Raw genomic sequence first — 461373 nt, 5'->3', positions numbered from 1 at the left:
GAATCCGGACTCTCGTGAGCGGTGCCCGCACCCGACGACGATGAACGCGCCGTCGGCTCCGGAGCGACGCATCGCCCTGGTGGCGTTCAGTTCCGGTGAGCACGCGGCCGTCGAGCTCGACGAGGACGACCGCGAGTTCGCGCGCGTGACCCTCGCCCGGGCGGAGCTGTCAGGCTGGGTGGCGTCGGCGGAGGCGACGGACTCGCCGCGCTGGATCATCCGCAGCGCGAGGGAGACCTACGCGGTGCTGCTGGCTGATGGCGTGCGTCTCACCCGTGCGCACGATCTGCTGCTGTGCCACGCGATCCTGCGTGACACGGCAGCCGTGGACTCGCCGTTGCCCGGATCCTCGGCGTGGTTGCGCCGTGAGCCGACCGATGCGCCGCCGGCCCTGTTCGACGTCTTCGACGACGACCGGGGTGAGGATCCTGTCGCGACGATGCTCGATCAGTATCGGGCGCAGCGAGACGTGATGGGCTCATCCGCCGACGGACGTCTGACGCTGCTCTGCGCGGCGGAGTCGGCCGGTGGACTCATCGCCGAGGAGATGCGTGCCGCGGGCCTGCCGTGGAACGAGCAGGTGCATGACCGGATCCTCACCGATGTGCTCGGCAGGCGTCCGGCCGCGGGCGGACTGCCCAGCCACATGGTGGAACGCGGGGAAGAGGTGCGCGCCCTCCTCGGAGACCCGAATCTGCACCTGGACAGTCAGCCGAAGCTGCTGCGCGCCCTGCACAGGGTGGGCGTGCCTGTCGAGTCGACCAGCCGGTGGGAGCTCGCGCAGCATGAGCACCCGGTGGTCGCACCACTCCTGGCCTACAAGAAGCTCTCGCGTCTGCTCAGCGCCAACGGCTGGGCCTGGCTGGCCGAGTGGGTGCATGACGGGCGTTTCCGGCCGATCTACATCCCCGGTGGGGTCGTCACGGGACGGTGGGCGTCGGCGGGCGGGGGAGCGCTCCAACTGCCACGGAGCCTCCGCCCTGCTGTGCACGCGGACCCGGGGTGGTCCCTCGTCGTCGCCGACGTCGCACAGCTGGAACCGCGGATGCTGGCCGCCATGTCGTCGGACGAGGCCATGGCCCGTGCGGCCCAGGGCAAGGACCTGTACGCCGGAGTCGTCGAGTCCGGCGCCGTCGGCACGCGCGAAGAGGCGAAGTACGCGGTGCTCGGCGCGATGTACGGCGCGACCACTGGTGACAGCGGACGGCTGGTCCCGCGGTTGCGCAAGGTGTACCCGCGTGCCATGGCGCTGGTCGATGCGGCGGCCCGCACGGGCGAGGACGGCGGGATCGTGTCCACGTGGCTCGGGCGTTCGTCTCCGCGTCCGGCCGATGAGTGGATGCGACTGCAGGCCGAGGCGACGGCGGCGGACGCCGACCCGGCCGTGGTCGCACTCGCGCGGCGCCGCGCCCGCGACTGGGGCCGGTTCACCCGCAACTTCGTGGTGCAGGGCACGGCCGCGGAGTGGTCACTCATCTGGCTCGCGGAGATCCGACATCGACTGGCGCAGATCCCCGAATCGTCGACACCCGCGCGCGCATCGGGTCCCTTCGGGCGGGTGCCGCATCTGGCGTTCTTCCTCCACGACGAAGTGATCCTGCACGTGCCGGAACAGCATGCCGAGCAGGCGGCTTCGGCCGTGCGCGAGGCCGCCGCGGTCGCGACCCGCCGACTGTTCGGCGGCTTCCCGATCGACGTCCCGCTGGATCTGCGCATCGCGATGTCGGCCGACAAGTAGCCGGAGATAGACTGAGAGCGCGAATGGGTCGACTGGACGGTCGCGTGGCGGGCAACCGCACCGAGGAACGTCCGGGCTCCTCAGGGCAGGACGGTGGGTAACGCCCACCCGGAGCAATCCGCGAGAAAGTGCCACAGAGAGCAGACCGCCCCGCAAGGGGTAAGGGTGAAAGGGTGGTGTAAGAGACCACCGGGGGCCATGGTGACATGGCCCGCCAGGTAAACCTCGTCCGGAGCAAGGTCAGACAGAGGATGTTGACGCGGCTCGCCGAGTCCTCGGGTAGACCGCTAGAGTGCCACGGCAACGTGTCGCCGAGAGAGATGGCCGTCGAAGGGGCGAAGAACCCCGGAACAGAACCCGGCGTACAGGTCGGCCCATTCGCCTCACACCTGAGAAGGCCCCGATGACTGCACCGTCACCGGGGCCTTCGCGCGTCAGGGTCAGTCGCCGGCGAGCGACGCCGCGCCGATGATGCCGGAGTTGTTGCGGTGGATCGCCGGAACGATCGGGGTCTTCAGCTCGAGCAGGGGGAGGAAGTCGCCCGCGTTCTTGGAGACGCCGCCGCCGACCACGAAGAGGTCGGGGCTGAAGAGGAACTCGATGTGCGAGTAGAAGGCCTGCAGGCGCTCGGCCCATGCGGCCCAGCTGAGGCCCTCGCGCTCGCGTGCCGAGGTCGCCGCCCACTGCTCGACGGACTCGTAGGTGCCGAAGTTCAGGTGCCCGAGCTCCGTGTTCGGAAGCAACACGCCGTCGTAGAGGAAGGCGGACCCGATCCCGGTGCCCAGCGTGGTGAGCAGCGTGAGGCCGCGCACGTCCCTGGCTGCTCCGTGGCGCGACTCGGCGACGCCCGCGGCATCCGCATCGTTCACGAAGACGATGTTGCGCCCGAGGCCGTCACGGAAGAAGCGCTCCGCGTCGAAGTCGACCCACTCCTTCGAGACGTTCGCAGCCGACAGGGTCTTGCCGCGCTTGACGATGGCCGGGAAGGCCACGCCGAGCGGGAGCGTCGAATCGTGTACATCGAGAGTCTTGAGCACCGTCTGCACGGCCTCGAGGACATCCTGAGGGGATGCTCCGGTGGGGGTGGGTACGCGCACACGATCCGATTCCATCGTGCCGTGCGTGAGGTCGACGATTCCAGCCTTGATTCCCGTGCCGCCGATGTCGACGCCGATCGCTTTTGCCATGGGCGATAGCTTAGCGACCACGGCGTACGCCAGTAGGATCGGAGTCACCACGTGAAGGAGGGACGGAACATGTCTGACGGTGATGACAAGTACTGGTACAACTCGGAGACCGGGCAGGTCGAGTTCGGCATGATCTCGCCCTCCGTCGATCGGGTCGGTCCTTTCGACACGGAGGCGGAGGCCAGCCGCGCCCCCGAGGTGCTCCAGGAACGTGCGCGTGCCTGGGCCGATGAAGAGGCAGCCGAGCAGGGCTGGGACAGCAAAGGCCAGGGCGCAGAGTAGTCATGGACAAGCAGAGGGATTTCGTCCTCCGGACGATCGAGGAACGCGGCGTCAAGTTCGTCCGCCTGTGGTTCACCGATGTGATCGGCACGCTCAAGTCGGTCGCCATCGCGCCGGCTGAGGTCGAGGGCGCCTTCGCCGAGGGGATCGGCTTCGACGGATCCGCCATCGAGGGTCTCACCCGCAGCTACGAGTCGGATCTGCTGGCGCAGCCCGACCCGACGACATTCCAGACGCTGCCGTGGCGCGGCGAGGTCGATCCGACCGCCCGCATGTTCTGCGACCTCACGACCCCTGACGGGCAGCCCGCCGTCGCAGACCCTCGCCACGTCCTCAAGCGCACGCTCGCGAAGGCCGCCGACGCCGGGTTCACGTTCTACACGCACCCCGAGATCGAGTTCTACCTGCTCAAGTCGTCGTCGTACGGGCCTGAGGGACCGATCCCCGTGGATTCGGCCGGGTATTTCGACAACGTCCCCGGCGGGACGGCGCACGACTTCCGTCGTCGTTCGGTGCGGATGCTCGAAGACCTGGGCATCTCCGTGGAGTTCAGCCACCACGAGGGCGGCCCCGGTCAGAACGAGATCGATCTGCGTTACGCCGACGCCCTGACGACCGCAGACAACGTCATGACCTTCCGCACGGTCATCAAGGAGGTGGCGATCGAGCAGGGCGTCTACGCGACGTTCATGCCGAAGCCGCTCAGCGGGCACCCGGGCAGCGGAATGCACACCCACATGTCACTGTTCGAGGGCGACCAGAACGCCTTCTACGAGGAGGGCGCCAAGTACCAGCTCTCCAAGACCGGTCGACACTTCATCGCCGGACTCCTCAAGCACGCGAACGAGATCTCGGCGGTCACCAACCAGTTCGTCAACTCCTACAAGCGTCTCTGGGGTGGCGACGAGGCACCGAGCTTCGTCACATGGGGGCACAACAACCGTTCCGCGCTCGTGCGCGTACCCATGTACAAGCCGAACAAGGGCCAGTCCTCGCGCGTCGAGTACCGTGCGCTCGATTCCGCCGCGAATCCCTACCTCGCGTACGCACTCATGCTCGCTGCGGGACTCAAGGGCATCGAGGAGGGCTACGAGCTCCCGCCCGAGGCGGAGGACAACGTGTGGTCCCTCAGCGACGCCGAGCGGCGTGCTCTCGGATACTCCTCGCTTCCGGCCAGCCTCGACCATGCGCTCGAGTTCATGGAGGACTCGGAACTCGTCGCCGAGACGCTCGGGGAGCAGGTGTTCAACTACGTGCTGCTCAACAAGCGAAAGGAGTGGGAGGCCTACCGCGGGCAGGTCACGCCGCTGGAGTTGAAGAACAACCTCGAGCTGCTCTGAGCTGCGCACATGGCTCGCCCCGATGATTCGGTCTCGCTCTCTGCGCTGGCCAGGCTCGGTTTCTCGGAGCTGAGCGAGGCTGCCGCGGATCTTGCCGAGCTCGCTGAGATCCTCGGCATTCCGCGCTCCGAGATCCTCGACGGCGCGGCCCGTGCACCCGACGCGGATGCGGCGGTGCGTGGAATGCTGCGTGTCGCGCGTCGCGAGGCGGCGCCCGTCAAAGCGCTGATCGTCCAGGATCGGGAGCGTCATCGAATCTGGCGATTGCTCGGAGCCTCGGAGGGGCTGGCCGACTTCTTCCTCCGGCATCCCGAGCAGTTGTTCGAGCTGGATGGCCCGATCGACGGGCTGCCGTCATCGGTGGAGCTGCGCGAGAGATTGCTCGACTCCGTCGGAGCGGTCGACGGGTTCGCGGCGACCGGTGGGGATGAGGCTGTCGTCGCGCTGCGCGTGGCGTATCGGGTCGCGTTGGCGAGGATCGCGGCCTACGACCTGGATCATGCCCTCCCGACGACGGTGGTCGGTGTGGTGGCTGCGGCTCTCGCCGATGCGGCCGGTGCGGCGCTCGAGGCTTCTCTGGCGGTCGCTCGTGCGAAGCTCGCGGATTCGACCCCGAGAGCGCAGATCGCCGCGACGAGGTTGTCGATCATCGGGATGGGCAAGTCAGGTGCCCGCGAGCTCAACTACGTGAGCGATGTCGACGTGATCTTCGTCGGAGGGACCGCCGATGAAGAGGTCGTGAGCGAGGCACGCGCGATCGACATCGCCACGCGCCTCGCGCGGGAGACGATGCGTGGCCTCAGCGGGATCGAGATCGAGCCGCCCCTGTGGGAGGTCGATGCGGCCCTGCGTCCCGAGGGCAAGCAGGGTGCTCTGGTGCGCTCGCTGAACTCCCATCTCGCGTACTACGACCGGTGGGCCAAGAGCTGGGAGTTCCAGGCCCTGCTGAAGGCACGGCCGCTCGCGGGAGACCCCGAGCTGGGTGACGAGTACATCGAGGCTGTGCAACCGAAGATCTGGTCGAGCGCCGCGAGGAAGGACTTCGTCGACAGCGTCCAGCGCATGCGTGAGCGCGTGATGGAGCACATCGATCCGGAAGACGTGCCGTACCAGATCAAGCTCGGCTCCGGAGGCATCCGCGATATCGAGTTCACCGTGCAGCTGCTGCAACTGGTGCACGGCCTCACCGACCCCTCCCTCCGCACCCGAGGGACGCTGGAGAGCCTTGACGCGCTCGTGGCCGGCGGATACATCGGCCGGGTCGAGGCGGCGGCGTTCGCGCAGGACTACTGCATCCTGCGCCTCATGGAGCACCGGCTCCAGCTGCGCGAGCTGAGCCGAACGCACCTGATGCCCCGGACACCGGCCGGGCTCCGGGTGCTCGCGCGCAGCACGGGCCTCGCCGAGACGGGCGACGGAATCTGGGCGCGTTGGGAGACGGTGCGCCGCGAGGTCCGTGAGATCCACACGCGCCTGTTCTACCGACCACTGCTGAGCGCCGTGGCCGCGTTGCCGGAGGAGGAGCGCACGCTCTCGGCGTCTCAGGCGCACGATCGCCTCGCCGCCATCGGATTCCGCGATCCCACGGGGGCGCTGCGGCACATCGGCGCGTTGACGAACGGGCTCAGCCGCAAGGCCACGATCCAGCGCCACCTGATGCCGATCATGGTGCGCTGGTTCGCCGACGGCAGCGATCCCGACTACGGACTGATCGCCTTCCGTCGCATCAGCGAGCGCCTCGGCGACACACCCTGGTTCCTGCGCATGCTGCGTGACTCCTCGGGTGCTGCGGAGAGCCTCACCCGGGTACTCTCGTCATCGCGGTACATCGGTGAGCTGATGGAGTGGATCCCGGAATCCGTCGCGTGGCTGGACAGCCCCGAACTGCTCCGTCCGCGTGGGGCCGCGGCGCTGGACGAGGAGGCCCGTGCGATCCAGACGCGACACGAGACCGTCGGCGACGCGTTGCGTGCCGTCCGGGCGAACCGACGCCGCGAACTCCTGCGCACGGCGATGGGTGCCGTGCTCGACGCGGTGACGATCGAAGAGATCGCGACGGCGCTGACGGAGATCACCGAGACCACGATCCAGGCAGCGCTGCGCGCCGTCTTCCGCGAAGTCGTTCCCCCTGAGGACGAGGCGCTGGACTTCGCCGTGATCGGCATGGGCCGGTTCGGCGGAGCGGAGCTCGGGTTCGGATCCGACGCCGACATCCTCTATGTGTACGACGCGAACGGCCTCGACCCGCAGCGTGCGCAGATCCTCGCCACGCAGATCGTGACGCGGCTCCGCGAGCATCTGACGGACCATCGTCTGCCGCTGGATCTCGACGCCGACCTCCGACCCGAGGGGCGGAGCGGACCAGTGGTGCGCTCGATCGAGGCGTACACCGCGTATTACCGTCGGTGGTCGCTGTCGTGGGAGGCCCAGGCTCTCCTGCGTGCCCGCGGGGTGGCCGGCAGCGCCAAGCTGATCGACAAGTTCATGACGTTGGCGGACTCCATCCGATACCCCGACACCGTCGACGAACAGGGGCTGCGCGAGATCAAACGCATCAAGGCCCGCGTCGAGGGGGAGCGGTTACCGCAGGGCGCGGATCCTCGCCGACATCTCAAGCTGGGGCCGGGAACGCTCAGCGATGTCGAGTGGCTCGTCCAACTGCTGCAGCTGCAGCATGCGCATGACGTGCCCGGTATGCGCACGACCTCGACGATCGCCGCGCTGGACGCGGCGGTCGCGGCCGATCTGGTCGATGAGGCGTCCGCCGAGCGTCTGCGCGAGGCATGGCGCCTGGCCAGCAGACTGCGATCGGCCATGACGCTTCTGACCGGTCAGACCACCGACGTGCTCCCGGCGGATCGACGCCAACTCGACGCGATCGGACGACTGCTCGCGTACCCCGACCGCTCGGCGACCGAGCTCGAAGAGGATTACCTGGGGGTCACGCGGCGTGCGCGCAAGGCCTTCGAACAGCTGTTCTACGGGTGAGCCCGAGCGTCGAGTTGCAGTATCCGTTGCCGTCACCCATGCTGACGCTATGAGCCTTGCACGCATCGGAATCGTCTGGAACCCGTCGAAGGTCGAGCAGGAGGTGCTGCAGGACGCGGTACGGGCGGTCTTCGGTGACGAGAGCGACATCCGCTGGTGGGAGACCTCCCCGAAGGACCCCGGTCGCGGGATGGCCCGCGAGGCACGGGAAGACGGGCGTGACGTCGTCATCGCGGTGGGAGGCGACGGCACTGTCCGCGCGGTGGCCGAATCGTTGGCGGGATCCGAGACCCAGCTGGGCATCGTGCCGCAGGGCACGGGCAACCTCCTCGCGCGCAACCTCGACGTACCGCTCAACAATGTCGAGGCGGCGCTGGAACGCGTCCGTGACGGTGAGCCGCGCCGAATCGACCTGGGTTGGGTGTCGTACGACGGCACCGAGCATGCCTTCGCGGTCATGGTGGGGTTCGGCGTCGATGCGCAGATGCTGGTCGAGACCGATGACGACCTCAAGTCCAAGGCCGGGTGGCTCGCGTATGTCGAGGCCATGGGGCGCGCACTGGCCGGCACCGAGATGACCGACATCACGGTGACGGTCGACGGCGAGAACCCCGTCGCGGTGCGTGGGCACACCATGCTGATCGGCAATTGCGGCATGGTGCAGGGCGGGATCCGACTGCTGCCGGACGCCGTGCTCGATGACGGCAAGCTCGACGTGCTCATGATCAGCGCGGACGGGCCGTTGCAGTGGCTCGACACATTCCGCTCGTTTGTCTGGGACAACGGCATCCGTCGGTTCTTCGCCGGAGGCGACGAGGCCGTGAGCACGGAGTCCGCGCAGCACATCGCTGTCGAGACGATCTCGGTGGAGCTCGAGACGCCGCTGGTGTTCGAGATCGACGGCGAAGAGATGGGCGAGGTCACGTCGTTCGACGTGCGTGTCGAGGCCGGAGCACTCCTCGTCCGCTGAGAGGCGGCCTGCGGCGCCGACCTCAGATCAGGGGGCGGCGACCGTCGGGGGAGCGATCTTGCGGTCTTGAGCGGGGAACAACACCTTCTGCACGATGATGATGATGCTCGCCGCGACCGGGATGGCGACCAGGGCTCCGAGGATTCCTCCGAGTGCGCCGCCGGCGACCGCGGCGATGACGACCAGGGCTCCGGGGACGGCGACGGCCTTGCTCATGATGCGAGGCGAGATGACATATGCCTCGATCTGCATGTAGACGAGGTAGTAGATGAAGGCGATCAATGCGGTCATCGGGCTCACGAACAGGCAGATCAGGGAGTTGATCACCGACGCCGTCAGAGTTCCGACGAGCGGGATCATCGAGCCGATGAAGGCGATCAGCGCCAGCAGTGCGGGAACAGGGGCGCCGATGATGCTGAGCATGATGAGGCTGAGGATGCCGTTGATCAGGGCGAGGCTGGCCTGGCCCATCACGTAGCGGCCGACAGCCCCTGAGACGTCTTCGAGCAGTTCGCTGAAGGTGTCGCGCTGGTAGGCGGGCACGAAGCGGGCTGCGGTGTGCTTGATGCCGCGTAGCGAGGCCATGAAGTAGAGCGTGAGGATCAGCACGATCGTGACGCCGGTGAAGCCACCGGCGATTCCCGCTCCGACGGCGAAGACGCCGCCGCCGATGTTGGCGAGGTTGCCCGGATCCTGGAGGAAGGAGAGGATGCCGTTGCCCGCATCCTCCAAGGTCGACCCGAACTGGCTGTTCAGATCTTGGAACCAGCCCGCGGCCATGATGTCCTTCACCATTCCCGGTCCGTCATCGATCAGGTTGGTGATCTGCTCGACGAGGATCGGCACGATCGCCAGGATGATGCCTGCGAACGCCAACACCACGACGGCGACCACGATCGCCACTGCTGCGGGCCGAGGGAGCTTGCGCTCGATGAACGAGACGATCGGGTCGAGGCCCAGCGCCAGGAAGATCGCCACGCCGATGTAGACGAGCACGGTGGCGAGCTGATCGACGATGCCGCCGATCATCAAGGCGACGAGCACGCCGAGAGCACCCAGGAGACCGAGCATGAAAGGGTTGGCGCGTGCGAGGGCGGCCACGGCTGCCGGCGGGTGCGACGACGACGGAGCCTGCTCCACCGTCTCGACGGTCGCGTTGTTCGACTTCCGGCGCATGATGTTCTCCCACTCGAGTGTCCGACCCTTCAGTTGATCACCCCCATGCGCCGGGGTCAAGGAGCCCACGCCGAGGGAGCGGCGGCGTGTTCATCGCCTGTTCAGTCATATTCACCCGAATACAGATCCCCGGGTGCGGAGATGCCCTAGGCTCAGGAAAGCCCCGTACCCGGGGGCCTGGCCGCGGTGTGGGATCGCGGCGATCCGCATGGGGAGGATCTCATGAGGCGCTGCTCAGCGCGCGCATCACACGGTGACGGTTCCGTCGACGACGGAGCGGCATGCCGGTGACGAGAGCACGCACGCTCGCGATGTTCGGCAGCGTGCGCATCAGGGAGTTCGTCCGAGGGCGCGATGACACGCGCTCGCGGCTCGATCGTGTCGCCGGACTCGTCGGTCTGCACAGCGTGCGCTCCGGCGGGATCGAGATCGACACAGCATCCGGGCGGCTGAGACTGGGCGCCAACTCGGCATTCCTGCTCGGGCATGACGTCCCGCTGCCCGCGGCTCCGGTGGAGGGTCTCCGGCTGCTGTCGATCCTGATCCCCGCCGAGACTCTCACTGGCGCGATCGCTCCGGAACCCGGCGAGGTGCGCACGGTCTCCGAGTCCAGTGCGCTCCTCGATCCGGCTCTGGCTTTCGCCGAACGCGCTGCGGTCCTCGATCCCGACCCGGTCAGCGGCTTCGGCAGCTACTACTTCGAGCGCCTGTTGCAGGAGATGGTGATCGGGGTCGCGGTCGAAGGCACCCGAGCTCCACGCATGAATCCGAAGTCCGACGCGTATACGCGTGCTCTCGCCATGATCATCGCGCAGCGAGAGGACCCATCGCTCTCGCCGAAGCTGATCGCCGAGCATCTCGCAGTGTCGTTGCGGCAACTGCAGCGCGCGTTCCGATCTCATGGCACGACGCCGGAGCGTCAGATCCGACGCGCACGGGTGGATCACGCCGCTGCACTCCTGGAGGACCGCACGTACGACCCCCTGACCATCGCGGAGATCGGTCGCTATGCGGGATTCTCCGACGGATCGAGTCTTGCTCGGGCGATGTCCCAGGAGGGGCGTGAATCGCCGGCGAACGTTCGGCGTGCGGCGCTGCTGTCCGCCTCGCTCGCAGCCTCTTCCATACCCAGCGCGACATACCCGGATCGTCTGGCGACATAGAAGGCGTTCCTCGTCGTCGCGACGCGGGCGATCGCCACGATGGCAACCGGAAGAGTCCTTCCCGGAACCCTGCCGGACGGTGCGCACGCGAATCCCGTTCGCCTCCACCATGTGTCGTGGTCATCCACGCGTCATGGGGTGTGCCTGTTGCGCTGTCGGGCGGTGGTCCTGATACCCCAGAGGAGAAGCACGTCATGAATGTCAACGAGCCCGAGCTCGCATCCGCCGCAGGGATGAACCGCCGCACGGTCATCAAGGCCGCTGCCTGGTCCGCTCCGGTCATCGCCGTCGCCATCGCCACCCCGCTCGCCGCTGCAAGCGTGCTGGCGCCGCGTCCCGCACCCGCGGGGCTCACGGAATGGCAGGGTGGCACGTCGATCGCCACGTCGGCAGCCGTGCCCGCATACGTGGCGGTCAACCGCACCGCCAACGTGGGATTCTTCGCCTTCACGCCTGACGGCGAGGACCTGGAGCCGGATGGCACCTTCACCTCGGGTACCGCGACTGTCACGGTGCAGTGGGGTGCTGGTGGCACGGTCACGACGCCGACGAGCTACCGCCTCGAGGAGACCAACCTCAACGGGTGGACCCGTGTCGGTTCGGTGCCGGCCCCGGGGACGACGGGCGCGGTCGAGTACCGGTACCCCGGCATCCTGAACGGCGCATCGAACGTGGTCTCGCTGCCCGTGCTGCGGCTGTACCCGACTGCCGGCGGATCGCTCACGCCCACGTACGTCAGCACGGTTCTCTCCGCTGACAACATGAGCGAGAAGACCTCGGGCGCACGCGTTCCGTAAATCCGCGACGCTCATGCGCCGAGAAGCCCGCTCCCGTTCGCCGGGGGCGGGCTTCTCCGTGCATCAGACAGCGCGCCAGCGAGAGCGGCAAGAGTCGGATCCATTGGCGAGCCGATCGGCCGCCTGAACTTCGGCGACAGAGCCCCCAGGGCATGCGCTGCCAGACTGGCCAGATGAATCACAGAGCTGACCGACGAACGAGCGGCAAAGAGGGGGCACTGTGAGCAGGAGCGTCGGGAGGCACCTGGACCGTGCGCATCGTTTCTTCGAGAGAGCTACAACAGCCGTCGGGCGCGCCCGCATTATCGCCGTATCCGCCTATCGGGGTAACCCTCTCAAAAAGCGGCAACGGTCGATCCGAGTCGCGATCGATCAGCTTGCTGCGGCAGAGTACCGCGCCACGAAAGGGCTCGACAGCCTTCGTCAGGCGCGCGTTGCGCTCGAGCGCCTCGCCGAGGAGATCAATGACGAAAGAGCCCGTCACGGCAGACCGTGACGGGCTCTTTCTGGAATTCGGCGGACTCCCTGCGGACGAGCCCCCGGGAGTTCAGCGGAATGTAACTACACGCCGAAGTACAGCTCGTACTCGAACGGGTGCGGGCGCTGGGCCATTGGCAGGATCTCGTTCTCGTGCTTGTAGGAGATCCAGGTCTCGATGAGCTCCTTGGTGAACACGCCGCCCTCGAGGAGGAACTGGTGGTCGGCCGCGAGAGCGTCGAGCGAGTCGAGCAGCGAGTTCGGGACCTGCGGGATGTCCTTGGCCTCCTCAGGCGGGAGCTCGTAGAGGTCCTTGTCGACCGGCTCGTGCGGCTCGATGCGGTTCTTGATACCGTCGAGGCCCGCCATCAGCTGTGCGGCGAAGGCGAGGTACGGGTTGCCCGAAGCGTCTGGCGCGCGGAACTCGATGCGCTTGGCCTTCGGGTTCGAGCCCGTGATCGGGATGCGGATCGCGGCGGAGCGGTTTCCGGCCGAGTAGACCAGGTTGACCGGAGCCTCGAAGCCCTTGACCAGACGGTGGTAGCTGTTCAGCGTCGGGTTCGTGAAGGCGAGCACGGCCGGCGCGTGGGCCAGGAGGCCACCGATGTACCAGCGCGCGATGTCGCTGAGCTGGCCGTAGCCGGCCTCGTCGTAGAACAGCGGCTTGCCGTCGTTCCACAGCGACTGGTGCGTGTGCATGCCCGAGCCGTTGTCGCCGTAGAGCGGCTTGGGCATGAAGGTCGCGACCTTGCCCCACTGCTCGCAGGTGTTCTTCACGATGTACTTGAACTTCAGGATGTCGTCCGCCGAGTGCACCATGGTGTCGAAGCGGTAGTTGATCTCCTGCTGACCGGCGGTGCCGACCTCGTGGTGCGAGCGCTCGAGGATGAACCCGGCGTCGATCAGCTTGAGGGTGATGTCGTCGCGGAGGTCGGCCGTCTTGTCGACGGGGCTCACGGGGAAGTAACCGCCCTTGTACGGGGTCTTGTTGGCGAGGTTTCCGCCCTCTTCCTCGCGGCCGGTGTTCCAGGCCGCCTCTTCGGAGTCGACCTTGTAGAAGCTCTCACCGGCGGTCACCGAGTAGCGGACGTCGTCGAAGATGTAGAACTCTGCCTCGGGGGCGAAGAAAGCGGTGTCAGCAATGCCCGTCGACGAGAGGTACTTCTCGGCCTTCTTGGCGACCTGGCGCGGGTCCTTCGAGTAGATCTCGCCGGTGCGAGGGTTGTAGATGTCGAAGATCATGACGAGCGTGCTCGCCTCGCGGAACGGGTCGACATACGCCGTCGTGACGTCCGGGATGAGCTGCATGTCGGACTCGTGGATGCTCGCGAAACCGCGGATCGAGGAGCCGTCGAACAGCTGGCCCTCGGTGAAGAAGGCCTCGTCGACCGTGGACGCAGGAATGTTGAAGTGCTGCTGCACACCGGGAAGATCGGTGAAACGGATGTCAAGGAACTTGACGTCGTTCTCCTTGATGTAGCTCAGCACCTCGGACGAATCTTTGAACATGTACGACTCCTGTGTTGCGGATCGATGGCTTACGGCCATTCTGCACAGTACGGCTGGGTGATTTCTTCAGGGTGTCCGCTTTGTTTCGGGCTTGTTACAGCGCCGTTGACGCGTGGGTAGGCTGGAGAAGTGACAGATGCGGTGAACACGTACCCCGGTGAACGACTCGGACTCCCGGTCTCAGGGTCTCGGAGCATGGGCCGTCCGGGCCGACGCATCGGGGCGTTGGTGATCGACTACACCGCTGCGACGATCATCGCGACAGGTTTCCTCGGATTCGACCAGTTCGCCCTCCCGAGCGAGGCCGGTCTCACCCAGTTCGCGCCGATGCTGGTGTTCGCGCTCCTGCAGATCATCTTCATCCCGGTCGTCGGCGGCAGTCCCGGGCACCGCATCCTCGGCATGCGCCTGGTTCGCCTCGACGGCTCGTGGATCGGCATCTGGCGTCCGATCGTGCGCACCCTGCTGCTCATCGTCGTGATCCCGGCGGTCATCTGGGACGCCGATCAGCGCGGCCTGCACGACAAGATCGTCGGAACCGCCCTCATCCGAGCCTGAGTAGGTCAGTCCCTGCCGCGGTTACGGCGGCGAGCTTCCCGCGGGGCCCTGCCTCCGAGGAACGAGCGCGCCGGGTCGACGGTGTACCCGCGGCGCAACGCTTCTCGGCCGATGAGCATGCGGAAGCCCATCTCGTCGCGATTGCTGAGAGTGACCTCCGCGAGCACCTCACGATCCACCAGGCGGATCAGAAGCATCACGACCAGACGCTCCTGCGCGTGACCGGATGAGCTGCGAACCGCGCGTCGATCGTGCACGGGAGTCTCGACGACGATCGCGTCCTCCTGGCTGTCCTGCCAGGGCTTGAGACGGAAGCGTACCCACGCTTCGCCTTCGCGTTCGAACTCCTCCACATCGAATGCGTGCAGAGAAGACGTGCGGGCGCCTGTGTCGATCTTCGCCTTGATCCAGTCCACGCCGAGATCGGGTAGCGCAACCCATTCTCGCCACCCCGTAAGAGTGTTTGAATGGGATGTCTTAGTCACCCGACCATCCTGGCAGGAATTCTCCGTGAAGATCGCAGTGCTCTCCCGTGCGCCTCAGGCGTACTCCACCCAACGACTGCGGGCGGCGGCGCTGCAGCGCGGCCACAACGTCAAGGTGCTGAACACGTTGCGGTTCGCCATCGACCTCACAGCCGATGAGCCGGACCTCCATTACCGTGGGCGGCAGCTCAGCGACTATGACGCCATCCTCCCGCGGATCGGCAACTCGATCACGTACTTCGGCACCGCTGTCGTGCGCCAGTTCGAGCAGATGGACGTCTACACGCCGAACACGGCGAACGGAATCTCCAGTGCGCGCGACAAGCTCCGCGCGAACCAGATCCTCTCCCGGCACAACATCGCGATGCCGCCGACGGCGTTCGTCCGCAACCGCGCCGACGTGCGCCCGGCGATCGAGCGCGTGGGTGGTGCGCCGGTCGTCATCAAGCTCCTCGAGGGTACCCAGGGCATCGGTGTGATCCTGGCGCCGCAGGTGAAGGTGGCCGAGGCCATCATCGAGACCCTCCACTCGACCAAGCAGAACGTGCTGATCCAGAAGTTCATCTCCGAGAGCCGTGGGCGCGACATCCGCGCCCTGGTCGTCGGAGACCGCGTGGTGGCCGCGATGCGCCGTTCCGCTGCCGGCGACGAGTTCCGCTCCAACGTGCACCGCGGCGGCTCGGTCGAAGCCGTCGAGCTCGACCCGATCTACGAGCGCGCGGCCGTCCGATCCGCGCAGATCATGGGACTCCGCGTCGCCGGTGTCGACATGCTCGAGGGCGACGACGGTCCACTGGTCATGGAGGTGAACTCCTCTCCGGGGCTCCAGGGCATCGAGACCGCCACGAAGCTCGACGTCGCCGGCGCGATCATCGACTACATCGCGGGTCAGGTCGCATTCCCCGAGATCGACGTCCGTCAGCGCCTCACCGTGTCGACCGGATACGGCGTCGCCGAGCTCATGGTGCACGGTGCTGTGGACCTCGTCGGCAAGACACTGGGGGAGGCGGGCCTCTGGGAGCGCGACATCACCGTCCTCACGCTGCACCGTGGGGTGAGTGTCATCCCGAACCCCCGCAAGCACGTCGTCCTCGAGGCCGACGACCGGCTCTTCTGCTTCGGCAAGCTGGATGAGATGCGATCGATGGTCCCGGAGCGTCGGCGTCGCAGGGCGAAGGTGCGCAGGCTGCCCAAGCAGCCGATGTCGGAGTGACAGACGAAAGCGCGGCCGCACCTCGGGAGAGGCCGGCCGCGCTTTCGTCGTAGAGCGGCTCGATCAGCGAGGACGCTGCGCCCGAACCTTCGTCGGGTCGATCCCCTTGGGGATGGGCAGCGACGACAGCGACTGCGAGACGGATTCGATGCGGCGGATGACGGCACCCATCGTCGCCTTGTCCACCGCCTTCGGCAGCTTCTTGATGGTCTTGGCGAGGTCGGAGATCGTGACCTCGTCGTCGCCGTGACCGACGTACAGCACCGTCACCGGCACACCGTTGGCCACGCGCTGCACCTTGCTGCGCTCCTCGTTGACAAGGCGAGTCAGGCGACCGCGGGCGCCTTCGCCGACGATGACGACGCCGCCGCGGCCGACCGTGCGGTACACGGCCTCCTGGGTCTTGGGGTTGATGCCGACCGGCGTCTCCGAGGCCTGCCAGCGTCGTCCGAGGCTGGTGCTGAGCACATGCCCCGTCGCCCCGGGCATCCCGTCGATCTTGGTGTACATCGCCGAGGTCGACAGGCGGGTCATGAGGAACATCGCGCCGAGGACACCGAACATGAGTCCGCTCACGCCCCAGAGGACGAGCGTCCAGATCTGGAACGGAGGGATCAAGTAGCCGGCGATCAGGCCGAGCAGGATGCCGCCGATGAGAATGCCGACCTGCGCCCAGGGCAGCCACGAGTAGGCCTCACGGGTGAACCGGAAGAGGGACTTGATCTGGGAGAAGAACCCAGGACGCTTTTCGGGTTCGGGAGCACGCTTTGCCATGCGCACCAGCCTACCGAGTCCGGAGCGTCGTGTTGACTGCGTTCGCGTGAAGCGGAGAGCTCGGGATCGCACTGCGGTGACGACTTCTCCTGCACCGGTGCGAGAAAGCACTGCTTCCGTCCACATCGCCTCGAATCGCCCCTGCGGCCGAGCCTCCTGGGGTCAGATGGGAGACATGACAGCGACGGCCGAAACACGCAGCACGACGATCGCGCCGGGGGCGCATCGGGTGATTCGGATCGTCGACTCATCAGACGGGCCGTTCGGCGGAACTCTCGTCGTGCACGGAGCCGGTGTGGCGGTGCAGGTCGATGCCGCGCACTGGGCCGGCTGGGAGGGGTGGCGTTTCGGAGGCTCGGAGCATGTGGCGGCTCCACTCGACTTCGTGCGCCGGGCAGAGGGGCACGATCTGCTTCTGCCCTGGTGTACGGAACGGGTGTCGACCTTCCTCTCGCGTCGCGAATCGGTGGGGTCACGGCTGTCATCCGGGGAATGCTGCACACTCCTGGTGAGCCTGCTCCGGGCGCTGGAGGAGCTCGGAAGCACAGTGGAGGGCGCGGTCACGGGCGTGTGGTGGTTGACGGATGCGGGGAAGCCGATCTTCGTGATCGGATCGGGAGAGGAAGCGCGCGGGGGAGTCGCGCAGCTCGTCACCCAGCTGGAGGAGGGCTGCGAGGACAAGGCGCTGGGGCGCCTTCTCCTCGCAGTCACGGCGGGACTGGATCGGAGTCTGGGGCAGCGACGTGTGCCTGCCTTGTTGCTCGAGAAGTGGGAGGCGGAGCTTCTCGAGCTGGCGTCGCCCCGTGCGTTGCAGCGCGAGGTCGGCGTGGTCGAGGGGGCAGAACCACTTCCGCGTGTGGTCGTGCGGCGGGAGTCCACCCCCGTACCGGGGCGACGTTCCCTGCGCACGGAGAACGCCACGAGTCCCTCCACCGTGTCCCTCGTGGCAGATCAGGCGCTCGCGATCGTCACCGCGGTGCGCAGGCGTATCGTCGCCGTCGCGGGGGTAATCGGATCACGATCGGTGAAACCATCAGCGGCTCGATTGCCGGGGGCGCGGTCGGTGCGGAGAGGGACCGGACGCGTCTCGCCACCTCATCGTCGTCGCGCGATCATGGTGGGCGCAGGAGTCGCCGGGGTCGTGGTCGCGGCCGGTCTGTTGTGGCCGAGCGGAGCGACGAGTGAGGTGTCGAATTCTCAGACCCCGGTGCCGACAGGAACCACGCCTGTGGGGCGCGCGGAGGGCGTTGAAGCGACGACGGACGTTGATGATGACCGTGAGCAGCAGGAGAATGCCGATGGGGGTGTCGACTCGCCCGACGAAGCGGCGGCACGGTTGCTCGGCGTCATCGCGAGGTGCGCGGAGGCGGGTGATTCGGTGTGCGCCGATGCGGTCACCGCCGGGCAGTCCGAGGTGGTCGAATCTCTTGCCGGCTATTCACCGGAGGAAGTCGCTCTGGCGCTCGTGGACCAGTACGGCGATCTGGCGGTCATCCGGATGACCGCGGGTGCCGGGGCCTCGTCACCGGATGCGGAGACAGGCGAGGGCGCGGAGGGCGCGTCGGAGGCGTCTAGTGGCGACAGGATGATCGTGCTGGTGATGAGCCACGAAGAATGGCTGGTCCGCGACGTCTATGACGTCGCGGACCAGCCAGGATGATTCGCGTCAGGCGCCGAGCTGCGAAGCGAACTGTGCCGCCTCGAGACGTGCCTTGACCGCGCCGAGGAAGCGCGCGGCGTCTGCACCATCGATGATGCGGTGGTCGTACGACAGGGCGAGGTAGACGTACGAACGGATTGCGATCGCGTCGGAGCCGCCGACCTTGACCAGGCCGGGGCGCTTGACGACGGTACCCGTGCCGAGGATCGCGGACTGGGGGAGGAACACGACGGGCGTGTCGAACAGCGCTCCACGCGAACCGGTGTTGGTCAGCGTGAAGGTTCCCCCGGCGAGCTCATCCGGCTTCAGCTTGTTGTCGCGCGTACGAGCGGCGAGGTCGGCGATCTCGTGCGCGATCGCGGCGATGTTCTTCGATGCGGCGTCGCGGAGCACCGGAGTGAGCAGGCCTCGCTCGGTGTCGACCGCGATCGACACGTTCTCGCTGGCCGGGTAGACGATCTGGTCGTCCTTGACGGTGGCGTTGACGATCGGGAACGCCTGAAGCGCCTCGGCGGTCGCCAGCGCGAAGAACGGGAGGAACGACAGCTTGTCGCCCGTCTTCTCCAAGAACGACGCCTTCACGCTGTCGCGGTAGTCCGCGAGCGCCGTGACATCGACCTCGACGACCGTCGTGAGCTGAGCGGTCTGCTGCATCGAGGCGACCGCGCGCTCGGCGAGCACCTTGCGCAGGCGCGACATCGGCTGGGTCGTACCGCGCAGCGGAGAGACCTCGAGGGGAGCCGGTGCGGCAGCTGCGGGTGCTGTCGCGGCCGGGGCGGCGGCGGTCTCCGCTGCCTTGAGCACGTCTTCCTTGCGGATGCGTCCGCCGACACCCGTGCCCGTCACGGACGCGAGGTCGACACCCTGCTGCGAAGCGAGACGACGCACCAGCGGCGTGACGTACACGTTGTCGTTGTCCGTCGGCAGCGCCAACGGTGCGGCGGCGGGTGCCGGAGCAGCAGCCGGTGCGGGTGCAGCAGCCGGTGCGGGTGCCGCGGCCGGCGCCGGAGCTGCGGCGGGAGCCGGGGCAGCGGTCGGTGCCGGAGTTGCGGCGGGAGCCGGGGCAGCAGCGGGACCCGAGGCTGCAGGAGCCGGAGCAGCAGCTGCTGCTCCCGAGCCGACGCGGGCCAGCACGGCGCCGACGGCGACCGTCTCGTCTTCCGCAGCGACGATCTCCTGCAGAACACCGGCGATGGGCGACGGGATCTCGGTGTCGACCTTGTCGGTCGAGATCTCCAGCAGTGCCTCATCGACGGCGACCGTGTCGCCGACCTGCTTGAGCCAGCGGGTGACCGTGCCTTCGGTGACGCTCTCGCCCAGCTCGGGCAGAACGATGTCGGTCGCGTCCCCGGCGGGAGCGGCCTCGGTGGCAGGCGCCTCTGCGGCGGGAGCCTCGGCGGCAGGAGCGGGCTCAGCAGCGGGCGCGGCCTCTGCAACCGGTGCCGCTTCGGCGGCGGGCTCGGCGGCAGCCGGGGCGTCAGCCTCCGGTGCCGGAGCGCTGCCATCGCCGATGCGAGCCAGCAGTGCGCCGACCTCGACCGTCTCGTCTTCCGCCACGAGGATCTCTTCGATCACGCCGGTGACGGGGGAGGGGATCTCGGTGTCGACCTTGTCGGTCGAGATCTCCAGCAGACCCTCGTCTGCCTGCACGGTGTCTCCCACCTGCTTGAGCCAGCGGGTGACCGTACCCTCTGTGACGCTCTCACCGAGAGGGGGGAGGATCACGGATGTGCTCATGACGAAGTCTCCTTCAAGAAGTGTTGTTGACGCTTGTCTAGCTTAGTGACTCGGGCACCGGTTGGTGCTCAGAGGGCGTGCAGTGGCTTCCCCGCGAGGGCGAGGAAGGCTTCGCCCAGCGCCTCGCTCTGTGTGGGGTGCGCATGGATGAGAGGCGCGATGTCCTCGGGATGAGCTTCCCAGGCGACGGCGAGCTGTCCCTCCGTGATCAGCTCTCCGACGCGGTCGCCGAGGAGATGGACACCGATGACGGGGCCGTCCTTGAGGCGCACGACCTTCACGAGCCCGCCGGTCCCGATGATCTCGCTCTTGCCGTTGCCCGCGAGGTTGTACTCGTATGCGACGACCGCGTCCGCGCCGTGATCGGCGATCGCCGCTGCCTCGGTGACACCGACAGAGGCGACCTCCGGGCTGGAGTAGGTGACCTTGGGGATCTGCAGGTCAGGGATGTTCGTGGGGCTGAGGCCCGCGATCCGCTCCGCCACGGCGATGCCCTGCTGGAATCCCCGGTGCGCGAGCTGCAGACCCGGCACGATGTCGCCGACGGCCCACAGGCCCGGCACGCCGGTGCGCAGGTCCTGGTCGACGGTCACGAAACCACGGTCGAGGGTGACTCCTGCTTCCTCGAAGCCGAGGTCGGCGGTGACGGGGCCGCGGCCGACGGCGACGAGCAGGTAGTCGGCGCTGAACTCCTTGCCGTCCTCGAGCGTGACGGTCACGGAGGACTCGTCCTGAACCGCGCTCTGATAACGCACGCCGAGGGAGTACTGGATACCTCGTCGGCGGAAGGCACGCTCCAGGCCTTTGCTGAGCGCGATGTCCTCATTGGGAACAAGGTGAGGCAGTGCTTCGATGATCGTGACCTCGGAGCCGAACGAGCGCCAGACGCTGGCGAATTCGACGCCGATCACGCCGCCGCCGAGGATCAGCACACGGTCCGGGATCACATCGAGCGCGAGAGCATGCTCGCTCGTGATGATGCGTCCGCCGATCTCGAGCCCGGGCAGCGTGCGGCTGTACGAACCCGTGGCGAGGACGACGTCGGTTCCCGCGTAGATGTCATCGCCGACGCTCACAGTGCGGTCCGCGTTCAAGCGGCCCGTCCCGGCCACGGTCGTGATGCCGCGAGCCTTGACCAGGCCCTCGAGGCCCTTGAACTTCTTCGCGACGATGCCTTCGCGGTAGGCGCGTACACCCGCAGGGTCGATGCCCTCCAGCGTGGCCGTGATCCCGACGGACGCTGCATCTCGCACGTGCTCGGCGACTTCCGCCGCATGCAGGAGTGCCTTCGTCGGGATGCATCCGCGATGGAGGCAGGTTCCGCCGACCTTGTCCTTCTCGACGAGTGCGACGGTCTTGCCGAGCTCACTGGCCCGGAGTGCGGCCGCGTAGCCGCCACTACCGCCGCCGAGAACGACGATGTCGAAGGTGTGCGTGGTCATGGTCATGCCTCCGTATGGGATGCGTCTGCGAAGGCGACGATCGATCGCACCATCGCGCCGGTCGGGCCCTTCTCAGTGAAACCGTAGGGGGAGCTCCCGTGCTCGCCGGAGCCGGCGATGTCGAGATGCACCCAGGGGATGCGCGGGGCATCGTCCGCGTCGGACACCCGGCCGACGAAACGTCGCAGGAACAGACCGGCGAAGGATGCTCCGCCGGCACGGTCGCCCATGTTCGCATTGATCAGATCGGCGATCGGCGAGTCGAGGGTGTCTTCCATGTATTCGGGCAGCGGCATGTGCCAGGCCGGCTCGTCGACGGATTCCGCCGCGGCGAGAAACGCGGAAACTGTGGCGTCGTCGCCCATGACGCCGGTGTGGCGGTGCCCGAGGGCGAGGATGATCGCACCGGTCAGAGTCGCGACGTCGATGATCACGTCGGGGTGCTCGCGACTGGCCGCCACGAGTCCGTCGCCCATGACCAGACGGCCTTCGGCATCCGTGTTGAGCACCTCCACCGTGGTGCCGTCGAGCATGCGCAGGACGTCGCCGGGTCGCGTCGCGCGACCGGAGGGCATGTTGTCGGCGATGCAGAGCCAGGCCGTCACCCGAACCGGTAACCCGAGCGTCGCGATCGCACGGAGAGCCGCGAGGCTGGTCGCTGCGCCGGCCATGTCGAACTTCATCCCCACCATCGATGCTGCCGGCTTCAAGGAGAGTCCGCCGGTGTCGAAGGTGATGCCCTTGCCGACCAGGGCGATATGGCGCGTGGCGTCGGCGGGAGCGTAGTCGAGTCGCACGAGACGTGGCGGGCGATCCGACCCCTGTCCGACGCCGATGATTCCCCCGAAGCCCTGCTCTTCCAGCGCGACCTCGTCGAGGATCTCCACCGTGACGTCGAGGTCTGCGACGCTGTCTGCCGCGCTCTGCGCGAGCTGTGCCGGACTCTGCCATTCGGCAGGCACGTGCACGAGATCCTTGACGAGGGCGACGGCGTCACCGATCGCCTGTGCACGGGTCAGAGCGTCGTCGTCGACACTCGTGTGGAGGACGACCCGGGACGCACGGGCCTTGCCCTTGTCGCTCCGGTAGCCCTCGAAGCGGTGCCCGCCGAGGACGGCACCTTCTGCGGCGGCGGTCGCGAAGTCCTCCAGACCCGGGGCGAGAGCCACCGCGATGGTCTCGTATCCCGTGAACACCCGCAGGGCGGCGCCCACGGCGTTGCGCACCGATGACGACGACGCGTTCGCGCCCGTTCCGACGACCGCGAACGGTACCGAAGAGATGTCAGGTGCGTGGACGCGCACGAATGCCGAAGCCGCTCCGGTGAATCCGATCCCCGTGAGGATGTCGGCGAGACCGGGATGGCCGTCCAGCGCGGACGAGTACTTGGAGAGGTCCGGGACGACGAGCACTGCAGCATCGGCAGCGCTTCCGGGGAACTGGTCGTCTGTGTGCGAGAGCACGGGAAGCGTCATGTCTCCATCCTACGGATCACCGTTGACGGGGCGCGCGACCGGGCAGTCCGCGTGTTCGCTCTCAGCATGATGAGCCCAACCCTTGCGGGGAGGCGGCCTCGTAGCATGGACTCATGCCCTTCTCCGGAGAGATCCATGAACGTGTTGCGAACGCACCGGTGGTGCCGCGCGGTCTGCCTCTGGTGGCGCTCCTGACCGGCTTCACCGATGCGGGCAGTGCCGTATCCGGTCTGATCGACCACCTGCGGGAGACCACGTCTCCGCAGCCGGTGGTCGTGTTCGACAACGACATGCTGCTCGACTACCGCGCCCGGCGTCCGGTGATCTCCTTCGATCAGGATCACCTGACCGAGTTCCGGCCGCAGCGACTGGAGCTCTCGCTGGCGACCGACGCTCTCGGCCAGCCCTTCCTCCTGCTCGCCGGCTACGAGCCGGACTTCGCCTGGAACGCGTTCGCGCAGGTGGTTCTCGATCTGGCCGCCGAGTACGAGGTCACGGGTCTCAACTGGGTCCACTCGATCGCGATGCCCGTTCCCCACACGCGTCCGATCGGGACCACTGTCAGTGGCAACCGTCGTGAGTTGAATGTGGCGCATTCGGTGTGGCGTCCTCGCACGCAGGTGCCGGCCACGGCCGGACACCTTCTCGAGTTCCGGTTCGCCGAGCGTGGAGATCGTGCGGTCGGATTCGTCCTTCTCGTTCCTCACTATCTCGCGGAGACCGAGAACCCCGACGCGGTCATCACGGCGGCCGAGCGACTGATGGCATCGACAGGGCTCGTCCTCGTACTCGACGCCGTCCAGGAGCGTCGCGACGACTATCTCGGGCGTATCGATGAGCAGGTCCTCGGCAACGAGGAGCTGCAGCAGATGGTGCACAACCTCGAACGTCGCTACGACGCCTACATGGCGGGTCGTGATCCCGACGACGGAACCTACGACGACGGCGGATTCAGCGAACGGGACATCCCGAGCGCCGACGAGCTCGCCGCCGAGCTCGAGCGCTACCTCGCGTCCCGTCCATCGGGGGATGAGGACAAACCCGGTCGGGGGTGAGCAGTATTTCGGCGAACTTCGCGGGAATGCGTCTGCATCGCCACACGTGTGCGATACTAGGACCCTGACCCGTTGTCAATCGATCCCTTCTGGGGATCGGACTTGACAAGGGTCTTACTAGTGTCCGAAATGTCCCGGGGCGGTCCGCAGCCCCGTGAAAGGCGAAACGTGACTCCTGCCACGACAAACAAATCCCGGACGACGAAGAAGGCCGCTGACGAGACCGCGACCGAGGTTCCGGTCGAGACGAAGGAAGCAGCTGAGAAGCCCGCGCCTCTGAGCGCAGCGAAGCGCGCAGCCGCGAAGCGTGCTCCGGCGAAGAAGAAGAAGGCCGACGACATCGTCGAAGACGACGAGGTTCCCGCCGCCGGTGCTGCCGACGTCGATGAAGAAGACGACGACAGCAAGCCGAAGTTCACCGAGCCGCTGCCCACGGGCGCGATCGTCATCAGTTCCAGCGACGAGGATGACGTTCCCGTCTACTCGACGCAGATCACCGGCGCGACGGCTGACCCGGTCAAGGACTACCTGAAGCAGATCGGCAAGGTCGCTCTGCTCAACGCGGCCGAAGAGGTCGAGCTCGCGATGCGCATCGAGGCCGGACTCTTCGCCGAGGAGAAGCTCTCGACCATGACGGCCGCCGAGAAGGCCGGCCAGCTGGGTCTCGACCTGCAGTGGGTCGCCCGTGACGGTCAGCGCGCGAAGAGCCACCTGCTCGGCGCGAACCTCCGACTCGTCGTCTCGCTCGCGAAGCGCTACACCGGTCGTGGAATGCAGTTCCTCGACCTCATCCAGGAGGGAAACCTGGGTCTCATCCGTGCGGTCGAGAAGTTCGACTACACCAAGGGATTCAAGTTCTCCACCTACGCGACGTGGTGGATCCGTCAGGCGATCACCCGCGCCATGGCCGATCAGGCCCGTACCATCCGCATCCCGGTGCACATGGTCGAGGTCATCAACAAGCTCGCCCGCGTCCAGCGGCAGATGCTGCAGGACCTCGGTCGCGAACCCACCCCGGAAGAGCTCAGCCGTGAACTCGACATGACGCCTGAGAAGGTCGTCGAGGTGCAGAAGTACGGTCGCGAACCGATCTCTCTGCACACCCCGCTCGGTGAAGACGGAGACAGTGAGTTCGGTGACCTCATCGAGGACACCGAGGCCGTGGTCCCTGCCGACGCCGTCGGCTTCACGATGCTCCAGCGTCAGCTCGAGCAGCTCCTCGACTCGCTCTCCGAGCGCGAGGCCGGTGTGATCCGCATGCGCTTCGGCCTGGGCGACGGTCAGCCGAAGACGCTCGACCAGATCGGTGACACGTTCGGTGTGACGCGTGAGCGCATCCGCCAGATCGAGTCCAAGACGATGGCGAAGCTTCGCCACCCGAGCCGCTCGCAGTCGCTGCGGGACTACCTCGAGTGATGCAGGCGAACGAGGGCAAGGCGCTCGAGACGAGCGTCGACGGCAAGAACTACGCGCGTATCCCGCTGCGCACCCGCGTCGTGATGCCGAACGATGACATCGACGCGATCATCACGGAGTACGCCAAGGACTCCGTGCAGCCGGGCGACCTGCTGTTCGTCACCGAGAAGATCGTCGCGATCACGCAGGGGCGGTCGTACCGCCTCGATGAGATCAAGCCGCGCAAGCTCGCTCTGTTCCTCTCCAAGTACGTCACCCGCACGCCGTACGGCATCGGGCTCGGCATGCCGGAGACCATGGAGATGGCGCTGCGGGAGTGCGGCACGCCGCGCATCCTGTTCGCGTCCGCTGTCGCGGCGGTGACCAAGGCTTTCGGTCGGCGGGGAGACTTCTACCGCATCGCCGGCGACAAGGCTCGCGCGATCGACGGGCCGACGAAGCACACGATCCCGCCGTACAACGAGGCGGTCGTGCTCGGTCCGAAGGACCCCGACGGGGTCGCCGCACGTGTGAAGAAGCTGATCGGCGGCCAGGCTGAGGTGGCGGTCGTAGACATCAACGACCTCGGCGGCAACATCCTCGGATCGACGCTCGACAAGGACGGCGAGCGCCGCCTCATCCGCATCCTCGGCGACAACCCGCTCGGCCAGGGACTCGAGTCCACTCCGCTCGGCATCGTTCGGGCGGTCTGACCCGCGCTGTAGACACGAAGAAGGCCCCGGATGCTCGGCATCCGGGGCCTTCTTCGTATGACTCAGAAGCCGATGACCTCGCGGTAGCGGGGCTTGTGACCGGTGCGGATGCCGGTGACACTGGGCTTGTTCTCGTAGACGCCGGCACCCCAGTTGCCCTCGACGAGCACGGGGCCGTCGGGGGAGACCACGACATCCCAACCGACGTACTGCACCTGCGGCACCACGCGCGCCACCTGGTCGATGAACGCTCGCACCTCGTCCATGTACGGCAGCTGGAACTCGGCGATCGGGAATCCGGTATCCGGGTGGTTCTCGTGCACGTGGCCGTGTGAGTCGTAACCGGAGCCGACTGCCCGCCCGTTCTCGTCGAGCATCGTATAGAAGCCGCCGAACGTCATCTGGTCGCTCACCGCGCCGCGGCCGAACTTCTGCGCCATGGCGAGGATGTGTGCCTTCTCGCCATCGAAGAACGCGGTGATGCGGGTCGTGTTCACCGTGCCGGGGCAGACCGCTGCCAGGGCGTCATGCTGCCGGATGACCTCTTCGATCAGCAGCTCCCCGCGTGCGAGGAGACCGCGGTGGAAGTCGTCCCAGTCCTCCACATCCGCAGCGTGATACCGGTGCACACCGGTTCCCGCCTGACCGACCGGCTCCTTCGTGACGATGGTGCCGAGACGCTGTGTGAACTCACGCACGGCATCGGCGTTCGTCGCGTCGACGACGAGCCATTCTCGGTGCAGATGCTCGGAGAACTGCTTGTCGAACTCGACCTTGTCCTGGAAGATCCAGCGGAAGTCGGGGTGGTCGTACCGCTGGGAGAGCTGATTCGACACGGGATGGGTCATGTAGGTCTCGCGCTCGGCGCGGGTCAGCATCGCGAAGTCATAGTCGATGTAGTCCTGGAAGCCGACGTTGTGCCGCGCCGCCGACCACAGCATGTCGACCACGATCGACGGCACCGCCTTGTGGTGCTGCGCCGAGGCTTCTCTGGCGCGCTCGACGACCGAGCCGACATCGATGCGCCGCGCGCGTCCGATCAGGTAGCGGACGCGGGGCGCGAGGGAAAGACGTGACATTGGGCTCCGAAGGTTGGGGGTTCTCCCCAGTCTACGGGGGGCGTCGAGGAGAACCTGAGCGGACGAAGCTAGGCTGGAGAACGTGTTTGACGCGACTTCCAGTGCCCGAACGCGTGCGGTGATCTCGCGCTCCGCCTTGGCGTCAGCCGCGGCGGCGGCGGTCCAGCGCGGCGGTAGCGTGGCCGATCTCCGACGCGATGCCTGGGGGCATGGCGTGCTCGCCGTCGCCCACGCGGTCACGGTTGCGGGCGCTCGACACGTGCTGGTGGACTCGCCCGGTGAGGTCGACGCGCTCGCCCTGGAAGGCATCTCCGCGACCGTCGAGGGCAAGGCTGATATCGATCCGGCAGCGCTGTACGGATTGTCTGGCGGGGGTGTTCCGCCGGTCATGCGTCTGGTGGGCCATGTGCTCTCTACGAAGCCTCTCCGCGCCGGTGACGCCGTCTCCTACGGCTATACGCACCGCGCGTCGGCTGATACCTCTGTCGCCCTGGTGACCGGAGGGTACGCGCAGGGGATCGTGCGTGCGCTGGGCAATCAGGCGTGCGTCGAGGTGGCCACGACAGCCCGCCCCATCGTCGGTCGTGTCGCGATGGACGTCTGCGTGATCGATCTCGAAGGCACTCCGGTCTCCCTGGGCGAGGAGATCACCTTCTTCGGGGGCAGAGGTGCGGCAGCAGGCAACCTGGCGCGGTGGGCGTCGATCACCGGTCTGTCGGAAGCCGAGCTCGTCACGGTCGCCGGCTCTCACGCATCTCGCGGGTGGGAGGCGTGATGCGGCCCGAGCTTCGCCTGAGCACACAGACGCTCCGGACCAACATCCTCGCGGTTCGTGACAGGATCGCACCGTCCGCGCTCATGCTCGTGGTGAAGGACGACGCTTACGGCCATGGCCTGGCGTGGGCGGTCGAGACCGCGGAAAGCCTCGGCGTCGAGTGGTTCGGGAGTTACGACGTCAGTACCGCTCTCGACGTCCGCCGGATCGCCGGAGGGGCGGTTCGCATCTTCGCCTGGGCCACGTCGACGGATGCGGAGATCGACAACGCCCTCGTGCATGACGTCGACCTGGGCGCCGGGACCGCGGATTATCTGCGTCGGATCATCGAACGCGCCGGAACGCTGGGCATCGTCGCGCGCGTGCACCTGAAGATCGATACCGGGCTGCACCGCAACGGTGTGCTGCCCGAAGACTGGGATGCCGTCGTCGCCGAGGCCCGCCGCGCTGAACGCGCGGGAGCACTGGAGCTCGTCGGGGTCTGGAGCCACATCGCCGAGGCGAGCGATGCAGAAGATGATCTGTCGCAGCGCGTGTTCCTCGACGCGGTCGAGGCGACAGGCCGGAGCGGTGATGTGCCTGTCCTGCTGCATCTGACTGCTTCTGCCGCCTCGTGGTGGCGGCCGGAGCTGCGAGGCACGCTCTCCCGGATCGGTGCGTTCTGCTACGGCGTCCGATCGGCCGACGGTCCTGACCTCGACGGAATCCGTCCGGCCGCGACCCTGGTCGCGTCGGTGGTCGACATCCAGGGCGACGATGCGGTCATCGGGATCGGCAGCTTCGACGGACTCCCCTCGACACTCGCAGGGGCAGACGTGGGAAGCCCGGTGGGTGCTCGCGTCGTCCGCCGCATCGACCCGACGACGACTGTCGTCGAGGGCTGGGCCGGGATGGCGATCGGCGATGAGGTTCGCGTCTTCGGGGCGGGGCATCGGGGCGAGTCCTCGGCCACCACTCTCGCAGAGCGCATCGACACGGTGGGCGAAGAGGTCCTCACGCGGCTCAGCGCGCGTGTGCGACGGGTCGTCGTCGACTGAATCGAGGCGACGACCCGTCGTCGGAGGGGATCCGCGCGGCGGATCAGCCCTCAGACGGCGTCGATCAGACGCGCGGTCTCGTCGTGCCAGCTGGTCGCGATGGTGCGGAGCTTCTCTTCATACTTGCGGCCGTGGTGCGCGCAGAACAGAAGCTCTGAGCCATTGACCTCGGCGGCGATGTACGCCTGAGCACCGCAGGAGTCGCAACGGTCGGCTGCGGTCAAACGGAACTCGACGGTAGAGGTCTCACGTTCGGTTGTTGCATTCATCTCGGCGCCTCCTCGGTGTCGGGTTCGCTGTGGAGCGTGCTCAATACAACCACGCAGATGCTGGGGGCATGCCCGGATCACGGCGTGTTTCGCTCAGCGCGTACGCGCTGGTCGCCGATAGGGGTTGCGCGGGGAGTGTCGGCACGGCATCACGGGCGCCCACGAATAGACTCGGAGATTGTGACCGCCGAGTATTCCGCCCATCATCTCCAGGTGCTCGAAGGACTCGAAGCCGTCCGCAAACGACCGGGTATGTACATCGGGTCCAACGGATCGCCCGGGCTCATGCACTGCCTCTGGGAGATCATCGACAACGCCGTGGACGAGGCCGTCGACGGCAACGGGGCGAAGATCGACATCATCCTGCACGCCGATGGCAGCGTCGAGGTTCATGACAGGGGTCGAGGCATCCCCGTCGATGTGGAGCCTCGCACGGGACTCACCGGCGTCGAGGTCGTGTTCACCAAGCTGCACGCCGGCGGCAAGTTCGGCGGAGGCTCCTACGCGGCATCCGGCGGACTTCATGGTGTCGGAGCATCCGTGGTCAACGCGCTGTCGGAACGACTCGATGTCGAGGTCGACCGCGGAGGCAAGACCTACGCGATGTCGTTCCATCGTGGAGAGCCTGGCATCTTCGCAGACGACGGGGAGAAGCGTCCCGACGTCACGTTCTCACCGTTCGAGGACAAGAGCGAGCTGCGCGTCGTGGGCAAGACATCGCGAGGCGTCACCGGCACGCGCGTGCGCTACTGGGCAGACCGGCAGATCTTCACGAAGGATGCCGCCTTCCAGCTCGCCGACCTCGAGACCCGTGCGCGGCAGACGGCGTTCCTGGTTCCCGGGCTCGAGATCGTCATCCGCGATGCTCGTTCCGATGAGGTGAACGAGACGTCGTACCACTACGAGGGCGGCATCTCCGAGTTCGTCGACTATCTCGCCACCGATGCACCGGTGACCGACAGCTGGCGCATTCAGGGCGAGGGACGCTTCAAGGAGACCGTCCCGGTGCTGCAGGCCGATGGGCACATGGTTGCGACCGAGGTCGAGCGCGTGTGCGCCGTCGACATCGCCCTGCGCTGGGGCACCGGCTACGACACCACCGTCCGGTCGTTCGTGAACATCATCTCGACGCCGAAGGGCGGTACGCACCAGCAGGGCTTCGAGCAGGAGCTCCTGAAGGTGCTGCGCGCGCAGGTCGAGCAGAACGCCCGTCGGCTGAAGGTGGGCAACGACAAGCTGGAGAAGGACGATGTCCTCGCCGGCCTTACGGCGGTGCTCACGGTGAACGTGCCGGAACCGCAGTTCGAGGGGCAGACGAAGGAGATCCTCGGAACTCCCGCGGTCCGACAGATCGTCGCTCAGGTGATCCGCAAGGATCTGGGTGAGCGTTTCAGCTCCACGAAGCGCGACGACAAGAGCCAGGCCACGCAGCTGCTCGACAAGATCGTCGCCGAGATGAAGGCCCGCGTCTCGGCGCGGGCACACAAGGAGACCCAGCGTCGCAAGAATGCGCTCGAGTCATCCACTCTGCCGACGAAGCTCGTCGACTGTCGTACGAACGAGGTCGACCGCAGCGAACTGTTCATCGTCGAGGGCGACTCCGCGCTCGGCACGGCGAAGAACGCCCGCAACAGCGAGTTCCAGGCCCTACTGCCCATCCGAGGCAAGATCCTCAACGTGCAGAAGGCGTCGATCGGCGACATGCTCTCGAACGCCGAGTGCGCGTCGATCATCCAGGTCATCGGCGCCGGCTCCGGACGCTCGTTCGACATCGACGCCGCGCGCTACGGCAAGGTGATCCTGATGAGCGACGCCGACGTCGACGGCGCGCACATCCGCACGTTGCTGCTCACGCTCTTCTTCCGTTACATGCGCCCGCTGATCGAAGACGGACGCGTGTTCGCTGCGGTCCCGCCGCTGCACCGTGTGATCGTCATGAATCCCGGTTCCAAACCGAACGAGACGATCTACACGTACAGCGAGCAGGAGATGCACGCGCTCCTGGCGAAGTTGCGCAAGTCCGGCAAGCGCTGGCACGAACCGATCCAGCGCTACAAGGGGCTGGGTGAGATGGATGCCGAGCAGCTGGCATCCACGACGATGGACCGCTCGGGGCGTCTGCTCCGTCGCGTGCGCATGGAGGATGCCGAGGCTGCGGGTCACGTCTTCGAGCTTCTGATGGGCAACGAGGTCGCGCCTCGTCGCGAGTTCATCATCGACTCCTCGGACCGCTTGTCGCGCGAGTCGATCGACGCCTGAGCGCCTGCCTCCCGGCGACGGCGTACGTCGCGCGGGAGGATCAGACGATCGTGCGGCCGATGCTGCCGATCACTCCGTCGATCGGCTGTCCCGACGCATCGCGGCGCGCTCCGGAATCGGGCAGCCTGCGTACGGCACCCGTCGGATCGACGGCCTGGGCAGGGTCCGGGCCGACCCACGCGACCGTGAGACGGTCCTCACCCTTGAGGAAGGCGTGGGCACGTACTCCACCGGTCGCGCGTCCCTTGGCCGGGTACTCAACGAATGCGGTGACCTTCGCACGTCCGGGCTCGGTGCCGGGGAGCGCGCCGTCGGCTCCCGACACCGTCGCGACGACGGCATCGGATCCGGCCTCGACCGCTCCGAAGAACAGCACGCTTGCTCCGGCACCCAACTTGATGCCCGCCATGCCGCCGGCAGGTGCGCCTTGCGGTCGCACCTGCGCGGCCGAGAAGTGCAGCAGCTGCGCGTCGGTGGTCACGAACACGAGCTCTGCGTCATCAGGAGCCTCGGCGGCGCCGACGACCGAATCTCCGGCCTTGAGCCCGATGACCTCGATCTCGGGCCTCACGGGCAGTGCTGACGGCACGATGCGCTTGATCGTTCCCTGGGCGGTACCGAGAGCGATCGGCGTCTCGCTGTCGAAGCGCACGAAGCCGAGGATCCTTTCGCCGCGGGCGGTGACGTTGAGGTAGTCGCGCAACGGCGTGCCCGCGGCGAGCTGCACCGACGTCGATGGCACCGAAGGCAGATCGACGGGGGAGAAGCGCACCACGCGGCCTGCGCTCGTCAGCGCGCCGATCTCGGCCCGCACGGTCGTGTCGAGCGTCGTCAGGATCGCGTCATGCTTGCTCCGCCGCGCGGGCACCGTGAGCTCTTGGCCTTCGCCGCGGTCCACGCGCACGGCGCGACCCGTCGTCGAGAGCACGAGAACGGTCGGTGCGTCGGCGATCTGCAGATCGACGGCACCCTTGGTCGTGCGGGGCTTCGGAGGTGCGGCGTTCATCAGCAGAGTGCGCCGCGGCGTGCCGTACGCCTCGGCGGCGGCATCCAGCTCGGTGGCCACGGCGGCGCGCAGCAGAGCAGGGCTTCCGAGGAGTTCGCGGAGGGCAGCGATGTCGGCGAGCAGCGCGTCGCGTTCCGCCTCGAGCTCGATCCGCGAGAACTTCGTCAGTCGCCGCAGGCGCAGTTCGAGAATGTACTCGGCCTGCAGCTCGCTGAGATCGAAGACCGAGCGCAGACGCGCTCGGGCCTGCTCCGAGTCGTCGGAGGAGCGGATGACCTGAATGACCTCGTCGATGTCGAGGATCGCGATCAGGAGGCCCTCCACCAGGTGCAGGCGTTCCTCACGTCGCGCGAGACGATAGCGACTGCGCCGCGTGATGACCTCGAGCCGGTGCGCCACGTAGACGCTCAGCATCTCCTTGAGGCCCAGCGTGCGCGGCTGACCGTCGACGAGTGCCACGTTGTTGATGCTGAAGGAGTCCTCCAGCGGCGTCAGACGGTACAGCTGGTCGAGGACGGCATTCGGATCGAATCCGGTCTTGATCCCGATGGCGACGCGCAGACCGTGGTTGCGGTCCGTCAGATCGGTGACGTCGCTGATGCCCTGCAGCTTCTTGGACTGCACAGCGTCACGGATCTTCTCGATCAGGCGCTCGGGCCCGACCATGTAGGGAAGCTCCGAGACGATGATTCCTGTGCGCCGTGGCCCGAGAGGCTCCACAGACACCTTGCCACGGACCTTGAGCGCTCCGCGGCCCGTCATGTAGGCGTCCTTGACCCCGTCGAGGCCCATCAGCACGCCGCCGGCGGGGAAGTCCGGGCCCGGCACGAACTCCATCAGGTCTTCGGTGGTCGCGTCGGGGTTCTCCAGCAGATGCGTGGCGGCGGCGACGACCTCGATCAGGTTGTGCGGCGCCATGTTGGTGGCCATGCCCACGGCGATGCCACTCGCGCCGTTGACGAGGAGGTTGGGGAAGGCTGCGGGCAGCACGGAGGGCTGCTGGAACTGTCCGTCGTAGTTCGGGATGAAGTCGACGACGTCCTCGTCGAGGTTCTCGGTGAGAGCGAGCGCGGCGGCGGCGAGCCGGGCCTCGGTGTATCGCGCGGCAGCTGGTCCGTCATCGAGCGAGCCGAAGTTGCCGTGTCCGTCGACGAGGGGAACGCGCAGCGCCCAGGGCTGTGCGAGGCGGACGAGGGCATCGTAGATCGCCGTGTCGCCGTGCGGGTGCAGCTTGCCCATGACCTCGCCGACGACGCGGGCACTCTTGACGTGGCCTTTGTCGGGACGCAGGCCCATCTCGGCCATCTGGTAGAGGATGCGTCGCTGCACCGGCTTCAACCCGTCGCGGGCGTCAGGGAGCGCGCGCGAGTAGATCACCGAGTAGGCGTATTCGAGGAACGAACCCTGCATCTCTGCGGAGAGGTCGATGTCCTGGATGCGCTCCTCGACGGGCTCGGGCGGCGGAGTTTTCGGCATGGGCTTCCTGAGGGCATACGGGAGCCTGTGTCAGACTGGCTCGGATGTCCCTCATGCTACCGTCCGAGGCGCCGTCAGCCCGGAGCATCGTCGGGGTGGCGGGCGACCTCTTCGCCTCTCTGCGTGGCGATTCCGTCGTGTTCCCCGTCGCGAGGTCCGTGGTGCTCGTGGTCGTCGACGGGCTCGGCGCCATCAGCCTGCGCGCACACGCCGGGCACGCCAGAGCGTTGACGGGCGGCATGACGAAGAAGGACACCGCGCAATCGGTGTTCCCCTCCACGACCGCAGCGGCGCTGACCAGCATCGTCACCGGAGCATGGCCGGGTGTGCACGGTCTCGTGGGGTACCGTGTTCTCGATCGCAGTCGCGATCTGCTGGTGAACCAGCTCACCGGGTGGGAGTCGGAGGGGCTGGATCCCCTGACTTGGCAGCCTGTGCCGACGATCTTCGAGCAGGCCGCCGCAGCCGGACGAGCGTCCTTCGCCGTGGGGATCGCCGCGTACGCCGACAGCGGGTTCTCGCGCGCCACCCTGCGCGGCGCGGAGTTCATCGCCGCCCGCACCCCGGCGGACCGCGTCGAGGCTGCATACGGGCTTGCGGAGCAGCATCCGGGATCGCTCGTTTACTGCTACCTGCCCGAGGTCGACAAGGCCGGTCACAAGCACGGCGTCGACTCTGCGGAGTGGGTCACCGCGCTCGAAGACATCGACGCAGCGCTCTCGGTCCGCGTGCCGGCGGGAGTCGGGGTGCTCGTCACCTCCGATCACGGGATGGTGGATGTGCCCGCGCGCCGTCAGGTCGTGCTCGAGGAGCCGCATCTGGAGGGCGTCCGTCATGTCGGGGGAGAGCCGCGCATGCTCCACGTGCACATGGAACCGGATGCCGACCAATCGGGCGTGCTCCATCGGTGGCGCTCCGATCTTGAGGGTGTCGCCGACGTGATCACGCGGGAGGATGCCGTGCGCCAGGGGCTTTTCGGCCCGGAGGTCACCGATGCTGCCCGGTCTCGCATCGGCGATCTGCTCGTCGTCGCCCGAGGGGTCTGGGCGGTGTACGACGGCACCGCCTCGGATCAGCGTGGACGCGGCATGATCGGCCAGCACGGCGGCCTCACGCCCGAGGAGCGGACGGTTCCGCTGATCAGGCTCGGAGCGTTCGCCCGCTGAAACCCGCGTGAGGTGTCACTCGCGGGTGTCGCTCGCGGCGTCACTCATCGGTGCGCGCGCCGAAGACGATCTCGTCCCACGAGGGCATCGCATTCCGGCGACGGCGACGGTTGGTGCTGTCCGCGGTGTCGGTCGTTCCTCCCGCGGGCGGCGGATCGGTGTGCTCGGGCTCATCCGATGACGGCTCGAACGCGTCGAACAGGGCGATCGGATGGGGCTCGGACGGTGCCGCGTCGAGATCGTCGATGAGCGGCGCCGTCTCGCGCTGTCCGCGCCGACGGCGGAGAGCCTCGAGGAGATCCGCGGTCTCAGGGCTCGTCGTCGCTGACTCGGGGGCGCGATTGATCGCGGCATCCTGAGCGGCGGCGTTGGAGCGCTCGGGCAGTGACGGGTCTTCGATGTCTGCGTCGTGCATCGGGAGCAGACGCGGTCCGAAGGCGCCGGAGTCGAAACGGCTCTCGTCCTTGTACGGCGATCCGGCGCGTTCGGAATCGACAGCGCGAAGCCGGGGGATGAGCCCCTCGGGGAGCGAACCCTGCCGCGACAGCTGTGTCGCGTCGGCGTTGAGCGGGGCGAGCGCGCTGCGGCGGGGGTCGAAGCTCCATCGCGCGTCGTGTTCGACCTCGCTCGCCGTGAACTCGAGCTTGACGATCCAGCCGGATTCGTCCTTCCAGCTCGCCCAACGCTCCTCGGAAGCCTCGACCTCAGCGAGCTTGGCGCGAACCGCAGCGCCGAAGGTCGGCTGCGCGTCCGGCTCGACCTCGCTGCCGATCAGGACAGGTACGGCGAGGGCCTGGCCGATGATGTGTTCACGTTCCGCCAGCACCGGGCTCTCGAACCGGGCCACGTCATCGAGGCTGATGCCGAGCAGTTCCGACACCTCGATCGCGGTGAGTCCGGCGCGGATCTGCGCCTGGATGTCGCGGGGGCTTGCAGCGAGACGGGGTGTCGCGGGCTCAGCCTGCCGGGTTGCGCGGCGGATCTCTCGGCGCAGGACATCGTCGATGGGCAGCGCGAACCGCTCGCCCGACTCGGTCGCGAGTACGAGGACTCCTGCTTCTGTGCCGACGATGGTGACGTTTTCCATGCGAATGCCCCTCTGATGGGTGTCTGTTCATGCTGTCACGCGACTGCCTTCGGAGCCGGGAATACTCTGGGCGTGCCGCGAGTTTGCTCTGTCGCATGGTCCGGCATTTGCTAAAAGCTCCGCGGTCATGCAAACTATGGCCGCCGATTACCCCGACGGCGCACCACCCACTCGCACCATGAAAGTGGAGATCTACCGCATGGCAACCGATTACGACGCTCCCCGAAAGACTGAAGACGACTCCGAGTCGATCGAAGCCCTCAAGGAGCGTGTGCCGGACAAGTCCTCCGGCTCGAGCGGAGATGAAGACTCCGACAACCCGTCGAACTTCGACCTCCCGGGTGCCGACCTGTCCGACCTCGAGCTCGACGTCGTCGTGCTGCCCGCGCAGCAGGACGAATTCACGTGCATGAGCTGCTTCCTCGTGAAGCACCGCTCGCAGCTCGATCACGAAGACGCGTCCGGCCCCATCTGCAAGGAGTGCGCTGCCTGAGCACGCGCAAGAGAAGCACAACGCGCCCCGGACCTCTCGGTCGGGGGCGCGTCGTCATTTCCGGCCGAGTGGCTCCGGCTTCACCGTTTGGCCGTGCGGATGGCGGCGGCCAGGCGGTCCGGCGTGCGTGACGAGATCGTCCAGGTGTCCACGGGATCGTCGGGGTCGATGTTCGGCACGACGACGATGCCGTCGATCCCCCCGCGGATGAGATGCCACCCACGTGCCGGGAGGCCGGGGCCGCGAGCCTGCCGGGCGTCGTCCTGCGTCAGATCGAGCGCTTCCCCGAGGTGGCGGACGTCGATGCGAGCGCGGCCTGCGCGCAGCTCCGATCCTTCGACGGAGACCACCGGTGTGATCGCGATGAAGAGCACCACGAGGATCGCGGACACCGCAGCGCCGGCGATCAGCGCGACCGTGGATCCGACGGGTACGAAGATGAGTGACACCATCGGGCCGGCGAGGGCGACCGTGACCAGGAGCCAGAGGCTCGGCGCGAGTCGTTCCCGGTAGTGCGGGCGTGCGTCTGTCGTGGGGTTCTGCATTAGCCTCATGGGGTGACCGATTCCGTTGATGTCCCCATTATCGCCTCTGTGGTGCCCGGCTATGCCCACCCGGGCGATGCGGGCGCCGACCTGGTGGCGGCGGAGGCTGCGCATCTCGAGCCCGGTGAGCGATCCCTGGTCGCGACCGGCGTGCGCATCGCGCTGCCCGACGGCTACGCGGCGTTCGTGGTTCCTCGCAGCGGCCTCGCAGCGAAGCACGGCATCTCGATCGTGAACTCTCCGGGCACCGTCGACGCCGGGTATCGGGGCGAGATCAAGGTGAGTCTGATCAACACCGACATCCACAGCGCGTACGATGTGGCCGTCGGCGATCGCATCGCGCAGCTGATCGTCATGCCCGTGACACGTGCCACGTTCATCCCGGTCGACGAGCTGCCGGACAGCGTACGCGGCGAGGGTGGATTCGGTTCCACCGGATACCAGGCAGGGAAGAGCAATGACTGACATCACCCCCAACCCCGAGAAGTCCGCACCCGTGAATCGTGCGACCGACGGGCCCTTCGACGACTCCGAGGCGAACCCGGTGCGTCCCTACATCGATCTCGGCGGGATCAAGATCCTCCCGCGGGAGGGATTGAATCTGCGCCTGGAGGTCGAGGAGCAGTCCAAGCGGATCGTGGCCGTCGGGCTCGACTACGCCGACTCCTCGCTCCAGGTCCAGCCGTTCGCCGCTCCGCGGTCGGGTGGCCTCTGGGATGAGACCCGCGTTCAGCTGCGCGAGCAGGTGCGTTCGCAGGGTGGTCGCGTGGAAGAGCGCGAGGGAAGCCTGGGCAAGGAGCTGCTCGCCGAGGTCCCGGCGACCGCGAGCGAGGGCTCCGGTCTGCGCCTTGCGCGATTCATCGGCATCGACGGCCCGCGGTGGTTCCTGCGCGGAGTGATCGGCGGTGCCGCGGCATCCGACCCCGATGCGGCGGAGAAGATCGAAGACCTGTTCCGCTCGATCGTCGTCGTGCGTGGTGGCTCTCCGATGCCCCCGCGTGACCTCATCCCGCTGAAGATGCCGGCCACGCCGGGCTCCGCGTGAGCACCCCGGCACCCGAAGCCGGACGAGACAAGAGCGCCTCCGAGATCTTCGGCGAGGCGCTCGGCGGTGCGGCACGGCGCGCAGGGCTCGACCCCGCCGAGCAGGGCGCGACGCACAAGGTCGTCTGGTCGGCGATCGGCGGGTGGCGCGGGATCCTCGAGTCGGTTCTGCCGAGCCTCGCCTTCGTGATCCTCTTCACGCTCAAGCCGGAGCCGCTGATCCTCGCGCTGGGCGTGTCGGTCGGACTCGCAGCGGTGTTCACGATCATCCGCCTCGTGCAGAAGTCTCCTCCGTCCGCGGCGATCGGCGGTCTGGTCGCCGCCGCCGCGGCCGCCGCTCTCGCGCTCTTCACCGGACGCGCGCAGGACAACTTCGTGCCGGGGCTGATCACGAATGCGGCGTACGGCACGGCGATGCTCGTGTCGGCACTGATCGGCTGGTCGTTGATCGGTCTTGCGGTCGGCTTCCTGATGGGCGATGGCACGGCCTGGCGCCGGGATCGTCGGAAGCGTCGTGCCTTCCTCTGGCTCGGCGTCGCGTGGGCTGTCCTGTTCTACGCCCGCCTCGCTGTCCAGCTGCCGTTGTACCTCGCGGGCACCGATCAGGCGACAGCTCTGCTCGGCACGCTCAAGCTGATCATGGGTCTTCCCCTGTTCGCACCGTTGATCGCCGTCACCTGGCTCGTCGTCCGTGCGCTGTATCCACGGGCGAAGGCGGATGGCGACGCCGCTCAGGCGTGATAGATTTATCTTGATATCAAGATAAATCGCAGGCTTCTGCCGCGGGCTGGAAAGGCGCAGACTGGTTAGGTCCGCCTTGCTAGCCGCAGGACCTCCGAGGCGAGCAAGATGGAACCGCCTGTCGCTTCCATCAGATCAGAAGGAGACGGAATCGTGTCCACGGTGAACAGCTTCGGTGCCAAGAGCACCCTGACGGTCGGCAGCACCGACTACGAGATCTTCCGCATCGACACGGTGCCCGGTTACGAGCAAGCTCCCCTTCAGCCTCAAGGTGCTGCTGGAGAACCTGCTTCGCACCGAGGACGGCGCGAACGTGACGAAGGCGCAGATCGAGGCGCTCGGCTCGTGGGATCCGCGGCGCGAGCCCGAACACCGAGATCCAGTTCACGCCGGCGCGCGTCGTCATGCAGGACTTCACCGGCGTGCCCTGCATCGTCGACCTCGCCACCATGCGCGAGGCCGTCACCGCCTCGGCGGCGACGCCGAACAGGATCAACCCGCTCTCGCCCGCCGAGATGGTCATCGACCACTCCGTCATCGCCGACCTGTTCGGCTCGGAGAACGCGCTCGAGCGCAACGTCGAGATCGAGTACGAGCGCAACGGCGAGCGCTACCAGTTCCTCCGCTGGGGCCAGACGGCCTTCAGCGACTTCAAGGTCGTCCCGCCGGGAACCGGCATCGTGCACCAGGTGAACATCGAGCACCTCGCCAAGGTCATCTACGACCGCGACGTCGACGGCGTGCTGCGCGCCTACCCCGACACCTGCGTCGGCACCGACTCGCACACGACCATGGTCAACGGACTCGGCGTCCTCGGCTGGGGCGTCGGCGGCATCGAGGCCGAGGCCGCGATGCTCGGTCAGCCCGTGTCGATGCTCATCCCGCGCGTCGTCGGCTTCAAGCTGCACGGTGAGATCCCCGCCGGCGTCACCGCGACCGACGTGGTGCTCACGATCACCGACCATGCTGCGCAAGCACGGTGTGGTCGGCAAGTTCGTCGAGTTCTACGGCGAGGGCGTCGCGTCGGTGCCGCTCGCCAACCGCGCGACCATCGGCAACATGAGCCCCGAGTTCGGTTCGACGGCCGCGATCTTCCCGATCGACGACGTCACGCTCGACTACCTGCGCCTCACCGGCCGCAGCGAAGAGTCCGTCGCGCTCGTCGAGGCGTACGCCAAGACGCAGAAGCTCTGGCACGACGCCTCACAGGAGCCGATCTTCAGCGAGTACCTCGAGCTCGACCTCGGCACCGTCGTGCCGTCGATCGCCGGCCCGAAGCGCCCGCAGGACCGCATCCTCCTCTCGGAGGCGAAGGCGCAGTTCGAGCAGGACATCCTCGGGCTACGCCACCGCCGTCGACCTCCGACTCGGTCGTCGACCTCGAGTCGAAGCACTCGTTCCCGGCATCCGACCCCGGTTCGGTTCCCGGGCGAGGAGGAGCCGACGACGACGCGACCGGTGCACATCAACAGCGGGGCGCCCGCCAACGCCTCCAAGCCCGTTCCAGGTGACCACGCCGTCGGGGGAGAAGTACATCCTCGACAACGGCGCGGTCACGCTCGCGGCCATCACGTCGTGCACCAACACGTCGAACCCCTCGGTCATGATCGCGGCCGGTCTCGCTCGCACGCAAGGCCTCGAGAAGGGCCTCAAGCAGAAGCCCTGGGTCAAGACCACGCTCGGCCCGGGCTCGAAGGTCGTCACCGACTACTACGAGAAGTCCGGCCTCGACAAGGACCTCGAGGCCTCGGCTTCTACACGGTCGGCTACGGCTGCACGATCTGCATCGGCAACTCGGGCCCGCTGATCGAAGAGGTCTCCGAGGCGATCAACGCGCACGACCTCGCCGTCACCGCCGTCCTCTCGGGCAACCGCAACTTCGAGGGACGCATCAGCCCCGACGTGAAGATGAACTACCTCGCCAGCCCGCCGCTGGTGATCGCCTACGCTCTCGCCGGGTCGATGCACTTCGACTTCGAGAACGACGCTCTGGGCAAGGGACCGACGGCAACGACGTGTTCCTCAAGGACATCTGGCCGACGCCCGACGAGGTGCAGACGATCGTCGACTCCTCGATCTCGCGCGAGCAGTTCATCAAGCAGTACGCGACCGTCTTCGACGGTGACGAGCGCTGGCGTAGCCTGCCCACGCCGGACGACGCGATCTTCCAGTGGGACGAGGACTCGACCTACGTGCGCAAGGCACCGTACTTCGACGGCATGACGATGGAGCTCACCCCGGTGAGCGACATCCAGGGCGCGCGCGTGATGGCGACGCTCGGCGACTCGGTCACCACCGACCACATCTCGCCCGGCCGGAAACATCAAGCCGGGCACCCCCGCGGCGCAGTACCTCACCGAGCACGGCGTGGACCGCAAGGACTTCAACTCCTTCGGATCGCGTCGCGGCAACCACGAGGTCATGATCCGCGGCACGTTCGCCAACATCCGCCTGAAGAACCTCATGGTCTCGCGGTCAACGACGGCCAGGTCGTCGAGGGTGGCTTCACGCGCGACTTCACGCAGGAGGGCGGCCCGCAGTCGTACATCTACGACGCGAGCATGAACTACCAGGACGCAGGGCACCCCGCTCGTCATCTTCGGCGGCAAGGAGTACGGCTCCGGTTCGTCGCGCGACTGGGCGGCCAAGGGCACGAGCCTCCTGGGCGTCAAGGCCGTCATCACCGAGAGCTTCGAGCGCATCCACCGCTCGAACCTGATCGGCATGGGCGTCGTGCCGCTGCAGTTCCCCGCGGGCAGAGCTGGGAGTCGCTGGGGCTCGACGGCACCGAGATCGTCTCGATCTCGGGCCTGGAAGAGCTCAACAACGGAGTCACCCCGAAGACGGTCCGCGTGACCGCCACGCCGAGCGAGTTCTCGGCCGAGGGCAAGCAGGTCGTGGAGTTCGACGCCGTCGTGCGCATCGACACTCCCGGTGAGGCGGACTACTACCGCAACGGCGGCATCCTGCAGTACGTGCTGCGTTCGCTGGTCTGACACGCATCTCGAGAAGGGGCCCGGGGCGTAGTCCCGGGCCCCTTCCGCGTTGTCAAGGGTCGGGTCCTCCCCGAGGATTCACGGGGGACCGCGATAGGATCGTGACGGCGCCCGCACCACCGGCAGGCGCCATCACGGAGCCTGTGAGGAGGCGCAGATGCCCATTCTTCCGAGCATCTCAGGACCCCGAGATCTGGACGCGCTGTCGTCGGATCAGTTGGTCGAACTCGCCGCAGAGATCCGCGAGTTCCTCGTCGAGAACGTGTCGCGCACCGGCGGGCACCTCGGGCCGAACCTCGGTGTCGTCGAGCTCACGATCGCGCTGCACAAGGTGTTCTCCTCGCCGGACGACCCTTTCATCTTCGACACGGGGCATCAGTCCTACGTGCACAAGATCCTCACCGGTCGGCAGGACTTCTCGGCCCTTCGCGTGCGCGGCGGTCTCGCCGGCTACCCGCAGCGCAGCGAGAGCGCGCACGATGTGGTGGAGTCGTCGCATGCCTCGAGCTCGCTCAGCTGGGCTGACGGCGTATCGCGCGCTCTCACGGCGACCGGTCGCGCCGATCGTCACGTCGTGGCCGTGGTCGGCGACGGCGCGCTCACGGGTGGCATGACGTGGGAGGCGCTCAACAACATCTCCGACGACAACGACCGCAACCTCGTCATCGTCGTCAACGACAACGGACGCTCCTACGCCCCGACGATCGGCGGCATGTCGCGGTACCTCAATCGTGTGCGCACGGCCGCCGCGTACAAGGATCTGCACCGCAAATCGGACCGCCTGTTCCGTGCCTTCGGCCCGATGGGGCGCGCGGTGTTCCGCGGGGTTCGCGGCGGCACGCACGGATTCCTCTCGCGCTTCACGAACAACGAGGCCCTGTACTCCAACCTCGACATCAAGTATCTGGGACCGGTCGACGGGCACGATCTGCCCGCCCTGCTCGAGACTCTGCGACTGGCGAAGTCGTATGGTGCGCCGGTGATCGTGCACGCCATCACCGAGAAGGGCCGCGGCTACCAGCCTGCCCGTGATGACGACGCGGATCAGTTCCACGCGGTCGGCAAGATCGATCCCGCGACAGGCGAGACGCTGTCGTCGGGCGGACGCGGGTGGACGGACGTGTTCTCCGATGCCCTCGTCGAGGTGGGAGGGCGTCGCACCGATGTGATCGCGATGACGGCCGCGATGCTGCGTCCGACCGGGCTTGCACCGTTCGCCGAGCGCTTCCCGGACCGGGTCTACGATGTCGGAATCGCCGAGCAGCACGCCGTCGCCTCGGCGGCCGGACTCGCCTTCGGCGGGCTGCACCCCGTCGTCGCGCTGTATGCGACGTTCATGGGGCGGGCATTCGATCAGGTGCTGATGGATGTCGCATTGCATCGTGCCGGTGTCACGTTCGTGCTCGATCGTGCCGGCGTGACCGGACCGGACGGCCCGAGCCATCACGGCATGTGGGATCTCGCGATGCTGCAGATCGTGCCGCACATCAGGATCGCTGCACCCCGTGATGCCGCTCGCCTCACCGAGGCGCTCGAAGAGGCCGTGCTGGTGGATGATGCACCGACCGTGATCCGCTTCCCGAAGGGGGAAGTCGCCGCGGAGATTCCGGCCGTCGAACGACTCGCCGACGGGGTGGACGTGCTCGCGCACGGCGAGTCGGAGGATGTGCTCCTGGTGGCGATCGGTCCGTTCGCCGCGCTCGCGATGGATGTGGCTGAGCGGCTGCGCGCCCAGGGGATCGGTGCGACCGTGATCGATCCGCGGTGGGCGATTCCGGTGCAGCCCTCGGTCGTGACGCTCGCCGCCCGGCATCGTCTGGTGATCACGCTCGAAGACGGCATCCGCGTCGGCGGCATCGGCACCCGTGTTCGCCAGGTGTTGCGCGAAGCGGGGATCGACACGGCCGTCGACGAACTCGGTCTGCCCGATGAGTTCATCGACCACGCATCTCGCGAACAGATCCTCGAAGATGCGGGCCTCACCGCGTCGAAGATCGCGCAGGACGTCGTCGCTCAGGTGCTCGGCACGCGCATCCCCTTCGCGCGGAACGCGGGGGAGACCGGGGCTATCGACCTCCCGCTTCGCGAGCGTCGCTGAGTCGCACCGGGTCGTCGGGGCGCTCCGGTCATTGTTCGCGACGCGATTGGCGGACACTCCAGGCCCAACCACCGACGACGGACAGGGCGCACGCTGCGATGACCGCGCCGGCGAAGTGCCAGGAGATCTGAGGGTGCGCGCGAGCGACGTTCGCGATCAGGATCACCGCTGTTCCCGCTCCGGCCCCCAGGCCGGCGTAGGCGAGTACGTGGAGGGTGACGCGGTGCGTGTTCGCCAGCAGACGGCCGAGAACCCAGGCAAGTGGGCTACCCGCCAGCATCACGAGGATTGATACGACCGCGCCCAAGGGGATGCCGTAGACGAGGAACACCACCACTGACGTGTAGGCGTCACCCCACGGCGGACCGGACTGCATCAGCCCCATGGCGATGAGATAGACCACCAAGAAGGCCATGAAGATGAGCCATGCGGTCCACGCGCCGCGCCAGAAATCACGACGGGTGAAGCGCATGCCCACAGCGTAGCCCGTCGTCGTGGGTGTTCCCGGAGGAATGGGTCAGTTCAGGGCATGGAGCGCGGCCACGGCCTGCGCCCCACGATCGGCATCCCGGAGGGCCGTCGAGAGCAGGTACCCGTCCGTGAGGGCATCGCCGGTCACCATCACCCGCACGAGTTCCACACCGCATGCGCGGCGCACCTCATCGCTGCTCGCGGCGATCACGCGGGTGTTGATCTCGTCGTTGTGGGGGAGTTCCGCCCCGTCGATCCCGCGGATCACATCGCGCAATGCGGCTCCGACGATGTTCGAGGCGCGTTCCTTCACGTTCACGACATCGAGCTCGAACACGCGCAGATCACGTCCGTTGGGTATCGGCCGCCATTCGAACGAGGCGTGCACGCGGTGCTGGTGCCCGGCAGCGCCGGTCATCTCCCTGGCCGGGAGGTCGGTGGCACGGCAGCGCACGTCGATGAGCTTGTACCAGTAGAACAGCGGGAAGGCCCCGTGCGATCCGGGATCCAGGACGACGACCTCGCCGACGGCGCCACCACGGTTCGTCGGGCGGCGGGCAGGCCGGTTGCGGATGATCGGTTTGCCGTTGCGCGTGCGGATGGCCGCCCAGCCCTCGTCGACCGTGACGATGAAGATCTTGAGCAGGGCCGGCACCACGAGCAGGATCGTGAGAACGGCAGTACCCGTCTTCAGCAGCCCCGAGACTCCTTTACCGCCCAACATCGTGAGGAGCATGTCCATGATCACCACTGTGCACGCTGGATGTGCCGGACGCGGACGACGGAGTCGCTGACGCCGCGGAGTTCACTCGCTGTTCTGTGCATGTTCCCCTGAGTGCACCGCGGTGGAAACGAAACGGGCCGCTCGGGGACACCCGCGCGTCATCCGTAGTCGCTGAGCGCCTCCGTCACGATCGCCTCCACATCGGCCTGTGTGCGCTCTCGGTCCTTCTCCACGAGTCCGACGCGCGTGCGACGGTCGAGCACGTCGTCCGCACTCATCGCGCCCTCGGCGTGCACAGCGTACCCGATCTCGGCTCGAGTGAGTCCGGTCGCGTGATCGAACGGCCGATCCGGAGGCGGCGTCCGATCGACAAGACGGAAGGAGTGCGTGCGGCTGGCAGGTGCGGAGAGACCGTGGGTGCGCGTGGCCAGATCGATCGCGTCCTCCGCCATGCGGCGGTAGGTGGTGAGCTTGCCCCCGAGGACGGTGATGACCCCCGAACCGGACACTTTCACGAGGTGACGCCGCGAGATGTCCGCTGTGGTCTCGGCCCCCGTGTCGACGAGAGGGCGGAGGCCGGCGAATGCGCCGCGCACCTGATCCCTGCGGATCGGCGTCGCGATCGCGCGATTGAGATCGGCGAGCAGGAAGGCGATCTCCGACTCCGTCGGGGCGGCGACACGGGGCACCGGTCCCGGAGCATCCTCATCGGTCAAGCCCACGATCACGCGTCCGTGCTGCTGTGGCAGCGCGAACACGTACCGGCTGATCGAGCCCTGCTGAGGAATGGTGAGGGCGGCTGACGGGCAGCCGAGATCGGCGGCATCGAGCACGATGTGCGTTCCGCGGCTCGGACGCATCGCGATCTCGTCGTCGAGTGTTCCCGCCCACACGCCCGTCGCGTTGATGACGACGCGTGCGCGCAGTGTCAGGCGCTGGCCGGAGACGCTGTCTTCCACCACGACGCGGTCGTGATGAAGGGTGTGTGCTCGAACCCTGGTGAGTATCCGGGCGCCGAGCGACGCCGCGGTTCGTGCGACGGTGACGACCAGACGGGCGTCGTCGACCAGCTGCCCGTCGAAGGAGAGCATGCCACCGCGCAGGCCGCTCGTTTCGAGGGCGGGAAAGAGCTCGCGCGCGTGGCCGGGCGACACCAGCCGGGGTGCGGGCAGCACGCGACGCGGGGTTCGCGCCCGCATCCGCAGGAGATCGCCGAGCGACATGCCGACGACTCCGGCGGCGCGCTGCTGCAGCGATACGTCGCGCGAGAAAGGGAGCAGTTGACCGAGCGGGTGGATGAGATGAGGTGCGATCCTCGTCATCAGGAGGTGGCGTTCGTGCGCACTCTCCTTCGCGGTGGCCACGTCGCCGGTGGCGAGATAGCGCAGTCCTCCGTGCACGAGCTTGGAACTGAATCTGCTCGTCCCGAACGCGAGGTCCTCCGCCTCGATGAGCGTGGTCCTCAAACCGCGGGTGGCGGCATCCAGTGCTGCCCCCACTCCGGTGATGCCGCCCCCGACGATGAGCACGTCGGCGACCTCGTGCGCTGCGTGTTCCAGGTCGATGGCCCGACGCGCCACGTTGAGGTCGGGGGAGTGCGGCATCATGGCCGGAGCATGCCGTCCAGCGCGGCCCGGAGCTCTCGCTCCCAGGCATCTTCCGAGATGAGATCCGACACGGTCCCGTGCGACAGGACGGCGGACTGCGCGATGAGCAGCACCATGACAGCGACCTCGTCGGCCGCAGCGGTACGCACGGTGCCCCCGGCCTGGGCCCTGCCGATGGCCGCACCGAGCCACGCGAGGATCAGGCGCTGGCTCGATCCGACCCGGTGCAGCGTATACCGGGTGAATGCCTCCGGTTCATCGTCGAGCAGCCGGGCGAACACATGATCGGTGCGGAACAGGGTGATGAAGCGCAGGATGTCGTCGACGAGGCCGGCGCGTGTGTCGGCGGGATCGGGGAAACCGGTCAGGATGGTCGACACCCGCCGCAGCAACGCCGATCTGATGACGTCGTCGGAGTCGGCCCAGCTGCGGTAGATCGTCGGTCGGCTCGCTCGGGCGCGGCGGGCGAGCTCTGCGATGGTCAAGCCGTGCACACCGACCCGTCGGATGAGGTCATCGGCGGCGTCGAGGATCCTCGACTGGGTGCCGTCCCATGATCGCGCCGTGGGGATTGGTTGACGTTCTTCCATGATCTGTCACACTGTAACGCATGGAACAGGACGACGGCAGGGTCGACGACGAGCCGATGCGATGGAACGGCTGGGGCGACCCCGAGAAGGCGAAAGAACTGCCCCGCGCCGTGCGCGCTCTGCTCCCGCTCCTGCTCGGACGCCTCCACAAGCCGTCCGTACGTGTCGAGCTCGCTGACGTGAGGATCGAGACATCAAGGCTCACCCCTGCCGATCTGTCGACCTTCCGGGGAATCGTCGGTGACGGTCATGTGGATTCGACCGTGGAGGCGCGTGTCCGTCACTCGGGTGGCCGTTCGACGCGAGATCTTCTGCGGCTCCGACGAGCCGATCAACCCGCACCGGACGCCGTGCTGCGACCGGCGACGCATGAGGAGGTGCGGGCGGTCCTCGTCGCTGCCACCGAGCACGATATCGCCGTGATCCCCTTCGGCGGAGGGACGAGCGTCGTGGGGGCACTGGATCCGGAGAGAGGGCGCCACCGTGCGGTCGTGAGCATGGATCTCAGGCGCCTTTCGGGCCTCCTCGCTCTGGACGTGCTCAGCGGCGAGGCTACCCTCGCCGCAGGGACCACGGGCCCCATGGCGGAGCAGCTGCTCTCGGCGCAGGGGCTCGAACTCGGACACTTCCCGCAGAGCTTCCGCTACGCCACCATCGGGGGATTCGCGGCGGCGCGATCCTCGGGCCAGAACTCGGCGGGCCACGGGCGATTCGATGCGATGGTGACGGGCATCCGGGTCGCCACGCCGACCGGTGACCTCGATCTCGGGCGATCTCCCGGCTCTGCGGCCGGTCCCGACCTGATCCGCGTCTTCCTCGGTTCGGAAGGGATCTTCGGCGTCATCACCGAGGTGAAGGTGCGCGTGCATCCGGTGCCCGCGCATCGCGTGTTCGAGGCATGGTCCGTGCCGGACTTCGCGGTCGGCGCGGACGCATTGCGGCGGATCGCGCAGCGCGGGGGCGGGCCGACCGTGATCCGTCTGTCGGATGAGGCGGAGACAGCCGTGAGCCTTGCCCAGGTGGGCAGGATCGGCAAGGCGATGGCGAAGGGGGCGAGCATCGTCACCGTGTACGAGGGGGACGATGTCGAGCACCGACGCGCGCGGGCCGCCGAAGTGCTGCGCGCCGCCGGCGGTTCGCCATCGGGCGAGTCGGGGGCCGAGGAATGGTTGCGCGGACGATTCGACGGCCCGTACCTGCGCGACTCCCTCCTCGACGCGGGAGTGTTCTGCGAGACCCTGGAGACGGCGACGACCTGGACCAGGCTCCCCGCTGTTCGTGCGGCGGTGACGGTGGCTCTGCGAGAGGGCTTCACCGAAGCAGGGGCGCGATCGTACGTGATGTGCCACATCTCACACGTCTATCCGACCGGGGCATCCCTGTACTTCACCGTGCTCGCGGGCGTGCGCGGTGATCAATCGACCGTCTGGGACGTGGTGAAGGCACGGGTGAACGATGCGATCATCGCTGCCGGAGGGACGATCAGCCACCATCACGCTGTCGGACGCGATCACGCGCCTTGGCTGGCGCAGGAGATCGGCGACACGGGTGTGCGCATCCTCACGGCGATCAAGCGCGAGCTCGATCCACAGGGGATACTGAACCCCGGCGCCGTCATCGTGGATGATGCGCGGGCGGAGAGGGCGGACTGACGTGGGAGAGCACATCGCCGTGCTGTCGAACCCCTTCGCGGGCAAGGGTCGTGGTGCGCACGCTGCGACGATCGCGATCGAGTACCTGCGACACCAGGGCGCAGAGGTGCGCACATATTCGGGGACGTCTGCGCAGCACGCGGTGACGCTTGCCGGTGAGGCGCTCGACGACGATCCCGGCGTGCTGGTCGTCGTCGGTGGCGACGGTACCCTCTCGAGCATCCTGCCCGCCGTCACGTCGCACTCGGTGCCGATCGTGCTGGTCGCGGCAGGGACCGGGAACGATCTCGCCCGGGCGCTCCAGCTGCCGCGTGACGATCCCGCCGCCGCAGCTGCGCTGGCGCTTCACGGTGTACCGGCCGTCATCGACGTGGGCGAGATCACCGATCGGGACGGGACGACACTGTTCCTCACCGTCGCAGCGCTCGGTTTCGACGCCAAGGTGAGCGATCGCACCAACCGACTGACGTGGCCGCGCGGAGTGCTGCGCTACCACCTCGCGCTGCTCGTCGAGCTCGTCCGGCTGCAACCCATGCGATTCCGGTGGGGCGTGGACGGCGAACCTCTGCACGATGCGCCCGGCACTCTGATCGCCGTCGGCAACACGGCGAGCTATGGGGGAGGGATGCCGGTCTGCGCGGGAGCGGAGGCGGATGACGGGATGCTCGACCTCGTGCACGTGCGCCCGATCGGACGGCTGAGGCTCATCCGACTTTTCCCGCTCCTGCTGAAGGGGCGTCACCTGTCCCGCCCTGAGGTGAGCCATCGGCGTGCGCGTACGGTGCGGGTCTCCGCTCCCGGCCTCGTGGTCTACGCCGACGGTGAGCGCGCCGGTGTCGACGACTGCACGATCGGTCTGCGCGCAGGGACACTCGCGATCATGGTTCCGGCCGCGGGCGGTGAGGCATGAGCGAGTTCGACCACGACGTCGTGATCGTCGGTTCAGGCTTCGGCGGCTCGGTGGCAGCGCTGCGTCTGAGCGAGAAGGGGTATCGGGTGCGCGTCTTCGAAGCCGGGCGACGCTTCGAGGACGATGACTTCGCGAAGACCAGCTGGAATCTCAGACGCTACCTCTGGGCTCCAGCGCTCGGCTGCTACGGCGTGCAGCGGATCCACCGACTTCCCCACGTCATGATCCTCGCCGGCGCAGGTGTCGGTGGCGGGTCGCTGAACTACGCGAACACGCTCTACCGACCGGGCGCATCGTTCTTCACCGATGCGCAGTGGCGCGACGTGGCCGACTGGGAGACGGAGCTCGCGCCGCACTACGCCACGGCACAACGCATGCTGGGCGTGGTCGAGCACTATCCGCACACCGGCCCGGTCGAGCGCATCATGGCCGGCGCGGCGGCGGACCTCGGCGTCGGCGACACCTTCCGACACGCACCGGTTGGCGTATGGTTCGGCGCACCGGGGGAACGGGTGCCGGACCCTTATTTCGGCGGGGAGGGTCCTGACCGAACCGGTTGCACGCTGTGCGGGAACTGCATGGTGGGATGCCGGGTCGGCGCGAAGAACACGTTGATGAAGAACTATCTGGCCCTCGCCGAGCGGCGCGGTGTGGTGATCGAGGCCCTGCGCACGGTCACGGAGGTGCGCGCGTTGCCCGACGGGGGGTTCGCCCTCACCACGCGTCGCAGCGGCTCATGGCTGCGGCGCCGCGAACAGATCGTGAGCGCGCGCGAGGTCGTGCTGGCCGCGGGCACATGGGGCACTCAACAATTGCTCCACCGGATGAAGCATGAGGGGCTCCTTCCGGAAGTCTCGGATGCGATCGGTCGACTGACGCGCACGAACTCCGAGGCGCTCGACGGCGCTGTGGCCACGCGTGTGCCGCAGAACTTGGGACTTGCCCGAGGGGTCGCCATCACCACGTCCTTCCACGTCGACGAGCGCACGCACGTGGAGAACGTCCGCTACGGGCCCGGCTCCAACCTCATGGGCGCTCTCGCCACGGTGATGGTGCCGGGGGAGCGCGGACTCTTCCGGCGCTTGGGAAGCGTGGTGGGGCAGACACTGCGCGCGCCGGTGCGTCAGTTCCGCCTCGGATCGTTGAGACGCTGGAGCGAGCGGGGAATCATCGCGCTCGTGATGCAGACGGTCGACAACTCCTTGACGCTGTCACTGCGGCGGAAGTTCGGACGGCTCACTCTCACGAGTGCTCAGGGGCACGGGGCGCCGAACCCCAGCCATCTGCCCCAGGCGCATCGTGCCGCAGCAGCGATCGCGGCGCGTATGCAGGCGGACGGCGGGGCACCCGCCGCGGCCCGGGGTTCCTGGCCCGAGGTGTTCGGCATTCCGCTCACCGCCCATTTCCTGGGCGGAGCGGTGATCTCCGCCTCGCCCCGCGAGGGAGTCGTCGACCGCTATCACCGCGTATGGGGGCATCCGGGCCTTCACGTCGTCGACGGAGCCGCGGTGCCGGCCAACCCCGGGGTCAATCCCTCGCTGACGATCACCGCGCTGTCGGAAAGGGCATTGTCGTTCTGGCCCATGAAGGGGGCTGCGGACTCTCGTCCGGACCAGGGGGATCTTCTCGCCCCGTGAACGCCGAAGGGGCCGCGCCGAAGCGCGACCCCTCCGGTTCGTCCGCTGCGGTCAGCGGTTCTCGATGCCGCGGATCTGCGGCGTGTGGAACGATCCGCCGAAGGCGCGCTCCGATGCTCCCTCTCGATCGAGGTAGGGCGAGGCGCCGCCGTCGATGAACGGCCAGCCGGCTCCGAGGATGAGGCAGAGGTCGATGTCCTCGACCTCGGGAACCACGCCTTCGTCGAGCATGAGCTTGATCTCCTGAGCCAGGCCGTCCTGCACCCGACCGAGGATCGTGCTCGCCGACGCGGGTGCGGACCCGAGTGCAGGCTTGATGAGCTTCTCCGCCTGCTTCGTCCATCCCGTCACCCGGCCGCCCTTGTCCTTCTCGACGACGGAGTCCAGCCCCGCGAGTGCGTGGAAGTTCTCGTTGGCGTAGAAGCGATCGGGGAAGGCATGGACCATGGTGTCCTGCACGTGCGCGGCGACCTTCCAGCCGACCAGATCGATCAACTGGAACGGTCCCATCGGCAACCCGAGCGGCCCGAACGCCTTCTCGACATCGGCGATCGGAGTGCCTTCGTACACGGCACGAGCGGCTTCGCCCATGACCTTCGCCAGCAGACGGTTCACCACGAAGCCGGGAGCGTCGGCGGTGAGCACCGCGTTCTTGCCCAGGTTCCGTGCCACGACGAACGCCGTGGAGAGCGCGGCATCCGACGTCGTCGGTGTGCGGACGATCTCGATCAGCGGCATGACGGCGACCGGGTTGAAGAAGTGGAATCCGACCAGCCGCTCCGGATTCGCGAGCTTCGAGCCGATCTCCTCGACCGAGAGCGACGACGTGTTCGTCGCCAGGATCGCGTCGTCGGCGATGATCTTCTCGATCTCCCCGAACACCTGCTGCTTGACGCCGACCTCTTCGAACACGGCCTCGATGACGAAGTCGCAGTCCGCGTAGAGGCTCTTGTCGGTGGTTCCGGTGACGAGAGCACGCAGCTTGTTCGCGGAGTCGGCGTCGAGCCGACCCTTTGCTTCGAGCTTGCCGATCTCCTCGTGGATGTACGCGACGCCCTTGTCGACGCGGGCCTGGTCGAGGTCCGTGATCAGCACCGGCACCTGCAGCTTGCGCACGAACAGCAGTGCGAACTGGCTGGCCATGAGACCAGCACCGATGATGCCGACCTTGGTGACCTTCTTCGCGAGCGCCTTGTCCGGCGCGCCGACGGGGCGCTTGGCACGCTTCTGCACCAGGTCGAATGCGTACATCGACGCGGCGAACTGGTCGCCGGTGACGAGTTCGGCGAGTGCCTCGTCTTCGCGAGCGAAGCCCTCCGCCTTCGTACCGCTCTTCGCCTTGTCGAGCAGATCGAGTGCGGCGTAGGGAGACTTCGGAACCGTGCCGATCTTCGACTCGAGCATGCCTCGGGCCATCTTGATCGCGATCGGCCACTTGGTGAGCCGCTCGATCTTGCCCGGCTCGTCCTTGCGCTCGACCTTCTTCCCACCGAGTACCGCATCGGCCCAGGCCAGCGAGTTCTCGAGGTAGTTCGCCGCGGGGAAGATCGCATCGAAGATCCCGAGGTCGAACGCCTGCTGCGGCTTGAGCATGCGGTTCTGCTTGAGGGGGTTCGAGATCACGACCTCGAGTGCGTTCTCGATGCCGATCAGGTTCGGCAGCAGGTACGCGCCGCCCCAGCCCGGGATGATCCCGAGGAAGACCTCGGGGAGGGCCACAGCTGCAGCGGAGGCATCGACCGTGCGGTACGACGAGTTCAACGCGATCTCGAGCCCGCCGCCGAGCGCGAGTCCGTTCACGAATGCGAAGGAGGGAACTCCGAGCTCGGAGAATGTGCCGAGCACCTTGTGCCCCAGCTGCGCGATCAGTCGAGCGTTGTCGCGTGAGCCGACCTTGCTGATGTCGGACAGGTCGGCGCCGGCGGCGAGGATGTACTGCTTGCCCGTGATGCCGACGGCCTGGATCTCGCCGGACGCGGCGCGTGCCTTCAACCCGTCGAGAGTCTCACCGAGCTGCGTGAGCGTCGCCGGACCGAGCGTGTTCGGGCGGGTGTGGTCACGGCCGTTGTCGAGCGTGATGAGGGCCAGCACCTTGCCCGAGGCGAGACGGATGTCGCGCACGGGGGCGTGCGTGATGACCTCGCCCTCGGTGAGCGCCTGGATGGGGGAGAAGTCGATGGCGTCGTAGTTCGTCACAGGGGCGCTCACTTCTTCTTCCTGCCGTTGTAGTGCGGGTTCTCCCAGATGACAGAACCTCCCTGACCGAGACCGACGCACATGGCCGTGAGGCCGTAGCGCACGTCAGGGCGCTCGGCGAACTGCGCGGCGAGCTGGATCATCAGACGCACGCCGGATGCGGCGAGCGGGTGGCCGAGGGCGATCGCTCCGCCCCACTGATTGACGCGGGGATCGTCGTCCGCGATTCCGAAGTGGTCGAGGAGTGAGATCACCTGGATCGCGAACGCCTCATTCAGCTCGAACAGCCCGATGTCGCTGATGCTCAGTCCGGCCTTCTTGAGCGCCTTCTCCGTCGAGGGGATCGGGCCGATCCCCATGATCTCCGGCTGCACGCCGGCGAACGCGAACGACACCATACGCATCTTCGGGGCGAGACCGAACTCCTTCACGGCGCCGCCGCCGGCGAGCAGCGACATCGTCGCGCCGTCGGTGAGGGGCGAGGACGTTCCGGCGGTGACCCGACCGTGGGGACGGAACGGCGTCTTCAGTGCTGCGAGGTCTTCCATCGTCGTCTGTGGACGGCGGCCCTCGTCTTCCGAGGCGAGCCCCCACGCGCCGTCGGCACCCTTGACCGCGACCGACACCAGATCGGGCTGGATCTTGCCGGCGTCATACGCGGCCTGCACCTTGTGCTGGCTGAGCATGCCGAAGCGGTCCGAGCGTTCCTTGGTGAGGTGAGGGAAGCGATCGAAGATGCGCTCTGCGGTCACGCCCATGTTGAGTGCGCCGGGGTCGACCATCTTCTCCGCGACGAAACGCGGGTTGGGGTCGGCGTTGCCACCGATCGGGTGGTGTCCCATGTGCTCGACACCGCCGGCGAGCGCGAAGTCGTACATCCCGACGCCGATGGAGGCGCCCATCGTGGTGACGCTGGTCATCGCGCCGGCGCACATGCGCTCGACGGCGAGGCCGGGGACGGTCTGGGGCAGGCCGGCGAGGATCGCCACGGAGCGTCCGAGCGTGAGGCCCTGATCCCCGGTCTGCGACGTCGCGGCGATCGCGACGTCGTCGATGCGGTCGGCCGGCACGGCCGCGTTCCGCTCCAACAGGCCGATGGTCGCCTTGACGGCGAGGTCATCAGCGCGGGTGTTCCAGTACATGCCCTTTTCGCCGGCGCGCCCGAAGGGGGTGCGCACTCCATCGACGAAGAAGACGTCCGAGATCTCGGCCACTCTGCCTCCAAGTTTGTGCGGTGGCCTCAGTCTATGGAGGCCCCGAAAACGGGAGGAATCGGTTGGATCGAACCTACGAAACGGGCGCGGAGGCCTCGTCGGGCGATTGCGCGGCTTCTACAAAGGCGTCCGCGATCTTCTGTGCGGTCTGTTCAATCTGCCAGGGACGCGCTCCGAGCGCGACGAGGGCATCGCCGATCTCCGCGGCGCTCTGGCCGGGAAGGTCCCAGGCGATGCGTCGCAGGAACTCCGGAGTGAGCAGGTTCTCGGTCGGCATGGACAAGCCCTCGGCGATCGCCTCGACGACGGGGCGAGCGGCCTTCAGACGAGCGTCGGCCTCAGGATTGCGATCCGCCCACGCACGCGGCGGCGGGAGTGCGTCGCTCGGCACGCGTTCGCGCGGGAGTTCTTCGGTGGCACGTCCATCGACGAACGCCTGCCACCAGCGATCGAGCTGAGTGCGGCTCGCGCGCCCCTGGAACTCCTTGATCGCCGCGAGGGCCTGCTTGCTCTGGGGATTCGCCATGAGCGCTGCGACCAGTGAACGATCGGGCACGAGTCGACCGGGGGAGACGTCCTGCTCCTGCGCGTATGACTCCCTGGACTGCCAGAGCGCGCGGGCGACCGCCAGATTGCGCGCGCCGCGCACCTGGTGCAGGCCGCTCAGACGTCGCCAGGGATCCTCGCGCGGCGGCTTGGGCGCACGGGACAGCGTCGCCGCGAACTCCTCTTCGGCGAAGGACGTCTTGTCCTGCTCGATCAGTTCGGCTGCGAGCGCATCGCGAACATCGACCAGATGCAGCACGTCCAGCGCGGCGTAGTCCAACCACGAGTCGGGGAGCGGACGCGTCGACCAGTCTGCTGCCGAGTGCTCTTTCTTCAGTGTGATGCCGAGCGTGTGCTCGACGACGGCTGCGAGCCCGACCCGCTCGTGACCGAGCAGGCGCGAGGCGAGCTCGGTGTCGAAGATCGACGGCGGTTCGAGCTCCAGCTCCCGAAGCGACGGGAGATCCTGACTGGCGGCATGGAAGACCCACTCGATGTCGCCGATGGCCTCCTGCAGCGCGGAGAAGTCGCCGATCGCCGGCGGGTCGAACAGGAAGACACCGGCGTCGCGGCGGAACACCTGCACGAGATAGGCGCGTTGCGAGTAGCGGAAGCCCGAGGCGCGTTCCACGTCGACTGCGACCGGACCGGTGCCGTCGGCAAGTACGGCGCACGCTGCGCGGAATTCGTCGACATCCGAGATCACGGAGTATTCAGTCACGTACAGCCTTTCGCGCGCCGATCACGGCGATGCCCTCGGAGCCCGGCGGAAGTCCCGCCAGCATTCCGACCAGCTCGGCCCATGCTTCGACATGTGGTCGGAACGGGCCTTGCGGAGTCCAGGACGCACGCAATTCTATCTGTGCGCCGTCGCCTTCCTCGGCGAGCCCGCCGAATCCCTTCGACAGCGTCTTCGTCGAGGTGCCGGATGCGGCGCGGTAGGCCGCGTCACGGGAGTCGAGTGCATCGACCAGCCACGACCAGGTGACGTCGGCGAGCAGCGGGTCGGTTCCGATCTCCGTCTCCAGCGGCGCCTGCGCGAAGATGATGATCCTCCACGCCCCACCCCAGGCGTCGGGCTCGTCCGGATCGTGGAGCAGCACGAAGCGCCCGGTGCCGTAGACCGAATCTCCGTCGTCGCCCGGGCGCACGTCGGCGGCGAGGGCGAGGGAGAACGGGGCCAGGCCCTGGGGCGTGCCGATCTCACGAACGACGATGTCGTCGCGGAACGCGGTCTCGCGCAGTTCAGCGGTGGCGCTGTCGAAGAGGGACCCGGCGTCGGGGGGTTCGGTCACGGCAACAGGCTAGAGTCAGGAGGCGATGAAGAGTCTCAGGCACGCCGTTGCACTCCTTGTCCCCGCTCTGCTCGCGCTCGGGGGCGTCTTCGCGTTCATCGTGCTCCGTGTCGCCCGCAGGGTCGTCACACCGGCGCGCCGTGCGACGGACACCGTGATCCTGGCCGTCGACACCGGGGCGCAGACGATCGAGCTGCACCGCACCCTCGACACCGAGTTGCCGGGTCGCTACGGCCTGTTCGCGTCGGGAACCTACGGCTATGTCAAGCTCGGAGCCGTGCTCAGTGCCGACGCCACGAGCGTGCGCCGGAAGCTGCTCACGCAGGTGCAGCCGGGAGCCCAGGTCGACCGGGACGCGCGCTTCAGCGGGTGGTACTACGCGTCGCCGGCGGAACTGCACCTCGGATGCCAGAACGTGCTGATCGGCTCGTCCGCCGGGCCGTGCCCTGCGTGGTTCTTCCCGGGAGAATCGAAGACCTGGGTGATCCAGGTGCACGGGCGCGGTGCGATGCGCGCCGAGTGCCTTCGCGCCGTCCCTGTCCTGCACGCCGCAGGGATGCCGACACTGATCGTCTCCTATCGGAACGACGGGGAGGCGCCGCGCAGTCGAGGTGGTGCGTACTCCCTGGGCGCGTCCGAGTGGCGCGACGTGGATGCCGGCATCGCTTACGCCCTCCGCCACGGCGCTGATCGAGTGATCCTGATGGGATGGTCGATGGGTGGCGCCGTCGCTCTGCAGGCTGCGGTCAACTCCGGCAATCGGGATCGGATCTCCGGACTGATCCTCGAATCCCCGGTCGTCGATTGGCGAACCGTCCTCCGCTTCCAGGCCAGAGCGGCCGGCATGCACGCGCCGCTACCCGACCTCGCGATGGGTGCCCTGTCGATCCCGATCACGGCCCGACTGAGCGGAGCGGAAGACGCGATCCCGTTCGACCGTCTCGATATGGTGTCGCGGGCCGCCGAGCTCCGCACACCGATCCTGATCCTGCACAGCGAGGACGACGGTTTCGTCCCCGTCGACGCCTCTCACGCGCTGCTCGAGGCTCGACCGGATCTCGTGACGATGCCCCGCTTCACCGTCGCGCGCCACACGAAGCTCTGGAACTACGATGAGGTCGCGTGGAACGGCGCCATCGCGGACTGGCTGCGAGAGCAGGGCTTCACCGCTTCTGCGTGACCTGCTTCTTCGCCCTCATGAGCATCCCCGTCATCCCGCCGATCCGGAGCGGCGAGACCGCCTTGGTCAGCCCGATGGACTGCGGATAGTCGTCGGGGATCGCGAGAACCTCGTCGGGCGTGAGCCCTGTGATGCCCTGCACCAGGATGCTCGCGAACCCTCGGGTCGTCGGCGCCTCGGGCGGAGCGGTGGCGTGCATCGTCACGACACCGTCGATGACCTCGACGTAGATGTACACCGGCGATTGGCACTCGGCCACGCGTTCGCACATCTCCGGGTGGTCGGCCACCTCGTCGGAGACCGGAGGTAATTCGTCGGCGAACTCCAGAAGGAGCAGCAGACGATCGGCCTCCGGTGTCTCGAGGAAACCGTCGCGGATCTCGGCGAGGATGTCAGGGACTTCGGTTGCGCTCATCCCTGTCATTCTCACACGATCAGAGTGATCCGGGCTCGCTGCCGGTGACGATCGGCACGCGGACCGCGCTGCCCCATTCGGTCCAGGAGCCGTCGTAGTTGCGCACGTTCTCGAACCCCAGCAGGTGCTTGAGCACGAACCACGTGTGGCTTGAACGCTCGCCGATGCGGCAGTAGGCGACGACGTCATCGCCATCGGCGAGACCGGCACCGTCACGGTAGATGGCGTCGAGCTCGGCGCGCGAGCGGAATCCGCCATCCTCGGCGACAGCCTTCGCCCACGGAACGCTCTGAGCCGTCGGGATGTGGCCGGCCCGCAGAGTACCCTCCTCGGGGTACGCGGGGGCCGTGGTGCGCTCACCGCTGTACTCCTCCGGAGAGCGCACGTCGATCAGGGGGTTGCCGATGTGGCTGAGCACATCTTCCTTGTACGCGCGGATGACGGAGTCGTCGCGCTCGACGATCGGGTACTCGGTTGCGGGACGCACCGTGGCGTCACGCGTCAGCTCGCGTCCCTCGGAGATCCAGCGATCGCGTCCGCCGTCGAGCAGTCGCACGTCCTCGTGGCCGAACAGCGAGAACACCCACAGCGCGTACGCCGCCCACCAGTTGTTCTTGTCGCCGTAGATCACGACGGTGTCGTCGCGGGAGATGCCCTTGCGGCTGAGGAGCTCGGCGAAGCCCTCGCCATCGACGTAGTCGCGCACGACCGGGTCGTTCAACTCGGTGTGCCAGTCCACCTTCACCGCACCCGGGATGTGGCCGGTCTCATAGAGCAGCACGTCTTCGTCGGACTCGACGACGACGAGTCCCGGAGTATCGAGGCGGGAGGCGAGCCACTCGGTGGTCACGAGACGACCGGGCTCGGAATACTCGGCGAACTTGGGCGAAGTGGAATCGAACTCGATGGTCATGGGGATCTCCGTACCGGTGAGCGGGCGATGGTGCAGGGGCGGACGGCGTAGTGTTGAGCCGTCCCTTCGACGATAGATCCCCGCCGAGCACCCTGCACCCGATTCGTAAGACTTCGACACAGGCCAGCACTGATTCAGGACCGCGATGACCGACACGACGAGCAGCACGGGAATCGTGCACCTCACCGAGCGCCAGCCCACCGTCAGCGGTCCCGAGATGCTGGCGAGCCTGGTGCCGCCTCCGCAGTTCGATGGAGCGACGTTCGAGAGCTACCGTGCCGATGCCGCCTACCCGTCACAGGAGGAGGCGAAGGAGACGCTGATGCGCTTCGCCGGGCGCGCAGCGCCGGTCAAGCGCGGTGGTCTGTTCAGCAGGGCGAAGAAGGAGCCAGCGCAGAAACCGGGCGTCTACCTCGATGGAGGGTTCGGCGTCGGCAAGACCCACCTGCTCGCCTCGATCTATCACGCGATGCCCGCTCGACGGAAGTACTTCGGGTCGTTCATCGAGTACACGGCGCTCGTCGGCGCGCTCGGGTACAAGAACACCGTCGACCTCCTCAAGGGTGCCGACCTGCTCTGCATCGACGAATTCGAGCTCGATGACCCGGGCGACACGATGGTGATGACGCGTCTGCTGGGCGAACTCGTCCCGACCGGCACACGTCTGGCCGCCACATCGAACACCCCGCCGAACGCGCTGGGCGAGGGTCGGTTCGCGGCGCAGGACTTCCTCCGGGAGATCCACGCCATGTCGGACAGCTTCCAGACGCTGCGCATCGACGGCGTCGACTTCCGTCAGCGGGCGCTCGACGGGCACGCCGTCGTCCTCGATGACGACGCCTACGCGCGGGCCGTCGCTATGCGTGCCGACACGGGTTCGGCATCCGATGACGCCTTCGACGACCTCGTCCGCCACCTCGCGCAGGTGCATCCGTCCCGCTACATCCGCCTGCTCACCGGCGTCGATCTGGTGGGTTTGCGCGGGGTGCGCCAACTCGTCGACCAGTCCGAGGCGCTCCGCCTCGTCGCCTTCGTCGACCGCGTGTACGACGCGCAGATCCCGATCGTGGCGACTGGGGGCGGCCTCGACGCCGTGTTCTCCGACGAGATGCTGGCCGGCGGTTACCGCAAGAAGTATCTGCGCGCCATCTCCCGACTCAACGCGCTCACGCATTCTGCGTAACCGCGAAGCCCGCCGTAACGCGATGTTCACACGCAAGGCCATGCTGTAACAGCCCAGAAACAAACTTCACGCATTGACGAAACCGCGCGTGGTCACACTGAAGCTCTCAATTACTTCGGATGTGAGGTTTTCCTATGGATGCTCCCGGCAACATCTCGTGGGCGATCACCGCGACAGCGTTGGTCCTACTCATGACGCCCGGCGTCGCCTTCTTCTACGGCGGTCTCGTCAAGGCGAAGAGCGTCGTCAGCATGATGATGATGAGCTTCGGCTCGATCGGCCTTGTCGCCGTGCTGTGGATTCTCTTCGGCTTCTCGATGAGCGCCGTCGACAGCCCGACCGCCTTCGCAGGCAACCCCTTCGCAGACTTCGGCCTCGCGAGCCTCGCCGCCGGTGAAGGCTCGAACGTGGCACTGCTCGGCGTCGCCTACGGCGCGACGTTCGCCATCATCACCGTCGCGCTGATCTCCGGCGCGATCGCGGACCGGGCGAAGTTCGGCAGCTGGCTGATCTTCGCCGGTGTGTTCGCGACTGTCGGCTACTTCCCGGTCGCCGCCTGGGTCTGGGGCGGCGGTTGGATCATGAACCTCGGCACCACGCTGTTCGGTGAGGACAGCGGCATCGGCGTCATCGACTACGCCGGCGGTACCGCGGTGCACATCAACGCCGGTGCCGCAGCGCTGGCGCTGGCTCTCGTGCTCGGCAAGCGCATCGGCTTCCAGAAGGGCATCCTCAAGCCGCACAACGTGCCGCTGACGCTGCTCGGCGCCGCACTGCTGTGGTTCGGTTGGTTCGGCTTCAACGCGGGCGCAGAATGGCTCGCCGAGGACATGGGCGGCGTCGGCCTCATCGGCATCAACACCCTGGGCGCCACGGCAGCCGCGATCCTCGGGTGGATCCTGGTCGAGAAGATCAAGGACGGGAAGCCGACCTCAGTCGGTGCCGCATCGGGTGCTGTCGCCGGTCTCGTCGCGATCACCCCGGCGTGCGCCAACCTGACACCCGGTTGGGCACTGCTCCTGGGCGCTCTCGCCGGTGTCGTCTGCGCACTCGCCATCGAGCTGAAGTTCCGCCTCGGCTTCGACGACTCGCTCGACGTGGTCGGCATCCACCTCGTCGGTGGTCTCATCGGAACCCTGTACCTCGGATTCTTCGCCAGCGGCACCGGCCTGTTCGTGGGCGGCGACGCCCGTCAGCTTGCCGTCCAGGTGATCGCCGCGCTCGGCGTGCTGATCTACTCCTTCGTCGTCGCGTTCATCATCGGCTTCGCGATCGAGAAGACCATCGGCTTCCGGATCACGAACGAAGACGAGATCGCCGGTGTCGACCAGGTCGTCCACGGCGAAGAGGGATACGCACTCGCAGACGCGTGAGGCGGTTAGGGTGACCGTGTGAGTTCATCGAACGGCATCCTCTCCACGATCGCGGAGATCCTTCTCAAAGCGCTGGGATCGAATCGGGCGTCTCGGACCACAGGTCCGGGGCGCCCGAACGCGCGTCTGCGCCCCGAGGTCTCCGCCGCGCACGAGGCGCCCGATCACGGAATCCCGGGGGGCAGTGCCACAGTGCGGGTCGATCCGGATCGCATCGATTCCCTACGCATCGACTATGCGCCCGATCGGGACGGAGCACCGGATGCCGGGGAGATCATCTGGACGTGGGTGCCGTACGAGGAGAACGACGGTCGCGGCAAGGATCGGCCGGTGCTGGTGATCGGCCGTCAGTCGGAGGATCGTGTCTACGCGGTGCGGATGACGAGCAAGCCCCACGACGGTGACCGGGACTACCTGTCCATCGGCACCGGTGAGTGGGATTCGCAGGGGCGCGAGTCCTGGGTCGACATCGAGCAGCTCTACAGCGTGCACGAGCGCGGGCTCCGTCGTGAGGCCGCCGCGCTCGAACGCCGTCGATATGACACAGTCGCGAACGCACTTCGGTCTCGCTACGGCTGGACGACCGCGGGCTGACGAACGAGCACGACGCCTTCTTGTGAGGTTCCGCCAATCCGATTCTCTTCGGGTGCCGAACTATCCATGAGCCGTGACCGCGGCACAGCACAAGGAGGAATCATGCGTTTCATCCCCACCAAAGTCCACGGAGTGCTCGACTACGTCGTGGGCATCGCTCTGATCGCCGCACCCTGGCTCTTCGGATTCGCCGGCATGGGCGGCCCCGCCGTCATCATCCCGATCGTCCTCGGAATCGGCCTGATCGTCTACAGCCTGTTCACGAAGTACGAATGGGGCCCCTTCGGATTCATCCCGATGCCCGTCCACCTCGTCTTCGACATCGTCGCGAGCCTGTTCCTGGCGCTGTCGCCCTGGATCTTCGGCTTCTCGGGCGAGGCGATCAATGTCTGGCTGCCGCACGTGGTCGTCGGTGCCGCCGTGATCGTGGTCGTGCTGTTCTCGCAGCCGCAGCCGGGACCGTCGAGGAATCGTGCCGCCACGGCCTGATCCTCGCACCAGCTCGATGCGCCTCTTCCCCGACGGGGAGGGGCGCATCCTGTGTTATCGGGGTGCTCCGCGGATCGCTTCACTCAACCACCGCGCATAGAGGTTCCACGGCTCGCCTCGTCGCCGCAGGGTCGCGATGTGCTCCTCCACCTCTGATGTGAGGGTGAACCACTCTCCGCCCTCGCGAGCGCTGCCGAACTCGCGGTGGCGCTGCTGTTCGAGCGTGCGGTCGCCCGGTTCGAAGGCGAGCAGTTCGTCGTGCCGGATCTGGGTGAGACGCTGGCGGGGCCTGCGGCTCGTGCCGATCTTCACGCGTCGGTCGAATCGCAGATAGTAGACGACGTCGACGCGGGGGAGCGGAAGATCCGGGTCGGGGACGTCGCCGTACCTCCATCCGCACGTGCCGCAGACCCACGCGGCGTCGATGCGAGTACCCGTACGGCTGCCGCACAGGGCGCAGGGGCCAGGGAGCGTCGACATGCGGATGACGCTACGCGGGGCTACAGACAGCTAGGAGCGCTTGCGGAGCTGACGCATCTCTGACTTCGGGAATCCGAGAAGGCGCAGTTCCTCCCATCTCGTGGAGATGGTCCTCAAGCGCGCACCATTGATCTTCTCGGCATCGGTCGGGTCTTTCTGCCAGAATGCCATGGCTCCGGAGACGATCCCGACCAATGCTGAGACCGTTGTCGACACGACAGCCGACAGCGCCACGTTCGAGCCGTCACGGATGATGTCCTGAAAGCCGATCTTGCCGCCGTCCAGCAGCCAGAAGTACCCGAGCAGTCCGGCGACGACCAGCCCGACGAGAGCGACCGCAGAGAAGGCTGCGGCAAGCTTCGCCCGCTTCTTGCGACCTGCGGAGACCACGAGACGAGAGAGCTTCTCGGCGTCTGCGAGTTCTTCGGCCGGCTGCTGAAGGATCTCGACGGTCGGGTGGGTGCCGACAATCTCCATGATCGTGGAGTTGACGATATCCCGCCCGGCTGACACATCTCTCATGGCATCCAACTTTCCTGTCTGGCGGATGGAGATCTCAAAGTAGTGGGTGCTACCGACATTCCCTTTCGTCTGCCAGACGCGGCGTGATGAAGATCGGCGTCCAAGCGCGCGGCGGTGAGAGCGAGGCGGCGCGGCGATGAATAGCGAAGAGGCCTCCTGCCTGGCGACAGAAGGCCTCTCATGTGGTGGGCGATACCGGACTCGAACCGATGACCTCTTCCGTGTGAAGGAAGCGCGCTACCAACTGCGCCAATCGCCCATGACCCAGGGGGTCGACAACCGATACTACCGGACGTGATGACCCCCGGTTGACCAGTCTGGGAGACACGCGCGAGATTCGCGCTTGGTTTGGAGACGGGGGAATCATCGGCTAATGTTTCATGAGTGCCCGGGACAACCGGGAACGAAATGCGGATGTAGCGCAGTTGGTAGCGCACAACCTTGCCAAGGTTGGGGTCGCGAGTTCGAGTCTCGTCATCCGCTCGAGTGCAGAGGGTCTTCTTCGGAAGACCTTCCGCACGTGGGGTCAATCCACACGGTGGCGTGGCCGAGCGGCTAGGCACCGGCCTGCAAAGCCGTTTACACGGGTTCGAATCCCGTCGCCACCTCGTCGCACACAACTGAACAGCCTTTTTAGGCGCGATTGGCGCAGCGGTAGCGCGCTTCCCTGACACGGAAGAGGTCACTGGTTCGATCCCAGTATCGCGCACAGACAAACCCCCGGTTATCCGGGGGTTTTTTTTCGTGTCCGGGGTGAACGCCGACGGGTCCCGGCCGCAACCGGAACCCGTCAGCGTGAGGCCCGATCCGGCCTCGGACCATCAAGGTCGGACGGGCGGGAGCATCCGGTGCGACAGCGCCCGTACTGAACTCAGCTTCTTGCGGCCGCGCAGGAAGCGGCTGATCGACGTCAGGCGGCGGCGCAACCCCCACCAGGTCACGAGCGAGAGCGACTCGAGCACGATGGCACCGCTCATCTTCGACTCCCCGTGGACACGCTCGACGAAAGTGATCGGCACTTCGACCACCCGCAGCTCCCGCTCGAGCGCACGCCACAACAGGTCGACCTGGAAGCAGTATCCCTGCGATGCGACATGAAGAAGATCGATGCGACGCAGGGCCGCGGCGCTGAAGACCCGATATCCGCCCGTGGAGTCACGCACATCGATGCCCAGCGCGAGTCGTGCGTAGAGATTGCCGCCACGACTGAGCACTTGGCGGTGGCGCGACCAGTTGACGACTTCTCCGCCCGGTACCCACCGGGAGCCGAGCACGAGGTCGTGATCGATGAGCTGCTCCACCAGCTTGGGCAGCTCTTCCGGGCGATGCGACCCGTCGGCGTCCATCTCGACCAGAGCCCAGTAGTCCCGCTCAAGTCCCCACGCGAAGCCTGCGAGGTATGCCCCTCCCAGGCCGTTCTTCTCCGTGCGATGCAGTACGTTGACCTGTGGGTGGCGGACGGCGAGTTCATCCGCGAGCCTGCCCGTTCCGTCCGGCGAGGAGTCGTCGACGATCAGGATGTCGGCGTCGGCGGAGTTCAGGACGCGCTCGACGATCGATTCGATGTTCTCGATCTCGTTGAAGGTGGGGATGATGACGAGTGTCTCGTTCATGGCGGTCCTTTCGTGTCAGCCGCGGAGATCCGCGAAGACGATGAGGTTGTCGAGATAGTGGCCGGTCGAGGAATCGAAGACGCCGCCACAGGTGATGAGGCGCAGCTCCGGTGTCGGGACGTTGCTGTAGACGGAGGCCGTCGGGAAATCGGCTTTGGCTGATTGCGCCGTGCCGCTGACGACGAAGGTGAGGACGGAACCGTCCGCCATCGTGACGAGGATGTCGTCGCCGGCGACGAGTGCGTCGATCTCGGCGAACACCGCGGGCGCTGACGGCGAATCCACATGACCGGCGATGATCGACGGTCCGACGTCGCCCGGAGCGACTCCCTCCGCGTACCACCCGGCGCGATCGAAGTCCACGGGGGCAGCAAGTCTGCCGTCGGGATCGAGAGTGAGATGCTCCAGCGTTGTGTCCACGTCGATGGCGGGGATCTGCACGCGGAGGGGCTCCGACTGCGCGACATCGGGGGCGGGGGCCGCCGGATCCTGTAATGCGCCCGCCGAGAAGCCGCTGGGGCCGTGTGCCGGGGTTGCAGTCGCCTCCACTGCACCGGCGGTGCCGCACCCGCTGAGTGCCAGTGCTCCGATGAACGCGACGGCTGCGGCGAGCCCGCGGAAGCGGCCGGCTCCCGGCATCAGCTCTTCCCCGTCCCGCAGCCTCCGAGGGCGTCGTCGGTGAGCATCGCGGTGCCGAGCATGACCCAGGCCGCACCGTAGTACGTCGGATACTCGGTCCCGAGCTTCGCGGCCTTCTCCAGATCCGTCATCGCTGCGACGTCGTCACCGGACGCATGAGCGGATGCTGCCCGCGCGGTGAACCCGAGTGCGGACTGCTCCGAGGCCAGCGCACCCCCACCCAGGTCGAGCCGCGCCGCGATCTCGTCCTGACGGTCAAGGGTCGGAAGCGGGAGGGAGGCGAGCGCGACATCGGCCGGTGTGCACGATTCGGCGTACCGCAGCAGGAGGCGCGGTGCATCGAAGGCGTACTGCACGGGGTCGCCTTCGCCGAGCGGCCCCGGCATCGGCTCGATCACGCCGTCGGAGTGGACCTGCGCCCAGTCCGGGGGGAGGGCGGTCGCATCGAGGATCTCTGCGGTCACGTCGGCGCTTCCGGCCTGCAGCTCCGCCCAACGCGGGTCTCCCGTCGCGTCTCCGAGCACGTCGTAGGCGACCGGAGACGCGTAGCTGGGGTTGTAGGCGTAGGGGTCGTCGTTCCCCGCCCACAGCCCGGGCAGGAGAATGCGTCCGCGGTCGGTCATGACGGTCAGGCGATCGGCGATCACCCCGGCCAACTCGATCCCTTCGTCGCGGAGGTCGCCGCGTTCGAAGCGGTCTCCCGCGATCACCAGAGCTCGAGCGGCGTCGAGGTCGGCGTCCGACGCCGGTTCATCGTCCACGACGGATCCGTCATCCCAGCGCCACGCCATCAGGCCGTCGGATCGCAGGAGTTCTTTCTGCGTCCAGTCCCAGATCTCATCGAAGCTCTCCTCGTCATCGGCGATCACGGCCGCGAAGAGTCCGTACGCTTGACCCTCGCTGACGGTGTCGCCGCCTTCGTCATGCCGCACGACGCGCCCGTCCTCCACCCAGTCATCGAGGAACGCGGACGCCAGCTCGGCCGAGTCCAACGCCGGAGCCGGGGTGTCGGAAGACGGCAGGGGTGTTGACCCGGCCGTCGGGCGCGCGGCTGGAGGAGCATGGTCAGAGGAGCTCAGACCGACACTGAGCGCCGCGACGCCTGCCGTCAGCACCACGGCCCCTGCGGCGATGCCGACCAGCGTGGAGCGACGCATCAGAGCACCTCGCCGCGGAGCTTCGCCGGGGCGGGTGAGTCATCGCCACCGTGTGCGAGGAAGCCGCCTCCCGTGTCGACACCGCCGTCGGGGACATCGCCGACCGATGCGCTGTCGAGGATCGGAAGGATGGTGAGACCACCGTTCGACGTGTCGACCACGAAGAGCGTCGTCACGCTGCCGGGAGCGACAGACACGTCCGCGGTGTCGGAGACGTTCTTTCCCGTGAGGTCGAGGGTCCAGTCGCCGGCGGGGATCTCCGCGTATCCCGTCGCCGATCCGGCCCTCGCCTTGTCGGCGATCGCGTCTCCGGAGTCCGTGGTGACATCGACCTCGGGCGTGACGGTCGACGCCTGGATGAGCCGGATACGTGCGGAGCCGGCGGCGGGCTCGGTCAGATCGTCATCGAAGGAGCGCACCTGAAGATCTGCGGTGGGCCCATACGCTGCGACGGTCGTTGCGGTACCGGCCCCGATGGAGACGGTTTCGGAGATCACGGGGACAGTGGATCCTGTCGCTCCGGCGGGCACCATGCTGACGGTATAGGTCCCGACGGGAAGCTCCTCGTACGAGGAGACGTCGCCGTAGCTGACCCCGGCGAGTTCGAACAACGTCGATCCGCCGCTCACTGCTGAGACGCGGACGTCGACCGACTTGGTGTCGGGGGAGAGATGGCCCAGGCGGAGCCACCCGGATTGTTCCGCGGTGGCCGTGGCCGTGGCCGTGTGAGCGGGAGCGGCGGCGGTGGCCGATGCCGGGGCTGCGACGATGACGAGCAGTGCGGACACACCGACTGTGAGAACTGCGTGCAGGTGCGTGGATCGTGAATGGTTCATGATGTGCTCCTTCGATAGGGTCGTGCGGGCTGACGAGGGCTGGTGGTGTCTCATGGCAGCGTCGAGCGCAGCGAGATCGGGTAGCTGAGGACGAGTTCGTCACCGACGACCTCGACATCTGCCGGTTCGTAGAGCCCCGTGAGCGAGTCGACGAGGGCGCGTGCCGGGTCGCTGAGGTCGCCGTCGACGATCGTGGGAGCCCCCGAGAGTGCCGAGAGCGCGACCTGACGGAAGCTCAGCTCGTCCTCTCCGGGAACCACAGGGAATCCGCCGATGCTCACCGATCCGGATCCCGCGAGCGTGGCGAGCACGGCGATGATGCGCTCATCGACCTGTCCCGCGCGTAGGCGGTCCCGGTCGGCGTCGCCCATTCCGATCTCCGGGTTCGTGGCGAGGGCCGTACCCAGTGCGGCGCGCCTCTCGACGGCGTCGCCTCGATCTGTCTCGGCTTGCGCAGCGCCTTCGACAGTGACGCGGCGCACCTCGACGGCCTGCGGTCCCGAACCGAACGAGGCGACGACGACGGAGTTGTCGATCGCCTGCTGCACCTGAGGGAAGGCGCCGGGGAACGTGCGCATCGAATCCGTGGTGACCACGTAGTCCGCGTCGCGCCAACCGTTGGGGGACTGAACCTGAACGGCAGGGTCGGTGTCGAGCTTGTAGTACCAGACCACATTGTCTCGATCCCAACCGGCTTCGACCAGATCGACCCACATGGCATCGTCCACGATGATGCGCTGATCGGTCGATGCATTCTCGACGAGCCATTGCTGCGCGCCACGGAGCGGTTCGTCGAGATCGGCGAGTACGAATCCACGCAGCTGGGTCGTCCACAGCGGTACCGCGATGACGGCGCCGATCGCGGCGATCGCCACCGTACCCACGGCGAGTCCGCGGCGGGCGGGTACCCGTCGTCGCAGCCGGCCGACCGCTGCGGCGGTCACGCCGGCGATCAGAAGGGCACCGAACGGGATGAGCATGATCACGTACGGCACGGGCAGGTACCCGCCCGGGCGGAACATGAAGGCGGTCATCGCGAGGAGCAACACCGCGTAGGGGCGAAGGCGCACGCTGAACAGGGCCGACACAGCCGCCAACAGGCTCAGGACGATGAATACGGGGTCGAGCTGCCACCACATCCCCACCGTGCGGTTGATCAGTGAATCCGGATCGAGAACCGACCCGCTGCCATCCCGCGAGCCGAGCTGGAAGGTCACTCCGTCGATCAGGCTCACGCGCCCGTCTCCGCTGAAGAGCTCGCCCTTCACTGCGGCGAGCAGCAGATAGCTGCCCCCTATCACCGTCAGGATGCTGGCTGCGACTGCGAGCGTGTAGCGGCGGGTCTCGCGGCGTGCCGAGCGGACCATCACCCAGACCAGTACGGGGAGTGCGAGGAGGAACGTCTCCTTGGTCAGCACGGCGACGCCGAACGCCACCGCAGACCCCGCGAACGCGGCGAGCTGGCCGCGTCGATTGGTCGCGAGGAAGAAGGCGAGAAGAAGCCAGGGCACCGCGATGTTGTCCAGGTAGACGGTGCGGTGGAACTGCAGGGCCAGCGGCGACAGGGCGAACATCAGCCCGGCGGCTGCCGCGCCGGCACGGGGGAGGCCGATCCGTCGAGCGAGCGCCCAGAGCAGGATCACGGCGACCAGCGACGCCACGAGCACTGCTTCGCGACCGGCGATCACGGCGATGTCCCAGCGCTCGAATGCGCCCGTGACCTGCGTGTATGCGGCGATCTGCATCCATCCGAGTGGTGGATGGTCGTACCAGTACGTGTAGTGGGCGAGTTCGCCGAGGTGCGTGATCGCCCACGCCTGCGCCGTGTAGGTCCCTTCGTCGTCGATGCGCTGCGGCGAGCCGCCCACGTTCAGGAAGTTGACCACGGCGCTGACCAACAGGAGAGGCACGAGCCAGGCGAGGTCTCCCGCATGGCGACGGGTCCAGTCTGCGATCGCGTCGCGGACGCCGCGCGAGTCGATCGCGTGATCCGATGCGGTCGACGCGACGTCGCCGACACGCTCCGGCCGCACGGGCTTCTCGAGTGTGGTGCTCATGCGGCCAGCTCCTGTGAGATCGGTGTCGGCGCCGACGGGGCGGTGGGTGCGTCGGCCTCGCGGTGCGCGCCGGTGTGCTCGGTCTTCTCCCACCCTCGCTCTCCGCGCAGTTCTCGGAAGACGGCGCGGATCGCAGCCAGAGCGAGGAGCGCTTGGAACGGGATGGTGCCCAGAAGGAGGCGCACGTAATCCACCGCGCGCACCTTCTGGCCGTACAACCGGCCGAACTCCCCGAGACCGGCGATCTCGACGGCTACCGTCACGAGCGTGGGAGCGAGAGGGATGAAAGTGAGAAGAGCCACGGCCGTCGGCACCTTGACGACGAGGATGAGGAACACCGACAGCGGGATGAGGAGCCCCGTCGCAGCCTGCAGGAACGGCATCGCGAGCATGTAGCGGGCGAACAGCCGTTGGCCGCGTGAGGGGAGTGCACGCCACTCTGCCTTGCGCAGCACCTGAAGGAAGCCCTGGTTCCAGCGTGTGCGCTGCTTGTAGAACGACGTCAGCGTGCCCGGCGTCTCCTCGCGGGTGACGAATTCAGGACTGTACGCCACGACGACCTTCTCGCCCTGGCTCGACAGCCGCACGCCCAGCTCACAGTCCTCGGCGAGGCACTCGGCATCCCAGCCGTCGTTGCGCACGAGTGCGTCGCGCTTCACGAACACCGTGTTGCCCCCGAGCGGGATGAACTTGGCGCCGGCATGGAAATGCAGACGGGACCGGAACCAGAAGTAGTACTCGAGAACGTTCCGCAAAGACCACCAACTGCTGCGGAAGTTCATGAGCTGCACGCCCCCCTGCACCACCGTGGCACCGGTCTCCGTGAAGCGTGAGTCGATGTGCCGCAGAAGCTCCGGGTGGACTTCGTCCTCGGCGTCGAACACGCCGATGATCGAGCCCGCAGCGAATGGCAGCGCGCGATTCAGTGCCTTCGGCTTGTTCTTCGGGACGCTGTCGTCGACCACTACCTCGATCCGGTCCGGGTGGCGTGCGGCGGCGGCGCGAACCACAGCGGTGGTGCCGGGGTCGTCATCACCGACGATGGCGATGATCTGGACGTCAGGATGTGTCTGAGCGGCGAGTGCGTCGAGCGTCTGACCCATGACCTCCTCCTCGTGCCGTCCGGGGACGAGCAGAGTGAAAGTGTGCTGCGGCGCGCGCGGATCCTTCGAGAAGGCCGTGCTGTCGAAGGTGGTCTTGGATCGCCAGGCGTAGAGCATCCACCACAGGGTGGTCACGGCGATCGCCGTCAGCGCGAGCGCAACGACGATCAACGCGGAGTATCCGGCGAGCGCGGCCCAGTCGACTCCCATGGATCCGGGATCGACATCCGTGAGACCGGGGTCGAGGACTTCGCGGTTGGGGACGCCGACCGGAGTCGTGCCCTGGTCGGGTGCCGGTGTGAGCAGTGGGCCCGGTGCGGGGTCGTTCTCGAGAGGTCGACCGATGATGGGGGAGTACCGAGTCATGGTGTTGCCTCCTGCGGTGTTCGGAAGACGAGGAATCTGTAGGCGAAGTAGCGGAAGAGCGTGCCGAGGATGAGGCCGATGACGTTGCCCGCGATGTTGTCTGCGAGAGCGGAGGTGAAGCCGAGGACGTAGTGCGAGACGAACAGGGACCCGGCGGCGAGCAGGAGGCCGCCGCCGTTCGCGAGGAGGAACAGCAGGAGCTCCTTCGCGACGGCAGGGCGCCGAGTGGTCCGGAAGGTCAGATAGCGGTGGCCGAGCCACGCGACTCCCGTGGCTATGGCGACGGAAAGCACCTTCGCCCAGATGACCTGGTCAGGCATGATCGTCGCTCGGAGCAGGTTGTAACCGCCCACGTCGACGATGAAAGCCAGGAGGCCCACACCGCCGAAGGAGGCGAGCTGGGGCGCGGCGGACCGCACCGCCCGAGCGATGCGGGAAAGCGAGATGAATGGCGCGGAGGGGGAGAGCGTCATGCAGGGGGTTCGGATGCGGGAGCGGCTCCGGATTGGTTATTTCCCGTATTCGGCGATATTGCCCCGACCGTTGACCCGACGCATTGAGGGTGCTAGATTCGCGCGCCCGCGGGGATGGCGCGCCCCGTGGCGCACATGCCGTGCCCGCGGGGTGATCAGCCCCGCAGAGCGCGAGCGATGCGGATGATCGATTCCTCGATCAGGGGGCGAGGCATGGCGAAGACGAAGCGGGCGAAGCCCACGGCTGCTTCACCACACGCCGCCCCGTCGGTCATGGCGACGCCGGCGTGCTCGCGGAACCAGGCGCCGAGGTCGCCCGTCAGTCCGGTGCCGCGGAAGTCCAGCAGTGCGATGTAGGTGCCCTCGGGCATGGTGACGCGCACATCGGGCAGGTGTTCGGCCACGAGCGCCGTCAACAGCCGCCGGTTGCCGTCGAGGTAGTCCACGACGTCGTCGAGCCATCCGCCGCCGTCTGCGTACGCGGCGATGTTGGCGACGGCGCCGAGGGTCGATGTGCCGTGTCCTGTCCATGCGCCCTCTTCGGCCCACACCTCGGCGTCCCGCTCGTTCGACAGGATCACCTGCGCGCACTTGAGCCCTGCGAGATTCCAGGCCTTCGACGCCGATGTCGCGGTCAGGGTGTGAGAGGCGGCGACGTCCGAGATCGACGCATAGGGGATGTGCCTGGCCGGCGCGTAGATCAGGGGAGCGTGGATCTCATCGGAGAAGACCCGTCCGTCGGCCGCTGAGACCGTCTCGGCGACCTGCTCGAGCTCATCGCGCGTCGCGACGGTGCCCAGCGGGTTGTGCGGGTTGCAGAGCACGAGCAGCTCGCCACCGTCGGCGAAGGCGGCGGCCACCGCATCGTGATCCAGGAGCCAGCGCCCGTCGATCTCGATGCTCGGCACCTCGATCACCCGTCGGCCGCGCATCGGAGGGACCATCAGGAACGGCATGTACGCCGGTGTCGGCACGATGACGGCGGCCCCCGGCTGCGTGTACCGCTCGATCGCATACTCGAACGCCGCGATCACATCGGGTACGTGCGTGACGCGCTCCGGTGGAACGGCCCAGCCGTAATGTTCGGCGTACCAGTCTGCCGTCGCGGCGGCGAGCGCGTCGGACAGATGAGCGGGGAGATAGCCCGTGAGTCCCTGGTCCAGCGCGTCGGTGACCGCCTGTGTCACGGCAGGTGCGACGCCGAAGTCCATCTCCGCCACGAATGCCCCGATGGTGTCGGGGAACGCGGTCCACTTCATGCTTCCTGCAGCTCGCAGGTCGGCTGCCGTGAGTGCGTCGTATCCGCCGGTGGGCATGAAGAGTCCTTTCGAAGAGCAGAAGAGTCCGTTCTCGATCGTATGAGCATCCTCGGAGGGAGGGCGCGTCTCAGCGGTCGTCGTCGGCCCGGGTGGATCGCTTGACCACGTCATAGGCTGCGAGGGCCGCCTTGCGCGTCTCGCCGAGATCGACGATGGGCGTCTTCGGCGCATCGCCCGCCCACTGTGAGATGTACAGGTTCTGCGGATCGAACTTCTTCGCCTGGAGCTCCGGATTGAACACTCGGAAGTACGGTGCGGCGTCAGCCCCGGATCCGGCCACCCACTGCCAGTTGAAGGGGTTGTTCGCCCCGTCGGCGTCGACGAGCGTGTCCCAGAACCACTCCTCGCCGCGCCTCCAGTCGATCAGCAGATTCTTGATCAGGAAGGACGCGGTGACCATGCGGACGCGGTTGTGCATGACGCCCGTGCGCCAGAGCTCCCGCATTCCGGCATCCACCAACGGCACCCCCGTCGATCCCTGCTGCCAGGCGGCGAGGTGGGAGGGGTGCAAACGCGGCCAGGGGAACGCGTCGAACTGGCGGCGCAGGTTCTTCGTCGCGAGATCGGGGAAATGGTAGGCGGTGTGCCAGGCGAACTCCCGCCACCCGACCTCGGAGAGGAACCCGCCGGCTCCGTCGACCTCGACCGACTCGTGCCAGACCGTGAAGGGACTCAGCTCGCCCCAGCGCAGGCGCGGCGACAGGAGGGAGGTCGCGCCCGCCGACGGTTCGTCGCGGGCGCGGTCGTAGTGCGCGAGGTCATCGGTGAGGAACTCGTGCAGCCGACGCCGGGCGGCGGGTTCTCCCGGTTCCCAGGTCTCGCGCAGTCCTTCGGCCCAATCGGGGCGGGTGGGAAGCAGATTCCAGCCGTCGAGGGAGTCGGATGACGGCGTGCGCCCCGCGCCGTCGATCTCCCGGGGCTCGGGCAGAGGGCCGCGCGGTGCCGGGAGCTCGAGACACGCCCGCCAGAAGGGAGTGAACACCGAGTAGTGGGTGCCGCTGCCGGTCGTGACCGTCCACGGCTCATGCAGAAGCGACGCCGCGAAGGACGCGACCTCGACACCGTCGGTGCGGAGCGATGACTTCAACGCAGCGTCGACGGCGCGCTCTGCTCCTCCGTAGCGGCGATTCCAGAACACCGCACCCGCGCCGGAATCGTCGACGATCTCGCGGATCACCCGCTCGGCTGCTCCTCGACGCAGCACCAGAGAGGCACCCCGTTCGCCCAGACGCTCGCTCAGCGACTGGAGCGAGTGATGCAGCCACCAGCGCGCTGCACCGCCCAGGGGCCGAACCCCGGGCGACTCCTCGTCGAGCACGAACAGCGCGACGATCGGCTCGCCGCGATCGATGGCGGCACGCAGCGCCGGATTGTCGGCGAGCCGGAGATCATCGCGGAACCACACGATCGAGGGAGAAGGCATGTGCCCATTCTCGTCGAGAGGTACGACGCCGGGTCAACCCGTCAGCGACGCCTCGGGCGGCGGCGTCGCTCGGGGCGTGGGGTCGTGGACCACAGCGCCCAGATCACGAGCAGAGGCTGGAGGAAGAGCCGCCCGAAGCGACGGGCGTCGGTGTCGAGACCTGGCGTCGAGCGCTTCGTCTGCCATTGGTGGATGTTGCCGGGAAGGACGGCGACGAAGAAGGCCGCCGTCGCCCATCCGATGCGCCGCTGTTCCTTCGGGAGCGCGACCAACCCGGCGGCGAGCGCGACCTCGGCGGCACCGGAGGCGAGCACGATCTCGTTCTTGTCGAGACGGGTGACGCGCGTCGCCCAGTCGGGCACGACCACGCGGAATCCGCGGGTGCTCGTGAAGTGCGAGATGCCGATCGCGCCGAGGGCGATGGCGAGGATCCACCGGGCGACTGATCTGATCATCCGCTCACGCTACCGCGTGCGCGCGGTGATCTACCGGTCTGCCGCGCGGCGTTCCTGCTGCCAAGTGCGGATTCCTTCGGCGATCTCGGGCGCGTGGGTGTGGTGGAGGTAGTGCTCGCCGTCGATCTGGATGACCGTGCCGTCCGTGACGGTTGCGGCCTGCCGTTCGTGCAACGGCACCCAGTCGGCGTTGTTGACGTTGTCGGCTTCGACGAAGAGCAGCAGGGGAAGATCCGCAGGGAATCGCGCGTCGCGGGCGTCCGCGAAGTTCGTCCGGATGTGCGCCATCTCGTCGAGAGTGGTGGGGGTGAGGGAGTTCCGATTGCTGATCAGTCCGATCTGCTCGCGCGCATCGTCGGAATATGCCGGTTCGTCGTAGCCGCCCCCGCTGAGCGCCTTCACCACACGCATGAGTCCGAGGTTCTTCGCCGCGGCCAGCAGACCGATGGGGAACACGGTGTCCATGTTCGGCTGCCCCGGAACGCTGGTGTCGATCCCGATGAAGGCGGAGACCTCATCGCGGTAGCGGTGCGCGAACTCGATGCCGTAGATCCCTGTGATCGAATGTCCTGCCAAGATATAGCGGTCGATGTCGAGCTGCCGCAGCGCGGCGTGCACCTCGCTCACGACGTTCGCGGTGGTGCGGGGGCGGTCCGTGCCGTCACTCAGGCCGTAGCCGAAGGGCTCGACCACGACGACCCGGTGGTCTCGAGCGAGATCGTCGACGAGCGGGGCGAAGTCGAGCACGGGCGATGCCGTACCGAACCCCGGGAGGAGCACGATCGTGTCGGCACCCTCCCCGGTCACGAGCACGTTCATCTTCCGACCGTCGACGTCGACCTTCTGCCCGTACGGGGTGATGCGATCCTCCTCGACACCGCTCGCCACGACGTTGACGATCGTGGTCGTCGCCAGGGCGACCGCCACGACGGTGCCGATACCGGCCAGGGTGATCAGTGCTCTCTTCGCGAACTTCTTCACGGGGACCTCTCCAGCAGCGCGCCATGCGCTCCTGGTGTCCAGCGTGCCGAGAACGGTGGGCCGTCGCGTCGCACCAGCGCAGACACCTCTGTACCGCGTTCGCGGTACGGAGACTCATCCCGTCGGGGGATCCAACGAGGCTGTCGCCGCGAAATACTGGAGGAATGACGGCACAACGCGATCCGGCGTTCCCCCGCGATCCTCGGATCGCACGCCACGTGCGAGACGCGGTCGTGGTCGTGGTGATCGTGGCGTTCGCGGTGCTCCCGATCCCGGACGACGCCTTCCGGGCGCGAGGGCTGCTCGTGATTCCGGCGCTGCTCCCTGCCGCCGTCATGCCGGTTCGCCGCCGATGGCCGCTGGCGGCTCTCGCGGTGAGCCTGCTCTGCGCGATCACGATCGCCACCGCCGGAGTGATCGCGCCGAGCGCTCTGCTCGCCGCCGCTTTCTGCGCCTTCACGGTCGTCGATCGGCGCGGTCGTCTCATCGGACTGGCCGCGGTGGTTGGTGCGGCCGCCGTGGCCTCCGTGTCGAACGGCATCGCGCTGAGCGGGGATCTGTTCGATTCGACGGCGTTGCAGTTCGTGATGCTCATCGTTCTCGGGGGTGCCCTGGGCGATGCGACCCGCTCGCGCCGGGAGGTGCTCGCCGCCGTCACCGAGCGCGCTGAGCGTGCAGAACAGAGCCGGGATGCGGAGGCGCGACGGCAAGTGGTGGAGGAGCGGGTTCGCATCGCACGTGATCTGCACGACGTGGTCGCGCATCAGATCACCGTGATCAGCCTCAATGCCGGAGTGGCGACGACGGCATTGGAGACCCGACCGGAGAGAGCCCGTGAAGCACTCACCACGATCCGCAGCGCCTCGCGCACGGTGCTGGGCGACATCGGTCGATTGATGACCCTTCTGCGGGCCGACGACGATGCAGACCTCGCGCTGCGGCCCCAGAGCGGCCTGGCCGACATCGGTCCGCTCGTCTCGGGCTTCAGGGCTGCGGGCTTGTCCGTCGATCTGGAGTGTGAACCCCTCCCCGGCGCGCTGTCGCCTGTCAGCGACCACGTCGCCTACCTCGTCGTGCAGGAGGGACTCACGAACGCGCACAAGCACGCCGGCGCCCCCACAGTGCAGGTGCGAGTGCGGGAGGAGAGCGGTGACGTCGTCATCACGCTCGTCAACCCCGCCTCGACCGGCGAGAGCGGCGAATCGCCGAGCGGACACGGGCTCCGCGGCCTGGAGGAGCGTGCGGCGGCGGTGCGCGGCGAGGTCTCCGCTGAGCACCGCGGTCGAGAGTTCCGACTCGTGGCGCGCCTTCCGATGAGTGAGAGCGGCGGACGATGAGGATCTCGGTGCTCGTGGTCGATGACCAGCCGCTCGTGCGTCAGGCGGTGCGCGACATCGTCACGGACGGTGGTCTCGAGGTGATCGGGGAGGCGGCGACCGGACGAGCCGCGGTGGTCGCCGTTCGCGAAGAAGCGCCTGACGTGGTGCTCATGGACATCCGGATGCCGGAGATGGACGGGATAGCCGCAACGGAACTGATCTGTGCCGACCCCGATCGAGCGACACGGGTACTCATCCTCACGACCTTCGAGGACGACGACTATGTCGTGGCAGCACTGCGAGCGGGGGCGAGTGGGTTCATCGGCAAGGGAGCCGAACCGGACGAGATCGTCGATGCGGTCCGGACGATCCACCGGGGGGAGTCCCTGCTGTCATCGGCCGCGACGAAGGCTCTCATCGAGCGGTCCCTCCGGGCATCGTCGCCGGCGCCGTCCGCTGCGCAGCAGGACGCGCTGAGCCGCTTGACCTCACGCGAGACGGAGGTGCTCGTACTCGTGGCCGGCGGCCTGACCAATCAGGAGATCGCCACGCGGCTGATCATCTCTCCTCACACGGCGAAGACCCACGTGAACAGGATCATGTCGAAAGTGGATGCTCGCGATCGCGCGCAGCTCGTCATCCTGGCCTACGAATCAGGTCTCGTGGTGGCAGGGGCAGGCGGGTGATCAGTGCCGACCGGCGTCGCCGCGACGGTCGGGACGCCCTGGGCATGCGAGTAGCCTAGATCCAGACCCAGATGGAGTGATCAGTGCCTGAAAACGCCCAGCCGACAGACGGCTTCGCCCTGTTCTCTGACCGATCCGTCGTCGCCATGCGCGTCAACGGCATCCTCAAGGACCTCGCGACCACAGTGACCGACGCCGACGAGGTCGAGGCGGTCACGATCGACAGCCCCGACGGATTGAGCATCCTGCGCCACTCGACGGCGCACGTACTGGCTCAGGCGGTGCAGCGGATCAACCCGCAGGCGAACCTCGGCATCGGCCCGCCCATCACCGACGGCTTCTACTACGACTTCGGTGTCGAAGAGCCGTTCACGCCGGAGGATCTCAAGGCGATCACCAAGGAGATGCAGCGCATCGTCCGTGAGGGCCAGCGCTTCGTGCGTCGTGTCGTCAGCGATGATGAGGCACGCGCGGAGCTCGCCGACGAGCCGTTCAAGCTCGAGTTGATCGGCCTCAAGGGCGGCAGCGACGCGGCTGAAGGCGCCTCCGTCGAGGTCGGCGAGGGCGAGCTGACGATCTACGACAACACCACCCGTGACGGCGAGGTCGTCTGGAAGGACCTCTGCCGCGGACCGCACCTGCCCAGCACGCGGATGATCGGCAACGGCTGGGATCTCACCCGCATCGCCGCCGCCTACTGGCGCGGCAGTGAGAAGAACCCGCAGCTGCAGCGCATCTACGGCACGGCGTGGCCCACGAAGGACGAGCTGCGCGAGTACAAGGAGCGCCTCGCGGAGGCCGAACGCCGCGACCACCGCAAGCTCGGCAGCGAGATGGACCTGTTCTCGTTCCCCGACGAGATCGGTTCGGGACTCGCGGTGTTCCACCCCAAGGGCGGCATCATCCGCTACGAGATCGAGGAGAACCTGCGCCGGCATCTGCTGCGCAACGGCTACGACCTCGTCAACAGCCCGCACATCACGAAGAAGGATCTCTTCATGACGTCGGGTCACCTGCAGACATATGCCGACGGCATGTTCCCCCCGATGCACCTCGACGAGGCCGTCGACGAAGAGGGCAACATCACCCGCCAGGGCCAGGACTACTACCTGAAGCCCATGAACTGCCCGTTCCACAACCTGATCTTCCGCTCGCGCGGACGCTCGTACCGCGAGCTGCCCCTTCGTCTGGCGGAGTTCGGCACCGTGTACCGGTATGAGAAGAGCGGCACGCTCTCGGGCCTCACCCGCGTGCGTGGTCTGACGCAGGACGACGCGCACATCTACGTCGCACAGGATCAGGTCAAGGAGGAGCTCACCACCAACCTGAACCTCGTGCTCGACCTGCTGCGCGACTACGGGCTCAACGACTTCTACCTCGAACTCTCGACCAACGAAGTCGGCAACCCGAAGTTCCTCGGCGAGCCGGAACAGTGGTCGACGGCCATCGAGACGTTGCGTGAGGTCGCCGTCGAATCCGGGCTCGAACTCGTCGCAGACCCGGGAGGGGCGGCGTTCTACGGCCCCAAGATCTCCGTGCAGGCGCGCGACGCCATCGGTCGCACCTGGCAGATGTCGACGATCCAGCTCGACTTCAACCAGCCGGAGCGTTTCGAGCTCGAGTACACCGGCTCCGACGGGCAGAAGCACCGCCCCGTCATGATCCACCGCGCACTGCTGGGCTCCGTCGAGCGCTTCTTCGCGATCCTGCTCGAGCACTACGCCGGGGACTTCCCGCTCTGGCTGGCGCCGAGCCAGGTCGTGGGCGTGCCGGTCGCCGAGCAGTACGGCGACTACCTCGACGATGTCATCGGGCAGCTCCGCGCGGCCGGTGTGCGCGCCGACGTCGACCATGCCGATGACCGCATGCAGAAGAAGATCCGCAACCACACCACGGCGAAGGTTCCGCTCATCCTGATCGTGGGGGAGCAGGACCGCGCTGCCGGTACGGTCTCGTTCCGCTTCCGCGACGGTACGCAGGAGAACGGCGTGCCGGTGACGGATGCTGTGCGTCGGATCCGCGCCGCGATCGAGTCGCACGCACTCGTGCTGAAGGCAGGGGACCTGGCGTGACCGGAGCGGAGTCGGAGGACGGCGGTGTCTTCGCCGGCGTGCCCGACGAGTTCCAGCGACTGTGGACCCCGCATCGGATGGCGTACATCCAGGCGGGGCCGGAGCCGCTGCGCGAGGAGTGCCCGTTCTGCGAGGCTCCGAAGTTCCCGGATGCCGAGCGACTCGTCGTCGCGCGCGGGAAGACGGCGTATGTGCTGTTGAACCTGTTCCCGTACAACTCGGGTCACCTGCTGGTGTGCCCCTACCGGCACATCGCCACGTACGATCAGGCGACGCCGGAAGAGGTCGCCGAGATCGGCGCTCTGACCCAGATCGGGATGCGTGTGCTGCGCGAGGTGTCGCGCTGCGACGGCTTCAACCTCGGCATGAATCAGGGTGCGGTGGCCGGCGCCGGAGTCGACGGCCACCTGCACCAGCACGTGGTGCCGCGGTGGACGTCGGACGCAAACTTCTTCCCGATCATCGCCAAGACCAAGGCGCTCCCGCAGCTCCTCGGTGAGGTGCGGGAGGCCGTGGCCGGCGCCTGGCCGGAGTGACGCTCAGCGGACCTGACGCGCGGTGAACTGCATCTGCGGGTTCGCGTAGAACTCCTGCGCCTCGACCAGCAGCAGCTCGCGTTCCCCGGATTCGAGCGTCGCCTTGAGCAGGTCGTAGACGCTCGATGCCGTGCGCTCAAGCGCCGTCTTCGCGCTGCCCGTCTCGATGTAGTGCGCGGTGAAGAGGGCCGCGGTCACGTCGCCGGAGCCGTTCGCCTTCATCGGCAGGTGCGGGGTCTGCACGATCCACGCGCCCTGATCGTCCGCGGCCAGCATCTCGATCGTTCCCTCTTCGCGGTCGGGACGCTCGACACTCGTGACGAGCACCGTGCGCGGGCCCATCGCGTGCGCGAGGTCGACCGAGGCCAGCGTCGATTCGAGCGTGTCGGGCTCCGTGTCGGTGAGGAACCCGAGCTCGAACTGGTTCGGGGTGATGATGTCGGCCACGGGCACGACCTTCTCGCGCAGCAGCACGGGGATGGCCGGTGCGACGAAGCAGCCGGACTTGGCGTTGCCCATGACCGGGTCGCAGGCGTAGACGGCCGTCGGGTTGGCGGCCTTCACGCGCGCGACGGCATCGATGATCACGTCTCCGATGCCCTCGCCACCCTGGTAGCCGCTGAGGATCGCGTCGATCTGGCCGAAGACGCCGCGGTCCTCGATGCCGGTGATGACCTCACGCACGTCGTCCGGTGCGATCAGCGGGCCGCGCCACGCGCCATAGCCGGTGTGATTGGAGAAGTTCACGGTGTAGACCGGAAGCACCTCCACGCCGATGCGCTGCAGCGGGAAGACCGCTGCCGAGTTCCCGACGTGGCCGTACGCGACGGCGGACTGGATGGAGAGGATCTTCATCTCCCGATCCTTTCATTCAGGGCGCACTGCTGTGCGCGGCGGGGGATCATCGCACTGCCGCGACGAGGTCGGTGACGAGCGTGGCCGCATCGTCGTCGGAGAGATCATGCACCGTGAGTCGCAGGTGATGCGAGGGCTCCGCGCGATCACCGAGGGCGAAGTCATCGCCGGTGCGTGCGAGCCACCCGCGCCGCATGAGCCGTTCGGTGACCAGACGCGCGGGCTGGGGCAGTTCGATCCAGAGGCTGAGGCCCTCGGTCGCGGGGACGTCGATGCCGTGCTCGCGCAGCCGCGCGGTGAACGCGGCATTCCGCTCGGCGTAGTGCGTGCCGGCGGCGGTCACCTGGGCGGAGACGCCGGGATCCGTCAACTGCGCGAGCGTCAGCCGCTGCAGAAGGTGACTCACCCAGGTCGTGCCGGGGCTCAGCCGCATGGCGAGGCGGTCGGCGGTCTCCGGGTCGGTCGCTGCGATCGCGAGGCACATGTCGGGGCCGAGGAACTTCGACACGGAACGAATCAGGGCGTATCGACGGTGCTCCGGTCCGATCAGCGTCTCGTAGGGGCGCTGCGAGAGCATCGAGAAATGGTCGTCCTCGATCAGGAGCACGTAGGGATGGTCTGCGAGCACGGCGCGGAGTTCTGCGGCACGCCGCGCGGTGAGACTCGCCCCCGTGGGGTTCTGTGCACGTGGGGTGCAGATGATCGCACGAACGCCGGCGGCCAGGGCGGCTCGGAGACCCTCGACCGTCATCCCCTCGTGATCCACGGGAACGGGCACGGCTCGGTAGCCGCCGAGGCGCACGGTGTGGATGCTGGCGAGGAAGCACGGGTCTTCCAGGGCGACGGCATCGTCCCGGGTGAGCGCCTGAGCGAGAAGTCGTTCGACCGCGTCGACGGCGCCGCTCGTGATGGTGATGCGGAAGTCGGGGGTGCCGAGGTCGGGCGCGATCCACTCGCGCGCCCAGGCGTCGAGACCGCGGTCGATCACGGGTTCGCCGTAGAGGATGGGCCGTCCGGCGACGGTCGCGAGAGCGGGGGAGGGATCGGGGATCAACGCGGGGTCGGGGTTGCCCGTTCCGACATCGCGCAGCACGGTGTCCGAGGCGTAGCCCTCCTGTGCCACGGCATCCATCCCGGCGATGACGGTACCGGCACGACCACGGGACACGACCAGTCCTGCCTGGGCGAGCTGGCGGTAAGCGGCGACGGCGGTGTTGCGATTCACGCCCAGCGTCGCGGCCAGTTCCCGCACGGGAGGGAGAACACTGCCGGGACCGAGCACCCCGCGTTCGCGCAGTGCGCGCACGCTGTCGGCGATGTCTGCGGCTGTGGTTCCTCGGATGTCGTCGCTCATGTGTCCTCTCTTCCGATTCTAAGTCGTCCCGGACGGTGCTATCTTTTGACATAGATCAAACCTGAGATTGAACGGCGCAATGACCGCGCCCTTCAGGTCACCCGAGAGGAACGCCATGACCGTCACCGAACAGACCACCACAGGGTCCTCGCGCGTCAAGCGCGGCCTGGCCGAGATGCTCAAGGGCGGCGTCATCATGGACGTCGTCACCGCCGAGCAGGCCAAGATCGCCGAGGACGCCGGTGCCGTCGCCGTCATGGCGCTCGAGCGGGTACCCGCCGACATCCGCGCCCAGGGCGGCGTCTCGCGCATGAGCGACCCCGACATGATCGACAGCATCATCGCGTCGGTCTCGATCCCGGTGATGGCGAAGGCGCGCATCGGCCACTTCGTCGAGGCGCAGGTCCTGCAGGAGCTCGGCGTCGACTACATCGACGAGTCCGAGGTGCTCTCGCCCGCCGACTACGTGAACCACATCGACAAGTTCGGCTTCACCGTGCCGTTCGTCTGCGGCGCGACGAACCTCGGCGAGGCGCTGCGTCGCATCAACGAGGGCGCCGCGATGATCCGCTCGAAGGGCGAGGCCGGCACGGGCGACGTCTCCGAGGCCACCAAGCACATCCGCAAGATCCGCAGCGAGATCACGCGCTGCCTCGCTGCCGAAGGACGAGCTGTACGTCGCGGCCAAGGAACTGCAGGCTCCCTACGAGCTCGTCGCGGAGATCGCCGAGACCGGCAAGCTCCCCGTCGTGCTGTTCGTCGCCGGCGGCGTCGCCACCCCCGCGGATGCGGCGATGATGATGCAGCTCGGAGCCGACGGCGTGTTCGTCGGCTCGGGCATCTTCAAGTCGGGCAACCCGGCCGAGCGCGCCGCCGCGATCGTCAAGGCCACCACGTTCCACGACGACGCGAAGTCGTCGCCGAGGTGTCGCGCGGGCTGGGCGAGGCGATGGTCGGCATCAACGTGTCCGACCTCCCGGCCCCGCACCGCCTGTCCGAGCGTGGCTGGTAAGCCGCGGGTCGGAGTCCTCGCGCTGCAGGGCGACGTGCGTGAGCACGCCGTCCTGCTGGCGGAGCTCGGCGCCGACGTCGTGTCGGTCCGCCGACCCGAGGAACTCGCGAGCGTCGACGGTCTCGTGATCCCCGGCGGCGAATCCAGCGTGATCGACAAGCTGTCTCGTCTGTTCGGGATGCAGGAGCCGATCCGTGCGGCGATCGCCGCAGGAATGCCGATGCTGCGGCACATGCGCAGGGCTCATCCTGCTCGCCGACCGGCTCGTCGATGCGATCGACGGGCAGGAGTCGTTCGGCGGTCTGGACGTGACGGTGCGGCGCAACGCCTTCGGACGACAGGTCGAGTCGTTCGAGGCCGACCTCATCGTGCCGGCGTTCGGCGGCGGAGATGTGCACGCCGCGTTCATCCGTGGTCCGGTCGTGGAGAGCGTCGGGCCGGCGGCTTCCAGTCTTGGCCGCTCTGGATGACGGTCGGGTCGTCGCCGTCGAGCAGGGGGCACTGCTCGGACTGAGCTTCCACCCCGAGATCACAGGCGAGACGCGGTTCCATCGCCGATTCCTCGACCGGATCCCTGCGCGCATCTGACCCGTCGGCCGGAGCGTCAGGCCGGGCGCCGGTGGGAGAGCAGCCAGTCGTAGAGCTCGGGGTCGTCGTACGTCTCGGTCCAGGAGTCGTGGCCGACGCCCGGATACCGCGTGAACCGCACGTCGGCGTCGAGTGATCGGAGTTCGTCCACGATCTGCTCCGTGGCAGCGACCGGCACGACATCGTCGGCGTCGCCGTGGAACGCCCAGACGGGCAGGTGGCGGATCGGCGCGGCGCTCTGCAACCAGAGTCCGCCGCAGATCGGAGCGATCGCGGCGAACCGATCGGGATAGCGCACCGCCAGGCTCCACGTCCCGAATCCGCCCATGCTGAGTCCGGTCACCGACACGCGGTGCGGATCGACGCGGTGCTCCGCGACGACCTCGTCCAGCAGCACGGACAGCGTCGAGAGCTCCGTGACCCACTGACTCGACTCGGCGCACTGAGGCGTGACGAGGATGAAGGGGAACTCGTGACCGGCATCCGCCAGCATCGGCGGGCCGTGCAGTGCGGCGAGGTCGAGGTCGGAACCTCGCTCGCCCGCGCCGTGCAGGAACAGCACCAGTGGCCATCGCCTGCCCGGATCGGCGTCGTAGTCGTCGGGCAGATGGATCAGGTGCCGCAGGGTGTCGGCGGGGGCGGGTCCGTCATCGCGCACATCGGACGAGCGGTCGGCAGGGATGACATGTCGCGATCGGCGCATGCATCTATCCTGCGCTACTTGCGCCGTTCGTTAGAATGGACGATGCCCTGGGTTCGAGCTCCTGGGCGAATACGACGAGCGGAGACTTATGTCCGGGCATTCCAAGTGGGCCACCACGAAGCACAAGAAGGCCATCATCGACTCCAGGCGTGCCAAGTCCTGGGCCAAGCTCATCAAGAACATCGAGGTCGCCGCGAAGCTCGGCGGCGCTGATCTGGCCGGCAACCCGACGCTGTTCGACGCCGTTCAGAAGGCGAAGAAGACCTCCGTCCCGAAGGACAACATCGACCGCGCCGTCAAGCGCGGAGCCGGGATCGGCGGCGAGGCCGTCGAGTACACCTCGATCATGTACGAAGGCTACGGACCCAACGGCGTCGCCCTCATGATCGAGTGTCTGACCGACAACAAGAACCGCGCGGCCGCCGAGGTGCGCACCGCCCTCAGCCGCAACGGCGGCACGCTCGCCGACCCCGGCAGCGTCGCCTACAACTTCAGCCGCAAGGGCGTCATCGTCGTCGGCTCCGAGGGAACGAGCGAGGACGACGTCATGATGGCGGCGCTCGAGGCGGGCGCCGAGGAGATCGAGCCCCACGCCGAGGGCTTCGAGGTCATCACCGAGGCCACCGACCTGGTGGCCGTGCGCAGCGCGCTGCAGGAAGCGGGCATCGACTACGAATCGGCCGACGTCGAGTTCGTGCCGAACCTCAAGGTCGAGATCGACGCCGACACCGCTCGCAAGATCTTCCGCCTCATCGATGCTCTCGAAGACAGCGAAGACGTGCAGAACGTGTTCACGAACTTCGACCTGACCGCCGAGGTGCAGTCCGAGCTCGAGAACGACGACGCCTAGGCGCGCCGGACGCCCGCTGTCGGCGGCCCGGCCTAGCCTGGGGCGGTGACCTCCTCTCTGCGCGTTCTGGGCATCGACCCCGGTCTCACCCGGTGCGGGGTCGGCGTCGTCGACGTCGATCGCACGCGTCGGGGCACCCTGGTGCACGTCGGAGTGATCCGGTCGGCGCCCGAGGCCGAGATCGGTGATCGGCTGGCGATCGTCGCAGCCGGCATCCGTGAGGTCATCGCCGAGCATCCGCCCGGACGCCGTCGCCGTGGAGCGCGTGTTCGCCCAGCAGAACACGCATACGGTCATGGGCACGGCGCAGGCCAGCGGCGTGGCTCTCCTGATCGCCGCGGAGTCGGGCCTTCCGGCGGCGACGCACACGCCGAGCGAGGTCAAGGCGGCGGTGACCGGCTACGGATCCGCCGACAAGACGCAGGTGCAGGCGATGATCGCCCGCATCCTTCGCCTCGATGCGCCACCCCAGCCCGCGGATGCGGCCGACGCGCTCGCGATCGCTCTGTGCCATGCCTGGCGTGGGGGGAGCGCCGGTGCTCCCGGTGCCTCCGTGCTGACTCCGGCGCAACGTGCGTGGGCGGACGCCGAGCGTGTCGCTCGAACATACGTACGATCCACGCCGTAGGCTGAGGGGATGATCTCCTCCCTGCACGGCGTCGTCCTGCACACGACGTCCGATCAGGTCATCATCGAGGTCGGCGGCGTCGGCTTCTCGGTCGCGGTTCCCGCCGATGTCGCTCACATCGCGACGGTGGGCGAACGTCTCCTCCTCCATACGAGCCTGATCGTTCGCGAAGACGCGTTGTCGCTCTTCGGGTTCGCCGATCGCAGCGAGTTGGAGATCTTCGGACTGCTGATCAGCGTCACGGGCGTGGGACCGAAGTCCGCTCTGGGCGTTCTCTCGCACCTCACGGTGGACCAGATCGCCGAGGCCGTCACGGCGGAAGACGATGCCCCGTTCCGCCGCGTATCGGGAATCGGCCCCAAGACGGCGAAGCTGATCGTCGTGCAGTTGGCCGGCAAGGTGCATCGGGTGGCGCCGGCGTCCGCCGCACCCGCGACGGGTGCGAATGACGTGGTCTCGCAGGTCGCAGCTGCGCTGGTCGGCCTGGGCTGGTCCGAGAAGATCGCGACGGAGGCGGCGGCTCAGACCGCGAGTGAGGCGACGGATGCCGAGCGTGACTCCGTCGCTGCGCTGCTGCGGCGCACGCTCGCCCTGCTGGGGCCGGCGCAGGGGAGCCAGGCGCGTGTCTGACGCTCTCGATGCCACCGAGCCCGTGGATGACACCGAGCTCGCGATCGAGGGTGCTCTGCGCCCGTCGAGCCTCGGGGAGTTCGTGGGACAGCAGAAGGTGCGCGGTCAGCTGCAGCTCCTGCTCGACGCGGCCCGCATCCAGAGCCGACCCGCCGATCACATCCTGCTCGCGGGCCCCCCGGGGCTCGGCAAGACCACCCTGGCGATGATCGTCGCGCACGAGAGCGAGCGTCCGCTGCGCCTCTCGAGCGGACCCGCCATCCAGCACGCGGGCGACCTCGCCGCGCTGCTGTCCAGCCTCGTGCCGGGCGAAGTGCTCTTCATCGACGAGATCCACCGGATGGCTCGGTCCGCCGAGGAGATGCTCTACCTCGCGATGGAGGACTATCGGATCGACATCATGGTGGGCAAGGGTGCCGGCGCCACGAGCATCCCGCTGGAGCTCGCCCCGTTCACCCTGGTCGGCGCGACCACGCGTTCGGGGCTGCTGCCCAACCCCTTGCGCGACCGCTTCGGGTTCACGGGGCACCTCGAGTTCTACGAGGAGGCGGAACTCGAACAGGTCATCGCGCGATCCGCTTCCGTGCTCGGTGTCGAGCTGCCTCACGACTCTCTCTCCGAGATCGCTCGTCGCTCGCGGGGAACTCCCCGAATCGCCAACCGCCTGCTTCGCCGCGTGCGTGACTACGCGCTCGTGCACGGAGGAGGTGCCGCGACGATCACGGATGTGCGGGCCGCACTCGAACTCTACGACGTCGATCCGATCGGGCTCGACCGCCTCGATCGCGCGGTGCTGGAGGCTCTGGTGAGACGCTTCCGCGGAGGCCCTGTCGGGCTCAGCACGCTCGCTGTCGCCGTGGGAGAAGAGGGCGAGACCGTGGAGAGCGTCGTCGAGCCGTACCTCGTGCGGATCGGTTTCCTCGGGCGCACTCCCCGGGGCCGCGTGGCCATGCCGGAGGCGTATGCGCACCTCGGTGTGCCGCATCCCGACGGGACGCTTCGCCTGGATGACCTATAATCGCTGAAGACTTCCCGGATACCTCTGCGCGCCCAAACTCTGGAGTGCGCACCTGAGAAAGGCGCTGCACCCATGCCCATGGAATTCCTCCTCTTCGGTCTTCTCGCCGTCCTCCTCGTCTTCATGATCTTCAACACGCGCAAGCGCACGAAGCAGATGAAGAAGGACCAGGAGGAGAAGGCGACCAAGACCGTTCCCGGTGTGAAGGTGCTGCTGCAGGGTGGCATCTACGGCACGATCGTCGCGTACGACCCGGAAGACCTCGACACCCCGGCGCTCGTCGAGATCGCCCCCGGAACGATCATCGAGGTCCACAGCCAGGCGATCCTGCGCATCGTCGAGCCGAAGGACGTCATCGTCGATGAGGTCGTCGCCGACGACGTCGTCGCAGATGAGATCGAGGCCGCTCCCGCGGTCGAGACGACCGAGGAGACGCGCGCCCGTCTCGAGCGCGACGCAGACGACAAGTAGTCCACCGCCCCCGCGCGGTACCTCGGAACTCCGGCATCCCAGAAAGCTGAACACACGTGGCTTCATCTTCTCCCGTCCGTCATGCCTGGCGGGTCCTCCTCGGCCTGCTCCTCGTGACCGGCGTGCTGTTCGGCATCAACTCGCTCGGCGTCTACGTCTTCACCGACGACGAGGGTGCACCGGCGAGCTCCTGGGCGCCTGAGCTCGCGCTCGATCTCCAGGGCGGCACCCAGATCGTGCTCAGCGCCGAGACCGAGGACGGAGCCGATCCCACCCAGGAGCAGCTCGACCAGGCTGCGGCGATCATCCGTCAGCGCGTCGACGCTTCCGGTGTGGCCGAGGCCGACATCACCACCGAGGGCGGACGCAACATCGTCGTCCAGATCCCGGGACCGGCGGATGCGCAGACCCGTGAGCGGATCCAGTCGAGTGCGCAGCTCGAGTTCCGCGCGGTGCTGGCCACGACCGCCGCGTCCACCGAGTTCGTGGGGGAGGACGGCAACGCCACGCCGTACCCGAGCCCGGACCCGACGTTGGAATCGACGCCGTCGCCCGAGCCCACCGATGGCAGCGACCTCTCGTGGATCACGCCGAAGCTGCAGGCCGAATTCCTCGCGTACGACTGCACCAACTCCGAGAACGACGCCTCGAAGGGGCCACAGAACCAGCCGCTGATCGCGTGCGACGACACCGGTCAGGCGAAGTACCTGCTCGGGCCGACCGAGCTCACCGGCACGGCGATCGACGACGCGACGAGCGGCCGCGACCCCAAGTCGGGCGCGTGGCTGGTGCAGCTCACGATGAACCCCGACGGCGCAGACGCGTTCGGCAAGGTCAGCACCCGTCTGAACCAGAACCGCATCGACGGCCTCTCGCCGCGCGACCAGTTCGCGTTCGTGCTCGACGGCGTCGTGATCTCCGCACCCACGATGAACGGCGTCATCCTCGACGGTCGCCCCAGCATCTCGGGCAGCTTCACGCAGGAGACGGCGACCACTCTCGCCGATCAGCTGAAGTACGGCGCGCTGCCGCTCAGCTTCACCGTCCAGAGCTCCGACACGATCTCGGCCACCCTCGGCACGCAGCAGCTGCAGATCGGTCTGATCGCCGGCCTCATCGGTCTCGCGCTCGTGGCCATCTACTCGCTGATCGTCTACCGCGCACTCGGCACGGTGATCATCGCGTCGATCACGGTCATGGCGGTGCTGACCTACGTCATCATCTGCATCCTGGCGTGGCGCCTCGGCTTCCGCCTCTCGCTCGCCGGTGTCGCCGGACTGATCGTCTCGATCGGATTCACCGCCGACTCCTTCATCGTGTACTTCGAGCGAATACGAGATGAGCTGCGTGACGGCAAGTCGATCACCGCTGCCGTCGAGGACGGCTGGGGCCGCGCGAAGCGCACGATCTACATCTCCAAGTCGATCAACATCCTCGCCGCCGTGGTGCTCTACATCCTCGCCGATGCGACCGTGAAGGGCTTCGCGTTCACGCTCGGTCTCACGACCCTGATCGACGTCTTCATCTTCGTGATCTTCACGCACCCGGTGATGCAGCTGCTCGCACGCACGCGCTTCTTCGGCGGGGGACACAAGCTCTCCGGACTCGACCCCGAGTCTCTGGGGGCGGTCTACCGCAGTCGATCGAAGTACCGCGAGGTCGCGACGGCCTCCGTCGGACGAGAAGCGAGGAATGCCCGATCCCGTGGCGAAGCGGAGCGCCGTCAGACCATTGCGGAGCGCAAGCGAGCAGAATCTCTCGCGGGCGAAAAACAGACCAACGCCGGAAGTGAGGGAGACGCCTGATGCCTTCCATGAATGAGTTCGGCAACAACCTCTACTCGGGGAAGACCTCGTTCCCGTTCGTCGGCAAGCGACGTCTGTGGTTCATCATCGCGATCATCCTCGTCATCGGCTCGGCGCTCGTTCCGCTGATCCGTCCGATCCAGTTCTCGATCGAGTTCACGGGCGGTTCGCAGTTCACGGTGCAGGCACCGGACAGCCGCGACCAGGACACGGCGTCCGAAGCCGTGCGCTCGGTCGTTCCCGGTTCGGCCACCAAGGTCGTCATCGTCAACGACACCGACGTGCGGGTGCAGACCGACCAGATGAGCGAGAAGCAGACCCAGCAGGTCGCCGCAGCCCTCGCCGATGCCTACAAGGTCGAGCCCGAGAGCGTGACCTCGTCGTTCATCGGCCCGGCCTGGGGCGAGAACGTCACGCGTCAGTCGCTGTGGGGGCTCGCGATCTTCCTCGCCCTCACCTTCCTGATCCTCGCGATCTACTTCCGCACCTGGAAGATGTCGGCGGCCGCGATCATCGGTCTGCTCGACGTGCTCGTGATCACGGTCGGCGTGTACGCTCTGGCCGGCTTCGAGATCTCGCCGGCGGCGGTGATCGGATTCCTCACGATCCTGGCGTATTCGCTCTACGACACGACCGTCGTCTTCGACAAGGTCAGAGAGAACACCCTGGAGGACGGCGAGAAATCGTCACGCCTCTTCGGGGAGTCGGTCAACCTCGCGGTGAACCAGACCTTGGTGCGATCGATCAACACCTCGGTCGTGGCCGCGCTGCCGGTGGGTGCCGTGCTCTTCATCGGTGCGTTCTGGCTGGGCGCCGAGTCGCTCACCGACATCTCGCTGTCGATCTTCGTCGGCATCCTCGTCGCGACGTACTCGACGCTGTTCGTCGCTGCGCCTCTGTACTCGCTCTTCCGCGAGAACGAGCCGCACCTGAAGGAGCGCGACGCCCGTGTGCGCGCTGCCCGCGAGAAGGCGTCCGTCGAGGCCTGATCGTCCCCGCCTGCGGGGCCGATGCCCCGCAGGCACGCGTAGAATGTTGTAGTTCGGAGGTGAGTGGATGGCGGATACGCAGTCGTCTTCGCAGGGGTCCAGCCTGCGACGTCTGGTTCCCCGCATCTTCTCGCGCGCGTCGAGGGTCAACGACCTCGACAATCTGATCCGAACGGTCCGCGCCAACCACCCCAAGGGTGACTTCTCCGTCATCGAGCGCGCGTACGCGGTCGCCAAGGAGAAGCACACCGGGCAGCAGCGCCAGAGCGGCGAGCCGTACATCACGCACCCGCTCGCGGTGGCCCAGATCCTGGCCGAGCTCGGTCTCGGACCGCGGGCGATCGCCGCGGCGCTCCTGCACGACACCGTCGAGGACACCGGGTACGCCCTCACCGATCTGACGGCGGAGTTCGGCGACGAGGTCGCGATGCTCGTCGACGGGGTCACGAAGCTCGACAAGGTCAAGTACGGCGAGAGCGCCCAGGCCGAGACCGTCCGCAAGATGATCGTGGCGATGTCGAAGGACATCCGCGTGCTGCTGATCAAGCTGGCCGACCGTCTGCACAACGCCCGCACGTGGGGGTTCGTGCCTCCGGAGAAGGCGGCGAAGAAGGCCAAGGAGACGCTGGAGATCTACGCGCCGCTGGCCAACCGCCTCGGTATCCAGGCCATCAAATCCGAGCTCGAGGATCTGTCCTTCGCCGTCCTGCACCCCAAGATCTACAACGAGATCCACAGCCTGATCGCGCAGCGCACTCCACAGCGTGAGAAGTACCTGAACCAGGTGGTCGAGGAGATCGACGAGGATCTGCGCGATCTGCGCATCCGCGGCAAGGTGGTCGGCCGACCCAAGCAGCTGTACTCCGTGTATCAGAAGATGGTCATCCGCGGGCGCGAGTTCGACGACATCTACGACCTCATCGGCATCCGGGTGATGGTCGCATCGGTCCGCGACTGCTATGCCGTTCTCGGGGCCATCCACGCACGTTGGACGCCGCTTCCCGGGCGGTTCAAGGACTACATCGCCACGCCGAAGTTCAACCTGTACCAGTCGCTCCACACGACCGTCATCGGTCCGGCCGGGCGCACGGTCGAGATCCAGATCCGCACGCACGAGATGCACCAGCAGGCCGAATACGGTGTCGCGGCGCACTGGATGTACAAGGAGCGGATGAACGGCGGCGGCAAGACCGAGGTGCGCGCCGCCGACAACGACATGGCGTGGCTCGCCCACATCTCCGACTGGCAGGCGGAGACCGCGGATCCCGGTGAGTTCCTCGACTCGCTCCGATTCGAGATCGGTGCGAAGGAGGTCTACGTCTTCACGCCCAAGGGCCGCGTCGTCGGACTCCCCGCGAGCGCGACGCCGGTCGACTTCGCCTACGCCGTGCACACCGAGATCGGGCATCGCACGATGGGTGCCAAGGTCAACGGGCGGCTGGTGCCGCTGGAGTCGGAGCTCAAGAGCGGCGACGTCGTCGAGGTCTTCACCTCGAAGAACCCGGATGCCGGTCCCAGCCAGGACTGGCTCGGATTCGTCGCGAGCACGCGCGCACGCAACAAGATCCGCGGATGGTTCACGAAGGAGCGCCGCGAAGAGGCGATCGAGCAGGGCAAGGAGGCGATCGCTCGTGCGATGCGTCGCCAGAATCTGCCCCTCCAGCGCTTGATGAGCCAGGACTCCTTCGCCGAAGTCGCTCACCAACTCCACTACGAAGACGTCTCCGCGCTGTACGCCGCGGTAGGCGAAGGGCATGTCTCCACGCAGTCCGTGCTGGAGAAGGTCACGGCTCTGGTCGCCGCGAACGATCCGACGACGGGTGCGATCGATCTGCCCGGCAGCGTGCCCACTCGCGAACCGCGCGCCGGCGATTCCGGAGTGCTCGTGCGCGGCGCATCGGACATCCTGGTCAAGGTGGCCAAGTGCTGCACCCCTGTGCCGGGCGATGAGATCGTCGGGTTCGTCACGCGGGGGAGCGGCGTCTCGGTGCACCGTGCGGACTGCGTGAACGTGAAGGCGCTCGGCGGCGAGAAGGAACGGTTCGTCGAGGTGTCGTGGGCGCCGACGACCAAGAGCGTCTTCCGCGTGCAGATCCAGGTCGAGGCACTCGACCGTTCGGGCCTGCTCTCCGACGTGACGCGGGTGCTCAGCGAGCATCACGTCAACATCCTCTCGGCGACGGTCAACACCAACGATGAGCGACTGGCCCTCAGCCGGTTCGTCTTCGAGATGGGCGATGCGGTGCACCTCGATCGGGTGCTCAATGCCGTGCGCCGTATCGATGCGGTCTACGACGTGTACCGCGTCACCTCCTCCTGAGGGCGATCCGATCCAGAGTCTCGCGCGCGAGACGACTCCCGGGAACGCGGCTCCACGAATTCAGGATGTCCGCGCTCGCGCTCACCGTCTCGGGCAGTACGTCGGCCAATCGATCGATCCACTCGCCCAGTCGCGGGTCTCGATGCAGCCCCAGAGCCAGATCGAGCATCGTCCGCACCGGGGCACACACCGCGATTCCGCCGAGGTGCTGCACATCGCGCGGATCGAGAACGGCGTCGTGGAAGACCAGACGGCCGTTGATCGCCGGGCGTACACGTCGTGTGATGGCACGCCGGATGTGATGCACGCCCGGAGGCTCGCTGCCCGCGCCATGGATCCACGCTGCCGTCGGGCCCGCCGCGGCGGTTCCGGGCTGCACGAGGAGCCGGAGCGAACTGGCGCGCACATCGGCGTCCTCGATGACGTCAGCGGGGATGAAGGCATCACCGACCGCGACGACGTGCCCGTCGATCCGGGCCGCGCTCAGCTCGGTCAGACTCAACTGCCGACCGGGCAGATACAGAAGCGCGGGGTGCATCACGCCAGTGTGGCGTAGTGCACCCCGCGCTCGAGGTCGTGCGGGAGAGCTGTGGAGAACGGATCAGCCGCCGAGGGCGTTCAGCCAGGCGCGGCGTGCCTCGAGAGCATCCGCCGCAGCCTTGACGGCCTTCTTGTCGCCCGACTTCTCGGCCGCAGCCAACTCCGACTCGAGCTTCTCGATGGCCTCGAGGAGCTGCGTGCTCATGTCGTTCGCGCGCGCCTTCGTCTCGGGATTGTTCTTCTTCCAGTCGACTTCTTCGCGCGCCTTCAGAGCCTGCTCCACGACGCGGAGGCGGTCATCGAGCGCCCGCTCCTTCTCGCGGGGGAACACGCGACCGAGCTCGTCCCACTGGCGCTGGATGCCGGTGAGCAGCGCACGAGCACGCTTGATGTTGGACTCGTCGGCGACAGCCTTGGCCTCTTCGAGAAGCGCCTGGCGGGCCTCGATCTTCGGAGCCGAATCGGCCTCCTCCGCGGCGGACTGCTCCGCGCGTGCAGCGTAGAGCGCATCGCCGGCTGCCTTGAAGCGGGCCCAGAGAGCGTCATCCGCCTTGCGCCCGGCGCGGCCGGCCGCCTTCCACTCGTCGAGCAGCGTGCGGTAGGCGGGGATGCCGTCGATGCCGCGCGGGGCGAGAGCCTCCGCGCGCTCGACGAGACGGGTCTTCGCGTCGCGAGCTGCCTTGTGGGTGTCGTCGAGTTCCGAGTAGAACGCACGACGCTGCTTGTCGACGATCGCGCGCGCGTCGCGGAAACGCTTCCACAGCTGCTGCGAGATCCCCTTCGACAGGCGAGGTCCGCTCTGCTGCTGGGCCTGCCAGGCGTCGAACAGCTCACCGAGTTCTGCGGTGACCTGCTTCCACTGCACCTTGCTGAGATCACGGGCCGCGATGGCCTCCGCACGCTCGACGAGCACGGTGCGCTCGGCGATCGCCTGATCGACCAGCTCCTTGGCCTGCTGCGCTTCCTGTGCCGTGGCCTCGGAGAGTGACGAGGTGAGGGTGTTCAGACGGTCGCGCAGCCCGGCGAGGTCGCCGACTGCGGCGGCATCCGTGGCCTCGACCAGCACGTGGCCGGCCTGCTTGGCGAGATCGCTGGCGGTCGCTCCACCGGCCTGGTGGCGCTGCTCGAGCGCGTGCACCTTGAAGGCGATGTCATCGAACTTGCGCACGAAGTAGGCGAGCGCCTCCTCGGGCGTGCCGTCCGGGTACTGGCCGACGACGCGCCAGTCGTCGCCTTCCTTGACCTCGACGGTGCCGTCATCGGCGACCCGGCCCCATTTCGCCGCGTCGGCATTCACGGGGGCGGAGGGCACAGCGGGTGCGACGGCCGCGGGGTTCGGCACCTTGCGCGGCATGGGAACAGCCGGGGGTGCGGGAACAGGCGGAGTCGGCTTCGAGGGATCGGTGGCAGACACAGTGATTCTCCTTGCGCGGTAGGGCCGCGGGAGGCGGAAGGGACGAGGTTCAGCCTAGTACGACCGCACCCTCGGAGTGGGGACGAGGACTTCACAACGGCGTTACCGATCTGTGAGGAGAAAGTTCGACGCAGGAAACATGCAGCGTCCTGTTCGAGAAACACGCCGCTCCTATCGTCGCCAACACGTCACTTCCCCCGTCGACAGGAGTCTCATGCACGCTGACATCCCCCAGGAGATCCTGATCGTCGGAGCAGGAATGGTGGCGCATCGCCTGGTGGAGAGCCTGCTGAGCCGTGCGGGCTCAGACCTCCGGGTCACGGTGATCGGCGACGAGGACCGTCATCCGTACGATCGCGTGGGGCTGACCGGGTTCTTCTCGGGGGCCACGCCCGAAGACCTCACGTTGGACCGCTCGGTCTTCGACGATGACCGGGTGCAGCTGGTGCCGAACGACCGCGTGCTCCGCATCGATCGTGCCGCGCGCACCGTGACGACCCGCTCCCGGCGCACGTTCGACTACGACACCCTGGTGCTCGCCACCGGCTCGTACGCGGCGCGCGTGGCGGTCGACGGTGCCGATCTGCCGGGGTGCTTCGTCTACCGCACTCTCGACGATGTCGAAGCGCTCCGAGGCTTCGTGCAGGAGCGGTCGGAGATGCTCGGGCGACAGCTGCGCGGAGCGGTGATCGGTGGTGGTCTGCTCGGGCTCGAAGCAGCCGGCGCCCTGCAGGATCTGAACGTCGACACGACGGTCGTGCAGTACTCCGATCGGCTGATGTCCGCTCAGCTCGATGCTGCCGGCGGCGGCATGCTGAGGCGGCTTCTCGAAGCGCGTGGGATCACGGTGCGCACCGATTCGCGCACCACCCGTCTCGATCCGGACGAGTCGGGTGCCGTCACGGCGCTCGAGTTCCAGGACGGGTCCTTCGAGCGGGCGGACGTGGTCGTCTTCACGGTGGGTGTCCGCCCCCGGGACGAGCTGGCGCGCAATGCAAGCCTCGAGGTGCACCCCCGCGGCGGCGTGATCATCGACGAGCGCTGTGTCACGTCCGACTCCGACATCCTGGCGATCGGAGAGGTGGCCAACTACGAGGACCGCTGCGTCGGACTGGTCGCTCCCGGCTACGCCATGGCGGAGGTGGTGGCCACCCGCATTCTCGGCGGCGACGCCAGCTTCCCGGGCTATGACGAATCGGCCAAGCTCAAGCTGTCCGGGGTCGACGTCGCGAGCTTCGGCGATGCGATGGCCCGCACCCCGCACGCGCTGGATGTGGTCTACGCCGATCCGGTCGCCGGCGTCTACAAGAAGCTGGTGCTCTCTGACGACGCCCAGGTGCTCCTGGGCGTCATCCTGGTCGGCGATGCCTCCGCCTACGGCGCTTTGCGCCCGCTCGTCGGCACCCGACTCGGTGCGGATCCTGCGGCATACCTGCTTCCCGCGGGCGGCAACGAGGCGCCGGGAGGCGATCTTCCGGATGAGGCGGTCGTGTGCTCCTGCTCGAACGTCACGGCCGGTCGTATCCGCAGCGCCGTGCACGATGACGGATGCCGCGATGCCGGCGCCGTGAAGGCCTGCACGAAGGCGGGCGCGACCTGCGGGTCCTGCGTGCTGATGGTCAAGAAGATCGTCTCCACCGAGCTCACCGCGCTCGGCGAGACGGTGTCGCAGGCGCTGTGCGAACACTTCGAGATGTCGCGCCGTCAGCTCTTCGATGCGATCCGCGTCGCGGAGCTCTCGACCTTCAGCTCGATCATCGAGAGGTTCGGCATCGGCCGTGGATGCGACGTCTGCAAACCGGCGATCGCGAGCATCCTCTCCGTGCTGGTCGGTGATCACGTTCTCGACGGCGAGAACGCGGCACTGCAGGACACGAACGATCACGTGATGGCCAACATGCAGAAGGACGGCACGTACTCGGTCGTGCCCCGCATGCCCGGTGGCGAGGTGACTCCCGACGGCCTGCTCGCGATCGGTCAGGTGGCCAAGGACTTCGCGCTCTACACGAAGATCACGGGCGGACAGCGGATCGACATGTTCGGCGCCCGCCTCGAACAGCTGCCGCAGATCTGGGCGCGGCTGGTCGACGCGGGTTTCGAGTCGGGGCATGCGTACGGCAAGTCGTTGCGCACGGTGAAGTCGTGCGTGGGCTCCACATGGTGCCGGTTCGGTGTGCTGGACGCCGTCGGCATGGCCGTCACGCTGGAGCTGCGGTATCGGGGACTCCGGGCACCGCACAAGCTCAAGCTGGGCGTCTCGGGATGCGCCAGGGAGTGCGCGGAGGCGCGGTCGAAAGATGTCGGGGTCATCGCCACCGAGAACGGATGGAACATGTACGTCGGCGGGAACGGCGGCTTCACTCCGCGGCACGCCGAGCTCTTCGCCTCCGGGCTGGATGACGCCGGGCTGATCCGCGCGATCGACCGCTTCTTCATGTACTACATCCGCACGGCCGACCGACTGCAGCGCACGGCGCCGTGGTGTGCCGAGATCGAGGGCGGCCTGGACGGGCTCCGCGCGGTGATCTTCGACGACACTCTGGGGATCTGCGACGACCTCGATGAGGCCATGCGCACGCACGTCGAGCGATACGAGGACGAGTGGGCGGCGACGCTGCGCGATCCCGAGAAGCTCCGCAGATTCGAGTCGTTCGTCAATGCCGTGGACACGCCCGATCCTTCGCTCGCCTTCGTGGCGGAGCGCGGGCAGATCAGGCCGGCGACGCCGCAGGAGCGCGGCAGCGGCTCCGTGCTCATCGCCGGGACAGCTCTGGAGGTGCGTCGATGATCGGCTCGACGGCCACGGCGAGCGCAACGCGTGTGCGGGTGTGCGCGGTCGCCGATCTCGAGGTGGAGCGCGGCCGGGCCGCCCTGTTCGGTGACGTGCAGATCGCGCTGTTCCTGCTCGCGGACGGACAGGTGCACGCCGTGTCGAACCTCGATCCGTACAGCGGCGCCCATGTCATCTCCCGTGGCATCGTCGGAACCCGCGGTGAGGCGCCCACGGTGGCCTCGCCGCTGCACAAGCAGGTGTTCGACCTCCGCACCGGGCGCTGCCTCGATACGCAGGGCAAGCGCGACGAAGCGTTGCGCGTGTGGCCGACGACGGTGCTCGACGGCTCGGTGTTCCTCGACCTGGCCGCGGGGGAGCAGCCGTGATCAGCGCTCGGGGCCTCCTCGGCCACTGGTGGAGTGCTCCGGCGGGTCAGCGTCCGGAGACGGGCGCGGGAATCGGTCGCGTCGACCTGATCGGTGGCGGTCCCGGGCCTGCAGACCTCATGACCATGCGGGCGCACCGGCTGCTCGCACAGGCGGACGTGGTCGTCGTCGACCGGCTGGGACCCGCGGAGGAGCTCCGAGCCGGTCTCGCGCCGCACGTGCTCGTCATCGACGTCGGCAAGAGTCCGGGGCATCACCCCGTACCGCAGACTGAGATCAACGCGCTGCTGGTGTCACATGCCAGGGCGGGCAAACGGGTCGTCCGTCTGAAGGGTGGGGATCCGTTCGTCTTCGGTCGCGGCGGAGAAGAGGTGATCGCCTGCGAGGCCGCCGGCGTACCCGTGACGGTGACGCCCGGGGTGAGCAGCGCGATCGCCGTGCCCCAGGCCGCCGGCATCCCGGTGACGCATCGCGGCATGGCGACGGCGCTGCACGTCGTCAACGGGCACAGCCCGCTCTCGGCCAGCGCCCTGGCATCTCTCGTGGATCCCGAGGTCACCACGATCGTGTTGATGGGCGTCACGATGCTCCCGCGCATCGTCGCGGCCGGGCTCGCGTTCGGAGCACGCGCGGACCTGCCCGCGGCCGTCATCGAGAACGGGCACTCTGCTCAGCAGCGGACCATCCGCAGCACGCTCGGTCGCCTCGCCGTCGACGCGGCAGCGGCGCGCGTGACGAATCCGGCGGTGATCGTGATCGGCGAGGTGGCGCGTGACGGGCTGTTGCTCCCGGCCCCCGAGCAGTTCGCCGCGAGCCTCGCGTGACCGGTCCGGGAGTCCTCGACGCGGCACTCGCCGGCTGCGCGATCGTCGTCGCCGCCGATCGGAGATCCGTCGATCTCGCGACCGCGCTGGAGCGGCGCGGGGCGTCGGTGCATCGTGCACCCGCTCTCAGCATCGTCGCGAATGCGGACGACACCGAGCTGCTCGCGCGCACCGCACGATTGATCTCCGCTCCGCCCGACATCGTGGTCGTGACCACCGGGGTCGGCTTCCGCGGGTGGATGGATGCCGCGCACGAGCATGGGCTCGACCAGGATCTCGACCGGGCGTTGCGCGATGCGCATTTCGTCGCCCGGGGGCCCAAGGCGCACGGTGCCATCCAGCAGGCCGGGTTCACGGCGGACTGGGTGGCGCAGTCCGAGACCTCGGCCGAGGTCGGCGAATATCTCCTGGCGTCCGGAGTCGCGGGCAAGCGCATCGTGGTGCAGCATCACGGAGCCGGCTCCGACGGGCTGGACGACTTGCTCGCCGCTGCCGGCGCTGACGTGCTGAGCGTCACCGTGTACCGCTGGGGGCCGCCCCCGGATCCCGAGGTCGTGCGGCGTTCGACGCTCCAGGCCGGAGCGGGTGAGGTCGACGCCGTGCTGTTCACCTCGGCCCCCGGCGCGGCATCGTGGCTGGCCGTCGCGGCATCGGCGGGAGCGCTCGACGGGATCCGCCGCCGAGCGTCCACGGGTCGCCTCCTTCTCGCGGCCGTCGGGCCCATCACCGCGGCTCCGCTCCGTGAGGAGCAGCTGCAGACGGTCATCGCCGACCGTGGCCGGCTCGGCTCTCTGGCGCGCTGCGTGATCGCTCACTTCGGCGGGGGACGGGCACCGTGGGTGCGCACAGACCTCGGCAGGCTCGAGGTGCGAAGCGGCGGCGCACTGATCGACGGACGTTTCGTGCCGCTCTCTCGCACCTCCGCCGGCCTTCTGGAAGCGCTGTTCGCCGCTGAGGGACGCGTGCTCTCGCGCACCGACATCGCCCGGGTCCTGCCGGGTGCCGAGCGTAACGGCCATGCGGTGGAGGTCGCGGTCGCCCGTTTGCGCGAATCACTCTCCGGTGCCGAGCTCGTGCAGACCGTGGTGAAGCGGGGCTACCGGCTCGCGGTCGCGGAGGACTGATCGGCGCAGCCACACAGAGGGAGGGCCCGGCGGTGATCCGCCGGGCCCTCCCTCTGTGTGATCATCCGACGTTCACCGGCTCCGCTGCCCGATCCGCCGCGACGGCGACCGGCGTCGCGGGTGAGATCGTGGACGCGGAGCGGCTGGCTCCCGCAGCCGCGGTGCCCTTGGTGCGCCGTGCGCGCACCTTGCGGGTGGCCGTCCTGCCGTAGGTGATGTACAGCGGCAGCGCCACGAACAACAGACCGCCGACGAGGTTGCCGATGACCGTGGGGATCTCGTTCCAGACCAGGTAGTCCATGATCGTGAAGTCGGCACCCAGCAGCAGCCCCGACGGGAACAGGAACATGTTCACGATCGAGTGCTCGAAGCCCATGTAGAAGAAGAGCATGATCGGCAGCCACATCGCGACGATCTTGCCCACGACGTTGTCGGAGATCATCGCGAGCACAACGCCGGTGGACACCATCCAGTTGCAGAGCACGCCGCGGATGAACAGGGTGAGCATCCCGCCGGCGCCATGCTCCGCGTAGCCGACGGTGCGGCCATGGCCGATCTCTCCGATCGCGTGCCCGACCGCGCTGGGCTCGGTGGTGAATCCGTAGGTGAAGTAGATCGCCATCAGCACGGCGACCAGGAAGGCACCGCCGAAGTTGCCCAGGAACACCAGGCACCAGTTGCGCAGCACCCCGCGCACGGTGGCGCCGGGTCGCTTGTCGAGCACGGCGAGCGGAGCGAGGGTGAACACGCCGGTCAGCAGGTCGTACCCGAGCAGGTAGAGGATGACGAACCCGACGGGGAAGAGCAGCGCCCCGAGAAGCGGCTGACCGGTGTTGGTCGACACGGTGACGGCGAATGCGGCGGCGATCGTCAGCAGTGCAGCGCCCATGATGGAGCGGATCAGGGTGTCGCGCGTCGACATCTGGATCTTGTAGGCACCGGCATCGACCATGCGGGTCACGAGCTCGGCGGGCTTGACGTAGGACACAGGCGACCTCCACTGGGAACGGAACGAGCGAGCTGCTCGCTGCGTCCAGAGTGGCCGGGTCCTATTTCCGCTGTTCGCGCGGTGCGTTACGGGTGTGGTGCGAAGCTCTCACATCGCGTCAGGGCGCGTGTGAGTCTGCGGCGATCACTCGGCCGGAGTCTCCGTCGCCGTGGAGTCAGGCGTGGGGGTCGCCGTGGGATCCGGAGTGGTGGAGGGCGATACCGAGGGCGTGGGAGTGGGTTCCGGCGCGGTGACCTGCGCATGCACGACCTGGCTCGCGATCGCCGCTGCGATGAGGAGTCCCCCGACGATGCCGGCGATCGTGTTGTCGCGGACGCGGCGACGGATCTGCCCCTGGTGCCACTCGCTGCGCGCCGTGTGAAGTCGGGCACGCTCCGCCTGGGTGCGTCCCTGCGTGCTCTTCGAACCGCGTGCCGCCATGCCCTGCTCCCTTCATCGACGCCGCCGCGCGACGTCGCCTGAGAGCCTACCGTCGTGAACGTCGTGCCCCCGCATTAGCCTGGGAGCATGACGTCTTCCGCCGCGCTGCTCTCCGGGCAGACGCCTCTCGCCGTGCGCATGCGCCCGGTGTCGCTCGCCGAGGTCGCCGGACAGCGTCATCTCCTGCGCGCGGGTTCGCCGATCGTGGCCTTGGCCGATCCCGACTCCGCCTCGCCCGGCGCCGTGTCGATCATCCTGTGGGGTCCTCCCGGCACGGGCAAGACGACACTGGCTCAGGCGATCGCCCGCTCGTCGGGTCGTCGTTTCGTCGAGCTGTCCGCGATCACGGCCGGCGTCAAAGACGTGCGCGAGGTGATGCAGGAGGCCATCACGCAGCGTGATCTGTACGGGCAGACGACCATCCTCTTCCTCGACGAGATCCATCGCTTCACGAAAGCCCAGCAGGATGCGCTGCTCCCCGGCGTCGAGAACGGCTGGGTGATCCTCATCGCGGCCACGACCGAGAACCCGTCGTTCTCGGTCATCTCGCCGCTGCTGTCGCGTTCGCTGCTGCTCACGCTGCAGCCGTTGACGGACGACGACATCGGGCTGCTCGTGGATCGAGCGGTCAGCGATGCCCGCGGGCTCAACGGCGCCGTCGTCCTGAGCGACGAGGCGCAGAGCGGCGCTCATCCGTCTGGCCTCGGGCGACGCGCGTCGAGCGCTGACCGGCCTCGACGCCGGGGCTGCCGTGGCGCTGTCGCATGCGTCGGATGTCGTGGGCGAGTCGAACCCGGCTGACGATGAAGAGGACGACGACGATTCCCGTGGCGAAGACTCCGGCGTCGACCTGACGGATCGCTCCGGTGCCATCCCCGAGGTCTCGGCCGACGACATCGCTCAGGCCGTCGACCGGGCGCTCCTGCGGTACGACCGCCAGGGCGACGAGCACTACGACGTGATCAGCGCCTTCATCAAATCGATCCGAGGGTCCGACCCCGACGCGGCGCTGCACTACCTCGCGCGGATGATCGAGGCGGGGGAGGACCCGCGATTCATCGCCCGACGTCTGGTGATCTCGGCCTCGGAAGACGTCGGGCTGGCGGATCCGCAGGCGCTCGTGATCGCGGTCGCGGCGGCCGACGCGGTCGCCTTCATCGGCATGCCGGAGGGGCGCATCCCTCTGGCAGAGGCCACCGTCTACCTCGCGACGACGGCGAAGTCGAACGCCGCGTACGTGGGGATCGATGCCGCGATCGCCGACATCCGCAAGGGCGGCTTCGGGCGCGTGCCCGTGCACCTCCGTGACGCGCACTACCCGGGGGCGAAGCGGCTCGGTCACGGCCGGGGTTACGTGTATCCCCATGACGCCGAGTACGGAATCGTGCCGCAACAGTACCTTCCGGACGAACTCGACGGCCGTCGGTACTACGAGCCGAAGACCCTGGGCGCCGAGCGCGATGTCGCCGCACGCCTGGAGCGCATCCGGCGGATCCTCGGTGACCGGTGACCGGTGACCGGTGACCGGTGACCGGAGACCGGTGACCGACCCGCACGGGCCGGATGCGGAATCTGTTAGACTTGATCGGCTCGAAACTCAGTTTTCGGGCATCTCCTCGTTCACACCACACCTTGTCGGCGCCCCGGCGTGCGCTCCAAGGCAGAACGCGGGCGATACGTCCGTGAGTCGTGAAAGACGCGACCACGTCATCGGAAGGACAACTTCGTGACCACGAAGTCCCAGGACCGCCGCAAGGTGCGTCTGAGCCGTGCCCTCGGCATCCCGCTCACCCCGAAGGCCGCCCGCTACCTCGAGAAGCGTCCCTACGCTCCGGGTGAGCACGGCCGCACGAAGCGCAAGGCTGACAGCGACTACGCCGTCCGTCTGCGTGAGAAGCAGCGTCTGCGCGAGCAGTACGGCATCCGCGAGAAGCAGATGCGCAACACCTTCAACGAGGCACGTCGCAACGATGGCCTGACCGGTGAGAACCTGGTCGAGCTGCTCGAGATGCGTCTCGACGCGCTCGTCGTGCGTTCGGGCTTCGCCCGCACCACCGCGCAGGCTCGCCAGCTCGTCGTGCACCGTCACATCCTCGTCGACGGCCAGCTCGTCGACCGCCCGTCGTTCCGCGTGAAGCCGGGTCAGCTCATCCACGTCAAGCCCAAGAGCGAGGGCACCGAGCCCTTCCAGGTGGCAGCAGCCGGCGGTCACGCCGAGGTTCTGCCCCCCGTTCCGGGTTACCTCGAGGTCGAGCTCGACAAGCTCCAGGCTCGCCTGGTTCGTCGTCCGAAGCGCGCCGAGGTCCCCGTGACCTGCGAAGTGCAGCTCGTCGTCGAGTACTACGCGGCTCGCTGAGTCACGCAGTCCAGCACAAGAGGCGTCGGGGGTTCCCGACGCCTCTTGTCGTTTCCGCCTACGATGGAACAACCGCGCCTTCGCGGGTGGAAGGGCAAGGACGTCATGAAGAACATGCAGTGGTTCCTGATCGGTGTGATCGGCGGCTTCGTCGCCGCGCACTTCATGAACAAGGACCCGCGTGGCCACGACATCCTCGCCGAGGTCGACGCGAGGATCAACGGGTTCACCGCGATCATCGGCGACGCCTACCGCGAGCAGGAGGCACGGCTCACTGAGCCGGACAAGAACTGACCCCCGCAGCGCTCCGGCGCGGCATCTTCACCCAAGGACACCCGGTACCCCCATGAAAACTGCGGAGATCGCGCAGCGTTATCTCGACTTCTTCGAGAAGAACGACCACGTCATCGTTCCCTCCTCCTCGCTCGTCAGCGAAGACCCCTCCCTGCTGTTCACGGTCGCCGGCATGGTGCCGATGATCCCCTACCTCACCGGAGTCGTCCCGGCCCCGCACCCCCGGATCGCCGACCTGCAGAAGTGCATCCGCACGAACGACATCGAAGAGGTCGGTCGCACGGCACGCCACGGCACGTTCTTCCAGATGCTCGGCAACTGGTCGTTCGGTGACTACTTCAAAGAGGGCGCGATCCGCTACGCCTGGGAGCTGCTGACCGGGTCGGAGTCCGACGGCGGACTGGGCTTCGATGAGAAGGACCTGTGGGTCACGGTCTACGAGACCGACGACGAAGCCGAGTCGATCTGGCGCGACATCATCGGCCTCAAGCCTGAGCGCATCCAGCGTCTCGGCCGCGCCGACAACTACTGGAACACGGGCCAGCCCGGCCCCGGCGGTCCCGACTCCGAGATCTTCTTCGATCGCGGTCCCTCCTACGGCAAGGACGGCGGCCCTGCGGTCGACGACTCCCGGTTCCTGGAGATCTGGAACCTCGTGTTCATGCAGGACTTCATCGAGAACATCCGCGGCAAGACCGAGTTCGACATCGTGGGCGAGCTCCCGATGAAGAACATCGACACCGGCATGGGGCTGGAGCGCGTCGCGTTCCTCAAGCAGGGTGTCGAGAACATGTACGAATCCGATCAGGTACGCCCGGTGCTCGATCGCGCCGTGGAACTCTCCGGCCGCCGCTACGGTGCCGACCACCAGGACGACGTCCGTTTCCGCGTCGTCGCGGACCACGTGCGCTCGTCACTCATGCTGCTGTCCGACGGCGTGCGCCCGTCGAACGAGGGTCGCGGCTACATCCTGCGTCGTCTCATGCGTCGCACCGTGCGCTCCATGCGCCTGCTGGGTGTCGACGAGCCGGCATTCCCCGAGCTCTTCGCCTCGTCACGCGACGCCATGAAATCGGCCTACCCCGAGCTCGAGAAGGACTGGGCCGTGCTCTCGGCATCGGCCTTCGCCGAGGAGGAGACCTTCCGGCGCACGCTCGCCCAGGGCTCGACGATCCTCGATCTGGCGCTCGACGACACCAAGAAGGGCGGCGGCTCGACGCTCAGCGGCCCCGAGGCGTTCCTGCTGCACGACACCTACGGTTTCCCGATCGACCTCACCCTCGAGGTCGCCGAGGAGGCCGGGCTCGAGGTCGACCGCGCCGCATTCGACTCGCTCATGCAGGAGCAGCGCTCCCGGGCGAAGGCCGATGCGCGCAATCGCAAGCGTCAGCTCGCCGACGTCTCGGTGTATCGCGACCTGCGCGCCCTGGGTGAGACGGGCTTCGACGGCTACACCGCGCTCGAGATCGAGTCGCGCATCCTCGGCATCCTCGTCGACGGTCAGCCGGTGCGCACCGCATCGGAGGGTCAGATCGCCGAGGTCGTCCTCGCCGAGACCACGCTCTACGCGGAGTCCGGAGGACAGGTCGCCGACAAGGGCACGATCGTGGGCCCCGGCTTCGAGCTCGAGGTGCTCGACGTGCAGCGTCCCGTCCCCGGGCTGATCAGCCACACCGTCGAGGTCGCTCGCGGAAGTGTCGCCGTCGATGACGTCGCCACGACCGTGGTGGACGCGGCGAATCGTCGATCGGCCCGCCAGGCGCACTCCGCGACCCACCTCGTGCACGCCGCCCTGCGCGACACGCTCGGCCCGACCGCCACGCAGGCCGGATCGTTGAACCGCGCCGGCTACATGCGTTTCGACTTCGCCTGGTCGCAGGCGCTGTCGGGCGAGACGCGCTCGGAGATCGAGGACATCACCAACCGCGCCGTGCAGGATGCGCTCGAGGTGACCACACGCGTCATGTCGCTCGACGAGGCCAAGGCCGCCGGCGCGATGGCGCTGTTCGGCGAGAAGTACGGCGAGGTCGTGCGCATGGTCGACATCGGCGGACCGTGGTCGCGTGAGCTCTGTGCGGGCACCCACGTGAGCTCGAGCGCCGAGATCGGTCTCGTCAGCGTCGTGGGGGAGTCCTCCGTCGGCGCGTCGAATCGTCGCATCGAGGCTCTCGTGGGCGCGGACGCCTTCCGCGACCTCGCGGCAGAGCGGGCGATCGTCTCGCAGCTGTCGAGTTCTCTCAAGACGCCGCGCGAACAGCTTCCCGAGCGCATCGCCGACCTCGCCGCGAGCCTCAAGGCCGCGGAAAAGCGCATCGCACAGTTCGAGGCCAAGGAGCGCGCGGGCAGGGTTCCGGCGATCGCCGACGCGGCGACGCGTGTGGGCGCATTCCGCCTGGCCTCGCAGTCGTTGGGTGAGGTGGCGTCGGCAGACGACGTGCGCGACCTGGTGATCGGTGTGCGGGATCGTCTCGGTTCCGACCCCGCGGTCGTCGCCCTCGGCGCCGTCGTCAACGGTCGGCCCGTCGTGGTCGTCGCGACGAACGATGCGGCTCGCACCGCGGGCGCGAAGGCGGGAGCTCTCGCGAAGCGCGCCGCCGGTGTGCTCGGCGGTGGCGGCGGCGGACGCGACGACGTCGCCCAGGGCGGTGGGACGGATGCTGCGGCACTGCCCGCAGCGCTGGACGCCATCGCACAGGAGCTGCACGCAGCGTGAGTGGATTCCGCCGCGGGGTGCGGCTCGGCATCGACGTCGGGCGGGCACGGGTCGGGGTCGCTCGGTGCGACCCCGACGGCATGCTCGCCGTGCCGGTCGAGACGGTGCCGCGGTCGGAGACCTCGATCGCGCGTCTCACCGAGCTCGCCGCCGAATATGAGCCCATCGAGTTCGTGGTGGGACTCCCCGTGAATCTGCAGGGGAGTGACACCGCGTCCACGGTCGATGCGCGTGAGTTCGCGAGTGCTCTCCAGGCGGCCACGGGCACCCCGGTGCGGCTCGTCGACGAGCGTCTCAGCACGGTCACCGCCCATGCGGCGTTGCGCTCTTCTGGGAGAACTCAGAAGAACTCTCGTAGCATTGTGGATCAGATCGCCGCCGTGGTCCTTCTGCAGCAGGCGATCGATATGGAGAAGAGCACCGGAAACCCGGCCGGTGCCACGATCCCGTCCGACGAGGAGTCCGCCTGAACATGTCCGAACGCGAGAGTGCTTCCCCCCAGCACGATCCGGACGCCCGCCTGGGCGACCTGTTCGAGAACCTTCCCGACCCGACGCAGCAGATTCCCACAGTGGATGACAGTGCTCCGGCGCCGGGCTCCCGCCGCGCGGCCCGCGAAGCAGCGTCCGGTCGCACGCCGGCCGGTCCGGCGACCCCACCCGACGGCATCGCCGCGCCGTCAGCGGGGATCGAGTCGGAGCCGTCGATCGTTCCCGTCCGTGAGTCCGCAGATGCGGCGGGACCGACCGATCTGTCGGCGATTCCCGTACGCGCCTCCGCTGATGCCGCAGGCGATACACCGACGCGCGTGAATCCGACAGTGGATGCCGCAGCCGGAGATCGCGTGATCGGTGGCGGGCTCGACGATCTGTTCGCCCCGCACGACGACGAGCGCTCCGACTCCGGCACACCGAAGAAGAAGCGCCGCACCGGATGCCTGGTCGCGCTGATCATCGTGCTCGTGATCGTCGGCGGGGTGGCTGCCGGTGGCGTCTGGGTGATGAACACCTACGGCGACAAGATCAATGAGGTCATGGGGTGGGGAGAGCCGAAGGATTGGGATGAGGGTCTCGCCACGGGGGAGGCGTTCGTCACGATCAAGGAGGGCGACACCGGCGCACCGGTGTCGACGGCGCTGTTCGAAGCCGGCGTCACGAAGACCGACGGCGTCTTCTACGACTACCTGGTCAAGGAAGCACCGGGCGTGACGTTTTACCCCGGCGTATACAAGCTGCAGAAGAAGATGACCGCTGCCGCAGCGGCCGAGGCACTGCAGAACCCCGACAACAAGATGGAGAACACCGTCTCCATGTCCGAGGGGGGGACGATCGTCTCATCGCTGCCGGCGATGGCGGAGTCGCTCGGACTCCCGCTCGCCGACTTCGAGGCCGCGGTCAAAGACCCGTCGGCCTACGGCGTCGATGCGCAGAACCTCGAAGGGTGGCTGTTCCCGGCGGTCTACACCTTCGATCCCGAGGTCACGGCCGTTCAGGTCATCCAGCGCATGGTCGATCGCACGCGCGAGGCGCTGACAGAGGCCGGTGTGCCGGATGCCGATGCCGAGCGCGTCTTGACGATCGCGTCGATCATCCAGCGCGAGGGCCGTACGGACGACTTCGCCAAGGTGTCGCGGGTCATCCAGAACCGCCTCGACATCGACATGAAGCTGCAGATGGATTCGACCGCGCAGTACGGGTACGGCTCGCTCCATGAGGGCGTCGTCTCGAGCTCGGCGGAGGCGCTCGAGGATCCGAACCCCTGGAACACCTACGTGCACACGGGGCTGCCGGTCACACCGATCGCCAGCCCCAGCTTCGCGGCCATCGATGCCGCGATGCATCCGGCGGACGGCCCCTGGCTCTACTTCGTGACGATCAACCTCGCCACCGGGGAGACGCAGTTCTCCGAGACCTACGAGGAGCATCAGGCGGGAATCGTGAAGTGGCAGTCCTGGTGCCGCGACAACCCGGATGCCGGGTGCTGACGCTGTGACATCGTCACGGCTCGCCGTCTGGGGCGACCCGATCGCGCATTCGAAGTCTCCGGCGCTGCATGCTGCCGCGTACGCGGTGCTCGGTCTGCCGTGGGAGTACGGACGCATGCAGGTGTCTGCGGACGCGTTCCCCGACGCTCTCTGCGCGCTCGACGACTCCTGGCGTGGGCTCTCGCTCACGATGCCGCTGAAAGAGGTGGCGTTCCGCGCCGCGGCCACGCACGATCGGCACGCGGCGCTCACCGGAGCGGTGAACACACTGCTCCTCGGTGCGGAGTCGGCAGGCTTCAACACCGATGTCGGCGGCATCGTCGACGCGTTGGCCGAGGGCGGCGTGTCCGAGGTGCGCCGCGTGCGGATCCTCGGGGGCGGTGCCACAGCGGCGTCGGCTCTCGTCGCCGCGGCGGAGATCGGCGCGCAGACGGCAGATGTCCGCGCCCGACGTCCGCAGCGGGCGTCCGGGCTCGTCGCGCTCGGCGAGGAGATCGGTGTGCACGTCACGATCGCTCCGTTCGATGTGGCGCCCGAGCCCGTCGATCTGACACTGGCGACCCTCCCGAGCGGCACGGTGCTCGAGGCTGCCGTCGTCGAACTGCTGGCCGCGGCCGGCGGAGTGCTCTTCGATGCGGCATATGCCCCCTGGCCTTCGGCGCTCGGCACCGTGTGGGGCGATGCGCCGGTGATCTCCGGGCTGGGGATGCTGCTGCACCAGGCCGTGCGGCAGATCCGCATCTTCCACGACGGTGATCCCGCGGTTCCGCTCCCCGACGAAGCCGCCGTCATCGCCGCCATGCGAGGCGCGCTCTTCGCCTGAACCCGTGGCTGAACAGGGCCTGAAGCCGTACCCGGGCGAGCGTGCGGTGACATGCGGCGCAGTGAGGGTCGCAACACATGGGAGACTGGAGCAATGCTCCGCGTGCTCACTGCCGGCGAATCGCACGGCCCAGAACTCATCGCCGTGATGGAAGGACTGCCCTCGGGCGTCCCGATCTCCTCCGAGGCCATTCAGGCCGACCTCGCGCGCCGGAAGCTCGGCTACGGCCGGGGCTCGCGCATGAAGTTCGAGCAGGACGAGCTCAGCATCTCGGGCGGCGTGCGCCATGGCAAGACGCTGGGCAGTCCCATCGCTCTGCGCATCGGCAACACCGAGTGGCCGAAGTGGGTCGAGGTCATGAACCCCGAGCCCGTCGAGCTCACCGACAAGTCGCGGGGCCGTAGCGCTGCGCTGACTCGCCCGCGTCCTGGCCACGCCGATCTCGTGGGCATGCAGAAGTACGACTTCGATGAGGCGCGCCCGATCCTGGAGCGCGCGAGCGCTCGCGAGACGGCGGCCCGTGTCGCGCTCGGAGCCATCGCCCGTTCTTTCCTCGGCGAGCTCGGCATCCGGTTGGTCAGCCACACGCTGTCGATCGGTCCGGTGCAGGTGCCCGAGGGGGCAGCGCTCCCGACGCCCGACGACGTGGACGCCCTCGACGCCGATCCGCTGCGCTGCTTCGATGCGGCGACGTCCGCCCTGATGGTCGCCGAAGTCGACGAGGCCAAGAAGGACGGCGACACGCTCGGCGGCATCGTCGAGGTGCTCGCCTACGGTCTGCCGCCGGGCCTCGGCTCGCACGTGCACTGGGACCGGCGCCTCGACGCGCGTCTCGCGCAGGCACTCATGAGCATCCAGGCGATCAAGGGCGTCGAGGTCGGTGACGGCTTCGAGACCACGCGCCGCCGCGGCTCGGCAGCGCACGATGAACTCTTCGCGACGACCGACGGGATCACCCGGGGGTCCGACCGCGCGGGTGGCACCGAGGGTGGCATGTCGACCGGCACCGTGCTCCGTGTGCGCGCCGGTATGAAGCCGATCGCGACGGTTCCGCACTCGCTTCGCACCATCGACATCGCCACCGGCGAGGACGCCACGGCGCACCACCAGCGCTCCGACGTCTGTGCGGTGCCTGCGGCCGGTGTCGTCGCCGAGGCGATGGTCGCGGTCGAGCTCGCGAACGCGGTGCTGGAGAAGTTCGGAGGCGACAGCATCCGCGAGACCCGACGCAACCTCGACGGGTACCTCGCGGGCATCCCGGAGGAGCTGCGCACGACCCCGGCGTCCGAAGCGGCGCTCATCGCGCATGACGAGCGAGGCTGACCCGCTGACGCTGGTCCTCGTCGGTCCGATGGCCGCGGGCAAGACCAGCGTGGGTCGACGTGTCGCACGGCGCCTGCGGGTGCCGTTCATCGACACCGACAAGCGCATCGTCGCTGAGCACGGCCCGATCCCGTCGATCTTCGACACCTACGGCGAACAGCACTTTCGCGCGCTGGAGCGCGCCGCGGTCGCTGCCGCTCTCAGCGAGGGCGGGGTGATCTCCCTCGGCGGAGGTGCCGTCACCGACGAGGGAACGCGGGAACTGCTCCGGGTGCACCCCGTCGTCTTCCTCACCGTGACGGTCGAGGCCGTCGCCGACAGGATCCGCGGGGGGAATCGTCCGCTGCTCGCCGCCGACGACCCCGTGGAACGCTGGAAGACGATCTACGCCGAGCGCCTCGGCTGGTACGAAGAGGTCGCATCGACGACGTTCGACACCTCACGACGACCCATGCAACGGATCGCCGATGAGATCGTGGCATGGAGGAGAGAGCAGAGATGAGCACGACGACCATCAGCGTCACCGGGAACGACGCGTACGACATCAGCATCGGGCGGGGCATCCTCGACCGTGTGTCGGCGGCGCTCTCGCCGACTGTGCGCAAGATCCTGGTGGTGCACCCGCCGACGCTCGCCGCCCGAGCCGGAGAGCTGCGCGACCGTCTGCTCGCCGACACCGCGAACGGACCCCGTGAGGTGTTGCTCGCCGAGATCCCCGATGCCGAGCAGGGCAAGCGCATCGAGGTCGCTGCATTCTGCTGGCAGGTGCTGGGTCAGGCCGACTTCACGCGCACCGACGCCGTCATCGGATACGGGGGAGGCGCGGTCACCGACCTCGCCGGGTTCGTGGCGGCGACCTGGTTGCGCGGCATCGAGGTCGTGCAGGTGCCGACCACGGTCTTGGGCCTCGTCGACGCGTCCGTCGGTGGCAAGACCGGGGTGAACACGGCCGAGGGGAAGAACCTCGTCGGTGCGTTCTGGGCGCCGCGGGCCGTGATCGGCGATCTCGAGGAACTCGCCAGCCTGAGCCCGAACGAGGCGACCGCCGGTTTCGCCGAGGTGGTCAAGGCCGGTTTCATCTGGGCGCCGGAGATCCTCGACATCATCGAGGCCGACCCCGCCCGCGCGATCGACACCACCACCGACGAGTTCCGCCGCGCGGTCGAACTCGCGATCGACATGAAGGCGCAGGTCGTCTCGGACGACTTCCGTGAGGCCGGTCAGCGCGAGATCCTCAACTACGGGCACACGCTCGGGCATGCGATCGAGCACTCCGAGCGGTACAAGTGGCGCCACGGCGCGGCGATCTCGGTGGGCATGCTGTTCGCGGCGGAGCTCTCACGTCTCGCCGGTCGGCTCCCCGATGAGGCCGCGCTCCGGCACCGTTCGGTCCTCGAGTCGCTCGGGCTGCCCACCTCGTACCGCGCCGGGGCATGGCCGGCACTGCTCGCCACCATGCAGCGCGACAAGAAGAGCCGCGGTGGCATGCTGCGCTTCATCCTGCTCGACGACATCGCCAAGCCCACCGTGCTGCAGGCGCCGGATGAGTCGCTGCTGTTCGCGGCCTATCAGGAGGTCGGCGCATGACGCGTCGCCTCCTGCTCGTGAACGGCCCCAACCTCAACCTGCTCGGCACGCGGGAGCCGCACATCTACGGCACGGCGACCCTGGCCGACGTCGAGCGGATCACCGCCCACGCGGCGGCCGCCGGGGGCTTCGAGGTGCGCGCCGTGCAGAGCAACCACGAGGGCGTGCTGATCGACGCGATCCACGCGGCGCGCGAGGACTGCGAGGGCATCGTGATCAACCCCGGAGGGTTGACTCACACGTCCGTCGTGCTGCGTGATGCGCTCACCGGAGTCTCCCTCCCGTTCGCCGAGGTGCACATCTCAGACGTCTATGCCCGTGAGGAGTTCCGTCACCACTCCTACCTCCACGACGTCGCCGCCGTGCGCGTGATCGGGGAGGGTGTCGACGGCTACACGACCGCGGTGCGACAGCTCCTCGCCCTCATCCCGTAGACTCGACTGTCGGCCGCGATCGGCCCCACGGACACACGAACGGAACCAGTAGCGCATGGCATCTACCGCAGACATCAAGAACGGCGTCGTCCTCAGCATCGACGGTCAGCTCTGGAGCGTCATCGAGTTCCAGCACGTCAAGCCGGGTAAGGGCGGCGCATTCGTGCGCACCAAGCTCAAGAACGTCGTCTCGGGCAAGGTCGTCGACCGTACCTACAACGCCGGCGCGAAGATCGAGATCGAGAACGTCGACCGCCGCGACTTCACCTATCTGTACACCGATGGTGACGGCTACGTGTTCATGGACGCCACGGACTTCGACCAGATCACGGTCGGTGCCGCCACGGTGGGCGACGCGAAGAACTTCCTGCTCGAGAACCAGCAGGTCACGATCGCGCTCAACAACGGCAACCCGCTGTACATCGACCTTCCGGCGTCGGTCATCCTCGAGGTGACCTACACCGAGCCCGGGCTGCAGGGCGACCGCTCCTCGGCCGGCACCAAGCCCGCAACCCTCGAGACCGGCTACGAGATGCAGGTCCCGCTGTTCCTCGAGACCGGCACGAAGGTCAAGGTCGACACCCGTACGGGTGAGTACCTCGGCCGCGAGAAGTAAGGCGTGAGCGCTCGTACGAAGGCGCGCAAGCGCGCGCTCGACATCCTGTTCTCCGCCGACGTCCGCGGCGACTCCCTCTCGGTGACCCTTGCCGCAGAGGCGAAGCGCGCGGCCAGCGAACCCGCGCGCGAGGCGTCGTGGCTCTACGCGCGCGAGATCGTCGACGGGATCGTGGATCACCGCGACGAGATCGACGAGCAGATCACCACGCACAGCCGTGATTGGAAGCTCGAGCGCATGCCGGCGGTGGATCGCGCGCTGCTGCGGATCGGCGTCTGGGAGGTCCTCTACAACGATGAGGTGCCCACGGCCGTCGCGATCGACGAGGCCGTCGAACTGGCCAAGGAATTCTCGACCGACGACTCCGGCGCTTTCGTGCACGGAGTCCTGGCCCGCGTGTCCCGTTCCGCCTGACCCCACCGTGTCGTCCGTCGCAGGGATGTCGGTGGTCGCCGGAAGGATGGCGAGATGACCGCGCCGCACCTCGATCTCCGCGAACTGCTGCAGATCACGGACGCCGGTGGGTATGCGCGTGGACTCGCGTACTTCCGCGAGGGCAACGTTCTCGATGTCGTGTGGCACGAGGAGCTGCTCGAGCTCGAAGGACACGTGAAGGGCAGCCGCGGGGCACAGTACGTGACCGAGGTGGTGTTCATCTCCTCGAACGGCCGTCGCCGCGTGCGCACCACGTCGTGCACCTGCCCGGTCCGAACGGGGTGCAAGCACGTCGTGGCGACGCTGCTCGCCTCGAACGTGAACCAGTACTCCCAGCAGGCGGCGGCACGCGAGGCGCCTTCCGCTGAGAGCGTGCCGACCCCGACGCCGGTCGCCGCCCCGTCCTGGCGCGGACTCGTCGACCCGATGAGCACACGCACGCGGCTGCCACTCGCACTCGGCGTCGAGCTCCGGTACCGCGACGCGCGGGGCGACAATCACTGGGGCCCGCGACCCGTGCGCGCGGCGACCGCGCGCGATCTCGCCGCCGGTGTCGGAGAGCTCCTGCTGGCGATCCGCCCGCTCATGCGCAGCAGCCAGACGGGGGCGTGGATTCACGGTCACGCAGGGTGGGACGCGGTACGGCGTGACGCCGCACAGTTCGGGCGTGCGCAGAGCCGGTGGTTCGGCGATCTGTTGAGCATCTCGCGCGACTCGCTGCTGTCGGGCAACGCGGGGGATTGGCTGGTCGTCGATCAGATCGAGTCGACGCTTCTCTGGCCGCACCTGCGTGCCGGAGTGGAGCAGGGCATTCCGATCGTGTCGAATCAGAAGAACATCTCCGTCCGCTTCGCCGGGTCCGCGGCGATCGGCGTCCGGATCGGACGTGACGACGAGGGGGTGTTGTCACTCGCCGCCGAGGTGGTCATCGACGAGCAGGAGGTGACCGCCGACGCGGTGCACCCCATCGGTCGCACGGGCGTCTACGCCGCGATCCTGCGGGGGAACCGCATCGAGCTCGTGCTGGCCGAGGTACCGCTGAGCGATCAGACCCGCATGCTTGTCTCGAGTCACGGCCCGATTCCGGTGCCGCCGGCGGACGAGCAGGATTTCATCGCGAACGCCTACCCCGTGCTCGCGCGCCGAACGCAGGTCACCGCCGGCGCACGCGTGTCCCTCCCGCAGATCCCCGAGCCCGCCCCCGAGCTCACCGTGACGTTCGAGCGCGGTGACGTGGTGAGCTACTCCTTCCGCTGGTCCTACGGCGAGTTCGGCACCGTCCCGTACGTGTGGAGGGCCGCATCCATCCGCGACCGAGACGCCGAAGCATTGCGCGGAGAAGCGATCGAGACCACGTGGCAGGAGCTTCGCGGAGTCGCCTTCCGCCCGAACGGCTCGTTCCACGACATCGACGCCGCCGACTTCGTCGCCCGGATCGTTCCCGCGCTCGAGCGCGAGGGCGTCACGGTCGTCACATCCGGCGTCCGAAAGCCGTATCGCGAGCTCACGGGCACACCCGAGGTGACGGTGTCGACCGTCGAGACGACCGACTCCGATTGGTTCGACCTCGGCATCCTGGTCACGATCGAAGGCCGCCGGATTCCCTTCGGCCCTCTCTTCACCGCGCTCAGCAAGGGCAAGAAGAAACTCCTGTTGGCCGATGGCGGCTATTTCGCGCTCAACCATCCCGCCCTCGAACGCCTCCGAGACCTGATCGAGGAAGCCGGCGAGCTGGCGGAGTGGGAGACCGGTCCGCGGATCAGCCGCTACCAGACCGATCTCTGGGAGGAGTTCGAGGACCTCGCCGATGAGGCGCAGCCGGCGGTCAGCTGGCGCGCGACTGCCGAGGGGCTCCGACAGGCGACGGGTGTCCCCGAGACACCGCTGCCTGCGGGGCTGCGCGCCGACCTCCGCCCCTACCAGCGATCCGGCTTCGACTGGCTCGCCTTCCTCTGGCGCCATCGCCTCGGAGGGATCCTGGCCGACGACATGGGGCTCGGTAAGACTCTGCAGCTGCTCACCTTCATCCAGTACGCGCGCGAGCAGGGCGAGACGAGGCCCTTCCTCGTGCTGGCACCGACCTCGGTGCTCGGCACCTGGCGGTCCGAGGCCGCGCGCTTCACTCCGGAGCTGCGCGTCGCGATCGTCGATGCGACGAGCGGCAGACGCCCGGTCGGACTGACCGATGTCGCGGCATCCGCCGATGTCGTCGTCAGCTCCTACACGGTGGCCCGCCTCGACGAAGACGAGTTCGGCCGCATCGAGTGGTCGGGCCTCGTGCTCGACGAGGCGCAGTTCGTCAAGAACGCCAAGACGAAGCTGCACCGCGCGATCGCGACCTTCTCGGCCGACGTCACCTATGCCGTGACCGGCACGCCGATGGAGAACAGCCTGTCCGAGCTGTGGTCGCTCCTGGCGCTGACCGCCCCGGGGCTCTTCCCCTCGGCGCGCAAGTTCCGCGATCGCTACATCCAGCCCATCGAGAAGGGCAAGGTGCCGGAGAACGAAGAGGGCGGCGAGTATCGCGCGAAGCGGCTCGCGCAGCTGCGCCGCCGCATCCGTCCGATCATGCTGCGGCGCACCAAGGAGCTCGTGGCGCCGGAGCTTCCGCCGAAGCAGGAGCAGCTGCTGGAGGTCGAGCTCGGCGCCGAGCACCGCGCCCTCTACGACGTCGTGCTGCAGCGGGAGCGACAGAAGGTGCTCGGGCTTCTCGAAGACCTCGATCGCAACCGGTTCATCGTCTTCCGATCGCTGACGCTGCTGCGCATGCTGAGCCTGGCGCCGGGGCTGATCGACGAGGAAGACGCGCACATCGGGTCGCGCAAGCTCGACATCCTGCTCGAGCGGGTGCTCGAGCTGCAGGCCGAAGGGCACCGCGCCCTCGTGTTCAGCCAGTTCACCTCGTTCCTCGATCTCGCCGCGGCCCGCCTGCAGGAGGCGGGTATCCCGTACGCGCACCTCGACGGTTCCACGAGACGCCGTCAGGACGTCGTCGACGGCTTCAAGAACGGCGAGCAGCCCGTGTTCCTGATCAGCCTGAAGGCCGGTGGGTTCGGTCTCACCCTGACCGAGGCCGACTACGTGTTCGTCCTCGACCCGTGGTGGAACCCGGCCGCTGAAGCGCAGGCGATCGACCGCACGCACCGCATCGGACAGAAGTCGCAGGTGTTCGTCTACCGCATGATCGCGAGCGACACCATCGAGGAGAAGGTGCTCGAGCTGCAGCAACGGAAGGCACGCCTGTTCAGTGCCGTGATGGACGACGAAGCGCTCTTCGCGCAGTCGCTCACTGCGGAGGACATCAGGGGTCTGTTCGAGGACTGACCGTCTTTCTCACGGCCCGTCAGACCGGGCGTCCAGGGAGCCGAAGGTAGAATCGAGCGCGTCCACACGCGGCATCCGAACGGGTGTGCTGCGGGATGCACAGGAGGAGCGCAATGCGGATCACGGGACTCGGCCACGCCGGGATGTTCATCGAGACAGTCGGCGGGAACATCATCTGCGACCCCGTGCTCGGCCCGTCCTTCTTCGGATCCTGGTTCCCGTTCCCCGACAACCGCGGTCTCGAGTGGGAGCGTTTCGGGCGCGAGGCCGACTTCCTCTACATCTCGCATCGGCACCGCGATCACTTCGACCCGAAGCTCCTCGAGCGCTACATCTCGAAGGGCATCGAGGTGTTGCTCCCCGAGTACCCGATCGACGATCTCGAGCGCGACATCCGTGCGCTCGGATTCGAGAACATCACGTATGCTCCCGCCGGCGAGATCATCCAGCGTGGCGAGCTCAAGATCATGATCACGCCGCTGCGCGCGCCCAGCGACGGCCCGATCGGCGACTCCTCGCTCAGCGTCGACGACGGTACCGGTTCTGTGCTGAACCAGAACGACTCGCATCCGCTCGACCTCGACTCTCTGCTCCACTTCGGGAAGCCGGATGCCTACTTCACGCAGGTCTCCGGGGCGATCTGGTGGCCCATGGTCTACGACCTGCCGCTGGATGCGAAGCAGAACTTCGCGAAGCTCAAGCGCGACGCGCAGAACAAGCGGGCGATGTACTACATCGACAAGGTCGACGCCCCGCATGTCTTCCCGATGGCTGGACCGCCCATGTTCCTGCGCGACGACCTGTTCGACTTCAACGGGCTCGGCAGGAACGGCGAATCGATCTTCACGGATCAGAAGCAGTTCCTGGCGCACATGAACGAGCTGTCGCCGCAGTACGACGGTCACCTGTTCGTCCCCGGCACACTCGTCACGGTCGACGGCGGTGCGGTGACGACGACACAGACGCTGTACAGCGAGGCCGAGCTCGCGCACATCTTCGATGAGAAGTGGGACTACCTCGAGGAGCAGCGGGCCAGCCGTCAGCAGGAGATCCTCGACGAGGAGGCGTCGCGCGCCGCGATCATCCCGCCGGACGAGATGCTCGCCGCGATCAAGGCCTGGTGGGAGCCTCTGCTCAAGAAGTCGCGCACCATCCGCCTCGGCGTCGGCGGCGCAGTGCGGTTCCGCATCGGCGACCTCGACATGGTCGTCGACTTCCCGCGCGCCAAAGTGCGCGAATACGCGGGGGAGGAGTGCATCTACTGGTACACGATCCCCGCGGATCTCGTCTCGACCAACCTCCGCGACCACGAGATCGACTGGTCGAACTCGATCTTCCTGTCGATGCAGTTCCAGGTGGGCCGCAGCGGCAAGTTCAACGAGTTCCTCACGACCTTCCTCAAGTGCCTCTCAGTCGACCGGATCGAATACGTCGAGAACTGGTACCAGGAGCAGACCGACCAGAACGAGGACGCGGAGATCGGCGACTGGGTCGTCCAGCGCCGCTGCCCGCACCTGCGCGCAGACCTGACCAAGACCGGCAAGGTCGACGAGGACGGCGTGCTGACCTGCAGCATGCACGACTGGAAGTGGGATCTGAAGACCGGCCGGTGCCTGTCGACGAGCGGGCATCCCATCCGGTCCACTCCGCGGGAGCACCTCCAGGACGATCTCCGTCCGGTCCGCGCCGCCGGCGTCTCCTGACGAGGGACTCCGATAGACTCGACCCACAAGCAACCTTTAACACCGTCCTGTGAGGCGGAGAAGGGAGCGGCGGATGAGCACGCGCACCGTGCTGCACGAAGCCGATATCTCGCGGGCATTGACCCGTATCGCACATGAGATCCTCGAATCCAATCGGGGAGCGGAGAATCTGGTCCTTCTGGGGATCCCCACCCGTGGAGTCACACTCGCTCATCGCCTCGGCGCCTTGATCAGCGGCATCGCCCAGCATCCGGTTCCCGTGGGAGCCCTCGACGTCACACTGTTCCGTGACGATCTGGCGAAGCACCCCACCCGGTCACCGCATCCGACGGCGATCCCCGATGGCGGCATCGACGGGAAGACCGTCGTCCTGGTCGACGACGTGCTGTTCTCCGGACGCAGCATCCGTGCCGCTCTCGACGCGATCCAGTCGATCGGACGCCCCGCCGCGGTGCGACTCGCGATCCTCGTCGACCGGGGGCACCGCGAACTGCCGATCCGCCCCGACTACATCGGCAAGAACATCCCGTCCGCCCGCACCGAGCGGGTCAACGTGCGCCTCGTCGAGAACGACGGCGCCGAGGAGGTGACGATCGGAGAATGAGACACCTCCTCGACACCCGCACGCTCGACCGGGCCACCGCTCTGCGCATCCTCGATGTCGCCGAGGACATGGCCGACACGCAGTCCCGCGAGGTCAAGAAGCTTCCGACCCTGCGCGGCAAGACGGTCGTGAACCTCTTCTTCGAGGACTCCACCCGTACGCGCATCTCCTTCGAGGCCGCGGCCAAGCGCCTCTCCGCCGATGTGATCAACTTCGCAGCGAAGGGCTCGAGCGTCTCGAAGGGCGAGAGCCTGAAGGACACCGCGCAGACGCTCGAGGCCATCGGAGCGGATGCCGTCGTCGTGCGCCACCCCGGGTCCGGCGCCCCGCAGACGTTGGCCACGAGCGGATGGATCTCCGCCGGCGTCGTGAACGCAGGAGACGGCACGCACGAACACCCCACCCAGGCACTGCTCGACGCCTTCACGATCCGCAAACGCCGCTACGGCGCCGACAGCCGAGGCCGCGATCTCACCGGACTCCGCGCGGTGATCGTCGGCGATGTGCTCCACTCCCGGGTCGCGCGCTCCAACGTCTGGCTGCTGACCACGCTGGGCGCCGATGTCACCCTGGTCGCACCGCCGACGCTGGTCCCGCAGAACGTCTCGCTCTGGCCGGTACGCGTGGTCTACGACCTCGACGTGGCCCTCGCGGACGGTCCCGACGCCGTCATGATGCTCCGCATCCAGCTGGAGCGCATGGGCGATGCGTATTTCCCGACTGAGCGGGAGTATTCCCGACGGTGGGGTCTCGACGCACTGCGAGTGGCGGGTCTGCCGGACGGTAGCATTGTGATGCACCCCGGGCCGATGAACCGCGGGCTGGAGATCTCCTCCGCAGCAGCCGATTCCGCCCGCTCGACGGTGCTGGAACAGGTCGCGAACGGGGTCTCCGTGCGGATGGCGGTGCTGTACCTGCTTCTGGCAGGCGAACGAGACGACGAACGAGGGGGGAACCTGTGAGCGACACCCTCGTCATCACCGGTGCACAGCTGCTGGGTACGACCGGTGCGGACATCGTCGTGGAAGACGGTGTGATCACCGAGATCGGGTCGGGCCTCAGCCGCACCGGTGCTCGGGTGATCGACGCCGACGGCCTCGTCGCTCTTCCCGGACTCGTCGACCTGCACACGCACCTGCGTGAACCGGGATATGAGGCCTCTGAGACGATCCTCACCGGGACACGGGCTGCGGCCGCCGGCGGGTTCACCGCGGTGTTCGCCATGCCCAACACCTCCCCGGTGGCCGACACCGCCGGAGTGGTCGAGCAGGAGCTCGCCCTCGGCGAGGCCGCGGGATACGCGACCGTGCAGCCGATCGGTGCCGTCACCGTCGGGCAGAAGGGCGAGCGACTCGCTGAGCTCGGCGCGATGGCCACCTCACGCGCGAAGGTCCGCGTGTTCAGTGACGACGGCTTCTGCGTCTTCGACCCCCTGATCATGCGCCGCGCGCTCGAGTACGTGAAGTCGTTCGGGGGAGTGATCGCGCAGCACGCGCAGGATCCTCGGCTCACCGAGGGCGCACAGATGAACGAGGGACGCGTCTCGGCCGAGCTCGGCCTCACCGGCTGGCCGGCCGTCGCCGAGGAGTCGATCATCGCGCGCGACGTGCTGCTCGCCGAGCACGTCGGATCCCGCCTGCACGTGTGCCACCTGTCGACGGCGGGTTCGGTCGACATCATCCGGTGGGCGAAGAAGCGCGGGATCGCGGTCACCGCCGAGGTCACCCCGCATCACCTGCTTCTGACCGACGAGCTCGTGCGCGGCTACGACGCGCGCTTCAAGGTGAACCCGCCGCTGCGCCGCGAGGAGGATGTGCTGGCCGTGCGCGAAGGCCTGGCCGACGGCACGATCGACATCGTCGCCACGGATCACGCGCCGCACCCGAGTGAGAACAAGGCCTGCGAGTGGCAGGCTGCCGCGAACGGGATGGTCGGACTCGAGAGCGCCCTGCGGGTCGTGCACCAGTCGATGGTGCAGACCGGCCTGATCGGGTGGGAGGACGTCGCCCGGGTCATGAGCGCTGCTCCGGCGCGCATCGGACAGCTCGCAGGACACGGAACCCCGCTCGCTGTCGGTCAGCCGGCGCAGATCACGCTCTACGACGCTTCCGTCGACGGAGTCTTCACCGAGGCGGATCTGCACGGTCGCAGCGTGAACTCGCCGTATCTCGGGCGGGCCCTTCCCGGCCGGGTCGAGTTCACCGTGCACAACGGAACGCTCACGGTCGACGGCGGCGCACTGGTCGAGGAGCTGAACGCATGAGCACCAGGGACCTCGCGATCGCCATCACGATCGTGGTCGCCCTCCTCGTCCTGCTGACGATGTTCCTCGCCTGGCGACGACGACTCCGACGCGACTCCGGTCTCTCGGCGCCTCTCGGCGTACCGGAGCATGCAGAGGTCGCCCGTCGCGACGAGGTGCTCTACGTCTCCACCACCCGCCACGACCAGCCGCTCGAGCGCGTGACGGTGTCGCCGCTCGAGTACCGCGCCCGCGGAGAGCTCGCCGTGACCGACCGCGGGGTGGCGCTCTGCCTCGACGGAGCGCCCACGGTGTTCCTCGCCTCGTCGCGGATCGTGGCCGTGGACCGCGCCACCGTCACGATCGACCGGGTGGTCGAACCCGGAGGCCTCATCCGCATCGCCTGGAACGCCGACGACACGACGGTCGTCGATTCGTACCTGCGCCTCGCCACCGGCGATCCCCATTCCCTCATCTCTGAACTGCAGCGGCTCGTCCCCGCCGCCCCCGACACAGGAGCCACACGATGACCGCTCTTCCCGAACCCGCCGTGCTCGTCCTCGAGGACGGCACCCGCCACACCGGCCGTGCCTACGGCGCGCTGGGCCGCACCCTGGGCGAGGTCGTCTTCGCCACCGGAATGTCCGGATATCAGGAGACGATCACCGACCCCTCCTACGCCGGTCAGATCGTGCTGCAGACCGCGCCGCACATCGGCAACACCGGGATGAATGCCGAGGACGCCGAGTCGCGCCGCATCTGGGTGGCCGGTTACATCGTGCGCGACCCCTCGCGCGTCGTGTCCAACTGGCGCGCCGAGGCCTCACTCGACGAGGTGCTCGTGAACGACGGCATCGTCGGCATCAGTGGGATCGACACCCGCTCCATCACGCGCCACATCCGCTCGGCCGGTTCGATGCGCGGGGGGATCTTCTCGGGTGCCGACGCGGCGATCGACGCCGACGAGCAGGTGCGCATCGTCCGTGAGGCTCCGCACATGGCGGGTCTGAACCTGTCCGCCGAGGTGTCGGTCGACGTCGCCACCATCACGACCGCCATCGGCGAGCGCGTCGGCAACCTCGCCGTGCTCGACCTCGGGGTGAAGCAGGCCACGATCGACAACCTCGCTGCGCGCGGGTTCGACGTGCACGTGCTGCCGCAGAACGTCACCATCGACGAGATCCGCTCCATCGACCCGGTCGCGGTGTTCTACTCCAACGGCCCCGGGGACCCCGCGGCATCCGACGGTCACGTCGAGCTGCTGCGCGCCGTGCTCGACGACGGTCTGCCGTTCTTCGGCATCTGCTTCGGCAACCAGCTGCTCGGCCGCGCGCTCGGCCTGGGCACCTACAAGCTGCCGTTCGGCCACCGCGGCATCAACCAGCCGGTGCTGGACAAGACCACGGGTCGCGTGGAGATCACGGCGCACAACCACGGCTTCGCGGTCGATGCGCCCCTCGACGGAGCGTTCGACAGTCCGAACGGCTATGGGAAGGTCGAGGTCAGCCACGTCGGCTTGAACGACAACGTGGTCGAGGGCCTGCGCGCGCTCGACATCCCTGCATTCTCGGTCCAGTACCACCCGGAGGCCGCCGCCGGCCCGCACGACGCCAACTACCTCTTCGACCGGTTCCGCGACCTGGTCATCGCCACTCAGAAGGACGCCAAGTAATGCCAAAGCGTGACGACATCCGCTCCGTCCTCGTCATCGGCTCCGGCCCGATCGTGATCGGCCAGGCCTGCGAGTTCGACTACTCCGGCACCCAGGCGTGCCGCGTCCTCCGGGAGGAGGGCGTGCGCGTGATCCTGGTCAACTCCAACCCGGCCACGATCATGACCGACCCCGACTTCGCCGATGCGACCTACGTCGAGCCGATCACCTGGCAGGTCATCGAGACGATCATCGCGAAGGAGCGCCCCGACGCGATCCTCCCGACGCTCGGCGGTCAGACCGCCCTGAACGCCGCGATCGATCTGCACAACCACGGGATCCTCGAGAAGTACGACGTCGAGTTGATCGGCGCGAGCTTCGAGGCGATCAACAAGGGTGAGGATCGTCAGATCTTCAAGCAGCTCGTGCTCGACGCCGGTGCGGATGTCGCCGACTCGCGCATCGCGCACACGATGGACGAGGTGCTCGCTGCCGCAGGTGAGCTCGGCTACCCGCTGGTCGTGCGCCCCAGCTTCACGATGGGCGGCCTGGGTTCGGGCTTCGCCTACGACGAGGCGGACCTGCGCCGCATCGCCGGCGCCGGTCTGCACGACTCTCCGACCAACGAGGTGCTCCTCGAGGAGTCCATCCTCGGATGGAAGGAGTACGAACTCGAGCTCATGCGCGACACCTCCGACAACACGGTCGTCGTGTGCTCGATCGAGAACGTCGACCCGGTCGGTGTGCACACGGGGGACTCGATCACCGTCGCACCCGCGCTGACGCTCACCGACCGCGAATACCAGAAGATGCGCGACATCGGCATCGACATCATCCGCGCCGTCGGTGTGGACACCGGCGGCTGCAACATCCAGTTCGCGGTCGACCCGTCGAACGGTCGCATCATCGTGATCGAGATGAACCCGCGTGTGTCGCGGTCGAGCGCTCTCGCCTCGAAGGCCACCGGCTTCCCGATCGCGAAGCTCGCGGCCAAGCTCGCCCTCGGCTACCGTCTCGACGAGATCCCCAACGACATCACGGGCGTGACCCCCGCGAGCTTCGAGCCCACGCTCGACTACGTCGTGGTGAAGGTGCCGCGGTTCGCGTTCGAGAAGTTCCCGGCGGCCGACGCGACGCTCACGACCACCATGAAGTCGGTCGGTGAAGCGATGGCGATCGGCCGCAACTACGCCACGGCACTGCAGAAGGCGCTGCGCTCGCTCGAGAAGCGCGGCTCCAGCTTCCACTGGGGTACCGAGGAACGCTCTCTCGAAGAGCTGCTCGAGATCTCCCAGACCCCGACCGACGGACGCATCGTCACGCTGCAGCAGGCGTTGCGTAAGGGTGCGACGGTCGAGCAGGCCTTCGACGCCACGGCGATCGACCCGTGGTTCATCGACCAGATCGTGCTGATCAACGAGGTCGCCGAGATCGTGCGCACCGCGTCCGAGCTCGACGCGGCGACGCTCCGCCACGCGAAGGAGCACGGCTTCTCCGACGCGCAGCTCGCCGAGCTCCGGGGCATCAGCGAGACCGAGGTGCGCGGCATCCGTCGCGGCCTGGGCATCCGCCCGGTGTACAAGACGGTCGACACCTGCGCCGGCGAGTTCCCCGCCCTCACGCCGTACCACTACTCGAGCTACGACTTCGAGACCGAGGTCACGCCGTCCGAGCGTACGAAGGTCGTCATCATCGGCTCGGGCCCGAACCGCATCGGTCAGGGCGTCGAGTTCGACTACTCCTGCGTGCATGCGTCGTTCGCGCTGTCGGATGCGGGTTACGAGACCATCATGGTCAACTGCAACCCCGAGACGGTCTCCACCGACTACGACACCTCCGACCGGCTCTACTTCGAGCCGCTCACGCTCGAAGACGTCCTCGAGGTGCTCGACGCAGAGGCGGCCAGCGGCACCATCCTCGGTGTCGTGTGCCAACTCGGCGGGCAGACGCCTCTCGGACTCGCCAAGGGCATCCAGGATGCCGGTTACACGGTGCTGGGCACCAGCCCCGAGGCGATCGACCTCGCCGAGGAGCGCGAGCTGTTCAGCGGCATCCTCGACGCCGCCGGTCTCGTGGCGCCGCGCCACGGCACGGCCATCGATGTGGACGGCGCCGTCGCCATCGCCGAGGACATCGGCTACCCGGTGCTCGTGCGTCCGAGCTTCGTGCTCGGCGGACGCGGCATGGAGATCGTCTACGACTCGCCCAGCCTGCGCGACTACTTCGTGCGCACGGCCGGAGAAGTCATCATCGAGCCGGGCAAGCCGCTGCTGGTCGACCGGTTCCTGGACGACGCGATCGAGCTCGACGTCGACGCGCTCTACGACGGCACCGACCTCTACATCGGCGGCGTCATGGAGCACCTGGAGGAGGCCGGTATCCACTCCGGAGACTCCAGCTGCACGCTGCCCCCGATCTCGTTGGGCCGTTCCGACATCGACCGCGTGCGCGTCGCGACCCTGGCCATCGCCGAGGGTGTGGGCGTGCGCGGACTGCTGAACGTGCAGTTCGCGATCAGTGCCGGTGTGCTCTATGTGATCGAGGCCAACCCGCGCGCAAGCCGCACGGTGCCGTTCGTGTCGAAGGCGCTGGGGATCCCCCTGGCGAAGGCCGCGAGCCGCATCATGACGGGTTCCACGGTCGCCGAGCTGAAGGCCGAGGGTCTGCTGCCCGAGAACGACGGATCGCGCGTGCCCCTGGGCTCCCCGGTCGCGGTGAAGGAAGCCGTGCTGCCGTTCAAGCGGTTCCGCACCAAGGACGGCAAGATCGTCGACTCCGTGCTCGGACCGGAGATGCGCTCGACCGGTGAGGTCATGGGCATCGACAAGGACTTCCCGACCGCGTTCGCGAAGAGCCAGGCGGCGGCCTACGGCGGCATGCCGACGTCGGGCACCGTGTTCATCTCGGTCGCCGACTCCGACAAGCGTGCGGTGATCCTGCCTGCGCACCGGCTGCAGCAGCTCGGCTTCACGATCGTCGCGACCGAGGGCACCGCCGAGATCCTCTCGCGCAACGGCATCGCCGTGACCGTCGTGGACAAGTACAGCGAGACCCAGGAGAGTGGCGCGCAGAACGTCGTCGACCTCATCAACGACGGCTCGATCGACATCGTCGTGAACACCCCCTCCGGCGGATCGGCGCGTGCCGACGGGTACGAGATCCGTGCCGCTGCCGTCGCCGCCGACAAGGCTCTCTTCACCACGATGGCGGTGCTCGGTGCGGCCGTCAGCGGTATGGATGCGGCTCATGAGGGCTTCAGCGTCAAGAGCCTGCAGGAGTACGCCCTCGATCGACAGGCGGCGGTGTGAGCCAGAGCTTCGGAGAGCGGGTTCGGGCGGCGCTTCGTTCGTCCGGACCGCTCTGCGTCGGGATCGACCCCCACGCGGCGCTCCTCGACGCCTGGGGTCTGCCCCAGACCGCCGCGGGCGTCCGCGACTTCGGGCTGCGCACGGTGGACGCCGCCGCGGGGCGGGTGGCGATCGTCAAGCCGCAGGTGTCGTTCTTCGAGCGCTTCGGGTCGGCGGGCATCGCCGCTCTGGAGGATGTGTTCGCCGCGGGACGTGCCGCCGGACTGATCGTGATCGCCGACGCCAAGCGCGGCGACATCGGCACGACGATGGACGCCTATGCGGAGGCCTGGCTCACTCCGGGGTCTCCACTCGAAGCCGACGCGCTCACCGTGAGTCCGTACCTCGGCGTCGGTGCGCTCGACGGCACCTTCGAGCTCGCTGCCGCTCACGGCAAGGGCGTCTTCGTCCTCGCCGCGACCAGCAATCCCGAGGCTCGGGAGCTGCAGCGTTCTGCGACGCCCGCAGGCCCCGTGGTCGCGGCCGATGTGATCGCCGAGACCTCACGCCGCAACGCCTCCGCGAATCGTGCGGGGGAGTGGGGCAGCATCGGCGTCGTCATCGGCGCCACCGTGGACTGGGCCGAGGCCGGCCTCGTCCCGTTCACGCCGCCCGCGCCGATCCTCGCACCGGGCTTCGGCGCGCAGGGCGCAGGGCCCGCCGACCTGGGTGCACGATTCGGAGCCATGTCCGAGTGCGTGATCGCCAGTGAGAGCCGCAGCATTCTCGGGGCAGGCGCCGACGGGATCACCGAAGCGATCGTTACGCGCGTCGCGCACTACCAGGAGGCCGGACGTGGCTGAGGCACGAGTCATTCCCGAGGTGGACAGAGCCGCAGCCGCGCGAAAGGCGGTCGAGCGCCGGCGCGCCCGTGCGTCGCTCAAGCGCGACCTCACGACGCGGGTGATCGCACCACAGACGGTGTTGCACCGCGCCGTCGAGGACCCGGAGTCGGTCGAGGGATCCATGCGGATCACCGACTTCCTGCTCGCGCTTCCTGCGATCGGTGCCGGAAAGCGCGACCGCGTGCTGGAGGAGCTGCACATCTCCCCGGTCAAGCGCCTCGGAGGCCTCGGGGCGCGCCAGCGCATCGTGCTGGAGCACTGGCTCGACGGACGTTTCCCCCCGCTCGTGCCACGCGGCGCCCGAAGCCGTCTGCTCGTGCTCGCCGGCCCCACCGCGGTCGGCAAGGGAACCGTCGCCGCGCACGTGCGCGAGCACAATCCCGAGATCCATCTCTCGGTCTCCGCCACCACGCGCGCGCCGCGCCCGGGCGAGATCGACGGCGTGCACTACTACTTCGTCGACGATGCGGAGTTCGACCGCCTCATCGAGCAGGACGAGCTGCTCGAATACGCGGTCGTGCACAACCGTTCGCGTTACGGAACGCCCCGGCCCCCGATCGACGCCGCGCTGGCGGCCGGGAAGACCGTGCTGCTGGAGATCGATCTGCAGGGAGCGCGTCAGGTGCGAGCGGCGGAACCCGCCGCCACGCTGATCTTCCTGCTGCCGCCGAGTTGGGACGAACTGGTCGATCGGCTGGTCGGACGCGGCACGGAGGATGCCGAAGAACGGGCGCGTCGCCTGCGCACCGCGAAGGTCGAACTGGCCGCCCAGAACGAGTTCGATCACCTGATCGTGAACGAGGACGTCGCCGCTGCGGCCGCCGAGGTCGTAGAATTGTCTTCAAGCTCTGCGCGCTGAGTCCTCTCGCGCGCCCATTGCACCGTCTTCGCGACGATCCCGTCGCCTGATCAGGAGGTCTCACCATGGCCGGACACCACAACAAGGGCATCATCGATCCCCCCATCGACAACCTGCTGCAGCGTGTCGACTCCAAGTACGAGCTCGTGATCTACGCGTCCAAGCGCGCACGCCAGATCAACGACTACTACTCCGACCTGCACGAGGGCAACCTCTTCGACAACGTGGGCCCGCTCGTCGACTCGTCCGTCGAGGACAAGCCGCTCACCATCGCTCTGCACGAGATCAACGAAGACAAGCTCCGCCTGCGTCACGCGGAGTGATATTCCGGGCCGCGCCTCGCATTATGTCCGAGGCGCGGTTCAGAATGGGAACGTCTGTCCTTCCCCCTTCCCACCCCGTTCTGGAGCCCCGATGAGCGCCCTGCGTCTGTTCACGTCCGAGTCCGTCACCGAAGGGCATCCGGACAAGATCTGCGACCAGATCTCGGACAGCATCCTCGACGGCCTCATCGCGAAGGATCCGGAGTCGCGCGTCGCCGTCGAGACGCTCGTCACGACCGGCCTCGTGCACGTCGCCGGCGAGATCCGCACCGAGGCCTACGTCGACATCCCCACGATCGTCCGCCAGGTCGTGAACGGTATCGGCTACACCTCCAGCGACACCGGGTTCGACGGTGACTCGTGTGGAGTCAGCGTGTCGGTCGGCGAGCAGTCCGGAGACATCGCCCACGGCGTCGACAACGCGCAGGAGCACCGCGACGGCTCGTCGGTGGATCCTCTCGACGGTCTCGGCGCGGGCGATCAGGGCATCATGTTCGGCTTCGCCACGAACGAGACCCCGCAGCTCATGCCCATGGCGGCCTGGACGGCGCATCGCATCGCCGAGCGCCTCACCGAGACACGGCGCAGCGGTCTGTTGCCGTTCCTCCGTCCCGACGGCAAGACGCAGGTCACGCTCGGATACGACGGACTCGTCCCGAAGACGGTCGACGCGGTCGTGGTCTCCACGCAGCACAACCCCGACATCTCGCAGGACGACCTCAAGGCCCAGGTGCGCGAGCACGTCATCGCGCCGATCCTGGAGTCCACGGGGCTCGACCTCGACGATGTGACCTACTACATCAACCCCGCCGGCCCCTTCGTCACCGGTGGGCCGAAGGGCGATGCCGGTCTCACGGGTCGCAAGATCATCATCGACACCTACGGCGGAGCCGCCCGCCACGGCGGTGGTGCCTTCAGCGGCAAGGATCCGTCGAAGGTCGACCGCTCGGGTGCCTATGCGACCCGCTGGGTCGCGAAGAACGCCGTGGCCGCCGGTCTCGCGGATCGTCTCGAGGTGCAGGTGGCCTACGCCATCGGCGTCGCCCGCCCGGTCGGTCTGTACGTGGAGACCTTCGGCACCGGCAAGGTGTCCGACGAGATCATCATCCGTGCGATCAACGACGTCTTCGACCTGCGTCCGCAGGCGATCATCGAGCAGCTCGACCTGTTGCGCCCGATCTACGCGCAGACGGCGGCCTACGGCCACTTCGGTCGTGAACTGCCCGAGTTCACCTGGGAGCGCATCGACCGCGTGGAAGAGCTGCGCCGCGCTGCCGGGCTCTGATGAGGCGTCGGTACCCATGACGGCGGTGAGCCGGCGCATCGCGCGCGTGCTCCTCGATTCGCCTCTGCCTCAGTTGGATCGGCTGTTCGACTACGCCCTGCCGCCGGAACTCGGCGACGTGGTTCCGGGCGTACGGGTTCGTGTCCCTCTGCGAACGGCAGGGCGAGTGATCGACGGGTACATCGTCGAGGTCGACACCGAGGACGACGCCGATCGTCCGCTCTCGGAGGTCGACAGCGTCGTCTCCGCGGTCCCCGTCCTGCCGGAGCGGCTGCACCAGCTCGCCCGGCGTGTGGCCGACCGGGCGGCGGGTTCCGCATCCGACATCCTGCGTCTCGTCATCCCGAAGCGCCAGGTGCGTGTCGAGAAGGCCTGGACCGCCGACTCACCCGTCGTCCACCCCGGCGAGGATGCGATCGGCACCGCCGATGAGGTGCTTTCGGCATACGACGGGCTCGCCGCCATCGTCGACGAGGGCGGACGCGCGGCCGTCGAGGCCATCCCGCTCTCGCACGACGACGCTCAGGCGTGGGCCGCGCTCCTCACGGCGGTCGCAGTGCGCACGCTCGGGGCCGGGAAGTCGTCGATCCTGGTGGTTCCCGATCATCGCGATCTGGATCGTCTGCTCACCGCGCTCGATCGTGTGGCGCCCGCCGACAGCGTGGTGCGCTTCGACTCACGACTGACGAACCCTCTGCGCTACCGCTCGTTCCTGCGCTCGCTCGAAGAGGCTCCCTGCATCGTGGTGGGCAATCGGTCGGCGGTCTACGCCCCGGTGCGCGCCGGGCTCGTCGCGCTGTGGGACGACGGAGATCCGCTCCTGGGCGAACCCTTGGCGCCTTATGTCAACGCGCGAGACGCCGCGCTGCTGCGTCAGGAGCAGGAGGAGAGCGCCCTGCTCTTCGTCGGGCACACACGAACGACCGATGTCGAGCGCCTCGTCATGCGCGGGTGGCTGCAGGACATCCGCGCCACGCGGCGTGTGTTGCCACGCGTCGTGCTGAGCACGCCGCAGGAGATGGAACAGCCGACCGCCCAGAGGCTGCCGTCGTCCGCGTTCCTCGCGGCGCGATCGGCCGCGGCGGAAGGGCCCGTGCTGGTGCAGGTGTCGCGCCCCGGCTTCTCGCCGTCGCTCGTGTGTGCCGAATGTCGCGCGCCGGCCCGCTGCCCGGAGTGCGGGGGACCTCTCGGCGCACGCCATCGTGGCGCGGTGCCGGTGTGCGGGTGGTGCGGCCGCGGTGCACGGGCGTGGACGTGTCCCCACTGCACGTCGGCCAAGCTCCGACTCGCCTCATCGGGCAGCGAACGCACGGCCGACGAGCTCGGTCGCGCCTTTCCCGGCGTTCGTGTGATCGTCGCCGACAGTGCGCATCCGGTGGAACGTGTCGATGCGAAGCCGGCGCTGGTCGTCGCGACCCGAGGTGCCGAGCCGCTCGCGGACGGCGGCTACCGCGCCGTGGTGCTCCTGGACGGCCCTCGCATGCTCCAGGCTCCCGACCTGCGTGTGGGGGAGTCGTGTCTGCGGTGGTGGTCGAACGCCGCGTCGCTCGCCGCCCCGGGCGCGCCGGTGCACCTGGTCGGCGTCGACGGCGGCACAGCCCGCGCCCTGGCCACCTGGAACCAGGCCGGCTACGCACGCGCCGAGCTCGACGGCAGAGCGCCGCTGCACATGCCGCCGGCCACGCGCGTCGCGCTCGTGGAGGGCACGGCCGCGGCCGTCTCCCGTGCTCTGATCAGCCTCGGCGAGCTGGCGCTTCCGCCGGATGCCGTGCTCGGCCCGGTGCCGATCGACTCCGACGACGTGCCGCCGCGCGTCCGCGCGCTCGTCCGTTTCGAGTACGGTGCGGGCACCCGGGTCGTGACGCTCCTGCGGGCGGCCGTCGTCGCCGAGGCGGTCGCCAGTCGTCGTGGGCGTGGACGCAACCCTCGGAACACTCTCGCCGTCCGTCTCGATATCCTCGATCCAGAGCTCTGACCCTTCCGGAGAACCTTCATGCGCCTCGTCTTCGCCGGCACGCCGTCCGCGGCCGTCCCCACACTGCGCCGCTTGGCGGCCGTTCACGACATCGCGGCGGTGATCACCCGCCCCGATGCGCCCCTCGGCCGCAAGAAGGTGCTGACGCCGTCACCGGTGTCGCAGGCGGCGACCGAACTCGGCATTCCCGTGATCACCGCCGCGCGTCTGGATGAGGATGCGACGCAGCGCATCGCCGCCCTGCGCCCCGAACTCGGCGTGATCGTCGCGTACGGCGGTCTGGTGCGCGAGCCGCTGCTGTCGACCCCGGATGCCGGGTGGATCAATCTGCATTTCTCCCTGCTGCCCGAGTGGCGCGGTGCCGCACCGGTGCAACGAGCGCTGATCGCCGGCGACGAAGAACTCGGTGCGAGTGTCTTCCAACTGGTCGCCGAACTCGACGCGGGCGATGTGTTCGCCTCTCGCGTTGTTCCGGTTCCCGCGGGTGCGACCGCCGACGTCGCACTCAAGGCTTTGGCGATCGATGGAGCCGAGCTCACCGCGGAGGTCGTGGCCGGTATCGCCGCGGGCATCGCACAGGCGACGCCGCAGCGGGGTGAGCCGACCTTCGCGCCGAAGCTGTCCCTCCCCGACGGACTCCTGGACTGGACGCAGTCCTCTGACGAGATCTTCGCGCGTTTCCGCGGCGTCACCCCGGAGCCGGGCGCGCACACGACGATCGACGGGCAACGCCTCAAGGTTCTCGAAGCCGCGCCGGCGCCCGACGCCGAGCGCCTGGAGCCGGGCGTGCTGGTGGGGACCAGAGCGGCAGTGTTGTTCGGCACCGCGACCACACCCCTCGCCGTGACCCGCGTGCAGCCGGCCGGCAAGGGAGCGATGAACGCCGCCGACTGGTGGCGCGGACAGCGTGACGCCGAGGGGATGCGTGCCGGATCATGAGTGATGGACAGCAGAGCCGTTCGAACCGTAAGCCGCGCCGACCGCACTCCGGGGCACGGTCGGATTCTTCGCAGAATCGCGGGACGCGAGGCCCGGTGCGCAGCGTGCAGCCGCCGCGCCGCGTCGCCTTCGATGTGCTGCGTGCGGTGTCGGAATCCGACGCCTACGCGAACCTCGTCCTGCCGACTGCGATCGCCGAGGCCGGGCTGACCCCGCAGGATGCGGCACTGGCCACCGAGCTCACGTACGGCACGCTGCGGCGCCGCGGCACGTACGACGCGATCATCGCCGCCGCCGCGGATCGCGCGACCGAGAGCATCGACCCGGCAGTTCTCGACGCGCTGCGGCTGGGCGTGCACCAACTGCTCGCGACACGCGTCGCCTCGCACGCCGCGGTGAACGAGTCCGTGAACCTCGTCGCGACCAGTGTCGGTCGGGGTGCGTCGAGTTTCGCGAATGCTGTGCTCCGACGCGTCACCCGGCAGTCGCCGGAGGAGTGGGAGGAGCAGATCGAGCGCGATGCCCGGTCGGACGACGAGCGCCTGGCGCTGCGTTCGGCGCATCCGGTGTGGATCATCCGAGCACTTCGCCGTGCTCTCGCCGCCGAGGGGCGCGTCGACGAGTTGGAAGAGCTGCTCGAAGCGGACAACGCCTCGCCCGAGGTCACGTTGGTCGCCCTTCCCGGGCTGGCCGAGCCGGGTGAACCGCGACGACCCTATGCCGTCACCGCCTATGGCTCTCCCGGTGGCGACCCGCACCGGATCGTCGCCGGGTCCGGCGGCACGGTCCGTGTGCAGGATGAGGGGTCGCAGCTCGTCGCCCTCGCCCTCGCCGACGCCGCCCCGATCCGTGAGGGTGAGCGTTGGCTCGACCTCTGCGCGGGACCCGGCGGCAAGACGGCGCTCCTCGCCGCGGTCGCGCATGAGCAGGGAGTGATCGTCGAGGCGAACGAGGTCATCCCGACGCGCGCGCGGCTCGTACGCAACGCGCTCCGCGGTGTTCCGGGTGAGGTCGTGGTGCACGAGGCGGACGGCCGCGACTTCGCCGCCCAACGCCCCGGCGCCTTCGATCGCATCCTGGTCGACGCGCCGTGCACCGGACTGGGCGCGCTCCGCCGCCGTCCCGAAGCGCGTTGGCGCAAGACCCCGGCCAACGTTGCCGAGCTCGTGCCGCTCCAGGTTCAGCTGCTGTCGGCGGCGGTCGACGCGCTGGCGCCGGGCGGGATCGTCGCCTACGTCACGTGCTCACCGCATCTCGCCGAGACCACGGGCGTGGTTCAGGATGTGATCCGCTCCCGCGATGACCTGCAGGTGATCGACGCCCGCGCCGTCGTCGCCGGCGTCGCCCGCGCCCCGATCGATCTGGCCGACGACGGTCGCGCCGAGTCGAGGACCGTACAGCTCTGGCCACACCGTCACGGCACCGACGCCATGTTCCTCGCGCTCCTGCAGCGCGCCCCGAAGGGAGACTGACCGATGGATCTGCCCCGCGCACCCCGCATCAATCCGAGCATCCTCGCGGCCGACTTCGTCAACATGCAGGCGGACCTCGCCCGCATCGCGACAGCCGACTTCGCCCACGTCGATGTGATGGACAACCACTTCGTGCCCAACCTCACCTTCGGCCCGCAGATGGTGCAGCGCATCCAGGCGACGAGCCCGATCCCGCTGGACGTGCACTTGATGATCACGGACCCGGACCGCTGGGCACCGGAGTATGCGGAGATCGGCGCCGCCAGCGTCACGTTCCACCTCGAGGCCGCCGCTGACCCTGTGTCGCTCGCACGCCGCCTGCGCGACATCGGATCCCGTGCCGGCGTGGCGATCAAGCCGGGCACACCGGTCGAAGGCCTGTACAGCGTGCTCGACGAGTTCGATCAGATCCTGGTGATGACGGTCGAGCCCGGTTTCGGTGGACAGGGTTTCATGCCGGAGACGATGCCGAAGCTGCGCGCCCTTGCCGACGAGGCGAGGCGTCGCGGCTCGCAGGTCTGGCTGCAGGTCGACGGCGGAATCTCCGACAGCACGATCGAGCAGGCGGCTGCGGCAGGGGCGGACACGTTCGTGGCCGGATCCGCCGTCTACGGCGCTGACGACATCGAGGCGGCCGTCACTCGGCTCAGGGACCGCGCGCGAGCCGCTAGCCTGGAAGCGTGAAGACTTTCGACGAGCTGTTCGCTGAACTCAGCGTCAAGGCCGAGATCCGTCCCGAGGGATCAGGCACTGTCGCAGAGCTCGACGGCGGCGTGCACACGATCGGCAAGAAGATCGTCGAAGAGGCCGCCGAGGTCTGGATGGCATCCGAGTACGAGTCCGACGAGGCCGCGGCCGAGGAGATCTCCCAGCTGCTGTACCACCTGCAGGTGATGATGATCGCGAAGGGTCTCAGCCTGCAGGACGTCTACCGACATCTGTGACGCGCTCCGCTCCGATTCCCTCGAACTGAAAGCCGTTCATGCTGCGCATCGCTGTTCCCAACAAGGGCTCGCTCTCCGAGACCGCCGCCGACATGCTCGCGGAGGCCGGATACGCCGGTCGTCGTGACCCCAAGACCCTCCACGTGATCGACGCCGACAACGACGTCGAGTTCTTCTTCCTGCGTCCCAAGGACATCGCGACCTATGTGGGATCCGGCGCCATCGACGTCGGCATCACCGGACGCGATCTCCTGCTGGACGCACGCATGCCCGGTGCTCGAGAGATCGAGGCTCTGGGCTTCGCCGGCTCCACCTTCCGTTTCGCGGCGCCAGCGGGCCAGTACACCGATGTGTCCCAGCTCGACGGGCTCCGCATCGCCACCTCGTATCCCGGACTCGTCGATGCCTTCCTCGACGAGCGGGGTATCGCGGTCGACCTGGTTCCTCTGGATGGAGCCGTGGAGTCCGCGGTCCGTCTCGGAGTGGCGGATGCCGTCGCCGACGTCGTCGAGACCGGAACGACGTTGCGTCAGGCCGGGCTCGAGGTCTTCGGTCCGGTGATCCTCGAATCCGAGGCCGTGCTGATCGCCGGCCCTGCAGACGCCGAGGGGGGAGAGACGCTGCTGCGTCGCCTGCGCGGCGTGATGGTGGCTCGCCGCTTCGTGATGATCGACTACGACCTCCCCGTCTCGCTACTCGATGACGCGGTGAAGATCGCGGGCGGCGTGGAGTCTCCCACCGTGTCGCCGCTGCGCGACCCCGAGTGGGTCGCCGTGCGCGTCATGGTCGCCCGCGCGCGCGTCAACCCGGTGATGGATGCGCTCTACGCACTCGGTGCTCGGGCGATCCTGGTCACGGCCATTCACAACGCGAGGCTCTGATGACGCTGGCCAGCCGAGTCATCCCGTGTCTCGATGTGGCCGCGGGCCGCGTCGTCAAGGGCGTCAACTTCGAGAACCTCCGCGACATGGGCGATCCCGTCGAACTCGCTCAGCACTATGCCGCGCAGGGCGCGGACGAGATCACCTTTCTCGATGTGACCGCGACCGTCGATGCGCGCGCCACGACCTACGACGTGGTGCAGCGCACGGCAGAGCAGGTGTTCGTGCCGCTCACGGTCGGCGGGGGAGTCCGCACCGTCGATGACGTCGCGCGCCTGCTCTCCGTCGGCGCCGACAAGGTCGGCGTGAACTCCGCCGCGATCGCGCGACCGGAGCTCCTCGGCGAGATCGCCGATCGGTTCGGCGCCCAGGTGCTGGTGCTGTCGCTCGACGTCAAGCGGGCGGACACGACGCCGTCGGGATTCGTCGTCACGACGCATGGCGGGCGGACCCAGACGACGCTCGACGCGCTGGAATGGGCCAGGGAGGCCACCGAGCGGGGCGCCGGCGAGCTGCTGGTGAACTCGATCGACGCCGACGGCACACGCGACGGCTTCGATCTGGAGCTCGTCAGACTCATGCGTGAGGTGGCATCGGTGCCGGTGATCGCATCGGGCGGCGCGGGTGATGTGTCGCATTTCGCCCCGGCCATCAAGGCGGGGGCGGATGCCGTGCTCGCCGCGAGCGTCTTCCACACCGGCGCGCTCACCGTCGGTGACGTCAAGCAGGCGCTGAGCGCCGAAGGAGTGATCGTCCGATGAGCGACATCGAGGCCCGTATCGCACAGGTCGTCTGGAACGCCGACACTCTCGCGCCCGTGATCGTCCAGCAGTGGGACACGCACGAGGTCCTGATGCTGGCGTGGGTCGATCAGGAAGCGCTCCGCCGCACGCTCACCTCCGGCCGCGCGACGTACTGGTCCCGTTCCCGCCAGGAGTACTGGCGCAAGGGCGACACGTCGGGGAACATCCAGGTGGTGCGTGAGGCGCGGCTCGATTGCGATGGCGATGCGATCCTGCTCCTCGTCGACCAGACGGGCCCGGCGTGCCACACCGGTACGCGCACCTGCTTCGACACGACCGATCTCGAAGCGGTCTCCGGGAGCGCGACGGCATGACTCTCGCCCGACGCGGCCGTTCCCTCGCGGTCTCCGGATTCCTGCTCGCCGGTGCGATCGGGATCATCTCGTCGACCCAGACCTGGATCACGGTGGAACGGGCGGATGCGGGGGAGGCCATCCTGGTTCCGGGCGCCTCAGCGCTGGTGCTGCTCGCGCCACTCAGCCTCGCCGTGCTCGCTCTCGGCGCCGCACTCTCGATCGCGGGCCGGGTCGTGCGCCTCGCCTTCGCGGTGCTGGGCGCCGCGAGTGCCGTGTTCCTCGGCTGGTCCACGCTCCACCTGCTGATCGCGGTTCCGGAATCGGCCATCGCGCCGACCGTCACGGAGGTGACCGGTCTCGCAGGCACGGCGGCGATCTCCGATGTCGTACGTTCTGCGGTCCCGACCGCCTGGCCGGTCTTCGCCCTGATCGGCTGGGTGATCCTGCTCGCGGCCTCCGTCCTGGTGCTCGTCACCTGGCGCCGTTGGAAGGCGGGTGGCCGTCGATACCGCACTGCTCCCGAGGCGGCAGCGCCCCAGGACGGCCCCGTGGATGCCGTGGACTCGTGGGACGACCTGTCCCGCGGAACCGATCCCACGCGCTGACACCGATAGACTGAACCCTGATCCCGTCGTCGTCCCCGGAGGAGAACATGACCAACCCGATCGCTGACCCCGGCCACGGACACTCTCCGGCCGCTTGGACGGCCGTGATCATCATGCTCGCCGGCTTCACCATCGGCACGCTGGCATTCTGCCTCGCCGAGTTCAGCCCGATCTGGGTCGCACTCATCTGGGTCGGCGCGGCGATCATCCCGATCGGCGCTGTCGCCGGTTGGGTGCTCGCACGGGCCGGATACGGCGTGAAGGGTCCCAAGTACTCCCCGAAGGCCCACTAGTGGTCCTCGCCGACCTCACGGCCGGCGCAGTCGCCGATGCCGAACGTCGCGCTCTCGCGCGCCCGCTCGCGCAGGTCGAACGGGAGGCCATCGAGCGACCGACTGCGAAGGACGCACTGTCGTTCCTCGCTCCGGCTGATCGGGTCAAGATCATCGCCGAGGTGAAGCGCGCGAGTCCGTCACGCGGTGCTCTTGCCGAGATCCCTGATCCTGCTCTGCAGGCCTCGCTCTACGAGACCGGTGGCGCGTCCGCGATCAGCGTGCTGACCGAGGAGCGTCGCTTCGGCGGCAGCCTCGCCGACCTCGAGGCCGTGACGGCCCGCGTGTCGGTGCCCGTGCTGCGCAAGGACTTCATCGCGACCCGATATCAGGTGCTCGAGGCCCGTGCGGCCGGTGCCGACCTCGTGCTGCTGATCGTGGCGGGTCTGGACCGCGCCGTGCTCCATGAGCTGTTCGCCTTCGTCACCGAGTGGGGCATGACGCCGCTCGTCGAGACGCACTCCGCGGAGGAGCTCGAGGTCGCGATCGACCTCGGGGCGCCGCTCATCGGCGTCAACGCGCGCGACCTCACGACCCTCGAATTGGATCGTGACCTGTTCGGTCGGCTGGCCGACCGCATCCCCGACAGCTCCGTCAAGATCGCCGAGTCGGCTGTGCTCACCCCTGATGACGTGTCCCATTACCGCTCCGCCGGCGCCGATGTCGTCCTGATCGGCGAAGCGCTCGTCACCGGCGACCCGGTCGCCACGTTGACGACGTTCCTCGCAGCCGGTTCCCACGCACTGCCCGGCAGGAAGAAGACCCCGTGAGCCTTCGCGACCAGCATGGACCCTACTTCGGAGATTTCGGAGGTAGGTTCATGCCGGAATCGCTGATCGCGGCGATCGACGAACTCACCGTCGCATACACCGATGCGATCGCCGACCCTGCGTTCCGTGCGGAGCTCGCCGGGCTTCTCAGCTCGTATGCGGGTCGCCCCTCGGCGATCACCGAGGTTCAGCGCTTCGCGGAGCACGCCGGCGGGGCTCGGATCTTCCTCAAGCGGGAAGATCTCAACCACACCGGGTCGCACAAGATCAACAACGTGCTCGGTCAGGCGCTCCTGACCAAGCGGTTGGGCAAGACCCGCGTGATCGCCGAGACCGGCGCCGGCCAGCACGGCGTGGCGACGGCGACGGCAGCGGCGCTCTTCGGCCTCGACTGCACCATCTACATGGGCGAGGTCGACACGGAGCGCCAGGCGCTCAACGTCGCACGCATGCGCCTGCTCGGCGCCGAGGTGGTCGCGGTGACCTCCGGTTCTCGCACGCTGAAGGACGCGATCAACGACGCCTACCGCGATTGGGTCGCGAGCGTCGAGAGCACCAACTACATCTTCGGCACGGCGGCCGGCCCGCATCCGTTCCCCGCCATGGTGCGTGACTTCCAGAAGATCATCGGCGAAGAGGCCCGCGAGCAGCTGCTCGCCGAGGTCGGGCGGCTGCCCGACGCCGTGGTCGCCTGCGTCGGCGGAGGGTCGAACGCGATCGGCATGTTCGACGCGTTCCTCGATGATGAGGACGTCAAGCTCTTCGGCGTCGAAGCCGCCGGCGACGGCGTGGACACTCCCAAGCACGCCGCCTCGATCGAACGCGGACGCCCCGGCGTGCTGCACGGCTCACGCACCTACGTCCTGCAGGACGAGGACGGGCAGACCATCGAGTCGCACTCGATCTCCGCCGGCCTCGACTACCCGGGCGTCGGTCCCGAGCACTCCTGGCTCGCCGACATCGGTCGCGCGAAGTACATCCCGGCGACGGATGACGAGGCGATGCAGGCACTTCGTCTGCTGAGCAGGACCGAGGGCATCATCCCCGCCATCGAGTCCGCCCACGCACTCGCCGGCGCACTGCGCATCGGCCGCGAACTCGGACCCGACGCGATCATCGCCGTCTGCCTCTCGGGTCGTGGTGACAAGGACATGGACACGGCGGCGAAGTACTTCGATCTGTACGACGCCACGACGACGGATGGCGGCAACGCATGAGCCGGGTGGAAGAGGCGATCCGCAAGGCGGAGAGCGAGGGGCGCAGCGCGTTCATCGGATATCTTCCCGTCGGTTTCCCCGACCTGCAGACGAGCATCGACGCGGCGATCGCCCTGGCCGAGAACGGGGTCGACATCATCGAGCTCGGTCCTCCGTACAGCGATCCGGTAATGGATGGCGCCATCATCCAGCAGGCGACCACGCTCGCGCTGGCGGCGGGATACAAGACCGCCGACCTGTTCACCGCGCTGCGGGCCATCACCGCGGCCGTCGATGCTCCCGTGCTCGTCATGACGTACTGGAACCCGGTGCTCCAGTACGGCGTCGATCGGTATGCCGATGAGCTCCTCGCCGCGGGGGCGGCTGGGCTCATCACTCCGGACATCACCCCGGAGGAGGCCGGAGACTGGATCGCCGCGAGTGAGCGCACCGGTCTCGACCGCGTCTTCCTGGCCGCGCCGACCTCGACGGACGCACGTCTCGATCTCGTCGTGAAGTCGTCGACCGGGTTCGTCTACACCGTGTCGACCATGGGGATCACGGGGGAGCGCGCGGAACTCGATCGCGCGGCCCGCACCCTGGTCGGTCGACTGCGCGACCACGGCGCCACCCGCGCCTGCGTCGGAATCGGCATCTCGACCGCCGAGCAGATCGCCGGCGTCTCCGAGTACGCCGACGGCGCGATCGTCGGCACGGCGCTCGTGCGCGCCCTGCGCGACGGTGGCATCCCCGCCCTCGTCGACGTCACCCGAAACCTGGCCTCCGGCACGTCGTCGGCGCGCCCCTCACACGAGAACTAGAATCGCACTCATGTCCCTCGCGCTCCACACGTTCAACGGCGTGCTCGCCAGCATCCCGAGCCCCCCGGAATCCAACTTCGTCGTCTGGCCCGGGATCACGATCCACTACTACGCCCTCTGCATCATCGCCGGCATCATCGCCGCGACGATTCTGACGAACCACCGCTTGACCAAGCGTGGGGCGGAGCCGTGGGTCGTCATCGACATCTCGATCCTGGCCGTGCCGCTCGCGATCATCGGTGCGCGCATCTTCCACGTGCTCACGCACCCGGGCGACTACTTCGGCGAGGGCATCAACACCTGGAACCCCTTCCAGCCCGGATCCGTCTGGGCCATCTGGGAGGGCGGCATCGCCATCTTCGGCGCGCTCATCGGCGGCGCCGTCGGTGCGTACCTCGGGTGCCGTTGGACCGGCATCCGCTTCTGGACCTTCGCCGATGCCCTCGCACCCGGGCTGCTGCTCGCGCAGGCGATGGGTCGCTTCGGCAACTGGTTCAACCACGAGCTCTTCGGGCTTCCCACCGACCTTCCCTGGGGTCTGGAGATCGAGTCGACCAACCCTGCCTTCCCTCCGGGACTCCCTGAGGGCACCCTCTTCCACCCGACATTCCTGTACGAGGTCCTCTGGAACGGTCTGGGCGTGATCGTCCTGCTGTGGCTCGGGCGCAAGCTGTTCTTCCAGTGGGGTCGACTCTTCGCGATCTACCTGATCTGGTACAGCGCAGGACGCGTCGTGTGGGAGTCGATCCGCATCGACCCGAGCGAGATCATCCTCGGGCTGCGCAGCAACGTGCTCGCCGCGATCATCGGCATCCTGGTCGGTCTCGCCATCCTCATCGTGCAGACCCGACGTCACCCGGGGCTCGAACCCTCGCCGTACCAGTTCGGCCGCGCGCGGAAGGATGTCGATGCTGTTGTAGAATCGCAAGACAATCCCTCCGATTTCGTGGACGTGAGCGAGCCTCCGACCGACGAAGTCACCGCTGGAGCCAGCGCCACAAGCACCGCTCCCTCGGACGCGGAAGGCTCGCGATAGCCTCTGGTCCGCGAGGACCCCACTGCATTCGCCCGGCCAATGACGTCCCCGGGTCATCTGAAGATCTGAGGACGGTACCGCATGGCATCGAGCGACCTCCGCTCACCTGTCGGGATGAATTATCCGGCGAAACAGGGCATGTACAACCCCGCGTTCGAGAAGGACGCCTGTGGCCTCGCCATGGTCACCACCCTTCGCGGCACGGCAGGGCACGACATCATCTCGCTGGCGCTCGAGGCGTTGCGCAACCTGGAGCACCGCGGTGCGATCGGTTCCGACGCGGGCACGGGTGACGGGGCAGGCATCCTGACCCAGATGCCCGACGAGTTCCTGCGCGCCGTCGCAGGATTCGAGTTGCCTCCGGTGGGGGAGTACGCCGTCGGTCTGTCGTTCCTGCCGCGTGATTCGAGCGAGCGCCGCCAGCAGAAGGCGGGGATCGAGAAGATCGCTCGCTCCGAGGGCCTCCGGGTGCTCGGCTGGCGTGAGGTGCCGACGGTCAACGAGAACCTCGGCAAGCTCGCCGACGAGGCTCGCCCCGCCTTCGAACAGCTCTTCGTGAGCGCCGGCGGCGCCACGCACTCCGACGCGCCGCTCACGGGCATCGCCCTGGACCGGGTCGCCTACCGACTGCGCAAGCGCGCGGGGCACGAGCTCGGCGCGTACTTCGTCTCGCTCTCCAGCCGCACGCTCGGGTACAAGGGCATGGTCACGACCCTGCAGCTGGAGCCGTTCTATCCCGACCTGCAGGATGAGCGGTTCGCATCGGAGCTCGCCGTCGTGCACTCGCGGTACTCCACCAACACCTTCCCCTCGTGGCCGCTGGCGCAGCCGCTGCGCATGCTGGCGCACAACGGCGAGATCAACACCGTCGGCGGCAACCGCAACTGGATGCGCGCGCGGCAGTCGCAGCTCGAGTCCGAACTGCTGGGCGATGTGTCGCCGCTGCTCCCGATCTGCACGGACGGCGCGAGCGACTCCGCATCCTTCGATGAGGTGCTGGAACTGCTGACCCTCACCGGCCGCAGCCTCCCGCACGCGATCATGATGATGGTGCCCGAGGCGTACGAGAAGCAGTCGGACGTCACACCGGAGCTTCGGTCGTTCTACGAGTACCACTCCAACCAGATGGAGCCGTGGGACGGTCCTGCGGCCCTCATCTTCACCGACGGCACGCTCGTCGGCGCGACCCTGGACCGCAACGGGCTTCGTCCCGGACGTTGGACCGAGACGATCGACGGCCTCATCGTCATCGGCTCGGAGACCGGCGTTCTGAAGTTCGAGCCGGAGCGAATCAAGCGTCGCGGGCGTCTGCAGCCCGGCAAGATGTTCCTCGTCGACACGGCTCAGGGCCGGATCATCAGCGACCAGGAGCTGAAGCAGGACCTCTCCACGATGCACCCCTGGCAGGAATGGCTCGACGCCGGGGCGGTGCGCCTGGCCGACCTTCCCGAGCGCGAGCACATCGTGCACCCGCCGGCATCGATCACACGTCGCCAGCGCACCTTCGGATACACCGAGGAAGAAGTGCGCATCCTCCTGACCCCGATGGGGCAGAACGGCATGGAGCCCCTCGGGGCCATGGGTTCCGACACGCCGATCGCTGTGCTCAGCAAGCGCCCGCGTCTGCTGTTCGACTACTTCACGCAGCAGTTCGCGCAGGTCACCAACCCGCCGCTCGACTCGATCCGCGAAGAGGTCGTCACGAGCCTCAAGCTCGGGCTCGGCCCGGAGAGCAACCTGCTCTCGTGGGGGCCGGAGCACACGCGCACGGTGTCGCTCGACTTCCCGGTGATCGACAACGACGAACTCGCGAAGATCCGCCACATCGACAAGGCGCTGCCGGATCGTTCGAGTGTGACGATCCGCGGTCTGTACCACTTCGACGCCGGCCCCGAGACTCTGCAGGACCGTCTCACGGAGATGTGCGCCGAGGTCGATGAGGCCATCGAGAGCGGGGCCGAGTTCATCATCCTGTCGGACCGCGACTCGAACAAGGATCTGACGCCGATCCCGTCGCTGCTCATGGTCTCGGCGATCCACCATCACCTGATCCGCCGCGAGAACCGTATGAAGGTCGGTCTGATCGTGGAGGCCGGTGATGTCCGCGAGGTGCACCACGTCGCCACGCTGATCGGGTACGGCGCCTCGGCGATCAACCCGTATCTGGCCATGGAGACGGTGGAGCACCTGGTGCGCACCGGTTACATCACGGGCATCTCGCCCGAGAAGGCCGTGCGCAACCTGATCTACGCGCTCGGCAAGGGCGTGCTGAAGATCATGTCGAAGATGGGCATCTCGACGGTGTCTTCCTACGCCGGTGCGCAGGTGTTCGAGGCCGTGGGACTCAGCGAGGAGTTCATCGACGCCTACTTCACGCGTACCGAGTCCAAGCTCGGCGGTATCGGCATCGAGGAGATCTTCGCCGAGAACCAGGCGCGTCATGACTACGCCTATCCGGAAGACGCTGCAGCGCGGGCGCACGAGCGCCTGTGGACGGGCGGCGAGTACCAGTGGCGTCGTGACGGCTCACCGCACCTCTTCAGCCCGGAGACGGTGTTCAAGCTGCAGCACGCGACCCGCACGCGTCGCTACGACATCTTCCGCGAGTACACGAAGCTGGTCGACGACCAGGCCGCCGAGCTGAAGACGCTGCGCGGGCTCTTCACCCTGCGCACGGGCACGCGTCGTCCGGTGCCTCTCGACGAGGTCGAGTCGGTCGCCGACATCGTCAAGCGCTTCTCGACCGGGGCGATGAGCTACGGCTCCATCTCCCGCGAGGCGCACGAGACGCTCGCGATCGCGATGAACAGCATCGGCGGCAAGTCGAACACCGGAGAGGGCGGGGAAGACCCGGATCGCCTCGTCGATCCCGCGCGCCGCAGCTCGATCAAGCAGGTCGCCTCGGGACGCTTCGGTGTCACGAGCCTGTATCTCACCGAGGCCGACGACATCCAGATCAAGCTCGCCCAGGGCGCCAAGCCCGGTGAGGGAGGTCAGCTGCCGCCGACCAAGGTGTACCCGTGGGTGGCGCGGACGCGTCACGCGACGGCCGGCGTGGGGCTCATCTCGCCACCACCGCACCACGACATCTACTCGATCGAAGACCTCAAGCAGCTCATCTTCGACCTGAAGCGGGCGAACCCCGAGGCACGCATCCACACCAAGCTGGTCAGCCAGTCCGGTATCGGTGCCGTCTCGGCGGGAGTCGCCAAGGCGCTCAGCGACGTGATCCTGGTGTCCGGCCACGACGGCGGCACCGGCGCGAGCCCGCTGAACTCGCTCAAGCATGCGGGGACACCATGGGAGCTCGGACTCGCTGAGACGCAGCAGACGCTTATGCTCAACGGCATGCGCGACCGCGTGGTCGTGCAGGTCGACGGTCAGCTGAAGACCGGTCGTGACGTGATCATCGGCGCGCTGCTCGGCGCCGAGGAGTTCGGCTTCGCGACGGCGCCCCTGGTGGTCAGCGGATGCATCATGATGCGTGTGTGCCACCTCGACACCTGCCCCGTGGGCGTGGCGACGCAGAACCCGGCGCTGCGTGAGCGGTTCACCGGCAAGCCCGAGTTCGTCGTGAACTTCATGGAGTTCATCGCCGAAGAGGTGCGTGAACTGCTCGCCGAGCTCGGGTACCGCTCGATCGACGAGATCGTCGGTCGCGCCGACCTGATCGAGGTCAACGCGGCTGTCGACCACTGGAAGGCCGAGGGGCTCGACCTCTCGCCGATCCTCGACGGCCCGGCATTCCCCGCGGGGGAACCCCGCCGCAGCGGTCGCACGCAGGACCATGAGCTCGAGAAGCACTTCGACGTGCAGCTCATCGACATCGCGAAGGGATCGCTGCTCAACGGCGAGCCCGTCGTCGTCGAGCTGCCCATCGCCAACACCGAGCGCGCCGTCGGCACGATGCTGGGCCATCAGGTCACCTCGCGTCACGGAGCCGACGGACTTCCGCGGGAGACCATCGATGTGACGCTGCACGGCACCGCCGGGCAGTCGCTCGGTGCCTTCCTGCCGCGCGGCATCGTGCTGCGCCTCGAGGGAGACGCGAACGACTACGTGGGCAAGGGCCTCTCCGGTGGCGACATCACCATCCGACCCCCGCGCGGATCCGCGATCACCCCGCAGGAGAACGTGATCGCCGGCAACGTCATCGGTTACGGTGCGACCTCCGGCACGATGTTCATCTCCGGCGTGGTGGGCGAGCGGTTCCTGGTGCGCAACTCCGGCGCGACCGCGGTCGTGGAAGGCGTGGGAGACCACGCCCTCGAGTACATGACCGGCGGGCTCGCCGTGATCCTCGGGTCGACCGGCCGCAACTTCGGTGCCGGAATGTCCGGGGGAGTGGCGTACGTACACGCCCTCGATACCGGCAAGGTCAACTCGCAGTCGCTCGGCAGCGGTGAGCTGCTGCTGGAGCAGCTCGATCGCGCCGACCTCGAAGTGCTGCGCAGCCTGCTGATCGAGCACATCGAACGCACGGCATCCCCGCTGGCCTCCGACCTGCTCGCCCGGTTCGAGGAGACGGCATCCGAATTCGTGAAGGTGCTTCCCCGTGACTTCGCCGCTGTGCGGAGCATGCGCGAGGAAGCCGTCGCCGAGGGCATCGATCCCGATGGCGACATCGTCTGGAACCGCATCCTGGAGGTGACCGGTGGCTGATCCCAAAGGTTTTCTGAAGGTCACCGAGCGGGAGCTCCCCGCACGGCGCCCTGTTCCCGTCCGCATCATGGACTGGAAAGAGGTCTACGAGGCCGGTGACCAGGCGGTACTCAAGCGCCAGGCCGGTCGCTGCATGGACTGCGGAGTGCCGTTCTGCCACTCGGGCTGCCCGCTGGGCAACCTGATCCCCGAGTGGAACGACCTCACCTGGCGCGGCGAGGGCCGTGCCGCGATCGACCGTCTGCACGCGACCAACAACTTCCCGGAGTTCACAGGACGCCTGTGCCCGGCACCGTGCGAGAGCTCCTGCGTGCTCGGCATCAACCAGCCCGCGGTCACGATCAAGCAGATCGAGGTCTCGATCATCGATCGAGGCCTTCGCCAAGGGCTGGGTCGAGGCACGAGCCCCCGGAGCGCCTGACCGGCAAGACGGTCGCCGTCGTCGGCTCGGGACCCGCCGGTCTCGCCGCGGCGCAGCAGCTCACGCGCGCCGGCCACACCGTCGCCGTCTTCGAGCGCGACGACCGCATCGGCGGTCTCCTGCGCTACGGCATCCCCGACTTCAAGATGGAGAAGGGACAGCTCGAGTCACGCCTCCGCCAGATGCAGGAGGAGGGCACCCGCTTCCGTGCCGGTGTGGAGATCGGCAAGGACATCTCCTGGCCCGACCTGCGCGCCCGCTACGACGCCGTCGATCATCGCCACGGGTTCGACGGTTCCGCGTGACCTGTCCATCCCCGGCCGCGACCTCGACGGCGTGCACTTCGCCATGGAGTACCTGGTCGAGTCGAACCACGCTGTCGCCGGCGACAAGGTTCCCGAGCAGATCAGCGCCGAGGGCAAGCACGTGATCGTGATCGGCGGCGGTGACACCGGTGCGGACTGCATCGGCACCGCGCACCGTCAGGGAGCCCTGAGCGTCACGAACCTCGCGATCGGCACGCAGCCGGGCACCGAGCGTCCAGACCACCAGCCGTGGCCGATGATGCCGACCGTCTTCGAGGTCGCCTCGGCGCACGAAGAGGGCGGCGAGCGGGTGTTCCTGGCGTCGACCGTCGAGTTCCTCTCCAACGAGGTCGGAGAGGTCCGCGCACTGCGGGTCGCCGAGACCGAGTACATCGACGGACGTCGTGTGCCCAAGAGCGGCACGGAGCGGGAGATCCCCGCGGATCTCGTGCTCATCGCGATGGGCTTCACCGGTCCGGAGCAGGACGGCTACACCGAGGAGACGCGTCCGCAGACGACCGCTCGCGGCGCATTCGTGCGTGATTCCTCGTACGAGTCGACGGTTCCCGGTGTGTTCGTGGCCGGCGATGCCGGTCGTGGACAGTCGCTCATAGTCTGGGCGATCGCTGAAGGACGTGCTGCGGCGGCGAACGTCGATCGCTTCCTCATGGGTGCGACCGTTCTTCCTGAGCCGGTGCGTCCGAGTGATGTCGCGATCGGCCTCCAGCCCGCGTAGGCTGAGCCGCGGCGCTCGTCGCCTGTAGTACCTTCCCCCACCACAACCCTGGAGCATCTGTTGAGACGCGCGAAAATCGTCGCCACCCTGGGCCCTGCCACTTCCACCTATGAGACCGTGCGTGCACTGATCGATGCAGGTGTCGACGTCGCACGCCTGAACCTCAGCCACGGCGACTACTCCGTGCACGAGAACAACTACGCCAACGTGCGTCGCGCCGCAGACGACGCCGGCCGCGCCGTCGCGATCCTCGTCGACCTGCAGGGTCCGAAGATCCGCCTCGGCAAGTTCGAGAACGGCCCGTACGAGCTCGCCGAAGGCGACATCTTCAAGATCACGACCGAAGACATCATCGGCAACAAGGAGATCTGCGGCACGACGTTCAAGGGGCTGCCCCAGGACGTCAAGCCCGGAGACTTCCTGCTGATCGACGACGGCAAGGTCCGCGTCGAGGTCGTCGAGACCGACGGCGTCACCGTGACCACCAAGGTCATCGTGGCCGGTGCGGTCTCCAACAACAAGGGCATCAACCTGCCCGGTGTCGCCGTCAACGTTCCCGCGCTGAGCGAGAAGGACGAGGACGACCTCCGCTGGGGTCTGCGCATCGGTGCGGACCTCATCGCCCTGTCGTTCGTGCGCAACGCCGAGGACATCACCCGCGTGCACGAGATCATGGCGGAGGAGGGCGTCAAGCGTCCCCGTCATCGCCAAGGTCGAGAAGCCCCAGGCCGTCGAAGCCCTCGAGGGCATCGTCGACGCCTTCGACGCGATCATGGTGGCCCGTGGCGACCTGGGCGTCGAGCTGCCGCTGGAGGCCGTGCCGATCGTGCAGAAGCGCGCTGTCGAGCTGGCCCGCCGCAACGCGAAGCCCGTCATCGTCGCGACCCAGATGCTCGAGTCGATGATCAACAGCCCGGTCCCCACGCGCGCCGAGACCTCCGACGTCGCCAACGCGGTGCTCGACGGTGCCGACGCCGTGATGCTCTCGGGCGAGACGAGCGTCGGCGACTACCCGGTCGTGGTCGTCGAGACCATGGCACGCATCATCGAGTCCACCGAGGAGCACGGCCTGGAGCGCATCGCGCCGCTCACGACCAAGCCCCGCACGCAGGGTGGCGCCATCACGCTCGCCGCCCTCGAGGTGGCCGAGTTCGTCGACGCCAAGTTCCTCTGCGTGTTCACGCAGTCCGGTGACTCGGCACGCCGTCTGTCGCGGTTGCGTTCGCGCATCCCGATGATCGCGTTCACCCCGGACCCCGACATCCGTCGCCGTATGGCGCTGACCTGGGGTGTCAGCTCCAAGCTGGTCGAGATGGTGCAGCACACCGACCTCATGTACCTGCAGGTCGACGACTACCTGCTCGGCAGCGGTCTGGCCAAGCAAGGCGACAAGGTCGTGGTGATCTCCGGATCCCCTCCCGGAATCGTCGGCTCGACCAACGACATCCGCGTCCACAAGGTCGGAGACGCCGTCAACGGCGCCGCGCCGATCTACAAGGAGGCGACCGTCTGATCTGACGGTTGTGCGAAGGGGTGGGGCTTCGGCTCCGCCCCTTCGTCGCACTCACGGGGAAGGAACACGTCATCCGGATGCTGAGAAGGATCGCGTGGTGGGTCGCGGACTACGCCTACGCCGCGTTCTGGCAGGTGCGCGCGTCGTTCGGACGGCGCGACGCCGGCTCGCTCAGCAGGGGCGGTGCCGCACCGATCGTCATTCTTCCCGGCGTCTACGAGACCTGGCGTTTCCTGCAGCCGCTGATCACCGCGATCCATACTCGGGGGCATCCGGTGCACGTGCTCGATGCGCTCTCCCGCAACCGGCTACCGGTCGCCGATGCGGCGAAGCTCGTGACCGAGTTCATCGAGCGCGCCGATCTGACCGACGTCATCCTGGTGGCGCACAGCAAAGGCGGCCTTGCCGGCAAGATCGTCATGACCGGCCCGGGTGCGGGGCGTGTGCGTGCGATGCTGGCGATCGCCACGCCGTTCGGCGGCTCACGTTACGCACGACGGATGCCGGGGCGCACGCTGCGTGCCTTCTCGCCGGACGACCCGTCGATCCTGAGCCTGGCGGAGCTGCGGGACGTGAACGCCCGGATCGTGTCGATCTTCGCCGCGTTCGATCCGCACATCCCCGAGGGCAGCGAGCTCATCGGTGCGAAGAACGTGCGGCTGGAGACCGGCGGGCACTTCCGTGTGCTCGCGCACCCGAGGGTGTTGGGAGAGCTCGCAGCTCTCGTCGAGACGGGTCCTTAGGACCCTTGTGTGCCGGCGGTGGGACTCGAACCCACACGCCCTTTCGGACAAAGCATTTTGAGTGCTCCGCGTCTGCCATTCCGCCACGCCGGCTCGTGTGTCGCGTATACGACTGTAGCGCAGCCGCGACCCCCTCGACGGCGCACGGAGCGGTGCGTGGCCGATGCCGAGAGCCACTCGACTAGGATGGATCTGTGACCGAGGAAGAATTGGCAGAACAGCCCACGGCATCCGCCCCGCGACGTGTCGTCGTCGCCGAAGACGAATCGCTGATCCGTCTCGACATCGTCGAGATCCTCCGCGACAACGGCTTCGATGTCGTCGGAGAGGCCGGAGACGGTGAGACCGCGGTCGCGCTGGCCACCGAGCTGCGCCCCGACCTCGTCATCATGGATGTGAAGATGCCCCAGCTCGACGGCATCAGCGCCGCCGAGAAGCTGCACAAGGGGAACATCGCTCCCGTGGTGCTGCTGACCGCGTTCAGCCAGAAGGAACTCGTCGAGCGGGCGAGCGAGGCCGGCGCGCTGGCCTACGTCGTGAAGCCGTTCACCCCGAACGACCTCCTCCCCGCGATCGAGATCGCGCTGGCCCGCCACGAGCAGATCATCACGCTCGAGGCCGAGGTCGCCGACATGGTCGAGCGTTTCGAGACCCGCAAGCTCGTCGACCGGGCCAAGGGCCTGCTCAACGAGAAGATGGGCCTGAGCGAGCCCGAGGCGTTCCGCTGGATCCAGAAGGCATCCATGGATCGCCGTCTGACGATGCAGGACGTCGCCAAGGCGATCATCGAGCAGCTCGCTCCCAAGAAGTAGTGGTCGCGCTCGACGCGGATCACGATCTGCGTCCGGTGGCCATCGGGGACGGTGCGGCCCTCGCTCGCGCCTATGCGCGCAATCGCGAGCATCTCGCTCCCTGGGAGCCGATGCGGGACGATGTCTTCTTCACCACCTCGTGGCAGGAGAGCGATGTCGCCCGGTGCATCGCGGATGCATCGGCCGGACGCGGCTCCCGGTTCGTCATCGCTTCTTCGGACGGTGAGATCCGCGGACGAGTGAACCTCAACAGCATCGTGCGCGGCGCCTTTCGCAGCGCCGATCTGGGGTACTGGATCGATGACGCGTCCCAGGGAAGAGGACTAACGTCGCGCGCAGTCGCGGTCGTGCTCGCACACGCGCGTGAGGACCTCGAACTTCACCGCGTGCAGGCCGCGACGCTGACGCACAACGTCGCCTCGCAACGCGTTCTTCGAGGAAACCGGTTCGAGCGCATCGGGCTCGCCCCGCGTTACCTCAGGATCGCGGGGGAGTGGCAGGACCACGTCCTCTTCCAGCGTCTGCTGGACGACGCCGTCACTGCGCCGGAGGCGCGTCCTTGATCATGTTGGTGATGCGGATGGTCGAGCAGCGGCGTCCCTGATCGTCGGTCACGACGATCTCGTGCACGGTGATGCTGCGACCGAGATGCACCGGGGTGCAGACGCCGGTCACGATGCCCGATGTGGCCGAACGCGTGTGGGTCGCGTTGATGTCGACGCCGACCGCGAGACGGCCGGGACCGGCGTGCAGGTTCGCGGCCATCGAACCGAGCGACTCGCCCAGGACCACATAGGCACCGCCGTGCATGAGACCGACCGGCTGTGTGTTGCCCTCCACGGGAAGAGTTGCGACACACCGATCGAGACTGAACTCGAGGAATTCCATCCCCATCTTCTGGGCGAGAGCGCCCATTCCGCGGGCGGTCGCCCAGTCGAGACCTTCGGTCGTCGCGACGTCGCTCATGATCCTCCTCAGCGGGTGTCTGCCGTCCTCGTTAGGCTGACAGGGTGACGGACTCCGCAAAGCCTACCCTCATGGTCATCGACGGCCATTCGCTCGCCTACCGTGCCTTCTTCGCCCTTCCGGTCGAGAACTTCACGACCAAGGACAACCAGCACACGAACGCCATCTACGGCTTCCTGTCGATGCTGGTGAACCTCATCAAGGCCGAGCAGCCGACCCACCTGGTGATCGCGTTCGACACCTCTCGGCATTCGTTCCGCACTGACGAGTACCCCGAGTACAAGGCGACCAGGTCGGAGACGCCGCAGGAGTTCCGCGGCCAGATCCCGCTGCTGCAGGACTGCCTCGCCGCCATGTCGATCCCGGTGCTCACGAAGGAGGGCATCGAGGCCGACGACATCCTCGCGACCCTCGCCTCGCAGGCCTCCGGCCAGGGCTACGAGGTGCTCGTGGTGTCGGGCGACCGAGACACGATCCAACTCGTCAACGACGACGTCACCCTGCTCTACCCGTCGGTGCAGGGCGTCTCCCAGCTCAAGCGATACGACCCGGTGACGGTGCAGGAACGCTACGGCGTGCGCCCCGAACAGTACCCCGACATCGCCGCTCTCGTCGGGGAGACCAGTGACAATCTCCCCGGTGTTCCGAAGGTGGGTGAGAAGACCGCCGTGAAGTGGCTCACCCAGTTCGGGTCTCTCGACGAGCTTCTGGAACGCGCCGAGGAGATCAAGGGTGTCGTCGGAGGTAACCTGCGCGACCACATCGACGACGTCCGGCGCAACCGCAAGCTCAACCGCCTGCTGACCGACGTCGAGCTCCCGGTGGCTCCCGACGACCTCGCTGTGGCGCCGATCGACGCCCAGGCCGTGCGCGACATCTTCGCGCGGCTCGAGTTCCGCACCCTGCTGCCGCGCGTGTTCGAGGCCGTCGGTGCCGGCGAGGTCGCGGAGGACCCCGCGTCCGTCGTCGTGCTGCCGGAGCCCGTGCAGGTCTCCACCGTCGATTTCGTCACGTGGGCGGACGCCCAGGACGAGATCTCCGTGAGGGTCGTGACGCAGGCAGGAGCGCCGGTGCGGATCGGAGCTGCCTCCGGCGCGGAATTGCGTGAGGTCGATTGGAGCGCCGACGCGGCAGACACACTGCGGTCGTGGATCGAGTCAGACAGGCCGAAGGTACTGCACGAGGCGAAGCCGCAGATCAAGGCGCTCCTGCGTCAGGGAATCCGCCTCGCGGGTCTCTCGTACGACACGAGCCTCGCCGGGTGGCTGCTGCGACCGAGCTTCCCGGACAAGACGCTGGGCGACCTCGTCGAGCGTTATCTGGGCGAGAAGCTGCCCGAGGCTGATCCTTCGCAGCTCGTCCCCGAGACCGAGGGCGCGACCCCGGCCCAGGAGGCGTGGTTCGCGCTCCGTGTGGCGGAAGCGCTGCGGGAGGACATCCCCGAGTCGGTTGCGAAGGTGCTCGTCGACATCGAGCTGCCGACGCTGCTCACGCTCGCCGACATGGAGGTCGCCGGCGTGGCGGTCTCGCACGAGGTGCTGTCGACGTTCTCCGCCGAGCTCGCGACCCGCTCCGAGGGTCTCGCTCAGGAGGCGTTCACGACGGTGGGGCGTGAGTTCAACCTCGGGTCTCCCAAGCAGCTGCAGGAGGTGCTGTTCGAAGACCTCCAGCTCCCGAAGACCCGCAAGACGAAGACCGGCTACTCGACCGACGCGGCCGTGCTCGCCGACCTGCAGGAGACGAATCCGCACCCCTTCCTCAGACCTGCTGCTGCAGCACCGCGAGGCGACCAAGCTCCGTCAGATCATCGAGTCGCTCGACACGGCGATCGCCGATGACGACCGGGTCCACACGACGTACGTGCAGACGGGCAGTCAGACGGGCCGCCTGTCCAGCACCGATCCGAACCTGCAGAACATCCCCGTGCGCACGGAGGAGTCGCGACGCATCCGCAGCGCGTTCCAGGTGGGAGAGGGCTACGAGTCGCTGTTGACCGCCGACTACTCGCAGATCGAGATGCGCATCATGGCGCACCTCTCGGGCGATGAGGGGCTGATCGAGGCCTTCAACAGCGGAGAAGACCTGCACCGGTTCGTCGGCGCCCGCGTGTTCGGGGTCGACCCGAGCGAGGTGACGGCCGCCATGCGCACGAAGGTCAAGGCGATGTCGTACGGCCTCGTCTACGGTCTCTCGGCGTTCGGACTGTCCAAGCAGCTGCGGATCGAGCAGTCCGAGGCGAAGCAGCTGATGGTGGAGTACTTCGCACGGTTCGGCGCCGTGCGCGACTACCTGCGTGCGTCCGTCATGAAGGCGAGGGAAGTCGGCTACACCGAGACCATCTTCGGTCGTCGGCGTCCCTTCCCCGATCTCGCGAGCCCGAACCGCGTGCTGCGTGAGAACGCCGAGCGCGCAGCGCTCAACGCTCCCATCCAGGGCACCGCGGCCGACATCATGAAGATCGCGCTCATGCACATCCACGCCGATCTCGCGTGCGCAGGACCTCGCTTCGCGCGCGTGCTGCTGCAGATCCACGACGAGCTCGTGGTCGAGGTGGCCCCGGGGGAGTGGGATGCCGCTGAGCAGATCGTGCGGCACGCGCATGGGCGATGCGGCAGAGCTCACGGTGCCGCTCGACGTGCAGAGTCGGTCGGCGGTCGCGACTGGAACGAAGCCGCGCACTGAAGTCCCGTTGCGACGGAGTGGCGGGGATTAGGCTGGAGCGCATGACTTCAGCCCCCCGCACTCCGTCCGCCATCGACAAGGTCGCCGATGAGTGGGTCGACACCATCGCGGTACTCGCCCCGACGCTCGGCACCTACATCGGGCGCAGCGAGGTCAACGATCGCTTCGGCGACCTGAGCCCTGCGGGGCATGACGAGATCGCCGCCGCGACCCGCACCACGCTCGCACGCTCTGGATGCGCTCGATCCGGTCGATTCCATCGATGAGGTCACGAAGACCGACCTGGGCGCGGAGCTGCGCCTCGACCTCGAGTTCCATGATGCGCGGTGGCACCTGCGCGATCTGAACGTGATCGCGTCGGCCGCGCAGGACGTGCGTTCGGCGTTCGACCTCATGCCCACGGGAAGTGCCGATGATTGGGCGGTCGTCGCGACGCGTCTCGCCGCGGTGCCCGGCGCGCTGCGCGGATACATCGAGACGCTCCGCACGGGAATCGCCGAAGGGGTCACTCCGGCCCGTCGGCAGGTCGCCGAGGTCGCCACGCAGATCGACCGATACACCGCCGACGACGGCTTCTTCGCGGCGTTCGTCGCGGATGCGGCGCCCGATCAAGGACAACTTCCTGCGTCGCTCGCCCGCACTCTCGCCGACAACTCGGCCGCCGCGCGCGTGGCCTATGACGAGCTGCGCCGTTTCCTCGCCGAGGAGCTCGCTCCGGCAGCGAACGAGGTCGATGCCGTCGGTCGCGAACTCTACGCGCTCCACTCCCGCCGCTTCCTCGGCGCCACCATCGATCTCGACGAGACGTACGAGTGGGGCAGGGAGGAACTCGCCCGTATGGTGGCCGAGCAGACGGCCGTCGCGAACGAGATCCTTCCCGGTGCATCGGTGGAGGAAGCCGTCGCACACCTCGAAGCAGACCCCGCTCGCAAGCTCGTCGGCACCGACGCACTTCAGCGCTGGATGCAGGAGACGAGCGACCGGGCCGTCGCCGAACTGGGAGCCTCGCACTTCGATATCCCGGAAGCGATCCGCACCCTGGAGTGCATGATCGCCCCCACGCAAGAGGGCGGTATCTACTACACGGGTCCGACCGATGACTTCTCGCGGCCGGGGCGCATGTGGTGGTCCGTACCGGAGGGCGTCACGGAATTCGACACCTGGCGCGAGCTCACCACCGTCTACCACGAGGGTGTCCCCGGCCATCACCTGCAGATCGCCCAGGCCGTGCACAACCGCGCCGAGCTGAACTCCTGGCGACGCCTCCTCGCCGGCACGTCCGGGCATGCCGAGGGATGGGCACTCTATGCCGAGCGCCTGATGGAGCAGCTCGGCTATCTCGATGACCCTGCGGATCGTCTCGGAATGCTCGACGGCCAGCGCATGCGTGCAGCCCGCGTCGTGCTCGACATCGGTGTGCATCTGGGCAAGCCCCGTCTCGACGGCTCCGGCGTCTGGGATGCGGAGTACGCACTCGACTTCATGCGCAAGAACGTCAACATGTCGGATCAGTTCGTGCAGTTCGAGGTCAACCGTTACCTCGGCTGGCCGGGCCAGGCCCCGTCGTACAAGGTCGGACAGCGCATCTGGGAGCAGGTCCGCGATGCCGTGCGCAGCGCAGAGGGCGAATCGTTCTCGTTCAAGGCCTTCCACAAGCGCGCTCTCGACATGGGCGGCGTCGGCCTCGACACCCTGCGTACCGCGCTGCTGCCGCGCTGAGGGAATGCCCGTGACCACCCCGGTGTTCATTCACGTGAATAGGAAGGGATGACATGGGCATCGAATTCGGACTGGACACTTTCGGCGACATCACGCGCGATGCAGAGGGGGAACTCCTCAGCGGGGCGCAGACGATCCGAAACGTCGTCGAGCAGGGAGTGCTCGCCGATTCGGTGGGCGTGGACTTCTTCGGCATCGGAGAGCACCACCGCACGGAGTTCGCCGTGTCGTCGCCGGAGATGGTGCTCGCAGCCATCGCCGCGCGCACGACGCAGATCCATCTGGGCACCGCGGTGACCGTGCTGTCGTCCGACGATCCGGTCCGCGTGTTCGAGCGGTTCTCCACACTCGACGCGATCTCCGGAGGGCGAGCCGAGGTCGTCCTCGGGCGGGGTTCCTTCATCGAGTCCTTCCCTCTCTTCGGGTACGACCTCAGGGACTACGACGCGCTCTTCGAGCAGAAGCTCGAGCTTTTCGTCGAGCTTCTCAAGGAGGAGCCCGTCACCTGGTCGGGAACGATGCGCGCGTCGCTGGAGAATGCGAACGTGTTCCCGAAGACTGAGAACGGCCTGCGCACCTGGGTCGGCGTCGGCGGAAGTCCGGAGTCGGTCGTGCGCGTCGCACGCCACGGTCTGGGGCTGATGCTCGCCATCATCGGAGGATCCGCCGCACGGTTCCGTCCCTTCGTCGACCTGTATCACCGCTCCGTGTCGTCGTTCGGCACGACCTCGCATCCCGTATCCGTGCATTCGCCGGGGCACATCGCCGATACCGATGAGGAAGCGTGGGACGCCGCCTATTCGGGGTTCGAGGCGATGAACAACACCATCGGTCGGGAGCGCGGGTGGCCGGCGTACAGCCGTGCGCGCTTCCAGAACGACATCGGCCCGGAAGGCGCGATCTACGCGGGATCTCCCGATCGTGTCGCCGCCAAGATCGCTGACACGATCACCACGCTCGGTCTCGGACGATTCGACCTCAAGTACGCGACGGGCACGCTGTCGCATGAAGCGATGATGCGCAGCATCGAGCTCTACGGCACCGAGGTGATCCCGCGGGTTCGTGCCCTGCTCGACGCCAAGTCCTGAGCGACATGTCGCACGGCCATGCCCCTCATCGCGCCTACGATGAGGAGCATGGCCACCAACGCCCTGCCGAGCCGCGCGTCGCTCGCTGCCCGCCTGGACGATCTGCCATTCACCCGCCGTCACCTTCGCCTGGTCGGAGGATCCGGGGTCGGCTGGGCACTCGACGCGATGGATGTCGGGCTCATCTCGTTCATCCTGGCCGCCCTCACTCAGCAGTGGGGGCTCACGAAGGGTGAGGCGGGCTGGATCGCCTCGGTGGGGTTCATCGGGATGGCCCTGGGGGCGACGCTCGGCGGCCTCCTCGCCGATCGATACGGACGCCGTCAGGTGTTCGCACTGACGCTCCTCGTCTACGGCATCGCGACGGGCGCGAGCTCTCTGGTCACCGGGCTGGCAGCGCTGCTCGTGCTGCGCTTCCTTGTGGGCCTCGGGCTCGGCGCCGAGTTGCCGGTCGCCTCGACCTATGTCAGTGAATTCGCTCCTGCTCGCATCCGCGGACGTCTGATCGTCTTCCTGGAGGCGTTCTGGGCGATCGGATGGACGGCTGCCGCACTGATCGGGTTCTTCGTGATCCCCACGTCCGACGACGGCTGGCGGTGGGCGTTCGCGATCGGCGCGATCCCCGCGCTCTACGCATTGATCGTTCGGTGGGGGTTGCCCGAGTCACCGCGGTGGCTCGCATCGCGTGGACGGATCGCCGAGGCGGAGCGCATCGTCATCGCCTTCGAGACCGATGCCGGAGTCGAACGCGAGCCCGCGATCCACAAGGAGCCGCCGTCGCGCGCCATGGCCGCCACGACGGGCGCGCGCTTTGCGGCACTGTGGAATGCGGAGTTCCGCGTGCGCACGATCTGCCTCTGGCTCGTGTGGCTCTGCGTGAACTTCGCCTACTACGGAGCCTTCATCTGGATCCCGAGCATTCTCGTCGACGCGGGGTTCGACCTCGTCCGCTCCTTCGGCTTCACCCTGATCATCACGCTCGCGCAGTTGCCCGGCTACGCGGTGGCGGCATGGCTGATCGAGGTGTGGGGGAGAAGGGGAACGCTCTCGGTGTTCCTGACCGGTGCGACCGTGTCGGCCGTGCTGTTCGGCACCGCGGTGACGGAGCCGGCGATCATCGGCGCGGGCATGGCGCTGTCGTTCTTCACCCTCGGCGCCTGGGGCGCTCTGTACGCGGTGACGCCGGAGCTCTATCCCACGTCGCTGCGCGGAACGGGCGCCGGTTGGGCAGCCGGAGTCGGGCGGGTCGCCTCGATCGTCGCGCCCCTCACGGTGCCCGTGCTTCTTCTGGCCGGCGGTGCCCCCGTGCTGTTCGCGGTCTTCGGCGCGTGCTTCCTGGTCGCCGCGGCGGCGGCCTGGGGTCTCACGGACCGCAAGGGACTCGCGCTCGACGATCGATGACGCCCCGGTGTCGGCGTGCGGGAATAGGCTGTCCTGGTGACTGACGTGCGCTTCGTGGCCATCGGTGATTCCTTCACGGAAGGCGTCGGCGATCTGCTCCCTGACGGACGTGAACGCGGCTGGGCGGACCTCGCGGCACAGGGCTGGGCGGATGCCGCAGGGCACCCCATCCAGTACGCCAATCTCGCGATCCGCGGGAAGCTCGCCTGGCCGATCATCGAGCAGCAGCTCGAGCCCGCTCTGGCACTGCGGCCGACCCATCTCTCCTTCAACGGTGGCGGCAACGACATGCTCCGTCCGCGGGCGGATCTCGAGCACATCGCCGATGCCTTCAGCCGCGTGCTGCGTCGCTGCGATCAGGAGGGTGTCACCCTGATCCTGCTCTCGGGAGCGAACCCGAGCGGCCAACTGCCCATGGGGTCGCTCGTGCAGCGGCGAGGAGATCTCCTGTCCGAAGCGGTTCTGCGCCGCGTGCAGGACCGGCCCGATGTGGTGCGCGCACTCAACTGGCCCGATACCGAGCTCTCCCGCTCGGAGTACTGGTCGCAGGACCGCCTCCACATGAACTCGGCCGGCCATCATCGCGTCGCCGCGCGCGTGGTCCACGCGCTCGGGTACGAACCCCCCGAGACCTGGTGGTCGCCGAGCGGGGAGTACGAACTCGGTCCTTCGGGGTTGGCGTATTACCGCGAGTTCGTCGGGCCGTGGGTCAAACGACGAGTGACACGCACCTCCTCCGGAGATGGTCGCGCGGCCAAGTACCCGACATGGGTGGAACGGACACCTGCGTGAGACGCCCGTCCGGTTCGCGTCGTCGTGAGACGGCGATGGGGCGTTGAATTGATGACGGACATCGAACTCCGGCGCATACCCGGGGGCGAGGTCGTCCTGCACGACGCACGCCAGAAGACGCACCGCACCGTCACGCTGCTGCCCTACGAGATCGGCGTCTACCCGCTGACCGAGGAGCAGCTGACCGAGGTGCTCGGCATCCCCTCACGCCACCCGCGACGCCCCGCTGCCGATCTGAGTTGGTTGCGCGCCGTGCATCTGTGCAATGCGGCATCGGAATGGGAGGGGCTCGACCAGGTCTATCTCTTCGACGGTGAAGAGGTGTCGTGGGATGTCACGGCCGATGGCTTCCGGCTTCCCACCGAGGGGGAGTGGGAGTTCGCGTGCCGCGCGGGTTCGGTCGGCCCGCACTACGCTCCACTCGCCGATGCCGCGTGGACGAGCGCTGACGGCGTGAGTGCGCCGCAGAACGTGGGCGGCAAGCTCCCCAACCTGAACGGGCTGTTCGACACTCTCGGGAACGTGTGGGAATGGTGCTGGGATCTCCTCGACCCCGTCCGCTACGACGACTATCGCGTCTTCCGCGGTGGGGGATTCGCCGATGACGCGTGGAGCGTGCGCGCGTCGGTGCGCCGCGGCGGGGCACCGCGCATGCATCACGAAGATGTCGGTGTGCGGCTCGCGCGAGGAGCCTTCGAGACGCCGGACGACGCCCAAGGATGGTCGGCGCAGGCCGATCGCGAGCGCGCCATGAACGACGGCCCCACCCCCTCCGGGTGGACACCCCGGCGTGCCTGATCGGCTCGCGCGCACGACCCGTCTGTTTTGCCCTCGATGCGCATCGCCTGACAGGCTGGAGTGATGACCACTGCCTTCTCGCTCATCGTCTCTCAGGGCCGCGTGGCCGACCGCACCGACGGGGCGCTGGTGGGCGCGCGGAGAACAGCCGATGCGCTGTCGGCACTGCTGGGGCTGACCCCGACGATCGTGGGAACGCCCGCATCTGCCGTGGTCGACGACTGGACCGAGGCGCTTCCGCAGGCGGAGGGTACGTTGCACGGGCTGCGCGACGCGGTGCGTGGGGCGTTCGACGCCGGGTCGACTCCGCTGCTCGCCACCAACACCTGTGCGGCGAGCCTGGGCACCCTTCCGACGGTCGCTGAACGTCACCCGGACGCCGTCGTGCTCTGGATCGACGCGCACGGCGATTTCAACACCCCCGCCACGACGGATTCGGGCTACCTGGGTGGAATGGTGCTCGCCGCCGCCTGCGGACTGTGGGACAGCGGTCACGGCGCGGGGCTCGATCCTCGCCAGGTGATCGTCATCGGAGGTCGCGACATCGACGACGCGGAAGGCGAGCTGCTCGCATCCGCCGGAGTCACCGTGATTCCACCGGCAGAGTCGACGCCCGCCCGGATCCTCGACCTGATCGACGGGCGGCCGGTGTGGATCCACGTGGACTGGGACGTTCTGGAGCCCGGCTACATCCCCGCGGCCTACCGCGTCGGTGCGGGTATGCTCCCGCATCAGATCGCGGCGATCTTCGCAGCGCTGCCGGCTGATTCGGTGCGCGGAGTGGAACTGGCGGAGTTCGAGGCCGGTGACCCGGACGTGCCGGAGCACCTGAGCGTCGAACTCATCGTGGAGACGTTCCAGCACCTCCTGCGCTGAGCAGCCCCTCCGGCGTCGGTCAGCGCCGTCGCTCGGGGTCGAGTCCGATGCGGATACGAGTGCGCTTGCGCTCGATCAGGATGAAGACGACGCCGATGATCCACAAGGGAACGGGCATCAGGAACGCCAGGCGGAACGCGTCAAGAGAATAGGTGTCGGGCGTGCCCGCGCCCTGCAGGTCGAGGGCGAGACCGATGAGGAAGATCGCGATGAGCGCGGCGATGAAGCCTCCCGCGTTCGTGACCCCGGTGGCGGTGCTCAGGCGGTGCGAGGGGTTGTGGGTGCGCGCGTGATCGAAGGCGATCATCGACGCCGGACCACCGGTCGCGAGAGCCGCGGCGAGAACGTAGAGCAACCAGAGCGGCGCAGGCCCCGGAAGCGCGATCACGATCAGCCAGGCGAGCATCTGCACGCCCACGGCCGGCAGCACCAGGGCGAGCGAGCGGTGGTTGGGAAGACGCCGCGACAGATCGCCGATCACGGGGCCGAACGCCATACCGGCGATGACGTAGACCGAGATGATCCCGGCCGCGTGTGCCGTGTCGAGCCCTTGGGCCGCCGTGAGGAACGGCATTCCCCAGAGCAGCACGAACGCGGTGCCGGCGAACGGCGTCGTGAAGTGTGACCAGAACGCGAGGCGAGTGCCCGGGTGTGCCCACGCCGCGCGGATGCCGACGCCGGTGTCGATGGCTGAGGTGACCACCCTGATCATCCCGGTATCGGTGTTCACCGACACGTCGGCCCCGCGCTCGGGCGGGTGATTGCGGATCACCAGCGCGACGAGGATCGTGAAGAGCACGCCGAGCCCCGCGATGCTTCCGAAGGTGATGTCCCACCTTGTCGCGTGCAGGAGAGCGGCGACGGGGACCAGCGCGATGAGCTGACCCGTCTGCCCGAGGATGCCGGTGAACTGCACCATCAGCGGGCCTCGTTGCGCGGGGAACCAGGTGGCGACCAGTCGCAACACCGCCGGGAAGATCGCTGCGTCACCGGCTCCCAGAAGAACACGCGCCACGATGGCGATGCCGATGCTGGGGGAGAGCGCCATCGTGAGTTGCCCCGCGGCCATGAGGAACATGCCGATGGTCATGATCGGACGCGAGCCGAAGCGGTCGAGCAGGATGCCGATCGGGATCTGCATTCCGCCATACACGGCGAGCTGCACCACCGCGAAGAGCGCCAGCGTCGATGCGTCGGCCTGGAACCGATCCGCGGCCTCGACACCGACGGCGCCGAGCGATGTGCGATTGGTGATGGCCAGGATGTACGCGGCGACGCCGACGGACCAGATCGCCCATGCGCGCCACCCCGGAGTCGACACGGGGGAGATCGGAACGCGCTGCACCCCTCAACGCTACTCCTCGCCGCGTGGGCCACTCCGCGCCTGGGCGGCGTGTGACGTGCAGCAAGAAGGCCCCGCCGGGCGAGCCGGCGGGGCCTTCTTCGTGCGGTGACGCTGCTCAGCCGCCGCAGAGCTCGCTGATGGCGGCGGTCGACTCCTGCACGTCGGTCGCGACGGCACTCAGCTCGGCTGCCGCAGCCGTGTCCTGGTCGATCAGGACCTTCGAGAGCAGGTCGCGCATGGCACCGAAGTCCTCGTGAATCGCTCCGACGGCTTCCTTGACCTCAGAGTTGGAGATGGAGTCTGCGGCTGCGCCGATCGCATCGACGGTCTCGCTGAAGGTGTCGACCGTGCCCTGCGGGTCTGCGGCCGCCGCGGAGACGTCCAGCGAAGAGAGCGACTGGGTGGCCGCCTGCACCTGCGTGGCGGCCTGCGTGCACGCGTCTGCGACGCTCTGGTCGGACTCCTGCTCCACGGCGGGCGCGGAGCTCTCGGTCTTCGGACCCGACTCGTCGGTGCTCGGCGTGCCGGAGCACCCGGCGAGTCCGAGGACGGCGACGGCTGCGATCGTCCAGGCGATGATGTGACGGTTCATGGATTTCCCCCCTTGAGAAAGTGCGGTCGGTCGACGGCACCGGCGAAGCAAACGGGGGATAGTCAACCACATGATGATGACGCGGTGCATCCTCGCCGATGCCGCCGCGCGGATCGAGCGCTACTCCGCTCGCACGGCTTCGGTGGGCGCAGGGCGGAGGATCTGCGGGCGCCTGATCACGAGTGACAACAGCGCGGCGATCGCGCAGAGCGCAGCCCCACCCCACCACGCGTACGTATAGGTGCCGAACACGTCTCGGATGACGCCCGCTCCCAGTGCAGCCGCGGCCGCCCCGATCTGGTGCGCCGCGAAGACCCAGCCGAACACGATCGTGCCGCGATCGCCGAAGATCTCGCGACACAACGCCGCAGTGGGCGGAACCGTGGCGACCCAGTCCAGGCCGTAGATCACGACGAACAGCACCATGCTCGGATGCACGACATCGGAGAGGAGCCAGGGGAGGAGAACCAGGCCGACGCCCCGGAACGCGTAGTACGTGACGAGGAGGATGCGCGGATCGAACTTGTCGGTGAGCCAGCCCGATGCGATCGTGCCGGCGATGTCGAAGATGCCCACCACAGCGAGCAGGCCCGCCGCGGTCGTGGTGGCCATCCCGTGGTCGTGTGCCGACGGGATGAAATGGATGCCGATGAGCCCGTTGGTCGTCGCGCCGCAGATCGCGAACGCGAAGACCAGCGCCCAGAACGACGGCTTCTTCGAGGCGAAGGCGAGTCCCTCGAGCGCGCGTGTGGCGGCGTTCCCCGTGGCCCGCGCGGGCGGAACGTAGGTGGCGGGATCGGCGCCGAGGGGGAACACTCCGCGATCCTCGGGGTGATCACGCAGCACGAGCCACACCACGGGCACTGCTGCGAGGGCGACTCCTGCCACCAGCAGGGAGGCCGTGCGCCAGCCGGCGCTCTCGGCGAGGGCTGCCACCGGAGGAAGGAAGATCAATTGACCGGTCGCAGAGCCCGCGGTGAGGATCCCCATCACCAGCCCTCGACGACGGACGAACCATCGGTTGGCGATCGTCGCGGCGAACACCAGCGCCATCGATCCGGTACCGAGTCCGATGAGAAGTCCCCAGAACAGGAGCAGTTGCCAGGACGCGGTCATCAGCACACTGCCGCCGGCGCCGAGGGCGACCAGGGTGAGCGCGGTGGCGACGACCTGGCGCACGCCGAAGCGATCCATGAGTGCGGCGGCGAACGGTGCGGTCAGCCCGTAGAGCAGCAGATTGACGCTGACCGCGAGGGACATGACCGTCGTCGACCAGCCGAACTCCTCGTTGAGCGGCACCATGAGGGCGCCCGGCGCGGCTCGGAAGCCGGCTGCGGCGAGCAGGGCGAGGAAGGCGACGGCGGCGACCCACCATGCGGGGTGGATGCGGCGCCGGGTGGGGGTGCCGTCGCGCCAGTCGGCATTCGTCGGCTCGGAGGGAGGGGTCATCGTAGAGGCCTCAGCATCAGGGGTATGTAGCTTTCGTGAAGAAAGCTACACTAGTCGGAACGTCTGCCGCCACCGGAGGGGGAGTGTCATGCCACTGAGGTCGGACTGGTCCGAGGAGTTCTGCCCGATCCGTCGTTCGCTCGACGTGCTCGGCGACCCGTGGGTGCTGCTCATCGTCAGAGATGTGCTGCACGGGCGCGGACGCTTCGATGCACTGCGCGAGAACCTGCAGATCTCCGAGCCTGTGCTCAGTCGTCGACTGTCGGCGATGGTCGACGCGGGTCTGTTGACGCGCGTGGACTACCTCGACGGCACACGCACCCGGCAGGGCTATGCGGCGACGGAAGCGGCAGCCGAGCTGCTGCCGATCCTGCAGCAGCTCGCCCTCTGGGGGGAGCGGCACACGGCGATGCCCGAGGGCGGCGCTCACATGGCGATGATCCACGAGAGCTGCGGACACGAGACACACGACGGGGGAGTCTGCAGCGCTTGCGGGGAGCGGCTCAGCCCCGAGCAGATGACCTGGGTGAAGCCGTGGAAGAACGCCATCGACCGGCTGCAGCCCGCGGGAACGCTTCGCTGAGGCGACGTCGATCGTGCTGATGATTGTCGGCTGCCGGCGCTAGGGTTCTCGCATGCCGAAGCTCAGAGTGCACAACCTTGCCATCTCGCTGGACGGATACGCGACGGGGGAGGGGCAGTCGCTCGAAACGCCGTTCGGACACGCGGAGGATCGACTGATGCGGTGGTTCTTCCCGACCCGTACCTTCGTGAGCATGAGCGGTCACGACGACGAGGCCGTCGGCGCAGGCAGCCGGGGTGTCGACGACGCGTTCGCCGCGGCGACCAATCACGAGATCGGTGCCGAGATCATGGGGCGTCGCAAGTTCGGTCCGCAGCAGGGCCCCTGGGAAGACGAGTCCTGGAGAGGATGGTGGGGGGAGGAGCCGCCGTTCCATTCGCCCGTCGTGGTACTCACGCATCATCAGCGTCCCGATCTCGCAGTCGGCGAGACGACCTTCCTGTTCCGTGAGCTGGCGCCGGCGGATGCCCTTGCGCTGGCGTTCGAAGCGGCGGCGGGCAAAGACGTGCGTCTCGGCGGCGGTCCGACCGTCGTGAAGGAGTTCCTGCAGGCCGACCTCGTCGACCATCTGCACCTCGTCGTCGTGCCTATCGTCCTCGGCCGCGGCGTACGCCTGTGGGACGGACTGGAAGCTCTCGAGGAGCGCTTCGTCGTCGATGTCACCGCGTCGCCGTCGGGCGTCGTGCACTACGTCTTCACTCGCCGATGAGCGTGGCCACCGCCGAGCGAGGTGAAGGCATCCTCACGCGGACCGTTGTGCAGTTCTTCGTCGGTGGCCTTGCGGTGTTCACCGCAGCCTTCTTTCTTCTTGCGAGCATCCCCAGATCCGAGTACGACGGCATCGCGACGCTCACCGGATGGGCCGTGGTCGCTGTCGTCATCGCGGTGCCCTCGATGATCGGGGCGATGATCATCGGCATGCCACTCCGGCTGGCGCCCGCGTGGCGCTCTCTGTGGCTGGCCCATGGAGAGATCACTGTCGTGGGAGTGATCCTCGGCATGGGCGCGTGTGTGGCCGGCGCAGTCACCGGGCAGGCCGGCTTTGGAGCACTGATTGCGGGCTGGGTGCTGCTGACGTTCTCCATCGCGCACTTCGTGTGGCCGTCCCGATGGCGCCGGCGGCCGGCGGGCCCACTCGAACAGTCTCACCTCCAGACGTAGGGGACTGCGGGAGAGCCCGGTGCTCTCGTGTCTTTCGTTCAATCTGACATAATGTGCATTATCGGATACTCCGGTATCACTGAACCCTACGTGCGAGACTGACCGCATGCAGCGTGCATTGACGATCGATGGATTGGCGAACGCCCGTGATCTCGGCGGGCTGGAACGTAATGGCGGTTCGATGACGCCGAGCAATGTGTTCGTTCGCGCTGAGCGCCTCGATCGCGTGACGGCATCAGGATGGGACCGACTCATTGCGCAGGGAGTCCGTACCGTCGTCGACCTGCGCCGCCCTCAGGAACGTTCGGGGCTCGTTCCCGACGGTGTTCGACGTGTGAACGTCGATCTCGACGGCGACGATCGTGAGTTCTGGGAGCCTTTGGAATCCGACGGACGATGGGGCACGCCACTCTACTATCGTTCTCACCTCGATCGACTTCCTCATCGCCTGGCAGCGGTCATGACGGCGTTCGCCTCCGCCGATGACGGGGCGGTACTCTTTCATTGCAGCGCGGGATGGGATCGAACGGGATTGGTGTCCGCCGCTCTCCTGCGCGCACTGGATGTGACGGAAGACGCTGCGGCGGCTGACTACCTTGCGTCTTTCTCCAACGCAGACACCATGGCGGCGCTGCATGAACGCTCGTTCGAAGCCGAGGAACGTCGAGAGATTCTCGCTCGCTTCGGTCACACCGCAGACACAGCGTTTCGAGATGCGTATCGGAACATCGATCTGGATGCGTGGTTCGACCGCGCGGAGCTCGACCGCACCACACGCAACGCGATCAGGACGTGGCGTGGTGCGATCGAGCGGATGCGCGACTGAGACGAAGCGCGGAACTCAGCGACTCACGCTCCGACGTAGGCGGCGAGGTGCTCCCCCGTGACCGTCGTTTTTTGGGATACCAAATCAGCGGGCGTTCCCTCGAAGACCACACGACCACCGTCATGCCCCGCACCGGGACCGATATCGAGGATCCAGTCGGCGTGGGCCATCACGGCCTGATGGTGCTCGATGACGATCACGGTCTTCCCCGACTCGACGAGGCGATCCAGGAGCCCGAGGATCTTGTCGACGTCAGCGAGGTGGAGACCGGTAGTCGGCTCATCCAGCACATAGACGTCGCCCTTCTCCCCCATCTGGATCGCGAGCTTGATGCGCTGACGCTCCCCGCCGGAGAGCGTCGACAGCGGCTGTCCGAGCGACAGATAGCCGAGCCCGACGTCATCCAGACGCCCCAAGATGGCCGTGGCCGCAGGCAACTTGGCCTCGCCCTCTGCGAAGAACACGCGCGCCTCGGAGACGGGCAGATCGAGCACCTCCGTGATGTCCTTGCCGGCGAGCTTGTACTCCAGCACGCTCGCTTGGAAGCGCTTGCCACCGCAGTCCTCGCACGGCGTCTCGATCGAGTCCATGAAACCGAGCTCGGTGATGATGACGCCCGCACCCTTGCAGGTCGGGCAGGCGCCCTCGGAGTTCGCGCTGAAGAGGGCCGGCTTGACGCCGTTCACCTTCGCGAACGCCTTGCGGATCGGCTCGAGAAGACCGGTGTACGTGGCCGGATTGCTGCGACGAGAGCCCTTGATCGCCCCCTGATCGATCGCCACCACGCCGTCGAGACGAGACACCGACCCATGGATCAATGAGCTCTTACCGGATCCTGCGACGCCGGTGATGACGGTGAGGACACCGGTGGGGATGTCGACATCGACGTTCTGCAGATTGTTCGCCGTCGCGCCGCGCACTTCGATCGTCCCGTTGCCTGCGCGTACGGTCTCCTTCAAGGTCGCACGATCCTCGAGGTGATCACCTGTTCGCGTGCCGCTCGCCTTCAGACCGTCGACGGTGCCTTCGAAGCAGATCTCGCCGCCCGCACTGCCCGCCCCGGGGCCGAGGTCGACGACATGGTCCGCGATGACGATCGTCTCCGGCTTGTGCTCGACCACCAGAACGGTGTTGCCCTTGTCGCGCAGCTTGATGAGAAGGCCATTCATGCGCTGGATGTCGTGCGGATGCAGCCCGATCGTCGGCTCGTCGAACACATAGGTGATGTCGGTGAGCGACGAACCGAGATGACGCAGCATCTTGATGCGCTGTGCCTCTCCCCCGGACAACGTCCCGGAGGGACGTTCGAGGCTGAGGTATCCGAGCCCGAGCGTCACGAAGGCGTCGAGATTCGCACTCAGCGCCTCGAGCAGCGGATCGGCCCCCGGCAGGGAGAGCCCACGCACCCAGGAAGCGAGATCGGTGACCTGCATCCGACAGGCATCGGCGATGCTCACGCCCTCGATCTTCGACGAGCGTGCGCCTTCGGTCAGCCGTGTGCCGTCGCAGTCGGGGCACACGGCGAACGTCGCCACCCGTTCGACGAACGCACGGATGTGCGGCTGCAGCGCATCGAGATCCTTCGACAGCATCGCCTTCGTGATCTTCGGGATGAGGCCCTCGTAGGTCATGTTGATACCGGAGATCTTGACCTTCGTCACCTCGCCGTAGAGGAAGAGATGCCGCTGCTTCTCGCTGAACTGCTCGATCGGCTTGTCGGCCGGGTAGAAGCCGGACTGGGAGAACCCCTTCACCATCCAGCCGTCGGCGGTGTAGCCGGGCACCATGATCGCGCCCTCATCGAGGGACTTCGACTCATCGACGATCTGGGAGAGATCGAGATCGGAGACCGCTCCCCTGCCCTCGCAGCGCGGGCACATGCCACCGAGATAGATCGCATCCTTGACGATCTTCTTCTCACCGCCGGGCCCGGTCATCACGCCGCTCGCCCGCTGCGTGGGAATGTTGAAGGAGAACGCCGTCGGCCCCCCGATATAGGGGCTGCCCAGCTTGCTGAACAGGATGCGCAGCATGGCGTTCGCATCGGTCACGGTGCCGACCGTCGACCTCGGATTCGCCCCGAGGCGTTCCTGGTTCACGATGATGGCGGTCGTCAATCCCTCGAGCACATCGACGTCGGGTCGAGGCACAGACGGCATGAATCCCTGCACGAACGCGCTGTACGTCTCGTCGATCATGCGCCGCGACTCGGCCGCGATGGTGTCGAAGACGAGCGAGCTCTTTCCGGAACCGGACACGCCGGTGAACACCGTCAATCGGCGCTTCGGGATGTCGACACTGACCTCTTTGAGGTTGTTCTCCCGAGCGCCCTGGACGCGGATCAGATCGTGGCTGTCGGCGGCGTGTGAGTCAGAAGACATCGGCATCCTTCGAGATATGAGGCTGAGAGATCAGCCGGCCTGGTTGATTCGGAGCAGATTGCCCGCGGGATCGCGGAAGGCGCAGTCGCGCACACCGTAAGGCTGGTCCATCGGTTCCTGAACGACATCGGCGCCCTGTTCGACGAGACGCTCGAACAGCTGATCGAGGTCGTCGCTCGCGAGCGTCAACGCGCCGTAGCTCCCCTTGGCGATCAGCTCGAGGATCGTGCGTCGCTCGTCCTCGGTGATGCCGGGATCCGTTGCCGGCGGATGCAGCACGATCGACGTCTCGGGCTGACCGGCGGGGCCGACGGTGAGCCAGCGCAGACCGTCGTAGCCGACGTCGTTGCGCACCTCGAAACCGAGTGCATCTCTGTAGAACCCGAGAGCCGCGTCGGCGTCGGTATGCGGGAGGAAGGCGTAGTGGATGCTGATGTTCATGGTGCTCACGTTAGGTGCGCATCGGTGCGCGGTGCTTCTTGATTCCTGATCGGTCTGGTGACCTGTTTGGCCTGGAAGACGGGAATGCCCTCCACGTGCGCGGCTCGTTCACGGTACACGCTGGGTGGGACACCGACGAGCTCGGTGAATCGCGTGCTGAAGGTGCCCAACGACGACGACCCGACTTCGAAGCACACCTCGGTGACGCTGAGGTCTCCGCGGCGGAGAAGGGCCATGGCGCGTTCGATCCGCCGAGTCATCAGGTACGAGTAGGGCGACTCTCCATATGCCTCCCGGAACCTCCGGCTCAGGTGCCCGGCAGACATGTGCACACCGCGCGCGAGAGCCTCGACGTCCAGTGGTAGCGCGTACTCCCGGTCGATACGATCCCGCACTCTCCTCATCACTGCGAGTTCGCGCAGATGAGCCTCATCGTCCGGTGCCACGAGATGATCCTGCCATGACCGCGCATCTCGCTCCATGACCTTCGACGACGCGCACCGAGAGTCCTCCCCCATGGAGCAACGTGGGAGCGCTACCCTGAGTTGATCCTCACAGGATCTTCTCAGAAAAGGGGTCCCCCATGTCCGAAGCACTCACCGAGGCGAAGTCACTCTTCAAGTCGATTCGCATCACTCTCGCGGTCTCCGGTGTCATCGCCTTGATCGCCGGTATCGTCCTGCTCGTGTGGCCGGTCAAGTCCGCCGTCATCGTGACAGCGATCTTCGCCTCCTACCTCGTCATCGCCGGTCTGGTCTACATCGGTCTCGGCATCTTCTCGAGCGCGAAGGGCGGATGGGCGCGCATCGGCCACATCGTGCTCGGCCTGCTCTACATCGTCGCCGGCGTCATCGCGTTCGCCAACCTCGGCGTCGCAGCCGCCACGCTCGCTCTGGTCGTCGTCATCTTCATCGGCATCAGCTGGATCGTGGACGGTGTCGTGGCTCTGACGCTCCTCGGCCAGGACGGATCGCGCGTCTGGACGCTCCTCTACGCCGTGCTCAGCATCATCGCGGGAATCGTGGTCCTGTTCTCGCCGGTGATCGCCGGTCTGGCGTTCTGGCTGTTCTTCGGAATCTCGCTGGTCATCCTCGGCATCGTGCAGATCGTCCGCGCGATCACGATCGGCAAAGAGGCGAAGGGCTTCGTCGCGTCCGTCCAGCAGGACGCCGCAGCCTGAGCTTGCTCGAAACCGAATGAGGCCCCTCCTGCACCAGCAGGAGGAGCCTCATTCACGTATACGAGGTCTACTCGGCGGCGAAGGCGCTCACGTCGCCGACGAGGCGGGTGTTGTCGGCGGGCACCGGGTCGACCGCAGCCTGTGCCACCTCGGCGGCGAACTCCGAGACGTTGTAGAGCTTGCCTGCCGATTCGCGACGTTCGGCGATCGCGCCCGGGTTCGCGCGCTCGAGCAGCGTCGCGGTGATCGTGCCCTCGATCATGTCGCCGGAGACGACCGTGAAGCCGATCCCCTTCTCGGCGAGCCCAGGGATGAGCTCTCGCAGCGCATCCTCCCCCGCGCGCTTGGACAGCGCCACGGGCTCGTACTCGGGCATGGTCGGGGTGGTGCGAATGAAATGCGCCTGGTGGCTGGTCACGAAGACCACGCGTGACCCTTCACCGAGAAGCGGCGTCGCTGCGTCGAGCACGTTGACCTGCGCATCGCGGTTCAACGTGAGCGCGTAGTCGGCGGCCATGCCGGACTCCATGCCGCCGGAAGCGTTGAGGACGAGCACGTCCAGTCGGCCGTACTCGGCCCGGATCGCCTCGAACATCGCGGCGATCGACTCGGGGTCGGTGAGGTCTGCGCCGACGACGAGAGCGCGGCCGCCGAGCTCGCGCAGTTCCGCAGCGAGCTTCTCCGCGCGCGGGGCCTTGTTGCGGAAGTTGATGACGACGTCAGCGCCCGCCTGAGCGAGGTACCGCACGGTATCGGCGCCGATCCCCCGCGATGAGCCGGTGACAAGAGCGACCTTGCCGTCGAGAGAACCTGCGGGAAGAACGTCGGTCACGGTGACTCCTCTGGTGCGTGAAACGCCGCGATCACACGGCTCGACCAGACTACCAAGGCAGCCACGCGCCGCCGAGATCGCGCCGTGACCACATGATAGGTTGACCGAAAGGAGGCCGCATGGACAATTTCGCGACATTCGTAGAGTTCATCGACCAATGGGCATGGATCGGCTGGTTGATCCTGATCGCCGTCTTCCTCGTGATCGAGATGCTGACGCTGGATTTCACCTTCCTGATGCTGAGCTTCGGCAGCGCCGTCGGTTTGCTCACCGACTTCGTCGGCATCCCCGTCTGGGTCCAGGTGCTCATCGCCGCCGCAGCGGCTGCGCTCTTCATCCTCTTCCTCCGGCCTCCGCTCATCAAGCGGTTGCACCGAGGAGAGGATCCCACCAAGTCGAACATCGACGCCCTCATCGATCTGCGCGGTACGGCCCTGCAGGACGTCACACAGATCTCCGGTCAGGTCAAGCTCAGCAACGGAGACACCTGGACCGCCCGCACCGCCACGTCCGTGCCGATCCCCCAAGGTTCCGCGGTCGCCGTCACGGCGATCTCCGGGGCGACCGCCACCGTCCGTCCCGTCAATGACTAGGAGCAGTTCATGAACGACACCTCGTTCATCCCCGCCGCAATCGGCTGGATCCTCGTGATCGCGATCATCATCTTCGTGGTGGTCACCCTCGCACGATCCATCCGCATCATCCCGCAGGCCACCGCCGGCGTGGTGGAGCGGCTCGGGCGCTACCACAAGACCCTCATGCCCGGTCTGAACATCCTCGTGCCGTTCATCGATCGTCTGCGGCCGCTGATCGATATGCGCGAGCAGGTCGTGTCCTTCCCACCCCAGCCCGTCATCACCGAGGACAACCTGGTCGTCTCCATCGACACCGTCGTCTATTTCCAGGTGACGGATGCCCGTGCGGCCACGTACGAGATCGCCAACTACCTCGGCGCCGTCGAACAGCTCACGACCACCACGCTGCGTAACGTCGTCGGTGGCCTGAACCTCGAGGAAGCGCTGACCAGCCGCGACAACATCAACGGACAGCTCCGTGTGGTGCTCGACGAGGCCACCGGCAAGTGGGGAATCCGCGTCGGACGTGTCGAGCTGAAGGCGATCGATCCGCCCATCTCCATCCAGGACTCCATGGAGAAGCAGATGCGCGCCGAGCGTGACCGTCGCGCGGCGATCCTGACGGCAGAGGGAACGAAGCAGTCCGCGATCCTCGAAGCGGAAGGTGCTCGTCAGGCGGAGATCCTGCGGGCCGAAGGTGACAAGCAGGCAGCGGTGCTGCGTGCACAGGGCGAGGCAGAGGCGATCCAGAACGTCTTCAGCGCGATCCATCAGGGAGCGCCAGATGACAAGCTGCTGGCGTACCAGTACCTGCAGATGCTGCCGAAGATCAGCGAAGGCCAGTCCAACAAGCTCTGGATCATCCCGAGTGAGCTCACCGAGGCGCTCAAGGGCATCGGCAGCGCCTTCACACCCAAGCCCGGACAGCCGCCCATCAACCCGACGCCCGGCGTGTGACACACCCGTACTTCGACAAGGCGCGTCACCCTCGAGTCCTCGCCCACCGCGGTCTACTGACCGTTGCGGGCGAGGACTCCGGTGTCTGGGAGAACTCCGCCGCCGCATTCGCCGCCGCCCACGCCGCGGGCGTGGACTTCATCGAGACCGATTGTCAGGTCACGGCAGACGGAGATGTCGTGCTGTTCCACGACGCCACGTTGGAACGGCTCATCGGTGACCCGCGAGCAGTGAGCGACGTACGCACACGGGAGCTTGCTTCCCTGTTCGCCGACCATGGCGGTCTGCTCTCGGTCAGTGAGGCACTCGACCTCTTCCCCGACGCACGGTTCAACATCGACGTGAAGACGGATGCCGCGATCGACCCTCTCGGGTCGATCGTGGCCGAGCACACGCATCGGGTGCTGCTGACAAGTTTCTCCGACGCTCGACGTCGAGCCACGATCGCGTCGGTGATGCGGGCCGGTGCCGCGATGAGGCCGGCGGCATCAGCCGGAAGTCGCACGATCGCTGCGGTACGTGCGCTCACCGCCGCGCGCTTGTCCCCCGCCCGTGCTCTTCGCGGAATCGACGCGCTCCAGATCCCGGAACGCCACGGAGCGCTGCGTATCCTCACCCCCGCACTGCTTCGGGGCGCCCAGCGCCATGGCGTCGAAGTGCACGTGTGGACCGTGAACGAGCCCGCCGACATGATCAGGCTCGCGACCGCAGGAGTCGACGGCGTAGTGTCGGACCGCGCGGACGTCGCTCTCGCGACTCTCCGCCGCTCGGATCCGCCACGCCGCACATAACCCGCCGCGCTGGGATTCAGCTGTGAATCCCGCCGCGAATCCGCGGACGTGGATGAAGCGCACAGGCTGGAGCGTTATACCTGACAGCGACGAGAGGACCACAAAATGGCAGATCGCAGCCTGCGCGGCATCCGACTCGGCGCCCAGAGCCTACAGAGCGAAGAGGGCGTCGTTTTCATGGAGCGCCGCGAGACCACCTACACCTGTGACACATGCGGTCACGTGACGAACCTGATGTTCTCGGCCGACGCCGAGCCGCCGCAGACCTGGGAATGCCGGTCCTGTGGAGCCGACGCCCGGTTGAACATCGACGGACAGGCCGTGACGCTGGAAGTGACCGACGAGAAGGCCGCACGTACGCACTGGGACATGCTCCTCGAGCGTCGGACGCGTGCCGAACTCGAAGAACTCCTCGAGGAGCGCCTCGCGTTCATCCGTGCACGACGTGGCGCGGGCGAAGACCCGACCAGGGAGAAGATCGGCGCCTAGCGTCGGCGGGCCCGCCACCATCCGACGGCGAGCGTGCCCAACCCGCCCCAGAGCAGCAGCAGCTGCACCCAGGGGCCCAGGACGACACCTGCTGTGAGGCCGGACCGGAGCTCGACATCCTCGAGCATCGCTCCGGCCTCTCCTGCGTCCAGGCTCGTGACGGTGGAGCCATCGGGTCGGATGATCTGGCTGGTGCCCACCGTGGAGATGTTGACGACGCTGCGTCCCGTCTCGATCGCCCTCATGCGGGCGAAGGCGAGCTGTTGGAGATTCTCGTCCGTGCCGCGAAAATCGGCGTTGTTGGTCTGGAACACCAGCACCTGTGCCCCGGCGTTCACGCTCTCCGTGATCACGTCGTCGTAGATGACATCGAAGCAGATCGCGAGGCCGACACCGATCCCGTCGACGTCGATCAGCGGAGGGTTCTCCCCCGGCGTGTACTCGCGCTGAATCAGTCCGATCAGATCCGGGGCGAGTGCGTTGAAGAACGGGCGATCCGGCACGTACTCGCCGAACGGCACCGGGTGCCGCTTGTCGTGCAGCTGCGTGGCCCCGCCCGCGTCCGTCCACAACATCGACGTGTTGAAGTATCGCCCTCCGCGTCCGGTCGCGGCATTCGCCAGCAGAGGTGCGCCGATTCGGGTCGTGATCAACGTCATCCGTCGGGCGAGCACCTCATTCTGGAACGGATCGGTGTCGAGCGAGCCCTCGGGCCACACCACCAGGTCGACATCCTTTCCGTAGAGAGGAGCCGTGGCGTCGGTCTGCGCGTCGATCACCGAGAACGCGGGGCGCTCGTCGAAGTAGCCCGTCGGCCCGTTGCCCTGCACCGCTGCGATGCGCATCGACCCGGAAGAGATCGTCGGGAATGCCGGGGTGAGAGCCAGCACGACGATCAGCGCGGCCGGCACGATGAGGGGAAGCGGAGCCCGCCAGAGCCGAAGCCGTACCGCTTCGATCAGCACGGCGACAACGAGCACCATGACGAATCCGAGTCCGCTGACACCGATCCACGACGACACCGAGGCGAGCGGGCTCTCCGCCTGACTCATCCCGATCCGCGCCCAGGGGAAGCCCCCGTACGGCCAGGAACCCACGAAGACCTCGCGCCCGATCCACAGAGCTGCCACGACAGTCGGCAGCAGGAAGAGACGCGCTCCGGTGCGCGGGACGGCACGGGGGATCCAGCGGTAGGCCAACGCGATCGGCACGAGCGCCAGACCGGTCAGCAGGCCCTCGAGCACGCTGAGCGCCGCCCACGGGACGGGACCGAGATAGCGCGACGTCCACGAGACCAGGAGTGCGAAGAACGGGATGCCGTAGATGATGCCGACGAGGAACGCTCCCCAGAACCTCCGACCGATCATCGAGACCAGGAGCAGCGCGGTCGCCGGAAACGCCAGGATCCACACCGCCGCACCGGGATACGCCAAGTACATGAGCAGAGCGGCCGCCAACGCGGCGAGGGAGGCCGCCCAGAGCGGCAGAAGAGGGCGCTCAGGCGCGAGAGGCTCGGACATCCCTCCCATTCTCACATCGACGAATAGGCGACGATGCCACGACGGACGCCGTCGAGAGCCGTGCGGGCCGTGCGGGCGAGGTCGCCGTCTTCGGCGACGATCGACAGCTGGTCGAGCAGATCGATGGTCTGCTTCGTCCACCGCACGAAATCACCAGCCGACATGTCGGCATCGACCAGCACCCGATCGAGCATCCCGCCGCGTGCCCAGGTGTGCATCGCGCCCGCGAGTCCCGCCGCGAGCGGCTCCGTCCCGGGGAGGTGATGATCCTTCTCCAGATCATCCAGCTGCGCCCACAGGGTCGTCGTCTTCTCATACGCGGCGCGGAACGCGCCCCGTGGCAGGCCCCGCTCCCCCGCATTCGCCTCATCGCGGCGCGGTTCGTAGACGAGGCAACAGGCCATCGCTGCGAGAGAGGGCGCGTCCAAGCCCTTCCAGAGGTTCTGGCGCAGCGACTCGGCGACCAGCAGATCGCGATCTCCGTAGATGCGACGCATGGTGCGACCCGACTCGGTGAGGGTCGTCTCCCCGGCGTCATCGTGCAGATAGTCGAGTGTCTCGAGGACCTCGACCACTCGATCGAACACGCGGGCGACGGTTCCGGTGCGCGTCTCGATCTGACGACGGGTGCGATCCGTCTGCCTCTTGAGCTTCCAGTAGCGCTCCGCCCACCGCGAATGAGACTCCCGATCGGGGCACCGGTGGCAGGGGTGGCGCTGCATTGCGGTGCGCAACGACTGGATGCGCTTCATCCGCTTCTCACGCGAGGAGCGCGGCGCCTGCGAATCCTGCTTGTTCTTCTTCTCGAGGTCGCTGAGTTCTCGGCGGATGGCCGAGTACTCCGGGAAGTCGCCGTGTTCGCAGGCCATCGACTTCTGATAGCCGGCGAGTGATCCCTCGGCTTCCCGGACCTGCCGGGCCAGGCCGACCACGGACCGGTCCGCCTGGAACTGGGCGAAGGACGACTCGAGGATCTGACGTGCCCGAGGCTTGCCGAACAGGTCGATCAGGTTCACAGCCATGTTGTACGTGGGGCGGAAGCTCGAGTTCAACGGGTAGGTGCGGCGCGACGCGAGTGCGGCGACGGCCTGAGGGTCCATCCCCTCCGTCCACTGCACGACGGCGTGTCCTTCGACATCGATACCGCGGCGTCCGGCACGACCGGTCAACTGGGTGTACTCCCCCGAGGTGATCGCGACCCGCGCCTCACCGTTGAACTTCTCCATCTTCTCGAGCACCACGGTGCGCGCCGGCATGTTGATTCCGAGAGCGAGCGTCTCGGTCGCGAACACCGCCTTCACGAGCTTTCGGCGGAAGAGCTCCTCGACGACCTCCTTGAATGCGGGCAGAAGCCCGGCGTGGTGGGCCGCCACACCGCGTTCGAGATTGTCGAGCCAGTCCCAGTAGCCGAGCACACCGAGATCCTCCTCCTGCAGAGTACGGGTGCGTTCCTCCACGAGAGCGCGGATCTCCGCTCGCTCCTCGGGGGTCGTCAGGCGGATGCCGGAACGCCGCACCTGCTGCACGGCGGCGTCGCACCCCACACGACTGAAGATGAAGAAGATCGCAGGGAGGAGGTTCGCCCGTTCGAGCAGCTTGACGACATCCGGCCGATCCATCCGTTCGATCTTGCGCACATTCGCCGAGCGGACGGGCCGCCGACCACCGCGCTCGGGGCGCTTCGCCTGGCGCCCGGCATGACGATCGCTGACGTAGGACTGCGCCCGGCGGTTGTTGTCGTAGTTGGACCCGGTGAACGAGCGGATGCGCATCAGTTCCTGATTTACTTGCGCGGTGGCGATCCCCGCCCTGTCATCGAAGAGCGGGAGCAGATCGTCTCGCACCAGCACGTGCTGTTCGAGTGGCACCGGTCGGATCTCGGAGACGACGACCTCGGTGTCGCCGCGCACCGTGTCGAGCCAGTCTCCGAACTCCTCGGCGTTCGACACCGTCGCGCTCAGCGACACCAGCCGCACGTGCTGCGGCAGATGGATCATGACCTCTTCCCACACGGCGCCCCGGAAGCGGTCGGCGAGATAATGCACCTCGTCCATGACCACGTAACGCAGATCGCGCAGTGCGGCGGAGTCGGCATAGATCATGTTCCGCAGCACCTCGGTCGTCATGACCACGATGCGCGCATTGCCGTTGATGTTGGTGTCGCCGGTCAGGAGGCCGACCTGGTCGGCCCCGTACACCTCGACGAGCTCACGGAACTTCTGGTTGGACAGCGCCTTCATCGGCGTCGTGTAGAACGCCTTGTGATTCGGGGTCTGCATCGCGAGATGGATCGCGAACTCCCCGACGATCGTCTTCCCGGCGCCGGTGGGAGCGGCGACGAGCACGCTGCGGCCTCGTTCCAGAGCGTGACACCCGGCAACCTGGAAGGGGTCGAGATCGAACTTCTGACGCGCAGCGAAGGCGGCGGTCTCCGGGTGGTCGGCTGCGGCACTCGCCGCCGCGTATCGCTCGGACGGTGAACTCATGCGGAGTCCGGCAGCAGTCCGCTCGCAGCGGCACGCTTGCTTCTGCGCCGGTCGAAGATGAGCGACAGACCCGCGGCCGCGAAGAACAGGACGATCAGGATGCCGGCGAGCATCAGCATGCTGATCACGTCAGCGGCGGGTGTCGCGAGTGCGGCGAAGACCGTCGCGACGAGGACGGCGATGCGCCACCCCTTGATGATCGCTCGTCCCGACATGACCCCGGCGAAGTTGAGGGCGACCAGCAGCACCGGAAGCACGAACGCGATGCCGATCACGAGCATCAGCTTGAAGATGAAGTCGTAGTACTCCTGGGCCTGGAAGAGGTTCTTCGCACCTTCGGGAGTGAAACCGGCCATCAACTCGATGATGTGAGGCTGGATCATGATGCCGATGTAGCAACCGGCGAAGAACAACGGCACGGCCGCGGCTATGAAGCCGACCGTGTAGCGTGATCTCCTTGCGGGTGAGCCCCGGCATGATGAATGCCCAGATCTGCCAGAGCCACACCGGTGCGGAGATGAACAGGCCGATCGAGAACGCGATGCGCATGCGCATGTCGAAGGGACCGGTGATGGTCGAGTACACCAGCGCCGTCATGTCCTCGCCGCGCGCTTCGGCGATCTCGTTGATCGGCTTCGTGATGAACGTGATGATCGGGTCAGTGATCAGGAAGGCGATCACCATGCCGACGACGAGCGCCAGCGCGGCATACATCAACCTCTTGCGCAGTTCGACGAGATGCGCGCCGAGGGACATCCGACGATCCCGATCCGGCTTCGCCTTCCGTGTCGGCTCGATGGCTACCACGGGCGGTCAGGTGCGAGGCGGAGTCTCAGGGTCGGTGCCCGAGTCCTTCACCGTGGTGGGCTCGACAGCGGTGGAGTCGGCGCGATCCGCGTCTTCCTCCTTCATCGCCTTCATCTCTCCCTTGAAGACGCGAGCGGACTGGCCCATGCTCTTCGCGAGCGCCGGCAGCTTCGCAGCGCCGAACAGAAGAAGGATCACGGCGAGCACGATCAGAAGGTGCCAGCCTTGGAGTCCAGCCATGATGAGAATCCCGTCGTCGGTGGGCGATTCCGTCCAGTCTACAGATCAATCCTCGGAATCGGGCCGGTGGTAGAGCGCAAGTCCGGAGGCCGCCCACTCCCGCGCAGCCGTTCGCGCGACAGCAGGTTCGAGCACCTCCATCCCGCCGCCGAAGCGAGCTGCGAGGCGCTTGATCCCACGGGGATCCGCCAGATGAAGGAGCGCGGTCACGAACCCTCGGTTCGTCTCCACGCTCGCCTCGGGAAGGAAAGCGCCGAGCAAGGGCGCGAGTCGTTCGGGAAGTCGCACCACCGCTTCCCGCTCATCGGAGAGACTGGCGAAGGCCTCGGGCACATGGTCGCCGCCATGAGTGATCTCGATGTCGGTGATCCGCGGATCGCTGACCCGATCGAGATGGAATGTGCGCATGGCCTGGCGCAGATGGCACCACCCCTGCAGGTACCACTGCGCGTTCGTGATGAGGATCTGTACCGGGTCGACGGTTCGTGTCGTGGGTTCCGCGTCGGGCGCCTGATAGGTGAAGGAGACCGCACGGCCCTCCTGCACCCCGCGAGCGACGACCTCACGGACGGCATCCACCGCGCTCGGCGCGACGACGACATCCGCGGGCGCATCAGCCGCGCCGCGGGAGAGTTTGGAGATCAGACCGGCGACGAGTCCGGAGTCGGACACGGCGGGCACGGCGGCCACCATCTGCAGTCCCGCGAGCAATGCGGCCGCTTCCCGCGCTGTGAAACGCGGCACGCGACGCAGCGCGACGTCGTTCGTGATCTCGATGACGTCTTCCTGGTCGAGGAGATCCCAGTTGATGTCGAACATCTCCTGGGGCTGCTGCCAGTAGCCGGATTCTCCCGGGAGACCGATGACGGTGAGCTTCTCGACCATGGCCCGCATCTCACGCGTCGACACGCCGAAGTCTTCAGCTGCCTCAGCGAGGGACACCTGACCGTGTTCGAGGAGATACGGGACGAGGGTGAGATAGAGGCGGACGCGCTCGGCCGCGAGCAGAGGTTTCGCCTGCGCCATCATCGAGCACTCCCCTGTTCGCCATGCGCCTCGACGACGGCACGCAGGCGCGCGATGACCGCATCTCGCAACGTGCTCGGCTCCACCACGCGGACCTCCGGTCCATACGATGCGATCTCATCCGCGAGGATGTGGAGGTCGACGAAGGGGACACGGATGCCCTGTGCGGCGGGCATCGCGCGGCGTCCCAATCGCAGGGCCGCTTCCGTTCCCGGGGTGATCTCGAGCAGAGCGGAGTTCTGTGCCGCGACCCGTTCCAGTCCGAGCAACGCCCGCTCCCCGGCGCCGTCGCGCAAGGAGGCGTCGAATCCGGTCGATGAGGTGTTCACGTCGCCGACGATGCGTCCGAGGAGGAACGTGCGATCCTCGTCGACGTCGACATCGATACCGAACACATGCCAGCGGGCTTCGTAGTCGACGAGCGCCAGCGGGCGGACGGTGCGACGTCGAGGTGCGTCCTCCCCGGGTTTGAGATAGTCGAACGTCACCACGCGGCTCTTCTCGATCGCCGCCTGCAGGGGCGTGAAGGCGGCATCCTGAGCGGTGATGCGTGGCGCGAACCCGATGATCGGCTCGTCGCCGTCGATGCCGAGGGCGCGGATCTTTCGGACGCCGGACTGCGCGTCTCCCGATGCGGACTCGGCGCTCCACACGCTTCCGGCGAGTCGGAGCACGGCCAGCTCGGTCGCCGTGAAGTCGATATCGCTCGGGAGATCGTATTCCGCCTGCGGAATGCGATAACGCGCCTCGCGGAGGTCGTTCGGATCGGCAGCGTCGCCGATGGTCTCGATCGGAACCCCGAGTGAACGAAGCTCTTCCTTGTCGCGCTCGAACATCTTCTCCAGCGCGTCCGACCGCGTCCCCGCATGCGCACGTTGGCGATATCCGGAGACATTGTCGAGGATCTGCTGCTTGGTGAGCCCGATCTCCGTGGCCATCAGCGCCACGACGAGATTCGTCAGGCGCTCCTCCGCGGGAATCCGGGCAGCCATCACTGCGTGGCGGCCGGAACGATGCCGAGGATGTCCACGACCACGGCGATCGCGCCACTGCCCTCAGTTGCGGGGATGACGACGAGGAGCTGGGAACCGACGGTCGCGCCGACCAATTCCTTCGCCGCGGCGCCCATGCTCGCGGTCGACCCCCAGGTGTTCCCTGATCCGACCTTCTTCGTGTCCCAGTCGACCGACATGATGTTCGTGACGATCACATCGCCCTGCTTCACTGCGGCGCCATCACCCTTGATCAGCGTCTGGGTCACGGACTTCTTCGGCGCAGCACCGTCGGGAATGATGATTCCCGGTGTCCCGTCGACGGCGCGCACCACGGTGGGCAACCCACGGGCGTCATTGAACTGCAGCGCACCCGAGGCGCGCGTGGGGTAGACATCGAGCACGTCGATCACAGCGACGACATTCTCGTCCTTCGCGAGACCGAAGCCCTCCGCATTCTGCGCCCCGAAGTCTTCCTGGGTCATCACCGCGAGCACACGGCTTCCGCCGGTTGCACACTCGAGCACGTCTCCCAGACCGGGCGACTTCTGCGCCCAGAAGTCGATGTTGTTGACGCGGCTGAGATCGCCGTTGAACTCCGAGGCGTAGAGCTTGTCGCCGCTCTTTCCACCGTAGAAGGCGATGTCGAGCACGAGCGGCTGGAAGTCGGAGGTGAGGGCGAGGCCGTCACCGACGGTGACATCGGCGAACGAGGTCTTCTCGACGTTGACCGGAGCGAACACCTCGACCTTCGGAGCGGATCCGAGGTCGCCCGTCACGGTCGCGGCGCTCAGCACGCTGTCTCCGCCGGCCGCACGATCGCACGCGGCGCCGTCGAACGACGGTGCTGTGGTGCACCCGGTCAGGGCGAGGACGGCGAGGCTGAGGGTGGCCAGAACGGCGGACGTTTTACGCACGCGTTCCAGTCTATTCCGTCGGCTGGTCCGATTCGCGCGATGTCGCCGCCAGGCGCGCCCCCTCGGCAGCCTTGGCCGCGTCCCTCGCTCGCTTGCGCAGGTTCTTGTCGTTGATCTCGCGGTCGCCCACGGCGCCCGGAGTCCACTGCTCGACGTCGTCGTCGCCGTAGCTGCTCTTCGACGCGCGCCGCTTCACCGACGGCGCGATCGCTCCGGGGGCGAGTCGACGCGCGGTGATGAGGAAGCCGGTGTGCGCGACCATCCGGTGGTCCGGGCGGACGGCGAGTCCCTCGACGTGCCAGCCGCGCACCATCGTCTCCGAGGCATCGGGCTCGGTGAAAAGCCCCGTGGCGCGGATGTACTCGGCGACTCGGGACAGCTGCGTGGCGGTCGCGACGTAGCAGAGCACGACTCCGCCCGGAGTGAGGGCGTCGGCCACGACGTCGATGCACTCCCACGGAGCGAGCATGTCCAGGACGACGCGGTCGACGCTCCCGGCCTCGGCCTCGCTCGGCAGAGCCTCCAGCAGGTCGCCGACGACGACCCGCCACGTGTCGGGCGTCCCACCGAAGAAGGTCTCCACGTTGCCGCGTGCCACATCGGCGAATTCTTCGCGCCGCTCGAACGACACCAACTTCCCCGCGGTGCCGATCGCCCGCAGCAGAGACAGCGAGAGAGCTCCGGAGCCGACGCCCGCCTCGACGACCGTCGCGCCGGGGAAGATGTCGGCCTGCATCACGATCTGCGCGGCATCCTTGGGGTAGATGATCGCCGCCCCCCGCGGCATCGACATCGCGAAGTCGCGCAGCAGGGGCCGCAGGGCGAGGTACTCGTGACCCGAGCTGTTCGCCAACACCGAGCCGTCGGGCAGGCCGATCAGGTCGCGATGGCGGAGCACACCCTGATGCGTGTGCAACTCTCCGTCCTCACGGAGGGTGACGGTGTGCAACCGGCCCTTCGGGCCCGTGAGCTGCACGCGGTCCCCCGCTCGGAACGGCCCGCTCGGTCGCTGCGCTCGGTTGTCGGTCATCGGGTGGCTCCCGTCGGGGCGTTCAGGCGGTTGAAGAGGTCGATGAGATCGGCCGCGCTGCGTCCTTCCAGCGTGGGCCAGAGCTCGTGCGCACCCACCTCCTCGAGCGAGACGATGTGGGGGACGCCGAGCGTGACGGCCCCGGAGGCGATGCCGGCGCGGAGCCCGGTCGGAGAGTCCTCGATGACGATCGCCTCGGTGATGTCGATGTCGAGCAGCGCGGCGGCCTGGAGGTACGGCTCGGGGTGCGGTTTCGGGTTCTCGACGTCATCTCCTGCGACGACGAGTTCGAAAGCGTCGAAGTCGATCAGCTCGACCACGCCGAGGGCCATGCGACGCAGCGACATGGTGACCAGGGCGGTGGGGATTCCCGCCGCTTTGAGGTCGCTCAGCAACTCGCGCGCTCCCGGGCGGAAGGGCACGCCCTGTGTGCGCAACGACTCCTGCACGGCATCGGTCAGAAGCGAGATGATGGCGTCGGCCTCCATCGCGACACCGGCGTTCTGCAGGATGATCGCGCTGTCGATGAGGCCGTTGCCGACGAGCTGGAGCGCATCCTCGTGACTCCAGGTGCCGCCGAACGACTCCACCAGGGCCGTCTCCGCCGCCATCCAATACGGCTCGGTGTCGACGAGTGTTCCATCCATGTCCCAAAGGACCGCGCGGGGCTGTCTGCTCACTGAACCCATGCTAGCCGTGGGCGCCGCCCACTTCCTGTCCGCGCGGACTAGCCTGGAAGGATACCCACGTCACCGACCTCGGAGGGAGTCCCGGATGGATGTTCTCGGTTCGCGCATCGTCATCGTCGCCTTCGACGGCTGGAATGATGCCGGCGAGGGTGCGAGCGGCGCCGTGGAGGCGCTGCGGGCGGGGACCGATTACGACCTGGTGCACTCGGTCGATCCCGAGCTCTACTTCGACTACCAGTACACGCGTCCGTCGACCCAGGTGGACGCCGAGGGTCGTCGTCAGGTCAAGTGGCCCGAGGCGGCGCTGTGGCGCCCGCGTGATCCCGGCCCCGGACCGGAGTTCTGGCTTCTCACCGGCGTTGAGCCCGCGCGGACATGGCAGGCCTTCGCCGCGGAGTTCATCGATGTGGCGCTTCGGGACGACGTCACCGGCTTCGTCACTCTCGGGGCGATGCTCTCGGATGTGCCGCACACCCGGCCCATCTCGATCTTCGCGTCGAGCCAGAACGAACAGGTGCGCGAGGTTCACGGACTGGATCGTTCGCTCTACGAGGGCCCCGTCGGCATCCTCAGCGTGGTCGAGCATTTCGCGGAGAACGCCGGCATCCCCACCGCCAGCCTCTGGGCGAGCGTGCCCCATTATGTCGCCTCGGCCACCCCGTCGCCGAAGGTCACGCTCGCGCTGCTCGACCGGCTCGAGGAGCTCACCGGCGTCGACGTGCCCCGCGATCACCTGCGCACCGAAGCGGCCGCCTGGGAGGCGTCCATCGATGCTGCTGCGGCGGACGACGAGGACATGGCCGAGTACATCCGTCAGCTGGAGCGCACGCGCGATACCTGGGACTCCCCCGAGGCGTCGGGCGATGCGATCGCCCAGGCGTTCGAGCGTTATCTTCGCCGACGCGACGACGGCCCCGGCGACCGCAAGCGGTGACCGGGGCGGCTGCTCGCCTCACGCGGCGATGACGCCCGTTCCGAGCAGGATGAGCATCGTCGTGCCCAGCAGGATGCGGTAGATCACGAACGGCAGGAAGCTGCGCTTCGAGATCCAGTTCATGAAGAACGCGATGACACCGAGCGCCACGACGAAGGCGATCCCCGTGGCGGCCAGGGTGTCGCCGAAGGAGAAGAACGACGGCTCGTCCCAGCTCTTGTAGACCTGGTAGAAGCCGCTGCCGAACACGGCGGGGATGGCGAGCAGGAAGGCGTACCGTGCAGCGGCCGCGCGTTCGTAACCGAGGAAGAGCCCCATCGTGATGGTGCCGCCCGAGCGCGAGACCCCGGGGATCAGGGCGAGAGCCTGAGCGAATCCGTAGGCGATGCCGTGAGGGTACGTCAGCTGGTCCAGCCTGCGCTTCTTCGCGCCCACGTAGTCGGCGATGCCCAGCAGGATGCCGAAGACGATGAGCATGATCGCGACGATCCACAGCGAGCGCAGGACGCTCTCGATCTGATCCTGGAAGAGCAGTCCGAGCAGCACGATCGGGATGCTGCCGATGATGATGAGCCATCCCATCCGCGCATCCGGGTCGTTGCGAGGCACGCGACCGGTGAGAGAGCGGAACCACTGCCCGACGATTCGCACGATGTCGCGCCAGAAGAACACGACGACCGCTGCCTCGGTGCCGATCTGCGTGATCGCAGTGAACGCGGCGCCAGGGTCCTCCCCCGACGGCAGGAACGTGCCGATGATGCGCAGGTGTGCGCTGGAGGAGATCGGCAGGAACTCGGTGAGTCCCTGGACGATGCCGAGGATGAGCGCTTCAAGCAGGTGCATGGAGGTGGTGCCTTCTGATTCGAGGACGGCGCGGGAGCAGCGTAGCGGCGCTCAGAACGAGAGCAGCAGATCGGTCAGCACCCGCTGGCCGAAGACAAGCGATTCTACGGGTACGCGCTCATCGACTCCGTGGAACATCCCGGTGAAGTCGAGGTCGGCAGGGAGTTTCAGCGGAGCGAACCCGTAGCCGGTGATGCCCAGCACGGCCAGCGCCTTGTTGTCGGTGCCAGCGCCCAGGAGGTACGGGATCACCGGAACCCCAGGGTCGTGCCGGCCGATGCTCGCGACCATCGCCTCGACGAGATCGCCCGCGAACGGCGTCTCCATGCCGATGTCGCGCACGACGGTCTCGATCAGGATGTCGTCGCCGACGATGCGCTGCAGCTCCGCCAGCACGTCGTCCTCCGTGCCGGGAATCACCCGCACGTCGATGAGTGCCTCCGCACGCTCCGGGATCACATTGTGCTTGTATCCGGCGGTCAGAGCAGTGGGGTTGGCCGTGGTGCGGAAAGAGGAGCGCAGGAAGGCCTCCGCAGGGCCGGCCGCGGCGGCGAGGGCATCCGGATCGTCGGTGCTGCGCCCAGTGAGTGCGCTCAGCCCTTCGAGGAGCGCCTCTGTCGTCGGGGTGAGTCGGATCGGCCAGCGGGTGCGACCGATCGCCGCCACCGCCTCGGCGAGCCGCGTCACGGCGTTGTCTTCGTGGAGGCGGCTCCCGTGTCCTGCCCGTCCCTTGGCGACCAGCCGGATCCAGATCAGCGCCTTCTCCCCCACCTGCAGCAGGTACGCGCGACGGTCGTCGACCGTGATCGAGTACCCGCCGACCTCGCTGATCGCGGCGCCCGCATCGGCGAACCACTCGGGGCGATCGCGGACGACCAGCGCGGAACCCTCGACGCCGCCGTTCTCCTCGTCGGCGAAGAAGGCGAGTACGAGGTCGCGTTCGGGCTGCTCACCCGCCCGGATGATGTCCGCCACGGAGGTCAGGATCATCGCATTCATGTTCTTCATGTCGACCGCACCGCGGCCCCACAGCATGCCGTCGCGCACGTCGCCGGCGAAGGGATCGACGCTCCAGTCCTCTGCCATCGCGGGAACGACGTCGAGGTGCCCGTGCACCACGAGGGCGGGCTTCGAACGATCGCGGCCCACGACCCGTGCCATCACGTTCGTGCGGCGCGGCACCGGCTCGTAGTACTCGACCTCGAGACCGAGCGCTTCGAGGTAGGCGCCGACGTATTCCGCGGCCTCGCGCTCGCCTTTCGCATTGCCGCCTCCGAAGTTCGACGTGTCGAAACGGATCAGGTCACGCGCGACGCGCACGACCTCGGGAAGCGGCTCATCGATCATGTCTCCAGGCTACCGAAAACGCGTGCCACGCCCGGGCGTACGGCTCGGTTCGAGAGGCCGTGGAGAACGTGATAGTGTCATTCTTCGGTCGGCAACGATCATCCAAAACCTGCGCGGGTGGCGGAATGGTAGACGCGCTACGTTGAGGTCGTAGTGCCCGTAAGGGCGTGGGGGTTCAAGTCCCCCTCCGCGCACAGAGAAGAAGAAGGCTCCCGAAAGGGGGCCTTCTTCTGGTTGAGGCCGGATCGCTTCCCACCATGCTTCTTCCCACCACGGAACGCGAAGACATATCCCCGCTGCAGCAGGAAGCCGCAGACGTAGGCACCGCTGTCCGCGAGCAGTTTCGCGAACACGATCGGAACGCCCCCGGCGACGAGCAGGGACATCGATGTGTACGCTCCGGCAAGCAGCACGATCGCGAGGCCTGCATAGCGGACGGCCTGACGCCGCGGACTGAGGCCACGGTTGCGCGAGAACACGAACGCCCGGTTGAGGGCGAAGTTCACGGCAGCGCTCACCAGGCGCGCCCCGACGGCGGACACCAACAGCTCCCCGGAGAGTGCGTACAGCACAGCGAGCGCGGCGACATCCAGAACGAACGACGCGAGCGACACCAGCACGTAGCGCAGCATCGGACGAAGGACCGCGAGCGAATCCCGCACCGGGCGAAAATGAGAGGAGGCGTTCTCGTCGAGGTAGACCGTCGCGATCGGGACTTCACGGATGGGAATGGCACGCCGCGTGAAGTCGATCAGCACGTTCATCTCCCACGCGAACCGCCTGCATCGGAGACGCGTGCAACGACATGCCGGATACGCCGGCCCGGTGCGGATGCCCCTGCCCCGAGACGGGTGGAAACGATTCCTGAGCCGAAGGAGTGGCTCAACGTAAAGGCAGCGTCGGTGCTGATCGGCAAGAGCACACGCGCAATCTACGAGTGGGTCGAGGACGATCGTCTGGCCACGCGGCTCGACGCGCAGGGCAGGATGACCGCGCTCAGGAAGGTACTCGTCAGGATCGAAGCGACCATCCCGCGCGGCCGTCCAAGGGGGAAGTCGACACGCAGGTGAGGTACCGACATAGGACTCCATCTGCTCGTCACGCATAACAACGTGGGCATTTTGTCGCAACGGTTGATTTATCCGCGGACGCCGAGCTAGTGTGCCAAAGCGAGGCATGACGAAACCGGAGAAAGAATGAGAATTCGACACACCATCGGGGCTATCGGGGTCGCAGCTGTGCTGCTCAGCGGCGGAACGCCGGCATACGCCAGCGCGGATCAATCACCGCCACCGCCCCCACGCAAGAGGAGATCACAGCCCAGATCGCTGAGATCGAGTCCCCCAGAGTTCGCGAAGCGACAGAGGCTCTCTACGAGGACATTTTGCAAGACGGTCGCGAGATACTCTCTGTTCAGACGGTTGGATTCGCGCCGGCCAAAGGCCAAACCGCAGCGCGCGCGCTGCCGTCGGACTGCGGCATGTCTGTCTTCATCAGCTACGCAGGGAGAGTTGTATACAACGACACGACCACGTCGTACGGGACCAAGTTCACGAGCGTAAAGACGCGCGTTGGCATCAGAGGAGAGAATCCCTTCAACCCGTTCGACCAAAAAACGGTGAGGGATCTCACCTTCAACAACTACAACGGCACTGTCGCCACTCGGGGAACGTCATATGCGTGCATGAACAGCAACCAGACCAAGTGGTGGGCCACCAGCACCGGTGTGTTGGTCCGTGGCGGCGTAACCTACACCACGCCTGCGGTGTACGACGTTACCGCTACCGTGAAGTGCGGGTGGTGACTATGTTGAAGCACACGGTTCGCCGGGCCGGGTTGATCGGGGTGCTCGCGTTGGCGCTAGTCGCGACAAGCGGAGCCAGTATCGCGCCAACGTCCCAGTCCATCTCCGCACAGATCGCGAAGGCAGCCCCGACGGGGGCCGAGGTAGACGTATTCGTGTTCTGCAAACCGGATGGATCGTACTCCTACAACGCCATTGGAAGTGGGTTCGGCCGCGTCGTCCAGTACAACATCCATGCGGTCAGAAGGTCATACTGGGTTGGCGGGGGCAGCACCAGCAGCACTGAAGGCCACGGCCGCCTGTACTCGTCTCGCAGCGGCTACATAACGACTCCCTCGTACTACAGCGGCAAGGACTCGAAGCGTGAATCCGTTTCCGTGAGGGTCGTGATCGGCGGAGTAGGCGGAACGGGCTCGGCGAACTGCGATTGACTGAGACTATGAATGACGAAACGCTCACCTCTTCCCCTAACCATCGGCCGGGCGAGCCCCTGCGGTCTTGGCTTGAGGCGACTCGGGAACGAGAACACAACGCCCGAGCCGTGCTGAGTTTCTCTGAGGCGACGGACGCTGTGCGGAAGCTGATCGCGGGCGAGACTCTCACCTTGGAGGACATGGTCTCGTTCGGACGGCTGAACTCGTTCTGCGTCCTTCAGTGGTACGAACCTCTCGTGGAGCTGATGAGAGAACCGTACATTGATCCGGATGTGGCTGAGCTCTTCGGCCCGCTCGTGAAGAAGGCGTAACTACAGCGCTTCGTCCGAATCCGGGTGAGCGTCCAGCCAATTTCGGCGGGACGCTCACCCGGATCTCTTCTGAATGCGCGAACAAACACACGCAAAAGCCGCAATTGGTGCACGATAGAACGTAGATGGTGGAGCACTCCGCCCAGACGAAAGCCGCGGCCTCAGCTAGAGGCGCGGGGCTTCGCTACGCTCAGTCCGTGAACAATACGTCGAGCTACTGGGCCGCGATCGCTCAGATTATTCCGGTGCTCATGCTGGCGCTCATCGTAGAAGGACGGTTCCTCGCCAGGCAGTTTACCGACAAGGATCGGTTCTCGACCAACGTGGGCGCGCGGGCATCTTACGCGGCAGTCTTCGCGATCAACGCGCTGGCACTGTTCGTTGGGTTCCTCCTCGCCCTCGCCGGGGCTCGAGGCAATGGGCTCAATGAAGTCCTGAGCACGATCGCTGAAGTGTCCCTCTTTCTTGGCGTGATCACGGTGTTCGTTTCACCAGTGATTAGCCTTGCCTCAGCACTCATCGGCGATAAGATCGAGATGCTCCACCGGCGGCTTCCATACTCAGCGTCAGCGCGGGCAGAACGCCGGAAGCGCCGTGCCCGAGACGTAATCGCTGGCATCCGCCGCGAGTACGTCGACATTCGCCTCGTCGCCAGGATGAAAACCTCCCAGGCATACGTCGCCCTATACGAGCGCGAACGAGGTGTAGAGGCCGCGGCGATGTGGAGCGGCCCAGATTTCAACTTCACTGCGTTGGATGATCTGGCGTCGAAGATCGAGTGTGCACTCAAGCGATTGCACGACAAGGTCGCGCGCGCTGAAGCAGACTTTGCGGCAACCGGCGCGGAACTCACAGACGTTGAGATTGAGGAGTTCCGCGCCGCATTGACATACGTGTCGAGTCGGTGAAGTCGCCCTCACCTCGGCGTAGGGTCGATGCCACGAGAGGCGTGGAGCTTGCGCACTCCGTGAGGCATCATGTGAAGTGCGTCAGCGATCTCCTGCCATATAGCCTCCTCGGCGTGGGTGTCGACTTCGGCACGGACAACTCGTCGACGGGTCTTCTGCTCGGCCTGTCGAATGAGAAGCAGATCGACGGTCCGCGGTGATCCCGCTGGTCGTCTCGGTGATGTTCGTCCCGTAGGCGTCGCCCGCGATTGCGGATCGAAGCGCTGTCGCATCGGTGAGTGTGACATTGGTTACCGTCGTGAAGGAGATTTCGGCCTGGTCGGAATCGTACGAGGTACTGGCGATGGTGGCGTTCGTGGTTTGAGGAAGCGGTCCATCGCCCAGGCGGTTCCCCCGCCTGCGCTGAGCAACACGGCGAGGCCGCCGGCGAGGAGGACGCGTCGGCGACGTCGGCGCGATGTGCGGTGGTTCGGTGAGGTGTCCATCCTCCACAGATAGGTGCGCCCGTTGTCCGGGATCTATCGTTCTCCGGTGCCTCCGCACCACACTGCCTCAGCGTTCGCCATGAGAAGCGGCATTCAACACCGGGACATTGCCAGCACATAGAAAGTACATAGTTCGTGAGTGCGGAATGGGAGGGAACCTCACCCCGATCGAAGGATTCCGCCCGTGAACACGCTCGTCATGATCGTCGCCGACCTCGTCGCCATCACGATCCTCGCCCTTGGCATCTACTTCCTCCGGCACCGCCGGCGCGATCTCGTCGTCGCCTTCGTCGGAGTGAACGTCGGAGTGCTGGCGGTGGCCGTCGTCCTCGCCGGCACTTCCGTGGCGCTCGGTCTCGGGCTCGGGCTCTTCGGCGTCCTGTCGATCATCCGTCTGCGTTCGTCCGAGATCTCTCAGCGCGAGGTCGCGTACTACTTCGCCTCGCTGGCACTCGGCCTCATCGCCGGGCTGACCAGCGAGATCTCCGTCATCCCGCTTGCGCTGATGGCGCTCATCATCGTGGCGATGTTCGTCGCGGACCACCCTCGCCTGCTGTCGCGATCGCGCAACCTGACGATGACGGTCGACCGTGCGATCGGCGACGAGGCGGAGCTCGTCCCTCTGCTCGAGCGGCTTCTCGGAGGCAGGGTGTCGCAGGCGACGATCCTCAACCTGGACTTCGTGAACGACACCACTCTCGTGGACGTCCGCTTCCGCGTCGGCGCCCCCGCCGAGGTCGGTTCCGTCTTGTCCGGAGCACGCCGTTGATCTCCCGGCTCGAGCCGATCGGGCTGGAAGAGCTGGTCGCCGAGGCGGCACTGCTCACTCGCGTCGATCGGAAGTACATCATGACTGCCGACGAGGCTGAGGCGGTTCTCGCCGACCTCGCTGAGGGGACCCGCGTGCTCACGATGGGTGGGCTCCAGTCGTTCGCCTACGAATCGCACTACTTCGACTCCGCAGACCTCCTCAGCTTCCGTATGGCCGCACTCGGGCGCCGTCGCCGGTTCAAGCTCCGCACCCGCAGCTACGTCGACACGGAGGATGCCTATCTGGAGCTCAAGACACGCGGTGCACGCAGCACGACCGTGAAGGATCGCATCGCCTACGACTTCGGAGTGCGCGATGCCCTGACGGATGCGGGAAGAGACTATGCCGCGGTCGGCCTGGACGCCCTCGGCATCCCGCGCCTCGAGAGCGGTGATCTGCGCCCCACGCTGGCCACGCGCTATCAGCGAACGACGCTGTTGGCCCCGAACGGCGGAGGACGGGCGACGATCGACGCCGCGCTGTCGTGGGAGCTCGATTCAGGTGCGGCACTGCGCGTGCCCGGCCTCGTCATCATCGAGACGAAGTCGGGCCTGCGCACCGGCGACATCGACCGGTTGCTCTGGAGACGCGGCATCCGCCCGTCGACCATCAGCAAGTACGGCACGGGACTCGCCGCTCTCCGCCCTGACCTCCCCTCCAACAAGTGGTCGCGCGTACTGCGTCGCCGCTTCCGCCCCACCGCGATCGCGGCCTGACCGAAAGAGACCCTCATGCGCACCAAGAAACGTATCCTCCTCGCCGCCACACCGTTCGTGCTGACCGGCGTCGTCCTCGCCGGCTGCACGAGCCTGTCCGGCGGGGCGGATTCATCCACATCGTCCGCTCAGGCGGCGGCATCGACCCAGAGCGTCGACGCCACGCTGACAGCCGAGCAGGTGCTCACTGATAACGCCGACGCCACGACGGTCACCGCCGACGCGGCGGACACGGCAGACGAGACGATCGTGACCCTCAGCGGAGACTCCGCCACGGTGGATGGCGAGGGCGCGACGGTCGAGGGGAACGCGGTGACGATCACCGCCGGAGGAACCTACCACCTCTCCGGCGAACTGAACGGTTCGGTGACGGTCGCCGCTCCCGACGACGCCGTCGTGGCGATCATCCTCGACGGCGTCGACATCTCGAACACCGAGGGATCCGCCCTCGCGATCACGAGCGCCGACGACGTCGCCCTCGTGCTCGCAGAGGGAAGCGTCAACGCACTGTCGGACGCCGGGAGCTACGCCGAGGACGCCGACGTCAATGCGGCGCTCTACAGCGATGCCGACCTGACGATCAGCGGGTCGGGCACCCTCTCCGTCGAAGGCAACGGGAACGACGGCATCACGAGCAAGGACGATCTGCGGATCGTCAGTGGCACGGTCACCGTGACCGCCGCCGATGACGGGCTCCGCGGTAAGGACTCGCTGATCGTCGAGGGCGGAACGGTGACGGTCACGGCCGGAGGCGATGGGCTGGCCAGCGACCAGGACGCGGACGTGACCCAGGGCTACATCTGGGTCTCCGCCGGCCAGATCGAGGTGACGAGTGATGGCGACGGCCTCTCTGCTGCCACCGACGTGGTTGTGACCGGCGGCGAGATCTCGGTGACCAGTGGCGGAGGCGCCTCGCAGGCGCGCTCCGACGACGTCTCGTCCAAGGCGATCAAGGGCGGCGTGTATGTCGTCGTCGAAGGTGGCACGATCACGGCGGATGCGGCTGATGACGCGATCCACTCGAACGGCGCGGTACACCTCAACGACGGCGTCCTGTCGTTGGCATCCGGTGACGACGGCATCCATGCCGATTCGGCGATCGAGATCGATGGCGCAGACACCACGATCACCCGCTCCTACGAAGGCGTCGAGAGCGCCGACATCACCATCGCCGGTGGGTCGCTCGCGGTGACCGCATCCGACGATGGCCTCAATGCATCGTCGGGCAGCGGCGAGAGCATGCAGGACAGCGGCGAGATGATCACGATCTCCGGTGGAGTGACGATCGTCGACGCGGACGGCGACGGGTTCGACTCGAACGGCTCCGCAACCATGACGGGCGGTGAACTGACGATCTGGGGCCCGACGGACAACGGCAACGGGGCGATCGATGTCAACGGCACGTTCGACGTCTCCGGAGGCACACTCCTCGCCGCAGGCAGCGCCGGCATGGCCACCGCTCCCGCGAGCGACTCGGCCCAGGGCTGGGTGTTCGCGACCGTCGACGGCGCGGCCGGCTCTTCGGTCGAGATCGTGTCTGACGGAGAGGTCGTCGCCGAATACACCGCTGCGACCGGATTCTCGACGGTCGTCTACTCGGGCACCGAGATCCTGTCCGGGAGCAGCTACGACGTGATCGTCGACGGATCAGCCACCACTGTCACGGCCGGAGAAGGCGGGACAGGTGGAATGGGACCCGGACAGGGCGGACAGGGTGGAGGGATGCCGAGCGGCGGTCGACTCGGTCAGAGCGAGGACGACGGCTCGTGAGTCGCGGTCACGCCACTCCCACGCCGAAGACGAGCCCCAATACGTAGGTGACCGCTGCGGCGCCGAAGCCGATCGCCAGCTGGCGAAGCGCCCGGCGCAGCGGCGGTCCCCCGGAGAGGATGCCGACCATGGCGCCCGTGCTCAGCAGGGCGATGCCGACGAGGACCAGCGCGACGATCACCGCTGGAGTGCCCTGCAAGCCGAAGATCCACGGCAGCACCGGGATGATCGCTCCGGAGGCGAACAGCAGGAAGCTGGAGATGGCAGCGGTCCAGTCGCTGCCGACGATCTCGTGGTCGTCTCCGCCCTGCGTGCGGACGGGTCCGGTCACGGTGCGACGCACGCCCTCCTGGGCCGCCGTGACGATGCGTCTGGCGCGCTCGAGGGCCTCCGCCTGGTCCATTCCCCGGGCGCGGTAGACGAGGGCGAGCTCGTTCTCGTCGATGTCGAGGTCTCCCGCCGAAGCCGCCGCATCGTCGTTCGCCTCGGTCGCCGCCAGGAGCTCGCGCTGGGAGCGCACCGAGACGAACTCCCCCGCCCCCATCGAGAGCGCACCGGCGAGCAGGCCGGCGATGCCGCTGAAGAGCACGAATCCCGAGCTGACGCCGGTCGCGCCGATGCCGAGGACGAGTGCGAGGTTGCTGACCAGGCCGTCGTTGGCACCGAACACCGCTGCCCGGAAGGAGCCCGAGAGCCGTCGCCGTCCGCGTGCCGCGAGACCGCGGACCACCTCGTAGTGGATCTTCTCGTCGGCGCGCATGGCCGGGGTCGCGTACTGCTCCTCGTCGTACGGCGACCGAGCCTCCGCACTCTGCGCGAGCGCCAGCACGAAGATCGACCCGAACCGCCCCGCCATCCACCCGAGCAGGCGGGAGCGGACGCCCGCCCGCGGCAGACGCTTCGGCTCACCGCCCAGCAGATCGAGCCAGTGCTGTTCGTGGCGTCGCTCCGCCTCGGCGAGACTCAGCAGGATGTGCTGCTCCTCCCCCGTCCGGCGCGCGGCGAGGCGCTGATACACCATGCCCTCGGCACGTTCTTCGACCAGATAGCGTGCCCAACGCCGTCGGTCGGCCGCGGTCGGTTCTGCGACGGCAGGCACTGTCATGATTCCTCCGGAAGTCGCGTGCGCCACGGTTCGGGCACTCGTTACACGCTAGCCGCGGGGCCGCTCCGTGCAGGTGCTCAGCGCCCGATTGCCAGCATTTCGGGGCTCCGAAGCAGTCCGAAGCAGGAGCACTCTGATGCCCGGGGGGCAGCCGCTGTCAGGAGCGCACGCGCTTGCGGAGCACATCGATCCGCGACTGCAACTGGGTGACCGTCGCCTGGGCGACAGAGGGGCCACCGCAGATCCGACGCAACTCCGCGTGCACCGCGCCGTGCGGCTCACCCTTCTGCCGCGCGTACAACCCGACGAGACTGTTCAACAGCTGGCGCTGCTCCTTGAGCGTGCGGTGCAAAGGCGCGGGAAGTGTCGTGGTGTCGGTGGGACCGGCCGTGGCCTCACGCGCCTCGCGCAGTCGCGACTGCCTGCTCTGGCGCTGCATCAGCAGCTCGTGCACATGCTCAGGCTCGAGGAGCCCCGGGAAGCCAATGAACTCCTCTTCCTCCGGGGTTCCGGGTTCGGCGAGCTGCCCGAACTCCTGCCCCTCGAACACCAGCCTGTCGAAGTGCGCGATGGAGGAGAGAGCCTGGTAGCTGAACTCCTGTGTGAGGGCGTCAGAGGCGTCGTCCTCACGGTTCGCGCTCTCCAGCAGGGAGTCCTCGAGACCGTCATCGTCGTTCGACTGGCGGTCCAGCGCGTGGTCGCGCTGCTTGTCCATCTCGTTCGCCAGCCCCATGAGGACCGGCACCTGAGGCAGGAAGACGCTCGCCGCTTCACCGCGTCTCCGGGCGCGCACGAAGCGCCCGATGGCCTGCGCGAAGAACAGCGGCGTCGACGATGAGGTGGCGTACACGCCGACGGCGAGGCGCGGCACATCGACGCCTTCCGACACCATGCGCACGGCGACCATCCATCGCGCATCGTTCGCGCTGAACTTCTCGATCCGCTCGGATGCCGTCGCATCATCGGACAGCACGATCGTCGGCTGCTGGCCCGTGATGCTGTGCAGGATCTTCGCGTAGGCGCGGGCGACCGTCTGATCCGTCGCCAGGACGAGACCTCCGGCGTCGGGGACGTGGTGACGGATCTCCGTGAGGCGACGGTCGGCGGCAGACAGCACTGCCGGCATCCACTCGCCTTCGGGATCGAGCGCGGTGCGCCACGCCTGCGACGTCACATCCTTCGTGTTGTCCTGACCGAGATGCGTCTCGAGCTCGTCACCCGTCGTCGTCCGCCAACGCATCTTGCCGGCGTACATGTGGAACAGCACGGGTCGCACCACGCCATCCGACAGCGCTCTCCCGTAGCCGTAGTTGTAGTCCGTGCGCGAGATACGGGCGCCGGATTCATCGGGGTGGTACTCGACGAACGGGATGGCGGCGGTATCGCTGCGGAACGGTGTTCCGGACATCAGCAGTCGGCGCTTGGCGGGGCCGTAGGCGTCTCGGATCGCATCGCCCCAGCTCAGGGCATCGCCGCCGTGATGCACCTCGTCGAGGATCACGAGTGTCTTCGCATCTTCGGTCAGGTGACGGTGCACCGACGACTTCGCCGCCACCTGCGCGTAGGTCACGACGGCACCGTGATAATGCCGTGCCGGCGCCCAGTCGCTGTTGCGGAACCGAGGATCGAGGCGGATGTGCACGCGGGCGGCCGCATCGGCCCACTGCGTCTTGAGATGCTCGGTCGGTGCGACCACGATGATCCGGTTGACCTCGCCCATGCGCAGGAGCTCGACGGCCAAGGTGAGGGCGAACGTCGTCTTGCCGGCGCCGGGGGTTGCGGCGACGAGGAAGTCACGCTGATCCGCTGCGAAGTACTGCTCGAGGGCCTCCTGCTGCCAGGCGCGCAGCTTGCTCGCGGTTCCCCACGGGGCGCGCTGGGGGAAGGACGGAGAGAGCATCGTGACAACGATAATCGCTGCCGCCGACACCGGCGTCACGCGGCGTCGGATCGGAGCGGCGCGTGCCCCTCGCCGCACCGATGACGACGGGTAGGCTCGGTCTCTGCGCCTCGCTGAACGTCGGGCGCGTCTGTTCGCGAAGGAGAGCGGTATGACCGACCAGGATTCGACACGGACCCCTTACGTGCCCAACGACGCGCCCCATCCCTGGCGCCGATTCGTCGCGATCGGCGACTCGTTCACCGAAGGGATCGGCGACCCCGATCCGGCGCGTCCCGGCAACCATCTCGGCTGGGCCGACCGCGTGGCGGAGGTTCTCGCGCAGGACGTCGACGACTTCGCGTACGCGAACCTCGCCGTGCGTGGCAAGCTCATCGCGCAGATCGTGGCCGACCAGATCGAGCCTGCCGTCGCCTTGCATCCCGACCTCGTGTCGATCTGTGCCGGAGGCAACGACGTCATCCGCCCCGGGACCGATCCGGATGCGATCGCGGAGCAGCTGGAGGACGCCGTCACCAGGCTCGCCTCCACGGGCGCGGCGATCCTGCTCTTCACCGGGATCGACACGGCGTTCACCCCGGTGTTCCGCGCCTTCCGGGGCAAGGTCGCGATCTACAACGAGAACGTGCGGGCGATCGCCGAACGCCACGACTGCATCGTCGCCGATCAATGGGCGCTCAAGGTCGTGCAGGACACCCGGTTCTTCGACGACGACCGCCTGCACTACAACGCGCTCGGGCATCACGAGGTGGCACGCATGGCTCTTCGCGCCCTGAACGTGCCGAACACGCTGGAGGCGATGCAGCCGGCACCGATCCCGCAGCAGACATGGCGCGAAGCGCGCGGCGACGACCTGGGGTGGGCGCGTGAGCATCTGATGCCCTGGGTGCTGCGTCGCCTGCGTCACCAGTCGTCGGGCGACAACCTCGTGGCGAAGCGACCTGAGCCCTCCCCGATCATCCTGAGCGAACGCGACTGACGCGTACTCAGGTCGTGAGTGCCCACAGCGCGACCGCGGCCGCAGAGGCGACATTGAGCGAGTCGACCCCGCCCGACATCGGGATCGTCACGACGGTGTCCGCAGCGTCGAGCGCCGTGCGGGAGAGACCATCCCCCTCCGACCCCATGACGAGTGCCACGCGCTCGGGGCGATCGGCGACGTAGGCGTCGAGCGTCACCCCGTCGTCGCGCAACGCCAGCGCGGCGATGTCGAAGCCGGCAGCATGGAGATCGACCACCGCGGACTCCCAGTCCGTGATGCGGGTCCACGGCACCTGGAACACCGTGCCCATGCTCACGCGCACGCTGCGACGGTAGAGCGGATCCGCCCCGCCCGGAGAGACCAGCACGGCGTCGGCGCCAAGACCCGCGGCCGCACGGAACGCGGCTCCGACATTGGTGTGGTCGCCGATGTTCTCGAGGATGAGCACGACGGAGGCGCCGTCGAGCACCTCGCGCACGCTCGGCAATGCGGGCCGGTGCATCGATGCGATCGTGCCGCGGTGCACGGCGAAGCCGGTCACCGTCTCGGCGACGTCATCGGGGACGACGTACACCGGCACGTCGAACGCTCCGACGATCGCGCGGATGTCGTCGACCCGACGCTCCTGCACGAGGACCGAGCGCGGTCGGTGGCCCGAGGCGACCGCGCGCGCGATGACCTTCGTCGACTCGGCGATGTACAGCCCACCGGCCGGTTCCGACAGTGCGCGCAGAGCCGTGTCGGTGAGTCCTCGGTAGTCGTCCAGGCGCGGATCATCCGCGGAGTCGATGGGTAGGAGTTCCATAGACGTCAACTCTCGCATGCTGTGGGCCTACCGCACGGCGTCGCTCGTCGGCTCCCCGGGCATCCGCGGCACCGTAGAATCTCTCGGGGAGGATCTGTGAGTGTGATGACGGATGACGTGCGGGATGAGCGCATCGCGCGGACCGCTGACCTGCTCCGGGGCCGACGGGTCGCTCTCCTCACCGGCGCCGGCATCTCGACGGACTCCGGCATTCCCGCGTATCGCGGAGAGGGTGCCAGGACCCGCAGCGATCCCATGACCATCCAGACGTACCTCGGCGACGAAGCGGCGCGGCGTCGCTACTGGGTGGGCGGACACCTGGGCTGGCGCGCCTTCGCCCAGGCGGGCCCGAATGCCGGACACTCCGCTCTCGCCGAGATGGAAACCTCGGGCGTCGTCTCCGGAGTGATCACCCAGAACGTCGACGGACTGCATCTGCGGGCGGGAAGCTCCCACGTGATCGAGGTGCACGGAACGATGCGCCGCGTGCTGTGTCTCCACTGTGGTCAGGTGTTCGACCGTCGCGATGTGGCCACTCAGATCGAGGAGCTCAATCCCTGGATCACCGTGCCGGAGAACGTCGCTCTCGCGCCCGACGGCGACGTACTGCCGGAGAGCACCGAAGGATTCACCATCCCCGTGTGCACGGTGTGCGCCGGAATGCTCAAACCTGACGTGGTGTTCTTCGGCGAGTATGTGCCCCAGGACCGTTTCCGCGCTGCGGAATCGCTACTGCGCGCCAGCTCCGCGTTGATCGTCGCCGGCTCGTCGCTCGTCGTCAACTCCGGGGTACGACTCGTCGAGCGTGCGCGCCGCCGCAACATCCCCTTGATCATCATCAACCGCGAGCCGACACGTGCGGATGCCTGGGCAGATGTGACCATCGCCGCAGGCACGAGCGATGTGCTGCCCGCCCTTCAGGAGCTCCTCCGATGACTCTGCTCACGCTCGTCCGCCACGGACAGACCGACTGGAATCTCGCGAAGCGGATCCAAGGTTCCACCGACATTCCCCTCAATGAGACGGGGCGTGCCGATGCGCGCGCGGCCGCGGGCCGGCTGGCAGGCGGCGAGCACCACTCGATCTATGCGAGCCCGCTCGTTCGCGCCAGAGAGACGGCCGAGATCATCGGTGCGGAGCTCGGACTCGGCATCGACGGCATCGTCCCCGATCTGCGTGAACGCGAGTTCGGCGAGGGCGAGGGAATGCTCGTCCCCGACTACATCAAGAGCTTCGGCGACTGGCATGCGGAAGTACCCGGTGCGGAATCGTTGGACGCTGTCGGAGTCCGCGCTCTCGCCGCGCTGCATGCGATCGCCAGAGATGCACGGCGGAGGTCCGCCCCCACGGCCGAATCGGTCATCGTCGTGACGCACGGCGGAGTGATCCGTGCGCTGATCGATCACGTGTCAGGAGGGACACTCCCCCGCGTCGGTGACGTTCTCGCCAACGGCTCCGTGCACCGCTTCGAAGCGTCTCCGGGCTCGCTCCGCCTGCTGGAGCCCGTCGTCCTGCTCTGACCTCTCTCAGCCGCTCTGAGCGCGGTCAGCCGTTCTCGCCCGCCCGGCTCACCACCGAACGCGCGTGGCGCAGCACCGGCTCATCGATCATTCGTCCGCGGAAGCGGAACACCCCGCGCTCCGACTCTGCGGCGACGAGCACAGCGAGCGCCCAGGACACGGCGTCCGCGTCGGGGCGATAGGCGGCACGGATCACCGCGACCTGATTCGGGTGGATACAGGCCGTCGCGGCGAAGCCCGATGCCGCGGCATCCTCCGCCTCGCGAGCGAGACCCTGCTGGTCATCGAGGTCGATGTGCACCGCATCGATCGCCGCTTTCCCCTGCGCTCCCGCCTCGATCAGCACGCGGGACCTCGAGTAGCGTGCGACGTCGCGGTAGGCGCCGTCCGCCCTCCGGCTCGACGTTCCGCCCAGTGAGGCGACGAGATCTTCCGCACCCCACATCATCGCGACGATCTGCGGGTGGGCTGCGATGCGATCGGCGGCGTGCACGCCTCGAGCAGTCTCGCAGAGTGCGATCAGCGAGAAACGCGCATCGAACGCGTCCAGCGCAGCAGGGTCCTCGGTCTTGGCGACCATCACGGTGCGGAAGTCGGTCTGACTCAGCGTGGCGAGATCGGAGACGAACGCCTCCGTGCCCGGAGCGTTCACCCTCACGATGACCCGATCCGGATCGACGTCGGCATCGATCAGGTTCCCACGGGCGGAGGCCTTCGCCTCCGGCAGCACCGCGTCCTCCAGGTCGAGGATGACCGCGTCCGCCCGTTCGAGCGCTGTGCCGAACCTCTCAGGACGATCAGCCGGGCAGAACAGAAGCGCGGGACCGAGGGAGAACGTCATGCCGAGCCTTCCGGGAGTACATCGACGAGCACGGAGCGTGTGGCGGTCGCGACCACCGTGCCGTCCTGATTGCGCCCGGTGTGGGCGATCGTCACGACTCCCTGACCTGGCCGCGACGACGAGAGACGCTTGTCGACGATGACACTCTCGGTGTAGAGCGTATCGCCCGCGAACAACGGATGCGGGAACGCGATCTCACCGAGTCCGAGCTGTGCCACCAGCGTGCCCTGCGTGAGCTGCGCGACCGAGGCGCCCACCATGGTCGACAGCGTCCACATGGAGTTCATCAGACGCGCGTGGAACGGTTCGCGCGCATCGGAGAACGCCGCGTCAAGATGTAGCGCCTGCGTGTTCATGGTGAGTGTCGTGAACAGCACGTTGTCCGCTTCGGTGGCGGTCCGCCCCGGCCGGTGCAGGTAGCGGGCATCCACGACGAATTCCTCGTAGTAGAGCCCCCGCTGGATGATGTCCTGCGTCGTCATGCTGCCACGCTACCCGGCGAGACCGAGGCCGCGCGCGATGATCAGCAGCTGCACCTCGGTCGTGCCCTCACCGATCTCCAGGATCTTCGAGTCGCGGTAGTGGCGCGCGACGGGGAATTCGTTCATGAAGCCGTTCCCTCCGAAGATCTGGGTGGCGTCGCGCGCGTTGTCCATGGCTGCCTCGCCGGCGACCAGCTTGGCGATGGCCGCCTGTTCGGCGAAAGGCTGCCCGGCGTCACGCAGGCGCGCGGCATGGTGCCAGGCGAGTCGCGCGGTGTGCACCCTGGCACGCATCCGAGCAAGAGTGAACTGCGCATTCTGACGCGTGCTCAAGGCGCTGCCGAAGATCGTGCGGCTCTTGGCGTACTCGACCGATGCCTCGAGGCATCCTTCGGCCGCACCGGTCGAGAGAGCCGCGATCGCGATGCGTCCTTCATCGAGGATGCTGAGGAAGTTCCGGAAGCCACTCCCCCGCGTGCCCAGAAGGTTCCCCTCGGGAACGCGGGCCCCCTCGAACGTCAACGGGTGTGTGTCGGACGCGTTCCACCCCACCTTGTCGTACGGCGCTTCGACCGTGAATCCGGGCGTGCCGTTCGGCACGATGATCGTCGAGATCTCCTTGCGGCCATCCTCCACACCCGTCACCGCGGTGACGGTGACGAATCGCGTGCGGGGAGTTCCGGAGTTCGTGATGAACTGCTTGGATCCATCGATGACCCAGGAGTCGCCCTCCAATCGCGCCGTCGTCCGCGTCGCCCCCGCGTCGCTTCCGGCCTCGGGTTCGGTGAGTCCGAATCCCGCCAGCGCACGACCCGCGAGCAGATCCGGCAGGAGCTCCTGCTTCTGTTCCTCGGTACCGAACCGATACACGGGCATCGCGCCCAGACTCACTCCGGCCTCGAGCGTGATCGCGATGGACTGGTCGACACGTCCCAGCGCCTCGATCGCGATGCCGAGCGCCATGTAGTCGCCGCCCTGTCCCCCGTACTCCTCGGGGAATGGAAGCCCGAACAGCCCGAGATCGCCCATCTGCCCCACCACGTCCATCGACAAGGTGTGCGTGCGATCGGCCTCGTACGACTGCGGTGCGACGACGGTCTCGGCGAACTCCCGCACCATGGCGGCGAGCTCGCGCTCCTCCTCGGTCAGATCCTGCATCATCGAGTCTCCTCCGTCGTCACCCTCGCGACCGTCTGGTCACGCCGTACCTGGTCTCCGACGGCAACCAGCAGCTGAACGGTGCCGTCATGGGGGGCGAGCACCTGGTGCTCCATCTTCATCGCCTCGATCGAGACGAGGGGTGTTCCTGCAGTGACAGTCGAGCCGTCCGCCACGTGGACGGCTACCACGCTGCCGGGCATGGGAGCGCGCCCCTCCGGCTCTGCGATCGTTTCGCCGGTCTTCGCCGCCACGAGCCGATGCTCGAGGGCTGCACGGCGATCGAGCGGACGGAGTCGAGCCGTGCGACCGTCGGAGGAGACCCACACGGCGCCGTCGGCGTCGATCGCCGCGCGCGGGGAGAGGCCTTCGGGGTCCTGCGGGTCGCCGGTCGCGTGTGCCTCGTCGTCGGTCAGGAAGTCGCGTGACGGTACGGGGTGCTCCGCGGACCCCAGCCGCCACCCGCTGAGCTCACGCCACAACGGTGCGGTGCGCAACGGCTCGTGCACGGTCGGCGCCACACGGGCCGCGGCCGAGAGCATCGCCGGCGTCGGGACTGCGGCGACCAGAGGCAGCAACGTCTCGATGAGACCGGTGTCGAGGTCTCCCGCGACCACGCGCTCGTTCTGGCAGAGCTGACGCAGGAACGCGATGTTCGTGTCCACACCGAGCACGACGGTGCGCCCCAGGGCCGCGTCCAGGCGCGCGAGTGCCGTGGCTCTGTCGTCCGCATGTGCGATGACCTTGGCGATCATCGGATCGTAGAACCCCGTGACCTCGCTACCGCTCTCGATCGCGGCATCGACACGCACTCCCGCAGGCGGCTCGAACAGCAGCACCGTCCCGGTCGAGGGCAGGAAGCCGCGCTCCGGCGACTCGGCGTAGATGCGTGCCTCGACGGCATGGCCCTGTGGCGCCGGCGGGGGGTCGAGGGGTGCACCCGCAGCGACCTGCAGCTGCAGTGCGACGAGATCGAGGCCGGTGACTTCCTCCGTGACGGGGTGTTCCACCTGCAGCCGTGTGTTCATCTCGATGAAGAACACCTCGTCGGGCGCATCCGCATCGATCAGGAACTCCACCGTGCCCGCCCCGACATAGGCGACGCTCTCCGCGGCGCGCACCGCGGCCGCGAGCAATCGCTCACGGGTCGCGTTCGCCAGGCCTGCAGACGGGGCCTCCTCGATCACCTTCTGGTGCCGACGCTGCAGGGTGCATTCGCGCTCGCCGAGGGCGATGACGGTACCGTGCCGGTCTCCGAACACCTGCACCTCGATGTGTCGCGGCCGGCGGATCAGACGCTCGAGGATCAACGCATCGTCGCCGAACGCCGACGCGGCCACACGCCGTGCCGATGCAAGCGCCGTGGTGAGGCCGTCGGCGTCGGAGACGACCTCCATGCCCTTTCCGCCGCCGCCGGCGCTGGGCTTCACCAGCAGGGGATAGCCGATGCGCCCCGCCTCGGTGGTGATCTCGGCGTCGGACAGTCCTGCCGCATCGAACCCGGGCACCACCGGAACACCGTTCCGCTCGACGTGTTCACGCGCCTTCGCCTTGTCGCCCATGATCTGCAGCGCGGTGACATCCGGTCCGATGAACACGATGCCGTGCTCGGCGCAGGCCTCGGCGAGGCCCACGCTCTCGGAGAGGAACCCGTATCCCGGGTGGATCGCCTGCGCCCCGGAGTCTCGAGCCGCAGAGATCACGGCACCGATGTCGAGATAGGAGTCGGCAGCGGGCGAGGGGCCGATCCGCACGGTGACGTCGGCCTCACGCACATGCGGCGAGTCGGCATCGGCGTCGCTGTACACCGCGACACTGCGGATGCCGAGCTCGCGGAGGGTGCGGATCACCCGTCTGGCGATCTCTCCGCGGTTGGCGACGAGCACAGTGGAGAAAAGCTGTTCGGTCATCTCACTCACATCCGGAAGACGCCGAAGCGCGGGTCAGGCAGGGGGGTGCGGGCGACAACGTCGAGCGCGAGCCCGAGCAGGTCGCGCGTCTGGGCGGGGTCCACGATGCCGTCATCCCACAGTCGCGCCGTGGCGTAGTACGGCTCCCCCTGCTGTTCGTACTGCTCGCGGATCGGTGCCTCGAAGTCGCCTCGCTCCTCGGGAGACCAGGCTTCGCCGCGCGCGGTCAGCTGATCCTCCTTGACGGTCGCGAGCACGGAGGCGGCCTGCGGCCCGCCCATCACGGAGATGCGGCTCGCGGGCCAGGTCCACAGGAAGCGGGGCGAATAGGCGCGACCGCACATCGAGTAGTTGCCGGCGCCGAACGACCCTCCGACGATGACGGTGAACTTCGGCACGCGGGTGCTCGCCACGGCGGTGACCATCTTGGCTCCGTCCTTGGCGATGCCTCCCGCCTCCGCTTCGGAACCCACCATGAAGCCGGTGATGTTCTGGAGGAACAGCAACGGGATGCCCCGCTGGTCGCTCAGCTCGATGAAGTGAGCGCCTTTCAGAGCTGACTCACTGAACAGCACGCCGTTGTTGGCGATGATCCCGACCGGGTGTCCGTGAAGCCGTGCGAACCCGGTGACGAGCGTCGTGCCGTACTCGGCCTTGAACTCGCGGAAGCTACCCGCATCGACCAGACGAACGATGACTTCGCGCACGTCGTAGGCCTCGTTGACGTCGACCGGCACCACGTCGTACAGCGACGACGACTCGGCCGGGTCGATCGACGCCATGACGTCCCACGCCGGCGCGAGGGGTGCCGGAAGCGTCGCCACGATGTCGCGGAGGATCTCGAGCGCATGCTCGTCGTTCTCCGCGAGGTGATCCACGACGCCACTGCGCCTCGCGTGCAGCTCTCCGCCGCCGAGTTCCTCGGCCGTGACGACCTCGCCGATCGCCGCCTTCACGAGCGGCGGACCGCCGAGGAAGATCGTGCCCTGTCCGCGCACGATGACCGTCTCGTCGCTCATCGCGGGAACGTATGCCCCACCAGCCGTGCAGGATCCGAGGACGGCCGCGAGCTGCGGAATGCCCTCGGCCGACAGGCGCGCCTGATTGTAGAAGATCCGACCGAAATGCTCGCGGTCGGGGAACACCTCGTCCTGGCGCGGCAGGAATGCCCCGCCGGAATCGACGAGGTACAGGCAGGGCAGACGATCCTCCCGTGCGATCTCCTGCGCCCGCAGGTGCTTCTTCACGGTGAGGGGGTAATACGTGCCGCCCTTGACCGTCGCGTCATTGCAGACGACCATCACATGCCGGCCGTGCACCAGTCCGATTCCTGCGATGACACCCGCGCCGGGAGCTTCTCCCCCGTATAACCCGTCTGCAGCGAGCGGCGCGACCTCGAGGAACGGGCTGCCCTCGTCGAGGAGTCGGGCCACGCGGTCACGGGGCAGAAGTTTTCCCCGGGCGAGATGTCGCTCGCGCGAGGCCTCCGGGCCGCCGCGCGCTGCCGTCGCGAGCCGGTCGCGCAGCTCCTTCGCCAGGGAATCCTGGGTTGCGGGCATCGTGATGTCCTCCTCGACCCACGTCACACGACGTCCAACGCTGGCGCCGTCCATGCTGATTCGGTTAGTGTTCACTAACCGGTCAATTCAGGTTAGCGAGGATTAACTGAAATGACAACCCCGATCACTGCCCGAGATCGAGCAAAAGCCGAACGTTCCGACGCGATCCTCCATGAGGCCGCGCAGCTCTTCGCCGCGCGCGGATACAACGGCGTGAGCCTGGAAGACATCGGCGCCGCCGTCGGCGTATCCGGTCCCGCCGTGTACCGCCATTTCGCCGGCAAACAGGCCCTGCTGGGCGCTGTGCTGGTGAAGGTGAGTGCTGATCTCGTCGACGGCGGCTCCCGCGTGTTCGGCGACGCTCCGGCTCCGGCTGAACGCATGAGCGCGCTCGTCCGCTTCCATGTGCACTTCGCGCTCGGCAATGCCGAAGTGATCCAGGTGCAGGATCGCGATGTCGCTCATCTCTCCGACCAGGATCGCGCCGAGGTGCGCCGACTGCAGCGGGCCTACATCGAACTGTGGATCGAGGCGCTCGAGCCACTCGTCGAGGCGTCTCCCGACGAGCTCCGGCTGCGAGTGCAGTCCTGTTTCGGTCTGATCAACTCCACCCCGCACAGCACGCGAGCCGCCTCCCGCAAGCACGTCGCCACCGCGACCGTGCTGGTCGCGATGGCGGATGCCGCACTACGCGCCGCTACCTGAGCAGCATCGCCCGTCCGGGTTCCTCGAGCACATCGGCCACATCCTTGAGGAAACGCGCTCCTTCGGCACCGTCGACCAGACGGTGATCGAACGACAGGCTCAGGGTCATCATCTGCCGAAGGGCGATCTCGCCCCGGTACTCCCACGGTTGACGCCTGACGGCCCCGACCGCGAGAATGCCCGATTGTCCGGGCGGCAGGATCGGGGTGCCGGCGTCGACGCCGAAGACACCGATGTTCGAGAGTGAGAACGTGCCTCCCGCGAGTTCGGCCGGCGAGGTCTTGCCCGCGCGTGCGGTGGCGGCCAGCTGCGCGAGAGCGTCGCTCAGTTCGATCAAGGTCAATCGCTCGGCGTCACGGATGTTCGGCACGATGAGGCCGCGCTCCGTCGCCGCCGCGATACCGAGGTCGACGTAGGCGAACTGCACGATCTCCCCGGCCGCCTCATCCCACCGGGCGTTGAGGCTCCGCGTGCGACCGAGCGCCAGACAGACCGCCTTCGCGATCACCGCGAGAGGTCCGATCCGATGCTCCGACAGCGTCCGATCCTCGCGGAAGGATGCGAGCAGGTCCATCGTCGCAGTGACGTCGACCGTGTGGAACACCGTGACGTGCGGCGCGGTGAAGGCGCTCGCGACCATGGCGGCAGCAGTGTGCTTTCGCACGCCCCTGATGGGGATCCGCGTCTCCCGTTCCGGTGCAGCCAGTCGCGCGGCCGTCGACGGGACCGCCGGTGCGTTCTGCCAGTTCGCATCTTCCTGCGGCGTCGAACCTGCGTCGGCGCCGCGTCCGATGCGCTCGGCATAGGCGTCCACGTCGTTGCGGGTGATCACGCGATCGCCCACCTCGGCTCCGACCAGTACGAGGTCGATTCCCAGCCGCTTGGCGTGGGCTCGCACGGGCGGAGTCGACCGCGGTCTTTCGACGACGACGTCGACCGTCGCGGACGGCCGAGCGTCGTGCGGGGCGGCCTCCAGAAGCGCGGTGTCGGTGGATGAAGCCGCGACGACCGCGCGACGTGCACGCCTCGCCGGTCGTCCTGCACTGGTCGGCGCGGCGCCGTAGCCCACGAGGTTCGGCTGCGCCTTCTCGTCGGAGTCCGAACCCGTCGACGGTTCGTCATCCCCCTCGACGTCGAACGCGATGAGGGGAGCACCCACGGCCACCGTCTGTCCGGCCTCGGCGTGCAGAGTCGACACCGTGCCCTCGTAAGGCGAGGGGAGCTCGACGACGGCCTTCGCCGTCTCGACCTCGGCCAGGGTCTGGTTCAAGGCGACCGTCTCTCCCGGGGCGACAAGCCACTGCACCACCTCGGCCTCGGTCAGTCCCTCCCCGAGGTCCGGAAGCCGGAACTCCGCGATCATGCGCCCACCTCCGACATGCTGTTCGGGCGATCCAGCACACGATCGACGGCGTCCAGCAGTCGGTCGAGATCCGGCAGGTGATACTTCTCGAGCTTCGCCGGCGGGTACGGGATGTCGTGCCCGGTGACGCGCAGCGGAGCCGCCTCGAGGTACTCGAAGCAGCGTTCAGTGATGCTGGCGATCACCTCGGCAGCCACCCCGGCCTCCCGTGATGCCTCGTGCGCGACCACGACCCGTCCGGTCTTGCGGACGGATGCGGCGACCGAGTCGTAATCGACGGGTGAGAGCGAACGCAGGTCGATGACCTCGATCGCGACGTCCTCATCTTCGGCCGCCTCGGCTGCCTGAAGCGCCGTGCCGACCATGGCGCCGTACGCGATGAGCGTGACGTCGCTCCCCGCGCGCATCACTCTCGCCAGACCCATCGGAGGAGCATCCGCGAGTGGGGCTCCGAGGTGCACGTCTCCCTTGTGGTGATAGAGCCGCTTCGGCTCGAAGAAGATCACCGGGTCGTCTGAGGCGATCGCCTGTCGCAGACTCCGGTACGCGTCTTCCGGGTTCGACACCGCGATCACCCGAAGACCTGCGGTGTGCACGAAGTACGCTTCGGGTGATTCCGAATGATGTTCGGCCGCTCCGATCCCGCCGGCCCACGGAATCCGGATCGTGATCGGCATCTTCACGCGGCCCTGGGTGCGATAGTGCAGCTTCGCGACCTGGGCGACGATCTGATCGAAGGCGGGGTATACGAATCCGTCGAACTGGATCTCCACCACCGGCCGGTAACCGCGGAACGCCAGACCGACAGCGGTGCCCACGATGCCCGACTCTGCCAGCGGCGTGTCGATCACGCGCTTGGCGCCGAACTCGTCGAGCAGTCCGTCGGTGATGCGGAAGACGCCGCCGAGCTTGCCGATGTCCTCGCCCAGCAGCACGACCTTGTCGTCATCCTGCATCGCCTGGCGCAGACCGGCGCCGAGGGCCTTGCCCAGTGTGAGCTCGGTCATCGTCATCCCTCGGTCTCGAACGTGGCGAGGTAGCCGGCGTATTCATCACGCTGGCGCTCGAGGCCCGAGTGGGGCTCGGCGTACACCTCATCGAACACGGCGAGGGGCGGGCGGGTGACCATTCCCAGGCACGCGGCGCGCATCTCCTTGGCCACCTTGTCGGCAGCAGCCTGGATCTCGGCCGCGTGCGTCTCGTCGAGCTCACCGATGCTCCGGAGGTGGGCCTCGACGCGCGTGATCGGATCGCGTCGACGCCAGCCTTCCAGCTCGCTCTCGTCTCGATATCGCGTGGGATCGTCTGCGGTCGTGTGCGGTCCCATCCGGTACGTGACGGCTTCGATGTACGCGGGGCCCTTGCCGGCCCGCGCGTGCGCGAGTGCCCACCGCATCGCCGCCATGCAGGCGAGCACATCGTTGCCGTCCACCCGCAGGCTCGGGATGCCGAAGCCGGGCGCGCGTCCCGCGATGGGGTACTGGGACTGCAGAGCCACGGGCTCGGAGATGGCCCAGTGGTTGTTCTGGCACACGAACACCACGGGTGCCTGATACGACGCGGCGAAGATCATCGCCTCGTTCACATCGCCCTGGCTGGTCGCGCCATCGCCGAAGTACGTGACCGCGACGTCATCGGCGTCGTCGTGGAGGATTCCCAACGCATAGCCGACGGCGTGCAGCGTCTGAGCGCCGATGATGATCTGCAGCGGCGCGACGCGCAGTGCCGCCGGATCGTGTCCTGCTCCCTCTTCCCCGCGCCACATGCGCACGTAGTCACCGGGCTCCGCTCCCCTGGCGTAGATCACACCGGTCTCGCGGTAGCTCGGGAACACGTAGTCCTGGGGCGCCAGCGCCCGAGCAGTACCGATCTGCGTCGCTTCCTGCCCCTGGCAGGGGGCCCAGAGCCCGAGCTGACCCTGGCGCTGCAGAGCCACGCCCTCGGCGTCGATGCGTCGCAGGATGATCATGTCGCGGTAGAGCGCCCGGAGTGCGGCCGCGTCGATGTCGGCGACGAACGGGTCGAGGGATGCATGCGGGATGCGCGTTCCGTCGGGAGCCAACAGGCGCTCGGTGAGCTCCAGATCCTGTGCCGAATCGGCGATGGGCGTGATCTGCGGTGACATCAGCGTCCTCCAAGTCTCAGCGGCCCTCTGGGGGCTGTGCGTACTGCACGCGGCAACGTCGCCGGCTGGTCTGAGCGTACGTCCGCTGAACACCTCGCTCAAGCAATTGGAACGCGCTTGAGCATGTTGCTCAAAATCGAGGGATCAGAGCCTGCTAAGGTTTGGCACTATGCCTGGACTGGACCGTATCGATCTCGAGCTTCTCGCGGCACTCGCCGACGATCCGCGCATCACCGTCGTCGCTCTCGCCGAGAATCTCGGCCTGTCGCGCAACACGATCCAGGCGCGCATGGCGCGGCTCGAGCAGACGGGGATCTTCCTGTCCTACGAGCGGTCCTTCGCGCCGGAGGTCCTCGGGTTTCCTCTGCAGGCGTTCGTCAGCATCGGGGTCCGACAGACCGAGCTTCCCCGCATCATCAACGAGCTCGCCCGCATCCCCGAGGTCGTGCAGGCACACGGTCTGAGCGGATCCATCGATCTCCTCGCCCGCGTCGCCTGCCGCGATGCCCGTCATCTGTTCGACACGGACGCCCGGATCCTCTCCATCGAAGGAGTCGAGCGCACCGAGACGTCACTCGCCATGGGCGAGGTGATCCCGTTCCGCGTGGCCGGGCTCATCGGCCTCGCGCGACGGGAATCCTGAGGAATCTCCGGATGGCCCCTGCGGCTTCAGCCGGGGTCTCGTAGTGGATCAGATGGCCGACATGAGCGATCTCGACCAATTCGGCATCGGCGAATCGAGTAGCCAGCACGCGTTCGGCCTCGATCGGTGTGATGTCGTCACGCTCGGCGGCGACCAGCAGCGTGGGAACCTCGATCTGCCCCGCGAACTCGCTCACATCGTGTGACACGCTCGCCACGAAGGCGTCGCGGAGCACATCGCGATCGAAGAAGCGCGAGAAGTAGGTGTCGTGCTGATCGTGGATGAAACGGCGTAGCGTCGGATCCGACGTCTTCGCCATCGTGACACTCATGACGCGCACGATCAGCCGGTTGCGCAGAAGCGCTGTCCCCAACCGTGCGGGCAGTCGCGCTCCCAGCGCGTAGTACAGCACCGCGAGCCTCGTCATGACGCCCTTCGGGCCTTCGAGCGCCGGCGCCCCGATCGGGTTGAGCAGGATGAGACGCGGAGTCTGCAGCCCACCGGCGACCGCCGCCGAGGCGACGATCGAACCGAACGAGTGGCCGAGGACGATGGCGCCGGGCGCGACCGCACCGGCGAACTCGGTCAGCCATGCGGCGTACTTGTCGAGGTCGTGCATTCCGCCCGGAAGCGGAGGTGTCTCGCCGAAACCGGGAAGATCCGGAGCGATCACGCGAGCCTCGGGCAGGAACGCCAGAACCGGCTCGAGGCCATGATGTTCCCCGCGGAAGCCGTGCACAGCGATCACTGTGACGTCAGCGTGTTCCGGCCCGTACACCCAGTAGGCGGTGACTCCCCCGGCGACCTCGACCTCATGACGGCGCACGGGCAGTCGGCTCAGCCGTTCGGAGTAGGGAGAGGGCACACTCATACTCAGAGTCTACGGAGTCGCCGTGCGCCTTCTGCGTGATGTCTGCGGCTCGTCCTAGCGTGAAGGCATGCCGCCCGTCGCACCCGACCTCCCCACCTGGCTCACCCGCGTGGGCGTTTTCGACCTCGAGACGACCGGCGTCGATGTCACGGAGGATCGCGTCGTCACCGCCCACGTCGGCGTGCTCGACGCGAGCGGCAGGCAGATCGCTGCCCGATCGTGGCTCGCCGATCCGATCGTGGCGATCCCGGAGGGTGCGACCGCCGTTCACGGCATCACGACCGAGTACGCCAGAGCACACGGGCGTCCGGCGGCCGAGGTCGTCGGCGATGTGACCGCGGCGCTGCGGTCCCTGCTCGCGCAGGGCGTCCCGGTCGTCGCGTACAACGCCTCGTACGACTTCTCCCTCCTGGCGCACGAGGCGGTGCGTCATGGCATCCCACCGCTGGCCTCCCCCGCGCCGATCATCGATCCCCTCGTGATCGACAAGGCCTACGACCGGTACCGTCGCGGAAAGCGCACACTCGAAGTCGTGGCCGCGCACTACGCCGTACCCCTCGAAGGCGCGCACGAGGCCTCGGCCGACGCGATCGCCGCCGGCCGGGTCGCCCAAGCACTCGCTCGTCACTTCGAGCTGCCGCAGTCGCTGACCGAGCTCCACACGCGGCAGGTGTCATGGGCCCGTTCTCAGGCGGAGAGCCTCACCGAGTACTTCATCAGCATCGGCAGGCTCGACCCCGAGGAGGCCCTCGACGGGACCTGGCCCGTTCGCCCCGCGCACGCGACGCCCTGACCGGCGGATGCGGCGCTCGCATCCACCGGGCGTCATCGTCGGAGACACCGACGATGCGTCTCATTCCCCGGCGCGGTGGCGGAGTTCTCGCGCTTCGTTCACTTCCTCCGTCCGGCGACGGTTCTTCGTCTCGATCTGCGATTCGTCGCGCAAGGGGAGCTGCACCTGGAACTCCGCCGGCAGTCCGGCCCGCAGCTCGCGAGCCCGCTCGACGGCGGCGTCGAACTCGACCCCGATCATCAGGGCGAGATTCGCGATCCACAGCCAGAGCAGGAAGATGATCACGCCCGCGAGCGGACCGTAGACCCGGTCGTAGTCGACGATTCGCGACACATACAAGCCGAAGAGCAGGGAAGCGATGACCAGGACGAGGATCGCGGCGCCCGCGCCCAGGCTCACCCAGCGGAATTTCGGATGCCGCACGTTCGGCGCGCGGTCGTAGAGGAAGGCGAGCGCTGCGATGACGACCACCGCGAGAAGCGGCCACCGGACGATCCGCCATGCCACCAGAACGGAATCACCGAGCGACAACGCATCGCCGATGGCCGCCGCGACGGGCTCACTGAGCGTGAGGAGCGCTGCCACGAAGAGGACAGCGGCGAACAAGACGATGCTGACTCCGAGTTGCATCAGCTTGGACGCCCACCCGGCGCGCCCTTCCGCTATGTCGTAGACACGATTCATCCCGCGGCCCAAGACGGCGATGTAGCGCGCACCCGCCCAGATGGTGAGCGCGAGTCCGGTCACGAGCGCCAACCCGGCGATCGACGAATCAGCCAGCGCGTCGACGACCGACGCGAGTGTTTCGGCCACCGTCGGATCGGCGACCGAACGCGACACCTCGAGCACGAGTGAGACGGTCTCGGATTCCTTGCCGAGCAGACTGACGATCGAGACGAGCACGATGACGGCCGGCACCAGCGCGAGAAGTGAGTGGAAGGTGAGTCCTGCCGCGATATCACCGGCGCCGTCGGCGCCGAACTTGCGGAAGGCCGATCGTGCCACGAACCGCCACGATCTCGCATCGAGATCTCGCGGGGTCGGCTCGCCGTCTCCTCCATCGCTCATCACGTCGATGACCCCCTTTGCACAGCCCCTTGGCCTAGAAGAGAGGGTATATCGGAAGCGGAAGCGGAACGAAACCCCCAGTTCGGGGGTGGTATTTCGGATCGATATCGCCACCGATGACAGGAGATCTTGATCACGATCAAGACGACGCTGCATCCGTCCTGAACCCGCCACTACGCTGACGGGCAGGCCGCGACACGACGGACATCACTGGGGTTCTTCTGGGGGAATCATGAACTTTTCGCTGCGCTTCTCGCGCGCCCGAACGATGGCCATCACGTCGACGCTCATCGCGTCCGCGGCATTCGGAGGATCCGCGATCTTCGCGTCTCCTGCGGTAGCTGCCGAGGAGACCCTCACCGTGTGGTCATGCGATTCCGCCGGACCTTACCTGACCGAGTGGAACGTCGATCGCGGCACAGCGCCGGTGCTCGAAGTCCCCCAGTTCGATCCGTCCCTCGGCACCTTCCTTCGCGCCGAAGTCCGCTTCGAGGTCACCGCTCATCAGACGCTCGGTATGGATGTGTATGCCGATCCGCTGCGCAACCCGTACCACGTCACACACGACTCCACCGTGTACGCCCAGCTCGCTTTCGCGGGCGGCAGCATCGACACCGACGTGCGACTCGCGGGCAGCGCCGACCTGGTCAGCGACGGCACGACTCCGGATGGCGATTTCGAGGGTGCGGATGCGCTGACGTTCGATCAGACGACCACAGAGACGTCGCCCGTTGCGACGTTCACCGACCCGTCGTGGGTGGGCCCGGGGAATGTGACTGCGGTCGGCTCCACCCTGTCTTCTCTCAGTGTGCGAGGCGCAGGCGGAAACCTCATCGTCAGTCAGCGGACCGAGGCGTCCGCGTCCCTCTGCGTTCGGTATGCGTACGTGCCGGCAGCACCACCGGTGCGTGTCTCGATCGGCGACTACACGTGGTGGGATCATGACCGCGACGGCGTTCAGGATGCCGGTGAACCGCCGGTTGCCGGGGTGACGGTCGAGTTGCGCGATGCGGGCGGGACGATCGTCGCGACGACCATCACCGACGCATCGGGTCACTACGCGTTCACGGATCTGCAGCCTGACACCGACTACACGGTCGACTTCGGGCGCCCGGCGGGAGCGAGCTTCACGACGGCTCGCGTCGGAGATGCGTCCAGCGACTCGAACCCACGGGGCGTCGACGGCGTGGTCGCCGTGCACACCCCTCTCACGGGCGGGAATTCTGCGGCACCCGGCTCCGCAGACGATCCCACGATCGATGCCGGGTACGTGCGGTACAACCTGACCTTGGAGAAGACCCTGGCCTCGACAGGTCCGTTCTTGATCGGGTCCACGGTGTCGTTCACGCTCGTCCCCCGCAACGAGGGCCCGTCCTCCGCACTCGCGGGCTGGTCGGTGACGGACGTGCTTCCGACCTCGCTGCTGCTCGTCTCTATGACGGGCGAGGGTTATGACTGCGACGCGGCCACCTGTACCTCAGGTGCGACGCTCGATGCGGGTGAGTCCGGGGCGCCCATCACCGTGACAGCCACCGTGGCGGCGGGTGCCACCGGAGTACTGAAGAACGTGGCCTACGTCGCGCCGAGCCCTCGGGACACGGCGGAGACGAACCCGCTCACGATTCCGACCCGCGCATCGGAGACGACGATGACTCCCACAGACAACGACAGCGAGGCACAGCTCGAACTCACGGCGATCTCTCCGAGCGGCCCTGCGGCGCCTTCCACCCCTTCGGCTCCACCCGTCACCTCCTCCTCGCACGACGCACCGCGTGGGCTCGCGCTCACCGGCGCCGACAGCTCCTCGCTCGGCATCGCCGGCGGAATCGGTCTCGCTCTCGTGTTCAGCGGCGTTCTTGCGCTGACGCTGAACCGGAGACGAGTGCGCGCGCGCTGAGGCCCGTGCGCACGGAGTGGCTCGGGATCCCCAGACCCCAACCCCGAGCCGCTCCGGAATTCACTCCGGAATTCACTCCGGATCCTCGAGGCTTCTGATTCGCTTCACGATGCGGCTGAGTGCTGCTTCCGTGGCATTCAGATACGACGCGATCTCGCGCTGAGTCGCGACGCCGATGAGACCCCGGCGCGACATGAGTGCCCGGTATCGGGTGGCCACATCCTTCTCACGGAGCTCGCGCGCTCCCGAAAACAGCCCGTCCACGTACGTCCAGAGGAATGCGGACTGCACCTGCCCCCATGCCGCGTGCCGCGCGGCCAGCTCCTCCGCGACCCGGAAGTCGAGTTGCAGCAGGGTGACACGGGTCAGAGCGGTGACGTCGAGCACCGGCACCGACCACGCTGCACCGAACCAGCGTGACAAGGAGAGCGGCGGGCCTGTGCGTTCCGCCCAGGACGGCCGGATGGCGGGAGCGCACACGTCACCCTTGCCCATGAACTGCTCCACGACCTCCTGCCCGCCCTGCGTGGAGGTCAACTTCACATGACCACGCAGGATGATGGCGACCTTCCCGGGCAAGGCGATACGCTCGCGCGCACCGGACGTCGTGACGACAACGCTCCGCGCCAGGACATCCCATTCGGGCAACGGTGCGGACGCGTATGACTGGGCGACACGACGCAGGACGACCAGTGCGCCTGCCCTCGTCGGCGCAGAGAAGAGCGAATCGTCCCGCATGAGTCCCGTGCCCTCTCGCCCTGCTCGGGACCACCGCCGCGATTCCGATGTCACATACTCTGCGATCTCCGCTCGCCCCGAATCCCCCGACAACCCGGCCGCCTCAATGATCGGCGACGGCAACAGCGCACTCGCCTTTCGTGAACTCGACACCCAGCGGAATCACCTGCTCGATCCACGGTTCCCCGAGCACCCATCGTGTCCGGACCCCGGTCAATCGGATCGTGTCCAGCGGGCGAGATACGTGCGCGATTATCAAGAGCACATAGTCCTCCGATCCGTCCGCGGGCATCCAGGTGCCTTCTTCGGCGGCCTCCTCCCCGAGCGTCTCGATCTCCGCATCCGTCATTGTGTCGAGCGCGTCCAGTCGGGGAACCAACACCGCGGAATCGACCGTGGCGTCACTGCCGGCGAAGGCCTCCACCTCGGTCAGTGATCCACCCGATATGGCTGACACGTCGACGGCGACGAAGACATCAGCCCGCGAGAGCTCCTGAGTGACCCGACAATCCCGTGGTGCCGGAACCACCGCCAGTCCGTCCATCGGCCCGAAGAGGCCGCGCGCGACGGCGATCCCGCTGAGCACCGCCGCGACTCCTACGGCAGCGATCAGTGTGATCGCGGCCGCTCGCCACGCCTTGCCGACCCGCACCGCATGCAGGTGCTCCCAGATATGCACCCATTCGCGTGCCGGCTTCACCTGCGTCATGTCGCCGCGCCTTCCGCGTCTGCGAACGTCGTCGTCCGCCGGAGAATGAGAGTGGGGCGGGTGGGACTTGAACCCACGATCGTCGGGTTATGAGCCCGCTGCCTTGACCAGCTTGGCCACCGCCCCGTGGGTTCCAGCCTAGCGGTGCGCAGGCGTCATACCGGAGTGCCGGCGCTGTGCGTCTGCGAGTGCGCGAGATAGATCTCCGCGTTCGCCACCAACCCCGCCCGCTCCTCGTCGTCGAGCGCCCGGCGCACCTTCGCCGGTACACCTGCGACCAGTGATCCGTCCGGGATCACGCTGCCGCCGAGGACGACCGCGCCCCCGGCGATGAGGCACCCGGATCCGATGACAGCCCCGCTCAGGACGACGGCGCCCATGCCGATCAGAGAGCCGTCGCCGATCGTGCAGCCGTGGACGACGGCGTTGTGACCGATCGACACCTGGGCGCCGACCTTCACGGGGTGGCCGTCATCGACGTGCACCGAGACGTTGTCCTGCACATTGCTGTCTCGCCCGATGGTGATCGTGGCGGAGTCGGCGCGCAGCACCGCGTTGTACCAGACGCTCGATCCCGCAGCGAGCGTGACGCCGCCGATGATGCGGGCGCCCTCGGCAACGAACGCATCGACGGCGATCTCGGGGCGGCGATCTGAAAGGGCGATGATGGAGGCGCCTGATGAGATGCTCATGAGGCGAGACTAGCCTCACCCACCCGGAAATCCGCGGAAATACGCGGCGGTAAGCGTTGCCTCAGCTTGCTTGCGGAATGTCTGAAGCTGAGTAGCGTTGTGTTCAACACAGACGAAATGACATCGCTGAGGAGCACAAGATGAGCAAGGCACAGACCGTTTCCACCACCGCCAGCGACCCGACCGTGGCCGCTGCCGCCGCGCAGTTCCTCTCTCCCGTCGTGCTGGGCCTCGAAGCCCTCACGGTCAACGGCAAGCAGGCCCACTGGCACGTCCGCGGCGCCAACTTCGTCGGAGTCCACGAGCTGCTCGACACGATCGTCGCTCACGCCGGCGACTTCGCCGACACCGCTGCAGAGCGCATCGTCGCACTGGGCCTTCCGATCGACGCACGACTGAGCACGGTTGCCGAGAAGGCCGGCACCAGCGCCGTTCCCGCCGGATTCACGCAGTCGGATGAGCTCGTGCGCGCCGTGATCTCCGACATCGACGCCATCCTGGTCGACGTCAAGGCCGCGATCGACGGACTCGACGAGGTCGACCTCACCAGCCAGGACGTCGCGATCGAGATCATGCGTGGTCTCGAGAAGGACCGCTGGTTCCTCGTTTCGCACATCGCCGCGTAACGACTCACATCCGCAAGAAGGGCATCGGGACACATCCCGATGCCCTTCGGCGTTCTCACATCACGCGCTGTGGGTGATGCGACCCGCGAGGAGCGTCGCGGCGACCGACATGCGTCGCAGCTCATCGCCGGTCGCTCGTCTCGGATCCGCGGCGCAGAGGACGATGTCAGCCGGCTGCCCTGGGCGGGTGGACGTGCGCGCACTCGCTGCCAGGGCATGATCGATGCTCAGCCGCTCTTCCGGATGCCACGGTGCACGGTCATCGTCGGTGCGGAAGACGGCGGCGGCGATCGCCTGCCACGGGTCGAGGTCGGCGACCGGCGCATCGGAACCCAAGCGGATCTCGACGCCGGCATCACCCAGCGATGCGAGCGGGTAGCCGATCGACGTCTGCTCGGACCAGTGCCGACCGACGATGTCGCGGTCATCGAGCGCATGCTGAGGCTGCACGCTCGCGATCACACCGAGCCGGGCGAAGCGGGCGAGATCGGCATGCCGCACGAGCTGGGCATGCTCGATCGTCCCGGTCGCTCCGCTCACCGTGAAGGCATCGAGAGCGGATGTCGTGGCACGATCCCCGATCGCGTGCACCGCCACACGAAGACCTGCCCCGGTGGCAGTCGCCAGCATCTCGATGAGCGCGTCGCGGGGCACCGTGAGCACACCGAAGTTGCCGGGATCGCCCGGGTAGGCGTGTGAGCACGCGGCCGTGCGGGTGCCGAGCGACCCGTCCGAGATGACCTTCAGAGGCCCCACCCGCACGAGGCCTCCTCCTGCCGTCGCATCCTCTGGGCCGAGAATGTCGCCGCTTCGGAGCCCTGCACCGATCGCGCGGTCGAGATCGAACGGGTAGACCGCGAACTCCACCCGGTGGGAACGGAAACCCGCAGCGATCCGGCGCGGCCACGCCTCGGCGTTCCAGGCCATGTCGAAGTCGACCAGTCCCGTGACGCCGCGTGCCGCGGCGCGCTCCCCCGCCCTCTGTACGGCGCGGTCGCCGTGCAGCGGATCCACGGCGTTCAGTCGTCGCGAGATCTCGAAGGCGTCCTCTTCGCGCAGGACACCGTCAGCGCTGCGGAATCCCTCTCGACGCAGCGCCGCCGAGTTCAGCCACACGCTGTGAACATCGGCGTTGATCAGGTAGGTCGGCACCTCGCCGGTCGCCGCATCCAACGTCGTCAGATCGGGAGCATCCGGCCACAGCGCATCTCGGTAGCCGCTGCCGACACGACGGCCGTCCGCGAGCGGTGCGACCGCGGCCATGCGTGCGGCTGCCTCGACGGCCGAGCGCACGCTTCCGAGCGGAGCGCGTTCTGCGGCAAGGGCCCACTGGACGGTGTGCACGTGGTTGTCCCAGAGCCCGGGAACGGCCCAGGCCCCTCCGGCGTCGAGCACCTCTCCCACCGGACGAATCGCGCCTCGAGGAGCGATGTCGACGATGTTCCCCTCGGCGATGTGCACGTCGACCGGCTCCTCGTCGATCAGGAACTCACGCCCCGGGCCCGCCAACCGCACGTCGCGGATCATGCCCACAGAAGAGTCCGTCACGCCTGGCACCGCGGGCACCAGTAGAGCTTGCGCGCGCCGATCTCCTCGAGCGCGATCTCGGTGCCGCAGACCCGGCAGGGAAGGCCCGCCCGGTGATACACCCAGTGCCGGTCGTCGCGGCTGCGCCATCGCCGCGCGGTAGTCGTCGGCGGACAGGTCGTCCATCGTCATCATCTGGCCGGTCTCGACACCGATCGCCAGCAGCCGCACCCAGTCGCGCCACAGGCGCGCACGGTGTCCTCGGGCACATCGCGCCCGGGCGTGTGCGGGTTCAGCCGCTGCCCGGAAGAGCATCTCGGCGCGATAGACGTTGCCGATGCCGCTGACGACCGACTGGTCCATGAGCAGCAGCGCGATCGACGGTCGGCTTCTTGCGCACGGCGCGCGACGAAGCGTTCCTCGTTCTCGACGGGTCGCCGACGAGCGGGTCAGGGCCGAGCTTCGCGACGGTCGCGAGCATCTCTTCCGGGGTCTGCAGGACGCACGCGGTCGGTCCGCGCAGGTCGGCGCAGGTGATGTCCGTCATCAGCCGCAAGCGCACCTGACCGACCACGGGAGGCGGCCACCGCGTCGTCATCGGCGAGCCCCTTCGTCTGCTCGGACATCCGCACGTGCACCCGCGTGCGACGCGGCGCACCGATCGAGGCGAGCGAGTTCTCCCCCGCATCGTCGAGGATCGGCTCATCGAGGTCGGTGCCGCGCTGGTTCGTCTGCCCCATCCGACCGTTCGCCGAGGCGATGGTCGGATCGCACGAGGATCTCGCCCGCGAAGTCCCAGGCGCCGTACAGGCCGAGGTGCACACGCAGCCAGAGATCGCCCTCCGACCTCGAGGAACATCTGCTTGCCGACCGCCTGCACGCTGACCGCCGCGCGGCCGTCGAGCACCGCGGCTCCCTCGGCGAATCGCCCCTGCGGGCTGGACGCGGACAACGCCTTCCGACGAAGTTGCGGTCGAACTGACGGGCGATCCGGTGGACGGAATGCCCCTCGGGCACGTCAGGCCCGCGGGTCCGGGAGACAGTCGAGCCGTCGCGCTCGAAGTCGCGCGATCTGGCCGATGCGCCGGCACGTGCCGCTCCTCGCCGGAGAACGGCGTCGCGATGAAGCGGTCGATGAACACGGTCACCTCGTCGAACGTGTGCTGGCGCGCACCGATCGCGATGACGTTCGCGTCGTTGTGCTCGCGCGCGAGCTCGGCGGTCGAGAGGTTCCACACCAGTGCGGCGCGGACGCCGGCCACCTTGTTCGCGGCGATCTGCTCGCCGTTGCCCGATCCGCCGAAGACGACGCCCAGCGTCTCGACACCGGCCGCCTGGTCGCGCACCACCGCCTGCGCGGCCCGGATGCAGAAGGCCGGGTAGTCGTCGACGGCGTCGTACTCGAGCGGTCCGTGGTCGACGACCTCGTGACCGGCCGCTCGGCAGGTGGTCCTGCAGCTGCGTCGAGAAGTCGAGGCCGGCGTGATCGGTGGCGATGTGGATGCGCATGGCTCCATCCTAGGATCGCGGCCGGACCGCGCGGCCTCAGGGGCGATGCCGGCCGCGGCGGGCTTGAACCCGGCGCGCACGTTCTCGCAGCATCCGGGCGGCAGACGTCGAACGCACGGGCCGAGGTCGGTCACGTGCGGGCGGTCTGCGTTCGGGCGTCCCTGGCAGGCGCTCCTCGATGAGATCGACGATGCCGGCGACGAAGGCCGGCGCGACGCCGGGCGTCGGCGTGCGGACGGCGCGGAGACCGGCTTCCTCGGCCGCCTCCATCGCCTCGGTGTCGAGGTCCCAGAGCACCTCCATGTGGTCGCTCATGAAGCCGAGCGGCACGACGGCGACGGCCTTGCGACCGCGCGCGGGCAGCTCGCCGATCACATCGCAGACGTCCGGCTCGAGCCACGGCTGCGAGGCGGGGCCGGAGCGCGACTGGTAGACGAGCTCCCAGGAGACGTCGGCCGATCGGGGAGGCCGATGCGGACCTGATCCATGACCCATGCCGCGACGGCGAGTGCTGAGCGGCGTAGGCGCCGCCCTCACCGCAGTCGATGTCCCGCGGCGCCGGAGCGCTCCGCGTCGGCGGTGGGGATGCTGTGGGTCGAGAAGAGGACTCGGATGTCGCGGGGTCGATGCCCTCGGCGAGGAAGCCCTGCACGGCCTCGCGCACGCCGCGCTCGAAGGCGTCGACGAACCCGGGGTGGTCGAAGAAGGGACGGATCTTGTCGATCGTGACCGTGTCGCGCGAGTCCGGTCTCGGTCGAGCACGCGCGCGAAGTCCTCGCGGTACTGACGGCAGCTGGAGAACGAGCTGTAGGCGCTCGTGGCGACGGCGAGGAGGGTGGTGTGCCCGTGGCGCGAGCCTCGGTCACGGCCTCCTCGAGGTAGGGCGTCCAGTTGCGGTTGCCCCAGTAGACGGGCAGGTCGATGCCCGCGCGGGCGAGCTCCGCCTCGAGGCCGCCTTCAGCACGCGGTTCTGCGCGTTGATCGGGCTGACGCCGCCGAAGTGGCGGTAGTGGTGGGCGACCTCTTCGAGACGCTCGTCGGGGATGCCGCGCCCGCGCGTGACGTTGCGCAGGAACGGGATCACGTCGTCCTGGCCCTCGGGCCCGCCGAAACCGGCGAGCAGGATGCCGTCGTAGGCGACGGCGTCGTCACCCAGGGGGCCCGGTCGCGGCCGGCGGCGAGGCGAAGGGACGCTGTCGGGCGTCGGTCGACAGGGATCACTGCTCGGTGACTCACCCTTTCCACCTCGTAGCGGAGCGCGCACGGCGCCGTGATCCGCCCGTGACCGTGGCACCGTAGGCTGGAGGGTTGTCGTCGGCGCCAGCTGCGCGTACCCCGGCACGTACCCCTCACCCCTGGGAGCAACGCAGTGCCTGGAGAGAACCTCACCCGCATCGAAGCGCAGGAGCGCCGCGACGTCGTCGACACGCAGTCGTACGAGGTCGCCCTCGACCTGACGAAGGGCCGGAGGTCTTCGGTCCCGAGCGTCGTGCGCTTCACCGCGACGCCGGAGCGCTTCACCTTCATCGACCTCATCGCCCGCGAGGTCCGCGAGATCTCGCTCAACGGCGAGCAGCTGGACCCGAGCGACGTGTTCGCGGACTCGCGCATCGCGCTCGACGGTCTCGCGGCCGAGAACGTGCTCGTCGTCGACGCCGACTGCCTGTACACGAACACCGGTGAGGGCCTGCACCGCTTCGTCGACCCCGTCGACGGCGAGGTGTACCTCTACTCGCAGTTCGAGGTGCCGGACTCCCGACGCGTGTTCGCCGTGTTCGAGCAGCCCGACCTCAAGGCGACGTTCCAGTTCACCGTCACCGCCCCGGCCGCGTGGAAGGTCGTCTCCAACTCCCCCACCCCCGAGCCGATCGTCCAGGACGACGGCGACGTCGCGACGTGGGGCTTCGAGCCCACCCCGCGCATCTCCTCGTACATCACCGCGCTCGTCGCCGGGCCCTACGAGTCCACCTTCTCCGAGCTCACCAGCGCCTCGGGCCGCGTGGTCCCGCTCGGCGTCTACGGCCGCAAGAGCCTGTGGCAGCACCTCGACGCCGACTACATCTTCGACAAGACGCGTGAGGGCTTCGCGTACTACGAGGAGAAGTTCGGCGTCCCGTACCCGTTCGCCAAGTACGACCAGCTCTTCGTCCCGGAGTTCAACGCCGGGGCGATGGAGAACGCGGGTGCGGTGACCTTCACCGAGACCTACGTCTTCCGCAGCAAGGTCACGGATGCGGTCAAGGAGCGCCGCGTCGTCACGATCCTGCACGAGCTCGCGCACATGTGGTTCGGCGACCTCGTCACCATGAAGTGGTGGAACGACCTGTGGCTGAACGAGTCGTTCGCCGAGTGGGCATCGACCATCGCGACCGCCGAGGCCACCGAGTGGACCGAGGCGTGGACGACGTTCAACGCGATGGAGAAGACCTGGGCCTACCGCCAGGACCAGCTCCCCTCGACGCACCCGATCGTCGCCGAGATCAACGACCTCGAGGACGTGCAGGTCAACTTCGACGGCATCACCTACGCCAAGGGCGGCTCGGTGCTCAAGCAGCTCGCCGCCTGGGTCGGGATCGAGGCGTTCTTCGCGCGGCGTCTCGCAGTACTTCCAGAAGCACTCCTGGGGCAACACCGAGCTCAGCGACCTGCTCGTCGAGCTCGAGGCCACGAGCGGCCGCGACCTGAGCGACCTGGTCGAAGAAGTGGCTCGAGACGGCCGGCGTGAACACGCTCGACGCCGGTCATCGCGGACGACGCCGACGGCACGATCTCGCGCTTCGCCGTCGACGCAGACCGCGCCCGCCGACTACCCGACGATCCGGCCGCACCGCCTCGGCGTCGGCTTCTACACGCTGGCCGACGGCTCGCTGACGCGCACACACACGTCGAGGTGGACGTCGACGGCGACCGCACCGAGGTGCCGGAGCTGCAGGGCATCGCGCGCCCGGACCTCGTTCTGCTCAACGACGACGACCTCGCCTACGCGAAGATCCGCCTCGACGAGCAGTCGCTCGCGACCGCGATCGCGCACCTCGCCGACATCCACGACCCGCTCGCCCGCTCCCTCGTCTGGGGTGCGGCGTGGGATCAGACCCGTGACGCCGAGAGCGCGGCATCCGACTACATCGACCTGGTGCTCGGCAACATCGGCCGGAGACCGAGTCGACGACCGTGCGCACCACGCTGGCGCAGCTGCGCACGGCCGCGAACGCTCTACGTCGATCCCGCCGAGCGCGACGCAGCGCGTCAGCAGGTCGCCGACGGTCTGTGGGACCTCGCCGAGTCGGCCGTCGCGGGCAGCGACAGCCAGCTGCAGTTCGTGACCGCGTTCGCGAATGCGCCGGTCACTCCCGAGCACGCCGGCGTCATCGGCGCCTGCGGTCCGGGGAAGAGACGCTGCCCGGACTGGAGGTCGGATCGCCGACCTCTCAGTGGCAGCTCCTGGTCGGCTCGCCACGATCGGCGCCACCGACGCCGCGACGATCGACGCCGCGCTCGCCGCCGACAACACCTCGAAGGGCGGAGAGTTCGCCGCGCAGGCCCGAGGCCGCTCTGCCGGACTCCGCGTCGAAGCAGGTCGCGTGGGCATCGCTGATCGAACGAGACGACGCGCCGAACACCATCGTCCGCTCCGCCGCGCTCGGGTTCGTGCACCCGGCGGGCGTCGAGGCTCTCGCCGAGTTCGTGCCGGCGTACTTCGACATGCTGCTCCCGATCTGGGAGTCGCGCACCTACCAGATCGCCCAGTACCTGATCGTCGGCCTGTTCCCGACCGCTCTCGCGAACGTCGCGCTGCGCGACGCCACCCGTGGATGGCTGTCTACGAATCAGGACGCCGCACCGGCCCTCCGTCGCCTGGTGTTGGAGAATCTTGCCGACGTCGAGCGCTCGCTCGCCGCGCAGGCTCGCGACGCCGACGACTGATCGCACCTCTCCCCGATCGGGCCTCTGAGCGGCGCTTCCAGCGCGCGCAGAGGCCCGATCGCTAGGATCAGGGGGTGATGTTGCTCCCCTTCGAAACGACCGATCCCGTGGTCGACCCCGGCGTCCCCGAGTGGCTGCAGCCGATCTTGACCGTCCTCATCCAGGTCGGGTGGAAGGCCCTCGCCGTCGCGGTGATCATCGTCAGCTGCGTCGTCATCGCGCTCGTGCTCCGTGTCGTCATCCGTCGCGTCGTGCACCGCATCGTCGACAGTGCGAAGAACAAGGCCGCGGTCGACGATACCCAGGCCCTCGAGCGCTCTCCCCTCGCCGATATGCGTCTCGTGCAGCGCACGCGCACACTGGGCACGATCCTGCAGAACATCGTCAACGTGATGCTCGTCGTCATCGCCATCGTCCTGATCGTGAACGCCCTCGACAACACGCTGCTCGGATCGCTCACGCTGCTCACCGCCGCGGTGGGCGCCGGCCTCGGTTTCGGGGCCCAGAACATCGTCAAGGATGTGCTGAACGGCATGTTCCTGGTCGCCGAGGATCAGATCGGCATCGGCGACGTGGTCGACCTGGGTCTCGCCAGCGGCGTGGTCGAGTACGTGAGCGTGCGCATCACGCAGGTCCGCGACGTCAACGGGACGCTCTGGTACGTGCGCAACGGCGAGGTCACGCGTATCGGCAACATGTCGCAGGGGTGGGCGCGCGCGATCATCGACATCGGCGTTCCGCCGGACTCCGACCTCGACGTCGTCGAGCAGACCATGCTCGACACCGCGCAGACGCTGTCGAAAGACCCCAAGTGGCGCACACGCATCGTCGAGAAGCCTGAGTTGTGGGGGCTGGAGGCGATCACCGGTGAAGCGCTCGTCATCCGCATCGTCATCAAGGCGCGGGCGAACGCCAAGGACGACGTGGCCCAGGAGCTGCGCAAGCGTCTGCGCTCCGCTCTCCGTGACAAGGAGATCGGAATCCCGAGCATGGAGGCGGTGACCCCGACCGGGCTCGAAGGTGCCCGCCGTGTGCGCGGGGCGAACCCTCCGAAGACCCGTCCCAACGCGGTCACCGGGGTGCCGGTGATCCCGGACCGCGGCATCTGGCGCCGCAAGAAGCCCACCGATGACGGGAGTGCACCGAAGTGACGTTCTACGACGAGGTCGGGGGGAGGGAGACGTTCGCCAAGATCGTCTCCGTCTTCTACCGCGAGGTCGCTCTCGATCCGGTGCTCAAGCCGATGTACCCGGAAGAAGACCTCGGCCCCGCCGAGGAGCGTCTGCTGCTCTTCCTGGAGCAGTACTGGGGCGGACCGACGACGTACGGTGAGACTCGGGGGCATCCCCGTCTGCGAATGCGCCACATGCCCTTCCACGTCGATCCCGATGCGCGGGATCGTTGGCTGCGTCACATGCGCACGGCGATCTCCGAGGCCGAGTTGTCGCCTCTGCACGAATCCACGCTCTGGGACTACCTGGATCGTGCTGCGCATGCCATGGTGAACACGTTCGAGCCATCCGGCATCGGCGCCAGCGCCGACGGCAGGCCGACTCTCGAGACCCGCTCACGTCAGGAATCAACGGAGACCTCATGACGCACACACCCCTGTCCGCGGATGTCCTGGTGATCGGATGGGGGTTGGCCGGGCTCGTGGCCGCCGCCGAAGCCCTCGATGGGGGCCGACGCGTGATCCTGATCGACCAGGAACCGAGGACGAACCTCGGCGGACAGGCCTGGTGGTCGTTCGGCGGGTTGTTCTTCATCGACTCGCCCGAACAGCGGAGGATGGGGATCCGCGACTCGATCGAACTCGCCACGCAGGATTGGTTCGGCAACGCCGCGTTCGACCGCCCGGAGGACGAGTGGCCACGCCGTTGGGCCGAAGCGTATCTGCAGTTCGCGAGCGGGGAGAAGCGTGCCTGGCTGCGTGAGCGCGGCGTGGGCTTCTTCCCCGTCGTCGGATGGGCGGAGCGCGGCGGATACGGAGCGATCGGACCCGGCAACTCCGTTCCCCGCTTCCACATCACGTGGGGAACCGGTCCGGGTATCGTCGCGCCGTTCGTCGGAGCGATCGAGCAGGCCGAGCGCGAGGGGCGCATCACCGTGCTGCCCCGTCATCGCGTCACCGGTCTCGTGCTCCGTGATGGCGTCGTCGCGGGCGCGCACGGCGACGTGCTCGCGTCCAGCGGCGCCGCGCGGGGAGTGGAGACCTCGCGTGAGGTCATCGAGGGGTTTGAGATCACGGCCGCCGCCACGGTCGTCGCTTCCGGCGGCATCGGCGGCAACCACGAGCTCGTGCGCGCGGCATGGCCGGAGCGGCTCGGTTCTGCGCCCGACCACATGCTGACCGGCGTTCCCGCCTACGTCGACGGGTCGATGCATGCCGTCAGCGAAGCCGCCGGCGCTCGTCTCATCAACGGCGACCGCATGTGGCACTACGTCGAGGGCATCACGAACTGGGACCCGGTGTGGCCCTCGCACGGGATCCGCATCCTGCCGGGCCCGTCGTCGCTGTGGTTGGATGCGACCGGCGCGCGGCTCCCCGTTCCCCTGTTCCCCGGCTTCGACACGCTCGGCACGCTCGCGCATCTGCGCACCACCGGGCACGATCACTCGTGGTTCGTCACCTCTCGTCAGATCGTCGAGAAGGAGTTCGCGCTGTCCGGCAGCGAGCAGAATCCCGACCTGACCGGGAAGGACGTGGCGCTCCTGCTGAAGTCTAGGCTCGCGAAAGGGCCGACCGGGCCCGTGCAGGCTTTCCTCGATGAAGGGCAGGACTTCATCGTCGAGAACGATCTCGAGTCGTTGCTCGAACAGATGCGGCAGCATCCCGGCGGCGAAGCGCTCGACATCGACAATGTTCGCCGTGAGGTCGTGGCGCGGGATCGCGAGATCGACAACGACTTCACGAAGGACGCGCAGATCGGGATGCTGCGCTCGATGCGCGGCTACCGCGGAGACAAGCTCATCCGCACCGCTCCCCCACATCGACTGCAGGATCCCGCCGCGGGCCCGTTGGTCGCGGTCAAACTGCACGTGCTCACGCGCAAGTCACTGGGTGGCATCAACACGGACCTCGATGGTCGAGCGCTGGATGCCTCGGGAGCGGTGATCCCCGGGCTCTATGCAGCCGGCGAGGCGAGCGGGTTCGGCGGAGGTGGCGTCCACGGCTACCGGGCACTGGAGGGCACGTTCCTGGGCGGGTGCCTGTTCTCCGGGCGCCAGGCGGGGCGCGCGGCGGCCGGCTAGGCGCAGCCGGGCGTCAGCCTGCGCTTCCGGTGCCGCCGGTGCCGCGTACCGCGGTGAGGCCGGACGCGACAGGACCACGCGCCAGGACATGCCCGCGACGGAATGCGATTCGCGTCCACCGTCCGGATCGCGTCACGGGCACCTGCTCCTCGCCGGAGATGAAGCCGAGCGCGTCGGCGGCGAAGGCGATACCCCGCGGCAGATCGAACAGGTCTTCATCGGGTTCGCCCCAGATCGCGGCACGGAGGGCGCGCACGGCCTCCTCCCCGGCTCCGGGCGTCGCGCCGCGTGCGACGGCGGAGATTCCCCATTGTGCGCGTCGAGCGATCGTCGAGGCGGACAACGTCGTGAGTGGCTGCCAATCGGTGCGCGGCGGCGCGATGCCCGCCCAGGCCGGCGACAGACCGGTGTCGGGCAGGGTGAGTCGGCGCTCATCGTCGGAGGCGGTGAGTTGGCCGACCACGATGTCACACGCCAGTTCCGGATCGGCATGAACGATGCGCATCGCGAGCACGGTGGGAGTCTGATCGAACAGGCCGTGTGGGGCGAGGGCGGCGGCGGTCAGGGCGAGCACGCCGTTCGCCGCCTGCAGGCGCACGCCTTCGTCGCTGATGCGCGCCGCTCGTCCGACGAAGGTCAAGACGTCGCGGGAGGTGTCGGCGTCGGCGAGGAGAAGCTGATGTGGCACGGGTTCTAAACTATCAACGGTGCCGCAGGTGCGGTCGCGGAGAGGATGTCATGAGCTCGGATGGTCACGCCGCTCGTACCGTGGAACAGCTGCTCGAGGTTCTCGACCTCGATACCACTCAGGCCCGCACGACCGAGGACATCTTCACGGGGTCGTCGCATCCCATGCCCACCGGCCGCATCTACGGGGGCCAGGTTCTCGCGCAGAGCCTGATCGCCGCCGAGCGCACGTTGCCCGAGAACCGAGCCGTCCACTCGATGCACGGGTACTTCCTCCGCCCCGGGGATGCGAGTCAGGGCATCACGATCGCCGTGGATCGCATCCACGACGGTCGCTCGTTCTCGACGCGCCGCTCGCAGGCCTATCAGAACGGGGTGCCGATCTTCTCGATGATCGCGTCGTTCCAGGACGACGGTCCCGGGGTCGAGCACGCAGAACCGATGCCGGACGATGTTCCCGCGCCCGAGAGTCTGGCGCCCGACGAGGACCGGGTGAGCGGTCTCCCGGGGAGCACCGCTCGCATGCTGAGCGATCGCGCCGCGGACATCCGTCACATCGGTCATCCGCTCTACCTGCCCAGCGACGATGCGCGAGTTCCGCGTCAGGGTGTGTGGATGCGGCTGCGCGCTCCGCTGCCGGACGATCCGCGACTGCACCGCGCGGCACTGGCCTACCTCAGCGACATGACGATCCAGGAGTCCATCCTGCGAGCCCACGGCGTGTATTGGGCGCTGCCCGGCCTGAAGGTCGCAAGCCTCGATCATGCGATGTGGTGGCATCGTGCCGCCCGTGTCGACGAGTGGCTGCTGTACGTGCAGGAGTCGCCCAACGCTCGGGGTGGACGTGGCCTCGCCACCGGCCGCATCTACGCCCAGGACGGCGCTCTCGTGGCGAGCGTCGCGCAGGAGATCATGATCCGGGTGCCGGGGCAGGACGACGACCGCGCCTGACCGCCGCGTCACAGATGCCGCGAGGTAGCTGCCGCGGTATCCCCGGCCGGCAGGTCTCGATCAGCGGTGTGAGTAGGTGATGGACGGACCGATGAACGGTTCCCAGACGTCACGCATCTCCTGGGTCAACCGCGTCGGACGGCCCGTTCGAGCGTCAACGAGCACGATCACCGCTGTCGAGCGCGCGTAGAGAGCACGTGGTGTCGCGGACGGGTCGTTGTGCACCTCGTAGCAGACCTCGACACTGGATCCGCCGAGCTTGCCGAACCACATCTGCACCTCGAGCGGACGCCGCTGGTACGGCACCGGAGCGAGGTATTCGATCTCCTGGCGCGCGATCAGCGTGAGGACGCCCTCGTCGATGCCCGAATCGAGAACGGCCGTCGTCGGTGCTTCCTCGCCGGGACCCGCCCGCCAGAACGCTCGCACTCGCGCTTCTTCAAGAAGCTTGAGCATCGACGTGTTGTTGACGTGGTTGAACGCATCCAGATCGCCCCAGCGGACCTGGATCGGGATGTGCAGGCGTGGCCCCGGCAGGGTGCTCGACTCGGACATCGGTTCCGATCAGTCGCGCGTGAGCTTGCGGTGGGTCGAGCGGTGCGGCTTGGCGGCATCGGCTCCGAGACGCTCGATCTTGTTCTCCTCGTACGACTCGAAGTTGCCCTCGAACCAGTACCACTGGGCGGGATTCTCGTCGGTTCCCTCGTAAGCGAGGATGTGCGTGGCGATGCGGTCGAGGAACCACCGGTCGTGGGTGATGACGACTGCACAGCCGGGGAACTCGAGGAGCGCGTTCTCGAGCGAGCTGAGCGTCTCGACGTCCAGGTCGTTGGTGGGCTCATCGAGCAGAAGCAGGTTGCCACCCTCCTTGAGGGTGAGGGCGAGGTTGAGGCGGTTGCGCTCGCCACCGGAGAGCACGCCGGCCTTCTTCTGCTGGTCCGGGCCCTTGAATCCGAACTTCGACACGTAGGCGCGCGACGGGATCTCGATCTTGCCGACCGTGATGTAGTCGAGCCCGTCGGACACGACCTCCCACAGCGTCTTGTTCGGGTCGATGTTCGATCGGCTCTGATCGACGTAGCTGATCTTGACCGTCTCGCCGATCTTCAGATCTCCACCGTCAAGCGGCTCGAGACCCACGATGGTCTTGAACAGTGTGGTCTTACCCACACCGTTCGGACCGATCACGCCGACGATGCCGTTCGGCGGAAGGTTGAAGCTGAGTCCGTCGATCAACACACGACCGTCGAAGCCCTTCTGCAGCTTCTTCGCATCGATCACGATGCTTCCGAGGCGAGGTCCCGCGGGGATCTGAATCTCCTCGAAATCGAGCTTCCGCGTCCGCTCCGCCTCCGACGCCATCTCCTCGTAGCGGGCCAGACGAGCCTTCGACTTGGTCTGGCGCCCCTTCGCACTGGAGCGGACCCACTCGAGCTCTTCCTTCAGACGCTTCGCGAGCTTGGCGTCCTTCTTGCCCTGGATCTCGAGGCGCTCGCCCTTCTTCTCCAGATAGGTCGAGTAGTTGCCCTCGTAGCCGATGAGGCGTCCACGGTCGACTTCCGCGATCCACTCGGCGACGTGGTCGAGGAAATACCGGTCGTGGGTGATCGCGATCACGGCACCCTTGTACGCCTGCAGGTGCTGTTCGAGCCAGAGCACGCTCTCGGCATCGAGGTGGTTCGTCGGCTCGTCGAGGAGCAGGAGATCGGGCTTCTGCAGCAGGAGCTTCGCGAGCGCGACACGTCGCTTCTCACCACCGGAGAGGGGCGCGATCGCGGCGTCTCCCGGAGGGGTGCGCAACGCGTCCATGGCCTGCTCGAGCTGCGAGTCGAGGTCCCAACCGTCGGCAGCGTCGATCTCCTCCTGGAGACCGCCCATCTCAGCGAGCAGCGCATCGAAGTCCGCGTCGGGATCCGCCATGAGAGCCGAGATCTCGTTGAAGCGATCCACCTTCGCTTTGATCGCGATGCCGTCCTGGATGTTCTCCAGCACTGTCTTCGACTCGTCGAGCTCGGGCTCCTGCATCAGAATGCCGACGCTGAACCCGGGCGAGAGCTTCGCCTCGCCGTTGGAGGGCGTGTCCAGACCGGCCATGATCTTGAGGATCGTCGACTTACCGGCCCCGTTCGGACCGACCATGCCGATCTTCGCGCCGGGGAGGAATGCCATCGTCACGTCATCGAGGATGAGCTTCTCGCCCACCGCCTTGCGCGCACGAACCATCGAGTAGATGTACTCAGCCATACCGTTCAAACACCTTTGCTGCTCAGAAACGAACCTGCCATCACGCCATCGGAACAGCGCGGAAATCCTCCTAAAGACTACCTCCGACGCGGCCGTGCGACGATTCCCGGCCGTTCGGGCTGAGCGTCATCGTCGGCCCGGCGCCACGGGTACCCCGGATCGTCGACGAGATCGACCGCCCGCCGACGCGCGCGTCGCTCGATCTCAGGCTCGCCGACGGGTTCGACCGCGGAGGTCGACCGCGGACGTCGACCGCCGAGTCACCAGTCGATCGCGCGTGTCGTACCGATCAGGCACCGACCTTCGGCGAGCTGGGGCATCACGGCGGTGACGACCTGACCCGTCGACGGCCCGACCTGGCCGATCAAGCACTCCGACGTCCCCCAGCGTACGGAGAACTGCAGACTCTCTGCGGGGTTACCCACCGTCGATGCGTCCTGGGTCACCTGCATGGCGGAACGATCGAACCCGGCCTCGACCAGCGCGTCGACATACGCACGCCCCGCGCCTTTGTCGCCCGTCGCCCACACGGAATCCGCGACCGCGGTGAAGAGCGGCAGGTTGTCCTCAGCCGAACCGTCGGGCACCAACGCCGGCGCCGTCGGTGTCACGCTCGCCGTCGGCGACGCTGACGGGCTGGTGCTGGGCTCGGGCGACGGGGCATCCGTGCACGCAGCCAGTCCGATGAGGAGCATCAGCGCCGCACTCCCCGCCAGGACTGACCGCGGCACGGAGGAACGCGAGGGTCGGATCACGCCACGAGTCTACGTGCCGTGTACTTCGCTCCGTATCCCGAGCCGACGGCCATCACCCGGCTGAAGGTGCCCGCGTCACGGCGCCAGGCCGGAGGCGTCCGCAGAGTGGGGCAGCGGTTCCCACGACGCATCGAGGACCAGCGAGGGCTGTGTGTCGTCGTCGTCCTCGATGCGCGTCGACGACGCCGACGACGGAGCCTGCGCCGCGTGATCAGTGCCGCTCGCGCGCGAAGCCCGGAGGAACGCGCTCGTTCCCCAGCGCAGATCATGGCCGATCGACTCGGCGTCGATGTCGACGCTCGTACCGTGCTTGCCGTTGCTCTCCCAATTGCGGATCTTGAGACGACCCGTCACGATGACGCTGTCTCCACAACGGAGGGACGCCTTGGCATGCTCACCGAGCTGACGGAAGGCGGCGACGGAATACCAGTTGGTTCCCGCGTCCACCCAGGTCTGCGTTGCTGCGTCGAAGCGCCGATGCGTGCTCGCGAGCCGGAAATTCGTCACCGGGGTGCCGCCCCCGGTGTGACCGCGAGCCGGGTCGGTCGCGACCTTGCCCACGATGGTCAACGTTTCAGTCATTGTGCCTCCTCACGATCCGGGACGATGCCCGGGTCTGACCAGCGTGAGGCCTGTGCCGTCAGCGAAGCGGCGCCCTTTACAGCGAACGTGGACAAGTCCTCGGCGAAGTCGCCTGTGGAGGGAAGGCGCCATCCGGAGATCAGCTGGAGACAGGCGAGGCCAATGTCGGTGGTCGGTCATATGTTCGAAAGACGAAAGGAGCTCCACATGTCCACCACCCAGATCACGTCCTCCGTCGAAATCCCCTACGCCGCTCCCGCACTGGCTTCACCTCGTGAGCACCTGGTCCGAGCGTCAGACCATCTGTGGCGCGTGCAGGATCGGGCGGAACGGGTACTGGGCCACCTTCGCATCGTCGCTGATCCGTTGGGGCTCAGATATCGCGCCGAACGACTGCACCTCGCCACGGGCAGTTTTCGCATCATCGGCGAATTCTGGCGAGTCGACGACGCTGTCTCCGCACTCCGATATTCCTGAGCAGAGGGCTCTGTCCGAGTCACCAACGCGTCGAGCAACGCGACAATCCAGAACGGACGTGTCCGTCGCCGCCGAAGCCACCATCGCGCGTGAATGGATGGAATATCCGAGGTGCCCCCGGCAGGATTCGAACCTGCGACCGGCGGATTAGAAGGCCGCTGCTCTTCCTCTGAGCTACGGAGGCGAATGCATCTACCGTACCCTGTCGACGAGACCGCTTCGAGCTCGGGAGCCGATGTCCGCGGCGTCGATAGTATGACGACATGGTATCTGCGGCGGAGAATGATCGACTCGTATGGATCGACTGCGAGATGACAGGGCTCGATCTCGAGATCGATGAACTCGTCGAGATCGCCGTCGTCATCACGGACTTCGAACTTCGACCTGTTGATCCCGGATTCCAGATCGTGATCCGTCCGAGCGACGCGGCCCTCTCGAACATGAATGACTTCGTCACACAGATGCACGAGACGTCGGGTCTCATCGAGGAGATCCCACTCGGGGTCTCGCTCGCAGAGGCCGAGCAGCAGACGCTCGCGTACATCAAGCGATTCGTCCCCATGGAGCGCAAGGCACCGCTCGCAGGAAACACGATCGGCACCGACCGCATGTTCCTGGCCAAGTACATGACCGACGTCGACCAGTGGCTCCACTACCGCAACGTCGATGTGTCCAGCATCAAAGAACTGTCTCGTCGCTGGTACCCGCGGGTGTTCTTCCAGGCACCGTCCAAGGACGGCGGACACCGTGCGCTCGCTGACATCCTCGAGTCGATTCGTGAGCTGCGCTACTATCGTGCGGCGGTGTTCGTGGACGAGCCCGGGCCCACCAGTGATGACGCCCGCGACATCGCCTCCCGCACCGTGTCAGAGTTCACCCCGAACATGTAATAGACTCGTGTGGTCGCCCGCTCCGGTGGGCGCATGGTGGGTATAGCTCAGCTGGTAGAGCGCTGGCTTGTGGTGCCGGATGTCGCGGGTTCGAGTCCCGTTACTCACCCCATATCAAGAGGTCCGAATCAATCGATTCGGACCTCTTTTTTGTGCCCTCATTCACGGATCAGGGAAGACAGGGAATACCCCCAGGGGGTATTACGTTCCTATGATCGACGGAAGAAGGGAACATGATGGCACACACGCATGAACCGCAGATGAGTGGGACGCATGAGGCTCACACCGATCATTCCGAACACCACGCCTCGGGCGGCCAGGAGTCACACCAGGGGCACGCGGGGCACGGTGACCACGTCGCACACTTCCGGCGCCTCTTCTGGATCATGCTCGCGATCGCACTGCCCGTCGTCGCCCTCTCCCCCATGTTCGCGATGATCCTCGGATATGAAGTCCCGGACGGTCTGATCTGGGTCTCGCCTGTTCTGGGAACGATCATGTACGTCTGGGGCGGCGCCCCCTTCCTCACCGGTGCGGTGTCCGAGCTTCGATCGCGCGCCCCCGGAATGATGCTGTTGATCGCGCTCGCGATCACCGTCGCCCTCCTCGCCTCGTGGGGGGCGACACTGGGACTGCTCCACCACGAACTGGAGTTCTGGTGGGAGCTCGCCCTGCTCATCGTGATCATGCTCCTCGGCCACTGGATCGAGATGCGATCGCTGGCTGAGACGACATCCGCGCTCGACTCGTTGGCAGCGCTCCTCCCCGACGAGGCGGAGCGACTCGACGGCGAGGAGATCGTGGTCGTGTCGCCGTCGGAACTCCGGCTCGATGACGTCGTTGTGGTGCGGCCCGGCGGAAGACTCCCGGCCGACGGGATCGTCGTTCAAGGCAGCGCGAGCATCGACGAGTCGATGGTCACGGGAGAGTCCGTCCCGGTGCGCCGAGGCATGGGCGACCGCGTCGTTGCCGGCACCGTGGCAACCGACTCCGGTCTGCGCGTGCGGGTGGGTGCCGTCGGGAAGGACACCGCCCTCGCGGGCATCCAGCAGCTCGTCGCCGACGCGCAGGCGTCGTCTTCGCGTGCCCAACGGATCGCTGATCGCGCTGCGGCCTGGTTGTTCTGGTTCGCACTCAGTGCTGCCATCGTCACGGCGATCGTGTGGACGGTCGCCGGAATGTCCGATGATGCGGTGATCCGGACGATCACCGTTCTCGTCATCGCCTGCCCGCACGCGTTGGGGTTGGCCATCCCGCTCGTCGTGTCCATCGCCACAGAACGTGCGGCGCGTGCCGGCGTCCTGGTGAAGGACCGTCTCGCACTCGAGCGCATGCGGACGGTCGACACGGTGCTCTTCGACAAGACAGGCACGCTCACGAAGGGCGCGCCCGCCGTCACCGGCGCCGTGGCGCTCGAACCCTATGACGAGAACCAGCTCCTTGCACTTGCTGCGGCTGCCGAACGCGAGTCGGAGCACCCACTGGCCGCCGCCATCGTCACTGCTGCGCGAGAGCGGGGACTGGACATCCGCTCCGCTGGCGACTTCTCGTCCTCACCCGCCGTCGGTGTGACCGCCCGTGTCGACGATCAGATCGTCCAGGTCGGCGGTCCCCGGCTCCTCGAGGACGCGGAGACCTCGGAACTCGACGCCGTCGACGCCTGGCGCGCTCAGGGAGCGATCATCCTCCACGTGCTCGTCGATGGACGCGTCGTCGGCGCGCTCCGGCTCTCCGACGAAGTGCGCCCCGAGTCACGCGCAGCTGTCATGGCCCTCGCCCGACGGGGCATCGACGTGGTGATGATCACGGGCGATGCCGAGGCCGTCGCCCGCGACGTCGCCGATCAGCTCGACATCCGACGCGTCTTCGCCGGGGTACGCCCGGAGGAGAAGAGCGCGAAGGTGCGGGAGCTCCAGAGCGAAGGCCGGCGCGTGGCAATGGTCGGAGACGGCGTGAACGATGCTCCTGCGCTCGCCCAGGCAGATGTCGGACTGGCGATCGGGGCCGGAACCGACGTCGCGATCGCCTCGGCCGGGGTGATCCTCGCCGGCGATGATCCGCGTGCCGTGCTCTCCGTCATCGAGCTGTCTCGGGCGAGCTATCGCAAGATGGCACAGAACCTGTGGTGGGCGGCGGGGTACAACCTGCTCTCCGTGCCTCTTGCGGCGGGCGTGCTCGCGCCATGGGGCTTCATCCTGCCGATGTCTGTCGGCGCGATCCTGATGTCGCTGTCGACGATCGTCGTCGCGGTGAACGCCCAACTGTTGCGACGAGTCGATCTGAGCGCCGATCGCCTCGCACCTTTGCCCTGACGGTGCACCAGGTCCACGCCCCTTAGAATTGCGAGGTGTCGCTCGCCGTCTGGTTCTCCCTGCTGACCGCGTGCGTGGTGATCAGTTTCACGCCGGGTGCCGGCGCCATCAACACCATGTCGAACGCTCTGAGCCAGGGCTGGCGCCGGTCCATCTGGGGGATCGTCGGCCAGCAACTCGCGCTCATCGTCCATGTCATGATCGTCGCCGCAGGAGTCGGCCTGCTCGTCTCCCGCTCGGAGATCCTGTTCAATGTCATCCGCTATGCCGGCGCGGCATACCTCGTGTTCCTCGGCATCCGGTTGATCCTCACCAAGGCGACCGCCACGAGCGTGGATGAGGCCACTGTCGTCGACGCGTATGAGAGCCACTGGTCGATGATTCGGCGCGGCTTCTGGGTGAACCTGCTCAACCCGAAGGCGATCGTGTTCTTCCTCGCTTTCATCCCGCAGTTCATCCGCCTCGACCAGCCCCCTCTCCCCCAGTACCTCACGCTGATCGGAACCGTGATCATCGTCGATGTCGTCGTGATGTGGGGATTCTTCGCAGCCGCGGCACGCCCCTTCCGCAGATTCACCCGATCGGTGCAGGGTCAGCGCACGCTCAACACCGTCTTCGGCGCTCTGTTCATCGCCGTCGCCGGCCTGCTCGTGTTCCTACATTGAGGTCCGAGGACAGCGAGACCCGGCCGCGTCTAGGCTGGAACGCGATGGAGATGGATAGCGCGGCCTTCGAAGCCCTCGTGATCGATGAGCTCGACCGTCTGCCGGATGACATGGTGGACGGTCTGGAAAATGTCGTGTTCGTCGTGGAGGACCGTCCGGAGGACGGCACCCTGGACCTGCTGGGACTGTACGACGGCCTCGCTCTGACCGAACGCGATCGGTACGGGATGGGCGAGCTGCCCGACCGCATCGTTGTGTATCGAGAACCACACCTCCTGAACTGCGAGAACGAGGAAGAGCTCCGAGACGAGGTCCACACGACTCTCGTCCATGAGATCGCGCACTTCTACGGAATCGACGACCAGCAGCTCCATGAAATGGGATGGGCATGAGTACGCCGGTGGCATCGCCCGATATCGATGAGGTCGTGGAACTCAGCGCGGCACCCCTCGAGCCGTGGCAGGTGATCGTGTGGAACGACCCCGTCAACCTCATGAGTTACGTCGTACGCGTCTTCCGCACCTATTTCGGCTATTCGCAGGATCACGCGAACCAGCTCATGCTGTCCGTGCACCATGACGGGCACGCGATCGTGGCGACCGGGCCACGCGAGACGATGGAGGTACACGCTCAAGCGATGCACGACTACGGTCTCTGGGCGACCGTCAGGAAGGTCACGGACTAGTGGATTCCACGTTCCTCGTCTCACTTGCACACCTGGAAGGGGTGCATCTGGTGCAGCTGGTCGACGATCTCGCCGACCTGATCGGCGCGGATCGCGATCTCGATGATCCTGCTGTCGCGCGGTTGACCCCGAGCCCGTATCCGGATGACGCGGACGCGGCGAAGGACTTCGCGACGAGCACCCGTGACGAGATCCTCGATCGCCGCCACCACGATGCGCAGACCGTCGGCGAGGCGCTGCGTGAGTTCCGCACCGACACGGAGTCGCTCCCGGAGGGCACAGCCCTCGCGACACGGGAGATCGTGATCGATTCCGCCGATGTCGACGCCTGGATGCGCACGCTCACCTCGTTGCGCCTGATCATCGCCACGCGGCTCGGCATCACCTCCGACGACGATCACGACCCCGACGACGCCCGTTACGGCATCTACGACTGGCTCGGATACCGCCTCGAACTCCTGATCCAGGCCGCCGACGAAGGCGGATGAGCCGCCGTCGCGCTACGGGATATCGAAGATCCGCGTCGCGTGGGATCGCGGGGCGTCGCGGATCAGGTGGCGACGCTCCTGGGCAGCCCAGCGGTCCCAATGCGGTCGGTAGGTGTCGCCGTCACGGGCCAGGGCCCGCGTCTTTCGCGCCGGCTCCGCCGACTCCAACCACACGCGCACATCGGCCAGCGCCGCCGTCGTCGGAGTCAGGACGCCGCTTCCCTCGATGATCACGCCGAGCGACGGATCCACCGCATGGTTTTCGGCCTCAGCGGCCTGAGTCCAGTCCCATCGACGCCACGATCCGAGGTACCCCCGCCCGTGAGGCCGAAGGATGCCGTCGAGCGCTCGATCCACACCGGCGTCGAGGCCGTCCCACCCCGGGTACAGCGAATCGAGCGCGACGACCTGGACCCGTCCGGCCACCGGCCATTGCGCCGATAGGATTCTCGCGAGCGATGACTTGCCCGCCCCGCTGCCACCATCGATCAGAACGACCGGGTTCGCTGCAGCCAGCGCACGGATGTCGTCGATGATCAGTGCCGCGGCACGCCCAAGAGCGTTCGCGACAGGGTCGTCACTTCTTGAGGGCACGGATGATGCGGCTCAACGCCCGCCCGGCAACCCAGACGAACGGCACAGCGACCACGAGCAGCGTGACGATGTTCGGCTCGAAGCGAAGACCTTCCTCGCGGCGCACGTAGACGCCAACGGGCACGGAGACACCACCGCCCCCGCCGCCCTCTCCGCCGTCTCCGCTCCCCCCGCCGAAGCCGGAGTAGGTGAAGGCGACCGGAGTGATGCTGACGCCGTCGACATCCTGCGGCTCTCCATAGGCGCTCTTCACACCGAAGGACGCAGCTTGCTTTCCGAGTTCGAGTGCAATGTTCGGCATGACACCACGCTACTCGACGCGAGTGCAACGTGCGGGGTCAATCGACGCCGTGCGCCTTTGGATGCTGCGCCGCGCCGCGGCCCTCACCGCGCCCGAGATGACGCGCCCGAGTGATCGTGGCCGAACCGAAACGTGCGACCGCACCGTCGACTGCACCTTCGACGCGACGCCAATCCTCGTCGTCATCCCACAGTCCCAGCCCACCGCCACCGGCCGGTCGGAGTTTCTCCGCACGGACTCCGACCAGCCGTACCGGATCCCGACGTTCGACCTGGTCGAACAGGGCGTGCGCCGATTCTCCGATCCGCTGCCCGACGGCGGTGGGCTCGGCGAGCGTCTGCGAGCGGTTAACGGTTCGGAAGTCATCGAAGCGGATCTTGATCGATACGGTCCCCGCCTCCCAGTCCGCCCGCCTCAGCCGCGCGGCGACACGATCGGAAAGCCGCAGCAGTTCTCCCCGCAGGAACTCTCGGTCGAGGATGTCGCTCTCGAACGTCTCCTCATGCCCGATGCTCTTCTCCACGCGATCGGTCTCGATGGGTCGAGCATCCTGGCCACGGGCGAGTTGCCCCAGTCGTTCGCCCAATGCGGGTCCCACCGCACGCTCCAGCATCTCGCGCGGCGCCTCTCTGATGTCGAGGATCGTGCGAATGCCGCGCGCTTCGAGAGCTTCCGCCGCCTTCGGCCCGACACCCCACATGGTTCTGACCGACCGTGGTCCGAGGAAGTCGAGCGTGTCCGCGGCCGCGATCACCAGCATCCCGTCGGGCTTGGCGATGGTGGACGCCATCTTCGCGACGTGCTTCGTGGCGGCGACGCCGACACTGCAGGTGATGCCCACCTCGGAGTGCACACGCTCTCTGATGAGCGTCGCGATCTGTGCAGGGCTGCCCCACAGCCGCCTGACGCCGCGGACGTCGAGGAAGGCCTCGTCGACTGACAGAGGCTCCACCAGGGGCGTGAACGACTCGAAGATCGCCATCACCTGGCGCGAGACCTCTTGATAACGATGGAAGTGCGGGAGCACGATGCGGGCAGTCGGGCAGAGGCGGAGCGCCTGACCGACCGGCATCGCCGCACGCACCCCGTATCGACGGGCCTCGTACGATGCGCTGGACACCACGGAGCGCCCATCCGGCGCTCCGATGATCAGCGGCAGCCCTCGGAGGCTGGGATCGTCGAGCACCTCGACCGCGGCGTAGAACGCATCCATGTCGATGTGGAGGATGGCAGTTCCGGTGTCGTCCGCGTTCGACGGCGAGACCAATCGTCCCCTGCCGTCACCGTGTCCCATGGAACCATTGTCTCCCGGACCTCCGACAGGGAGATCCGGGAGACGGGATCACTGTCCTGCGCGCTCGAGGACGAGCTCGCGGACGCGGGCGGCGTCCGCCTGCCCTTTCATGGCCTTCATCACGGCGCCGATGACGGCTCCGGCGGCCTGCACCTTGCCGTCCTGGATCTTTGCGAGCACGTCGGGCTGAGCGGCGAGTGCGTCGTCGATCGCGGCGATCAACGCACCGTCGTCCGAGACCACCGCGAGACCACGGGCATCGACGACCTCCTGCGGGGATCCCTCCCCCGCGATCACTCCCTCGAGCACCTGCCGGGCGAGCTTGTCCGTCAAGGTGCCGGCATCGACGAGCTTCTGCAGGGCAGCGACGTTCTGCGGGGAGATCAGTGCCGTGGCGTCCTTCTCCTGCGTGTTCGCCAACCGGCTGATCTCGCCCGTCCACCACTTCCGCGCCGTGGCCGGAGTGGCGCCAGCCGCGATCGTGGCCTCGACCTCGTCGATCAGGCCACCGTTTCGCACGTCCTGGAACTCGAGGTCGGTGAAACCCCAGTCCGCCTTCAGACGACGGCGACGAGCGACTGGCTGCTCGGGCAGAGCCGCACGCAGTTCCTCGATCAGCTCGCGTGCCGGCTCGACGGGAAGCAGGTCGGGCTCAGGGAAGTAGCGGTAGTCGTCCGCGTCCGACTTCGGACGTCCGGGCGACGTGGTGCCGGAGTCTTCATGCCAGTGGCGCGTCTCCTGTGTGATCGTTCCACCGTCGGCGAGGATCTGCGCCTGCCGCTGGATCTCGTACCGCACGGCGCGCTCGACCGACCGCATCGAGTTCACGTTCTTCGTCTCAGTACGCGTACCCAGCTTCTCGACGCCACGGGGGCGCAGGGAGACGTTCGCATCGCACCGCAGGTTGCCACGCTCCAGACGCGCCTCGGAGATCCCGAGACCGCGCACGATGTCGCGGATCGCCGAGACGTAGGCCTTCGCCACCTCGGGAGCGCGGTGCTCAGCGCCGAAGATCACCTTCGTGACGATCTCGACGAGAGGGACGCCTGCACGGTTGTAGTCGACGAGCGAGTACTCGGCTCCCTGGATACGTCCGGTCGCGCCGCCCATGTGGGTGAGCTTGCCGGCGTCCTCCTCCATGTGCGCCCGCTCGATCGGGATGGTGACGAGAGTGCCGTCCTCGAGTTCGACCTCGACGGATCCCTCATAGGCGATCGGCTCATCGAACTGCGAGATCTGGTAGTTCTTGCCGAGATCCGGGTAGAAGTAGTTCTTCCGCGCGAAGCGGCTCGACTCGGCGATGGAACAGCCCAGGGCGAGACCCAGGCTGATGGACGAACGGATGGCCGTCTCGTTCACCACGGGCAGGGAACCGGGAAGACCGAGGTCGACCGGCGCGATGAGCGTGTTGGGCTCCGCCGCGTGGAACGCCTCGTTCGCGGGGTTCGGAGCATCCGAGAACATTTTCGTGTTCGTGTTGAGCTCGACATGCACCTCGAAACCGAGGACAGGCTCGAACAGCTCGAGCGCCTTGTCGAAATCCATGAGCTTGGCGGTGGCCATCAGCGGTTCCCTCCTGCGAGCTGGGGTGCGCGGGTCAGGAGCGGAGCGCCCCAGGAGTCGAGGAGCACGGCCTCGAGTGCAGCGCCGACGCGGTAGAGACGTGCGTCCTCGCGTGCCGGAGCGATGAACTGGATGCCGACGGGCAGTCCGTCCTCCGCCGCCAGCCCACTGGGGATCGAGATCCCCGGGACACCCGCCAGGTTGACCGGGATGGTGGTGATGTCGTTCAAGTACATCTGCAGCGGGTCATCGATCTTCTCGCCGATCTTGAAGGCCGTGGTCGGAGCCGAGGGCGTCGCGATCACGTCGACGTCGGCGAAGGCGGCCGCGAAGTCCTGCTGGATGAGCGTGCGCACCTTCTGCGCGCTGCCGTAGTACGCGTCGTAGTATCCGGCGGACAGCGCATAGGTACCCAGAATGATGCGGCGCTTGACCTCATCGCCGAAGCCGGCATCGCGGGTCGCCGACATGACGTCCTCGACCGTGGGGTTGCCGTCGGGGGTGACGCGTAGTCCGAAGCGCACGGAGTCGAACTTCGCCAGGTTGCTCGATGCCTCAGCAGGGAGGATCAGATAGTAGGCCGCGACACCGTACTCGAAATGGGGTGCGCCGATCTCGACGATCTCGGCACCCTGAGCCTCCATCAGCGCCAGGGAACTGCGGAACGACTCCGCGACCCCCGGCTGGAAGCCGCTGTCGGGGAGCTCGCGGATCACTCCGACCTTCAGCCCCTTGAGAACGTCTCCCCGTGCACCCTCGCGCGCAGCATCCGCGAACGACGGCCAGGCGTCTCGCAACGACGTCGAGTCCTTGGGGTCGTGGCCACCGATCACGTCGTGCAGCAGCCCCGCGTCAAGCACGGTGCGCGTGACCGGACCGACCTGGTCGAGGCTCGATGCGAGCGCGATGGCCCCGTATCGGCTCACGCCGCCGTACGTCGGCTTGACGCCGACCGTTCCCGTCACGTGGGCGGGCTGGCGGATGGAGCCACCGGTGTCGGAGCCCAGAGCGAACGGCGCCTCGAACGCGGCGACCGCCGCGGCCGAACCACCGCCGGAGCCTCCGGGGATGCGGGTGAGGTCCCACGGGTTGCGCGTCGGACCGTACGCCGAGTGCTCGGTCGACGATCCCATCGCGAACTCGTCCATGTTGGTCTTGCCGAGCGGAATCAGCCCAGCGACGCGCGATCGTGCGACGACGGTCGCGTCATACGGAGAGCGGTAGCCCTCGAGGATGCGCGAACCGCTCGTGGTCGGCTGGTCAGTGGTGACGAGCACGTCCTTGATCGCGAGAGGCACGCCGGCGAGTGGGCCGACGTCCTCGCCCGCGGCGCGCTGTGCGTCGACGGCTGCCGCCGCATCCAGCGCGTGCTCGTTGACGTGGAGGAACGCGTGGACGTCGCCGTCCACCGCCGCGATGCGGTCGAGGTGGGCCTGCGTCGCTTCGACGCTGGAGATCTCGCGTGCGTTCAGCTTCGCCGCGAGCTCCGCTGCCGTCAGTCGGATGATGTCGCTCACTGCTCTTCTCCCAGGATCGCGGTGACGCGGAAGCGGCCGTCGGCGGCATCCGGTGCGTTCTGGAGCACCTGCTCGTGCGTGAGCGTCTCGCCGACCACATCGGGACGGAAGACATTGCTCAACGGGATCGGGTGACTCGTCGCGACGATGTCGTCGGTCGCGACCTGCGACACCTTCGCGATGTTGTCGACGATGGCGTCGAGCTGTCCCGTGAGTCGGGACACCTCGTCATCGTTCAGCTGGATACGCGCGAGCACGCCGAGATGGCGCACGAGATCAGGGGTGATTTCAGACACGTCCCAAGTCTAGTTGTCGCACCCGGCAGCACCCGCCCCCTCGGCCTGACCGCCGCGCCCTATGCTGAGCGGGTGAGCACGTTCCAGCCTCCTCGCCCGTGGGTCGCCAGCTACGCCGCCGGTGTCCCGGAAGACCTCGCCCCCGTCTCCGGATCGCTGATCGACATCGTCGCGGCATCCGTGCGGGACTACCCGGATGCCCCGGCCCTGCAGTTCTTCGGCCGCGAGACGTCCTACGCCGAGCTCCAACACGCGATCGATCGCGCCGCGGCCGGCCTCCGCGATCGCGGTGTACGAGCAGGGGATCCTGTGGCGATCGTGTTGCCGAACTGCCCGCAGCACATCATCGCCTTCTACGCCGTGCTGCGGTTGGGGGCCGTCGTCGTCGAGCACAATCCGCTGTACACACCGCGGGAGCTCCGCAAGCAGTTCGAAGATCACGGCGCCACACATGCGATCGTGTGGAACAAGGTCGTCGGCACGGTGCAGGACTTCCCCGCCGATCTCGCCGTCACCACCCTCATCTCCGTCGATGTGACGCGATCCATGCCGTGGCTCACCCGACTCGCACTGCGGCTGCCTGTGGCGAAGGCGCGAGAGTCCCGAGCGGCGCTCACCGAGAAGGTCCGCGGGACAGTGCCCTGGGAGACACTGCTGTCGTCGGAGCCGATCCCCGACTCCCATCCGCGGCCGCAGACCGACGACCTCGCAATCATCCAGTACACCTCGGGTACGACGGGCACGCCCAAAGGTGCGTCGCTCACGCACCGGAACCTGCTCGCGAACGCTGCGCAGGCTCGGGCCTGGGTCCCGTCCATCCAGCGCGGGAAGGGCTGCGTCGTGTATGCCGTGCTGCCGATGTTCCATGCGTACGGTCTGACGCTCTGCCTCACGTTCGCGATGTCGATGGGCGCCCGCCTCGTCCTGTTCCCCAAGTTCGAACCCGATCTGGTGCTCGATGCGATGAAGAAGCATCCGGCGACGTTCCTGCCGCTCGTCCCGCCGATCGCGGATCGGCTGCTCGCCGCGGCGACACAGAAGGGCGTGTCGCTCGCGGGCGTGGAGGTCGCGATCTCGGGAGCGATGGCGTTGCCGCACGACCTCGTCGTGCCTTTCGAGGCGGCCACGCACGGCTTCCTCGTCGAGGGCTACGGACTCAGCGAATGCTCCCCCGTGCTCATGGCCAATCCGGTGGCCGACAACCGCGTTCCCGGAACCGTCGGGTTGCCGCTGCCGGGCACGGAATGTCGCGTCGTCGATCCGGAGAACCCCACCCAGGACGTCACCCCGGGATCCTCCGGAGAACTTCTGGTGCGCGGCCCTCAGGTGTTCTCCGGGTACTACGGCAAACCCGAGGAGACCGAGGAGGTGTTCGTCGACGGCTGGTTCCGTACAGGCGACATCGTCACGGTGGATGAGGCCGGGTTCATCAGGATCGTCGACCGGATCAAGGAGCTCATCATCACGGGCGGCTTCAACGTCGCCCCCACCGAGGTGGAGAACGCGCTGCGCCAGCATCCTTCCGTGAGCGACGCGGCCGTCGTCGGCTTGCCGAGCGGACACTCCGGCGAGGAGGTCGTCGCGGCGATCGTCGTCGACAGCGGAACCGACATCGACGTAGAGGCGATCCGCGACTTCGCCCGGGGGATCCTGACTCCGTACAAGGTGCCGCGCAGGATCTTCGTGGTCGACGAACTGCCCAAGTCGCTGATCGGAAAGGTGCTCCGACGTCAGGTCCGGGAGCGGTTGCTGGCCCTCACGAGCGGTTCCTGAGGTCGCCCTCACAGGCGAGAACCATGGTCGGGGCGCTACCCTTGGTCAGTGACCCCTGAAGACGCAACGCTGACCGACGCCCCCGACGAATCTCCCGCGACCCCTGGATTCGAGGAACTCGGCATCACCGGGCCCGTCCTCAAGGCGATCCGTGATCTCGGATACGAGACCCCCTCCCCCATCCAAGCCGCGACCATTCCGACTCTGCTGGGTGGACGCGACGTCGTCGGCATGGCCCAGACCGGAACGGGAAAGACAGCGGCCTTCGCGCTGCCCGTCCTCGAGAACCTCGACGTCTCGCAGAAGTTGCCGCAGGCCCTCGTGCTCGCCCCGACCCGCGAGCTCGCACTGCAGGTCTGCGAGGCATTCGAGTCTTACGCCAGCCGCATGAAGGGTGTGCACATGCTGCCCGTCTACGGTGGCCAGGCATACGGCGTGCAGCTCTCCGCCCTGCGCCGCGGTGTGCACGTGATCGTCGGAACCCCCGGCCGCATCATGGATCATCTCGCCAAGGGCACGCTCGACCTGTCCGAGCTGAAGTACCTCGTGCTCGATGAAGCCGACGAGATGCTCAAGATGGGCTTCGCGGAAGATGTCGAGCAGATCCTCGCACAGACGCCCTCCGAGAAGCAGGTCGCACTGTTCTCGGCGACCATGCCCCCGCAGATCCGCCGCCTCGCGCAGAAGTACCTCCGCGATCCGGAAGAGATCAGCATCAAGTCGAAGACCGCGACGGGTACCAACATCACCCAGCGCTACCTGGTCGTGTCGTATCAGCAGAAGGTCGACGCACTCACGCGAATCCTCGAGGTCGAGAACTTCGACGGCATGATCGTGTTCGTCCGCACGAAGAACGAGACCGAGACGCTCGCCGAGAAGCTCCGCGCACGCGGATATTCGGCCGCCGCGATCAACGGCGACGTCCCGCAGGCGCAGCGCGAACGCAGCGTGAACCAGCTCAAGGACGGCAAGCTCGACATCCTCGTCGCCACCGATGTCGCCGCCCGCGGGCTCGACGTCGAGCGGATCAGCCATGTCGTCAACTTCGACATCCCCACCGACACCGAGTCCTACGTGCACCGCATCGGCCGCACCGGACGCGCCGGCCGCAAGGGCGACGCGATCAGCTTCATCACTCCGCGCGAGCGCTACCTGTTGAAGTCGATCGAGAAGGCCACCCGTCAGGCGCCGACTCAGATGCAGCTGCCGAGCACCGATGACGTCAACACGACGCGTCTGGCGCGCTTCGACGATGCGATCACGGCTGCGCTGCAGGAAGCACAGCGCATCGAGAAGTTCCGCGACATCATCGCGCACTACGTGCGCAACCACGATGTGCCCGAAGCCGACGTCGCCGCCGCGCTTGCCGTCGTCTCGCAGGGCGAGCGGCCGCTCCTGCTCGACCCGGCCGATGACAAGCTGTCCAAGGCGGTCGAAGCCGACAACCGTCCTCCGCGCGAGCGGGGTACCCGCGAGCCGCGCGAACCGCGCACCGAACGCCGTGGTCGCGGCGACTACACCGCCTATCGCATCGAGGTCGGCCGCCGGCATCGGGTCGAGCCGCGTCAGATCGTCGGCGCGCTGGCGAACGAGGGCGGTCTCGGGCGCGACGACTTCGGAGTGATCAACATCCGCCCCGACTTCTCGACCGTTGAACTGCCGTCGAACCTCAGCCCGGCCGTGCTCGACAAGCTGCGGGACACGCGCATCTCCGGGCGTCTGATCGAGATCAAGCCCGATCGTGGCCCGGTCGGTCGACGCACCAGCGGACCGCGCGACGGTGCCGGGCGGGATGACCGCTACGAGCGCCCGAACCGCGACGATCGTCCCTCACGGTCGGATCGTGACGAGAAGCCGTACCGCAAGCCTCGCCACAAAGGCTGATCGACGCCGGCCGCGTCTCGCGACCTCCAGCGCCTGAACACCTACCGCGCGTCTGTCCCGCTTCGCTGCGGGGCAGACGCGCGGCCTGTTTCGGGCGAGTCAGGCTGGGGACGTGCCATGAGGCTCGGGCAACGCATCCGGTCCGAAAGTCACGAGGGTGTGGAACTGCGCGGCGTCCAGAACGCGCACCCCGAGCTCCTCGGCTTTGGCCAGCTTCGATCCGGCTCCCGGGCCGGCCGCGACGAAATCCGTCTTCTTCGAGACGCTCGACGCCGCCTTACCGCCCGCGTTGATGATGGCCTCCTGAGCACCGTCGCGTGTGTAGCCGTCGAGGGAACCGGTCGCCACCACGGTGAGCCCATCGAGGACCCCGCCGACCACGGTCGCCGCACCGGGCCCCGGGTGTCCCGGAGTCGCCCATTGCACTCCCGCGTCGTCCCAGCGCCGGACGATGTCCTGGTGCCAATCGATCCCGAACCAATCCGCCAGGGAGTCGGCGATGATCCCCCCGACGCCCTCGACGGCGGCGAGCTCCTCGCGTGAGGCGGCGCGGATGGCATCGAGCGACCCGAACCATTGAGCCAGGGCGCGCGCCGCGACGGGACCGACGTGGCGGATGTTCAGCGACACCAGCAGACGCCACAGCTCTTTGGTCTTCGCCTTCTCCAACTCGGCGAGAAGCGTCAGGGCCTGCGAGGAGGGCTGGGCACCTTCGATCCCTGACTTCTTCTCCGCCGCAGTCGGATTCCTTCGGAACGGTGCACGGGTCTTCACCAACCCGTCTTCGTCTTCCTTGGGCAGTCCCGTCTCCGAGTCGCGTACGAAGAGCTCGATCGGGACCAACTGCTCGAGCGTGAGCGCGAAGAGCCCAGCCTCGGTCTCCAGAGGAGGCACGGAGGGATGCGTGGGCTGCGTCAACGCCGCGGCGGTCACCTCTCCGAGCGCCTCGACGTCGAGGGCGCCGCGGGATCCGATGTGCTCGACGCGTCCACGCACCTGTGCGGGGCAGGAACGAGCGTTCGGGCAGCGCAGATCGATATCGCCCTCTTTCATCGCGCGCAGCGGCGTACCGCACTCGGGGCAGGCCTCCGGCATCACGAACTCGCGCTCGGACCCGTCGCGTCTTTCCACCACCGGCCCCAAGACCTCCGGGATCACATCGCCGGCCTTGCGCAGAACGACGGTGTCGCCGATCAGTACGCCCTTCGCCTTCACGACGTCCTTATTGTGCAGGGTGGCCTGACGCACGACGGATCCGGCGACCTGAGCGGGCGCCATCACCGCGAACGGAGTGGCGCGTCCTGTACGGCCGACGGAGACGACGATGTCGAGAAGTGTCGTCTGCACCTCTTCCGGTGGGTACTTGTACGCGATCGCCCATCGAGGCGCCCGACTCGTCGCACCGAGCTCGTCGTGCAGCGCGAGCTCGTCGACCTTGACGACGATGCCATCCAGTTCATGCTCGATGTCGTGGCGGTGCTCGCCGAAGTACTCGACGAAGGCCGCGACCTCATCGATCCCATGACACACCTTCGTGTGCGGGCTCGTCGGCAGGCCCCATTCCGCGAGCCGGTCGTAGACCTCACTCTGCGCGGCCACAGGCGGATTGGCCCATGCGCCGATCCCGTGCACGTACAGGGCGAGCGATTCGATGCGCAGCAGCCCTGCTTCGAGCTCGAGCCCGTCCTTCTTGTCGATCTGCTGACGCAGTCCGCCGCTGGCGGCATTGCGGGGATTCGCGAACGACGGGAACCGGCGGGCAGCGGCTGTTCGGGCCTTCTCGTCGTCGAAGGGCTTCTTGACACCAGCGCGTGATTCCCACCGCGCCCGTGCGTCGGCGTAGGCGCGCTCGCGGAAAGCCGCCTGCGCCGCGTTGAGACGCTCGAAGGCGGCAACCGGGATGAAGACTTCGCCACGCACTTCGACGATCTCAGGATGGCCGCTCCCTGTCAGACGCTGCGGGATCTCCGGAAGCCGCAGCGCATTCTCGGTCACGATCTCGCCCACACGGCCGTCGCCACGGGTGGCCGCCGAGGTGAGGACGCCGTCCTCGTACCGCAGATTGATCGCGAGGCCGTCGATCTTGAGCTCGGTCAGCCACGCCACCTCGCGCCCCGCCGAAGCGCTCGTCTTCCCCGCCCACTCACGCAACTCGTCGATGGAGAACACGTTGTCGAGACTCAGCATCCGCTCCGCATGCTCGATCGTCGCGAGGCCCGTGACATCAGCGGCGCCCACCATCTGGGTGGGAGAATCCTGCCCCTGCAGTTCGGGGTGGAGCCGTTCGAGCTCGTCGAGTCGATGCATCCACCCGTCGTAGGTCGAGTCGTCGACGAGAGACGTGTCCCGCCCGTAGTACGCGTCTTTCGCCTCGAGGATGCGAGTCGTCAGCTCCTCGGCTTCGGTTCGGGCGTCTTCCAACGAGATGTTCTCCAGCACCCCGCCAGTCTAAGAGCGCCTACCGACATCGCGCGGTGCGGATCTCGCGGTCAGACGCCGACGGGCACGGCCGAGACGGTCGTGTCGATCGTGAACTGACCCAGTACCCGCGTCCCGATGTACAACACTGCCGTCTGGCCTGGGGCCACCCCATCGAGCGGCACCTCCGGCACCACGCGCACGCCGCCCGGCGTCACATGGGCGATGGCCTCGACGGGCTCGGCATGGGCGCGGATCTGCACATGGCACTCGAACTCCGATGATGCGGGCGCCGCTCCAGCCCAGCTGAACCGCTCCCCCGAGATCTCGGCGATCGCGAGCGCCTCCTTCGGGCCGACCACCACGGTGTTCGAGACCGGACGCACTTCGAGGACGAAACGGGGCTTACCGTCCGCCGCCGGCACGCCGAGCTTCAGTCCACGTCGCTGCCCGACGGTGAAGCCGTGCGCGCCCTCGTGCGATCCGACGACCGCACCGTCACGATCGACGATCTCGCCGGTCGCGGTGCCGACCTTCTCCGCCAACCATCCGCGAGTGTCACCGTCGGGGATGAAACAGATGTCATGGCTGTCCGGCTTCTGCGCCACCGTGAGTCCGCGCTCGGCCGCTTCCGCGCGCACCAGTGCCTTCGACGGCGTCGTGCCCAGCGGGAAGTACGTGTGCGCGAGCTGCTCGGACGTGAGAACGCCCAGCACGTACGACTGATCTTTGGCGTTGTCGGACGCCCGGTGCAGCTCCAGACCGCCGGGCCCGTCGATGAGAGTCGCGTAGTGTCCGGTGCACACGGCGTCGAAGCCCAGCTCGATGGCCCGCTCCAGCAGAGCGGCGAACTTGATCTTCTCGTTGCACCGCATGCACGGGTTGGGAGTGCGCCCCGCCTGGTACTCGGCGATGAAATCATCGATCACATCATCGCGGAACCTTTCGGAGAAGTCCCACACATAGAACGGGATCCCGAGCCGGTCCGAAGCGCGCCGGGCATCCATCGCGTCTTCGATCGTGCAGCAGCCACGGCTGCCGGTGCGCAGGGTTCCTCCGGCGCGCGACAGGGCGAGATGCACGCCGACCACATCGTGTCCCTCGTCGACCGCGCGCGCAGCGGCCACCGCCGAGTCGACTCCGCCACTCATCGCCGCCAGTATGCGCATGCTTCCAGTCTACGAGCGCGCCGCTGTGCGGGGCCCGGATGCCCGAAGGTACGCGTCTGTGACCGCTGCCAGCACGGCATCCACGTCTGCGTCTGTGGACGTGCGCCCGAGGCTGAACCGCAGCACGCTGCGCGCCTCCTGTTCGCTCCGTCCCATCGCGATGACCACGTGCGAGGGTTCGGCGACGCCCGCTTGGCACGCAGACCCTGTGGATGCCGCGACTCCTGCGACGTCGAGGAGGAACAGCAGGCTCTCTCCGACCGCCCCGGGGAAGAGCACATGAGCGTTACCGGGGAGGCGATCCACGGGATCGCCGAGGAGCTCTGCCGCCGGGACACGGCTCCGGATGCCGTCGATCAGTCGATCCCGGAGGCGGGCGAGGCGCACACCCTCGGACACGCGTTCATCGTCGGCGAGCTCGAGCGCGGTCGCGAAGGCCGTGGCTCCCGCGATGTCCTGGGTGCCGGCCCTCAGTCCGCGTTGCTGCGCGCCCCCACGGATGCTGGCGGTCAAGCGGGCCGTGCGCGCCACCACGAGCGCACCGACACCGACCGGCGCTCCGATCTTGTGTCCCGCGACGCTCAAGGCGACGAGTCCGCTGCCCGCGGGGGCATCACCGCGGAGAGCGCGGAAGGAGAGTGGCACGTGCCCCAGCGCCGAGACCGCGTCCAGATGCAGAGGAATATGCGCTTCACTCGCCCCGGCGGCCAACGCGGTCGCGTCATTGATCGTGCCCACCTCGTTGTTCGCGATGAGCGCGGTCGCCAGCGCAGCACCCGGCAACTGCGTCGCGAACTCGTCGGCGAGGATCCGTCCGTACTGCGTGACCGTGACGACGCGTGATGTCGCGCCCTCCGCGACGAGAGCGGCGACCGTGTCCATGGTCGCGTGATGCTCGCCTTCGGGGATCACGATCGCATCAGTTCCCGGCATCCTCGCGTGCCACAGTCCCTGCAGCGCCAGGTTGATCGACTCGGTGCCTCCCGAGGTGAACACGACCTCGATGGGGTCGGCGTCCAGCACCGCGGCCACACGCTCACGCGACTCCTCCAACAACCGTCGCGCGTCCTGACCCGCGCCGTGCGTCGACGACGCGTTCCCGACGAGCTCCGACGCGCTCACCCACGCATCGCGTGCCTCGGCGCGCAGAGGTGTCGTCGCCGCGTGATCCAGGTAATGACGCATGAGTCCATGCTCCCCCATTTCCGCACCCCCTGGCACGGGGAACTGAGTGCGCGCTGTTCTGGCACCCGGTCACAGCCCCCTAGTGTGTACTCATGCCCGCCTCCCGAGACTTCGCCGCGCCCGGCGGTACTGCACTCGACAACCTCGGCGTCCGCCTTCACGACGGCGTCGGGACCCTGCGCATCTGGTCGCAGAACGCATCCTCCGTCGAGCTCGTGGTGTTCGATGCCACCGACCTCGACTGGGCGACCGACGAAGTCGCCCTCGAGCGCCTCCCCGGCGGGATATGGCAGGTCACCACCCCGCTCCTTCAGCCCGGAGTTCGGTACGCGATCCGAGTGGGTGGGCCACACGGACCCGGCAACACCTTCAACCCGGAGACGATGCTTCTCGACCCCTACTCCCGGGGGTTGGCGCAGGGGGACGGCTACGAGGAATGGCGCTCCGTCGTCATCGTCGACGGCTTCGACTGGGGCGATTCGCAGAAGCCCCGGGTGCCGCTCGATCGCACCGTCATCTACGAAGGCCACCTGAAGGGCCTCACCAAGCGCCACCCCGACGTGCCGCCCGCTCTCCACGGCACCTATGCGGGCCTCGCGCATCCCGCCATGATCGAGTACTTCCATTCGCTCGGGATCACGTCGGTCGAGTTGCTGCCGGTGCACGCGTTCGTGCCTGAGCCGCGCCTGCTCGAGCGCGGGCTGACGAACTACTGGGGCTACAACACTCTCAACTTCTTCACGCCGCACACCGCCTACGCCACGGAGGACGCGCGCAAGGAGGGTCCTGAAGCCGTGCTCTCGGAGTTCAAGGGCATGGTGCGCCTTCTTCACGAGGCAGGTATCGAGGTGATTCTCGACGTCGTGTACAACCACACCTCGGAGGAGGGCATCGGTGGGCCCCGTTCGAGCCTGCGCGGCATCGACAACGCGAGCTACTACCGCCAGGACGCATCCGGCGCGTACATCGACACCACCGGATGCGGCAACACCCTCGACACCTCGACGGATGCCGGCGCGCGCCTGGTGCTCGACTCACTGCGCTATTGGGCACAGGAGATGCAGATCGACGGCTTCCGCTTCGACCTCGCAGCCGCCATCGCGCGGGACGGCGCCCACACCTACACCCCGGAGCACCCCCTGCTCACGGCCATCGCGAACGATCCGATCCTCAAGGACACGAAGCTGATCGCAGAGCCCTGGGACGTGGGTCTCGGCGGCTGGCAGACGGGCAACTTCCCGGTCGCCTGGCACGAATGGAACGACCGCTACCGCGACCGTGTCCGCAACTTCTGGCTCAGTGACATCGACTATGCACGTCGCGCGTCGGCCCCGGTCGGCATCGGCGGGTTCGCCACCCGGCTCGCCGGGTCGTCGAACACCTTCAGCGAGGACCGCGGCCCTCTCGCGAGCGTGAACTTCGTCACGGCGCACGACGGGTTCACCCTGCACGACCTCGTGTCGTACGACGTCAAGCACAACGAGGCCAACGGCGAACAGAACCGCGACGGCGCCGACATGAACCGCGCGTTCAACCACGGTGTCGAGGGGCCCACCGACGACCCCGCGATCCTCGCTGCGCGACGCAAGGCGATGCGCAATCTGCTCGGTACGCTCCTGCTGTCAGCGGGCATCCCGATGCTCACGGCGGGCGACGAGGTCGGACGCACGCAGCGCGGCAACAACAACGCGTACGCGCAGGACTCCGCGATGACATGGCTCAGCTGGGAGTCCGAGCCCTGGCAGGACGACCTGCGCGCGCACGTCGCTCGTCTCATCGAACTCCGCTCCACCAACCCCGCGCTCCGCCCCAGCCGCTATGCCCGCCTCGGCGAGCACATCCCGAACGCGTCCGTGATGGACTGGTTCGATCAGAACGGCGAGACGATGGAGAGTGCGCAGTGGGCCGATCCCGGCAACCGCACGCTCCAGTACGTCGCAGCATCCACGCCTGATCGTGAGGAAGCCAATCGCATCCTTCTGATCGTCCACGGCACGGAGTCCCCGATCGATGTGCGGCTTCCGGATGAGATCGACGGCGCCACTCGTTTCGTCGCCCTGTGGTCGAGCGCGGATGACCGCCCGACCGACGACTCGGAGGTGTTCGCACCCGGCGACATCCTTCCGATCCCAGGCACATCGATGAGGCTGTTCCGGATCGAGTGAATCTCGTCGCCGACGCACCCGCGTCAGTCGCTACCCGCGGCCCGATCGGCGCGGTACATTCGGGGTGTGGCTGCACGTTCTGGTACCCGGTCCTCGGCTCTTCGGAGCTCCGTTCAGATCCCGACGCGCGTGTCGGGAGGGGATCGCGGCAGTGCAACGCTCCGCGCCACGCGGCTCCCCCTCACCGACGCCAGACCCTTCGTGCCCGGCGGGTATCCCCCGAAGGCGTTCGCGGGCGAGGTGGTGCCGTTCAGCGTGGTCTCCTTCCGAGAAGGGCACGACGCGATCGGGGTGCACCTGCGGCTCACGGATCCGACAGGCGAGGAGAGCCTGCACCGGCTGACGGCGCTCGCTGACGGCACGGACCGCTGGGCGGCGGAGATCGCACTGGATCTCCAGGGCGACTGGACGTTCGCCTTCGAAGCCTTCTCCGACGACTTCGAGACCTGGGCGCACGCGGCATCGCTGAAGATCGCCGCCGGCGTCGATGTGCCCGTGATGACCGCACTCGGAGCCGAGCTCCTGATCCGCGCCGCCACAGAGAAGGACCGCCCGGCGGCTCAACGGCGTGACCTTCGCGCACGCGCGGCCTCTCTCACGGAGGATGACGGGACGCTCGCCCTGGAACTCTCGTCGGATGCCGCGCTTGCGCGGGTGTTCGCGGAACGCCCTCTCATGACGCTCCGCTCCACCACGGACCCGGCGCGCCTCACGGTCGATCGCACCGGTGCCGGCGTCGCCGCCTGGTACGAGTTCTTCCCGCGTTCCGAGGGCGCCAAGCGGCTCAAGGACGGATCCGTGAAATCCGGGACCTTCCGGACGGTCGCGAAACGCCTCCCGGCCGTGGCCGCCATGGGCTTCGACGTGCTGTACCTCGTGCCGATCCATCCGATCGGCGACACTCACCGCAAGGGGCGCAACAACACGCTGACGACCGAACCCGGTGATCCCGGCTCGCCCTACGCGATCGGTGCGGCCGCGGGAGGACACGACGCGATCCATCCGGACCTCGGCTCGGCCCAGGACTTCCGTGCGTTCGTGCGCGCGGCGCGCTCCGAGGGGTTGGAGGTCGCACTCGACCTCGCGCTGCAGGCCTCCCCCGACCACCCGTGGGTTACCGAGCACCCGGAGTGGTTCACGACGCTCCCGGATGGCACGATCGCGTACGCCGAGAATCCACCCAAGAAGTATCAGGACATCTACCCGCTGAACTTCGACAACGATCCCGAGGGCATCTACGCCGAGATGCTGCGGATCGTGCGGCACTGGGTGCGACAAGGCGTGAAGATCTTCCGCGTGGACAATCCGCACACCAAGCCCCTGCAGTTCTGGGAGTGGCTGATCGCGGTCATCGCCGCAGAGGATCCCGATGTCATCTTCCTCGCCGAGGCGTTCACCCGCCCCGCCGTGATGCGTTCCCTCGCGGCCGTGGGCTTCCAACAGAGCTACAGCTACTTCACCTGGCGCAACACGAAGGCGGAGCTCGAGGAGTTCCTGACGTCGGTCTCTCAGGAGACGAGCGACTACATGCGACCGAATCTCTTCGTGAACACGCACGACATCTTGACCGAGTACCTGCAGTTCGGTGGCAGAGCGGCGTATCGGATCCGCGCCTGCATCGCCGCGACCGCTGCTCCGCTCTACGGCGTGTACGCCGGCTACGAACTCTTCGAGAACGTGGCCCGCCCGGGCTCGGAAGAGAACATCGACAACGAGAAGTACGAGTACAAGTTCCGCGACTGGGAGGGCGCGGAGGCACGTGGCGACTCCCTCGCCCCGCTGCTGCGCTCCCTGAACGGGATCCGGCGCGCCCACCCCGCGCTGCGCCAGCTTCGAAACTTCCGCGCGCACTGGAGCGATGACGACGCCGTGCTCGTCTACAGCAAGCACCTCGATGCGGCCTTCACGGGCACCGGTGCGGCCGACACGATCATCGTGGTCGCCAACGTCGATCCCCACTCGGTCCGTGAGACGACCGTGCACCTGGACACGACCGTGTGGGGGATCGAACCCGGCGATCCCTTCGAGGTGGAGGATCTGCTCACCGGCGCCGTCTGGAACTGGGCCGATCACAACTACGTGCGCCTGGACGCGTTCTCGGAGCCGGTGCACATTCTGAAGGTGAGGAAGCGGTCATGAGCTACATCGAAGACATCGCAGCGTCCACGGAGTGGGAGGCGATCGCCGCCGGTTCTCACCACGATCCGCACTCGGTGCTCGGCGCACACCCGACTACTGATGCGGCTGACCGCACCGCCACGACCATCCGCGTGCGCCGTCCCCTCGCGGCGGCGGTGGCGGCCGTGTTCTCCGACGGCACGCGACTCGAGCTCGCCCACGTCGCGCACGGCATCTGGGAGGTGCGGCATGATGGCCCGCCCATCGCCTATCGCGTCGCCACCGCGTACGGCGACGACGAGGAGACGCTCAGCGGCGACCCGTACCGACACGGACCCTCCCTCGGCGACCTCGACCTCCACCTGATCGCAGAGGGCCGCCACGAGCGCCTGTGGCAGGTCCTGGGCGCCCACCCGCGCGCGTCGGACGGAGAGCTCGGCGTGGCATTCGCCGTCTGGGCGCCGAATGCATCGGCTGTCCGCGTGGTCGGCGATCACAACGGCTGGAACGGTGAATCCCATGCGATGCGATCCATGGGCATCAGCGGGATCTGGGAGCTCTTCATCCCGGGGCTCTCGGCCGGAAGCCGGTACAAGTATCAGATCCTGACTCGCAGCGGCACGTGGATCCTCAAGGCCGATCCGCTCGCGTCGAGTGCCGAGGTGCCGCCCGACACCGCATCCGTCGTCTCCGCGCCCACCCATCACTGGTCGGACGGCGCGTGGATGACACGGCGGGCGGCCACACATGCCGTCGCTCAGCCGTTGTCGATCTACGAAGTGCACCTCGGCTCCTGGCGTGGCGGACTCGGATATCGGGAGATCGCAGATCCTCTCATCGAGCACGTGACCACCACGGGGTTCACCCATGTGGAGTTCATGCCCCTGGCGGAGCACCCGTTCGGCGGTTCGTGGGGGTATCAGGTCAGCGGCTATTACGCACCGACGAGTCGGTTCGGGAATCCGGATGACCTCCGATACCTGATCGATCGACTCCACCAGGCCGGCATCGGCGTGATCATGGACTGGGTGCCCGGTCATTTCCCGAAGGACGCCTTCGCACTCGCGCGCTTCGACGGCCAGCCGCTTTACGAACATCCCGACCCCCGACGAGGCGAGCACCAGGACTGGGGGACGCTCATCTTCGACTACGGTCGCCCGGAGGTCCGTGGCTTCCTGGTCGCCAACGCGCTGTTCTGGTTCGAAGAGTTCCACGTCGACGGTCTGCGTGTCGATGCCGTGGCCTCGATGCTCTATCTCGACTATTCCCGAGAAGAGGGCGAGTGGGAGCCCAACATCCACGGCGGGCGGGAGAACCTGGAGGCCATCAGGTTCCTGCAGGAGGTGAACGCCACGTCCTACCGACTGCACCCCGGGATCATGATGATCGCGGAGGAATCCACGAGCTTCCCCGGTGTCACGGCTCCCACCGACCATGCCGGACTCGGTTTCGGGTTCAAGTGGAACATGGGCTGGATGAACGACTCGCTGCAGTACATCGAGCGCGACCCCATGTATCGGGCACACCACGAGGGCGAGATGACGTTCTCGTTCGTCTACGCATTCGGTGAGAACTATCTGCTCCCCATCAGCCATGACGAGGTCGTGCACGGCAAGGGCAGTCTGCTCGCCAAGATGCCGGGAGACCACTGGCACAAGCTCTCCAACGCTCGGGCGTACCTGGCGTACATGTGGGGGCATCCCGGCAAGAAGCTGCTCTTCATGGGACAGGAGTTCGGACAACTCGCCGAATGGTCGGAAGGCCGCGAGCTGGACTGGTGGTTGCTCGACCAGCCGTCGCATCGCCAGCTGCAGGAGTTCGTCGGCACGCTCAATCGCACCTACCGGGCCCAAGCACCGCTGTGGGAGCGCGACAACGACGGTTCGTCGTTCACACGGCTCGGCGCGCCGAGTTGGGATCCGACAGTGGTCGCGTTCGAGCGGCGCGACGCCCACGGCGGACGCGTGGTCGTGATCAGCAACTTCGCCGGCGTCGAGCGCACGGGGTATCGGCTGTCACTCCCCCGCGAGGGTGTTTGGCAGGAGATCCTGAACACCGACGCCGGCGAGTACGGCGGGCGGGGCTCCGGAAACCTCGGCCTGGTCTACGCGCACTCCGAGAACGATGTCGCAACGGCCAGCGTGACGCTGCCCGCGCTGTCGACGATCTGGCTGCGCCACCAGAACGACCCGCACGTCCCCACCGTGAGCCGCGGCTGAGGGCCGCCCGGACTCAGAAGAGGAGTGAGGTCAACCGGTTGCGAGCGACGAGCACGCGGGGGTCGCTCGCACCGATGAGACCGAAGAGCTCCACGACGCGCTCACGCACGGGTGCTCGCTGATCCGCAGGAAGCTGCTGGAACAGGTCGAGTAGGCGGCCGAACGCGTCATCGACGTGTCCGCCGGCCAGATCGAGGTCGGCGACGTCGAACTGCGCCTGAATGTCGAGCGGGCCCGCGGCGGCGGCGGCGCGGGCGGCCTGAAGGTCCAGACCCTGCACCCGGTCGAGTAGACGAACCTGCCCGAGGCCGGCGATCGCATCCTCATCACGCGGGTTCTCGGCCAGAGCCTTCTCATACGCCGTGATCGCCGCGGCGTAGTCGCCGATCTCGATCGCAGCGAAAGCCTCTGCGTGCAGAGGAGGAAGCGGGGGTTCCTCCGGGGTCTCTTCGGCTGCGGCTTCGCCGTCGGCCATCGGCAGCGAGCCGGTTACCCCGTTCTGCGCCGCCAGCTGCAAGAGCTGGGCGAACACTTCGCGCACCTGCTGCTCGGGCACGGCGCCCGTGAACATCGGCACGGGCTGGCCGGCGATCAAGGCGACAACCATCGGGATCGACTGGGCACGGAAACTCTGAGCGAGTTGCGGATTCGCATCCACATCCACCTTGGCCAGCAAGACGCGGCCACCCAGCTCACGTGTCACCTGCTCGATGATGGGACTCAGCTGCTTGCAGGGGCCGCACCACTCCGCCCACAGGTCGATGACCACCGGAACGGTGCGGGAGATCTCCAGGATCTGTCCGAAAGTCTCGTCCGTCGCGTCGACGACCACATCGCCGACACGCGGCGCAGGGGCGCTGGGCGCGGTCGGGTCGGGTCGATTGCGCAGGCTCGACAGGTCGACGGCACCGCGGAGAGCGGCGGGCGAGATTTCGGTCACTTGATCACCTTCACTGATACGAGATCCTGGTGCACGGCGAGAAGCCGGACCTGCTCCGTCGATCCCTGAGCGGGCACCGCGAAGAACAGCTGGAACGAGTAGACGGTCTCGAAGCCCTTCGCGGATTCCGATACGCCCGTCAACGCCTTCGCCGGCGCATTGCTGTCCTTGAGTCGGATCACCGCATCCGCCACCGACGGCGTCACGCGCTCCTTGTCGGCGACGACCACACTGACGATGGCTCCGCTGCCGAGAGTGGTCATGGACACCGGCGGCGAATCCATCGGAGACATCTCGAAGGCGGTCTTCGATGTCGTGGATGCGCCGTTGTCCTTCAGGTTCTGAACGATCTCCTGGCGACTGTCCCGGATCGCTGTCGCGAGTCCCAGTGCCACATCGTCGAACAGCCCGTAGGACTCGCTCTTCTCGCCCGTGTCGACCACATCGGCGAAAGCTTTCGCGAGATCAGCGGGCGGAACGGAGAGGAACGCCGAGTCGTCCGGCACGAGGGAGGTACCGAGCCACGCGGCGGCCACCTCCGGCAGAGCGACATCGGCCGACATCTCGGCCATGTTCGTGACCTTGTAGTTCGTCCACGGATCCTGCTGCGTCATCGTGAGGATCACGGGCGGGATCGTATCGTCACTCGTGCTCTTGGAGAGCATGAGCACGGTGCGCGGCCAGCGGTCGGTCGCTTCGGGGAGCACGACCTCGACCTTGTCGGTCGGGATCGCAGAGGGCGGTGTCGTCTTCGGAAGTGCCTTGCGCAACGCATACTCGGTCGTCCGCGCTGTGAGAGCGGGGCCGTCCAGACGGGTCTTCGCGAGGTCGAGATCGAGATCGGTGTCCGCCTCGACGAGCGTCGATGAGATCTCCTGCAGAATCCGCGTCGCCTGCGTCTCCGTGACCGCAGGAGGCTTCTGGTTCTCCGGGGCGATCACTGTAGGGGACGGAGAAGGTGTTGCCGTCGCGCTGTCGAACTGTGGCCAGGAGTCCGACGAGCAGCCGGTGGCGAGCACGGCGATCAAACCGATCGCCGGAAGTGCGAGCAGACGACGAGGGCGACGGGCGGCCGCCATCGACTTCACGGTTCCCGGGTTCTTGTCCTCTTCCACGATCTCCGCATCCTGTACGTCTTCGGAGCCGGTGTCCTGGGGGGCCGCGGCGGCATCGGAGGGCGCATCGAGCGCCGCGCGCTCGGAGGCAGGAAGAGCGGCGATGTCGATGGGCTCGGTCACAGGCAGCGGACCGGGGCCCTTGCGTCGGGGTCCGCGACCACGGCGCTGGTGGCGGATGCCGAGGACGTAGAGCACCAGGCCCACGAAGAGCGCAGCCCCTCCGGCAGCCATCAGCGGTCCAGCCAGAGGTGTCGACGTGTCCAGCGGCCAGGAGACGACGATGTCATCCGGAGCGGGCTTCGACCCGTCGTACGCGATCAGAACGCTCATGCCCTCCGGCAACTGCATCTTGTCGGTGATCAGGGCATCGGTATCGGTGAAGGAATCGAGCCAGAGGTCCGATCCGACTGGGTTATGGGCCGCCGGCTCTTCCGAACCGGCTTCGGCGTCCGTCTCGTCGGTCGTCGCGGCGATGTGTTCGACGTCGAAGCCACCGTCCTTCGCCACCGAGACATGGTTGTAGTCCGATTCGGCCAGCCACGCCTCAAGGTCGGTGGTGCGTCCGTACGCCGCGAAGATATCGCCGTCGCCACGGATGAGAAGAGTCTGGGCTCCCGGATTGGTGCGCAACACGTCACCGTCCATGAGCACGAAGGGTGCCGGTTCTTCGACCTCGACCTTCGTCTGCTCCGAGGACGGACCGACGAAGATGGTTCGCTGAGCGATCCCCGCCCCGATCAGAACCGCGGCCAGCACGAAGGCCACGACGGCCCATACGAAACGCACGAATAGTCTCCTCACGCATCACGGAACGTTCCCATGACGCAACACTCGACATTCCAGACTAGCGAAATCAGCTGTGTGTTGCCCACGAGGTACGTCAGTGCACCCCCGTTCGGCACGTCGCCTCTCCGGCTCCAGCCACTGTCGATACCCTGACAGGAGTCGTACCGAGGAGTCCAGATGAAGATTCACAACCCCTTCCGCACCGCCCTGGTGGCGACGCTCGGCGTGGGGTTGGGCATCCTGCTGATCGGTAGCGTGCAGAGTCTGTCGACCGTGTTCCTGTACCTCGGCACGGCGCTCTTCCTCAGCCTCGGACTCGATCCGGTCGTCGCGTATCTCGAGCGGCGGCGACTGCCTCGCTGGCTCGCGGTGCTCGTGACCATCGTCGGCGTTCTCGGCGTCTTCACCGGCATCGTCCTCATGGTGCTGCCGATGATCGTGTCGCAGATCACGCAACTGATCGACCAGATCACCCGACTCGTCAGCCGCCCGACGCTCCTCTCCGACATCGAGGAGTGGATCACCGGAGTCTTCCCCAATCTCGATGTGCAGCGTGTGCTCGTCGAAGCTCAGACCTGGCTCATCGACAATATGGGCGACATCACCAATAAGGTGATCAACGCGAGCGTGTCGATCGTCGCAGGGCTCTTCGGCGCTTTCATCGTGCTCATCCTCACGATCTACCTCACCGCCTCCACTCCGTCGCTCAAGCGCGCGGTCTACCAGCTGGCTCCTGCTTCCCGCCGGGAGCGGTTCATCGACCTGGCCGACCAGATCACCGACTCCGTCGGCTACTACGTGATGGGGCAGCTCTCCCTCGGTGTGATCAACGGCCTGCTGAGCGCGGTCTTCCTGTCGATCATCCAAGCGCCGTTCCCGGCGGTGCTCGCCGTCATCGCCTTCTTCTTCTCTCTGATCCCGCTGGTCGGCACCCTCACGGGCTCGACGCTGATCGTGCTCATCTGCCTGATTCCGGGGCTGGGCTCACCCGCCACCGCGATCGCCGCGGGGATCTACTACCTGATCTACATGCAGATCGAGGCGTACGTGATCTCGCCGCGCATCATGAGCCGGGCCGTGTCCGTTCCCGGCGCCGTGGTCGTCGTCGCCGCCCTTGCCGGCGGCAGCCTCCTGGGACTTCTGGGGGCGCTCATCGCGATCCCGGTCGCAGCGAGCATCCTGATCATCTACCGTCAGGTACTCATCCCCCGGATGAACGAACTCTGAGACCGCTCAGACTGCCGGCCAGTGCGTGGGCAGCGGCAGCGCCTCGGGATTCACTGCGGCGACGATCTCCGTGAGCACGGTGCGCGTCTGGGTCTCGCCGACCCACAGATGCTTCCCGCCCTCGACGGCGATCAGCGTCGCCTGCGGGATCGAGGCGAAGCGTGTCCGTGCTTCGTCCGGACGCAGGTAGTCATCGAACTCCGGAACGAGAACCACCACGCGGTGGTCCGTGCCCGCCCACGCGGCAACCTCTTCGGCAGTCGCCCTGTGCAGCGGCGGGGAGAGCAGGATGACGCCTTCGATGTCGTGCTCACGCCCGTACTTCAAGGCGAGCTCGGTTCCGAAGGACCACCCCACCAGCCAGGGGCGAGGCAACGCGCGCTCACGGACGAAGTCCATGGCGGCCGCGACATCGAACTGCTCGGACGCTCCGCCGTCGAACGCACCGTCGCTCGTTCCCCGCGGCGACGTCGTCCCTCGGGTGTTGAAGCGAAGCACGGCGAGGTCGGCCAGCGCCGGGAGACGCGCCGAGGCCTTGCGGAGGATGTGCGAGTCCATGAACCCACCCGCGGTCGGCAGTGGGTGCAGCGTGACGAGCGTGGCCGTCGGCTCCCCCGTCTCCGGCGTCGCCAGCTCACCGACGAGAGTGAGTCCGTCGGCCGTCTGCAGCTCGATGTCCTCTCGACGTGCCGGCAGTTCCAACGGTCCACGAATCTCGATGCTCACGCGATCCTCCAGCAGTGCGTATGCCAATGGCGGCGCGCGGCGAGGTCCGCCGCGTCACCGAGGACTCCGTCAGCACGCCAGGCGACCAGATGCGCCGTGCCGGACTGCACGAGCTGACCGCACCCGGGGCAGAGGTATTCCTTCTGCGCCTGCGCCGCCGAGACCGGCTGAATCGTCCATTCGGATCCGCGACGGGTCTCGGTGCGCTTCCACCCGGCGATCAGGTGCTCGAGGGAATCCTCAGAGTCCGGGCGCGCGGGACGCCGTTTGTGTGAGCGTGGCACGGGGAGAGGTCACCACCAGTGGTTGTTGGTCCAGAAGCTGTACGCCCCGGCCCAACTCCCGTAGCGACCCGTCGCGTAACCGGTCGCCCAACGAAGGTTGTCGACAGGGTTGTACCCGTTGCCGGGGACCTTGCTGCACGGCAATGCCTGCACGAGACCACACGCTCCCGACGAGGAGTTGGTGGCGTTGGGATTCCAACCGCTCTCGCGCGAGACGATGTAGTCCACGTAACCCATGTCGGCCTGGGCGATGCCTGCCGCAGCCATCCACTCGGCCGGCGCACCGCCGCCGCTGTACATGACAGGTCCGCCTCCGCCGCTGGAGCCGCCCGACGTGGTCTCAGCGACAACCGGCTTCGGCTTGGGCTTCGGCTTGACGTAGACCTCGAAATCGCCACGGGCGATCGGCGCGATCTCGGCGCCTTCGACCGTCACCGTGAGGTTCTGAGTGTCGGCCAATGCAAGCGAGTACGCGGAGTCCGGGGTGTCGGCTGTTGCCTTGTCGGCCAGTGCGACACCGGTCGGAGCCACCATGGCTCCGGCGAATCCGACGACGGCGATCGCGCTGAAGACACCGACGACTCCGCGCCGACGAGACCATCGACGGGTGCCGCGGCGCGCAGAGGTCGCCACCGCTGCCGGCACCAGGGAGGCGTTGCTTCGTTCGAGGTTCATGTCGTTTCGGGAGTTCACGATGAGAGACAGTCTACGCAATCACGTCTGAGACGACCATGGGAGGGTCAGCGGACCGCGAGGATGACGTCGATCGTCGCGTCGAGCAGAGCATCCACCTGCTCCTCGCGGTACCCGCCGCGCTGCATGCGGAACGCGGCGGAGCGCAGCTGCTCGACCGTGAGAGCCTCGCCGTCTCGGAGGTAGCGAACGATACGGGCGGATACGTGATCCACTTCGTCGACGCGATATCCGAAGGTGAGGACGCCGGTGCGGGCGAAGCGATGGCGCGCAGGACGTGCCAGGTGATCGAGGATCACCTGCGCATCCTCCCGTGCCCGCTCGACCCACGCGCCGGCTCCCTGCGAGCGGACGACACGTTCACGCTCGCGCGCCGCGAAGGCATCCTCGACTCGTCCGAGCGCGGCGTCGACATCCGCCACGAGGTAACCGCCCCGCACCAGAGGGAACGACGCCGTGCGCACATCGGCGGCATCGAGCTGGTCGCCGCCCACCTCGAACTCCCGGCGTGCCGAGGCGAGGAAGGCATCCACAGCGGAACGGTGGTAACCCAGAGTGCGCCCGGTCGTCAGGACGAATGCCGGCGGGGCCTCCTCCACGCTCGCTTCGAGCGGAGTGCTGTCGTTCGTCACAGGACCATCCAAGGGGAGAGAAGGAAGTAGAGGCAGAGAGCGGGCACCGTGGACGGGAGGATGCTGTCGAGTCGATCGAGCAGTCCGCCGTGTCCAGGCAACCAGGAGCTCATGTCCTTGATACCGATGTCGCGCTTGAGCATCGACTCACCGAGATCGCCGAGCGTGGCCGACAGAAGGATGGCGGCACCGAAGATGAGACCGGCCCACCACGGCAGCTCGAGGAGGAAGAGCGCCAGGAGTACGCCCACGATCAATGAGGCGGCCACTCCCCCGGCGAAGCCCTCCCAGGTCTTCTTCGGGCTGATCTTCGGCGCCATCGGGTGTCGCCCGAAAGCGAGCCCCGCTGCATACGCTCCGGTGTCAGCCGCGACGGCGATCGCCACGAAACTCAGCACCCACCACTGGCCTCCCTCCTGCTTGAGCAGGATGAGAGCGACGCCAGCCAGGAAGGGCACGTAGATCTGCACGAAACCGCCGACGACGGCATCGCTGAGGACGTCGCCGTACGTACGGCCGTCCTTCGAGATCATCTGAGCGATCAGGCGCCAGACGATGACGAAGGCCACCGCCACGAACAGCACGATCCAACAGAGCCAGATCTCCGCGAAGTATGCCGACAACACGAGGATCGCCGCGGCGATCAGTTGCGGGACGACATCGATGCGTCGTCCCGCTGAGCGCAATGCGCGAGAAAGTTCGTAGACGCCCAGCAAGGCGGCCGCGAGAGCGAACGGCACGAACAACGCCTTTATGAACAGCAAGGACGCGAGGAGGGCTGCTCCGAAGGCGAGGCCGATCACGATGGCAAGGACGAGATCCCGCCCCGTGCGCTGTTTGATCCGCTCGTTGGCTTGGTCGATCTGGTCACGCGCGTGGGAGACGTGCGTTCCCAACTCGTCACGGGCCGCTCGCCACTGTTCGCGGATCGCGTTGTGATCCGCGGTGTCCAACTGTTCGGTGGTCACGACATCGATCGCCCCGGGCACAGCCCCTTCGACAGGGAGTGGCGGACGAGGCGGAACGCTCGATGCGTCGAACCCCGGGAACGCCGCATCTGCGAGAGGGACGCCGGCATCAGGGACCGCCGCATCCCGCGCCTCGCGGCGCGGTGGCGTCCCTTCTGCATCCTCACGCGTGTCGTCGGACATCCCGGTTACACCTCGAGGAGTTCTGCCTCTTTGCGCTTGAGCGCGTCGTCGATGAGATCGACGTGCTGACGGGTGAGAGCGTCCAGCTCCTTCTCACCGCGAGCGATCTCATCTTCGCCGAGCTCGCTCTTCAGCGCGTCCAACTCGTCCTTGCCCTTGCGACGGATGCCGCGGACATGAACCTTGGCGTCCTCCGCCTTGGACTTGACGAGCTTGACGTACTCCTTGCGACGCTCAGCTGTCAGCTCAGGCATCGAGACCCGGATGAGGTTGCCATCGTTCGTGGGGTTCGCCCCGAGGTTCGGCATGTCGCGCACGGCCTGTTCGATCGCCTTCAGCGCCGACTTGTCGTACGGCGTGATGATCAGCGTGCGTGCTTCCTGGTTGGCCAGCGAAGCCAGCTGCGCAAGCGGCGTTGGCGTGCCGTAGTAGTCCACCAGAACCTTCTGGAACATCTGAGGGTTCGCACGACCGGTGCGCACCGTGGAGAAGTCCTCCTTGGCAGCCTCGACCGCCCTGGTCATACGGGAGGTGGTTTCAGCGAGGACGTCCGCGATCACGGTGACTCCTATCGTCGGGGTGTTCTGAAAATTCTATCGGGCTGAGCTGCCTCACCCCAGCACACACTCAGGCGGTGACGAGGGTTCCGATTGGCTCGCCGAGCAACGCACGGGTGACGTTGCCCGCCGGCTCCATACCGAAGACCCGCATATCCATGTTGTTGTCCATGCACAGGCTGAACGCCGTCGAGTCGACGACCTTGAGCCCACGCTGAAGTGCGTCGCGGTAGGTGACCTGCTCGATCCGCTCAGCATCCGCATGCTTGTTGGGGTCCGCGGTGTAGATGGCGTCCACGCCGTTCTTGGCGACGAGAACCTCCTGCGCACCGATCTCGAGCGCACGCTGCGCGGCGACGGTGTCGGTGGAGAAGTACGGGAGACCGGCGCCGGCGCCGAAGATGACGACGCGGCCCTTCTCCATGTGACGCTCGGCGCGACGCGGGATGTAGGGCTCAGCAACCTGGGTCATCGCGATGGCGGACTGCACGCGCGTCGCGGCTCCTGCCTGCTCGAGGAAGTCCTGCAGAGCAAGCGCGTTCATGACTGTTCCCAGCATGCCCATGTAGTCGGCGCGTCCACGGTCCATGCCGCGTTGGCTCAGTTCCGCGCCGCGGAAGAAGTTCCCCCCGCCCACGACGATGGCGACCTCGACACGATCGACGGCAGCGGCGATGTCGCGAGCGATCTGACCGACGACGTCCGGATTCACGCCCAACTGGCCGGCTCCGAAGGCTTCCCCGGAGAGCTTGAGAAGGACGCGGCGGCGTCCTGTGCGTTCAGTCATGGGTGTGTGTCCTCTCGTCCCGATTCAAGATAGTGCCTCGTGGGCACGAAGAAGGGGTTCGGATCTCGATGATCCGAACCCCTTCGACTCTGCTACGCGCCGACCTTGAAGCGCGCGAAGTCCGTCACGGTGATACCGGCGTCCTTCGCCACCTGGGCGACAGAGAGCTTGTTGTCCTTTGCGTAGTCCTGCTCCAGCAGTGCGACCTGCTTGATGAACGCGGACACGCGACCCTCGACGATCTTGGGCAGTGCCGCCTCCGGCTTGCCCTCGTTGCGGGAGATCTCGGTGACGATCTCGCGCTCCTTCTCGACGGCGTCTGCCGGAACGTCCTCACGGGCGAGGTACGACGGGTTGGCGAACGAGATGTGCTGGGCGATGCTGCGCGCAGTCTCGGCGTCGTCACCCGAGTAGGCGACGACCACACCGATCTGCGGCGGCAGGTCCTTGCTCGTACGGTGCAGGTAGACCTCGACCTTGTCGCCCGAGATCGTGCGCACGCGACGCAGTTCGACCTTCTCGCCGATGATCGCGGCTTCCTCGGAGATGACCTGCTCGACGGTCTTGTCGCCCGCCTGGGCGGCGAGACCGGCCTCGACCGACTCCGCCTTCACGGCGGCGACGGCGTCGGCGACCTTCTCGGCGAGCGTGATGAAGCGCTCGTTCTTCGCGACGAAATCGGTCTCGCAGGCGAGCTCGATGAGCGTCACGGCACCGTCCTGCTCGCGAGCGACGATGAGGCCCTCGCTGGTGGAACGGTCGGCGCGCTTCGCGTTGCCCTTGGCACCCTTCAGGCGCAGGATCTCGGTGGCCTTCTCGACGTCTCCGTCGGCCTCCTCGAGCGCCTTCTTGGTGTCGACCATTCCCGTGCCGAGCTGCTCGCGCAGCGCCTTGAGGTCGGCGATGGTGAAGTTGGCCATGTGTGGTGGCTCCTTGCTTCGTTATGTATGTCGGTTCGAGGGGATTACTTGGCGTCAGCCTCGGCAGCGGGTGCCTCGACCTCGGCGTCGGCAGCAGGTGCCTCGACCTCAGCGTCGGCAGCAGGTGCCTCGACGACCTCGGCGGCAGCTTCGGTCTCGACAGCGGCCTCCTCGGCCGGAGCCTCGAGCAGCTCGCGCTCCCAGTCGGCGAGCGGCTCAGCGTCGCCCGTCTCGGGGTTGTGCTTCTGCTGCAGGCCCTCGGCAGCGGCGTCGGCGATGATGCGCGTCAGCAGCGAGACGGAGCGGATCGCGTCGTCGTTGCCGGGGATCGGGTACTGGAAGTCGTCCGGGTCGGCGTTCGTGTCGAGGATGCCGATCACGGGGATACCGAGCTTCTTGGCCTCATCGATCGCGAGGTGCTCGCGCTTGGCGTCGACGACCCAGATGGCCGAAGGCGTCTTGGTGAGGTTGCGGATACCACCGAGGGACTTGTGCAGCTTGTCGAGCTCGCGCTTCTTGAGAAGCAGCTCCTTCTTCGTGAAGCCGCTGTTCGCCGGAGTCTCGTAGTCGAGCTCCTCGAGCTCCTTCATGCGTGCGAGACGCTTGGAGATCGTCTGGAAGTTGGTGAGGAGTCCACCGAGCCAGCGCTGGTTGACGAAGGGCTGGCCCACGCGGGTCGCCTGCTCGGCGAGGATCTCCTGCGCCTGCTTCTTCGTGCCGACGAAGAGGATCGTGCCGCCGTGGGCAACGGTCTCCTTGACGAAGTCGTAGGCCTTGTCGATGTAGCCGAGCGACTGCTGGAGGTCGATGATGTGGATGCCGCTGCGCTCCGTCAGGATGAAGCGCTTGACCTTCGGGTTCCACCGACGCGTCTGGTGTCCGAAGTGAACGCCGCTGTCGAGCAGCTGGCGGATGGTGACCACAGCCATGGTCGTCTCCTGGTTCTGGCGCGCTCTGCGCCGTTGAGGTTGTCAAGCCGATCGAAAGGATCGAACTTCCTGGTACCCGGCGCACACCCGCCTTCTCGAGGAGAAGGACCTGAGGGAGTGGATGCCACGACCGGAGTCGCAATGGGCACGCGTAGTCACCCCGATATCGAGGTGCTCCCCCAGCATACAGGATCACAGGCCCACTCCCCCTGCACTGTGCGACCGCGGACGCACTTGTGCCCTGCTCATGGCGTCATCGTCATCGCGAGACGCAGTACCGCTACAGAATTCCCGGATGAACCTTTCATGTCGACTCCTCGTCGGATGCCTCCTGATCGTCTGCACCCTGCTGGTACCGGCTGGCGCTGCAGCGGCCGCGCAGGATTCGGGAGCGCCGACCGGCCGACCACCGACCTCATCGCCGGTCCCATCGTCGCCCTCACACGGCGATCCGGCCGCCCTGTGGCGCTGGCCTCTCCCCGGACCGCGAATCGTTTCGGTGCCCTACCGGGCGCCTGCACACGAGTACGGCGCCGGGCACCGCGGTATCGACATCACGGCAGCAACGGGGGCGCCGGTGAGCGCTCCCGCCTCGGGAGTGGTCGCCTTCCGCGGTACGGTGGTCGATCGTCCGCTCATCACGATCGAACACCCCGGAGGCTTCGTCTCGACGCTCGAGCCGGTCACGTCCTCACTCGACCCCGGCGCGGTGGTGAGTGCAGGCCAGCCGATCGGAACCGTCGCGACCGGCGGGCACGCGCCGACCGACGCCGTGCATCTCGGCGTGCGTCAGGCCGGGGTCTACATCGATCCGATGCTGATGTTCGGTCCGGTGCAGAGAGCAGTGCTACTGCCCTGCTGCGATGCCCGCTGAGCGCGCGCAGGTGTCAGGCCCGCGGATGCGCCAATCGATACGTCGCTGTGAGCCGCTCGGAGGACACGTGCGTGTAGATCTGTGTCGTGCCGAGGCTCGCGTGGCCGAGGATCTCCTGCACCGCGCGAAGATCCGCACCACCGTCGAGCAGGTGGGTCGCTGCTGTGTGCCGCAGGGCGTGCGGACCCACCGTGTCAGCGCCGACGATCGGCGAGAGCACGCGTGCGACCAGCGCGTAGACGGTGCGGGGTCCGACTCTCGCGCCCCGCGCTCCCAGCAACAGCGCGGGTGACGAGGCGGCAGCACGCGCGGAGAGCACCGGTCGCGCGCGCCGCAGGTAGGCGCCGATCGCATCGCCGGCAGGGGACCCGAAGGGCACCACCCGCTCCTTCGCGCCCTTCCCGAGTACACGCGCGGTGCGCCGATCGAGGTCGATGTCGTCGATGTCCAGCCCGCAGAGCTCTGACACCCGGATGCCGCTGCCGTAGAGGATCTCGAGGATCGCGTGATCGCGCATCGCGATCGGTTCGCCCTCTGCGGCTGCCGCCCGTTGACCGTCGAGCAGCGTCGACATCGCGTCATGAGAGGCGACCGTGGGCAGCGAATGCCCCCGCTTCGGAGCGATCAGTCGCAGACTCGGGTCGTGCGGGATCAGCTCTTCCTCCTGCGCCCAGCTGAAGAACGAGCGTGCCGCCGCCGCGCGCCGCGCCATCGTGGATCGCGCGTCACCGCGCTGTGTCGCCTTCCACAGCCACTCTCGGAGCACTTCCAGGTCGACCACATCGATCGGCATGTCGCCAGCGGACGCCGCCAGGTCACGAAGGTCGGAGCGATACGCCTTGATGGTCGCAGGTGAGAGACGTCGCACGTGCGAGAGGTGGTCCAGGAACACCTCGGATGCGGACGTCAGCTGCATATGCACAGCATGCCGCTGAACACATCCCCATCGGCAACGCCCCGCCGTCGGCCCGCGAGGTCACAGCGCCTCACCCTTCGCCGCTGCTGTCGCCCTCCACCCGGATCCGGATCGGTGGATGGCCCCCTCCAGTTCGAGCAGGCCGAGGAGCGCGTGCACGCGCTCCTCGGAAAGCCCCGCACGACGAGCGAGTTCTGTGGATGACACCGAGGCTCGTGTGCTCAGAGCGTCCATCAGACGCACACGCTCAGGATCTGACCCCGCACGCTCAGCCGACGCCGCCGTGCTCGTGATCCCCAACAACTCCCTGACCTCGGCGGCCGACGTCACACAGGTCGCGTCGTACTCCCGCAGCAGGCGATGACACCCGGCCGACGAGGGCGACGTCACGGGTCCGGGCACGGAGCCGATCGCGCGGCCCAGCGTAGCCGCATGCCCGGCGGTGTTCAGCGACCCGCTCCGCCACCCCGCCTCGACGACGACGACCGCCTGGCCGAGGGCGGCGATCAGACGATTTCGCGCGAGGAACCGCCATTTGGTCGGGGCTGCTCCGCACGGCACCTCACTCACGACAGCACCCTCCCGGGCGATCTGGCGAAGCAGGCCGTGATGTCCGGCCGGATACGCGCGATCCACCCCACCTGCAAGGAACGCGACGGTCTTCCCGCCGATCGCCAGCGCCGCGCGGTGAGCCGCGCCGTCGATGCCATAAGCGCCGCCCGACACGATGACCGCACCACTCTCAGCGAGATCTCCCGCCATCTCGGCGGCGACGAGGTCGCCGTAGCCACTGGAGGCGCGTGCACCGACCATCGAGACTCGCGGTTCCTGAACGAACAGCCTCGGATCGCCACGCACCCAGAGCGCGGCCGGAGCGTGTGGGCCCAGGTCGTCGAACGAGAACGGCCAGTGCTCGTCACCGGGGATCACAAGCCGCGCGCCCACCTCCACGGCGCCGAGCACCGCTTCTCGCACCCGCTGGGGGTCAGCTCGCGGCATCCATCGGGCCCGCGCCTCGGCCAGCGAGCGTTGCGTTCGGGGCTCAAGCGCCGTGATCATGTCGGAGTGCGCCGTCCGCGCCCTCCCCAGCCGATCGAGCGACAGCGCATGGCGGAGCGCACCTTCAGCACCGAGCGCGCCGATCAGTGCGCCGGCGACACCGTCTCCCGGCTCTGCGATCACGCTCCACGCCGCTCGGGCGAGAGAATCGCCGACGTGATCGCCCCCATGCAACTGTCGCAGTGCGAGACGGAGTGCATCATCGCCCAGCAGCGCGTCGATCACGGCGTCAGCCCTCTCCTCAGATGCAGGGCACGCCCGACTTCATCGAGTGACGGTCGTTCTCGCTCAGCGATGTCGGCCATGGTCCACGCGAGTCGAAGCACGCGATCATAGCCACGCAGCGTCAGAGATCCTCGTTCCAATGCCCGGTCCAGCGGGCCGCGGGTCGGAGCGTCCAGCCGCCAGGCGCCTTGCCGCAGCCAGGTGCCTGGCACCTCCGCGTTCCGTCGCCACGGTGTACCGCTCCACCTCCGGGCCGCTCGATCGCGAGCGGCCCGCACACGCTCCCGCGCGATAGCCGACGTCACGGGCGCCCTGCCGGCCGCCGTGGCCGTGCGAGCGGCAACCCGAGCGACAGGCAGGTCGATGTCGACGCGATCTCGTAGCGGCCCAGACAGGCGCGTCGCATAGCGGCGGATCGCCATCGGCGGGCAGATGCACTCGGAACCCCTCACTCCGAAGTTGCCACAGGGACAGGGATTCATCGCCAGAACGAGCTGGAATCGCGCCGGGAACCGCGCCGTGAATCCCGCTCGGTGCACCTCGATCGTCCCCGACTCCAACGGCTGCCGCAGGGAGTCGAGGGCGACCCTCGAGAATTCGGCGGCCTCGTCGAGGAACAGCACCCCACGATGAGCCCGGGCGATCGCTCCCGGCCTCGCCACCCTCGACCCTCCGCCGACCAATGCGGCGACGGACGCGCTGTGGTGTGGTGACTCGATCGGCGGCACGACATCCAGACCGCCCACCGGTTCACCGCTCAGGGAGCGGATCGAGGCGACTTCGAGTGCCTCCTCGTCGCTGAGCGCGGGGAGGATATCCGGCAACCGTCGAGCGAGCATCGTCTTACCCGACCCGGGTGGTCCACTCAGCAGCAGATGGTGGCCCCCGGCGGCCGCAGTGATCAACGCCTCCACCGCCTCTGTCTGGCCCATCACATCGGCCAGGTCGAGCATCTCCCTCGCCGGGGGTGCGACAGAAGCCCCGCCGACGGGATCCACCTCGGGAACGTCGACCTCCGCCCCGTGCCATACCGCGACCTCGGCGAGGGTCGCGGCGGCACGGACGTCGATCCCCGGCACGAGTCGCGCCTCCTCCTCGTTGGCCTTCGGGACGATCACACGGTCGAAGCCCGCCCTGGCTGCCGCGAAGACCGCGGGCAGAACCCCGGGCACCGGCCGCAGCCGTCCGTCGAGTCCCAGTTCACCGATGTGGACCGTAACGGCGATCGCCCGTCGGCCGATCAGACCACCGGCAGCCAGAGCGCATACGGCGATGCCCAGATCGAACGCCGATCCGTGCTTGGGAAGGCTCGCCGGCGACAGGTTGATCGTGAGCCGTCGCCGCGGAAGGTCCAGGCTCGCGTTCTTGCACGCGTTGTGCACCCGCTGCACAGCCTCACCGAGAGACTTGTCCGGCAGCCCGATGATCTTGAACTCCGGGGTCTGGTTGGACAGGTCTGCTTCGACCTCGACGAGATGGCCGTCGACACCCGTGAGCGCCACCGCCCAGGTGCGTGCCGTACTCATCCGACGTCCAACAGGTGTTCGAGGAGCGCCGAGGCAGGATTCGGACCGGTGATGCCGATCGCCTCGATGCGGATCGTCCTGTCCTGCGCCTGCACCGAATGCGCCGCTGCCCAGGCGTGCGCAAGCCGCCAGAGTCTGCGCCGCTTGCGTTCATCGACCGCCTCGAAGGGGTGACCGAACGCGGCGGACCTCCGCGTCTTCACCTCGACGATCGCGAGGTACTCCCCCTGCGATGCCACGATGTCGATCTCGCCCTGCGCGCACCGCCAATTCCTGTCGAGCACCTCATACCCGAGAGATCTGAGGTATCGCGCCGCTCGTTCTTCGCCTGCTCTGCCGAGTACATCCTTCGCTGCCATGCCCTCAGCATCGCGATTTCCCTGACCGCGTGGACGGCAGGTGCCCCCTCGAACGCGGAAGTCGAAGAGAACTCGCGAATCATCGGAACGGTGCAGAACCAGTGAGGAGGTTCACGCTCTCCGCGAAGCGGTCACTCTCCGTCGAGAGACAGCTCCTGCGGCAGTTCGAATTCCCGCCGCTGCAGTTCCTCGACGTTGACATCCTTGAACGTCAACACGCGAACGGCCTTCACGAAACGGTCTGCGCGATAGATGTCCCACACCCATACATCACTCATCGAGATCTCGAAATAGAAATCGTGCTCGGTGTCGCGACGTACGACGTTCACCTCGTTGGCCAGGTAGAACCGACGCTCGGTCTCGACGACATACTGGAACTGCGACACCACATCCCGGTATTCGCGGAACAGCGCCAGCTCGAGCTCGCGGTCGTAATCGTCGAAGGCTTCCTCATCCATGATGAATCCATCCTAGAGTCGCCCGGCCTCGCAGCCGCACCGCACGTCTCTCAGAACAGCGTCGGTGCATCCGTGATCGCCCAGGACGCGCGGTGATACGGGGACAGGCCGCTCGACCGGATCGCTTCTCTGTGCTCCGCGCTCGCGTACCCCTTGTTGCGGTTCCACTGATAGTCAGGGTGACTGTCATGCAGTTCGGTCATGAGGGTGTCGCGTGCGACCTTCGCGATGACAGAGGCTGCTGAGACGGAGGCGCAGTCACGATCGGCCTTGACCACCGGACGTACGCGCAGGGGCGAGGGATGCACCGCCGACACGTAGTCGTGATTCCCGTCCAGCAGCACGAGCGCACCGGTGATCCCGATCCCCTGTCCGGCGATGCTCGACACCGCACGGGATGCCGCCAGCCCTAGCGCGCGCATGATGCCGACCGCGTCGACCTCTGCAGCAGTCGCCCACCCGACAGCCGAACCCTGCACCCAGTCGGCCGCCCGGAGCGCGAGCTCCGGCCGGCGCTTCTCCGTGACGAGCTTGGAGTCGCGCAGTCCCTCTGGCACGCGGCGCCGGGCACCGGTGGCGTCCATCACGGCCGCTCCGACCGCGACCGGCCCTGCCAGCGCTCCGCGTCCGACCTCATCGAGGGCGATGATCAGATCGCACTCGTTCAGGAGCTTGCGCTCCAGAGTGAGCTTCGGGGCGACGACGGTCATCTCGGATCCGGGACGCCGTTGAAGATCTCGTGATGTCCGTCGATCGCCCCCATGCGATCGAGCGGCCACGTCGTCAGGAACGCCTTGCCCACGACGTTCTCCAGCGGCACGAACCCACCGCTCGGCAGGTCCTGGTGGGCGCGTGCGTCGCGGGAGCGATCACGATTGTCACCGAGGAGCCACAGCGATCCTTCGGGCACGACGACGTCGAACGGCTCGTTGGATGCGGCGGTATCGCCCTGAGGAAGATTGAGGTAACCGAGCTCATCGATGGCGGCACCGTTGATCGTGATCTGCCCGAGCGCGTTGCAGCAGACCACGTGATCACCGGGAAGACCGATGATCCGCTTGACCAGGTGGTCCTGCGCGTCGGTCGCCGCGATACCGACGAAGTTGAGCACCCAGTCCACGGCCTGCACGAGTGGCGGCGCAGCCGGGGTCTGCGGCATCGCATCCAACCAGCCGCCCGGATCCTTGAACACGACCACGTCGCCACGCTCGTAGGCCGTCCAGCGTGGCGTCAGCTCGTCGACGAGGATCCGGTCCTTGATGAGCAGAGTGCGCTCCATCGAGGCCGAGGGGATGTAGAACGAGCGCACCACGAACGTCTTGACGACGAACGACACGACGGCAGCGATCAGGATGATCACCAGGACGTCTCGGAGGAAGACCAGGACTCCGCGACGCCGCTTGGACGCGGGCACGGACGGAGAGTCAGTCGTCATCAGGTTCCTTCACGAGTCATGCACCGCGTGCGCGCGGCAGTAACAAGGTTCGCACACCGGGGGAAGAACACAGCACCCCGGGACATCGTGTCCCGGGGTGCTGTGGAGAACCTGCGCGTCAGCGGTCGCGCTTCTCCTTGATCTTGGCCTTCTTGCCACGAAGCTGGCGAAGGTAGTACAGCTTGGCGCGACGCACGTCACCGCGGGTGACGACCTCGATGTGGTCGATCACCGGGGAGTGCACCGGGAAGGTACGCTCCACGCCGACCTGGAAGCTGATCTTGCGAACCGTGAAGGTCTCACGAACGCTGTCGCCCTGGCGACCGATGACGACGCCCTGGAAGACCTGGATACGCGAGCGCGTGCCCTCGGTGATGTTGACGTGCACCTTGACGGTGTCACCGGGGAAGAAGTCCGGAATGTCGGACCGGAGGGAAGCCGCGTCTACGGCGTCGAGGATCTGCATGATCGTCTCTCTCTGCACTCGCCACAGGTCGGATGCATGATGTTAGGAAAAGAATGGAAGTGTGTGCCGTACGGCGCAGATGCGTCCGCGGGTTCCCCTGAGGCAGAACCGGTCACGGCACGAAGATCCATTCTGCCATGAATGGCGGTGCCGTCCAAAACGTCGACGGTCAGGCGCGCGGGTCGACCTCACGGACGACGATGACCTCATGTGCCCTGGTCTCCGGTGCGGGCTCGTCCGCGCTGGGGATGGTCGACCAGGCGATCGTCTCCCGAAGGCGTGCACCACTCCCCTTCGCTTCGTTCCACAGCTGCCACAGCTGCAGCCAGAACAGGGCGAGTCCGGCGACGACGGCTCCGGTCAACAACCAGGGGAATGCGCCGTCGATGAAGAAGCCGACGGCGATGGTCAGGCCGTGCCACGCCGTGAAGCCCAGCACATCCCACCACGACACGGCCCGCTCGATGCGGACTGACGGTCGCGACCGTGTGAGGAGCGTCAGCAACAGCTGACCGACGAGCACCGAGGGGATCGCGATGAACAACACCCAGAGGATCGCCCAGCCACCCTGGAACACACCCCATCCGACCAGGATCCACAGCGGCAGCAGGAAGGCCGCCGGAAGAAGCCAGCGGAAGAATGCCTGTCGCAACCACATGGAGAAATCGTACGACGCCACCCCGCGGCCCGCCCCGGTGTTCGCTGTGAGCGCTCGTCGACGGCGCGCCGATGCGAATCGGAGAGAATGGAAGCGACGAGAGGACACCCCTGATGATCGAACTGCGCACCCCCGCCGAGATCGACGAGATGCGCGCCGCGGGCCGATTCGTGGCCCAGACGCTGGCGACGCTGCGCGAGGAGACCAAGGTCGGCACGAACCTGTTGTCGATCGATCGGCGGGCGCACGACCTGATCCGCAAGGAGGGCGCCGATTCCTGCTACATCGACTACCACCCGTCGTTCGGCGCGAGTCCGTTCGGCAAGGTGCTGTGCACGTCGGTCAACGACGCGGTTCTGCACGGGCTTCCCCATGATTACACGCTGCGCGACGGCGACCTGGTCTCGCTCGACTTCGCGGTCTCAGTCAACGGATGGGTCGCCGACTCGGCGCTCTCGTTCGTGGTCGGCACACCACGGGAGGAAGACCTTCGTCTGATCGACACGACGGAGCGCGCACTGGACGCGGCGATCGCCACCGCCCTGGTCGGCAATCGCATCGGCGACATCTCGGCCGCTGTCGCCCACGTCGCACACGACGACGGCTACTCGATCAACACCGATTTCGGCGGCCACGGCGTGGGGCGCACCATGCACGGCGACCCGCACGTTCCCAACGACGGCCGCCCCGGACGAGGTTTCCCGCTGCGCGCAGGGTTGGTCTTGGCCCTCGAGCCCTGGTTCCTCGCGACGACCGACGAGTTGATCACGGACCCCGACGGATGGACGCTGCGGAGCGCAGACGGGTCGCGCGGCGCGCACTCGGAGCACACCGTCGCCATCGCCGATGACGGACCGATCGTGCTCACCGATCGTTCGTTCCTCGGCGTCGACTGATCGTCCGGATCCCGACACCGCGCGGAGTGGCCTGAATCCGAGTCATACGAGCAGCAGCGGGGTATGCCATCCTGAGTCCATGATTCCCCAGGATCGTCACGTGCCGGAGCGCCTCTTCCTGGCTCGGCACGGGCAGACGATCTGGAATCAGGAGCGACGACTGCAGGGGCAGCTCGATTCTCCTCTCACCGCCGACGGGATCGCCCAAGCCCAGTCCGTCGCCCAGCATCTCGATGGTGCCGGAGTGACCGTCGTGTGCTCCAGCCCGCTGGGACGCGCGCTTCGCACTGCCGTGATCATCGCCGAGCGCCTCGCCGTGGAGATCATCGAAGTGCCCGAACTCGCGGACATCCACCATGGCGAGCTGGCCGGCATGACCTGGGATGAGGTGGATGCGGCCTTCCCCGACGCCCGGGAGCAGAGAGCATCGAACCGCTACGGCTGGGCGTTCCCCGGCGGGGAGAGCTATGCGCAGGCGCGAGCGCGAGCGCGGAAGGCACTCACAAGTTGCGGTTGGGCGACCTCAGGATCGCCGCTGCTCGTGAGTCACGAGATGATCGGGCGCATGCTGCGCGCCGAGATCCGGGGACTCGACGCCGCCGGTGCCCTTGCCCTGCGGCACCCGCACGGCGTGGTGTTCGAACTCGACCGAGGTGCCGAACGGATGCTCTAGGACTGATCCTCGAGCGGCGGGAGAAGGTCGGGACGACGGCGCCGCGTGCGCTCGAGCTGCTGCTCGCGTCGCCAGGCGGCGATCACCGCGTGGTTGCCACTCAAGAGCACATCGGGCACGGCGTGGTCGCGCCACATCGCCGGCTTCGTGTACGACGGGTACTCGAGCAGTCCGTCCTCGTGCGATTCCTCGACGAGGCTCTCGGGGTTCCCCACGACACCGGGGATCAGACGCCCGATCGCCTCGATCATCGCCATCGTGGCGACCTCTCCCCCGTTCAGGACGTAGTCGCCGAGGCTGATCAGTCGCACCTCGCCGAGCGTCGCCGAATAGTCGAAGACCCGCTCGTCGATCCCCTCGTAACGGCCGCAACCGAACACGAGATGGTCACGGGAGGAGAGGTCCCGCGCCGTCGCCTGGGTGAACACCTCGCCCGCCGGCGACGGGAAGATGATGGTCGGACGTTCCGAGTGCGCCGTGACCTCGTCGAGCGCGAGACCCCAGGGCTCCGGCTTCATCACCATGCCGGCGCCACCCCCATAGGGAGTGTCGTCGACGGTCCGGTGCCGATCGCCCGTCCACTCGCGCAGGTCGCGCACGTTCAGATCGAGCAGGCCGGTGCTCTGCGCTCTGCCGAGCAGGGACAGCGTCAGGCCGTCGAAGTAGGTCGGGAAGATCGAGAGGACATCGATGCGCACGGGAGATCCGTATCCGTCGTCACTCTGCCGTGTCGGAGTCGTCGTCCGCGCTCGGCGCGTCGTCGGTCTCCGGCAGCTCTTCGAAGAGTCCGGCCGGCGGCGTGACGATCACACGGCCGAGTGCCACGTCGACCGACGGGACGATCGCCTGGACGAAGGGGACCATGATCTCCTTCTCACCCGAGCGGACGATCAGAAGATCCTGTGCGGGGAAGTGATCGACGCGAACGACGCGCCCCACCACCACATCATCGCGAACCACGTCGAGTCCGACGAGCTGGTGGTCGAACCAGGCGTTGTCCTCGATCTCATCATCGTCCTGATCGATCCACAGGATCGCGCGGACGAGACTCTCGGCGCTGTCGCGGTCGTCTACGTCTTCGAAGAAGACGACCGGGCTGCCGTTCATGACCCGGTACTCACGTACCGTGATCTCCTTGCCGTGCCACGGAGATGCCTCGGGCACCTGCAACGTGAACGCGGCTCCGGTGAAGAACCTGCGCTCGGGATTGTCCGTGTAGAGCTCCACCTTGAGTGCGCCCTTGAGGCCATGGGCCTTGACGAGGCGCCCGACGCGCAGCTGATTCTTGCCCTGGTTGCTGTCTTTGTCCACCACGTCAGTCGTCCGCGACGTCGACACGGACACGCCGGCCGTCTGCCAGCGCCGTGACGAGGGTGCGCAACGCCTTCGCGGTGCGGCCGCCGCGCCCGATCACACGTCCACGATCGTCGGGGTGCACGCGCACCTCGAGGAGATCGCCTCGCGGCGATGTGGATTCGTTGATGTGTACATCCTCAGGGTGATCGACGATCCCCTTGACGATGTGTTCGAGCGCGGCGGCGAGCACGACGGATTACTCTGCGTCGGCGGCGGAAGCCTCAGCGGCCTCCGCGTCGGCGGCGGGGGCGTCGGCCGGAGCCTCGACCTTCTTCTCCGCCTTGGGCTTCACGACGGACTTCTTGGAAGCGTCGATCTCGAACGGAACCTTGGGCTCCTTGACCTTGAGCGTGGACTTCGCGTCCTTGTCGCCCTTGAACTTGCCCCAGTCGCCCGTGATCTTGAGGATGGCGGCGACCTGCTCGGTCGGCTGAGCGCCGACGGACAGCCAGTACTGCGCCCGCTCGGAGTCGACCTCGATGAACGAGGGCTCCTCGGTGGGGTGGTACTTGCCGATCTCTTCGATCACGCGACCATCGCGCTTGGTCTTCGAGTCGGCGACGACGATGCGGTAGTACGGCGCACGGATCTTGCCCAGGCGCTTGAGACGAATCTTGACAGCCACGATTCTCCTGAATTGTGTGGAAGGAAACGAACTGATCGCCTGGAGAGTGGGGTGCACACCCGGCGGAAGCTCTGAAAGGAGGACTCTCCTGCTGGATAGAGGGTCGAGCAGGTCGTCCGACCTTCTATTCTGCCAGATCCGAGCGCCAGGAGCGAAACGTGGCGACACGCCTGTTGTCGCGGCGATCCTCGCGCGTGTCAGACTGTGCTCGTGACGCTCGACTTCGCGCCTTCGGCCCGTTCCACCGTCGGACTGGAATGGGAGATCATGCTCGCCGATCCGGTGAGTGGTGATCTGGTCGGCCGCGCCCCGGAACTCCTCGCGGCGCTCGAGGACGAGAGCGCAGATGAGCGCCACACGGTCACCGGCGAGCTGCTCACCAACACGATCGAGGTCACCAGCGGGATCGGCGATTCGGTCGCGCACGCGGTCGATGACATCGCCCAGGCGATCGCCGCCGTCAGATCAGCCACGGAACCGGCCGGCATCGAACTCCTCTCCGCCGGCAGCCACCCTTTCGCCCAGTGGTACGACCAGGACGTGACGGACAAGACTCGCTATCACACCCTGATCGAGCGCACTCAGTGGTGGGGGCGCAACATGATGATCTGGGGCATACACGTGCACGTCGGAGTCGATGATCACCGCAAGGTGTTCCCGATCATCAACGCCCTGACCGGGTTCCTCCCCCATCTCCAGTCGATCGCGGCATCCAGTCCGTTCTGGGCCGGGGAGCGAACCGGATACGCATCCAACCGTGCCCTCGTCTTCCAGCAGCTTCCGACCGCCGGGTTGCCCTGGCCACTGCAGAACTGGGCGCAGTACGAGGCGTACATGGACGACATGATCCGCACCGGCGTCATGTCGGATGCCACGGAGGTGCGGTGGGACATCCGCCCCGCACCCCGCTGGGGCACGATCGAGGTACGGGCATGCGACGGCGTCTCGACGCTTCCGGAGCTCGCAGCGATCGCCTCGCTGGTACAGGTGCTGGTCGAGAGCTTCTCGCGAGCGCTCGACGAGGGTCGCACACTCCCCCAGATGCCGGCCTGGTTCCACCGTGAGAACAAGTGGCGCGCGGCCCGGTACGGGCTGGACGCCCGGGTCATCGTGGATGCCGATGGCACGCAGCTTCCGGTGCGCGAGCACCTCGCCCAGACCATCGACGAGTTGGCACCCGTGGCCGTGGAGCTCGGCTGCGCACGCGAGTTCGCCAGCGTGCACACGATCCTCGCCGACGGCGCCAGCTACGCACGCCAGCTCGCCGTCGCCGACGCCTCGGACGGAGACCTGGGTGAAGTCGTGCGGCATCTGATCCGCGAGTTCCGCTCCGGGCCGGAGTCGTCGGTCGACGAAGACTGACGCTCAGTCATCGACGAGCTGTCGGGCGAGGCCTTCGTCCAGGACGACGTCCGTGATGAGGTCTGCGGCGATGGCCGCGCGCAGGCTCACCAGTTTGGGGATGCCCGACACCACACAGACGCGCCGCGGTACACGCCGCAGCCGATCGAGTCCGGGACCGGTCGCACGCGCATTCACCCGGATGTCGCGCCAGGAGCCGTCGGAGCGGAAGAAGACGGTCGCCACGTCTCCGATCGCGTGGTCCTCGCGAAGACTCCGATAGTCGTCGCGGCCGAGGTAGCCTCCGACGTAGACGCGGCTCGGCACCTCTGCCGCGGGCGATCCGAGGCTGAAGACGGCGATGTCCATCTTGGCCTGAAGATCGAGTACACGCCGCGTACTGCGCTCACGCCACATCGCCTCACGTGTCGCGGGGTCATCGAAGAAGGCGGGAACCGGGAACTGCTGCACCTGTGCCCCGAACGCGCTGCCGAAGCGTTGCAGGATGTCGCTCGAGTACTCGACGCCGCTGGTCTGCGTGTTACCGGCTCCGTTGAGCTGCACGAACGTCGTGTTGTGCGTCTCCTTCTGGGTGAGTCCTCGACTCACGGCGCTGATGGTCGACCCCCACGCCACCCCGACGATCATGTTCGAGTCCACGAACTGCGAGAGCAGGCGGCCGGCGGTCAGTGCGACGCGTTCGAGTCGTTCGACCTCGCTGACGATCTCGGACATGGGGACGACATGCGCGGCGACGCGGTGACGGTCACGGATCCTCTGCTCAAGTATCCCGAGTCGCTCCAGCGGCGAATTGATCCGGATGTCGACGAGTCCGCTCTCCCGCGCGAAGCTCAGCAAGCGCGACACGGAAGAGCGCGACGTGCCCAACTCCTGCGCGATGACCTCCATCGTCTTGTCCTGCATGTAGTAGAGCTGCGCGGCGGTGAGCGCGGCGATCAGCTTGGAATCGCGGGATTGCGCGCCGGGATCGGCCATGACTTCCTCCTCGACCTCGATCCTTGCACATATGTGCAGTGGACTTGCGCGTAGCGATCCACAGGTCGATGCTGGGGGCAAGCAAGGAAAAGGGGTCGAAGATGATCGAGTCGACGCACTCGTCAGCAGAACGCGCCGAAGTTCGCGCGGTTCGCGAATCGGGACGCACGAGCGTCATTCTCATCGGCGGCGGGATCAATGGCATCTCGGCGTTCCGTGATCTGGCACTGCAGGGGGTGGATGTCCTCCTGGTGGAACGCGGCGACTTCGCCTCGGGCGCCTCTTCCGCATCGAGCCACATGATCCACGGCGGCATCCGCTACCTCGAGAACGGCGAGTTCCGCCTCGTGCGCGAGTCGGTCGAGGAGCGCAACGGACTGCTCAAGATCGCGCCGCACTACGTCAAGCCGCTGCAGACCACGATTCCGATCTATTCCACGTTCTCGGGAATCCTCTCCGCACCGTTGCGCTTCCTGACTCACAAGAGCGGCAAGCCGCAAGAGCGCGGCGCCTTCCTGATCAAGGTCGGACTGACCATCTATGACACGTTCTCGCGCGACGGCGGCTCCGTCCCCCGCCACCGCTTCCTCGGACGCAAGCGCTCCCTCACGGAGCTGCCGGCGCTCGACCCGAACATCAAGTACACGGCGACCTATTACGACGCGTCCATGCACGATCCGGAGCGACTCGCACTGGATGTGCTGCAGGACGGTCTCGCCGCCCACCCGGCCGCGCAGGCGCTGAACTACGTCGAGGCGATCGGTCGCGAAGGCGACACCGTCCTGCTTCGGGATCGCGAGAGCGGCACCGAGTTCGCGGTCGCCGCCGATGTCGTGGTGAACACCTCCGGGCCGTGGACGGACCTGACGAACGACGCGCTGGGAGCCGACACACGCTTCATGGGAGGCACGAAGGGTTCGCACATCGTGCTGGACCACCCGGAACTGCTCGAGGCGACCCGGGGCCGGGAGATCTTCTTCGAGCACTCTGACGGCCGCATCGTGCTCATCTACCCGCTCAAGGGACGAGTGCTCGTCGGGACCACCGACATCGACGCCGACCCTCGCGAGGTCGCCGTGTGCACGGAAGAGGAAGTCGACTACTTCTTCGATCTCATCCACCACGTGTTCCCGCAGATCGACGTGGATCGCGAGCAGATCGTCTACCGGTTCTCCGGCATCCGCCCGCTGCCGCGCCACGAGGACACCGCACCCGGATTCGTCTCACGCGACTACCGCATCGAGGTCGACGAGAAGGGCGCCGTGCCCCTCGTCAGCCTCGTGGGAGGCAAGTGGACGACGTTCCGCGCCCTCGGAGAGTCCCTTGCAGATGTGGTGCTCGGACTCATCGACCGCACCCGGACCGTATCCACGGCCGGTCGTGCGATCGGGGGCGGACGCGACTTCCCCCGCACGGAGAAGGCCAAGCGCATCTGGATCCAGGAGTACCTGCCGGGAGCCGGCGATCGTGCAGAGAAGCTGCTCGCCCGATACGGCACCCGTGCCGCGCAGGTCTGGGAGTTCATCGAGCAGGGTGATGATGTGGCGCTGGCCGACGGCGACCTGTCGACCCGGGAGCTCGAATGGATGGTCCAGCGAGAGATGGTGGCTCGCCTGCAGGACGTCATCCTCCGGCGCACGAGCATCGCGTTCGTCGGGAATGCGAACGGCGCCGTGATCGACGAGATCGCCGACGCACTCGCCCCGTTGCTCGGCTGGGACCGAGCCCGCCATGACGCGGAGCTCGAGCAGACCCGCGAACTGTTGAACGAAAGGCATGGACTCCATATCTCGTCGCACACCCGCGGCTGACGAGATCCTCGACCGTCGCCCTCCTTGCGGCGTTCTCCATCCAAGTGTCACGGCAGAGGGGCCGTGACACGCAAGAAAGGTCAATGAAGACATGGCTGATGTCAATCTCGGTCTCTACTTCCTGTCTGAGCTGGTGGGTACGGCGATGCTCGTCCTCCTCGGATGCGGTGTCGTCGCCAACGTCGCCCTGGCGAAGAACAAGGGCTTCGGTGGCGGCTTCCTGATGGTCAACTGGGGATGGGGCCTCGCGGTCTTCGCCGGTGTTCTGGTGTCCGCCTACTCCGGCGCCATCCTGAACCCCGCCGTCGGCGTGGGTCTGCTGATCTCCGGCACGATCACGTTCACGATGTTCCTCGTCGCGACCGCAGCAGAACTGGTCGGTGCCATCATCGGTGCCGTCGTGGTCTGGCTCGCGTACAAGCAGCATTTCGACGAGGAGCCGGAGGCCGCCAACAAGCTCGGCGTCTTCTCCACCGGTCCGTCGATCCGCTCCTACGGGTGGAACCTCGTCACGGAGATCATCGGCACCTTCGTCCTGGTGTTCGTGATCCTCGCTTTCGCTGACTACGGCGACATCCAGGTCGGAACGCCCGGTGGACTCGGACCGCTCACCGCGCTGCCCGTCGCTCTGCTGGTTGTCGCGATCGGCGCGTCGCTCGGTGGACCTACCGGTTACGCGATCAACCCCGCCCGTGACCTCGGCCCTCGCATCGCACACGCGATCCTCCCGATCAAGGGCAAGGGCGCCAGCGACTGGTCGTACTCCTGGGTACCGGTCGTCGGACCGCTCATCGGTGGTGCGATCGCCGCACTCGCCGCGCCCGTCCTGCTGCACCTCGCTTGATCCCACCTGAATTCAAAGGAGAACACACATGGCTGACTACATCCTCGCCATCGACCAGGGAACGACCTCCAGTCGCGCGATCATCTTCGACAAGAAGGGGAGCATCATCGCGACGGGCCAGAAGGAGCACGAGCAGATCCTACCCAAGGCCGGCTGGGTCGAGCACGACGCCGCCGAGATCTGGCGCAACGTCCAGGAGGTCATCGGTCTCGCATTGAGCCGTGCCGACCTCACCCGCCACGACATCGCCGCGGTAGGCATCACCAACCAGCGCGAGACCGCTGTGGTATGGGACAAGACCACCGGCACTCCGACGTACAACGCCATCGTCTGGCAGGACACCCGCACGCAGGAGATCGTCGACCGCCTCGCAGCCGACGGCGGCGTCGAGCGGTTCAAGCCGGTCGTCGGGCTCCCCCTGGCCACCTACTTCTCGGGCACCAAGATCGCGTGGATCCTCGAGAACGTCGATGGCGCGCGGGAGAAGGCGGAAGCCGGAGACCTGATCTTCGGCACCACCGACAGCTGGGTGCTGTGGAACCTCACCGGAGGTGTGGACGGCGGCGTGCACGCGACCGACGTCACGAACGCGTCGCGCACGATGTTCATGGACCTCGAGACGCTCGAGTGGCGTGAGGACATCCTCGAGGCCTTCGGCGTGCCGCGTTCGATGATGCCGGAGATCCGCTCCTCCTCCGAGGTCTACGGCGCTGCGGAGGACTCCTCCCTGCTCCGTGAGACTCCGATCGCCGGCATCCTCGGCGACCAGCAGGCGGCGACCTTCGGTCAGGCGGCGTTCCAGCAGGGTGAGAGCAAGAACACGTACGGCACGGGCTGCTTCCTGATCTTCAACACGGGCGAAGAGATCGTCCATTCGAAGAACGGGCTGCTGACCACCGTCGGGTACAAGCTGGGCGACGGTCCCACGCACTACGCTCTCGAGGGATCCATCGCCGTCACCGGCTCGCTGATCCAGTGGCTCCGTGACCAGCTGGGCATCATCTCCTCCGCCCCCGAGGTCGAAGAGCTGGCCGACAAGGTCGAGGACAACGGCGGCGTGTACATCGTGCCCGCGTTCTCCGGCCTCTTCGCACCGTACTGGCGCCCGGATGCCCGCGGCGCGATCGTCGGCCTCACCCGCTACGCCAACAAGAACCACATCGCACGTGCGGCGCTCGAGGCCGTGGCATTCCAGACGCGCGATGTGCTCGATGCGGTGAACGCCGACGCCGGTGTGGACCTCACCGAGCTCAAGGTCGACGGCGGCATGGTCGCGAATGACGCGCTCATGCAGTTCCAGGCCGATGTGCTGGGTGTCCCGGTCGTGCGCCCGGTCGTCGCCGAGACCACGGCACTGGGAGCCGCATACGCGGCCGGCCTGGCCGTCGGATTCTGGAGCGGGCTCGACGACCTCTCCGCCAACTGGCAGGAGGATCGCCGCTGGGAGCCCTCCATGGAGGATGCCGAGCGCGACCGTCAGCTGCGCCTGTGGCGCAAGGCCGTGACGAAGTCGATGGACTGGGTCGACGACGACGTCAAGTAGTCGGTCACCATCGACGGAGCGGGTTCGGAGAGTTTCTCCGGGCCCGCTTCGTCGTGTCAGGAGCCGTGCTCGTCAACCCAGAGCATGATCGATGACAGCAAGGAAGGCTCGAGCCACCGCCCGAGGGGCCGCGATGTCCCAGGCGACGTACTCCACGCGCTCCGGTCCGTCGTCGACTTCGACCGTCACGACATCAGCGGAGGAACGGTGCACCGTGCCGGGAGGGAGCAACGTCACCGCGAGGCCGGCCGCGACCAGTCCCAGAATGAGCGTGGCGGAATCCGCCTCGAACGCCACATCACGCCGCAGCCCTGCTGACGCGAACGCTGCGTCGCTCTGCGAGCGCCCCGAGGTGGCAGCCGGGAAGTCGGCGAAGGTGAGCCCTTCCATCTCGTGGAGGGTGATCGTGCTGCGCGAGGCCAGCTCGTGTGCGGTGGGCACGACCGCCACCAGCCGTTCGCGGGAGAGAAGCCGCGATGAGACACCGGCCGGGTCGGCGCCGGCTCGGAGCCCGAGCAGCGCGACATCGAGATCGCCCTGGCGCAGAGCCGACGTCAAAGTATCGCTGTTGCCCACGCGCAGTTCCACTCGCGTCGCCGGGTGAGCAGCGCGGTAGATGACGAGCAACGCCGGCAGATCGACGGCCGTCACGGTGGGGATCACTCCGATGCGAAGCGTGCCGATGACGATCCCCGACGCCTCTGCCACGGCCTCCCTGGCCTGGTCTGTCGCACGGAGCGCGGCGCGTGCATGGGCGATGAACGCCTCGCCCGCCTCACTCGGGCGCACGCTGCGGCTCGATCGGACGAACAGGCGCTGTCCCAGTTCGCGCTCGAGGGCGGCGATCTGGTGGCTGAGAGCCGATTGGGTGACGAAACATCGCTCAGCCGCACGCGTGAAACTCCCGGTGTCGGCGACCTCGACGACGTAGCGCAGTTGCTGGAGCTCCATGCATTCATGATTGCAGTTCATGCAAATCGTGACAAACATGCGTTGGACTCATCACATGTGACGGATCAGGCTGGTCACATGAATCGACTCACCATCGTGCTGCTGACCGCACTCGCGCCGATCGCCTGGGGAACCACCTACCTGGTCACCACTGAGCTGCTTCCTGCCGGCCATCCTCTTTTCGCCGGCCTTCTCCGTTCCCTGCCGGCCGGGATCATCGCGGTGCTGATCAGTCGCCGGCTCCCCCACGGGTCCTGGTGGATCAAGATCTTCGCCCTCGGAGCGCTCAACATCGGGGCGTTCTTCCCGCTTCTGTTCCTCGCCGCGGAACGGCTGCCCGGAGGGGTCGCCGCGGCCGTCGCCGGCGCTCAGCCGCTCATCGTACTCACGCTGGGGGCGCTCGTGCTGCACGAGCTGATTCGATCGGTGACGGCAGCCGCTGCCGTCGTCGGCGCCGGTGGGGTCGCCATGGTGGTCGTCGGCCCGGCGGCCGAACTGGATGCATGGGGAATCCTCGCCGCACTGGGCGGGGTCGCGGCAACCGGAGTCGGCATGATCCTCACCAAACGATGGGGACGCCCGGTGGGCGTGGGACCCGTCGCCTATGCCGGGTGGCAGCTCACAGCCGGCGGTCTTCTGCTGCTCCCGATCACGCTGCTCGCCGAAGGTGTGCCGTCGACGATCGACGGCGGGGCGATCCTCGGCTACATCTGGCTCGGCACCGCGGGCGGCATCGTCGCCTACACGCTGTGGTTCCGAGGCATCCAACTGCTGCCCGTGATCGCTCCCGGTCTGCTCGCCCTGCTCTCGCCGATCGTCGCGACTCTCCTGGGCGTACTCATCGCCGGTGAGCGATTCACCTCCCTGCAGGCACTGGGATTCGTGCTCACGATCGCCGCACTGATCATCGGACAGATCTTCGCCCGTCCGACGCAGCGCGACGTCACCGCACGAACAGACGGGTCCGCCGCGTCACCGGTGGTGACCGCCCGCGTATGAGGAGTGCTCAGGCCTTGCCGAAGAGCTTCTGGATCTCGGCGAGTTCCGCCTCCGAGGGAGCTTTCGCTCCGCCGCCGAGGCCGAAACCCGAGCCGGTCGGCGTGGCCGCAGGCGCGACTCCCGCGTTCTCCGCCGCACGCTTCGCCGGGTTGCCCGACCGTGAGCCACCGGAGCTCTTCGCCTTCTTTCCCCGCTTGGAGGAGGCGCCCGGACGGCCCATTCCGGGAACCGGTCCCATGCCGGGGATGTTCGGAGTGCCGCCGCGGGCGACCGTCTTCATCATCTTCGCGGCCTGATCGAATCGCGCGACGAGCTGGTTGACATCGGTCACGGTCATTCCCGAACCCCGTGCGATGCGCAGTCGACGTGAGCCGTTGAGCACCTTGGGGTTGCGGCGTTCGACCGGCGTCATCGACCGGATGATCGCCTCGGTGCGGTCGATCTCGCGCTCGTCGAAGTCGTCGAGCTGCTGCTTCATCTGCCCCATGCCGGGGAGCATCCCCAGCATCTTCTTCATCGAGCCCATCTTCTTCATCTGCTGAAGCTGGTCGAGGAAGTCTTCGAGCGTGAACTGCTCGGTGGCGAGCTTCTCGGCCATCTTGATGGCCTCGTCCTCATCGAAGGCCTGCTGCGCCTGCTCGATGAGAGTGAGGATGTCGCCGAGGTCGAGGATGCGGCTCGCCATGCGATCAGGGTGGAACGGCTCGAGATCCTCGAGTCGCTCACCGGTCGAGGCGAAGATGATCGGGCGCCCGGTGACCGAGGCGACCGACAGGGCGGCACCACCACGGGCGTCTCCGTCGAGCTTGGACAGGACGACTCCGGTGAAGTCCACGCCTTCCTGGAACGCCTTGGCGGTGTTGACGGCGTCTTGACCGATCATCGCGTCGATGACGAAGAGCACCTCGTCGGGGTCGACGGCCTTGCGGATGTCGGCGGCCTGCTTCATGAGCTCGGCGTCGACACCGAGTCGACCGGCGGTGTCGATGATCACGACATCGTGCTGTTGACGACGCGCGTACTCGACCCCATCGCGAGACACTGCGACCGGATCTCCGACGCCGTTGCCAGGTTCGGGCGCGTAGACGCTCGCTCCCGCCTGCTCGGCGACGACCTGGAGCTGGTTCACGGCGTTCGGGCGCTGGAGGTCCGCAGCCACGAGGAGCGGTGTGTGCCCCTCCCCCTCGAGCTGCTTGGCGAGCTTGCCGGCGAACGTCGTCTTACCCGATCCCTGAAGTCCGGCGAGCATGATGACCGTCGGCGCCGTCTTCGCGAACTGCAGGCGCCGCTGCTCGCCTCCGAGGATCTGCACGAGTTCCTCGTTGACGATCTGCACCACCTGCTGTGCGGGGTTCAGCGCTTTGCTGACCTCATCGCCCAGGGCGCGCTCGCGCACTTTGGCCGTGAACTCCTTCACGACGGACAGCGCCACGTCGGCATCGAGCAGGGCGCGTCGGATCTCACGGACGGTGCCGTCGACGTCGGCCGCAGTGAGCTTTCCCTTCGTGCGCAGGTTGCGGAAGGTCTCGGTGAGCCGATCGGAGAGCGTGCCAAAGGTAGCCATGGTGCTTACGATTCTACGCGAGCGGCGCCTCCATGCTCAGCGCGACGCGAAGCTCCGCTTTCGCCCGCTGATAGCGACCGCGCACCGTGGATGCCGGGATGCCGAGGATCGACGCGGCATCGGCGAGAGAGAAGCCGTCCCAGTGCACCAGACGAACGATTTCCGCATCATCAGGCGAGAGACGGGAGATCGCGTCCCTCACCTCGGCGCCGGAATCAGCGGCAGGAGTCGTCAGATCGTCGCCGGTGTGAACTCGGATGCGGTCGGCGAGAGCCCACCGGCGGCGTGCACCCCGCGCGTGGTTCTGGAGGGTGCCACGAGCGATCCCGAACAGCCACATGCGCGCACGCACCTCGTCATCCGGGAGCTCGCTCACGCGTCGCCAGGCGACGACCATCGTCTCTCCCAGCAGATCCGGGGCGTCATCCGCTCCGACTCTGCGGTGCAGATAGGCGAGCAAGTCCGACGCGGTGCTTTCCAGCGAACGCGTGAGGCGCGCTGCGTCGCGACTCACCGCCCTCCCCAATCCTCGGAATCGCAGTGCACCTGACTGTGCGAGCCGGTGCCCGCCAACGCCGGGGTATCGAATCCCTGTGCGGCGAGCTCCTCGTGCAGGAGCTCGGCGACGGCCTGCTCGCGCGCCATCCAGGCGTTCACGTCCGCCCGCCGGGGATCGTCAGCAGCGGCGGGGTCGGCAGCGTCAGCACTCTCGAACACGGCGAGGTACCGCGGCACGAGGCGTTCGACATCGGCCTGGATGTCCGTGTTCGCGAACCACTCGTCGACGATCTGATTGACCCGGGCGTTCGTGAACGGATTGCCGGTGTCGAGGGCGCTGAACCGCAGTTCGCACTGACCCCAGGTCGGCGAGGTGTAGGCATAGACGCGATCGGGGTTGTCGAGCCCCGAGCCCCAGACCCAATCCCCGGAGGCAGTGGCGATGCCTGCGCCTCCCACCAGCAACAGCGCCAGCGCTCCGCCGACCAGCGCATTGCGTCGACCGCGGCGCGGTGGTCGCCCCTCCGACCGTGACGCCGCGATCATCGCTCGCGTGTCCGCCACGTCGATACGGCGTCGATCAGGCGCCGAGGTGTTCAGCAGTTCATCCAGCGGATCAGTGGTCATGAGATTCCCTCTCGTCGAGTGGTGCGTCACTCATGACCTGTCCGGTCCGGCGCGAGATGTCCTCCGACTCTCAGATGCTCCACGGCAGATCGTGGATCGTGTCGACGGCGCCCAGGAACACAGCCTCGGGTGTTCCCCGACCCGCACCCCGCTCGGCCCACACGCGAAGAGATGACAGCACAGCCGTCGCGTGGGCAGCACCCAGGATGTCGGCACGGATCACGTCGATCCCCGTCGCGACAGCGGCGTTCGAGATGCCGGCCGACAGTCGCGCGTGGCGGAGCCCCGTGTCGCGTACCAGTTCGTCCTGCAATCCCATCGCCGTGGCGTTGCGCAGGGCGAGAGCGAGAGGGTCGGGCTCGAAGCCTCGCACGATGCGCACCAGCGCGGTGCGGACATCCTCTCCGCTCGCCTGCTCACCGAGACCCTGTAGAGAGCGGAGCGCGTCATCGATACGCTCGTCGATGCCGGACCACAGCACATCGCTCTTCGACGTGAAGTAGTTGAAGAAGCTGGACCGGCTCACTCCCGCTCGCTGCGTGATGTCCGCGACCGATGTGGCGTCGTATCCGCGTTCCAGGAAGAGCTCGCACGCCGCCTCGGCGAGGGTCTCGCGCGACGAGGCCTTGGGGCGTCCCGCGCGACCAGTGGAGCTCATGCCTTCACGCTACCGCTGTTGCGCGGCGTGAACCCTCATCGGTGGTGCGGGGGTATTGTTAGACGCGATCCAACTACCTCCTTCCATCGGAGATCCCATGCTCGACATCATGACTCCCGGACTCGCTCCGCACCTGATCCCCTACGCACAGGGGTGGGACCTGCAGCGACAGATACACGGGGAGGTCGTGAGCGGCACGCGGCCGGACACGCTGATCCTCCTCGAGCACGAAGCGGTCTACACCGCGGGCAAACGGACCGAGCCGCAGGAGAGACCGACGGACGGCACCCCCGTCATCGACGTCGATCGCGGGGGCAAGATCACCTGGCACGGGCCGGGACAGCTCGTCGGATATCCGATCGTCCGCCTTCCCGAGCCGATGGACGTCGTGGCCCACGTTCGCCGACTGGAGCGGCTGCTCATCGACGTGCTGCGGCCATACGGAGTCGATGGCTACCAGGTGGAAGGCCGCAGCGGGGTCTGGGTTCGTCGCCCCCTGTCGGAGGACAAGGTCGCGGCCATCGGCGTGCGAGTACAGCAGGGCGTCACGATGCACGGATTCGCCGTCAACTGCGACAACAGCCTCTCCGGCTTCCGCGGCATCATCCCCTGCGGCATCACGGATGCGGGAGTCACCACCGTCAGCGAGGTCGCCGGTGCGCGCATCTCCCCCGCCGACATCGTCGACAGCGTCAGCGCAGCATTCACCACCGAATACGCAGGAGTTCACGCATGACCGCCGCACCCGAAGGACGCAAGCTCCTCCGACTGGAGATCCGCAACGCCGAGACGCCGATCGAGCGCAAGCCGGAATGGATCAAGACGAAGGCGAAGATGGGGCCGGAGTACACCGCTCTCCACTCCCTCGTGAAGAGCGAGGACCTGCACACGGTGTGCCAGGAGGCCGGCTGCCCGAACATCTTCGAGTGCTGGGAGGACCGCGAGGCCACGTTCCTCATCGGTGGCTCACAATGCACGCGGCGCTGTGACTTCTGCCAGATCGACACCGGAAAGCCCGACGCCTACGACACGGATGAGCCGCGACGTGTCGCGGAGAGCGTCGTGCGCATGAATCTGCGGTACGCGACCGTCACCAGCGTCGCCCGCGATGACCTCCCGGACACCGGAGCCTGGCTGAACGCCGAGACCGTGCGGAAGATCCATGAGCTGAATCCGAACACCGGGGTGGAGCTGCTCGCGAACGAGCACAACGCGGACCCGGCGTTCCTGGGACAGATCTTCGATGCCCGCCCGGAGGTCTTCGCCCACAATGTCGAGACCGTTCCGCGCATCTTCAAGCGCATCAGACCGGCCTTCCGCTACGAACGATCTCTCGACGTGCTCACGCAGGGGCACAATGCCGGCCTCATCACGAAGTCCAACCTGATCCTCGGCATGGGCGAGGAACCCGAAGAGGTCGTCCAAGCTCTGCACGACCTCCACGACGCCGGGTGCGACATCATCACCATCACCCAGTACCTGAGGCCGTCGCCGCGTCACCTCCCGGTCTCGCGATGGGTGAAGCCCGCCGAGTTCGTCGAGTTCAAGGAAGAGGCCGAGCGGATCGGCTTCCTCGGAGTGCTGGCCGGGCCGCTCGTGCGGTCGTCGTACCGGGCCGGCCGCCTATGGGCGCAGTCGATGATCTCGAAGGGCCGGGAGATTCCTCCCCACCTCGCCCACATCGCCGAGAGCGCAGACCTCGGCTTCGCGCAGGCCGTGTGACGATGAGCGTCAGTCGGCGCTCATCACGGACTGCACGGTGCCGTCGGAACCGAGGTTGACCAGCAGGACGTCGTCGGTCGAATCAGCATCGAGCGCGTATTCGAGCACCGCGAACGGCTCGGAGCCGCCGTGCTCGTCCGCCAGGATCGTCATGCTCATCAGACGCAGGGAACGGATGATGTCGACGGCGGCATCGCCCGAGACGTCGACCAGGATCTCCGCGAGCTCCTCGCCGTAGGCCTCCTGCTGTTGCAGGATGTACTCGGTCACCTCGCTCGTGCGGTCATCGACCTCCGCCAGCATTCCGCGGCGCGCGGTGTCATCGACGCCCTCGAGACCGGAGATCAGCGAAGCGGCGATGTCGAGCGCGTCGGACGACACGTCGTCCTGGTCGGGCGCGGTCAGATCGACGGTGACGTTCTGGTCGCCGAGCTCGACGGTCTCCGACCAGAAGATCGAGCCGTCGGGCCCTGAGGACAGGAGTCCGAAGTAGTCATGTTCGATCGCCATAACGCTATGAAACCAGCCTCGTGCTCGGTGCGGTAGTCCCGTCGTCATCCGACCAGCGATTGGACGAACACGTGCGGGGTGAATCCGGTCAGATCGTCGATGCCTTCGCCTTGCCCGAGGAGTTTCACGGGGATGCCGGTGCGCTCCTGGACCGCGAGCACGAAGCCGCCCTTGGCCGATCCGTCGAGCTTCGTGAGAACGAGTCCGGTCACTCCGGCATGCTCCAGGAAGGCCTCCGCCTGCAGAACGCCGTTCTGCCCTGTGGTGGCGTCGAGCACGAGCAACACCTCACTGATCGGCGCCTGCTTCTCGACCACGCGCCGAACCTTGGAGAGCTCGTCCATCAGACCACCCTTGGTGTGCAGCCGTCCCGCGGTGTCGATGATCGCGATCTCGATGCCTTCGCGCTTCGCATACTCGACGGTCTGGAAGGCGACGGATGCCGGGTCCTGGCCTTCCTGCTGCGGTCGGACGATCGCCGCGCCGCCCCGCTGCGCCCACGTCGCCAGCTGATCGACAGCCGCGGCGCGGAAGGTGTCGGCCGCTCCGACCACGACACTGCGCTGGAATCCGCGCAGGAACTTGGTGAACTTACCGATCGTCGTCGTCTTCCCGACGCCGTTGACCCCGACGACGAGCACCACGGCCGGCCGCTCGGTGAGTTTCAGCGTGGTGTCGAACTTGGCGAAGTGCTCCTCGAGCGTCTCGCGCAGCATCCGCTGAAGATCCTTCGGGTCTGTCGTGCGGTAGCGCTCGACCTTCTCCCGAAGCTCTTCGACGATGCGCTCACTGATGTCGGGACCGAAGTCCGCCGTGATGAGCGCGGTCTCGAGGTCCTCCCACGTCGTCTCGTCGATGGTGGGCTTGACGAACATGCCGCGCAGCGCGCGACCGAGGGACCAGGACTTCTCCGCCATCCCTCCAGCCTACGTGTCGAGCGACGTCCGCAGATGCGGCACGCTCATCAGCTCGCGGCTATCGCCCGATCCCCCACGCGCTGCCCGACGACCGCGGACACACCGTCCTGTCGCATCGAGACGCCGTACAGCGCGTCAGCGATCTCCATCGTGCGCTTCTGATGCGTGATGACCAACAGCTGCGAGCTCTCCCGCAACTGCTCGAACACGGTGAGCAATCGGCCGAGGTTCGCATCGTCGAGCGCCGCCTCCACCTCGTCGAGGATGTAGAACGGGCTGGGTCGGGCCTTGAAGATCGCGACGAGGAGTGCCACGGCCGCCAGCGAACGCTCGCCGCCCGAGAGGAGGGACAGCCGCTCGATCTTCTTGCCGACGGGGCGCACGGAGACTTCGATGCCCGTCGTGAGCATGTTGTCGGGATCGGTGAGCGAGATGCTCCCGGTGCCGCCGGGGAAGAGCAGCGGGAACACCTCGCCGAACGCCTCCTTCGTGTCTTCGAAGGCGCTCGCGAAGATGGTCTGCATGCGCTCGTCGAGATCGGCGATGATCGTCAGCAGGTCCTGACGCGTCTGCGTGAGATCGGCGAGCTGCTCGGTGAGGAATGCGTGTCGCTGTTCCAGGGCGGCGAACTCCTCGAGCGCGAGGGGATTGACCCTCCCGAGCTGCGCGAGCTTGCGCTCCGACTCGGCGAGCCGGCGCTGCTGGATGCGCCGATCGAAGGGAATCGCGGCGGAATCATCCGTGTCCTCGCCGGAATCGACCGAACCAGGATCACGGGGCACGAGCTCGTCGGGTCCATATTCCGCAACGAGAATATCTTCGTCGAGGGCGAGCTCCGAGGCGACGCGTTCCAGCAGGCTGTTCAGGTGCAGCTTCTTCTCGTGGATCTGCAGTTCCAGGCCGTGCACGCTCTCCGTCAGACCCGCGAGCCGCTCACGAAGAGACGATTCCTGCGCACGCAGAGCCGTCAGCTCCTGATTCTGCGCGGCCCTCGCCGTCTCCGCCTCGGCCAGTGAGAGCCGAGCCTCCGTCACCGATCGGTCGAGGGAATCGAGGATGCGCGGGAGCTCCTCGGCGACCTCCTGGGCGGCCTCCCTCTGCGCACGCCGGATGACAGCGCGCCGGGCGGCCTCGGCTGCCGCACCGCGCTCCTGTTCCCGCTGGCGCTCCAATGACGTGACTCGCGCCTGGGCCGCGCGCACGCGCTCACGCAAGGTCTCGATCTCGAGCCGCGCCCGGACCTCGCCCTCGCGGGCAGCCTCCAACGATTCCAGCAGGCCATCCCGCGCCGACGCATCGAGGACCGGCCGCGGTGCTGAGACGGCTGCGTCGAGCGCGGCTGTGGCGGCCTGGGCTTTCGCCTCGGCATCCGCCACGGCCGCCTGGGCCTGTACGACGCCGGACTCCAGCCTCTCGCACTCCGCCACGGCGGCTTCGTGCTGGACGGAAATCCGGTTGACCTGCTCGGCATACGTGGCCAGTGCCGCGTCGTGCTCACGAAGCGAGCGCAAGGAGTCCTTCGCGTGACGCCGCGCCGTCTCGACTGTTTCGGTCGCGTCATCCCTCGCCTCGCGCAGGGAATCCACCACGACCTGGATCTCGGAGAGTCGTTCCGTCGCCGCGTCGCGCTCGGCCGCCAGCTCCAGGCGCGAACGTTCTCCATCGGCACCGGTGCGCAGGGTCTGAGCCGTGACCACGTCGCCGGTGACCGTGACGATCGTCGTGGTGGTGTCCTCGGCCGCATCGAGCGCGCTACGAGCCGCGCGTGCCGCATCGAGATCATCGGCGATGAGCACATGCGCCAGGATCCCCAGCACCCCGTCCGGGGCTGTCACCGTATCGACGGCGGGCGTCACTCCGGCGAGATCGGGGAGGGAGACCGACGGGCGCCGCGCATCGGCGACGACGAAGTCGACGACTCCCCTGCGCGCGTCTGCTGCCTCGCGGGCGAGCACGAACGCGGCGGCCGACGAATCCACGAGCACACCTTCGGCCAGCGGACCGAGCACGGCCGCGACGGCCGCTTCGAATCCTGCGCGCACCTGTACCGCGTCTCCGACGAGTCCACGGACGCCGGGCAGCGCAGACTTCACGATCTCGGCCGCCCCTCCGGACAGGGCCAGAGCGCTGCTCAGAGCCGCCGCCTTCGCGGTGAGCGCATCGACCTCACGCTCGGCGGAATGGAGGCGTTCACGCAGAGCCTCGCGCTCCGACTCGGCCGACGTCGCCGCGCGTTGCGCGCTCTCGTAGGCCGCCGCATGCTCCGCCGCCGACCCCTCGGGGGCCTCCGCCTCATCGATCGCCTCGAGCGCATCTGCCGCCTCTCGGCGTCGCAGATTCGCCGCTTCCAAGGCGTTCTCCTGACGGAGCACGGCGCCTCTGACCGCCGCGAGAGCGGAGGCCGCCGCATCCGCCGTTCCGCGCAGCGCGCTGAGATGCATGTCGTACTGCGAGACGAGGGCGCTCTGCTCTGCGATGTCGACGTCGAGTGTGTCGAGCTCTGCGCGGGCGCTCACGACCTCGCGACTCGCGGTGACCGCCGCATCCTGCGCGTCGCCCAACCCGGCGGAGATCTCGGTGATCTCGTCCTTCGCCTCATCGATCGTGCTCTGCGTCACGGTGACCGCCGTCACCGCGGCATCATCCTCTTCCGAGCCGAGCAACGCCAGTCGCTGGTTCGCCAGGGTGTAGAGCCCTCTCATGCGCTCCTGCACCTGTTCCAGCCCGAACGCCACGCTGCGCGCTCGGTCGACGGCGACCGAGTTCTGATCCTGCTCCAGGCGGGCGATGCCCGCACGGACCCCCTCCGCCTGATCGGTCAAGACGAGACGCTCGGTGTGCCGCTCATGCTCCGTGCGCGTGTGGTCGGCCAGCGCGGTGCGCAATGCGACCACGTCGTCGGCGAAGATACGAGCCTTGGCATCGCGCACCACCGCGGCGATGGTCTGGGCCTCGCGCGCGATCTCCGCCTGCCGTCCGAGAGGTTTGAGCTGGCGACGGATCTCGCCGGCGAGGTCGCTCAGGCGGGTGAGGTTGGTCTCCATCGCATCGAGTTTGCGAAGGGTCTTCTCCTTGCGGCGGCGGTGCTTGAGGATCCCGGCGGCTTCTTCGATGAAGCCGCGCCGATCCTCCGGCGACGCCTGCAGCACGGTGTCGAGACGCCCCTGTCCGACGATCACATGCATCTCACGACCGAGTCCGGAGTCGCTCAGGAGCTCCTGCACGTCCAACAGTCGACAGTTGTCGCCGTTGATCGCGTACTCGCTCGATCCGTTGCGGAAGAGCGTGCGGCTGATCGTCACCTCGGCGAACTCGATCGGCAACGCCCCGTCGCTGTTGTCGATCGTCAGCTGGACTTCGGCCCGCCCGAGTGGACCCCGGGTCGAGGTCCCGGCGAAGATGACGTCCTCCATCTTTCCGCCACGCAAGGTCTTCGCGCCCTGCTCGCCCATCACCCAGGCCAGGCCGTCGACGACGTTCGACTTGCCGGAGCCGTTCGGTCCGACGATGCAGGTCACGCCGGGTTCGAAGACGAAGCTCGTCGGTTGCGCGAAGGACTTGAAGCCTTTGAGCGTCAGGCTCTTCAGGTGCATGCGGACACCACTCGTGCGGGGAGAATCACGCCCAAACGCTACCGGAATTCCGGCGAACAACCGTCATCCCGCGCGGGCGGACGCCGAACATGACGCCATCGCGACACGCCGTCTCCCGGTCGCGATGCTTGACGCGCATCCCCGCTGTTCGCTACGGTTGGCCACCGGATCGCCAGAAGAAAGGAGCTACCGATGATCACTCAGTTGAACGCACAGGCCTCAGGCCTCGCTGCGCACGCATTCTTTGCGCCGCGCCTTGCGCACTCGGTAGCCTTCGGCATCCGCCCCCGCGCACACTCCTAGAGCCGCTGTTCAGGATCATCGACCTATCCGTCTGGTGATCCGACCGGTTCCTGCGTGCCCGGTCGCGTGATCCCCGGATCACGCGACCCGCTCCGCCGGCGCATCTGCGCACTGTGCGGACTCCACAGGATCGTCCGCTCTCCGCGACCATCCACGTCGTCGACACGGCTCTGCTCCGTGTCGACTGATCGACTTCCTCACCATCTTCTACGAAGGAATCATCGTGAACACGACGCTGTCTCACAGCACCACCCACCCGCCCGATACCGAGGACCAACAGGTCCTCCAGCTCCCCACTCCCTCCGCACTCCGGCAACTCTCGGTCGCCGACCGCGTCTCGTTCCGCCTCGGCCTCTGGCTGCTGGAACGCGCACAGCGTCCACGACGTGGCACCCGTCGCAAGAAGCGGGCGCCCGCGTACGCCGGATCGCTGCGCGAGTGGGAGCTCACCCCGCGTGACTCGATGGCTCTGGCCACCTTCGACATGCAGCGTCAGCTGCGATGACCAGGAGAACCCCGATGTCCATCCTCCTCACCGACGAGGCGACGCTGCATCCGCTCGTGCTCCCTGCACGAGCGGATGCGGCGGACGCCTCGGCGTTCCGTGAACTCGCCGATGTCCGCAACCTCGTCTATCGCGAGCTCACCGGACGCGATGAGCAGGACCGCACGCCGTCCGAACTGCTGCCCCTTCTGCAGTCGCGACGCGACCGCACGACTCTTGTCTGGGCTGTACGCATCGGAACCGAGATGGTCGGCCGCGTGGTCGTCGATATCCCCCACGACGAGGGTTCGCGCGTCGCGATCGCCACGATCGAGCTCCTGCCGCGCGTGTGGGGACGAGGAATCGGCTCCGCCGTTCTGCCTCATGTCGAGGCCGCCGCCCGGTCGCATGGAAGGACCGTGATCCAGAACTGGACCGAACAGCAGGCGAGCACCGGTCCACGCATCGAGGCTCCCACGGGCTTCGGCAGCGTGCCTCAGGACCACGTGGCCCGCTTCCTCCAGGCGAAGGGGTTCTCCCTCGAACAGGTGTACCGCGTGAGCCGACTCACACTCTCTGAACAGACTGGTGCACACGTCGACGAGCTCCTCGCCCGTGCGCAGGAAGCCGCCTCGGGCTACCACCTCGTGCACTGGATGCTGCCCACTCCCCCGCATCTCATCGAAGGCTTCGCCTGGCTCAAGTCGCGAATGTCGACGGATGCGCCGTCGGCCACGCTCGAGGCCGATGAGGAGAAGTGGGACGCGCAGCGGGTGATCGAGATGGAGCAGAGGGTCCAACGCATGGGACAGACCCTCTTGGTCGTGGCCGCGCAGCATGTGGAGACCGGAGAGTTGAGCGCCTTCACAGAGCTCGGTATCGGATCTGATCCCGCAGGAACCACTCACCAGCACGACACTCTCGTGTTGCGGACCCATCGTGGACATCGACTGGGAATGCTCGTCAAGAGCGAAGCCCTCCGCCTGTGGCGCGACCTCAGGCCCGCGTCGAGTCAGGTGATCACCTACAACGCCGAAGAGAACAGGCCGATGCTCTCCATCAATGAGGACATCGGCTTCACCGCCATCGCTTACGAAGGCGCCTGGAAGAAGGAACTGACATGACCACCGTCGATCTCACGATCAGCCCGCTCATCGTGCCCGCTTCTCTCGATGACGGGGACGCATTCGACTTCATCGCGTTCGGAGACCTCAACCGCCAGGTCTGCGACGAAGAGGTCGGTCTTCCCGATCTCGCGCCGACCGCCGCACAGATGCTTGCATCCTGGCAGGACGACACGGATTCACTCAACATCGGCTTCGTCGCCCGCCGGGGGCGAGACATCGTCGGCATGGTCTCGATCTCCTATGCGCAGGATCCCGGTGCACGCGCCGCAGAGTTCGATCTCCTGGTGCCCGCCGAGTACGCACACGACGGCGTCTCCGAATCGTTGCTGTTGCGCGCCGAAGAGGACGCACGTGAGCGCGGTCGCGACATCATTCAGACCTGGACTCTCCATCGCCCATCGGCATCCGCTGACGGGCTCAGCCCGAAGACGGGATGGGGACGGATTCCGCCCACAGCACTGTCGAACCTGCTGATCGCACACGGCTACGGTCTGGAGCAGGTGGAGCGCAACAGCGAGTTGGACCTGCGCACCGACACCGCGGTGCTGGAGAGCGCCCTCGCCGGCGCCGTGAGGCACGCAGGGCCTAATTATCGGGTGCTCGACTGGGAGCTGCCGACGCCCGCAGAGTATCGCGAGGGGTACGCCGGGGTGCTCGCGCGCCTCGTCACCGACGCGCCGAGCGGCGACATGGAATTCGATGCCGAGCGTTGGGATGCGGAGCGTGTGGCGCGAAGAGACCTGCGGATGACGAGTGCCGGACAGCTCGTCGGCGTGACCGCAGTCGAGCACGTTCCCAGCGGTGAGATCGTCGCGTACAACGAGCTGCTGATCGGTGCCGATCGAGCAGGGATGACCCACCAGTACGGCACTCTGGTGGCCACCGAGCACCGTGGACACCGCCTCGGGACGATCGTGAAGTGTCATAACCTGCTGCGTTGGCGCGATCTCGCCCCGCACTCGGCACGGGTCTCGACGTTCAACGCGGAAGAGAACCGTCCGATGCTCGACATCAATGAAGCCCTCGGGTTCATTCCGGTGTCATATGCGGGCGCCTGGCAGAAGAAGCTCTGAGGATCGGCGGGTCCGAACTCATCCTCCGGGATGAGTGCGGACCCGCACGGTCATCCGCCGGGCCGACGCCGAGCACTACCGCTGCGCGCGAGGCTCGAAGGATGAACAGTCCTGCCGTCTCTGCTCACGCTCTCACCAAGTCCTTCGGCGCGACGCGCGCCCTCACCGGGGTGGACGTCACGATACATCGGGGCGAATCCGTGGCGATCATGGGAGCATCCGGCTCCGGGAAGACCACGCTCCTGCATGTGCTGGCGGGTATCACCACGCCGGACACCGGCAGCGTCGTGCTCCACGCCGCCGACGGGGCGAGCACCGATGTCACCGCGCTCGGCGAGGCCGCTCGGTCGCGACTGCGGCGCGAGCGATTCGGATTCGTATTCCAGCAGGGACTGCTGATCCCCGAGCTCACCGCGGTGGAGAACGTCGCCCTCGCCTCCATGATCAACGGCGTTGCGAAGAAGGCCGCTGTCGAACACGCCGCAGCATGGCTGGCGGCGCTCGGCCTCGCCGGCATGGAGGACCGTCGGATCGGAGAGCTCTCGGGCGGACAGGCACAACGCACGGCGATCGCCCGGGCACAGGTCACCGGCGCGGAGGTCGTCTTCGCCGATGAGCCGACCGGCGCCCTCGACTCTCGCACCTCGACGGAGGTGATGGACGCCCTCCTCTGGTCGACGACCGGCCAGGGGCGCACGCTGATCGTCGTCACCCATGACGCCGATGTCGCTGCCCGGTGCACCCGCACGATCGCCGTGCGCGACGGCCGGATCAGCACCGCGGCGGTGAACGCGTGAACCGACACGTCCTCGCTCTTCTGCTGCGACCGGCGCCGGGGCAGCGCGGTCTGCTCGCCCTTCCGATCGTCGCATTCGGCGTCGTCACCGCGCTGGTCCTCACGGTGATCGGTGGTGCACAGTCCTTCTGGCGGTGGACGGACGGTTCGGCAGGGATGTATCAGGCGCTGGCGGCGATCGCGCTCGTCCTGCTCGTGATCCCCCTGGTCTCGCTCGGGGGTGCGGCGGCACGACTCTCTGCTCGCCGCCGCGATGAACGGCTCTCCACGCTTCGACTCCTCGGCGTCTCCCCCAGAGGCGTCGCTGGCCTGACGGTCTCCGAATCGGTTCTCGTGGCGGGCGCTGGCACCCTCGTCGGCGTGACGACCTACCTGTGCCTCACCCCGCTCATCGGGCTGATCCCGTTCCGCGGTGAGGCCCTGGGCATGGCCGGGGTCCTGCTCGCGCCGGCCCACATCATCGGCGTCTGCGCGGGCGTGCTGCTCGTCGCCGCGTCCAGTGCGGTCGTCGGGCTCCGACGGGTGATCATCTCACCGCTCGGAGTCAGGATGCGTGCCGCCGCCACGACCGTCCATTGGATCCGAGCCGTGATCGGCGTGAGCATCATCGCTCTCGCCTACGTGCTGATCCAGGTCTTCCCCTCGGGCGGCGGATTGATCACCACGATCGTCGTGCTCGCAGGCCTCTTCGCGGCCGCTCTCGGAGTGCTCAACCTCATCGGACCGTGGGTGCTCAAGGTCGCAGCGACGCGGCAGCTCGGTCGCGCGGATCGCCCAGAACAGTTACTCGCGGCACGCATCGTGCTCGACTCTCCACAGGCGGCCTGGCGTCAGGTCGGTGGTATCGCCATGGCCAGCTTCATGGCGGTCTTCGCGGGCACCGGCGTCTCCCTGTTGAGCCTGATGGACGGCGGCGGGTCGAGCGCTGACGTCAGCCTCGCCGTCGACATGCGAACGGGATTGATCATCACTCTGATCGGCACGTTCCTGATGGTGGCGGCATCCGTCGGGGTGAACCAGGCATCCGCCGTGCTCGACCAGCGCGAACTGCACCGGAGCCTGCACCATCTCGGTGTGCCCTGGGAGACCGTGGACCGCGCACGACGCCGCGCGATCATGTCTCCGCTGCTGCTCACCGCGATCGGGTCGGCGCTCTGTGCCGGCGTCCTCGTGTTCCCGCTCCTCGGACTCGCCGTGATGACCGCTCCGATATCGATCCTCACGATCGCGGCCGTCGTCGCGACGGGCATCGGCGTGGTCTGGGCGAGCACGAGGGCCACGCGGCCCCTCCTCGCACGAGCCTTCGTCAGCGCGTGAGTCGCTGACACCGCGGGCAGTAGTGAGAGCCGCGGTTCATGAAACGCTCACGCACGATCGGGGTTCCGCATCGCGCGCATGGCTTGCCCTGCTGCCCGTAGGCGTTGAGGGAGTGCGCGAAGTACCCTGCCTGGCCGTTCACGTTGACGTACTGCGCATCGAAGCTGGTGCCACCCTCGGCAAGAGCCTTGAGCAGCACTGCCCGCACCTCGCTGAGGAGGCGGCGCACCGCCACGGTCGACAACCGGTTCGCCGGCGTCTCCGGGTGGATGCGGGCTGCCCACAGCGACTCGTCCGCATAGATGTTGCCGATCCCGCTCACGACGCCCTGATCGAGCAGCACACGTTTGACCGCGCTCGCCCGGCGCGCCACATCGGCGCGGAACCGAGCGTCGTCGAACGCCCCGTCGAGCGGATCCTTGGCGATGTGGACGACTTGGGACGGAATCTGCGAGGCACCGTCGGCGACGAGAGAATCGACCGCGAGCGAACCGAACGTGCGCTGATCCGCGAAGACGATGGCGAGTTCACCGTGCACCGGGTGCTCGAGGTGGATGCGCACGCGCTCGTGCCGTTCCGCCGATGCATCGGGAGCCCTGAGCAGCATCTGACCGCTCATCCCGAGATGGGCGATGAGTGCGGTGGACTCCGCATCGAGCGGAAGCCACAGGAACTTCCCCCGGCGCGCAGCGCCGGTGAACGTGCGCCCTTCCAGACGGGCCACGAAGTCGGCGGCACCCGCCGCGTGGCGGGTGAGCGCGCGCTCGTCGATCACACTGACCGCGGTGATGAGGGAGCCGATGGCCGCCGGGGCGAGACCCGCTCGTACGACCTCGACCTCGGGGAGTTCAGGCACGCTCGTTGAGCGTGCGCCAGGCGCTGAGAGCGGCGGCCATCTCTGCCGTCTTCTTGCTGCTGCCCTTGCCCGTCATGCTCACATCGCCCACGGTGACGGTCGCGAGGAAACGGCGATCGTGATCCGGACCGCTCGCTTCGATCGAATACTGCGGGGGCGTCGCCCCCACCCGGGCAGCCAGTTCCTGGAGGCTCGTCTTCGGATCCATCGCCGCGCCGTAGCGCTCGGGGTCGGCGAGCAGAGGCTGCGTCAGACGCAGGACGAGTTCCGTGGCGGCGTCCGGACCGGCCGACAGGTACGTCGCACCGATCACGGCCTCCATGGTGTCGGCCAGGATCGAATCTTTGTCCCGTCCCCCGGTCTGCTCCTCGCCGCGCCCCAGGAGCAGGTGGCTTCCGAGGCCGATCCCGCGGGCAACCTCGGCGAGGGCGACGGTCGAGACGACGCTCGCGCGGCGCTTCGCCAGCTCTCCCTCATCGAGTCCGGGATGGGTCGTGAACAGCATCACCGTGACGGCCTGCCCCAACACGGAGTCTCCGAGGAACTCCAGACGCTCGTTGTGCGGGATGCCACCGTGCTCATACGCGTACGAGCGGTGGGTGAGGGCCAACTCCAGAAGCTCCGCGTCGATATCGACGCGGAGCTTAGCTGGGAGAGGCCTGATCCCCCCGGGGACCTCCGTCACGGTCTGAGTTTCGTGACTCAGACGTCAGCGACCTTGCGGCCCTTGTACTCGAGGAAGAGCTCAGTGCCCTGCGAGTCCGTGACGACCTTCGCCTGGTGGGGACGGCTGTAGACGACCTGACCGTTCTCGACGGTCTTGACGAGCGCGATGGGCGCCGCCTTCCACTGCGCGCGGCGCGAGCGGGTGTTCGAACGGGATACCTTGCGCTTCGGGGGGTTACCAGCCATGACTAGCTCTCTTCTTTCTCGGCGGCGCGACGTGATGCCTTGCCGTCTTGGTCTGTGATCTGCTGGAGCGCGCTCCATCGAGGATCGATGGGAGCGGCCTGCTCCGTTTCGGTGCTCTCGGCCAGTCGTTCACCCGTTTTCGGGTCGAGACCCGGGCAATCCGGCTGGCACACCGGTTGAAATGGAAGCGACAATACGGCCGCTTCCCTGACGAGAGTTTCAAGATCCACGTGGTCGTCTTGAACCTCGAAGTCAGTTTCTTCCTCACCAGGATACGCGAAAAGCTCCTGGAACTCGACTTCGACGGGCCGGACGATGTCGATCAGACATCTTCCGCAGACGCCGACGTACTCACCTTCGGCCGATCCGGTCACCAGGATGCCCTCGTGGACGGACTCCAGACGCACATCGAGATCGATCTCGGAGCCCGATTCGAAGGAGACGATGCCCTCGCCCCATTGTTCCGCAAGGGTGACCGTGAAGTCATGCTCGCGCATCTCACCGGGACGTCGAACGATGTCTCGGGCGGGGAGGACGAAGGGGCCGTTCAGTCGAGATCGCACCCGATAATGCTACCGGTTCAGCCCGAGACGGTCCTGGGTGGCGCCGGCTGACGGTGAGCGTGGTCGAGACGCTCGTAGGTCAGAGGCCGCGGGCGCCCGTGTCGAGGAACGATGCGACGGCAGGCGGAACGAACGGCGAGACATCTCCACCGAGCGAGGAGACCTGTCGCACGAGCGAGCTCGACACCATCGCGTGCGAGGGATCGGGCAGCAGGAACACCGTCTCGATGTCGGCGAGGTGTCGGTTCACGATCGCCATGGGCGACTCGTACGCGACGTCGATCTGCGACCGGATGCCTTTCACGAGAACGCCGGCGTTGACGTCGCGGGCGTAGTCGACCAGGAGGCCCATGCTCCAGGAGCCGATCACGATGTTGCCGGCCATGCCGTCTTCGGCGATCGACTGCTCGAGGAGAGCCAGCCGCTGCGCGATCGGAAGCATCGCCTCCTTGCCGGGGTTGTGCACGATCAGCACATGGAGTTCGTCGTAAAGCCCGGCGGCCCGACGGATCACGTCGAGATGACCCAGGGTCGGCGGATCGAAGGAACCCGGGACGACGGCGATCCGGCTGCTCATGCGATCCAGCCTAGGGCACGTCGGGATGCGGAGTACCTGCGCCGTAACCCAGGGTCAGTTCTTCGCGAGGGCCGCGCGGTCGGCGTCACTGACGCGCCGGCTGATCGCCTCGCGCAGGCCTTCATGCCGGTCGAGCGCAGGATCCTGCGCGAGGATCGTCTCGCCGATCTCCCGCGCGCGGGCGATCAGTCCGGCATCCTTCACCACGCGGAGGAGCTTCAGCGACGATCTGACGCCCGCTTGCGCCGCACCGAGCACATCGCCTTCGCCGCGCAGCTCGAGATCGACCTCCGCCAGAGCGAAGCCGTCGAGAGTGGCCGCGACAGCCTCGACCCGGTCGCGCGCCAGCGACTCCACCTCGGCCTCGGTGACGAGCAGACAGAGTCCCGGGACACCACCTCGTCCCACACGTCCACGCAGCTGGTGGAGCTGGGACACCCCGAACCGGTCGGCATCGAGCACGATCATCGTCGAGGCGTTGGGCACATCGACACCGACCTCGATCACGGTCGTGGCGAGGAGCAGATCGATCTCGCCCCGCGCGAACGCCTGCATCACGGCATCCTTCTCATCGGAGGGCATGCGCCCGTGGAGCACTGCCCGGCGCAGACCGCCCAGAGTCGGATGCGTCGCCAGCACCTCGTCGAGTTGGACGACGCCCCAGCGCGGGCCGTTCCCGCCCTCTGGCGCAGGTGTTGCCGGTTCGCCCGCCTCCGCCGTCTTCTTGGTCGTGTCGATCGCCGCACAGACAGCGAACACCTGGCGCCCCTGCGCGATCTCCTCTGCCGCGCGCTCCCAGACCCGGTTGAACCATCCCGGATGCTCTGCCAGCGGCGCGACATACGACTCGATGCCCGCACGGCCGGCGGGCATGGTGCGGATCACCGACGTATCGAGGTCGCCGAACACGGTCATCGCGACAGTACGCGGGATCGGAGTCGCGGTGAGCACCAGCGCGTGGGGACTCGATCCCTTCGCCCGGAGCGCTTCCCGCTGCTCGACGCCGAAACGATGCTGCTCATCGACGACCACGAGCCCCAGATCGGCGAAGGTCGTCTTCTCCCCGAGAAGCGCGTGCGTTCCGACGACGATGAGCGCCTGCCCGGAAGCGACGCGCAGTGCGGCTTTGCGCCGATCCGCCGCGGGCATCTGGCCCGTGAGCAGGGTCGGCATGACGAGTGGGGCGAGATCCGGGCCGAGCATCTTCGCGATGGAGCGGAGGTGCTGTCCTGCGAGGACCTCCGTCGGAGCGATCAGCGCCGCCTGTCCCCCGCTCTCGGCCACCTGCAACATCGCCCGCAGCGCGACGAGGGTCTTTCCCGATCCGACCTCGCCCTGCACGAGCCGGTTCATGGGCCAGGCGCCGACCAGATCGGCGGCGATCTGCGCGCCGACCGTCTGCTGATCCGGGGTGAGAGTGTAGGGAAGCGATGCGTCGAAACGTTCGAGCAGGCCGCCGGCCGAGGCGCTGCGGGGCGTGGCAGCCAGCGCACGCACAGCGTCACGCTGCTGCAGTAGCGCGGTCTGCAGAGTGAGCGCCTCATGCATGCGCAGCGTGCGTACCGCGGGATCGATGTCGTTGCGGGTGCGCGGGCGATGGATGTGCTCGAGCGCGTCGGAGGCCGTCAGAAGCTCTTCCTGCACGCGCACATCGTCGGAGAGCGGATCGGGAACGGCTCCGAGGTCATCGAGGACACGACCGATGAGGCGGGCGATCTGCCAGGTCTGCAGCGTCGACGTGGCGGGATAGATCGGGATCGGTACGGCGGCGCGGGCGTCGGCCGTGCGGCGAGCCGTGTCTTCATCGTCGAAGAGCTCGTACTCGGGGTGTGCGAACTGGGTGACGTTGTTGAACATGCCGACCTTGCCGGAGAAGACACCCCGACGGCCCACGGCCAGGTCTTTCGATCGCCACTCGGCCGCGCCGATGTTCTTGGCGAAGAACATTAGCGACATGCGCCCGATGCCGTCGCCGATGACGACGTCGACCATGGCGCCCGGGCGATTGCGCATGCGTCGGAAACTCGACGACAGCACTTCAGCCACGATCGTCACCGTCTCGCCGAGCGGGAGATCACGGATCGGCGTGAGCTCGCCCGGGTCGGCATAGCGGCGCGGATAGTGCGACACGAGGTCTCCCACGCTGCGCATGCCGAAGGCTCGATCGAGGGTCTTCGCCGGTGCCGCGCCGAGCGCCTCGTCGAGCGAGGAATCGAGCGTGAGCGACATGCTCCGAGTCTAGAGAACCTCACCGACACCCCGAGCACGGCGGCTGTCGTATCGTGATGTGGTGACCCGGATCATCGCAGGACGTGCAGGCGGCGCCAGACTCGAGGTGCCCAGCGCAGGCACACGCCCGACGAGCGACAGAGTTCGGGAGTCGCTGTTCGGAGCGCTCGAGTCGGCTGATGCCTTCGACGACGCCCGGGTGCTCGATCTGTATGCCGGGTCCGGCGCACTCGGTCTCGAGGCCTTGAGCCGTGGTGCGCGCAGTGTCGACCTCGTCGAGCAGAACCGCGCGGCGGCAGGGATCATCCGCAAGAACGCGGCGGTCGTGACGCGTGCCGGTTCACTCCCCGTCTCGAAGGTGCACGAGAGCGCCGTCCTGACCTATCTCCGACGAGCCACCGGCCCGTTCGACCTGGTCTTCTCCGATCCGCCGTACGACATCGGCGACACCGCGATGAACGACGATCTGGCCGCCCTCACCCCTCTACTGTCACCGCACGCGATCGTGATCGTGGAGCGCGCGAAGCGGTCTGCCGCCCCCGCCCTCGCCGCGGCGGGGCTGGAGCTCATCCGCGAGAAGAACTACGGAGACACCACTCTCTGGTGGGCGCAGCCGATCGATCAGCCGGAGACGGAATCCCAGTCCCGATAGGGATCCCACCCGGGGATCTCGACGGCGCGCTCGTCGGCCAGCACCCGTTCCTCGCCCTGCGGACGGACCTCGCCGATGATGCGGAAGCCCGGAGGCAGCACGTCCGCCGGGAACGTCGCGAGCAGCGCATGATCCTCGCCGCCCGCGAGTGCACGGTCGGTATCGTCGCCGAGTGCGTCACGCCGAAAGGCGAGCGTCACGCCCGAGGCCGTCGCCAGACGGCCCGCGTCCAGTGCGAGGCCGTCGGAGACGTCCATCATCGATGTCGCGCCCGCGATCGCCGCGATGCGGCCGAGACCGATCGGCGGGGCAGGACGCAACTGGGCGGCCAGCGCGGCGCTCTCCCCTGGGCGAAGCGCGGCGGGGTCGACGGGAACGGGCGTGCCGCGCTCACGGAACCGTCCGAACAGGATCTCCAGACCGCGATCCGCATGCCCCAGCTCGCCGGCGATGGCGACGGCATCACCGACGCGGGCGCCTGACCGTGTGACGGCAGCTCGCCCCTCGAGATCGCCCAGAGCCGTGACCGCGACCGTGAGCACGTCGGAGGTGGTCAGATCGCCACCGACCACGGCGCATCCCGGGGCGAGCGCGGCACACGCGTCGCGGAAGCCATCGGCGAGTCGCTCGACGAACGAGAGGCGTAGATCGCGCGGAACCGCGAGGGCCACGAGGAGCGCCGTGGGCAGCGCCCCCATCGCGGCGACGTCGGCGAGATTGACCGCCGCTGCCTTCCACCCGAGGTCGTAGCCGGTGGTCCAGGCCAGCCTGAAGTCCGGACCGTGCACGAGTGTGTCGGTGGTCGCCACGACCGTGCCCGACGGTGCGGCGATGACCGCGGCGTCATCGCCGGGGCCGATGATCGTATGCGACGCAGGAATCGTGCGGTCGAGGATGGCCCGCAGGATACGACCTTCGGAGAGGTCGCCCAGGCGCGGATCGTCGTCTTCGGGTCGGGAGGGCATGCAGTCAAAGGTAGCCTGGAAGCATGCACCGTCTCCGTCCCGCCGCCGCTGTCGCGGGTGCGATCCTCCTGGGGACGCTCCTCGCCGGATGCTCCACCACGGTGCACCTCGAGCCCGCCGGGGACGCGAACAATCCCGCCTGCGCCGACGTGTCGGTGCTGATCCCGGACAACGTGGCAGGGTTCGACCGCGTCTGGACCGACGCCCAGGCGACCGCGGCCTGGGGCGACCCCACGATCGTGCTGCGATGCGGCGTCGATCCGCCGGCGCCGTCAGACCTGAACTGCACCACGCTCGGCGGTGTCGACTGGCTCGTGCTGGAGCAGGAGGACACCCGTCAACGACTCGTCACCTACGGTCGCGATCCGGCGATCGAAGTGATCATCCAGCGCGGCGAGGAGATCGACTTCGGGACCATCGTCGACAAGCTGTCCTCCCGCATCCAGGCGGGGCTCGCCCCGGCGACGGCGAAATGCACGAACCGCGTGGACTCCCCCGCCGCCTGACTCCTCAGTGGGGCCGGTGCCTCAGCGCCGAAGACCCGCCTCGATGAGTTCCGAGATCAGATCGCCGTAGCTCAGGCCGGATGCGACCCAGCACTTGGGGAACATCGAGATCGGCGTGAACCCGGGCATGGTGTTGAGTTCGTTGACCACGAGCCCACCATCCGCGGTGAGGAACATGTCGACGCGAGCGAGGCCTCGCCCGTCGACTGCCTCGAACGCACGGATTCCGGCGTCCTGGATCGCCGCCAGCTCGGCATCCGTCAGCTCGGCGGGACAGACGACGTCCACCCCATCGCCACCGAGGTATTTGCCCTCGAAGTCGTAGAAGCCGCGCGAGGTGAGCACGATCTCCCCCGGCAGCGACGCGCGCACGCCCTCGGCGCTCTCGAGCACCGCGACCTCGATCTCACGACCTGTGACACCCGTCTCGATGAGCACCTTGTCGTCCTCGGCGAACGCGAGCACGAGTGCGGCATCGAGTTCTTCGAGCGCGTCGACCTTCGATACCCCGACGCTGGATCCTGCACGCGCGGGCTTGACGAAGAGCGGCAGGCCGAGTGACGCCGCCTGTTCGCGGATCCTGTCCGCAGATGCCGCCCAGTCGCGACGGCGCACGGTCACCCAGGGTGCCACGGCGATGCCCGCCGCCTGCAGAGCGATCTTCATGAAGTGCTTGTCCATGCACAATGCGGAGTCGAGCACGCCGCCGCCGGCGTACGGTACCTCGAGCGTGTCGAAGTATCCCTGGATGGTGCCGTCCTCGCCGTGTGTCCCGTGCAGGATCGGCAGCACGATGTCGATCTCTCCGAGGTCTTCCACGGACCCGGAGGGGTGCACCACACGCAGCGTGCGGTCTCCCCCGGGTTCCGGCCACCGCACACGGCTGCCGTTGTCGACGACCTCCGGCAGATGTGCGGCGTCGAGTGGGAACTTGGCAGGATCGTCGTCCTCCAGGACGAAGGCTCCTTCACGGGTGATGCCGACCGGGATCACGTCGTAGCGGGCGCGGTCAATCGCGCCCAGCACGCCCCCCGCCGTGGCGGAACTGATCGAATGCTCGCTGGAGCGTCCTCCGAAGAGCACCACCACCGTCTGCTTGTCCATGGTTGGTCCTCTCCCCTTGCGGGGTGTCGTCGTCCGTCGTCAGGTGCGGCGCGATGTCACGGGGATCCATCTTCCCGTCGAGCACCATCTTCACCTGTTCGACGATGGGCATGTCGACTTCCGACTCGCGCGCGAGCTGCAGGATCGGCGCGACGGAAGCGAGTCCCTCGGCGGTCTGCTGCATCTGCTTCACGACATCCTGGAAGCTGTACCCCTGGCCGAGCAGGCGCCCGGCCGTGTTGTTGCGGCTGAGGGGAGACTGGCAGGTGGCGATCAGATCGCCGAGCCCCGCGAGACCCTGCAGTGTCTCCGGATGCGCGCCGTTCGCGACGGCGAAGTCGGTCATCTCCACGAGTCCGCGCGTGATGATCGACGCCTTCGTGTTCTCGCCGTACCCGACGCCGTCGACGATGCCGATCGCCACGGCGATGAGGTTCTTCAGGACGCCGCCGAACTCCGTGCCGATCACATCGGTGTTCACGAAAGTGCGGAAGTAGTTGTTCCGAGCGGCGCGCGCGACGATCTCAGCGGTCTCCTGGCTGCGCGAGGAGATGACAGCGGCGGTGGGCTGCTCCCGCGCGATCTCGAGCGCGAGGTTCGGGCCCGAGGCGACGGCGATGCGATCGGGGTCGCAGCGGAGCTCCTGCTGAATGACCTGGCTCATGCGCAGCCCGGTGCTGCGCTCGACGCCCTTCATCAGGCTCACGATCTTCGCGTCGCTGTCGGTGAGGAGCGGGCGCAGCGCCTTCAGGTTCTCGCGCAGGGACTGGCTCGGTACCGAGAGATACACCTGTTCGGCACCCTGCATGGCCGTCGAGAGCTCATGCGTGGCCACCATGCTGCGCGGAAGGTTGATCCCGGGCAGATAGCGCGAGTTGCGCTTCGCCTCGTTGATCTCCTGCGCGAGCTCGGCGCGTCTCGCCCACATCGTGACCTGTGCGCCGCCGTCGGCGAGGATCTTGCCGAATGTGGTTCCCCAGCTACCGGCGCCGATGACCGTCGCTCGGGGGCCCACGGGAACATTCCTCTTAGGAGTCAAGGCGCCCTGTCTCCTTCTGTCCGTGGCTCGAGGGGTTCCATCGTTCAGCCGGCGCCTTCGCATCACGGAGCTCTTCCAGCAGCGCGGTGATCGCGTTCATCAGTCGACTCGTCGCCTCATTGAGCGCCGCCTGCTCTCCCGCGCGACCTCGCAGGTCGGACACATCCACGGGATCGCCGATGATGACCTTGATCGGCTTGCGGAGCGGCCAGAGGCTGAGCCCCTTCTGGTAGCGCCCCATGATCTCCTGCGTCCCCCACTGCGCCATCGGGATCAGCGGGATCCCATCGGCGAGGGCCAGGCGCACCGCGCCCGACTTGCCCCGCATCGGCCAGAGATCGGGATCACGGGTGAGGGTTCCCTCGGGGTAGACGATCACTCCGCGGCCGTGCTCCACGAGCTCCGCCGACTGCGTCATCGTCTGCTTCGCCGCAGAGGCCGACGAGGTGCGCGCGACAGGGATCATTCCCGTTCGCCGCAGCAGCCAGCCGAGCACCGGAACCTTGAACAGGCTCTCCTTGGCCATGAAGCGCGGTTCACGACCGGTGCGCCACACCGCCACGGCGACGATGAGCGGATCGAACTCCGAATAGTGATTCGGCGCGAGCACGAAGGCACCGGTGCGAGGGAGCTTCTCCGCACCGACGACGCGGATCTTCGCCAGCAGCGACACCAGCGGTACGACGATCACGGCGAGCGGCCAGAACAGGCTCAGCCGCCACTTCTCCCCCGAGCCGGCACCCATGCCGCTCACCGGATGACGTCGAAGTCAGCGCCGACGGCGTCGAGCTTGGCGAGGAACTTCTCGTATCCGCGGCTGAGGATGTCGACGCCCGACACCTGCGACTCGCCGGACGCGGTGAGAGCGGCGATCACGTGGCTGTAGCCGCCGCGCAGATCGGGGACGACAATGTCGGCACCGTGCAGCGGGGTCGGGCCGGTGATGACGGCGGCCTGCTCCAGGTCACGGCGAGGGACCCGGCGGGGTCCGGCCTGCAGACCGCGCGGGTGCACGACGATGTCGGCGCCCATCTTCACGAGCGCGTCGGTGAAGCCGAGTCGGTTCTCGTACACGGTCTCGTGCACGACGGAACGTCCGTTCGCCTGCGTGAGCGCGACCACGAGCGGCTGCTGCCAGTCCGTCATGAAGCCGGGGTGCACGTCGGTCTCGATGACGACGGGCTTCAGCTCGCCGTCGCGACGGAAGAGGATGCCGTCCTCCTGGATGTCGAACCATCCGCCGGCCTTGCGGAAGACGTTGAGGAAGGTGAGCATCTCCTGCTGCTTGGCTCCGCCGACGAAGATCTCTCCGTCGGTCGCCAGCGCCGCCGAGGCCCAGGACGCGGCCTCGTTGCGGTCGAAGATCGAGCGGTGGTCGTAGCCGCGGAGCTTCTCGACGCCTTCGATGACGATGACCCGGTTGGGCTCGTACGAGATGATGGCGCCCATCTTCTGCAGCACGGCGATGAGGTCCATGATCTCGGGCTCGATCGCGGCGTTGCGCAGCTCGGTGACGCCCTCGGCGCGAACCGCGGTCAGCAGCACCTGCTCGGTGGCCCCGACGCTCGGGTAGGGCAGGTGGATGTTCGCTCCGTGCAGGCGGTTTCCGCCGGTGGAGAGACGGATGCCGCTCGGGAGCTTCTCGACGATGGCGCCGAACTTGCGCAGGGCGTCCAGGTGGAAGTCGATCGGGCGATCGCCGATGCGGCAACCGCCGAGGTCGGGGATGAACGCCTGTCCGAGACGGTGCAGCAGCGGGCCGCAGAACAGGATCGGGATGCGGGAGGCACCGGCGTGTGCGTCGATCTCCTCGAAGTGCGCGGACTCGACGTCGCTCGGGTCGAAGACCAGTGCACCCGGCTCATCGCCCTCGGAGACGCGGACCCCGTGCACCTCGAGCAGCGAGCGCACGACGGCGACATCGCTGATCGCGGGGACGTCGCGCAGCACGCTGACGGAGTCGCCCAGCAGAGAGGCCACCATCGCCTTGGTCGCGAGGTTCTTCGCGCCCTTCACATCGACGCGTCCGCGCAGCGGGCGTCCTCCTCGAATCGCGAGGACGTCTCCGGTGAGAGCGGGGACTCCGTCCGGAAGAGCATCGCGCACGGGTGTCGTCATTCGGAGCCTCACTTCATTCACGGATATCGGGGGCGGGCTGCCCCTGGCCCACCTTTCCCGTCCGTGCTACTGCACGGGGAGGGTCCGGGGCCGCCACGACTCGCGACGGGCCTCGAACTGCGCGATCTTGTCTTCGTTGCGCAGAGTGAGCCCGATGTCATCGAGCCCTTCGAGGAGCCGCCATCTAGTGTAATCGTCGATCCCGATCTCGGCCTGGACGTCGCCGATCGTCGCGGTTCGCGCCTCGAGATCCACGGTGATCTGTGTCCCGGGAACACGGTCGATCTCGGCCCAGATGCGCTCCAGGTCCTCTTCCGAGATGGTCGCTGCCAGCAGTCCCTGCTTGCCGGAGTTCCCGCGGAAGATATCGGCGAATCGCGGGCTGAGGACGACCGCGAAGCCGAAGTCGCGCAGTGCCCAGACAGCGTGCTCACGGCTCGATCCCGTCCCGAAGTCGGGGCCCGCGACAAGCACGGAGGCTCCCTGGAAATCAGGCTGGTTCAACACGAAGTCGGGATCCTGACGCCAGCCGTGGAACAGCGCGTCCTCGAAACCGGTCTTGGTCACGCGCTTCAGGAAGACCGCGGGGATGATCTGGTCGGTGTCGACATTCGAGCGCTTGAGCGGCGCCGCGATCCCGGTGTGGGTCGTGAACTTATCCATGATCAGGCCTCTTCTCCGACGGTGACGAGCAGATCGCCCGGGCTGGACAGCGTGCCGCGGATCGCGGTCGCCGCGGCGACGAGCGGCGAGACCAGGTGGGTGCGACCGCCCTTGCCCTGTCGGCCCTCGAAGTTGCGGTTCGACGTGGACGCGCAGCGCTCACCGGGGGCGAGCTGGTCGGGGTTCATCCCCAGGCACATCGAGCAGCCGGCGAAGCGCCACTCGGCGCCGAAGTCGGTGATGATCTTGTCGAGGCCCTCGGCTTCGGCCTCCAGGCGCACGCGAGCGGATCCGGGCACGACCATGACGCGCACGCCGTCGGCCTTCTTCTTGCCCTCGATGATCGACGCGAATGCGCGCAGGTCCTCGATCCGGCTGTTCGTGCAGGAGCCCATGAACACGGCATCCACAGGGACCTCCTTGAGCGGGGTGCCCGGCGTGAGATCCATGTACTCCAGGGCCCGCTCTGCCGCGGCGCGCTCGTTCGGGTCGACGATGTCGGCGGGGTCGGGAACCGTCGCCGACAGCGAGCTTCCCTGACCCGGGTTGGTGCCCCAGGTCACGAACGGCTCGAGCAGGTCGGCATCGATGAACACCTCGGCGTCGAACGTGGCGCCGTCATCGGTCGGCAGCGTGCGCCAGTAGGCGACGGCGTCATCCCAGTCCTGACCCTTGGGTGCGTGCGGGCGGCCCTTGAGGTACTCGAAGGTCGTCTCGTCCGGGGCGACCATGCCTGCCCGGGCGCCCGCCTCGATCGACATGTTGCAGATGGTCATGCGACCTTCCATCGACAGCGATCGGATCGCGCTGCCGCGGAACTCGAGCACGTAGCCCTGTCCCCCACCGGTCGTGATCTTGGCGATGACCGCCAGGATGATGTCCTTCGCGGTCACGCCGGGGCGCAACGTGCCGTCGACCGTGATCGCCATCGTCTTGAAGGGCTTGAGCGGCAGCGTCTGGGTCGCCATGACGTGCTCGACCTCGCTGGTGCCGATGCCGAAGGCCATCGCGCCGAACGCGCCGTGGGTTGACGTGTGCGAGTCTCCGCAGACGACGGTGATGCCGGGCATCGTCAACCCCAGCTGCGGCCCGACGACATGCACGATGCCCTGTTCCGCATCACCCAACGAGTGCAGACGCACGCCGAACTCAGCGGCGTTGCGACGCAGCGTCTCGATCTGCGTGCGGCTGGTCAGATCGGCGATGGGCTTGTCGATCTCCCACGTCGGTGTGTTGTGGTCCTCTGTCGCGATCGTCAGGTCCAGGCGACGCAGCGGACGGTTCTCGCTGCGGAGGCCGTCGAACGCCTGCGGGCTGGTGACCTCATGCACGAGGTGGAGGTCGATGTAGATGAGGTCCGGCTCGCCGTTCTCACCCTTGACGACGAGGTGGTCGTCCCAGACCTTCTCGGCCAGAGTGCGGGGGCGTACGTGTTCGGCGCCTGATGCGGGGGTGTTCATTGCGTGTCTCCTGAAGCTGGCGGGTCGGCCCACGATGGACTCCGCGACGAGGAGGGGCTCAGAACGAGGTCTCGTCGCGGCCGCTAAGAAGGAGCACGATCCGCATGACGTCAGGTTACCACCGCTTGGGCGGGCCGCGACGCGCCGTGACACTCTACTGAGCACCGTCCTATCGAGAGGTATCGCATGACCGTCGACTCCGCCCGCTTCGTCACCCGCGCGGTCCACGCCGGCCGGATCCGCGAGTCGGCGACGGCCCGAGCCACACCGATCTTCCTGACGGCGGGGTTCGAGTTCGACGACTTCGACCACGCCGCCGATCACTTCGGCACCGGCAACGGCTTCGGCTACACCCGCACGGGCAATCCGACGGTGCGCACGGTGGAGCGGCAGCTCGCAGACCTCGAATCCGGCGCCGACGCGGTGCTGGTGGCGAGCGGCCAGGCTGCGGTCGTCACGGCATTCCTCACCGTCGCCGGGGCGGGCGATCACATCGTCAGTTCCACGCACATCTACGAGGGCACGCGAGGTCTCCTCCTCGACAACCTCGCGCGCCTGGGGATCGAGACGACGTTCATCGACGAGATCGCCGACCCGGAGGCCTGGCGTTCCGCCATCCGTCCCAACACACGCGCATTCTTCGCGGAGTCGATCGCGAACGCCCGCAATGACATCCTCGACATCTCCGCCGTGAGTGCCATCGCGGATGCCGCCGCGATCCCGCTGATCGTCGACAACACGATCGCCACGCCCTATCTCGTGCGCCCGATCGAACACGGCGCGGCGATCGTCGTCCACTCCGCCTCGAAGTTCATCGCGGGGCACGGGTCGGTGCTCGGCGGTGTGATCATCGACGACGGGCGCTTCGACGCGACCCGCGCGGGCCACAACGCACCGCACCTGGTGCTGCCCGGGCGCGGAGGCGTGCCCAGCATCGCCTCACGCCACGGCGGCAACGCCCGCATCGCCTACGCCCGAGAATCCGTGGCCCCGAGGTTCGGAGCCTCACCCTCTCCGCTCAACGCCTTCCTGATCGGCCAGGGGGCGGAGACCCTCGGTCTGCGCGTCGAGCGTCAGTCGCGCAACGCGCTCGAGGTCGCGCAGTGGTTGGAGGCGCAGGAGGCGGTGGAGAGCGTCGACTACGCCGGCCTCCCCTCCCACCCCGACCATGACAAGGCCGTCCAGTATCTCGACGGCGGCTTCGGCTCGATCTTCACGTTCACGCTGCGTGACGGCCTGCCCGCGGCCCGGCACTTCGTGGAGAAGGCGAGGGTGTTCACGCACATGACCCATATCGGCGACGTGCGCTCGCTCGTCCTGCATCCCGGAACGACCAGCCACGCCCTGCGCACGCCGGAGGAGCGTGAGCAGCTCGGTGTGCGACCCGGCACCCTGCGCGTCTCGATCGGCATCGAAGACATCGACGACCTGATCGGTGATCTCTCACAGGTCCTCGCGGCTGCGCGCGAGGTCGTCGCATGAGTCGGCCTCAGCATTTCGGCTGGTTCCTCGCCCGCGGCTTCGGTCCACAGGGATGGGGCTATCCCTCTCTCGAGTGGGACTACGACTGGACCCGGCCGGAGATCTACCAAGACGCAGCGCGCACGCTCGAACAGGCCGGCTTCGACCTCGTGATCATCGAGGACGGCCCCTCGCTCGGGTCGCCCGAGACCATCGACATCCGCGTGCGCCACGCGTTCGGCGGGCCGAAGCACGACCCCCTCCTGCTCGCGCCGTATCTGTTCCAGGCGACGCGGCACCTGGGTGTGGTCCCGACCGTGAACCCCGCCGCCACGCTGCCGTTCACTGCGGCTCGCCAGTTCGCCACGCTGCAGCACCTCAGCGGGCACCGACTCGGGCTCAACGTCGTCACCGACACCGGAAGCGCTCGTCACTTCTCCGATGCCGCCCAGCTCGGGCACGATCAGGCCTATGACCGCGCCGAGGAGTGGCTCGACGGCATCCGCGCGCTGTGGCGCAGTTGGGATGAGGGAGCGCTCGTCGCTGACCGCGCGACGGACGTCTACGCAGATGGTGCGAAGTTGAACGCCATCCGTCACCGCGGAGAGCACTTCGCCTTCGACGGACCGCTCAACGCCATCCCCTTCACCGACGGCGAACCGGCCATCGTGTCACCGGGCGGTTCCGGCCGCGGCCTGGGGTTCGCCGGAGCCAACTCCGATGTGCAGCTCGCGCTCGCTCCGCTGCACGAGGACTCGGTGCGCGCCTACCGCGCGAAGGTGCACCAGGCGGCGATCGAGCGTGGTCGGAGTCCGGAGGACATCAAGATCCTCTTCGCCATCCAGCCCGTGATCACGTCGTCGACCGAGGAGGCGGATCGGATCGTCGCGGCATCCGCGCATCCCGACGACGCCGCGCTCGTGCAGATCGCCCGCAAGCAGTCCAGCGACCTGGAGACGGATCTGACCTCGCTCGATCTGGACCGTCCGCTCGATCTGTCGATCTTCGGAGCGCACGTCTCGCGCGGAAGCATCCAGCGTCTGATCGGTGATCGCGGCGAGGACGCACCGCTGCGGGCGCACCTGTCGGCGCTGGTCCGCGCGGGACGGATGAACGACCGCACCGGCTTCGTGGGAACCGCGGAGGAGTTCGCCGATCTCATCGAGGAACTGGGCGAGTGGGGCAACGACGGCGTGCTGCTGTGGGGAGACTTCCACCCCGTCACGCTGCACCGCACACTCGACGAACTCGTGCCGATCCTGCGTCGCCGCGGCATCCTGCGCCGAGAGTACGTCGACGGCGGACTGCAGGCCAACCTCCGCGCATTCTGAGACGCCGCGGGCCCGCAGCTACCAGCCCATCGAGCCGGGCCCGCCCTTGAACGGCCCGACCACGGAAGACGTGACCCAGCCGCCGTAGAATCCGCCCGGCTGCGGCGAGACCACTTCGTGCCCGACCGTGCATTCGTCCATCTGCCCCGCGTACACCGCGACCTTGTCAGCGAGCGTCTCGAAGCCCGGTTCCGGATGAGGGTAGGTCCACGCGGCTCCGGAGCGCACCAGATCTCCGCTGCGCACGTCGAAGTACCGTGCGGACCCCTTGAACTCGCAGAACGAGGTGCCGGGGGAATCAGCGAGGGCTCCCTGGACGAAGTCGGCGATCGGCACGTAGTAGACGGGAGGGTGGCTCGTCTCGAGCACGCGCACCGCGCCATCGGTATCGGCGATGAGCTCTCCGCCGAGGCGGATCGTGATGCGCTCCGCCACCGGTTCGACGCGAGGCGGCCGGGGGTAGTCCCACACGGACTCCTGACCGGGAGCGGGAACGACGGGGATGGGTCTGCGCATCTGTTCACTGTACGTCTCGCGGTGTTGACTGGGGTCATGGTCGCGATCCCGATGTTCCCGCTCGGCTCGGTGCTGCTGCCGCATACTCCGCTCCCGCTGCGGGTGTTCGAGCCGCGCTACCTCACGATGATCGGCAGACTTCTCGATGAGGAGGCCGAGTTCGGCGTCGTGCTGATCGAGCGCGGCCATGAGGTCGGCGGCGGTGACCGGCGCAGCAGCATCGGCACGATGGCCCGACTGGTGAGCGTCGCCGCAGGCGCAGAGGTGCTGCAGATCGTCGCGGTCGGCACCGAGCGCTTCGCGATCGAGCACTGGTTGGACGATGACCCCTACCCGCGCGCCGAAGTCATGTCGCTGCCCGCACTCGAATGGAACGACGCGCTCGCGCCGCTGCGCACGGAAGCGGAAGCGATCGTGCGCCGCACTCTGGCGCGCGCACCCGAGGCGCGATGGGACGCCGACACCGAGATCTCCGAGGACCCGCTCGCCGCGGCGTGGCAGCTCGCGGCGATCGCTCCCCTGGGCGAGTACGACAGGTACGCCCTGCTGCGGTCGACCACATCAGGGGCGTTGCTTCGTCAGGTGATCGATCTCACCCTTGAGGCTGAGCTTCTCTGGTCTGCCGAGTGAGGTACCGCTGACGCATCGCCAGGAACAGGGGAAGCGCGAACGCGAATGCGGTCACCGCGGACACCACCACGTAGAGCCAACCTCGCCGCATCCCGATGCGTTTCGCTTCGACGATGATGAACACGCTGCCCGCCATCGCCACCACCAGCAGGTCCACCGTGATCGATGACACGGCCGGACCGCTGCTGACCAGATCGCCGATGAAGTTCGTCATCTGCGTGATCGCCAAGACGTTGAACGCCCAGGTCCCGATGAGTCCGGCCACCGCCAGCAGGAGGTAGACGAGGGCCAGAGGCGTCCAGTCACGAGTCATGGCGCCATGATCTCACTCCGTGAGCGCGGCCTGCTTCGAGGCGCGCTTCTCGCGGGACGACGCGATCAGGCTCGCGACGGTCGCTCCGGCCATCGCGACCACGATCACCGTGAGCGAGAGCCAGATGGGGATGTCAGGCGCCCACTCGATGTGCTCGCCGCCGTTGATGAACGGCAGCTCGTTCTCGTGCATCGCATGCAGGATGAGCTTGATCCCGATGAAGCCGAGGATGATCGCGATGCCGTAGTGGAGGTAACGCAGGCGGTCGAGCAGATCGCCCAACAGGAAGTAGAGCTGGCGCAGGCCCATCAGGGCGAAGATGTTGGCCGTGAACACCAGGAAGCTGTTCTGCGTGATGCTGAAGATGGCGGGGATGGAGTCGATCGCGAACATCAGGTCGGTCACGCCGATCGCCACGAAGACGATGACCATCGGCGTCCACACACGCTTGCCGTCGACCATCGTGCGGATCTTGTTGCCGTCGTACTCGTCGCTGATGTCGATGCGGCGGCGAAGCAGCCGGACGATGAAGTTCTCGCGCTGCACCTCGCCCTCGTGGTCGCCTTCCGGCATCGCCTGACGGATCGCCGTGTAGATCAGGAAGGCTCCGAAGATGTAGAAGATCGGCGAGAAGTTCTCGATGATCGTGACGCCGAGCATGATGAACAGGCCGCGCAGCACGAGCGCGATGATGATGCCCACCATCAACACCATCTGCTGCAGCCGCCGCGGTACCGCGAACTGCGCCATGATCAGCACGAACACGAACAGGTTGTCGATCGAGAGGCTGTACTCCAGCGCCCACCCGGTGAGGAACTCCCCCGCGAACTGTCCGCCGGCGAAGACGTACAGCAGGCCCGCGAACACCAACGCGAGACCGACGTAGAAGGCGACCCACAGGGTCGATTCCTTGGTGGACGGGATATGCGGCCGCAGACGCACGAGCATCAGATCGCCGATGAGGATGAGCACGAGGACGACCAGAGAGCCGACTTCGAACCAGACAGGAATGTTCACGCGCGCACTGCGCCTTTCAGGAGGGGTCGAAGAGTACCGAGAGTCTCTCCCCCGCACAGTGTGCGTCGCGCGCCCGGAGCAGCAGAACTGGTGCTCGTGATGACGTTACGCGCGGATCCGGGATACTCCCCCTCGCGAAGCCCATGCTAGCGGAGTCCGCTCGCGGAGGCGCGGACGTGACGTGACTTCCCCCATGGATTCTGAGACGATGGCGCTTCTGTCGACACTTCCCCGTTGAGAGACACCGAACGGAATCAGGATGCCCGTGCAGACGAGTGATCAGAAGTGGGCGGCACAGGCCGCGGCAGGCGACGAGAGCGCCTTCCGTGAGTTGTACCGGGCTCACGTACGACCGGTCTATTGGATCGCGAACGGCATCCTCTCATCGCCCGCCGATGCGGAGGATGTGGCTCAGGAGACCTTCGTGGTCGCCTGGCGCAAGCTCCCGTCCCTGGAGTTGCAGGGCGAGTCGATCCTGCCGTGGTTGGCGACGATCTGTCGTTTCCAGGCGGCGAATCGACTGCGACAGCGCCGGCGCGACCAGGCCAATACGGCCGACATGCTCGACGAGAACCTGCCCGACACGATCAGCGTGGAGGAGCAGGTGATCACGGCCGCATTGGCCGCGCGCATCGCCGAGGAGGTCGGCACCCTGAGCGAGCTCGATCGCGAGATCTTCCGGCTCTGCGCATCGGAGGGGTATGCCTACCAGGCGGCCGCCGATGAGCTCGGTGTGAGCCATGCCGTCGTCCGGAACCGTCTCTCCCGAGTGCGCACCCAGTTGCGAGGCGCCGTCAAGGAAGTGAGAGACGCATGAACGACCAGACCACGGTCGACGACCTGCCCGAGCTGTCGGGCGCCACGATCGCGCGCATCGAGAACGCCGTGTTCACGCAGATCGGGGAGGAACGCTCCCCCTCCGCGCCGGCGGGGAGGGCGCGGAGCCGTCGTCGGCGTTGGATGACCGGCGTCGGTGTCGCCGCCGCTTTCGCCCTCGGTGTGCTCGTGACCCCGCCGATCCTGGGCGCCGTGGGGGGCGGGTCGGTGATGAGCACGGCCGACGGCTCGGACATGTCAGGCGGGTCGGTCGCAGACACGGGTGCGGCGGACCGCGGTGGTGAGATCGTGCCGGAAGCACTGCCCGATGAGTCAGTGGACGCGTCATCGTCGGCGGGAGCTGCCGTGTCCGACGCAGACCGCGAGATCGTGGCGACGGCGAACGTCACGCTGCAGGTCAAGGACATCTCCGCCGGGGCAGCAGCAGTGGCGGCACTCGCCGAGAAGCACGGTGGATACGTGGAGAGCACCGAGGTCGGAAAGGCGCTCGCCGTCGACGATACCTCGGTTCCGGCACCGGCAGACCCCGGTTACGGGTGGATCAGCGTCCGTGTCCCGTCCGCCGACCTCACCGAGGTCATCGCCGCGCTCGCCGACTCGGGCGAGGTGCAGTCTTCGTCGATCTCGAAACAGGATGTGACATCGGCCGCGATCGATCTGCGGGCACGAGTCGATGCGACGAAGGCCTCGGTGGAGCGGCTCACCGAGCTCATGGCGCAGTCCGGCAGCGTGTCCGAGCTCATCGAGGCCGAGGTCGCCCTCACCGACCGTCAGGCGCAGCTCGAGTCATGGGAGCAGCAGCTCACGTCACTCGAGGACCAGGTCGCGATGTCGACGCTCCAGGTCGAGCTCACGCGCGCGGCCTCGGCGACGACGGCGGATCCCGCGGGCTTCACCGACGGCGTGCTGGCAGGATGGAACGGCCTTGTCGTGTCGCTCAACGCGCTGGTCATCGCCGTGGGGTTCATTCTTCCCTGGCTCGCGATCGCGGCGGTCGTCGTCCTGGTCATCTGGCTGATCCGCCGGGCTCGACGCACGCGGCGCGAGGGGCGAGCGATCACCCCGACCCCGGACGACGCCGCCTGATCATTTCCAGGAACCGCTCCCGACTCGGCGTCGGGGGCGGTTCCTTCGTTTTCCCCCGAGACCGAGATTTCCTGAGGAGCGACGCCGGACACCGGACGAGCCCGGATACGACGAAAGCCCTCGGGTGACCGAGGGCTTTCGTGTGTTGTGTGACCCCAGCGGGATTCGAACCCGCGTTACCGCCGTGAGAGGGCAGCGTACTAGGCCGCTATACGATGGGGCCGTCTGGCGGAACGTTTCCGTGCCGCGACAACCGTTCAAGTATGCCATGACGATTCTTGCTGCGCCAAATCGGGGCCTACTCGTCGTGCGCCCGGGCGTGGCGACATCGAAGAAGAGATCGCAGAAGAGTTTGCCGAGCGGTTCCAGAAGGAGTTGACTCGTCTCATGCGCGTGACCAAGTTCGAACATGCCACCCTCCGCCTCGATCAGAACGATCAGACGCTCCTCATCGATCCGGGCTCCTTCACGACTCCCCTCGATGATCTGAGCGGGGTCGTCGGAGTCGTGCTCACCCACGAGCATCCGGATCATTGGACGTCGGAGCACCTCGACCGCATCCTGCGCGCGGTACCGGGCATCCCTGTGTTCGCGCCGTCCGGAGTGGCGGATGCGGCGGACGGCTACGAGATCACGGTCGTCTCCCCCGGTGACACGATCGAGGTCGGTGACTTCACCCTGCGCTTCTTCGGGGGAACCCACGAGGTGATCCACTCGTCGATCCCCACTATCGAGAATGTGGGAGTGCTCGTCAACGATGAGCTGTACTATCCGGGCGACTCGTATGCCGTTCCGGAGGGCGTCGCGATCGACACCCTCGCCGCACCGCTCGGCGCACCCTGGCTGAAGATCGGAGAGGCGATGGACTACGTGCTCGCAGTGCGCCCGCGGCGCGCATTCGGCACCCACGACATGACGCTCTCGGTGGCCGGCAGGACGATGCATCGCGCCCGGCTGCAGTGGGCCACCGAACAGGGCGGCGGCGAGTTCTTCTCGCTCGATCCCGGCGACAGCCTCGACCTGTGAGCGCGAAACCTCACCTTCTGCCCACAGACACCCTGCGTCTGCGTTTTCGGGAGATGACGCTCGAGGATCTCGACGACATGGCGGCGCTCCTCGGCGATCCCACGGTGATGGCGTTCTACCCCGCCCCGAAGACGAGGGCAGAGGCGGCCGACTGGATCTCACGGATGCAGGCGAGCTATGCCGTTCATGGGCACGGGCTCTGGATCATCGAGACGCACGATGGTGAGTTCGTGGGAGATTGCGGCATCACCTGGCAGTCGGTGAACGACTCCCCCGTGCTCGAAGTCGGGTACCACGTGCGGGTCGATCTACAGCGCCGAGGCCTCGCGACGGAAGCCGCGGTCGCCTGTCGAGAGCTGGTGCGGCGGGAGTTCGCCCCGACGCTTCTCACCGCGATCATCCATCCGGACAACGACGCGTCGCGCTCCGTCGCCGAGAAGCTCGGTATGACCCACATCGACGATGATCACGCGCACCCCTGGATCGTGCGGACGGTGATGGGGATGCGACTCGAACCGATCACTGACGGCGAGAGCGACGGCGCGGTCGACAGCGAGAGCCACGGCGACAGCGGCTAGGCGCCGGGGTCAGCCCCTCCCCTGCGCCGCCCGCACCCGCAGCTCCCGCGCCACATGGTCTCGCTGTTCCACGACGATCCGCCGGAGGGCAGCGGGGGCCAGTGGATGCGCCTCGAGCCACGCGTCGACGAGCTCCGTGGAGTCTGTCGTAGGGAAGAAACCGGTGACGAGGCGCTTCGCGATCTCGATGCTGCGCGCACCCCAGACCTCCGCGATCCGGTCGAAGTACTCGGTGTCGAACCGCTCGATGAGGTCTCGCCGTCCCCCGGCGCGGAAGCCGCTGATGACCGCGTCGAGATGATCGTTGCTCAACGACAGATCGGTCCAGGCGGCTTCCCACGCCTGTGCCCGGACATCGGCCTCGGGCCGCGAGGCGAGAGCGCGACGCGTGGCTGTTCTCCCGTCGCCGGTGTCATCGCGCGCCGACTCGGTGGCGACGTCGTCCGCGCTCGCCTCCGCCGTCGTCACCAGAGCCGTGAGCAGTTGCCACCGCAGATCAGGATCGATCACGAGCCCGGTGGGCACGATGCCGTCCAACAGCGCCCTGACGTCGGCGCTGCGCGCCGTGTCATAGGCCGATGCCGCCGCCAGAGCGCGCGCCCAGCTGAGTTGCGCATCGCTGCCGGGAGCAGCCTCACGCAGAGCCGTCCAGACCATCTCGGTCCAGGCGCGCTGCTCCGACGCGACGAGCGCCCGATCGACATAGTGACGCACCGCGTAGGCCGCGTTCGCCAGCACCCCGGTGAGCAGGCCGATGTTCGGCTCCGACGGCGCATGCCGGCGCACGATGTCGAGGTAGCGGGTCGCATCGAGATCACCGTCGCGCGTGGCGTTCCACAGCGACGACCACAGCAGGGCGCGGGCCAGCGCGTCGTCGACAGCCGACAGGGAGCTCTTCACCGTGTCGAGCGAGCCCGGGTCGAGCCGGGCCTTGGCGTACGTCAGGTCGTCGTCGTTGAGCAGTACGAGCGGTGCCGCGGGAAGCTCGACCGCGGTGCGCTCCTCGGCGATGTCGAGTGCGATCTGCTCACGGCGCACCAGTCGAGCGCCCTCCCAGTCGTAGAGGCCGATCCGCAGTCGATGCGGGCGCGGATCGCTCTGCACGAGCACGCAGCCACCGTCGGCGGCGCGTTCGAGGGTGAGGATCGACATCCCCGTCGTCTCCAGCCAGGCCGACGACCACACCGACATGTCACGTCCGGACACCGCGCTCAGCTGGGCGAGGAGGTCGGCCAGCGTCGTGTTTCCGAAGGCATGGGCCGCGAAGTACCGGCGCGCACCGTCGAAGAACGCCTCTTCGCCGACGAAGGCCACGAGCTGTTTGAGCACGGCGGCGCCCTTGGCGTAGGTGATGCCGTCGAAGTTGAGCTTCGCCGCCTCGAGATCGGTGATGTCGGCGACGATCGGATGCGTCGTCGGCAGCTGGTCCTGTTGGTAGGCCCACGCCTTCCGGCTCGCGGCGAACTTCACCCAGGCGTCCGTGTAGCGCGTCGCCACGGCCGAGGCATGGGCTCCCATGTAGTCCGCGAACGACTCCTTGAGCCACAGGTCGTCCCACCAGCGCATGGTCACCAGATCGCCGAACCACATGTGGGCCATCTCGTGCAGGATCGTGTTCGCCCGCGCAGCGCGCTGCGCGTCCGTCGCCGCCCCACGCGACAGGTACGCCTCGGTGAAGGTGACGAGACCCGGGTTCTCCATCGCACCGAGGTTGTACTCGGGCACGAAGATCTGGTCGTACTTGCCCCAGGGGTAGGGGAACGCGAAGGCATCGGAGAAGAAGTCGAGACCCTGGCGGGTGACCTCCAGGATCTCCTCGGCTTCGAGGTATTGCGCCAGGGATCGACGGACGAAGACTCCGAGCGCGATGTGCTCGTCTGCGCGGTTCCATTCCCCGGCGATGCGCTCGTAGGGTCCGGCGGCCAACGCCGTGATGTAACTCGAGATCGGCAACGTCTCGGCGAACTCGGCGCGTTGCACCCCGTCGGTCGTGGCGACGTCGACGGTCCGCTGGTTCGACAGCACCGTCCACCCGGCCGGCGCGTGGACGACGAATGTGAAGCGGGCCTTCATGTCCGGCTGCTCGAAGCACGCCATGACGCGCCGGGAGTCCGCAGGCTCGTACTGGGTGTACAGGTACGTCTCCCCGTCGGCCGGGTCGACGAACCGGTGCAGACCCTCACCCGAGCGGCTGTAGACGCCCACCGCCTCGACGACCACGATGTTGCGCGACTCGAGGCCCGAGAGCACGATGCGCGCTCCGTCGTAGGCAATCTCGCGATGAACTCCATTGACCGTGAGGCTCTGCACCTCGTCGCCGACGAAGTCGAGCCAGGTCGACTCGGTCTCCGCATCGAATTCGAGCGTCGTGGTCGTGGGGAATCCGGTGTGCTCCGGATCAGCTGCTTGAGACAGATCGAGCTCGACGCGGATGCTGTGCACGCGGACGGCAGCGGATCGCGCCGCCGTCTCCTCACGGGTCAGATTGGCGGTGTCCATGCGTCCATCCTGTCATCCGCGCGTCCCGGCCCGGCCCCGGCGCGGATCACCGGATGGGTCAGCCGCGACGGGGCTTCGCCGCCAGGAGCGTCCGGATCGCGGACTCCGGCGCCACCGAGAGGTCGAGGGTCTTCCCCTGGGCGTAGAGACGGAACACCCGCGGATCGATGTAGCTGCCGCGAGCGACGGCCGTGGTGTTGCCGAGTGCTGTCGCCGTCGCCTGAACCGCGAGGCGCTCGGCCTTCTTCCGCTGGGCCCGACCGTCGAGCGCACCGATCCGCGCGAGCGCATCCGCGGCGAGGATCGTGCCGTGCAGTGTGCGGAAGTCCTTGGCCGAGAACACGCCGCCTGTCACGGAGCGCAGATAGGCATTGACCTCGGCCGGGGTGATGCGCACGCGACGGCGACCCTTCCGATAGGCGAGCAACAGCGCGCGGTCCGGACCGGCAGACAGCTCGGTCAGCACCTCGGCGAGCGTCGCATCCGTGATCTCGATCGCCGCGGTCTGTCCGCTCTTGGCAGGGAACGACAGGGCGACGGTCGAATCCGTGATGCGAACGTCACGCCGCCGCAGCGTCGTCAGCCCACGGCTCCCGTGCTTCACGAGGTAGCGTTCCGATCCCACGCGCAGCGCGGCATCATCGAGCAGCCGGAACGCCGTCGCGAGCACGCGCTCCTTCGACAGCGTCTCGTCTTTGAGGGCCCGCGTGACCCGCGCCCTCGCTCGCGGAAGACGCTCGGCGAGATCGAGAGCCCGGTGGAATTTGCTCCGATCACGGCGCACGCGCCACAGCGGGTGATACAGGTACTGCCGCCGCCCCGCCTCGTCGGTCCCGACTGCCTGGATGTGCGCGAGCGGATCCGCCGCGATCCACACGTCCTCCCACGCAGGAGGGATGACCAGATCATGGATGCGCTCACGATCGGGCTCGCCCGCAGCGTTCCCGTCCTGGTCCGGATACCTGTATCCCGATCCGGAACGCACACGACGGAAGCCGTGATCCACGCCCGGGACCACCCGGACCAGCGCAGTCATGTCCTGCTCCGGGGAGCGACGTCCGGTGAGTGACGATTCATGCCGCCAGGATGACGCGCACCCGCGGCGCCGCGAAAGGGGCTGGCCTGCGGTGCCGACAGGATGCTAGGCATCCCGCGGGTGCCACGGACGGGCGACACACGCGACGGCCGGGAGAAAAGCAAGAAGCCCGGTGCTCCGCTTTCGCGGAATCCCGGGCTTCTTCGTCTTGCTGGGGTACCTGGACTCGAACCAAGAACAACGGAACCAGAAACCGCCGTGTTGCCAATTACACCATACCCCAAGGGCGAAACCGGAGCCTCGCACCGAGAGTCAAGCCTACCCGACCGATGGGCGTGCGCCAAATGGAGCGCGTCTTCCGCGAGTCGGGCGTGGCGGATCCCGCATCCGCACACGAGAAGGGGAGGATCGCCAGGCGACCCTCCCCTCCCGCACCTGCGGGTCGGACGACTCCGCGTCGCGCGTCAGCCGACGAGCGTGGCGGAGAGCCCGCGCAGTCGACGCAGCGACTCGTCTTTACCCAGCAGCTCCATCGACTCGAACAGCGGCGGTGAGATCCGTCGACCCGTGATCGCGACGCGCGGCGGGCCGTAGGCGATCCGGGGCTTGAGCTCGAGCTTCTCGACCAGCGCCTCTGCGAGGGCCTCCTGGATCCTCTCCGGGGTGAACTCCGTCACAGCCTCGAGCGCCGCCACGCACGCGTCGAGCACCTCGGCCGCATTCGCCGGCAGACCCTTGAGAGCGTCGGCGTCGTAGGAGACCTCGTCGGCGAACAGGAACCCGACCATCCCGGGTACCTCGCCCAGCAGCTGCACGCGCTCCTGCACCAGCGGCGCGACGCGGAAGGCCTGCACGAGCTGCTCGTGCGTGGGCTCGTCGAACAGGCCGGCGGCCGCGAGATACGGCACCGTCCGCTCGGCGAAGTCCTTCTCGGCGAGCATGCGGATGTGGTCGCCGTTGATCGACTCGGCCTTCTTCTGATCGAAGCGGGCCGGGTTCGGGTTGACGTTGACGATGTCGAACGCCGCGGTGAACTCGTCGAGCGAGAACACGTCGCGGTCGGGTCCGATCGACCAGCCCAGCAGCGCCAGGTAGTTCAGCAGCCCCTCCGGGATGAATCCGCGATCGCGATGCAGGAACAGATCAGCCTGCGGATCGCGCTTGGACAGCTTCTTGTTGCCGGTCTCGCCGAGAACCAGCGGCATGTGAGCGAACCGCGGCACGAACGTCGTCACCTCGGCGTCGATCAGCGCCGCGTAGAGCGCGAGCTGACGAGCCGTCGACGGCATGAGATCTTCCCCACGCAGCACGTGGGTGATCCCCATGAGGGCGTCGTCGACCGGGTTGACGAAGGTGTACAGCGGCACGCCGTTCGGGCGCACCACCACGAAGTCGGGGAAGGACCCGGCGGGGAACGTGACCTCGCCGCGGATGAGGTCGACGTACGTCAGGTCCTCGTCCGGTACCCGCAGGCGCAAAGCGGGCTGACGGCCGTCGGCCCGGAACGCGTCCTTCTGCTCATCGGTCAGATCGCGGTCGAAGTTGTCGTACCCGAGCTGCTTCGCACGACCGTTGGCCTCGTTCCGGGCGTCGATCTCCGCCGCATCGGAGAAGCTCTCGTAGAGCGCTCCGGAGGCGATGAGCTTGTCGATCACCCCGCGGTAGATGTCGTGACGCTGCGACTGCCGGTACGGCGCGTGGGGGCCACCGACCTCGACGCCCTCATCCCAGTCGATCTTGAGCCACGTCAGCGCGTCGACGAGCTGTCGGAAGCTCTCCTCGCTGTCGCGGGCGGCATCGGTGTCTTCGATGCGGAAGATGAGCTTGCCGCCGTTGTGGCGGGCGTATGCCCAGTTGTACAGCGCCGTGCGCACCATGCCGACGTGCGGCAGGCCAGTGGGCGAAGGGCAGAAGCGGACGCGCACGTCAGCGCCGCCGGCGGTCGTGGTGAGGGGGTGAGGATTAGCCATAGCCCTTCGATTCTAGAGCGCGCTGCAGACCGCGACCGCGGCCCCGACGTGCTCAGCGTCTTGTCGTACGAGCGAGCGGCGAGAGCGCGACGATCGCCACGACGAGCACGGATGCCGCGATCGCCAGCCCCGCGTACTGGAAGTTCGAGAGGATCACCCCGGCGAGCACCGCTCCCGCAGCCGCACACAGGCTCATCAAGGAGTCGCTGCGCCCCTGTCTGCGTGTGCGCAGTTCCGGTGCGGAGGCCTCGGTGAGCAGCGCCGCGCCGGCGACGGTCGCCGCGCTCCACCCGAGCCCGAGGAAGATGAGTGCCGCCATCACACCCCAGGTCTGGTCATTGGCGAAGATGGCGAATCCGAGCGCGATCGCAGACAGGCCCTGCCCGAGCAGGACGACGCGCAGCTTTCCCCAGCGGTCGGCCAGGATGCCGAACACCGGCGAGAGCGCGTACATGCCGGCCACGTGCAGGGCGATCGTCACGCCGACCAGCTGCGAGACGTCGGAGGCGGTGGCATCCATGCCGTGCGCTCCGTGAGCCATGTGCGAGAGGTGGACGGGAGTCATCGCCATCACCGACGCCATCACCACGTGCGATGCGGCGACCGCGAAGATCGCATAGCGGGCGGCGAGTGGCCGGTCGGCTATCGCCGCTCCCGCCGCCGCGGCCGAGGTCCTCGCGAGGCTCTGCGCCGCGAGGAGAGGGTCGGGGCGCAGCGCGACGACGTACAGCACCAGCGCCGCGCACTGTGCCACGAAGGAGAACACGTACGAACCGGTCTGCGGCGGCATCCCGATCGCCTGACCGACGACTTCACCGGGACCGAGCAGCAGGGGCCCCGCGACGCCGCCGATCGTGGTCGCCCACACGACGATCGAGAGGTCCCGTCCCCGATGGGCGGGCGCGGCAAGATCGGTGGCGGCGAACCGCGACTGGAGGTTTCCCGCGTTCCCGGCGCCGATCATCAGGATGCCGGCGAGCAGCAGCGGGAAGATCCGGAGGGATGCGGCGAGGATCACCACAGCGATGCCGACCAGGGCGAACAGGTTCCCCATTGTGAGTGCACGGCGGCGCCCGACGCGCGATGCCAGTCGAGCCAGCGGAATGGCGCAGAGCGCTGCACCGAGGGTGACCGAGGCCGTGGCGAGCCCCGAAAGAGCGTCGCTGCCGGAGATGTCAGCCGCCAGAAGCGCGCCGAGCGAGACCGTGGCCCCGAAGGCGATGCCGCCGAGCACCTGCCCGAGGGAGAGCACCGCGACCGTGCGGCGCTGCACCGCCGACTGCTGCGCGGCGGTCAGCACCGCCGCACTCATGATGTGAGCTGTGCGTCCCGCGCGATGTTGCGCAGGATCCCGAGTCCGGTGATCTCGACCTCGACCGTGTCACCGGCGCCGAAGGTCCCCACACCTGCGGGTGTTCCGGTCAGGATGACATCGCCGGGCAGCAGCGTGAAGACCGCGGAGGCGTACTCGATGATCGCGGGCACGGAGTGGATCATGTCGGTCAGCGGCGCGTGCTGACGGACCTCGCCGTTGACGCGCGTCTCGATGGTGGCCGTCGCGAGAGCGAAGTCGGTCTCGATCACCGGTCCGAGCGGGCAGAAGGTGTCGAAGCCCTTCGCCCGCGACCACTGACCGTCCTTGCGCTGCAGATCACGGGCGGTGACGTCATTGCCGATCGTGTAGCCGAGGACATGGTCGAGCGCATCCGCGGCCTTCACGTTCTTGGCGATCTTCCCGATCACGACCGCGAGCTCACCCTCGTACTCCGTCTGCTGCGAGAGTGCGGGACGGACGATCGTGTCACCGGGCCCGATCACCGACGTATTCGGCTTGAGGAACAGCAGCGGCTCCTCGGGCGCCACTCCCCCCATCTCGGCGGCGTGATCGTGATAGTTCTTGCCGACGCAGACGACCTTGGACCGAGGGATCACGGGAGCGAGGAGCGCCGCATCGGCGAACGGCACGCGCGCACCCGTCGTCTCGTACCCGGTGAACATCGGGTCACCGGCCAGGACGACCAGGTCGCTCCCGTCGATGATCCCGTACATGATGGCGTCGTCGTGGCTGAACCGGGCGATCTTCATGCGTCCAGCCTATCCAGCCGCGCCACGCATCGAGACCCCGCCCGCGCGCCGAGACCCCTCCCTGCTCACGTCGGCAGGGAGGGGTCTCGATGGTGCGGAGGGGTGTCGACGGTGAAGGCCGCTCGACGGTCAGGCGTCGAGGCGCAGCAGCCAGCCGTGCTTGTCTTCGCGGCGACCGTACTGGATGTCGGTGAGTTCCTCGCGCAGCGAGAGGGCGAGCTCGCCCAGCGGCTGCGGTTCGTCGAATCCGTCGCCCACGAGCGCGCCGATCGGTGTGACGACCGCCGCGGTGCCACAGGCGAACACCTCGACGATGTCGCCCGACTCGACACCGGAGCGCCACTCGTCGATCGAGATCGGCCGCTTCTCCACCGTGTAGCCGCGGTCCTCGGCGAGCTGCAGCAGCGAGTCGCGCGTGATGCCCTCGAGGATGCTGTCGGACTCGGGCGTGACGACCCGGCCGTCCTTGAAGACGAACACGACGTTCATGCCGCCGAGCTCTTCGACGTAGCGGTTCTCGTTCAGGAACACGACCTGGTCGCAGCCCTGCGCGCTCGCCTCGGTCTGCGCGAGCAGGCTCGACGCGTAGTTGCCACCGGTCTTCGCCTTGCCCGTGCCTCCCTTGCCCGCACGGGCGTAGTCCTCGGACAGCCAGATGCGCACCGGCTTCACGCCGCCCGAGAAGTAGGCGCCGGCGGGGCTGGCGATCACGTAGTACGCGACCTTCTGCGCCGCGCGCACGCCGAGGAATGCCTCCTTGGCGAACATGAACGGCCGCAGATACAGGCTCTGATCGGCGCCGGAGGGAACCCAGCGGCCATCGACCGCGACAAGCTCACGCAACGACTGGATGAAGTACTCCGTCGGCAGCTCCGGAAGGGCGAGCCGGCGTGCGCTGGCCTGCAGACGTGCGGCGTTGCGGTCGGGCCGGAACGTGTGGATGGAGCCGTCCTCATGACGGTAGGCCTTGATGCCCTCGAAGATCTCCTGCGCGTAGTGCAGGACGGAGGCTGCGGGATCCAGCGCGATGGGGCCGTAGGGCTGCACGCGCGGGCGGTGCCAGCCGCCCCTGGACGACCAGCAGATGTCGACCATGTGATCGGTGAAGACGACACCGAAGCCCGGGTTCTCCAGCACCTCGGCCACGCGCGCGGGCGTTGCCGCGGCCAGGTTCTTCGTCACAGCGAAATCGAGCGGCGCCACGGCCGTGTCGGTATCGATCGTCGTCATCATCGTCATCCATTCCTCGTGCGTGGGCGCACCATCGCGCCGTCTCAGCCTACGCCCGTCGTTCAGAGGCGGGCAGTGATCGCGGAGCCGATCTCCGCGGTGGTGCGGGCGCCGGTACGGCCCGCGATATCGGCCTCGACGGCCGCGCTCACCCGTGCTGATTCCGCGGGGAGACCGAGGTGGTCGAGGAGCAGCGCGATCGACAGGATCGCGGCGGTCGGGTCGGCCTTCTGCTGGCCCGCGATGTCCGGAGCCGAGCCGTGCACGGGCTCGAACATCGAGGGGAACGCGCCATCGGGATTGATGTTCCCGGATGCCGCGAGTCCGATGCCGCCGGTGACGGCACCGGCGAGGTCGGTGAGGATGTCACCGAAGAGATTGTCGGTCACGATCACGTCGAAGCGCGACGGGTCGGAGACCAGGAAGATGGTCGCTGCATCGACATGCAGGTAGTCGACGGCCACATCGGGATGCTCGGCGGCGACCTCATCGACGATGCGCTTCCAGATGGCGCCCGCATGCACGAGCACGTTGGTCTTGTGCACCAGGGTCAGCCTTCCCCGGCGACGCTCGGCGAGCGAGAATGCGTAGCGGACGACGCGTTCGACACCGAAGGCGGTGTTCACGGACGTCTCGTTGGCGACTTCGTTCGGCGTTCCGACGCGGATCGCTCCGCCGTTGCCGACGTAGGGTCCTTCCGTGCCCTCGCGCACCACCACGAAGTCGATCTCACCCGGGTTCGCCAACGGGCCCGGCGCTCCGACGAACAGCTTCGAGGGTCGAAGGTTCACGTAGTGGTCCAGCGTGAAGCGCAGCTTCAGCAGCAGTCCGCGTTCGATGTTCGCGTCCTTGAGTCGGGGGTCGCCCGGGGTGCCGCCGACCGCTCCGAGGAGGATCGCGTCCTGTGCGGCGATCGCCGCGAGGTCCTCATCGCTGAGCGTGTCGCCGGTCTCGAGATAGCGTCCCGCACCGAGCGAGAAGCGAGTCGTGTCGAACCGCACGTCGCTCGCCGCGGTGACGGCGGCGAGCACCTTCTCCGCCTCGGCGATGACCTCGGGGCCGATCCCGTCTCCGGGGATGACGGCCAGCTTCACGACACGCGACATGACTCTCCTTGCACCGGGGTGAACCGACCTCGGTCTCCGTGGAGACATCGAGGTCGGTTCATCCAGCGTAGTGGTCAGTGCGAGGTGCGAGTGCGCAGTGTGACGACCGCGATCACGCCCGCGACCACCACCAGTCCGGCACCGATCAGCGATGTGATCATGACGCCCGAGCCGAAGGCCTCGGCCGCAGCATTCCACAGGGCATCGCCGAGCGTCCCGGGGAGCTCGCGTGCGGCTGTGTAGGCACCGGCCAAGGTCTCCCGCGCCGCGTGCACCACCTCGGCGGCCCTCCGGCAGCACGATGGCTCCACGATAGAAGGCGGTGATGAGGCCACCGAGAACCGCGGTTCCGAGCACGGCGCCGAGCTCGTATGCCGTCTCGGAGACGGCACTCGCGGCTCCCGCCTTCGCCGCCGGCGCGCTCGAGAGGATGAGCTCGTTGGAGATCGTCTCCGCCGCACCGATACCGATGCCGAGCACCACGAATGCGATCACCAGGGGCGCGACACCGTGCTCGTGCGTCGTGAACGCCACGATGAGGTACCCCGCGACGGAGAACGCAAGCCCGGCGGGAACCACGATGTGCGGAGGGACACGACGCGAGATCGGGACGACGCTGAGGCCCGCGACGATCATCGCGAGCATTCCCGGCACGAGTGCGAACCCCGCGTTCATCGGCGACAGGCCGAGCACCAGCTGCAGATGCTGCGACACGAAGTACAGGAACCCCACGAGCGCGACGACACTGAGCAGGTTCACGAGGATCGCCCCGGAGAACGACCCGCGACGGAACAGGGCCATGTCGAGCATGGGGATCTCGGCGCGCACCTGACGACGTACGAAGAGGACGCCCATGGCGATGCCGAGCACCGCCCAGCCGCCGGCGACCAGGCTGGGACCATCGACGGCCAACGACTTGATCGCATAGACCACGGGGATCATCGCCGCCATCGACAGCACGATGCTGACCGGATCGATCCGCCCCGGGTTCGGGTCGCGACTCTCGGGCACCAGGAGGGGTGCGGCGATCAGCAGCGGGATGAGCACGGGCACGGCGATGAGGAACACCGACCCCCACGCGAAGTGCTCGAGCAGGATGCCGCCGACGATGGGCCCGAGTGCCGAGCCGGCGGAGAAGGCGGATGCCCAGACGGCGATCGCCATGCGGCGCTGGTCGCGGTTCTGGAAGATCGAGCGCAGCAGCGAGAGCGTGGACGGCATCAGCATGGCGCCGAAGAATCCGAGCAGTGCACGGGCGGCGATCAGCAGTCCGGCAGTCGGCGCGAACGCGGCCAGCACGGAGACTGCGGCGAAGCCCGTGGCTCCGATCAACAACATCTTCCGACGGCCGAAGCGGTCGCCGAGTGTTCCCATCGTCACCAGGAGGCCCGCGAGAACGAGCGGATAGACGTCGATGATCCATAGCTGCTCGGCCCCGGAAGGCGCGAGAGCGATGGAGATCTCGGGGAGCGCGAAGCTCAGCACCGTGTTGTCCACCGACACCAGCAGTACCGGCAGCATGAGGACGACGAGCGCCGCCCAGCCCCGGGCTCCGACGCGGGGAGCATCCGTCTCTGTCGTCGGGATCGACGCAGTACGGGACATGGAACACCTCTCAGTTCTGGAGGACGATCTCTTACTGAACCGTCCGGATGGTATAGTAACAGAATCTCCTCCCCCATCAAGACACAGAGGACCCCGATGCCCCGACCACCACTGGCCCGCGAACGTGTTCTCGACGCCTTCGAGGCGATTCTCATCGCCGACGGGGAACGCGCCGCGACGCTCGACGCCACGGCCAAAGCAGCCGGTGTGTCGAAAGGCGGGCTGCTCTACCATTTCGGCTCGAAGGATGAGCTCGAGACCGGCCTGCTCGAGCGTCTCGACGCACTGACGGTCGCCGATCTCGTGCGCATGGAATCCGCCGACGAGGGGCCCGTGGCGTACTACGTGCGGACCTCGGTGATGGAGGACGACGCTCTCGACCGCGCCCTCATCGCGACGACCCGGCTCGCACAGGGAGGATCGATCCCCGCCGCCGACATGCTCCGCAGCACTCGGCGCCGCTGGGAGGATGCGATCCGTCCCCATGTGCGCGACAGCACGAGTCTCGACCTGGTGATGCTTCTGAGCGACGGGCTGTACTTCAACAACTCCCTCGACGTGCACGGCCCGGAGCGCCTGGTGCCGCACCGCGAGGAGCTGGAGGCACTGATCGCGCTCGTGCTGCGCACCACCGCCTGACCCGCCGGACACGCAGAAGAGGCGAGGGCATCACGCCCCCGCCTCTTGCACGATTCCGTGGCTCAGGCCTCGGTGATCTCGATCTGACGGAACAGGTCGGCGTCGATCGCGGCGCTCACATCTTCGAGGAGTTCCTCAGACACCGGAGAGTCGAGCGTCAGCACGCTCAGTGCCTGGGCACCGGCCGCCTGACGCGCGATCTGCATGCCCGCGATGTTGATGCCGGCCTCGCCGAACTTCTGGCCGTAGACGGCCACGATGCCGGGGCGGTCGGTGTAGAGCATCACGACGTGGTGCTTCTCGATCGGCAGCTCGAGCGCGTGATCGTTGATCCCGATGAGCTTCTCGGCCTGCTTCGGACCGGTGAGCGTGCCGGACACCGACAGCTGCGAGCCGTCGGAGAGCGCTCCGCTGAGCGTGATGACGTTGCGGTACTCGTCGCTCACGTCATCCTTGATCAGGCGCACGCTGACGCCGCGCTGATCGGCGAGCAGAGGCGCGTTGACGTAAGAGACGGTCTCGCTGACGATGTTCGTGAACACACCCTTGAGCGCCGCGAGCTTGAGCACGCTGACGTCGTAGGCGTTCAACTCACCGTGCACCTCGACATCGAGGCTCGTGAGCGGCGAGGTCGCGAGAGCGGCGAAGATCTGACCGAGCTTCTCGACCAGCGAGATCCCGGGGCGCACGTAGGGGTCGATGACACCACCGGCGACGTTCACGGCATCCGGAACCAGATCGCCGCCGAGCGCCAGACGCACGGAACGCGCGACCGAGACGCCGGCCTTCTCCTGTGCCTCTTCGGTGCTGGCCCCGAGGTGCGGGGTGACGACCACGTTCGGCAGATCGAGCAGCGGACGAGCAGTCCCGCCCTCGGCCGGCGGCTCGGACGTGAAGACGTCGAGACCGGCCCCGGCGATCTCCCCCGCGACGAGCGCGGCATGCAGCGCTTCTTCGTCGATGAGGCCACCGCGGGCGACGTTCACGACGAACGCGGTCGGCTTCATGGCCTTGAACTGCTCCGCGCCGATCATCCCGGTCGTCTCGGGCGTCTTCGGCATGTGGATCGTGAGGAAGTCCGACTCGGCGACGAGCTCGTCGAGCGACAGCAGCTGCACACCGAGCTGCTGTGCGCGCGCAGAGGTGACATAGGGGTCGTAGGCGACGACGCGCATGTCGAAGGCAGCCAGGCGCGCCGCGACGAGGGCGCCGATCCGGCCGAGGCCGACGATGCCGACCGTCTTCTCGAACAGCTCGGCTCCGGTGAACGAGCTCCGCTTCCACTGGCCGGCGGACAGCGAGGCATGGGCGGCCGGGATGCGGCGTGCGAGGCTCAGGATGTGACCGACCGTGAGCTCGGCAGCGGAGACGATGTTCGACGTCGGTGCGTTGACGACCATGACGCCCGCGGCGGTGGCCGCCTTGATGTCGACGTTGTCGAGGCCGACGCCGGCACGCGCGACGACCTTCAGCTTCGGCGCGTGCGCCAGAGCCTCCTCATCGATCCGCGTCGCGGATCGGACCAGCACCGCATCCGCATCCGACAGCGCGGCGAAGAGCGCCTCACGATCGGTTCCGTCGACGTCACGGACGTCGAAATCGGGGCCCAGAGCCTCGATCGTGGCGGGAGAGAGAACTTCGGCGAGCAGGACGACGGGCTTCGGCACAGAGGATCCTTCGGGGCAGCGCAGCAGGGGCCGATGCGCCGCACACCATGGGGGCGCGATCACCTCCACTGTACCGGAGGCTCTTCACCCGCTCGTGCCGTGTGACGCCCGGACCCGTCGCTCAGGACGTCGCGAGCGTCAGGCTGTATGCCAGCAGGCTCATCCAGAACACGGCCACGACACCGAGACCGGCGAACAGCACCAGGGCGAGTTCCCCCACCGTGCGGCGCCGAGCGATGACGTACGCGAAGGTGAACACGATCGCAGGGAACGCGACGCCGAATCCGAGCACCGCCCACCCGCCGCCGGTCAGTCCGCCCTGAGCCATCGTGATCAGGTGTGCGACGGCATTCCAGATCGCGTAGGCGTAGAACAGCCCGGCGAGACCCAGCACGAGGCCCACCAGCCACTTCGGCGAGGTGGAGCGCTGTTCGATGTCCGTGGTGCTCATGAGCCGATCACTCCTACCGTCACGAAGGGCCAGGGCACGAGGAGCACGACCCCGAGCAGAAGGAGGCAGATGCGGATCCAGGCGGCACGCCCGCGCGTCAGCACCCAGGTCGCGAGGAACCACAGTGCCGGTGCCGCGATGGCCAGCACGAACCACGGCAGGAACATCGCGTCTGCGACGAAGAAGTTGGCCAGCGGCTTCAGCCGGAGGCCACCCACCACCCAGCCGACCGAGTACAACAGGTAGACGCCACCGACCACGCCGAGGATCAGCAGCATCGCCGAGCTCAGCGGCGCCGGCTCGGCAGCGTCGACGGTCACGTGATCGATACCGGGCGCATCCTCCGCGACAGCCTCGTCGTCGACGCGCTCGACCGCGTCGCTCCCCTTGCCCACAGCGTTCCACCCGCGCGGCAGCGACGGACGAGGACGCGATGCGTCCTCGTCGCCGTCCCAGCTCAGGGCATCGTCGGAATCGGAAGTCATGTCCCCAGCGTAGGACACCCGTTCCACTAGGCTCGGGGCATCCGGGCCGCAGCAGGCCCCGTGGGGGAAGGAACACTGTGGCCGAGCAGAACAAGAAGGTCGACGAGAGCGCAACCGAACCCCCCGCAGGGTGGGTTCCGACCGCCGGGGCGAAGAAGCAGGCGACCACTCTCCGATGGATCGCCGGCATCCTGTGGGCCGTCGCCATCGCGGCCGAAGCCGTGGCGATCTTCTGGCTTCTGCGTCAGCGCGTGTTCGTGGGCGAAGACGGCGTGCTCGAGCGCAATCCCGATACCGGACTCCTGCAGGAACAGGGCGTCGAGGCGCAGTTCCCGCAGTGGGCGTTCATCACCCTGCTCGTGCTGCTCGTCGTGATCGCGGCGCTGTCGATCACCGGCTCCTTCCTCTGGAAGAAGGCGAACCGCCTCGACCCGGCACGCAAGTCAGACACGGTGCGGTTCTTCGTGCAGAACCAGCTCGGCGCGATCATCGCGATCGTCGCCTTCCTGCCGCTCATCATCCTGATCTTCCTGAACAAGGACATGTCGAAGGGGCAGAAGACCACTGCGGGCATCGTCGGCATCGCCTTGGCGGTGCTCGCCGCCGTGCTCGGCACGAGCTTCAACCCGCCGTCGGTCGAGCAGTACACCGCCGACCAGTCCGCGGTCATCCAGCTGCTCGGGCAGGACGAGGTCGTCTGGGTCGATGGCGGGGCCGTCTACCACGTGTGCGATGAGGTCTCGGCGATCCAGACCGGCAGCGAGATCCGCACCGGCACGACGGCCGAGGCGGTCGAGGCGGGCAAGAGCCGGCTGACTCTCCAGTTCGCCTCGGAGTTGCGCGCATGCGATCTCCCCGTCCCGGAGAACGCCGACGAGATCAGTGAGGCACTCCGATCGATCCAGGCGGGCCAGGTCGACACCCTGCTGCCTGCACCCGTGTGGGCCGACGGGACCACGCCGCCGATCGAGGTCGAAGAAGCTCCGGCGGAGTAGCCTCTCCGGCGACGCCCTTTCCCGGCGCTACTCGGCGCTGAGTGCCTCGACGAGCCTCTCCTCCGCGGAGGAGAGGTGGGCGTCCAGGAGTTCGGCAGCGCGCTGGCCGTTCCCTGCGACCACGGCGTCGAGGATCTCGGCATGCTGGGCGGCAATAGCCGAGGCATCCAGCAACCTGCGCCCTTGCACCTGCGCCATGCAGAGCCGCACTTCGTCGAGCACGCTGCGGTACATGCGTGCTGTCCGTTCGCTGTGGAGGGCATCGATGAGAGCCGTGTGGAACCGCAGGTCAGGGTCGACCGTGGCGGGATCCGGCCCGGGCGCCATCGCGAGGATCTCAGCGTTCGCGGCGATCGCCACCACAGGGACCTCGCGCCGCGCGGCGAGCTCGCGCAACGCCGCACTCTCGAGCCGGGTCCGCGTCCGGTAGACATCCCGGACCGTCTCGGGATCGATGCCGACCACGCGTGCGCTGCGATGCGCCGTGCGCTCCAGGAGACCCGACGCGACCAGTTGCTCGATCGCGGCCTTCGCGCTCGGCCTCGCCACGCCGAACCTCTGCGAGACCGCGGCCTCGGTGAGCGGAGCACCCGAGCGGATGTCGCCGCTGAGGATGCGCCCGCGCAGCTGTGCCGTCACGGCATCCACCACGCCCACGACGCCCAGGGCGGCTTCTGTGCTCGTCATGTGGTCAGCCTATCGAAGGGCACCCCACTCGGTACACTTGTCAGACAATCGTTCGATGGAGTAGAGGAACACCGTGACGACCACCCTTGCCGAACCCCTGGATCCCGCCATTCTCGGAGCATCGACCCAGGTGCATTCGCGGTCGATCGATCGCTTCGCGCGGGCGCACGACGCCTCGCACTATCTGCTGGTCCCCGACGCGGTGCTCTCCCCCGTCGATGCCGAGGGTGTCGCCCGCGCCTTCGACGCCGTGCGCGCGGCCGGGCGCACGCTCACCTTCCGCTCCGGCGGCACGAGCCTCTCCGGTCAGGGCGTCAGCGGTGACATCCTCGTCGACACCCGCAGCCACTTCCGCGGCATCCACGTCGAGGACGACGGGGCGACGGTGCGCGTCGGGCCGGGCGCGACCGTGCGTCAGGTCAACACCCGCCTCACCCGGTACCGCCGCAAGCTCGGCCCCGACCCCGCCAGCGAGATCGCCTGCACGATCGGCGGAGTCGTGGCCAACAACTCCAGCGGTATGGCGTGCGGCATCACGGAGAACACCTACCAGACGATCCGCTCCCTGCGCGTGGTGCTGCCCAGCGGCACGATCCTCGACACCGGCGCTCTCGACGCGAATACCCAGCTGCGCGCGGCGGAACCCGCGCTCGCCGACGGGTTGCTCGCACTGCGCTCCCGACTGCTCGCATCGCCCGATCACGTCGCCTTCCTGCAGCAGCAGTTCTCCATGAAGAACACGATGGGTTACGGGCTCAATGCGCTGCTCGACTTCGACGATCCCGTGCGCATTCTCGAACACCTGATCATCGGCTCCGAGGGGACGCTCGCGTTCGTCGCCGAAGCCTCGTTCCGCACGATCGAGGTGCAGTCGGCCGTCGCGACCGGACTTCTCGTGTTCGAGACGCTCTCCGCCGCCATGTCCGCACTGCCCGCGCTGACCGACCTCGGACTCGCCACGATCGAGCTGCTCGATGCCGCCTCCCTGCGCGTCGCCCAGGGCCTCAGTGACGTTCCAGCCGTCATCGCCGAGATCGATGTCCAGGGTCATGCCGCCCTCCTCGTCGAGGTGGACGCGGCGAACGCCGAGCGCCTGACCACATCGCGTGCGGTCGCTCAGGCGCACTTCGATGCCCTGCCGCTCGCCGCCGCGCCCAGACTCACCACCGATGCTGCGGAACGCGCCGCGCTCTGGCACGTGCGCAAGGGGCTCTACACGGCGGTGGCCGGCGCGCGCCCGTCCGGCACGACAGCGCTTCTGGAGGACATCGTGGTGCCCGTCGACCGGCTGCTGGTCACCTGCGAACGGCTGATCGAGCTGTTCGCCGAGCACGGCTATGAAGGCTCCGTGATCTTCGGGCACGCGAAAGACGGCAACGTGCACTTCCTGCTCAACGAGATTTTCGACGACCCCGGCAGCGTGGCGCGCTACCGGCGATTCACCGACGACCTCGTCGAGCTCGTGCTCGGTCAGCAGGGATCGTTGAAGGCCGAGCACGGGACGGGGCGCATCATGGCGCCGTTCGTCCGCCGCCAGTACGGCGACGAGCTGACCGACATGATGTGGGAGATCAAGCGCCTGTTCGATCCCGACCTCATCCTCAACCCCGGGGTGGTGCTCTCCGACGATCCCGACTCGTACCTGCACGATCTCAAGCGTGTGCCCACGGTCGAGAGCGAAGTCGACCGCTGCGTCGAGTGCGGGTACTGCGAGCCGACCTGTCCGAGCAAGAGCATCACCCTCACTCCACGTCAGCGCATCGTGATCCGGCGCGACATGGCCTGGGCCGAGGAGCAGGGCGACACGGCCCTCCTGGAGGATTTACGGGCCGACTACGACTACGACGGTGTGCAGACGTGCGCCGTCGACGGCATGTGCGGCGTCGCCTGCCCCGTCGACATCAACACGGGAGACCTGGTGCGCCGCCTGCGCGCCGAGCAGTCGTCGAAGATCGAGGACACAGTCTGGGATGCCGCGGCCAAGGGATGGTCCACGGTGACGCGAGTCGGCGGCACCGCGCTCACCTTCGCCGCCGCGATGCCCGCGCCGCTCGTGAAAGGCGTCACTCAGATCGGCCGTGCCATCCTCGGCACGGACACGGTGCCGCTGTACGACGGCGGGCTCCCCCGCGGCGGGACCAAGTCCCCGACCGCGCAGAACCCCGCGGATGCCGGCGCCGTCTTCTTCGGAGCCTGTATCGGCACGATGTTCGGCGCGGAGGGCCACGGAGAGGGCTCCCGCGACGCCGTGCGGGCGCTGCTCGACCGCGCAGGAATCGCCGTCGTCATCCCCGAGGAGACAGGCGGGATGTGTTGCGGTACGCCGTGGAAGTCGAAGGGACACCTCGCCGGCTACGACCGGATGACGACCCGCGTGCTGTCGTCGCTGTGGGAGGCCAGCCGTCACGGAGAACTCCCGGTCGTGTGCGACGCGGCATCCTGCACGGAGGGCCTGCACACGATGCTGGCCAAGTCGCTCACGGAGTATCCGGAGTACGGCGCGCTCGTGATCGAAGACGCCACGACATACATCGCCCGCGAGGTGCTCCCCCGCGTGACCGTGTCGGCGAAGCTCGACAGCGTGGCTGTGCATCCGACGTGTTCGACCACCGCGCTGGGTGCGACCGGTGCACTCACCGAGATCGCCGCTGCCGTCGCCTCCGAGGTTTACATCCCGGAGGGCTGGGGGTGCTGCGCATTCGCGGGCGACCGCGGCATGCTGCACCCGGAGCTGACCGCCAGTGCGACCGCCGTCGAGTCCGCCGAGGTCCGTGCTGCAGATGCGGACCGCGGCGGCTTCGATGCCTTCGTCTCAGCGAACCGCACCTGCGAGATCGGCATGAGTCGCGCGACCGGCCAGCCCTACCGCCACGTCGTCGAGGTGCTGGAGGAGTTGACCCGCGGCTGAGCGACAGCGCGTGCAGCTGCTCGACGGCGCCGTGCAACTGCTCCACGGCGCCGTCAGGAGTTCTCGCTTTAGGCCGTCTCTGCGGAGAGCACCACGACGGCCGCCGATCGACGCTCGTCCGGGATGACCACCACGCTCTGCCCGTCACGCTGCACGGCCCGGGCTTCGCTGCCGTCCGCCCACCGCAACCCGGCGGATCGCAACTCCGGCGCCAGGAGGAACTCCCCCGCACTGGGCTCGAGCGCGAGGACATGCACCACCGAACCCGTACGCGTGTACCGAAGCGGAGCACCCACCGACTCGCCCATACGGATCCACGGGCGTGTGCCGTAGATCGCCTGTCCGTTGATCTCGAGCCAGGAGCCGAGCTCGCGCATCGCGGCGCGCTGCAGCTCCGGGATCGAGCCGTCAGCGGCCGGGCCGACATTGATCAGGAGGTTGCCGTTCTTGGCGACCACGTCGACCAGCAGTCGGATCAATGCCGCGCCAGACAGCGAGTGCCCGGAGTCCTCGGCCTGGTTGAAGCCGAACGAGTAGCCGAGGCCGCGCGTCGACTCCCAGGGTTCCGGGATGATCTCCGGGACGTCGGTGTATTCACGGGTGAGGACGCCGTGGAACGGCACGCCCCAGCGGTCGTTGACCACTCCGTCGGGTACCGCGTCGAAATAGCGCTCGAGCAGGGCGGCCACCGCGAAGTCATCACTCCCCTTGCCACCATCCGGCCACTCGATGTCGTTCCAGAGCATGTCCGGCGAGAACCGCTGGACGAGCTCGTCGAGCTGGGCAGCGGAGTACCGCGCGAAGTGCTCGTCATTACGGCGGTACCGGAACAGGTCGGTGTCGGACTCGATCGCCGGGAAGTCGCTGACGTGCCAGTCCAGCGCCCCGGAGAAGTAGACGCCGAACTTCGCGCCGGCACGGCGCGTGGCGTCGTGGAACTCCGCGATGAGGTCTCGACGAGGCCCTCGCTCGACGGCGTTGAAATCGGTCGTGCCCGTACCCCAGAGACAGAAACCCTCATGGTGCTTGGTGGTCGGCACGATGTACTTCGCTCCCGCCCCCACCAGCTCGGCAACGAACGAATCGGCATCGAAGGCCGACGCGTCCCATCGGTCCGCGAGATCCTCGTAGGACGTGCCGGCTCCGTACAGGCGCTGGTGCCGCTCCCAGGTCGGACTTCCGGCGATGCGCACCGTGTTGCCGTACCACTCGGCGTACTGGTGCCAGGCATAGGCATCCTCGGTGGGAATGTTCACTCCCTCGCCGTGCTGCACGGCCCACGCGGGCACCGAGTAGAGACCCCAGTGCACGAAGAATCCGAGCTTCGCATCGCGGTACCACTCCGGCACATCGCGGGTCGGATACTCCGGCGCGGCGTCGCCGAGCTCGGGTCCTGTGCGCTTCTCGAAGTTCATCATGCGGAGTCGTCCTCTCTCTCACCGCGGCGGGTGACCACGGCGGTCAGGTCCGGCTCGCCCTGCGTGTCGAACGGGTAGACACCGGGGCGGAGGCGGTGGTGCCCGAGGCGGAGCAGATCCTGATCGACGCCACCGGGTGTGAGCGCGAGGGTCCATCCGGCAGCCAGCTCATAGAGTTCGGGCTCGAGGTACCCGATCTTCACCACGACGATGTCTGCCGTCGTGGGTTCGAGTCCCAGCATCCGGAAGTCGTCGAGGTGATGGAACGGCTTGCGCCGCTCCGTGATGATGGCATGCACACCGCCGACCGCGATCACGACCTGCGTGCCGGCGACCGGGTCGCCCTCGGTGATCGAGAAGACGGTTCCGCTGATCGCCACGGGGCCGTGCGGCCCGTCGTCGACACCGGCTCCGGCATCGAGAGTCACGGTCGCCCCTTCGCCGGCGGCCACGGCCCGCTCCACCGCAGCCCGGTCGAAGATCGAGGCGACGAGCGTCGTGCGATTTCTGTCGGTGAGCTCGGGCCGCTCCAGCAGTCGGGCGAGCGTCCAGGTGACATCGCCCGCTCCCCCGGCGGTGGGGTTGTCGCCGGAATCGGAGATCAGATAGGGATGCGGCGCCTGCGCGTCCAGAGCGCGGGCGAGTGATTCCTCGAGCGTCCCCGTCTCGGCGACGAAGACGAAGTCCGCGCGCGCATCCCAGAACATTCGCGCGACACGCTCCGCCTCCCGGGCGATGAGCACCCGGTCGTCACCTGTGACCACGACGTAGGCCTGGCATCGGGGCTCGTCCGCCCAGGCGTAGCCGATCCACACCGACGCGTCGACGACGCCGTCCTGGGCTTCGATCTCGGGAAGCTGTGCGTAGATCCCTGCCGCCGGCTCCATCCGGGTGCTGGTCTTCTCACCGGGGAGCAGCACCGGAACCGGCACCCAGGCACTGAAGGGACGACGAAGGCGCGGATCCGCTCCGTGCGAACCCCGCAGGCGGGCGAGCAGATTCCACACCGCCCGTTCCTTGGTGTTCAACCAATCCTCGTGCGGCGCCATCCGGTAGCAGGTGAGCAGATCGACCGCGTCGCGCAGCACCTCGGACACGTTGCCGTGCAGATCCATCGACGTGGAGACGAGGGTGTCCTCGCCCAGCGCCTCGCGCACCGAGGTCGCGAGATCACCCTCGGCATCGTCCAGCCCCACCACGCTCATCGCGCCGTGGATGTCGAAGAAGAACCCGTCGAACGGGCCGTCCGCGCGGATGCCGGCGAGGATCGCGTTCTTCATGCGCTGATAGGTCTCGGGATCGACGGCACCGCCGGGCAGCGATCGCCCATGGGTGAGCGGCACCCACTCGGCGGCGCCTGCCAGCTCGCGTCCTTCGTCGAGGAAGGGATAGTACTCACGCAGGGCGTCACCGGTGCGGATCGTGAACGCCTCCTCGCCGGAGATGTGCGGGGAGAAGGTGCTCGACTCGATCGAGATCCCGGCGATACCGATGCGCGGACGAGACAGCCCGCCGTCGGTGATGGGCGGCAGCGGGCCCATCCAGATCTCGCTGGCGTCGGGTCGTTCGGTCACGTGCGGCTCCTCGGTCGGTGCGGTGTTCACGGTCAGGGGGCGCCGACGAGCACGAGAGCGCGTCGAGCCGTCTCGATGGCTCCGAGCGCGACCGCGTCGCCTCCGAGCCTGGCCGGGGTGATGCGCAACGGGAGCCCGGATACCGGGGAGTCGGTGCGCAGGGTGTCCTCGATCGCGGGCTCGAGCAGGTCCCACGCGCTCGACACTCCCCCGCCGACGATCGCGTGCGGAAGGTCGAGCAACGTCGCAGCGCTCGCGCAGGCCAGGGCGAGCGCTCGGCCCGCCGCGCGGAACACGGCGATCGCCGCATCATCCCCGGCGCGTGCGCGCTCGGCGACGACGCGCGCGTCGAGGACCTCGCCCCCGGCAAGCTCGGCGTAGCGACGCCCGATCGAGGTGCCCGACGCGAGCGTCTCCAGGTGTCCGATCTGGCCGCAGGTGCAGACGAGATCGCTGTATCCCGGGGTGTGACCGATCTCGCCGGCTGCACCGTGGGGGCCGTGGCGCAGTTCACCGTCGATGATCACCGCACCGCCGACGCCGGTGCCGAGCATGACTCCGAGCACGTCATGCTCCGAGCGGTCCGCCGCGGCCACCTCGCCGAGGAGGAACGCGTTCACGTCGTTCTCGACCCGCACCGGTACCGAGAGTCGCGACTCCAGTTCATCGGCCAGCGGGAAACCCGCCCAGTCGACGAAGGTCGCAGAGGCCGCGCGCACGGTGCCGGTCGCGTGGTCGATCACACCGGCGGCGCCGACGCCCACAGCCGCCAGCGCCACATCGGCGCGCGCGGCGAGGTCGAGTGCGAGCGCCGCGGCGGCATCCGCCATCGCTCCACCCCCGAGACTGGCCGGTGCCGGTACGCTGCCGCGCGCCAGCACCGCCCCGTCGTCGGAGACCAGCAGTCCGCCGATCTTGGTGCCGCCGATGTCGATGCCGACGATGCCGACGATGCCGACGGCGTATGCCGGCGGGTCGATGAAGGGCATGGTGGTCCTGTCCTGCTGGGGGTCGATCATGATCAGCGTCCGCCGAGGCCGGCCATCGCGATGCCCTTGACCAGATGCTTCTGCAGCACGATCACGAGCAGCGTCGTGGGGATCATCGAGATGATCGCGGCGGCCATCTGCAGATCCCACCGCGTACCGGTGAGGCCCGCGAAGCTCGCGAGTCCGACCGGGAGCGTCCCGTGGGCGTTGTAGTCCACCGTGACGATCAGCGGCCACAGATAGCTGTTCCAGAAGGTCAGGAAGGTGAACACCGCGAGCACCGCGACCGCGGACTTCGACAGGGGCAGGATGATCTGCAGGAACGAGCGCACGGGGCCCGCGCCGTCGACACGGGCAGCCTCTTCGAGCTCGTAGGGGATGCCGCGGAAGAACTGCCGCATCAGGAAGGTCCCGAACGCGCCGAAGGCGAAGGGCAGCACGAGCGCCTGGTAGGTGTCCACCCAGTCGAACCACTGCATCACCTGGAACATCGGGATGACCAGCACCTCGGCCGGCACCATCAACGTCGCGAGGAACAGCACGAAGACCGCATCACGGCCCTTCCAGCGCAGACGACCGAAGGCGTAACCCGCCGTGGTCGACACGACCAGCACGACGAGGGTGCCGAGGATCGCCACGATGAACGAGTTCATGATGTAGGTGACGAAGGGTCCGTAGGCGAAGACGTCCACGAAGTTGCTCCACCGCAGCTCAGAACCCACGAGCGTCGGCGGCATGGAGAACATCTCGGCGTTCGGCTTGAGCGCGGAGAAGAACGCGTAGATGAGCGGGGAGATGAAGATCAGCGCAGCGATGTAGATGCCGACATGCGCGAGGATCAGGCGAATGCGCGCCCCCGGCGTCGTGGTCGCTCCACGAGAGCGCCCGCGATCGCGGCGTTCACGTTCGGCACGGGGCGTGCGCGTGGTGACGGTCTCAGTGCTCATAGTGCACCCACTTCTTCTGTGCGGCGAACTGCAGACCGGTGATCGCGATGATGATGGCGAACAGGATCCATGCCGCAGCCGCAGCGAGGCCGAGGTCGCCGAAGGTGAAGCCCTGCTCCCAGATGTACATCACGAGCGGCTTCGTCGCGTTGCCGGGGCCACCACCGGTGAGCATCTGCGGTTGCACGAACACCTGCAGCGACGTGATCATCGTCATGATGGTGGCGAAGAAGATGGAGGGAGAGATCATCGGGATGATGATGCTCCAGGCCCGCCGGAATCCCTGCGCACCGTCGATGCTCGCCGCTTCGAGCACGCTTTCGGGAAGCTGCTCGAGTGCAGCCGAGAAGATCAGCATGTTGTAGCCGAGGCCCTGCCAGACGCTCATCACGACGACCATGATCATCGCCCACGACGGGTCGGCCAGGAAGTTGGGCAGTTGGATGCCGAACCAGGTCTGGGACAGTCCGTTGAACAGTCCCTGGGGCTGCAGCATCATCTTCCACACGAGCACGTTCGCCACCATCGGCGTCACGACCGGGATGAAGAAGAGCACGCGCAGTGCCCCACGCCCGCGGATCCGCGGGCCGAGCCCGAGAGCGAGCACGAGCGAGAGAGCGACGCTCAACGGCACGTAGAGCAGCGTGTACACCGCCGAGTTGCGCAGCGCCGGCCAGAAGTCGGGACTGCTGGTGAACAGCTTGACGTAGTTGTCCACACCGTTGAAGGTTCGTTCGCCGAATGTCGGCCAGTCGAAGACGCTCATCACGATCGACAGCCCCACGGGCACGATCGTGAACACGGCGAGACCGATCAGGGCTGGGCTTGCGAAGCCCAGCGCCTGACGGCCTTCCACCTTGGCGAGCGATCCTCGACGTCTCGTCGTGATCGTCATCTCAGTTTCTTGTTCTTTCTCTGGTACTGCTGCTGCGGACGAAGTCCGGTCACTCGCCGAACTGGGTCTGCGCGTTGGTCAGCAGCTCCTCCATCGACATCTGGCCGTTGTAGACGCTGACGAGGTTGGGCTGGATGTAGCTGTCGAGCTTCTGCCAGTTCTTCGTCATGTACAGCGGCACGGTGTCGGCGAAAGCCGCCTCGAAGACGGACTGCACCTGCTCGCGGTACTCCTCGTCGATGGACTCGAAGTACAGCGGCTGGGAGGAGATGCGCGCCGGGTAGGAACGGCCGGACGACGCGATGTAGTCCTGCGCGTCTTCGCCCAGGAGCGAGCCCATCACCTTGAGCGCGGCCTCGGGGTTCTCGCAGTTCGCCGAGATGCCGTAGCCGGAGCCGAGGATCGGACCGGGGTTGCCGTCGACGCCTGCGGGAAGCGGCACCATCCCGGCCGCGAAGCCGGACTCGTTGTTCAGGTAGCTGACCGCGTTCCAGGTACCGTCGACAGCCATCGCGGCATTGCCGCCGGTGTACTGGTTCTCGCCCCAGCCCGTGTCGGATGCCGACGAGACGGGAGCGGCGACCTTCTTCTCGGTCACCAGTTCCGCGTACCAGGTGGATGCCTCCACGAAGTCCTCGTCATCGATGTGGAGCGTGCCGTCTTCCGAGGCCGGCTGCGTGGCGGAGTACGCGATCGGCATCGACATCCACTGGTAGCCGCCCATGCCCATGCCGAAGCCGTACTTGCCGTCCTTCGTGGCGTCCGCCGCGATCGCGTCGAAATCGTCGAACGTCCAGCCGATCTCCGGCGTCGTCGCGCCGCCCGCGGTCAAGAGGTCCTGGTTGTAGTAGACGAGCATGGTGGCGACGTCGAACGGCACACCGTAGACCTTGCCCTCGAAGCTCAGGATGCCGTCGGCGCTGGGGTTGAACTCCGCCCAGTCGATGCCGGCCGTCTTGAGGTCTGCCGCGCTCAGTTCCCGGAACCCACCGGTGTAGCCGCCCAGCTGCGCGCCGCTCATGCCCGTGATGCAGGCCATGTTGCCGCTGGCCATGTTCGTGGTGAGCTTGGTGAAGAAGTCGCTCCACGGCGACGTCTGCAGCTTGATCTTGATGTCCGGGTTCTGCTCCTGGGCGAACGCGACCTGGGCCTCGAGTGCGTCCACGTCCGTCTCACTGCCGGCCCACATGTCGACGACGATGGTGTCACCGTCTGCGGAACCGCCGGCGCTGCCGGTGCTCGCACAACCGGTCATCGCCACGGCGACGCCCGCGACCGCGGCCACGGCGCCTACGCGCATCTTCTTCATTGAATGTCTCCTCGGGAAGGAAGGAAGGTTAATTCGGGAGTAGAAATAACCAAGTAGGATTTCGTATGAAGTTACGCTGTCACACTTCCTCGGGCCGTGCAAGCCGAACATCCGATGTTTATGAGTCCTTGATAATTCGTAACCTTCACGAAACAGACGCCGCCCCGGATACGCTGACCTTGCTCCGACACGAAGGATCCTCATGACGAACCCCGCCGATCGACCCGCCGAGGATCCGCATTCGCGACGCATCCTCGACCTCGTCGCCCGCGGCGAGGCCCGCTCGCGCAGCGAACTCGCCTCCCGGCTCGGTGTCGCGGCCTCCACCGTCGGGTTGCGCGTGCAGACACTCCTTGATGCCGGAGTGCTGCAAGAGGCGGGGGCAGGTACATCGAGCGGTGGACGACGGCCTCGCGTGCTGCAGATCGCCGGAGACGGTGTCGTGCTCTCCGCCGATCTCGGCGGTGGACATGCCCGGGTCGGACGCCACAGCCTGAGCGGAGCTCTCCGCGGCTCCCGATCCATCGAGATCGATCTGACGGAGGGCCCCGAGGCCACGCTCGCGCGAATCGCGGACGTCTTCGACGCCCTGTCGGACGGCGCGCGCATCCACGCGATCGGCGTGAGCCTGCCGGGTCCGGTCGACATCGAGTCAGGATCCGTCGACCAGCCCTCACGCATGCCCGGCTGGCCCGGATTCCGCGTCGGAGAACATCTCTCCACGCACTACGGGGTACCCGTGGTCGTCGACAACGATGCCAACCTCGCGGCGCTCGGGGAGCACCGCGAGCAGTTCGGCCACACGCATCACAGCATCACGGTCAAGGCGGGCACCGCGATCGGCAGCGGCATCATCGTCGACGGACGCGTGCACCGCGGAGCGACAGCCGCGGCCGGCGACATCACCCACACCCGGATCGACGGCAGCGGCGACATCCCCTGCTCCTGCGGCAACACCGGATGCCTCGAGACCGTCGCCAGCGGCGCGAGTCTGGTGCGACAGATGCGAGCCCGTGGCAACGAAGCGGTGCACACGACCGCCGATGTGCTGAACCTCGCGCGCGACGCGGACCCTGAGGCGACCACCCTCGTGCGCACGGCCGGCACCCATCTCGGTCAGGCGCTCTCCGGAGTCGTGAACTTCTTCAACCCCCATGCGGTGTTCCTGACCGGGAGCATGAGCGCCTCGGAACCGTTCATCGCGGCCGTGCGCAGCCGGGTCTACGAGGCGTGCCATCCCCTCGCGACCCAACGACTGCGGATCGAAGCCGCGACGACCGGCGCCGATGCCATCCTCCACGGCGCTGCGCGTCTGGCGCTCGAAGGACTGGACATCCCGGTGGCGACAGCCTGAGCCGCCGCCACCGGAGGCTCACTCCCCCGACAGCGTGAGCTCGATAACCGGCAGCAGCACCTCCGGGCGACGCACGGGCAGGTGCACCGTCAGCGTTCCCTCATCCTCCCCCGCCGGCGTCATCAGGTCCGCCTGCTGCTGCGGATCCGAGACGCTCGTGTTCAGCCAGGAGCCGTCGTTCAGCAGGCGGGCGTACGAGACGCGCCCCGCGAGACCGGGAAGGTGCACGAAGCCCAGAGGCCAGGAGGAGAGGCTGAGGTACAGCCGATTCCCCTTCTGCGTGTACACGCCCTCGCGCGGCGGCACGAACGATGCGTGGCCCGCACCGACCACGGCATCGCGGTGCAGCTCCAACCACGCCCCGATCTGCGCCAGGGTGTCCGCATCGCGGGGGGCGATCGCTCCCCTGCCGTCCGGTCCGATGTTGAGCAGCATGTTGCCGTTCATCGACACGGAATCCACGAGCATCTGGGTGAGCATCGTCGCGGACTTCTGGTCGGTGTTGTCGCGGTGGTAGCCCCACGATCCGTTGAGTGTCTGGCACGCCTCCCAGGTCAGCGGCACCCCGTCGCGCTCGATCGGCGCCGTCGGCTGATACTGCTCCGGCGTCACGAAGTCCGCGGGGATTCCGAGGCGATCGTTGACGAGCATTCCGGGCTGCAGCTCGCGGCACAGTGCCAACAGCGCCTCGGCATCCCAGTCGTCCGGGCCCTTTCCGGACCATCCGTCCTTGCTCTCGGGATAGGTGAAATCGAAGAACAGATAGTCGATCTCGCCGTACTCGGTCAGCAGTTCCCGCACCTGCCCGTGCAGGTACTCCCGGTAGCGAGCCATGTCGCGTCCCTCATTGAGATCCGCGGCATTCGCATCGTCGCGGCGCGGGTGGTTCCAATCGACGGTGAAGTCGGGGTGATGCCAGTCGATGACCGAGTGGTAGAGGCCGACCTTGAGCCCCTCGGCCCGAAGTGCATCCACATGCTCTCGCACCAGATCACGCTGCACGGCGACCTGCGCCGTGTAGTCCGTGAGCCGGGAGTCCCAGAGGCAGAATCCGTCGTGGTGCTTGGTCGTCAGCACCACGTAGCCCATACCGGCATCCTTCGCCGTGCGCGCGATCGCCCGGGCGTCGAAGCGATCCGGATCGAAGTGATCGAAGTACTGCCGATAGTCCGCATCGGTGAGTCGCTCGTAGTTCTGCACCCACTCGTGCCGTGCCGCGGCGCTGTACAGCCCGAAGTGCACGAACATGCCGAAGCGGGCGGTCTCGAACCAGTCGTCAGTCATCATTCCCTCTCAAGATCGGATACCCCCATCCTCGCATAGACATCCGATGTTTCACCTCGAAAGGCCGCCCATAACGGAGAACGGGCACCCCCGAAGGGATGCCCGTTCCTACGCTGATCGAATCAGCTCACGATGAGACTCAGCGAGCGGCGCTGCCGTCGACGTAGTCCTCGTCCTGCTGCTTCCAGGCGAAGAGCGAACGCAGCTCCTTGCCGGTGACCTCGATCGGGTGCTGCTCGCCCTTGGCGCGCAGCTGCGAGGAACTCGTCGGCGCCGTTGTCCTGGTCGTCGATGAAGCGCTTCGCGAACGCGCCGGACTGGATGTCGGCGAGCACGCCTTCATGTTCTCCTTGACGTCGGGGGTCGACGACGCGCGGGCCGGAGACGTAGTCGCCGTACTCGGCCGTGTCGGAGACCGACCAGCGCTGCTTGGCGATGCCGCCCTCCCACATCAGGTCGACGATGAGCTTCAGCTCGTGCAGCACCTCGAAGTAGGCGATCTGCGGCTGGTAGCCGGCCTCGGTCAGCGTCTCGAAGCCGTCCTGGACGAGGTGGCGACGCCGCCGCAGAGCACGGCCTGCTCGCCGAACAGGTCGGTCTCGGTCTCTTCGGTGAAGGTGGTCTTGATGACGCCGGCGCGGGTGCCGCCGATCGCCTTCGCGTAGCGAGAGCGCGAGTCCCAGGCCTTGCCCGATGCGTCACGCTCGACGGCGATGATGTCGGGGATGCCGCGACCGGCGACGAACTCGCGACGGACGGTGTGACCCGGGCGCCTTCGGGGCGACGAGGATCACGTCGACGCCCTCGGGCGCGTCGATGTAGCCGAAGCGGATGTTGAAGCCGTGCGCGAACGCGAGCGTCTTGCCCTCGGTCGAGGTTCGGTGCGATGGACTCGCTGTAGATCGTGCGCTGGTGCTGGTCCGGCGCGAGGATCATGATGAGGTCGGCCCACTCGGCGGCGTCGGCGACCGTCTTCACGGCGGAAGCCGGCCTCTTCGGCCTTCGGGGCGGACTTCGACCCCTCCTTGAGGGCGATGACGACCTCGACGCCCGAGTCGCGCAGGTTCTGCGCGTGGGCGTGACCCTGCGAGCCGTAGCCGACGATCGCGACCTTCTTGCCCTGGATGAGCGACAGGTCTGCGTCTGTCGTCGTAGAAGATCTCGGGCCACGGGTGTTTCTCCTTGTTCGTGGTTGATGCGGACCGTGCGGCCCTGAGTGTGCTGGAGGGTCAGCCGCGCAGGACGCGCTCGGTGATGCTCTTGACCGCCGCGGCCGATGGCGAGGAGCCCGGACTGGGCGATCTCCTTGATGCCGAAGGGCTCGAGCGCGCGCAGCAGCGCCTCGACCTTGCCCTTGTCGCCGGTGACCTCGATCACGAGCGCGTCCGGCGCGTAGTCGACGACGCGAGGCGCGGAACAGGTTGACGACCTCGAGCACGTGCGAGCGGGTCGCGTTGTCGGCGCGCACCTTGACGAGCATGTGCTCGCGCTGCACCGACGTGCGAAGGTCGAGCTCGACGATCTTGATGACGTTGATCAGCTTGTTGAGCTGCTTGGTGACCTGCTCGAGCGGGAGTCCTCGACGTCGACGACGACCGTGATGCGGGAGAGCCCCGGCACCTCGGTCGACGCCCACGGCGAGCGACTCGATGTTGAAGCCGCGGCGGGCGAACAGCCCGGCGACACGGGTCAGCAGACCGGGCGTGTCCTCCACCAGAAGGCTCAGAACGTGGGTCGACATGTCTCAGTCCTCCTCTCGAACGCGGGGCGTGATCGCGGGCGTACTGGACGTAGCTGTTGCTGACGCCCTGCGGACCATCGGCCAGACCATCGCGTCCGCGCTCACGACGAAGTCGATCACCACGGGGCGGTCGTTCGTCTCGAGCGCGAGCTGGATCGCGGCATCCACCTCCTCCTCCTTCTCGACGCGGATCGCCGAGGCAGCCGTAGGCCTCGGCGAGCTTCACGAAGTCGGGGATGCGCACGGTGCCGTGGCCGGTGTTGAGGTCGGTGTTGGAGTACGGCCGTCGTAGAACAGCGTCTGCCACTGGCGCACCATGCCGAGCGACGAGTTGTTGATGATCGCGACCTTGATCGGGATGTTGTTGATCGCGCAGGTGGCGAGCTCCTGATTGGTCATCTGGAAGCAGCCGTCGCCGTCGATCGCCCAGACGGGCGGTCGGGCTCGGCGACCTTCGCGCCCATCGCGGCCGGCACCGAGTAGCCCATCGTGCCCGCACCGCCGGAGTTGAGCCAGGCGTTCGGACGCTCGTACTTGATGAACTGCGCGGCCCACATCTGGTGCTGCCCGACGCCCGAGGCGTAGATGCCCTCGGGCCCGGTGAGCTCGCCGATGCGCTGGATCACGTACTGCGGGGCGAGCAGCCCGTCGGTGGACGGCGTGTAGCCCGAGCGGGAACTCCGCGCGCAGTCCGTCGAGGTAGGACCACCACTCCTCGGTGTCGGGAGCCGGCGTCGCCGATCGCTCGCGGAAGGCGGCGTCGAGGTCGACGAGCACGTCGCGCACGTCGCCCACGATCGGCACGTCCGCCGTGCGGATCTTCGAGATCTCGGCCGGGTCGATGTCGACGTGCACGACCTTGGCGTTCGGCGCGAACAGCGCCGCCTTGCCGGTGACCCGGTCGTCGAAACGCGCGCCGAGCGAGATCGAGGAGGTCGGCCTCCTGGAGGGCGAGCACGGCCGGAACGGTGCCGTGCATTCCGGGCATGCCGAGGTGCTGCGGGTGCGAGTCGGGGAAGGCTCCCCGTGCCATCAGGGTCGTCACGACGGGCGCGCCGGTGGTCTCGGCGAGTGCGAGGAGCTCCTTCGACGCGCGGCCGCGGATCACGCCGCCGCCCACGTACAGCACAGGCTTCTTGGCGGCCGCGAGTAGCGTTGCGGCAGCCTGGATCTGCTTGCCGTGGGCCTTCGTCACCGGGCGGTACCCGGGCAGATCGACCTTGGGGGGCCAGACGAACGGTGCGCTGTTCTGCTGTGCATCCTTCGTGATGTCGACGAGTACGGGTCCGGGGCGACCGGTGGAGGCGATCTCATACGCCGCGGCGATCGCAGCGGGAACGTCAGCTGCGTCCTTCACGAGGAAGGAGTGCTTCGTGATCGGCATCGTGATGCCGACGATGTCGGCCTCCTGGAACGCATCGGTGCCCATGAGGTTCGAGAAGACCTGACCCGTGATCGCCAGCAGCGGCACGGAGTCCATGTAGGCGTCGGCGATCGCCGTGACGAGGTTCGTGGCGCCCGGGCCCGAGGTCGCGATGGCGACGCCGACCTTGCCCGACGCCGCGGCGTATCCCTCGGCGGCGTGGCCTGCGCCCTGTTCATGGCGGACGAGGATGTGGCGGAGCTGGTTGTCGCCCATCAACGTGTCGTACAGCGGCAGGACGGCACCACCGGGGAGGCCGAAGACATCGGTCACACCGAGGAGCTCGAGCGAGCGGACGACGGCCTCGGCACCCGTGAGATCGGGTGAGGTGGTCTGTCGGGATGGCGGCCGTGGCACGGCCGACGCGGAATCTGCGGTCATGAGTTTCCTTGGATCTGAGGGTGGCGCCGGACGTGAGACGTGCCGACGTGATTCAGCCGGTGGTCGCACCTTCTGCGGCGGACCGCACGAGGCGTGAGTACTTGGCAAGAACGCCACGGGTATAGCGCGGGGGCAGCGGCTCCCAGCCAGAGCGGCGGGAGGCGAGCTCTGCCTCGTCGACGAGTAGGTCGAGAGAGCGAGCTGCGATATCGACCCGTATCAGATCACCATCGCGCACGAAGGCGATAGGACCTGCGTCCACCGCTTCGGGTGCTATGTGGCCGATGCACAGGCCGGTTGTGCCGCCTGAGAATCGTCCGTCCGTCAAGAGTAGTACATCTTTTCCGAGCCCCGCGCCCTTGATGGCCGCGGTGATGGCGAGCATCTCCCGCATGCCGGGTCCACCCTTGGGGCCCTCGTAGCGGATGACGACGACGTCACCGGCCTTGACCTCGCCGGCGGCGAGAGCGTCCATCGCGCCACGTTCACGCTCGAAGACACGCGCCGGACCCTCGAACACGTCGGCATCGAAGCCGGCCGACTTCACCACCGCGCCCTCGGGGGCGAACGAGCCGTGCAGGATCGTGATGCCGCCCGAGGCGTGGATGGGGTTGTCGAACGTGTGGATGACATCGCCGTCGACCGGGTCAGGGTTGAGGTCGCGCAGGTTCTCCGCCACCGTCTTGCCGGTCACGGTCAGCGCGTCGCCGTGGAGCAGACCCTCGTCGAGCATGGCCTTCATGATCACCGGGATGCCGCCGTGGCGGTCCACGTCGTTCATGACGTACTTGCCGAACGGCTTCATGTCGGCGACGTGCGGCGTCTTGCTGCCGATGCGGTTGAAGTCGTGCAGGCTCAGCTCGATCTCGGCCTCGCGGGCGATCGCCAGCAGGTGCAGCACGACGTTGGTCGAACCACCCAGAGCCATCGCGAGCGCGATCGCGTTCTCGAACGACTCCTTCGTCAGGATGTCCTTGGTCGTGATCCCCTGGCGCAGCAGGTTCACGACAGCTTCGCCGGATCGGTGTGCGAAGTAGTCCCGGCGGCGGTCGGCCGAGGGCGGCGCGGCGGAGCCCGGAAGGCTCAGCCCCAGCGCCTCCGCCACCGATGCCATCGTGTTCGCGGTGTACATGCCACCGCACGCGCCTTCTCCCGGAGCGAAGGCGCACTCGATCCGCTTCAGGTCTTCCTCGGTCATGCGCCCGGCACGGCACGCCCCGACGCCCTCGAAGGAGTCGATGATCGTGATCTCCTTCTCGGTGCCGTCCGAGAGCTTCACCCAGCCGGGAGCGATCGAGCCCGCGTAGAGGAACACGCTGGAGAGCCCGAGCCGCGCGCTGGCCATCAGCATGCCGGGGATCGACTTGTCACAGCCGGCGAGGAGCACCGAGCCGTCGAGCCGTTCCGCCATCATCACGGTCTCGACCGAGTCGGCGATGACCTCTCGCGAGACGAGGGAGAAGTGCATCCCCTCGTGGCCCATCGAGATGCCGTCCGACACCGAGATCGTGCCGAACTGCAGCGGGTATCCCCCTCCGGAGTGCACGCCCTCCTTCGCACCCTGCGCGAGGCGGTCGAGGCTCAGGTTGCAGGGCGTGATCTCGTTCCAGCTCGACGCGATGCCGATCTGGGGCTTCTCCCAATCCGCGTCGCCCATGCCGACGGCGCGGAGCATTCCGCGTGACGTCGTGGCTTCGATGCCGTCGGTGACGACACGGCTGCGGGGTTTGATGTCGATAGGCGCGCTCGGGGCGGACTCGTTCGAGGACATGCAGGAAGTCTATTCCCGCAGCGCGTCTCGCTCGTCCGCGAGGGCCTCCAGAAGGCGCGCCATCTCTTGTGGATTGTCCACACGGATCGCAGCGACGCTCTCCCCCGGGCCGACGCGCACGCCGAGATCGCCGTCGCCCAGCACGCGCATGGCGTCCTCATCCGTGACGTCGTCCCCTGCGAACACGATGCCTGTCGCGCCGAATCGGTCGCGCAGCACGGCCATCGCCGCATCCTTGCCCTCGGTACGCGAGGAGAATTCCAACACGCGGTGCCCGGCCCGCCGGCGCCAATGCGGGAATCGCTCGGCGACGAGGGCGTCGATCTCGGCGAAGACCGCCTTCTCGACGGCTGCGTCGGCGCGTCGGGTGTGCACACCCATGCCGAACGTCTTCGGCTCGAACTCCGCGCCCTCGTGGCGCTCGATGATCGGTCGTGCAGCGTCCCAGAGCGCTTCGCGCGCGCCGTCCTCGGTCGCCTCCCCGGTCGCGTCGGCCTCACCCTCGCCGGGGAACCAGTACTGCGCACCGTGCGAGCCGGCCAGCACGATCGGCGAGTCGTCCGTGTGCTCGGTGATCTCCCGCAGATCGTGCAGGCTGCGCCCCGACACATAGGCGACCACCGTGTTCGGCATCGCGGAGAGTCGGGCGACCTGCGCCGCGACCTCGGGCAGGGCACGCGCCGCCATCGGATCGGGTACCAGCGGCGATGCCGTGCCGTCGAAGTCGAGGGCGACGACGAGTCGTTCCGTCGCGGCCACCGCGCTCAGGTCGGCATCGGGCTGTCCGGGGGTCCACGCGCGCGTCACAGGTTCTCCATTCACCACAGGGTCATCTCAAGAGGGGGTGTTCTCAGTATGGCCGCCAGGCCGTGGGTCGCTCAGCGCGGATGCACCTCGGCGAGAGCGCGCAGGAACGACGACGACCAGGCGTTCACGTCGTTGTCGAGCACACGCCGCCGCAACGACCTCATGCGCCGCGACTGCTCGGCGGGCGACATCTCCACCGCTGTCATGATCGCGTCCTTGACGCCCTCGATGTCGTGCGGGTTCACGCGAACGGCTTGGCGGAGCTCATCAGCCGCTCCGGTGAATTCGCTCAGCACGAGCACACCCCGGTTGTCGGCCCGCGTGGCGACGTACTCCTTGGCCACGAGGTTCATCCCGTCGCGCAGGGCCGTGACCAGCATCACGTCGGCGGCCAGATAGAGCGCGACCATCTCTTCCCGGGGATAGCCCTGGTGCAGGTACCGGATCGCCGTGTGGCCCATCGTGTCGGTGTCGCCGTTGATCCGGCCGACCGCCAGCTCGATCTCGTCACGCAGGTGCACGTAGGCGTCCACGCGCTCGCGGCTCGGGCTCGCGACCTGCACCAGCGTCACCTCCTCGACCTTGAGGCGACCCTCGGCGAGCAGCTCGCCGTAGGCCTTGATGCGGTGGCGGATGCCCTTGGTGTAGTCGAGACGGTCCACTCCGAGCAGGATGCGGTCCGGATTGCCGAGACTCTCGCGGATCTCCGCGGCGCGTGCCTTGACGTCGTCCCGCGCCGCGAGTTCGAGATACGGGGTCGTGTCGATCGAGATGGGGAACGCCCGGGCGATGGCCGTGCGAGTGCGACCCTCGGCGTCAGGAACGGCGACGTGCGACCCCTTCACGTCGTAACGCAGGCGCCGACGCACGGCCGTGAGGAAGTATGTGGCATCCTGCGCGCGCTGGAAGCCGATCACGTCGGCGCCGAGCAGCCCGCGCAGCACCTGGTCACGCCACGGGAGCTGCGCGTAGAGGCCGTGCGCGGGGAACGGGATGTGGTGGAAGTACCCGATCGTGACGTCGGGGCGCAGCTCGCGCACCATCTGCGGCACCAGCTGCAGTTGGTAGTCGTGCACCCAGACCGTGCCGTTGTGGGCCACGGCCGCCACGGCTGCTTCGGCGAAGCGGCGGTTGACGGTCTCGTACGCGTCCCACCACTCGCGGTGATACTGCGGCGGCGCGATCACGTCGTGATACAGCGGCCAGATCGTGTCGTTCGCGAAGCCCTCGTAATACTCCTCGACCTCCTGTGCGCTCAGTGCGACAGGGATCAGATGGATGCCGCCGTTGTCGAAGGGCGCGAGCTCCTCACCGGGCTGACCGGGCCAGCCGACCCAGGCGCCGTTCACCGAGCGCATCATGGGTTCGAGTGCGGCGACCAGGCCGCCGGGCGATGTGCGCCAGGTCACCTCGCCGTCAGGACCGTCCACCCTGTCGACCGGAAGCCGATTGGCGACGACCACGAAATCTGCAGCGACCAAGATGACTCCTCACGCCAGCGGTAGCTCCCAGGCTATCGAGGAAGTCGGCGACGCGGCGCCCGCTCAGGCGGCGACGACGCGGCGCCGGCGGCGGGGGCTGCTCAGAACCCAGTTCACGACGCCCGCGCCGAACGCGACAGCGGCCGCGAACATCGGGAGGATCAGAGCCGCGGAGGTTCCGATGCTCTCGGCGATCTCACCCGTCACCGCGGCGCCGATCGACTGCCCGACCACGATGCCGGAGCCGAGCATGGTCATCACCGTCGCAGAGCGTCCGAGTGGGCTGAGCGCTGCCCCGAAGCTGTATTGGGTGACCAGCGTCGGTCCGATACCGATGCCCATGATCGCGAGAGCGAGCATCATCATTCCCGGCGAGTCGACCAACCCGAGCAGCAGCGTTCCTCCCAGAAGGATCCCGGAGAAGACCAACCAGCGCGCGCGCATCGAGAACGCCGGCGGAAGCCAGGCAACGCCGAGCGCGAGGGCGGCCGAACCGACTCCCATGACCCCGTAGAGGAGCCCGGCCTGCTCGGCCGCGTCGCGGTCGGCCATGAACGAGGTCAGAGAGGTCAGCATCGTGCCGAAGAACATGCCGACGCCGAGGATGCCGAGGATCACGACCAGCAGCTGCGGACGGAACAGCTCCGAGACCGCCGACGGTGCCTTGCCGTCCGCTCCGCGTTCGTGCGAGACATCACGAGCGCTCGGATGCAGGGCGAAGGCGCCCACGAACACGACCGTCAAGATGGCGGCTCCGACCAGCGGGGCCCACGGCGCGATGGCCGAGGCCAGGATTCCGACGATGAACGGTCCGAAGACGAAGACCGTCTCGTCAGCCGCCGACTCGTATGCCATCGTGCCGGAGATCGTGCGCGGTTGACGGCCGTCGCTCACACGGGCGCGGATCATCGTCACCAGGCGCGAGCGCGATAACGGTGAGACCTGGGGTGCCGTGGCGCCGATGCCGATCGCTGCGAGCAGGACGAAGGCATCCGGCGCCGCGCCGTAGACCACCGACGTGAACAGCAGCAGCATCGCGCCGTTCGCGAGAGCGAGGATCGACAGCACGATGCGCTGACCGAACCTGTCGGCGGCTGCTCCCAGCAGTGGTCCGAAGCACGCGGTGCCGAGGCCGACGGCCGCGGAGGTCAGCCCGCCGAGCGAGAGCGAGCCGCGGGCGGAGACGACGACCGTGAGGACACCGACGACCATCATCGCGAACGGCAATCGCGCGATGAACGCGATCAGGAAGTAGGGGAAGCCGGCGAGCCGGAGGAGGGTGGGCTCGGAGGAAGGGTGCGTCTGTGTCATGGCTCTCGCGCGTCCGAAGACGTGTGTCGGGTGCCGCCGCTGTCCGTCGGAATGCCGAGGGCCGGTAGATACACGGTGTGCGGCCGCGGACCTGCCGCGACTCCCCCATGGTAGCGGCTCCACGGCGCGCGCGGCTGGGAGAGTCGCATCTGTCAGGCGCACGTCCGCTTGTCAAGGCTCAGGACGGATGCCGCGTGGGCCGAGTAGCGTAGGGGCATGCGCTACCTCTTCAGCACCGGACTCATCGCAGCGATCTCGGCCGGAGTATCGCTGTTGCGCGGCACGCGATCGGAGCCCATCACGTGGCGCGCGGCTCTCTCCTGGCTGAGCTGGGGCATCACGATGGCCCTGGCGGTCGGCGCGGTCGTCGACATGAGCCGCGAGCGACGCGGCGTGCTCGTCGACGCGGACTCTCCGCAGTCGGTCAAGAAGGCGAAGAAGGCACAGCGCCTGCAGTTCCGTTCGCAGAAGGCCCTCGCCGACGCCCAGGGCCACGCCAAGGACAAGCGGTCCTGACCCGCTCCGCCGCCGCGAGAAACCACCTCCGCCACGAGACACCACGCTCGGCGTGATGTCTGGCGGTGGAAGTGGTTTCTCGCGCGGGCGACGCTGGAACCGCCGCTCCGGGAACCTCAGCGCGTGAGGATCAGCGCCTCACCCTGACCTCCGCCACCACACAGGCCGACTGCGGCGGTCCCGCTTCCCCGCCGTGCGAGCTCGTGTGCGAGATGGACGACGAGTCGATTGCCGGATGCGCCGATCGGATGCCCGATCGCGATTCCGCCACCGTGGATGTTGACGATTTCCGAATCGAGACCGAGCTCGGTCTGAGAGCGCGCGACCACGGCGCCGAAAGCCTCGTTGATCTCGACCAGATCGAGGTCTGCCGGACGGATCCCCTGCTTCTCGCACGCCCGCTCGATCGCCCGCGCGGGCTGCGCCTGCAAGGAGTTGTCGGGGCCCGCCGTCTGCCCGCTGGCGCCGACCGTCACCAGCACGGTCCACCCCCGAGCTGCCGCGTGCGCCCGCGTCGTCACCACGACGGCGGATGCTCCGTCGGAGATCTGCGAGGAGTTGCCGGCCGTGATCGAGCCGCCCTCGGCGAATGCTGCCCGCAGGCCTGCCAGCGTCTCGACCGTGGTGTCCGGACGCACTCCTTCGTCCTCGGTGACGCGCACAGGCTCGCCGCGGCGCTGGGGTACCTCCACCGTGACGATCTCGGCATCGAACACGCCCGCCTTCTGGGCGGCAGCCGCGCGCTGGTGCGAGAGCGCGGCCACCGCGTCCTGCGCCTCGCGCGTCAACTCATACCGTGCGTTGTGACGCTCTGTCGATGCGCCCATGCTGTCGCGGTCGTACGCGTCGGTCAGGCCGTCGTGGGCCATGTGGTCGAGCACCTCCACGCTCCCGTAGGTCCATCCGTCGCGGGATCCCATGAGCAGGTGCGGCGCGCGGGTCATCGACTCCATGCCCGCGGCGACGACCACCTGAGCGTCACCGGTGCGGATCATGCGCGAAGCGTCGATGATCGCCGTGAGCCCGGAGAGACACACCTTGTTGACCGAGTGGGCCGGCACATCCCACCCGATGCCCGCGCCGATCGCCGCCTGGCGCGCGGCGTTCTGACCCGAGCCCGCCGCGAGCACCTGACCGACGACCACCGCGTCGACATCGGACGCGTCGACGCCGCCCTGTTCCAGCGCGCCGCGGATCGCGAACGAACCGAGCTGCGGGGCTGTGAACGCGGCCAGCCGACCCTTGAGTCGACCCTGCGGTGTGCGAGCCGCGGCGACGATGACGATGTCCTCGTCGCCGGTGGGCAGAGCTTCAGTCATGGTCGACTCCTGCGTTCGTGTTCCGGACGTGGTCCGGGATGATCAGTGGCGGCTGGGTGGCGGCGACCACCTCGTCGATGGTGACGCCCGGCGCCGTCTCGACGAGCACGAGACCGGACTCGGTGATGTCGATCACGGCCAGATCGGTGATGATGCGGTCGACCACCCCGCGTCCGGTGAGTGGGAGGGAGCAGTCGTCGACGATCTTCGCCGAGCCGTCCTTCGCCAGGTGCTCCATGAGCACGATCACGGTTCCGGCACCGTGCACCAGGTCCATCGCACCGCCCGGTCCCTTCACCATCTTGCCGGGGATCATCCAGTTGGCGAGGTCTCCTGTGGCCGACACCTGCATCGCCCCGAGGATCGCGGCATCGATCTTCCCGCCGCGGATCATTCCGAAGCTCGTCGCCGAATCGAAGTAGGCGGCGCCCGGAAGCACGGTGACCGTCTCCTTCCCGGCGTTGATGAGGTCGGGATCGACGGCATCCTCCCGCGGGTACGGTCCGACCCCGAGGATGCCGTTCTCTGATTGCAGAACGACCGTCACGTCGGCGCGCACGAAATTGGGAACGAGCGTCGGCAGGCCGATACCGAGGTTCACGTACGACCCGTCGCGCAGTTCTGCGGCCGCACGAGCCGCCATCTCATCGCGTGTGAGTGCCATCTCAGACTCCTTCTGCGGCCACGGTGCGCCGCTCGATGCGCTTGGGGATGTCGGTGCCGACCTCGATGATCCTGTGCACGAACACCCCGGGGAGGTGGACACGGTCGGGGTCGAGTTCGCCCGGCTCCACGAGTGTCTCGACCTGGGCGATACACACGCGACCGGCCATGGCGGCGAGTGGATTGAAGTTGCGGGCGGCCTTGTTGAAGATCAGGTTGCCGTGGCGGTCGCCGGCCGCAGCGTGCACGAGCGCGAAGTCGGTGGTGATGGCCTCCTCCTGCACGAAATCACGCGCGACTCCGTCGACGTCGAAGGAGCGGACGTCCTTGGCCGACGAACCGACCGCGACCGTGCCGTCCGCGTTGTAGCGGCGCGGCAGACCACCTTCCGCGACCTGCGTGCCCACACCCGTCTGCGTGAAGAAGGCGGCGATCCCCGCCCCGCCGGCTCGCAACTTCTCGGCGAGGGTGCCCTGCGGGGTGAGTTCGAGCTCGAGCTCTCCCGTGAGGAACTGCCGCTCGAACTCCTTGTTCTCACCGACGTACGACGAGGTCATCTTGCGGATCCGCCGGGCTGCCAGCAGGACGCCCAAGCCCCAGTCGTCGACGCCGCAGTTGTTGCTGACGACGCTCAGCTCTGACGTGCCCTGCGCGAGCAGCGCCTCGATCAGGGCGATCGGATTCCCCGAGAGGCCGAATCCGCCGACGGCCAACGAGGCTCCGTCGGGAATGTCGGCGACTGCCTCAGCGGCCGTTGACCATTGCTTGTCGATCACGCGCACTCCTTTGAAACGTGTCCTGGGCCCAGCCTCTCTCCCCCATGACGAACAGGGGAAGAGAGTTCTTGCGATGTGGACGAATCACGCGGTACCGTCCACATTATGGAATCGGCATACCGCGGCGTCCCTGGCGCGCAGGCCATCGCGCGCGCGTCCCACCTGCTCCGGCTGGTGACGGCCAGCGGCGTGGAGGGCGCCGCCCTCCACGACCTCGCTCGCGATGCCGACCTCTCCCGTTCGACCGCGCATCGCCTGCTGACCGCGCTCAAGGCCGAGGGCCTCGTCGACCGGGATGCCGACAGCACGCGTTGGCTCCCCGGCCCTGAGCTGTTCCTGATGGGGTCAGTCGCCGCCGCGCGATACGACGTGACCGGACTCGCGCGCGACATCGTCCGCTCACTGGCCGTCAAGACCGAGGAGAGCGCGTTCTTCTCGGTGCGCCGGGCCGACGAGACCGTATGCCTGCTCCGCGAGGAGGGAGCGTTCCCGATCCGGTCCTTCGTGCTCAGCGAAGGCGTGCGCTTCCCCCTCGGCGTGGCGAGCGCGGGTCTCGCGATCCTCGCCTTCCTCCCTGCCCACGATGTGGATGCCTATCTCGAGCGTCATCCGGAACTCGCGGCGTCCTGGGGCGGACCGCATGGCGAGGGCCCTCTGCGCGCACGGTTGCTGGAGACGAAGGAACGCGGTTTCTCCGTCAATCCGGGTCTGATCGTCGAGGGCAGCTGGGGAATCGGCGCAGCGGTGTTCGATCGGGCAGGCAGACCCGAATGGGCCCTGAGCCTCACCGGGGTCGAGTTCCGCTTCGGCGCGGACCGCATGGCCTCGCTCGGTCGGATCCTGCTCGCACACGCCCACGAACTCTCCGCCCGCATCAACAACGCCCGCCACTGACGTCTTTCCATACCAACTGGTATATACTTTTTGGTATGGAACGTATCGACGTCATCCCCTCGATCGTGCTCTCGGCGCACGCGCTGGCACGCATCGCCGCCCAGGATGCCGGGAATGAAGCACCGGCCGCGCAGTGGCGGATACTGAGCCTGCTCGATCAGCAGGGCGGCAGACGTATCGGAGAACTCGCGAGCGCTGCGCGCACCACTCAACCGGGCATGACCCGCCTGATCGGCGCTCTCGAACGCGACGGCCTGGTCACGCGCTCCCCCGATGCCGACGACTCGCGGGCGATCGCGGTCGACATCACATCGACCGGCCGAACCGTGCTCCGCGAGTGGCGTGCCGAATTCCGCGACACCCTCGCGCCCCGATTCGCCGCCTTGAGCACCGAGGACTGGGACACGCTGACCCGCGCTGCCGAGATCCTCGCCATCCACACCGACCCCACCTCACAGACAGGAGCAGAACGGTGAACACCTCCGCCACCGCATCCCCGTGGAAGCAACCCGCACAGGTCTGGGCGGTCGCCTTCGCCTGCGTCGTGGCGTTCATGGGCATCGGACTGGTCGACCCGATCCTTCCCGCGATCGCCGATTCACTCCAGGCCTCACCGGTCGAGACCGAACTGCTCTTCACCAGCTATCTGCTCGTCACCGGGCTCGCGATGCTGGTGACGAGCTGGATCTCGAGTCGTATCGGCGCGAAGGCGACCCTGCTCATCGGGCTCGCGCTCATCGTCGTCTTCGCACTGCTCTGCGCGTTGAGCGGCAGCGTGGACGCCGTCATCGGCTTCCGCGCGGGCTGGGGTCTGGGCAATGCCCTGTTCATCTCCACGGCCCTCGCCACCATCGTCGGCGCAGCCTCCGGAGGGAGCAGCGCCGCGATCATCCTGTACGAGGCCGCACTGGGGCTCGGGATCGCGATCGGCCCCCTCCTGGGTGGCATCCTCGGCGAGCAGAGCTGGCGTGGTCCGTTCTTCGGTGTCGTCGCCCTGATGGCGATCGCGTTCGTCGCCGTGCTCGTCCTCCTGCGCGGACCGAGCGAGAAGCGTGTGCCCATTGCGTTCTCCGCACCGTTCACCGCGCTGCGTCGCCCGGCTCTGGCCGTGCTGGCCATCGCCGCGCTGTTCTACAACATCGGGTTCTTCGTGCTCCTGGCCTTCTCGCCGTTCCCGCTGGGCTTCGGCGCTCTCGGCATCGGCTTCACGTTCTTCGGGTGGGGTGTCGCCCTCGCGGTCACGAGCGTGTGGGTCGCACCTGTCCTGATGCGCCGGGTCCCGCGTACGCGCATCATCCTGACGGTCCTCCCCCTGCTCGCACTCGATCTGATCGTCGCCGGCCTCGTGGTCGGAAGTGCTGCCGCACTCGTCACGTGCATCGTTGTCGGCGGCCTGCTGCTCGGCATCATGAACACCGTGCTGACCGAAGCCGTGATGGAGGCGACCGACCTGCCGCGCTCGGTGGCCTCGTCGTCGTACTCGGCCGTGCGATTCCTCGGAGGTGCGATGGCTCCGCCGATCGCCGCGCTGCTCTGGCACGCGTTCAACGCGACGGTCCCGTACCTGTTCGCCGCAGCGGCCGTGCTCATCGCCGCTCTGACGGTGTTCCTCGGTCGCCACATCCTGGCGCACATCGACGACGAGCCGGTCGACGCGCTCGAGGAAGACGCCGCCGCCATCCTGGTCGGCGACGCCGCGTAGACCCCGCACCGCGGATGCCACTCACGTCGCCGGCATGAGCAACCCGCGCCAACTCCTGCACGCGAGGAAAGCCTCGCCCGAGGCGTCGATCTCACGACCGTCGTCTGGGCGAGGCTTCGTCGTGCCTCGTCTACTCGTCGCGGTGCGCTCCGCGCCGGCGCAGTGCCGCGCCGCCGGTCAACGCCAGCCCGAGAAGCATGATGACTCCCCCAGCCCACAGGAGTCCCGAGGGAACATCTGATCCGGTCGACGCGAGCCCGCTCGTGAGCGGGAGCTCGGACGGTGGAGTCGCCGGAGGCGTCTTCACGGTCGTCGGCGGCGGCGTTGTCGTCGGCGGCGTGGTCGGCGGAACCTCCACCCGCGCCGCGGTGTTCGTGAGCGTGATCGCGACGGTGGCACCGGTGACGATGGTCACCTCCGCCTTCCCCTGTTCGAGACTGCGCACTCCGGTTCCGCTGAAGCTCGGTGTTCCCCAGGTCACGCCGGCGAGCGTCGGCAGATCGATCTCTTCGAGCGTGACGACCGTGCCCCGCGGGAGCGAGATGCTCGACGTCGGACCACCGACCGTCACCTCGAGCTCCTTGCGCACGACAGGGTTGCCGTAGGAGTACGCGACCTCGAACGTCGTGCCATCGGGAATGACAGCGGTCGCGTCGCCCGCGAGAACCTTCTGGATCGAGAACATTCCCGGAGTCTGGCCGGTTCCTGCACCTCCGCCGGCCCCGGTCCAGACCTCGGTGTCGCGCACGACGACCCCGCCGATGTTCGCGACGTTGCCGAAGGAGTCCCCGTTCGCCGGCGCACTCGGCACCGTGTAGTACCGCACGGAGTAGAGGCGCGCGGGATCGATCGGGCCGGCGATCTCCAGATGGAAAGCGGTGCCGCTGTCATTCCAGCCGCCGGTCCACGCGGTCACCGGTCGACGATCCGTGCCGGCGGAGTTCGTGCTCCACACCGAGAGCGCGTCGTCGACGTTGTGGTGCTCGGCGAAACCCGCACCGGCGGGGGTGAGAGTGTCATCGATGATCAGTGGATCAGCGTCGGCGAACCCGGCGCCGGGAATGAGCAACTGCCACGCGAGTCTGCCGTCTGCCGTCTGCCAGGACCACTTCTCGGGCACGGTCGGCAGCTCTTCACCGACGATCGCGCCGCCGGGGATGGCTACCGGCGTCACCGTTCCGTCGACGGTGAAGTCCACGGTCGTGCTCGTCGTCTCCTCGGCTGCCGTGACCTGGAACCACAGTGAACCGGAGATGTCGGAGCGACCGTCGACGTAGTCCGTGAGTGTGCACGTCACCACGGGTGGCCGACCGGTGGAGACCGTGCATTTCGCGACGGTCTGCGTCGGATCGTCCTGCGCGGGAACCGCGAAGGAACCCGTGAAGCCTGCGAACTGCGTCGGCAGAGTGAACCCGAAGGTCTGACCGCCCACAGCCCCGTCCGGCACGCTCCACGCGGCGTCGATCCGGAGTCTTTCGTCGACGGTCGTGTCCGGGCTGCCATCGGTCGTGGTCACCACGATGGATGCCGGGTCGATGGCTCCGGGATAGTCGTAGTCCGCCGCGACTGCTGCCGTCGCCCCGATTCCTCCGACCGTCGTGACCGCGACGATCGCCGTCGCGACGATCGCCCCGAGCTTTCTCATGCGCGAAGATCGCACTTCTCGTTTTCGCATAGGTGTTGTCCTCCAGTCACCTTGTCGACTCTGCCTGCGCAGAGACCCCGGTAATGAGACCACGGAATGACCGGTTCGTTACGCGAAATACCGGTACTCTCGTGGGAACTTCCGCACAACCGACCGATACGGCGTCACATCGCCGTCATGATGGCTCGCGCACGCCTCGGGCCCCGCGCGACCGGGTTCGCCACGCGCGGGATGCAGCGCACACCCGCCCCGATTTCGCGTGCCGCCGCAGGACTGGTAATGTAATTCCTCGGCCGGGGTCATCCCCGGAAGACGCACCTCTAGCTCAATCGGCAGAGCAACTGACTCTTAATCAGTGGGTTCTCGGTTCAAGTCCGAGGGGGTGCACGGATCAGCCTCGAAAACTCTCGCCAGTTTTCGGGGCTTTTCTGCTTTCTGCGTCTCGACGGTGGATCGCTGACGGCTTCATGACGCCGCACGACGGGGCGCAGCATGCCGGCGACTATCCTGAGAGCGTGACCGTCTCCTCCCCCGCTGACGCCTTCCGCAACGACCTCGCGCTCGCGCTCAGACTCGCCGATGCCGCCGATGCACAGTCGCTGGTGCGATTCGACGCCTCCGACCTCGAGATCTCGACCAAGGCCGACAGCTCGCACGTCACCGATGCCGACCTCGCGACAGAGCGAGCGATCCGCGATCTGCTCGCGGTGGAACGTCCGGATGATGGCATCTTCGGCGAGGAATTCGGAGCCCAAGGCGACACCCATCGGCAGTGGGTCATCGACCCGATCGACGGCACGGCAAACTTCCTCCGCGGCGTTCCGCTGTGGGGCACGATGATCGCCCTCGCGATCGAGGGAGTCCCCCAGGTCGGCGTCGTCAGCATGCCCGCGCTCGGACGGCGCTGGTGGGCGTCCGCGGGCGCGGGGGCATGGACCGCGACCGCCGACGGGCCACGTCGGCTCCAGGCATCCACCGTCGACACCCTGGACGAGGCGAGCGTGAGCTTCCAGAGCATCACCCAGTGGGTGGACGCCGGTCACCGGGAGCAGCTGCTCCGCGTCGCCGAGCGCGTGTGGCGAGACCGCGCCTACGGGGACGTCTACCCCTACATGCTGCTCGCAGAGGGCAGGCTCGAGATGGTGGCGGAGTTCGACGTCAAGGAGTACGACATCGCCGCGGCCGTCCCGATCGTCCGCGAGGCAGGTGGGCGGATGACCTCGTTCGACGGAGTCGAGACGATCTCCGACCGCTCGACACTCGCAACCAACGGCGTTCTCCACGACGCCTTCCTGGCACTGCTGCACGACTGACACCCCGACGAGGCCCGCGATGATCTCCCGCATGATGCCCGCCGCCGCAGGCGCGCTGCTGTTGCTCGTCGTTCTCACGTCGTGTGCGCAGCCTTCCGCACCCGCTGCCAGCCCCCGCCCTTCCGCCGAGCCCTCGAGTCCCGCGGCGAGTCCTGAGCCTGTACTCACCGATGCGCCGGAGACGCCCGCCGCGGAGATCAGCTGCGAATCGATGATCTCCGAGGGCACCGTCACCGCACTGACCGAAGCCGGCTGGAGCGCGAAGCCGAAGGACTTCGTGATCGGCGACGTCGATCTCACGGCCGGGCTGCTGTGCTTCTGGGCGGACTACAGCGTGGGTTCCGACCATGGACAGCTCTACGGCTGGTCTGAGATCAGCGCCGACGAGGCAGCCTCGGCCCAGGCCGCCCTGCTGGCATCCGGGTGGACGCGCGAGGACGGCCCCGAGGGCACCTACCTCACGGAAGACCCTCAGTTCTCGATGGGCACCGACGATGACGGATACGGCATGACGTATCTCTTCCACGACGGCTGGGTGAAGCTGGCCGACACGAGACAGGGGCTCGTGCTGATCGAGTGGACCGGCTGACTCCACCGGCCTCCGACCCGATCAACTGGTGCGTTGCGCGCGTTGCCTGCCGATCGGCACCACACTCGGCTTACCGGTGATGGGATCGGGAACCACGACGCACGCCAGCCCGAAGACTTCCTCGACCAGCTGCGCGGTGACGATATCGGCGGGCGCCCCCTCCGCGACGACAGCTCCGTCCTTCATGGCGATCAGGTGCGTGGCATAGCGGGCAGCGTGGTTCAGGTCGTGCAGCACGGCGACCAGCGTGCTCCCCGTCTCGTGAAGGTCGGTGAGCAGCTCGAGCAGTTCGATCTGGTGGGCGATGTCGAGGAAGGTCGTCGGTTCGTCCAGTAGGAGCAGCGGCGTCTGCTGAGCGAGCACCATCGCCACCCAGACACGCTGTCTCTGCCCGCCCGAGAGCTCGTCGACGAGTCTGCCCGCCAGCTCCGTGACGCCCGTGGCCGACATCGCATCGGCGACCGCTCGTTCATCGTCGTCCGACCAGGGCCGCAGCATCGTCTGGTGCGGGTAGCGACCGCGGGCGACCAGATCGGCCACGCGGATCCCATCGGGCGCGAGCGAGCTCTGCGGAAGCAGGCCGACTCGCCGCGCGACCTCCTTCGCGCGGTAGTCGTGGATCGATTTCCCATCGAGCACGACATCACCCGCGTCCGGCTGGATGAGCCGCGACAGCGCCCGCAGCAGCGTCGACTTCCCGCAGGCATTGGGACCGACGATCACCGTGAAGGAGCCGTCGGGAATGTCCACCGAGAGATCGGTGGAGATGATGCGACGGTCGTAGCCGATCGTCACACCTGCCGCACGCAGGCGACTGGAGGGGGTCTGAGTCATCGACGGAATCCTTCTCTGATGAGCAACCAGGCGAAGTACCCTCCGCCGAGAACGACAGTGACCAGACCGACCGTGATGTCGATCCGCTGCCCGATGAAATCCGCCGCGAGCATGAGCGCGGCACCCATGATGCCGGCGCTCACCAGGTCGAGCCCGGGCGAGCGCACGAGCCGCCGTGCGACCTGCGGCGCGACGAGCGCGACGAACGAGATGGGTCCCGCTGCCGCCGTCACGATGGCGGTGAGAGCCACCCCCAGGACTGTCGTCGCCAACCTGGTGCGTTCCACGCCCACCCCGACCGCCCTGGCCGCATCGTCGCCGAGTTCGAGCTGCGAGAACCCACGCCACAGCATCGCCACGAGCGGGAGGATCACGATCAACACGATGCTGAAGGGTAGGAGCTGCTCGTAGCCGAGCGCTGAGAAGGATCCGAAGCCCCACGCCACCGCGGCACGTGCCTCCTGCGCACCCGTGCTGATCAGCAGATAGCTGTTGATACCGACGAGGAAGGCGGAGACCCCGATGCCGACGATGATGAAGCGGAAGCCCTGGATGCCACGGCGATAGGCGAGCAGATACACCAACAGAGCGGTGATGACACCGCCGATGACTGCTCCGGTGGCGATCATGGCATACGACGCGCTACCCAGCACGAGCATCACGATGAGTGCGCCTGAGTACGACCCAGCGTCGAAGCCGATGACGTCGGGACTGCCGAGCGGGTTGCGGGTGAGTGATTGGAAGATCGCCCCGCTCACTCCCAGCGCGAGACCGCCGAGCACGGCGAAGAGCACCCGGGGTAGGCGCCATTCGAGCACGAGTTTGCGGACGTTGTCCTCTCCACCGCCTGTGAGGGCGGCGACCACCTGGGAGATGTCGAGCTGATAGGTGCCGATCGTCAGGGCCGCGGCAGCGAGAGCGAGCACCAGCATCACGAGCACGAGACGCACGACCAGCGTGCGCAGTTCGATTCGCCAGATTCCGGGTCCGACCCGCAGCGCGAGAATCCGCGGCGCAGGATCGATCATGAGGTCACTCACAGTCCGCTCACCCGCTTCCGACGCGCGAGCGCGATCAGCACCGGAGCGCCCAGCACGGCGGTCACGATGCTCACCTGCAGTTCCCCGGTGGGGAGCACGACCCTGCCGATCACGTCGGAGAGCAGCAGCATGCTCGGCGCCACGACCGCGGAGAACGCGATGATCCAGCGCTGATCGGGTCCGGTGAACCAGCGGACCGCGTGCGGAACCATCAACCCGATGAAGGCGATCGGGCCCGCAAGGGCGGTCGCCCCGCCGGCGAGGATCGTCACACCGATGATCGAGATGACGCGGGTGCGGATCAGGCCCGCCCCCAGCGTTCTTCCGAGGTCGTCACCGAGCGCGATGGCGTTGAGAGGGCGGGCGACCAGGAATGAGATGACGAGACCGACCGCGATGAACGGCGCGATGATCGCCACCGCGCTCTCGTCGCGCCCACCGAGGCTTCCGAGACCCCAGAACCGCAGGGTGGTGAACACCTCCATGTTCTTGAGCATCACGATCGACGTGACGCCGCTCAAGACTGCCCCGATCGCGACTCCAGCAAGGGTCATCCGCCCTGCTGACGGCCCTCCACGCCCGGACGCCCCGATCAGATACACGACAAGTGTCACGAGAAGGGCGCCGATCAGCGCGAACCATACGTAGGAGTTCGGCCCGCGAACACCGAGCAGACCGACACCGATGGTGACGGCGAAGGTCGCACCGGCATTGACCCCGAGAATTCCAGGGTCGGCGAGCGGGTTCCTCGTGAACGCCTGGATCAGCGCTCCGCATACGCCGAGCGCCGGGCCGACGACCAACCCCACGATCGTCCGAGGCAGACGAGAGTCACGCACGATCGCCTGCGCGTCGGAGCCATCGAAGTCGATCAGGGCGGCGATCACCGTCGGCGGTGCCAACGACTTGGCGCCGACCATCAGACTGAGCAGAACGGCGATCAGGAGAACCACGATCGCGACGATGAGGCCCGCACTTCGCGCTGCTGCGCCGCGGAACGCCACAGGGCGTTCCGCGGCGCGGCTGGACAGCGTGGACAAGGATCAGTTCGCGGCGGGGACCGCGCTCGCGAGCGCGTCAGCGAGATCGTCGATCGTCGACGGGATGCTGAGCACGCTGGGCGCCGTGGTCGCCCAGGCGAGACGCTGGTCCTCGAAGAAGTAGTAGGAGTCCGCCGCGACCGGCGCCCACCGTGAGATCAGGGGGTCGGACAGCGTGTGGTCGACGTCGGCGGGCGTGTTCACCCAGCCCACGTGGAACTGCGACTCGATGTCTCCGAGTTCCTCGAGGCTGACGTTCGCGTAGAACTCCTTCGTCGTGTCCTCGAGTGCGGCGACGTCGGGTGAGGAGGTGAAGCCGAGCTGCTCGAGGAGCGGAACCCGAGGGTCGCGCGGAAGGTACAGTCCCAGAGACGTCTCGCCCTCTCCCAGGAACCACCCGTAGGTGAAGACGATCCCCTGGAATTCCGGATGCGCTTCCGCGGCGGACGCGATCGCCGCGTCGGCATCGTCGAGAAGCTGCTGGGCTTCCTGCTCCTTGTCGAGCACAGCCCCGATCGTGAGAGTCAGCTGTTCCCGATCCGATGCCCACGTCGATTCGGCGAATGCCACGGTGGGGGCGATCTCCGTCAGCCGTTTGTACACGGTCTCGCTGATGCCGGAGTGATTGGCGAGGATGACATCCGGTGCGAGCGCCAGGATCTGCTCGAAGTCGTACTCCCCCGCGTCCGTGAACTGGATGATCTCGGGAAGCTCGCCGCCGAGTTCGTCGACCTTGTCGGCGAACCACGGGAGATACGTGTCGACGTTGCCCCAGCTGAAGTCTTCGACAGCGACCGGTACCTCACCGAGCGCGGCGACGACATCGAGCGAATACCAGCCGAGAGCGACGATGCGCTGGGGCTTCTCGTCGATGGTCGTCTCTCCGTAGACGTGTTCGACGGTCACGGGATAGGCGTCGGAGCTCGACTCCGCGGAAGCGTTGTCGGCCGCGCTCTGAGGGGCCGCGCATGCGGTGATCGACGAGGCGGCGAGAATCAGGGTGGCGAACGCGATGAGCGTTCGGGGGGCGCGCCGGAACGGGCGGGACATGGAGCTCCTCAGGGAAGAAAACGCACGGGTGACGAGGCACCAACATAGTAAAGGCTTACCTAATTTGCTACCATCCTGAACAGACAGGAATCGTCATGAATATCACTCATCGCGTCCGTTCAGAACGATCCACACCCGAAATCTGCGGAATGAAACGAGCGCGCTGTGCCTGGAAGGACATACGAGAATCTCGAGGCGCATCGCGAGTTCGTTCTCCCCGATCAGTATTTCGAACCACATTCGCACGATGCCGACCAGTTGGCGTGGATTCCCGGCGGCGCGCGCATCCGCGTCGGAGACTCCCGCTGGCACCTCCATGGCGATCACTTCGCCTGGATCCCCGGGCTCGTGGAGCACGAGATGCAGATGTCGGGCGCCTCCGAGATGTTCAGCCTCTACCTCGCCCCCTCACTCCGGCTCCCCGAGCAGCGCTGGAGCCGGCCGCTCGTGCTCCCCGCTGACGCCGTCGCCGTGGCCGTGGTGCAGAGCCTGTGCGCCCATCAGGTTCAGGAAGCGCGCCTGCAGGCATCCCTCGCTCTGCTGACACAGATCCTGTCATCGACGAACGAGAGCTACGACGCATTGGCGGTGCCGGCGGACGCGCGTGCCCGGGTGGTCGCCGAGGCGATACTCGATGACCCTCAGGACAGCCGCGACCTCGAGGAGTGGGCCCGTCACCTCGACCTCAGCACGAAGACCCTCCATCGGGCGTTCCTCGCCGACACCGGTCTCAGCTTCAGCCAATGGCGCACCCGCGCGAGGGTCTACGCGGCTGAACGGCTGCTCGTCGAAGGACACGCGGTGCAGGACACTGCGGAGCTCGTCGGCTACCGCACACCGACCGGCTTCATCAAGGCGTTCCGCCACGTGTTCGGTTCGACACCGGCGACGTACATCCGCGCCAAGCGACGCCTGCAGGGCGCTCCCCCCTTGCGCCGCTCCGGGGTCTGAGACGCCGGTTTCCTGCGACGGGGGCGCGCTGCCGCGATGTCGGCGGTGTATGGCACCCTCGACGAATGGACGACATCACTCTGCGGCTGTGGGATGCCGGTGACCTCGCACTCCTGCACCGAGCGAACACCGTCGAGATGACGACGCACTTGAACGGGCCGGAGAGCGATACCGAGGTCGCCGACCGCCATGCGCGATATCTCCGCTGTCTGACGAGCGGAGAGGCCCAGATGTTCGTCATCCTGCGGGGCGGGCACGCGGTCGGCTCCATCGGATTCTGGAAGACGACCTGGAAGCAGGAACCCGCCTTCGAGACCGGATGGTTCGTCCTTCCCGAGGCGCAGGGCCACGGTATCGCGGGCCGCGCGCTCGCCGCGCTGCTCGAGGAGATCCACCGGCACCAGGATGCCAGGCACTGGCTCGTCGCATTCCCCGAGACCGCGAACCCGGCATCCAACGCGATCTGCCGGCGCGCCGGCTTCGCACTCGTGGGCAGCTCCACCGAGACCTTCCGCAGCGCCGACCTGACGATCAACGAGTGGGTGCTCGATCTGCGCGCCCCGGTGTCCTCCTAGGCTGATCGCATGTCGCTCTTCGCAGGTCTCAGCGCCTTCCCCCTCACTCCGTTGCTCGACGACGCCGTCGACGAGCGCGCCTTCGCCGGCCTCGTCGAGCGGCTGACCTCCGCGCAGGTCGATTCGATCACCGCCCTGGGCTCCACCGGGTGCGCGGCCTATCTCAGCCCGGCCGAACGTGCTCGCGTTGCGCACCTGGCGGTCGAGCATGCCGACGAGACTCCGGTCTTCGTCGGCATCAGCGCGCTGCGCCTGTCGGAGGTGCTCACGCACGCCGACAACGCCGCCCACGCCGGCGCATCTGCTCTCCTCCTGGCGCCGATGACCTACCAGCCGCTGACACCGGATGACGTGTTCGGTCTGTACAGAGCTGTCACCGCGCACACGGACCTTCCGGTGATCGTCTACGACAACCCGGGCACCACTCACTTCACGTTCTCCCCCGAGCTCTACGGACGCATCGGCGAGCTCCCCGGAATCGCATCGATCAAGATCCCCGGTGTCCCTCGCGATCCGGATGCCGCTCGCGCCCATGTCTCGACCATCCGGGCCGCCGTACCCGCCGGCGTCACCATCGGCGTCTCCGGCGATGCTCTCGGCGCAGCCGGTCTCGCGGCCGGATGCGATGCCTGGTACTCGGCCATCGGCGGCACCCTGCCCGCACCGATGCTGCGCATCACGCAGACTGCGAGACAAGGCGATATCGGAACAGCATTGGTCGAGTCGGCCCGTCTGGCACCGCTCTGGGACATGTTCGCCGAGTTCGGCGGCAGCCTTCGCGTCATTGCCGCGATCGCGGAGTATCTCGAACTCGCTCCTGCACGCTGCCTCCCGCTGCCGATTCGCGGGCTCGATGACGAACAACGCCGCCGGGTATCGGCCGTGATCGAGGAACTTTCATTGAACTGACGTCCCACCCGGCACGAAAATGAGAAAGCCCCAGGATCCTTGTGTGAACAGGGATCCTGGGGCTTCTCTTCGCGACAACGACCTGGTGGAGCTGGGGGGAATCGAACCCCCGTCCAACGCTGAGTCTCCACGCCTTCTCCGGGCGCAGTCTGTGAAGACGTTCTGCTCGGCTCCGACCTTTGTCACAGACACCTAAGTCGACGAGCCCAGCCTGGGAAGAGTCCCACGTGACGTCCAGACGCCATCACGCAGCAAGATTCCTAAATGACGCCAGGATCCGTATCGGAATCACATACGGTCTGACGGACTATCGGGCTCGCTTATGCAGCGAGGGCGAAGTCGTTGCGCTTGGTTTCGGCAACTATTGTTTTGCAGAGAGCGTTTACGAGATAACTCTGCATCCTCGGCCCGCTTCTCGTGGATTCACAGGCGCTGTCGAAACCGATCAGCCCCGTGGTCCTTCTCTCGAAGGAGCCGTTGTCGCTCTGTGGAGTTGTGACCTCAGGTCCGAATCGAACCCGAGCTTCATAGGATACAACGGATGCCGCGCGTTCGCCATTCCCGCAGCGCCCTGGCGTAGAGTCGGGCGCATGAGCGAAGTCACCGTCACCGTCCGCGGCGAGCATGAGGCGCGTCTCTCCCCTGAGCGCGCCACCGTCCGCGTGACCGTTCGCGCCGAGGGGGCGCAGCGCGGCCCCGTCGTCGAATCCGTCATGCGGCTGGGCGAGCCTGTGCGCACGAGCATCGTCGAGCGGGCCGACGGTGGATCGGTTGCCGACTGGTCCAGCAAGCGCCTCTCGATTCGTGCGGAACGGCCGTGGAACAACGAGGGGAAGCGACTGGCGCCCGTCTATTACGCCAACATCGACTTCACGGCGACGTTCGCCGACGTGTCGGAGCTGTCGGTCTGGGTCACCGACGTCTCCGCCTGGGACGGTGTCGAGGTCGGCTGGGTCGACTGGCACCTCACCTCCGAGACGAGGGATCGCACGGAGCGTGAGGTGGCCGCTGCCGCCGTCGGTGTCGCCGTGACGCGGGCGGAAGCGTATGCCGGTGCACTCGGGCTCACGAGCGTCACCCCCCTGGAGATCGCCGATGTCGGACTGATCTCCAGCGGCCAGGCCTCCCCCGCCGCGCCCATGATGAAGGCCCGCGCTGGCGCCTTCGCCGCGGATTCCGCGCCCTCGATGGAGTACGAGCCCGAAGAGATCGTCGTCAGCGCGACCGTCGAGGCACGCTTCGTCGCTCGCTGAGTGCTCAGCGAGCACGCCACTCAGCGAACGAACGGCGCCAGTTCCGCGGCGAGACGCTCGGACACACGGGCGTGGACGGCTGTACCGGCCTCCTGGTGATCGACCGAGAGCAACATGCCTGTTTCGTGGATGGCCGCGACCAGGTCGCCCCGATCGTACGGAACGACTGCGTGTACCTCGACGGCGGGCTTCGGCAGCGCCTCTTCGACAGCTGCGCGCAGCTCCTCGATGCCCTCGCCCGACCGCGATGACACGAAGTGCGCGCGCGGTTCCAGGCCTCGAAGCACCAGACGTTCGTCGTCCGGGATCAGGTCCGCCTTGTTGAAGACGACGATCTCCGGCAGGTCGCGCACACCGACGTCGCCCATCACATCTCGGACGGTCTGCAGCTGGCCCGCGGGATCCGGATGCGAACCGTCGACCACGTGCAGGACGACATCCGCATCGCCCACCTCTTCGAGCGTGGAGCGGAAGGCCTCGACGAGCTGGGGAGGAAGGTCGCGCACGAAACCGACCGTGTCGGTGATCGTGAAGACGCGTCCGTCCGCGGTCTCTGAGCGACGAACGGTCGCATCCAGGGTCGCGAACAGCGCGTTCTCGACCAGCACACCGGCGCTCGTGAGCGCGTTCAGCAGGCTCGACTTGCCCGGCGTTCGTGTACCCCGCGATCGCGACCGAGGGGATCGTGTTGCGCTTGCGCTCGGCGCGCTTCGCCTCGCGCGCGGGCGCGAAGTCGCGGATCTGACGACGCAGCAGCGCCATCTTGGTGCGGATGCGACGGCGATCGAGCTCGATCTTCGTCTCACCGGGACCGCGCGATCCCATGCCGGCGCCGCCGGCACCGACCTGGCCACCGGCCTGACGGCTCATCGAGTCACCCCAGCCGCGCAGGCGTGGGAGCAGGTACTCGAGCTGGGCGAGCTCGACCTGCGCCTTGCCCTCGCGGCTCTTGGCGTGCTGGCTGAAGATGTCGAGGATGACGGTGGTGCGGTCGATGACCTTGACCTTCACGACGTCTTCCAGCGCGCGCCGCTGGCTCGGCGCGAGCTCGGTGTCGGCGATCACCGTGTCGGCGCCGACCGCGGCGACGATGTCCTTGAGCTCCTGCGCCTTGCCACGTCCGAGATAGGTCGCGGCATCCGGGTGCGGGCGCCGCTGCAGCACGCCGTCGAGCACGACGCGCTCCGGCGGTCTCGGCGAGGGCGGCGAGTTCGCGCAGCGAGTTCTCGGCGTCGTCCTGAGCGCCCTGCGGGTAGACGCCGACGAGCACCACGTTCTCGAGCCGCAGCTGGCGGTACTCGACCTCGGTGACGTCCTCGAGCTCGGTCGACAGACCGCCCACGCGACGCAGCGCGTGCCGATCCTCCAGGTCCCACTGATCGCCGTCCGATGCGGAATGCGTCGCGGTCGATTCGTCCTGCAGCGCCTGTGCTGCGCCGAACTTACGCACCTCGGTGCGGGCCTCTGCATGCGCGAGAACGCGGTCGAGAGCATCATCGTCTCGTGGAGGGTGTGGTGTCCGTCATCCGTTCCTTGTCTCTGGCTTTTGTTGCGAGCCTTAACCTTAGCCCCCGGTCTCCGGTACGCTCACCGTATGGGGTCCGACCATTACTTCACTGCGGCCCCGGCAAGCCCCGAGAACCTGCGTGCGATCCGAGTGACGCTTGCGGGCCGTGAGCTGGACGTCACCACCGCGGGAGGCGTCTTCAGCCCGGATCGTCTGGATGCCGGCACCGCAGTGCTTCTCGCCAACATGCCTCCCGTTCCTCCGGGGGGCAACCTTCTCGACCTCGGAAGCGGATGGGGTCCCATCACGCTGTCGATGGCTCTGGCAGCGCCGCACGCCACGGTGTGGGCCGTCGACGTGAACGAGCGTGCGCTCGACCTCGTACGACGAAACGCCGCAGCGTCTGGGTCTCACCAATGTCAACGCGTCTCTGCCCGACGATGTTCCCGCAGACGTGACGTTCCGCACGATCCGTTCGAACCCGCCGATCCGCGTGGGCAAGAACGAGTTGCACGGCCTGCTCGAACGATGGATCCCGCGTCTCGACGATCGCAGCGATGCGTGGTCTGGTCGTCCAGCGCAACCTCGGAGCGGACTCGCTGCAGCGCTGGATCGGCGCGACCTTCCACCCGGGGTACAGCGTCTTCCGCACGACGACGGCCAAGGGGTACCGCGTGCTCAAAGTGCGCAAGCATGGAACGCCGCCGACAGAGCCCATCGACATCGGTTGATCGCTGCGACGGGGGCCGCGGCGGCAGACCTCAGATCAGATCGATCTCTCCGTGGTATACCAGCTGCGCCGGCCCTGACAGCGCCACGTGCTCGCCGTCCTCGGTCGGAAACATCCGCACACCGAGGGTTCCGCCCGGAACCTCCACACGCCAGTTGTCAGGCGCCGCCTCGCCTGCCCAGTAGCGCACGGCGAGAGCGGTGGCGGCGACTCCGGTGCCGCAGCTGAGCGTCTCACCCACGCCTCGCTCCGAGACCCGCATGCGAACGTGGCCGACGCCGTCGCGCACCAGCGGATCACCCGGGACCACGAACTCGACGTTCGCGCCCGCCGCGGGGGCGGGATCGAGCTCCGGGGTGCGGTGCAGGTCGAGGAGCGCCAGTTCGTGCTCCGAAGCCAACGCGACCACGACGTGCGGGTTACCGACATCGATGCCGAGGCCGGGACGCGGGACGGAGAGTCCGTCGGCCGTGACGAGAGGGTCGCCTCCCGACGAGCGCCATCGACCGAGGTCGACCTGGTACCCGGACTCACTCCGTGTCACATCGCGCACGCCCGCTCTCGTCCCGATCGGGAGAGTCGCGCCGGGCTCGATCGTGGCGAGACCGGAGCGAAGGAGGAAGTGCACGAACACGCGGATGCCGTTGCCGCACATCTCGGCGATCGAGCCGTCGGCATTGCGGTAGTCCATGAACCATTCGGCAGCGGGCTCTTCCGCCAGGCTCGCAGCGCCCTCGGCGATCGCGGTGGAACGCACCACACGGAGGACGCCGTCCGCCACCGATGCCGAACTGGCGGTCGCACAGGACGGCGACCTGCTCGGCGCTGAGGTCCAGCGTCGCCGTCGGATCCGCGATGATGACGAAATCGTTGCCGGTGCCGTGCCCCTTGGTGAATGCGACCATGCGCCCAGTCTAGGGATGCCCGCTATGCGTCGACGACGAGCCGTCTTGCCCATGTTGCGACGACCGCGAAACGGCTCGTAGCCGAGCGCGTCGTAGAACCCGAGCACCTCCTCGTTGCCCTCGCGGACCATCAGCTGCACCTTCGGGCAGCCCATGGCGTGCAGCAGTCGCTCGGCTTCCTCCACGAGGCTGCGCGCGACCCCGTGCCGCGGTGCGCTCGGCCGTCGCGAGGTAGTAAAGCCATCCGCGGTGACCGTCGTAGCCGCCCATGACCGTGCCGATCACACGCCCTTCTCCCGACCGCGCTGTCGTCACGGGGCCGGCTCGACGGCGACCAGGAAGAGCTCGGGCTGCACAGCCCGCTTGCGTCGATGTCGGCGTAGGGGTCGTTCCACGGGCGAGTCAACCCCGCCTCATGCCAGAGAGCGACGACCGCCTCGGTGTCGCTCTCGTGAAAGCCGCGAATGCTCCACTCCATGCCCGGTCTCCTCATGTTTTCGGCGCGCTCACGACGCCGCAAGCCTCCGAGCCTAAAGCACGGCGACGACGATCACGATCGCGCGACGGCATATCGACCGCACAGGAAGTTCCGATTGCGCGCGACGTCGAGGAGTTCGAGATCCAGCGTTCGGGGTAGCAGTGGAGCGCCGGAACCGAGAGTCACAGGCGCGTATTGCACCCAGACCTCATCGATGAGTCCTGCATCCGCGAACTGGCCGGCGAGTTCGCCACCACCGACGATCCACACGCCCTTGTCGCCGGCAGCCTCAAGCATCTGCGAATGGACAGCGACCACGTCGCCACCGGCGAATCGCACGTCGCCGTCCGGCGGAACGGAAAGGTCACGATGGGTGAAGACCCAGGTCGGCTGCGCGTAAGGCCACGGCGCGTCACCCTGGTTTCGGAGCAACCATTCGTACGTCGAGGCACCCATCGCGAGTGCACCCATCTCATTCTCGAACGCCGTGTAGGCCATCGGTCCGTCCTGATCGATGTCCTGCCTGAGCAGCCAATCGAGGGAATGCTCCGGCGTCGCGATGAATCCGTCCAGGCTCGAGGCCGTGTAGTAGAACGTCGTCATGACATCAGTGTGCCGTCGACCACCGACATTCAGATCGATCGGGAGGCGAGCATCCGAGAGACGTCGACCGGCGGCTCGAACCATTCCAGACCGGGATACCGCTTGAACCACGACACCTGCCGTCGTGCATACCGACGGGTGAGTGCCTGCGTCTCAGCGATCGCCTCGGCCTTCGTCATGTGCCCATCCAGTTGGGCGAAGGCCTGCGCGTAGCCGATCGCTCGAGCAGCCGTCACGCCCAGCTCCCGGCCGCTCTCGCGGAGCCGCGCGACCTCGTCGACCAGGCCGTCGTCCCACATCCGCACGACGCGGGCGTCCAGGCGCTCGACGAGAATCGAGCGTTCGACGCTGAGACCGATCAATACGGTGTTCTCGTGCCACAGCAGCGGTTCCGCGGGCAGCGCCGCTCCGTGCGTGTCGCTCCCCTGCTCGATGACTTCCAGCGCGCGGATCACGCGTCGGCTGTTGCGCGGATCGATCGTCGCTGCCGTGGCCGGGTCTTGCGCACGGAGACGCTCGAGGAGCACCCCGATGCCGAGATCTTCGAGCTCGCGTTCGAGACGCGCGCGCACAACGGGATCACGCGGGGGGAACTGGAAGTCGAAGACCACGCTGGACACGTACAGGCCCGAGCCACCCACGAGGATCGCGTCTCCGCCGCGTGCATGAATCGCCTCGATCGTCGCGCGAGCATGCGGCTGATACCAGGCGACGGCGGCTTCCTGATCGATCTCGCGTGCATCGAAGAGGTGATGCGGGATACCACGGCGCTCGGTCAGCGCCAGCTTGGCCGTGCCGATGTCCATGCCGCGATACAGCTGCATGGCGTCGGCGTTGACGATCTCTGCCGGATTGCCGTCGGCGCGCAGCGCTTCCGCGAGATCGAGCGCGAGATCGCTCTTTCCTGTGCCGGTCGCGCCGACGACCGCCCAGAGTCGCCGAGCCGCGGACCGCCGATCGTCCCGAGGGCTCACACCCCTGCTCGAAGGATGGGAAGTCCGAGTGAGACAGCACGCGGAGAGCCATCTCCCACCGGCGCGGGGACCGCGCAGGAATCGGCCTGCGCGCGATCCCACGCGTCACCGCCGCGCGTTCGGCGAATCGTCAACGGACGACCGGTCGGGTCGTCAGCCAACAGGTGGAACGGTGCCGCATGCGTGATCGTGACTGACACCACGTCGCCTGGCCGGGGCAGGTCGGACCCGGGTGTCACTTCGAAGTGCACGAGACGGTTGTCCTCCGCACGCCCGGTGAGCCGGTGGGTCTCCGCGTCCTTCTTCCCCTCCCCGGTCGACACGAGGACCTCCACTTCTCGACCGATCTGCTTCTGGTTCTCCTCCAGCGAGATGCGTTCCTGCAGCGCGATCAACCGGTTGTAGCGTTCCTGGACGATCTCCTTCGGGATCTGCTCGTCCATGGTCGCGGCCGGCGTGCCCTCGCGGATGGAGTACTGGAACGTGAAGGCGCTCGAGAAGCGCGCTGCCTCGACAACCCGCAAGGTGTCCTGGAAGTCCTGTTCCGTCTCGCCGGGAAAGCCGACGATGATGTCCGTGGTGATGGCGGCATACGGGATACGCTCGCGGACTCGATCGAGGATCCCGAGGAACCGATCACTGCGGTACGAGCGTCGCATGGCTTTCAGGATCCGGTCGCTGCCGGACTGGAGCGGCATGTGCAACTGGGGCATGACGCTCGGAGTCTCCGCCATCGCGTCGATCACGTCATCCGTGAACGCCGCGGGGTGAGGACTCGTGAAGCGGATGCGCTCAAGCCCGTCGATCTCCCCCGCTGCTCTGAGGAGCTTGCCGAACGCGTGGCGGTCACCGAATTCGACGCCGTAGGAGTTCACGTTCTGTCCGAGAAGTGTCACCTCGATGGCACCGTCATCGACGAGCAGACGAAGCTCGTTCAAGATGTCTCCCGGGCGGCGATCCTTCTCTTTGCCGCGAAGGCTCGGCACGATGCAGAAGGTGCAGGTGTTGTTGCAGCCGACCGAGATCGAGACCCACCCGCTGTGCGCGGAATCCCGCTTGGTGGGGAGCGTCGAGGGGAAGATCTCCAACGCCTCGAGGATCTCCAGTTCCGCCTCCCCGTTGTGGCGCGCGCGCTCGAGGAGCCCCGGCAGCGAACCCATGTTGTGCGTGCCGAAGACGACATCGACCCACGGCGCCTTGTCGATGACGGTCTGCTTGTCCATCTGTGCCAGGCAACCGCCGACGGCGATCTGCATCCCGTCTTTGCGGCGCTTCACCGCCGCGAGCTGACCCAGAGTGCCGTACAGCTTGCCGGCCGCGTTGTCCCGGACAGCACAGGTGTTGATGATGACGACATCGGCGTCGGATCCGACATCCGCGGGCACGTATCCCGCACTCTCCAGCGAGCCGGAGAGTCGTTCGGAATCATGCACGTTCATCTGGCATCCGAAGGTACGCACCTCATAGGTGCGCTGGCGGCCGTCGACATCGACGGCCGCGGACGATGCGGTGATGATCGTCGGTTCACTGAGCGGAGTAGTCATGGTTCCACCATTGTACGAGCGCGAGCGATCGCCGACCCCGCGCAGCTTGCCCGAGAGTCGGGCTCTCGCGACGTCAGTCAGAATCGACGAATCGTACCCCGATCGATCGCCCGCCGAAGCTGGCCTCTGCCAGTGCCACCTTCGCCGCGTTCATCGCGATCGCTCCGTTGTACCCACGGCGCGACAGCTGTCCGACGAGGCGACGCAGCGCGGTGTCGCCGTCGAGCTTGCTGAGCGACCGGGCCTTCGTCCGCGCGAAATCCAATGCGCGTTCGGCGTCGTCGTCAGGGAGCTCGTCGAGCGCTGCATCGACGACGTCACGAGGCAACCCGCGTTGAGCGAGCGCACGCGACAACGCGACCCTCCCCTGTCCCTTGCGCTGACTGCCTGATTCGACGAGCTGAGCCGCGAGACGCGCGTCATCGAGGTAGCCGCGCCGGCTGCACTCATCGAGGACATCATCGACCTGTTGGGCAGAGATCGCGTGACCCCGCAGGACCGTCCTCGCCTCAGATACCGACAGAGAGCGAGACCGGAGCTTGCGTACGAGCGCATCCGTCGCGATCTGTCGTTCCGTGTCCTGATCGAGACCGTCGTCGATGTCTTCCGAGCGATCGATCTCTGTCGGCGGTAGCACTGTGAGGCGCGGGGGCGCCGTCTGCGATGTCTTCCCGTGGGCGGGATGCCGATCACTCGGTAACCTCTCTGCGCCGGACTCTGCGTGGGGCACGCTGTCAACGGGCCCGTCCCAGGTGGAGCGCCAGAGTCCCGAATCCCCTGTTCGTCGAGGAACGACCGACTCCGCACGCTCGGCCGCCGACTCCGTCGGCGTCTGCGACCGCGAAGCATCGTCGACCGACGGCTCGGGCCTGCTGGCCTTACCGCCGAACAGCGGGATGATGGGGGCGAGCCGTCCGGTGTGCCCGTTCGACTCGCCCCCGTTCTCTCCGGTCATGTTCAGGCCGGACGACGCTCAGCGAGCTCGTCGGTTTCGGCGACGGGAGCCGCCTGCGGCCCGATACCGAGCTTCTGCTTGATCTGGGTCTCGATGGCCAGTGCGATATCGGGGTTGTTCAACAGGAAGTTCCGGGCGTTCTCCTTGCCCTGGCCCAACTGATCGCCATCGTAGGTGTACCACGAGCCCGACTTCTTGACGATCGCGTGCTCGACGCCGAAATCGATCAGGCTTCCCTCACGGGAGATTCCGATGCCGTAGAGGATGTCGAACTCGGCCTGCTTGAAAGGCGGAGCCATCTTGTTCTTGACGACCTTGACGCGCGTGCGGTTACCCACCGCGTCCGTCCCGTCCTTGAGGGTCTCGATACGACGGATGTCGAGACGCACCGACGCGTAGAACTTGAGCGCCTTACCACCGGCGGTGGTCTCCGGCGAGCCGAAGAACACTCCGATCTTCTCGCGGAGTTGGTTGATGAAGATCATCGTGGTGTTGGTCTGGTTGAGACCACCCGTGAGCTTACGAAGCGCCTGCGACATGAGGCGAGCCTGCAGACCGACGTGCGAATCTCCCATCTCACCCTCGATCTCCGCGCGAGGAACGAGCGCGGCAACGGAGTCGATCACGATGAGGTCGATCGCGCCCGAGCGGACGAGCATGTCGGCGATCTCGAGAGCCTGCTCACCGGTGTCGGGCTGGGAGACGAGGAGTGCGTCGATGTCGACGCCGAGCTTCGCCGCGTAGTCGGGGTCGAGTGCGTGCTCCGCATCGATGAACGCGGCGATGCCACCGGCACGCTGCGCGTTGGCGATCGCGTGCAGCGTCAGCGTGGTCTTACCGGAGGACTCCGGACCATAGATCTCCACGATTCGCCCGCGCGGCAGTCCGCCGACGCCGAGTGCGACGTCAAGCGCGATGGAACCCGTAGGAATCACGGCAACCGGGGCGCGCTCGTCGCTGCCCAGCCGCATGACCGAGCCCTTTCCGAACTGGCGATCGATCTGAGCGAGAGCTGTTTCCAGGGACTTCTCGCGGTCTGCGGGTGATGGCATGATGTGTTCCTTCTGCTCGCGTGGTGCCGCCTGTAGGCTGTCGCGGCGCTCCCGGCTGGGAGCTACTCTCCGACAAGGCGTATGGCCCGATGGCCATGTCTTCACCGTACGAGGGGCCTCCGACATCCGGTCGAAGGGCCCGAGAAAGGTGGAGAACACGAATCCTGAACCACTTGTGCAGAAGACTACGCCTCATTCGAACGCATCTTCGACGACACGCCGATCATCGACGCCAGTTTCCCGCACGGCTCGAACACGAGCGGGGGCCTCAGTGTCGTCGCGGCTCGAGCCTGCCGGCACCGTGCCGTCGCGAATCCGGCACTTCCATTTCATCGCAGAGCGCGAGCCAGATGTCCCTCGGAGCAACGCCGGCGTCAAGCGCCTCGGATGATGTCCGCCCCGCCAGCGCACTCAAGGTCAGATCGTGAAGAAGCGATGCCGACCGAGACTGGAACTCGGCATCGACGGCGCGAAGGAATTCACTTCGTCGCATCGTGCGCAGAAATCCCGCGCGTCAGCGCAGGGAGAGCTCAGGCTCGATCGAGGCCACGAGGTCGTCCGGAACGACGTCCGGGAACACCTGGATGCCCTCGAGGACCGAGATGCGATCTCCGACCTCACGCATGATCGTCGAGATCGGAACATCGAGCGCATCCGCAACCGACGCGAGAATCTCGCTGGAGGCCTCTTTCTGACCCCGCTCGACCTCGCTGAGATAGCCCAGCGCGACCGACGCCTTGCTCGCGACCTGCCGAAGGGTACGCCCCTTCTGCAGACGGAAGTCCCTCAGCACATCGCCGATTTCCTGTCGTACAAGAATCATCGGAACCTCCTCCCGGTTCGAATCATCAGAGTCCCCTCCGATGAGATCGCCAGTCTAGTCCTACTGGCTTTCACAGAATCTACCGCTGCACTCTGTGGTTTGAATGTGAGCACATCAATCACAACTCGCGCGCACCGCCTACTATTCCCCGACCATGTCGAGGAGCATCTGCAGAGCGGAGTCGATGGTCGCCGCCCGGATCTGAGCACGATCTCCAGCGAAGAGGAACACTCTCGTCGAGGACCCCGTCGGGGTGATCACGCCGATGTGCACGGTACCGACAGGTTGCCCGTCGGGAGAATCAGGACCCGCGATACCCGTCGTCGAGACACCCACATCTGCGGCGACTCCATCGACGGCCACGGCTCTCCTGACGCCCTCTGCCATCTGTGCGGCGACGGAAGAGTGCACGGGGCCACTCCGCGCGAGAAGCATCGCGTCGACTCCGAGCAGTGAATGCTTGAGCGACGTCGCGTAGGCCACGACCCCGCCCGACAGCACCGAAGACGCACCGGGAACGGAGACCAGCTCGGCCGTGAGCGCTCCGCCCGTCAGCGATTCGGCGACACCCAGCGTCCAACCCTTCTGCCGGAGCGCCGCCAGCGCTGCCGCCGCGGGCGACCTCACGATCGCTCCCTCGAACCCTTCACCTGAGCGACGATGTAGTCGATGCCACTCACCACGGTGAGAAGCAGGACGACGATCATCAGGACCGTCGTGACGAGCTTCCACGGGTCGAGGCCGATGAGTTCGTGCAGGGGCAACAGCGCCCAGCTGAGCGCGACTCCCTGCACGGCCGTCTTGATCTTTCCCATCCAGGCAGCGGCGACGACATGCTCCTTCACCACCATCAAACGATGAACGGTGATCCCCCACTCGCGAACCAGGATGATCAGGACGATCCACCACTGCACTTCGCCGAGAATGGCGAGCCCGATGAATCCCGACCCGGTCAGCAGCTTGTCCGCGATCGGATCCCAGAGCTTGCCGAAGTCGCTCACGATGTCGTAGCGGCGCGCGAGGTAGCCGTCGACCCAGTCGGTCGAGATCGCCACGATGAAGAGGATCCCGGCCGTCCACCGAAGAGCAGGCTCAGGAATCCCGTAGGTGCCGCCGAGCAGCAGCACGATGAAGAAGATGACCGCGAGCGGGATGCGCGCGATCGTGATCGCGTTGGGGAGCTGCCGTGGGATCGCCATCAATCGCGTCCCGTCAGACCCCAGGCGTCTTCATCGCCTTCGGATTCCACGACGGGGAGCCCCTCGAACTGCGCCTCCAGCGGATCGCGCATCGGCTCCGCGTACCCAGCGTGAGCCGCGGCGGGAGGAGCGGCAGCCGTCGGCGCGCTCGAGCCCGACGATGCGGGAGCGTCATCGCCTCGGAGCTTGGCCATCACTGCGGGCAGCTGCTCTGCGGTCGCGAGGACGTCACGCGCCTTCGACCCCTCGGACGGTCCGACGATCTCGCGCGACTCGAGCAGGTCCATCAGTCGACCGGCCTTCGCGAATCCGACACGGAGCTTGCGCTGCAGCATCGACGTCGACCCGAACTGCGACGACACGATGAGCTCCGCCGCTGCGAGCAGCAGTTCGAGATCGTCGCCGATGTCCTCATCGACCTCTTTCTTGCGAGGCTCGATGCTCTCCTGCACATCGGCGCGGTACTCCGGGCGCGCCTGTCGGGTGACGTGCTTGACGACCGCGTCGATCTCCTTCTCATCGACCCAGGCGCCCTGCAGACGGAACGGCTTCGACGAGCCCATCGGAGAGAACAGGGCGTCGCCCTGCCCGATCAGCTTGTCGGCCCCAGGACTGTCGAGAATGACGCGGCTGTCGGTGACACTCGTGACAGCGAACGCGAGCCTGGACGGCACGTTGGCCTTGATCAGTCCCGTGACGACATCGACGCTCGGTCGCTGCGTGGCCAGCACGAGGTGGATGCCGGACGCACGCGCGAGTTGCGTGATGCGCACGATCGAGTCCTCGACGTCACGCGGCGCGACCATCATGAGGTCGGCGAGCTCATCGACGACGACGAGGAGGTACGGGTAAGGCTTGAGAACCCGCTCGCTGCCCACGGGGAGCACGACCTCACCCGCGCGTACCGCGCGATTGAAGTCGTCGATGTGGCGGAACCCGAACGACGCGAGGTCGTCGTACCGCATGTCCATCTCCTTCACGACCCACTGCAGCGCCTCGGCCGCCTTCTTCGGGTTCGTGATGATCGGAGTGATCAGGTGGGGAACGCCCGCATAGCTGGTGAGCTCGACGCGCTTGGGGTCGATGAGCACCATGCGCACATCTGCGGGCCGCGCGCGCATCAGCAGACTCGTGATCATCGAATTAACGAAGCTCGACTTACCGGATCCCGTGGATCCGGCGACGAGCAGGTGAGGCATCTTCGCGAGATTCGCGATGACGATGTTGCCACCGACGTCCTTGCCGACGCCGATGGTCATCGGATGCGTGCTCTTCTGGGCCGCGGGCGACCGCAGCACATCGCCGAGGGCGACCATCTCCTTGTCGGCGTTCGGGATCTCGATACCGATCGCGCTCTTGCCGGGGATGGGCGAGAGGATGCGCACGTCGTTCGAGGCCACCGCGTAGGCGAAGTTATTGCTCAGCTGGAGGATCTTCTCGACCTTGACGCCGTGCCCGACCTCGACCTCGTATTGCGTGACCGTCGGCCCGCGGGAGAACCCCGTCACCTTCGCATCGACCTTGAACTGCGACAGCACGCTCGTGATCTGCTCGATCACCTTGTCTGTCGCCTCAGAGCGCAACACGGGTGGTGCGCCCTCGATCAGCAGCCCCGGAGACGGGAGGATGTACGGGGCCACGGGCGCCTGCGGCCCGCGCTCCCCCGGCCCTTCCGTGCCGAAGCCGTCAAGACCCGGAAGCTCCGGCATCTCGCCGGTGTCGGATGCGTCGTCGAGAAGCGCCGTGGTCTGCTGCTCTGCCAGACCGTCCGTCATCGAACGAACATCGGACAGCACCTCTGTCGCAGCGTCGTACGGGTTCTCCACGACGACCGCCTGGTCGTACGCAGGCGTGGGGTCGGAGGTGGTGAGCAGTGCGGTGATGTCGTCGGATCCGAGGGTGCCCTCGTCGGGGTCCTCCTCGCGACCGGTCTTGTTGCGTCGCCACCACGGCAGCACATCGGGGTCATCGACCTTGTCGGCATCGTCGATCGTCGCGACGTCCTTCGCGGGCTTCTCCGGGCGCTCGGCGTCGAACATCCACGCGTAGAGGTCGCCGAGCCGCGTGCCGATGCGGTTCGGCGGCGTCTTGGTGAGGATGAGGATGCTGAGCACCGCCAGCAGGGACAGCACGATATACGCCGGGATGTCGGTGAGGTACGTCAGCGGCTGCCCGACCAGCCAGCCCAGGAGGCCACCCGACTCGCTGAGTGCAGGCATCCCCTCGTTCGGGTGCGGTCGGGGGCCGGCGACGTGGAAGATGCCCGCGAGCGCGAGGACGAACATGCCGAAACCGATTCCGATGCGGCCGTTGTCGTGCACAGATGAGGGGTGGCGGAACAGCCAGCCCGCCAGCAGCAGAAGCAGCACGGGCATGAAGAAGGCCACGCGTCCGACGAACAATCCGACGGAGTACGCACTGATGTTGGCGGCGACCTCGTTGCCGATGAAGAACCACTCGTTGACGGCGCCCAGCACCGCGAGCAGCACGAGGAAGAACGGGAATCCGTCGCGGCGATCGTCTTTCTCGAGCGTCTCAGGGCCGAACGCGCGGAAGAGTCCACCGACCCCATGCGCGAGGCCACCCCAGGCCCGCACCGCGACGGGGGGCTTCTCCGCCGCGTCGATGTATTTCTTCGGCGCGGGCTGAGCCTTCGGAGCCGTCTGCCTCTTCGGGCGTGACGGTGCGCTCTCGGACGCGCGCGCGGACTTCGTGGTGCTCCTGGCCATGCCCTCACGTTACGACCAACGGGTGACATTTCCGCGCAATGACGCGGCATTCCGGTGATCCGACCCGGCTGCGGGGCCCGCGTCAACCCGTACGACGCACCATCGTGTCGCGCAGTTCCCCCTGTGCGGAGACGGCGAACCCTTCGGATCGATACAGATTGCGTGCGAAGTTGTCGCGCTCGACGCTCAGACTGATGCGGGCATGCCCCTGCTCGCCCGAAAGCGAGACGATCTCACGCAGGAGCGCGCGCCCGACGCCACGGGCACGCCAGAGCGGATGCACACCGAGGATGAGCTCGGGCACGGCGACGCCGACGAATCCGAGGCCGGGCTCGTTCTGGGGCAGCATCCGGTACCAGGCGGCGCCGACGGGCAGACCGTCATCGCCGACGGCCAGGATCCCGTCGTCAGCCGCTCGTTTCCACCCCGCGATGTAGCGCCGGTGATCAGCCGAGGTCAACACCTCGTGACGCGGTCGCAGTCCCCCCGCGCGCCAGTTCGCCGCCTCGACGAGCATGTCTCCGAGGAAGCGGGCGTCAGCCTGAGTGGCCCGACGCGTGGAGAAACCGCTGGACATAACGGGAGCCTAGAACGTGTGTGTTACACCCGGATGACGGTCTGCCGCGAGATCTATTCCGACGACGGGGCTCACGCCTCGATCACGAGCGGAACGATCATCGGCCGTCGGCGCAGCTTCTGGTTCACCCAGCGACCGATGGTGCGACGAACGACCTGGGAGAGAGCGTGCGTGTCGTGCACCCCGTTGCCGGAGGCCTCCTTGAGCGCGGCCACGATCTTGGGCGCCACGTCGTCGAACACCGAGTCGTCTTCTGCGACACCGCGTGCGTGGATCTCCGGACCCGAGATGATGCGACCGGTACCTGCGTCCACCACGACGATGACGGAGATGAATCCCTCTTCGCCGAGGATCCGACGGTCCTTGAGGTCTGCGTCCGTGATCTCGCCGACCGTCGAACCGTCGACGTAGACGAATCCGAGATCGAGCTGGCCGACGACACGTGCATCGCCGTCCTTCAGGTCGATGACGGTGCCGTTGGAGGCGATGATCGTGCGCTCCTCCGGGATACCGGTGTCCTGCGCCAGCTTGGCGTTCGCGATCAGGTGCCGGTACTCGCCGTGGACGGGCAGCACGTTCTTCGGCTTCAGGATGTTGTAGCAGTAGAGCAGCTCACCAGCGGCGGCGTGGCCCGAGACGTGCACCCGGGCGTTCGCCTTGTGCACGACGTTCGCACCGAGCTTGGTCAGCCCGTCGATGACGCGGTAGACGGCGTTCTCGTTGCCGGGGATGAGGCTGGAGGCGAGGATGACGGTGTCGCCCTCACTGATCTCGATCGCGTGATCCATGTTCGCCATGCGGCTCAGGACGGCCATCGGCTCGCCCTGCGACCCGGTCGACATGTAGACGATCTGCTCGTCCGGAAGGTCTCGCGCCTTCTTGAAGTCGATGAGCACGCCCGCGGGAACCTTGAGGTAACCGAGCTGTTCGGCGATCGTCATGTTGCGCACCATGCTGCGCCCGAGGAACGCCACACGTCGTCCGTGCGCGTGCGCCGCGTCGATGACCTGCTGCACACGGTGGATGTGGCTCGAGAAGCTCGCCACGATGACGCGCCGAGGGGCCTTGCCGATGACCTGATCGAGCACCGGTCCGATGGACCGCTCGGTGGGAGTGAACCCGGGCACGTCGGCGTTGGTCGAATCGACCAGGAAGAGGTCGACGCCCTCTTCGCCGAGGCGGGAGAACGCGCGCAGATCGGTGATCCGACCGTCCAGGGGAAGCTGGTCCATCTTGAAGTCACCGGTCGCGAGCACCATGCCCGCAGGCGTGCGGATCGCGACGGCGAGAGCATCCGGGATCGAGTGGTTGACCGCGACGAACTCGAGGTCGAACGGGCCGACCTTCTCTTCCTGGCCTTCCTTCACCGTGAGGGTGAAGGACTTGATGCGGTGCTCCTTGAGCTTCGCCTCGACGAGCGCGAGCGTGAGACCGGAACCGATCAGCGGAATGTCGCTCTTGAGACGGAGAAGGTAAGGCACCGCCCCGATGTGGTCTTCGTGCCCATGAGTGAGGACGACGCCGACGATGTCATCCAGGCGACCGCGGATGGGCTCGAAGTCCGGGAGGATCAGGTCGACACCCGGCTGGTGCTCCTCAGGGAAGAGAACGCCGCAGTCGACGATCAGGATCTTGCCCTCGTACTCGAACATGGTCATGTTGCGGCCGATCTCGGCGAGGCCGCCGAGAGGCGTGACGCGCAGTGTGCCGTCTTCGAGAGGGGCCGGATCTGCGATGGGGATGGACATGCTGTCTCCTCAGTCGGACACCGTTCGCGTCCGTTCGTTCGTGGGGACGCGGCTCAGCGCGTCGTGCCGTGCACCTTCGGCAGGGCGCCACCCGCGGCCGCGTTGCGGTCGGGGCGGAAGTTGGAGAAGTCGGCGCCGGGCACGTTCTGGACGAGGTCGAGCTCGTCCTCGATGAGAGCGGCCTCCCACTCCTCCGGTCCGACGAGGGGAAGACGCACGCGAGGGCTGGAGATGCGTCCGAGACCGTGCAGGATGTACTTCGCCGCGACGGTGCCGGGGACATGCGTCATCACGGCACGGACGAGCGGCTCCATGCGCTTGTGCTCGGCCGTCGCCGTGGCGAGGTCACCCGCGTTCACCGCGTCGATGATCGTGCGGTACGGCGCGGCCGCGACGTTCGCGGTCACCCCTATGAGGCCGGTGGCGCCGATGGCGAGGTGCGGGAGCACGTTCGCGTCGTCTCCGGAGAAGTACATCAGGTCGGTCTGGTTGAGCACACGACTCACTTCGGAGAAGTCGCCCTTGGCGTCCTTCACCGCGAGGATGTTCGGGTGCTTCGCGAGTCGCAGGATGGTCTCGTACTTGATCGGCACGCCGGTGCGTCCGGGGATGTCGTAGAGGATCACCGGCAGATCGGTGGCATCGGCCACGAGGCGGAAATGCGTCAGGATGCCCGCCTGGGTGGGCTTGTTGTAATAAGGCGTGACGATCATGATGCCGTCGGCGCCGGCCTTCTCACTCGCCTTGTACAGCTCGATCGCGTGCGCGGTCTCGTTGGATCCGCCGCCCGTGATGATCTTGGCGCGGCCGGCGGAGACGGACTTGCCGACCTCGACGAGCTTGAGCTTCTCGGGGTCCGTGAGGGTCGAGGTCTCGCCGGTCGTTCCCGTCACGACGATGCCGTCCGCACCTGCGGTGATCACGTCATCGATGTGCTTCTCGACGGCGGGCCAATCGACTTCACCGTCGGCCGTCATCGGAGTGACGAGCGCGACGAGAACCTGTCCGAATGGGTTGCCCGAGTGCGTCATGCACCCAGCGTATCGGTTCGGATGCTGCTCATGCGGACGCAGGGATGCGGATGACGTCGCCACGCGCGACGTCGACCTTTCCCTGCAGCACGAGGCCGACCATCGTTCCGGGAGTCGCCTCCGTCACACGCTTGCGGAACATCTCGATCCCGGTGATCACGGATTCGCCGACCCGCAGGCCCTCGCGGAGGACGTCGACACGGTCGCCCACGCGCAGAGCCCCGGAGACGACCTGTCCGGTCGCGACGATTCCACGACCCGTGATCGTGAAGACGTCCTCGACGGTGAACTCCGTCGAAGGGGCGTCCGCAGACAGCACAGACGAGGACCCGGCCTCCGGCACTCGTCCACTGACCATCGCCGCCAGCCTCGCGGCCTCGGCCTCGTGATACTGCCGCAGCATCTCGTTGGGATCCTGTGGATCCCGCTTCTTCCCGAACCAGCCCATGCGCTCGATCCTAGGCAGAGCGCCTCACACGCGCCCGCGGCGTGCGACACCCGAGGTGAGGGAGGCCGGCAGCACCCGTGCGAGCGCGACGATCAGTGTGTATCGCAGCGAAGGGATCGAGACCGCCTTCCCCCGCGCAGCATCTCGGAGACTCTCTCGCACGACAGAGCTCGCGTCGAGCCACATCCATCCGGGCACGCCCTCGTCGCCGACGGCCAGGCCCATGCGCTCGTGGAACGACGTGTGGGTGAACCCGGGGCACAGCGCGGTGATGCTCACCCGATCGCGGGAGTACTCGACGTTCGCCCAACGACTGAAGCCGATGAGCCACGCCTTGCAGGCGGAGTAGGTGGACCGCGAGATGAATCCGGCGACCGATGCGACGTTGATGATCCGCCCACCGCGGCCGCGCATGCTCTCCAGAGCCGCGTGCATCAGCCGCATGGGCGCCTCGACGTGGACGCGCAGATGGCGGATCTCGTCGTCGATGTCGTTGTCGGCGAAGTGCAGCGGAAGCCCGAAGCCGGCGTTGTTCACGAGCAGATCGATCGGATCGTTCGCATCGCGGAGCCGCTCGGCGACGCGCTCCACGTCGGATCCCACCGAGAGGTCGGCCACGAGGACGTCGACGGCGACGCCGTACTCGCTGCGAAGACTGCTCGCCAGGTCCTGCAGGGCGTCGTCGGAGCGCGCGACGAGGATGAGGTCGGCTCGCCGTCGCGCCAGTTGGTGCGCGAACTCGGCGCCCAGACCAGCGCTGGCTCCCGTGATGAGCGCGGTGGGCATCAGCGCTCGTACCCGAGGAAGCGGTACCGCACGCCGGAACGCGAGGTCTGCCACTCCCCCTCGTCCACGAGTCGCCAACCGGTCTTCGGCGGTGCGTACGCGTCGCCTGCCACCTCGAGTTCGAGCTCGGTGACCTCCAGCCGATCGGCGTCCCCGATCACCTGACGGAAGATCTCGGCTCCCCCGATGATCCAGACACGATCCTGCCCTCGGACGGCGTCAGCCACCGTGGCGGCGCGGTGAGCGCCCTCGGCACTCCACTGCTGCTGGCGCGTGACGACGATGTTGTCGCGGCCGGGCAGCGGCCGGAAACGGTCCGGCAACGAGTCCCAGGTCTTCCGCCCCATCACGACCGGAGCGCCGAGCGTCACCTCTTTGAAGTGTGCAAGGTCCTCCGGAACATGCCAGGGCATGCCGCCCTCTGCACCGATCACGCCGCCCTTCGCCTCGGCCCAGACCAGACCGACCCAGGTCATACCGCCACCGCCGCGCGGATGGCCGGATGGTGCTGATACTCCTCCACCACGAAGTCGTCGAAGCGGTAGTCGAAGATCGACTCCGGCGTCCGGGCGAACCTGAGCGTGGGATACGGGTACGCATCGCGGGAAAGCTGTTCCCGTACCTGTTCGACGTGATTGTCGTAGACATGGCAGTCTCCGCCGGTCCAGACGAAGTCGCCCGGCTCGAGGCCGACCTGCTGCGCGATCATCATCGTGAGCAACGCATACGAGGCGATGTTGAACGGGACGCCGAGGAACATGTCCGCGCTGCGCTGATAGAGCTGGCAGGAGAGCTTGCCGTCAGCGACGTAGAACTGGAACAGGGCATGACACGGTGCGAGTGCCATGTCGGGGATGTCGGCGGGGTTCCAGGCGGATACGATCAGCCGGCGCGAATCGGGTGAACGCCGGATCTGCTCGATGACCTCGGACAGCTGGTCGATGCTCTCGCCCCCCGGTTTCGGCCAGGATCGCCACTGCACACCGTAGACGGGGCCGAGGTCGCCGGACTCGTCGGCCCATTCGTCCCAGATCGACACGCCGTTCTCTTGCAGCCAGCGCACGTTCGACTCACCGCGCAGGAACCACAACAGCTCGTAGGCGATCGACTTGAAGTGCACGCGCTTCGTCGTGATCAGCGGGAAACCCTGAGACAGGTCGAAGCGGATCTGTCGACCGAACACGCTCGTCGTTCCGGTACCCGTGCGATCCGACTTGTGCGTTCCACTTTCGAGAACGTCGCGGAGCAGGTCTTCATACGGCGTCGGGACGGCTGCGCTCATGACAGCAACGATACCTTTCGCATCGCAGGAGCGGGCGGAGGCGCTGTTCCGCGGTTCATGTCGTCATATGTCGGAACGGCCCCTGCCCTGTCCACGGGGACGTACTCTCGACCCATGTCGCCTGACGTCGCTCTCGTCTTCGCGGCAGCACTTCTGGTGCTGACCGCGCTGGCCGGTGTCGTGCTCCGCCGTCGTGACGGACGGCGCCGCGGCGGTGGGGAACTGCGCTTCGACGCACGCGATGCCGCCCCTGCGGATCTCGGCTCCCGGGCGACGCTCGTGCAGTTCAGCACGGAGATGTGCACGCGGTGCCCTCAGGTGCGGCGGATGCTCGGCGGCTACGTCGCGCAGGAAGACGGCATCGCCCACGTCGAGGTCGACCTCACCCATCGCCCCGACCTCTCTGCGCGCTATCGCGTATTGCAGACGCCGACGACGTTCCTCGTCGATCGCACAGGCGCCGTCCGCGCCCGCTTTCATGGCGTGCCGCAGCGGCACGCCCTCACCGAGGCCCTCGCCGCCGTCTGAGGCGCGAAGACTGGAGCAGAGATGACCACTCCCGCCGGTATCGATCCGCGAGGCCCGCGCTTCGCCGCGACGATCACCACCGTCCTGCTGCTGATCGCGACGTTCCTCGGGCTCATCGGTGTCTCGCCCGTGGCAGCCACGGTGTCGTTCGGCGCGCGACTCGTCGATCCCGGCTTCCTGCTCACACTGCTCATCGCGCTGCTGTTCCTGTGGAGCGTCGTTTCGCCGGGAACCGCACCCTGGGGAGCGCTCTTCCGCCGCGCGATCCGTCCGCGTCTCGCCCCGCCGAGCGAGCTCGAGGATCCACGACCACCTCGTTTCGCGCAGGGAGTCGGACTGTTCGTGGTCACGATCGGCCTCATCCTGCACCTGGTCGGCGTGCCCTGGGCGCTACCGATCGCGACCGCAGCCGCCTTCATCGCCGCGTTCCTGAACGCCGCCATCGGCCTCTGCCTCGGATGCCAGCTGTACCTCCTGCTGCAGCGGGCAGGGCTGCTCGGACGCGCTGCCTCCGCCGCCTGAGCGGAGTTCCGTCGACTCCGCCCGATCGCTAGGCTGGCCCCAACGCACCGCGGGCACACCGAGCCCGGCGCGAGAACCGGAGGAATCATGCCCGTCACCAGCGAAGCGACCACCACCTGGACCGGATCACTCGCAGAGGGCTCGGGAACGGTCGCCTTCTCGTCGTCGAAGCTGGGCACCTTCCCGATCAACTGGAAGGCGCGCAGCGAGGGCAGCGACACCACCACCACGCCCGAGGAGCTCATCGCCGCCGCTCATGCCTCCTGCTTCAGCATGGCTCTCTCCCACGCCCTGAGCGAGAACGGCACCCCTCCTGAGCGTGTCGACACGAGCGCCTCGGTCACCTTCAAGCCGGGCGTCGGCATCACCGGCAGCCACCTCAACGTCAACGCCGTCGTCCCCGGCATCGCTCCCGAAGCCTTCCAGGAGATCGCGAACGGAGCGAAGACCGGCTGCCCGGTGTCCCAGGCACTCGCCGGCATTGAGATCACGCTCGAGGCGACCCTCGCCTGAGCGGTCGCGGGTCAGAGGCGTGAGAGCCTGATCGCCTCGCGGATGCTCGCCCGGGCGTCCTTGCGACGTCCGGACGCGTCCTGCACGACGCCGAGGCGGAACATCGGCCTCCATGCCGTCGGCTCCGCATCCGCCTCGGCGACGTAGCGCGCGATCAGCGGGTCTGCATCGGTGCGCGCGATCCGCCCGCTGGGGGTGAGCTCCGTCTCGGCCTCCGGCATCCCGCCCTCGGCATCCAGTGTGCGGCCGAGGCGATCAGCGGCGAACCCGAACTGCATCTCGCGGATCAGCGCCCAGGCACCGATCAGCGGCATCACGAGCAGTGCCACGCCCAAGGCGATGGCGATCGGCTCGCCTGTCGTGAGCATGAGGACGGCGCGCTGGCCGACCACCACGATGTACAGGGCCAAGCACAGACCCATGATGCCGACGCTGATGCGCGAGATCATGCGCGGATGCCGATGTCGATCATGTTCTCGAGGCCGACCACCACACCGGTGGCCTGCGCCGCGAACGGAACCGCGAGCCGGATGCCGGGAGCATAGGCCAGAGCGGGCTCGATCGTGTCGTGCGTGAAGGTGAGCGATTCGCCCGGGCCGGACAGGATCACCTCCTGCTTGGCGACCACGCCGGGGCGGCGCAGCGAGTGGATCGGAACGCTTCCGACCTGCTGACCACGGGCGCGCTGGTCGGCATGCGGTGCGCTCACGGGGCCCTGCTCGACACGAGCGGCGGCGATGAGCTCGGCCGTGCGCACGGCCGTGCCGCTGGGCGAGTCGATCTTGGTCTCACGATGCGCTTCGATGATCTCCGCAGAGCCGAAGAACGGTGCCGCAGCGGCGGCGAGAGCAGAGCCCAGGACCGAGCCGAGGGAGAAGTTGGGGATGAACACGACTCCGGTGCCGGCCGCGTCGACGAGCGGGCGCACCAACGCGATGCGCTCGGCCGACCACCCGGACGTGGCGACCAGCACGTTGAGTCCGTGCTCGACAGCCGTGCGCACCACGTCGATGCTCACCTGCGGTGTGGAGGCATCGACGACGAGGCCTGCTCCATCGAGGTCCGACAGGTCGCTCCTCGACGTCAGCACGCGGCTCACCTCGAAGCCCTCCAGCTCGTCGATCACCGAGTGGATGATGGTGCCGAGCTTCCCGGTTCCGCCGACGAGTGCTACCTGCGTGGTCATGCGTCCAGTCTATTGAGCGGTCCGCGTCCGGCCGTCCAGGGCGCGCGGGCCGCCGAACCCGAGCGCTCCGCGCCGGCGGGCTCAGACGGGCATGGCGTCGGGGATGCCCGTACGCAACTCGACCGGGAGATGCCCCGTGTCGTTGTGGTTGAGGAGCGTCCACGGTCGCCCCTGCTTCTGCGCGATCACCGTGAGTCCGCAGTGCGCCTGGTTCAGCGTCATCCAACGCCACTCCGGCGCACCCAGCACCTCGCGCACGAACCACGAGATGACGAAGTTGTGAGTGATGAGCACCTCATGCACATCACCGGTCTTGCGCACCAGGAACTCGTTCACGGCATCGAACATCTGAGCACGGCCTGCGTCGATCTCCGCGTCGGTGACAGACCCGAAGAACGGCTCGAACACCGCAGGAGTGTCTTCCGTCATCCCTGTCGGCACGCAGTCGAACAGCAATGCGGTCGGCTCGGGCACCACGGAGGGGATGCGCCCGGCGATGGCACGAGCGGTCTCATTGGCCCGGAGCAGCGGCGAATGCCACACGGCGTCGAGAGGGAGGCCGGACAGCCGGTCGGCGATCAGTTCCGCCTGACGCTGTCCTCGCGGGGACAGCGGTCCGTCGGCGAGGCCATGCTCGGCATCCTGATGTTCACCGTGTCTGACCAGATAGATGTAGTGCGTCACAACCCGCTCGCTTCATTGCCAGCATTCGCCGGGCTTCTCTTCCACCCTACGTCACGGGTGCGACGGTGCTCAGTTGCCGGCACGGGTGAGCTCGGCGAGCTGCGCGCGCGACAGCGTGACGCCCGCGCCCTGCATGAGTTCGTCGACGTGCTCGGTCGCGAAGGTGTTGACGATCGGGGCGGCGATCGTGCGTTGCGCCAACAACCAGGCGATCGACACGGCGGCCACGGGCACGGAGAGCTCTTCGGCGACCTGGTCGAGCGCACGGAGGATCTTGATGCCCCGACGGTTCAGATGACCCCGCAGCTGTTCGCCGCGCACTCCCTGCGACGTGAGAGCCTTCCGGCGATGCCTCCCCGACAGGAACCCGTGTTCGAGGGCATGCGAAGGAGTCACGGCCAGACTCTGCGCCCCGGCGACGAGACGCAGGTCGCCCTCGAACGGCTGCCGACGGATGAGGTTGTACGGTGCATCGATCACCTCGATGCGGGGGTAACCCGCGGAAGCGAGGATACGCGCCTCGACAAGGCGCTCCGGCGCGAATCCGAACGCGCCGACCGCGCCGACCTTGCCGGCGTCGGCGAGCCATTCGACGGTCGCGAGGGTGTCTTCCAGATTCGTCGTCGAGTCGAGCGTCGCATCGAGATGCAGGACGTCGATGCGCTCGACCCCGAGACGTGTCAGTGATCCTTCGACGGCACGCACGAGGTTGACCGACCCCAGTCCGGGGTTGTCCGCGTGGGCGCCGATCCGCACGCTCAGCAGCGTGCGCTCGCGCAGACCGCGAGAACGCAACCACTGTCCGATGATGTGCTCGCTGCGACCGCCGGAGAAGCCGTCGGCCGTGTGCACGGCGTTGCCACCGAACTCGACGTAGCGGTCGAGGATCCCGTGGCTCGTCTCCAGATCGACGTTCCACCCGAACTCGGCGGCACCGAGCATGAGCGGGAAGGTGTCGAGGCCCGTCTCGCCGAGCGGCACCCGGAACGACTCTCCTATTCCGGGTCCGACGATCGGAATGGGGGCCGACGGGTGCTCTGCGGGCTCGTGCGAGGCGCGCTCTTCGGACGCTCCTGCGCCTACGCTGAACAACCGCATACTCTCACCCCCGCGTCGATCGGTGCGATCCGACCTGCGTACCTGCCTTGTGCTGCACCCCCCGGTGCGTACTTCGAGGGTAAGCGACATCGGCGAACACTCCGACCAATCCGGGGAACGGCGCGAAAACTTCCGATAACGGTTTGGTCACACATCGAACGACGGAACCCGGACGCCTCCATGACGGAGACGCCCGGGTTCCGAGCGGAGCGAGTGCGATTACTCGGCAGCGGACTCCTCAGCGGGAGCAGCGTCTGCAGCGGCCGCGTCGTCGAGCACGGGCTCGAGCGACAGCTTGCCGCGGTCGTCGATCTTCGTGATCTTCACGAGGATCTTCTGACCGACCGAGAGCACGTCATCGACGTTCTCGACGCGCTTGCCACCGGCGAGCTTGCGCACCTCGGTGACGTGCAGCAGGCCGTCCTTGCCCGGGAGCAGCGAGACGAACGCACCGAACGTCGCGATCTTCACGACGGTTCCGAGGAACTGCTCGCCGACCTCCGGGTTGGTGGGGTTGGCGATCGCGTTGACCTGGGCACGGGCAGCCTCGGCCGAGGGGCCGTCGGTCGCGCCGATGTAGACGGTGCCGTCCTCCTCGATGGAGATCTGCGCGCCGGTCTCGTCCTGGATCGCGTTGATCGTCTTGCCCTTCGGGCCGATCAGCTCACCGATCTTGTCGACCGGGATCTGCACGCTGATGACGCGCGGCGCGGTCGGCGCCATCTCGTCGGGAGCGTCGATCGCGGCGTTGAGGACGTTGAGGATCGTCAGACGTGCGTCACGAGCCTGGGTCAGCGCACCGTTGAGCACGGACGTCGGGATGCCGTCGAGCTTCGTGTCGAGCTGGATGGCCGTGACGAACTCGCTGGTACCGGCGACCTTGAAGTCCATGTCGCCGAGAGCATCCTCCGCACCCAGGATGTCGGTGAGCGCGGCGTAACGGGTCTCACCGTCGACCTCGTCGGAGACGAGACCCATGGCGATACCGGCGACGGCTGCGCGCAGCGGGACACCCGCGTTGAGCAGCGACAGCGTCGATGCGCAGACGGAACCCATCGAGGTCGAACCGTTGGAGCTGAGCGCCTCGGAGACCTGACGGATCGCGTACGGGAACTCCTCGCGGCTCGGCAGAACCGGAACGAGTGCGCGCTCGGCGAGGAAGCCGTGCCCGATCTCGCGACGCTTCGGCGAACCGACTCGGCCGGTCTCACCGGTCGAGTAGGGCGGGAAGTTGTAGTGGTGCATGTAGCGCTTGCTCGTCGTGGGCGACAGCGAGTCGATCTGCTGCTCCATCTTGAGCATGTTCAGCGTGGTGATACCCATGATCTGGGTCTCGCCACGCTGGAAGATCGCGGAACCGTGCACGCGCGGGATGACCTGCACCTCGGCGTCGAGCGGACGGATGTCCGCCAGTCCACGACCGTCGATGCGCACGTTCTCCGTGAGGATGCGACCGCGGACGATCTTCTTGGTGACCGACTTGTACGCGCCCGAGAACTCGGTGAGCGCCGAGGACGGCAGCGTGCCGGCCTCGACGGCTGCGGCGAGCTCGCCCTTGACGCGATCCTTGATCGCGTCGTCGGCGTTCTGACGCTCGGTCTTGTCGGCGATCTGGTACACATCGCTGAGCTCGGCGAATGCGCGCTCGGAGACGAAGCTGAAGACCTCGTCGCTGTACGGCGGGAAGACCGGGTAGACGCCCGGCTCCTTCGACGCGGTCGCGGCGAGCTCGGCCTGAGCCTTGACCAGCTGCGCGATGAAGGGCTTCGATGCCTCGAGGCCCTGCGCGACGACGGCCTCATCGGGCTTGGTGGCGCCGGCCTTGATCAGGTTCCAGCTGCCCTCGGTGGCCTCAGCCTCGACCATCATGATCGCCACGTCTTCGGTTCCGTCGGCCTTGGTGACGACACGACCGGCGACGATCAGGTCGAACACGGCCTCTGCGACCTGCTCGGCGTTCGGGAACGCGACCCACTGGTCGGCGTGCTCGCCCTGGCCGGGGATGAACGCGAGGCGCACACCCGCGACGGGACCGGAGAACGGCAGACCCGAGATCTGCGTCGACGCGGAGGCGGCGTTGATCGCGAGAGCGTCGTAGAACTCGCCCGGTGCGATCGAGAGGACGGTGATGACGATCTGGACCTCGTTGCGGAGTCCGTCGACGAACGACGGGCGCAGCGGACGGTCGATCAGACGGCAGACCAGGATCGCCTCGGTGGAGGGACGACCCTCGCGACGGAAGAACGAGCCGGGGATCTTGCCGGCGGCGTAGGAACGCTCTTCGACGTCGACCGTCAGCGGGAAGAAGTCGAAGCCTTCGCGCGGGTGCTTGCCTGCGCTGGTGGCCGAGAGGAGCATGGTCTCGCCGTCGAGGTAGGCGGCGACTGCGCCCTGTGCCTGCTGCGCGAGGCGGCCGGTCTCGAAGCGGATGGTGCGGGTGCCGAAGCGACCGTTGTCGAGAACGGCCTCGGTGGCAGTGATTTCAGGACCTTCCAAGAGGTCTCTCCTTCTTTGTTTAGACTCGCGAATCCGTATGACGCGCGAGCGTGTTCATGAAGGAGCGGATACAACCGGATATGGGCGCGCGGGCACTCCCGCGAATCTCGCCTGCGCTGGCCACCAGTGGAATGCCACTCGACGCCACGCCGAGGAACCCACCACAGGGGACCAGCTTCTCCGCCGATCGCTCCATGAGTCGATATGAAATTGGAACGGTTGACAGAATGCAACCGCATCCACCCTACCAGCGCACCCCACGAATCCGTTGTTCCGCTTCTGCGCGGGCGGTTCCGACATGCGCCGTCCATGCCCCGTTCACCCCAGCGTCGGTGCGCGGCGACCGGCGTCGACTGTGCTGACCCCATGCGCATGTCAGTGATCGGATGCGGGTACCTCGGTGCCGTGCACGCCGCAGCCATGGCCTCGATCGGCCACGACGTCGTCGGAATCGATGTGGACGAGCAGAAGATCGCATCGCTCTCCTCCGGCGATGCCCCCTTCTACGAGCCGCGGCTCACGGAACTGCTCCAGGAGGGGTTGCAGTCCGGTCGCCTGCGCTTCAGCGTGCACACGGCGGATGCCGCCGGTTCCGACGTGCACTTCCTCGCGGTCGGCACACCGCAGGTGCCGGGTGGCCATGCCGCCGACCTGCGCTTCGTCGACGCAGCGGTCGAGGGCCTCCTCCCCCATCTGCGCCCCGGAGACGTCGTGGCGGGGAAGTCGACGGTGCCGGTCGGGACAGCCGCGCGTATCACCGAGCGGATCGCGCCCAGCGGTGCGACCCTCGTCTGGAATCCGGAGTTCCTGCGCGAAGGCTGGGCCGTGCACGACACGCTCACTCCCGATCGGCTGGTGGTGGGCGTGCCGGAGGGTGCCGACGGTGAACGCGCCGCAGATCTGTTGCGCACGGCCTACGCGTCAGCGATCGACGCGGGCTCGCCGTTCCTCGTCACCGACCTCGCGACCGCGGAGCTCGTCAAAGGAGCGGCGAACGCCTTCCTCGCCACCAAGATCTCGTTCATCAACGCGATGGCCGAGATCGCCGAGGCATCCGGCGCCGACGTCACGATGCTCGCCGACGCGCTCGGGCACGACACCCGCATCGGTCGGCGCTATCTCGGTGCAGGGATCGGTTTCGGGGGCGGATGCCTGCCGAAGGACATCCGGGCGTTCGCCGCTCGGGCCGAGGAGTTGGGGCGCGGCGAGGCGGTCGGCTTCCTGCGCGAAGTCGACACCATCAACCTGCGCCGACGTGACCGTGCTGTCCAACTCGTCGTCGATGCACTCGGCGGCCTCGCCTTCGGTCGGCGGATCGCGGTGCTCGGCGCTGCGTTCAAGCCGTTCAGCGATGACATCCGCGACTCCCCCGCGCTCGACGTCGCCGTGCGTCTGCGCGGTCTCGGCGCCGACGTCGTGGTGACCGATCCGGCCGCGATCGACAATGCGGCGGCGCTCCATCCCCAGCTCGGATACGAGCGCGACCGCGACGACGCATTGCGCGACGCCGACGCCGTGGTGGTCGTGACGGAATGGGACGAGTACCGACGGGAACTGTCACCGCTGCACGCCGCCGGCCTCGTGCGACGGCGGGTCATCATCGACGGGCGCAACTGCCTGGACGCTGCCGCGTGGCGCGCCGCCGGGTGGGACTACCGCGGGATGGGACGCCGCTGAGCCGATGAATCCGCGCGGCGGGTCGACGCCGACCGGTCAGATCACCGGCACTCCGCGCTGGGCCGACGAGCGGCCCAGATAGACGTACTCGTCGTGCTTCGCGACGCGGCCGTCCCCTGCGGCGCGTCCGTGCAGTCGACGCCAGACCCAGGGCAGCGCGTGCCGCCTCCACCACAGCCCGGTACCGATCGGCTCGTGCTCGTGGAGCGCCGCATCGAGCGCGCCGAGCGCATCGGCGTGCGGCACCGCGAGTACCTCACCGACGCGATAGGCCAGAAAGCGATGGCCCCTGCTGCTGAGGTGCACCAGATCCTCACCCCAGTGCGGGCGGTCTCCGAGCGTGGGATGCAGGTCGGTGTCGATGAGGATCGCTCCCGTCCGCGCGGCGATCCCCGTCAACGCGCTGGCGAAGGCGGCGAACCGTGCCGTGTAGATCCCGGCGGCTCGCCGTCGGGGCAGGAAGGGCGTCACGAGCACCACATCCGCTCCGATCCCCCGCAACTGCATCACGGCGTCCTCGAGGCGCGCGGCGAGCGCGGCGATGTCCACCCGATGCTTCACCAGGTCATTGGCGCCGATCAGGACCGAGACGAGGTCAGGCCGCAGTGCGATGGCGCGCTCCAGTTGGGTCCCGCAGACATCCGACACCCGCTTCGACCGGATGGCGAGGTTGGCGTAGTGGATCCCTCCGCGTGCGGCGAGCAGAAGAGCGAGGCGATCGGCCCACCCGCGCAGGGCGCCGTCGGGGGCGGGATCACAGAGCCCCTCGGTCAGGGAGTCGCCGAGCGCGACGTAGCGACGCCAGGGAACCGCATCCACCGGCACCGTGATCTCCGGTCGCACCCCGCGGCGAGCGCGCAGCGCACCGTCCACGCGCTTCAGTGTCCTCGCCTCCGCGTAGTGCTCCAGAAGCTGATCGCACACGCTGGCCCAGGAACGCCCTTGCACGGCCTCCCACCCCGCCGTCCCGAACGCGCGCCGCTTGCGCGCGTCTCCCGCGAGATCCGTGACACGCATCCGCAGATCGTCGAGGTCGCCGGGGCGATACAGCCATCCGTCGATCCCCATGCGCACGAGATCGAGTGGCCCTCCGCGTCCGGTGGCCACGACGGGCACCCCACTGGCATGGGCCTCCTGCAGGGTCTGGCCGAACGTCTCGCTCTCGCCCGGGTGTACGAACACATCGAAGGAGGCCATCGCCGCGGCCAACGCATCGCCCTCGAGGTGCCCGAGGAACAGCGCCTGCGGGAGCATCGCCTCCAGACGCGGCCGGCTCGGACCATCACCGACGATCACCAGCCGAACCCCGGGGATGGAATGCAGAACGCTCAGATCCTCGACCTGCTTCTCCGGGGCCAGCCGTCCGACGTACCCCACGATCACATCGGCCTGCCACTGGGCTCGAAGCGCCGGATCACGACGCTCGGGATGGAACCGCTCCGCGTCGACCCCTCGCCCCCAGTGACGCAGGCGATCCACTCCGAGGTGCTCGAGCTGGCGTGCCGCCTCCGTCGACGGAGCGAGCGTGAGGGTGGCTCGCCGGTGGAGGCGGGCGATGTGGGTGTGCGCGATGCCCGTGGTCGCGGCGACCCGGTAGCGCTGGGTGTAGGCGGCGACGTCGGTCTGATAGGCGGCGACGGCCGCGACGTCGAGACGCTCCGCCGCCAGGATGCCGCGCCAGCCGAGGGCGAACGGCGAGGCGAGATGCACGACGTCCGGCTCGAACCGACGAAGCGATGCGGCAACGCGATGAGCGGGCGATGTTCCCACGCGCACGTTGCGGTACCCCGGGAGGGCCAGGCTCGGGATCGGCTCGATCGCGGCGCCGCTCACCGACGTCGGGATGCCATACGCGGCGGGTGCGACGACATGCGCGTCGTGTCCGGTGCGTTCGAGGTGGCGCAGGATCTGCAGCACGGATCCGGTCACACCGTTCATGTGCGGAAGGAAGGACTCTGTCACGATCGCGACTCTCACATCCCCAGGATGGGGGCCGCCCGACTCATCGAACGGCCGATTCGGCCCGCTGCACCAGATGTTCATCCGATGCTGGAGCGCCGGTCACCGGCTATGCGCTCGTTGGTTCCCGTTCATCAGCGCCCGTCACTGTGCAGGTGTGCCCGACGATCTCCTGACCTCACTGCTCCACGGCCCCTGGAGCCTCGCCCTGATGAGCCTCCTGGTGCTCGGGGACGCGTTCTTCGTGGTGATCCCCGGCGAGATCGCCGTCACGGCCCTCGGCGCGCTCGCCGTGTCGACCGGGTCACCGCCGCTGTGGGCCGTGGTGATGTGCGCGGCCCTCGCCGCGGCACTGGGCGACATCTGCTGTTACCTGATCGGTCGCTCCGTCGGGCTGGAGCGCTGGGGGTGGATGCGGGCGCCACGTGTGCAGCGGGCGCTGCTGTGGGCGCGCGGACGCCTGGATCGCGGAACGGCTACCGTGCTGTTCACGGCCAGATTCGTTCCGTTCGCACGGCTCGCGATCAATCTCGTCGCCGGTGCGACGCGCATCCACCCGCCTCGCTATCTCGCGCTGGTCGCGGTGGCGGCGACGGGATGGGCGGCCTATCAGGCGGCGATGGGCGCGGCAGTGGCGGCCATCCTCCCGGGAGGCCCTTGGGTGGCGGTGCCGGTGTCGGTGCTGGTCGCGATCGGCATCGGTCTGTTGATCGATCGCCTCACCCGCCGTGTACGCGGGTGAGGGCACGTCCACAGGGGTGTGCCCTAGGCTGGCGGACATGAGCACCGAAGAAGGCGCCACCTCCTCCGAGGAGATGAAGCGCAAGTTCAAGGAAGCGCTCGAGAAGAAGAACGCGCACCACCGGCAGGGCGAGGCACACCTCGACGGCGATTCCGCCGTGCATGGCGCGCCCGCTCCGCAGACGCGGCGCGAGTTCCGACGCAAGAGCGGTTGACCGCGCGGATGCGGGAGCCGTCGACCGGCTCCCGCATCCCTCACCTGTCGTACCTCGCCGCCCGGAGCAGGTCAGTTCCCCGCCGCCCGGGCCCGCGCCCGTTCCTCCTTGGCCGCCATCTCGGTGAGGGCCGAGTCCTTCAGCCCCTGCACGTCGACGGCATTCGTATCGTCCGACATCCCGTGCCCATCGACACCGTCGAGCATCGACTCCTCGAAGGGAAGCTGCCCGCCGAGCACCTGACGCGTGCGGTCACGATCGATCTGCTTCGTCCAGGTGCCGATGAGCAGTGTGGCGACCGCGTTGCCGGTGAAGTTCGTCAGTGCGCGACCCTCGGACATGAAGCGATCGATGCCCACGATCACACCGACCCCGTCGACGAGATCGGGACGATACGCCTGCAGTCCTCCGGCCAGTGTCGCAAGGCCTGCACCGGTGACCCCTGCCGCGCCCTTGCTGGCGATGATCATGAACACCAGCAGACCGATCTGCTCCCCGATCGACATGGGCTGTCCCATCCCGGTCGCGATGAACAGCGATGCCATCGTGAGGTAGATGGCCGTGCCGTCGAGGTTGAAGGAGTATCCCGTGGGCACGGTGATCCCCACGACCGGCTTGGAGACACCCAGGTGCTCCATCTTCGCGATCAGCCGCGGCAGCGCGGACTCCGACGACGAGGTGCCCACGATCAGCAGGTACTCCCGCGCCAGATACTTGATCAGGCTGAAGATGTTCACCCGCGTCACCGCCCACAGCAACGTCCCGAGGACGGCGACGATGAAGACCATGCAGGTGATGTAGAAGGCGATCATGAGGATGCCGAGGCTCCAGATCGCCGCGATACCGGTCTTGCCGACGACCGCGGCGATGGCGCCGAATGCGCCGATCGGCGCCAGCCAGAGGATCATGCCCAGGATGCGGAACACCAGCTTCTGCAGGTTCTTCACCGCGTCCATGATGGGGGCGCCCTTATCGCCGAGCCCCTGCAGCGCGAAGCCCACGAGAAGCGCGATGAAGAGCACCTGCAGCACACTCTCTCCGGTGAACGCGGAGAAGAAGGTGGTCGGGATGATGCCCAGCACGAAGTCCTGCGTGCTCTTCGCCTCCCCCGCCTCGCCGTCGTACGTCGAGCCCGCCATGTCGAGGCCCGCACCGGGGTGGATGATGTTGCCCACCACGAGGCCGATCGCGAGAGCGAAGGTCGACATGACCATGAAGTACAGCAGCGCGAGACCGCCGATCTTGCCGACCGTGGCCGCCTTCGCGATCGATCCGACGCCGACCACGATCGTGCAGAAGATGATCGGCGCGATCATCATCTTGATCAGCGCCACGAAGCCCTTGCCGAGCGCCTCGAAGCTCTGTCCCACCTCCGGCCAGATGAGCCCGACCAGTGCTCCCAGCACGACCGCGATCAGCACCGACACGTACAGCCAGGTGTGGCGGTCCCAGGCCTGCTTCCCTCGCCGCCAGTGGAACCCCGGAAGTGTGAACCCCGTCGTGATGGCCATGTCTTCTCCTTGCTCATGAACGTCGTCGTCTCATGACCGTCAGCCTCAGTGCCGGCGGTTACCCCACGGTCGCCGACTTCACACGGAGCCACCATTTGTGGTCGTATTGGTCACTACCTCGACCATCGAAGATCGGAGATGCGATGCCCCGGGCCGCCGCCGCACGCAGCACCGCATCCCGGGTGTTCCTGCTCGTCCTCGCCGCCGTCGTCGTGATCGGCGTGGCGGTGGCCGTGTTCCTTGTGGTGGAGGCGCAGCGCGCGACGCATGCGGAGGCGGAGCGGGTCACCGCCGCCACCGCTGTCACGATCGCCTCTTCGCCTGTCGTGACCTTCGCTCTCGAAGGTGCCGATCCGGAATCGGCGACGATCGCGCTGGAGCCGTATGCGATGGCTGTCGTCGACAACGCGGAGCTCGACTTCGTGACGATCATGACGGTGGACGGCGTACGCATCACCCACCCGGATGTGGACGAGATCGGCGAACGCTACCTCGGGACCATCCCCGACACCCCGCGCACGCTCACCGAGGTCTTCACGGGCACGCTCGGCCCGTCGGTGCGCACGATCGTCCCGGTGACCTCATCGGAGGGAGATCTACTCGGATGGGTCGCTGCGGGGGTGACGACGGAATCGATCGCGGACACACTGATCCGCCGCATCCCGCTCTCCCTCGGCATCACCGCCGCACTCGTGGGACTCGGCGCGCTCGGCGCCTGGGGCGCTCGTCGACTCACGCGCGGCATCACCGGCGACCTGCCGCCGGGCCAGGTGCGTGATGCCGTGTCGTCGTACGAATCGATCCGCACGTTGGGCGATGCCCTGCGGGCGCAGACGCACGAGCACGGAAACCGGATGCACACGGCCGTCGCCCTGCTCGAGCTCGGGCGCACGGCCGAGGCGATCGAGATCCTGACGGAGACCTCGCGACAGAGTCAGTCGCTCGTCGACCAGGTGACGGCGCGGCGACACGGCGACCCGACCGTGGGTGCGCTGCTGCTGGGCAAGGCATCGCAGGCGAAGGAACGGGGTGTCGACTGGCGTGCACTCATCGCGCCCGACACTCCGCGCTCGCCGCTCTCCGTCGTCGACAGCGTCTCGGTGCTGGGGAACCTCATCGACAACGCGATGGACGCCGCGTCCGAGAGCAGCACCGGTGAGAGGTGGGTCAGCGTCGCTCTGAGCCCCTCTGATGCGGGCGGCATCGTGCTCGAGGTCGCCGACAGCGGGCCGGGGGTACCGCCGGAGCTGACGGAGCGGATCTTCACGCAGGGATTCTCGACGAAGCCGACAGGGACCGACGGGCGTGGGGTGGGACTGGCGCTCGTCCGTTCGGTGGTGACGGATGCCGGCGGCACGGTCGAGGTCTTCGCGAACCCGACGCGATTCCGTGTCGTCCTGCCCCGGGCGCCCTTGCGCAGGAGCCGTCGATGATCCGCACACTGCTCGTCGACGACGACGCCCTCACTCTCGAGCTGCATCGCGACTATCTCGCGCGGATCGACGGGTTCGTCGTCGCCGGAGAATGCTCCGGTGCCCGCGCAGCCGTGACCGCCGTGCTCGAGCGACCCGGCCCCGACGCGTTCGATCTCGTGCTGCTCGACGTCACGATGCCGGACGGCTCGGGGATCGACGTGCTGCGCACTCTCCGGGCGCGCGCGACAGCGGTGGATGTGATCGCCATCACCGGGGTGCGCGAGGCGGAGACCGTTCGGCAGATGGCGGCGCTCGGTGTGTTCCAGTACCTCGTCAAGCCTTTTCCGTTCGCCGTGTTCCAGGAGCGGATGACGCAGTACCGCGAGCATCGCAGCCAGGCGACCACGACGGCGGGTCAGGCGACGCAGGCCGAGATCGATGCGCTGCTGGGACGTGCGACCGGACCGATCTCGCTCCCCAAGGGGCTCTCCGCAGGCTCGCTCGACCGTGTCACGACCGAGATCCGTGCGTCCGGTCCCCTGTCCGCCACGGAGGCGGCTGAGCATCTGGGGATGTCACGCGTCGCAGTGCGCCGCTATCTGGAGCACCTCGCCGCAGAGGGACTGGTGCATCGCGGCGCGCGCTACGGCGCCCGTGGAAGGCCGGAGACCGAGTACAGCTGGAAATATGGGTCGGAGCTCGGCGGGCGGTGACCCTCGTCAGCGCGGGAGACGCCCCTCGTGGAGCAGGCCGGAAGGATCGAGTCGCGCACGCACGGCGCGCAATCGCTCGATGTCGGCATCCGGCGCTGCGTGCTCCAGATTCTCATCCGGGCTGAGGAACGTCGGTACGGTGCGCTGCGCCTTCGCCGGGGCGAGCAACTCCCGGAAGCCGGACAGGCTCAGGTCTCCGGGCTCGCGTGGGGCATCCGGGAAGAGCGGCGCGAGAGCGTAGGCGATCCACGCTGCGCCCTCCAGGGAGGCGAACCCCTCCCGCCGCGGGGCGTCGAGTGCGCCTCCCAACATGCGGACGTCGATACCGATGATCGTCGCCTGCTCAGGTCGATCCCGATACGTGATCAACGCGTCGATCGTGGCGTCGTCGAGCTCGGCCAGCGCTACGGAGGCGCCACGGCTGGCGGTCGGTTCGGTCGGTTCTGTCGACTGCGCACTGAGGCGTGCCGGCGACGTCGCCCCGACCACCTCACGTCGCGCCGTCGCAGAGGAGCGCAGTGCACGCAGAAGGGCATCCGCATCGCCGGCGACGGACAGCGCCTGCACGGTCACGAAACTCCGGCCACGGATCTCCGGAGGCAGCTGAGGGACATCGGGCATGCGCATCGAGTTCGTGAACACGTTCAGCGTGGCTGGGGCGTGCGCCGACAGATCACGCACCGCGCGCAGGACGGTCGGGGCATCTGAGGCATCGAACACGAGGGATGTCCCCCAGAGCGTCGGCGCCGGGACGAGATCGATCTCGATCGCGGTGACGATGCCGACGATGCCACCGGCACCGCGAAGGGCCCACATGAGATCAGGCTCGCTCTCGTCGTCGACGCGCTCGTGGGTGCCGTCAGTGCGCAGCACCCAGGCGGCGCGGAGGTTGTCGGAACCGAGTCCCGCCGTGCGGCTGAACCAGGAGTGTCCCCCGCCGAGCGTGTACCCCGTCACGGAGACCACCGGACTCGTGCCCGCCGGCGCCACCCATCCCGTTCCCTCCAGCGCATCGACGACACGCCCCCAGCGCACACCGGCACCGATACGCGCCGTGCCGCTCTCGAGATCGATGTCGAGGTCGTCGAAGGCCGCCATGCGCACCAACAGAGCGCCTGTCAGACTGCCCGAGGCCCCGTGCCCACCGGGCTGCACCGACACCGGTACACCGTCGTCGGCTGCGGCCTCAAGCAGCGCACGCAGGTCGGCCACGTCTGCCGGCACGGATACCGCGACCGGATGCTGATCGATCGCCAGATTCCAGGGCCTGCGCGCCGTGTCGAACCCCTCATCTGTCGGGACGAGGAGGGATCCGGTCAGCGTGCCGCGAACATGTTCCAGTGCAGAGAAACGGGGCATGACGCCACCGTACGATGCCCCTCGGACATTGTCGATGGCGTCACGCCCCGGTGCTTACTCGCCGGCGAGACCGCCCAGCATGTGCCCGAACGACCGGCCTTCACCGAGGTAGGTCGCCGGGTCGTACGGGTCCACGACCGCCGTGCTCTCGCGCCGCGAGACGGCCTCGGCCAGCTCGCGCGCACCCTTCTCGACGCGCTTGGCCAGCGGCGCCACGTCATCGCCCGCGCCGCCCCAGTCACTGGAGGCCGCGAAGACCCCGGTCGACACCGCGTCCGCATGCAGGTAGGCGAACAACGGGCGGATCGCGTAGTCGATCGCCAACGAGTGACGGGCCGTCCCCGCATTCGCGCCGATCAACACGGGCTTCCCCGTGAGTGCATCCGGGTCGAGCACGTCGATGAACGATTTGAACAGCCCGTTGTAGCTCGTGGAGAAGATGGGCGTGACGGCGATCAGCGCGTCCGCAGAGACGACCGTGTTGATCGCGGTCTCCAGCGCGGGCGGCGCGAACCCCGTGAGCAGGTTGTTCGTGATGTCGTGCGCGTAGTCGCGCAGCTCGATCACATCGACCGTCGCGTCGATGTCGTGTGCCGCGAGCGCCTTCACCGTCTCGGCGGCGAGGCGATCGGCGAGCATCCGCGTCGACGACGGATTGGAGAGCCCGGCGGAGACGACGGCGATCCGTCGCGTGGTCATCTCAGGCCTCTTTCCGGCTGAGCCCGAAGGCGGCACCGGCGGGTGCCGGCGTGTCCTGGTACGGGGAGTCTCCTGTGAGGTTGTCCCCACGGTTCGCGCCGGGACGAGCCTGACGCGTCGGTCCGTCGCCGAACTCGGCCTTCACCCGCGCAGCGTGCGTGGGGGCATCCGGGACGGCGACCGGACGGTTGTTCGCCAGCTCCTTGCGGAGCACGGGCACGACCTCGGAGCCCAGGATGTCGAGCTGCTCGAGCACGGTCTTCAGCGGAAGACCCGCGTGATCGATCAGGAACAGCTGGCGCTGGTAGTCGCCGTAGTAGTCGCGCATCGCGGCATAGCGGTCGATCACCTGCTGCGGCGAACCGACGGTGAGCGGAGTCATCTCGGTGAAGTCCTCCATGCTCGGACCGTGACCGTACACCGGGGCGTTGTCGAAATACGGACGGAACTGATCCACCGCGTCCTGCGACTTCGCCGCCATGAAGACCTGGCCGCCGAGACCGACGATGGCCTGCTCGGGTGTGCCGTGACCGTAGTGGGCGTAGCGCTGACGGTACAACTCGATCAGACGCTGGTAGTGCTCCTTGGGCCAGAAGATGTTGTTGGCGAAGAAGCCGTCGCCGTAATACGCGGCCTGCTCGGCGATCTCCGGGGTGCGGATCGATCCGTGCCACACGAACGGCGCGACGCCGTCGAGCGGCCGGGGCGTCGAGGTGAAGCCCTGCAGGGGGGTGCGGAACTTGCCCTCCCAGTCGACCACGTCCTCACGCCACAGCTTGTGCAGCAGCGCGTAGTTCTCGATCGCGAGCGGAAGACCCTGGCGGATGTCCTGGCCGAACCAGGGATAGACCGGGCCGGTGTTGCCGCGGCCGAGCATCAGGTCCATGCGGCCATCGGACACGTGCTGGAGCATCGCGTACTCCTCGGCGATGCGCACCGGATCGTTCGTGGTGATCAGCGTCGTGGACGTCGAGACGATCAGGCGCTCGGTCTGAGCAGCGAGCGCCGCGAGGAACGTCGTGGGGCTGGACGACCAGAACGGAGGGTTGTGGTGCTCGCCGATCGCGAACACGTCGAGGCCGACCTCTTCGCTGTGCGTGGCGATCGCGAGGGTCGCTTTGATCCGCTCCTGCTCACTGGGCGTGACTCCCGTGGTGGGATCGCGGGTGATGTCGCTGACCGACATGATGCCGAACTGCATCGCCTGCGCGCCTGACTGCTCGCTCATGATTGCTCCGTCTTCTCCGAATCGGACGTCGTGCATCCGTTTCTATTCATTTGAATGTATATGAGTCAACGCGACACGAGCAACTTTATTCCCCGAGTAGCCTCGAAGGATGAACAGCGCCGGCGCGGACATCGCAGGACCCTCGACCGGTGCGGTCGCCAGACCTCGACGACGCGTTCCGTTCTGGGACAACGCGCGCTACCTGTGCATCGTGCTGGTCGTGCTCGGACACGCGATCCAACGCCTGATCTACGACTCCGACATCGCGTTCGCGTTCTACCTGACGCTCTACGCCTTCCACATGCCGGCGTTCGCGATCATCTCGGGCTACTTCTCCAAGTCCGGCTCGCCGACCAAGACCCAGATGGCCCGCGTGATCACCGACATCCTCGTCCCCTATGTGATCTTCGAACTCCTCTGGACGCTCACGAAATGGCTGGTCGAGGGTCAGGCGAACCCGAACATCACCAAACCGTCGTGGACCCTGTGGTTCCTGCTCGCCCTGGGCATCTTCCGGCTCGTGCTGCCGTACCTGGCGCTGCTGCGCTGGCCGCTCGTCTGGACGGTCGCGATCTCGATCGGCGTCGGGTACCTCCCGAACGTCGACAGCACCTTCTCGCTCTCACGCACCCTCGGACTCCTGCCCTTCTTCGCCCTCGGCTGGTGGATCCGGGAGCACGACATCGTGGCCCGCCTCCGACTCCTGGACTTCCGCCCCTGGTGGGTTCGCGCGGCTGCGATCGCCGTGATCGGAGCGACCGGATGGGCTGCGTGGAACTGGCTCCCTGTGTGGCAGGCGGTGGATCTGCGCCACTGGCTCTTCTACGAGGACTCCTATGCGGACCTCGGCGGCGAGCAGTGGTGGGCCGGTGGCGTGCGCCTCGCGCTGATGCTGCTCGCGGTGCTCCTGAGCGTCTCCTTCTTCGCGCTGATCCCCCGGGGAACGCACTGGTGGACGACATTCGGCCAGTACACGATGTACGTCTTCCTGCTGCACTCCTTCGTGCTCTACCCGTTCCGTGAGACCGGGATCCTCCGCGACCTGGAGCCGACGTGGATCTGGCTCCCCCTGGTCACGATCCTGTCGGTGGTCGTCGCGTTGGCCCTGGCGACCAAGCCCGTTCGCCGCGTGTTCCGGCCGCTGGTCGAGCCCCGTCCGAAGTGGCTGTTCGTCGACCCCGCATTGGCGTCGCGGGAAGGACGTCGCAACGATCCCACCGGGTCGCGTCGGCCGCGTCAGCCCTGAGCAGGACCGGCCGCGTCACCCGGTAGCGTGGAGCCGTGACCCGTGCGCAGACAGTCCGCGACCTCATCGTGCAGCAGACGGAGACCTCCGGTTTCGGCATGCGGGGTCTGCACGTGCTCATCGGCGATGACGTGGCCGAGCACCGGTGGATGGACGACCTGCCTGTCGACATCCAATCCGTCTCCAAGGGCGTGTGCGTGCTCGCCGTCGGCATGGCGGCGGACGAGGGGGTGATCGATGTCGACGCGCCGATCGCGGATCATTTGCCCGGCGTCGACCTCGGAGCCGGCGTCGACGAGGTGACCCTGCGCCACCTGCTGACCATGACCAGCGGAATCGACCTCCCGTGGTCGGAGACCATGATGACCGACTGGCCCGACCTCGCGACCGAGTTCCTCCGACGACCCTCGCAGGGGCGGGTGTTCCAATACTCGAACGCCAGCACCTACACGGCGATGCGCGTGCTCTCGACCGCCGTGGGCGATGTGGCGGAGTACCTCGGACCACGGCTCTTCGCCCCTCTGGGGATCGAGCGCGTCGAGTGGGAACGGTGCCCGAACGGACGGATCATCGCCGGTGGCGGACTGCACCTGCGGACGGAGGAGATGGCGCGCATCGGTCGCCTCATCCGCGACCGTGGTCGGTGGGGGAACCGCGCGCTGATCTCTCCCGAGTGGATCGATGCGATGCACACCGACTGGGTCGTGGCCGGCGACAGTCCGTCATACGACCGCTACGCCCTCGCGGGGTGGGGCGGCCCCGGGCAGGCGTGGCGTCTGCACGGCGCCTACGGGCAGTTGGTCATCTTCTCCGGCGACGCCGTCGTCACCTTCACCGCCGACGACCACTTCGGGGCGGACGCGATGGCGGAGTTCGTCGTGGGGAGGTTGGAAGCCTGAGCTGTGCGGAGACCGGCCGTCAGGCGAAGAGCTCGGCGCCCACGTAGGACCCCGCCCTCGCACCCCGAGGGATCGCCCAGATACCCGAGCCGACATGGCGGATGTACTCGTTCATGAGGTCGGTCGACAGGCGGCGCTGCAGGGTGATGAACTGCGCCGGATCGCGCTGGTAGGAGAGGAAGAAGAGACCGGCGTCCAGACGACCGAGGTCGTTGTTGCCGTCGACGTAGTTGTACCCGCGGCGGAGGATGCGGATGCCGTCGTTCTGCTCCGGGTGCGCGAGACGAACATGGCTGTTCACGTCGATCGACCCGCCGCCGAAGTTCGGCGCGGTGAACTCATCGCCTCCCGACAAAGGAGCGCCCTGCCCCTTGTCCCGACCGATGATCGCGTCCTGCTCCGACAGACGCACGCGATCCCACGTCTCGATCAGCATCGCGATCTTGCGGGCGACGAGGTAGGAACCCCCGGCGAGCCACGCCGGCTCATCGCCGTCAGCCACCCACACATGCTCTTCGAGTGCCGCGGTGTCATCGGCGAGGATGTTGGCAGTGCCGTCCTTGAACCCGAACAGGTTGCGCGGGGTCGCCGCTGTCGCCGTCGTGCGAGAGGTCTTGCCGAAACCCAGCTGCGACCACCGCAGGCGAGCGCGACCGAAGGCGATCCGGCTGAGATTGCGGATCGCGTGCACCGCGACCTGGGGATCGTCCGCACAGGCCTGGATGCAGAGGTCACCCTGCGACGCCTGAGGGTCGAGGTCGTCGCCGAGGAACGCCGGGAGCCGTTCGAGCCCCTTCGGACGTCGGGCGGCGATGCCGTAGCGGTCGCCGTCATCGTTCTGGAACAGCCCGGGGCCGAATCCGATCGTGATCGTCAGCCCGGCGGCCGGCAGTCCGAGCGCCTCACCCGTGTCCTCCGGCGGCTGCTCGGCCGGGCCACCGACAGCGCCCGTTGCGCTGACCTCGAGGCCCTGGGTCATGCGCGATGCGGCATACGACCAATCCTGCAGCAGCGAGATCAGATCATCCCGGCCGGAACGCGGCATCATGTCGAACGACGCGAAGTGCAGGTGATCCTGCACCGCCGTCGTGATCCCTGCCTGGTGCGAGCCGAAGAAGTCGTAGGGCGCGGCGGCCGCACCACCCGACTCCGCGCGGCCCATCGCGATACCTCCCGCGAGGCCCGCCCCCGCGCCGACGGCGAGTCCCGCGACTCCCCCACCGATTGCGAGACCGAGCAGACCTCGTCTACTCAGCCCCCGAGGAGCGGATGCCGCGTTCTGCTCGGCGTTCGACGTGTCGCCGCCCGCGGCATCCGTTCCTCGTTCATTCACGTGGGTGATCGTATCCGTTCCGGGGCTCAGTCCAGAACCGTGCCGGTGAGCTGCGACAGCGGCTCGGCCAGTGCGTTGATCAGATCGGTGAACTCCCGCTTGTTCGCATCGGTGAGCTCGGAGTATCCGACGAAGCCGTCGGCCAGCGAACCGTGCGCGGCGAGCGAGGCTTCGAGCGCGGCGTACCCGTCTTCGATCTCCGCGACGAGAGCTGCACCGTCGTCGCCCTGTGCGGCCGCGAAGTCCTGCACGAGCGAGAAGGCCATCTTGGATCCCTCGACGTTGGCGGCGAAGTCGTAGAGGTCGGTTCCCGACCACCAGTCCTCTTCACCGGAGATCTTGCCGGTCGCGACCTCGTCGAGCAGAGCGATCGCGCCGTTCGAGATGCCACCGATGCCCTGGTCGTCGAGAGCGGTCGTGAAGTCGTCCGAATGCACGTAGTCGTACAGCTCCTGCACGTCGGCGAGCAGCAGGTCGCCGAAGTCGGCGCGCTCGTCGGGAGTCGACGGCGCCCAGTCCTGCCACGCCGGCGTCTCGCCGTCGGCGTTCAGCGCATCCTTCGCCGGCACCCACAGATCCTTCTCGATGCGGTGGAATCCGGTCCAGTCCAGGCCCTCGGCGACGGCGTCCACCTCGCGGTAGTCGATGCGCGGGTCGAGGTCGCCGAGCGCCTCGGCGACGGGCTCGATGCGCTCGTAGTACGCACGCGTCTGCGGGAAGAGCTCCTTCGCGGCCGCGTCATCGCCCGACTCGTATGCCGCGACGAGATCCTCGACCGCGGGGACGAGCTGTCCGACCTGGTCCTTGACGAACGCCGCGTAGAGGTCGACCGCCTGCTGCTTCTGCTCGGCATCGGGTCCGTCGACCGTCACGCGGTCACCGGTGACCGTGAACGACGCCTTGCCGACGCCTTCACCGAGCATGCCCGGCTTGCACAGGGTGAAGTACTCCCCGGGCTGCGCCACCACGGTCAAGGTGCGCGAGGCCGCGGGGGCGATGTTCTCGACCTCGCCGACGATGCGCAGACCGTCTTCGGCCAGCAGGTAGAACTCCGACACCTGATCGGTGTTGTTCGTGACCGCGAAGGTGAGCGTGCCGCTCGCGGCCGTCGAGTCGGAGACGGCGCACGTCGGAATCGGTGGAGGAGACGTCGAAGGCGCCTGCCGCGTCGACGTCGCTCTTCGCGACGCAACCGCTCAGGACGAGCGCTGCCGCCCCGGTGGCCGCAAGCGCACCGAGGATGCGATGGGAGATGGTCATGCTGCTCCTTGCTGTGTGAGAGAGGTCGTCGTGTCGTCACTCGGGTCCGCATCAGGCTGCGGCGGGCGAGGACGGCGCGAACGGAGTCCGCGGATGTAGAGCGATCCGACGATGGCGATGTACAGAACCCAGCCGACGACCTGCAACCAGGTCATCGCCGGCATGAAGCCGATGGTCGCCTGCAGGATCGCGGCCAGCGGTCCACTCGGGGCGATGGCGGCCGAGACGTCGAAGGCCCAGCCGAACGGGAAGCCCGCCCAACCGATAGCGACGGCACCCGAGATCGGGATCGAGCGTGGCGGCGGCGGTGAACGGCCCCGGCAGCGCTCCGGCCTCCTGCAGATCCATGAAGGCGTAGGCCAGCACGCCGGCGGCGACGATCACGAGGAACCCGCCGGTCCAGGCGAAGAAGCGACGCAGGTCGAGCGTCACCGCTCCGCGTGAGATCAGCCAGCCGATCACGACGGCGGCCACGAGGCCGAGGAGCGTGCCCAGCAGAGCGGACGGCGCATCGCCGAACGACTGCACCATCGACCACAGCAGAAGCGTCGTCTCGATGCCCTCGCGGGCCACGGACACGAAGCCGATCGCGATGAGGGCCCAGAGTCCGCCCTCGGTGAGCGCGCGGTCGATGCCGCCCTCGAGCGTCGACTTCATCGTTCGCCCCGCGCGCTGCATCCAGAAGATCATCCAGGTGACCATCGCCACCGCGAGCAGCGAGAGCAGACCGCCGATGAGCTCCTGCGCTTCGGTCGTCAATGAGTATGCGCCGAAGGTGAGGATGGCGCCGATGCCGAGCGCGAGGACGATGGCGAGAGCGATGCCGGTCCACAGACGCGGAAGCGCATCCGATCGACCGAGCCTGCGGAGGTAGGCGACGAGGATGCCGACGACGAGTGCGGCTTCAAGGCCTTCGCGGAGGCCGATCAGGAAAGTGGCGAGCACGGGACGGGAACTCTCTGACGAAAACTGAGGTAAGGCAGCCCTTACCAACGAGACTCTAGCACCGCACGGACGAAATCCGATCACCGGTCCTCCCCCGTCGCCGAGACGGCAGCCGGAAGTAACGCGACGCAACACTCCGCCACGCTCCGAGCAAGCGGATCTACTCTCGGGTCATGGCTGAACTCTCGCTCCCCATCCTCGACCTCTCCCAGCTGGACGACGGGCCCGAGGCCGCCGCCCGATTCCGCGACGACCTGCGAGCCGCGACGCATGACGTCGGGTTCTTCTACCTCACCGGCACCGGCATCTCCGCCGAGCTCGAAGCCCGTCTGCACCAGGCCGCTCTCGACTTCTTCGCGCTGCCCGATGCCGACAAGCTCGCGATCGAGAACGTGAACAGCCCGCACTTCCGCGGGTACACCCGTGTCGGTGGCGAACGTACGCAGGGCAAGGTCGACTGGCGTGAGCAGATCGACATCGGCCCCGAGCGCGAGGCGATCGACGGAGGCCCCGCCTTCAACCGTCTGGTCGGCCCGAACCTCTGGCCCGCGGCTCAGCCCGAGTTGCAGGACGTCGTCGCCGAGTGGCACGCGACGCTCTCGGAGGTCGCCCGCAAGCTCCTCCGCGCCTGGGCGCAGACCCTGGGTGCCGACGAGACATACTTCGACGAGCACTTCGGTGAGCCGTCGACGCTGATCAAGATCGTCCGCTACCCCGGCACGCACGAACCCGAGCCCCAGCAGGGGGTCGGCGCCCACAAGGACTCGGGCGTGCTCACCCTCCTCTGGGTGGAGCCGGGCAAGGGCGGACTCCAGGTCGAGCGCGACGGCGCGTGGGTCGATGCTCCCCCGGTGTCCGGCGCGTTCGTCGTGAACATCGGCGAGCTCCTCGAGTACGCCACCGGCGGCTACCTCAAGGCGACGAACCACCGCGTCGTGTCGCCGCAGGCACCGAACGAGCGCATCTCGATCCCGTTCTTCTTCAACCCGGCCCTCGACAAGCGCCTCCCGCTGATCGAGCTCCCCGAAGAGCTGGCGGCTGCGGCCAACGGCGTCACCGATGATCCCAGCAACCCGATCCACGCCCTCTACGGCGAGAACGCGCTCAAGTCGCGTCTGCGCGCGCACCCCGACGTCGCCGCCATCCACCACGCGGACCTCGTCGGCGCTTCGGCGTGACGGTCGAGGCGCTCGACTCCCCGTCGAGCGCCTCCGATCGCGCAACGGTTCAGGTCTCGCGCTCCGCCGCCCACGAGAGCTGGCCTCCCCCGAGTTCGACGATCTCCCGCAACGCTCGCAGATGCCCGGAGAAGGCGCGCTGGCCGGCGTCGGTGGAGCGGATCCAGGTGCGCGGTCGCGTGCCGACGTATGCCTTCCGCGTCGAGACGTAGCCGGCATCCTGAAGGTGCGCGATGCCCTTGCTCACCACGGAATCACTCGCCTGGAGCACGCCGGCGAGGCTCGCGAAGTCGAGCTCGACGCCGTCACCCAACGAAGCGAGGATCGAGAACCTCACCGGGGTGGAGAAGTTGTCGTCGAGACGGGTCCGAGGATGAGCGCCCCGCTCCGCCCCGGTGTCAGCCATGGTCGTCGGCACGTCGCCCGAGGAGCGATGCCGCCAGGGTGAGAACCAGGAGTACGCCGGCGACAGCCGCCGCCATCGCGAACGAGATCTGCACGCCGCTCGACTGCAGGAGCACTGTCCCGGTCACCCCGACGACACCCGCGAAGAACATCAGGTACTGCGGCCAGCGCCACACCTCACCGAGATGCGCGAGGCCCCACTCCGAGGCGGCGCCGATGCTGGCGATGAGGATCGCGGCTCCGGCGACGATGGCGAACAGCGAGACCAGCAGCGGATCTGCGATGCTTCGCATCACGACGATCCCACTGAGCAGCACACCGAGCGCCAGCGTCGTTCCCCGAGCCGGCCATGCGAACGGCGGCCTGGATCGACGTGGCGGATGAATCATGCCCCGCGCCGCGCGGAGTTGGACGACACCGACCGCGATGAAGAGCACGGCGCCGACGAGCACCGGGAGCAGCGTCAGCGGGATCGGCACGCTCTCCTGCTTGATGATCGCGAGCAGGAAGGATGCGACAGCGGACGCGCAGACGAGGCCGAGGGCGACGCCGTGGAGCACTCGGCCCTTGGTCGGATGTCTCAGTGCCCCGCCGCGCTCCGAGACACCGGAGGAGATCTGGGATGTGGCGATCATGATGAAGACGAGCAGGCTGACAGCCGATGAGTCGCCCGCGCGCAGCACCACGACCGAGGAGGCGACGAAACCGAGGACCAGCACGCCGGTCACGATCGTGACCCAGCCCTGCGGACGCGTGTCCACCTGTGCATTTCGCCGTTCTCGCACCGCCTCCGCCTCATCGAGGTAGCGACGCGCCACGTCGGGCGTTGGCGGTTCGAGCGGCGCTGCGCCCCGCATCGGCTGCTGATCCATGTCGACCCCTCTCTTTCCAGAAGGAAAGTTATTACTTTCCTAACGGAAAGTCGGGAAGTGGTCAACCCCGTGCAACGAACGAAGGCCGCCCCACACCTGGGACGGCCTTCTCAAGAATGTTCTGCGCGATTGAACGCAGGGTCGCTTATCGGCGAAGCCCGAGACGCTCGATCAGCGCGCGGTAACGCGCGATGTCGACGTCCTGGAGGTAGCCGAGCAGACGACGGCGCTGACCCACGAGCAGGAACAGGCCACGACGCGAGTGGTGGTCGTGCTTGTGTTCCTTGAGGTGCTCGGTGAGGTCCTTGATGCGCTGCGTCAGCATTGCGACCTGCACCTCGGGGGATCCGGTGTCACCGGGGTGCGTCGCGTACTCTTCGATGATCGCCTTCTTGACGTCTGCTTCCAGTGCCATAGATTCGATCCCCTTTCAGCTTGTTGCGCGGCGCCCGACGCCTGATGCGTGGGCTCTCTTTATCCGCGGCCGATCAAACGGCAACCTGAAGAGTCTATCAGTCATCCACATCCGTCACGACCGTGTGAAGCCGGACCCGTGGCCCTGCCTCTCGGATACTCTCGAATGGTGCGACACAGCGAGACGACGGAATGAGTGCGGGGCGCGGACACCTCATCGATCTGAGCCCTCTCACGGCGAGTCCGGCGTTCGCGCGGATGTGGATCGGTTCCACGCTCTCCGGAATCGGCGGCCAACTCACACTGGTCACGGTCATGTTGCACGTGTTCGCGCTGACCGGCAGCACGTTCGCCGTCTCGATGATCGCCGTGGCCGGACTCATCCCCATGGTCCTCGCCGGCCTGTACGGCGGCATGCTCGCCGACGCCTTCGACCGGCGGCGGGTCGCTCTCATCGCCGCCACGATCACCTTCGCGTCCACCGCCATGCTCGCGGCCCTCACATGGGCGGGCGGCGAGACGATCTGGTGGCTGTACGTGCTCAGCATGATCAACTCCGCCGCGAACTCCGTCGGGATGGCGACGCGCACCGCGATCGTGCCGCGTCTCATCCCCCGCGACAAGCTCGCCGCGGCGTCCGCCCTCAACGGCGTCGCCTTCGGACTCACGGTGATGGCCGGCCCCGCCCTGGCCGGACTCCTCGTCGCCCTCACGGGCTACGGCTGGACCTACACGATCGACGTCGTCCTCATGCTGTCGATGTTCCTGGGACTGTGGACACTGCCCGCACTGCGCCCCGAAGGTGACGTCGTCCGCCCCGGACTCGCCTCCCTGGTCGACGGGTGGAGATTCCTCCGTCGTGCGGGCAACATCCGGATGCAGTACATCGTCGACATCATCGCCATGACGTTCGGACAGCCGTTGGTGCTCTTCCCTGCACTGGGCACGGTGCTCCTGGGCGGCGGAGCGCTGACGACGGGACTGCTCACAGCGGCGGTGGCCGTCGGCACCTTCGCCTCCAGCCTGTTCTCCGGTCGTGTCGTGCAGTACCGCTGGCACGGCCGAGGCATCGAGCGTGCCGTCGAGGCGTACGGCGCGGCGATCCTCGTGTTCGGCCTGGTGCTCGTCATCGCGACCGGCTCCTCCACGGCCACCGAGACGGCGCCGAACATCCTCCTCATCGTGATCGCGTGCATCGCGCTCGCATTCTCGGGCGCCGCAGACAACGTCAGCTCGATCTACCGCAACACGATGATGCAGGCCGCCGTACCCGACAGCATGCGCGGCCGCTTGCAGGGCGTGTTCATCGTCGTGGTGGCCGGAGGCCCTCGCGTCGGAGCCCTGTATGCCGGCACGCTGGCGTCGCTCACTGCACTGTGGGTGCCGCCGCTGCTCGGTGGATTCCTGGTGATCGCACTGGTCGCCATCCTGGCGCGACGCAGTCCCCGATTCCGCGGCTACGACGCAGAGAACCCCGAGCCCTGAGGGCCCGGGGTTCTCGAATCGCAAGCGGTCAGTCCTGCTGCAGAGCACCCTGCAGGTCGAGGCTGATCGTGACGTCCTTGCCGACGAGCACGCCACCGGTCTCGAGCGCGGCGTTCCAGGTCAGACCGAAGTCCTCGCGGTTGATGACCGTCTTCGCCGATGCGCCGGCCTTGTAGTTGCCCCACGGGTCGCTGCCGAAGCCACCGAAGTCGAGCTCGAAGCTCACCGGCTTGGTGATGCCGCGGATCGTCAGGTCTCCATCGACGAAGAGCTCGCCACCTTCGGTGCGAGCACCGGTGGAGACGAACTCCATGGTCGGGAAGTTCTCGGTGTCGAAGAAGTCACCCGAACGCAGGTGGGTGTCGCGGCCCTCGTCCTTGGTGTCGATCGAGGTCACGTCGACGCTCGCCTCGACGCGGGCCTCGAGGGGGTTCTCGGGGGCGACGAGCGTGGCGCTCTTGACGCCGAAGGTGCCGCGCACCTTCGAGATCATCATGTGGCGGACGCTGAAGGTGACCTCGCTGTGCGAAGGGTCCAGCACCCAGGTACCTGCGCGGTAACCGGGGATGTCGATGGTGGTCATGGGATCTCCTCACGGGACGAAGGCCGCATCTGCGGCATACGAGTGTGCAACTCGCATTCACGAGAATACATTCCCGTGAATGAGGAATTGCCGGGAAAGAATCTGTCGTGCACAACGCGCCCGCCCCCGGAGAGGGGACGGGCGCGTTCACACAGCGAAGGGATCAGCCGACGGCGACCAGGTCGATGATGAAGATGAGCGCCTTGCCGGACAGGAAGTGTCCGCCACCGGCAGGGCCGTAGGCCAGGTGGGGCGGGATGACGAGTTCGCGTCGTCCGCCGACCTTCATACCGGGGATCCCGTCCTGCCATCCCTGGATCAGGCCGCGCAGCGGGAACTGGATGGTCTCACCACGGCCCCACGACGAGTCGAACTCCTCACCGGAGTCGAACTCGACGCCGGCGTAGTGCACGGTCACGGTGTCGCCGGGCTTGGCCTCGGTGCCGTCACCCTCGATGAGGTCGCGGATCACGAGCTCCGCGGGGGCGGTACCGGTGGGGGCGTCGAACTCAGGCTTTGTGCGATCAGTCATGCTTCCATCCAACCGGAGCCCCGCTGACGGGTCAACGCGAGTGCACCTGCTCACAGCGAACACCCCGGCAAGAAGGCCTTGACACTCCCCGACGACCGGGTGCACCCTGTTTACAGATCAACTCAGCGCCCGGTAGACATGCAGGCATCGCCGCAGCACCGGGCGCTGAGTCTTTCTCCCCGGCCCGCGTTTTCGCCGTTCGGTCGACCCGTCAGTACCCGAGCAACGCCGCTCTGGTCGCGCGGGTGCGGATCAGCAGAGCCCGCTCGTCGTCCGCGGCGAGCGGATCGCGACCGGTGACGGCGCGCTGCCGCACCGACGCCAACGCCGTCGCATCCTTGATGAACTCGCGCATGAGCGGTCGACGATCACCGCGGAGCTGCGCCGCCCAGGCGAGGCCGGTCTTGCGTCCGGCAGGGGTGGCCAGCATCGTGACCTCCTCCGGCGTGAACCATCCCGCCGCGGCGTACTCTCCCAGCCGCGCGCGCGTCAGACGCGCCTCCTCACGCCGCAGAGCGATGATGCCCAGGATGAAACCGACGAACAGCGGCACCTGCAACGTGAAGTAGAGCACGAAGAAGTCGGCGAAGGTGGCAGACCCGTTCCACAGCCCGTGCAGCACGACGGCTCCGAGGAGGCCGAGCAGGCCGGCAGCCGCGGCGGTACCGGCGGACGCGTGACGCCGGGCAGCGAGGCCGATCGCGAACCCGGTCAACGAGGTGAACATCGCATGCGCGAACGGCGAGAGCAGCGCCCGCACGACGAAGGTGACGGTGAGTTCCTCTCCCCCGCCCTCGATCAGACTGATCGCGAAGTACTGGATGTTCTCGGTGAAGGCGAAACCCGCGCCGACGAGCGCTCCGTACACCACGCCGTCCACGGGGCCGTCGAACGCGCGCCGGGCGACGAGGAAGACCAGGAAGACGCCGAGTCCCTTCCAGAACTCTTCGACGATCGGCGCCTGGATGACGGCGGTCAGCACATCGTCACGCGGGCCGACGAGCAGCGTGATGCCGACATCGACCAGCAGCGTGAGTCCGACCGCGGCGATCGCGCCCCACGCGATCGCGAAGAACACCAATCGCTTCGGCTCGGGTTCCCAGCGGTCGATCATCCGGACGCCGAGGAAGACGATCGTGAGCGGGATGAGTGCCAGCACCAGCCCGATCACGGATGCGAGCGGGCCGAGCGCCCAGACGAAGTACCCGATCAGCCCCAGCAGGAGGAACCCCAGAATGCCGAACAGCCAGATCGAGACCGTGCGACCCTTCCTGGTCGGCACGGGAAGGGCGGGCAGGGATTCCGCCGGCGACGGCGCGACCGGCGCGGGCGGCGTGTAGTTGGTCGGTTGTGCGAGTGCGGATGCGTACTGCTGTTGCGTCGAGAAAGCGGCCGGCGTGTACGCGGAGGACGAGTACTGCTGCTGCGTGTACGGCGCGGGCTGTCCAGATGCCGCCGGTGGCGTGTACGGCGAGGGCTGCTCAGGCTGGGACGGTCCTCCGGAAGTCATAGCCACAGCATATGGGCCACAATGGATCCCGCTTCGATATGGCGGACACCTCCAGGCGTGAGGTGTCCCCACCCGGTAGCGTAGAGACATGCGGTTCGCTCATCTGCGCCGTGCTGACTCCCCCGGCGCCGTCCTGGCCGTGGTGGAGGATGCCGACGCCATCCTCGTCTCTGATCTCCTCGCCGATGCTCCTGCGACCCTGCAGCAACTCATCGAAGGAGGCGACGAGACTCTCGCCGCCCTTCGCGCGGCGCTCATCGACGGCGATGCCCCCCGGCATCCCCTCACGGAGTGGGCATTCGCCTCGGCCGTCATCGCGCCGCCCGCGGTGCTCGCCGTCGGGCTCAACTACGCCGCCCACTCGAGCGAGCTCGGGCTGAAGACGGATGCCGCGCCGACCGTGTTCACCCTGTGGCCAAACTCGCTCACGGGACACGAGCAGACGACATCCTGGCCGCGTGCGCTCAGCGAGGCGGTCGACTACGAGGCGGAGCTCGGCGTGCTCATCGGCGAGCCGGCGAAGGACGTCGCCGAGCACGATGCGCTCTCGCACGTGTGGGGCTACACCGTGGTCAACGACATCACCGCCCGCAACGTCCAGTTCGCCGAGGCGCAGTGGTCGCGGTGCAAGTCCTTCGATGGCTTCACACCGACCGGACCGTTCGCCGTGACCGCCGACGAGATCGCCGACCCGCAGGACCTGCACATCTGGACCGTCGTCGACGGCCACACCGTGCAGGACGCATCCACCGACCAGATGGTGCGATCGGTGGCCAAGCTCATCGCTCACCTGTCCCAGTCGCTGACTCTGCTGCCGGGAACACTGATCTCGACGGGAAGCCCTGGAGGGGCGGGATACTCACGCGACCCGCAGATCTTCCTGCGTGACCGCTCCACCGTCACGGTCGGCATCGACGGTATCGGCGAGCTCACCACGCACTGCCGCATCATCGACTGACGCCCGAGCGACCGACGTCGCACACACGACGACGAACGGCCCTGACGATCTCTCGTCAGGGCCGTTCGCGTCGTCGGATCAGATCTCGATCAGGTCCTCCGGAGCGATGATCGGAATCGCGGCGGTGACCGCCTCGAGTCCGGACAGACGCGCCGGCGAGAGCTGCTTGATGACCTCGTCGCGCGACATGAGTCCTGCCTCGACGACCAGATCGGCGACGTTGCGGTTCGTGAGGAGCGCCGTCTTCGCGAGCGCCGCGGCCGCCGCGTAGCCGATGAACGGGGTGAGAGCCGTGATGACCCCGACCGAGGCGCCGACCATCGCGCCCAGGCGGTCACGGTTGGCGGTGATCCCGTCCACGCAGTTGACGCGCAGAGTCCACATAGCCTGACGCATCCAGGTGATCGACTGGAAGATCGAGTGCGCGATCACCGGCTCGAACGCATTGAGCTGGAGCTGCCCGCCCTCGACAGCCATCGTGACGGTCATGTCAGCGCCGACGACGGCGAAGGCGACCTGGTTCACGACCTCGGGGATGACCGGGTTCACCTTCCCCGGCATGATGCTGGAGCCGGCCTGCATCGCCGGAAGGTTGATCTCGCCGAGTCCGGCCTGCGGACCGGAGGCGAGCAGGCGGAGGTCGTTGCAGATCTTCGAGAGCTTGATCGCATTGCGCTTCAGCGTCGAGGAGAACGACATGAACGAGCCGGTGTCGCTCGTGGACTCGACGAGGTCGGTCGCGGTCGACAGGTCGAGCCCGGTGATCTCACGCAGATGACGCAGCACGGCGGGTGCGTAGTCGGCGTGCGTCGTGATGCCGGTACCGATCGCCGTCGCGCCCATGTTGATCTCGAACATCAGCGAGGCGTTCTCGGTGAGACGGCTGTGGTCCTCGCCCAGGGTCGTCGCGAACCCGTGGAACTCCTGGCCGAGGGTCATCGGCACGGCATCCTGCAGCTGGGTGCGACCGACCTTGAGGATGTCGTGGAACTCCCCGGCCTTGCCGAGGAACGACCGACGCAGCAGGTCGAGTTCGTCGAGCAGCGAACGCAGGGTGAGCGACAGGCCGATCTTCACCGCGGTCGGGTACACGTCGTTCGTGGACTGGCTGCGGTTCGTGTGATCGATCGGCGAGAGGAAGGCGTAGTCGCCCTTCTCGTGCCCCGCCATCTCGAGCGCGACGTTGGTGATGACCTCGTTCGCGTTCATGTTCGTCGATGTGCCGGCACCGCCCTGGATCACTCCGACCGTGAACTGATCGTGGAACTCGCCGTCGATGATGCGCTGTGCGGCCCGATCGATGAGGTCCGCCCGCTCGGGGTCGAGCACACCGATCTCCCGGTTCGCCCGCGCGCTGGCCTGCTTGACCATGGCCAGGGCTCGAACCAGGTCGGGATACACCGAGATCGGACGCTTGGTGATGGGGAAGTTCGCATCCGCGCGGGCGGTGTGGATTCCCCAATACGCGTCGGCGGGGATCTCCATGCTTCCCAGCGAATCGGACTCTGTGCGGGTAAGGGCAGGCGCGGCAGAAGCCATGTCACATCCTTGTGGGTCGTGGCGAGTGTGAGAGGTGGGGGATGCCACCAGTCTACGCCTGCGCGACAGAGCCCATCGCGGCACGGCGTCAGCGCGTCGGTTTGCGGGAGAAGGCCTCCAGGCGCCCGTCCGGGCCGAGTCGCGCCATCCGCTCCAACCACTCGGGAGAGAAGTACGTGCCGGTCGCCGCGTCGGTGACCGGCACCACGGTGTGTGTGATCGTGTCCGGGTGCACATGCACGAGCTGGAAGGCCTGCGCGGCATCCATCCCGTTCACTGCGGCGGCCGGCAGCGCGACGTTCATCGTGTAGCAGGTGGCCGAGGAGACGCTCACAGGCACGCCCGCGAAGGTGCCGTGCGAGGAGTAGTGCAGGTGACCGGCGAGGATGCCGCGCACGTCGGAGCCGCGCAGGACGGCGGCGAGTTCATCCTGATGACGGAGCTCCAGGATGTCGAAGAGAGGCAGATGACTCGGAAGCGGCGGGTGATGCATGGCGAGCAATGTGCCGTGCGGCGCCGGTTGCGCCAGGATGCCGGAGAGCCAGTCGAGCTGCCCCGCATCGAGGTCGCCGTGGTGCCACCCCGGAACGCTGGTGTCGAGGGCGATCAGCCGGAGCCCGTCGAGATCCCACACCCCGGTGACCGGCTCCTCGGTCGGCGGAAGGTCGAGGAGCCCCGCACGGAGCGCCGGTCGCTCGTCGTGGTTTCCTGCGACCCAGACGACAACGGTGTCGAGCTCCTCCGCGATCGGCTCGACCGCCGCACGCAGGCGGCGGTACGCGTCGGGCTCCCCCAGGTCGGTGAGGTCACCCGTGATCACGATCGCCGACGGGTGCGGATGGACCTGCCGGATCGCCTCCAGCGTGCGGGCGAAGTTCGTCTCGACGTCGTACCGCCCGCCGAGTCGTGCACCCCCGGCGAGGAAATGAGGATCGCTGACGTGGATGATCACATGCGAGGCGGGCCGATGACGACCGAACACGAACTCATCGCCGCTGGGCTCTGACATGCCCTCAGCCTAGGCGGCGAGCACGACGCTCAGTGACCGACGACGATGATGAGGATGCCGGCCGCCACGGCAGCCGCGCACAGGCCGAAGCAGGCGTACGCACCGACCAGCGACAGCTTCTTCTGCCCTTCCGTGAGCGGACTCTTCTTCGCGGCCTTTGCGGACTGCTTCTCCGCGCGCCTCAGATCCTTCTCGGTGATCACGGTGATCGCATCCGTGAACTCCGCCGGGCTGACGACCGGGGACCGGCCGCTGCGCACGAGAAGGCGGAGCCCGACAGCGTAGAACGTGACGATGGCCGTGGCGCCGACGAGCGCCGCCACGAAGACGAGCAGGAAGGCATTCCAGTCGATAGAGACGTTCACTTCGACTCCTCGTTCCGCGTCGCGTCAGCATCCGCCGGCAGAGTCGGCACCGTCGGCAGCGTCGCCGTCGACGGCACCGCCTTGCTGCGCGCCTTCTTCGCGGCCTTCTGCTTGGATTCGGCCTTCGCCTGCTCCCGAGCCAGGGCACGCGCCTTCGATTCCGCCTTGGCGCGCTCGATGCGCTGCTGACGACGCGTGGGCGGAGGGGTGTCGGGATGCTCGATCGCCAGACCCGACTCGGCGACGTCGCTCATCGCGTTGGCGGGGGTCACCGCGTCGCGGCGCGAGCGCAGGAACAGACCGATGATCACGATCAACGCCAGGACCGCATCGATGAAGATGCCCCAGTTGCCCAGCCAGTTGATGAGCAGCGCGGCCAGAGCGCCCACGGCGCCGGCCGCGGGAAGGGTGAGCAGCCAGCCGATCGCGATTCGGCCCGCCGTGCTCCAGCGCACGCTGGATCCGCGACGCCCGAGACCCGAGCCGATGACGGAACCGGAGGCGACCTGTGTCGTCGACAGCGCGAAGCCGAAAGCACTCGACGCGAGGATCGTCGCGGCCGTGGAGCTCTCTGCGGAGAAGCCCTGGGCGGGCTTCACGTCGGTGAGCCCCTTGCCGAGTGTGCGGATGATGCGCCAGCCACCGAGGTACGTTCCCAGAGCGATCGTCACGGCGCAGGCGATGATGACCCACAGGTACGGATCCGCCTGCGACTGGCTCTGCCAGCCCACTGTGATCAGGGCGAGCGTGATGACACCCATCGTCTTCTGCGCATCGTTCGTGCCGTGAGCGAGCGCGACGAGCGACGAGGTGAAGATCTGCCCCCAGCGGAAGCCGTCTCGCCCATCGGGCTTGTTGTCGTATCTCCGAGTGATCGAGTAGGCGATCTTCGTGGCGGCGAAGGCGATGATGCCCGCCGTGACCGGTGCGATCAGCGCCGGCAGGATGATCTTCGACAGCACCATCCCGAAGTCGATGCCGCTCGCGCCCACTCCGACGAGAGTCGCGCCGATGAGGCCGCCGAACAACGCGTGCGACGAACTCGACGGAAGACCGAGCAGCCACGTGAGCATGTTCCAGGTGATCGCGCCGATCAGTCCGGCGAAGATCATCGGCAGGAACACGTCCGCCTTGATCCCGTCCTCCTGGATGATGCCGTGCGAGACGGTCTTTGACACCTCCGTCGACAGGAAGGCGCCGACGAGATTGAGGACGGCCGCGAGGAGCACAGCGGTCTTGGGCTTCAGCGCACCGGTCGCGATGGGCGTGGCCATCGCATTCGCGGTGTCGTGGAAACCGTTCGTGAAGTCGAAGAAGAGTGCCAGCAGGATAACCAGCACGACGATGAGGGCTGCGGTTTCCACCGTTCGCTTTCGGTCGTTGAGGAAGAGGGAGATGTCGACGAGATCGACGTGATGAACGAAGAGTTCACCGTGGGTTTGACTTCCGTTAACCGGCCCCGATGAATCCTCCCACCCTCCTCCGCGCCGGTCAACTTCACCTGGGATAGCGTGGAGCGGTGACTGACGCACCGATCGCCGCCCGCCGTCCGACCCCGCGAACCCATCACGGGGACACCTTCGAAGACCCGTACGAGTGGCTGCGCGAGAAGGACTCCCCGGAGGTGCTCGCTCATCTCGAAGCGGAGAACACGCACACCCAGGACGAGACCGCTCACCTCGAAGAGTTGCGCGAGCGCCTGTTCCAGGAGATCAAGGGGCGCGTGCAGGAGACCGATCTCTCGGTGCCGACGCGCCGCGGCGACTGGTGGTACTACAGCCGCACCGAAGAGGGCGCGCAGTACGGCATCCACTGCCGTGCCGCCGCCGCCGCACACGACTGGACTCCGCCGCTGCTGCAGCCGGGCGTCCCCGTTCCCGGCGAGGTGATCCTGCTCGATGGGAATGTCGAGGCGGAGGGACACGAGTTCTTCTCGCTCGGAGCCTTCGACACGACCGATGACGCGTCGTTGCTGCTGTGGTCGACGGACTTCGAGGGCGACGAGGTCTACACGGTGCACGTCAGAGACCTGACGACGGGCGTGACCCTCGACGATGAGATCCCCGACACCGGGAGCGCGTTCTTCACGCCCGACGGATCGGCGATCATCTACACGACCCGCGACGACGCGTGGCGGCCGGACACGCTCTGGCTGCACCGGCTCGGCACGCCCGTGACCGATGACGTGAAGCTGTTCCACGAGCCCGATGAGAAGTTCTGGCTCGGCGCCGGCATCACCCGCAGCCGTCGCTATCTCGTCATCGGGATCGGCTCGAGCATCACCAGCGAGGAGTATCTCGTCGATCTCGAGGGCGAACTGACCGCGACGCCGCGGATCGTCTGGCCACGCAGGGAAGGCGTGGAGTACTCGATCGACCATGCGATCGTCGACGGCGAAGACCGCCTGTTCATCCTGCACAACGACGACGCGCTGGATTTCGAGCTCGTCTCCGTGCCCGCGCTCACGCCCGAGGGCGAGCGCAGCATCGTCGTGCCGCACGTCGCCGGACGTCGCCTTCTCGGCATGGACGCGTTCCGGGACTTCGCCACGGTCGAGTACCGCAGCGAGGGGCTCGAGCGCATCGGACTGCTCGACTACGCGACCGATGCGGTCGACGAACTCACCTTCGACGAACCGCTCTACTCGGCAGGCGTGAGCGGAAACCCGGAGTGGCACTCGCCGTACCTGCGTCTCGGCTACACGTCCTTCGTGACGCCCAGCACGGTGTTCGACCTCGATCTCGCCACGCGTGAACTGGTGCTGCGCAAGCGCGCGACCGTTCTCGGCGGTTACGAGCCGGGCGACTACGGACAACAGCGCGCATGGGCGACCGCGGAAGACGGCACGGAGGTGCCGATCTCGCTGGTCTGGAAGCGCTCGTTCGGCGCGCCCGGCGATCAGGCCCGCCCCGTTCACCTCTACGGATACGGCTCATACGAGCATTCGATCGATCCCGGCTTCTCCGTCGCACGACTCTCGGAGCTCGACCGCGGCGTGATCTTCGCGGTGGCGCACGTGCGCGGCGGCGGCGAGATGGGACGCCAGTGGTATGAGGAGGGCAAGCTCCTCCACAAGCGGAACACCTTCACCGACTTCGTCGCCTGCGGTCGGCACCTGGTCGACAGCGGCATCACCTCGCCGTCGCAGATGGTGGCCGAGGGCGGAAGCGCCGGAGGATTGCTCATGGGCGCCGTGACGAACCTCGCCCCCGAGCTGTTCGCCGGCATCCTCGCCGCGGTGCCGTTCGTCGACGCGCTGACCACCATCCTCGACCCCTCACTCCCCCTCACCGTCATCGAGTGGGACGAGTGGGGCGATCCGCTCCACGATGCCGAGGTCTACGCGTACATGAAGTCGTACACGCCCTACGAGAACGTGCGCGACGGCGTCGCCTACCCGCGGATCCTCGCCGTGACCTCGCTCAACGACACCAGGGTGCTGTACGTCGAGCCCGCCAAGTGGGTCGCGCGACTGCGTGAGGCCGGAGCATCCGATGTCCTCCTGAAGTGCGAGATGGTCGCGGGCCACGGCGGCGTGAGCGGTCGGTACAACTCGTGGAAGGAGCGAGCCTTCGAGCTCGCCTGGCTGCTCGACACGCTCTCCCTCGCCGACTGACGGCTCTGCTCCTCTGCGGCTTCTGCGCCTCCGGGGTAGGCGATCTCCCGGAGCAGGCCGAATTTGTGCGTATCGGCCTACGCCGGACAGGGCTGCCCAGCCGCAGGTTGCCCACGGATTCCGCGAACGGGGCTCGGGCGGAATGCGCCGCCACGGCACACTCGTCCGATGCTCCCGCTCTCCGAACGGATGCGACGGCACCACGGCGTCGCGCACAGCACCACGGCACGCAACGCCGGCGACGCGCACGCACGTCGCGGTCGCGGGCACCGCGTCTCGAATCGGCGCCCCTCACCTCGCCGTGCGGCATCCTCACTCTCCGACTCCGCACTGGAGACGAGGTTCGTCCGGATCATGCGCGAGATCGGTGTCGTCGTCACACAACAGGTGTGGATCGACGGGCAGCCCGTCGACGGGCTGCCCGGCGAACTCCTGGTCGTGCAGTGCGACGGGTTCGCCCATCACTCGAGCGCACGGGATCGCCGCCGTGACATCGCCGTCGATGCGCGCCTCACCTTGCTCGGGTGCACGGTGCTGCGATTCGACTACCACCAACTGCTCTTCGACCCGGCTGCGGTGCAATCCCCTACCTCCGCGACGGAAGTCTCAGCCGAAGAGAGCGGCGGCCTCGTCATAGCGGCTGCGCGGCACTGTGTTGAGCTCGCCCAGCGCCTCGGCGAACGGCACCTCGACGATGTCGGTTCCCCGCATGGCGACCATCTTGCCCCACGACTGCTGCACGAGGGAATCGGCGGCGTGCAGCCCCAGGCGCGTCGCGAGCACGCGGTCGAAGCCCGAGGGCGATCCTCCGCGCTGGATGTGTCCGAGCACGGTCGAGCGCGTCTCGATACCCGTGATGCGCTCGATCTCCGGAGCGAGCACCTCGCTGATGCCACCGAGGCGCGGTCGGTTGAACGCGTCGAGGCCCTTGTCGCTGTATGCCTCGTCCATCCCGGTGAGCGTGAAGCCTTCGGAGACGACGACGAGAGGGGCACGTCCGCGATCATGGGCGCTGCTGACGAGCGCCGTGATCTCATCGATCGACATCGGCACCTCGGGGATGCAGATCACATGAGCGCCCGCGGCCATGCCGGCGTGCAGGGCGATCCAGCCCACGTGGCGGCCCATGACCTCGGCCACCATGCAGCGCTGATGCGAGTCACCGGTGGTGCGCAGACGGTCCATCGCGTCGGTGGCGATGTTCACGGCGGTGTCGAAGCCGAAGGAGTAGTCGGTCGCGCGCAGGTCGTTGTCGATCGTCTTGGGAACGCCGATCACGTTGATCCCGTCGACCGCGAGGCGATTGGCCGCGGCCAGAGTGCCCTCGCCACCGATCGCGACGATGCCGTCGATGCGATGCGCGGCGAGCGTCTTCGCGATGTTCTCGGCTCCGCCGCGCGGACCCTCGTACGGGTTGGTGCGGCTCGTGCCGAGGATCGTGCCGCCGACCTTCGACAGTCCCTTGACCTCGTGCCGCGTCAGCGGGAAGAAGTCCCCGTCGACGACACCGCGCCATCCGTCTCGGATGCCGACGAACTCCAGGTCGTAGGTCGTGGTGCCCTTGAGCACGATGCCGCGGATGACCGCGTTGAGACCGGGGCAGTCGCCACCGCTCGTCAGGATGCCGATCTTCATGCTGTTGCCTTCAGACGCTCGGGAAAAGGGGGAAGAGGCGACGCTGCCTTCGATCGACACTAGTGGCACGGTGCCACCGGACGCCATTCGACGCAGACGAAAACCCCGGATCTTGACGGCTCCCCGTCACCGAATCTCCGATTTTCTGGAAACTCCACGCTGGGGAGGTCAAAAGCCCGCTAAGAACGTTGGTTCTTAACCGCTCTTCAGGCTGCGTCCAATGCCTGCCGCAGAAGATGCATGAGAGCTGCCAGCTGAATCGGCTCTGCAGCCGCTTCGTCGGCGGCCTCACCGTCGAGAGCGCGGGCCGCGAGGCCCTGCTTCTGGTCGATGAGCTCGGCGATCTTGGTGTCGATCGTGTGCGCGGCGATGATCCGCCACGCGGTCACAGGCTCGTCCTGACCGATACGGTGCACGCGGTCGATCGCCTGCGTCTGCTCGGCAGCGGTCCAGGAGAGCTCGGCGAGCACGACGTTGGACGCCGCCTGCAGGTTGAGACCCACACCCGCCGCCGTCAAGGAGCACACCGCGATCCCGACGTCGGGATCGCCGTTGAAGTCGTCGATCGCCTGCTGGCGGACCGTCGTCGTCTGGTCGCCGCGGATCGACACCGAACGGATGCCGACCGAGGCGAAGTGAGCCTCCGCACGATCCATGACGTCGATGTGCTTCGCGAAGAACACGACCTTGCCCACGGAGCGCTGCAGCTGCGCCGTGTAGTCAGCCGCGAGCTGCGCCTTGGCCTGACCGATGCGACGCACCATCGTGAAGACGTTGTCTCCACCGGTGCCCGAGGCCTTCGACTCCTCGAGCTCGTTGTGCGCGACCATGCGGACGATGTCCTCGTCGATCTCGCCGGGAGCGAGACCTCGGTCCCCACGCGCCTCGATGATGCGACGGTACTTGGCGGCGAGCCGCTCCCCCAGTTCGCGCTCGGCCTGACGGATGCTGCGGCCGAACTCGTCATCCAGCTGCACAGGCAGATCGGCGACGAGCTTGTCGGGCAGATCCGCTGCGACGTCCTTCTTCTTACGACGGACGATCCCCATCGAGATCACGGCGTCACGCGCCTCGGGGTAGAACGCCTTGTCCGCCGGCGTGTAGCCGGTGGCATCGAGCTTCTCCATCAGCTCGGGCCCGGGCTTCTCTCCGGTGGTCCAACCGAGGAACCGCCAGATCGCGTCGAAGTCCTCGACGTCGTTGATCAGCGGCGTTCCGGTGAGCGCGAGCATGAGCGGGTTGCCGCCCGGGGTACGCTCGCGCACCCGGGACGCGAGCGACAGGACGTTCTGCGACCGCTGCGATGTGAGGTTCTTGATGAAGTGCGCCTCATCGACGACCATGCCGCGCAGACCGATCGAGGACAACCACGAGAGGTGACGGTCGAGGATCTCGTAGTTCACGATGAAGATGTCGGCGAAGGCGTCGATGTCGTCGCCGTCGCCCTGGATGACCGTCGCCCGACGCTGGGGCGTCCACCGCTCGACCTCGCGCGCCCAGTTCATCTTCACGACGTTGGGCACGACGACCAAGAGCGGGTAGGCACCGGCCACGGATGCCGCGAGCAGCGACTGCGCGGTCTTACCGAGACCGGGCTCATCGGCCAACAGGAAGCTTCGGTGGCCCGCGCGCACGGACTCGAGGAAGCGCGACTGGTGCACCATCACCTCGAGGCCCTTGGGCGAGAGGTGGTCGTACTCCGGAGCGGGCGGCAGCTCCATGCTGGCGGCGGAACCGCCTGCGCCGGTCTCGAAGGCCTTGTAGAGCGGCCCCATGAGCTCCCACCCGTCGAGCCGACGACGCGGGGTCGTGGTGGCGCGGGGAGTGAGATCGGGCTCGAGGAAGGGGTTCGCGAGCTGACGCGCCTCCACCGACTCCGGGGTGACCTGTCGCTCGGCGATCGCGGCGGAGACCACCGGCATCTGCACCGGCGCGATGTCGGCGATGATCAGTTCTTCGGGGGCGAGTTCGGCCCCGGACTCCAGCAGCCAATCTCGACGCATCCGCTTGGCCACCGGCGAGGTCGCCTGATCTGCCTCGAGCAACTGGATCAGTGACGTGTCACGAGCCGCCGTCTTGGCGAGGATCGTGGCCACGCCGTCGAGCCGCTTGAGCAGTTCTGCGCGCGCCGGATCGCCGAGCTCGGCGTCGGTCTTCACGCGGGCGCGCTCTTCGCGCACCAGGAACGCGATCACCTGGAACTTGACGCGGTTGGTCGGTCCCAGCTTGCCGCGCTGCGACTTGGCCTCGATCTCACGCACCTTGCGCGCGAGGATCGGGATGAGGGGTGCCTCGTCGTCGCGACGGGACGTCTTCTTGCGCCGTGTGGCGGCGGTTGCCGTGGTCGGCATGCTCCTCCTGAGCGTGAGGGCCTCAGCACCATGCGGATGCCGGAGCCGTCTCGATGTCCGCGTGTGGCGTGAGCCAGGACCGTACGAACAGTAGATCTCCGTCTCGCCGATGCACGTGCAACACGTGAGGATCGGTGAGAACCTGCGGCAAGTCTACGCCATCACGGAGAGCCGACGAGTATTTCGGTGCCGGAGTGGCAGAGGTTCGCGCTAGGCGGATCGCGACAACACGCTCGCGGCGACGGTCACGTCATCGGCCATCTGCTCGGCGAGCTTCTCCATGCCCTCGAAGGCCACCATGCCCCGCAGCCGCTCGACGAACTCCACGCTCACGTCGTGCCCGTAGAGATCGAGTCCGGTCTTGCCCAGCACATGGGCCTCCACCTGCCGGACGAGCACGTCGTCGAAGGTGGGGTTCGTGCCGACGGAGATCGCCGAGGGGTGACGGATTCCGGTGTCGTGGTCCACCAGCCATCCGGCGTACACACCGTCTGCCGGAACGAATGCGTCGACGATCGTCGAGAGATTCGCGGTGGGGAATCCGAGCTCACGTCCCCGCTTGAGTCCGTGGACGACCTCGCCCCGCACATCGGGGTAGCGTCCGAGCACACGGGTCGCTCCCGCCACATCGCCATCGATGAGCAGTTCGCGGATCCAGGTCGACGAGACGCGCCGCGGCGAACCGGGCAGGTAGACGTCGTCGACCACCTCGACGGTGAAACCGTGCTGCGGTCCGAGTTCGCGCAGCAGATCAGGAGTTCCAGCCCCACCGCGTCCGAAGCGGAAGTCCTCCCCCACCAGCACCGTGGAGACGCGGAGCGCGTCGACGAGGATGTCGGACACGAAGTCCTCCGCGCTGCGTGCGGCGAGTTCCTCATCGAAGGTCAGAAGAAGAGTTGCATCCAGGCCGAGCTCACCCAGGAGCTCCAGCTTGCGCTCCACGGTGACGACGTTCTCGGGGCACCGATCGGGACGGAGGATCGCGAGCGGGTTCCGATCGAAGGTGACGGCGACAGCCCGCGCACCCGTTTCGACGGCCTTGTCGTTCAGTCGCCGGATCACGGCCCGGTGCCCGGCGTGGACACCGTCGAACTTGCCGATGGCGACGACGCTCGGGCCGAAGTCGGCCGGCACCTCGGCGGTGTCGCGGAAGACGATCACGCGGAGACCCCGACTCCTGGCTGCTCAGCCGCCACGGGGCGATGCGTCCGGAGCCACCAGATGCCGAAGACGGGCAGCACGAGCGGGATGAAGAGGTACCCGCGCCCGAACAGCGACCAGACGGTCTCGTGCTGGAACAGCGCCGGCAACACGATGCTCAACACCCCGACGACCAGCACTCCGGTGAGCTCGAAGACGATCGCCACCCACGCGATCGTGTACCAGCCACGCCGGCGCGCGAGGATCAGACCGAGTGTGGCGACGATGTAGACGACGGCGGCGAGAGCCGACAGCGAGTACGCCAGAGGAGCTTCGTCGAATCGGCGGACGATCTGCACGAAGCTGCGACCCGTCGCGGCGAGAGCCATCACGGCATACACGATGACGAGGACGCGACCGATTCCGGTCATCCGGGAGGAGGGGGTGAGGGTGCTCATAGCGCATTCCATCCTAGAGCCGCCGGGGCCTCCGGGATTCCGCGACGACGCACCGTTACGCGATCTGGATGGTCCAGATCGCGAGCATGCGCCAGAGCATCACCGCGATCGCGAGAGCGGCAACGCCGAGGATCACGGTGCTCCACCTGCTTCGCTCCATCAGAGCCCACAGCACGGCGCCGACCGGCAGCAGAGCCGCAGACACCAGGTAGACCCAGTACTCCAGGAGATCGCCCGTCGGAGGGTTGCCCGCGAGCGGGGCGATGATCGCCACCACGATCTGCACCACGAGGAGCGCTTCGACCAGCGCGAGCGCACCGACCGTGAAGTCGCTCGGACGACGACCGACGAGTCCCATCACGGTGCAGAAGACGCCGGCTCCGACGGCCACGATGATCTGCAGGATCGTGAACCACTGGATCATCGCACGCCCTCCGGCATGTTCATGGTGCTCTTGAGGTCGGCGCCGCGCTTCTCCACGATCCCGACGAGCACGCCCTCCTGATCGATCGCCGCGGCGAGCGTCCCGTCCAGGCGCGTCGCCTGCGCGATCAGCTTCTTGCCATGGCGGAGATCGCGTGCCTCATCAGCCGAGACCTCGAGCGGCTGCAGGATCTGCGCCGCCGCCTGGGCGGGGCTGAGAGTCGCCGCGCCCTCGAGCTCGTCGATCCCGACGGAGTCCACGAGATCGAACGGTCCCACCCGGGTGCGACGGAGCGCCGTCAGATGGCCCCCGACGCCGAGCGCTGCTCCGAGATCGCGGGCGAGGGCACGGATGTAGGTTCCCGACGAGCAGTCGACCACGACGTCGAGATCGCGATGACCGGATCCGGCGCGCTCGGCGAGGACGTCGAACCGTGAGACGACGACATCGCGCGCGGCGAGGACGACGTCTTCCCCCGCACGGACGCGATCGTAGGCGCGCTGCCCGTCGACCTTGATCGCGGAGACCGCGCTGGGAATTTGGGAGATCGGGCCGGTGAGGGCCGCGATCTCGGCGGCGATCGCCTCCGAAGTCACGGAGGACCAGGACTCCGGCGGGGCCTGGGTGAGGATCTCGCCCTCCGCGTCATCCGTACCGGTGCTCTGCCCGAGTCGGATGGTCGCGTAGTACGTCTTGTCCGCGCCCACGACGTAGGTGAGCAACCGCGTGGCCCCCTCGATGCCGAGCACGAGCAGACCGGTCGCCATCGGGTCCAGCGTGCCCGCATGCCCCACCTTGCGGGTGCCGAACGCGCGGCGGGTGCGGGCGACGACGTCATGGCTGGTCAGTCCAGCGGGCTTGTCGACGAGGAGGATGCCGGGCGAGACCATTCGTCCAGCCTACGGGGCGCGTTCGCGGGTCGCGCACGGGTCCGCCGGTTCGCTGCACGGCATGGCCGCTCGCATAGGCTGTCGGGGTGCCCCCGCCCTCCACTCCTCCTCGCGCGCTCCTCGCGACGCGCCTGCGCGAGTGGTACACGAACAGTGCCCGTGACCTCCCCTGGCGCCGACCGGAGTTCCATGAGGAGTTCGGAGCGTGGGGCGTGCTCGTCAGCGAGTTCATGCTGCAGCAGACACCGGTGAACCGCGTGATCCCCCGCCTCGACGCCTGGCTGCGTCGCTGGCCGACGCCGACCGCGATGGCCGGCGCCACGCCCGCGGAGGTCGTCCAGCAGTGGGCGAACCTCGGCTACCCCCGCCGAGCGCTCTGGTTGCATCAGGCGGCCGTCGAGGTCACCGCTCGGCACGGCGGAGTGGTCCCCCGAGACATCGATGCGCTGCTCGCGCTCTCCGGCATCGGCGACTACACCGCCCGCGCTGTCGCCGTTTTCGCCTATGGCGACCACCATCCCGTCGTCGACACCAACACGCGTCGGGTTCTCGCCCGCGCCATCGAGGGCCGCGCGCATCCCGCTCCCCCCTCTCGGCGCGATCTCACGCTCATGGCGTCGTTGCTTCCGTCGGCGGACGACGAAGCAGCGGCCTTCAACGCTGCCGCGATGGAACTCGGCGCGACGATCTGCACCGCACGGTCACCCCGATGCGAAGAGTGCCCCATCGCCATGGACTGCGCATGGCTCGCGGAAGGTCGCCCCGACACCGAAGACACCCGGAGGCGCCAGGCGACTTATGAGGGCTCGGACCGACAAGCTCGCGGCGCCGCGTTGCGTCTTCTCCGTGAATCATCGAGCGCATCGGCGCCCCTCGATCAGGTGCTCGCCGACTGGCCCGATCCAGCGCAGCGCGATCGCGCGATCGATTCGCTCATCGCCGACGGCCTGGCCGAGGCGCGGGAAGGTCGACTCTCCCTTCCCGGCTGACGGTGTCAGGTGTGACGGTTGGTCCGGTGCGCCAGTACCGTGAGCTCGACCCGCGTGCGTACCTCGAGCTTCGAGAACACCCGCCCGAGGTGGACCTCCACCGTGCGGATCGAGACCACCAGTGCGTCGGCGATCTCGCGGTTCGACGCACCGGTGACCGCTCGCATGGCCGTCTCGAGCTCCCGGCTGGTCAGGAGATGCGCCCATGCCCGTCGACACGCGGACAGCGCGTCGTTCGACGCGGTGCCCTGCTCCGAGGAATGGTCCAGCCGCGACAGCCGCTCCTGCACCGCCGTCGCCCATGCCGTGGCGCCCGCCACCTCGAAGAGGCTGTGAGCGGCGAGAAGATGGGTACTGGCTGACCTCACGTCGTCGCGGATCGCCGATTGAGCCCCGATCACCGCCTCGACCCGTCCGCGTTCGAACGGAGATCGCAGTCCGCGAGCCCTGGCATGCACCTCGTCGCGCACAGTGCTCCAGCGTCCGTCGGCCGCCGAGCGCAGACGCCGTCGCAGATCCTGTGCGACGCGCGCTTCCGGCGGCCCGACGAGATGCGACGCGGGCACCTTCTGATGCGCGGACCCGAGCACTTCATCGATGCCCGGAACCGCCCACGTCGTCTGCGGTGACCCCAGGTCGGACCACAGGCGTGCCGTCGATGCGGCGTCCTCGGCAGCGCCCGCGAGATACGAGCGGATGCTCCGGTCCACCAGCAGATCGATCCTGACGGCGGGCGGCAGCGCATCCGTCAGCGCACGGGACACCGGGCCCACCTCACCGATCACGGCGAGGTCGAGACGCCGGGCGAGCACGACACCCAGTCCCGCGAACGGAAGACCGACGGGCAACGCCGCCGCCGCGAGCTGCATACGATCACGAGCGCTGCCGATGTCGCCCCTCCACACGAGGAGCAGCACCTCCAGCACCACACGGTAGGCGCGGACGAGGGCGCTGTTCTCGAAGCCCGCGATGAAGGGGTCGAGTTCCGGCCCGATCGAGGAGCTGTGCGTGGCCAAGACGTGCAGACCGAGGTCGATGTCGCCATCGACCGCGGCCCGGAGAGCCCGAAGCATCCCCCCGGTCACAGCGCCCGCTCCTTCGACCCCGTCGCCCTCGGTGTCGCCCACGACGAGCCAGCTCAACGCGACGACGGGGTCGCGCAGCTCCTGCTCGGCACCGACCCGTGCGCTTCCCTCCCGCAGTGCGTCGAGCCAGACGCGCATCCGTCGGCGATCCCCGCGCTCCGCGCTCAATCCGGCAGCGAGGGCGGCCGCGCGGGTCCAGGCATACCAATCCTGAGGATCATCAGAGGTGGGCTTGAATGCTCCGGGGTCGACGTCGGGTACGGCTCCGCGCATCGTGGACTGGGCGACCAGGAGTGCCGCGAGTCCTTGGAGCCGCTGCCTCTCGCCGCCGTCCGGGAAGAGACCGCCGAGCTGCGTCGCCGCCTCTCGGGCGAAGCCCCCGCCGATGGCCGATGCTCCTGCGACGAGACGCGCCTCATCCCTCAGCTCCCCGGTCGCATGCCGCGCCGCTTCGACGGAGAGCAGCAGTGCACGGTCGGAGTCCCCGGCTTCCGAGAGCTCTCTGGCGATCCGGATCAGCTCCGGCGCGGTAGAGGGTTGTCCGTGCAGCGATCCTCTGGCGCGATGCCAGTCGAGCCGCCATCGGTTCTGCTCCGACGCCTGAACCGCGCCCAAGCGCTCATGCACGGCCTCGACGACGCCGGGGCGCGCCGTGGCGCACGCCCAGATCCCCAGGCGCGGATCGACAAGGCGAATGCGACCGGCACGCAGGGAGAGATCGGCACTCACGGCGCTTCGCCCGATCTCCTCAGCCGTACGACCGTCGAACTCCAGCACCGGCGCCAGCGTGTCGTCGAGCGAGACCGCGACAGCGATGATCAGTTCCCGATCAGCCGGTGAGAGCTGCCTCCCCTCGAACAGCGCCGAGACGGCGGGCACGATGGGAAGCGGATCGGGCAACGGCGACATCCCGTGGCGTTGCGCCGGGGTGAGACGCTGCGCGATCTCACGGATCGCGACGGGATCGCGATTCAGATGTCGAGCGAGCCGCGAGAGCACATGCGGGGCGCATCCCACGTCATGTCGTCGCAGATCATCGATGAATCGCCCCAGTGCCGCAGGCGTGATGAAATCGCCCGAATGCGCGCTCGTCGCGTATATGCCAGCCCCCTCACGCAGCGCGAGCCACCCGCCTCGCCCAGCAGAGGCTAGCAAGGGTGGCGCGACGACGGCGGAACAACCCCCAGATGTGGTGGCTGCTCCGCCGTCAGCGAGGGCTCAGCGCTCCTCGGAGCCTTCGGCCTCGTCCGCGCGCACATAGGGATCTGCGTCCCCGGCGTGCGAGGCGGACGACGCGAGCTTGGCGACCTCGGCATCACGCTCGTGCGCCTCGCGCAGGAGCGCGGAGATGTGATCCGCGTTCTCAGGGAGCGCATCGGGGATGAACTCCAGCGTCGGAACGAGGCGGGTGCTCAGTTGTCTCCCGACCTCGCTGCGCAGCATCCCCGTCGCAGAGGTGAGGGCGGCACCGCTCGCGACGCGCTCCTCCTCCGTGCCGAGAACGGTGTAGAACACCGACGCATGCTGAAGGTCGCCGCTCACGCGGACATCCGTGAGGGTCACGAAGCCGAGACGAGGATCGCGCAACCCCTTCTCCAGGCGCTCTGCAAGGATCACGCGGATACGGTCCGCAAGACGGGCCTGTCGTTCACCAGCCATTGTTCTCTCCTGTCCACGACGTCCTCGGGCGAGGATGCGCTGTGCACCCTCGCCCGAAGATATCGAGATGATTACTGCTAGCCTCGCGGCTTCTCGATGAGCTCGGTGGTCTCGATCTCATCGCCGATCTGGATGTCGTTGAACTTGCCCAGGCCGATACCCGCCTCGTAGTCCGTACGGACTTCGGTGACGTCGTCCTTGAAGCGGCGCAGCGACTCGATGGCGAGGCCATCCGCCAGCACGACGCCATCGCGGATGACGCGAGCCTTGGCGTTTCGTGTGATCGTTCCCGAGCGCACGATGACACCGGCGATGTTGCCGAACTTCGAGGAGCGGAACACCTCGCGGATCTCGGCGACACCGGACTGGATCTCTTCGAACTCCGGCTTGAGCATGCCCTTGAGCGAGCTCTCGATCTCATCGATGGCGTTGTAGATCACCGAGTAGAACCGGATGTCCACGCCTTCACGCTGAGCACGCTCGCGTGCCTTCGTGTCGGGGCGGACGTTGAAGCCCACGATGATCGCGTTGTCGATCGTCGCCAGGTTCACATCGGACTCGGTGATGGCACCGACGCCACGGTGGATGATGCGCAGTTGCACCGAATCATCGACCTCGATCTTGAGGAGCGACTCCTCGAGCGCCTCGACGGCACCGGAGACGTCACCCTTGATGATGAGGTTGAGCGACTCGACCTTGCCGTCTTCGAGAGCACGGGTGAAGTCCTCGAGCGAGATGCGCTTGCGAGCCTTGGCCAGCTGCGCGTTGCGCTCGACGGCCTCACGCTTCTCAGCGATCTGGCGAGCCATGCGGTCCTCTTCGGTGACGATGAAGACGTCACCGGCGCGGGGCACGGAGTTCAGACCCTGCACCTGCACGGGGCGGGACGGGTAGGCCTCGAGCACGGCGTCGCCGTTCTCATCGGCCATCGCACGCACGCGGCCGTAAGCCGTGCCCGCGACGATCGCGTCACCGATCCGGAGCGTTCCGGACTGGATGAGCACCGTGGCGACCGAACCGCGGCCCTTGTCGAGCTTCGCTTCGATGGCGACACCGCGGGCACCCTTGTTCGGGTTGGCCGTGAGGTCGAGACCGGCATCCGCAGTGAGCAGCACGGCGTCCAGGAGTTCCTGGATGCCGGTGCCGGCGCGAGCGGAGACGTCGACGAACATCACGTCGCCACCGAACTCCTCGGCGACCAGACCGTACTCGGTCAGCTGCTGACGGACCTTCGAGGGGTTCGCGTCGGGCTTGTCGACCTTGTTGACCGCGACCACGATCGGCACGTTCGCCGCCTGCGCGTGGTTGAGTGCCTCGACCGTCTGCGGCATGATGCCGTCGTCGGCCGCGACCACCAGGATCGCGAGGTCGGTGACCTGCGCACCACGGGCACGCATGGCGGTGAACGCCTCGTGACCCGGGGTGTCGATGAAGGTGATGGCGCGCTCGATGCCGTCGTGCTCGGTCCAGACCTGGTAGGCACCGATGTGCTGGGTGATGCCACCGGCCTCACCCTCGATGACGTTGGTCTGACGGATCGCGTCGAGGAGTCGGGTCTTACCGTGGTCGACGTGACCCATGACGGTGACGACCGGCGGACGGATCTCGAGGTCGTCCTCGCTCTCCTCCTCGAGCTCCTGCTCCAGGTTGAGACCGAAGCCCTCGAGGAGCTCCTTGTCCTCGTCCTCGGGCGAGACCATCTGGATCTTGTAGCCGAGCTCGGCACCCAGGACCTCGAAGGTCGCCTCGTCCAGAGACTCGGTGGCCGTGGCCATCTCACCCAGGTTGAAGAGGATCGTGACAAGGGTTCCGGGCTGGACCGTGTAACCGGTCAGCGTCTCGATCTTGTCGGCGAAGTCCGCGATGGACGCACCACGACGCATGCGGATGATCTCGCCGTTGCCGCGCGTGACGTTGACGCCACCGACGACCGGGGCGCTCCGCATCTCGAATTCCTGCCGCTTCGCCCGCCGCGACTTGCGCTGCTTGCTCTTGCCGCCACCCTTACCGAAGGCACCAGCGGTACCTCCACCGGGGCCACGGCCACGCCCGCCGCCGCCACCGGGACGACCGGCGAAGCCGCCACCACCACCGGGACGAGCGCCGGGCCCACCGGCACCGGGTCCACCGGCACCGCCGGGACGACCGGGACCGCCGGGACGCTGCTGGAACGGAGCGCCGCCGGGACGACCACCCTGACCGCCGCGCGGAGCGCCGGGACGGGGGGAACCGGGACGAGGCGCACCCGGACGCGGGGCGCCGGGACGAGGCGCCTGCGGACGCGGGATGTTGCCGGGCGTCGGGCTCGGGCGCTGGCCCATGCCCTGCGCCGAGGCGAAGGGGTTGTTGCCCGGACGCGGACCAGCGGGACGCTGACCCATGCCCTGCGCCGACGAGAACGGGTTGTTGCCCGGACGCGGAGCACCGGGCTTCGGAGCGCCGCCGTCAGCGGGCTTCGAGTCAGCCGGCGCGGCAGGCTCGGCCGGAGCAGCCGGCTCCGCGGGTGCTCCGGCCGCAGGCGCGACCTCGGCAACGGGGGCGGGTGCCTCCGGGGCGGGCTTGGGACCCGGCTTGGGGCCGGGGGTCGGCGCGGGCTTACCGGCGGGCTTCGCCGCAGGCTTGGCCGCCGCCGGTGCAGCGTCAGCGGAAGGCTTGAGGGACGCATCAGCCTCGATCGCCGCACGCAGCTTGCGCGCAACCGGCGGTTCGATGGTCGATGACGGGCTCTTCACGAACTCGCCGAGTTCCTTGAGCTTTGCAAGTGCGATCTTGCTGTCGACGCCGAGTTCGGCGGCGATCTCATGTACGCGTGGTTTACCAGCCACAATTCTCCTGTCTGAGTCGGTCCACCCAGACAGGGCAGACCACTAGTCGCGGACGGGTCTCATTTCGAGCCGTTCACTTTGTTTCCATAGCTGTTCAGCCTTTGTTTCTTGGTGGGTTCTGTTCGAAGGTCCGCGTGTCCAACTGAGTGGTCACACGCAGTGCACGTCCGAAGGCGCCCCGCCGCAGCGCGGTCTGGATGCATTCGGGTGTCGGATGCACCCACGCGCCGCGACCCGGCAGAACCGCACGCTCATCAGCGATGAGGATGTCGTTCTGGGACACCACCCTGAGAAGGGCGGAGCGGGAAGCACGCGTGCGACAACCGACGCACGTTCGTACGGGTTCCATCTTACACCTGCGTTCCGTCCCGCTTCGCGCGATCGCCGGCCGGGTCGATCGGAATCGTCTGGTCAGTCGAGCACGCTGTCGGGCTGGATGTCGATCTTCGCGCCGGTCAGCTTGGCAGCCAGACGGGCGTTCTGGCCCTCCTTGCCGATCGCCAGCGACAGCTGGTAATCGGGGACGAGCGCCCGAACGGCCTTCGTGCCCGCGTCGAGGATGAAGGCGCTGGTCACCTTCGCCGGCGAGAGCGCGTTCGCGACGAACGGCGCGAGCTCGGCGTCGAAGTCGACGATGTCGATCTTCTCGCCCGCGAGCTCCTCGGTGACCGCGCGCACGCGACGCCCCATCTCTCCGATGCAGGCACCCTTGGCGTTGATCGCCGGGTCGTTCGCCTTGACGGCGATCTTCGTGCGGTGACCGGCCTCACGCGCGAGCGCGACGATCTCCACGAGTCCCGCGGCGATCTCGGGCACCTCGAGGGCGAACAGCTTGCGGACCAGACCCGGGTGCGTGCGCGAGACGGTGATCTGCGGCCCCTTGAGCCCCTTCGCAACGCTGGTGACGTACACGCGCAGGCGCGACCCGTGGGTGTACTCCTCGCCGGGCACCTGCTCTTCCGGAGGGAGGATCGCCTCGACCGCGCCGAGGTCGACGTGGATCATGCGGGGGTTCGGCCCCTGCTGGATCACTCCGGCGACGATGTCGCCCTCCTTGTCCTTGAAGTCGCCCAGCACGACGTCGTCCGCGATGTCGCGGAGGCGCTGGCTGATGACCTGCTTGGCGGCGAAGGCGGCGATGCGACCGAAGTCATCGGGGGTGGCGTCCTCCTCACCGATGATGACGTCTTCCTCATCGCGGACGACCTTGAGCACGGCCACGTGGCCGGTCTTGCGGTCGAGGTGGACGCGCACGCCTTCGGGGGCGGGGCCTTCCGGCGAGACGTGCTTGGCGTACGCCGTCAGGATCGCCTGTTCGATGATCGAGACGAGTTCATCGAAGGGAATCGCCTTCTCCTTCTCGATCTCCACGCAGCAGACTCAGTTCGATGTCCATGACGGCCTCTCCTATTCAGCTCTCGTCGCGCCTGTATGCACGCGCGACATCCGTACCACGATACCCTGTGCCCACCGCCGCCGCATGTCACGGCGGCTCCCCACCGCGGGACAGCGACGTCGCAGGAGGACCAGTGAGCGAGTTCGACACCATCGTGATCGGAGCCGGGATGTCCGGCACGACCGCAGCCCGGATGCTGGCCGACGCCGGTCAGCGCGTCGTCGTGCTGGAGGCACGAGACCGCATCGGGGGCCGCATGCACACCGACCGCGCGGCCGGTTTCCCGGTCGATCGCGGCGCGTCGTGGATCCACGGGATCGATGGTTCGCCTCTGTGGGATCTCGTCCAGACGTTGGACATCCCCACCCTCGAGTACACGGTCGGCAGCTTCCAGGTGGGCGGACGCCCCATCGAGAACTTCGACGCCGACGGACAGGTGATGGATGCCGCCGCGACGGCGCAGTGGATCGCCGATGTCGACGCCGCCGACGCCGCGCTGGCCGAGGAGATCGCCCGGTCGACGGCCGGCGACACGTATCTCGACGTGACGGAGCGTGCCCTGGACCGCTCCGGGCTCTCCCCCGAGCGGATCGACGAGGTCCGCGAGTTCTTCCGTCATCGCGTGGAAGAGCAATGCGGCGCGTGGATCGGTGATCTCGACGCACACGGTCTCGATGAGGATGCGATCGATGGAGACGAGGTGATCTTCCCCCGCGGCTACGACGAGCTTCCTCGGCGCATCGCGGCCGGACTCGACATCCGCCTGAACACGATCGTGTCCGCCGTCACGACGACGGCGGGTGGCGTCGAGGTATCCACCGACGACGGCGTCTTCTCGGCCGCACAGGTGATCGTGACGGTGCCCCTGGGAGTGCTGAAGGCCGGCCGGATCACCTTCGAGCCCGCGCTTCCCGATGAGGTGGCAGGTCCCATCGAGCGTCTCGGAATGGGTGTGTTCAATAAAGTCTTCCTGCAGTTCCCCTCTCGGTTCTGGGGGGAGGACAGCTATGTGCTGCGCGCGCTCGGCGAGGCCGGCGAACGGTGGCACTCCTGGTACGACGTCTCCGCCGTGAGCGGCATCCCCACGCTCCTCACGTTCGCCGCCGGTCCGTTCGGTCGACGCATGCAGGCGCTCCCCGACGGTGAGGTCGTCGCAGATGTCATGTCGGCACTGCGACACCTGTACGGCGGCGCCGTTCCGGAGCCGATCGCGCACTGGATCACCCACTGGGGCGAGGATGACTACTCGATCGGCTCATACTCCCACCTGGCCCTGGGCTCTTCGCATCACGATCACGACGCCCTCGCAGGTCCCGTCGGCGGGGTTCTGCACTTCGCGGGCGAGGCGACCTGGGGCGACGAACCGGCCACGGTCGGCGCCGCGTACTACTCCGGGAGGCGTGCGGCGGAGCGGGTGCTCGGCGCACCGGTCGATCTGTCGGCGTTCGCCGCCGCCATCACAGCGCGCGAGCGGACGGCAGCCGGTTGATCGCCGCGATCACGCGGAACAGATTGCCGACCTGACGCTGATCGAGGTGCAGCATCAGCCGTGGGAGATGGAGCACGTCGGCATCTCCCACCTCGGGCTGCAGCGGCGCGGTGCGCTCGATCCGGCCTGAGATCAACATGGTCCCGAAGCGGTCGTTGAGGTCGTCGATCTCCGCGTCGGTCGGGAGCGCCCGCAGGCGGAGCACCAGCGCGTCGCCCACCCACCGCAACGAGTCGTAGTTCCGCCAGAAGCCGGTGATCTCCTCCCGCGCCACATCGACGGAGTCCGTGATCACGACACGATCGAAGTCGCCCTCGGAGATCACACCGGTGGGAGCGAGATCCTCGTCGATGAAGCGGCGCAGCCCCTGCCAGAAGGTACCGCCCGGCTGGTCGAGCAGCACGATGGGAGTCGGCTCCGCCTTGCCCGTCTGCTGCAGTGTGAGCAGTTCGAACATCTCGTCCAGAGTGCCGAATCCGCCCGGCAGGCAGATGAAACCGCTGGACTCCTTGATCAGCATGAGCTTCCTGGTGAAGAAGTACTTCATGGCCACGACATGATCCTGACCCGCGACCAGT

General features: G+C 67.5%; 416 protein-coding genes, 12 tRNA genes, 2 other RNA genes and 23 pseudogenes (2 of these 453 running past the window's edge). 209 read left to right on the top strand and 244 right to left on the bottom strand.

The genetic code is table 11. From position 1 onward, the window contains the following. The 3 genes from P0Y60_11290 to rnpB form a co-directional block, all read left to right on the top strand. Positions 1–18, top strand: the end of a protein-coding gene (locus tag P0Y60_11290) for a C4-type zinc ribbon domain-containing protein (protein ID WEK59930.1). 717 nt of this gene lie to the left of the window's left edge; only the last 18 of its 735 coding nucleotides appear in the window; its start codon lies off the left edge, out of view; it ends in the stop codon at positions 16–18. 22 nt (positions 19–40) lie between these two features. Continuing rightward, complete coding sequence (locus tag P0Y60_11285; GenBank protein ID WEK59929.1) at positions 41–1738, top strand: bifunctional 3'-5' exonuclease/DNA polymerase; 1698 nt, start codon at positions 41–43, stop codon at positions 1736–1738. Positions 1739–1762: 24 nt separating this feature from the next. Continuing rightward, positions 1763–2119: RNase P RNA component class A (rnpB, locus tag P0Y60_11280), an RNA gene on the top strand. Between the two features lie 59 nt (positions 2120–2178). On the opposite strand, the gene P0Y60_11275 is transcribed toward rnpB, so the two are convergent. Next, entirely contained in the window at positions 2179–2925 is a 747-nt protein-coding gene (locus P0Y60_11275) for an ROK family protein (GenBank protein WEK59928.1), read from the bottom strand. A gap of 69 nt (positions 2926–2994) precedes the next feature. Here P0Y60_11275 and P0Y60_11270 point away from each other — a divergent pair, with 69 nt between their 5' ends. Genes P0Y60_11270 through P0Y60_11255 form a run of 4 tightly spaced genes read left to right on the top strand, consistent with a single transcriptional unit; the run spans position 2995 to position 8505 of the window. Next, entirely contained in the window at positions 2995–3207 is a 213-nt protein-coding gene (locus tag P0Y60_11270; GenBank protein WEK59927.1) for an SPOR domain-containing protein, read from the top strand. 2 nt (positions 3208–3209) lie between these two features. Continuing rightward, positions 3210–4547, top strand: a complete 1338-nt coding sequence (locus P0Y60_11265) for a glutamine synthetase family protein (GenBank protein WEK59926.1) — start codon at positions 3210–3212, stop codon at positions 4545–4547. 9 nt (positions 4548–4556) lie between these two features. Further along, a complete protein-coding gene (locus P0Y60_11260; protein ID WEK59925.1) occupies positions 4557–7535 on the top strand; it encodes a bifunctional [glutamine synthetase] adenylyltransferase/[glutamine synthetase]-adenylyl-L-tyrosine phosphorylase in 2979 nt (992 codons plus the stop codon). Positions 7536–7584: 49 nt separating this feature from the next. Continuing rightward, the gene (locus tag P0Y60_11255) at positions 7585–8505 is read left to right on the top strand and encodes a diacylglycerol kinase family protein (GenBank protein ID WEK59924.1); all 921 of its coding nucleotides are present in this window, start codon (positions 7585–7587) and stop codon (positions 8503–8505) included. A 27-nt stretch (positions 8506–8532) separates the two neighbouring features. On the opposite strand, the gene P0Y60_11250 is transcribed toward P0Y60_11255, so the two are convergent. Beyond that, a complete protein-coding gene (locus tag P0Y60_11250; GenBank protein WEK62906.1) occupies positions 8533–9576 on the bottom strand; it encodes an AI-2E family transporter in 1044 nt (347 codons plus the stop codon). Positions 9577–9968: 392 nt separating this feature from the next. Here P0Y60_11250 and P0Y60_11245 point away from each other — a divergent pair, with 392 nt between their 5' ends. Next, positions 9969–10844 (top strand): helix-turn-helix domain-containing protein, encoded by an 876-nt coding sequence (locus P0Y60_11245; protein WEK59923.1) that lies wholly within the window; start codon positions 9969–9971, stop codon positions 10842–10844. 194 nt (positions 10845–11038) lie between these two features. Further along, entirely contained in the window at positions 11039–11641 is a 603-nt protein-coding gene (locus P0Y60_11240) for a hypothetical protein (protein WEK59922.1), read from the top strand. 561 nt (positions 11642–12202) lie between these two features. Here the strand turns inward: P0Y60_11240 and glnA are convergent. Further along, positions 12203–13627, bottom strand: a complete 1425-nt coding sequence (gene glnA / locus P0Y60_11235) for a type I glutamate--ammonia ligase (protein ID WEK59921.1) — start codon at positions 13625–13627, stop codon at positions 12203–12205. A 195-nt stretch (positions 13628–13822) separates the two neighbouring features. On the opposite strand from glnA, the gene P0Y60_11230 reads away from it, so the two are divergent. Then, positions 13823–14185, top strand: a complete 363-nt coding sequence (locus P0Y60_11230; GenBank protein ID WEK62905.1) for an RDD family protein — start codon at positions 13823–13825, stop codon at positions 14183–14185. A 5-nt stretch (positions 14186–14190) separates the two neighbouring features. On the opposite strand, the gene P0Y60_11225 is transcribed toward P0Y60_11230, so the two are convergent. After that, the gene (locus P0Y60_11225; protein ID WEK59920.1) at positions 14191–14670 is read right to left on the bottom strand and encodes an ATP-dependent zinc protease; all 480 of its coding nucleotides are present in this window, start codon (positions 14668–14670) and stop codon (positions 14191–14193) included. Positions 14671–14695: 25 nt separating this feature from the next. Here P0Y60_11225 and P0Y60_11220 point away from each other — a divergent pair, with 25 nt between their 5' ends. Next, entirely contained in the window at positions 14696–15883 is a 1188-nt protein-coding gene (locus tag P0Y60_11220; GenBank protein ID WEK59919.1) for a RimK family alpha-L-glutamate ligase, read from the top strand. 63 nt (positions 15884–15946) lie between these two features. Here P0Y60_11220 and P0Y60_11215 read toward each other — a convergent pair whose 3' ends face one another. Beyond that, the gene (locus P0Y60_11215) at positions 15947–16657 is read right to left on the bottom strand and encodes a DUF4191 family protein (GenBank protein ID WEK59918.1); all 711 of its coding nucleotides are present in this window, start codon (positions 16655–16657) and stop codon (positions 15947–15949) included. A gap of 175 nt (positions 16658–16832) precedes the next feature. Here P0Y60_11215 and P0Y60_11210 point away from each other — a divergent pair, with 175 nt between their 5' ends. Continuing rightward, positions 16833–18317 (top strand): hypothetical protein, encoded by a 1485-nt coding sequence (locus tag P0Y60_11210; protein ID WEK59917.1) that lies wholly within the window; start codon positions 16833–16835, stop codon positions 18315–18317. Between the two features lie 6 nt (positions 18318–18323). Here P0Y60_11210 and sucB read toward each other — a convergent pair whose 3' ends face one another. The 3 genes from sucB to P0Y60_11195 all read right to left on the bottom strand — a co-directional run bounded on the left by sucB (position 18324) and on the right by P0Y60_11195 (position 22971). Then, complete coding sequence (sucB, locus tag P0Y60_11205) at positions 18324–20054, bottom strand: 2-oxoglutarate dehydrogenase, E2 component, dihydrolipoamide succinyltransferase (GenBank protein ID WEK59916.1); 1731 nt, start codon at positions 20052–20054, stop codon at positions 18324–18326. Between the two features lie 68 nt (positions 20055–20122). Further along, positions 20123–21496 (bottom strand): dihydrolipoyl dehydrogenase, encoded by a 1374-nt coding sequence (gene lpdA, locus P0Y60_11200; GenBank protein WEK59915.1) that lies wholly within the window; start codon positions 21494–21496, stop codon positions 20123–20125. 2 nt (positions 21497–21498) lie between these two features. After that, positions 21499–22971 carry a leucyl aminopeptidase gene (locus P0Y60_11195; protein WEK59914.1) on the bottom strand — a complete coding sequence of 491 codons (1473 nt, stop codon included), beginning with the start codon at positions 22969–22971 and terminating at the stop codon, positions 21499–21501. Between the two features lie 113 nt (positions 22972–23084). Here P0Y60_11195 and P0Y60_11190 point away from each other — a divergent pair, with 113 nt between their 5' ends. From P0Y60_11190 to P0Y60_11180, 3 genes are all read left to right on the top strand, one after another. Continuing rightward, complete coding sequence (locus P0Y60_11190; protein WEK59913.1) at positions 23085–24026, top strand: PAC2 family protein; 942 nt, start codon at positions 23085–23087, stop codon at positions 24024–24026. A 168-nt stretch (positions 24027–24194) separates the two neighbouring features. Beyond that, the gene (locus P0Y60_11185) at positions 24195–25442 is read left to right on the top strand and encodes an RNA polymerase sigma factor (protein WEK59912.1); all 1248 of its coding nucleotides are present in this window, start codon (positions 24195–24197) and stop codon (positions 25440–25442) included. Next, positions 25442–26134, top strand: coding sequence for a coenzyme F420-0:L-glutamate ligase (locus P0Y60_11180; protein ID WEK59911.1), 693 nt, complete (start codon positions 25442–25444; stop codon positions 26132–26134). Before P0Y60_11185 ends, P0Y60_11180 begins: the two co-directional genes overlap by 1 nt. A 62-nt stretch (positions 26135–26196) precedes the next feature. Here the strand turns inward: P0Y60_11180 and P0Y60_11175 are convergent, their stop codons facing one another. After that, positions 26197–27213: a sugar-transfer associated ATP-grasp domain-containing protein gene (locus tag P0Y60_11175; protein ID WEK59910.1), complete on the bottom strand. Its 1017-nt coding sequence runs from the start codon at positions 27211–27213 to the stop codon at positions 26197–26199. Positions 27214–27391: 178 nt separating this feature from the next. Here P0Y60_11175 and P0Y60_11170 point away from each other — a divergent pair, with 178 nt between their 5' ends. Next, positions 27392–27988 carry an alanine racemase C-terminal domain-containing protein gene (locus P0Y60_11170; protein ID WEK59909.1) on the top strand — a complete coding sequence of 199 codons (597 nt, stop codon included), beginning with the start codon at positions 27392–27394 and terminating at the stop codon, positions 27986–27988. Beyond that, positions 27988–29025 carry an alanine racemase gene (locus P0Y60_11165; GenBank protein WEK59908.1) on the top strand — a complete coding sequence of 346 codons (1038 nt, stop codon included), beginning with the start codon at positions 27988–27990 and terminating at the stop codon, positions 29023–29025. The genes P0Y60_11170 and P0Y60_11165 overlap by 1 nt, the downstream gene beginning before the upstream one ends. A gap of 50 nt (positions 29026–29075) precedes the next feature. Here P0Y60_11165 and P0Y60_11160 read toward each other — a convergent pair whose 3' ends face one another. Next, entirely contained in the window at positions 29076–29294 is a 219-nt protein-coding gene (locus P0Y60_11160) for a hypothetical protein (protein ID WEK59907.1), read from the bottom strand. 180 nt (positions 29295–29474) lie between these two features. Between P0Y60_11160 and P0Y60_11155 the strand changes: the two genes are divergently transcribed. After that, positions 29475–31553 carry a DNA topoisomerase IV subunit B gene (locus tag P0Y60_11155; protein ID WEK59906.1) on the top strand — a complete coding sequence of 693 codons (2079 nt, stop codon included), beginning with the start codon at positions 29475–29477 and terminating at the stop codon, positions 31551–31553. 40 nt (positions 31554–31593) lie between these two features. Here the strand turns inward: P0Y60_11155 and P0Y60_11150 are convergent, their stop codons facing one another. Then, positions 31594–34035 carry a DNA topoisomerase IV subunit A gene (locus P0Y60_11150; GenBank protein ID WEK59905.1) on the bottom strand — a complete coding sequence of 814 codons (2442 nt, stop codon included), beginning with the start codon at positions 34033–34035 and terminating at the stop codon, positions 31594–31596. Between the two features lie 44 nt (positions 34036–34079). Between P0Y60_11150 and P0Y60_11145 the strand changes: the two genes are divergently transcribed. Further along, positions 34080–35201, top strand: coding sequence for an alkaline phosphatase family protein (locus P0Y60_11145; protein WEK59904.1), 1122 nt, complete (start codon positions 34080–34082; stop codon positions 35199–35201). A gap of 40 nt (positions 35202–35241) precedes the next feature. On the opposite strand, the gene sepH is transcribed toward P0Y60_11145, so the two are convergent. Continuing rightward, positions 35242–36288, bottom strand: coding sequence for a septation protein SepH (sepH, locus tag P0Y60_11140; GenBank protein WEK59903.1), 1047 nt, complete (start codon positions 36286–36288; stop codon positions 35242–35244). A 199-nt stretch (positions 36289–36487) separates the two neighbouring features. Between sepH and P0Y60_11135 the strand changes: the two genes are divergently transcribed. Continuing rightward, positions 36488–36781, top strand: coding sequence for a DUF4193 domain-containing protein (locus P0Y60_11135; GenBank protein WEK62904.1), 294 nt, complete (start codon positions 36488–36490; stop codon positions 36779–36781). Positions 36782–36861: 80 nt separating this feature from the next. Here the strand turns inward: P0Y60_11135 and P0Y60_11130 are convergent, their stop codons facing one another. After that, the gene (locus tag P0Y60_11130) at positions 36862–37326 is read right to left on the bottom strand and encodes a DUF3093 domain-containing protein (GenBank protein WEK59902.1); all 465 of its coding nucleotides are present in this window, start codon (positions 37324–37326) and stop codon (positions 36862–36864) included. Positions 37327–37338: 12 nt separating this feature from the next. Here P0Y60_11130 and dut point away from each other — a divergent pair, with 12 nt between their 5' ends. The 5 genes and pseudogenes from dut (at position 37339) to dxs (ending at position 44205) form a co-directional block, all read left to right on the top strand. Beyond that, positions 37339–37791 carry a dUTP diphosphatase gene (gene dut, locus P0Y60_11125; protein WEK59901.1) on the top strand — a complete coding sequence of 151 codons (453 nt, stop codon included), beginning with the start codon at positions 37339–37341 and terminating at the stop codon, positions 37789–37791. After that, positions 37784–38371: a DUF3710 domain-containing protein gene (locus P0Y60_11120; protein WEK59900.1), complete on the top strand. Its 588-nt coding sequence runs from the start codon at positions 37784–37786 to the stop codon at positions 38369–38371. Before dut ends, P0Y60_11120 begins: the two co-directional genes overlap by 8 nt. Further along, complete coding sequence (locus P0Y60_11115; GenBank protein ID WEK59899.1) at positions 38368–39111, top strand: DUF3159 domain-containing protein; 744 nt, start codon at positions 38368–38370, stop codon at positions 39109–39111. The genes P0Y60_11120 and P0Y60_11115 overlap by 4 nt, the downstream gene beginning before the upstream one ends. Before the next feature lie 153 nt (positions 39112–39264). After that, positions 39265–42107 (top strand): annotated as a pseudogene (locus P0Y60_11110) (aconitate hydratase). Positions 42108–42264: 157 nt separating this feature from the next. Next, positions 42265–44205, top strand: a complete 1941-nt coding sequence (gene dxs, locus P0Y60_11105) for a 1-deoxy-D-xylulose-5-phosphate synthase (GenBank protein ID WEK59898.1) — start codon at positions 42265–42267, stop codon at positions 44203–44205. Between the two features lie 28 nt (positions 44206–44233). On the opposite strand, the gene P0Y60_11100 is transcribed toward dxs, so the two are convergent. The 4 genes from P0Y60_11100 to P0Y60_11085 form a co-directional block, all read right to left on the bottom strand. Next, entirely contained in the window at positions 44234–44677 is a 444-nt protein-coding gene (locus tag P0Y60_11100; protein WEK59897.1) for a hypothetical protein, read from the bottom strand. Between the two features lie 45 nt (positions 44678–44722). After that, positions 44723–45418 carry an SPFH domain-containing protein gene (locus P0Y60_11095; protein ID WEK59896.1) on the bottom strand — a complete coding sequence of 232 codons (696 nt, stop codon included), beginning with the start codon at positions 45416–45418 and terminating at the stop codon, positions 44723–44725. Positions 45419–45558: 140 nt separating this feature from the next. Then, positions 45559–47007, bottom strand: coding sequence for a glycerol-3-phosphate dehydrogenase/oxidase (locus tag P0Y60_11090; protein ID WEK59895.1), 1449 nt, complete (start codon positions 47005–47007; stop codon positions 45559–45561). Next, positions 47004–47597 carry a TetR/AcrR family transcriptional regulator gene (locus tag P0Y60_11085; GenBank protein ID WEK59894.1) on the bottom strand — a complete coding sequence of 198 codons (594 nt, stop codon included), beginning with the start codon at positions 47595–47597 and terminating at the stop codon, positions 47004–47006. Before P0Y60_11085 ends, P0Y60_11090 begins: the two co-directional genes overlap by 4 nt. A 20-nt stretch (positions 47598–47617) precedes the next feature. On the opposite strand from P0Y60_11085, the gene P0Y60_11080 reads away from it, so the two are divergent. From P0Y60_11080 to P0Y60_11070, 3 genes are read left to right on the top strand one after another with little or no spacing between them, the layout of a single operon-like run. Beyond that, on the top strand, positions 47618–49249 hold the full coding sequence (locus P0Y60_11080; GenBank protein WEK59893.1) for an FAD-binding oxidoreductase: 1632 nt from the start codon (positions 47618–47620) through the stop codon (positions 49247–49249). A gap of 1 nt (position 49250) precedes the next feature. After that, entirely contained in the window at positions 49251–50159 is a 909-nt protein-coding gene (locus P0Y60_11075; GenBank protein WEK59892.1) for a diacylglycerol kinase family protein, read from the top strand. Then, the gene (locus P0Y60_11070; protein WEK59891.1) at positions 50156–51796 is read left to right on the top strand and encodes a GMC family oxidoreductase; all 1641 of its coding nucleotides are present in this window, start codon (positions 50156–50158) and stop codon (positions 51794–51796) included. Before P0Y60_11075 ends, P0Y60_11070 begins: the two co-directional genes overlap by 4 nt. A 51-nt stretch (positions 51797–51847) precedes the next feature. Here P0Y60_11070 and P0Y60_11065 read toward each other — a convergent pair whose 3' ends face one another. From P0Y60_11065 to P0Y60_11050, 4 genes are all read right to left on the bottom strand, one after another. Beyond that, positions 51848–53992 carry a 3-hydroxyacyl-CoA dehydrogenase NAD-binding domain-containing protein gene (locus P0Y60_11065; GenBank protein WEK62903.1) on the bottom strand — a complete coding sequence of 715 codons (2145 nt, stop codon included), beginning with the start codon at positions 53990–53992 and terminating at the stop codon, positions 51848–51850. Between the two features lie 8 nt (positions 53993–54000). Continuing rightward, positions 54001–55206: a thiolase family protein gene (locus P0Y60_11060; protein ID WEK59890.1), complete on the bottom strand. Its 1206-nt coding sequence runs from the start codon at positions 55204–55206 to the stop codon at positions 54001–54003. Positions 55207–55279: 73 nt separating this feature from the next. Further along, complete coding sequence (locus tag P0Y60_11055) at positions 55280–56473, bottom strand: ribonuclease D (GenBank protein ID WEK59889.1); 1194 nt, start codon at positions 56471–56473, stop codon at positions 55280–55282. Beyond that, complete coding sequence (locus tag P0Y60_11050) at positions 56466–57047, bottom strand: DUF3000 domain-containing protein (protein ID WEK59888.1); 582 nt, start codon at positions 57045–57047, stop codon at positions 56466–56468. Before P0Y60_11050 ends, P0Y60_11055 begins: the two co-directional genes overlap by 8 nt. A gap of 25 nt (positions 57048–57072) precedes the next feature. Between P0Y60_11050 and P0Y60_11045 the strand changes: the two genes are divergently transcribed. Next, positions 57073–58227 (top strand): alpha/beta fold hydrolase, encoded by a 1155-nt coding sequence (locus P0Y60_11045; protein WEK59887.1) that lies wholly within the window; start codon positions 57073–57075, stop codon positions 58225–58227. Here P0Y60_11045 and P0Y60_11040 read toward each other — a convergent pair. Both P0Y60_11040 and P0Y60_11035 read right to left on the bottom strand, forming a co-directional pair. After that, positions 58211–58642 carry a SufE family protein gene (locus tag P0Y60_11040; GenBank protein WEK59886.1) on the bottom strand — a complete coding sequence of 144 codons (432 nt, stop codon included), beginning with the start codon at positions 58640–58642 and terminating at the stop codon, positions 58211–58213. The genes P0Y60_11045 and P0Y60_11040 overlap by 17 nt on opposite strands. A 19-nt stretch (positions 58643–58661) precedes the next feature. Beyond that, on the bottom strand, positions 58662–59555 hold the full coding sequence (locus tag P0Y60_11035) for a sulfurtransferase (GenBank protein WEK59885.1): 894 nt from the start codon (positions 59553–59555) through the stop codon (positions 58662–58664). 145 nt (positions 59556–59700) lie between these two features. On the opposite strand from P0Y60_11035, the gene zapE reads away from it, so the two are divergent. The 4 genes from zapE to P0Y60_11015 all read left to right on the top strand — a co-directional run bounded on the left by zapE (position 59701) and on the right by P0Y60_11015 (position 63194). Then, complete coding sequence (gene zapE / locus P0Y60_11030; protein ID WEK59884.1) at positions 59701–60738, top strand: cell division protein ZapE; 1038 nt, start codon at positions 59701–59703, stop codon at positions 60736–60738. 134 nt (positions 60739–60872) lie between these two features. Then, on the top strand, positions 60873–62111 hold the full coding sequence (locus P0Y60_11025; protein ID WEK59883.1) for an ammonium transporter: 1239 nt from the start codon (positions 60873–60875) through the stop codon (positions 62109–62111). An 18-nt stretch (positions 62112–62129) separates the two neighbouring features. After that, the gene (locus P0Y60_11020) at positions 62130–62705 is read left to right on the top strand and encodes a type II toxin-antitoxin system PemK/MazF family toxin (GenBank protein ID WEK59882.1); all 576 of its coding nucleotides are present in this window, start codon (positions 62130–62132) and stop codon (positions 62703–62705) included. 102 nt (positions 62706–62807) lie between these two features. Then, positions 62808–63194: an SPW repeat protein gene (locus P0Y60_11015; GenBank protein ID WEK59881.1), complete on the top strand. Its 387-nt coding sequence runs from the start codon at positions 62808–62810 to the stop codon at positions 63192–63194. Between the two features lie 54 nt (positions 63195–63248). Here the strand turns inward: P0Y60_11015 and P0Y60_11010 are convergent, their stop codons facing one another. The 3 genes from P0Y60_11010 to P0Y60_11000 form a co-directional block, all read right to left on the bottom strand. Beyond that, entirely contained in the window at positions 63249–63674 is a 426-nt protein-coding gene (locus P0Y60_11010) for a GIY-YIG nuclease family protein (GenBank protein ID WEK59880.1), read from the bottom strand. Positions 63675–63704: 30 nt separating this feature from the next. Continuing rightward, positions 63705–64196, bottom strand: coding sequence for a hypothetical protein (locus tag P0Y60_11005; protein WEK59879.1), 492 nt, complete (start codon positions 64194–64196; stop codon positions 63705–63707). Positions 64197–64379: 183 nt separating this feature from the next. Beyond that, a tRNA-Val gene (locus P0Y60_11000) sits at positions 64380–64455 on the bottom strand. Between the two features lie 151 nt (positions 64456–64606). Between P0Y60_11000 and P0Y60_10995 the strand changes: the two genes are divergently transcribed. The 3 genes from P0Y60_10995 to P0Y60_10985 all read left to right on the top strand — a co-directional run bounded on the left by P0Y60_10995 (position 64607) and on the right by P0Y60_10985 (position 64905). After that, positions 64607–64679: transfer RNA gene (locus P0Y60_10995), tRNA-Gly, on the top strand. A 54-nt stretch (positions 64680–64733) separates the two neighbouring features. Further along, positions 64734–64804, top strand: a tRNA-Cys gene (locus P0Y60_10990). A gap of 29 nt (positions 64805–64833) precedes the next feature. After that, positions 64834–64905, top strand: a tRNA-Val gene (locus P0Y60_10985). Positions 64906–65017: 112 nt separating this feature from the next. Here the strand turns inward: P0Y60_10985 and P0Y60_10980 are convergent. The 11 genes from P0Y60_10980 to P0Y60_10930 form a co-directional block, all read right to left on the bottom strand. Next, entirely contained in the window at positions 65018–65809 is a 792-nt protein-coding gene (locus P0Y60_10980; protein ID WEK59878.1) for a polyprenol monophosphomannose synthase, read from the bottom strand. A gap of 15 nt (positions 65810–65824) precedes the next feature. Next, the gene (locus P0Y60_10975; GenBank protein WEK59877.1) at positions 65825–66448 is read right to left on the bottom strand and encodes a class F sortase; all 624 of its coding nucleotides are present in this window, start codon (positions 66446–66448) and stop codon (positions 65825–65827) included. Continuing rightward, positions 66448–67605, bottom strand: coding sequence for a glycosyl hydrolase family 8 (locus P0Y60_10970; GenBank protein WEK59876.1), 1158 nt, complete (start codon positions 67603–67605; stop codon positions 66448–66450). Before P0Y60_10970 ends, P0Y60_10975 begins: the two co-directional genes overlap by 1 nt. Continuing rightward, positions 67605–68441, bottom strand: coding sequence for a DUF4397 domain-containing protein (locus P0Y60_10965; protein ID WEK59875.1), 837 nt, complete (start codon positions 68439–68441; stop codon positions 67605–67607). The genes P0Y60_10970 and P0Y60_10965 overlap by 1 nt, the downstream gene beginning before the upstream one ends. Positions 68442–68491: 50 nt before the next feature. Continuing rightward, positions 68492–70498, bottom strand: coding sequence for a glycosyltransferase family 39 protein (locus tag P0Y60_10960; protein ID WEK59874.1), 2007 nt, complete (start codon positions 70496–70498; stop codon positions 68492–68494). After that, entirely contained in the window at positions 70495–71967 is a 1473-nt protein-coding gene (locus P0Y60_10955) for a glycosyltransferase family 2 protein (GenBank protein WEK59873.1), read from the bottom strand. Before P0Y60_10955 ends, P0Y60_10960 begins: the two co-directional genes overlap by 4 nt. Further along, on the bottom strand, positions 71964–72440 hold the full coding sequence (locus P0Y60_10950; GenBank protein ID WEK59872.1) for a GtrA family protein: 477 nt from the start codon (positions 72438–72440) through the stop codon (positions 71964–71966). Before P0Y60_10950 ends, P0Y60_10955 begins: the two co-directional genes overlap by 4 nt. A gap of 155 nt (positions 72441–72595) precedes the next feature. Beyond that, positions 72596–73756: an aminotransferase class I/II-fold pyridoxal phosphate-dependent enzyme gene (locus P0Y60_10945; protein WEK59871.1), complete on the bottom strand. Its 1161-nt coding sequence runs from the start codon at positions 73754–73756 to the stop codon at positions 72596–72598. Positions 73757–73826: 70 nt separating this feature from the next. Then, positions 73827–75182, bottom strand: a complete 1356-nt coding sequence (locus P0Y60_10940) for a deoxyribodipyrimidine photo-lyase (GenBank protein ID WEK59870.1) — start codon at positions 75180–75182, stop codon at positions 73827–73829. Between the two features lie 41 nt (positions 75183–75223). Continuing rightward, positions 75224–75637, bottom strand: coding sequence for a hypothetical protein (locus tag P0Y60_10935; protein ID WEK59869.1), 414 nt, complete (start codon positions 75635–75637; stop codon positions 75224–75226). 30 nt (positions 75638–75667) lie between these two features. Continuing rightward, positions 75668–76618, bottom strand: a complete 951-nt coding sequence (locus P0Y60_10930; GenBank protein WEK59868.1) for an alpha/beta hydrolase — start codon at positions 76616–76618, stop codon at positions 75668–75670. 164 nt (positions 76619–76782) lie between these two features. On the opposite strand from P0Y60_10930, the gene P0Y60_10925 reads away from it, so the two are divergent. The 4 genes from P0Y60_10925 to P0Y60_10910 all read left to right on the top strand — a co-directional run bounded on the left by P0Y60_10925 (position 76783) and on the right by P0Y60_10910 (position 81231). Next, the gene (locus P0Y60_10925) at positions 76783–77955 is read left to right on the top strand and encodes a histidine kinase (GenBank protein WEK59867.1); all 1173 of its coding nucleotides are present in this window, start codon (positions 76783–76785) and stop codon (positions 77953–77955) included. Beyond that, positions 77952–78623: a response regulator transcription factor gene (locus P0Y60_10920; GenBank protein WEK59866.1), complete on the top strand. Its 672-nt coding sequence runs from the start codon at positions 77952–77954 to the stop codon at positions 78621–78623. The genes P0Y60_10925 and P0Y60_10920 overlap by 4 nt, the downstream gene beginning before the upstream one ends. A 146-nt stretch (positions 78624–78769) precedes the next feature. Then, the gene (gene thrS / locus P0Y60_10915; GenBank protein WEK62902.1) at positions 78770–80695 is read left to right on the top strand and encodes a threonine--tRNA ligase; all 1926 of its coding nucleotides are present in this window, start codon (positions 78770–78772) and stop codon (positions 80693–80695) included. Continuing rightward, positions 80692–81231: an HIT domain-containing protein gene (locus P0Y60_10910; GenBank protein ID WEK59865.1), complete on the top strand. Its 540-nt coding sequence runs from the start codon at positions 80692–80694 to the stop codon at positions 81229–81231. The genes thrS and P0Y60_10910 overlap by 4 nt, the downstream gene beginning before the upstream one ends. A gap of 3 nt (positions 81232–81234) precedes the next feature. On the opposite strand, the gene pdxY is transcribed toward P0Y60_10910, so the two are convergent. Beyond that, positions 81235–82086, bottom strand: coding sequence for a pyridoxal kinase PdxY (gene pdxY / locus P0Y60_10905; GenBank protein ID WEK59864.1), 852 nt, complete (start codon positions 82084–82086; stop codon positions 81235–81237). Positions 82087–82132: 46 nt separating this feature from the next. Further along, on the bottom strand, positions 82133–83440 hold the full coding sequence (locus P0Y60_10900) for an aminotransferase class I/II-fold pyridoxal phosphate-dependent enzyme (protein WEK59863.1): 1308 nt from the start codon (positions 83438–83440) through the stop codon (positions 82133–82135). A 115-nt stretch (positions 83441–83555) separates the two neighbouring features. Between P0Y60_10900 and P0Y60_10895 the strand changes: the two are divergent. The 3 pseudogenes from P0Y60_10895 (at position 83556) to pdxT (ending at position 85040) form a co-directional block, all read left to right on the top strand. Continuing rightward, positions 83556–84149: pseudogene (locus P0Y60_10895) on the top strand (pyridoxal 5'-phosphate synthase lyase subunit PdxS). 40 nt (positions 84150–84189) lie between these two features. Next, positions 84190–84291 (top strand): annotated as a pseudogene (locus tag P0Y60_10890) (pyridoxal 5'-phosphate synthase lyase subunit PdxS). Positions 84292–84441: 150 nt separating this feature from the next. Next, positions 84442–85040 (top strand): annotated as a pseudogene (gene pdxT, locus P0Y60_10885) (pyridoxal 5'-phosphate synthase glutaminase subunit PdxT). 16 nt (positions 85041–85056) lie between these two features. Here pdxT and P0Y60_10880 read toward each other — a convergent pair. Next, complete coding sequence (locus P0Y60_10880) at positions 85057–85743, bottom strand: PHB depolymerase family esterase (protein WEK59862.1); 687 nt, start codon at positions 85741–85743, stop codon at positions 85057–85059. 88 nt (positions 85744–85831) lie between these two features. Here P0Y60_10880 and P0Y60_10875 point away from each other — a divergent pair, with 88 nt between their 5' ends. From P0Y60_10875 to P0Y60_10840, 8 genes and pseudogenes are all read left to right on the top strand, one after another. Beyond that, positions 85832–86593, top strand: a complete 762-nt coding sequence (locus P0Y60_10875) for a YebC/PmpR family DNA-binding transcriptional regulator (protein ID WEK59861.1) — start codon at positions 85832–85834, stop codon at positions 86591–86593. 45 nt (positions 86594–86638) lie between these two features. Beyond that, positions 86639–87221, top strand: a pseudogene (gene ruvC / locus P0Y60_10870) (crossover junction endodeoxyribonuclease RuvC). A gap of 9 nt (positions 87222–87230) precedes the next feature. Continuing rightward, complete coding sequence (gene ruvA, locus P0Y60_10865) at positions 87231–87851, top strand: Holliday junction branch migration protein RuvA (protein WEK59860.1); 621 nt, start codon at positions 87231–87233, stop codon at positions 87849–87851. Further along, positions 87844–88869, top strand: a complete 1026-nt coding sequence (ruvB, locus tag P0Y60_10860) for a Holliday junction branch migration DNA helicase RuvB (GenBank protein WEK59859.1) — start codon at positions 87844–87846, stop codon at positions 88867–88869. The genes ruvA and ruvB overlap by 8 nt, the downstream gene beginning before the upstream one ends. A gap of 78 nt (positions 88870–88947) precedes the next feature. Continuing rightward, positions 88948–89340 carry a preprotein translocase subunit YajC gene (locus P0Y60_10855; protein ID WEK62901.1) on the top strand — a complete coding sequence of 131 codons (393 nt, stop codon included), beginning with the start codon at positions 88948–88950 and terminating at the stop codon, positions 89338–89340. 56 nt (positions 89341–89396) lie between these two features. Next, the gene (gene secD, locus P0Y60_10850; protein ID WEK59858.1) at positions 89397–91145 is read left to right on the top strand and encodes a protein translocase subunit SecD; all 1749 of its coding nucleotides are present in this window, start codon (positions 89397–89399) and stop codon (positions 91143–91145) included. Beyond that, positions 91145–92134 (top strand): protein translocase subunit SecF, encoded by a 990-nt coding sequence (secF, locus tag P0Y60_10845; GenBank protein WEK59857.1) that lies wholly within the window; start codon positions 91145–91147, stop codon positions 92132–92134. The genes secD and secF overlap by 1 nt, the downstream gene beginning before the upstream one ends. A gap of 67 nt (positions 92135–92201) precedes the next feature. Then, a complete protein-coding gene (locus P0Y60_10840; protein WEK59856.1) occupies positions 92202–94454 on the top strand; it encodes a bifunctional (p)ppGpp synthetase/guanosine-3',5'-bis(diphosphate) 3'-pyrophosphohydrolase in 2253 nt (750 codons plus the stop codon). On the opposite strand, the gene P0Y60_10835 is transcribed toward P0Y60_10840, so the two are convergent. Together P0Y60_10835 and P0Y60_10830 are read right to left on the bottom strand one after the other, a co-directional pair. Continuing rightward, positions 94441–94992, bottom strand: coding sequence for a hypothetical protein (locus tag P0Y60_10835; protein ID WEK59855.1), 552 nt, complete (start codon positions 94990–94992; stop codon positions 94441–94443). The genes P0Y60_10840 and P0Y60_10835 overlap by 14 nt on opposite strands. Positions 94993–95055: 63 nt before the next feature. Then, on the bottom strand, positions 95056–96408 hold the full coding sequence (locus P0Y60_10830; protein WEK59854.1) for a DUF349 domain-containing protein: 1353 nt from the start codon (positions 96406–96408) through the stop codon (positions 95056–95058). 214 nt (positions 96409–96622) lie between these two features. Here P0Y60_10830 and nirB point away from each other — a divergent pair, with 214 nt between their 5' ends. The 4 genes from nirB to P0Y60_10810 are packed head-to-tail and all read left to right on the top strand — an operon-like array spanning position 96623 to position 101515. Beyond that, positions 96623–99196 carry a nitrite reductase large subunit NirB gene (gene nirB / locus P0Y60_10825; protein ID WEK59853.1) on the top strand — a complete coding sequence of 858 codons (2574 nt, stop codon included), beginning with the start codon at positions 96623–96625 and terminating at the stop codon, positions 99194–99196. Continuing rightward, positions 99193–99567 (top strand): nitrite reductase small subunit NirD, encoded by a 375-nt coding sequence (gene nirD / locus P0Y60_10820; GenBank protein WEK59852.1) that lies wholly within the window; start codon positions 99193–99195, stop codon positions 99565–99567. The genes nirB and nirD overlap by 4 nt, the downstream gene beginning before the upstream one ends. Beyond that, a complete protein-coding gene (gene cobA / locus P0Y60_10815) occupies positions 99564–100391 on the top strand; it encodes a uroporphyrinogen-III C-methyltransferase (GenBank protein ID WEK59851.1) in 828 nt (275 codons plus the stop codon). Before nirD ends, cobA begins: the two co-directional genes overlap by 4 nt. After that, positions 100388–101515 (top strand): uroporphyrinogen-III synthase, encoded by a 1128-nt coding sequence (locus P0Y60_10810; GenBank protein ID WEK59850.1) that lies wholly within the window; start codon positions 100388–100390, stop codon positions 101513–101515. The genes cobA and P0Y60_10810 overlap by 4 nt, the downstream gene beginning before the upstream one ends. A gap of 61 nt (positions 101516–101576) precedes the next feature. On the opposite strand, the gene P0Y60_10805 is transcribed toward P0Y60_10810, so the two are convergent. Beyond that, positions 101577–102503: a formate/nitrite transporter family protein gene (locus P0Y60_10805; GenBank protein WEK59849.1), complete on the bottom strand. Its 927-nt coding sequence runs from the start codon at positions 102501–102503 to the stop codon at positions 101577–101579. 144 nt (positions 102504–102647) lie between these two features. Continuing rightward, positions 102648–102944 carry a hypothetical protein gene (locus P0Y60_10800; protein ID WEK59848.1) on the bottom strand — a complete coding sequence of 99 codons (297 nt, stop codon included), beginning with the start codon at positions 102942–102944 and terminating at the stop codon, positions 102648–102650. An 87-nt stretch (positions 102945–103031) separates the two neighbouring features. On the opposite strand from P0Y60_10800, the pseudogene P0Y60_10795 reads away from it, so the two are divergent. The 43 genes and pseudogenes from P0Y60_10795 (at position 103032) to P0Y60_10585 (ending at position 152142) form a co-directional block, all read left to right on the top strand. Further along, positions 103032–104454 (top strand): annotated as a pseudogene (locus P0Y60_10795) (replication-associated recombination protein A). A 216-nt stretch (positions 104455–104670) separates the two neighbouring features. Then, positions 104671–105300, top strand: a complete 630-nt coding sequence (rpsD, locus tag P0Y60_10790; protein WEK59847.1) for a 30S ribosomal protein S4 — start codon at positions 104671–104673, stop codon at positions 105298–105300. A gap of 63 nt (positions 105301–105363) precedes the next feature. Next, complete coding sequence (locus P0Y60_10785; protein WEK59846.1) at positions 105364–105594, top strand: hypothetical protein; 231 nt, start codon at positions 105364–105366, stop codon at positions 105592–105594. 52 nt (positions 105595–105646) lie between these two features. Then, positions 105647–108307 (top strand): alanine--tRNA ligase, encoded by a 2661-nt coding sequence (gene alaS / locus P0Y60_10780; protein WEK59845.1) that lies wholly within the window; start codon positions 105647–105649, stop codon positions 108305–108307. Next, the gene (gene ruvX / locus P0Y60_10775; GenBank protein WEK59844.1) at positions 108304–108777 is read left to right on the top strand and encodes a Holliday junction resolvase RuvX; all 474 of its coding nucleotides are present in this window, start codon (positions 108304–108306) and stop codon (positions 108775–108777) included. Before alaS ends, ruvX begins: the two co-directional genes overlap by 4 nt. 2 nt (positions 108778–108779) lie before the next feature. Continuing rightward, positions 108780–110291 (top strand): endolytic transglycosylase MltG, encoded by a 1512-nt coding sequence (mltG, locus tag P0Y60_10770; protein WEK59843.1) that lies wholly within the window; start codon positions 108780–108782, stop codon positions 110289–110291. A gap of 4 nt (positions 110292–110295) precedes the next feature. Then, positions 110296–111114 (top strand): shikimate dehydrogenase, encoded by an 819-nt coding sequence (locus P0Y60_10765; GenBank protein WEK59842.1) that lies wholly within the window; start codon positions 110296–110298, stop codon positions 111112–111114. Between the two features lie 93 nt (positions 111115–111207). After that, positions 111208–112437 carry a chorismate synthase gene (gene aroC, locus P0Y60_10760; protein ID WEK59841.1) on the top strand — a complete coding sequence of 410 codons (1230 nt, stop codon included), beginning with the start codon at positions 111208–111210 and terminating at the stop codon, positions 112435–112437. Further along, positions 112421–112939 carry a shikimate kinase gene (locus P0Y60_10755; protein WEK59840.1) on the top strand — a complete coding sequence of 173 codons (519 nt, stop codon included), beginning with the start codon at positions 112421–112423 and terminating at the stop codon, positions 112937–112939. Before aroC ends, P0Y60_10755 begins: the two co-directional genes overlap by 17 nt. Next, positions 112936–114024: a 3-dehydroquinate synthase gene (gene aroB / locus P0Y60_10750; protein WEK59839.1), complete on the top strand. Its 1089-nt coding sequence runs from the start codon at positions 112936–112938 to the stop codon at positions 114022–114024. Before P0Y60_10755 ends, aroB begins: the two co-directional genes overlap by 4 nt. After that, entirely contained in the window at positions 114021–114458 is a 438-nt protein-coding gene (gene aroQ, locus P0Y60_10745) for a type II 3-dehydroquinate dehydratase (protein ID WEK59838.1), read from the top strand. Before aroB ends, aroQ begins: the two co-directional genes overlap by 4 nt. 55 nt (positions 114459–114513) lie before the next feature. Continuing rightward, on the top strand, positions 114514–115074 hold the full coding sequence (gene efp / locus P0Y60_10740) for an elongation factor P (protein ID WEK59837.1): 561 nt from the start codon (positions 114514–114516) through the stop codon (positions 115072–115074). A gap of 3 nt (positions 115075–115077) precedes the next feature. Then, positions 115078–115488 (top strand): transcription antitermination factor NusB, encoded by a 411-nt coding sequence (gene nusB, locus P0Y60_10735; protein ID WEK59836.1) that lies wholly within the window; start codon positions 115078–115080, stop codon positions 115486–115488. Between the two features lie 54 nt (positions 115489–115542). After that, the gene (locus tag P0Y60_10730; GenBank protein WEK59835.1) at positions 115543–118833 is read left to right on the top strand and encodes a DEAD/DEAH box helicase; all 3291 of its coding nucleotides are present in this window, start codon (positions 115543–115545) and stop codon (positions 118831–118833) included. 113 nt (positions 118834–118946) lie between these two features. Continuing rightward, complete coding sequence (locus tag P0Y60_10725; protein ID WEK59834.1) at positions 118947–120536, top strand: Rieske 2Fe-2S domain-containing protein; 1590 nt, start codon at positions 118947–118949, stop codon at positions 120534–120536. A 73-nt stretch (positions 120537–120609) separates the two neighbouring features. Continuing rightward, complete coding sequence (gene pyrR, locus P0Y60_10720) at positions 120610–121140, top strand: bifunctional pyr operon transcriptional regulator/uracil phosphoribosyltransferase PyrR (protein ID WEK59833.1); 531 nt, start codon at positions 120610–120612, stop codon at positions 121138–121140. Next, a complete protein-coding gene (locus tag P0Y60_10715; GenBank protein ID WEK59832.1) occupies positions 121137–122102 on the top strand; it encodes an aspartate carbamoyltransferase catalytic subunit in 966 nt (321 codons plus the stop codon). The genes pyrR and P0Y60_10715 overlap by 4 nt, the downstream gene beginning before the upstream one ends. Continuing rightward, complete coding sequence (locus tag P0Y60_10710) at positions 122099–123403, top strand: dihydroorotase (protein WEK59831.1); 1305 nt, start codon at positions 122099–122101, stop codon at positions 123401–123403. Before P0Y60_10715 ends, P0Y60_10710 begins: the two co-directional genes overlap by 4 nt. Next, on the top strand, positions 123400–123912 hold the full coding sequence (locus P0Y60_10705; GenBank protein ID WEK59830.1) for a hypothetical protein: 513 nt from the start codon (positions 123400–123402) through the stop codon (positions 123910–123912). Before P0Y60_10710 ends, P0Y60_10705 begins: the two co-directional genes overlap by 4 nt. Then, on the top strand, positions 123909–125054 hold the full coding sequence (gene carA / locus P0Y60_10700; protein ID WEK59829.1) for a glutamine-hydrolyzing carbamoyl-phosphate synthase small subunit: 1146 nt from the start codon (positions 123909–123911) through the stop codon (positions 125052–125054). Before P0Y60_10705 ends, carA begins: the two co-directional genes overlap by 4 nt. Next, a complete protein-coding gene (gene carB, locus P0Y60_10695) occupies positions 125054–128341 on the top strand; it encodes a carbamoyl-phosphate synthase large subunit (protein WEK59828.1) in 3288 nt (1095 codons plus the stop codon). The genes carA and carB overlap by 1 nt, the downstream gene beginning before the upstream one ends. Continuing rightward, positions 128338–129183 carry an orotidine-5'-phosphate decarboxylase gene (gene pyrF / locus P0Y60_10690; protein WEK59827.1) on the top strand — a complete coding sequence of 282 codons (846 nt, stop codon included), beginning with the start codon at positions 128338–128340 and terminating at the stop codon, positions 129181–129183. Before carB ends, pyrF begins: the two co-directional genes overlap by 4 nt. Further along, the gene (gmk, locus tag P0Y60_10685) at positions 129176–130084 is read left to right on the top strand and encodes a guanylate kinase (protein WEK59826.1); all 909 of its coding nucleotides are present in this window, start codon (positions 129176–129178) and stop codon (positions 130082–130084) included. The genes pyrF and gmk overlap by 8 nt, the downstream gene beginning before the upstream one ends. A 65-nt stretch (positions 130085–130149) precedes the next feature. Then, positions 130150–130407: a DNA-directed RNA polymerase subunit omega gene (gene rpoZ / locus P0Y60_10680; GenBank protein WEK59825.1), complete on the top strand. Its 258-nt coding sequence runs from the start codon at positions 130150–130152 to the stop codon at positions 130405–130407. Positions 130408–130498: 91 nt separating this feature from the next. Continuing rightward, on the top strand, positions 130499–131692 hold the full coding sequence (gene metK, locus P0Y60_10675) for a methionine adenosyltransferase (GenBank protein WEK59824.1): 1194 nt from the start codon (positions 130499–130501) through the stop codon (positions 131690–131692). Positions 131693–131708: 16 nt separating this feature from the next. Beyond that, entirely contained in the window at positions 131709–133667 is a 1959-nt protein-coding gene (locus P0Y60_10670) for a primosomal protein N' (protein ID WEK59823.1), read from the top strand. Between the two features lie 18 nt (positions 133668–133685). Continuing rightward, positions 133686–134606 carry a methionyl-tRNA formyltransferase gene (gene fmt / locus P0Y60_10665; GenBank protein ID WEK59822.1) on the top strand — a complete coding sequence of 307 codons (921 nt, stop codon included), beginning with the start codon at positions 133686–133688 and terminating at the stop codon, positions 134604–134606. A 104-nt stretch (positions 134607–134710) separates the two neighbouring features. Next, positions 134711–136078, top strand: a complete 1368-nt coding sequence (locus P0Y60_10660) for a transcription antitermination factor NusB (GenBank protein ID WEK62900.1) — start codon at positions 134711–134713, stop codon at positions 136076–136078. A 3-nt stretch (positions 136079–136081) separates the two neighbouring features. Continuing rightward, complete coding sequence (rpe, locus tag P0Y60_10655) at positions 136082–136762, top strand: ribulose-phosphate 3-epimerase (GenBank protein ID WEK59821.1); 681 nt, start codon at positions 136082–136084, stop codon at positions 136760–136762. Further along, positions 136759–137022 carry a phosphoribosyl-ATP diphosphatase gene (locus tag P0Y60_10650; GenBank protein ID WEK59820.1) on the top strand — a complete coding sequence of 88 codons (264 nt, stop codon included), beginning with the start codon at positions 136759–136761 and terminating at the stop codon, positions 137020–137022. The genes rpe and P0Y60_10650 overlap by 4 nt, the downstream gene beginning before the upstream one ends. Before the next feature lie 38 nt (positions 137023–137060). After that, positions 137061–137903 (top strand): ATP phosphoribosyltransferase, encoded by an 843-nt coding sequence (hisG, locus tag P0Y60_10645; protein WEK59819.1) that lies wholly within the window; start codon positions 137061–137063, stop codon positions 137901–137903. Beyond that, on the top strand, positions 137903–138664 hold the full coding sequence (gene hisF, locus P0Y60_10640; GenBank protein ID WEK59818.1) for an imidazole glycerol phosphate synthase subunit HisF: 762 nt from the start codon (positions 137903–137905) through the stop codon (positions 138662–138664). The genes hisG and hisF overlap by 1 nt, the downstream gene beginning before the upstream one ends. Next, complete coding sequence (gene hisI, locus P0Y60_10635; protein ID WEK59817.1) at positions 138661–139020, top strand: phosphoribosyl-AMP cyclohydrolase; 360 nt, start codon at positions 138661–138663, stop codon at positions 139018–139020. The genes hisF and hisI overlap by 4 nt, the downstream gene beginning before the upstream one ends. After that, positions 139017–139607, top strand: a complete 591-nt coding sequence (locus P0Y60_10630) for a Trp biosynthesis-associated membrane protein (GenBank protein ID WEK59816.1) — start codon at positions 139017–139019, stop codon at positions 139605–139607. The genes hisI and P0Y60_10630 overlap by 4 nt, the downstream gene beginning before the upstream one ends. Positions 139608–139654: 47 nt before the next feature. Further along, a complete protein-coding gene (locus tag P0Y60_10625) occupies positions 139655–139900 on the top strand; it encodes a hypothetical protein (GenBank protein WEK59815.1) in 246 nt (81 codons plus the stop codon). Further along, a complete protein-coding gene (gene trpC, locus P0Y60_10620; protein ID WEK59814.1) occupies positions 139900–140709 on the top strand; it encodes an indole-3-glycerol phosphate synthase TrpC in 810 nt (269 codons plus the stop codon). The genes P0Y60_10625 and trpC overlap by 1 nt, the downstream gene beginning before the upstream one ends. Then, complete coding sequence (gene trpB, locus P0Y60_10615; GenBank protein WEK59813.1) at positions 140706–141926, top strand: tryptophan synthase subunit beta; 1221 nt, start codon at positions 140706–140708, stop codon at positions 141924–141926. Before trpC ends, trpB begins: the two co-directional genes overlap by 4 nt. Beyond that, positions 141923–142726, top strand: a complete 804-nt coding sequence (gene trpA / locus P0Y60_10610) for a tryptophan synthase subunit alpha (GenBank protein WEK59812.1) — start codon at positions 141923–141925, stop codon at positions 142724–142726. The genes trpB and trpA overlap by 4 nt, the downstream gene beginning before the upstream one ends. A gap of 10 nt (positions 142727–142736) precedes the next feature. Next, entirely contained in the window at positions 142737–143762 is a 1026-nt protein-coding gene (lgt, locus tag P0Y60_10605) for a prolipoprotein diacylglyceryl transferase (GenBank protein WEK59811.1), read from the top strand. Positions 143763–143843: 81 nt separating this feature from the next. Continuing rightward, on the top strand, positions 143844–148424 hold the full coding sequence (gltB, locus tag P0Y60_10600; GenBank protein ID WEK59810.1) for a glutamate synthase large subunit: 4581 nt from the start codon (positions 143844–143846) through the stop codon (positions 148422–148424). Beyond that, positions 148417–149886: pseudogene (locus tag P0Y60_10595) on the top strand (glutamate synthase subunit beta). The gene gltB and the pseudogene P0Y60_10595 overlap by 8 nt, the downstream one beginning before the upstream one ends. A gap of 60 nt (positions 149887–149946) precedes the next feature. Further along, positions 149947–151399: pseudogene (gene pyk / locus P0Y60_10590) on the top strand (pyruvate kinase). Between the two features lie 77 nt (positions 151400–151476). After that, on the top strand, positions 151477–152142 hold the full coding sequence (locus P0Y60_10585) for an alpha/beta hydrolase (protein WEK59809.1): 666 nt from the start codon (positions 151477–151479) through the stop codon (positions 152140–152142). A gap of 10 nt (positions 152143–152152) precedes the next feature. Here P0Y60_10585 and P0Y60_10580 read toward each other — a convergent pair. Next, positions 152153–152235, bottom strand: a tRNA-Leu gene (locus P0Y60_10580). 101 nt (positions 152236–152336) lie between these two features. On the opposite strand from P0Y60_10580, the gene P0Y60_10575 reads away from it, so the two are divergent. Further along, positions 152337–152954, top strand: a complete 618-nt coding sequence (locus P0Y60_10575) for a response regulator (protein ID WEK59808.1) — start codon at positions 152337–152339, stop codon at positions 152952–152954. Beyond that, complete coding sequence (locus tag P0Y60_10570; GenBank protein WEK59807.1) at positions 152954–153517, top strand: GNAT family N-acetyltransferase; 564 nt, start codon at positions 152954–152956, stop codon at positions 153515–153517. Before P0Y60_10575 ends, P0Y60_10570 begins: the two co-directional genes overlap by 1 nt. Here P0Y60_10570 and P0Y60_10565 read toward each other — a convergent pair. After that, a complete protein-coding gene (locus tag P0Y60_10565) occupies positions 153492–153920 on the bottom strand; it encodes a hotdog fold thioesterase (protein ID WEK59806.1) in 429 nt (142 codons plus the stop codon). The two genes, P0Y60_10570 and P0Y60_10565, sit on opposite strands and share 26 nt — an antisense overlap. 44 nt (positions 153921–153964) lie before the next feature. Between P0Y60_10565 and polA the strand changes: the two are divergent. The 7 genes and pseudogenes from polA (at position 153965) to P0Y60_10530 (ending at position 163276) form a co-directional block, all read left to right on the top strand. After that, positions 153965–156602 (top strand): annotated as a pseudogene (gene polA, locus P0Y60_10560) (DNA polymerase I). 41 nt (positions 156603–156643) lie between these two features. After that, a pseudogene (locus P0Y60_10555) lies at positions 156644–158321 on the top strand (DUF885 domain-containing protein). Positions 158322–158374: 53 nt separating this feature from the next. Further along, complete coding sequence (locus tag P0Y60_10550) at positions 158375–159409, top strand: LLM class flavin-dependent oxidoreductase (protein WEK59805.1); 1035 nt, start codon at positions 158375–158377, stop codon at positions 159407–159409. 48 nt (positions 159410–159457) lie between these two features. Then, positions 159458–160810, top strand: coding sequence for an MFS transporter (locus tag P0Y60_10545; protein WEK59804.1), 1353 nt, complete (start codon positions 159458–159460; stop codon positions 160808–160810). Positions 160811–160855: 45 nt separating this feature from the next. Beyond that, complete coding sequence (locus tag P0Y60_10540) at positions 160856–161602, top strand: SGNH/GDSL hydrolase family protein (protein ID WEK62899.1); 747 nt, start codon at positions 160856–160858, stop codon at positions 161600–161602. 51 nt (positions 161603–161653) lie between these two features. After that, positions 161654–162400, top strand: a complete 747-nt coding sequence (locus P0Y60_10535; protein WEK59803.1) for an SUMF1/EgtB/PvdO family nonheme iron enzyme — start codon at positions 161654–161656, stop codon at positions 162398–162400. A gap of 63 nt (positions 162401–162463) precedes the next feature. Continuing rightward, on the top strand, positions 162464–163276 hold the full coding sequence (locus P0Y60_10530; protein ID WEK59802.1) for an arginase family protein: 813 nt from the start codon (positions 162464–162466) through the stop codon (positions 163274–163276). Positions 163277–163295: 19 nt separating this feature from the next. Here the strand turns inward: P0Y60_10530 and P0Y60_10525 are convergent, their stop codons facing one another. The 3 genes from P0Y60_10525 to P0Y60_10515 all read right to left on the bottom strand — a co-directional run bounded on the left by P0Y60_10525 (position 163296) and on the right by P0Y60_10515 (position 166662). Then, on the bottom strand, positions 163296–164621 hold the full coding sequence (locus P0Y60_10525; GenBank protein ID WEK59801.1) for an MFS transporter: 1326 nt from the start codon (positions 164619–164621) through the stop codon (positions 163296–163298). A gap of 115 nt (positions 164622–164736) precedes the next feature. Beyond that, entirely contained in the window at positions 164737–165213 is a 477-nt protein-coding gene (locus P0Y60_10520) for a hypothetical protein (protein ID WEK59800.1), read from the bottom strand. A 120-nt stretch (positions 165214–165333) separates the two neighbouring features. Continuing rightward, entirely contained in the window at positions 165334–166662 is a 1329-nt protein-coding gene (locus P0Y60_10515; GenBank protein WEK59799.1) for an MFS transporter, read from the bottom strand. Between the two features lie 88 nt (positions 166663–166750). Here P0Y60_10515 and P0Y60_10510 point away from each other — a divergent pair, with 88 nt between their 5' ends. The 4 genes from P0Y60_10510 (at position 166751) to P0Y60_10495 (ending at position 169232) form a co-directional block, all read left to right on the top strand. Next, positions 166751–167245, top strand: coding sequence for a helix-turn-helix domain-containing protein (locus P0Y60_10510; GenBank protein ID WEK59798.1), 495 nt, complete (start codon positions 166751–166753; stop codon positions 167243–167245). 52 nt (positions 167246–167297) lie between these two features. After that, positions 167298–167954 (top strand): dihydrofolate reductase family protein, encoded by a 657-nt coding sequence (locus tag P0Y60_10505; GenBank protein WEK59797.1) that lies wholly within the window; start codon positions 167298–167300, stop codon positions 167952–167954. After that, positions 167951–168406 (top strand): hypothetical protein, encoded by a 456-nt coding sequence (locus P0Y60_10500; protein WEK59796.1) that lies wholly within the window; start codon positions 167951–167953, stop codon positions 168404–168406. The genes P0Y60_10505 and P0Y60_10500 overlap by 4 nt, the downstream gene beginning before the upstream one ends. Positions 168407–168524: 118 nt before the next feature. Continuing rightward, positions 168525–169232 (top strand): tyrosine-protein phosphatase, encoded by a 708-nt coding sequence (locus P0Y60_10495; GenBank protein ID WEK59795.1) that lies wholly within the window; start codon positions 168525–168527, stop codon positions 169230–169232. Between the two features lie 23 nt (positions 169233–169255). Here P0Y60_10495 and P0Y60_10490 read toward each other — a convergent pair whose 3' ends face one another. From P0Y60_10490 to P0Y60_10480, 3 genes are read right to left on the bottom strand one after another with little or no spacing between them, the layout of a single operon-like run. Beyond that, positions 169256–171613 carry an excinuclease ABC subunit UvrA gene (locus P0Y60_10490; GenBank protein ID WEK59794.1) on the bottom strand — a complete coding sequence of 786 codons (2358 nt, stop codon included), beginning with the start codon at positions 171611–171613 and terminating at the stop codon, positions 169256–169258. Positions 171614–171643: 30 nt separating this feature from the next. After that, a complete protein-coding gene (locus P0Y60_10485) occupies positions 171644–172054 on the bottom strand; it encodes a VOC family protein (protein WEK59793.1) in 411 nt (136 codons plus the stop codon). 5 nt (positions 172055–172059) lie between these two features. Beyond that, positions 172060–172458 (bottom strand): helix-turn-helix transcriptional regulator, encoded by a 399-nt coding sequence (locus P0Y60_10480; protein WEK62898.1) that lies wholly within the window; start codon positions 172456–172458, stop codon positions 172060–172062. A gap of 179 nt (positions 172459–172637) precedes the next feature. Between P0Y60_10480 and P0Y60_10475 the strand changes: the two genes are divergently transcribed. Further along, positions 172638–173234, top strand: coding sequence for a DUF308 domain-containing protein (locus tag P0Y60_10475; protein ID WEK59792.1), 597 nt, complete (start codon positions 172638–172640; stop codon positions 173232–173234). Between the two features lie 67 nt (positions 173235–173301). On the opposite strand, the gene P0Y60_10470 is transcribed toward P0Y60_10475, so the two are convergent. Continuing rightward, entirely contained in the window at positions 173302–174066 is a 765-nt protein-coding gene (locus P0Y60_10470; protein ID WEK59791.1) for an SDR family oxidoreductase, read from the bottom strand. A 119-nt stretch (positions 174067–174185) separates the two neighbouring features. Between P0Y60_10470 and P0Y60_10465 the strand changes: the two genes are divergently transcribed. The 4 genes from P0Y60_10465 to P0Y60_10450 all read left to right on the top strand — a co-directional run bounded on the left by P0Y60_10465 (position 174186) and on the right by P0Y60_10450 (position 176878). Further along, positions 174186–174659 (top strand): NfeD family protein, encoded by a 474-nt coding sequence (locus P0Y60_10465; GenBank protein WEK59790.1) that lies wholly within the window; start codon positions 174186–174188, stop codon positions 174657–174659. Positions 174660–174668: 9 nt separating this feature from the next. Continuing rightward, complete coding sequence (locus P0Y60_10460) at positions 174669–175598, top strand: SPFH/Band 7/PHB domain protein (GenBank protein WEK59789.1); 930 nt, start codon at positions 174669–174671, stop codon at positions 175596–175598. Beyond that, entirely contained in the window at positions 175595–176389 is a 795-nt protein-coding gene (locus tag P0Y60_10455) for a glycerophosphodiester phosphodiesterase family protein (GenBank protein ID WEK59788.1), read from the top strand. Before P0Y60_10460 ends, P0Y60_10455 begins: the two co-directional genes overlap by 4 nt. A gap of 105 nt (positions 176390–176494) precedes the next feature. Continuing rightward, on the top strand, positions 176495–176878 hold the full coding sequence (locus tag P0Y60_10450) for an RNA polymerase-binding protein RbpA (protein WEK59787.1): 384 nt from the start codon (positions 176495–176497) through the stop codon (positions 176876–176878). Here P0Y60_10450 and lnt read toward each other — a convergent pair. The 9 genes and pseudogenes from lnt to P0Y60_10405 all read right to left on the bottom strand — a co-directional run bounded on the left by lnt (position 176875) and on the right by P0Y60_10405 (position 186585). Next, on the bottom strand, positions 176875–178398 hold the full coding sequence (gene lnt / locus P0Y60_10445) for an apolipoprotein N-acyltransferase (protein ID WEK59786.1): 1524 nt from the start codon (positions 178396–178398) through the stop codon (positions 176875–176877). The genes P0Y60_10450 and lnt overlap by 4 nt on opposite strands. A gap of 11 nt (positions 178399–178409) precedes the next feature. After that, the gene (locus P0Y60_10440; GenBank protein ID WEK59785.1) at positions 178410–180884 is read right to left on the bottom strand and encodes a DEAD/DEAH box helicase; all 2475 of its coding nucleotides are present in this window, start codon (positions 180882–180884) and stop codon (positions 178410–178412) included. Then, a pseudogene (gene tatC, locus P0Y60_10435) lies at positions 180881–181640 on the bottom strand (twin-arginine translocase subunit TatC). Before tatC ends, P0Y60_10440 begins: the two are co-directional and overlap by 4 nt. 57 nt (positions 181641–181697) lie before the next feature. Beyond that, positions 181698–181934 carry a Sec-independent protein translocase subunit TatA gene (gene tatA, locus P0Y60_10430; protein ID WEK62897.1) on the bottom strand — a complete coding sequence of 79 codons (237 nt, stop codon included), beginning with the start codon at positions 181932–181934 and terminating at the stop codon, positions 181698–181700. 42 nt (positions 181935–181976) lie between these two features. Next, positions 181977–182960: a WYL domain-containing protein gene (locus P0Y60_10425; protein ID WEK59784.1), complete on the bottom strand. Its 984-nt coding sequence runs from the start codon at positions 182958–182960 to the stop codon at positions 181977–181979. Continuing rightward, a complete protein-coding gene (locus tag P0Y60_10420) occupies positions 182957–183949 on the bottom strand; it encodes a WYL domain-containing protein (GenBank protein WEK59783.1) in 993 nt (330 codons plus the stop codon). The genes P0Y60_10425 and P0Y60_10420 overlap by 4 nt, the downstream gene beginning before the upstream one ends. Further along, positions 183949–184866, bottom strand: a complete 918-nt coding sequence (locus P0Y60_10415) for a hypothetical protein (GenBank protein ID WEK59782.1) — start codon at positions 184864–184866, stop codon at positions 183949–183951. The genes P0Y60_10420 and P0Y60_10415 overlap by 1 nt, the downstream gene beginning before the upstream one ends. Positions 184867–184876: 10 nt before the next feature. Continuing rightward, positions 184877–185896 (bottom strand): tRNA (adenine-N1)-methyltransferase, encoded by a 1020-nt coding sequence (locus P0Y60_10410; protein WEK59781.1) that lies wholly within the window; start codon positions 185894–185896, stop codon positions 184877–184879. Then, positions 185893–186585 (bottom strand): HAD family phosphatase, encoded by a 693-nt coding sequence (locus P0Y60_10405; protein ID WEK59780.1) that lies wholly within the window; start codon positions 186583–186585, stop codon positions 185893–185895. Before P0Y60_10405 ends, P0Y60_10410 begins: the two co-directional genes overlap by 4 nt. Positions 186586–186670: 85 nt before the next feature. Between P0Y60_10405 and P0Y60_10400 the strand changes: the two genes are divergently transcribed. Further along, positions 186671–187519, top strand: a complete 849-nt coding sequence (locus tag P0Y60_10400; GenBank protein WEK59779.1) for a PAC2 family protein — start codon at positions 186671–186673, stop codon at positions 187517–187519. Positions 187520–187537: 18 nt separating this feature from the next. On the opposite strand, the gene P0Y60_10395 is transcribed toward P0Y60_10400, so the two are convergent. Together P0Y60_10395 and P0Y60_10390 are read right to left on the bottom strand one after the other, a co-directional pair. Continuing rightward, positions 187538–188362 carry an undecaprenyl-diphosphate phosphatase gene (locus P0Y60_10395; protein WEK59778.1) on the bottom strand — a complete coding sequence of 275 codons (825 nt, stop codon included), beginning with the start codon at positions 188360–188362 and terminating at the stop codon, positions 187538–187540. Positions 188363–188413: 51 nt separating this feature from the next. Then, positions 188414–189709 (bottom strand): M20/M25/M40 family metallo-hydrolase, encoded by a 1296-nt coding sequence (locus P0Y60_10390; GenBank protein WEK59777.1) that lies wholly within the window; start codon positions 189707–189709, stop codon positions 188414–188416. A 111-nt stretch (positions 189710–189820) separates the two neighbouring features. Here P0Y60_10390 and P0Y60_10385 point away from each other — a divergent pair. From P0Y60_10385 to P0Y60_10355, 7 genes are all read left to right on the top strand, one after another. Beyond that, a tRNA-Leu gene (locus tag P0Y60_10385) sits at positions 189821–189903 on the top strand. Between the two features lie 63 nt (positions 189904–189966). Continuing rightward, positions 189967–190779, top strand: coding sequence for a hypothetical protein (locus P0Y60_10380; protein ID WEK59776.1), 813 nt, complete (start codon positions 189967–189969; stop codon positions 190777–190779). A 410-nt stretch (positions 190780–191189) separates the two neighbouring features. Beyond that, positions 191190–191513, top strand: a complete 324-nt coding sequence (locus P0Y60_10375) for a hypothetical protein (GenBank protein ID WEK59775.1) — start codon at positions 191190–191192, stop codon at positions 191511–191513. 942 nt (positions 191514–192455) lie between these two features. Continuing rightward, positions 192456–193166: a hypothetical protein gene (locus P0Y60_10370; protein WEK59774.1), complete on the top strand. Its 711-nt coding sequence runs from the start codon at positions 192456–192458 to the stop codon at positions 193164–193166. Positions 193167–193835: 669 nt separating this feature from the next. Next, on the top strand, positions 193836–194420 hold the full coding sequence (locus P0Y60_10365; GenBank protein WEK59773.1) for a DUF4956 domain-containing protein: 585 nt from the start codon (positions 193836–193838) through the stop codon (positions 194418–194420). Further along, entirely contained in the window at positions 194417–195178 is a 762-nt protein-coding gene (locus P0Y60_10360) for a polyphosphate polymerase domain-containing protein (GenBank protein WEK59772.1), read from the top strand. Before P0Y60_10365 ends, P0Y60_10360 begins: the two co-directional genes overlap by 4 nt. Before the next feature lie 15 nt (positions 195179–195193). After that, a complete protein-coding gene (locus P0Y60_10355) occupies positions 195194–196948 on the top strand; it encodes a carbohydrate-binding domain-containing protein (GenBank protein ID WEK59771.1) in 1755 nt (584 codons plus the stop codon). A 7-nt stretch (positions 196949–196955) separates the two neighbouring features. On the opposite strand, the gene P0Y60_10350 is transcribed toward P0Y60_10355, so the two are convergent. Both P0Y60_10350 and P0Y60_10345 read right to left on the bottom strand, forming a co-directional pair. After that, positions 196956–198053 (bottom strand): VIT1/CCC1 family protein, encoded by a 1098-nt coding sequence (locus P0Y60_10350; protein ID WEK59770.1) that lies wholly within the window; start codon positions 198051–198053, stop codon positions 196956–196958. Positions 198054–198210: 157 nt separating this feature from the next. Next, positions 198211–199953, bottom strand: coding sequence for a DEAD/DEAH box helicase (locus P0Y60_10345; protein WEK59769.1), 1743 nt, complete (start codon positions 199951–199953; stop codon positions 198211–198213). Positions 199954–200104: 151 nt separating this feature from the next. On the opposite strand from P0Y60_10345, the gene P0Y60_10340 reads away from it, so the two are divergent. Continuing rightward, positions 200105–200932 (top strand): SGNH/GDSL hydrolase family protein, encoded by an 828-nt coding sequence (locus P0Y60_10340; protein ID WEK59768.1) that lies wholly within the window; start codon positions 200105–200107, stop codon positions 200930–200932. A gap of 7 nt (positions 200933–200939) precedes the next feature. On the opposite strand, the gene P0Y60_10335 is transcribed toward P0Y60_10340, so the two are convergent. Then, on the bottom strand, positions 200940–201740 hold the full coding sequence (locus P0Y60_10335; GenBank protein WEK59767.1) for an RNA methyltransferase: 801 nt from the start codon (positions 201738–201740) through the stop codon (positions 200940–200942). Positions 201741–201845: 105 nt separating this feature from the next. Between P0Y60_10335 and P0Y60_10330 the strand changes: the two genes are divergently transcribed. Both P0Y60_10330 and P0Y60_10325 read left to right on the top strand, forming a co-directional pair. Beyond that, positions 201846–202676, top strand: coding sequence for an NAD-dependent deacetylase (locus tag P0Y60_10330; GenBank protein WEK59766.1), 831 nt, complete (start codon positions 201846–201848; stop codon positions 202674–202676). Further along, on the top strand, positions 202673–203260 hold the full coding sequence (locus P0Y60_10325; GenBank protein WEK59765.1) for a histidine phosphatase family protein: 588 nt from the start codon (positions 202673–202675) through the stop codon (positions 203258–203260). Before P0Y60_10330 ends, P0Y60_10325 begins: the two co-directional genes overlap by 4 nt. A 25-nt stretch (positions 203261–203285) precedes the next feature. Here P0Y60_10325 and P0Y60_10320 read toward each other — a convergent pair whose 3' ends face one another. The 5 genes from P0Y60_10320 to P0Y60_10300 are packed head-to-tail and all read right to left on the bottom strand — an operon-like array spanning position 203286 to position 209210. After that, entirely contained in the window at positions 203286–204101 is an 816-nt protein-coding gene (locus P0Y60_10320) for a CoA ester lyase (GenBank protein ID WEK59764.1), read from the bottom strand. Continuing rightward, a complete protein-coding gene (locus tag P0Y60_10315) occupies positions 204098–204583 on the bottom strand; it encodes a MaoC family dehydratase (GenBank protein ID WEK59763.1) in 486 nt (161 codons plus the stop codon). Before P0Y60_10315 ends, P0Y60_10320 begins: the two co-directional genes overlap by 4 nt. Positions 204584–204592: 9 nt before the next feature. Then, the gene (locus P0Y60_10310; protein WEK62896.1) at positions 204593–205741 is read right to left on the bottom strand and encodes an acyl-CoA dehydrogenase family protein; all 1149 of its coding nucleotides are present in this window, start codon (positions 205739–205741) and stop codon (positions 204593–204595) included. Next, positions 205741–207651, bottom strand: a complete 1911-nt coding sequence (locus tag P0Y60_10305; protein WEK59762.1) for a biotin carboxylase N-terminal domain-containing protein — start codon at positions 207649–207651, stop codon at positions 205741–205743. Before P0Y60_10305 ends, P0Y60_10310 begins: the two co-directional genes overlap by 1 nt. Before the next feature lie 5 nt (positions 207652–207656). Continuing rightward, a complete protein-coding gene (locus P0Y60_10300) occupies positions 207657–209210 on the bottom strand; it encodes a carboxyl transferase domain-containing protein (GenBank protein WEK59761.1) in 1554 nt (517 codons plus the stop codon). Between the two features lie 111 nt (positions 209211–209321). Between P0Y60_10300 and P0Y60_10295 the strand changes: the two genes are divergently transcribed. After that, positions 209322–209915, top strand: a complete 594-nt coding sequence (locus P0Y60_10295; GenBank protein WEK59760.1) for a TetR/AcrR family transcriptional regulator — start codon at positions 209322–209324, stop codon at positions 209913–209915. On the opposite strand, the gene P0Y60_10290 is transcribed toward P0Y60_10295, so the two are convergent. The 3 genes from P0Y60_10290 to pdhA are packed head-to-tail and all read right to left on the bottom strand — an operon-like array spanning position 209908 to position 213403. Then, positions 209908–211278: a dihydrolipoamide acetyltransferase family protein gene (locus P0Y60_10290; GenBank protein WEK59759.1), complete on the bottom strand. Its 1371-nt coding sequence runs from the start codon at positions 211276–211278 to the stop codon at positions 209908–209910. The genes P0Y60_10295 and P0Y60_10290 overlap by 8 nt on opposite strands. Beyond that, complete coding sequence (locus P0Y60_10285; protein WEK59758.1) at positions 211275–212285, bottom strand: alpha-ketoacid dehydrogenase subunit beta; 1011 nt, start codon at positions 212283–212285, stop codon at positions 211275–211277. The genes P0Y60_10290 and P0Y60_10285 overlap by 4 nt, the downstream gene beginning before the upstream one ends. A gap of 2 nt (positions 212286–212287) precedes the next feature. After that, a complete protein-coding gene (gene pdhA / locus P0Y60_10280) occupies positions 212288–213403 on the bottom strand; it encodes a pyruvate dehydrogenase (acetyl-transferring) E1 component subunit alpha (GenBank protein ID WEK59757.1) in 1116 nt (371 codons plus the stop codon). Positions 213404–213572: 169 nt separating this feature from the next. Between pdhA and P0Y60_10275 the strand changes: the two genes are divergently transcribed. Next, positions 213573–214046 (top strand): Lrp/AsnC family transcriptional regulator, encoded by a 474-nt coding sequence (locus P0Y60_10275; protein WEK59756.1) that lies wholly within the window; start codon positions 213573–213575, stop codon positions 214044–214046. Here P0Y60_10275 and P0Y60_10270 read toward each other — a convergent pair. Beyond that, on the bottom strand, positions 214018–214917 hold the full coding sequence (locus P0Y60_10270) for an alpha/beta hydrolase (protein ID WEK59755.1): 900 nt from the start codon (positions 214915–214917) through the stop codon (positions 214018–214020). The two genes, P0Y60_10275 and P0Y60_10270, sit on opposite strands and share 29 nt — an antisense overlap. A gap of 67 nt (positions 214918–214984) precedes the next feature. Between P0Y60_10270 and P0Y60_10265 the strand changes: the two genes are divergently transcribed. Further along, positions 214985–215710 (top strand): 3'-5' exonuclease, encoded by a 726-nt coding sequence (locus P0Y60_10265; protein ID WEK59754.1) that lies wholly within the window; start codon positions 214985–214987, stop codon positions 215708–215710. 60 nt (positions 215711–215770) lie between these two features. Here P0Y60_10265 and P0Y60_10260 read toward each other — a convergent pair whose 3' ends face one another. Next, positions 215771–216934, bottom strand: coding sequence for a YihY/virulence factor BrkB family protein (locus P0Y60_10260; protein WEK59753.1), 1164 nt, complete (start codon positions 216932–216934; stop codon positions 215771–215773). Between the two features lie 76 nt (positions 216935–217010). On the opposite strand from P0Y60_10260, the gene P0Y60_10255 reads away from it, so the two are divergent. Then, the gene (locus tag P0Y60_10255; GenBank protein ID WEK59752.1) at positions 217011–218675 is read left to right on the top strand and encodes an SdrD B-like domain-containing protein; all 1665 of its coding nucleotides are present in this window, start codon (positions 217011–217013) and stop codon (positions 218673–218675) included. Positions 218676–218747: 72 nt separating this feature from the next. Here P0Y60_10255 and P0Y60_10250 read toward each other — a convergent pair whose 3' ends face one another. The 4 genes from P0Y60_10250 to P0Y60_10235 form a co-directional block, all read right to left on the bottom strand. Then, the gene (locus P0Y60_10250; protein WEK59751.1) at positions 218748–219254 is read right to left on the bottom strand and encodes a hypothetical protein; all 507 of its coding nucleotides are present in this window, start codon (positions 219252–219254) and stop codon (positions 218748–218750) included. A gap of 262 nt (positions 219255–219516) precedes the next feature. Further along, positions 219517–220122, bottom strand: coding sequence for a hypothetical protein (locus P0Y60_10245; GenBank protein WEK59750.1), 606 nt, complete (start codon positions 220120–220122; stop codon positions 219517–219519). Positions 220123–220174: 52 nt separating this feature from the next. Beyond that, positions 220175–220248, bottom strand: a tRNA-Ile gene (locus P0Y60_10240). 29 nt (positions 220249–220277) lie between these two features. Next, the gene (locus P0Y60_10235; GenBank protein WEK59749.1) at positions 220278–220814 is read right to left on the bottom strand and encodes a gamma carbonic anhydrase family protein; all 537 of its coding nucleotides are present in this window, start codon (positions 220812–220814) and stop codon (positions 220278–220280) included. A gap of 140 nt (positions 220815–220954) precedes the next feature. Here P0Y60_10235 and P0Y60_10230 point away from each other — a divergent pair, with 140 nt between their 5' ends. Next, positions 220955–221440 (top strand): DNA starvation/stationary phase protection protein, encoded by a 486-nt coding sequence (locus tag P0Y60_10230; protein WEK59748.1) that lies wholly within the window; start codon positions 220955–220957, stop codon positions 221438–221440. Between the two features lie 60 nt (positions 221441–221500). On the opposite strand, the gene P0Y60_10225 is transcribed toward P0Y60_10230, so the two are convergent. The 6 genes and pseudogenes from P0Y60_10225 to P0Y60_10200 all read right to left on the bottom strand — a co-directional run bounded on the left by P0Y60_10225 (position 221501) and on the right by P0Y60_10200 (position 224971). Next, positions 221501–222967 carry an amidohydrolase family protein gene (locus P0Y60_10225; GenBank protein ID WEK62895.1) on the bottom strand — a complete coding sequence of 489 codons (1467 nt, stop codon included), beginning with the start codon at positions 222965–222967 and terminating at the stop codon, positions 221501–221503. Between the two features lie 17 nt (positions 222968–222984). Next, positions 222985–223089, bottom strand: a complete 105-nt coding sequence (locus P0Y60_10220) for a hypothetical protein (protein WEK62894.1) — start codon at positions 223087–223089, stop codon at positions 222985–222987. Between the two features lie 124 nt (positions 223090–223213). Then, positions 223214–223330: pseudogene (locus tag P0Y60_10215) on the bottom strand (hypothetical protein). Between the two features lie 86 nt (positions 223331–223416). Then, positions 223417–223707, bottom strand: coding sequence for a hypothetical protein (locus P0Y60_10210; GenBank protein WEK59747.1), 291 nt, complete (start codon positions 223705–223707; stop codon positions 223417–223419). Positions 223708–223985: 278 nt separating this feature from the next. Beyond that, positions 223986–224476: pseudogene (locus tag P0Y60_10205) on the bottom strand (ribose-5-phosphate isomerase). Positions 224477–224512: 36 nt separating this feature from the next. Further along, a complete protein-coding gene (locus tag P0Y60_10200; protein ID WEK59746.1) occupies positions 224513–224971 on the bottom strand; it encodes a ferrochelatase in 459 nt (152 codons plus the stop codon). Positions 224972–225845: 874 nt separating this feature from the next. Here P0Y60_10200 and pepN (P0Y60_10195) point away from each other — a divergent pair. The 6 genes from pepN (P0Y60_10195) to P0Y60_10170 all read left to right on the top strand — a co-directional run bounded on the left by pepN (P0Y60_10195) (position 225846) and on the right by P0Y60_10170 (position 231652). Beyond that, the gene (gene pepN / locus P0Y60_10195) at positions 225846–227201 is read left to right on the top strand and encodes an aminopeptidase N (protein WEK59745.1); all 1356 of its coding nucleotides are present in this window, start codon (positions 225846–225848) and stop codon (positions 227199–227201) included. Positions 227202–227366: 165 nt separating this feature from the next. Then, positions 227367–228071, top strand: coding sequence for an ERAP1-like C-terminal domain-containing protein (locus P0Y60_10190; GenBank protein ID WEK59744.1), 705 nt, complete (start codon positions 227367–227369; stop codon positions 228069–228071). Continuing rightward, a complete protein-coding gene (locus P0Y60_10185; GenBank protein WEK62893.1) occupies positions 228029–228400 on the top strand; it encodes an ERAP1-like C-terminal domain-containing protein in 372 nt (123 codons plus the stop codon). The genes P0Y60_10190 and P0Y60_10185 overlap by 43 nt, the downstream gene beginning before the upstream one ends. A gap of 77 nt (positions 228401–228477) precedes the next feature. Further along, complete coding sequence (locus P0Y60_10180) at positions 228478–229551, top strand: mechanosensitive ion channel (protein ID WEK62892.1); 1074 nt, start codon at positions 228478–228480, stop codon at positions 229549–229551. Beyond that, a complete protein-coding gene (locus tag P0Y60_10175; protein ID WEK59743.1) occupies positions 229548–229997 on the top strand; it encodes a globin in 450 nt (149 codons plus the stop codon). Before P0Y60_10180 ends, P0Y60_10175 begins: the two co-directional genes overlap by 4 nt. Then, on the top strand, positions 229994–231652 hold the full coding sequence (locus tag P0Y60_10170; protein WEK59742.1) for an FAD-binding dehydrogenase: 1659 nt from the start codon (positions 229994–229996) through the stop codon (positions 231650–231652). The genes P0Y60_10175 and P0Y60_10170 overlap by 4 nt, the downstream gene beginning before the upstream one ends. Before the next feature lie 13 nt (positions 231653–231665). Here the strand turns inward: P0Y60_10170 and P0Y60_10165 are convergent, their stop codons facing one another. Continuing rightward, positions 231666–232340 (bottom strand): hypothetical protein, encoded by a 675-nt coding sequence (locus tag P0Y60_10165; protein ID WEK59741.1) that lies wholly within the window; start codon positions 232338–232340, stop codon positions 231666–231668. Between the two features lie 50 nt (positions 232341–232390). On the opposite strand from P0Y60_10165, the gene P0Y60_10160 reads away from it, so the two are divergent. Then, positions 232391–233290, top strand: a complete 900-nt coding sequence (locus tag P0Y60_10160; GenBank protein WEK59740.1) for an acyl-CoA thioesterase II — start codon at positions 232391–232393, stop codon at positions 233288–233290. A 60-nt stretch (positions 233291–233350) separates the two neighbouring features. Here the strand turns inward: P0Y60_10160 and P0Y60_10155 are convergent, their stop codons facing one another. The 4 genes from P0Y60_10155 to ssb all read right to left on the bottom strand — a co-directional run bounded on the left by P0Y60_10155 (position 233351) and on the right by ssb (position 236871). Continuing rightward, positions 233351–233845, bottom strand: coding sequence for a thioesterase family protein (locus tag P0Y60_10155; protein ID WEK59739.1), 495 nt, complete (start codon positions 233843–233845; stop codon positions 233351–233353). A 9-nt stretch (positions 233846–233854) separates the two neighbouring features. Then, positions 233855–235534 carry an energy-dependent translational throttle protein EttA gene (gene ettA / locus P0Y60_10150; GenBank protein WEK59738.1) on the bottom strand — a complete coding sequence of 560 codons (1680 nt, stop codon included), beginning with the start codon at positions 235532–235534 and terminating at the stop codon, positions 233855–233857. A gap of 260 nt (positions 235535–235794) precedes the next feature. After that, positions 235795–236289, bottom strand: coding sequence for a hypothetical protein (locus P0Y60_10145; protein ID WEK59737.1), 495 nt, complete (start codon positions 236287–236289; stop codon positions 235795–235797). 75 nt (positions 236290–236364) lie between these two features. Beyond that, positions 236365–236871, bottom strand: coding sequence for a single-stranded DNA-binding protein (gene ssb, locus P0Y60_10140; GenBank protein WEK59736.1), 507 nt, complete (start codon positions 236869–236871; stop codon positions 236365–236367). Positions 236872–237078: 207 nt separating this feature from the next. Between ssb and P0Y60_10135 the strand changes: the two genes are divergently transcribed. Further along, on the top strand, positions 237079–237348 hold the full coding sequence (locus P0Y60_10135) for a hypothetical protein (GenBank protein ID WEK59735.1): 270 nt from the start codon (positions 237079–237081) through the stop codon (positions 237346–237348). 112 nt (positions 237349–237460) lie between these two features. Here the strand turns inward: P0Y60_10135 and P0Y60_10130 are convergent. Further along, positions 237461–237532, bottom strand: a tRNA-Arg gene (locus P0Y60_10130). Between the two features lie 79 nt (positions 237533–237611). On the opposite strand from P0Y60_10130, the gene orn reads away from it, so the two are divergent. The 7 genes from orn to P0Y60_10095 all read left to right on the top strand — a co-directional run bounded on the left by orn (position 237612) and on the right by P0Y60_10095 (position 242388). Next, positions 237612–238238, top strand: a complete 627-nt coding sequence (gene orn / locus P0Y60_10125; GenBank protein ID WEK59734.1) for an oligoribonuclease — start codon at positions 237612–237614, stop codon at positions 238236–238238. Between the two features lie 36 nt (positions 238239–238274). Beyond that, positions 238275–238350 (top strand) — tRNA-His (locus tag P0Y60_10120). Positions 238351–238498: 148 nt separating this feature from the next. Further along, positions 238499–240550, top strand: coding sequence for a heavy metal translocating P-type ATPase (locus tag P0Y60_10115; GenBank protein WEK59733.1), 2052 nt, complete (start codon positions 238499–238501; stop codon positions 240548–240550). A gap of 35 nt (positions 240551–240585) precedes the next feature. Continuing rightward, positions 240586–241215: a LysE family transporter gene (locus P0Y60_10110; GenBank protein WEK59732.1), complete on the top strand. Its 630-nt coding sequence runs from the start codon at positions 240586–240588 to the stop codon at positions 241213–241215. Between the two features lie 44 nt (positions 241216–241259). Further along, positions 241260–241607 (top strand): metallopeptidase family protein, encoded by a 348-nt coding sequence (locus P0Y60_10105; protein ID WEK59731.1) that lies wholly within the window; start codon positions 241260–241262, stop codon positions 241605–241607. Beyond that, positions 241598–241900, top strand: coding sequence for an ATP-dependent Clp protease adapter ClpS (clpS, locus tag P0Y60_10100; GenBank protein ID WEK59730.1), 303 nt, complete (start codon positions 241598–241600; stop codon positions 241898–241900). The genes P0Y60_10105 and clpS overlap by 10 nt, the downstream gene beginning before the upstream one ends. Next, complete coding sequence (locus P0Y60_10095) at positions 241900–242388, top strand: DUF2017 family protein (protein WEK59729.1); 489 nt, start codon at positions 241900–241902, stop codon at positions 242386–242388. Before clpS ends, P0Y60_10095 begins: the two co-directional genes overlap by 1 nt. Positions 242389–242400: 12 nt before the next feature. On the opposite strand, the gene P0Y60_10090 is transcribed toward P0Y60_10095, so the two are convergent. From P0Y60_10090 to gatC, 6 genes are read right to left on the bottom strand one after another with little or no spacing between them, the layout of a single operon-like run. Then, positions 242401–242982, bottom strand: coding sequence for a hypothetical protein (locus P0Y60_10090; GenBank protein ID WEK59728.1), 582 nt, complete (start codon positions 242980–242982; stop codon positions 242401–242403). Further along, positions 242966–243283 (bottom strand): hypothetical protein, encoded by a 318-nt coding sequence (locus P0Y60_10085; GenBank protein ID WEK59727.1) that lies wholly within the window; start codon positions 243281–243283, stop codon positions 242966–242968. The genes P0Y60_10090 and P0Y60_10085 overlap by 17 nt, the downstream gene beginning before the upstream one ends. A gap of 37 nt (positions 243284–243320) precedes the next feature. Beyond that, positions 243321–244577 (bottom strand): DNA polymerase IV, encoded by a 1257-nt coding sequence (dinB, locus tag P0Y60_10080; protein WEK59726.1) that lies wholly within the window; start codon positions 244575–244577, stop codon positions 243321–243323. A gap of 48 nt (positions 244578–244625) precedes the next feature. Beyond that, a complete protein-coding gene (gene gatB / locus P0Y60_10075) occupies positions 244626–246140 on the bottom strand; it encodes an Asp-tRNA(Asn)/Glu-tRNA(Gln) amidotransferase subunit GatB (protein WEK59725.1) in 1515 nt (504 codons plus the stop codon). After that, positions 246140–247657, bottom strand: coding sequence for an Asp-tRNA(Asn)/Glu-tRNA(Gln) amidotransferase subunit GatA (gatA, locus tag P0Y60_10070; GenBank protein ID WEK59724.1), 1518 nt, complete (start codon positions 247655–247657; stop codon positions 246140–246142). The genes gatB and gatA overlap by 1 nt, the downstream gene beginning before the upstream one ends. Continuing rightward, positions 247654–247953: an Asp-tRNA(Asn)/Glu-tRNA(Gln) amidotransferase subunit GatC gene (gatC, locus tag P0Y60_10065; protein WEK59723.1), complete on the bottom strand. Its 300-nt coding sequence runs from the start codon at positions 247951–247953 to the stop codon at positions 247654–247656. Before gatC ends, gatA begins: the two co-directional genes overlap by 4 nt. A gap of 72 nt (positions 247954–248025) precedes the next feature. Between gatC and P0Y60_10060 the strand changes: the two genes are divergently transcribed. Further along, on the top strand, positions 248026–249726 hold the full coding sequence (locus tag P0Y60_10060; protein WEK59722.1) for a long-chain-fatty-acid--CoA ligase: 1701 nt from the start codon (positions 248026–248028) through the stop codon (positions 249724–249726). Positions 249727–249774: 48 nt separating this feature from the next. Further along, positions 249775–251610, top strand: a complete 1836-nt coding sequence (locus P0Y60_10055) for a DEAD/DEAH box helicase (GenBank protein ID WEK59721.1) — start codon at positions 249775–249777, stop codon at positions 251608–251610. Positions 251611–251709: 99 nt separating this feature from the next. On the opposite strand, the gene ligA is transcribed toward P0Y60_10055, so the two are convergent. The 3 genes from ligA to P0Y60_10040 are packed head-to-tail and all read right to left on the bottom strand — an operon-like array spanning position 251710 to position 256382. Continuing rightward, positions 251710–254049 carry an NAD-dependent DNA ligase LigA gene (gene ligA, locus P0Y60_10050; protein WEK59720.1) on the bottom strand — a complete coding sequence of 780 codons (2340 nt, stop codon included), beginning with the start codon at positions 254047–254049 and terminating at the stop codon, positions 251710–251712. A 50-nt stretch (positions 254050–254099) separates the two neighbouring features. Next, a complete protein-coding gene (gene mnmA / locus P0Y60_10045) occupies positions 254100–255197 on the bottom strand; it encodes a tRNA 2-thiouridine(34) synthase MnmA (GenBank protein WEK59719.1) in 1098 nt (365 codons plus the stop codon). Positions 255198–255206: 9 nt separating this feature from the next. After that, complete coding sequence (locus P0Y60_10040; GenBank protein WEK59718.1) at positions 255207–256382, bottom strand: cysteine desulfurase family protein; 1176 nt, start codon at positions 256380–256382, stop codon at positions 255207–255209. 92 nt (positions 256383–256474) lie between these two features. Between P0Y60_10040 and glgX the strand changes: the two genes are divergently transcribed. The 3 genes from glgX (at position 256475) to glgB (ending at position 262884) form a co-directional block, all read left to right on the top strand. Beyond that, entirely contained in the window at positions 256475–258547 is a 2073-nt protein-coding gene (gene glgX / locus P0Y60_10035; GenBank protein WEK59717.1) for a glycogen debranching protein GlgX, read from the top strand. A gap of 66 nt (positions 258548–258613) precedes the next feature. Beyond that, positions 258614–260686, top strand: coding sequence for an alpha-1,4-glucan--maltose-1-phosphate maltosyltransferase (locus P0Y60_10030; protein WEK59716.1), 2073 nt, complete (start codon positions 258614–258616; stop codon positions 260684–260686). Then, a complete protein-coding gene (gene glgB, locus P0Y60_10025; protein WEK59715.1) occupies positions 260683–262884 on the top strand; it encodes a 1,4-alpha-glucan branching protein GlgB in 2202 nt (733 codons plus the stop codon). Before P0Y60_10030 ends, glgB begins: the two co-directional genes overlap by 4 nt. A 13-nt stretch (positions 262885–262897) precedes the next feature. On the opposite strand, the gene P0Y60_10020 is transcribed toward glgB, so the two are convergent. Together P0Y60_10020 and P0Y60_10015 are read right to left on the bottom strand one after the other, a co-directional pair. Further along, complete coding sequence (locus P0Y60_10020) at positions 262898–263824, bottom strand: tetratricopeptide repeat protein (GenBank protein ID WEK59714.1); 927 nt, start codon at positions 263822–263824, stop codon at positions 262898–262900. Then, positions 263821–265728: a glycosyl transferase gene (locus P0Y60_10015; protein WEK59713.1), complete on the bottom strand. Its 1908-nt coding sequence runs from the start codon at positions 265726–265728 to the stop codon at positions 263821–263823. The genes P0Y60_10020 and P0Y60_10015 overlap by 4 nt, the downstream gene beginning before the upstream one ends. 177 nt (positions 265729–265905) lie before the next feature. Here P0Y60_10015 and P0Y60_10010 point away from each other — a divergent pair, with 177 nt between their 5' ends. Next, entirely contained in the window at positions 265906–266955 is a 1050-nt protein-coding gene (locus tag P0Y60_10010) for an AI-2E family transporter (protein ID WEK59712.1), read from the top strand. 6 nt (positions 266956–266961) lie between these two features. Here P0Y60_10010 and P0Y60_10005 read toward each other — a convergent pair whose 3' ends face one another. From P0Y60_10005 to rpsB, 9 genes are all read right to left on the bottom strand, one after another. Further along, positions 266962–267675, bottom strand: coding sequence for an alpha/beta hydrolase (locus P0Y60_10005; GenBank protein ID WEK62891.1), 714 nt, complete (start codon positions 267673–267675; stop codon positions 266962–266964). 2 nt (positions 267676–267677) lie between these two features. Further along, positions 267678–267965 carry a hypothetical protein gene (locus tag P0Y60_10000; GenBank protein WEK59711.1) on the bottom strand — a complete coding sequence of 96 codons (288 nt, stop codon included), beginning with the start codon at positions 267963–267965 and terminating at the stop codon, positions 267678–267680. Positions 267966–267974: 9 nt separating this feature from the next. Continuing rightward, a complete protein-coding gene (locus tag P0Y60_09995) occupies positions 267975–268640 on the bottom strand; it encodes a transglycosylase SLT domain-containing protein (protein ID WEK59710.1) in 666 nt (221 codons plus the stop codon). 65 nt (positions 268641–268705) lie between these two features. After that, entirely contained in the window at positions 268706–269290 is a 585-nt protein-coding gene (locus tag P0Y60_09990) for a DivIVA domain-containing protein (protein WEK59709.1), read from the bottom strand. Continuing rightward, positions 269287–270441, bottom strand: a complete 1155-nt coding sequence (locus P0Y60_09985; GenBank protein ID WEK59708.1) for a phosphatidate cytidylyltransferase — start codon at positions 270439–270441, stop codon at positions 269287–269289. The genes P0Y60_09990 and P0Y60_09985 overlap by 4 nt, the downstream gene beginning before the upstream one ends. 5 nt (positions 270442–270446) lie before the next feature. After that, on the bottom strand, positions 270447–271001 hold the full coding sequence (frr, locus tag P0Y60_09980) for a ribosome recycling factor (protein WEK59707.1): 555 nt from the start codon (positions 270999–271001) through the stop codon (positions 270447–270449). A gap of 67 nt (positions 271002–271068) precedes the next feature. Further along, on the bottom strand, positions 271069–271785 hold the full coding sequence (gene pyrH / locus P0Y60_09975; protein ID WEK59706.1) for a UMP kinase: 717 nt from the start codon (positions 271783–271785) through the stop codon (positions 271069–271071). A gap of 92 nt (positions 271786–271877) precedes the next feature. Beyond that, positions 271878–272705 carry a translation elongation factor Ts gene (tsf, locus tag P0Y60_09970; protein WEK59705.1) on the bottom strand — a complete coding sequence of 276 codons (828 nt, stop codon included), beginning with the start codon at positions 272703–272705 and terminating at the stop codon, positions 271878–271880. Between the two features lie 44 nt (positions 272706–272749). Beyond that, on the bottom strand, positions 272750–273634 hold the full coding sequence (gene rpsB / locus P0Y60_09965; protein WEK59704.1) for a 30S ribosomal protein S2: 885 nt from the start codon (positions 273632–273634) through the stop codon (positions 272750–272752). A 499-nt stretch (positions 273635–274133) separates the two neighbouring features. Between rpsB and P0Y60_09960 the strand changes: the two genes are divergently transcribed. Continuing rightward, a complete protein-coding gene (locus P0Y60_09960; protein WEK59703.1) occupies positions 274134–274508 on the top strand; it encodes a M23 family metallopeptidase in 375 nt (124 codons plus the stop codon). A 13-nt stretch (positions 274509–274521) separates the two neighbouring features. Here the strand turns inward: P0Y60_09960 and P0Y60_09955 are convergent, their stop codons facing one another. The 9 genes from P0Y60_09955 to P0Y60_09915 form a co-directional block, all read right to left on the bottom strand. Further along, a complete protein-coding gene (locus P0Y60_09955) occupies positions 274522–275424 on the bottom strand; it encodes a tyrosine-type recombinase/integrase (GenBank protein ID WEK59702.1) in 903 nt (300 codons plus the stop codon). A gap of 60 nt (positions 275425–275484) precedes the next feature. Beyond that, positions 275485–276708 (bottom strand): DNA-processing protein DprA, encoded by a 1224-nt coding sequence (gene dprA, locus P0Y60_09950; protein ID WEK59701.1) that lies wholly within the window; start codon positions 276706–276708, stop codon positions 275485–275487. Further along, entirely contained in the window at positions 276705–278234 is a 1530-nt protein-coding gene (locus tag P0Y60_09945; protein WEK59700.1) for a YifB family Mg chelatase-like AAA ATPase, read from the bottom strand. Before P0Y60_09945 ends, dprA begins: the two co-directional genes overlap by 4 nt. Next, complete coding sequence (locus P0Y60_09940; protein WEK59699.1) at positions 278231–278593, bottom strand: YraN family protein; 363 nt, start codon at positions 278591–278593, stop codon at positions 278231–278233. Before P0Y60_09940 ends, P0Y60_09945 begins: the two co-directional genes overlap by 4 nt. A gap of 131 nt (positions 278594–278724) precedes the next feature. Continuing rightward, positions 278725–279051, bottom strand: a complete 327-nt coding sequence (locus tag P0Y60_09935; GenBank protein WEK59698.1) for a DUF2469 family protein — start codon at positions 279049–279051, stop codon at positions 278725–278727. A 50-nt stretch (positions 279052–279101) separates the two neighbouring features. Continuing rightward, positions 279102–279761 carry a ribonuclease HII gene (locus tag P0Y60_09930; protein WEK59697.1) on the bottom strand — a complete coding sequence of 220 codons (660 nt, stop codon included), beginning with the start codon at positions 279759–279761 and terminating at the stop codon, positions 279102–279104. After that, entirely contained in the window at positions 279758–280486 is a 729-nt protein-coding gene (gene lepB / locus P0Y60_09925; protein WEK59696.1) for a signal peptidase I, read from the bottom strand. Before lepB ends, P0Y60_09930 begins: the two co-directional genes overlap by 4 nt. A gap of 118 nt (positions 280487–280604) precedes the next feature. Continuing rightward, positions 280605–280952: a 50S ribosomal protein L19 gene (gene rplS / locus P0Y60_09920; protein WEK59695.1), complete on the bottom strand. Its 348-nt coding sequence runs from the start codon at positions 280950–280952 to the stop codon at positions 280605–280607. Positions 280953–281121: 169 nt separating this feature from the next. Then, entirely contained in the window at positions 281122–281610 is a 489-nt protein-coding gene (locus P0Y60_09915) for an MFS transporter permease (protein WEK59694.1), read from the bottom strand. Positions 281611–281723: 113 nt separating this feature from the next. On the opposite strand from P0Y60_09915, the gene map reads away from it, so the two are divergent. Further along, positions 281724–282506, top strand: coding sequence for a type I methionyl aminopeptidase (gene map, locus P0Y60_09910; GenBank protein WEK59693.1), 783 nt, complete (start codon positions 281724–281726; stop codon positions 282504–282506). A gap of 79 nt (positions 282507–282585) precedes the next feature. Continuing rightward, positions 282586–283179 carry a histidine phosphatase family protein gene (locus P0Y60_09905; GenBank protein WEK59692.1) on the top strand — a complete coding sequence of 198 codons (594 nt, stop codon included), beginning with the start codon at positions 282586–282588 and terminating at the stop codon, positions 283177–283179. Here the strand turns inward: P0Y60_09905 and trmD are convergent. From trmD to rpsP, 4 genes are read right to left on the bottom strand one after another with little or no spacing between them, the layout of a single operon-like run. Continuing rightward, positions 283176–283877 (bottom strand): tRNA (guanosine(37)-N1)-methyltransferase TrmD, encoded by a 702-nt coding sequence (trmD, locus tag P0Y60_09900; protein WEK59691.1) that lies wholly within the window; start codon positions 283875–283877, stop codon positions 283176–283178. The two genes, P0Y60_09905 and trmD, sit on opposite strands and share 4 nt — an antisense overlap. Positions 283878–283896: 19 nt before the next feature. Further along, positions 283897–284493: a ribosome maturation factor RimM gene (gene rimM, locus P0Y60_09895; GenBank protein WEK59690.1), complete on the bottom strand. Its 597-nt coding sequence runs from the start codon at positions 284491–284493 to the stop codon at positions 283897–283899. A gap of 1 nt (position 284494) precedes the next feature. Then, entirely contained in the window at positions 284495–284725 is a 231-nt protein-coding gene (locus tag P0Y60_09890; GenBank protein ID WEK59689.1) for an RNA-binding protein, read from the bottom strand. A 6-nt stretch (positions 284726–284731) separates the two neighbouring features. Beyond that, the gene (gene rpsP / locus P0Y60_09885; protein WEK59688.1) at positions 284732–285160 is read right to left on the bottom strand and encodes a 30S ribosomal protein S16; all 429 of its coding nucleotides are present in this window, start codon (positions 285158–285160) and stop codon (positions 284732–284734) included. A gap of 210 nt (positions 285161–285370) precedes the next feature. On the opposite strand from rpsP, the gene P0Y60_09880 reads away from it, so the two are divergent. Continuing rightward, positions 285371–286522, top strand: coding sequence for a glutamate--cysteine ligase (locus tag P0Y60_09880; GenBank protein WEK59687.1), 1152 nt, complete (start codon positions 285371–285373; stop codon positions 286520–286522). Positions 286523–286525: 3 nt separating this feature from the next. Here P0Y60_09880 and P0Y60_09875 read toward each other — a convergent pair whose 3' ends face one another. Then, positions 286526–287497 carry a sugar-binding domain-containing protein gene (locus tag P0Y60_09875; protein ID WEK59686.1) on the bottom strand — a complete coding sequence of 324 codons (972 nt, stop codon included), beginning with the start codon at positions 287495–287497 and terminating at the stop codon, positions 286526–286528. Positions 287498–287598: 101 nt separating this feature from the next. Here P0Y60_09875 and P0Y60_09870 point away from each other — a divergent pair, with 101 nt between their 5' ends. The 3 genes from P0Y60_09870 (at position 287599) to glpK (ending at position 291695) form a co-directional block, all read left to right on the top strand. Further along, the gene (locus P0Y60_09870; GenBank protein WEK59685.1) at positions 287599–289308 is read left to right on the top strand and encodes a glycerol-3-phosphate dehydrogenase/oxidase; all 1710 of its coding nucleotides are present in this window, start codon (positions 287599–287601) and stop codon (positions 289306–289308) included. Between the two features lie 91 nt (positions 289309–289399). Then, on the top strand, positions 289400–290152 hold the full coding sequence (locus P0Y60_09865) for an aquaporin family protein (GenBank protein ID WEK59684.1): 753 nt from the start codon (positions 289400–289402) through the stop codon (positions 290150–290152). A gap of 28 nt (positions 290153–290180) precedes the next feature. Next, the gene (glpK, locus tag P0Y60_09860; protein ID WEK59683.1) at positions 290181–291695 is read left to right on the top strand and encodes a glycerol kinase GlpK; all 1515 of its coding nucleotides are present in this window, start codon (positions 290181–290183) and stop codon (positions 291693–291695) included. Positions 291696–291767: 72 nt separating this feature from the next. Here glpK and P0Y60_09855 read toward each other — a convergent pair whose 3' ends face one another. Then, a complete protein-coding gene (locus P0Y60_09855; protein ID WEK59682.1) occupies positions 291768–292646 on the bottom strand; it encodes a LysR family transcriptional regulator in 879 nt (292 codons plus the stop codon). 78 nt (positions 292647–292724) lie between these two features. On the opposite strand from P0Y60_09855, the gene P0Y60_09850 reads away from it, so the two are divergent. Further along, positions 292725–293645 carry an EamA family transporter gene (locus P0Y60_09850; GenBank protein WEK59681.1) on the top strand — a complete coding sequence of 307 codons (921 nt, stop codon included), beginning with the start codon at positions 292725–292727 and terminating at the stop codon, positions 293643–293645. Between the two features lie 7 nt (positions 293646–293652). On the opposite strand, the gene ffh is transcribed toward P0Y60_09850, so the two are convergent. From ffh to P0Y60_09830, 4 genes are all read right to left on the bottom strand, one after another. Beyond that, positions 293653–295209 carry a signal recognition particle protein gene (gene ffh, locus P0Y60_09845; GenBank protein WEK59680.1) on the bottom strand — a complete coding sequence of 519 codons (1557 nt, stop codon included), beginning with the start codon at positions 295207–295209 and terminating at the stop codon, positions 293653–293655. Positions 295210–295222: 13 nt separating this feature from the next. Next, the gene (locus P0Y60_09840) at positions 295223–295723 is read right to left on the bottom strand and encodes a sigma-70 family RNA polymerase sigma factor (protein ID WEK59679.1); all 501 of its coding nucleotides are present in this window, start codon (positions 295721–295723) and stop codon (positions 295223–295225) included. Further along, a complete protein-coding gene (locus P0Y60_09835; GenBank protein ID WEK59678.1) occupies positions 295720–296334 on the bottom strand; it encodes a hypothetical protein in 615 nt (204 codons plus the stop codon). Before P0Y60_09835 ends, P0Y60_09840 begins: the two co-directional genes overlap by 4 nt. A 70-nt stretch (positions 296335–296404) precedes the next feature. Next, entirely contained in the window at positions 296405–296992 is a 588-nt protein-coding gene (locus P0Y60_09830; GenBank protein WEK59677.1) for a TetR/AcrR family transcriptional regulator, read from the bottom strand. Between the two features lie 97 nt (positions 296993–297089). On the opposite strand from P0Y60_09830, the gene lipB reads away from it, so the two are divergent. Both lipB and lipA read left to right on the top strand, forming a co-directional pair. Next, on the top strand, positions 297090–297728 hold the full coding sequence (gene lipB, locus P0Y60_09825) for a lipoyl(octanoyl) transferase LipB (GenBank protein ID WEK59676.1): 639 nt from the start codon (positions 297090–297092) through the stop codon (positions 297726–297728). After that, the gene (gene lipA, locus P0Y60_09820) at positions 297725–298714 is read left to right on the top strand and encodes a lipoyl synthase (protein ID WEK59675.1); all 990 of its coding nucleotides are present in this window, start codon (positions 297725–297727) and stop codon (positions 298712–298714) included. Before lipB ends, lipA begins: the two co-directional genes overlap by 4 nt. A gap of 9 nt (positions 298715–298723) precedes the next feature. Here lipA and P0Y60_09815 read toward each other — a convergent pair whose 3' ends face one another. The 3 genes from P0Y60_09815 to smc are packed head-to-tail and all read right to left on the bottom strand — an operon-like array spanning position 298724 to position 303734. After that, positions 298724–299224, bottom strand: coding sequence for a DUF2004 domain-containing protein (locus tag P0Y60_09815; protein WEK59674.1), 501 nt, complete (start codon positions 299222–299224; stop codon positions 298724–298726). 44 nt (positions 299225–299268) lie between these two features. Next, positions 299269–300141, bottom strand: a complete 873-nt coding sequence (ftsY, locus tag P0Y60_09810) for a signal recognition particle-docking protein FtsY (GenBank protein WEK59673.1) — start codon at positions 300139–300141, stop codon at positions 299269–299271. Positions 300142–300188: 47 nt separating this feature from the next. Continuing rightward, positions 300189–303734 carry a chromosome segregation protein SMC gene (gene smc / locus P0Y60_09805; protein WEK59672.1) on the bottom strand — a complete coding sequence of 1182 codons (3546 nt, stop codon included), beginning with the start codon at positions 303732–303734 and terminating at the stop codon, positions 300189–300191. Positions 303735–304260: 526 nt separating this feature from the next. Here smc and P0Y60_09800 point away from each other — a divergent pair. The 5 genes from P0Y60_09800 (at position 304261) to P0Y60_09780 (ending at position 308834) form a co-directional block, all read left to right on the top strand. Beyond that, complete coding sequence (locus P0Y60_09800) at positions 304261–304542, top strand: hypothetical protein (protein ID WEK59671.1); 282 nt, start codon at positions 304261–304263, stop codon at positions 304540–304542. A 14-nt stretch (positions 304543–304556) separates the two neighbouring features. Beyond that, positions 304557–305645 (top strand): GNAT family N-acetyltransferase, encoded by a 1089-nt coding sequence (locus tag P0Y60_09795; GenBank protein ID WEK59670.1) that lies wholly within the window; start codon positions 304557–304559, stop codon positions 305643–305645. Next, positions 305642–306721, top strand: coding sequence for a GNAT family N-acetyltransferase (locus P0Y60_09790; GenBank protein ID WEK59669.1), 1080 nt, complete (start codon positions 305642–305644; stop codon positions 306719–306721). The genes P0Y60_09795 and P0Y60_09790 overlap by 4 nt, the downstream gene beginning before the upstream one ends. 101 nt (positions 306722–306822) lie before the next feature. Next, positions 306823–307518, top strand: coding sequence for an ABC transporter ATP-binding protein (locus P0Y60_09785; protein ID WEK59668.1), 696 nt, complete (start codon positions 306823–306825; stop codon positions 307516–307518). Continuing rightward, positions 307515–308834 carry a permease gene (locus P0Y60_09780; GenBank protein ID WEK59667.1) on the top strand — a complete coding sequence of 440 codons (1320 nt, stop codon included), beginning with the start codon at positions 307515–307517 and terminating at the stop codon, positions 308832–308834. The genes P0Y60_09785 and P0Y60_09780 overlap by 4 nt, the downstream gene beginning before the upstream one ends. Here the strand turns inward: P0Y60_09780 and mutM are convergent. From mutM to P0Y60_09750, 6 genes are all read right to left on the bottom strand, one after another. Beyond that, positions 308824–309690: a bifunctional DNA-formamidopyrimidine glycosylase/DNA-(apurinic or apyrimidinic site) lyase gene (gene mutM, locus P0Y60_09775; protein WEK59666.1), complete on the bottom strand. Its 867-nt coding sequence runs from the start codon at positions 309688–309690 to the stop codon at positions 308824–308826. The two genes, P0Y60_09780 and mutM, sit on opposite strands and share 11 nt — an antisense overlap. Further along, positions 309683–310354 (bottom strand): ribonuclease III, encoded by a 672-nt coding sequence (gene rnc, locus P0Y60_09770; GenBank protein WEK62890.1) that lies wholly within the window; start codon positions 310352–310354, stop codon positions 309683–309685. The genes mutM and rnc overlap by 8 nt, the downstream gene beginning before the upstream one ends. Positions 310355–310392: 38 nt before the next feature. Further along, positions 310393–310602 (bottom strand): 50S ribosomal protein L32, encoded by a 210-nt coding sequence (gene rpmF / locus P0Y60_09765; GenBank protein ID WEK59665.1) that lies wholly within the window; start codon positions 310600–310602, stop codon positions 310393–310395. Between the two features lie 2 nt (positions 310603–310604). After that, positions 310605–311099 (bottom strand): DUF177 domain-containing protein, encoded by a 495-nt coding sequence (locus P0Y60_09760; protein WEK62889.1) that lies wholly within the window; start codon positions 311097–311099, stop codon positions 310605–310607. 145 nt (positions 311100–311244) lie between these two features. Next, positions 311245–311742 carry a pantetheine-phosphate adenylyltransferase gene (gene coaD, locus P0Y60_09755; protein WEK59664.1) on the bottom strand — a complete coding sequence of 166 codons (498 nt, stop codon included), beginning with the start codon at positions 311740–311742 and terminating at the stop codon, positions 311245–311247. A gap of 54 nt (positions 311743–311796) precedes the next feature. Continuing rightward, positions 311797–313971 carry an ATP-dependent DNA helicase RecG gene (locus P0Y60_09750; GenBank protein ID WEK59663.1) on the bottom strand — a complete coding sequence of 725 codons (2175 nt, stop codon included), beginning with the start codon at positions 313969–313971 and terminating at the stop codon, positions 311797–311799. A gap of 61 nt (positions 313972–314032) precedes the next feature. Here P0Y60_09750 and rsmD point away from each other — a divergent pair, with 61 nt between their 5' ends. After that, a complete protein-coding gene (rsmD, locus tag P0Y60_09745; protein WEK59662.1) occupies positions 314033–314623 on the top strand; it encodes a 16S rRNA (guanine(966)-N(2))-methyltransferase RsmD in 591 nt (196 codons plus the stop codon). On the opposite strand, the gene thiL is transcribed toward rsmD, so the two are convergent. Beyond that, a complete protein-coding gene (gene thiL / locus P0Y60_09740) occupies positions 314593–315588 on the bottom strand; it encodes a thiamine-phosphate kinase (protein ID WEK59661.1) in 996 nt (331 codons plus the stop codon). The two genes, rsmD and thiL, sit on opposite strands and share 31 nt — an antisense overlap. Before the next feature lie 23 nt (positions 315589–315611). Here thiL and P0Y60_09735 point away from each other — a divergent pair, with 23 nt between their 5' ends. Then, on the top strand, positions 315612–316094 hold the full coding sequence (locus tag P0Y60_09735) for a DUF3515 family protein (protein ID WEK59660.1): 483 nt from the start codon (positions 315612–315614) through the stop codon (positions 316092–316094). Positions 316095–316115: 21 nt separating this feature from the next. Here P0Y60_09735 and P0Y60_09730 read toward each other — a convergent pair whose 3' ends face one another. The 6 genes from P0Y60_09730 to leuC all read right to left on the bottom strand — a co-directional run bounded on the left by P0Y60_09730 (position 316116) and on the right by leuC (position 322478). Beyond that, entirely contained in the window at positions 316116–317198 is a 1083-nt protein-coding gene (locus P0Y60_09730) for a D-alanine--D-alanine ligase (protein WEK59659.1), read from the bottom strand. Beyond that, positions 317104–318213 (bottom strand): NAD(P)-dependent glycerol-3-phosphate dehydrogenase, encoded by a 1110-nt coding sequence (locus tag P0Y60_09725; protein WEK59658.1) that lies wholly within the window; start codon positions 318211–318213, stop codon positions 317104–317106. Before P0Y60_09725 ends, P0Y60_09730 begins: the two co-directional genes overlap by 95 nt. Before the next feature lie 13 nt (positions 318214–318226). Then, positions 318227–318982, bottom strand: coding sequence for a lysophospholipid acyltransferase family protein (locus P0Y60_09720; GenBank protein WEK59657.1), 756 nt, complete (start codon positions 318980–318982; stop codon positions 318227–318229). 5 nt (positions 318983–318987) lie between these two features. Next, positions 318988–320355, bottom strand: coding sequence for a UDP-N-acetylglucosamine 1-carboxyvinyltransferase (murA, locus tag P0Y60_09715; protein WEK59656.1), 1368 nt, complete (start codon positions 320353–320355; stop codon positions 318988–318990). A 66-nt stretch (positions 320356–320421) separates the two neighbouring features. After that, positions 320422–321018, bottom strand: a complete 597-nt coding sequence (gene leuD / locus P0Y60_09710) for a 3-isopropylmalate dehydratase small subunit (protein ID WEK59655.1) — start codon at positions 321016–321018, stop codon at positions 320422–320424. Positions 321019–321020: 2 nt separating this feature from the next. Further along, a complete protein-coding gene (leuC, locus tag P0Y60_09705) occupies positions 321021–322478 on the bottom strand; it encodes a 3-isopropylmalate dehydratase large subunit (protein ID WEK59654.1) in 1458 nt (485 codons plus the stop codon). 186 nt (positions 322479–322664) lie between these two features. On the opposite strand from leuC, the gene P0Y60_09700 reads away from it, so the two are divergent. Both P0Y60_09700 and P0Y60_09695 read left to right on the top strand, forming a co-directional pair. Then, positions 322665–323960, top strand: a complete 1296-nt coding sequence (locus P0Y60_09700; GenBank protein WEK59653.1) for a PLP-dependent transferase — start codon at positions 322665–322667, stop codon at positions 323958–323960. Further along, positions 323957–325270 carry an LLM class flavin-dependent oxidoreductase gene (locus P0Y60_09695; GenBank protein ID WEK59652.1) on the top strand — a complete coding sequence of 438 codons (1314 nt, stop codon included), beginning with the start codon at positions 323957–323959 and terminating at the stop codon, positions 325268–325270. Before P0Y60_09700 ends, P0Y60_09695 begins: the two co-directional genes overlap by 4 nt. A gap of 18 nt (positions 325271–325288) precedes the next feature. Here the strand turns inward: P0Y60_09695 and P0Y60_09690 are convergent, their stop codons facing one another. Beyond that, positions 325289–325786, bottom strand: a complete 498-nt coding sequence (locus P0Y60_09690; protein ID WEK59651.1) for a DUF427 domain-containing protein — start codon at positions 325784–325786, stop codon at positions 325289–325291. A gap of 36 nt (positions 325787–325822) precedes the next feature. Between P0Y60_09690 and P0Y60_09685 the strand changes: the two genes are divergently transcribed. Next, complete coding sequence (locus P0Y60_09685; protein ID WEK59650.1) at positions 325823–326416, top strand: LON peptidase substrate-binding domain-containing protein; 594 nt, start codon at positions 325823–325825, stop codon at positions 326414–326416. Here the strand turns inward: P0Y60_09685 and P0Y60_09680 are convergent. Both P0Y60_09680 and P0Y60_09675 read right to left on the bottom strand, forming a co-directional pair. Next, a complete protein-coding gene (locus tag P0Y60_09680; protein ID WEK59649.1) occupies positions 326379–326729 on the bottom strand; it encodes a DUF2834 domain-containing protein in 351 nt (116 codons plus the stop codon). The genes P0Y60_09685 and P0Y60_09680 overlap by 38 nt on opposite strands. 12 nt (positions 326730–326741) lie before the next feature. After that, positions 326742–327746, bottom strand: a complete 1005-nt coding sequence (locus P0Y60_09675; protein WEK59648.1) for a TerC family protein — start codon at positions 327744–327746, stop codon at positions 326742–326744. A 259-nt stretch (positions 327747–328005) separates the two neighbouring features. Between P0Y60_09675 and P0Y60_09670 the strand changes: the two genes are divergently transcribed. Both P0Y60_09670 and P0Y60_09665 read left to right on the top strand, forming a co-directional pair. Beyond that, positions 328006–328563 carry a sigma-70 family RNA polymerase sigma factor gene (locus tag P0Y60_09670; GenBank protein ID WEK59647.1) on the top strand — a complete coding sequence of 186 codons (558 nt, stop codon included), beginning with the start codon at positions 328006–328008 and terminating at the stop codon, positions 328561–328563. Beyond that, positions 328560–329669, top strand: a complete 1110-nt coding sequence (locus P0Y60_09665) for a DUF4349 domain-containing protein (GenBank protein WEK59646.1) — start codon at positions 328560–328562, stop codon at positions 329667–329669. The genes P0Y60_09670 and P0Y60_09665 overlap by 4 nt, the downstream gene beginning before the upstream one ends. 150 nt (positions 329670–329819) lie before the next feature. Here the strand turns inward: P0Y60_09665 and P0Y60_09660 are convergent. Further along, a tRNA-Glu gene (locus P0Y60_09660) sits at positions 329820–329892 on the bottom strand. Positions 329893–330056: 164 nt separating this feature from the next. Between P0Y60_09660 and P0Y60_09655 the strand changes: the two genes are divergently transcribed. Together P0Y60_09655 and P0Y60_09650 are read left to right on the top strand one after the other, a co-directional pair. Beyond that, positions 330057–330695 (top strand): MBL fold metallo-hydrolase, encoded by a 639-nt coding sequence (locus tag P0Y60_09655; protein ID WEK59645.1) that lies wholly within the window; start codon positions 330057–330059, stop codon positions 330693–330695. Continuing rightward, the gene (locus tag P0Y60_09650; protein ID WEK59644.1) at positions 330692–331273 is read left to right on the top strand and encodes a GNAT family N-acetyltransferase; all 582 of its coding nucleotides are present in this window, start codon (positions 330692–330694) and stop codon (positions 331271–331273) included. The genes P0Y60_09655 and P0Y60_09650 overlap by 4 nt, the downstream gene beginning before the upstream one ends. Before the next feature lie 9 nt (positions 331274–331282). Here P0Y60_09650 and pepN (P0Y60_09645) read toward each other — a convergent pair whose 3' ends face one another. From pepN (P0Y60_09645) to P0Y60_09605, 9 genes and pseudogenes are all read right to left on the bottom strand, one after another. Continuing rightward, the gene (gene pepN, locus P0Y60_09645; GenBank protein WEK59643.1) at positions 331283–333772 is read right to left on the bottom strand and encodes an aminopeptidase N; all 2490 of its coding nucleotides are present in this window, start codon (positions 333770–333772) and stop codon (positions 331283–331285) included. A 58-nt stretch (positions 333773–333830) separates the two neighbouring features. After that, positions 333831–334808, bottom strand: a complete 978-nt coding sequence (locus P0Y60_09640; GenBank protein ID WEK59642.1) for a DNA topoisomerase IB — start codon at positions 334806–334808, stop codon at positions 333831–333833. 211 nt (positions 334809–335019) lie between these two features. Then, a tRNA-Gln gene (locus tag P0Y60_09635) sits at positions 335020–335091 on the bottom strand. 181 nt (positions 335092–335272) lie between these two features. Beyond that, entirely contained in the window at positions 335273–336778 is a 1506-nt protein-coding gene (gene gltX, locus P0Y60_09630; GenBank protein WEK59641.1) for a glutamate--tRNA ligase, read from the bottom strand. 52 nt (positions 336779–336830) lie between these two features. After that, the gene (locus P0Y60_09625; protein ID WEK59640.1) at positions 336831–338090 is read right to left on the bottom strand and encodes an MFS transporter; all 1260 of its coding nucleotides are present in this window, start codon (positions 338088–338090) and stop codon (positions 336831–336833) included. Then, positions 338087–338863, bottom strand: a complete 777-nt coding sequence (locus tag P0Y60_09620) for a fumarylacetoacetate hydrolase family protein (GenBank protein ID WEK59639.1) — start codon at positions 338861–338863, stop codon at positions 338087–338089. Before P0Y60_09620 ends, P0Y60_09625 begins: the two co-directional genes overlap by 4 nt. Positions 338864–338992: 129 nt before the next feature. Next, positions 338993–340093 (bottom strand): branched-chain amino acid aminotransferase, encoded by a 1101-nt coding sequence (locus P0Y60_09615; protein ID WEK59638.1) that lies wholly within the window; start codon positions 340091–340093, stop codon positions 338993–338995. 62 nt (positions 340094–340155) lie between these two features. Further along, positions 340156–341199 carry a 3-isopropylmalate dehydrogenase gene (locus P0Y60_09610; protein WEK59637.1) on the bottom strand — a complete coding sequence of 348 codons (1044 nt, stop codon included), beginning with the start codon at positions 341197–341199 and terminating at the stop codon, positions 340156–340158. Positions 341200–341273: 74 nt separating this feature from the next. After that, positions 341274–342804, bottom strand: a pseudogene (locus tag P0Y60_09605) (MFS transporter). A gap of 96 nt (positions 342805–342900) precedes the next feature. Here P0Y60_09605 and P0Y60_09600 point away from each other — a divergent pair. After that, positions 342901–343443, top strand: a complete 543-nt coding sequence (locus P0Y60_09600; protein WEK59636.1) for a helix-turn-helix domain containing protein — start codon at positions 342901–342903, stop codon at positions 343441–343443. Positions 343444–343505: 62 nt separating this feature from the next. On the opposite strand, the gene serA is transcribed toward P0Y60_09600, so the two are convergent. The 3 genes from serA to P0Y60_09585 form a co-directional block, all read right to left on the bottom strand. Continuing rightward, on the bottom strand, positions 343506–345110 hold the full coding sequence (serA, locus tag P0Y60_09595) for a phosphoglycerate dehydrogenase (GenBank protein ID WEK59635.1): 1605 nt from the start codon (positions 345108–345110) through the stop codon (positions 343506–343508). A gap of 121 nt (positions 345111–345231) precedes the next feature. Further along, positions 345232–345561 (bottom strand): hypothetical protein, encoded by a 330-nt coding sequence (locus P0Y60_09590; GenBank protein WEK59634.1) that lies wholly within the window; start codon positions 345559–345561, stop codon positions 345232–345234. Then, positions 345558–346046 (bottom strand): hypothetical protein, encoded by a 489-nt coding sequence (locus P0Y60_09585; GenBank protein ID WEK59633.1) that lies wholly within the window; start codon positions 346044–346046, stop codon positions 345558–345560. The genes P0Y60_09590 and P0Y60_09585 overlap by 4 nt, the downstream gene beginning before the upstream one ends. 77 nt (positions 346047–346123) lie before the next feature. On the opposite strand from P0Y60_09585, the gene P0Y60_09580 reads away from it, so the two are divergent. Further along, positions 346124–347041, top strand: coding sequence for a hypothetical protein (locus P0Y60_09580; GenBank protein ID WEK59632.1), 918 nt, complete (start codon positions 346124–346126; stop codon positions 347039–347041). Positions 347042–347068: 27 nt separating this feature from the next. On the opposite strand, the gene P0Y60_09575 is transcribed toward P0Y60_09580, so the two are convergent. Next, on the bottom strand, positions 347069–347728 hold the full coding sequence (locus P0Y60_09575) for a GntR family transcriptional regulator (GenBank protein WEK59631.1): 660 nt from the start codon (positions 347726–347728) through the stop codon (positions 347069–347071). Between the two features lie 73 nt (positions 347729–347801). On the opposite strand from P0Y60_09575, the gene P0Y60_09570 reads away from it, so the two are divergent. After that, entirely contained in the window at positions 347802–350636 is a 2835-nt protein-coding gene (locus P0Y60_09570) for an FAD-binding and (Fe-S)-binding domain-containing protein (protein WEK59630.1), read from the top strand. A 68-nt stretch (positions 350637–350704) separates the two neighbouring features. On the opposite strand, the gene P0Y60_09565 is transcribed toward P0Y60_09570, so the two are convergent. The 6 genes from P0Y60_09565 to P0Y60_09540 are packed head-to-tail and all read right to left on the bottom strand — an operon-like array spanning position 350705 to position 357768. Continuing rightward, positions 350705–352054, bottom strand: coding sequence for an alpha-L-fucosidase (locus P0Y60_09565; protein WEK59629.1), 1350 nt, complete (start codon positions 352052–352054; stop codon positions 350705–350707). Further along, entirely contained in the window at positions 352051–353628 is a 1578-nt protein-coding gene (locus P0Y60_09560) for a M81 family metallopeptidase (GenBank protein WEK59628.1), read from the bottom strand. Before P0Y60_09560 ends, P0Y60_09565 begins: the two co-directional genes overlap by 4 nt. Positions 353629–353660: 32 nt before the next feature. After that, positions 353661–354647: an ROK family protein gene (locus P0Y60_09555; GenBank protein WEK59627.1), complete on the bottom strand. Its 987-nt coding sequence runs from the start codon at positions 354645–354647 to the stop codon at positions 353661–353663. 2 nt (positions 354648–354649) lie between these two features. Then, complete coding sequence (locus P0Y60_09550; protein ID WEK59626.1) at positions 354650–355564, bottom strand: carbohydrate ABC transporter permease; 915 nt, start codon at positions 355562–355564, stop codon at positions 354650–354652. Beyond that, positions 355554–356459: a sugar ABC transporter permease gene (locus P0Y60_09545; protein ID WEK59625.1), complete on the bottom strand. Its 906-nt coding sequence runs from the start codon at positions 356457–356459 to the stop codon at positions 355554–355556. The genes P0Y60_09550 and P0Y60_09545 overlap by 11 nt, the downstream gene beginning before the upstream one ends. A 49-nt stretch (positions 356460–356508) precedes the next feature. Further along, complete coding sequence (locus P0Y60_09540; GenBank protein WEK59624.1) at positions 356509–357768, bottom strand: extracellular solute-binding protein; 1260 nt, start codon at positions 357766–357768, stop codon at positions 356509–356511. A 202-nt stretch (positions 357769–357970) separates the two neighbouring features. On the opposite strand from P0Y60_09540, the gene P0Y60_09535 reads away from it, so the two are divergent. Continuing rightward, positions 357971–359122, top strand: coding sequence for an ROK family transcriptional regulator (locus P0Y60_09535; protein WEK59623.1), 1152 nt, complete (start codon positions 357971–357973; stop codon positions 359120–359122). A gap of 18 nt (positions 359123–359140) precedes the next feature. Here the strand turns inward: P0Y60_09535 and P0Y60_09530 are convergent, their stop codons facing one another. The 9 genes and pseudogenes from P0Y60_09530 to P0Y60_09490 form a co-directional block, all read right to left on the bottom strand. Next, the gene (locus P0Y60_09530; GenBank protein ID WEK59622.1) at positions 359141–360406 is read right to left on the bottom strand and encodes an alpha-L-fucosidase; all 1266 of its coding nucleotides are present in this window, start codon (positions 360404–360406) and stop codon (positions 359141–359143) included. A gap of 139 nt (positions 360407–360545) precedes the next feature. Further along, a pseudogene (ilvC, locus tag P0Y60_09525) lies at positions 360546–361566 on the bottom strand (ketol-acid reductoisomerase). A gap of 166 nt (positions 361567–361732) precedes the next feature. Continuing rightward, positions 361733–361783 (bottom strand): annotated as a pseudogene (locus P0Y60_09520) (hypothetical protein). A 91-nt stretch (positions 361784–361874) separates the two neighbouring features. Further along, positions 361875–362147, bottom strand: a pseudogene (gene ilvN / locus P0Y60_09515) (acetolactate synthase small subunit). A 22-nt stretch (positions 362148–362169) separates the two neighbouring features. Continuing rightward, positions 362170–363951, bottom strand: a pseudogene (locus P0Y60_09510) (acetolactate synthase large subunit). A gap of 52 nt (positions 363952–364003) precedes the next feature. Further along, entirely contained in the window at positions 364004–365722 is a 1719-nt protein-coding gene (ilvD, locus tag P0Y60_09505) for a dihydroxy-acid dehydratase (protein WEK59621.1), read from the bottom strand. Positions 365723–365731: 9 nt separating this feature from the next. Beyond that, positions 365732–366529 (bottom strand): trehalose-phosphatase, encoded by a 798-nt coding sequence (gene otsB / locus P0Y60_09500; protein WEK59620.1) that lies wholly within the window; start codon positions 366527–366529, stop codon positions 365732–365734. Between the two features lie 71 nt (positions 366530–366600). After that, positions 366601–368010: a trehalose-6-phosphate synthase gene (locus P0Y60_09495; GenBank protein WEK59619.1), complete on the bottom strand. Its 1410-nt coding sequence runs from the start codon at positions 368008–368010 to the stop codon at positions 366601–366603. 63 nt (positions 368011–368073) lie between these two features. Further along, entirely contained in the window at positions 368074–369321 is a 1248-nt protein-coding gene (locus P0Y60_09490; GenBank protein ID WEK59618.1) for an MFS transporter, read from the bottom strand. A 216-nt stretch (positions 369322–369537) separates the two neighbouring features. Here P0Y60_09490 and P0Y60_09485 point away from each other — a divergent pair, with 216 nt between their 5' ends. Continuing rightward, positions 369538–369837: a hypothetical protein gene (locus tag P0Y60_09485; protein ID WEK59617.1), complete on the top strand. Its 300-nt coding sequence runs from the start codon at positions 369538–369540 to the stop codon at positions 369835–369837. 116 nt (positions 369838–369953) lie between these two features. Here P0Y60_09485 and P0Y60_09480 read toward each other — a convergent pair whose 3' ends face one another. The 3 genes from P0Y60_09480 to P0Y60_09470 are packed head-to-tail and all read right to left on the bottom strand — an operon-like array spanning position 369954 to position 372595. Continuing rightward, positions 369954–371156, bottom strand: a complete 1203-nt coding sequence (locus tag P0Y60_09480; GenBank protein ID WEK59616.1) for an acetyl-CoA C-acetyltransferase — start codon at positions 371154–371156, stop codon at positions 369954–369956. After that, positions 371149–371820, bottom strand: coding sequence for a 3-oxoacid CoA-transferase subunit B (locus P0Y60_09475; protein WEK59615.1), 672 nt, complete (start codon positions 371818–371820; stop codon positions 371149–371151). Before P0Y60_09475 ends, P0Y60_09480 begins: the two co-directional genes overlap by 8 nt. Before the next feature lies 1 nt (position 371821). Next, positions 371822–372595, bottom strand: a complete 774-nt coding sequence (locus P0Y60_09470) for a CoA transferase subunit A (protein WEK59614.1) — start codon at positions 372593–372595, stop codon at positions 371822–371824. Positions 372596–372700: 105 nt separating this feature from the next. Between P0Y60_09470 and P0Y60_09465 the strand changes: the two genes are divergently transcribed. Genes P0Y60_09465 through P0Y60_09455 form a run of 3 tightly spaced genes read left to right on the top strand, consistent with a single transcriptional unit; the run spans position 372701 to position 375191 of the window. Next, complete coding sequence (locus P0Y60_09465) at positions 372701–373489, top strand: IclR family transcriptional regulator (protein ID WEK59613.1); 789 nt, start codon at positions 372701–372703, stop codon at positions 373487–373489. A 35-nt stretch (positions 373490–373524) separates the two neighbouring features. Beyond that, positions 373525–373965 (top strand): MarR family transcriptional regulator, encoded by a 441-nt coding sequence (locus P0Y60_09460; GenBank protein ID WEK59612.1) that lies wholly within the window; start codon positions 373525–373527, stop codon positions 373963–373965. After that, entirely contained in the window at positions 373962–375191 is a 1230-nt protein-coding gene (locus tag P0Y60_09455) for an MFS transporter (GenBank protein WEK59611.1), read from the top strand. The genes P0Y60_09460 and P0Y60_09455 overlap by 4 nt, the downstream gene beginning before the upstream one ends. Positions 375192–375321: 130 nt before the next feature. Here P0Y60_09455 and P0Y60_09450 read toward each other — a convergent pair whose 3' ends face one another. Continuing rightward, entirely contained in the window at positions 375322–376836 is a 1515-nt protein-coding gene (locus tag P0Y60_09450; GenBank protein WEK59610.1) for an Ig-like domain-containing protein, read from the bottom strand. Positions 376837–377150: 314 nt separating this feature from the next. On the opposite strand from P0Y60_09450, the gene P0Y60_09445 reads away from it, so the two are divergent. From P0Y60_09445 to P0Y60_09435, 3 genes are all read left to right on the top strand, one after another. Further along, positions 377151–377223: transfer RNA gene (locus P0Y60_09445), tRNA-Lys, on the top strand. Positions 377224–377351: 128 nt separating this feature from the next. Then, positions 377352–378149: a histidinol phosphatase gene (locus tag P0Y60_09440; protein WEK59609.1), complete on the top strand. Its 798-nt coding sequence runs from the start codon at positions 377352–377354 to the stop codon at positions 378147–378149. A 19-nt stretch (positions 378150–378168) separates the two neighbouring features. Continuing rightward, on the top strand, positions 378169–378738 hold the full coding sequence (locus P0Y60_09435) for a hypothetical protein (GenBank protein ID WEK59608.1): 570 nt from the start codon (positions 378169–378171) through the stop codon (positions 378736–378738). 21 nt (positions 378739–378759) lie between these two features. Here P0Y60_09435 and P0Y60_09430 read toward each other — a convergent pair whose 3' ends face one another. The 4 genes from P0Y60_09430 to P0Y60_09415 are packed head-to-tail and all read right to left on the bottom strand — an operon-like array spanning position 378760 to position 382702. Beyond that, positions 378760–379572, bottom strand: coding sequence for an ABC transporter ATP-binding protein (locus tag P0Y60_09430; protein ID WEK59607.1), 813 nt, complete (start codon positions 379570–379572; stop codon positions 378760–378762). Further along, positions 379569–380600: an iron chelate uptake ABC transporter family permease subunit gene (locus P0Y60_09425; protein WEK59606.1), complete on the bottom strand. Its 1032-nt coding sequence runs from the start codon at positions 380598–380600 to the stop codon at positions 379569–379571. The genes P0Y60_09430 and P0Y60_09425 overlap by 4 nt, the downstream gene beginning before the upstream one ends. An 8-nt stretch (positions 380601–380608) precedes the next feature. Further along, complete coding sequence (locus tag P0Y60_09420; protein ID WEK59605.1) at positions 380609–381652, bottom strand: iron chelate uptake ABC transporter family permease subunit; 1044 nt, start codon at positions 381650–381652, stop codon at positions 380609–380611. 3 nt (positions 381653–381655) lie between these two features. Continuing rightward, positions 381656–382702 carry an ABC transporter substrate-binding protein gene (locus P0Y60_09415; protein WEK59604.1) on the bottom strand — a complete coding sequence of 349 codons (1047 nt, stop codon included), beginning with the start codon at positions 382700–382702 and terminating at the stop codon, positions 381656–381658. A gap of 165 nt (positions 382703–382867) precedes the next feature. On the opposite strand from P0Y60_09415, the gene P0Y60_09410 reads away from it, so the two are divergent. From P0Y60_09410 to P0Y60_09400, 3 genes are all read left to right on the top strand, one after another. Beyond that, positions 382868–383653, top strand: a complete 786-nt coding sequence (locus tag P0Y60_09410; protein WEK59603.1) for an AraC family transcriptional regulator — start codon at positions 382868–382870, stop codon at positions 383651–383653. Between the two features lie 65 nt (positions 383654–383718). Beyond that, positions 383719–384228: a GNAT family N-acetyltransferase gene (locus tag P0Y60_09405; GenBank protein WEK59602.1), complete on the top strand. Its 510-nt coding sequence runs from the start codon at positions 383719–383721 to the stop codon at positions 384226–384228. Between the two features lie 9 nt (positions 384229–384237). Continuing rightward, entirely contained in the window at positions 384238–385137 is a 900-nt protein-coding gene (locus P0Y60_09400) for a dihydrodipicolinate synthase family protein (GenBank protein WEK59601.1), read from the top strand. A gap of 83 nt (positions 385138–385220) precedes the next feature. Here P0Y60_09400 and ssrA read toward each other — a convergent pair. Next, positions 385221–385590: a transfer-messenger RNA gene (ssrA, locus tag P0Y60_09395) on the bottom strand. A 137-nt stretch (positions 385591–385727) separates the two neighbouring features. On the opposite strand from ssrA, the gene P0Y60_09390 reads away from it, so the two are divergent. Continuing rightward, positions 385728–386390: an SIMPL domain-containing protein gene (locus P0Y60_09390; protein ID WEK59600.1), complete on the top strand. Its 663-nt coding sequence runs from the start codon at positions 385728–385730 to the stop codon at positions 386388–386390. A gap of 20 nt (positions 386391–386410) precedes the next feature. On the opposite strand, the pseudogene hflX reads toward P0Y60_09390, so the two are convergent. Then, positions 386411–387840, bottom strand: a pseudogene (gene hflX, locus P0Y60_09385) (GTPase HflX). Between the two features lie 144 nt (positions 387841–387984). On the opposite strand from hflX, the pseudogene P0Y60_09380 reads away from it, so the two are divergent. Further along, positions 387985–388628 (top strand): annotated as a pseudogene (locus P0Y60_09380) (methyltransferase). A gap of 30 nt (positions 388629–388658) precedes the next feature. Here P0Y60_09380 and dapF read toward each other — a convergent pair. The 18 genes and pseudogenes from dapF to P0Y60_09290 all read right to left on the bottom strand — a co-directional run bounded on the left by dapF (position 388659) and on the right by P0Y60_09290 (position 405761). Further along, positions 388659–389532 (bottom strand): annotated as a pseudogene (gene dapF / locus P0Y60_09375) (diaminopimelate epimerase). Between the two features lie 550 nt (positions 389533–390082). Beyond that, positions 390083–390613: a dihydrofolate reductase family protein gene (locus P0Y60_09370; protein ID WEK59599.1), complete on the bottom strand. Its 531-nt coding sequence runs from the start codon at positions 390611–390613 to the stop codon at positions 390083–390085. A 29-nt stretch (positions 390614–390642) separates the two neighbouring features. Next, on the bottom strand, positions 390643–391587 hold the full coding sequence (gene miaA, locus P0Y60_09365) for a tRNA (adenosine(37)-N6)-dimethylallyltransferase MiaA (protein ID WEK59598.1): 945 nt from the start codon (positions 391585–391587) through the stop codon (positions 390643–390645). Further along, entirely contained in the window at positions 391584–393131 is a 1548-nt protein-coding gene (gene miaB, locus P0Y60_09360) for a tRNA (N6-isopentenyl adenosine(37)-C2)-methylthiotransferase MiaB (GenBank protein ID WEK59597.1), read from the bottom strand. Before miaB ends, miaA begins: the two co-directional genes overlap by 4 nt. A 73-nt stretch (positions 393132–393204) precedes the next feature. Then, a complete protein-coding gene (locus tag P0Y60_09355) occupies positions 393205–394086 on the bottom strand; it encodes a regulatory protein RecX (protein WEK59596.1) in 882 nt (293 codons plus the stop codon). Positions 394087–394088: 2 nt separating this feature from the next. Continuing rightward, positions 394089–395138 carry a recombinase RecA gene (gene recA / locus P0Y60_09350; protein ID WEK62888.1) on the bottom strand — a complete coding sequence of 350 codons (1050 nt, stop codon included), beginning with the start codon at positions 395136–395138 and terminating at the stop codon, positions 394089–394091. Positions 395139–395406: 268 nt separating this feature from the next. After that, positions 395407–395631 (bottom strand): DUF3046 domain-containing protein, encoded by a 225-nt coding sequence (locus P0Y60_09345; protein WEK59595.1) that lies wholly within the window; start codon positions 395629–395631, stop codon positions 395407–395409. A gap of 21 nt (positions 395632–395652) precedes the next feature. Continuing rightward, complete coding sequence (locus tag P0Y60_09340; protein ID WEK59594.1) at positions 395653–395961, bottom strand: helix-turn-helix transcriptional regulator; 309 nt, start codon at positions 395959–395961, stop codon at positions 395653–395655. Positions 395962–396102: 141 nt separating this feature from the next. Then, positions 396103–396588, bottom strand: a complete 486-nt coding sequence (locus P0Y60_09335; GenBank protein ID WEK59593.1) for a nicotinamide-nucleotide amidohydrolase family protein — start codon at positions 396586–396588, stop codon at positions 396103–396105. After that, on the bottom strand, positions 396585–397160 hold the full coding sequence (pgsA, locus tag P0Y60_09330) for a CDP-diacylglycerol--glycerol-3-phosphate 3-phosphatidyltransferase (protein WEK59592.1): 576 nt from the start codon (positions 397158–397160) through the stop codon (positions 396585–396587). Before pgsA ends, P0Y60_09335 begins: the two co-directional genes overlap by 4 nt. Beyond that, complete coding sequence (locus P0Y60_09325; protein ID WEK59591.1) at positions 397160–399889, bottom strand: DNA translocase FtsK; 2730 nt, start codon at positions 399887–399889, stop codon at positions 397160–397162. Before P0Y60_09325 ends, pgsA begins: the two co-directional genes overlap by 1 nt. 82 nt (positions 399890–399971) lie before the next feature. Further along, positions 399972–400466, bottom strand: coding sequence for a GNAT family N-acetyltransferase (locus P0Y60_09320; GenBank protein ID WEK59590.1), 495 nt, complete (start codon positions 400464–400466; stop codon positions 399972–399974). A 71-nt stretch (positions 400467–400537) separates the two neighbouring features. Continuing rightward, on the bottom strand, positions 400538–402214 hold the full coding sequence (locus P0Y60_09315; GenBank protein ID WEK59589.1) for a ribonuclease J: 1677 nt from the start codon (positions 402212–402214) through the stop codon (positions 400538–400540). 53 nt (positions 402215–402267) lie between these two features. Next, entirely contained in the window at positions 402268–403245 is a 978-nt protein-coding gene (gene dapA, locus P0Y60_09310; GenBank protein WEK59588.1) for a 4-hydroxy-tetrahydrodipicolinate synthase, read from the bottom strand. A 28-nt stretch (positions 403246–403273) separates the two neighbouring features. Then, a complete protein-coding gene (locus tag P0Y60_09305; GenBank protein WEK59587.1) occupies positions 403274–403693 on the bottom strand; it encodes an EF-Tu/IF-2/RF-3 family GTPase in 420 nt (139 codons plus the stop codon). A 24-nt stretch (positions 403694–403717) separates the two neighbouring features. Beyond that, positions 403718–404479, bottom strand: a complete 762-nt coding sequence (locus P0Y60_09300; protein ID WEK59586.1) for an SDR family oxidoreductase — start codon at positions 404477–404479, stop codon at positions 403718–403720. After that, a complete protein-coding gene (locus P0Y60_09295; protein ID WEK59585.1) occupies positions 404479–404955 on the bottom strand; it encodes a dihydrofolate reductase in 477 nt (158 codons plus the stop codon). The genes P0Y60_09300 and P0Y60_09295 overlap by 1 nt, the downstream gene beginning before the upstream one ends. After that, positions 404952–405761 carry a thymidylate synthase gene (locus P0Y60_09290; protein ID WEK59584.1) on the bottom strand — a complete coding sequence of 270 codons (810 nt, stop codon included), beginning with the start codon at positions 405759–405761 and terminating at the stop codon, positions 404952–404954. Before P0Y60_09290 ends, P0Y60_09295 begins: the two co-directional genes overlap by 4 nt. Positions 405762–405875: 114 nt before the next feature. On the opposite strand from P0Y60_09290, the gene P0Y60_09285 reads away from it, so the two are divergent. The 3 genes from P0Y60_09285 (at position 405876) to P0Y60_09275 (ending at position 407324) form a co-directional block, all read left to right on the top strand. Then, positions 405876–406289 (top strand): thioredoxin family protein, encoded by a 414-nt coding sequence (locus tag P0Y60_09285; GenBank protein ID WEK59583.1) that lies wholly within the window; start codon positions 405876–405878, stop codon positions 406287–406289. 21 nt (positions 406290–406310) lie between these two features. Then, positions 406311–406811 carry a DUF4395 domain-containing protein gene (locus tag P0Y60_09280; GenBank protein ID WEK59582.1) on the top strand — a complete coding sequence of 167 codons (501 nt, stop codon included), beginning with the start codon at positions 406311–406313 and terminating at the stop codon, positions 406809–406811. 87 nt (positions 406812–406898) lie between these two features. Further along, positions 406899–407324: an OsmC family peroxiredoxin gene (locus P0Y60_09275; GenBank protein WEK59581.1), complete on the top strand. Its 426-nt coding sequence runs from the start codon at positions 406899–406901 to the stop codon at positions 407322–407324. Between the two features lie 11 nt (positions 407325–407335). Here the strand turns inward: P0Y60_09275 and P0Y60_09270 are convergent, their stop codons facing one another. The 5 genes from P0Y60_09270 to P0Y60_09250 all read right to left on the bottom strand — a co-directional run bounded on the left by P0Y60_09270 (position 407336) and on the right by P0Y60_09250 (position 412788). Continuing rightward, positions 407336–407770, bottom strand: a complete 435-nt coding sequence (locus P0Y60_09270; protein WEK62887.1) for a hypothetical protein — start codon at positions 407768–407770, stop codon at positions 407336–407338. After that, positions 407770–408510 carry a 4-hydroxy-tetrahydrodipicolinate reductase gene (dapB, locus tag P0Y60_09265; protein ID WEK59580.1) on the bottom strand — a complete coding sequence of 247 codons (741 nt, stop codon included), beginning with the start codon at positions 408508–408510 and terminating at the stop codon, positions 407770–407772. Before dapB ends, P0Y60_09270 begins: the two co-directional genes overlap by 1 nt. An 81-nt stretch (positions 408511–408591) precedes the next feature. Then, positions 408592–409194: a histidine phosphatase family protein gene (locus P0Y60_09260; GenBank protein WEK59579.1), complete on the bottom strand. Its 603-nt coding sequence runs from the start codon at positions 409192–409194 to the stop codon at positions 408592–408594. A 69-nt stretch (positions 409195–409263) separates the two neighbouring features. Next, entirely contained in the window at positions 409264–410292 is a 1029-nt protein-coding gene (locus P0Y60_09255; GenBank protein WEK59578.1) for an aldo/keto reductase, read from the bottom strand. Between the two features lie 219 nt (positions 410293–410511). After that, positions 410512–412788, bottom strand: a complete 2277-nt coding sequence (locus P0Y60_09250) for a polyribonucleotide nucleotidyltransferase (GenBank protein ID WEK59577.1) — start codon at positions 412786–412788, stop codon at positions 410512–410514. A gap of 366 nt (positions 412789–413154) precedes the next feature. Between P0Y60_09250 and P0Y60_09245 the strand changes: the two genes are divergently transcribed. Next, the gene (locus P0Y60_09245; GenBank protein WEK59576.1) at positions 413155–414465 is read left to right on the top strand and encodes a UDP-glucose/GDP-mannose dehydrogenase family protein; all 1311 of its coding nucleotides are present in this window, start codon (positions 413155–413157) and stop codon (positions 414463–414465) included. 36 nt (positions 414466–414501) lie between these two features. On the opposite strand, the gene P0Y60_09240 is transcribed toward P0Y60_09245, so the two are convergent. Then, positions 414502–416427: a GDSL-type esterase/lipase family protein gene (locus tag P0Y60_09240; GenBank protein WEK59575.1), complete on the bottom strand. Its 1926-nt coding sequence runs from the start codon at positions 416425–416427 to the stop codon at positions 414502–414504. A 154-nt stretch (positions 416428–416581) separates the two neighbouring features. Between P0Y60_09240 and P0Y60_09235 the strand changes: the two genes are divergently transcribed. Together P0Y60_09235 and P0Y60_09230 are read left to right on the top strand one after the other, a co-directional pair. Continuing rightward, positions 416582–417166, top strand: coding sequence for a VTT domain-containing protein (locus P0Y60_09235; GenBank protein WEK59574.1), 585 nt, complete (start codon positions 416582–416584; stop codon positions 417164–417166). A gap of 37 nt (positions 417167–417203) precedes the next feature. Beyond that, a complete protein-coding gene (locus P0Y60_09230) occupies positions 417204–417380 on the top strand; it encodes a DUF5302 domain-containing protein (protein WEK59573.1) in 177 nt (58 codons plus the stop codon). A gap of 71 nt (positions 417381–417451) precedes the next feature. Here P0Y60_09230 and P0Y60_09225 read toward each other — a convergent pair whose 3' ends face one another. After that, a complete protein-coding gene (locus tag P0Y60_09225; protein ID WEK59572.1) occupies positions 417452–418891 on the bottom strand; it encodes a cation:dicarboxylase symporter family transporter in 1440 nt (479 codons plus the stop codon). Positions 418892–419034: 143 nt separating this feature from the next. Between P0Y60_09225 and P0Y60_09220 the strand changes: the two genes are divergently transcribed. Together P0Y60_09220 and P0Y60_09215 are read left to right on the top strand one after the other, a co-directional pair. Further along, complete coding sequence (locus tag P0Y60_09220; protein ID WEK59571.1) at positions 419035–420324, top strand: ATP-binding protein; 1290 nt, start codon at positions 419035–419037, stop codon at positions 420322–420324. After that, positions 420321–421019 carry a response regulator gene (locus P0Y60_09215; GenBank protein WEK59570.1) on the top strand — a complete coding sequence of 233 codons (699 nt, stop codon included), beginning with the start codon at positions 420321–420323 and terminating at the stop codon, positions 421017–421019. The genes P0Y60_09220 and P0Y60_09215 overlap by 4 nt, the downstream gene beginning before the upstream one ends. A gap of 6 nt (positions 421020–421025) precedes the next feature. Here the strand turns inward: P0Y60_09215 and P0Y60_09210 are convergent, their stop codons facing one another. Genes P0Y60_09210 through P0Y60_09200 form a run of 3 tightly spaced genes read right to left on the bottom strand, consistent with a single transcriptional unit; the run spans position 421026 to position 424305 of the window. Then, a complete protein-coding gene (locus P0Y60_09210; GenBank protein ID WEK59569.1) occupies positions 421026–422378 on the bottom strand; it encodes an FAD-binding oxidoreductase in 1353 nt (450 codons plus the stop codon). Between the two features lie 54 nt (positions 422379–422432). After that, positions 422433–423077, bottom strand: coding sequence for an FMN reductase (locus P0Y60_09205; protein WEK59568.1), 645 nt, complete (start codon positions 423075–423077; stop codon positions 422433–422435). Position 423078: 1 nt separating this feature from the next. After that, on the bottom strand, positions 423079–424305 hold the full coding sequence (locus P0Y60_09200; GenBank protein ID WEK59567.1) for an LLM class flavin-dependent oxidoreductase: 1227 nt from the start codon (positions 424303–424305) through the stop codon (positions 423079–423081). A gap of 109 nt (positions 424306–424414) precedes the next feature. On the opposite strand from P0Y60_09200, the gene P0Y60_09195 reads away from it, so the two are divergent. Together P0Y60_09195 and P0Y60_09190 are read left to right on the top strand one after the other, a co-directional pair. Further along, a complete protein-coding gene (locus P0Y60_09195; protein ID WEK59566.1) occupies positions 424415–425551 on the top strand; it encodes an acyltransferase family protein in 1137 nt (378 codons plus the stop codon). A 35-nt stretch (positions 425552–425586) separates the two neighbouring features. Then, on the top strand, positions 425587–426450 hold the full coding sequence (locus P0Y60_09190) for a serine hydrolase (protein WEK59565.1): 864 nt from the start codon (positions 425587–425589) through the stop codon (positions 426448–426450). A gap of 19 nt (positions 426451–426469) precedes the next feature. On the opposite strand, the gene efeB is transcribed toward P0Y60_09190, so the two are convergent. The 3 genes and pseudogenes from efeB to P0Y60_09175 form a co-directional block, all read right to left on the bottom strand. After that, positions 426470–427783 carry an iron uptake transporter deferrochelatase/peroxidase subunit gene (gene efeB / locus P0Y60_09185; GenBank protein WEK59564.1) on the bottom strand — a complete coding sequence of 438 codons (1314 nt, stop codon included), beginning with the start codon at positions 427781–427783 and terminating at the stop codon, positions 426470–426472. Positions 427784–427809: 26 nt separating this feature from the next. Beyond that, positions 427810–429043, bottom strand: a pseudogene (locus P0Y60_09180) (EfeM/EfeO family lipoprotein). 51 nt (positions 429044–429094) lie between these two features. Further along, positions 429095–429988: an FTR1 family protein gene (locus P0Y60_09175; protein WEK59563.1), complete on the bottom strand. Its 894-nt coding sequence runs from the start codon at positions 429986–429988 to the stop codon at positions 429095–429097. Positions 429989–430161: 173 nt separating this feature from the next. Here P0Y60_09175 and P0Y60_09170 point away from each other — a divergent pair, with 173 nt between their 5' ends. Beyond that, entirely contained in the window at positions 430162–431166 is a 1005-nt protein-coding gene (locus tag P0Y60_09170; GenBank protein ID WEK59562.1) for a 2-oxoglutarate and iron-dependent oxygenase domain-containing protein, read from the top strand. Positions 431167–431215: 49 nt separating this feature from the next. Here P0Y60_09170 and P0Y60_09165 read toward each other — a convergent pair whose 3' ends face one another. The 3 genes from P0Y60_09165 to rpsO form a co-directional block, all read right to left on the bottom strand. Further along, entirely contained in the window at positions 431216–431572 is a 357-nt protein-coding gene (locus P0Y60_09165) for a transcriptional regulator (protein ID WEK59561.1), read from the bottom strand. After that, positions 431565–432443: a hypothetical protein gene (locus P0Y60_09160; protein ID WEK59560.1), complete on the bottom strand. Its 879-nt coding sequence runs from the start codon at positions 432441–432443 to the stop codon at positions 431565–431567. The genes P0Y60_09165 and P0Y60_09160 overlap by 8 nt, the downstream gene beginning before the upstream one ends. Before the next feature lie 145 nt (positions 432444–432588). Beyond that, positions 432589–432858, bottom strand: a complete 270-nt coding sequence (rpsO, locus tag P0Y60_09155) for a 30S ribosomal protein S15 (protein WEK59559.1) — start codon at positions 432856–432858, stop codon at positions 432589–432591. Between the two features lie 191 nt (positions 432859–433049). On the opposite strand from rpsO, the gene P0Y60_09150 reads away from it, so the two are divergent. Beyond that, a complete protein-coding gene (locus P0Y60_09150; GenBank protein ID WEK59558.1) occupies positions 433050–434342 on the top strand; it encodes an MFS transporter in 1293 nt (430 codons plus the stop codon). 28 nt (positions 434343–434370) lie between these two features. On the opposite strand, the gene P0Y60_09145 is transcribed toward P0Y60_09150, so the two are convergent. From P0Y60_09145 to P0Y60_09135, 3 genes are all read right to left on the bottom strand, one after another. Further along, positions 434371–434925 (bottom strand): YceI family protein, encoded by a 555-nt coding sequence (locus P0Y60_09145; protein WEK59557.1) that lies wholly within the window; start codon positions 434923–434925, stop codon positions 434371–434373. Positions 434926–435088: 163 nt separating this feature from the next. Beyond that, a complete protein-coding gene (locus P0Y60_09140) occupies positions 435089–435457 on the bottom strand; it encodes an FKBP-type peptidyl-prolyl cis-trans isomerase (protein ID WEK59556.1) in 369 nt (122 codons plus the stop codon). Positions 435458–435668: 211 nt separating this feature from the next. Then, on the bottom strand, positions 435669–436967 hold the full coding sequence (locus tag P0Y60_09135; GenBank protein WEK59555.1) for a PrsW family intramembrane metalloprotease: 1299 nt from the start codon (positions 436965–436967) through the stop codon (positions 435669–435671). A gap of 88 nt (positions 436968–437055) precedes the next feature. Between P0Y60_09135 and P0Y60_09130 the strand changes: the two genes are divergently transcribed. Then, entirely contained in the window at positions 437056–437925 is an 870-nt protein-coding gene (locus P0Y60_09130; GenBank protein WEK59554.1) for a fumarylacetoacetate hydrolase family protein, read from the top strand. 78 nt (positions 437926–438003) lie between these two features. On the opposite strand, the gene P0Y60_09125 is transcribed toward P0Y60_09130, so the two are convergent. The 4 genes from P0Y60_09125 to P0Y60_09110 form a co-directional block, all read right to left on the bottom strand. Continuing rightward, a complete protein-coding gene (locus P0Y60_09125) occupies positions 438004–439464 on the bottom strand; it encodes an aspartate ammonia-lyase (GenBank protein WEK59553.1) in 1461 nt (486 codons plus the stop codon). A gap of 88 nt (positions 439465–439552) precedes the next feature. Beyond that, on the bottom strand, positions 439553–440473 hold the full coding sequence (locus P0Y60_09120) for a metallophosphoesterase (protein ID WEK59552.1): 921 nt from the start codon (positions 440471–440473) through the stop codon (positions 439553–439555). 29 nt (positions 440474–440502) lie between these two features. After that, on the bottom strand, positions 440503–440838 hold the full coding sequence (locus P0Y60_09115; protein WEK59551.1) for a peptidase: 336 nt from the start codon (positions 440836–440838) through the stop codon (positions 440503–440505). Next, positions 440835–442202: an inorganic phosphate transporter gene (locus P0Y60_09110; GenBank protein ID WEK59550.1), complete on the bottom strand. Its 1368-nt coding sequence runs from the start codon at positions 442200–442202 to the stop codon at positions 440835–440837. The genes P0Y60_09115 and P0Y60_09110 overlap by 4 nt, the downstream gene beginning before the upstream one ends. A 155-nt stretch (positions 442203–442357) precedes the next feature. Here P0Y60_09110 and P0Y60_09105 point away from each other — a divergent pair, with 155 nt between their 5' ends. Beyond that, a complete protein-coding gene (locus tag P0Y60_09105) occupies positions 442358–444454 on the top strand; it encodes a S9 family peptidase (protein ID WEK59549.1) in 2097 nt (698 codons plus the stop codon). A gap of 312 nt (positions 444455–444766) precedes the next feature. Here the strand turns inward: P0Y60_09105 and P0Y60_09100 are convergent, their stop codons facing one another. The 7 genes from P0Y60_09100 to truB form a co-directional block, all read right to left on the bottom strand. Continuing rightward, the gene (locus P0Y60_09100; protein ID WEK59548.1) at positions 444767–444916 is read right to left on the bottom strand and encodes a hypothetical protein; all 150 of its coding nucleotides are present in this window, start codon (positions 444914–444916) and stop codon (positions 444767–444769) included. Positions 444917–445060: 144 nt separating this feature from the next. Next, positions 445061–446089 (bottom strand): ATP-dependent 6-phosphofructokinase, encoded by a 1029-nt coding sequence (locus P0Y60_09095; protein ID WEK59547.1) that lies wholly within the window; start codon positions 446087–446089, stop codon positions 445061–445063. 206 nt (positions 446090–446295) lie between these two features. Continuing rightward, complete coding sequence (locus tag P0Y60_09090; protein WEK59546.1) at positions 446296–448440, bottom strand: DEAD/DEAH box helicase; 2145 nt, start codon at positions 448438–448440, stop codon at positions 446296–446298. Between the two features lie 210 nt (positions 448441–448650). Then, a complete protein-coding gene (locus P0Y60_09085; GenBank protein WEK59545.1) occupies positions 448651–449601 on the bottom strand; it encodes a bifunctional riboflavin kinase/FAD synthetase in 951 nt (316 codons plus the stop codon). Continuing rightward, on the bottom strand, positions 449598–450011 hold the full coding sequence (locus P0Y60_09080) for a hypothetical protein (GenBank protein WEK62886.1): 414 nt from the start codon (positions 450009–450011) through the stop codon (positions 449598–449600). Before P0Y60_09080 ends, P0Y60_09085 begins: the two co-directional genes overlap by 4 nt. Before the next feature lie 82 nt (positions 450012–450093). After that, positions 450094–450462, bottom strand: a complete 369-nt coding sequence (locus P0Y60_09075) for a hypothetical protein (protein WEK59544.1) — start codon at positions 450460–450462, stop codon at positions 450094–450096. After that, positions 450459–451352, bottom strand: a complete 894-nt coding sequence (truB, locus tag P0Y60_09070) for a tRNA pseudouridine(55) synthase TruB (GenBank protein WEK59543.1) — start codon at positions 451350–451352, stop codon at positions 450459–450461. The genes P0Y60_09075 and truB overlap by 4 nt, the downstream gene beginning before the upstream one ends. An 86-nt stretch (positions 451353–451438) precedes the next feature. On the opposite strand from truB, the gene P0Y60_09065 reads away from it, so the two are divergent. Next, positions 451439–452341 carry an A/G-specific adenine glycosylase gene (locus P0Y60_09065; protein ID WEK59542.1) on the top strand — a complete coding sequence of 301 codons (903 nt, stop codon included), beginning with the start codon at positions 451439–451441 and terminating at the stop codon, positions 452339–452341. Positions 452342–452346: 5 nt separating this feature from the next. On the opposite strand, the gene P0Y60_09060 is transcribed toward P0Y60_09065, so the two are convergent. The 5 genes and pseudogenes from P0Y60_09060 to nusA all read right to left on the bottom strand — a co-directional run bounded on the left by P0Y60_09060 (position 452347) and on the right by nusA (position 459306). After that, positions 452347–454443 carry a LuxR C-terminal-related transcriptional regulator gene (locus tag P0Y60_09060; GenBank protein ID WEK59541.1) on the bottom strand — a complete coding sequence of 699 codons (2097 nt, stop codon included), beginning with the start codon at positions 454441–454443 and terminating at the stop codon, positions 452347–452349. A gap of 201 nt (positions 454444–454644) precedes the next feature. Continuing rightward, positions 454645–455085, bottom strand: a complete 441-nt coding sequence (gene rbfA / locus P0Y60_09055; GenBank protein WEK59540.1) for a 30S ribosome-binding factor RbfA — start codon at positions 455083–455085, stop codon at positions 454645–454647. A 77-nt stretch (positions 455086–455162) separates the two neighbouring features. Next, positions 455163–457910, bottom strand: a complete 2748-nt coding sequence (infB, locus tag P0Y60_09050) for a translation initiation factor IF-2 (GenBank protein WEK59539.1) — start codon at positions 457908–457910, stop codon at positions 455163–455165. A 94-nt stretch (positions 457911–458004) separates the two neighbouring features. After that, on the bottom strand, positions 458005–458259 hold the full coding sequence (locus P0Y60_09045) for a YlxR family protein (GenBank protein WEK59538.1): 255 nt from the start codon (positions 458257–458259) through the stop codon (positions 458005–458007). A 62-nt stretch (positions 458260–458321) separates the two neighbouring features. Further along, positions 458322–459306 (bottom strand): annotated as a pseudogene (nusA, locus tag P0Y60_09040) (transcription termination factor NusA). 133 nt (positions 459307–459439) lie between these two features. Here nusA and P0Y60_09035 point away from each other — a divergent pair. Continuing rightward, positions 459440–460795 (top strand): NAD(P)/FAD-dependent oxidoreductase, encoded by a 1356-nt coding sequence (locus P0Y60_09035; GenBank protein ID WEK59537.1) that lies wholly within the window; start codon positions 459440–459442, stop codon positions 460793–460795. Here P0Y60_09035 and P0Y60_09030 read toward each other — a convergent pair. Further along, a protein-coding gene (locus tag P0Y60_09030; protein ID WEK59536.1) for a TIGR00730 family Rossman fold protein crosses the window boundary here: on the bottom strand, positions 460764–461373 show its 3' portion. It continues 431 nt past the right edge of the window; 610 of the gene's 1041 nt are visible here — the last part of the coding sequence; its start codon lies off the right edge, out of view; it ends in the stop codon at positions 460764–460766. The genes P0Y60_09035 and P0Y60_09030 overlap by 32 nt on opposite strands.

Origin of the sequence: Candidatus Microbacterium colombiense (genome assembly GCA_029203165.1) — a bacterium.
GTDB classification, from domain to species: Bacteria; Actinomycetota; Actinomycetes; order Actinomycetales; family Microbacteriaceae; genus Microbacterium; species Microbacterium colombiense.
Note: the sequence above shows the minus strand (reverse complement) of the source record. Positions and strands in the feature narration are given on the sequence as shown.

What these genes read in the sequence shown, in the direction of transcription:
- P0Y60_10105 (WEK59731.1), top strand. Translation starts at nt 241,260, where the DNA reads ATGGAGATGGATAGCGCGGCCTTCGAAGCCCTCGTGATCGATGAGCTC.
- gltB (WEK59810.1), top strand. Translation starts at nt 143,844, where the DNA reads ATGGCATCGAGCGACCTCCGCTCACCTGTCGGGATGAATTATCCGGCG.
- P0Y60_09370 (WEK59599.1), bottom strand. Translation starts at nt 390,613, where the DNA reads ATGACGACGTTCTACTACACGGCCTCGAGCCTGGACGGATTCATCGCG.
- P0Y60_10225 (WEK62895.1), bottom strand. Translation starts at nt 222,967, where the DNA reads ATGATCCGCGACGTGCGGTTGGCGGGCCCGGGGCGTGAGTTCCTGATC.
- P0Y60_10160 (WEK59740.1), top strand. Translation starts at nt 232,391, where the DNA reads ATGAGCTCGGATGGTCACGCCGCTCGTACCGTGGAACAGCTGCTCGAG.
- glgX (WEK59717.1), top strand. Translation starts at nt 256,475, where the DNA reads ATGCCCGCCTCCCGAGACTTCGCCGCGCCCGGCGGTACTGCACTCGAC.
- P0Y60_09405 (WEK59602.1), top strand. Translation starts at nt 383,719, where the DNA reads ATGGACGACATCACTCTGCGGCTGTGGGATGCCGGTGACCTCGCACTC.
- alaS (WEK59845.1), top strand. Translation starts at nt 105,647, where the DNA reads ATGAAAACTGCGGAGATCGCGCAGCGTTATCTCGACTTCTTCGAGAAG.
- P0Y60_11090 (WEK59895.1), bottom strand. Translation starts at nt 47,007, where the DNA reads ATGATGCCGCACTCCCCCGACCTCAACGTGGCGCGTCGGGCCATCGAC.
- P0Y60_11190 (WEK59913.1), top strand. Translation starts at nt 23,085, where the DNA reads ATGCCCTTCTCCGGAGAGATCCATGAACGTGTTGCGAACGCACCGGTG.
- P0Y60_10500 (WEK59796.1), top strand. Translation starts at nt 167,951, where the DNA reads ATGAGCGTGGCCACCGCCGAGCGAGGTGAAGGCATCCTCACGCGGACC.
- P0Y60_10705 (WEK59830.1), top strand. Translation starts at nt 123,400, where the DNA reads ATGAGCACCAGGGACCTCGCGATCGCCATCACGATCGTGGTCGCCCTC.
- P0Y60_09415 (WEK59604.1), bottom strand. Translation starts at nt 382,702, where the DNA reads ATGTCCCGCCCGTTCCGGCGCGCCCCCCGAACGCTCATCGCGTTCGCC.
- P0Y60_09985 (WEK59708.1), bottom strand. Translation starts at nt 270,441, where the DNA reads ATGTCCGACGACACGCGTGAGGATGCAGAAGGGACGCCACCGCGCCGC.
- P0Y60_09450 (WEK59610.1), bottom strand. Translation starts at nt 376,836, where the DNA reads ATGAGAAAGCTCGGGGCGATCGTCGCGACGGCGATCGTCGCGGTCACG.
- mltG (WEK59843.1), top strand. Translation starts at nt 108,780, where the DNA reads ATGTCCGAACGCGAGAGTGCTTCCCCCCAGCACGATCCGGACGCCCGC.
- P0Y60_09080 (WEK62886.1), bottom strand. Translation starts at nt 450,011, where the DNA reads ATGACCGGAATCGGTCGCGTCCTCGTCATCGTGTATGCCGTGATGGCT.
- P0Y60_10970 (WEK59876.1), bottom strand. Translation starts at nt 67,605, where the DNA reads ATGCGTCGCTCCACGCTGGTCGGCATCGCCGCAGGGGCCGTGGTGCTG.
- P0Y60_10465 (WEK59790.1), top strand. Translation starts at nt 174,186, where the DNA reads ATGGACAATTTCGCGACATTCGTAGAGTTCATCGACCAATGGGCATGG.
- rpsO (WEK59559.1), bottom strand. Translation starts at nt 432,858, where the DNA reads ATGGCACTGGAAGCAGACGTCAAGAAGGCGATCATCGAAGAGTACGCG.
- P0Y60_09205 (WEK59568.1), bottom strand. Translation starts at nt 423,077, where the DNA reads ATGACCACGCGACGGATCGCCGTCGTCTCCGCCGGGCTCTCCAATCCG.
- P0Y60_10300 (WEK59761.1), bottom strand. Translation starts at nt 209,210, where the DNA reads ATGCCCGCAACCCAGGATTCCCTGGCGAAGGAGCTGCGCGACCGGCTC.
- P0Y60_09955 (WEK59702.1), bottom strand. Translation starts at nt 275,424, where the DNA reads ATGCAGCTGACGTCCGCATCCGAGGTGTTCCTGGACCACCTCTCGCAC.
- P0Y60_09945 (WEK59700.1), bottom strand. Translation starts at nt 278,234, where the DNA reads ATGAGTACGGCACGCACCTGGGCGGTGGCGCTCACGGGTGTCGACGGC.
- P0Y60_09430 (WEK59607.1), bottom strand. Translation starts at nt 379,572, where the DNA reads ATGACTCAGACCCCCTCCAGTCGCCTGCGTGCGGCAGGTGTGACGATC.
- P0Y60_10880 (WEK59862.1), bottom strand. Translation starts at nt 85,743, where the DNA reads ATGCGCCGATCGCGACATGTCATCCCTGCCGACCGCTCGTCCGATGTG.
- P0Y60_10625 (WEK59815.1), top strand. Translation starts at nt 139,655, where the DNA reads ATGACCAACCCGATCGCTGACCCCGGCCACGGACACTCTCCGGCCGCT.
- P0Y60_10290 (WEK59759.1), bottom strand. Translation starts at nt 211,278, where the DNA reads ATGATCGCGGAGTTCCGGCTTCCGGACCTCGGGGAGGGACTGACCGAG.
- P0Y60_11180 (WEK59911.1), top strand. Translation starts at nt 25,442, where the DNA reads ATGCAGGCGAACGAGGGCAAGGCGCTCGAGACGAGCGTCGACGGCAAG.
- P0Y60_10520 (WEK59800.1), bottom strand. Translation starts at nt 165,213, where the DNA reads ATGAACCGTCACATCATCGCCTGGACGATCGCAGCCGTCGCCGTCCTC.
- P0Y60_09315 (WEK59589.1), bottom strand. Translation starts at nt 402,214, where the DNA reads ATGTCCATCCCCATCGCAGATCCGGCCCCTCTCGAAGACGGCACACTG.
- gltX (WEK59641.1), bottom strand. Translation starts at nt 336,778, where the DNA reads ATGGCTAATCCTCACCCCCTCACCACGACCGCCGGCGGCGCTGACGTG.
- P0Y60_10355 (WEK59771.1), top strand. Translation starts at nt 195,194, where the DNA reads ATGCGCACCAAGAAACGTATCCTCCTCGCCGCCACACCGTTCGTGCTG.
- P0Y60_10725 (WEK59834.1), top strand. Translation starts at nt 118,947, where the DNA reads ATGCGGATCACGGGACTCGGCCACGCCGGGATGTTCATCGAGACAGTC.
- P0Y60_10410 (WEK59781.1), bottom strand. Translation starts at nt 185,896, where the DNA reads ATGACCGACAACCGAGCGCAGCGACCGAGCGGGCCGTTCCGAGCGGGG.
- trpA (WEK59812.1), top strand. Translation starts at nt 141,923, where the DNA reads ATGAGCCGGGTGGAAGAGGCGATCCGCAAGGCGGAGAGCGAGGGGCGC.
- P0Y60_10305 (WEK59762.1), bottom strand. Translation starts at nt 207,651, where the DNA reads ATGACCGAACAGCTTTTCTCCACTGTGCTCGTCGCCAACCGCGGAGAG.
- zapE (WEK59884.1), top strand. Translation starts at nt 59,701, where the DNA reads ATGACCGACACGACGAGCAGCACGGGAATCGTGCACCTCACCGAGCGC.
- P0Y60_10535 (WEK59803.1), top strand. Translation starts at nt 161,654, where the DNA reads ATGACGGACATCGAACTCCGGCGCATACCCGGGGGCGAGGTCGTCCTG.
- pepN (WEK59643.1), bottom strand. Translation starts at nt 333,772, where the DNA reads ATGGACACCGCCAATCTGACCCGTGAGGAGACGGCGGCGCGATCCGCT.
- miaB (WEK59597.1), bottom strand. Translation starts at nt 393,131, where the DNA reads ATGACTACTCCGCTCAGTGAACCGACGATCATCACCGCATCGTCCGCG.
- P0Y60_09465 (WEK59613.1), top strand. Translation starts at nt 372,701, where the DNA reads ATGGAATCGGCATACCGCGGCGTCCCTGGCGCGCAGGCCATCGCGCGC.
- P0Y60_10980 (WEK59878.1), bottom strand. Translation starts at nt 65,809, where the DNA reads ATGAACGAGACACTCGTCATCATCCCCACCTTCAACGAGATCGAGAAC.
- P0Y60_11255 (WEK59924.1), top strand. Translation starts at nt 7,585, where the DNA reads ATGAGCCTTGCACGCATCGGAATCGTCTGGAACCCGTCGAAGGTCGAG.
- P0Y60_09850 (WEK59681.1), top strand. Translation starts at nt 292,725, where the DNA reads ATGAATCGACTCACCATCGTGCTGCTGACCGCACTCGCGCCGATCGCC.
- fmt (WEK59822.1), top strand. Translation starts at nt 133,686, where the DNA reads ATGCGCCTCGTCTTCGCCGGCACGCCGTCCGCGGCCGTCCCCACACTG.
- efp (WEK59837.1), top strand. Translation starts at nt 114,514, where the DNA reads ATGGCATCTACCGCAGACATCAAGAACGGCGTCGTCCTCAGCATCGAC.
- glnA (WEK59921.1), bottom strand. Translation starts at nt 13,627, where the DNA reads ATGTTCAAAGATTCGTCCGAGGTGCTGAGCTACATCAAGGAGAACGAC.
- dapB (WEK59580.1), bottom strand. Translation starts at nt 408,510, where the DNA reads ATGACCACGCAGGTAGCACTCGTCGGCGGAACCGGGAAGCTCGGCACC.
- hisG (WEK59819.1), top strand. Translation starts at nt 137,061, where the DNA reads ATGCTGCGCATCGCTGTTCCCAACAAGGGCTCGCTCTCCGAGACCGCC.
- P0Y60_10040 (WEK59718.1), bottom strand. Translation starts at nt 256,382, where the DNA reads ATGCGTCATTACCTGGATCACGCGGCGACGACACCTCTGCGCGCCGAG.
- P0Y60_09210 (WEK59569.1), bottom strand. Translation starts at nt 422,378, where the DNA reads ATGCCCCGTTTCTCTGCACTGGAACATGTTCGCGGCACGCTGACCGGA.
- P0Y60_10855 (WEK62901.1), top strand. Translation starts at nt 88,948, where the DNA reads ATGGAATTCCTCCTCTTCGGTCTTCTCGCCGTCCTCCTCGTCTTCATG.
- P0Y60_09490 (WEK59618.1), bottom strand. Translation starts at nt 369,321, where the DNA reads ATGACACAGACGCACCCTTCCTCCGAGCCCACCCTCCTCCGGCTCGCC.
- P0Y60_10265 (WEK59754.1), top strand. Translation starts at nt 214,985, where the DNA reads ATGCCGCCCGTCGCACCCGACCTCCCCACCTGGCTCACCCGCGTGGGC.
- P0Y60_10260 (WEK59753.1), bottom strand. Translation starts at nt 216,934, where the DNA reads ATGCAGCGTCGTCTTGATCGTGATCAAGATCTCCTGTCATCGGTGGCG.
- ettA (WEK59738.1), bottom strand. Translation starts at nt 235,534, where the DNA reads ATGGCTGAGTACATCTACTCGATGGTTCGTGCGCGCAAGGCGGTGGGC.
- P0Y60_10510 (WEK59798.1), top strand. Translation starts at nt 166,751, where the DNA reads ATGCCACTGAGGTCGGACTGGTCCGAGGAGTTCTGCCCGATCCGTCGT.
- rplS (WEK59695.1), bottom strand. Translation starts at nt 280,952, where the DNA reads ATGCAGATCCTCGACGCCGTAGACGCGGCTTCCCTCCGGTCCGACATT.
- P0Y60_09695 (WEK59652.1), top strand. Translation starts at nt 323,957, where the DNA reads ATGAGTCGGCCTCAGCATTTCGGCTGGTTCCTCGCCCGCGGCTTCGGT.
- P0Y60_10345 (WEK59769.1), bottom strand. Translation starts at nt 199,953, where the DNA reads ATGCTCTCTCCGTCCTTCCCCCAGCGCGCCCCGTGGGGAACCGCGAGC.
- P0Y60_11100 (WEK59897.1), bottom strand. Translation starts at nt 44,677, where the DNA reads ATGCGCTTCACCCGTCGTGATTTCTGGCGCGGCGCGTGGACCGCATGG.
- P0Y60_11095 (WEK59896.1), bottom strand. Translation starts at nt 45,418, where the DNA reads ATGGACATGCTCCTCACGATGTTGGGCGGTAAAGGAGTCTCGGGGCTG.
- P0Y60_11040 (WEK59886.1), bottom strand. Translation starts at nt 58,642, where the DNA reads ATGAGCGCAACCGAAGTCCCTGACATCCTCGCCGAGATCCGCGACGGT.
- P0Y60_11025 (WEK59883.1), top strand. Translation starts at nt 60,873, where the DNA reads ATGGATGCTCCCGGCAACATCTCGTGGGCGATCACCGCGACAGCGTTG.
- mnmA (WEK59719.1), bottom strand. Translation starts at nt 255,197, where the DNA reads ATGCGCATACTGGCGGCGATGAGTGGCGGAGTCGACTCGGCGGTGGCC.
- tsf (WEK59705.1), bottom strand. Translation starts at nt 272,705, where the DNA reads ATGGCCAACTTCACCATCGCCGACCTCAAGGCGCTGCGCGAGCAGCTC.
- aroC (WEK59841.1), top strand. Translation starts at nt 111,208, where the DNA reads ATGCTCCGCGTGCTCACTGCCGGCGAATCGCACGGCCCAGAACTCATC.
- ftsY (WEK59673.1), bottom strand. Translation starts at nt 300,141, where the DNA reads ATGGCGGAGAAGTCCTGGTCCCTCGGTCGCGCGCTGCGCGGCATGTTC.
- P0Y60_09195 (WEK59566.1), top strand. Translation starts at nt 424,415, where the DNA reads ATGAACAGCGCCGGCGCGGACATCGCAGGACCCTCGACCGGTGCGGTC.
- P0Y60_09565 (WEK59629.1), bottom strand. Translation starts at nt 352,054, where the DNA reads ATGATGAACTTCGAGAAGCGCACAGGACCCGAGCTCGGCGACGCCGCG.
- clpS (WEK59730.1), top strand. Translation starts at nt 241,598, where the DNA reads ATGGGCATGAGTACGCCGGTGGCATCGCCCGATATCGATGAGGTCGTG.
- P0Y60_09600 (WEK59636.1), top strand. Translation starts at nt 342,901, where the DNA reads ATGCCCCGACCACCACTGGCCCGCGAACGTGTTCTCGACGCCTTCGAG.
- P0Y60_10585 (WEK59809.1), top strand. Translation starts at nt 151,477, where the DNA reads ATGCTGAGAAGGATCGCGTGGTGGGTCGCGGACTACGCCTACGCCGCG.
- P0Y60_09835 (WEK59678.1), bottom strand. Translation starts at nt 296,334, where the DNA reads ATGACCACTGATCCGCTGGATGAACTGCTGAACACCTCGGCGCCTGAT.
- P0Y60_11175 (WEK59910.1), bottom strand. Translation starts at nt 27,213, where the DNA reads ATGTCACGTCTTTCCCTCGCGCCCCGCGTCCGCTACCTGATCGGACGC.
- P0Y60_09730 (WEK59659.1), bottom strand. Translation starts at nt 317,198, where the DNA reads ATGGACAAGCAGACGGTGGTGGTGCTCTTCGGAGGACGCTCCAGCGAG.
- P0Y60_09685 (WEK59650.1), top strand. Translation starts at nt 325,823, where the DNA reads ATGGTCGCGATCCCGATGTTCCCGCTCGGCTCGGTGCTGCTGCCGCAT.
- P0Y60_10380 (WEK59776.1), top strand. Translation starts at nt 189,967, where the DNA reads ATGCTTCTTCCCACCACGGAACGCGAAGACATATCCCCGCTGCAGCAG.
- P0Y60_09090 (WEK59546.1), bottom strand. Translation starts at nt 448,440, where the DNA reads ATGCCGACCACGGCAACCGCCGCCACACGGCGCAAGAAGACGTCCCGT.
- P0Y60_09940 (WEK59699.1), bottom strand. Translation starts at nt 278,593, where the DNA reads ATGGCAGCGAAGGATGTACTCGGCAGAGCAGGCGAAGAACGAGCGGCG.
- P0Y60_09865 (WEK59684.1), top strand. Translation starts at nt 289,400, where the DNA reads ATGGCTGATGTCAATCTCGGTCTCTACTTCCTGTCTGAGCTGGTGGGT.
- P0Y60_10630 (WEK59816.1), top strand. Translation starts at nt 139,017, where the DNA reads ATGACTCTCGCCCGACGCGGCCGTTCCCTCGCGGTCTCCGGATTCCTG.
- P0Y60_10085 (WEK59727.1), bottom strand. Translation starts at nt 243,283, where the DNA reads ATGCCGAACATTGCACTCGAACTCGGAAAGCAAGCTGCGTCCTTCGGT.
- P0Y60_09640 (WEK59642.1), bottom strand. Translation starts at nt 334,808, where the DNA reads ATGACTGCGCTGGTCCGGGTGGTCCCGGGCGTGGATCACGGCTTCCGT.
- P0Y60_10945 (WEK59871.1), bottom strand. Translation starts at nt 73,756, where the DNA reads ATGCCCACCGGCGGATACGACGCACTCACGGCAGCCGACCTGCGAGCT.
- P0Y60_10730 (WEK59835.1), top strand. Translation starts at nt 115,543, where the DNA reads ATGACCGCGCCGCACCTCGATCTCCGCGAACTGCTGCAGATCACGGAC.
- P0Y60_09290 (WEK59584.1), bottom strand. Translation starts at nt 405,761, where the DNA reads ATGAGCGCAGCCGTCCCGACGCCGTATGAAGACCTGCTCCGCGACGTT.
- P0Y60_11270 (WEK59927.1), top strand. Translation starts at nt 2,995, where the DNA reads ATGTCTGACGGTGATGACAAGTACTGGTACAACTCGGAGACCGGGCAG.
- P0Y60_09355 (WEK59596.1), bottom strand. Translation starts at nt 394,086, where the DNA reads ATGACCGGAGAGAACGGGGGCGAGTCGAACGGGCACACCGGACGGCTC.
- P0Y60_09785 (WEK59668.1), top strand. Translation starts at nt 306,823, where the DNA reads ATGAACAGTCCTGCCGTCTCTGCTCACGCTCTCACCAAGTCCTTCGGC.
- coaD (WEK59664.1), bottom strand. Translation starts at nt 311,742, where the DNA reads ATGAGCAGCCGGATCGCCGTCGTCCCGGGTTCCTTCGATCCGCCGACC.
- P0Y60_11195 (WEK59914.1), bottom strand. Translation starts at nt 22,971, where the DNA reads ATGACGCTTCCCGTGCTCTCGCACACAGACGACCAGTTCCCCGGAAGC.
- P0Y60_09275 (WEK59581.1), top strand. Translation starts at nt 406,899, where the DNA reads ATGCCCGTCACCAGCGAAGCGACCACCACCTGGACCGGATCACTCGCA.
- recA (WEK62888.1), bottom strand. Translation starts at nt 395,138, where the DNA reads ATGCCATCACCCGCAGACCGCGAGAAGTCCCTGGAAACAGCTCTCGCT.
- P0Y60_10475 (WEK59792.1), top strand. Translation starts at nt 172,638, where the DNA reads ATGTCCGAAGCACTCACCGAGGCGAAGTCACTCTTCAAGTCGATTCGC.
- lepB (WEK59696.1), bottom strand. Translation starts at nt 280,486, where the DNA reads ATGACGACTGACTCTCCGTCCGTGCCCGCGTCCAAGCGGCGTCGCGGA.
- dapA (WEK59588.1), bottom strand. Translation starts at nt 403,245, where the DNA reads ATGACGCACTCGGGCAACCCATTCGGACAGGTTCTCGTCGCGCTCGTC.
- P0Y60_11165 (WEK59908.1), top strand. Translation starts at nt 27,988, where the DNA reads ATGCGGCCCGAGCTTCGCCTGAGCACACAGACGCTCCGGACCAACATC.
- P0Y60_09220 (WEK59571.1), top strand. Translation starts at nt 419,035, where the DNA reads ATGCCCCGGGCCGCCGCCGCACGCAGCACCGCATCCCGGGTGTTCCTG.
- P0Y60_10485 (WEK59793.1), bottom strand. Translation starts at nt 172,054, where the DNA reads ATGAACATCAGCATCCACTACGCCTTCCTCCCGCATACCGACGCCGAC.
- thiL (WEK59661.1), bottom strand. Translation starts at nt 315,588, where the DNA reads ATGCCCTCCCGACCCGAAGACGACGATCCGCGCCTGGGCGACCTCTCC.
- P0Y60_11215 (WEK59918.1), bottom strand. Translation starts at nt 16,657, where the DNA reads ATGGCAAAGCGTGCTCCCGAACCCGAAAAGCGTCCTGGGTTCTTCTCC.
- P0Y60_09735 (WEK59660.1), top strand. Translation starts at nt 315,612, where the DNA reads ATGCACCGTCTCCGTCCCGCCGCCGCTGTCGCGGGTGCGATCCTCCTG.
- rpsB (WEK59704.1), bottom strand. Translation starts at nt 273,634, where the DNA reads ATGGCTGTGGTCACCATCCGCCAGCTGCTCGACAGCGGCGTTCACTTC.
- P0Y60_10670 (WEK59823.1), top strand. Translation starts at nt 131,709, where the DNA reads ATGACGGCGGTGAGCCGGCGCATCGCGCGCGTGCTCCTCGATTCGCCT.
- P0Y60_10285 (WEK59758.1), bottom strand. Translation starts at nt 212,285, where the DNA reads ATGACCGAGCTCACACTGGGCAAGGCCCTCGGCGCCGGTCTGCGCCAG.
- P0Y60_09045 (WEK59538.1), bottom strand. Translation starts at nt 458,259, where the DNA reads ATGGAACCCGTACGAACGTGCGTCGGTTGTCGCACGCGTGCTTCCCGC.
- P0Y60_09305 (WEK59587.1), bottom strand. Translation starts at nt 403,693, where the DNA reads ATGGGCTGGTTCGGGAAGAAGCGGGATCCACAGGATCCCAACGAGATG.
- P0Y60_11145 (WEK59904.1), top strand. Translation starts at nt 34,080, where the DNA reads ATGTCCCTCATGCTACCGTCCGAGGCGCCGTCAGCCCGGAGCATCGTC.
- P0Y60_11080 (WEK59893.1), top strand. Translation starts at nt 47,618, where the DNA reads ATGGAACAGGACGACGGCAGGGTCGACGACGAGCCGATGCGATGGAAC.
- P0Y60_11005 (WEK59879.1), bottom strand. Translation starts at nt 64,196, where the DNA reads ATGAGAGATGTGTCAGCCGGGCGGGATATCGTCAACTCCACGATCATG.
- P0Y60_09670 (WEK59647.1), top strand. Translation starts at nt 328,006, where the DNA reads ATGCCCGTGCAGACGAGTGATCAGAAGTGGGCGGCACAGGCCGCGGCA.
- P0Y60_11285 (WEK59929.1), top strand. Translation starts at nt 41, where the DNA reads ATGAACGCGCCGTCGGCTCCGGAGCGACGCATCGCCCTGGTGGCGTTC.
- P0Y60_09325 (WEK59591.1), bottom strand. Translation starts at nt 399,889, where the DNA reads ATGGCCAGGAGCACCACGAAGTCCGCGCGCGCGTCCGAGAGCGCACCG.
- secF (WEK59857.1), top strand. Translation starts at nt 91,145, where the DNA reads ATGCCTTCCATGAATGAGTTCGGCAACAACCTCTACTCGGGGAAGACC.
- P0Y60_09915 (WEK59694.1), bottom strand. Translation starts at nt 281,610, where the DNA reads ATGTGGTTGCGACAGGCATTCTTCCGCTGGCTTCTTCCGGCGGCCTTC.
- P0Y60_09625 (WEK59640.1), bottom strand. Translation starts at nt 338,090, where the DNA reads ATGAGTGCGGCGGTGCTGACCGCCGCGCAGCAGTCGGCGGTGCAGCGC.
- P0Y60_11240 (WEK59922.1), top strand. Translation starts at nt 11,039, where the DNA reads ATGAATGTCAACGAGCCCGAGCTCGCATCCGCCGCAGGGATGAACCGC.
- pdhA (WEK59757.1), bottom strand. Translation starts at nt 213,403, where the DNA reads ATGTCACCGCAGATCACGCCCATCGCCGATTCGGCACAGGATCTGGAG.
- P0Y60_10270 (WEK59755.1), bottom strand. Translation starts at nt 214,917, where the DNA reads ATGAGTGTGCCCTCTCCCTACTCCGAACGGCTGAGCCGACTGCCCGTG.
- P0Y60_09200 (WEK59567.1), bottom strand. Translation starts at nt 424,305, where the DNA reads ATGAGCGAGCAGTCAGGCGCGCAGGCGATGCAGTTCGGCATCATGTCG.
- P0Y60_11010 (WEK59880.1), bottom strand. Translation starts at nt 63,674, where the DNA reads ATGTCGACGCTCCCTGGCCCCTGCGCCCTGTGCGGCAGCCGTACGGGT.
- P0Y60_10405 (WEK59780.1), bottom strand. Translation starts at nt 186,585, where the DNA reads ATGGGTTCAGTGAGCAGACAGCCCCGCGCGGTCCTTTGGGACATGGAT.
- P0Y60_11135 (WEK62904.1), top strand. Translation starts at nt 36,488, where the DNA reads ATGGCAACCGATTACGACGCTCCCCGAAAGACTGAAGACGACTCCGAG.
- P0Y60_11035 (WEK59885.1), bottom strand. Translation starts at nt 59,555, where the DNA reads ATGACCATCGAGTTCGATTCCACTTCGCCCAAGTTCGCCGAGTATTCC.
- carB (WEK59828.1), top strand. Translation starts at nt 125,054, where the DNA reads ATGCCAAAGCGTGACGACATCCGCTCCGTCCTCGTCATCGGCTCCGGC.
- pgsA (WEK59592.1), bottom strand. Translation starts at nt 397,160, where the DNA reads ATGGCGATCCCACGGCAGCTCCCCAACGCGATCACGATCGCGCGCATC.
- P0Y60_09125 (WEK59553.1), bottom strand. Translation starts at nt 439,464, where the DNA reads ATGGCTTCTGCCGCGCCTGCCCTTACCCGCACAGAGTCCGATTCGCTG.
- P0Y60_09620 (WEK59639.1), bottom strand. Translation starts at nt 338,863, where the DNA reads ATGAAGATCGCCCGGTTCAGCCACGACGACGCCATCATGTACGGGATC.
- P0Y60_10440 (WEK59785.1), bottom strand. Translation starts at nt 180,884, where the DNA reads ATGAGTTCACCGTCCGAGCGATACGCGGCGGCGAGTGCCGCAGCCGAC.
- P0Y60_10955 (WEK59873.1), bottom strand. Translation starts at nt 71,967, where the DNA reads ATGACTCGGTACTCCCCCATCATCGGTCGACCTCTCGAGAACGACCCC.
- P0Y60_11120 (WEK59900.1), top strand. Translation starts at nt 37,784, where the DNA reads ATGACTGACATCACCCCCAACCCCGAGAAGTCCGCACCCGTGAATCGT.
- glgB (WEK59715.1), top strand. Translation starts at nt 260,683, where the DNA reads ATGAGCTACATCGAAGACATCGCAGCGTCCACGGAGTGGGAGGCGATC.
- ssb (WEK59736.1), bottom strand. Translation starts at nt 236,871, where the DNA reads ATGACTGAAACGTTGACCATCGTGGGCAAGGTCGCGACCGACCCGGCT.
- P0Y60_09135 (WEK59555.1), bottom strand. Translation starts at nt 436,967, where the DNA reads ATGACTTCCGGAGGACCGTCCCAGCCTGAGCAGCCCTCGCCGTACACG.
- lnt (WEK59786.1), bottom strand. Translation starts at nt 178,398, where the DNA reads ATGTCCGAGCCTCTCGCGCCTGAGCGCCCTCTTCTGCCGCTCTGGGCG.
- P0Y60_09815 (WEK59674.1), bottom strand. Translation starts at nt 299,224, where the DNA reads ATGGCGATCGAACATGACTACTTCGGACTCCTGTCCTCAGGGCCCGAC.
- dinB (WEK59726.1), bottom strand. Translation starts at nt 244,577, where the DNA reads ATGGGACACGGTGACGGCAGGGGACGATTGGTCTCGCCGTCGAACGCG.
- P0Y60_10965 (WEK59875.1), bottom strand. Translation starts at nt 68,441, where the DNA reads ATGAACCATTCACGATCCACGCACCTGCACGCAGTTCTCACAGTCGGT.
- P0Y60_10010 (WEK59712.1), top strand. Translation starts at nt 265,906, where the DNA reads ATGAAGATTCACAACCCCTTCCGCACCGCCCTGGTGGCGACGCTCGGC.
- glpK (WEK59683.1), top strand. Translation starts at nt 290,181, where the DNA reads ATGGCTGACTACATCCTCGCCATCGACCAGGGAACGACCTCCAGTCGC.
- P0Y60_09425 (WEK59606.1), bottom strand. Translation starts at nt 380,600, where the DNA reads ATGATCGATCCTGCGCCGCGGATTCTCGCGCTGCGGGTCGGACCCGGA.
- P0Y60_11160 (WEK59907.1), bottom strand. Translation starts at nt 29,294, where the DNA reads ATGAATGCAACAACCGAACGTGAGACCTCTACCGTCGAGTTCCGTTTG.
- pyrR (WEK59833.1), top strand. Translation starts at nt 120,610, where the DNA reads ATGAGCACGCGCACCGTGCTGCACGAAGCCGATATCTCGCGGGCATTG.
- P0Y60_10275 (WEK59756.1), top strand. Translation starts at nt 213,573, where the DNA reads ATGCCTGGACTGGACCGTATCGATCTCGAGCTTCTCGCGGCACTCGCC.
- P0Y60_10390 (WEK59777.1), bottom strand. Translation starts at nt 189,709, where the DNA reads ATGATCGATGAGCCGCTTCCCGAGGTCGTGCGCGTCGCGCGTGACCTG.
- P0Y60_10550 (WEK59805.1), top strand. Translation starts at nt 158,375, where the DNA reads ATGGGCATCGAATTCGGACTGGACACTTTCGGCGACATCACGCGCGAT.
- P0Y60_11275 (WEK59928.1), bottom strand. Translation starts at nt 2,925, where the DNA reads ATGGCAAAAGCGATCGGCGTCGACATCGGCGGCACGGGAATCAAGGCT.
- ilvD (WEK59621.1), bottom strand. Translation starts at nt 365,722, where the DNA reads ATGTCCTCGAACGAGTCCGCCCCGAGCGCGCCTATCGACATCAAACCC.
- orn (WEK59734.1), top strand. Translation starts at nt 237,612, where the DNA reads ATGGTATCTGCGGCGGAGAATGATCGACTCGTATGGATCGACTGCGAG.
- P0Y60_09790 (WEK59669.1), top strand. Translation starts at nt 305,642, where the DNA reads ATGACCACCGTCGATCTCACGATCAGCCCGCTCATCGTGCCCGCTTCT.
- P0Y60_10340 (WEK59768.1), top strand. Translation starts at nt 200,105, where the DNA reads ATGACCGACCAGGATTCGACACGGACCCCTTACGTGCCCAACGACGCG.
- P0Y60_09400 (WEK59601.1), top strand. Translation starts at nt 384,238, where the DNA reads ATGTCGCTCTTCGCAGGTCTCAGCGCCTTCCCCCTCACTCCGTTGCTC.
- P0Y60_10330 (WEK59766.1), top strand. Translation starts at nt 201,846, where the DNA reads ATGACGGATGACGTGCGGGATGAGCGCATCGCGCGGACCGCTGACCTG.
- P0Y60_10450 (WEK59787.1), top strand. Translation starts at nt 176,495, where the DNA reads ATGGCAGATCGCAGCCTGCGCGGCATCCGACTCGGCGCCCAGAGCCTA.
- P0Y60_10375 (WEK59775.1), top strand. Translation starts at nt 191,190, where the DNA reads ATGTCTGTCTTCATCAGCTACGCAGGGAGAGTTGTATACAACGACACG.
- dxs (WEK59898.1), top strand. Translation starts at nt 42,265, where the DNA reads ATGCCCATTCTTCCGAGCATCTCAGGACCCCGAGATCTGGACGCGCTG.
- hisF (WEK59818.1), top strand. Translation starts at nt 137,903, where the DNA reads ATGACGCTGGCCAGCCGAGTCATCCCGTGTCTCGATGTGGCCGCGGGC.
- P0Y60_10715 (WEK59832.1), top strand. Translation starts at nt 121,137, where the DNA reads ATGAGACACCTCCTCGACACCCGCACGCTCGACCGGGCCACCGCTCTG.
- P0Y60_09610 (WEK59637.1), bottom strand. Translation starts at nt 341,199, where the DNA reads ATGTCGCGTGTCGTGAAGCTGGCCGTCATCCCCGGAGACGGGATCGGC.
- ffh (WEK59680.1), bottom strand. Translation starts at nt 295,209, where the DNA reads ATGGCTACCTTTGGCACGCTCTCCGATCGGCTCACCGAGACCTTCCGC.
- P0Y60_10235 (WEK59749.1), bottom strand. Translation starts at nt 220,814, where the DNA reads ATGAGCATCTCATCAGGCGCCTCCATCATCGCCCTTTCAGATCGCCGC.
- P0Y60_09995 (WEK59710.1), bottom strand. Translation starts at nt 268,640, where the DNA reads ATGAACCTCGAACGAAGCAACGCCTCCCTGGTGCCGGCAGCGGTGGCG.
- rbfA (WEK59540.1), bottom strand. Translation starts at nt 455,085, where the DNA reads ATGGCTGGTGAACGACAGGCCCGTCTTGCGGACCGTATCCGCGTGATC.
- P0Y60_09150 (WEK59558.1), top strand. Translation starts at nt 433,050, where the DNA reads ATGAGTGCGGGGCGCGGACACCTCATCGATCTGAGCCCTCTCACGGCG.
- P0Y60_10835 (WEK59855.1), bottom strand. Translation starts at nt 94,992, where the DNA reads ATGCACCCCGCGCTTCTGTATCTGCCCGGTCGGCAGTTGAGTCTGACC.
- P0Y60_10940 (WEK59870.1), bottom strand. Translation starts at nt 75,182, where the DNA reads ATGCCTTCTCCCTCGATCGTGTGGTTCCGCGATGATCTCCGGCTCGCC.
- P0Y60_11250 (WEK62906.1), bottom strand. Translation starts at nt 9,576, where the DNA reads ATGCTCGGTCTCCTGGGTGCTCTCGGCGTGCTCGTCGCCTTGATGATC.
- P0Y60_09285 (WEK59583.1), top strand. Translation starts at nt 405,876, where the DNA reads ATGTCGCCTGACGTCGCTCTCGTCTTCGCGGCAGCACTTCTGGTGCTG.
- P0Y60_11260 (WEK59925.1), top strand. Translation starts at nt 4,557, where the DNA reads ATGGCTCGCCCCGATGATTCGGTCTCGCTCTCTGCGCTGGCCAGGCTC.
- P0Y60_09340 (WEK59594.1), bottom strand. Translation starts at nt 395,961, where the DNA reads ATGATTCTTGTACGACAGGAAATCGGCGATGTGCTGAGGGACTTCCGT.
- P0Y60_09095 (WEK59547.1), bottom strand. Translation starts at nt 446,089, where the DNA reads ATGAAGATCGGCATCCTGACGAGCGGTGGCGACTGCCCCGGTCTCAAC.
- P0Y60_09585 (WEK59633.1), bottom strand. Translation starts at nt 346,046, where the DNA reads ATGACTTCCGATTCCGACGATGCCCTGAGCTGGGACGGCGACGAGGAC.
- P0Y60_09930 (WEK59697.1), bottom strand. Translation starts at nt 279,761, where the DNA reads ATGACCGTCGTCGCCCCGAAGCTCACTCTGGAGCGCAAGCTCCTGAAC.
- P0Y60_09160 (WEK59560.1), bottom strand. Translation starts at nt 432,443, where the DNA reads ATGGATCAGCAGCCGATGCGGGGCGCAGCGCCGCTCGAACCGCCAACG.
- P0Y60_11230 (WEK62905.1), top strand. Translation starts at nt 13,823, where the DNA reads ATGGGCCGTCCGGGCCGACGCATCGGGGCGTTGGTGATCGACTACACC.
- P0Y60_09390 (WEK59600.1), top strand. Translation starts at nt 385,728, where the DNA reads ATGAGCGAAGTCACCGTCACCGTCCGCGGCGAGCATGAGGCGCGTCTC.
- P0Y60_09535 (WEK59623.1), top strand. Translation starts at nt 357,971, where the DNA reads ATGACGAACCCCGCCGATCGACCCGCCGAGGATCCGCATTCGCGACGC.
- P0Y60_10975 (WEK59877.1), bottom strand. Translation starts at nt 66,448, where the DNA reads ATGCCGGGAGCCGGCCGCTTCCGCGGGCTCGCCGCAGCCGTCGCGTTC.
- thrS (WEK62902.1), top strand. Translation starts at nt 78,770, where the DNA reads ATGCGCGTCAACGGCATCCTCAAGGACCTCGCGACCACAGTGACCGAC.
- P0Y60_09460 (WEK59612.1), top strand. Translation starts at nt 373,525, where the DNA reads ATGGAACGTATCGACGTCATCCCCTCGATCGTGCTCTCGGCGCACGCG.
- P0Y60_10320 (WEK59764.1), bottom strand. Translation starts at nt 204,101, where the DNA reads ATGACGTTCTCCCTCGGTCCCGCGCTTCTGTTCTGCCCGGCTGATCGT.
- P0Y60_09475 (WEK59615.1), bottom strand. Translation starts at nt 371,820, where the DNA reads ATGGCACTCACACGCGATGAGATGGCGGCTCGTGCGGCCGCAGAACTG.
- rpoZ (WEK59825.1), top strand. Translation starts at nt 130,150, where the DNA reads ATGGCCGGACACCACAACAAGGGCATCATCGATCCCCCCATCGACAAC.
- P0Y60_10755 (WEK59840.1), top strand. Translation starts at nt 112,421, where the DNA reads ATGACGAGCGAGGCTGACCCGCTGACGCTGGTCCTCGTCGGTCCGATG.
- P0Y60_09905 (WEK59692.1), top strand. Translation starts at nt 282,586, where the DNA reads ATGATTCCCCAGGATCGTCACGTGCCGGAGCGCCTCTTCCTGGCTCGG.
- P0Y60_09545 (WEK59625.1), bottom strand. Translation starts at nt 356,459, where the DNA reads ATGACGATCACGACGAGACGTCGAGGATCGCTCGCCAAGGTGGAAGGC.
- P0Y60_11015 (WEK59881.1), top strand. Translation starts at nt 62,808, where the DNA reads ATGCGTTTCATCCCCACCAAAGTCCACGGAGTGCTCGACTACGTCGTG.
- P0Y60_09345 (WEK59595.1), bottom strand. Translation starts at nt 395,631, where the DNA reads ATGCGACGAAGTGAATTCCTTCGCGCCGTCGATGCCGAGTTCCAGTCT.
- P0Y60_09480 (WEK59616.1), bottom strand. Translation starts at nt 371,156, where the DNA reads ATGACTGAAGCTCTGCCCACCGGCGACGAGGACATCGTCATCGTCGCC.
- P0Y60_09215 (WEK59570.1), top strand. Translation starts at nt 420,321, where the DNA reads ATGATCCGCACACTGCTCGTCGACGACGACGCCCTCACTCTCGAGCTG.
- P0Y60_09540 (WEK59624.1), bottom strand. Translation starts at nt 357,768, where the DNA reads ATGAAGAAGATGCGCGTAGGCGCCGTGGCCGCGGTCGCGGGCGTCGCC.
- P0Y60_09145 (WEK59557.1), bottom strand. Translation starts at nt 434,925, where the DNA reads ATGACCACCATCGACATCCCCGGTTACCGCGCAGGTACCTGGGTGCTG.
- P0Y60_10490 (WEK59794.1), bottom strand. Translation starts at nt 171,613, where the DNA reads ATGTCTTCTGACTCACACGCCGCCGACAGCCACGATCTGATCCGCGTC.
- P0Y60_10325 (WEK59765.1), top strand. Translation starts at nt 202,673, where the DNA reads ATGACTCTGCTCACGCTCGTCCGCCACGGACAGACCGACTGGAATCTC.
- P0Y60_09700 (WEK59653.1), top strand. Translation starts at nt 322,665, where the DNA reads ATGACCGTCGACTCCGCCCGCTTCGTCACCCGCGCGGTCCACGCCGGC.
- leuD (WEK59655.1), bottom strand. Translation starts at nt 321,018, where the DNA reads ATGGATAAGTTCACGACCCACACCGGGATCGCGGCGCCGCTCAAGCGC.
- P0Y60_10875 (WEK59861.1), top strand. Translation starts at nt 85,832, where the DNA reads ATGTCCGGGCATTCCAAGTGGGCCACCACGAAGCACAAGAAGGCCATC.
- P0Y60_10505 (WEK59797.1), top strand. Translation starts at nt 167,298, where the DNA reads ATGCCGAAGCTCAGAGTGCACAACCTTGCCATCTCGCTGGACGGATAC.
- P0Y60_09530 (WEK59622.1), bottom strand. Translation starts at nt 360,406, where the DNA reads ATGACTGACGACTGGTTCGAGACCGCCCGCTTCGGCATGTTCGTGCAC.
- sepH (WEK59903.1), bottom strand. Translation starts at nt 36,288, where the DNA reads ATGGAAAACGTCACCATCGTCGGCACAGAAGCAGGAGTCCTCGTACTC.
- P0Y60_09295 (WEK59585.1), bottom strand. Translation starts at nt 404,955, where the DNA reads ATGACCTGGGTCGGTCTGGTCTGGGCCGAGGCGAAGGGCGGCGTGATC.
- P0Y60_10335 (WEK59767.1), bottom strand. Translation starts at nt 201,740, where the DNA reads ATGGAACTCCTACCCATCGACTCCGCGGATGATCCGCGCCTGGACGAC.
- P0Y60_09230 (WEK59573.1), top strand. Translation starts at nt 417,204, where the DNA reads ATGAGCACCGAAGAAGGCGCCACCTCCTCCGAGGAGATGAAGCGCAAG.
- P0Y60_11045 (WEK59887.1), top strand. Translation starts at nt 57,073, where the DNA reads ATGAAGAGTCTCAGGCACGCCGTTGCACTCCTTGTCCCCGCTCTGCTC.
- nirB (WEK59853.1), top strand. Translation starts at nt 96,623, where the DNA reads ATGCACGCTGACATCCCCCAGGAGATCCTGATCGTCGGAGCAGGAATG.
- P0Y60_10180 (WEK62892.1), top strand. Translation starts at nt 228,478, where the DNA reads ATGTTGCTCCCCTTCGAAACGACCGATCCCGTGGTCGACCCCGGCGTC.
- P0Y60_10310 (WEK62896.1), bottom strand. Translation starts at nt 205,741, where the DNA reads ATGCAGGATCTGACCGAGGAGGAGCGCGAGCTCGCCGCCATGGTGCGG.
- sucB (WEK59916.1), bottom strand. Translation starts at nt 20,054, where the DNA reads ATGAGCACATCCGTGATCCTCCCCCCTCTCGGTGAGAGCGTCACAGAG.
- P0Y60_10530 (WEK59802.1), top strand. Translation starts at nt 162,464, where the DNA reads ATGACCACTGCCTTCTCGCTCATCGTCTCTCAGGGCCGCGTGGCCGAC.
- P0Y60_10480 (WEK62898.1), bottom strand. Translation starts at nt 172,458, where the DNA reads ATGAGGAGAGTGCGGGATCGTATCGACCGGGAGTACGCGCTACCACTG.
- P0Y60_11150 (WEK59905.1), bottom strand. Translation starts at nt 34,035, where the DNA reads ATGCCGAAAACTCCGCCGCCCGAGCCCGTCGAGGAGCGCATCCAGGAC.
- P0Y60_09665 (WEK59646.1), top strand. Translation starts at nt 328,560, where the DNA reads ATGAACGACCAGACCACGGTCGACGACCTGCCCGAGCTGTCGGGCGCC.
- P0Y60_10515 (WEK59799.1), bottom strand. Translation starts at nt 166,662, where the DNA reads ATGACCCCTCCCTCCGAGCCGACGAATGCCGACTGGCGCGACGGCACC.
- carA (WEK59829.1), top strand. Translation starts at nt 123,909, where the DNA reads ATGACCGCTCTTCCCGAACCCGCCGTGCTCGTCCTCGAGGACGGCACC.
- P0Y60_09720 (WEK59657.1), bottom strand. Translation starts at nt 318,982, where the DNA reads ATGGGTGCCGGCTCGGGGGAGAAGTGGCGGCTGAGCCTGTTCTGGCCG.
- P0Y60_09590 (WEK59634.1), bottom strand. Translation starts at nt 345,561, where the DNA reads ATGAGCACCACGGACATCGAACAGCGCTCCACCTCGCCGAAGTGGCTG.
- P0Y60_10920 (WEK59866.1), top strand. Translation starts at nt 77,952, where the DNA reads ATGAGGATCTCGGTGCTCGTGGTCGATGACCAGCCGCTCGTGCGTCAG.
- metK (WEK59824.1), top strand. Translation starts at nt 130,499, where the DNA reads ATGAGCGCCCTGCGTCTGTTCACGTCCGAGTCCGTCACCGAAGGGCAT.
- lipB (WEK59676.1), top strand. Translation starts at nt 297,090, where the DNA reads ATGCTCGACATCATGACTCCCGGACTCGCTCCGCACCTGATCCCCTAC.
- P0Y60_10295 (WEK59760.1), top strand. Translation starts at nt 209,322, where the DNA reads ATGACAACCCCGATCACTGCCCGAGATCGAGCAAAAGCCGAACGTTCC.
- P0Y60_09165 (WEK59561.1), bottom strand. Translation starts at nt 431,572, where the DNA reads ATGGCTGACACCGGGGCGGAGCGGGGCGCTCATCCTCGGACCCGTCTC.
- P0Y60_09555 (WEK59627.1), bottom strand. Translation starts at nt 354,647, where the DNA reads ATGATCGACCCCCAGCAGGACAGGACCACCATGCCCTTCATCGACCCG.
- P0Y60_09140 (WEK59556.1), bottom strand. Translation starts at nt 435,457, where the DNA reads ATGACTGATCGCACAAAGCCTGAGTTCGACGCCCCCACCGGTACCGCC.
- P0Y60_09255 (WEK59578.1), bottom strand. Translation starts at nt 410,292, where the DNA reads ATGCGGTTGTTCAGCGTAGGCGCAGGAGCGTCCGAAGAGCGCGCCTCG.
- P0Y60_10395 (WEK59778.1), bottom strand. Translation starts at nt 188,362, where the DNA reads ATGCACCTGCTTGAAGCGCTCATCCTCGGCATCGTCCAGGGACTCACC.
- P0Y60_11210 (WEK59917.1), top strand. Translation starts at nt 16,833, where the DNA reads ATGACAGCGACGGCCGAAACACGCAGCACGACGATCGCGCCGGGGGCG.
- rpe (WEK59821.1), top strand. Translation starts at nt 136,082, where the DNA reads ATGGATCTGCCCCGCGCACCCCGCATCAATCCGAGCATCCTCGCGGCC.
- hisI (WEK59817.1), top strand. Translation starts at nt 138,661, where the DNA reads ATGAGCGACATCGAGGCCCGTATCGCACAGGTCGTCTGGAACGCCGAC.
- P0Y60_09320 (WEK59590.1), bottom strand. Translation starts at nt 400,466, where the DNA reads ATGTCCAGCGGTTTCTCCACGCGTCGGGCCACTCAGGCTGACGCCCGC.
- aroQ (WEK59838.1), top strand. Translation starts at nt 114,021, where the DNA reads ATGACGCGTCGCCTCCTGCTCGTGAACGGCCCCAACCTCAACCTGCTC.
- P0Y60_09120 (WEK59552.1), bottom strand. Translation starts at nt 440,473, where the DNA reads ATGTCAGAGCCCAGCGGCGATGAGTTCGTGTTCGGTCGTCATCGGCCC.
- P0Y60_09750 (WEK59663.1), bottom strand. Translation starts at nt 313,971, where the DNA reads ATGTCGCTCACGCTCGATTCCTCGCTCGACGAGGCGCTCGGCGCGGCA.
- nirD (WEK59852.1), top strand. Translation starts at nt 99,193, where the DNA reads ATGATCGGCTCGACGGCCACGGCGAGCGCAACGCGTGTGCGGGTGTGC.
- P0Y60_10840 (WEK59856.1), top strand. Translation starts at nt 92,202, where the DNA reads ATGGCGGATACGCAGTCGTCTTCGCAGGGGTCCAGCCTGCGACGTCTG.
- P0Y60_09435 (WEK59608.1), top strand. Translation starts at nt 378,169, where the DNA reads ATGATCTCCCGCATGATGCCCGCCGCCGCAGGCGCGCTGCTGTTGCTC.
- P0Y60_11085 (WEK59894.1), bottom strand. Translation starts at nt 47,597, where the DNA reads ATGGAAGAACGTCAACCAATCCCCACGGCGCGATCATGGGACGGCACC.
- P0Y60_10545 (WEK59804.1), top strand. Translation starts at nt 159,458, where the DNA reads ATGGCCACCAACGCCCTGCCGAGCCGCGCGTCGCTCGCTGCCCGCCTG.
- P0Y60_10230 (WEK59748.1), top strand. Translation starts at nt 220,955, where the DNA reads ATGAGCAAGGCACAGACCGTTTCCACCACCGCCAGCGACCCGACCGTG.
- map (WEK59693.1), top strand. Translation starts at nt 281,724, where the DNA reads ATGATCGAACTGCGCACCCCCGCCGAGATCGACGAGATGCGCGCCGCG.
- P0Y60_09130 (WEK59554.1), top strand. Translation starts at nt 437,056, where the DNA reads ATGCGGTTCGCTCATCTGCGCCGTGCTGACTCCCCCGGCGCCGTCCTG.
- P0Y60_10210 (WEK59747.1), bottom strand. Translation starts at nt 223,707, where the DNA reads ATGGGGCAGACGAACCAGCGCGGCACCGACCTCGATGAGCCGATCCTC.
- P0Y60_10170 (WEK59742.1), top strand. Translation starts at nt 229,994, where the DNA reads ATGACGCACACACCCCTGTCCGCGGATGTCCTGGTGATCGGATGGGGG.
- P0Y60_10315 (WEK59763.1), bottom strand. Translation starts at nt 204,583, where the DNA reads ATGACGACGCAGGACATCATCCAGCGGGGGCTCTACTACGAGGAATTC.
- P0Y60_09245 (WEK59576.1), top strand. Translation starts at nt 413,155, where the DNA reads ATGCGCATGTCAGTGATCGGATGCGGGTACCTCGGTGCCGTGCACGCC.
- P0Y60_11070 (WEK59891.1), top strand. Translation starts at nt 50,156, where the DNA reads ATGAGCGAGTTCGACCACGACGTCGTGATCGTCGGTTCAGGCTTCGGC.
- P0Y60_10155 (WEK59739.1), bottom strand. Translation starts at nt 233,845, where the DNA reads ATGTCCGAGTCGAGCACCCTGCCGGGGCCACGCCTGCACATCCCGATC.
- P0Y60_09875 (WEK59686.1), bottom strand. Translation starts at nt 287,497, where the DNA reads ATGGCCGATCCCGGCGCGCAATCCCGCGATTCCAAGCTGATCGCCGCG.
- P0Y60_10950 (WEK59872.1), bottom strand. Translation starts at nt 72,440, where the DNA reads ATGACGCTCTCCCCCTCCGCGCCATTCATCTCGCTTTCCCGCATCGCT.
- P0Y60_09575 (WEK59631.1), bottom strand. Translation starts at nt 347,728, where the DNA reads ATGACGAGCACAGAAGCCGCCCTGGGCGTCGTGGGCGTGGTGGATGCC.
- P0Y60_09760 (WEK62889.1), bottom strand. Translation starts at nt 311,099, where the DNA reads ATGCGCGAGCATGACTTCACGGTCACCCTTGCGGAACAATGGGGCGAG.
- P0Y60_09280 (WEK59582.1), top strand. Translation starts at nt 406,311, where the DNA reads ATGACCACTCCCGCCGGTATCGATCCGCGAGGCCCGCGCTTCGCCGCG.
- P0Y60_09870 (WEK59685.1), top strand. Translation starts at nt 287,599, where the DNA reads ATGATCGAGTCGACGCACTCGTCAGCAGAACGCGCCGAAGTTCGCGCG.
- P0Y60_09690 (WEK59651.1), bottom strand. Translation starts at nt 325,786, where the DNA reads ATGCGCAGACCCATCCCCGTCGTTCCCGCTCCCGGTCAGGAGTCCGTG.
- P0Y60_09300 (WEK59586.1), bottom strand. Translation starts at nt 404,479, where the DNA reads ATGCCCACCGCGCTCATCACGGGAGCCAGCGCTGGTCTGGGCGCCGAG.
- P0Y60_09615 (WEK59638.1), bottom strand. Translation starts at nt 340,093, where the DNA reads ATGACGACGATCGATACCGACACGGCCGTGGCGCCGCTCGATTTCGCT.
- leuC (WEK59654.1), bottom strand. Translation starts at nt 322,478, where the DNA reads ATGAACACCCCCGCATCAGGCGCCGAACACGTACGCCCCCGCACTCTG.
- pyrH (WEK59706.1), bottom strand. Translation starts at nt 271,785, where the DNA reads ATGACTGAACGCACAGGACGCCGCCGCGTCCTTCTCAAGCTCTCCGGG.
- rpmF (WEK59665.1), bottom strand. Translation starts at nt 310,602, where the DNA reads ATGGCTGGTAACCCCCCGAAGCGCAAGGTATCCCGTTCGAACACCCGC.
- gatB (WEK59725.1), bottom strand. Translation starts at nt 246,140, where the DNA reads ATGGCCACCGCCAAGCTCATGGATTTCGACAAGGCGCTCGAGCTGTTC.
- P0Y60_09485 (WEK59617.1), top strand. Translation starts at nt 369,538, where the DNA reads ATGCGCTACCTCTTCAGCACCGGACTCATCGCAGCGATCTCGGCCGGA.
- P0Y60_10935 (WEK59869.1), bottom strand. Translation starts at nt 75,637, where the DNA reads ATGATCAGATCAGTCGCCCGGTGGATCCTCGCCATCGCCCTCGGCGCG.
- P0Y60_10425 (WEK59784.1), bottom strand. Translation starts at nt 182,960, where the DNA reads ATGATGGCGCAGGCGAAACCTCTGCTCGCGGCCGAGCGCGTCCGCCTC.
- P0Y60_10565 (WEK59806.1), bottom strand. Translation starts at nt 153,920, where the DNA reads ATGAGCGACGTCGCGACGACCGAAGGTCTCGACTGGGCGACCGCCCGC.
- P0Y60_09680 (WEK59649.1), bottom strand. Translation starts at nt 326,729, where the DNA reads ATGACTCGTGACTGGACGCCTCTGGCCCTCGTCTACCTCCTGCTGGCG.
- P0Y60_09100 (WEK59548.1), bottom strand. Translation starts at nt 444,916, where the DNA reads ATGGGCGAACCCGTCGCACTGCACGACCAGGAGTTCGCCGGGCAGCCC.
- murA (WEK59656.1), bottom strand. Translation starts at nt 320,355, where the DNA reads ATGACGACACCCGTGCGCGATGCTCTTCCGGACGGAGTCCCCGCTCTC.
- P0Y60_09550 (WEK59626.1), bottom strand. Translation starts at nt 355,564, where the DNA reads ATGAGCACTGAGACCGTCACCACGCGCACGCCCCGTGCCGAACGTGAA.
- P0Y60_11265 (WEK59926.1), top strand. Translation starts at nt 3,210, where the DNA reads ATGGACAAGCAGAGGGATTTCGTCCTCCGGACGATCGAGGAACGCGGC.
- P0Y60_10200 (WEK59746.1), bottom strand. Translation starts at nt 224,971, where the DNA reads ATGGGTCATGGATCAGGTCCGCATCGGCCTCCCCGATCGGCCGACGTC.
- lgt (WEK59811.1), top strand. Translation starts at nt 142,737, where the DNA reads ATGTCCCTCGCGCTCCACACGTTCAACGGCGTGCTCGCCAGCATCCCG.
- P0Y60_09655 (WEK59645.1), top strand. Translation starts at nt 330,057, where the DNA reads ATGCGCGTGACCAAGTTCGAACATGCCACCCTCCGCCTCGATCAGAAC.
- truB (WEK59543.1), bottom strand. Translation starts at nt 451,352, where the DNA reads ATGGTCTCGCCCGGCATCCTCCTCGTCGACAAGCCCGCTGGACTGACC.
- P0Y60_10135 (WEK59735.1), top strand. Translation starts at nt 237,079, where the DNA reads ATGTCCACCACCCAGATCACGTCCTCCGTCGAAATCCCCTACGCCGCT.
- P0Y60_10420 (WEK59783.1), bottom strand. Translation starts at nt 183,949, where the DNA reads ATGGCTGCCCGGATTCCCGCGGAGGAGCGCCTGACGAATCTCGTCGTG.
- aroB (WEK59839.1), top strand. Translation starts at nt 112,936, where the DNA reads ATGAGCACGACGACCATCAGCGTCACCGGGAACGACGCGTACGACATC.
- P0Y60_09795 (WEK59670.1), top strand. Translation starts at nt 304,557, where the DNA reads ATGTCCATCCTCCTCACCGACGAGGCGACGCTGCATCCGCTCGTGCTC.
- P0Y60_10400 (WEK59779.1), top strand. Translation starts at nt 186,671, where the DNA reads ATGGATGTTCTCGGTTCGCGCATCGTCATCGTCGCCTTCGACGGCTGG.
- P0Y60_09855 (WEK59682.1), bottom strand. Translation starts at nt 292,646, where the DNA reads ATGGAGCTCCAGCAACTGCGCTACGTCGTCGAGGTCGCCGACACCGGG.
- P0Y60_10900 (WEK59863.1), bottom strand. Translation starts at nt 83,440, where the DNA reads ATGAGCGACGACATCCGAGGAACCACAGCCGCAGACATCGCCGACAGC.
- P0Y60_10245 (WEK59750.1), bottom strand. Translation starts at nt 220,122, where the DNA reads ATGACGCAGGTGAAGCCGGCACGCGAATGGGTGCATATCTGGGAGCAC.
- smc (WEK59672.1), bottom strand. Translation starts at nt 303,734, where the DNA reads ATGCACCTGAAGAGCCTGACGCTCAAAGGCTTCAAGTCCTTCGCGCAA.
- P0Y60_09830 (WEK59677.1), bottom strand. Translation starts at nt 296,992, where the DNA reads ATGAGCTCCACTGGTCGCGCGGGACGCCCCAAGGCCTCGTCGCGCGAG.
- pdxY (WEK59864.1), bottom strand. Translation starts at nt 82,086, where the DNA reads ATGAAGATCCTCTCCATCCAGTCCGCCGTCGCGTACGGCCACGTCGGG.
- P0Y60_10925 (WEK59867.1), top strand. Translation starts at nt 76,783, where the DNA reads ATGACGGCACAACGCGATCCGGCGTTCCCCCGCGATCCTCGGATCGCA.
- ruvA (WEK59860.1), top strand. Translation starts at nt 87,231, where the DNA reads ATGATCTCCTCCCTGCACGGCGTCGTCCTGCACACGACGTCCGATCAG.
- P0Y60_10350 (WEK59770.1), bottom strand. Translation starts at nt 198,053, where the DNA reads ATGACAGTGCCTGCCGTCGCAGAACCGACCGCGGCCGACCGACGGCGT.
- P0Y60_10785 (WEK59846.1), top strand. Translation starts at nt 105,364, where the DNA reads ATGGAACAACCGCGCCTTCGCGGGTGGAAGGGCAAGGACGTCATGAAG.
- P0Y60_10960 (WEK59874.1), bottom strand. Translation starts at nt 70,498, where the DNA reads ATGAGCACCACACTCGAGAAGCCCGTGCGGCCGGAGCGTGTCGGCGAC.
- P0Y60_10800 (WEK59848.1), bottom strand. Translation starts at nt 102,944, where the DNA reads ATGGCGGCACGCGGTTCGAAGAGCACGCAGGGACGCACCCAGGCGGAG.
- P0Y60_09225 (WEK59572.1), bottom strand. Translation starts at nt 418,891, where the DNA reads ATGGCCATCACGACGGGGTTCACACTTCCGGGGTTCCACTGGCGGCGA.
- P0Y60_09935 (WEK59698.1), bottom strand. Translation starts at nt 279,051, where the DNA reads ATGGATGAGGAAGCCTTCGACGATTACGACCGCGAGCTCGAGCTGGCG.
- lipA (WEK59675.1), top strand. Translation starts at nt 297,725, where the DNA reads ATGACCGCCGCACCCGAAGGACGCAAGCTCCTCCGACTGGAGATCCGC.
- P0Y60_10460 (WEK59789.1), top strand. Translation starts at nt 174,669, where the DNA reads ATGAACGACACCTCGTTCATCCCCGCCGCAATCGGCTGGATCCTCGTG.
- P0Y60_11130 (WEK59902.1), bottom strand. Translation starts at nt 37,326, where the DNA reads ATGCAGAACCCCACGACAGACGCACGCCCGCACTACCGGGAACGACTC.
- P0Y60_10115 (WEK59733.1), top strand. Translation starts at nt 238,499, where the DNA reads ATGAGTGGGACGCATGAGGCTCACACCGATCATTCCGAACACCACGCC.
- P0Y60_09170 (WEK59562.1), top strand. Translation starts at nt 430,162, where the DNA reads ATGGCTGAACTCTCGCTCCCCATCCTCGACCTCTCCCAGCTGGACGAC.
- P0Y60_09075 (WEK59544.1), bottom strand. Translation starts at nt 450,462, where the DNA reads ATGATCCAGTGGTTCACGATCCTGCAGATCATCGTGGCCGTCGGAGCC.
- P0Y60_10255 (WEK59752.1), top strand. Translation starts at nt 217,011, where the DNA reads ATGAACTTTTCGCTGCGCTTCTCGCGCGCCCGAACGATGGCCATCACG.
- lpdA (WEK59915.1), bottom strand. Translation starts at nt 21,496, where the DNA reads ATGACCACGCACACCTTCGACATCGTCGTTCTCGGCGGCGGTAGTGGC.